Origin of the sequence: Paenibacillus sp. FSL R5-0407, assembly GCF_038009185.1 — a bacterium.
GTDB classification, from domain to species: domain Bacteria; phylum Bacillota; class Bacilli; order Paenibacillales; family Paenibacillaceae; genus Fontibacillus; species Fontibacillus vini.
Map to the genome: position 1 here is coordinate 2992501 of NZ_JBBPAX010000001.1, position 461373 is coordinate 3453873.

Consider the following 461373-nt stretch of genomic DNA (forward strand, 5'->3'; position numbering starts at 1 on the left):
ACTAGCCTGTTCCTTTACCGCTTTATCAAGTATGACTTGCCCTTCCTGCTGGATCGCCTTCAGCGCTTCGTCCACGGATTTGCTCTTGCTTTCGACGAGGCCTATTTCTTTAGAGACGATCGGATAATATTGGGTATAAAAATCATTCGGAACTTTCTCCATATTCCGATAAGTGTCCTCGGGACTCGGCTTCAATTTATAGAACGCATCCAGACTTACACCATCATATTCCTTGGACATGCCCATTCTGGACAAAACTCCATCGTTCATGGTTCTGGATTTGATCTTCGCGTATTCATCCCCGTTTACAAATTTCATAAACTCCCAAGCTGCGTCCACATTCGGTGAATTCGCCCGGATTCCAAAGATTCTGCCCAGGTAAATATCGCGGGACGTATCCGGATTTGACGGGTCCGCCGGCCCTGCGGCTATGCCGATCTGAAACGGTTTATAGTCTTTGATCGAACTCTTGGCTTGCTTCAGATTCTGTAAGAAGTAGACGCCGTCCACCGTCATGGCCATGCGCCCCATCAAAAACGGCTGGCTTTGATAGTACTCTTCCATGGTCCCGCCTTGGAAGCCGCCATCCTTCGGATTGTAGATAGCATTTGAAGCTAATGCATCCTGTGCAAGCTTATAAGTCTGTTTCCAGGAATCCGTATCCAGCGTGATTTTCATCGTATCCGGGTTAATGGCCTTCAGCCCTTGGGTCGAAGCAATTCTGGAAGCCAGGTTCTCAAGAGTCGTGCCGCCGTATTGTTCACCGTATCCATAAATTCGGGTCTTCTCATCCCCATCGGCCGGAAAACGACGAGCCGTTTCCAGAATTTCCTGCCAGGTCATTCCATCGTGCGGTACTTCAACTCCGTATTTAGCGAACAAGTCGGCATTATAATAAATCACGCTTCCGTAAAAGGACGGAGCCAGTCCGTACAACTTTCCGCCACCCTTTTCCTTCAACATTTCAAGCAGACCGGGGAAAATCGTATCGGTGCTGTATTTATCCTTATCTATTAACGTATCGAGTTCCATCAACTTGCCTTCGGACGTAAATTTCTCAAAGTTATTGTTATCCATCATGATAACGTCCGGCTGTTCCTTCTCTACAAAATCGCTAAAAGCTTTATCCATATCGGTTTGCTCGCCGTTATACAAACTGTTTGTGCTTACGACTTCAATATCGATATTCGGGTATTTCATAGCGAAGAGATCGCCGTAGGTTTGATAGAAATATCCCTCATCTCCGAACATGACTTTGAGGCTTTGCTGCGTTTCCTTTTCCTTGGCCGCCGGCCCGGCGCTGCAACCCGCAACGAGCAGTAGACTGATTGTCAGGAACAAGGACTTATGTACCCATTTGAATCCCATTGTTACCCCCTAAGTTATTGTATAAATTTGGACACTCTAGTCATATAACGTACACCGCTCAACTAAAGTTACATATAAATTGTTATAGTTTTCCACGATTTGTTACATATTTTGGAGAATTGCGATCAAAGTAGTTACAGAGATGAAAAAATCCCCCGCCGCCAACGGCCAGGGGATCTTCACTGAAGCAGATTTGTTAGCTCAAATTACCCGGCACCGACTTGGAGACACGGCCCGTTTTAATTAGTGCAGCTTGAGCTGTGGAACGAATTACCTTCACAAAGATTCACCTCCTTGAAAAAAAATGGGCACGATTCGTTGTGATTCATTTAGAATGCACCGCTTCCTTCGCTTCGTCCGCTTCGTTCTGAAGCCAGATCGTCCGGAGCGCCCGTTTAATCTGGCGTTTCTCATAAGAGCACGGACGCTGTCCGGTGCGCATGCGGAATAAAGGACAGTGATTCCCCTGACAAGCAGGCCGGAAAAAACAAGCCTGACAGTTCTCGTCGCTCTCCTCGCCTGAAGTCGTCCAAAGCGCCAGCTTGTCGTAATCCATATCCAGTGTGCCGTCTTGATGAATCAAGCCCAGCCTGTTATTGTCCTGCTCCAAAGCCACGGAACATTTGTACAGCAAACCGTCGGAACCGACAACCAGGGAATTCGGCTTCGCCGCATAACACACGGCACCTGTTGGCAATAACGTATCCGAAATAAAAGAGCTGACGGTAAGCCCAGCCGCTATCGCCTGCTCATTGAACTCCCAAATTTTAATATCCTTGGTCCGCTCATCGCACACCGGGAGGTTCAGATCATTCTCCCCTCCCATGCAGCCGACGGGGCGAAAATACACTTTAAACCGGGGATCGTCTCCGAACATATCCCGCAGTACGGGAATGAACCGGGAAACGGAGTCCAGGTTGCTATTGTCGAAGTTGACGCGCAAATTGATTTCAAAGGGACGATTCACTTTTTTTAAGGACAATAGATTGTCGACGATGGTTTGATAGGTTCCGCCACCCCCATGTAACCCCCTGCGGGTGTCATGCACCTGCCCTTCGCCGTCCAGCGTTACCATAAACCGCTCGACTTGCAGATCCAGCATCTGCTCGAATCGTTCCCGGGTTAAATAATAGCCGTTGGTTGACATTTCGGCGCTGTACGCCGCCCCGCTCCGTTCACAAGAAGCCATAAAAGAGCGGGACAACCGCTCGATGATATGCGGAACGAGCAGCGGCTCGCCGCCGTGCCAGCTAATCGTCAGGCGATTCAGCGTCTTTGCGCGATCTTCCATATAAGCTTCCAGGCCATCAATGACGTCCTGACGCATGGAGCCCCTCGGAAAGTGTTCGTAACAATAGTTGCAGCGGAAATTACACGCTTCAGTTACCAGGATGACCAAATGCATCGTATCCTGAGCGTGCATGGATTGATGAAGGAACAGCGCCCGGCTGAGTTCATCCGTATCTTCTCTGACGAGGAAACCATGCTCAATCAGTCCCGAACGAAGCTCTGCATCGCCCTCATCAACAACTTCCTCGGCTCCACTTGGATGCAGACACTCCAACACCCGATTTCTTTCTTCTCCCGTAAAGGATGCGATGGCCCCCGTATAGCTGTTGTAAAGGACCAGGGCGCCTTCTTCATTATCACTCTGCGCATTAAAGCGCGATGGCTTCCAGTGATCCCGGATTACATCCCGATTCATCGTGTCCATTCCATATTCCCATCCTTCACTTCTTCATTTCTAAGTTTCTAAGTCTCCAGGTTCCAAATCCCTAAGTGCAAAGGGAAAGGACCTTTCGTTTGGCACTTTCCATCATGAAAGGAACACCGGGTCGCTTCAATGACCTCAGTCACTTTGCACAAAAAAACTCCGGGCTTAAGGTTCCGCAAGGGAGCCTGCAAGCCCGGAGTTTCTCTCTTTCCGGTTTGTTACCGCACAATATGTTATTCGCCGCCGTTCAGCAGCCTGATAAATTCGTTCTCATCCTCAATCACCGGAATGCCGAGTTCCTGTGCCTTGGCCAATTTGCTTCCGGCTTTCTCGCCGGCGATCACCAGATCCGTCTTCTTCGAGACACTGCCGGTAACCTTCGCGCCGAGCGCTTCCAGCCGCTCCGTCGCCTCGTCACGGCCGAGCAAGTGCAAGGTGCCGGTCAATACGACGGTTTTGCCGGAGAAGAAGGAATCCGTCACCGGAGCCGTTACCTCCGGCGCTTTGGCTTCAACGCCTTGGGACAGCATCTTTTGAATGCCGGCTTGCATAAACGGGTCGGCAAAGAACGAAACGATGCTCTCGGCCACAATGCCGCCGATATCCGGCAAGGAGGTCAGCTCCTCGACAGTGGCGGACATGATCGCGGACAAATCGCGGAAATGATCGGCCAACACTTTCGTTGTCGACTTGCCGGTGTTTGGAATACCGAGCGCGAACAGGAAGGAAGCGAGGTCGCGTCCCTTGCTCTGCTCAATCGCCTGGAGCAGATTATTCGCCTTTTTCTCTCCGAACCGGTCCAGCTTGATCAAGTCCTCAAACGATAGAGTATACAACTCAGCCGGTTCGCGGACATTCAGTTCGTCATGCAGCTGATCGGCGGTTTTCTCGCTGAACGTTTCGATATCCATCGCGTCGCGGGACGCAAAATGCGTGATCCGGCTGACGATCTGCGGTTTGCAGTCCAGCCGGTTGTTGCAGAACAGATGAGCTCCGCGCTGCTCTAACGGAAAACCGCAGGCCGGGCAGTTTTCCGGATAAACGATCTCCCCGCCGTCCTGTTCCTCGGTCACTTTGCCGAGGATTTCCGGAATAACGTCGTTGGAGCGGCGGATGAACACACGCGTGCCAAGCGCGAACTTTAGATTCTTGCGTTCAATATCGCCCACATTGTTGAGCGTGCAGTTCTGCACGGTGACTCCGGCGAGTTCCACGGCTTCCACCTTCGCGAGCGGCGTGATTTTACCCGATAAGCATATTTTTATATTTCATACTTTTGTTTAATAGACGTTTAGATTTAGTTTGGTTTTATATATATACGCAAGTAAATATTTCGGCGTAGCAGAGCCGCGTGGTTAATGAACGAGAGACATAACATTAGAGTGTCATCAATTTAAGAATAATTCTCCGCCTACCAGTTTAACAATCGCTTCCCGTTACTTGAAACACAGAGGAAGCAGGTATTTTCTCACTCCGCATAAGTCCCTTCACTAACCGCCCCATATTTCTTAAATTGTGCCTCAAGTTTATCGATCAAATAATTGCACGCTGTTTCGGTAATCTGGATATGAGATTTTTGATGATGAGTGGATAAGATCTCCGAAGGGTGCCTTTTGCGATTGGGGTATAAATCCGAGCTTAAGTCACGGCAAAGCTCGATTAAGGAAATGCCATTTTTAATGGGAGCATTTAGATACCGACCCCGATGTAATTCGACATAATAAGGGTAACGACCGGCAGTTTCCTTATAGAACCGATCCTCCGGTCCAATTATGTTATTCGGTTTAAAACCACTTGTTTTCGCGTAACCGATAATCATCGGGGTTCCTTGCCCTTGTTGGTCGTAGCTTACAACTGCCATGAAGATCAGTTGTCCCTCTTTAATACCGGACGGTCTACGACGGAAGAATGTTCTGTCCATGTGTTCGTACAGTTCTCGTTTGCGGTCGAGATAAACACGGCTATTCGGTATGCGATCTTCACTATTACCCTCGAACTTGATCCAGATGCCAGTATTACGCTGCTCCCCCTGGCTGTCATCTTCCTTCAAGGCAATCTCGATGAAATCAGAAGTTACATCCGTGGCCGCTGGAATTGCATGTACGATAGAGCCGGATACATCCTCGAGTTTTGCCCCCCATCTAACGTTGTTATACTCCACGAGCGTTGGGTCTTTCTTCTTCCCTTTCCGGCCGGGCAGAGATTCATTAATCTTCGCCTTCTCCCGATCAATCATCTGCTGTGTGACTAGCCAGCTCCCTGAATGTTTAATCCGATTTAATAGCCCGGCGAAGTAATCAGAGCACTCCTTAGCAAAAGCCGGCTCTTGCTCCATGTACATGCCGAACTCGTGATTCTTATAAAACCCATTAAAGGTAAAATTCGCGGACCCGGTAATAACAGATTGCCCATCAAAAATGTAGAGTTTGGAATGAAGATCTTGCAATGCGTATATTTTCGCACCTGCATGCAACAATCGTTCCAACCCATCAACACTGCTGGCTCGCTGAATAAAGTCCTCGCGATAGAACCGGGTGATGAGATTGCATTCAAGCCCCTGTGTACTCTCCAGAGATTCCGCAAGGGAACTGGCCGTATTCCTTCCGATGAAGGGCGAGATGATATTGATTTGCTCTTTACATCCCTCAAGGAGATTATAAAACCGTTCTCCAAAACCTCTGCTTATAATATGTATTCCCAAATTGATCCCTCCCTGTTTTAAGAATAACACGAGGGTTGATGGTCTTGGGGTCCCGCCAACATTTTAACGAAAATATACGCTAAGCCTTTGGATGTTTCCGGCTTCGCTTTTTTTCTTACTCTAAGTCCAATAGTCCGGGCGGCATAGCCCGGACCACCGGTTATTCAACTTCCAGTTCTTTCAGCGGTGGATTGGCCATCTTCAAATAAAAGGTTGGCGCTACGGCGCTGACCCTTTTCTTTTTAAGGAGTAAAAAGATCAAACTGGACTCTTTGGCTTGAGATACTCACGTTTACAAATATGGTCCATAAAGTAATCCGTCATCCAATTATGGCGGACGTCCCAGAAGCACATATTGCAACTTCTTTGATACAGGAATACTTCCAGGATTTGTGGGAATAAATGTTTATTAAGTTCATGGCTTCCTTCCAGTTTGGATAACAAGCTGAGTAGAAGGAACCATTTTGTTGTTGAGGGGACTATTCGATATGGTTAATAAAACAGGTTTCGCCATTGGCACAATCCCATCGTTTTCCATCATCGCCTTAGCGGTAGGGTTAATGAACCATGTCATGGTCATTCCCTCCTTGTTGCAAGAGGCGAAAAGAGACGCGTGGTTAAGTGTTTTGGCCATGATTTTGCCGTATATAATATGGACACTTATTCTCTACTACATCATGAAAAAAACAAAACAGCAACCGATTGTGACCTGGTTACAGGGGAATTATGGAACGGTCATTTCCGTCGCATTTCGTTTTTTTTTCATCGCCTATCTATTTTTGATTATTGTTTTAACGGTAAAGGAAACAACCACTTGGACGCATGCCTCCTACTTGCCAAAAACGCCACAACTTGTTTTATCCGTTTCATTGATTCTTTTATGTTGTTATGCCGTCCATTTCGGACTCCGAACCATTGCGATTACTGCGGGCATTTTGCTGCCGTTCGTGGTTGTATTTGGGGATTTTGTCATGAGCTCCAATCTTCCCAAGAAAAATTATGCTTTGTTGACACCCATCATGGAACATGGAGTGGAGCCCGTTCTCAAAGGATGTATGTATGTAGGTGGAGGACTTGCAGAATTCATTATTATTCTGCTATTCCATCATCGAATGAAATCAAACGTTCGTCCATGGTCGCTATGTTTATTGGCTATCTTTCTGATCATACTGGTATTGGGGCCAGTTACCGGCGCAATTGCTGAATTTGGTCCTTTTGAAGCGTCGAAACTGCGGTACCCGGCTTATGAAGAATGGCGTCTCGTACAAGTTGGAAAATATATTCGGCATGTAGACTTCTTATCCATTTATCAGTGGCTATCGGGGGCATTTGTCCGGGTTTCCATTTCGCTGCTTTTACTAATCGATCTATTGCCAGCAAGTCATAACAAGAACTTTAGGCTTGTATGGTTAACGCTCCTCGGCATCATTATTGTCGTCGTTGTTGAGTTACCCGTCAGCGACATGCAATATGCCAGCTTTTTGAAACAGGTATATTTACCTTTGTCATTAGGTTTAGTTGTAGGGGTATCGCTTTTGTTGTTTATTGCTGTACTCGTGAAAAATAGAACTGGAGTGAGACATAAATGAAATTTCGCCGGTTATGGAAATCCCTGTTGAAAAATTATACAACCTCCCCGGTACCATCGGTTGCCCTGCCCCAAAATCACGAATGGTCACCGGAAGGGTTCCGCTCCTTATTTCGCAATTGCGCAGATGTGAAGATGGATAAGTATGACTTTGGCGATGTGGACTCCCTGCAAACGGTACACCTTATCTATTGCGAAGGGTTGGCGGAAATTCAGCAGATCAACGAATACGTGCTTCCGCGATTGGAAAGTATGTTGCATCATTCGAAACCTGGTATAGGGTTCGATAAAAAGCTGGAATTAACCCGAGTCGATCAGACTGGGGATCTGACAACCCGCGTATTTTCGGGTCAACTCATCATTTACTTTTCAAACCTGAATGCTCTTTATGCATTGGATATTGCTTCTCCCCCTCATCGAAGCCCCTCGGAATCAAACACGGAAATATCCATCAAAGGGCCAAAAGACGGGTTCGTGGAAGAACTAACAACCAACGTAGCATTAGTTCGCAAACGCCTTCGCACCAATTCCCTTTGTTATGAACAATTTACGATTGGAAAAAGGAGCAACAGCAAAGTGGCTTTGCTCTACATCGAAGATATCATTCAGCCTGAAATTGTGAAGGAGGCGAAAACCCGCTTACAACACATCGATATAGATGCCATAATGGGGAGCAGCCAATTGGAAAAAATCATTTCCGATTATTCGTTCACCTTATTCCCTTTACTGGATTATTCCGGTCGCCCCGATTATGTTGCAGACTGTCTCATACACGGACGATTCGCCGTTATTGTCGAGGGGGCCCCTAATGCCATTATAGGACCTGCCAATTTAACCCTCTTACTAAAATCACCTGAAGATGCCTATTTCCCGTTTTATTATGCTACTTTGGGGATGTTTTTGCGTCTTGTGGGTCTAGTCATATCATTGCTGCTGCCGGGTTTTTGGATTGCGCTTTCGTCCTTTAATGTGGAACAAATACCGTATCCACTTTTAGCAACGATTTCGATGTCAAGAATTGGCTTACCTATGCCTGGGCCCATGGAGGCTATTTTAATGATCTTTATGTTCGAGCTGTTTCGAGAAGCCGGAGAGAGGCTGCCTAAAGCGGTTGGCCAAACGGTAGCTGTTGTTGGGGGAATTGTGGTTGGGGATGCAGCCATTCGTGCTGGACTTGCCTCAACGACTTTGCTTGTCGTAGCGGCCGTAACCGCAGTTTCAAGTTTTACATTGGTCAATCAATCGCTCGTTGGTTCGGTAACCATCATCCGATTTTTTGTATTGATTTGTTCGTCGGTGCTGGGCATGTACGGATTTATTTTGTCTACGATTGCGATTGTTTTGTATCTTTCGCGGTTGGAGTCCTTTGGTGTACCGTATCTTGCCCCCTTATCCCCTTTAACTTGGAAGGACTTTATTGCGGCTGTTATCCGAAAACCGTGGAACACAATAAATCGCCGACCCGAAATGTTGCATACGAAAGATTCCACGAGAAGAGGTGATTCCTAAATGTCGGGATGGAAGAAATTGACGTCCATCTATTTGATATTCCCACTTCTTTTATCTGGCTGCTGGGATATTAAGGATATTCAAGATGTCAATTATTTAACAAGTATCGGGATCGATTATGTCGAGGGTCAATACGTCGTTTATGGGCAACTGCTGGACTTCTCGGATGTCGCAAAAATGGAATCAGGGAAGCCGCTCCAGCCAATTCCCGTGTGGGTCGGTCAAGGCATGGGGGATACGACACTTAGTGCCGTTAATGATTTGTACCACACATCGGAGATGCGGATTTTTTATGGCCAAATTATCACCGTTGTCGTAAGTGAGAACGTATTGAAAAAGGGATTAAAGGAGATCGATGAACTGCGGCACCGCTATTATGAAATGCGCTACACACCATGGTTTTTTGGCACTACAGAGCCGATAGACCAAATTTTCGCGGTAACTCCTTTTTTTAATCTATCACCGCTTATGTCATTGCTTCATCAACCGCAGGAGAGTTACAAACAAGAATCGGTCATTGCCCCGATAACCTCGAGGGAGTTCGTGTCCGATATCCACGAACCAGGAAAGGCGACCCTTTTACCTTCTTTATCCATTTCGGATCGGCGTTGGAAAAAAGGTGGAGACCCGCATTCGATGCTTGAAATGGATGGTGTTTTCGTTTTGCAGGATGGAAAATATCGAGGTCGGCTCACCAGGGAAAACATTCCGGGCCTCCGCTGGGTGGAACCCCAAACCCAACGTAGCCCTTTAATACTTCGCAGTGGTGGAAAGCCACAGGTTGCATTGTCTCTCGAGAATCCAAAGGTTAAAATCATTCCGCATGTCAAGGGAAAGGAAGTTACGTATACCGTCGATGTTAAGCTTTCGGGAAATGTTAGCGAGATCATCCAACCCATGTCTGAACGGCTTATGGAGGAGAAAGCGGCAGAACTAGTACAAAATGAAATCAAAAGAACGTTCGAAAAAGGGCTTGAAATCCATTCCGACCTGTTACAACTGGAACATGCGCTGTATCGTCAGAAAAATAAAGATTGGAAAAAAATCTACGCGGAAAGAGATTTCAAAATAACAACGGAATCCCTTCAAGAGATCAAGGTTTCGGTTAAATTGAACAATGCAGGGAAACTAAAGTTACCTTGAAACATGGTAAGTGTTGAAGTGGATGGAAGGGGGTCGATCAGGATAAAAGGAAGGAATGGCTAAATGAAACCCATTTCCAGATAACTACAAAAGAGGTGTTCCACAAAATGACACGGGGTAGGAAACTGTTATGTTCGTTAATTCGAATCTGCATCACTCTTAACTGGATCGTTGCGATTTTCTTCGCGTTCCACTTCGCAATAACCGGGAGGATGTATATGTCAAGCTCCCCGGTTTCCTCAATGTTTGTTATATTTACCTGTATCCTTGATGCAGTCCTGATTTTACCCCAATTTCTCAAAGACATAGAGAATGGGGTTAATAACCCCGAGGATAGTAAATGACGTCTATTGCTTCTCGTTGGCTATTTCATGGGAATCCAGGAAAATGCAACGAACGGCCGAATGATGAAGAGAATTTAACAAAACATCTTGTGGGTATTTCCAAATTTATTTTCGTGGTTAGTATTGCCAGCCAGATCGGGGATTTCGTAAAATATCGTTCTGGGAAGACAGTTGGCGCAATCAGTCATGTTTAAACTATTGCCGCAATCTGGAGAACTCATTTGGGAGCATTATAACGCGGACTGGGAAATCGATTGGAATTATAATAAGGGAAAAACAAAAGACGAAACTCGTCCGTATGGATATATTTTTGGTCATTCTATTGAATGGTGCAAAGTTGCTTGATCAGTACGCTCCGGAGGTTTGGCATGCCCTCTATGCCGAGCGATTATTTCGATTTGCAGCGACCAGGACTATTGGGCTTAGAGTAAGAAAAAACGCTAAGCCGGTCACATCCGAAGGCTTTGCGTATATTTTCGTTAAAATGTTGGCGGGACCCCGTCTTAAGAAAAGTTTCATCATTTCTTTTTTATCGCGATAAGGCATGACTACTTCCCAACCCAGACGTCACGACACGATAGTCCTCAAAAATAAACAAAGGTCCATTCGCATGGGCTATTCTTCAATAAATTTTATACTGTTACACTCGTGTCGACAAAGTGATTAGCAGAACCAGAACTACCACGCCGCTATGTACCCTTTATAACCAGAACATGATTGAACTAAAGTTTCTTTACCGTGACGGTCATTCTAACCGAATAAATTATGGTGTCACTTCGACGATTTCCGCGTTCATTTTAAAATAAAGCTGATTTCGGACTAACGCACCATCACGGCCATCGGCCCAAGGACCGATATATAACGCGAATCGATCATTAATGGAATGAAGTGGATTGTTCATCAGGCAAATACGCGCTTCGTGTTGATATGCATATTTAGGAAACTTATAGAAAAGTTCTTCCCTTTTATCTGTAGGCTCTATGAAAAATTCCTCTTTCTCAAACTCCTTATAATTTACGTGGCGGATAATGGCATTATCAATTTTATTTAGAGCCAATGCAGAGCCTACCTTAAATTTAAATGGTTCGACATGCAAAATTAACATTGAGTATGTTCGATCAGATGCAAGAGTATTACGAACTGTATCGTTTGCGAAGCCAGAGAAGATACGGTTATCAAAATAATGGCTTATCTGTTGCAAACCGATCTTTTTTTGTCCGTCATTCACTAAATCTTGCCCCTGATAAGAGTAGAAACAAAACGTTGGAATCAGATAAGAGGATTTCCGCCGTAGCTTTACAAAATTGCCGTCCGCGATGATCTCAAGATCATCACCGAGTTCCTTTTGCATCTGCTTGATTTTGGCATCACCTGTTCGAAGGCGTGCAAAGACACCCTCATCAGCATCCCCCTGTTCCTCATTGCCCTTCATTTTGGCAATTTGAATAAAGCTACCAAGCGTTCCGAAGCTAAGGTGGCCATTCTTAATGCGTTCCATCCAGCGGTACTCGCCGACCTTAAATAGTAATAATGAGTGTTTATCTGGAATCATAGAAATGTCCTTTCGTCACCCGACTCTAGATTCTACAAAAGCTATGCCGTCAAGTCACACCATTGAGAAATCCTAAAGTCAGACGATATTTTTTTTAAATAAGTTATACGGTGCGTTATCCGAGTTGGCGCTTGTAAATGTCAGGTGGAGATACGTTACACTTCGCGCTCGGGGCTATTGTCCTCTCCGAAAGACCGCAATCCAGTAGGTCATTCAAGGTATATCAGATGGAGGACGACGACCACTTAATCCGCCAGACCGTTTCTTACATGTAGCTCTTCGTCATTCCTTCAATATTCAAACGGAAGCGTTCCATAAATTCCTGTCGGAACTTAAAGTCGCTCAGGACTGTTTTATATCGTTTCTTAAGGTGTTTTATCAATGAGTGTTTTTTTGATGAGGACCTGCTCTCCTCCAGCATTGGAACAATTTTCGGGTCAAACAATAATTGGTAATGTTTTGGTTCAATAGATATAAGCATCAGTAAATGGTGCATTGCATCGAGCATGAAAGATATTCGAACTTGTTGTGTCTCTTTGAAAATTGCCGATTGGAATTTTGATGAAATAAAATGGATGGACAAAATATATTGTTCAATAACTTTAATAGTTTCGATCAAACGCCCTTTTGTAATCTTCCTATTTTCCATAACATCTTTACGCTTGGGGATGACGGTTGCAGAAACACAAATAATTATGTATTGGATGCATTCTTTTAATAAAATTTTCTTTTCCTCAGTACGCGCGATTACCGTTTTTAAGTCAAGATCTAGAATACCGTTGCGCTGGAACAACACCTCTACTTCCTCCTGATAATCATCAATATTTTCGAAGTCTTCCTTATAGCCGTAAAAAACATCTTCAAAGTGTTCAATATAGTCAGAAAGTTCTTCGTAAAAATGACGAAGTTTAGCCAATGCTTCAACGCGAATTTGGGACGATTTTAAGCTTTCGAGCTCCTTGTGAACATTGTCGTCACTCTCTCCAATCTCATTCACATTGCCCATCTTTTACCTCCAAGCACCTTGTTTTGTACATTATAATGTACAAATATAAATAAATTCAATTATATATTATGTCCTTGTTAGTTCCAAGTTACTCTGCTAGTATGGGCACATGTTTTTAACTAAGGAGGAGATCGAAAATGTTTACATCTACCGAAATTTACAACATTGTGCTCGCCGAGACTTTGGAGCTAGATTGGGATTGCCAAGACAATCTCCAGAACGCCTACGAGACTTTCAACAACTTGCCGATGAGTAAACAGAAGAAGTTTAATAAGTTGGTCAAACAAGCTGTTGCTACATGCCAAACCGATTTCAAATCGTTTCCGGAAAACTATCTCGATCCCGAGGATTTAGTAAGTCGTGAAGAGTCCATTTATTCTATAATCGAAAAGCTAGAACCGATCTTTGTGGATTTCCTCCAGTAACTTACAGCGCCCTTTATTGTGGGTCAAATGTTAATTAACTTGGCGGAAATAGAAGGAGGCCGGTTTCAAAACCGGCCCTCCTCGTCTTGTCCTAATCCTGACTCGCTACCTTAACGATCTTATTACCCTTAAAAAACTCAGCAATGGTGTAATACCTCGGGCCAGCATTATTGGCCTCCGGTTTTGGAAGATGTCTTAGATGAATGACTTCGTGCTTATCCAAGTTGTAAAAGCGATACTCTTCGTCCTTATGTTCAAAGCCAAATCTGGTTGCTGATCGATCTGCTATGTACCTTTTTATTCGTTCAGCAAAGTCTGCTTCGATACCGTCCAGAACTACCTCCAGGTTAGGTGAAAGCGGATCTAATACCACAATTTCTTTAATTTTATGACAGATTGTCAAGCTAAGTGCGACAGTTCGTCCATGAATGCTTCGTAAGCAGATTTCCAGCCTAGACATTTACGAGGACGATGGTTGATGAGGCGAATAGCTTTCGCTAGTTCCTCTTCCGACACCGTAGCGAAATCATGTCCTTTAGGAAAGAACTCGCGTAGCAGCCCGTTAGCATTCTCATTGGAACCGCGCTGCCAAGATGAATAGGGATCTGCAAAATAAACCTTGATGTCGTGGATGTTTTCCAGCGCATTATAACAAGCAAACTCCTTTCCTCGATCTGTCGTAGCCGTTTTAAAGGCACCTTGCGGGTATTGGCTGGCTGCTACACCAAAAGCGACTTCCATGGAGTGTGCTGTACGATCCGGCATTTTGATAGCGAGATAGAGCCTTGTTTTACGCTCGATAAACGTAGCTGCACAAGCCTTGCTCTGTCCACGGCTGGACACAACGGTATCCAGCTCCCAGTGACCGAAAGTCGTCCGTTTGCGTACTTCTTTGGGACGCTGATGAATGGATGTGCCAACAAGGAAACGCCCTCGTGTTTCCATAGGCTTGCGTCGCTTCCCTTTGTGGCGTAGCACTTCCGTCTCGGATACCGTTAGCTTGCCGTCATAGAGCCACCGATAGATCGTCTTGAAGCAAACGAACGACAGGCTTTCACATCGTCTCTTTTCTGCGATCTGTTCGGGCGACCAAGTCTGCTCCAGGCGCTCCTGCAGATCCTTAGCCAGCTCTGGCGTGAACTTACCTGTTGGAACGCAGGACACTCGTCTTTGTCGGTACGATCCTTGTGCAGCCTCGGCTTCATAGCACGCCTTTACTCGGCCTCGCTTGAGTTCTCGGGCAATGGAGGAGTGATGACGACCAAGATGCTGGCCAATGGCTCTCGTCGACCACCCAAGCCGATGTAACGTCTCTAGTTGTCCTCGTTCGATTATGCTAAGATGGGAGTAGCTCATGTTTGGGTTCTCCTGTAGAAGAAACACATCCTGCAAATTGATTACCTTCGTTTGATTGAATACATCCGGCAAAGCAATGCAATCAGTATGAAAATCAGGCAGAGAGCTTATATAGACTCCTCTGCCTGACTTGATACATGGGCTTATTAGGAATTGCTTAAATGACAACTCATCCCTTCTGATTCAAGGTCAGACTTGAGCCATACCGCCATCTACGAACAATTCGACGCCGTTCACATAGCTGCTTTCCTCCGAGGCCAGAAACATCACTGCGCTGGCAATCTCCTCCGTCTTGCCCAAGCGACTTAACGGAACGACATTCTTCGTCGATTCAAGAACTTGATTTAGCGCTTCGCCAAACAGATCATTATAAGCTGGCGTGTGGACCGTGCCAGGGCTCACTACATTAAGTCGTATCCCTGTGCCTTTCAAATCCATTATCCAGCTCCTCGCCATCTGACGGAGAGCCGCCTTGGTACCTCCGTAGACACTAAACGCTGCTTCGCCGATCGTACCCGCCGTCGAGCCAGTTATGATGATGTTTCCTGTCATATTTGGAAACAGCGGCAAAGCCTTTTGGATGGTGAACAAGGTACCCTTTACGTTCACGTTGAAGGTTGTTTCGTATTGCTCTTCCGTAATCTGACCCAAGGGCAGAAAGCTGCCAAGTCCAGCGTTTGCGAATAGAATATCCAGATGTCCTTTCTCCTGCTTTACCGTATCAAACAGTTTATCCAAGTCCTTCAAATTAGAAATGTCACCTTGAACGCCGGTAACCCGGTCACCGATCAATTTAACTGCCGCGTCTAGCTCGCTTTGTCTACGGCCGGTAATGAATACGTAGGCTCCTTCCGAAACGAATCGTTGTGCCGTCGTAAGTCCGATTCCGCTTGTTCCTCCGGTGACAACTGCTACCTTACCTTCAAATTTTCCCATATCTAAAGCCTCCTATGAAATTAATGCATCCTACTTGACCTTAAAGGTTAAAGATTCAACGTCATCACACATTTTAGGGACTTTTTAGACAACCCCTTCATTATTTATGAATTCACCATAGAACTTGCAAGTTCTTCAATTACTTTTGCTGTTTTTACTACATCTTCCGCAACTAATAAGTGCGTGCAGTTTTCAAACGGAATCACTTCAGAATTCGGAATCTGTTCCTTCATGTATTCCGCTGTTTCTTTTGAGTAAAGTGTACTCTTTTCTCCATACACAATTTGTGTTGGTACAGTGATTTGTGGTAACACGTCACGATAATCGCCAACTGCCATCGCATGCCACATTGCCGCTAATACATGAGGGGTATTGCCGTTGACTACTAAATTGAGCTGCTCTTCCATCATTTCACCAGTCAAGTATGGGACGATCACTTTAAAGAAAGGCTTTGCGAATTCCATCAAGCTATCATTGATCACTGTCAAATCATTCAATGAGTCTTCCCGCGTATATTTACCGTGATAAAGACCTAAATTCCAATCCTCTTCATTGACTAATTTTGGTGTCATGTCGAACAACGATACGGCCTTCAATCTGGATACACCGAAGTTTTTTACATACTCGAATGTCGTAGAAACCCCCATCGAGTGTCCAACTAATGTGACATTCATCAAGTTAAGATGCTCCATTAGTTCTTCCAAATCGGAAGCGAATCTCTTCAATATCAAACCATGCTCCGGGCGATCAGAAGCGCCATGTCCTCTCAAATCAAAAGACACTACATTGAACTTTTTGCTCAATTCTTCAAATGGTTGATCGAATGCTCTATGATCCGATGACCAGCCATGGACGAGCACAATCGGTTGTCCTTCTCCTTTTTGCTGATAATACAATTTGACGCCGTCACTTGTTTCGAAAAATGCCATGATGCTTTCCTCCTTCTAGTAGGTCTCAACATAAAGTTGTTGTTAAATTGTTTATAAAAACACTTTATTGCATAACTTTTTCTACCATAAATAAAGTTTACTCCTGCATTATCTGAATAAGGTTGCCGCATGTATCGTCGAAGACAGCTATTGTGACTTCGCCCATTTGTACAGCTGTAGATGCTATTTCTCATTTATAAAAATTAATATGCATTCGTTATATGACTTCCCCATTCACGGTTAGGTTGCAACCAGCTAACGCTTCTTTCCACAATTAAATCATCCAGTCTTACTTCGTAATCCTTGCGGTATGGTTTGGTAAATTCTTCCGCAAGCCAGCTATCTCTCGTGCCTTGCCATGTTTCATAAATGATCAAGTCATCCGGCTGATCCAGATCGTCCGAAACAATGGCGCTAATGAATGCCTTCTCGGATGACATCTCCTCAATAAGGGAAGATAGCTCCTTGCGGAATTCTTCTTTTTTCCCTGGTTTAGCTTTGAATCGAATATTCAGTTGAACTTGTTGATTGGACATGTTGACTCCTCCTATAAGTTTCATATATGCAGTGATTCCGTTACGGCATTTATCATAACGCTAGATGAATAATTCGACAGTAATTTAGATTACGTCGAAAAGCATACAGTCGAAGGAAAATTCATACAGGTCACGAAATCAAGCCAGTTCTTTCATCGCTTTTTCGATATGAATCATGACCATTCTACGGCTGGTCACGAGAATACCTTCATTGGATAGTTCTTGTAGGGTAAGCGATACCGCTTCTCTTGTGGCACCGATCATATTGGCCAATTCTTGATGAGTCAGGGGAAAATCGATTTTTTGGTATCCATTTTCTTCTATGCCGAACTTTTTAGATAGTCGGTTGAGAAAGTAAAGCACTTTACCACGTAGATCCCTAAAAACCAATTTTTCCACCAATTCATCCTGATCTCGCAGGCGTTTGCTTATTTCCGATAAAAATCGTAAAGACAATTCAGAATACTTGCCTAAAAGCGGTTCGAATTGTTCGGTCGGAATCGAAAAAACAATCGAGTCTTCTATCGTCTCCACATAAGTCCCTCTTGTGCCCAATGAAAACGTTTCAACTTCGCCAAACATGCCGCCTTCGCTTAGGATGCAGACCGTATGTTGTTTGCCGGCCGAATTGGTTTTGTATAAGCGAAGTTTACCGGCGATTACGAAAAACAAGCCATCCCTTTCATCACCGGGCGTCTGAAGAATAGAGTTTTTTGAAAGCTTATACGTATTTGATCTTGTGACCAATTGTTCGATTTCACGGATAATTTCTGCCGGAAGCGATTCAAATATCTTTATTTTGGGCAAAAATGATGTTATGTTTTCCATCGCCACATCATGTAACATTTTGCCCCTCCTTTCCATGTTGCGAACGATAACCGCTCCACTCTCCGCGATAATCGTTCCTCGTGTATCATAACCTATAGCGGAGTGTTACATCCATCATAAACCACCATAATTTCCTCTTCTGTAATCCAGATTACAAAGCTTTTCGCTTAGAATCCAAAGACGAATAAGAACCTATATCCCTACAAATACTTACGAAAACTTGATGTTAGTTTGCTTGCACACACCGATACGATTTTAGATCCGAATGTATCTCGCTTATAAGGAAGAGATATAAAACATATGAATCATGGGCTTCTTTGTTTTTAGCTGTCGCACTTCATAGTACAATCCGTCTTATATAAAAACTCCATCTCCCCGCCACCGGCCGATCGAAATGTAATATAGATCGGGGTTTTATAGGTAAACCCTTTGCGATGATGAGGGCAAGCATGAATAAAGTGATCCTTCGTTAATTGAAGAGTTTCGCCAGCCGCTACAGACAATACCTCTACCTCATAGAAGTTCATCCCGTTTTTCACTCCTGTCAGAAAATCTGTATACTCACGAACAATACCCAAATCAATGCTAAGATTGTGCTTTGACCTCATAAAATCATTCAGCAATTTAATAATCTCATTCCATGTGATACTAATGAATCCAGTCTCGATTGGGTGCATCATCCGGTATTTCGTGATCGTAATACCTATGATTGGGATATCTTCTTCTCCTGGAAAGTATGCCGGATTAAGATATGAGGATAGCTGCAACGTGAGATTATTGTCCTTTACAAGTCCCTTCTTTGAACTCTTAGCTTCCATAACGATGACAAAACGCTTGACATTCCCCCGGTAGAAGGAAAGGGTAATGTCCCTACGGATATTTACATAGCCCTCCGAAAGCATTTCGGCGTCAACCTGCACATAATCGATCTCACTTAAAGGAAGACCTCCCGATGTTGCAGGGGGGAGGATAGACTTAATAAACATGAAAACTAGATTTGGATATTTTGAAAAGGTATATGCCAGTCCCTTGGTTTGTTTGGTCTCATTGTCCCCATCAATAAGATCAAAAAATGATGAATATCGTTTCGAAGAGTGGGCTTTATATAAGCGGAAAGAAGCTTTCACTAATACCATCCCCTTATTCTATCAACTCGAATGAAGTTAGTTATCAAATGAAACAGCGGTTGCCGCGGACCGAAAATAAAGTCCTAGACTCCCGCCGCATAAATGTTGTATTTCCGTTCCCCGATTAGCTTTGATCAACCTTCCACGATTCACCACATAATGTGTATGGTCCACCGTGCTGTTTGTTCTGTAAACCTGTTACTTATTTCTTTTTTTCTTTTGGGTCTGATCCCCTATTTTTATTTCAAAAACTTTACCCAGTCTAAGGCATCATCACCAGAGTTAATAGACTTAATTACGAAATCACAAATAGAATACTGCCCCAGTTTAAGTAATGCCAAATTGTATGAATTAAATATTAATTCTTTTGAATTCTTAGATGGGAGCTTGTTTAACCTACATGCTACAATAACTTCAAGTTTTTTATTGCAGTACTCATGCTCCCCGGTATATGGAATTTTGGGAATGCGAACATAATTCCATGAATTAGAGGTATAACCTTTTGCTTTCATCACAGAACAGAATGCGCTTGAACTAGTTGTTGCATTAGATTTAATCAAATCTTCGGCAATAATAGCTTCCTCTGCCCACATTGTAATTGGCGGATTGCTCTCGAACGGATGGTCTCCACGAGATATTCCACAATCAAACTTTACCGCAAGAGTAAGTTTTTTATAACAATATTGTATGATTACTTCTTGAATTAACTTAGGTAATGGGAGGTTCTCATTCACTTTTAAACCATCAAATTTCTCAAAAAGCTCCTTTAGAATCTCCACTCTGTTTTCTCTTACAAGTCTTAACGTCCGTAAATTATCATTGAATTTAACTCTATCGTGTCTTTGAAGTAAAAAGGTTTCTACATAAGTGGAATGCTCTTCGACAGGCGTTGCTACATTGTAGGTACTTAGTGTTGTTTTGATAAATTCAACTATTTCTTCTTGAGAATATTCGGGATTATTTAGAACCTCCGCAATATCTTGTTCAGCTAGAAAGTTAGGATTTTCATGCAGCACTTTCTTTAATGATTCTATTAATTGTTCATTAAATTTCTGTTCTGCAAAATTGACTCTTCTGTCATTGAAACTGCCCATAGGAATTACAGTTGCAGCTGGATTAAGTACTTCAATTGATGTACTTATAATTGATCCGCTACTTAATTTTGTCAGGTCATGTGAAAAATCGTGCATGGCTATTTGAGCGTGTTGCGTCATGCTCTCATAATCTGTATCATCTTCTACACTAGTCCCCATATTGTAGATAAACATGGTTTTTGAGCCAGCAAGTACAGGCAACATTTTATTTATTGATTCAGTAAATTCACTTCCATTGTCCGATCTCATGACAAATATGTAAACATCAGCGTCACTCACACTTTGTAATCCTTCAACATCTCCTGATACTCCAGGAGTGTCTGTTACAATCAGTCCTTCATCAGTATCGCTCATTATGCTAATTGCAAGATCACTTGCTTCTGTAGTAATTTCAATAAAATCTTCTTTAGGATCTAACTCCTTCTTTTCTCCAGCTTTTTCATGATTTCTCGAATAACTGTTATGATTGTTGATGTTATCAAGAAATCTAATTACCCCATCCTCGTCAAAATTCTCTTGTATGCCATTGATAGTTGAGTTAGGACTAATAAATCTGATGTGATTGCCCTGATCAGAGCAATTTTTTTTCACAACAAGTCGTACATTAACTTTTGTAAAGTCACGTCCAGGCCCAACAAAATACTTAAAAAAAAGTTGCTGGTAACGTGTGAACCTCGCAGCAATCCTACTTTTCCCAAGCCTAGCCCTTCCAATAAGCACTATTTTTTTAAACACATTGTTCCCTCCCATAGTTTTTAGTGATTCCGAAGTGATTTGTCCTCTTCTATCTAGCCATAAATCTATCTCCCAGGCATTAAATATGGGACCTGACTTCAGCTCCGCGACTGCCTTAGGGAAATCTGAATATCTCTTTCTCCAATTCGTTACGGCTGCATTTGTTACATTTGCAATTTTTGCTATTTCATACATGCCGACAAATTGACCACTCATACCCCTCACACACTTTCTTTTGTTAACATATTTTATTTGCCTGTTTATTTTATAAACACTGTATGTTTTTCTTGTATGATACCTTGTTTCACTTCGAAAAGCAAATACTTTCCAGAGTAACAATGTTAAAAAATAATTAGCCCATCTCGGAATTCCAAGAAGGGCTAATTATTCGTCATAATTTAAATATTTACAAGATTATCATATAGAATAAATCGACTTTTTCCCTGCGCAATACGGGCATTTCGAACCTTTTACCCTTCGTTCTGTTGGAGCAAGCCAACTATGTCCTTTTTTGCATTTCCACCAGATCATTTTGCTGGAACCTTCTGAAATTGAATTTATATTTATTCCAACATTTTTATCATGATCAAGTTCGATTAAAAGTAATGGATATTTATTGAATACTGAATCTTCTTCTGATATTCTTGCCCCAGAGCAATAAGGGCATTCCTTTCTTTTTGTCATTGAGCCAATTTTTTCATTCCATTTGTGCTTCCCACAAATCCAATTAACCTCTTTATTGCTGTGAGGAAAAAAGTTTTCCGGCTTTAAATCGCCATTCGAATCATAATCCCAATAACTCGCTGCTTCTGGTTCTAATGCTTTAAAACTGTTTTTATCAGGGATGACAACAGTGTTGTTACAGAATGGACACTTTTTTCTATCACTCACCCTTTCACATATACTGTCATTCCATTCATGGCCTTCCTTACACTGCCACCAGACTTTCTTGGTACTCTTCTCTTTAAACTGATAAGGTTTTAATTTTCCATTCTTTATCGGATGCCATTCAGAAGCTATGTCCTTATGTAAAGTTTCTAAGTCGTTTTTGCCCCTAATCGCTAGTCTACCTGAACAGTACGGGCATCCACTTCCGTTAGCCCTTGAGTATATTACGGCTTCCCATTCATGACCATTGTTACATACCCACCAAACTTTTTTAGAAGATCCGCGCATAGCAATCTGCGGCGTGAATTCCCCATTTTTGGAAGGATGCCATTCTTTCGCCAAAAGGGGGTCTGTGGTTGAAAGATCGTTTTCTCCAACTATCGGGACCTGGCCTGTACAATATATACATCCATGATCTCGAACTGCTCTATTTTTAACCAAAGCTTGCCATTCGTGGCCGTTTTCGCATATCCACCAGACAGGAACCGGGTAACCGACATATATTTCATCCACAGGAACTACATTCTTTTCATTGTTATACTCTTTGGTTATACTTGGGTAATCGTTTACTATGTACTTCCTTGAGCTCATATTAACTCCTTATATATTTTTAATTCTATTTATTAATTCGAAACTTATTTTATCATCTTCAACATTTTGGAAGGTATCTTTCACCACCCCTAAGATGTCTGTATCAACTTCTGAAATTACCCTATCTTCACTTAGTTCAACGCCATCATCTTCAAAAACACCATTTTTCTTTAATATTTTTTCCGCTTCCCTATCCCACAAGATATGTGTCAGATCGTCTTGTTGCCTCACTTTCCTGGTTAATTCGTGTATTTTTTGTTTTTGCGCATCTAGGATTTCTTTAGAAGTTTTCTCGCGTTTTTGATATTCAGCATATTTTTCATCAATCTCTTTACTCATCCTTCTAATTTCTAAATCTCTTTCTTGAACCCGAGTTTTTAATTTTAGATTTTCTTTAATAAGCTCAGTATTTGCGTTTGACATATCTTCCAACAAAACATTAAGATTATTTAATGCAACCTTCAAATCATCCTTCTTCATAGAAAGATAACTGTTTATTTCAATTTGTTTAAATACAGTTTTTGTAATTGGTATTTTCTTATTAGAAAGGCCTGTTATTCTCGCATTCAGACCCTCTAAATATTCTTTTGCTTCTGGATCCCTGTTAATAACGTAGTACTTGAAATTGCGCAATTCCAGTTCATCATTCGCGTATTTAGCAATTTTAGAGGCATTTAAGAAAACTGTACCTCCCGTATACGCTAAATACGAGTCAATTATGTTCTTTATTTCTTCTGTCGCATAAGCTTTAGGTCTTCCCATTTTATTTGTCATGCATGTCCCCTCCCCCCAGCTCTTCAACATATGCATTTATCAAATTTTCAACACTCGCCTTTAATTGACTTTTCAAAATCACATATTCATCCGTATTTCTATATTCCTTTTCAGAGGATATCCACCTTTTAAGTCTTTTTAATCTTTCTTCCACTTTTAGTTCTTGTTTTTTAATCAATTCTTTTCGGTTCTTATTGCCTTGAAAGTGCTTGCATATTTCACAATCACCCGCAACTGCATAGCAGTCTCCCAAATTTCCTTGAGCAAATAATGTTGAAAAGCATTTTCCTTGGTCAACTTCAACGAATTTCTTTAATTCGCCTCCACGTATTATAAACTCCTTGCCGTTGCCTACTACTGATTCAACAATAATTTCTTTTCTTTTTGACAACTCAAATAAGCTGTACGCCTTACATTTTATAAGGTTTTTCATGTTACCTGAATAGTGAAATATCATATCTACATTTTCGTGACCTGTAATTTCTTTTGCCATAAGAATATTGGCTCCGTTAAGAAGCATATTTTGCATAGCTATATGTCTAGAATCACCTAATGAAATCTTCACTATTTCATTAACCTTCAATTTATATGCCTCGCCAACAATATTTGTCTCTTTTAATTTATCTTTTGGAATTACTCTATAGTTATAATATTTCTCGATAACATCACAATAAAAAACATCTAATAACCTAGAAAAATGTTTTGTATGAAAGAAACCATGATCTTTAAGCCGGTTACTTGCATTTACATATACTTCATTAACAAACAATGAATCTATGTTTGATTCTTTATAATTCTTTACCAGTTTCTTGTAATCGGAAATCATTGCTGCTATTTCATTCGAAACTGCATACTCATAAATCTTATAATCTTCATCTATCTTATAAGTAATATTTCTATTTCTACTTGTGTTGCCTTTCATTTTTGATCTTCTTATTTTAAGATACTGGACCCCATTTCTGACCTCTACACATTCTTTTGGTATTAAGGTAAACTCAGTGACTCGCACCGGAAGTATCATGGTGATATTCCACCATAAATAAATCGGGTAAAAGAATATCTTTTCATCGATAGTCGCATTGCTCTTCCAATACTCCTCCAGTATTCTTCCAAATAAAAAATAACTCTGATATTCTGCTAAATCTCTTCTTTTTACATAATTATATTTATCTCGTTCTTCCTCAAGGATAATATCTTCTGAGGTAAAGGGCATTAATTCAATAAAATCTTGAATTCCTGTTTTAAATAATAAATAGCGCTTTGTAGGGATTTTCGTTAAGCATTCCGTATTGTATAACAACTCTTTAATGTTATGCACCAATTCTTGCAAAGTGCCTATAATGTACTGCCCTATACAAAAACAAATATAGCATTTTAATACTTCTTTGAATTCCGTTACAGAATAATGATTCATATGCTTTTTTACATACACTTCATCAAAAGTAAAATCTATAGTAACCGAATCCTTTTCATCATGTAACAGCCATGCATCATCGTTAAATTCAGTTTGTATAACACCATCTTTTTGATAGATTTTGAATTTTTCCAAAGCAATATTTTTTTCTTCAGCGCCTATTGTTGAAACCACTTTATGCCGGCTAATATTTCTATTTTGAGTGATTAATGCTAACATTGCCGTTAATCCTCTCCCAAGAAAAGTCTTTGATACTCTGTTATATCCTGTTTATAGATATGCTTCATGGACGCTAGAATTTCATAGACAGCAGGATACAACTTGTTTTCCAAAATCGCTTTCCATTTAAATCTTTCGGCTCTTGTCTTCGCATTTTGAAATTTCATTCTATCAACTTTTATCTCATTATGAAGATCGTTCAAGAACGTTTTTAAATACATTTCCGACCCGCAGCCAATGCAATGTTCTCTATTAGGCATGTTACATTCTTCTCCAAATGCCTTCCTAATGCAATATACATCTTCATTCTTCCCCAGGCATTTACCGTCAGCAATTTCCTTTAGTGCATTTCCCGCAATCTCTGTTACATTTTCATCATTTATGTATTTAATTATTTCCGATATTGTCTGTTTCGCTTTTAATTCGGCTTTTTCGTCTTTTTGCAAAAGCAACTCTATTTCATGTGGTATCATCCCAAGCTCTTTTATGGTTTCTGTTTGTTTGTCTATATGTTTTTTTTCAAATTCATTACTATACAAAGCACTGCAAAGTAAATATGGAACAAAACTACAAACACCTCGTTCAAAAAGAATTCTTGTAATATCGTCAACAGAATACCCGTCCATCTTTGCTTTTAGATATTTAGATGTTACTTCTGGTAACGAGCCTAAACCTCCCTTATGGCTTCTGGAGTACGCGGCCAGTAAATAACCATTGTTGTTATTTTTGTCACCGCTCTCCATAATTCTTTCCATATATGCCTTATTCGCTTTTCTGTTTGATATTAATCTTCCGGCAAATAAACTATTGTAATCTGCTCCAAACAATTCAACAGCATACTTGACGTTATTAGGGTACCAGCATAGGGGGCTTCCTTTTCCCTCTAATATAGAATGAGCTTCGCATAATGCTAGAAGCATGCCGATTGTTGATCTAAAACTTTCAGGAATATACATCTTTAAATTAGGGGAGTTCTGACGCCTTTTTGATTTTCGTGGCCTTTTACTTTCAAACCCAACTCTTACAACTAACTCATTAACATATGGAATCCAAGTTGCTTCACAATAATCATGCTCTTTGACCATTCTTATTATTTCTTCCGGCTCAACGTTTAAAGTTACATGAGGAATGTTATTTACAATATCTGCCTTACGCCAAGCGCAAACATAGTGCATTGCATGATACAACCACGTTGTTGCTACAGGTTTACTATTTGCTGCTTTATTGAGCATGTTCCTATCTTTCCAGTACTCTTCATTAAAAACCATATATGCTAATTTCAAATAAACAGCATCATCATATGCACTATTATCTTTTTTAACTGCACCTACATGTGCATCGAACTGGTTAATAATGGAGAACATGCATTTTTCCGTTCGGCTTATATTGAATATAAGATTTGAGAACAGTATGTTGGCATTCTTTGTGATATTATCTGTTGCAAACTCCACATATGTAGAGATTTCTTCATCGTTATATTGATTTATTTCTTTTTTGCAGGTTGATCTTAAAAAGTTTGCCAGCTCATTAAGAGCGTTTTCCATATCGGGCGGGCTATCCTTTGCAAGTTTTAACAACGCCGTTTTAGTTTTATGATTACTACTAAAAAAATCATCTTCTAGAAGAATTCTAAATTTCTCATCTTTAGTTTTATTATATAATTTTAGTTTTAAAACTATATTGCTCTTAAATTGTTCTTTATCGTTCTTGTTTATATAAAATACTATTGGATTATATGGTTTTGAGATTAGTCTGTGTTTTACTTTAATCCCGAAATAATTCAACCCTGAAAAAAACGAATGAAGTTCACTGTATTTCGCTTGACTCTCTCTACTAGTAAAATCAACCGTTATGTCTTCATTTTCACTGATGCATTCAGCTATAACATCCTTTAAGCCAATCATTGATTTATCTAATCTGTCGGCTTCTTCAAAATCCACTTTAGATATATAAGCCACATTCTGATACTCGATAATACTGATTCCCAGCGCCTTCATGTTACGCTTCAATGCTGCTGCGGATATACCAAAATGTGCCGATGATATATTTATTGAAATACATTCAGTTTCATTAATCATTTTATAATCCATAGAAGTCTTCCTTATTAATAGCATTTATAATATCATTTCCGACCTCTTCACTCGCTTTTTGGTAAAGACGCATTATTTCCCCTTTATTTTGTAAATATGCAAATGCCGTTTCAAGAGAAGAATCCCCACGCCAGAAAGCAATTCCGTTTATATCTTCACCATTTAATACAAGCTGCACAGTAAACCAATGCCTAAATGCGTGTAACCCCCAGTTACTCTCGTTAAGCATCATACCAAACACTTTTAGTTCAGTATCATCGGATCTAAGCAGCTCAGGAAGAACAATTCCTCGCATAATATTAACAATCTTTTTACAGTATGACTGTTTAGAAATAGCCATTCTTTTTCCGGTTTTTGCATTTGTGCTACTATTAACAAACAACGGAGCCTCTGGCTCTAAGTATTTTTCATTTATCATTTTCAAGTGCTCTTCATATGCTTCTTGTATTATTTCAAGGAAAATCGGATAGACAGTCTGTTTGCGTTTAATTTTTATTTTACCAGTTTTCTTTCCGTCACCTCTTAATACATATTCTCTAGTTAAATCAACTTCAAAACTTGTGAATTTTCCGTTTTCTTTCACATAGCGGATTCCATTAGGGTACATACTATTCGCTCTACGAATATTAACTACTTCACCTTCCCTAATCCCTGCACAAAGCTGAAGCAACACGGCTAATACCAACTCCGGTTCATCCCGTTTTACTGCTCTTAAAAGGATAGGTATCGCTTTCTGTGGAATATCCCTCAATAAACCGTAACTCGAATCACCTAAATATTTCGCCGGTAACTCATATTCCCAAACAGCCCTGCTTCTCTTTTTACCTTTCAATTTATTTGTATTTGTAGATTCCACCAAAGCCTTTTTAACATAATAATGCTCGTTATAATCAGATCTTTTTTCTCCTAGATTCTTCATGAAGTGACAAATAGCATATCTCTCTTTTTCAACAGATTGCATACTTGGGTAATTTCCCTTAGAACTTTTCGTCTTAGAATATTCGTTTATATAATCCACAGCGCATTGAAACGGTATATCCGTAATCCTTTTTGCTTTGTATCTGCCATAATGTTTAAAAAGAGCATATGTAAGAAAATTGCATACTCTTCTGACTGAGTCATTATCACTATAATAAGCGTATTCAGACCCATTAAGCGCACCAACATACTTATGATAATCGGTCAATCTTATCAATGTTCTATCTAGTTGTATTGAAATTAAAGACCATTCATGCTTTATTCCGTCTTCTTCTATCCAATTGTATTGATACGGGGCAAACATCAAGCGTTCTGATAATTGGATACTTTTTATCATATAAATCACTTTCCTCCCTCTGAATACAGGGATCCAAGCAGAACCTCCCAGGTTCGAGCTCTACGATTCGTTTTAAGTATTTGTAGTGACGAAGAAAAACTTTTCTTTGCTCTACCGTTAAATTAACTCATCTGCTGCAGTTCAGCAATGACCCCTCGTGCATAATGTTTATACATCGTTCGTCGGCTTGTCATACATCCCATATTTAGTCCCCCTTAATTATTCTTGACTATGCGTTAGCCACACTTCCCTATATATCTTTTCAGCTTCTTCACTGCTTAGTTCGTTAAGCAGCTCTTCAAATGTTAGTACGACGTATGCAGCATCCATTGACTCCGGAAAGTGAACCTTTTCGACCGTTGCAATTAAATAACCAATTGCTTGGGTATGAGTTATTTTCATTTAATCATCTTCCCCCTGCAGCATCAATCAATTATTATATTTATTCCTTCACCTTGATACCCGCGGCCATGTCTCATCATTCTAGCGATCACTAATGCATGCTGAATTCCTTTGATTTTCCCTTTCAAGAATTCATTTTGCAGATCCCCTTTTAGTTCGATTTCCAGCTCTTCCAAGTACCTTTCAAAATAGCTAACTATAAAGTCAATATCGGTAATACTGTGTTCTAGGATTTCAAAGAACAGAATACTATTAGAAATTGCCGCTTTCTGAAGGATTAAATCATCGGTTTTTAAGAAGCCTTGAATTGATTCGATGTAGTTTCTAAATGAGCTCTCGTTCGGAAGTTTTGCCATATGATTGTCAAATAAACCGATCAAAAACTGCACTTTTTCTGTGTCATTCAATAATGTCATTTTACCACTCCTCTTGGCATTGGAATTCCTTCAGATATAGAAATAGACCGCCCTCGCCCAGGAAGACAGTCCGGTCATTTCATTTAGTGCTAATTGATTAGCACCTCATCAATTTTTCGAAGTGGACGTATAATCATATCTAGACTCCACTTTCCCTGCTGGTCCTCGGTTTTGAACGCCAATCCCAAAGCCACATAGAGATCTATAACATCAACTATCGATTTAGGATACAGAAGTCCATTAGCCTGTAATTTTTGCTCAATTTCAGTCTCCCTCTCGTATAAAGGCTGAACCTCATCATCCTCATGATTCCTTTTATCTGCCCCATTATCGCCTAGGTCAATAAACGTATTCGGTTTGACCTTTTTCTCCATAAAAGCGACTGTTTCTGCCCAGTTAAAACCACTTGCTACAGAAACACTAAAGTAGGGCAATAACGTAATATTCGGCATAGGAAGCCATCTCCCCCAGCCTCCCTCATAAAACTGGTTAGGAATCACACACTGCCCTTTAGGGATAAGCCCTAATTTCGAAAGCCCCCTTACAGTAACCCTGCCATTAGTTATAAAATTCAAAGCATCATTCTGAAAAGTACACATATTCAGCCCCCGTCTGGATAATATAAGGCAATACATCAAGCGGTTTCTCATTGGAAATTCTAAATTCAGAAGACATACCGTCTTGATTTTCCAATTTGTTGAACCCTATCCCCACAACCCAATATTCTTCTTCTGAATCTCTTGAATTTACCATTATCCCATGAAAATAACCGCTGAGTTCTTCGTACTCCTCCCTATCCGCACCAACAAGTTTATACCCACTATCGCAATATTTTATTTTCATCACCGTATGTTGTTCTTTCTGCTGAAGCAATAAAAACTGAGATCCCTTGTGGAAGATAATTTTCCGAAACTGAACGGCAAATTGTTCTGTCGTCTGATTCATCAAAATAAGCGATTCCACTGATCTGACTTTTGGAATCATTTCGCTCACCCCAAGACATAATAACAGTATGGTATCACTTTTAAGTTATTATATCAAATTTTATCACTTATAGTAATATATATTTTTTTAGTCAAAAACCTTACCCTTAAGTTGGGAGGTAATTTAGCGATGTCTGAATTAAAAAAGTTGATCGGAGAAAGAATCCGAAACATACGCATTAATAAAAATTTGACGTTACATCAATTAAGCCAACTAACTGGACAACAAGCTTCATATTTGACCGAAGTTGAGCTAGGAAAAAGAAATCTTTCCTTAGACTCATTGGAAAAGGTTATGAATGCCCTTAACATACAGCCAGGACAACTTTTTGATTTTCGGGAGATTGATCCGGTCTCTCCAGAATTTGAAACGAGAGCTATTCTCGAAGTTCATTACCAGTTTTTGTCGGAAAAGAAAAGTGATGATGTGAGGATGATCCATAGAATTACGAAGGATATTTTTAGATCGATCGAAGGGACTAATAAGTCAGATAATTAATCGCGGAATTGTATTAAGGATAATCTGTCCATACAGAAATAAAATATGATCGTCTTTCTTCTTACAAATGTTCAGTGAAAATAAAATTTTACACTTCTTACTCGTTACGTTGATCGGCGTAATATCTGCATCTTAGAAAGCCCCCAGTTTTTTAAATACTAGACTGACCGGAATATAAAAAAACAGCAGCAGTCTTGGACCGTAAAATTAAAGTCCTGAGACTGCCGCTAATAATTGAAAAAAACGCATCTCATCAGTTTGATGTGTGTATTTGAATAGAACAAATAAAATAAAAAAACGCAGATATGCGACTCTTAATGGTCTTGTTTTCGGAATTAACATCCATCGTCGGTCAGGTCGGTCATTGCATTCTAAATTATACCTAAAAGTTCTTTCTTTTGCCTTCTTAATTCTTCAAATTCCGACCATGTCATTTCATGATTTTCAATCATGTCCTCAATAACTTTTCCTATATAAATCTGAACTTCCAGCATTACTTTATTTACTTCTGTCTCATCACCTAATATGTCTTCTATATCATCCCCAATATGAACAATCCTTGTTCGATACCCTATGTGTTTACCGGCCTCATCTTTTTTTCCCGTCAGTTCATTGAACCTATCTTTCAATTTTAGGTAATGGTTATAATCTTTTGCGATATGAGGGGTAATCTCCTTTCTTACTTTTTCAAATTTTTCAAAATCGTCCGGGTATGCTAAAAATTCGAGCAAAGTCATGGCCTTCACGAATTGGGTGGTAGGATTGTTAGTTTCCAAAAAGGTTGTATGCATCGCTAGGGCCATTTTTACAATTGCGCCTACTTCACCATTTGTACTAAGTACAGCTTCACATGCCTCACGATTTGGTTCAATTTCATTCAAGCCTAGCTCTAAGCCGATACCTTTAACTACTGTATGGGTAATAACTGATCCGGCGATAATATAGCTCTCATAGTCGTCAATGTTAAACAGTAAAGCACTCGAAAATCCATTCGATCCATTCCAAGTTCCAACAGTTCCCGGCAATGTATCTATTAGATCAGCTTTGCATAGAAAAAACTTTAATATATCCATTGCTTTCTCAGCTTCGCGTGTAAGGCTTCGTAGTATTTTTTTATCGTAATCGTGAGTAGTTGCTTCAAGAAATTCATCCCAATCTAAATTGTTAACAGTGAATGCAATCAACGGATTTGTCTTAAACACATCAGGGCCTGCGCCGGTTATTGCAGTCGCAGCTTCACGAAGTTCCTCACTTTTGAAGTCTAGAATCATCCAATCATCATCGTTAATTTCATTTCCACCAATTTTTAGGAATTGGTTAGGTACAGGCCTTAAGGAATTAATGTCGACTTCGCCGATTGGGTAAAACCTGTACTTCCCAATGTTAAACGAATCCTCTATCAATACCCTAGATAAGGGCAAAACTACTAAATGGTTTCCATGTCTTAATTCACTTCTAAATTCCTCAACTAATTTCACCATATGAGATCTCTTCCTCCAGGCGAATAATGCACTCAAGTGACATTATTCAAAAATATTACTTTTTGCCCATGATCCAAATACATTTTGCTCATTACACGCTCCGTAATGTTTATCTGAATGCCACAAGCTGCTTATTATGTAACTGCCCCAATCGGCTTTGGCCTTTGGGTGACCTTTGGGTGACCTTTGGGTGACCTTTGGGTGACCTTTGGGTGACCTTTGGGTGACCTTTGGGTCGCCTAATTCGAAGGTTTAATTTCATTAAGAAAGCGGCTTGGTTGTTTTCTACTATCAATGCCGCCGCGACGACTTTCACGCTGCTGTGAAGAAGACAAGAACAGTTTGCTTTCCGAACGGGTCATCGCAACATAAAGTCCACGCCGCTCCTCAGATTCATCATTCCTAGCAGGAATAATGTCGTCCTCCAGCGCTATGATAAAGACAGCTTTATACTCCAGGCCTTTGGCTGCATGAAATGTTGAAATTCCAACCTCATCAATCGTATTATCGATATGATTTGATTCGTCTTGAAGATCTAGCTCTCCGATCAAGTCCACTAGATTTTTTGCTTGAGATTTTGTAATCCTTTCTCTTAGCAGTTCAAGATGCCGAATTTGTTCATAAGTATCCCCTTCCTCCATCTTCCCAAGCGAGGCCTTGATTTTAAGAAGGTCGTACAAAGCATCATAAACCTTACGATTACTTATCGAGCTACTGTACCCTACACAAAATTGCGCAAACTTTTTTACAGCATCATCCATATCATCGTCTGGCGTAATTTCGGCAAGTTTCGTAATGGACAGTTCTCCCCCAGTCAGATCCGTGTAATAACTGACTGTGTCATCATAATTGTGAAGCCTTGAGAAATAAGCGATCAATGGCTCAAGAATCAAATCATTTGAAGGCTCAATTATTAATTTTAGCGATTCGTGAATAAGATCGGATAAGAGCTCGATCCTGTTATTAAAATTTCTACCGAAATGTCTGAACGGTAACCTTCGACGGTTAAAAACCTCATCGACAATTTTAAGTCCTGGGTGCCTGCTTCGATAAAGAACTATAATTTGTTTATATTGAATGCCTTCCGCATGAATTTCTTGTATCTTATCGGCAACCGATTCGGCTTCTTGAAGGGCTGTAGCAAAACTAAATACTTTCAAACAATCTTCTGCCTCAGTCTTTCGGCCATGCAGAGACTTAATTTCCCTTTCATCGTTATGTTCAATTAATGAATTTGCGGCATTTAAAATAACCTGAGGTGATCGATAATTTCGAATCAGTTTAATACTCCTTGCATTCAATTGCGTGATATATTCACGAATTACTGTCGGGAGCGCGCCGCGCCAACCGTAAATGGACTGATCATCATCCGCAACAGCCATTACATTCTTTGCACCAATGCCCAGTAGACGAATTAGTTCAAGCTGCATGCGGTTTGTATCTTGCATCTCATCGACCAGCAAAAAAGGAAACGCGTTATGGTATAACCATAATATTTCAGGATGTCTTTTAAACAAAGATACAGTTAATAAAATGGCGTCATCAAAATCAATCATTCTATTTTCTCGCAATCGTGCCCCATATTCGGCAGTGGCAGACTTAAAGCCTATAATTCTTGAATCTGTTTTCTGCACATAATCATCGTAATCTACAGATGAATTCTTCAAAGTGCTGATTCTATTAGCGAGTTCGAATTCGCTCATGGTTGTTAAGCGATTATTTCTTCGTATCGAGCGAATTAGTGCATTCCTGTTCGCCGTGGACACAAATGTAAAATCCCGTGGCGCCCCTATTTTGTCCCCATAAAACCTTAGTACAGACTGGCATATATTATGAAATGTCCCCAATCGAATGCGGCGACTATCAATCCCGAGTTCTTGTACTCTCGTTTTCATTTCGTTAGCCGCTTTATTGGTAAAGGTTATGGCAAGAATCTTCCGCGAATTAGGAACGAAATCCCCTTCGAATAAATAAGCGATCTTCCGAGTTATGACACGGGTTTTCCCCGTACCTGGACCTGCAAAAACCATGGTGTTGTGATCCATAGATTCTACAGCTTCAATCTGTTCCTTGTTTAGTCCCTCAAGGCTCCTCATTTGCCGTTTGCTCTCCTTCAACATCATCTCCATACCCCGCCAGTTTCACGACTGCGTCGAGCGTATTTATGATGAATTCTTCAGGAAAATGGTCGCTGAACCCTTCTCCGATAAGCCTCCCTGTAGTTCTGCCCTTAATTTTCCGAAATGAATTAGCTAGAGCTTTTCTTATTTTAGGCTCTACTTCAGGATAATCGGAAATAATAGCCATTAATAAAGGAACCGCTTCCACCAAGCTTTGATCATCTTTTCGCATTTCCCGCAAGACATTTGACTTTTCTTCATCTACACTCTTTATTACTCCTTTAAGATTAGAAAAGAGTTCCGCTTTTCTTTCTGGCAGAAGGACTTCTTCCAAAAATGCAATCAATTTAGCAATAGGCATGTTGTTACAAACATATCCCTCGATGTCTCCCATATCAGGAGTCCTTGGTAACTCATAAATGCTGGAACATATTGTTTTAATTTCCTTCAACTCGTCTTCATGATCTTTATCTTTGGAATCATAATCGATCACAACAGCACTCGGTATGTCGAAGTTATTTAAAAGCCTGATAAATGCTTTGATGTTTGTTTTCCCGCCAGCATTTATCACGGAAACACCAATACGATCTAAATCGTAATTGCTGTCCAGATAAGTGAGTGAGAGTCCCAACTCAGGGAACAAGCCCTGCTCTGTCGGCCCTTCAGTCAACAGAACCGCTTTAGAGAAAAATGCATCCGCTTTTCCCACATCAAGATGCTTCTCATAGGAGGATACAAACTCTTCGGGGAAATCCATGGGTAATTGCACACTAGACGATGTACCTTGTGCTCCCTTTCTAATTAAGCATATTTGCCTCGGATTGATGAGCTCAATCAATGATGGAGAATGGGTGGCAACCCATACTTGTCTAGTTTCGGATAAATGCAAGATCTCCCTGTACATTTTGCGCTGAGCATGTGGGTAAAGGTGAGACTCCGGTTCATCTATGGCGAAGATTCCTTCACGTAATTTGCCAATACCAGCAAAAGCTCGAAAAATACTTACCGTAAGCACACTTTGAAGCCCCAAACCAAGTTGATCAACATTGAGGTATTTATCCGATGTATGATGTTTTAGCTGTATTTGAATGTATTTTTTTATATCTACAGCTGCTGATGTCGCAATAGTAAGACGCAAAAGATTATCGATTCTCGGCAAATCAATAATTTCTCTGGTGATATCGGTTACCCCTTTAGTAAAGGCTGCAATCTCTGGGTTGTCCTGTAATGAATCGCTTGCTTCATCAAGTTTGGACAAAATGGCTTTTTCTTGCTCCGTAAGATTAATTTGATTTAGAATACGACCGAACAAGCTTCCTTTATTCGACTTGATAGCCCTATAATCGCGCATAGCATCCTGTAAAAAGAATGATATCAATTTTTTCTCTCCGAACGACACTGAACGGTCAGGCTGGCGACCAAATACTAATGAAGGCTCAGCTTCACGTGTATCCGGGTTATAACTAACGAAAAAATGTAACGGAAGGATATATACATCTTTTCCCTCTACTTTTTCAGCATCGACAAGACCAATAAAGTCCGCGCAGAGCTCTTTACTAAGATCTTCGAAAATTACCTTTACTTCGATAGGCTGTCCAATGTCGTAAAAGTCCGTCTCCTCAAATTCCAGCGTTCTAATTGATCTATCTGGATTGAAGATCATGTGGAGAATGGAAAGCACATTGGACTTTCCAGCGTTGTTCTCTCCAATAAGCACCACGATATCATGACCATTAATTTTTTGCGGAGTAATTCGTATCTCATCTTTGAAGTTACGTAAATTTTTAATCAGTAATTCTCTTATTCTCATACTTACCTCCGGAAGAATGTCATTAAGGTTGAAAGAAGAAACTAGTTCATCATCTCATCATCTTAAAGGCAAGACAATCATCGTTACCGAAAAACTATTGCCACCATGGATATTCAGTTTTCAAATCTATTCCTTTCTCGTGATCGCGTTTCCCAAGAAACTCATCTTCTCTAGCTATTATCGGATCATACCAGTCGGCTTTCTTCTTTGCCCAATCGATCCGCTGTAAGTCTTCCCCTTTCAAATTACCGGACGATTCCAAAGCTTCAACGAATGCCCTAATCCTGCAAGCCATCGCGTAATCCTGAGCCAAATTTGTCAATGCTACCGTGCGCTCGACCTCGATCATATAACGTTTTCGGCGTTCTTCTCGCAATCTCTCTGCTTCTTCGCGTTTACGGCGTTCTTCTTCACGCGCCTCTCGCTCTTTTCGTATAATTTCAGCCGCTTCATACATCTCGATTAAAAGAGTTCCCAATTGGTCTTCCACGGTGGTAGATTTCGTATCACGAAACCTTTTATTTTGATTCTGATTTATATTGATGCTCAGTTGCCCGTTAAACACATAATCATACTTGCGAAAATTCGGTTTCGAAGCCCATGAGTACCGTTTTTTATCTTCCTCATATTTGCGAAGTTGATTTTCCTCGGACTTTGTTATTATATGATCGACTTTGTCCTGCATTTCATATATCTCAAGGGATACCGATTCATTCCGAATAATAAACGAGAGAGTATCCGTCACTGAGCATCCCAATGGTTCTATTGCATGGATGAGTGCCCCAAGGATTCTGTAGACACGCGAAAGCGTCTCTTTCGAAATCACGCCTGCTAGAAATGGAGGACTGGACTTATATGAGCTGTAGTTTTGACGGCTTCTTTGAGCACCTACTTCTTTTTTATCGTTTCTGTTCCAATCGCTCACAACATACTTATATGCGGTAATCTTAGGGTGCATCTTGGCCTTTTCATGCGGGATCCCTACCCGACTCGCTATATCAAATACCTTGTTCCTTTCATCTTCGTCGAGGAACGCCAACTTATCCGAAAAGCTATTGTGAGTGGCTTCGGGAGAAATTCGGTTGTTAATATATTTTTCGGATTTACTTGATTTGGACAATGGCATTTCGCCAGTATCCAATCCTACTTCTAGGAAATTATCTTCTATCATAACTAATTTCGAACCAGCATCAGAATTGTTTAACGCATCTTCACCCAACTGCGTGGCCTCGATCTCTGCTTCTGAAATAATAGCTCTATCCTTATCAATCTTCTGCACTCTTACCCGCGGCATTTTTGAACGCGGAATATCAACTTCATATATAGTTGAGTCTGGAAGAGGTGGTTTCGTTACTGACTTTCCAAAATTTAATTTCGTCCAATACCCTGCAGGAGGTATGGGCACATTTGCTTCCTTACAAAGCTTATATATTAGGCCATACGATGTGCCGTATTTCCTGGCAACGCCAGCAAGCGACAGCTCCCACACCTCGTTATAGATCTGCTCGCGCAATAACATTTGAGGTTGTTCATCGCTCATCGTTACGACCTCCTTCTCAGTTTCAAAAGCCGTTTCATTGATAATTCTCTGATCAGGTCTATAAGCTACAGGAACCGCTTGTGAATATAATTGCCCTGCCTCTTATTCGTTTCCTCCGCTCAATAAAAAACTAGATCCTTCTTCATTTCTTCAAATTGCAAAATGATTGTCTCCAGATTTTTCTCTATGCTTTGAATTTGAACTTCATTAATTCTTACATGCTTGTACGCAATAAGTCACTCAGCCATAATGTGATAACTCCAGCTATCGGAGTATCGATCCTCATTATGAATTGCAAAACCTATCGGCAAGCAGTCATTTCTCATGCCTATACTTACAGCCATGGGAGCGATGCCAAGATAATCAGCTGCAACTTTACAGGTAATTTTGGGTAAGCTTCTTACTTCTTCGTCCGTGTATTTTCCCACACAACTCGCCTCTAACCATTTTGATATATTCAGACATCATCTTTAGTATTATTTCGACAAATGCCAGTGTTTTCCTGTCCATATGCTGTTTTGCATCAGTCAAATTAGCGTCCATATTGGGGTCTAAAATACTAAACCCTTCAGACTTATTTATTCTGAAGGGCAGCATTATAAGTTATTTTATTGTGTGTTGTTAAGGGACGCTCTATCTTTGAATGAGACAAGAACCTTGGCTAATTATTAGGGAACAGATTAATAGAGTCCCTTATCATTTCCCCTTGAGTCACTTTTATACAAAACATCATCACCCACTCAGTTCTGTGGATTGGCAGTTAATTTAACTGTTGCTTCCGGGTCTTTGACATTTAATGTACCGGGATCAAGATTGCAAAACATCTCCACATATTCTTGTGGCACTCCGCTTTCATGGATGATTTGAAGTTCATTTTTTACATTCTTTTCAAGCAGCATTTTTACGCTTTTTCTTAATACAACGGGTTCAGGCACCGGAATCACGTCATCCAACGGTTCCTTCACTCTCATTCGTTTCATGGACATTTGTTTAAATAGCGAAGTAAACTTGCTCTCCGTTATTAATCCCAAGTCTTTGCATCTGTATATCATAGCGGCAATCGAAACTTTCCAATATTTTTTCAACTCAACAAAATGAAGCAACGACGTCGAAGTCACCGTATTTGCAAATGCCTCGGCAGGCAACAAAAAGGCAGACGCAAAGCGATTCGCCTGCTCTTCAATCTTTTTAAACTCCTCTTTAGAAAGAAGATCATTATTCACATCTTCATGCATTAAACGATGTCCAAGCTCGTGAGCTCCATCCAACTGACGCCGAACAGCGGATTGTTTATCATCGCCTAGAAAAATAAAGGGACGGCCTTTTCGATGCTGACAAAAGGCATCGATTTTTTCACTGTCCATATGGATAGTAAAAACCATAATGCCGTTGCGTTCAAGCAAATTAACGATGTTGGTTATGGGTTTATCACCCAGTCCCCAACGATCCCTGGTCAATTGCGCCAATTTTTCAATTGACACCGCATCCCAATTGCAATTGCTGAAATCTTTGGTGTCTGGCAAGTTTAGTTTGGGGAAATCTATATACATGCTCATGTAGTCGTATATATATCCTGCCAGATACGATTTGTTCAGCTGAATTTCTCGACTTTTTTTTGTTGCGGTGGCATATGCCCTAAAAAAAGTATTACCTACGTATTGTTCGCTGTCTCCATAAAAGAAGCTTTTTGGGAATCGAAGCGTATGAATGATTGCCATCATGTTCTCGGCTTTTGGAATACTTTCGCCAAGTTCGAACTGCGAGATCGCTTGTTTGCTCACGCCAATTTTATCCGCAAGTTCCGCTATGCTCAATTCGCGAACCATTCTTGCTTCTCTTAACCGTTTTCGATTAAAGGCGCGGTCAACCATAGCGTGTCATAAACTCCTTAAACAGAATTATTCTTTTCATCGAGCTCCTTCTCGCTTTCTTGCAACGCTGCATGTGTAAGCCCGATGGAGATGTCCGTATCATCGTAGATTTGTCGTGGAAACTCAACAACCTTGCCCCCGCCAGCAACAACCTTATCTGTGACATCTTCGTTAAAGAGCCACTCCTCTTGACTTGGTTGAAGCGCTCCCTCGTAAACCAAATTCTTTTCCCGATCGTAGCTGACAATAAGACCGAATGGAAGATGCTCTATTTCGAAAAGCAATGAGGTCTGATAATCAATATCTATATTCAAATCTTCTTCCGATACCCCCATTGCCATAAGCCGATCAATGTTTGTTATGGCAAATTCTCCTCTAAATACGCTAGGCTCAAAATCTTTGTTACCGGGAATTGGCAATACAAGCACGGCGATATTTCTTATCGTGTCCCGAGCTACAATGTAGGGATAGAAGCCCGCCATTCTATCTTCAACGCTCATATTTAAATTTGGATTTTTCAATATCGATTCTGCAACATGAGTATTGACTAACTCGTACAAAAGTCTTGATGAGTAGGTTTTCGACGAAGTCTTTGGCATGATTTTCATGGTTTGAGAAAATACTCGCTTACCTTCTGCAATACCAGACATAATTGCTGTTCGTTGATTGTCCGAAAGCCGACAATCTTTAACAATAGCGGCTGCGCGTTGGTTCATGCGTCCGTTTCCACCTCCGATTTCTATAGTAGTATTATTTACCTTTTTTATATAATTGTCAAGTATGAAGGAATGAAATTATAAATAGTCTAGTTCCCAAATGTTTTAAACTGTTAAACCGCGTGAATAAGTGTCGATGGGCTAGATTTTCATTAACGTAGTTGGTACGTCCTTTCATATGCGAAAGGTATAATTTCATAGTAGACGTGTCTGCAACAGTCCTAGAGAAAAACGGAACTTCTGCACTTACGAAGCAACACCCATATAATGGATATCAATCTGATTATAGTCCGAAAGAACAAGCCGCGTATAAAAAAATGGCCTCCGTTTTGGAAGCCCACTGGTTTGACTTAATTCAACAATTAGCCATTAATAATGGCTTAAAACTAATTTCCCCTTTTACCTCTATGTGGGAATAAACACCTTTTTGATACTTATATTCACCACAACATTTCTTAAACTTTTTACCGCTATTACAAAGACATGGGTCATTACGACCGGCTTTATCATAATCCTCGTTGTAAAAAAACTTTTCCGTCTCAATTACAGAAAAAAAACACAATGGATTTTTATTATTATCTACAAAGTAGTTCAATATCTTAAATTTTTCTTTCTCGGTTCTCGTATCCCCACTTAGTTCCATTACACAACGTTTATCTAATGGATGTTGAACCAAAGCAACTGCCTCAAGAACAATACCTTCAGCTTTTGAAACAGCCATTTCTCCCCAATACAACTCTCCGGGAATATGGCTGCAATCTAAATCTAAAAGAGATTTCCCACAAATGCTACACTTCTTTGTTTTTACCACCGCTTCAATACTGGCAAAAATCTTATAAGGGTAAAGTTTTTCAAGTTGATTTAAGTGTTCGTTCAATAATTCAATTCCAAATTCACTGTGGTTTTTGGTGAATTTTGTTACAACAAATAACCTATCAATAGTATCCTGCAATAGTATCCAAGAATCTTTGTATCTTTCTTCTAAAAGCAATTGCCAATACATCGAGTAGTACTTAAACATTTCACAATATGCTTTAACAACAAACAGCGAGTTAGCTATTAGTTCATTTTGACTGACGATTGCCTGCATTTTAATATGATCGCAAAGTTGAACCGATTCCTGACATAATTGAATTACTCGCTCATAAGTTTGCTTTTTCAACTCTCGATAAATTTGATTTATTTTTGTTTTTAACTCTCGATGTTTAGGAAAATCCTCAAGTTCATTTTTTAATATTGAGAGCATTTAATCCTCCCATAATTTGCTTACATCAATTTTTTCAAAACTATCTCTGAATCCTTCCATTGGTCCGTTGTACATAAGTTTCTTGCTTTTTCCTGCCTTCTTATTCTCAACGATTAACTGGAAATGAACAGTCGGCTCATCTTTAGGTCTTCCTTTCATCTTGTCATAAACATAACTACTAACAAGGTTAATGACAAAACCAAAAAGACCTTCCTTTATAATCACTATTGTTGGAATCCAAATATCAAAAGAATGTAATGCGAGAAATTTTTCTTCGCCTTTATTTTCAAATAACTCGATTTTTACTTCTTGTGATTCTTTTTTAGCCTTTGAGTATTTAAAAAAGGTTACTGTATCGGGTTGAAAAGCCCTATCGACCCCTTCTTTAATATTGAAATCGGGCAACAACACTATATCTGCGTCTTTTACCCTCTCCTTTGTTTCATCAGAAAAAACGGCCATTTTCATAAAAGTGTCTACCGTTTGAGTTGAATCGTGAATTTCAAACATTATTTATTATTCCCCCTTGTTTTGATACCTTAGTAGTGAATATTACGATGAGTGAGTAGATAGCCTGTCCTCCGGGAAAAATGAGCCACTAATCGACGGAATCAGTCTCACAATAATTGGTATGAGTGTGGGGTGACAGCAGGCACTTTGGGGCTGCCAAACGTCGAGTTAAGAAGTGCAGGGGCTTTGTTCCCGAAAGTATGAGCCACGTCTTCGGCCAATGAGAAATCATTTGTCGGTATATCCATACATGACTGCCGCTCCACGCTTCCCAATCTTCTCTCTTGAAGAAAAGCCGCAGGCTCAGAACCTACGGCTTCCCTCACTATGCCTCAATTGGCCAATCCTTAAATTTCTCTTTTGCCTGATTAATGATCGCATTCGTTAGGAACCGCAACTGCTCACCCTTGATCTGCTCCCGGATTAGCACCATTTTCACTGCGTTGCTGACCTTTGCAAGGACATCTGCACGGTGTGGATTCGTCCAATCGATTTGGATTTCCTTCTTCATGGCTACAACCACTTTGCGAATCAATCCTGCGATAAACTCATTGGAGAAGGCTTCATTACCCATATTTTCGATAATGTAGTAAAACGCCATTTCCTCGTCAGACAGCCCGAGCGCTTCTTTCTTCTTGCGCTCCTCGTCCATCTTCTTCTTCGCTTCGACCATCATTTGCGCAACTGCGGTCGCCGTGATGACGCGGTTGTGATAATCGTTGATCGTCTTCTCTAGAAGCTTACTTAACTCTTTCCCAAGCGTATTCTTCTGCTTCACCAGATAGAAGATTTCTTCCTCTAGCAGCTTCTGAAGCAGTTTTAGTCTCAGATCGACGTGCGGTTTTTGCTCAAAGTCAGCTAGGAACGCTTCATCTAAGATCGAAATATCCGGCTTCTCCAATCCCGCTTTCTCGAACAGATCGACGGCCTCTTCACGGGCGCCTATACTGCGGTCGATCAATTTCTTCAGTTCTTCCTCGATGTTCTTTGGCTTACCCTCCGGGCCGCCAACGATTTTGAACTTCTTGATCTGAATCGTAGCAATCTCATAGAGCAGTTCCTCATTCGCGTACGGCATTACGGCCGGCAAGTGCTTCACCAGTTGATATGCTTTATCCAGTTTTGCCTGCGCATTCAGGTAAGTGTCCTCATCCGGTCCCATCAAAAAGCCCACGAAGTCCGCAATCCAATCCTCACGCTCAACCTTCGGCTTAGCCCGCCAATCCGTAATGTCGATGCCTGGCGGGATCAAAGCACGTACCGCTTCAAGCGCCTCGAAGAAGATGGGCAATGCCTCTTCCTCGATATCTCCAGCCGGCTTTCCTTTACCGCCGCCTTGTGTATAGCGATGTGTCGCCTCTTTCAACGCTTCGGCAATGCCGATGTAATCGACGACAACGCCGCCCGTTTTGCCGGGGTAGACGCGGTTGACGCGGGCGATTGCCTGGATCAGGCCGTGACCCTTAATTGGCTTATCGACGTACAGGTAGGTCAGCGGCGGAATGTCCGTACCCGTGAGCCACATATCCCGCACGATGACAAACTTGAGCGGGTCATTCGGGTCGCGCAGTTTTGCTTTCACGCTCTCCTGCTCTTCCTTGGACTTGATATGGGCAAACTCGCTGCCCGGCTGCTTTTCGCGCCAACTTGGTGGGTCCTTGTCGATATCGCCGGTCATGACAATTTCGATCGGTGGACAGCCTTCCACTTCCCGCATTTTCTCGTACAGCCGAACGCAAATTTCACGGCTCATGCAAACGATCATGCCCTTTGCCTCGGGGGAAGCTGCCTTTTTAAAATGCTCCACAATATCCTTGGCGAGTGTCTCCAAACGTTCCGAAGTACCGACAACCTTCTCCAGTGCCGCCCATTTGGCGCGCTGTTCATCCCATTTTCCATCCCCTACCTGGCTGACGATTTGCTTAAATTCCTCGTCTAGCCCTGCGTTCTCAAGATCAAGTGGTATTAAGCGGGATTCGTAGTAGATCCGAAGCGTTGCACCATCCAAAGTGGCCTGCTGCATGTCGTAGATGTGAATGACGTTCCCGAACAACTCAAACGTGTTGCGGTCCGCAAATGTGATTGGCGTACCTGTAAATCCGACGTGTGAAGCATTCGGCAAGGCACGACGGAGATTGCCGGCAAAACCGTCAAAACTGTACTGGGTACGGTGCGCTTCGTCGGAAATGACGATAATATTCCGACGCTTAGAGCAAACTGGGAACTCCCCTTCGCCGTCCTTCAGGCGAAATTTCTCGATGGTCGAAAAAATAATCTGGCCTGCTTCGTTACTGAGCATTTCACGCAACTCATTGGCATTCTCCGCATGATGAACGTTGCCAACCAAGGACGCCCCTTGAAGGAATGTCTCATGCAACTGACCGTCTAGATCCGCACGATCCACTTGGATTACGATCGTCGGATTATCCATCTCCGGATGCCGCGACAGAATCCCGGAGAAAAACAGCATGGAAAGCGACTTGCCCGAGCCAGTGGCGTGCCACAAAACCCCGATCCTTCGATCCCCTTCCGGTCGGGTGGCACGAACGGAATGTTCGACGGCAAACCGGACGCCAAAGTATTGGTGGTACTTGGCCCCGATTTTGATTGCTTCTTTGTTACCATCTTTCATGAACACAATGAAGTTGCGAATATAATCGAGCAATCGTTCCTTTGGGAACATCCCCTGGATGAGTGTCCGCATTGTGTTCGTGATGTTGTTATCGACTTCTTTACCATCGATGGATTTCCAGGCAGCATAAAATTCGTACGGTGCCCCTGGAATGCCATGGAGCGTCAGGATGCCATCGGAGATGACCGAAAAAGCGTTGTAGTTGAATAACTGTGCGATGTCATAGGTGTAGTTCGTGATTTGATTGTAGGCATACTCAATCGTTGCCTGCTCGCTATACGGGCTTTTCAGTTCAAAGACAACCAGCGGCAGACCGTTTATATATATGACGAGGTCCGGCCGCCGCGCCATCTTCCCTTCGATCGAAAGTTGGTTTACGACGAGAAAGTTATTCGCAAGCCGATCGTCCCAGTTGACCGGATATACATGGTAAAATACCCGCTCGCCCTTCTCCTCGTAGGAAAAATCGATGCCCTTCACCAGCATTTCGTGGAACCTCTGGTTGCGTTGGAGCAACGTCACTCCGTCCGGATCGGAAAAATGTGAAACAAGCGCAGGGATATGCTGCGCTGGAATTTCGGGATATGCCTTTTTCAGAAAGGCTTCGAGCCGGTCATAGAGCACGACGTCATGAAGCGAAGAACGGCCGTAGAGGTTCATCGCATGACTGTATTCGTACCCGATGGCCTGCAGGCGACCGATTGTTGCTTCTTCAAAATCTGTTTCGTACAGTCCGTTAGCCACAAGCTAACACCTCCTTGGCTTGTTCTTCTGTTGCCTTCACATCGATTTCTCCGGAAAGAAGGCGGGGAAGTAGGTAATCACGCATTTCTTTTAACGTGTTTCTTTCTTGCAAATTCGAAAGAATCAGTTCAAAATATTGACCTAGTTCTGTCTCAACTATTCTCCTAGTTTCTTCAGGTGGGTATGGGAGTAATTTCTCAATGAGGTGTTCCTTCTTGATGTGTCCCATCGTGGTTGCACGGCCTGCTGCAATGTCCTGAAACTCTTTGATTACACTTTTCAATAAAAAATAAAGAGTCTTCTCACTAAAAGAACCATTTGTTTTTACATTAAAAATGTGTTGATTCAAAAGTGCTGGGCCATGTGACCATAGATAGATCCCAAGAGAAGCAGACCAAGAGAATAGTACATCCCCTGTATTCAGATGGTATTTGCCTTGGAAACTCCCTGCATAATATTTTGCAGATTTGGGGCTATCTGCATTGAGTTCAGAAATTTTTATAACTGGAAGTCCGTGTTCTTCATCATTCAAATCGTGTTGCTTAAACGCCATTCCATTTATAAATTGAGCAAGTGAGTATAAAGAGCGAAACTCCCAACCTTCTGGAATAAAACCCGATTCAGTTTCTACGAACTCCACATCTTGAAACGGCCCAAAATCCACAAACCAATGCTTATACGATGCCATCGCCATCTGTTCGAGCGTTTCGTTCATTCGGTGATTTATTGATATTTTCTCGTCCAAAGAATTGAGAATATCTCCAATCCTTCGTTGAGTTTCCAAAGGAGGTAAAGCAAACTCATATGACTCGATCCTGCTTGGTGCAGTATGAAGAATTTTTGTTCCTGACGCTGTGTTAAATAAATGTTTGTTAAAGTCATTTGATAAGAACAACCAGTATAAATAGTTGTCGTCAACGAGGTCGGGTCGTAAAATCTCCACCTTACCAAGCCGTTGGTTATGCAAATAGATTTTGCCGTCATCAGGTATTCGCCCAGGAATACCCAAGATTTCTCCGCCTGCCGTTTGACAGGTCATAACTAGGAGAATATCATTTGGCGATAACTCATATTCTTTTGGATAAGCGCCAACATAACCCTTCTTCTTTGTCGTCTCAAACCGAAAACCACCATCATATTGAAAATTCCCAATATTAACAACAATCGGTTCGTTAGTTGTAACATCGGTGAAATACTCACTTTTGAATGGCCATCCATGGTGGACTTTGATAATTTCAGAGAGTTTAACGGTCATTGTCATATCAAACCCTCCAAATTCTTAACTATTCGCACCTGAAGTCTATTCGACTCGTCAAACTGTTTTTGAAGTCGCCCCATCAATTCTGACATCTTTTCCTCGAATGGAACATCGTCCGTCTCTGTCTCTTCAGTTCCAACATAGATCCCCGGCGTCAACCTGTATTCACGGCCTTGAATTTCTTCAATAGTCGCTGTTTTGTAGAAGCCTTCAACACCTTCAAACTTGCCATCCGCACTCCGGAACGTATGATAAACACCCGCAATCTCTGCAACATCTACCTTTGTCAATGCCTTCTGCTTCCGGCTCACCATAACGCCCTTTTTCCGGGCGTCAATAAATAGTACCTCATTTTCCCGTGCCCGGTACCCATTTTCTCCGTTTCGGTTCTTGCTCAGAAAGAACAGGCAGCACGGAATTCCAGTAGTAAAGAACAACTTCTCCGGCAACTGCACGACACAATCGATATAGCTATCATCTACCAATTTCTGACGCACATCTTTCTCGCCAGAGTTGTTCGTCGTCATAGCGCCATTGGCCATGACGAAGCCCGCGTTTCCTCCGTCTTTAAGGTGGTACAAGAAGTGCTGCATCCACATATAGTTCGCATTGCCATCGGTTACGGCCTTATCATAGTTTGTGATTAGACGCGGGTCATTCTTCTGTACCTTATCTGCGCCCCAAAGATCCATGTTGAACGGCGGATTAGCAATAACGAAATCGAATTGCTGATCCTTGTATTTGTCATCCAAAAGCGAATCCCCGAGCCGGATGTCGGCATTGATACCGTGCATTAGAACATTCATTTTCCCTAGTCGAACCGTCATATCCACGCTCTCTTGGCCATAGAAAGAAAGCGAATTTTTGTTTCTAGCATAACGCTGAGATTGCACGAACATGCCACCCGAGCCGCAAGCAGGGTCCAAAACCGTGCCTGATTCCGGCTCCAGCATGGCAACAAGCAGTTCGACAATGGAACTCGGGGTAAAGAACATACCACCACGATTTCCTTCACTGGATGCGAAATTACCGATGAAATACTCGAATACGCGGCCCAATACATCCACTGCATCATCGCTGGATGCACTGAAGGTATCACGGGAGAAAATTTCGATAAGAGAGGCAAGGTTTTCAACTGGAAGGTTCGTGCTCTGATAGATGCGCGGCAGTACGCCAACCAAGTCTTCGTTCTCCGCTTCTATCAACTTCATGGCGTTATCAAGAATCTCTTTGATGTTCGGCTGCTTGGCGTTTTTTACGATATAAGACCAATGCGCTTCCTCGGGCAACACGTAAACGCGCTCGGCAATGTATTGATCACGGTCTTCCAGGATCTCACGAACTATTTCCGCATCATTGAAATACATTGGACTGCTCGGGTCACTTAATTGCTTCTCCAATTCCTTGCGACGTTTATCGTAGCGCAAAGAAAGGTAGCGCAAGAAGATGAGCGGAAGAACGATGTGCTTATAATCAGCCGGAGCGACCGTTGCACGCATCCGGTTCGCGGCTTCAAAAAGATCCTTCTCAAAGTTTATGTCTGCTTTAGCTGATGCCATGATGATAATCCTTTCCGATGTAGAGTATTTCCTTAATTTTAATGCATCGCACTGACTATATGATGTCACGGAACATATGTTTGAACGTATTAAGTCCTATGTTATTGAATTCTACGAAATACGACATCAATCCTGCTTGATATCTCAGAGAATTAAGAGCAACCGTAATTGAGGGAACTAGATACGATTATTACCGTCCGCCCAGCTTTTGTGACGGTCATTGCAGAGTAGAGAATCTTGTTATGTCGAGAGGCATCGAGTCAAAGTGTGGAGTGAGATTGTGAAGGCCTATTTCAGCCGGGGTAAGTGAATCGGAATAACACATGACGCCGAGTTACAACAACCGACATATGCGGAAGAATGAGGATTGGGTATCGCTGTGCGACGGGTCAAGCGTTAGAATCGAAACCGTCTGTGGCATCTCGGATTTAAGGTGCGTGCCACTCCTTTACATCTTAACAAGAAGAGCGAAATCACCGATGTGACTCAGTCTATGTTTCATGTTACTTAAGATTCTCCATCATCACTTACCCTACTTCTATACCATCAAGTAGTCTACCAAGTTTACTATACTCCGGCTCCAGTTTACGGAAGTTTACCAAAGCGTTTAATGGTCTACTTGGGTCTACTCAAGATTCTGTAATACTTAATCACAAAGCAAAGCTTACAACATACCAACTCTTGCTTCTGCATCCGGATAGGTGCAACTCCTTGTTTTCTAAAACAGCTTACGTAATATCCAACGACACATTTGTCTTTTATCCCCAATCATCCTTCAGCCCTAAATCCCCAATTAACAAAACAATGTAAGTTGTATAGTGCTTGGCATCTGGAATATCGAAGGTTCATGCTCAAATTCCGATTCAATGTCGTACATTCCTATAATAGCTGTTATTAATTCAGATTCCTTCATCAAGAACATCATTTGGCACGTATAATCTGTATTGAAAGCCATTGTACTCATCATTCAAGGATTGTCTGTCAAACAATCTAGTCCGCCCTTGATGTTATGCTCAATAAATTGGTGTAATTTTAACCACTTTATTTTCATAGACACACAACCTATATTCAATTAGGATCGTTATTATCGTCCAAATGTTTTTCAAACTCTGAGCCAAACCGATATATTCCATAAATCAAGATTCCTATCAATCCGCTTTCCAGCGCCTGAACATATTCACTAACGAGAAATAGACCGGTCCCAAACCCTAAGAATATAACGCTAAATATTTTGAGCAATGCTCCTTCATTTTGGTTTAACCATCTTATCATGCCTGGCACCTCACTTACGTTTGGTCTATTTGGTCTACCCTCAGTTATAACAAGCATAAAATAAATATAAGAGGTGTGCCACTTATTAAGTAAACACACCTTCATGAACGATCTGAGTTGTCTTTTTTACCTTAACAAATTGTTGAATTCTTCTTCATCAATTATTTTAACGCCTAATTCCTCTGCCTTTGTTAACTTACTTCCTGCTTCTTCTCCCGCAAGGACAAATGACGTTTTCTTGGAAACACTACCCGATACTTTGCCACCATGCATTTGAATTAATCGGGTAGCTTCGTCTCTTTTTAGATTCGGAAGCGTTCCGGTAATAACAAATGTTTTTCCCGTAAATCTGTCGTCTTTGCTTACTTCTGATACTTTTGATTGGGTATTAACACCTGCATTTTTCAATTTTTCAATTAATTCATGCGTACTGTTAAGACTAAAGAAACTCAAAACGCTAGTTGCAACTGTATCACCAAAATCCGGTAACATAATTAATTGATCGTAGGTAGCGTTACTAATTTCGTCTATGTTTGCAAAACTAGAGGTCAACGCTCTTGCCGTTTGCTTCCCTACATTCTTTATTCCAAACCCTGTAATTAACTGGACCAAATCATTTTCCTTTGATTTATCAATCGCATTCAGCAAGTTATCAACCGACTTCTCCCGTCCAACTATTCCTTTCTCAATTAGCTCATCACGATGTTCTTTAAGGTAGTAAATATCTGCGATATTTTTTATATATCCTTCAGACATGAGAGACTCGACTGAACTTGGTCCAAACCCTTCTATATCCATCGCATCTTTAGAAGCAAAATAGGTAATTCCCCTGCTCAATTGGGCTAAACATTCGTTTCCACCACAGCGGGTATCCGCTCCGTTTTCATCTCTAACAGTAGGAGAATTACAGATAGGACATACCTGAGGTATTGTGAACTTAACCGCATTGCTCGGTCTTTTCTCAGGAATGCTTCTAACAACCTCCGGGATTATGTCTCCTGCCTTTTGTATTACAACAGTATCACCTATTTGTATATCCTTAGAATCGATAAAATCTTGATTGTGTAAAGTCGCTTTAGAAACTTCAGTGCCTGCTAATATAACTGGCTCTAGAAGAGCTAAGGGCGTTAATCTGCCCGTACGACCCACTTGTACTTTAATGTCTTTAATAACCGTTTCCTTTTGCTCTGGTGGATATTTAAAAGCTACAGCCCACCTCGGGACTTTACTTGTCGTTCCTAATACTCTTCTGTCGCTCAGATCATCAACTTTTATAACAGCTCCATCGATACCAAAGGATAAACTTGATCTTATCTCTCCGATATCCGATACATACTTCCAAATTTCTTCTGCAGTTGTACAAACTTTATAATCAGGGATTGTTTTAAATCCTTGATTCTCTAACCACTTCAACGTTTCACTGTGGGAAGTGAAGTCTTTACCTTCTGATATTTCAAGGTTAAAAACGAATATATCCAGGTTACGATCTCTAACCACTCTTGAATCTAACTGCCTTAAAGTACCTGCTGCTAGGTTCCTCGGTGTTTTATATTTTTTACCGTTTACATCTTTTTGTTTCTGTATTACTTTTTCAAAGGTTTCATTGGACATATAAACTTCCCCGCGGATCTCCAAATAAGGCAATTTGGTTGGAATCTCTTTAGGAATTGACTTTATCTCTAAAAGATTTTCGTAAACTGATTCTCCAACCTCGCCATCCCCCCTCGTAATTCCTTCCGTTAATTTACCATTGTGATACCTTAACATAACGGTTAAACCATCAATTTTCATCTCGACTACAAATTTGGGGTCAGAAACCTGTGAGTTTACTTTATTTACAAAATTATATATATCTTCTTTTGTAAATACATCTTGTAGACTTATTACTGGTACATCGTGTTGTACCTTTCTTAATTCACGTTTAACAGAGCTTCCTACTTTTTGTGTAGGGGAATCAGAACTAATGAATTCTGGAAATTCTTCTTCAAGCCTTTTTAATTCTTTGTAAAGTTTGTCATACTCATAATCGGTTATTTCCGGCTGATCCATATCATAATATTTTTCATTGTGGTATTTTATCTGTGCTCTTAAATTCTCAATCTGTTCTTTCACATTCATAACAATCACACCCCCACTTTCTTAAACAAAAGTCATCGTAGAAAAGATATTTATTTCGTTTATTTCGTTTATTTCAACTCAGTATTAAACAAAACTCTAAGCCCCCTTGTTAACTACATTATTCCAACAATAAAACGGTTCATAACTTTTGTTTGCAAAAATGTACTTATTGCCGGTGCGTCCCACGTTCCAGGTCACCGATTCAAGAATCGTGGTCGTCTCCTCGGCTTCAAACTTGAACGCAACCGCCCAGCGCGGGAACTTGTCGGTATAGCCGAGCGCCTCACGTGTGCGCATGTCAGTGATCTTAATGACGGCCCCGTCGATCAGATAGTCCAGCGAAGAGCGCTGTTCCACGATCGAGTGAAGCACCCCCATCACTTCCTCAAAGCTCTGGTGATAAGTCACGTACGGATTGACCTTGAAGCGATTCTCCTTGAGGAATTCCATCATCTCCCGGTGATCGCTAAATTGAATGCCGTCAGAATATCCTACATTATAGAAAAAGGCGCTCAGCTTCCGCTCCGCCGTCGTGCGCGGATTCAAGTTACGAAGAGCTCCTGCCGCGGCATTGCGCGCATTCTTGAGCGGCTCCGCCGCAGTCTCGTTATATTTGGCGAGGACGGACAAATTCATGATGCCTTCGCCCTGCACTTCGATCGTACCATCTTTGTACGGAATCGTAAGCGGGACGGAACGAATAGTTTTAACCTGGGCCAAAATGCCTTCGCCGACGGCTCCGTTCCCCCGCGTGGAGGCTTGCACCAGCTTGCCGTCGGTATAAGTCAGGTTGAGTGTAAGGCCGTCGAACTTAAGCTCCACTACATATGTGGGCTGAGGCAGCGGGTTGTCGGGATGTTTGCTGTTGTAGTCGGCGACCAATTTTTGAACCCGGTTATTCCAGTTGATCAGCTGCTCTTCATTTTGCGCTTTGTCGAGGCTCCATAATGGAGCCAGGTGCTTATGCGGCTTAAAGCCCTGCAGCAATTCGCCACCGACCCGAAGCGTAGGGGAATCGGGGAGCTGCACTCCGGATTCTTTCTCCAAAGCGACCAACTCGTCGTACAGCACGTCATACTCCTTGTCGCTGACGAGCGGCTGGTCCAAAGTATAGTAGTGATAGCTGTACTGATTCAATTGCTCGACAAGCTGTTCCATTCTTTGCATAGCATCCATGCGGGACAACCCTCCTTATATGTATGGAAACGAAGGGACCCGGGGCTTCCGGGGCCGCTTGCGTCTCGATTTAACTATCATTTTCTCTGGCTCTGGCTGCTCTTGCAGGCTGGCTGATAAAAAACCTGGGCGGGTACAATATATCCATTTGTCCACTTTTAGGTGGACACTTTTCCGTTTTGTCCTCCTCAGGCGCACAAAACGACCTGGAAGTTGCAACAGCCAGTGCTTGGTACACTGGCTGTATGGCTGAATGCCTGCTGAGCTTCTACTACTCCGTCACCTTCGTGATCGGAGCGAATCCCGCCAGCAGGCGCTTCACGCCGACCGGCGCCGGAAAGGCGATTTGCAGCTCCATGTCATTGCCGGAGCCTTTAATCGCCACGACGGTGCCGATGCCCCATTTGCCGTGCGACACTTTGTCGCCGGCGCTGAAGCCTTCGCCGGAGCTGCCGGCACCCGGCGTTGATTTTCTCGCGGCGGACGGGCCGCCGGAGGTACCGGGCATGCCCGGTACCGTCACGGTAACGCCGCCGCTGCTGCCATTGCCGCTGCGGCCGCCTGCGGCAGGCCGCGAGGCCGGTGATTCGGCCCCGCCGCCGCGGTGGCCGAAGTTGCTGCCGCCGCTGGCGCCAAAGCCGCGGCCGCTGTACGCGCCGCCGATGCCCGCCCCCCGGCGGTAGCGGTCGCGCTCGATGCCTGTATCTTCCTTGAGTTCCTCGGGAATCTCCTCCAGGAAGCGCGACGGCGGGTTCGCCGTAGTGCGTCCGAACAGCGTGCGCATCTGCGCGCAGGAGAGGAACAGCTTCTCCTCGGCCCGCGTGATGCCAACATAGGCGAGGCGGCGCTCCTCCTCCAGCTCTTCATTATCAAGGAAGGCCCGGCTATGCGGGAACACGCCTTCCTCCATCCCGATAATGAAAACGACCGGGAACTCCAGTCCCTTCGCGCTGTGCATCGTCATCAGCACTACGGCGTCATCGTTTTGTTTTTCCGCATCGCTGTTGTCGTTCATGCTGTCGATATCCGCGATCAGCGCCAAATCGGTCAGGAAGGATACGAGCGTCTTATCTTCATTATTATTCTCAAATTCCATCGTTACTGACAGGAACTCATCAATATTTTCGAGCCGGGAACGTGACTCCAGCGTATTTTCACTTTGCAGTTCCATCCGGTATTGAGACATTTCCAGCAGTTTCTCGGTCAGTTCAGTCACGGACAGATACTCGACCATTTTGTGCAGCGCGGCGATCATGTCATAGAACTCAACCAACGCATTACGCGTACGTCCTGCGAAGCCGAGGTCGTCCACCGTCTCCAGCACGCGGAAAATGGAAGTGCCCCGCTGCGCCGCCGCATCCGCCAGCTTGCCTACCGTCGTATCACCGATCCCTCTTTTTGGCACATTGATGATCCGGGTCAAGCTGATATCGTCGTCCGGATTGGACAGAAGCCGCAAGTAACCGAGCAGGTCCTTAATTTCTTTACGATCGTAGAACTTGATGCCTCCGACGATCTGATACGGGATATCCGATTTGATGAGAATTTCCTCGATTACCCGGGACTGGGCATTAGTCCGATACAAAATAGCATGATCGCGGTGTTGCTTGCCGTCTTTTACATTTTTGGCGATCTCCGAGGTTACGAAATACCCCTCATCATGCTCCGAATCTGCGCGGTATACTTTGATTTTGTCCCCGTCGCCTTTGTCGGTCCACAGTTTCTTCGGCTTGCGTCCGGTATTCCGCCCAATTACGCCGTTCGCCGCGTTCAGAATCGTCGAAGTGGAACGGTAGTTCTGCTCCAGCATAATCGTGCTCGCTTCAGGATAATCCTGTTCGAAATTCAGGATGTTACTGATGTCCGCCCCCCGCCAACGGTAGATCGACTGGTCGCTATCGCCCACGACGCAAATCCGGTGATGCTTGTCAGCCAGCATGCGGCACAGCATATATTGGGCCCGGTTTGTATCCTGATACTCATCGACGTGGATGTATGCGAATTTTTTTTGATAGAAATCCAGCACTTCCGGCGTCTCTTTAAACAGCTCGATCGTCTTCATGATCAAATCGTCGAAATCGAGCGAATTGTTGTTGCGGAGCTTCTTCTGGTACATGGTATATACTTTAGCGACGATGCCTTCAAAATAGTCCCCGATCTTTTGCTCATACTGTTTCGGGGTGATCAATTCGTTCTTCGCCGTGCTGATCATCGACTGAACCGCCTTCGGCTCAAACTTTTTCGTGTCGATGTTCATCTCTTTCATGCAATTGCGGATCACGGAGAGCTGATCGGTAGAATCCAGAATGGAAAAGTTCGACGTAAACCCGATACGCTCGATATCTCTACGGAGAATCCGTACGCACATGGAGTGGAAGGTGGATACCCAAATGTCGCGGCCTTCCGACCCGCCAACCAGCCGGGAGACCCGGTCCTGCATTTCGCGGGCGGCTTTGTTCGTAAACGTGATCGCGAGAATCGCCCAAGGCGGAGCCTTGCGCGTAGCGATCAGGTAGGCGATGCGGTGCGTGAGCACGCGCGTCTTGCCGCTGCCCGCGCCGGCCATAATCAGCAGCGGGCCTTCCGTCGTCTCGACGGCTTTGCGCTGCTCCGGGTTTAGGCGGGCCACCGCCTCTTGTATATTAACAGGTTGCATAGTAAATGCTCCTTTCCAAATGCTCAATACTTAATGTGAAGTAAAAATGAATGTATAAGTAAAAGTTTAAGTGAAAGTGACTCCACGTTTTATCGAATAATATAGGATGAATTGTGAAGAAGATTAATGATAATGACGATGGCGATGGCGATGATGATTCGCTGGATAAACTAGTTGATAGGCTCTAGGACAAGGTAGATTGATGCTTGTAGATTAAAATGATTAATAATGTGATAGTAAATATAGTGCTAAATCGAGTGTTGGACATTAACTGGAAAATATACAGCTAATTTCGCCGTCTTCTTGCAATCTCATTAACTAACTGTAAAACCTACAGCTAATTCGCCTTCTACACGCCAAAGTTGCCTAATTCGTCTTAATATAGATGGAGGTTTTACAGCTAATTTAGTCGTAGGATGCAATTTTGCCAAATTAGCTGGAGAAAATGCAGTTAATTTGTTTTCGGTAGGGCTTAGGTTACTTGGGTTACTTGGGTTACTTGGGTTACTTGGGTTACTTGGGTTACTTGGGTTACTTGGGTTACTTGGGTTACTTGGGTTACTTGGGTTACTTGGGTTACTTGGGTTACTTGGGTTACTTGGGTTACTTGGGTTACTCTTACCTGCTACCACTGCCGTAGAAACTACCGTTACTGCTACCGCCAGTAATACTATTCCCTTTCACCGCCTGGACTGTGCTCAGCGCGCCTTGCAGGTCGCTGTAAATTGCGTTGCCGACAACGATTGTGTCGCTGACGGCCGCCGCCCGGCGTGCTGTTTCGGCATCGTGAATCCCCCCGCCATAAAAAAGACGAGCACTCTCAAGACATCTGCGCACATCCGCTACAAGCTCCATGTCGCCGAATGTCCCGCTATACTCTACATAGATGATCGGCATCTGCAGCAATTTGTCCGCAACCTGGGCGTACGCGGCGGCAGCCGCTGCATCCAGGCCAGTGGTGGCCTCCGTAACTCGGGCAACCGTGGAATCGGGGTTCAGAATGAGGTAGCCTTCCGGAACCAACAACTCCCAAGGAATCATATACCCGTACTGCTCGACCGCTCGGGCATGCTGACCGACCAGCCAATCGCTCCGCGAGGTGTTCAGCACCATCGGTATCATATATAAATCAAATCCCGGCACGACGGCTTCCAAATCGGAAACCTCCAGCACGCACGGAATTTCAAACCGGCGGATGCGCGACAAGAGATCCACCGTATTCTCATACGTCACTCCGCTGGAGCCTCCCACCATAACGGCATCGCTCCCGGACATACAAACGGCTTCCAGCACCTCGTCTTCCAATGGACGATCGGGGTCCAACTTGAATACATGCCGCCAAGACTGCAAACTTTGCTTCAACACCGACTCCTCCAAGCTTGTCCAAACTATTCATATACCCGTTTCGGTCACGAAAAACGGGGCCTCTCTCCCGCCCCGCTCGTGCTTTGTCCGCTGTATTAGGTCAACCTTTATTTCGTATCAGCTGATTCATGCAAACCGGCTATTTTTCATAGCCACTTCTAGTCTAAGTGACTGTTAGAATACTGTCAATGTTCGTATGAAATGCGAACAAAAAGAACACGGTCCCCTGAGCTGATCCACAAAGAATGAACGTTCATTATGAAGCTTCCTGGATTTATTATGCACCCTCAGTAGAAAAGAGTATTTGCATTCTTCCTTCTTTGCATTTATCTGGGAAAAACTCGGATTGTCCTTTAATTTTGAGTAAGACGGTTCTAATTCGAAATGGTATGCTCCGGAAGGGAGGAGGTGAAATTAACATTTTTGTAAGCGCTTTACCATTTTCGACAAATTTGGTGCAGGAGGAATGCTTTAAATGAGGAGATCGTTCAAACAAATTGCTTCAATCTTACTTACAGCGGCCTTGCTAATGCCGGCGGGTCTCATTGTCCGGACCGCGCAGGCAGCGGATTCAGCAGCACCTAATTCGGTAATCGTATACCACGAAAACTTTGAAAATGGCCCGGGTAAGGCAACCCAATCGGGTAGTGCCAACCTGGAGGCGGTAACTGGCAAGAAATTCACCGGCAATGAGGATGGAGCAGCATTATCAGTAAGCAACCGGTCCAATAATTGGGACGGCGTTGACTTCGCATTCGGTGACATCGGCTTGGCGGCTGGACAGGAATATACCGTAACAGCTTCCGTTTATGTTGAGGATGATTATAATCTGCCTCAAGGTGCGCAAGTCGTTCTTGAAGTTGTAAGCAATAAAGGCAGTGATGATGAATCGTACAATGGAATTAGCTCCACAGCGTTTAAAGCAGGACAAGGCGTCTCACTCTCTGCTAATCTCCCAGTTACGAACGTAGAGGGTACAGCTCTTCGGATAAAATCCAATGATGAAGGTGCAAAAGTTCCCTTCTATATCGGGGATATTTTAATCACCACAGTAGATTCCCCTCCCTCATCTGCTGTAGTGCTTCAACAAAGTTTTGAAGATGGTGCTGCCGGGGGATGGGCTAGGCTCTCTTGGGGCACCAGCGGTGAAGTTTCCGTTATTGACGGTATCGCCTCCGCTGGCACTAAATCATTAAAGTTTTTTAACCGGGCCAATGAGAAAGCAGTTCCTGCTCTCGCCCTGACGAACATTGTCAAATCCGATCGAAAATACGACATTTCTCTCAAAGTCAGACTCGGTTCGGATTCAGGCAATTTCCATATCGCCTCTAAAATAGATTCCGACCTGCTCGAAAACAAGTATCCCTGGATCGTTGGAAATAAGGTAGTAAACGCTCTTGAATGGACCACATTTGAAACTAAAGGCTACGAGATTCCATCTAACACCAAGGAAGTCATTATTTACGTTGAACCGGCCGAAGGCAATATGTTGACCTCGGATATTTACATCGACGAAGTGATCATCACGGATGTCACGCCGGGCGGGACTAACCCTCCGGAAGTTGTAGACAAAACAGGCATATCCGCCGACTTTGAAGATGGCCTGGATGGTTTCAAAGCACGGAATGGCCGGGAAACTGTAGTACTTTCCAAAGAGGACAACCATACTTCTGACGGCAGCCAGAGTCTCCTTGTTACTACTACAACCCAATATGATGCTGCATTGGTCGACGCCGGCGGTAAAATGGCCAAGAACCACCAGTATGAGCTGTCGGCATGGGTAAAAATGAAATCAGGCGAGGCCCCTACAACTCTGCGCATTAGTGTCCAATACGCAGACAGCGGCTTTGCAAACGTGTCCCCGAACGTAACCGTAACCGATCAACAATGGGTAGAACTGAAGGGCAAATATACTCTTACGACTACCCCAACCGTACTCAATGCTTATGTTGAGACCGCAAATAATGATGGAGGTAACCGTACCTTCTTTCTGGATGATTTTAAATTGTCCTATTTGGGGCCGGTAGCTGCGGCGCCTCCGATTCAAGAAGGACTTCCTAACATAAAGGATGTTTACACTGACGATTTCCTGATTGGTAATATTGTTAACCCGGGAAGTTTTGACGAGAATCGGCTCAAGCTTCTGAAGAAGCACCACAATGTCGTCACGTTTGAGAACGATATGAAGCCGGACTATGCCTATAACAGCAATAGAGTGTTTGACTTTACCGCAGAAGATGCCCTTGTCCAGAGAGTACAAGATGCAGGCCTTGACTTGCACGGACACGTACTCGTATGGCATGCGCAGTCACCAGAATGGCTTCATACCGCAGCCGATGGTCAGCCATTGAGCCGTGAAGAAGCTCTGGAAAATTTGAGAACACATATTAAAACCGTAGTAAAGCACTTCGGTGACAAAGTGATTTCCTGGGATGTGGTCAATGAAGCGATGAACGATAACCCGGCGAATCCGCAAGACTGGAAAAAGGCATTGCGCAATTCGGGCTGGTTGAAAGCCATCGGCGATGACTTTATTGAGCAGTCCTTCCTTGCGGCCAGAGAAGTCATTGATGAAAATGGATGGGATATCAAGCTCTACTACAATGATTACAATGATGATAACCAGAATAAATCCACCGCCATCTACAGCATGGTTAAAGAACTCAATGAGAACTATGCCAAAACTCATCCAGGCAAAAAGCTGGTTGACGGGATCGGCATGCAGGCCCACTACAATCTGGGCACCAGAATAGACAATGTCAAGAGTTCGCTCGAGCGCTTCATATCCCTGGGCGTTGAAGTCAGCATTACCGAACTGGACATTATGGCGGGCACCAACTCTACGATCACTGACAAAGAGGCGCAGCAGCAGGCATATCTTTATGCCCAATTGATGGATCTCTATAAGAAAAACAGCGACCATATTCCGCGTGTAACCTTCTGGGGATTAAATGACAGCACGAGCTGGAGAGCCGAGCAGAATCCAACCCTGTTCGATAAGGATCTGCAAGCGAAAAAGGCTTACTACGGGGTAATTGACCCCGAGAAGTACATGGAGGAAAATCCGCCTCAAGGTATGGATGCCAAACAATCCAAGGCGTATTATGGAACACCGTCTATTGACGGTTCTGTTGACAGCGTATGGAGCAATGCTCCCGAAATGAAGCTGGATACGAAACAAATGGCCTGGTCAGGTGCTTCAGGAACAGCCAAAACGCTATGGGATGACAAAAATCTGTATGTATTGATTCAAGTCAAAGACGACAAACTGGACAAATCCAGCGTTAATGTCTGGGAGCAGGATTCGGTCGAAGTATTCGTCGATGAAAACAATGCAAAATCAACCAGCTATCAAGACGATGACGGACAGTACAGAGTGAACTTCGACAACGAGACTTCATTCAATCCGGCGAAAATCGCTGAAGGTTTTGAATCCAAAACCTCTGTTTCCGGCACGAATTACACGGTTGAAATGAAAATCCCGTTCAAAACGATTACACCGGCCAACAATGCCAAAATCGGCTTTGATGCCCAGATTAATGATGCCAAGAATGGCGCACGTATCAGTGCCAATGCATGGAATGACCCTTCAGGCCAAGGGTACCAGGACCCGTCCGTATTCGGGGAAGTTACACTCGTTGGAGGCCAGACTCCGATTCAAGAAGATCTTCTTAACATTAAGGACGTGTACGCCAACGATTTCCTGATTGGCAATATTGTTAACCCGGCCACTTTTGAAGGAAATCGGCCTAAGCTTCTGACGAAGCACCACAATGTCGTCACGTTTGAGAACGATATGAAGCCGGACTATGCCTATAACAGTAATAGAGTGTTTGACTTTGCCGCAGAAGATGCCCTTGTCAAAAAAGTACAAGACGCAGACCTTAAACTGCACGGACATGTCCTTGTCTGGCATGCGCAGTCACCTGAATGGCTTCATACCGGGGCCGATGGTCAACCGTTGAGTCGTGAAGAAGCTCTGGACAATCTAAGGACCCATATTCAAACCGTCATGGAGCACTTCGGTGACCAGGTAATCTCCTGGGATGTCGTCAACGAAGCGATGAACGATAACCCGGCGAATCCGCAGGAATGGAGAAAGGCATTGCGCCAATCCGGCTGGTACAAAGCAATCGGGGATGACTATCTCGATCAGGCGTTCCTAGCAGCCAGAGAAGTCCTCGATAAACACCCGGACTGGGATATCAAGCTCTACTATAATGATTACAACGATGATAACCAGAACAAATCTACCGCCATCTACAGCATGGTTAAAGAACTCAATGAAAACTATGCCAAGGATCATCCAGGCAAGAAGCTGGTTGACGGAATCGGCATGCAGGCCCACTACAATCTGGGCACCAGAATAGACAATGTCAAGAGTTCGCTCGAGCGCTTCATTTCCCTGGGCGTTGAAGTCAGCATTACCGAACTGGACATTATGGCGGGCTCCAATTCTGTACTCACTGAAAAGGAAGCGACGCAGCAAGGTTATCTTTTTGCCCAACTGATGGATCTTTATAAGAAGAACAGCGACCATATTCCGCGTGTAACCTTCTGGGGGCTGAGTGACGGAACCAGTTGGAGAGCCGAGCAGAATCCGGTGCTGTTCGATAAGGATCTGCAAGCGAAAAAAGCTTACTACGGGGTAATTGACCCCGGGAAGTACATGGCTGAAAATCCGCCTGAAACCATTGATGTCAAGCAATCCAAGGCGTATTATGGAACACCGTCTATTGACGGGTCTGTTGACAGCGTATGGAGCAATGCTCCGGAAATGAAGCTGGAAACGAAACAGATGGCTTGGTCAGGTGCTTCAGGAACAGCTAAAACGCTATGGGATGACAAAAATCTGTATGTATTGATTCAAGTCAACGACGACAAACTGGACAAATCCAGCGTCAATGTCTGGGAGCAGGATTCGGTCGAAGTATTCGTCGATGAAAACAATGCAAAATCAACCAGCTATCAAGACGATGACGGACAATACAGAGTGACCTTCGACAACGAGACTTCATTCAATCCGGCGAAAATCGCTGCAGGTTTTGAATCCAAAACCTCTGTTTCCGGCACGAATTACACGGTTGAAATGAAAATCCCGTTCAAAACGATTACACCGGCCAACAATGCTAAAATCGGCTTTGATGCCCAGATCAACGATGCAAAGAACGGCGCACGTATTAGTGTAAATGCATGGAATGACCCTTCGGGTCAAGGGTATCAGGACCCGTCCGTATTCGGGGAACTCACCCTCCTCGGCAAATCGTCCGGCGGCAACAATGGAGGAGGTAATAACGGCGGTGGCAATAACGGTGGTGGATCTGGCGGTTCGGGTTCCGGAAACTCCAATTCCGGAAACAGCGGCTCCGGTACGCAGCCTGGCACACAACCCGGCACGGTCAACAATAACAACGGGGTTGTATCCATCCAGCCTACTGTAAAGGTTGAGAACGGAAACGCTTCGGCAACCGTATCCAGCGAAAGCCTGAATAAAGCAATCGGGCAAGCTTCACTGGGAGCAAATGGCAAAAAGCAGATTGTTATTGAAGTACCGAATCAAGCAAATGTGCAATCTTATGTTGTTCACCTGCCGGCTTCAAGTCTGCAAAGCAACAACAATGTTGAATTTGTGCTCAAGACGGAGTACGCAACCCTTCATGTACCATCGAATATGCTGTCCAATATGACGGAGGAAGCCGGGCAAGTCTCCATTCAGATCAACAAAGGTTCTGCGAATGACCTGAATGCCGATGCACGTGGAAAAGTGGGCAGCCGTCCGATCATCGATCTTAGCGTGAAGGCTGGCGACCGTGTCCTTGCCTGGAACAATGCTGCGGCGCCTATAACGGTATCCTTGCCGTACACCCCTGCCGCACAGGAACTTGCTAACCCGGATCAAATCGTGATCTTGTACGTTGGCAGCCAAGGGCAGGCAACGGTCGTACCAAGCGGAAGATACGATTCGAAGACGGGCGCGGTTATATTCACGACCACCCACTTCAGCACATATGCTGTAGCTTATGTAACCAAATCTTTTGCCGATCTACAAAACACGGCATGGGCGAAACAAGCCGTTGAAGCGATGGCGGCCCGCGATATTATTAAGGGAATCTCTGATGAGAACTTCGCCCCTAAGGCTTCCATCACGAGAGCAGACTTCATCACCTTGCTTGTCAGAGCGCTGGAATTGAAGGGCTCTGGCGGAAATGCGGCAGCCTTCAGTGATGTTCAGCCAACCGCTTACTATGCGGAAGCCTTGGCTATCGCGAAGGAGCTTGGAATTGCTTCCGGATTTAATGACAACACCTTCAAACCAGGCAGCAGTATTTCTCGTCAAGATATGATGGTCCTTACAGCAAGAGCCTTGAACGCGGCCGGTAAGCAAACTGGCGGCCAAGGAAGCCTGGATCCTTATTCGGATGCCACAAGCCTTGCCGCTTATGCCAAAGACAGCGCTGCTTCTCTCATAGGAAGCGGAATCGTCAACGGCAAGGACGGCAAAATTGCACCAGCGGATACATTGACCCGCGCAGAAGCAGCGATGATTCTGTACCGGATCTGGAAGCTGTAAAATTCGTTTAAAAGCAGTTGATTCTCAAAAAAGCTGCCCCCGTCGGTTCAAGACGGGGGCAGCTTTTATATTTATAAGCCCAGGTATTCCAGCCAGCCCACACGCCCGGCATCATCCTCTTCCAAAAAATCAGTATAAAAGCCGTAGACGCCCATCCGCTTGAACTTAAGGATCGTTTTGGGATCGTTAATGGTATGAACATATGAAGGAACGCCGATCTTGTTCAGAGCGGACACCAGGTTTTCATTCGCCCGGGTCTCGGACATCGTAATGGCCGCAAGCCCTTTTTCCTTGGCAAAACGCACAACCTCGTCATCCGAATCATGGGTCTGATAAAGCGTAAAAATCACCGATTCAAAAGGATAGATGTCCTCGATCGCATCCCACATCGACTGATAATAAATTTGCGGCACGATCCGCTCCAGTAACGCCGGGTCTTTTTGCTTCGCGCTCTCGACGATTTTGGTGAAAATCTGGTCGATCTCCTCCGGCTCGATTTGCTTCGTATCGGTTACGAGATACATATCGGGGTGCTGCTCCATCAGATCAAGGATATCGTCCCAGCTGAGCGGCTCATACTTGCCCATGATCTTGGCGTTTTTAAATTCCTCGAAAGTCCATACCGCGGCATGGGTGCCGGGATCCATTACTTTCTCTTGGCCCATCATCTTTGTAAAGCTCTCTCCCCACTCGTGCCGGGCAATGAGCTCATCATCCTTGCTGAGCAGCAGGTCCGCTTCGAACACGCGGGTACCTTTGGCATAATTGGCTTCAAAAGCCTCGAAGCTGTTGCTATACGTCAGCCCTTCAATCCCGCCCATGGCGTGCGCCACCATGCGGTGGGCCCTGAAGCCCTCGTACCGCGAGGCTTGAGGCCGAAAGAGGGTAACGATCAGTATGATGGATAGACCTAAAATTAGTGCGATATAGTAGAAAGTTCTTTTTTTCATGAGAGTATGCATCCTTTAATTTTATTTATGACGTAATCTATAACTCTATTATACTATACACGAAAAAAAGCCTGAGGACTCATTGAGAGACCTCAGGCTTCTATAGATAACTAGATCATTAGGTTAAGTAATGCACGTAATGCAGCTTTTTTATCTTCCGTGCTTCCCCCGTTATTTAGAAGGGACTCTGTAGCTTCAATCTGGTTGGACAATGCTTGGTTTGTAACCGCTAGTGGTCTAGCAGCTTCTATTGCGTTATAAAGTAATGTTTTGAGTGTCGAAATTGTAATATAAACTTCTCTCACTACTGAGAATCCACCCCGGGACAACTCAATTTCGACGTAGTATTCTACTTCTTCATCCGAGTCATTATATTCAGTGAAAAGGATACCATCCAATTCGTTGGTCGAAGCAAGGTACACATCATCCGTTACACTTATAGGATAAATACCGACAATCTTCAGGTTAGTTCCTTCCATAAGAGGATTGTTCGCATCCGTAAGCGGGATCAGAGTGTTCAATGCGGTATCGTAAGTTACTTCAGTAACGGATGGTAATTTAGCCGCTTCATCTAATAGAGTTTGATATTCTTCATCCACTTCCGGTTGATGTCCCGAAGGTTCGTTATTAGTTAGCGTGTTTTTATCAGCAAACGTAATTTGTCCCCCGGCAATAGTCATATCAAAAACATACCAATACAGCTCGTCACCACTTCCAGCAGGAATATGGTAGGTCTTTAACGGCGTGCCGCTCGCATCATAGATTTCTACCTTTGCACCAGAATTGCGTAATGTTTCAGTTCCGTCGGCTCCGTTTCTCGAATAGTTATGCACATAGAACGTGTAAACTCCATCTATCCGCTTACGGATTGTCGTCGTTTCCGGCCCATAGGAAGTTACGTCATCATGGTCCAAGTCTGCATAAAGTTCTCCGTTAAAATAATGCTCTCTATCAGCATACCACGTATGGAATGTCGTCCCGCCAGGTGTTGGTCCTACAAGATGTGAATCCTCATCCCTCGGTTTTTCGCCCCAGGTCAGAACAATACGGAGTTCCCCCGTCTTAGGCACCTTGATCGCAGTGGCGTTTTCATTCCGGTTAAAGATGCTACTAGCAGAAACTCCGACCAACTGTCCGGTAATAAAACCCGCCTTGTTCATCTCGCCGGTATAAATACCTGCTGGCAGATTAATAGAGTACCGGCCAGACGAATCCGTAACTACTGTCGCAACAACCGCGCCAGACGTATTGCCAAGACCTCGACGGAATTGAATCGTCATTCCTTCTACTGCATTATCGTCAACATCGACGATAGTCCCTGCGAACCCTTCAATCCGCACGCTTCCGCTCAAGATCCCGTTAAAAGCAGTAACTCCACTGGATGGCGAAACTTGAATCGTAAGTTGCTTACCATAATAATCTTCCATTGGAATAGGATCAAATGAAAGCTCTTGGTTGATAGGATTATATGCTAAGCTTTTCAGTTCATAAGTAGCTCCCGCTACAGAGGCCGTTACGAGTAGATCCTCACGCGTAAGGCTAGGCGTGGTGCCTATAAACTTTAAGACCGCTTTACCGTTCGTAACGACGAGATGGTTCGTCACTGGCGTCGTGGTGGACCCTCCACCGCTGCCCGAGCCGCTGCCGCTATTTCCTGATCCACTATTCGTTGAATTCGGTTGTCCTGCTATAATAGCCGAGCTATTATTATTAAGAGAGATGCTGTTAGGCCGCTGGGCTAACGTGGATCCTGAAGCATTAATTTCGGCATGTCCAATCTGTCCTTGCCCGCTTACGATCGTATTAGCATTCAATATCAAAGAAGAGATCAGAGCTGATGCCTGGACGTTGATCTCACTTCCAGTCGCCGTTTCGCCTACTGTTAGTTCACCAATCGAACCGGAAGTTAAATCTATCTTCAATTGAGTTGCTACGACATCGACCGTTTCAAATGTACCTGCCAAGGAAACTTGTGATCCGGCAGGCATTTGTTCGGAAAGGATCAGATTCTCAAATCCTGCTCCCGTTAAACCGGATTCCTCCAGGATCGCTCCCGACCTCAAAGTGACTTGAGAAACAACGCTGTTTCCTTCGGCGACGATCCGAATACTTCCGTCTTTTTTGTTTACAATAACGGTTATCAACACAGAATCCAGCACATGGATACTGTTCTTGCCCCCGCCTTCAATCGAAGTAGTTCCCTTCACGGTAACATGATCCAAAGTCACATCACCTTCGCCAATACCTTCTGCAAGCAACAGATTCCCCTCAATGACAAGGTTCTTCAAAGTCACTCCCGCCGTTGTAACCCGAACGGAGCCTTGGATGGTTTTCGTTCCTTCTGAAGGCCCATACACTCCCTCTTTATCATAGGTCACCGAATATCCGGAAAACTGAGTTAATGCCCGATCGAGGACAGTGACTACCTCAGCTCGTGTAGCAAAGTTGAGCGGGTTAAATGTAGAACCGTTTCCTTTCATTAATCCCTGATCAAGAACGGCTCCAATCGCTCCTTTACTCCATGCAGGACTATTGGAAGTATCTTTAAAACGGTTAGCCGCATCGGAAGGAGCAAGTTTCAGCAAACTGGTTAGAATGACGGCCAATTCCTGTCTTGTTACTTTGGCATTAGGCTTAAAGGTCCCATCGGTGTATCCCTTCATATAACCATTAGCCACCGCTCTACTTAAATCGGAATAGAACCACTCTTGTCCAGTTATATCTTTGAAGTTTACAGTTTGAGTTTCTTTCACTTGAAAGGAACGATTTATGAGCGCAGCAAGCTCACTTCTTGTAACCTGGTTATCGGGATGAAGATTACCATCAGCATCCCCCTTTATGTATCCTTTATTCTTCCATTCGTTAAGTACAGTACCTGCCCAATGAGAGGAACCTCCTTCGGTCTTGATCTCATCCTTCGCTGCCAACGCTTGAACAGGTGCATTCCAAGCTCCAAAGGCAGTAGGAATAAGTAACGAGACTCCCAAAATGATGCTTGCTAGTTTCTTAGTCATACTTCTTCGCTTCAACTTTACTCCCCCAATCATTTGTATGAATCAGGTACATTATACCTATTCAATTCATAAAAAAGAATACAAATTATTACATTTTAGCACAAAAAGCGCACCTATTTGACTAGGCGCGCTTTTGTCTAGGTATTTCTATTCAGTAAGCATTTTTATTTATAAATCCATTAACTATTGTTTTCAAAATGATCTTGATATCCATTAGAATTGACCAATTTTCGATATAAAAAATGTCGTGTTCAATTCGCTCCTCGATCGAAGTGTCTCCACGCAACCCATGAGCCTGGGCATAACCAGTAATCCCTGGACGAACATGATGCTTTACCATATACTTCGGGACTTCTTCCCGGAATTGATCCACAAAGAATGGACGTTCAGGACGAGGTCCGACTACGCTCATATGGCCAGCGAGCACATTGAAAAACTGCGGAAGTTCATCAAGGCTTGTTTTGCGCAAAAAAGTACCGAACTTGGTTCGTCGGGGATCGTTCTCTGTAGTCCAGCGGGTGTCCGCCATGCTTTCAGGTAGCAACCGCATAGAGCGGAATTTATACATTCGAAACTTCCTGCGGTTCAGACCTACCCGTTCTTGCTTGAAAATTACCGGACCCTTTGAGGTCAGTTTTATGCCGATAGCGATTATTAACATAATAGGAGAAGTAATGATAATAGCGATGGAACTAAATACAATATCAAACAATCGCTTTGCAAGCCGGTTCCCAGCCAAATCGAGCGGAATATCACGGACATTGATCATCGGCATTCCAGCAAAGTTATCGAAAACCGGGCGTGCGGGCAAATAATCAAAAAAGTCGGGAATGATCAGCGTTCGAACCCCGGTCTTTTCACAAATCGCAATGATCTTTGCATATTTGGAATGGGCAGTGAGCGGCAATGCAAGCACTACTTCATCAATGAGCTTCGACTCCAATATCTCCTGCAGCTGATCCACGGTCCCGAGAATTGGCTTATATCTGGACTTCTCCTCAGCGGTCCATTCCCGGTGGTCATCCAAAAACCCGATGATGTCATATCCGAGCTCCGGATACTGACGGAGATTGTCATGAAATTTTTGTCCTAGCGATCCAGCACCTAAAATGAGTACAAACTGCTTGTTGAAGCCTTTTTTGCGGAGCTGTTTCAGTGAGCTTTTTAGAAAATAGCGGTATAACATAATGAACATCAAATTCAAAGTCATATAAATGGCCAGATAGGTACGCGAGATATCTACCTGTTTTACAAAGAACATTAATCCGAAAAGGATGAACAAGCTCGAAAAGTGAACCTGGATCAACTTTAGCACTTCGTCGGAGAAGCGTTTTTTGCGTTTAGGAGAATAAAGCGAGACCAGAATCCCGACAAATACGGAAATAGCGCCGTAAACGATGCTCCAGAATGCGTATATCTCTATGGGCAAAGGCTGTTCGTAACGAATCAAACCGCTCTCAAACTTGATCCACCAGGCTATGAAGAATGAAATCTGAATAAACGCAAAATCCGCCAAAATATACAGTTGTGTCAAAAATCGCTGATTTTTGCGAATCATGATTTCACCTCCATTTTATTGCTGGACTGGCCGGAAACGCTTGCGGGGATAGGAGTCTTGGCTCCACCTCGCGGAAGCAGCTTGTTTTTGACTAAAGATAAAGTGAATTTCACAGCAATTCCGCCATAGACGGCCGCATTCGTGAGCCATGAATAATTCCGTTTGTAATGCTTGCGGTGGAAGACCCACATCGCCCGGTGAAATTCATAGATGATCTTGAGCGGCTTACGGCGGCTGCTGGCCCCTTTATAATGAACAATGTATGTGGCTGGATGGTACTGAATGCCCCAGCCCGCCTGCTTAATTCGGTAGCACCAATCTATATCCTCACCATACATAAAAAAGGTCTCGTCTAAACCGCCAACCTGCCGGATCGTCTCTTGTCGTACTAGCATAAACGCGCCAACGAGGCAATCGACCGGGTAAGTTTCATTTTCATCCAGGTAACCTAGTTGATATTGGTTAAACCGCGGGTTGTTCGGAAATAATTTGGAGAATCCGAATGCATAGTAAAAAGATGCCGACGGCGTCGGAAACCCGCGTCTGCATGCTTTATCGAGAGAGCCATCGGGTAGAATTACCTTGCAGCCAGTCATCCCTAAGTCAGGATGCTCATCCATGTATGCGATCATTGCTTGAAATGTGTCTGGTTGAACGATCGTATCTGAATTAAGAAGAAGGACATAACGGCCTTTGGCGATTTCCATAGCCTGGTTGTTGGCTTTTGCAAAACCGGTGTTATCACGGTTAGCTATGAGACAAACCTGTGGGAAGCTTTCCCTGATCGCTTGTATAGATTCATCCTTCGATGCATTATCAACGACAATAACCTCGTACGAAAAGACCGTCTCCGATTCAAAGACAGATCGCAAACAGTCCAGCGTTAAGCGGCAAGTGTTATAGCTGACAATAATAATGCTTAAATCCATAATCGATAGGGCTCCTTATTTTTACTTCTGACAAATATAGTAATCTATCGACATTATAGCATAATGAAGAGACAAGGAATAAGGTGGATAGAAATAGATGAGGCCCAAACTTCCCGTTAATACGGGAGAGTTTGTGGCTTTTCTACAGATACATCTAATCGTTACGGGGGCCATAGCATTAGGGTAGGCGTTCACCATAATCTTCAATACCGAACGACAATTGAAGATTACTATACTATCGTTGTGTTATGGGATATCGCCGATCCATCAAACGCATTCAATCAAGTGATCGACGTGAAAGGAACAACATTTTGCAGGAGCATTTCTGTCTCCAGTCGTTAATTCCGGCTCTCAAGCATTATAGCTATATGGAGTAGAATTGTTTTTAGTTTTGGTTTATTAAATCGATACAGTCTAAAATTGAACAGATTTTATTATGAAGTATTCTAATTTCATCATTATCTGATATTTCGGCTTGCATGTAATAATATAATGGCAGACATAAAGTCTCCTTATATTTTTCATTTTTGTATCTCGATAATTTTTGAATTCCTAACAATAAGTTATCAATCACAATAGTGGGAGCGTCGCTTAAATTCTTTAACATACTCTCATCTTTTTTATTCAAAATTACTTTTGTATTATTATCATTAATTTCTCTTGCCCTTTTCCATTTATCTTCATTAGGATCTAATTTAATTGTACATTCCTTAAATCTTGCATCTGAAAAATTCAACGTTTGAAAAGCCCTCTTTTTAGTTTCATTTAGTTTATCTGAATTAAAAGGCAAACACGCTATAAGCGGATTCAATAAATCAATTAAATCAAAAACAATCTTATTTTCTTTGAAATTGTTAATCCATAGTTTTTTTGCTATTAACAGACTTTTGGATTGAAGTGGCATGCAGTGAGCAGAAGAATAGTACATTCTGTCAAGATTGCCCGCATGAGTAGCTCCACGATAAAATAAAAACAAATTATCGAAGGCCTCTGAGCTCGTTTCACTTGGAATATTATCAATAGAATTCAGCAAGAATTTTTTAAAAATTGACGAAACACCACTATAGTTAATAACAGCTTGTTTTGAAAGTAACGTTGAATATTCTTCCACTAATTTTTCGTTAGTAGAATCCTCTAACCCCAGGTTTCGAATAGTGTCTGAATAGTATCTAACTATTAAAGACTCAAATGATTCTCCTGTAATTCTTATTTTATTTAAATTATAAGCGTGTTTTTCTTCTAAATACCACAGATAATGATAGCCGCAAAAATAACTACGCTTCTTTCTTATGTAATCCAAGGTATTGTTTTTGTACCACGTTTCACCATTGCAATAATAATTAAAATTAAATATGTTATTAATCCCTATTGCAATTTCTAGATCTTTAGGCTCATGAACATCTGATCTAATCGTGAAAATTTCCCTTGCCTTTGGAATATTAGTTAAAGCAGCATAATTTACTCTACTATCTTTTCCTCCAGATAAATCGACAACAATATCTTTAAACAAATGAGAGTTATAAACCGCTTGAATATTATTAATAATATCATTTTTGGCATCATCAAGTAATTTAGCATAATATTCTGGATTGAACTCTTGGTTGCTTCCTAATACACTATTAATCGATCTTTTAACAAACTTCCAACCGCTTTCATCTACAACAATCTCATCACAAAGATTCAACATATAAGTATTTTTAACAGTTAGATTGTCGATAAATGTTTGTCTTAGCAAAGTTACATTTGAGGCAAATGTAACCATTACAACGTCTTCGTCTAATTCACAATTAATTTTCAAATAATTTAGAATGACTAGCAACAGATGGTATCGATTTGTTACTATTAACATATCATCTGATTCATAATAAAAAACTTTACTGTAACCAAAATAATCCGTTGTTATTTTTATTTGACTGTTTTCAACATTTAACAATGAAAAATTACCAATACAATCATACAGCGTGCTTGCGTTTATTCCTTCACCAATGGTCGACTGACCAAAGATGAAGTCATTATCATGCCATACATACCCAGAAAATATATAGTTATTATTCAAACCGTCTTGTAACCCAGAGGCATCATAAATTAATATATTTTCCGTATTCCATTTTTTGTTTTTTATATATTTTATTTCAAGGCTACTTTTTTTACACTTCTTCTCAAAACTTCTCATTTTTTTAATTTTTTGTTTTGAAGATATTAAACAGAAGTCATTCTGTGGTTTTGGTACTTTAAAATAATCAATCGGTTCGTTAATAGTATTCTTTGTTTCTAAGTTCTTACTCATTAAGTTTTCAAATTCGTTCCGCAACTCATTACTGATATAAAGTACAGTATCCGAATCATTAATGTATTTCGATTCATTATGTTTTACAAAGCACTTCACATAATAGTAACCTGATTCATTAATTGAATAGTTGAAATTAGCACATTTCATATATTTTGTTTCGGTAATCGCCTTTTTAGCAGTTTTTTGGTTAGGATAGTAATATAGATAATATGCATACTCAACATCCTGGGCGCTAACATCGGTGATATATACATTAATGACATTATTAATTAGCCTAATATTAACTTTATAATTTATTGCATCCACAAATATTTGTTCACTCCTTTTATTATTTCGTGCATCACAAAGGCTCTTTCCATCGACTTCATTGTACCATTTTCGATGTTATAGGGATAGAATTCGACAAACAAATGCTAATAATAATTTGGCCCCCCTGATTAGAATGGCAACGTTGTTTCACGATTGTCTAGTTTCTGAAGAACGGAGGACTCAACGCTTATACATAGCAAAGAAACGGAGATTTCACACGAATTGTATGATACTTTTCAATGTGGTAGGATAAGCATTAACATAGAATCGACCTTTGCAATAAGTACTTTAACCTTGGTTAAGATTACAGCAGGTTGAGAACTTCTATTATCATCCTTCACAACCCAGGAGGCCACTCTTGAAAATTCTTAAATGTCTTGTGCTTCTTTCTACTTATAACGGTGAGATGTACGTAGAGGAACAACTGAAAAGCTTACTTAAACAAGAAGGAATTGAACTACATATTCTCATTCGGGATGATGGTTCAAAGGATTCTACCGTTTCCGTTATAGATCACTTTTCAGATCTTTTCTCGGATAAGCTCAGGCTGATTAAATCTTTTAACTTAGGAGCCAAGTCTAGTTTTTTTGAATTAATCCGGATCGCAGCCGATGAGTATTCCCAATACGATTATTACGCTTTTTGTGATCAGGACGATGTTTGGATGCCAGGGAAATCGCTAAGAGCCGTTAATATGTTAAGGCGTTACAACCAGAGTTCACCCCTAATGTACTGTTCATCAACCCAAATGGTCGACGCTGAACTCTCTCCTCTGAAGGTCTGGCCGTCGCCCCCCCGGAAAAAGTTATGCATGTATAATGCTCTTGTAGAAAATGTAGCCGTCGGGTGCACGACAGTTTTGAACAAAAATGCTTTCGACCTCATCGCCTCCTCCCTTCCTTCTAACTCAGATCAAGTTATCATGCATGATTGGTGGGCATACTTATGCGTTTCTACATTCGGAAAAGTGTTATTTGATGAGGAACCATTTATCCTATATCGACAGCATTCAAGTAACGTGCTTGGTGGTCAGACCGACAACTGGAATACAAAATGGAAGAAAAGATTCCTCCGTTATTTCCGAGGACAAAATCATTATATTATTAGCAATCAGGCCAAAGAATTTTATAACTGCTTCAACGATCAAATGGACGATATCAAGCGTCTAGATGTTCAGCGATTTATCGAAGCGACATCGAAACCATGGGGGTCCAGATCAGCTTATACCCTCCATACTCCCTTTTATAGACAAGTTGCAGTAGACAACTATATTTTCAAACTAATTTTTTCTACGGGGAAAATTTAATGAAAAACAAAAAGAGCCTGTGTGATCACAGCGCTCTTAAATTATGTCTATTCTTGTTCTGAAATTAAATGCACCTTCAGAAAATCACGAAGTCCTCCCCTCCAGGGCCTTAAATCCGTCAGCCCATTGGTACGAATCGCCAAATGCTCCATCACAGAATTTTGTGGGCGAGAGGCCGGTAACGGATATTCTTCCGTTGTGCAAGGATATACCTTTGCCGGATAGCTCTTTCCTGTCATGGATTCGGCATCCGTAAAAATCGCCTTCGCAAACTCATACCACGTGCATGTTCCCGTATTGGAGGCATGATATATTCCGTACTTCTCCGTCTGAACCAGTTCCAGAAGAAAATTTGCCAAATCCACGGTATAAGTCGGTGAGCCCATCTGATCATTCACGACTTTGATTTCCGGCTTCTCCGCACCCAAACGCAACATGGTTTTCACGAAGTTGTTGCCGTGAAGGCCATATACCCAAGAGGTTCGAACAATAAAGTAAGCCGATGACAAACTCTGCACCAAGATCTCTCCTGCACGTTTGGACTTGCCATAGATCGACTGCGGATTGGTATTATCGTACTCGTGATACGGCTCCTTCGATAACCCATCAAAAACGTAGTCCGTGCTGATATAACAAAACTTGGCCCCGATCCTCTCACTGGCGATTACCAAGTTTCGAGTTCCATCAGCATTAACGGCAAATGCCGAATCTACCTCTTGCTCTGCCTGGTCAACAGCCGTATAAGCGGCACAGTGGATCACCGCATTTGGCTTCAATTCGTTTAATGCCATGAAGCAAGCATATTGGTCTGTTATATCCAGATTGTTTCGGTCACAGGCAAAGACCGTATGTCCCGCCTCCTGAAAAAGAGACACCACATCCGTTCCTAACTGTCCGGCCGCGCCGGTTACAAGCACCTTCATTTGGATTGATCCCCCAGCCGTTCCCCGTATTGCTTCGCATAGTACTCCTGATAAGCCCCCGACTGAATCCGAGTCCACCAATCCTTATTGTCCAAATACCAGCGAATCGTCTCTTTAATCCCTGTTTCAAAAGAATGTTTCGGCTTCCACCCAAGCTCGGTCATCGTCTTGGTCGGATCGATTCCGTAACGGCGGTCATGGCCCGGGCGGTCCTTAACATGGGTAATTAGAGATTCCGGCTTGCCGAGCTCTTGCAAAATAGTTTTGACAATCTGCATATTGGCACGTTCATTATTTCCACCGATATTGTATACTTCTCCATTACGCCCCTGGTGAATAACAAGGTCAATCGCGGTGCAATGATCCTCGACGTACAGCCAGTCTCGAATATTCAGGCCATCTCCGTATACCGGGAGCGGTTCATCCGCCAATGCGTTAGAAATCATTAATGGAATTAACTTCTCAGGAAACTGATATGGACCGTAATTATTCGAGCATCGTGTAATATTAACCGGAAGACCGAAGGTCTCGTGATAAGCACGAACTAAAAGGTCCCCGCCGGTTTTACTTGCGGAATACGGACTGTTAGGGGCAAGAGGCGTCTCTTCCGTGAACAGGCCGGTTTCCCCCAGTGTACCGTATACTTCATCAGTAGAAACTTGAACAAACTTTTTAATGTCATGCTTCCTTGCGGCATCCAACAACACTTGGGTTCCCAACACATTCGTCTTCACAAATATATCCGGCTCTAAGATACTGCGGTCCACATGAGACTCGGCTGCAAAGTTGACAACGACGTCCACGTTCTGGCTGATGAGTTCAGCCATCATTTTCGTATCGGTAATATCAGCTTTAACGAATGTATGATTCGAGTTATTTTCGACTGACTTCAGGTTTTCCAGGTTTCCCGCATACGTCAAAGCGTCTACATTGATAACTTGATATTCAGGATGATTCTCAAGCATATAAAGCACAAAGTTGCTGCCTATAAATCCGGCACCGCCGGTAACGAGCAATTTCATGAGAAAAGGCCTCCTAATCTAAAAAATAGATGTCAGTCCAATTCCGCATTCGCCAAAGTCGGATGAGTTCGATCTTTATCCGATAGTTCGGGAGCATCGACAGGCCAATCAATTTTTAACGACGGGTCACTCCATAGAATACCGCGGTCATATGCGGGGGCATAGAATTCATCCACTTTATAAAAAACTTCAGTATTGGGAAGTAGTGTACAAAATCCATGTGCGAAACCTTTAGGAACCAACAATTGTTGTTTATTCTGAGCACTCAAGTTAAAGCCCATCCATTGGCCGAAAGTAGGAGAATCCCTGCGGATATCCACGACGACATCATAAATCGCCCCCGCCAATACCCTAACCAGTTTCGTTTGTGCTTTCGGCTGCAATTGATAATGCAATCCCCGAAGAACCCCCGTATGAACCGATAAGGAATGATTGTCTTGTACAAATTGAACTTCAATTCCATATTGCTTCATGATATTTTCATTATAACTCTCCATAAAAAAGCCCCGGTGATCTTCATGTACCACCGGTTCAAGCAAGTATACGCCTTTCAATCGTTGTGGAATTACTCTCATTTATCGGACCCTCCTGATCCTATTTCAACTCACCGAACTCCGTACCCAACACAATATTCTTTGCAAGTTCATTTGCACGAGCTAGAGAGGAATGCGTGCCTGCGTCCGTCCACCACTCCCGCAATATATCAAACGACATCTCCCCTCGTTCAATATATTTGTTGTTCACATCGGTGATTTCCAGTTCACCCCGTCCGGATGGTTTTAATTTGCGAATCATGCTAAATACATTATAGTCAAACATATAAATCCCCGTCACGGCATAATTGCTTTTGGGCTGGGCAGGTTTTTCCTCGATGGAAACCACGCGATCCCCGTCCAATTCAGCTACGCCGAACCGTTCTGGATCGGTAACTTCCTGCAACAAGATTTTGGCACCGCGTCCTTGTTCCTTATACTTATCTACAAAAGGAGATATATCGTCTGCAAACACATTGTCACCCAGTATAACAACCATCTGATCCTCTCCGACAAATTGCTCAGCCAAACCTAACGCCTGGGCAATCCCGCCGGCCTCATCCTGAACTTTATACGTGAAGCTGACCCCCATCTGACTTCCGCTACCGAGCAGATTCACCACATCACCCATATGTTCTTTTCCTGTCACAACGAGTATATCGGTAAGTCCCGCTTGCTTTAACTTAAAAACGGAATGGAAGATCATTGGATATTTGCCGACAGGAAGAAGATGTTTGTTTGTGACTTTTGTTAATGGATACAGGCGGGATCCCGTTCCCCCCGCTAAAATGATGGCTTTCATCGGTGCACTCCTTCCAGAATCCGAACAATGTGCTTGCATCTGTTTTCCCATGTGTTGTTACGCAAGAAATTCATCGCATCTGTATGCGAGTAACGTTCTATCTTGTTATCCAGAACTTTCTTTACAAGGTTAATTAATTCGTTCTCTTCCGAATAAAGATGAACAAACGGCTTAAACTTCTGCATCTCAGCATAATCTATTGCCAGAATCGGTTTATTGAAGTATATATATTCATACATTTTAACCGGGTCCACAGCCCGTACAAGTTCATTCAGCATAAAGGGCATAACCAAGGCATCCGCTGTTTGAGCAACGCCGGACAATTGGTCATGCTTTACCGTTCCTGCGCATTGAATTCGAGGATGTGAAGGAACATTTGCCTCAACCGGGCCTACAAGGGTAAACATGCATTCAGGAACTTGATCCAAAACCCGCAGAATTAAATCAAAATCCATCCATTTACCAATTGTACCAATGTACATGAGGTTCAACAAATTGTTATTCTCAGACTTCAAATAGGAAGCTTTTTCATTCTTTTTCATTATGGACAGACTGATGCCATTGTTTACTACGAACGGCTCGGAAGTCAGATATTCGCGATAAGAACTAATCATCTTGTTCCTCAAATATTCCGAAGAAGTAATGACCCGATCAGCTCGCTTGACCAAACGAACCTCCAACTCCTGAAGTCTGTCTATCCTGGTCCCTCCCGAGTAGAATCCCAAAAAATCATCCATACAATCGTAGATAACGACCTTGTCTTCCAGATGATCCAAGGAAACAAAGTCCAATAGCAGCGGTGAGGTTACCCAAATATAATCATACTGATTTAAGGATTGGTGAATCGACCGGTTCATTACCCACTCGATCGTTCTCAGGCCTTTGAATTTTCCTGACAACGGAAGTTTCTTCAGTGTACGAACCTTAGACTCGGAAAATACATCCCGTGAATTCCGGTTCCTTCCTGCCTCACTCCCATACATTTTATCAATGTAGAACAAGTCAACGGAATAATATCGGGTTAGCTCCTCATATAAAAAATGAGGGCGCTGCTTAATCCAATCCCAGTCGACATGCATGAGATAGGCCATTTTAGACTTGGTTGGCAAGTGGTCACCCCCTCACAAAAAATTGTAGATTACTTAATTAGATCAAGTTCCCTCTTAATCGTGTTATGATAACTACTTTGTCTTCGAACACGTTCCGCTGCAGCTTTTGATAAGAGTTGAAACATTGTCGGATTATAATATAAAGCTTTAATACTATCTGCTAAACCCATAAAATCTTCTGAATTTGCTAGCATTCCACAGTTTTCATCCACAAATTCCGGTATAGCCGCCACCCTATTTGTCACTGGAACTAAGCCTGATGACATTGCCTCATCTCTAGAAACACCTTGGGAATCCATTCGAGTAGGAACTAAAAAAATTCCATACATAGAGTGTAATTGCGCTATTTCATCTTGCCTCAAAAATTTTTCCTCGATAGTTACATTCTTAAACTTTTTAATTGGTTTGAGTGTTGTTCTAAATAGTTCCCCTTGACCAACAATTCTAAAGTTTAATTCACTAAAAAAGGGCTCCTTGGATAGCTCTAAAATAGTTTTGACGGTTAGATCATTAGCATATGTTTTGCTAGTAAACGGTCGAATAGATAATATATTCTTACGCACTTCCGTATCTTTCTGAACGAATTTGAATATATCATTATTTATATAATTGTGGATCACACTGTACATTTCCTTAGGTAGTCTAACATTCAAATCAGTAAATACATTTTCAGCAAAGTACTCTGATACAAAAATAAAATGAAATTCATATTCCCGATTCTTTACAGCTAAATCAAAAATATATTTCCAAAAAGCTATTCGTCGATCCGATAATTCCCTCGCATCTTCAATTTCTTTCTGATTGGTATAGTTAAATTTTCTTCTCCACCATGGTTGTATTTCGGATCCGTGTAACCATACTATAATTTTTTTGCCTTTAACATATTTTTTTACTCCATTCCAAATTGATTCAGAGAGAAAGTGAAGCAGGATTGTATGATAATTCGAACTCATAAGCAAGTTATTTAATTCCTCAAAATAACCACTCATGATGTCAATACCGTAAAATTCCGAATAACCTTTTGGATATCTTTCGTTAAATTTAAATACATCTACGCTAAAACCATTCTTTTTATATTCTATTATTCGAGCATGAACGAAGGCATACCTATATAAGTCATTATAATCCGGATAATTATCTGTAATCAGCAACACATTCGATTTATTTAGAAAACAACCACTTGCAAAACTATTCAACGATTCCCCAGGAGAAACTACTTTTGCGGGAATTTTGGTTGCTTTTTTATGGACTTCATCCAATTCAATTCCGGTATCTATCAATGGAAGATCATCAACAGTAATGCACTTATCTGCTTTGTAATTCATGCAATAATTAAATTCGTCGATCGAAAAGCATTGCCTCTCTAACATTCCAGTATCGATAGTCTTATAGTAATGAACAATATCTTCATTGGAAATTGCCCCCATTCTAATCAAAGAAGATCTAACCAAAGAATTCTGGCACACCGTATATTTACTTCCATATTTTCTTTTTGAAAACGAATTATTACTGTATAAATAATGTTCGTTTTTACAGATGATACTTTGATCCGTATATTGTGCCGCAAGAACCAAATCATAAATATAGTATTCCCCATAGTAATCTTGATTTGAGAAAAACGCCAGGAAGTCGTAATTAGTTCTAATGAAATTAATTTGATTAGAATGAGAATGTTCTTTTATTAAATGTATTCTATCAGACTCAAATTCAACAAAATCTATTTCAGCGAAAACAAACAGATCCGTTTGCAAATACCTTTGTCTTTGAAAATTACGAATCGCATTATCGATATCTTCTTTTGATGATGCAACAGTCACAATTGCAACATTATTCTTATTTTCTATATGTTCGCCACCAAAAACTACGTTAGAAATAAACTCCAATCTGTGTCTATACGTATGTTCGGAGTATATTTTCCTTAGTCCGGCTAATTTAAATTTTTCATAATACTCTTCATCAGAAAACTTATCCAGCATCTTCTTTAAGTAAGTCATATCGTCTGTACAAAGTACTAAGTCTCCAAACAGGTTTCTAACTGCTCTAGAGTAATTACTCAGCAGTACAGTATTTGATCCAAGAACCTCAAACACCCGTCTAGCGCACATACTTTGTGATTGTTTCACAGAATTCATGTTGATATTAAACCGGTAACCTTTATAGGCTTTATGAATCTCTTTTGATTTTAAATTTCCGCGAATATACTTTCGATATTTTTTAGGAAATTTATAGGAAGATACTTTATTAAAATAATTTCTATCGTAGATATCTATAGCATCATTCTTTTTATCGTCGGTAATCAAATTTATTATATTTTCTAAATCCCTAACTCTTTCAGGGTAACGTTTGTAGTAGGCTCCTGCAAAGCTAAACTTGTTTTCCCTAGGATACATTTCTGTAGGATTATGGTTTTTTGACTGAGCTGCAAATGGCAACAAATAAACTCTTGAGTGTCCCAGCATTCCTTTATACCTTGCAATACAATCTATATCTGTTGTAAACACAAAATCTGCGTATCTCGCTACTGAAGCAAAGGTATTAAAATGAACCGGGTCTTCTTTATTCCAAAACACAATAGGGATTCTTTGCAACTTACAATAACCCAATACTTCAATTAAATCATTGCTAAAGAACGCAACTTTAGTATTCCATAACCCATCAAGACCATTCCAAGCAGATTCTAAGAAGAATAAATCTGGCTGAAATTCTTGTAGTTCAAATTTCCAGTTACCAGGAGTTATTTGTTTGATTATACATTCAGGAGAAAACGAATTAAACGTAAACTCGTCCATGACGCAGGCGACTCTCATTTTTTTTATCTCATCAAATTTTCTAGTTAATCGAAATTTATTGTCATCTACCGCTTTTATTACCCCAGAGTCTTTTATTTCAGTTAATATGCTATCTCTCAACTTATAAATCTCATTGAGTTTATTTTCTATATAATCCAAATCCATTGATTAAGATCCTCCGTTAAGTTTCAGAAGTCTTTAGGTATTCTTTTTTTGAATTTCCAGTACTTCAGAGTTAGTCTCCCTAATTTTGAATTACTTAATAAGTTGTACTTTTTATTTAAATTTGAATATTTAGCTTCTAATTCATTGTATTTAAAAATAGCGTTTTTAAACTTAAAAAGTACTTCTTCCTCATTTTTCAATCTATTTAAGATCTCTATATTTTTTTGTGTGATTAAATTTTTTAATTTATTAATGTCATTAAATTCGTTGTTACATTGTATTTTTTTTTCATCATGATTAAATATTTGTTTCAATTCAGCTTTAAATTTATTGTTATTTTCCCACTCATCTTCCGTCAATTCCCCAGTTCTTCCTACCAAGACTAGCCAATCATCAAGTATTAGATAATTCTCCAGCAAAAAACTCATTGCTAATTCCAAATAATTCCCATGTAACAAGTCTTCCCTTAGGTTGACCAAGATAAAAACGCGAGAGTCTTTATCAAGAACGTCAATCAATGATTTAAGAGAATCGATATCTGTAGTACCGCATTGTAATTTGTCGGAATTTATATTCGTTAGATTACTATCAACTACTAGCTCTCCTTCCTTGTTAAATACTATACACTTAGAATTATTTATAACCAGAGAATTCAACCCCTTTTTTATCATTAGGAAAATCATTGAATTGTCGATAAATTATAATCTAGAATTAAGAAGTATGTTATTCTAGAGTTACTTTAGGTGCTATTCACTTTGTCCTATATTTTAGATTCATCAAAGAATTATTCTTTAAGAATAAAAAAATAATTAAAGGAGTTAATATAATGAAATCGGTTTGCGTTTTAGGAATGGGTTATATCGGGCTTCCCACTGCGATTACTTTTGCGAAGTATGGAATGATCGTCCATGGAGTGGACATTAACCAAAAAATCATTGATAAACTTCAATCGGGAGAGATTCATATTGAAGAACCTGGCTTACAGAATATTTTCCAAGAAGTACTGACTGCAGGGAATTTAACATTCGGTACTATTCCTGTTACCGCGGACGCCTACATTATATCTGTGCCAACTCCAATTAATAGTGACAATACCGCTAATATCGATTACGTAGTCTCTGCCGCTAACTCCATTATACCTTATTTAAAACCAAATGCATTGGTGGTACTAGAGTCTACTGTTCCGCCACGAACTGTTGAGGACCATCTTATCCCGATATTGTCACAAAGCCACTTGCGGATTGGTGAAGAAGTCTTCGTTTCCCATTCACCGGAAAGAGTTATTCCTGGTCGTTTACTCGAGGAACTTATAAATAACGATCGAGTAATTGGCGGAATTAATGAACAATCCGTGGAAATGACAAAAAAACTATATAGTTGCTTTGTAAAAGGAAAAATGCATTCTACGGACGCCACTACTGCGGAAATGGTGAAATTAATGGAAAATACGTATCGTGATATAAACATAGCATTTGCAAATGAGATGGCTTTAATTGCCGAAAAAATTGGCTTTAATGTATGGGAAGCTATTCGATTGGCAAATTTCCATCCTCGAGTGAATATACATCGCCCTGGCCCCGGTGTTGGAGGACATTGTATTGCTGTTGACCCTTGGTTCATTTATGAACAAGCTCCAAATATCGCCAAATTAGTCCATACAGCAAGATTGACTAATGATTATATGCCTAACTTTGTAGCAGAAAAGACTAAACATTTATTAGAAGGAATAGAAAAACCTAAAATTGCTGTTCTGGGACTCGCATTTAAAGGGAATGTCGATGATATGAGAGAAAGTCCTGCGGTTTCGATTATCAAGAAAATCACTGAATTTGCTACGGTCTCAGTATATGATCCGCATGTAAAAGAAAATTGGAATTCGAAAGTAGATAGTTACGAAGAGTGTCTTCTTAACGCAGATTTGTTGCTTCTCTTAACTGATCACAATGAGTTTACTACCTTATCGCCTAAATATGCATCACAACTTATGAAAAACAAAATCATATTTGATACCCGAAACCTTTTTGAGAGTAAGGCATGGGTGGAACAGGGATTCGACGTTCATTTAATTGGAAACTCTTCATTAGCAACTTTAAATTTAATCTCTAATTTATCAAACGCTTGAAGGAATAATCCTACAAGTTTCTTCGGAGGTAGAATATTGATAAAAGCAAATTTTTCTAGTGTTACTCTTTCTGATGGAAGTATATTCTGGGGAATAGACGATGAATATATTTTTACAGTTTTAAAATCAGGAAAACAATTTTATGAACTTAGGGAATTAGACAAATTCAGAAAATACGTCCCAAGCAACCCAATAATTTATGATATTGGAGCGAATATAGGCAATCATACAATTTATTTTAAAAAATACTATGACGCTAATAAAATATATTCATTCGAGCCGGTACCTGCAAATTTTGAACTGCTGAATAAAAATATTCAAGAAAATAATCTTAAGAATATTGAACTTTTAAATGTTGGAGTAAGCGACTCTTTTAAGAAGGCATCGATAATTTTTAATGAGAAAAACATGGGAGAATGCAAGCTTTATGAAAGTCCTTCAGGGAATATTGAAGTCATTCCAATAGATGGACAAACTTTTGATGCTCCAGATCTTATTAAAATTGATGTAGAAGGCGATGAATTAAACGTACTGAAAGGCATGTCGAAAATCCTTGAATTGAATAAACCGGTTCTTTGGATTGAAATTATTAACAATAATTTCGACGAAGTTGACGACTTTTTATCGAGTTTGAATTATGAATTGGTTGATAAATTGAATTTTAATCATCTCTATTTGAAAACTGGTTGTCTAGAAGATAGAGCCGCAATTTTAGACAGGTTCAAGAAAAACACAGTCATTGAGAGCAATCAACTTATTACCGACAAGTGGAATCTGAATAAATGGCTCAATAATTCCAAAGATACAGTTAAAAAGCTAGAATCTGATATCGTAAGCGAACGTGAAATCGCTAAGGAGAAAGAACAGCACTTCGCAAAAATCCTGGAAACTATTATTTCTCATCCTTTGTTTAAAATTACATCGGGAGATTCCCAAATTAGTTCTAAAACGAATGTTACTTCAATTGACGTTCTAGCTTTGGATATACTGAATAAGCTTCATGAGGTTCACAGTAGTTCTACTAATCTTAATAGTGCTCTAAGTGATAAAAATCAACAATTAGAAGTTCAAAAACTTAAAGTAGATAACCTTTGTTTTGAAAACAATCATTTAAATAATCAAATTTTAATCCATATTGATGAAGAAAAAAAATTACTATTCGAAATAAAAAGAATCAATGATCACTACCAGTTGATAGAGCGACGTTATATGAGATTACGGAATTCTCTTTTTGGTAAAATTGGAGTAAAGCTGTGGAAAATATTTAAGAAACTTAGAAAAAGGTAGGTTGCGCTTACATTGGACAATCATCAAATAATGCAGCGTCTTCGTCAATTATCTATCGAAGAACAAAAAATTAAAGCCAAACAAGATTATAAAGAGATTTCACTGAATCAAACGGATTGGTTTTCCTCTTCAGCGAATGTAATTATTCAGGGAAACATTATCGAAAATAGTGTCGATCTAGCTTCTTATATTTCTTATAAAGAATCTAACAATAGTTTCGAACTTCCTCCAAAATTTCCATTGCTCCAATTCATGCATAACTATAAGGAAATTGAAATAGAGTTTTTTGGAGAGATTGTTGGAGAGTGTGAAGTAGATCTTTATGTAATTACCTATCAACAAAAAACTAAAAATATGATTCATTCAGTTTCACTTAATACATCAAAAATTATCAATATTGAAAATAACGATTGCATCCGCCTTGCTATAAGACTTGTCGGGAAAGGAAATTTTAAACTTTCTAAACTTGTACTAAAACCAAAATTTTCTTTTATGGTATCTAATTTTCAAAGGCATTCAAAAAAAAATGATAATGTAGATCCTAAGACTTTAACAGTAGCTATGGTGGTTGACGAATTTACCTATGAAAGTTTAAATCCTGAGTGTAATGCTGTATACCTAAGTCCAGAAACATGGAGAGAGACTTTGGAACTGCATAAACCTGATATTTTTTTCTGCGAATCTGCTTGGGCCGGGATTGATCCTGACATTAGGGAGTGGAGAGGTAAAATCTATAGCAGTATTAACTTTAAGAACGAAAATCGAAAAGAATTGTTAGAAATACTTCAATATTGTAATGAATATGGAATAAAAACAGTGTTTTGGAATAAAGAAGACCCTTCCCATTATGAGGACAAGGTCCATAACTTTGTAGATACTGCAGTCAAATTTGATTATATATTCACGACTTCCGAGGAATGCGTCGAACTTTATAAAAAGGAATATAGACATAATAATGTGTTCCCTCTTATGTTTGGAGTACAACCGAAACACTTTAACCCTATCGAAACCTATGAAAGAACAAATGAAGTCATATTTGCAGGCAGCTATTATCGACAACATCCTAACAGATGTGTTGAAATGAACAATATTTTCAATCTAATCCTGGATAAAAATATCGATTTATTAATATATGATAGACAATATTATAATAATGATGACAATCATAAATTCCCTGAGGAGTACACTGAATATATCCAGCCTCGACTTCCATATACAAAGTTAGACAAAGCTTATAAAGGTTCTAAGTATGCTATTAACATTAACACCGAGACCCATTCTAATACAATGTTTGCAAGAAGAGTATTTGAATTAATGGCATCAAACACTCTGGTTATTAGTAATTATTCGAAAGGATTAGAAAAACAATTCGGTGACCTTCTATTTTTATTGAAGGGAAGCGAATCTGATCAACAAAAACTGCAACTTCTTCATTCAATTGACTATAATCAGTTAAGATTAAAAGCACTTCGTTTTGTTTTAAATTATCATACTTATGAAGAGAGATTTTCGTATATTTTGGATTCTATAGGCTATAAAGTAATAAAAAAGCCACTAAAGGTAACAGTTATTCTTTTAGTAACTAATGAACAAGAACTTAATGAGGCATTAGCTCTTTTTTCTAGCCAAACCTATCAGTACAAAAAACTGCTTATTATTAATACAACAAACAATAGTCTAGTCACTTCGTTTTGGGCGACGAAATATGGTAGTGAATCTATCAATGTTACTGATCTTAATATGTTATCGAAGTATAATAAAAGTCTTACAACTTATATTGAATCCGATACTTTTACAATAATGAATTTAAAATACTATTATGGGCAACAGTTCCTTTCCGATATGATGCATTCTTATAAATACCTAGATTCAAATACCGTGATTGTAAAGGATCCGTCTCAACCATCGTATCGATTTGTTAGCTCTAGTTCATTATTTGCAGCAGTAGTCCCAACAAAGGCTATAGAGTTTTTGGATCCTGCTGCGGATACTAATGATGATTTCATTACGAGGATTCATAATATAGGTTTTAGAATATTTAATATAGATGAATTTAATATTTTGTACCCGGAAAACAACACTTTCCAAAACCAATTAATGATTACAGTATAAATAAAATAATAAAAGTTGGTGTTGATTGAATTGTATAAAATTAGCATAGTCATTCCTGTATATAATGCTGAAAAAAAAATTCGTCATGCAATTTCCTCTGTAATGAACCAAACTATGACCTTTAATGATATCGAGCTTATATTTATAGATGATAGATCGACAGATAAATCGGTTGAAGTGATTCAAGGTTACAGTGAATTCTATCCCAATATCAAATTATACCAATTAGAGGAAAACTCTGGGAGTCCCTCAAAACCGAGGAATTTAGGGATTAGTGTTTCTAACGCTGACTACATCATTTTTTTAGATAGCGACGATACATTAATGGAGAACTCCTGTAATTTGCTTTATAAAGAGGCGCAAACCGGAAATTACGATATCGTTAGAGGCTATCTCCGTGTTTTAAATGGAAACAAATCATATTATACAAACATGTTAAGCGAAAAAGATCTTATTTCACACAAGAAACTTATTGAGGCTCTTATTTCAAAACAGAGTACAACTGTGGTTGGTATTTATAATAAGAAATTTCTAATGGAAAACAACATCACTTTCAATGAAGAAATTCGAATGGGAGAAGATACGATATTTTTAAGCAAATGTTACTCGAAAGCATCAAGAGTTAGTTATATTGACGAATGTATTTATAATTACATTAAAGGAAATGATATAAACAATCTTTCATCAACTCAATCCTATGGTTCTCGAGAATTAAATGACCATTTATATGTTTGGAACACAGCTAAAAGTAACTTAGATAAAATTGGATTGGATTATTTTAAATTGCGCCTTCCGGTCGGCTTTCGGTCGGCTCTGCAAAGTATGCTTTACTTTTCAAATGGAAATATTCCAGAGAGCGACTTTATTAAATTGCATAACTTTCTTACTGATAATGCTAATATTATTCCAATGATGAGTTTGAGCCCAAGACTAAAAGAGATTACGGATTCTATTCTTAAAGGGGACTTTAATGAGTTTGTAAAGTGTACCAAAAAACGCATTGTCATTAATGGATATGATTTGAAATTCATTAAACCGCTTATTCCTTTTCTGAATGAGAAGTATGTAGTACAAATTGATGAATGGCACGGCCACAACAATCATGATGAAGAACGTAGTTTAGAACTTATTGCTTGGGCGGACATTATATTTTGTGAATGGTTATTAGGGAATGCTGTATGGTATTCAAATAATAAACGTTCTGACCAAGTACTTTTTATTCGAATGCATAGATTTGAGTTGTTTCAAAATTACGGAGATAAGATCGATGAAGCCCAAGTTGATGCATTTATTACTGTAGGTATGTATTACTACGAGGAGTTCGCAAATCGATTTAAATTCCCCCGAGAAAAAATGAGACTATTACCTAATTTTGTTGACTTAGAAAAATTGGATAAGCCCAAAACCAATTTACTTGACGTCAAATATAATCTGGCCATTATAGGAGGTCTTCCTTCGCGTAAAAGAATAGACTTTGCTTTAGATGTGCTTTCATTACTTTTAGAGCATGACAACCGATACAAACTCCATATCATTGGCTCAAAACCTGAGGAAGTAGATTGGTTGTGGAAAATAGAAAGCGAAAAAAAATATTACGAACGAATTTATGCAAGAATTGAACAGAACACCGTGCTTAAAAATGCAGTTATATTTTCGGGGTGGCAAGATAGCTCTGAATATCTCAAGTCTATTGGATATGTTTTGTCAGTAAGTGAATCTGATAAACCAGAGAGCTTTCATTTAGCCCCTGCTGAAGGTATGGCTTCTGGTTCCATTGGCTTATTATTAAATTGGCCTGGCGTAGAATATATCTACCCTAAAGAATTTATTGTAAATGATGTTAAAAGCATGGCAAATAAAATAATTACGATAAATATAGAGGATAAGTTTAATACAATAGGTCAGAGGGGAAAGGAATTCGTAAGGAATTCTTATGACATAAAAAGAGTATCTCAACATTTAACAGGACTTTTCGAAGGTATATTTTTGCAAAAAAACTAAAATCGAGAGGTATTAAATAAAGGTGGATTACATTATACTTTCTCCAATTATTGAAAAATACAAAGTTCAGTCTGGAAAGCTTAATAATTCGACTAATTATTATTTTGAATTTTCCGAAACTTTGTCTGGTGGACATACTAATAAAAACATTCTGACCAATCATGTTGATAATATATCTTTATTTAGTGATTATTCCGATAGAATTCAACTAAAATTAACCCAACGCAATATTGACAATAATGACCGATTTGTTTTTTTTAATTTAAAAAATTATACCGAGAAAGAGCACACATTAAAGTTTTCAATAGTATTTATTAATGTTGATAATTTTGAAGCAGAAGACCTTAGTTCGTATTTCCGCCCACCTAATTATAGTGAACGTTATGGAGAAAATAAGCTAACTACCCCTAGTTCATATATAGCGACCAAACAAGGGACTATAATGCTGTCAAAGGCAATTTTCTTTAATGATAATATTATGAACTATGAAGACCTAACTCAAAGCATAACTAAAAAGTTAATTAAGGAATCAAATCCTGTAAAATACTATATCCGCAATGGGTCGCTTCATATTAATATTGAAATTAAGATTCCTTCAGGAAGTAAAATGGATTTTTTCCTTTTGATCAGTGAAGACCTCCTTTTTTCATCAAAAACTAGTTTAACATCTTACTTTACTGATTTAGAAACATCTATTGAGAATAATGATGTTCGCTTTAATATGTGGATCGCAGCCGAGGGGACTTACACCAAGCTCCCATATTCTATTGAACCGTTTAGTCCTGATGCTTACGGAGTCAGTCTTCATCATATGTCAAAAAAGGAATTGTACAGATATTACAAAGACAAGCAAGATCGTTTTTTTTACGATTTGATGTTCAATGCAATAATACAATTTTTTGGTTATAGACCTTCCCATAATGGATTGTTCCTGACCGATTATACTTCAACATGGCTTAAAAAGGACTATAAGATACGAGCCCCTTATATCGATACTAGATTAAATGAGACTCTTTCTTTAGCGATTCAAGATTTCTTGAAGTTTATTTCGTTCCCAGAACTTGAAAATTATCATTTTAATTATGCTGATTTCCTTGTAGAATATGCTAACTCGGGAAAGTTATTAGTTGTTACTGACGGAGCATACTTTTTTCCAGACTACTTCTCATTAAACCTTGATGCTAAGGTAACTCATTCCAGTCTAAATCATCAACTAGGTATTCTTAATTATATTTTGGATAAAGTAAAGTTAGTTGACAATAAAAGTTATGAAATCGTTGCTAATTCATTAATTAAGGCTATAGATATTACCTGTGAATCATGGATAAAAGAAAATTGGGACCTTTATTATAAAATTTCTTTTAATGACAATAACAATTTGATTTATTCAGAAAATGATTATATCTATGTAACACTAATTGACCTCTTTTTAGCACAAGAAAAGTTGGTAGGACTATATGGAGAAAGCAATGACTCTATAGAAAGGCTTATTCTCAGTAAGATGAAATATTTAGATACACAAAATTTTGGACTTACTGACGATAATCCCAAACTACCTCCTAATGAAGATATATCATCAAGGTTAATGGCTCAAAAACTAGCATTAAAGTTGGGTTATATTTAAATCGAATTATTGTGCAGTATCAAGGAGAATAGTATATGCTGACATATTTAAATAACTTCAAGAAATTCAAAGATTTATTTGCTGAGTTAATAAAAAACGATATCCAACTAAAGTACAGAAACTCATTTCTAGGAATACTTTGGAGTATTCTTAACCCATTATTATTCATGATGGTGTTAACTCTAATTTTTTCCGAGTTATTTTCATCTTCTATTGAGTATTTTCCTATTTATGTTCTTTCCGGTAGATTAATATATTCTTGTTTTTCTGAAACAACTAATTTTGCGATGCAATCTATAGTCAGCAATTCATCACTTATCAAGAAAATTTATGTTCCAAAATACTTTTTCCCTCTAACGAGAGTTTGTTCTTCATTTATTAATTCTTTGTTGTCCATGATTTCAATTATTCCAGTAATGTTGTTAAGCGGGCTTAATTTTTCATGGGTTAATCTATATATTATATTCCCACTATTTTATTTGCTCCTTATATCAATTGGAATAGGTTTAATACTATCAACGATTTTTGTTTTCTTTAGAGATTTACAGCATATTTACTCTCTTGTTTTGGTTATTGTCATGTACACATCTGCTATTTTTTATCCAGCAGACATTATTCCAGAAAGGTTTATGCCGTTAATTCAACTCAATCCAATTTTCTCAATTGTAGAAATGTTCCGGAATTCTTTGATATACAACATAGTTCCGTCCCTTAATAGTCATTTATTCTGTTTAGCTTATTCGGTAGTTCTTATTATTGCTGGGTTAGTGATATTTTATAAAAAACAGGACAAATTTATTTTTTACTTATAAGTTTAGAAATGGAGATTTGATTTATATGAGAGAAGTCGCCGTAAAAGTAAATAATGTCTCCATGAAGTATAAATTAATTGGTGGGAAGATTAACTCACTTAAACATTTTTTTATACAGACTTTACAGCAAAAGCTATCATATGAAGAGTTTTGTGCTCTAGAAAACGTATCTTTCGAAATCCAAAAAGGTGAAGTGTTCGGCGTTGTCGGTTTAAATGGAGCTGGAAAAAGCACATTGTTGAAAATCGTGGCTGGAATTTTGAAACCAACATCAGGATTTGTAGAGAGAACCGGCTCATTGGTTCCGCTGATCGAACTCGGCGGTGGATTCAATTCAGAACTTACTGGAGTTGAAAACATCTACTTAAACGGTATGCTCCTAGGTTATTCTAAAAAATTCATCAAGGAAAAACTCGATGAAATCATTGAGTTCTCTGAGCTTGGGAAATTTATTAATACTCCCATCAAAAATTATTCATCCGGTATGAAGGCTCGATTAGGCTTTTCCATTGCAACCCTCGTTAAACCGGATATTCTTATTGTAGATGAAGTATTATCTGTAGGGGATCATAAATTCAAAGAGAAGTCCGAAGCCAAAATGAAGTCACTGATGGGATCAGGAACTACAGTCTTGTTTGTATCCCACTCAATTGATCAAATGAAAAGCTTGTGTGATCGGGTGCTTTGGCTTGAAAAGGGTTCAATCAAAGAAATCGGTCCTGCTAAGGAAGTTTGTGAAAGATATCAAACGAATTAAAAGATTAAAGGCTGCCCCAATGTACTTAATGGTGGCAGCCTTAGTCTCTTTAGCTAGTCGACTATTGTCCATCTATGCTAAAATACTAACGTATCAAACGCAAAGGAGCTAAATACGTGTCGAATCCAGTATACGGAAAAAAAGCCATAGCGTCGAGGACGGGGGAAAAGTTTCCTTCAGCGTTGTGGGTATTGGTAGTAGGATTAATTTTATTTCTAGTTTGGGCGCCGTTCCAGGCCGGATTGTTTAACGGACTTGTCATGAATTTTGAGAAACCGATATTTTGGGCGGTATTGATCGGAAGTCTTTTGTTGATCGTCTGGGTGGCGGCGTTCTTTAAAAAAATTAAATTAGAGGATCAAAGAGACTGGACAGCCATATGGGTTGTTTTGATTCCAGTCACGTATGTTTTGGCCCTGATCTCAGCAGCGAGTCATTATTACGCCATGAACGCGGTATTGATTCAATGTCTTTACGCGATGCTGTTTGTCATCGGGCTCTATTTGCTGCAAAACAAACGAGCTAATGGCATACTTGAAACCTCTATAATTACGGTTTCCTACATTATTGTATTATTTGGATTGTTTAACTGGCTAGGCCAAGGCAAGACCGTCTCCGCGATGGTCGGCTGGTTTACGGCAACAGTCATTAATGGCCAATATAATCAGGCAGTTTGGATAGACGCAAACGGTCCGCGTCTGGCTTCAGTATTTCAATATCCTAATACGTATGCTGCTTTCCTGATGGCTTTCTTTTTTGTGGCTGTATTCGCAATCACTCGCTCTAAAAGATGGTACAGTCAAGCGATCCACGGATTCATGCTTGTTCCGATGGTCCTATCGATCTTGCTGACGCTGTCTCGCGGTGGATTGATGTTCCTGCCGGTTGTGTTCATCATTCTCCTTCTGTTCTTGAAACCGGCGAAACAGATACTTTGGATACTGAATAGTGTAATTGCAATAGTTGCAACTCTCGCGATTGCCAAACCGGTCACTGAGCTGGGTCAACAATTCCATCTTGGTCAAATCGGCGCCCCCGCCAAAGGCTGGGGATATCTGCTTGGAGCCTCCATCGCAGTGGCTGCAATAGCTTGGGTAATTCAGCGTTATTTGGCTCCAATGCTAGAGCAACGTACCGAGGGCTGGGCGGCAAAGAAACTAGCAAACCTTTGGTTGCCACTTGCTTCAGTTATTGCCGTCGTCATTCTGGTTGTTCTTCTTCTGGGGACAAACCTCAAGCACGTATTACCTGGAAACATCGGCGACCGCTTGGAAAATATCAATTTACAGCAGCACAGTGTACTTGAACGCCTAACGTTCTACAAAGATGCTGTTAAGGTTATCAAAGACTATCCAGTCATTGGTGCAGGTGGTGGCGCATGGGCTTCGATCTATGAAAAGTACCAAAACAACCCGTACCAAAGCCGTCAGGCGCACAGCTTTATCATGCAGTATCTGGTTGAAGTCGGAGTTTTAGGCTTTATAGTGCTAGTCGCACTCCTTGTCTTCATTTTCTATAATTATATTCGCGGATATATCCGCTCTGATGAGGCTAAGCGCAACGATTATTTCACTTACTTTATCATTGTGCTTTCCATACTGATTCACAGTTTAATGGACTTTAACATGAGTTACGTATTTATCGGCATGCTAGTCTTCCTCGGATTGGGCGGGATGGCCGCTGCGATGGATAATAAGCCGGTAAAACGATTTGCGTGGAAGTCGTCCGGATTCCGTACTCTATACAGCGCTGTCCTGGTGGTTGGAGCTCTGGTGCTGATCTTTACATCAATCCGGTATATTCAAGCCAACAATGCCATTGAAAAAGGCAGAAGCTTAATGGCATCAAGCTCTGATTTTCAGGAAATTCAGGCTCCATTTACGGATGCGCTAAAGAAACGCAGTAACCAGCCCGATGCCGTGCTGAATTACAACGTTCTTCTGAAGGCGGCATTCGAACAAAGTCAAAATGAAGCTTTCTATGATCAAGACTTGAAGCTGCTAACGGACGCGCTTAAACAGGATGCTTATAATAAGAACATGTATAACCAGCTTATCGCTCTGTACCAGTCAAAAGGAGAGACGGATAAAGCATACAATGTCCTGAAGGACAATGCCGGCCGGTATACGTATGATCAGGATTGGTATGAGAGACTCATTGTACAATCCTTTGAATTAGGTTATCAGGCGCTTGGCAGCCAAGCCGTCGATCAAAAAGACAAATATTTCGCTACGGGCCTCCAAGCCTATGATCATGTGGTCCGGGGCGTAGAGCATCTGAAGAACCTGCCTAAGGGGCAGTTCCAAGGGAACCCGTTTGCTGTAACTCCAGCTATGGCGCTTAACGCCGGGAAAATGCAATTTATGATGAACAAACCTGCCGAGGCAGCTGAAATCTTCAAGCAAGGCATCAGCCAGGATCTGCTTGATCCGACCAACCGGGAAATCGCCCGCTGGTATCTGGCGGCTCTGCAGAAGACCGGAGGCACAGACCAGGCGGTGTACGATCAATTGCTCCAACTGGATCCTCAAGAAAAGGATTCGATTACACAGCTTGCTGAGCTTAACTTCTAAAAAAGCACCTAAATCAAAAAATCGGCTTCTCCTTAGGAGAGGCCGATTTTTTGATTTTCAATCTTCGATTTCATATATTCCAGTAATCCCTCGCGTAATTCCTTATTCTGAAGCGCATAATGAATCGTCGTTTGAATGAAGCCCTGTTTCTCGCCGACGTCATGACGCAAGCCATCAAAGTGATAAGCTACAATTCGTTCCGTCTCTCGTAAACGGGAAATAGCGTCCGTCAGTTGGATTTCTCCGCCAACTCCCTCATGCTGTCCGTCTAGAATGTCGAAAATAGCCGGCGTTAAAATGTAACGACCCATGATAGCAAGATTGGATGGCGCTTTGTCGGCTGGCGGCTTCTCAACCAATTGCTTGGCCTGATAGACGCGGTCCCCAATTTCATTTCCGTCTACAATGCCGTAACGGGATACTTCTTCCCAGGGAACCGGCTGTACCCCGACGACAGAAGCCTTCTGGAAGTTGTATACGTCGATCATCTGCTTCAGGCAAGGGACTTCCGATTCCACGATGTCATCACCCAGCAGGACAGCGAACGGCTCATTGCCTATGAACTTGCGGGCGCACCAGATCGCGTGTCCCAGGCCCTTTGGTTCTTTTTGCCGGATATAGTGGATATCGGCCATTTCCGAGGACTTGCGAACCTCGTTCAGCAGATCCCATTTGCCTTTTTCGGACAAATTCTGCTCCAGTTCAAACGAGTTGTCGAAGTGGTCCTCGATCGCGCGCTTTCCTTTACCGGTCACAATAATGATGTCTTCGATCCCGGAAGCCACGGCTTCCTCCACGATATATTGAATCGTCGGCTTATCCACGATCGGGAGCATTTCCTTCGGCATCGCCTTCGTGGCGGGCAGGAAACGAGTACCCAGCCCGGCTGCGGGGATAATCGCTTTCCGGATTTTCATAGCTTAAATCTTCCTTTCCCATACATCAAGATGGTGCAATTATAACATAATTACCGTCGAAAAAAGACAGGTGAGATAGAACTTTACTCTCTCCTTAATTTAATTCCTCTAATAGAAAAAGCCCCTCACGGAACCCATTTCCGTAAGAGGCGGCTAAATAATCAATATGTTAGTGCGTCCAAAATTTCAAGCGTGTTAGGATAGGCTGGGGTGCTTCCTCGCAGCGGTTGCGGCCTCCTGGCTCCGGAGTATGGAGATGGCGCTCGGTTCCGTATTCAATTCTCCGGTACTCTTGATCGCCGCCGATTTCCAGCCGTCCATGAACTTTAGTTACCACCGATTGCATTTCGAGGAATCCTTCAAACATCACTTTCACCCTCCTGATAAATGGACTTTAGACTTTATTACATCATCCATTCAAATTGTTTACGCTTTCATTATACCACATCATCATTTTTTTGCTTACTGATAAATATCGTTTATCGCAGGTTTTTTACGTTCGTTCACAGAGTTTTGACAATTAATAAACCCTTATAGAACTTGGGTTCAAAGCATGTCTTCGTATAAAACACAAGTGTCCTCATACAGTGTTCATAGGGTGCATACATCTAAAAAACAGAAAAACGGCCCCTGTGCAGCAAGCACAAAAGACCGTTTTCTCTTATTCACAATTTGCATTATTAAGCTATTTGACGAGTTGTCCGCGCGTTACTCCGAGCTGGTTTGTCGCTTTCAGCGTTTTCCAGACTTGAGTGCCGCTGATTTCGCCCCGAAGGGCCCGATTGTACAGATCAATGACCTCGAGAACCTGTTCGGGAGTCTCCTCTAGGAACTCTACCCGGTAGTTTGCTACACCAAGCTCCATAAAGTTGCTCAGGTATTCCGCGCCGGATTGCTCGATGGCATTATAGACCGTATTCCGGCAGCCTTCGTCAACACGAACAGGATGGCTCATACCGATCCGGTCCTGAAGCGATGCGCGGTGCTCCTCGCAAGGACGGCCACAGTTGGTGTAGTCCGTACCTTCGCTTAGGAAGGTGCAGTACACGCAGTGCTCGGTATGGAACATCGGCAGATGCTGATGGATGACGACTTCCAGGTTTGCCGTCCGGCATTGACGCAGCAGATCGACCATCTGCTGGATGTTCAGGTCGTAGGACGGCGTGACGAGGTCGCAGCCCGCCTCGAGAAATAGCTCCACGGTTTTGTGGTTGGCGATGTTCAGCGAGAAATCGCCAATCAGCCGCGGATGCGAGGCGGATGGGTTTTCCATGCGGTGGCGCAGGTAAAAATACAGCGCACCGGTGTTGCGCACCAGCACCGCGTCGGGCTGGAGGCGCAGGATGTTGTTATGGTAGCCGTTCTCGCCCGGCATATGGATGCGCGGCGTAGCCAGCGCGATCTGTTTGCCGGCCGCCCGGACGGCTTCCACTGCTGCCGGGAATTGCTTGATAAATTCGAAGTCGGCGTAGATCATTTCGACGCCGGCTTCCAGCGCAGCCTGCACCTGCGGCAGGCTGCGGCACAGCGCGGTGAGCTTCGCTTCACCGCGCGGCACCGGCGCCCCGCCAACGGCGGGGGCGCCCACCGCAGCTGCCGCCGCCCGCGTGTACACGGGCGGCTTCGGCCGCTCGCCGGCTAGCAGCTCCACTGCGCGCCGGCGAATGCCGTTCAGCTCTCGCATGGGGAGGATCACGTCGCCATGCAGCTCCGTGTCCAGCCGCTCGAGCTGGAACACCGTGCCGCCGAGACGGCCGAACTGCTCTTCGAGCAGCGCCCCGTCCATCGGCCGTTTTTGCGCGATCTCGAGCTCCAGCTCCGAGTCGACGCGCACGGTCGTCCCCTTCTGGACATCGGTCCAGAAGGTAGACAGCGGCCCGCCGGCGTGGCCGACCGCCCGCACATGTACCGGGAACACCCGGTACGGCTTGTCGGTCTCGAACGTTTGGCGGAGCCGTTTATCCAGCGCCGGATCGCTCGTCTTCCAGATCCGGTCGCCCACATGAACCCGGCGCAGATCCACGTCATTGCGCCCGGGAACGATGTCGACGATCCATGTCTCGCCGGCCTCTCCCTCCAGCTTCACGCCCTTGCGGCGCAAATCATAGACACGACCGCCCTCTTCCTTCTTCGTCGGATCGCCGGCATCAAACACAATCCCGTCGCCGCGCTTCAGCGGGGCTTCCAGCTTACAAACGACGCCGTCGCGGAGCACCTGCTCCACCCGGCCGAGGTATACCCCGCGGCTCTTAGGAAACGTGCCGTCAACCAATTGCTTATTGTTTGTCCCTTCCAGGAAGCCGTGCGTGAACCCGCGCGAAAAACTTTGCTGCAGCTCACGGATTTCCTCTTTGGATGGACGCGTAGCATCCCCCTCAAAATACCGGTCAATCGCCTTCCGGTATTTGCTCACCACATTGGCTACATATTCAGGGCTCTTCAATCGACCCTCAATTTTAAACGATGTCACCCCTGCTTCGATCAATTCAGGCATAATGTCGATCGCCGCCAAATCTTTAGGCGACAACAGATAAGTGACATCGCCCATTGGTTTTTGCTCCCCGTCGACCATCAAGTCGTAAGGCAAACGGCAGGCTTGAGCGCATTCGCCGCGGTTGGCCGACCTTCCGCCCCACATTTCCGAAGTCAGGCACTGTCCGGAATAGGATACGCAAAGCGCCCCATGCACAAAAACCTCCATCGGCAGCTTCGCCTGATCCCCGATCATCTTGATCTGCTTCAGATTGTTTTCACGCCCAAGTACCACACGTTCCATATTCCAGGGCTTCGTGAATTCCACCGCTTCCGGCGAAGTAATCGTCATTTGCGTCGAGCCATGAATCGGGAAGTCCGGAGACAGCTCGCGGATCATCCTTACCAAGCCCAAATCCTGAACAATTACCGCATCCACTCCAGCTTCGATACAGGCCTCTATCAACTCCTGCGCATCCGCCAATTCATTTTCAAACACCAGAATATTGAAAGTCAGGAATCCCTTAACCCCATAACTGTGTAAAAACGCCATGATTTCGGACAGCTCGTCCATACGAAAATTGTTCGCCCGCGCCCGGGCATTGAACTTCTCGACACCAAAAAATATCGCATCCGCTCCGTTAGCCACCGCGGCCCGCATGCAATCCCAATCGCCCGCCGGAGCCAACAGCTCCACGTCTTGTCTTGTTAATGTTGTGTTGCTCATTTATATCCTCCCGGATGTCCCGCCATTTATTACTGCGTTCCATCGAATTTGTTTTCTACATGACATGCATAAAATTTAAAACTCCGATAACTTATCTATTTTAGCAGACATCGCCTGAAGTCTCTACCCACCAGGCAACGGGAACCTTTGGCACACGCAAAAAGACACCCCATCCCTCCAACCGGAACAAAGTGTCTTTCCTGTACCCCTTGTTTCTGCTAGCACCCTAGGCTTAGACTAACTGAACCAGGATTTGATCATGATTGCATCGGACGCCAAAAAAATCAGCAAGCTGAGGATGCCAAATCCGATCGCAAACAAATTCTTCTTGGACTCTTTCAGCAGTCTTAATACCCCAATCAGGATAACAATGGTGAACAAAATCATAAAAATATCAAAACCGTTAAATGTCGTCGTTACGGCTCCCGCTTCTGCGAGTAACATGGCAAGCCCTCCTCAGTAAAATTCACGGAAATTTCCACCTTCTTATATGTTATCTTCTCCTCAAGACGGATGCAAGAGAAAAGTCAAAAAAATGTTGCATTTATCATCTTAATTGATAAAAAAATCATATCATTCAACAACTTTCTAAAATCAGACCCTCTTCTCTATTCCGGTACTTTATGAACATTCATATTTCGTCTCCCTAACGCGCACAAATCCCTAAAATGTCCACCTAAAAGTGGACAATAGGACATCCTATACCTCACCAAGGTCTAATCCCCCATATCTAGCGCCATACGACAATCTATTGCAAACGTTCCTTACCTATATTCTAACCTGTACCTGTTCTCCCTCAATCTCCCGCTTTAATCTTATCCTTAACGAATATACCCAAATCCATTCCCGTCAAAATAAAAATGACCCGCAGTCAATGCTTCGATAATCAAGCATTGTCGCGGGCCACCCAGTCTTCCTAAACTTAAGCGCGTGCCTTTAATTCTTCCGTCCGTTTCGTGTCTCGCTCCAAAACCGGTGCGAGGTAACGTCCCGTATAGGATTGTTCCACCTTCGCAATCTCTTCCGGCGTGCCTGTAGCGAGGATCGTCCCGCCACCGCTACCGCCTTCCGGACCGAGGTCGATCAAATAGTCGGCCGTCTTGATGACATCTAGATTGTGTTCAATGACGAGCACCGTCTCTCCGGAGTCAACCAGGCGATGCAGCACCGACAACAGGCGGTCGATATCATCCACATGGAGACCGGTCGTCGGTTCATCCAGGATGTAGATCGTCTTGCCCGTACTCCGCCGGTACAGCTCGGAAGCGAGCTTCACGCGCTGTGCTTCTCCCCCGGATAACGTAGTTGCCGGCTGCCCCAAATCGATATAGCCCAAGCCAACATCGAGGAGCGTTTGCAGCTTGCGGTGAATTTTCGGAATGTTCTCGAAAAATTGCGTCGCGTCCTCTACCGTCATCTCCAAGACGTCCGCAATACTCTTGTTCTTGTATTTCACTTCCAAAGTCTCGCGGTTATACCGTTTACCTTTGCACACTTCACAAGGCACGTAGACATCGGGCAAGAAGTGCATCTCGATCTTGATGATCCCGTCACCCCGGCAGGCTTCACAGCGTCCGCCTTTAATGTTGAAGCTGAAGCGCCCTTTCTTATAGCCGCGAATCTTCGCCTCATTCGTCTGCGAGAACAAATCGCGGATATCGTCAAACACGCCGGTATAGGTAGCCGGATTCGAGCGCGGCGTACGGCCAATCGGAGATTGGTCGATATCTACCACTTTATCGATATGCTCCAGGCCCTTGATTTCCTTGTATTGACCTGGACGGACACGTGCCCGATTCAAGTCGCGCGCCAATGTCTTGTACAGGATCTCATTGACTAGTGTCGATTTCCCCGAGCCGGAGACGCCCGTTACCGCCGCAAATACGCCTAGCGGGAACTTCACGTTAATATTTTTCAAATTGTTCTCTTTCGCGCCTTTGATCTCCAGCCACCGGCCATTCGTCTTCCGGCGTTTCTCGGGCACTTCGATAAATTTCTTGCCGCTCAGATACTGGCCGGTCAACGACTTCGGATCATCCATGACCTCCTGAGGCGTCCCCTGCGAGACTACCTGTCCGCCATGGATTCCGGCGCCCGGTCCGATATCAATAATATAGTCTGCTGCCAACATCGTGTCTTCATCGTGCTCTACCACGATCAGCGTGTTGCCGAGATCCCGCATCTGCCCAAGGGTAGAGATCAAACGATCATTATCCCGCTGATGCAAGCCGATGCTCGGCTCGTCAAGAATATACAGCACGCCCATCAGACTGGATCCGATTTGGGTTGCCAGACGAATACGCTGGGCCTCCCCGCCGGACAGCGTTCCGGCTGCACGGCTCAAGGTCAAATAATCGAGCCCGACATTGACAAGGAAGCCTAAACGGCTATTGATTTCCTTCAGTATCATATGAGCGATCGCCGTTTCCTTCTCACTGAGAACGAGCCCATTAAAAAACTTCATGGCTTCCCCGATCGACAGCGAAGTAACAAATGCCATATTCTCGCCGTTAATCGTTACCGCAAGAGTCTCCTTCTTCAGGCGGTGTCCTTTGCAGGTGCCGCATGGCTTGGAACCCATGAATTCTTCAATGAATTCGCGAATTCCTTCCGAGCTGGTATCCCGATAACGCCGCTCCAGATTGTGCACAATACCTTCGAAGGTTACGTAAGCATCTTTGCTCATCCCGAAATCGTTTTGATAGCGGAAGCGAACCTTAGTCGTGCCTGTACCATAGAGCAGCTTGTCCATTTGATCCTTGGTTAGTTCAGATACGGGAACATCCTGCGGAATATTAAAATGCTCGCAAACCGACCGCAAAAATTGCGGATAGTAGTTGGAGGTACTGCCTGCCCATGCTTCAAAGGCGCCTTGCTCAATGCTTTTGGAGGTATCGGGAACAAGCAGATCCGGATCGATGATCATCTTCACGCCGAGACCGTCGCAATCCGGGCAAGCCCCGAACGGACTATTAAACGAGAACATCCGCGGCGATAATTCCTCAATGCTGAAGCCGCAGATCGGGCAGGCAAAATTGGAGCTGAATCGCAGCTCCTCCTGTCCCATAATGTCGACCAGCAACTGGCCGCCTGACATTTTGAGCGATGTTTCTATGGAATCAGCCAACCGGCTGCGTACATCCTCTTTAATGATGATCCGGTCGACGACGACCTCGATCGAATGCTTTTTGTTTTTTTCAAGTTCGATATTCTCCGACAGATCGCGCTGTTCTCCGTTGACGCGTACGCGGACAAATCCCTGCTTGGCGATTTCGGTGAACAGGCTCTTGTGCTCTCCCTTTTTCCCGGACACAACCGGCGCCAATATCTGCAGTCTCGTCTTCTCGGGATACTGCATGATCCGGTCTACCATCTGCTCTACTGTCTGGGATGTAATCTCGATCCCGTGTTCCGGACAATGAGGATGACCCACTCTTGAAAACAACAGACGCAGATAATCATATATCTCCGTTACCGTTCCTACCGTGGAACGCGGGTTACGGCTTGTCGTCTTCTGGTCAATCGAGATCGCTGGCGAAAGCCCCTCGATGGAATCCACATCCGGCTTCTCCATCTGTCCTAAAAACTGACGGGCGTATGCTGATAAAGATTCCACATACCGGCGTTGTCCTTCCGCGTAAATGGTATCGAATGCGAGCGACGATTTGCCTGACCCGCTGAGCCCGGTCAGGACGACGAATTTGTCGCGAGGAATCGTAATGTTCACATTTTTTAAATTGTGCGCTCTGGCGCCTTTAATGACGATATTCTCATTAGCCAATTGCTTTCATCTCCCAACTCTTATTCCGCCCGCAGTTCCATAATGGCATCGCGCAGCTCCGCGGCTCTTTCAAACTGCAGGTTTTTGGCGGCTTCTTTCATTTCTTTTTCCAATCGTCCGATCATCGCTTCGCGGTCGCGCTTGGACATCTTGCCCTTGGCGGCATCCGACAGATAATCGCTCTTGCTTTCGGCCACCCGAGTCGCTTCGATGACATCCCGCACTTTCTTGCGGATCGTTTGCGGCGTTATGCCGTGTTTCTCGTTATATGCAATCTGAATGCTGCGGCGCCGCTCGGTCTCCTTGATCGCTTTGTCCATGGATTCGGTGATATGGTCACCGTACATCAACACGCGCCCTTCCGAGTTCCGCGCTGCCCGGCCGATCGTCTGGATCAGCGATCGCTCGGAACGCAGGAAGCCCTCTTTATCCGCATCAAGAATCGCCACCAGGGAGACCTCCGGAAGATCCAGGCCTTCCCGCAGAAGGTTAATCCCGATCAGCACGTGGAAGGTTCCCAATCGCAGATCCCGAAGGATGCTCATACGCTCCAGCGTCTTAATATCGGAGTGAAGATACCGGACCTTGATTCCGATTTCCTTCAGGTAATCGGTCAGATCTTCCGCCATCTTCTTCGTCAGCGTCGTCACGAGCACTCGCTCATCCTTAGCAATCCGGTCGTTAATCTCGCCGATCAAATCGTCTATTTGTCCCTTCGTCGGACGAACCTCAATGATTGGGTCCAGCAGGCCCGTCGGCCGGATAATCTGCTGTACCATCGTATCGCAATGCTCGATTTCATAAGGTCCGGGCGTAGCCGACACATAAATCAGCTGATCCGCCTTCCCCTCAAATTCTTCGAATTTAAGCGGCCGGTTGTCCAGCGCCGAAGGTAGACGGAAGCCATGGTCGACGAGCACATTTTTGCGCGCCTGGTCCCCGTTGTACATTGCGCGGATTTGCGGCAGCGTAACGTGGGATTCGTCGATCACGATGAGCATATCGTCCGGAAAATAATCCATCAGCGTATAAGGCGTAGCCCCGCGCTCACGGAAGGTCAACGGTCCCGAGTAGTTCTCGATCCCCGAGCAAAAGCCGACCTCTTTCATCATTTCAATATCGTACCGGGTGCGCTGTTCCAAACGCTGTGCTTCCAGCAGCTTGCCCTGGGAGCGGAACACCTCAAGCCGTTCTTCTAGCTCCCTTTCTATATTGACCAGTGCAACTCGCATAGTCTCTTCCTGGGTAACGAAGTGAGATGCCGGGAAGATAGCCACATGTTCGCGTTCCCCGACCAGCTCGCCGGTCAAAACGTCGATTTCGGTAATCCGTTCGATTTCGTCACCAAAAAACTCAATCCGTACGGCCTGCTCTCCTTTGGAAGCCGGAAAAATCTCCAATACGTCTCCGCGCACGCGGAAGGTTCCGCGAACGAAGTTGATATCGTTCCGCTGATACTGGATATCCACCAGTCGGCTCAGAATCTGATTCCGAGATTTTTCCATGCCAACCCGCAGCGATAACACCAGATTCCCGTATTCGGTTGGAGAACCGAGACCGTAAATACAAGATACACTCGCCACAATAATGACGTCTCGCCGTTCGAACAGCGAGCTCGTCGCGGAGTGTCTCAATTTGTCGATCTCTTCATTGATACTGGAATCTTTCTCGATGTAGGTGTCGGAGGATGGGATATATGCTTCCGGCTGGTAGTAGTCATAGTAACTGACGAAGTAGTCTACGGAGTTGTTCGGGAAGAACTCTTTGAATTCGCTGGCCAACTGCGCAGCCAGTGTCTTGTTGTGGGCGATGACGAGCGTGGGCCTTCCAAGCTTGGCAATGGTATGGGCAATCGTAAAGGTCTTCCCCGTTCCGGTCGCACCCAAAAGCGTCTGGTGCTTTTTACCCATTTTTACGCCTTCAACCAATTGTTCCACCGCGGCTGGTTGGTCGCCCTGCGGCGAAAATTCGGAAATCAGCTCGAATTTATTGTTACTAAAGACAATATCACTCATTGTCCAACATCACCCTTATCGTCTAAAATGGAAACTGTACTTCTAAATAGATTAAAAGTCAGTTTTTGATCATGAAGCTACTATTATCTATATTAACCTTAATTCTTCTGCTTTAAATGTAAGTAAGACGAGAAGCGCTAATATCACCACTCCAAAATAGGAATGGGTGTTCCCATTGATTATACCTTTTTTGCAGTTGGGATGCAAACGATAAGTCGTGAATAGGAGTTGTAAAATTACAGATGGATATCACAACAATTATAGGTATCATTATTGGATTGGCCGCGTTGATCGGCGGCTTTTTATGGGAAGGCGGGGAACTGGCGGGTTTAATGCAAATTGCGGCTGCCGTGATTGTATTCGGCGGTACGCTGGCCGCGGTCATGGTGAGCTTTCCTCTGGCAAAATTGAAAACCGTCCCGCGGGCGTTAGCCCTGGCCTTTACCTCGGGACAACAGAAACCGGATGAACTGATAGAAGATATCGTAAGCATGTCGACGGTAGCGCGGCGCGAAGGAGTTTTGGCGCTGGAAAGGCGGGCCGCGGAGCATGAAGACCCTTTTTTGCGGGAAGGCATCCAACTCGTCGTTGACGGTACAGAGCAAAGCATGGTCGAACAAATCATGGATTTAGAAATTGACGCCATCCAAACAAAATATGAAGGTTATGCCAAAATATTCGAATCGGCCGGCGGATATGCCCCGACCATGGGAATTATCGGTACGGTCATGGGTCTTATCCATGTGCTTGGCAGCCTCACCGAGCCGACCGCACTCGGCCCGTCCATTGCGCTCGCCTTTACGGCAACCCTTTACGGGGTAGCCAGCGCCAACCTTATCTTTCTCCCGATCGCCTCCAAAATCAAAGCGCGTGGAGAAGATGAAGTCGGCCGAATGGAAATGATGCTGGAGGGAATACTCTCCCTTCAAAACGGAGATCACCCGCTGCTCGTACGGCGCAAGCTGGAATCTTTCACGGCTGAAACGCGCCGGGATTTGCCCGTATCCGGGGAGAATGAGAGCTTATGAGCCGGAGAAACAGAACCCAGAACCCCGGCCAACGTTCCCGGCATCGCCAGGAAAGTAAGGATACGAGAGACCGGTGGATGATCACCTATGCCGATTTAATTACGCTGCTGCTCATTTTTTTCGTCGTGATGTATGCCATGAGCCGTTTGGATGTGGAAAAATACGAAGTCGTCACCCAGTCGCTCCAGCTTACGTTCAAGAGCGGTGACTCCTTGCTGGAAAAAGGAAGCGGCATTCTCGGCAGCGACGGCCCCCACACTTCCAAGAACCCTCCGTCTGCCGCAGATGATAAGAACGGAGCATCGGGAGGACAGGCCGGCCAGAACGGGACTGCAGTTCCAAACGGCACAAACCAGCCCGTTATAAACAGCGACGATGCCTCGCAAAAGCCGATGACCGAACGCGAGCTGGCTTTCCGCAAGCAGGAAGAAGAACTGCAAACGCTCATGAGCCGGATCGAGTCTTATATCAAGGACAATCAGCTTGATGATCAGATCAAGGTCGCCGATCTGCCTAAAGGCATTTCGATCACGTTAAGCGACCGCTTCCTGTTCGATGCCGGCAAGGCCGATCTGAAATCAGGTTCTGCCAAAACACTGGCCAAACTAGCCAGCCTTTTCAGTCAACTCGATACCGTCATCAGCATCGAAGGGCATACGGACGATCTTCCAATCGTTCGCGCCTCCGAGTTTAAGGATAACTGGGAGCTGTCGGGCGCGCGCGCCTTATCCGTCCTTCGCTTTTTCATCGATAAGGAAAAGCTCGATCCGGAAGGCTTCCAATATGCCGGCTACGCCGACACCCGTCCCGCCGCCGACAACTCCACCGCCGAAGGACGCCAAAAAAACCGCCGCGTAGAGATCACAGTGCTGCGCCAGTTGCAGCAGTAGTTGGGATGCGGGCAGGTAACATTGCAGCATAAAAGAAACGCCCTCCGATATTCGGAGGGCGCTTTGTTTTTCTTCGATCCCTCTAATTCAACTTCACCAATAGTTCTAAAAACGAGACGATAATTGTTTAGCGTTTGGTCTGTTGGTTGTATTGTACGATTTTGTTGCTAAGGTTATAAATGGCTTTATACAAGCTATTTTATAGATTTATTTTCTATACTCTCAACTTCTAACATTTTTTGTTTAATCCACTTCATAACCATATCTGCCTCATCTAGAGCAATCACTCCCCTCTCGCTTTTATATTTATAAGTTTCGTAAGCCCAAAGTAATATAATTTTCACAAATTCAACTGTCTCTAATTTACAAATCGGTTCAATTTCATCTTCTTCCTCATCATAAAATGGATCTTCAATTATTGTATAGTCTTTATAAGATATAACACTGGATGCATTTCCTCCATGTCTATATTCGGGTATATTTCCCTTTAATAAATCAACATAATTCTCAATATCCTTTTTCAAATCTTTGAATCTCCAAGATATATCAGATCCTAAGGGATCACTTATCATATTGGCGAACTCTAGTGTTTTTTCCTTGTCGAAATCCAATACAACCATATTAAATTCATCCATATACTTCAATTTATATTTATATTTTATGATTATTAAAGTACCCTCCAATTCATCAGAGTTGATTCTTATGAATTTGAACTTGAAAAGCTCAATGACAACAATGTTAATTTTGTTAAAAACCATCGTCTTCTATTTGTTTAGGCAAAAAGAAAAACCACATTGAGTTGTTACACCCGCATGTGGAAGTAGTTCAATTCGATTTACATCGGTTATATGTGTTATTGGTTGAATGATGAGTTCATTCGGAGAGGGTAGCCCTCGCTTATTAAAGCAATTTAGTTTTAATTTGGTTTAAAAGCAGTTCAACTTTAGATTGTTCCATAGGATATGAAACAAGGTACTGATGTGTTAAATTATCAAGAAAATCAATGAAGTCTGTATTTGATACTATTTCATATTTAATTCCATCAACTGCTGGCGGTTCAACTTCAAACTTCACGCCCGTATCTCCAAAATACCCCTCTTCCCATGATTCATATTCAGGTGGAAATGCACAACAGATAAACTCTGAAATACCATAACCTACCTTATTCGAAAAATCTTCAAGGGCATCTATAAATTTATCTTCATCAAGATAGAGGAAATATAGTTCCATTGCCGTTAATTCATCAAAATTCTTATCTATTTTCATAGCTAATCTCCTTTAATCGAGTTTTGGATAGAAGTTTGTAATGACACCACTTTCATCCATATACCCTTCGAATTTCAATCCATTCGGGGCAATACCAGTTATTCTTCTTCCGACAATACTACCAGCATCAATTCCTTGTTGCATAGCAGCTTTACCCCATTCGATTATTGTTACCTCAGAAATTTTGGATGGGTCATACACAGTTTTGGGATTTTTGAAGTACTTATACTCTCCAGTCAAGTTGCCCTTATTATCAAGTTTAGGTATCTTGTAATTAATTTGAATAATTCCATCAATCGTGGGGTGGGGTGTTACCTTGTTAATAAAATCCACATCATCTAACTTCAAAACGTTTCTAAAATATTTGTAGAACTCATCCATATTGTGACCGCCTGTAATACCTTTGGATGGATCTCGATCAAATTTCTTAACGTTTACTAAATGGTCATCATAATCTGATTTGAAGATTAGATTGCCCGTCCCCTCAACCCCACCCTTCCCTTCCCGTTCTTTCAAATAATTTTCAATAAAATTCTGCTGGACTGGGTTCGGGTTCTTAGAGTATGAAATTGTGCCATCCGCTTCCCAGGCAGGAACCTTCACTCTAATCCCTTCGGGTGTCACGAACTCAGGTCTCCTAAATTGCTCCGTGATCTTAGGCAGGGACTCCAGAAGCTCTTTGGAGGACTTGGAGGCAAGCTTCGCACCTTTAGCGCCTAGAACGGCACCCTCTTTCGCTAGCATTAATAATGAAGCCACTTTGGCTAAAGCCCGGCCGTAGCTGACACTTTCTTCATAGGAAGCTTTGCCGCTCAGCACTTTGCCCGTCTGTTCCATGATTACCTCAACCGGAACGATACACTCATTGGCAATAGCCTCACCAAACCTGGCTTTTATAGTTTCATAGTTGATCTTGCCATTCTTGATGTCATTAGCCAAATCATAATAGTGCGGAAGGGTTTTTGTCCAGAATTCTATGTTATGCGTGTTATTGGCCCAGCTCCCTTTCACAGCATCCCCAATATCCTCCTTTAGTTGACTAACGATACCATCTCCGACGCCCACCATAGTTACCGCCGTGATAGTTCCTCCGTTATTTATAACCAGATCCGGGTTGTTTCGTCTCCCTATACCTTTTTCCGCGAGGGCCAGCTCAATCAGCTCTTTGGTGATCTTTCCGTCCACTTCAAAATCGTACTTGCCTGGGGCCGACAGTTCCCTCCACACCTCGGCCCCGGCACTGATCGTAGTGGAGATATACTGGTATCCCGCAACCGCTATTAGTAGTTCCTCGTTATATTTTCCCGTGACCTCTCCTTGGTAAATATTTAACTCCTTCAAAACCTGCTGCATCTTCCGAATATCCTCTTCAGGTACCAGGCGGTTATATTCCTCCAGCTGTTCCTTCAGTTTCCGCTGCTGTTCAGCGGCTTGATGCACTGCTGCCTCGATCCGGCTATAGTTATTCCTCGCCCAATTCCGGTAAGTCTCGTTAAACAACCCGACGGCAATCACCATACGGAGTTCACTCTCTGAGGGCATAGTCGAAAAATCATGTTTTAGCGGGTTATAATCACAAGCCGTGAGAGGGGAACCTTTGTAAAAAGCCGCAAGGCTCACTCCTGCCTTGTACCATTCCTCCGATATGCCCAAATCCGCCAGAGTGCTTCTCTGTTTGTCCGCCAGCTTATGTACGTAACCGGTATACATTTCATTGCCATAAATTTCGTAAACTTGGTATGCTGCCTGTTGGCGGGCTAGCTCTTCAAAAGCCTTCGCAATCTCATCCAGCTTCTCTCTCGCCCATGCCTGATCTTCAACAGTTCCCGTTTCCATCATCAGCAGAAGTGCGGCAATTCTCGCATCTTCTTTTACCGGGGTGACTCGGCTCTCCAGGCTCATCTCCCGGAATTCCAGCAGCACACCCTTGGTGATCTGTACAAGAGAGAGCTTCGACTTGGAAGAAGGATCTCCAGGGTCAGCAATATTCTGCAAGGCTCTATCCTTGAACCCCTTCAACCAAGCTTGAGCCGCACCCTTCAATGTAAAATAAGCTGGTTTGCTTGCCTTTGCTAAACCGACGGCCTTCTTCTCAATTTGCAGATATTCATTGGCTGCATAGTTTAACACCTTAACTTTATCCCTCATCCGTTCATCCAGCGCTTCGGCGAACTTCATGATCTCATGAAGCTGGTCGCTGACTTCCCTCGCCGCGGCACGCACGTAGGACTCCGAGTAGGCGGATTCCACACTGCTGAGCAGTCGCGTCAATTCATTCGATAAGCCCGTAAGCGAATGCTCTATCGTTTTTCTCAAATGCTCCAGGTTACGGGACAAGTTCTCCACTTTGCCGGGTTCTACCCTCTGCTGCAATGCTTCATCTCCCCTGTATAATAATTTTTTCCAATTCAGATTGTCTATTGGGATTTTATTAAATTAAGATCTATTTTGCGCAATATCCAATATATCAAAATATTTCCACAGGCCATCTGATATCCACCACACTATACGAAAGCGCAAATAACAAAAAAACAGGTCAATCACGGTGGAGTATCACCATAATTGACCTGTTTAGGTTATTTCAATAGCGGACTATTTGGGCTCTATTTCTTCAACTTCAGGCTTAATCGACAGTCTCAATAAGTTTGTTACGCGTATAGGAAGCTAGGCTAATGAAGCTCGCCTAGTGTTCGTTGCACGACGCAGAGTTCCAGCTAACGAACCGTACAGCGCTTATTTGCAGGAAAACGGGCTTGTACCGGATCTAAGGAACCCTAGCGGCGTTATTGAGTAAATTTGGGCAAAAAAAGTGCCTGTTTACGCGAAATAAGATTACTGGGGTTCGTTAGAATCTCAAACTGCGAGTTTTTGGCCGAATAAGGTTTGCTGAGTTCGTTACGTGTAAAGGCCAGGCGAACGCGCCGCCCACGCGTAGCAGGGCACAGCGAAGGCGCACAGGTGCGCAGCGCAGCAGGCGCAGCGCAGTTGGGCGCACCCGTGCGCGCAGCAAGGCGCCGCCCTAATGCGCGGCGTCGCTGCTCACGCCCGCCTCGCCGGAGGCGGCGGGCGTGCCCGCGTCCGCGCCGCGACGCACGTTGTGCGCGCCGCGGCGCGGCTTGAGCAGCTGCAGCAGCGACAACGGCTGCAGCTTTACTGCCGCCGGCGCCGACTCGTCCGGCGCCAGAATGGCGCCGAGCTGGTGATGCTCGCCGGCGTAGATCGCGCGCTGGAGGAACTTGCTCTCGCCTGCGAGATTGCGTACCTCCAGCTTGCAAAATGCCGACTGGATGCGCAGCGCGGCATGCAGTTCCTCCTTCGTGGGAACCGGCACACCGTTCACACGCACAATGGATTCGCCGGGCAGGATGCCCAGTTCCTCCGCCGGACTGCCCGGCAGCACGGCCAGCACCTTCACTCCGCCCTGCGGATGCACGAACAGCGGACTACGCTGCTGCTCCTCGAACCGGCTGAACCAGACCAGTCCCTCGTGCAGCAGAATGGCCGCCAACGCGGCAAGCAGCATCAACGGGGACCACCAGCCGGCGAGCAGTGCCAACGCAATAACGACGATGCCGTATCCGAGCAAACGGCCGGATGTGATCTTGGCCTTCGCCTTCGGCAGCATGCCGGTCGTCATTTCCGAGAAGCCGATGACGATCGGGAGCGCCATGAGTCCAAAACCGCCTTGCCAGGCGTCTCCCCCGAACAGCGGCGTCCATGGCAGCACCCCGCCCGTCGTATCCGCCGGAATTAACAACAACAGCGGTACAGGCCATAGGCTTTGCATTTGATATCCGCCCACCAGCTTGCCCCGTTTGCCTTCGAAGAAGAGCGGCCCCGCGAAGGAAGCCCCCTGCCACCGGACAAGCAGTCCTTCCGCCAAATGAAGCAGTCCAACAAGACACAATAAAGCCGGTATATTCAATTCCCTCACCGCACTTACGCACTCGGCCAACCAGCCGCTGCCCGTGAACGCAGGAAACAAATTCAATCCGAACTGGATCACGCCCAGAAGTCCGACCGAATAGGCCAGACACAAATAACGGACCCGAATCAATAACAGCAGGACGGTTACGATCCAGATGCATAAAATACCTTCGACCGTCAGCGTCATCCCTATAAACGCGGATACCAGCGAAATCCCCCCCCCTGCCAGCAATCCGCCTAAAACGGTGCGCCAGGTTTGGGCCAGCCAGCCGTGCAGCCTGACATGGAACAATTTACGTTCAAGCAGCACTTGTCTACGATACAGCAGCATAATCAAAATAATCGAAATATAATAAAACGGCTGCAGAAACAACTGCCCTACCGCTTCCGCCACATTCCACAATCCTTCAAGCAAGAGATCCAATTCCGGCTCACGCTCCTATCCCCTCAGTTGGTTGCCTTCATCCCCCAGCCAGCACAGAAAAAAAGAAGGCTAAAAATCAGCCTTCTTATTTATTCGACACCGGGGAGGTAATTTCCTTCCGGATGACCTCAATAGCCCGGTTCATTTGGTTATCGTGCTTCGGATCCCGGATTTGCTCAATGAGGGCCGCCTCGAGCGCTTCCGCCGTTTTTTCGTCAAGAACGCCTGTAGCCTGCAGCTTCTTGTCCGTCTGGAATTTCTTCAACGCGGTTTCCGTAGCTTTGCTGAAATACCCGTCCGTGCGTCCCGGATCATAGCCAAGCCCTTGCAGCATCGTCTGCGCACTCTTGATATCTTCGCCCAGCATGTCGTATTTGTAAGTTTTCTCTTTATTGATCGGCGCCACCGAAAAATAACCCGGCTGAGACACAGCGACATCCGGCTCAATCCCCTTCTTGTGAATCCATTCGCCGTTCGGGGTCAGCCATTTGGCGATCGTTACCTTCAACAGGCTGCCGTCTCCCATCTCCCGGCTGAAGCTCGTTTGTACGGTACCCTTCCCGTAGGTAGCTTCCCCGATCAGTTTGGCATCCGCTGATTCCTGGAGTGCGCCGGCCAAAATTTCGGAGGCGCTGGCGCTTCCCTTATTCGTAATCACGGCAATCGGATAGGTTTTACCGACTCCCTTGGATACGGTCTTTTCTCTTTGCTTGTTCTTATCTTCCACCTGAACGATCGACTTTCCCTTCGGTACGAAATGCTCCGCCATCTCGATAACGATCTGGAGCACGCCTCCCGGATTGTTCCGCACGTCGATGACCAGACCTTTCATTCCTTGCTTCTCCAGGTTGGCCAACTCTTGCTTAAAGCGCTCCGCGGTATTCATCGAGAACTCGGTAATTTCGATGACGCCGACCTTACCCTCTTCCATCCGGGCATATACCGTTTCCAATGCGATATCATCACGAACAATCGTATATTCCAAAGTATTCGTGGATCCCGCCCGTTTCACCTTGATTTTGGCTTTGGTCCCTTTCGGGCCGCGGATTTTAGCCACCGCCTCATTCAGGCTGAGTCCCTCAAAGGACTCCCCGTTCACCGACAGTAAAATATCCTTCGGCTTAATCCCGGCTCTTTCGGCTGGCGATCCCTTGATAGGAGAAACGACGACCACGTTACCGTTCTCCATCGACACCTCCGCGCCGATCCCGGTAAACGAGCCTTCGATCTGCTCGGAAAATTGCTGCGCTGTTTCAGGTCCCATGTAAGAGGAGAAAGGGTCTCCAAGCGCGTTCATCATCCCGTCAATGGCACCGTCAACCAGCTTCTGCTGATCGACGCCTTCCACGTAATTATTTTTGACCAATTGCATGGCGGTCTCGATTTTCTTGATGCCTTCTTTGGAGCCCGTCCCAACATTATCGGCAAAAATTCCGCTGCGCAGCGGTCCCGAACCCGCAAAGCTCCACTGTCCGGTCAATGTCAGAGTAAGCAAACAGCTGGCCACCATGGCCACAACTACGAGTAAAGCGACTGTACGTTTTTTATACATTTAATGAATTCACCGCCTATGTTTGTCTCCTAAGTATATGTCCTGCATGTAAAGAATATTAATCCATTTCATGAACGAAAAACGGATAACCCGTCTTCGCGGACGGCTATCCGTTTCCATCGACATTATTATTTTATTATAAATATGGCATCGGGTCCACAGGATTACCGTCGATCCGAACTTCGAAGTGGCAATGCGGTCCCGTCGAGTTGCCGGTGCTTCCGACTTCGGCGATCTTTTCGCCCTTCTTCACTTTCTGTCCTTTTTCCACCTTGATGCCGCCGTTTCGGATGTGGCCGTACAAAGTCCAGACATTATCCCCGTGATCGATGATGACGGTGTTTCCGTAACCGCTCCACCACTCGGCAACGATGACAACGCCGCCTTCAGCCGCGTGAATATCCGTGCCTTGCGGAGCCGCCAGATCGACGCCGGTATGCGTCTTCTTCTTGCCCGTAATCGGATGAATCCGTGATCCGTAACCGGAGGACAAGCGGGCACCCGTAACCGGAAGGCCCATCGAACCGCCGCTTCCTTTAAAACCACCAGAGGAAGAAGTCTTGCGTTTATACGTATATACTTGAGCTGCTTTCAGCTTGTTCTTCTCTTTTTCCAATGCAGCCCGCTTGGTCGCAAGCTCTATGAGCAGATTCTCCTGCTCTTCGCTAATATCGTCGGATTCTTCAATCTCCGCATAGTATTTTGCGATAAGCTGCTGCTTCTCGACTTCTTTCTCTTCCAAAATGCTCTTGCGCGATTCCGCATCCGCATACAATGTCTTCACTTTGGCGTAATCAGCTTCCAGTTGCTTCTGCTGCTCATCCAGCAGCGTTTTGTCCTGCTTGTGTTCCTCTAACAGAACATGGTCCTGGTTTGCGATCGCTTGTAAAGAATCAGCACGCTCCAGGAAATCGGTAAAGCTAGTAGATGACAGCAGCACGTCCAAATAGGATACGGCCCCGTCGGTGTACATCAAACGAACTCTCGAATCCAGAAGATCCGAACGCTCGGAGATCCGTGCTTTGGTTTCTTCCAATTTAACTGCGGTATCCCGGAGGTTCTGCTCCGTATTTTCGATATCGACCGAAATTCTGGCCAATTCATTGCTGACGGAATCGATTTGCGCCATAACTTCTTTCAAATAATTGGTGTTCTTGTTCACATAATGCTGAGCCGTTTGCTTCTGGTCCGCGGCTTTTTCCTGCTGCTTCTTGGCCTGTTTGGCTTGTTCTTGGAGCTGCTTCAGCTCCTTATCGATCTGACTGATCGTTTTTGACTTCGCAAATCCTTCGGTAGGCTGAAAAATAGCAGCGGCTAAAGCGACAACGGCAACAATGGATATCCATCTTTTCAACTTCGCTTCCCCATCCTTCTTCTAAATAGGTAGCCAACATGCTGGCTTTTGACATTTCCACACGACATTGACACTAGACTTTCAGGAATTTACGGATGGACATGGTGCTGCCCCAAATCCCGATCAGCAGGCCGAGACCTACTAGAAGAACTGCCAATTGAAGGCCGATCTCACCTACCGGAATCAGATGGAAGGCGAGCGTAATATCCGCTTTAACGGAATCGACCAGTTGATTGTATCCCAGAAATAATGCTCCAACGGTAATGGCCGATCCAATGAATCCGATCAAGGCTCCTTCCACGAAGAAAGGCCACCTTATAAACATGTTCGTTGCGCCCACCAGCTTCATAATGCCGATCTCGCGGCGACGGGCCAAAATCGTAACGCGTATCGTGTTCGAGATCAGGAACATGGCCATCAGGCCGAGACCTGCCACGAAGGCGAATCCGATATTCCGGACCGCTCTTGTAATCTTGAACAACTTCTCGGTCGTACCTTGACCGTAGTTGACTTTATAAATCGGCTTGTCCTGGTATTTTTCGTTGAGAGCAGTGATCTTGCTTGCCACGTAAGGAACCGTGGTCGGTTCAACGACCTCCACCTTCAGCGTATCGGGAATCGGATTCGTCGTTTCGTCGTACCCTTCCAGCAAATCCTTGCCTTCTTCCCCCAGCTTCTCTCTGAAATCCTTCAATCCTTCAGCCTTAGGGATCAAGGTTACCCGGCTGACTTCCTCCATGGACCCGATGTCGCTGCGAATCTTCTCAAGCATCGTTTCATCCACGTTAGATGACAGATAAGTACTGATCTGTACTTGACTATCGGCATCATCCGCAAAAGAGTTTACATTAAGCACGAGTAAAATAAACACGCCCAAGATGAATAAGGAAACTATGATCGACGTAATGGACGCCACCGACATCCAGCCGTTGCGGAGCACGTTTTTGACGCCTTCCCTAAGGTGCCGGAGGAGGGTACTAAAACTCATAACCGTAATCCCCTCTCAGCTGATCTCTAACGATGTTGCCGTGCTCTATAGCAATAACGCGTTTGCGCATGGTGTTTACGATATCCCGGTTGTGGGTTGCCATTACGATGGTAGTACCCCGAAAATTGATCTCATCCAGCAGCTGCATAATTCCCCATGATGTCTCGGGGTCCAGGTTCCCTGTAGGCTCGTCCGCGATAATGACCGACGGATTGTTGACGATCGCCCGGGCGATCGCGACCCGCTGCTGCTCCCCGCCCGATAGCTGGGAAGGATCGCGGTTGGCTTTATTTTTCAGCCCGACCAGTTCCAGCACTTCAAGCGTGCGTTTCTTAATTACTTTCTTAGGCGCTTCGATAACCTCTAGCGCAAATGCGACATTTTCATAGGCGGTAAGCTTGGGAAGCAGCCGAAAATCCTGAAAAATAACGCCGATATTTCTGCGCACATAAGGAATCTTCCGAGGCTTCAGCTTGCCGATATTAAAACCGTCGACGGAAATTTGGCCCTTGGTGGGCACCTCCTCACGGTAGATAAGCTTCATAAAAGTCGATTTACCCGCTCCTGACGGGCCGACGAGATAAACAAATTCATTGCGGTCGATTTTGACCGAGACGCCCTTGAGTGCATGCGTTCCATTCGGGTACGTCTTCCAGATATCCTGCATTTCTATCAATTCATCACGTCCTAAACCTTGATTCCAATGACTGGGTTGTCTGCAATTTTACTTTCGACATGTTCTCTTTAAATCCTTTAAAAGATGAGGTATTTCATCAGTCCGATACTTATTGTAACAAATATGTTACCTCTTGAGTACCCGAAAGTTTCCAGAATTTCATCATATATATGGTTGTACATAATATTTTTCCAATTGATAAGGAGCAGGGTATGCGAAAAAAAGAGTATCGATTGTCAGTAGCTCATTTTCTCGTCATAGGGGTTCTGACTGTGTTGCTTACCGCTTCCTTCATCTATGGAGGGCTGCTGCTCTATACTTCCGGGAATACGGTTCCTTCCGGTACCTTCGTGGGAGGGCTGGAGGTCGGAGGGCTGGCGGCGGAAGAGGCGCTGGACAAACTGGATGACATGATCGCGGAACTTAGGAAGCGAAACATCAGATTCTCCTTTAGGAATGCAGAAAATAAAGATACCGAACTAACCCTGACCTGGGAGGAAGCCGGAGCTGCGTGGGATGCGCCGGATTTCCGAACTGAAGTTTTGTCGCTTTCTGAGGGGAATGTGTGGGAGAGAGCTAAGGCTCGTAAAAATTTTGCAAAAACCTGGAGGCTGCACGCCTCCTTTCATCCCTCAATGTTGAAAAAGACCCTTACCCCCAAATGGGAAAAGGATCATTTCGGCAGCCCCGTCAATGCCGTCCGGTTGATCGCAGCGGATGATAGCATCCGTTATTTACCCGGCAAGTCGGCTAAGCGGATCGATTGGGAATCGCTCGTTATGCTGATACAGGCGGCGATTCCGGCGCCGTCTTCAGGCCGCTCCGGTGATGAGGCCAATAAGGGGAGTGGCGGCGGGCATCTAGGCGCTGCCCAGGTCGAGATTCCGCTGGCGTCGATGCAGCCTTCCGTAACGGTCGAGAGCCTGAAGCGGGAAGGCATCCGCCGCAAAATCGCCGAGTTTTCGACCGGGCTGCAAACCAGCGGAGAAGGAAGGCTGCATAACGTTGAAGCCGCTGCACGCAGCATCGACGGGATGGTGCTGCCGCCTGGCGGTATTTTCGACTACGCCAAAGTGGTCGAAGCGGCCGAGCAGAGCTACGGCTTCCGCGAAGCGCCGGTCATCTTCGGCGGCAAGCTCGTCCCCGGCGTCGGCGGCGGCATTTGCCAGGTGTCAAGCACTCTATATAATGCAGCCATCCGAGCCGGTCTCGACATCGTCGAGCGCCGCAACCACTCCCTGCCTGTCAGCTATGTCCCGCTGGGGCAGGATGCCACCTTCGCTCAGGGCTACATCAACTTCCGCTTCCAAAATACAAGCGGACAGCATCTGCTCATCACCGCTCAGGTGAAGGAAGAGCAATTAATAGTCAAGCTGTTCGGCGACATGGCGGACAATGTGACCTACGATATTGAGTCCCGGACGACCGACATCCTCGCCGTTCCCGACAAATACGTCGCTAACCCGGGGCTTTCCGCCGGAAGCCGGGAGGTCGTGCTGCAAGGCAAGCCCGGCTACATCGTGGAGACGTATCGGATCAAGTACATTGACGGCAAGGCCGCGGCTAAAACCCAGCTGTCGCGTGACACCTACCCGGCGCAGCCGAACGTCATCGCCGTGCCGGGCGGCGCAGACGGCAAAGCACCGGCGCAGCAGGATGCCCCCCGAGTGCTGGAAGACGGAGTAAACGGGCCCAAGTTTTCTAGATGATTGTTTCAAAATAGAGGACTTTTAGGGCGTTATTTGTACTAGTTTCGTTTCTCCCCCAAAAAATAGAGGACTTTTGGGGTCTTATTCCGCTGTTTTTGCTCAGAACGGGCCTTTATCCTCCAATAAAAATAAAATAAGACCTCATTTGTCCCCTATTTTTATATTATCTGCCCCAACCCTGGAAATAAGGCCCTAAAAAGGCCTTATCTCGATTATCAATATTACAACTGATAATCCTTGCCCTCTAAATCAAGGCAATAAGAACGCACCCTCTCTTGCCCGCTGGCGGGCCGAATCCAACCTTTTTCACTCATTCTCCACAGCAACCTGCGGGCTTTCTTATTTTGAAATCCCATATAGTTGCATATTTCTGTGGGGGTAAGCGGCCGTCCTTCACGCATAAACAGACGAACAACCTCTTTTTCGATCCAATCAGCGTCCAAAACATGTTTCTCCTCCCCCAGCCATCTTCCAATAAATTGCTGTAGCTTTAACTGGCAGTAACGGGGGCTCTCTTTAACATCGTCATACGTAAAGCGTAGTACCTTCCATCCGTCCGTAACCAGATCGTTTTGTCTCCGGCAGTGGTCTGAGAATTGGTGGCGACTAATATTTCTCCAATGCGGACCAAAACCGTCAATTTCGATTGCCAACCGCATACCTGTCCGAATATAAGCAAAGTCCAAATACCTGTAACCATCCTTAAAATCACTCACCTCATACTCCGGATGCAAATGCTGAAACTGTCCAAAAGCAGGCCACCAAACCAGCTCCAAGAACAACTTTTCCGCATGCCCATGCCCTTCCTTCAATCTTCGGAGACGTTCCCCCTGCCTAGCAGTCAAATGCCCGTTCACAAAAAGGGTGTGAGCTTCTGAAAATCCCATGCCGATTCCTCCTATTCAAAATAAAAAACGCCTTTTCGCTTATAGGCCCAAAGGGGCCACGGCAAAAAGACGTGTGCTTCACGACTATTAATTACTGCAATAACACTATCCAGATTGTACCACAAGCGACGTGCCCAACAAACTCCATCCGCTGCTCTTGCCTGCAAAAGTTTTCATATGATAAGGTAGAGCCACCTGACTAAACGTGTAGCCTAATAGCGAAACATACTGTGTTCCCCTGGATAGAGAGTGGAAAGTAGACAGTAATAGTTGAACATACAGCTTAGCCATGGAAAACGCAGACTAGAGAGGATTCATAATCATCATGAAGCAAAATACTGAAATACGGACTACTTCTGAAAATACAGTGGCCGGCGGAGCGGCGGCGACGCTGTTAATCATTGCCGTAATGCTGACCGCGGCGACGCTGCGGTCTCCGCTCACCGGTGTCGGGCCGCTGATCGGCGAGATCCAGAATTCAACCGGCTTGTCCCATACGCTCGCCGGCATGCTGACGACTTTGCCGCTCATCGCCTTCGCGGTGTTCGCGCTCGCCGCACCCAAGCTATCATCCCGCTTTGGTATAGAGCGGACGCTGCTATACTGCATGATCCTGATGACAGGAGGAATCCTGCTCCGCTCCATGCCCGCCGTTCCGGCACTCTTTGGAGGAACCGCCCTGGTCGGAAGCGCAATCGCTATCGCCAACGTGCTGGTTCCCAGCCTGATCAAGCGGGACTTCCCGCTGCGGCTCGGATTGATGACGAGCCTGTACACGTCATCCATGAATATGTGGTCCGCCATCGCTTCGGGAATCAGCATGCCGATCTCCCGCACCGGTCTCGGATGGCGCGGGGCTTTGGCCTGCTGGCTCATCCTGTCGGCAGCCACCGCCTTGATCTGGCTGCCGCTGGCCCGGCGCCATAGCGCCAGCCGCAGCAATACCCAGACTGCGGCGGCTCTTGCCTCCAGTGGCCCGGTCAAGGTTTCCGGCCTGGACACTGCCACAACCGCCCCGGAAGGCAACATAACCTCGCAGCGCTCCGTTTCCGTCTGGCGGTCTCCTATCGCCTGGCAGGTAACGATTTTTATGGGCTGCCAGTCCGTTATGTTTTACGTCGGCATTTCCTGGTTGCCGGAAATTCTCCATGAACGGGGATTGAGCATGGATCAGGCAGGCTGGATGCTCTCCCTGATGCAGCTTGCCAGCATGGGCGGCTCATTCCTTATGCCATTAATAGCCGCACGCGCCCAGTCCCAAAAAGGGCTAGCCGCCGTTTCCTCCTCGTTGTTCCTGCTCGGGTACGGCGGTGTCTGGCTCGGCTCGCCGGATCTGGCGCTATTGTTTATCCTGCTGATCGGTCTTGGCTGCGGCACGACCTTCAGCTTGGTCATTATGTTCTTCGCCTTGCGTTCGCGAACGGCGGATCAGGCCGCCAAATTGTCCGGGATGGCGCAATCCGTCGGTTATCTGCTAGCCGCAGTCGGACCGACCCTTTTCGGCTTCATTCACGACCGTAGCGGAGGTTGGGCAATGCCGCTGGCTACCATCACCGGTGTGTCCTTGATCACCATCATCATGGGCTACACAGCCGGACGTAAGGGACATATCGGACCCGAACAATAAGCTTATCTTCTCGCAGCGCAAAGCCCTGCCCGATAAACTTTGAATTCTATTTCCCGAATCCGGAGTAGAACCTGAGTTTATTTTCGGAGCAGGGCTCTTTTTTTGGTGTCTATTCCTTTTCTTTTCCTATTCCAAAGAACAGCCTATTCTCCCGTTCGCTTCACGCTCTGTCCCACTTCCGACTGTTCATCCTGACGCAAAGCCTCGCTGTACTCCACAAGACGTATGCGGCATCCCGGCCCGATCTCGACGTCTCCTCCACGCACGACATCCGCCGTAACATTCCTCAACCGAATAACGTCCCCCTCGATGACGCTTGCCTCCAATTCCTTCTTTGACCCGTGCCATAACCAAGGCATCCATTTACCGGGTTCGTATGGCTTAACATCAATATGGGTTCCGACAATTTCACGGATTCTGCTGCTGCCGAGCATGCGAATTTCAACTTGTTCCGCATTCAGCATCCCTTCGGCTTGAACGACTCCCTTAATAAGAAAATTTTCAGCCCGGATTTCGCCATTCGCTGCGCATTCTCCAAATAATTGAACTTTTCCGCCCGTAATATGCCCGTTCACCTTAAGCTCGCCCGTTAATTGCATATCGGCAACGTTCAGGTTGCCCTCAACCCCCAAATTACCTGTAATCTTCAATAAATCGGCACTTAGGCTTCCATCCACTGCTGAATTCCCGGTACATTTAAAAGACTGGCAGTCGACATCTCCGTTAAATACCGCATCCCCGGTCACGCGAACCTCGTCAAAGAAGCCGCCGTTAGAGGAGCTTTCGCCGACAAGCCGCAAATTATGGCGGGTCATGTTCGGATTATTTTGCTGATTCATTTTTCTTCACCTCCTAAAAATAGCCTCCACCGCTACACTTGTATTGAGTTGCCCACCGTGGCTCTTGGATCGACCTCATAATGATCTTTATATTCAACACGTCCGATTTCACACCCGGGTCCAATCCGGACCGAGTTGCCACGTACAACTTCCGCCTTGGTTTCCTCCAGATCAATGTCGTCTCCTTCAATCACATCCGCTGTCAAACGCACCGCTAGGGAAGGTGAGAACAAGGCCAGAAGATTCCGTGTGCTCAATTTTTTGCGAACCTGAATCCGTTCCCCTCCAATCTCTTTAGCCCGGCAGACAGCCGCCATGAATATATCCAAATTACCCGCATTCAGCATCCCGCCGACCTGGAAGCCGCCATGGACTTTAAACGTTTCAAATTCCGCATTTCCCCCCAGCTTCAGTCCTCCGTCAGTCTCCAGGGTTTCCCCGAACGCACTGCCGCCTACGGTCAGCATCCCGTGAATATCCACATGCTCAGCCCGTAGATCCCCTTCTATCTTCATCCCCCCGTCTACCCGGAGCTGTTCTCCGGCGAGAGATCCTTCCACGTTAAATTTACCGTTCGCCCGCAGCTGCTCCCCTTGAAGAGAGCCTTTCACTTTAAGCGTTCCGTTCGAGCTAAGCGTCGTACATACGGTGTCTCCGTTCACCGTGGCGATTCCGTCCGTACCGATCTTTCCGTAGGTGCCCCCCGCAGCCTGCCCCATTCCGTTGATTCGCAAATTCTTTATTTTCTGATCTTCCACTTATGCGTCGCCCCCGCCTATTAACAATTTCAATTCTTCCGTACACTGCGCCATCGCCAGTCTCGTTACCGTTCGAACCTCACTGTCCATAAAAATATCCACGTCTCCCGGTACCAGCAAGAAGGCGCCAACCCCCATCTTTCTGGTTAATCTTACGCCGACTTCCCTTCCTGTTTGCTCGGGAAAATAGGACTCCAGTGTCCGAACCAACAAACGCCCTTCTTCCAGCGAAATATCTCCGCTGCGTAACAGCTTGTCGAGCACGTAGATGATCAAAATTTGCTCAAAGCTGAATTGGGGCTGCTCCGTAATCCCTATTGTTTCAATATATAAATTCAACGAGGTAGACGAAACAATGTTTCGCTCCAAAATCTCACCCACGCTCAAGCTCAACTCTCCCGTATTTGGAGAAAATACATCCGCCAAAGCGTCCAGCGACAAATCATCCTTCATGTTGAGAATACGATCAATTCGCTGCAACATTTTATCCCGCGGAAAAAAAGTCTCTTGTCCCGTAAAGGAAGACTTGCGGATAAACCATTGTTCCGGAATCAGATTTTTTCGCTTCCATCGGTATAGCTGCCCATAGGAAATGCCCGTCATATCCAGCAGTTCCTTTTTGGAGATTAAATCCTCATTCATTGGCCCTGCTCCTTTCTTACCGGAATAATGTAACATAACATTGTTACGTTGTAAATAATCACAACATCATGAAGTCTTTCTGGAAAATAAAAAATCGTGCCGACCCCGTATCTAGAAAAGATACGCGACCGGCACGACCGAACTATTGTTTCTATGAACCAACCTTATACTTTGAAACGATCAATCTGACCATGCATTTCTGTGGCCATCCGGGCCAATGCTTCCGAAGCCGAGGAGATTTCCTCCATTGAAGCCAGCTGTTCTTGTGTTGCTGCGGTTACGCTCTGGAAAGAATCCAGGCTCTTTGAGGAGGTTTGGGCAATTTGGGTAACCGACTCGGCGATTTCATCGGCACTGGCCGACATCTGCTCTGTAATCGCTGAAACCTCGTGAATTTGCTCGGAAATCCGCCGTGTGGAGCCTTCAATTTGCCGGAATGCGTTCTGGGCTTCACTCGTGACGGAAATACCGCGCTCAACACTCTCAGTGACATCCCGATTCATAACTTCATAGACCTTTTCCGTCAGCTCGGACATCTGTCCGATGCTCAGCTGAATTCTTTCTGCCGTTGTCCGGGACTGTTCCGCAAGTTTCCGAACTTCTCCGGCAACGACCGAGAAGCCGCGGCCCTCTTCTCCCGCTCTGGCTGCCTCGATCGCCGCATTCAGCGCAAGAAGATTAGTCTGTACCGCAATGTCCGAAATCGCGCTGCTCATTCCCGCCACCTGAGCGCTGAGTTCGTTCATTTGATTCATCAGTTCCGCAGATTCCCGGGTTGACCGGTGAATCTCCTCCATCTGTTGGCTAACATGGAGAACCTTCTCGCTTCCGAACCTTACATCCTGTTCAGTCTGAAGCGAGGACTCAACAATCGTGCCCGAAGCTTCCGCGATTTTGCGAATGCCCATGGACATCTCTTCCATGGTCTTAGCGCTTTCCGCCGAAACGGACGCCTGAATCTCCGCGCCGGCTGCGGTTTCCTGCACCAGACCGACCACATGCTCAACAGCGCGAGCATTCTGCTCGGTTCCGGCCGTCAGTTCTTCACTGGATGCAGCAAGCTGGCTGGAGACTTCAGAAATGCCTTGAACCATTCGCCGGATCGAGCCTACCATCTCATTGTAGTTTCCAGCCAGTTCACCGATCTCATCACGCCGGGTGATGATCACTTCCTCATTCAGGAATCCCTCGCCTACGCGTTTCGCGGATTGGTTCAACCGCTCAATCGGGCGTGTGATGCTGCGGATCGAGAAGAACAGCAGTACGCCGGCGACTACCAAGGAGATACCTAATACGATCAGGGCTGACCAAAAAATAGGCGCCAACGCTCTACTAAATTCATTCGTTTCCAGTACGCCGACAATCTTAAAACCAGTTAAGTCGTTTGTCGTAAAATAAGCTGTCTGGGCATTTCCGGTATCCGGATTATTGTAATCCAGAAATCCCGATTCCTCGCCCTGAATTTTGACCAGATGGTCTCCAACCGCCTCCGCACCTACAGGTTGTATCGGATGGGAAGTGAAGTGGTTGGTCCGGTCCAGCAAATAAATGTAACCGCTGGATCCAAGTTTGACCTTTTTGACCATTTCATTGACGTTGGCCAGATCCAGAGATACCGTTATCGCTCCCTGACCGTCTGGCAGCGCCCGGCTGATGAACAGGTTGTAGTTCCCCGTTGTCGCCGATTTGAACGGATCCAAAATAATGGTCTGATCCGGCTTGGCTAAAGCTGCCTTGTACCAGTCTCGTTCTCTGGGATCATAATCCTGCTTACCTGGATCCGGAGCCTTCATCCAAGCTCCATTCTGATTGCCTACCGTAATAATCTCCAATTCGGGGTGCTTCTCCATAAACAGTTCGAGGAGCGTCCGCAATTCCGCAGATTTTGCGTCAATCTCCTGGGAATCCATTTCCATCACTAATTGCTCAATGTTCCGAACTTCCGCCTCTACAATATGATTCAGTGAATCATTCAACAAATTGACGCTCGACCGGGTGCTCTCTTTCATCTTGTCACGCAACTGCCCTTTGGCACTATCCAGATTCGAGTATGCGATAACTAAGTTAGGGATAATCAGCAGGGCAGCAAAGAGGAATAACATGCGGTTGCGCAGCGTCCGGACTTCCAGTAATCGCCCCACGCTGGCAAAAAAGGTTTTCATGGGTTTATCTCCTTTTCAATATGTATGTACATGAGGTGAGGGATCTAAGGTGAGGTGAACAAAAACAACATTTCGAAAATTGCGACTTCTAATCATTGCAAGGAATGATCTAACTTATATTTCGACAATTTACGACGAATTTTTAATATATTTTCTGAAATTGTATGAAAATGTTCAATATTTCCACTCATCTTCCGTAAATCCATGCAAAGAATGCAATCATAACCACCCGTCCAACGGGTGGTTTGCTCTTGGGGTATAACCCCCTGTTGCCAAACTGCGCCTAAAGACGCTAGCCTGACAATAAAATTGTTCAGGCTCAGTGTTTTTGTCACTTTCACTTACCAGTTAAACTGGTTTACTTCTTCTTGTTACTGTTTCTGCTGAATGGATCCTCATACTCTTTCACACTCAGTTTATCCATTGCTTGGTCATGTGCTTCTTGCTCACGTATATATTTAGCGACAGTGGCCTCATTCAAGCCTACTGTGCTGACGTAGTATCCCTCTGCCCAAAATTTCCGGTTTCCATATTTATACTTCAAGCTGGCATGCTTCTCAAATATCATCAGCGAGCTTTTTCCCTTCAGATATCCCATAAATGAAGATACTGAGATTTTTGGGGGTATCGCTACTAACATATGTACATGATCTGGCATCATGTGGCCTTCTATTATTTCTACCCCCTTGTATTTACATAAACGTTTGAAAATTTCGATTAAGTCTTTCCTTACTTGATTATAGATCTCTTTCCGTCTATACTTCGGGGTGAACACAATGTGGTATTTGCACATCCACTTCGTGTGAGCTAGACTATAGCTCTTGTTTGCCATTTAAGACCATTCCTTTCATTGTTGAGCCTGAACATCTCAATTTTATCGGAATGGTCTTGGTGGTCAAACCTTCGATCCCTCCACCCGCATAGCGGGTGGTTTTTTGTTTCGCACGCTTCGCGAGCTCAACTGGCTAAAGCCGTAAAAAAACAGCCTTCGTCAAAATCGAAGGCTGTTCCAAACTTATTAGCGGTTCATCCGCTATTTGCTCTTTTCCGTAAATTCCTTCACCCATTCGCCGGAAGTCTGAAGCTTGGCTTCCGCCCGGGCAATCGCCGCGGCCACTTGGCCGGAGGCCGTACCGCCGTATACGTTCCGTGCGTTTACCACCGTTTCCGGTTGAAGCACGTTATAAATGCTCTCGTCGAACAACGGTGAGAATTGTTTGAATTCATCCAGGGTGAGATCAAGCAGGAACTTGTCGTTCTGGATGCAGTACAGTACCGTCTTGCCGATCACTTCATGCGCCTGGCGGAAAGGCAGAGCTTTGTTCGCCAGGAAGTCGGCGATATCCGTCGCATTTGAGAAGTCCTTGTTGACCGCTTCGCGCATGCGCACGCTGTTGACCTTCATCGTCGCGATCATCGGTGCAAACAGCTGCAAAGCTCCCTGAAGGGTCTCCACGGTATCGAACATGCCTTCCTTATCTTCCTGCATATCTTTGTTGTACGCCAGCGGCAAGGATTTCAGCACGGTAAGCAGACCCATGAGATTGCCGTAGACACGGCCGGTTTTGCCGCGGACCAGTTCCGGGACGTCGGGGTTTTTCTTTTGCGGCATAATGCTGCTGCCTGTGCAGAAAGCATCATCCAACTCCACAAACCGGAATTCCGTGCTGCTCCACATCACGAGCTCCTCGCTGAGACGCGATAAATGCATCATCAGGATCGAAGCGTCAGCCAAAAATTCGAGGATGAAGTCGCGGTCGCTCACCGCATCCAAGCTATTCTCGTATACCGCGTCAAAATGAAGCTGCTCCGCCACGAAGTGACGGTCGATCGGGAATGTGGTTCCCGCCAACGCGCCCGCGCCGAGCGGCAGGACATTGATACGCTTGTAACTATCCTGCAGGCGCTCGATATCCCGCTGGAACATGGAGACGTAAGCCATCAAATGATGGGCGAACAGTATCGGCTGCGCCCGCTGCAGATGCGTGTAACCGGGAACGATCGTTTCCTGATTGGCTTTGGCCTGTCCGATCAGCGCTTCCTGAAGATCATGAAGCAAGCCTACAAATTCCACAACCCGCTTGCGCAGGTACAGATGCATATCCGTCGCAACCTGATCGTTCCGGCTGCGTCCGGTATGAAGCTTGCCTCCGACGGGGCCGACTTCATCGATCAATTGCTTCTCAATATTCATATGGATGTCTTCATCCGAAACGGAGTATTCCAACTCGCCTCGTTTGATTTTGTTAAGCACGGTATGCAACCCGTCCTTGATTTTCTCGACATCCTCTTCCGGCAGAATGCCGCACTTGCCGAGCATCGTCACATGCGCTAGGCTTCCCTGCACATCTTCCGCCGCCAGCGCCTTATCAAATCCGATCGAAGCGGTATATTGCTCCACCAATCGGTTGGTCTGTTTCGTAAAGCGTCCACCCCACAGCTTGCTCACCTTGGTTCACTCCTTATCTGAATCAAACCACAGGCCGTTTCCCGGCGGCAGGGATACTTCCTCCGCGTAAGGAAACGGCCAGACGGTCCGTTAATCTTGTGAATGATTAATTGCGTTTAAGAAGACTTACTTACTGTTTTGCTCTACGCCAGAACCCACTTTCAGGCGCAACGCGTTCAGCCGGATAAATCCGGTAGCGTCTCCCTGGTCGTAAGCTTGCGTCGGATCAGCTTCCATGGTCGCGATATCTGGATTGTACAAACTTACCGGGCTCTTGACGCCGGCCGCGATGATATTGCCTTTGTACAACTTCACCCGCACCGTTCCCGTTACGTTCTTTTGGCTCTCGTTAACAAGAGCCTGCAAAGCGAGACGTTCCGGAGCGAACCAGAACCCGTTGTACACAAGCGTGCTGTAACGGGTGATCAGACTGTCGCGAAGGTTCATCACTTCGCGGTCCATCGTGAGCGACTCCATTTTGCGGTGAGCCGTAAACAGAATCGTACCGCCCGGTGTCTCATATACACCGCGGCTCTTCATGCCGACGAAGCGGTTCTCGACCATGTCTACCCGTCCGATGCCGTGCTTGCCGCCAAGCTCGTTCAGCTTCTCCATAACGCGAAGCGGATCAAGCTGCTCGCCGTTCAATGCGACGCAATTGCCTTGCTCAAAAGTCAGCTCCAGGTATTCCGGCTGATCCGGAGCATCTTCCGGCGATGCGCTAAGCAGGAACATCCCTTTGTTTTCCGGTGCCGAAGCGTCGAACCAAGGGTCCTCCAGCACGCCGCTTTCGTAACTGATATGCAGCAGGTTGCGGTCCATGGAGTAAGGCTTAGCCGCAGAAGCGGTAACCGGAATGCCGTTCTCTTCCGCGTAAGCGATCATTTCGGCGCGGCCCGGGAAACGGTCGCGGAATTCACTCAAACGCCAAGGGGCGATAACCGAGATTTCCGGCGCGATCGCAGCCGCCGCCAACTCAAAACGCACCTGGTCGTTGCCTTTACCCGTAGCGCCGTGGGCAATGGCCGTAGCGCCTTCGGCGCGGGCGATTTCCACCATGCGTTTCGCGATGAGCGGACGGGCAATACTCGTGCCGAGCAGGTATTGTCCTTCATAAAGGGCTCCCGATTGGAACATCGGATAGATGAAGTCCTTGGCGAACTCCTCCCGCAGGTCGTCGATGTACACCTTGGAGGCGCCGGTAGCCAGCGCTTTTTCCTCCAGTCCGTCCAGTTCTTCCTTCTGGCCGATATCCGCCGTAAAGGCGATAATTTCAGCGTCATAGGTTTCTTTGAGCCATTTCAGAATAACCGACGTATCCAGTCCGCCCGAGTACGCCAGTACGATTTTTTCTTTTGCCATAATAATCGAAGCCTCCTAAAAAATTATCCCATTAAAGCTGCCATCAGCGCTTTTTGCGCGTGCAGCCGGTTTTCCGCCTGATCAAAAATAACCGAATGCTTGCCGTCGATGACGCCTTCGCTGACTTCCTCACCGCGGTGTGCCGGCAGGCAGTGCATGAACAAATAGTCCGGTTTCGCGTGTGCGGCCAAGGCTTCATCGACTTGATAGGATGCAAATGCGATTTCGCGCGCCTTTTGCTCCTCTTCAAAGCCCATGCTCGCCCATACGTCCGAATAGATGACGTCGGCATCTTTCACCGCGTCCTTCGGATCGCGGACCACTTCGATGATCGCACCGGTAGACTTAGCGATTTCCTGGGCGCTCGCGACGACTTGCGGATCAGGCTCATAGCCTTCCGGACTCGCCACCGACACATGAACGCCAAGCTTGGCTCCGCCGATCATGAGCGAGTGCGCCATATTGTTGCCATCGCTGACATAGGCCAGCTTCAGGCCCTTCAGGACGCCTTTGTGCTCATAAATGGTTTGGTAATCGGCCAACACCTGGCACGGATGGGCCAGATCGCTCAAACCGTTGATTACGGGAATACTTGCGTATTTGGCCAGATCAACGACTTTATCATGACCGAACGTACGGATCATGATTCCGTCGAGGTAACGCGACATCACGCCAGCCGTATCGGCGATCGTCTCGCCGCGGCCGAGCTGGATATCGTTCTTGCTCAGGAACAGCGCGTGTCCGCCAAGCTGGAACATTCCGACTTCGAAGGACACGCGGGTCCGGGTCGACGATTTTTCAAAAATAAGTCCGATGGTCTTGCCCTTCAGAGGCTGGTAAACCTCTCCGTTCTTCTGCTTGGCCTTGATCTCGATCGCCAAGTCGATCAAATACTGTATCTCTTCCGTTGTATAATCGTCCAGTTCAAGCAGGTCGCGTCCCTTGAGGCCGATGCTTATGCTTGTGTCTTTAGTTGATTCGGTTAGACTCATTGATTATTATCCTCCTTCGCGGTATGGGCCGCAATCAGAGCCGCAAGCGTATCGACCGCCTGATCGACCTCTTCATGGGTCACCTTCAAATTCGGAAGCAGCCGAATTACGTTCGGACCTGCTGTTACGAACAGCAATTTGTTCTTCTGTCCAGCTGTCACGATATCGCCTACCGGCTCCGCGCATTCAATGCCGATAATCAGCCCGAGTCCGCGAATTTCTTTCACGAACGGGTTATCGGCTAGCGACTCCCGCAGTCGATCACTCAGGTACTTGCCCATCTCGGCCGCCCGTTTCGGAATCTCTTCTTCCTTCATCGTCTCGATCGTCGCCACCACAGCGGAAGCTGAAACCGGGTTGCCGCCAAAGGTCGACGCATGCGTCCCCGGCGTGAAGGCTTCACGAAGGTATTCCTTGGCGAGCATGGCTCCTGCCGGCAGACCGCTGGCAATTCCTTTAGCCGCCGTGAAAATATCCGGCTCGATCCCGTACTGCTCATGAGCGAACCAGGTTCCCGTCCGGGCCATGCCGGTCTGCACCTCGTCGATGATCAGCAGCAAACCTTCCTGCTTGCACAGTTCAGCCAATTGTTGCACAAATCCGCGATCCACAGGATGCACGCCGCCTTCAGCTTGAACCATCTCCAGCATCACGGCCGCCGTATTCGGTCCGATCGCCGCCTTCAAAGCGTCCATGTCGTGAAGCGGCACGGTCTTGAAGCCTGCAGGGAGCGGAAGGAAGCCGTCCTTCACTTTTTGCTGGCCTGTCGCGGTGAGCGTCGCCAGCGTGCGTCCGTGAAAAGACTGTTCGAACGTGATCACTTCGTACCGGTCAGTCCCTTTCACCTTCTGGTGATAGCGGCGGGCCAGCTTGATAGCTGCCTCATTCGCCTCCGCCCCGCTGTTGCAGAAAAACACCGCGTCGGCGCAGCTGATCTCGGTTAGCATACGAGCCGCTTTTTCCTGCTGCGGAATTTGGAACAGGTTGGAGACATGCCAGAGCTCGTCGAGCTGGGCCTTAACCTTCTCTCTAACCTTTTCCGGCGCATGCCCCAAACTGGTCACGGCCAGCCCGCTCATAAAGTCGAGATAGCGGTTGCCTTGATCATCCCAGACCCAGCTTCCGTGGCCTTTTACCAGGCTGAGCGGATAGCGTGAATATGTAGGAAACAACGCGCTTGCCCCTCCGCGAGACTCCGTTCCCTCTTGAACCGTGCCGGCAGCCGTCTTGTTCTCCTGAAGATCGCTTTGTGCCATCCCTTTCACTCCTATCGGTTAAAATTTAATCTAATTATGAATTGGATCGTTTTGTTTCTACTGTCGGGTAAGCCCCACTCGCTGGATTGGGTTGGATTGGATTGGGTTGGATTCAAGTCCAATTCCATTTCCAAGTCCCATCTCATTGGATATTTCCAATAGATTTAACGAATTCTCGCCATACCTAGCACCCCTATTGGATATTTCCAATGAGTTTCCGCAAAAAGCAGTACAAGCCCCATCTTTGTCCCTATCCTATTGGATATTTCCAATGAAACTCCGCCAAACGGCGTTTGATCGAAATTATAGTTGGAAATATCCAATTACCTATCACCTATCTGAATCAGCTGCAAACCTATCATCAAGCGCATCGGCCGAACTCATTGGAGATTTTCCAACTAACTAGCGATTTATCTGCTTTTCGGACGAAGTCATTGGATATTATCCAATGACTTCCCCAAAAAACTATGAAAGCTGTGCTTTTCCGGCTTTTTCGTTGGATTTTATACAATGAAGAGCCAGTTTCCCTAAAGTTCCTAACGTTTAATTGGATTAAATCCAATCACATTTTCTCGATGCAACGCGATATTCTTCTTTTACTATAACGCATTAAATGAAGGACGTGCCACTACATGCGCACGATTTTTGTGCCGATCGTTTCGCCTGCCAGTACCTTGCGCAAGACGCCGGGCTCGCTGCCGTCCACGATGACGACTTCATTAACTTTGCCGCTGATGCAGGCAATCGCCGCCCGTACCTTAGGGATCATTCCGCCGTAAATCTCACCGGTCTGAATCATGTCTTCGATTTCCTGGACGGTCACCGTTTGAAGTACTCTTTTCTCACCGTTGACCGTTTTTAAGATGCCGGGCACGTCTGTAACCACGATCATCTGCTGTACACCCAGCACGGAAGCAACCGCCCCGGCCGCGGTGTCGGCATTAATATTGTAACGCTGTCCGTCCGCATCGATGCCGACCGGAGCGATGACCGGCATGAAGCCGAGCTTCACTACGCCTTCGATGAGCGCCGCATTGACGCCGGTTACTTCGCCCACGAGGCCAACTTCGGCTGAGTTTGTCACCGGCTTCGCCTGAATCAGCGCACCATCGACGCCGGACAAACCGACTGCTTTGCCTGCCGATTGACCGATGCGACGCACGATTTTCTTGTTGATGCTGCCCGCCAGTACCATCTCAACCACGTCCAGCACCTCTTCGGAGGTATAACGCAACCCGTTTACAAAATGGGTGTCGATTCCGAGTTTGCTCAAATTGTCCGAGATGGCCGGTCCGCCGCCATGCACGATCACAGGCTGGGTTCCGTTCTCCTGCAGTTCAGCCAGATCTTTATAAAACGAATCCGGCAATTCCTCCAGAGTGCTTCCTCCACATTTCATAACAAACGTCCGCTTCGCGCCGAGGCCAAGGCCCGCGGCGGACAGCTGGCCGCCTTCCAATACGATTCTCATCTTAACGCTCCTCTCTCCGTCAAATCGGTAACTATCTTATCCTCTATTATGGTTAAGTGCGGTACGCCGCGTTGATTCTTACATAGTCATACGTCAAATCGCATCCCCACGCCGTGGCGCTGCCTTTGCCGTTGTGCAGGTCGACATGGATCGTTACCGTGTCGCCCTGCAGGTAGACGAGGGCTTCCTCCTCGTCGAAAGGAATCGGCCGGGAACCGGATAATACGACGATATCGCCAAGCTTGATATCGACGGTTTCCGGGTTCACCGGCTCCCCGGCGCGGCCGACCGCCGCGATGATGCGGCCCCAGTTGGCGTCGGCTCCGAATACGGCCGACTTCACCAGGCTCGAGCCGATCACCGTCTTGGCGATCGCCCGAGCCGATTGTTCGGTGACGGCGCCTTCCACCGTCACCTCGACCAGGCGCGTGGCGCCTTCACCGTCGCGGGCGATTGCCTGCGCGAGCGTCTCGCACACGTGCCGGAATGCGGCCGCGAAGGCCTCCCAGTCGGGATGGCCCGGCGCCAGCGGCCGGTTGTCGGCCAGGCCGCTGGCCATGGCGACCAGCATGTCGTTCGTGCTCGTATCGCCGTCGACCGTGATCATATTGAAGGTCACGTCCGTCGTAGCGCCGAGCAATTGCTGCAGCGCCTGCGGCTCCACAGCGGCGTCGGTCGTCACAAAGGCGAGCATCGTCGCCATGTTCGGATGGATCATGCCGGAGCCTTTGGCGGCCCCGGCGATCAGCACTTCGCGGTCGTCGACCGCCAGCCGGACGCAGACCTCTTTCTTTACGAGGTCGGTCGTGAGAATCGCCTGGCAGAATTGCTCGGCCCCGTCGTCCTCAGCCGACAGCACCGCCGGCAGACCGGCGATCCCCGTCGAGACGCGGTCCATCGGCAGCAGCTCGCCGATGACGCCGGTCGAAGCGACGGCGATGTCGTGCTCAGCCAGCCCGAGGGCGTCTGCCGCGGCGGCCCGCATGGCGTAAGCATCGGCTTCGCCCTGCTTCCCGGTGCAGGCGTTGGCGTTGCCGCTGTTGACGACGACGGCCTGCAGCCGCCCGCCTGACGCGATGCTCTCGCGCGTCACCTTCAACGGGGCTGCCTGGAACACGTTCGTCGTATAAACGGCCGCCGCCACCGCCGGCACCTCGCACACGATCGCGCCGAGATCATTGCGCGCCGTTTTTTTCAAGCCGCAGTGCAGCCCTCCTGCCCGAAATCCCTTCGGCGAGGTAATGGAGCCCTCCGGCGCCACGCTAAACAAACTAACTACTCCCATGACCTTCTCCTTTCGTTTTGACGAACAAATCTAGAGGTTGTTCAAAAAGTCATCTTTCCACGACGAAGAGGATCATGAAGCAGATTCGACGTCGAATCTTGAATTCAGTTGGGCCTTCCGTTGCTCACGTACCCATGTACGCTCCGCTACTCAGTCCCTAGCTTCATCCAACCTTCTTGGTCCTGATAACCTGACTTTTTGAACTCACACTTATATAATCATTCGAGGTAATCAAAAAGTCATCTTTTGATCACGAGGTCTTTCAAGTGGTTGATTCGACATCGAATCTTGCGTTCACCCTCGAAGTCCGGTACTCATGTAGGTTTTGCCTACACTCCGTTCCTCCTTCTTCGGATTCTCGCAACCTTCTCGGTGCTGAAAAGCCGACTTTTTGAACTTGCAATATCAGTTGAATTTATTTCAGTTCATTTTATAATGGCTAATCTATGGATATACCGGACTTAACAAAAGCCCTGTCGTTTCGTCCCAGCCCATCATCAGATTCAAATTCTGAATCGCCTGGCCTGCGGCACCTTTAACTACGTTGTCGATGACGGATACGATGGTCAGCCGCCCGGTCCGCTCATCTACGGCAAAGCCGATATCGCAATAGTTCGAACCGAACACTTCCTTCGTAGCCGGCCACTTCCCGGCTTCACGAACACGTACGAACGGCCGACCCTCATAATAGTGGCGATACAACTCCACAAGCTCCGCCTCGGTGTGGGTCCCAATCAGCCCCGCATACATCGTGGTCATAATCCCCCGGGTCATCGGTACCAGATGGGTCGTAAACGTAACGGTTACCGGTTCGCCGGCAATCTGCGAAAGGCATTGTTCCACCTCGGGAATATGCTGATGCTTATTGACCTTATATACTTTCAGGTTTTCATTGATTTCCGCATAATGGGTCATTAGGCTCGTGCCCCGGCCCGCTCCGGATACCCCTGATTTAGCGTCTATAATAATCGACTTGGGATCGATCCAGCCTGCATCCAATGCAGGGATTAAGCCCAGGAGCGTTGCGGTCGGGTAACAGCCTGGATTGGAAATGAACTCCGAACCTTTCACGGCATCACCGTTCAATTCGGCTAATCCGTAGATCGCCTGTTCCAACAGCTCCGCAGCGGGGGCTTCGTGCTTATACCAGGTTTCGTAAACCGCCCCGTCCTTGATCCGAAAATCTCCAGAGAGGTCGATCACCTTAAGTCCGGCTGCCAGCAGTTCGGGAACCAGCTTACCGCTGACGCCTGACGGCGTGGCCGTGAATACAACATCCGCTTTTTCAGCAATCGCTTGCGGATCAACAGCCTCCAGGTTTTGCAGCACGATTTCGCTCAGATGCGGAAATCCGTCCGTAATCGGTAAACCCGAGCTTGATGACGAGATGACGGATGTGATCTCCACCTCCGGATGCCCCAATAAAAAACGAATCAGCTCCACCCCTCCATATCCGGTGGAACCGACAATAGCGACTTTTAATTTTTCTCCACTCACAAGCTTACCTCTCTTTCCCCTCTTACGGCTCTATAAATTCCGTCTGATGCATCCCTAATTGCAATTACGTATTATTATACATTCACATTTATATATATACAATGAAATAATTTTGATTTATGTCAGCCTTTTTTGATTATATACCAATTTATGGTTTGACGCAGTGATTGTTTAACAACTATTCTGGAAGTATCTGTGCTTTTACATAACTTTAGGAGGTTGGATTACATATGATTTGTATGCAGTGTGGTCAGGTTTATGAGAAAGGAAAATTTTGTGTTAAATGCGGAGTGCCGCTGACTGAGCAATCTGTGCAGGAGGCCCCGGTTGAATCCGCCGCAGCTATGGAAGGCCACATAGGACCGGATTTCACGTCTGCATCGGCATCAGCATCAGCGCCCGAGGCGGCTTCGTTTCCGACGATGACACCAGCCAATTCGTCCGCCCTGGCTCCGACCCCGGCATACATACCAGTTTCTGCACCACCACAGATACAGCCGGCAGCTTCTGCCTCGGCACCACCAGCACATACACCCCAGGAAGTTCCCGCACTGCCCTCCATGGCCAAAGGCTGGGACCAGGTGAAACAGAGCCAGTTCGTGCAGCAGGGCTCCCAAATCAGCAAGCAGTTCGGCAATTTTTACATCAAGGCTTTAATGCATCCTTTCATGACGGCCAAAAATGTCGGCAAGCCGCATTTCACGAACGGGCTGCTGACCATTATTCTAACTTCGTTATTGCTTCCGCTGGTCTTTTATATTCCTAACCTGTTGGACGGATATGGCGATTATTTCGGAAAAAGAGTGCTCCGGCCGTTCCTGCTGATCTGGATCGCCTTGATTCTGGCCAGCGCGCTTGCTTTTGCAGCCATCCGGCTCGGACGTATTGCTACCGATTTTATGGCCGTCACCGCAAAGCTCGGAACGATGCTCGTTCCGGCAACGGCGTCCCTGCTGCTCTGCATACTAAGTTTCGTGCTTGAGTTGGGAGACAAATTCAGCCTCTTCCTATTTATGATTTCTCTGGCCTTGATTTTCGGGTCCATCACCGCAACCGTGCTCAGCTTCCGCAAGGAAAGCATGAATGGGCTGGATCCGCTCTATGGAGCCGTCATTGCGAACCTGGCCTTCGGATACATTCTCGTCAAATTTGCAAATTCCAGCTTGGGCTTTGGCTTCGGCGGGTTGTTCTAAATTCACTTTTGGGAGGTTAAGGAATAATCTATGAGTTATTGTATTGAATGCGGAACAAAACTTGAGGCCCAGGTCAAATTCTGTCCGGAATGCGGGGCCCCGGTTGAACAGAAGATCGAACCGGCGAATGCACCGGCAGCGGCAGCACCTACTCCGGTGGTTGAACCGGCAGCAGCAACACCTAGTCCGGTAGTTGAGCCGGCAAATATCCCGGCTTACGTACCTGCCCAGTCCCTTCCCGAGCAGGAGGCCAAGATCGAATGGAAGAAAGGAGCAGGCTCCTTCCTGTCCTGGATCAAGCGCCGCAAGTGGATTGTGATCGGAGTGCTTGCCTTCGTTGTTATCCTTGGCGGCCTTTATGCCACCGGTGCCTATCTGACCGATGGAAACCGGCTCGTTGCCAAGTTTGAAAAAGCTTTAAAAGACGGCGATGCCGAAACCCTCGCGTCGATGCTTCAACCGGGAGAAAAGAGTCTGGTCGTTGACAAGGACAGCGTGAAACCGCTGCTGGATTATCTCAAGGATGACACCTTTAACCGGGCTGCCGTCGCTGAAGATTTGCGGGCCCAGGTCAAATTGTACAAACAGAAAAAAGATGCCATGCTGGCCATGGGAAGCTATGACGATTCCATCGTCAAAGTCAAGAAGACCGGCAAACGGCTCCTTTTTTACAATGATTACGCACTGGTAGTTACGCCTTTTTACCCTTATGTCACTACCACCTATGCCGGAACCAAAATTACGGTAAATGGAAAAGAACTGGTTACCTCCAAAGAGGAATACTACGGAGATAAAGTCGGCCCCGTAATGCCTGGCAAACACACGTTCAAAGCAAAGTACACCGGGGATTACGCCTCCATGGAAGCCGAAAAGACATTAACCTTGAGCGACCCCATTGCTTACTACGACGTGGATCTGGATTTGGACGGCAATTATATACGGATAGCTTCCAACTATGAAGATGCGGCTATTTTTATCGATGGCAAAGATACCGGCCTCACTCATGGGGACTATGCGGACATCGGACCAATTCTTGTAGACGGCAGCAGCGAGGCTTATGTGGAAAAAGAATTCCCTTGGGGCGTTGTAAAAAGTGAGGTCTTCCCGATCGACACGGATTATATCCAAGCGGATCTTGAACCGGAAAACGAGGATTTCCGGGAATCGGTTAAATCCGCGACCCAGAGCTTCTTCCAGGAGTTGGCGACTGCACTGAGTTCGCAGGATACTTCATCCGCGTCCCATATGTCGGGTGAAGTTAAGCAGGCCGTGGATTACTTGATTCAGGAAATGCAAGCACAGAATATTGTATACGATGGAAAAGTAATCAAAGTTGTCTTCGATATGAGCAGCATCGAGCTGTTGGAATGGGGCGAGGATTTACGGGCCAATGTCAGCGTTCAAGCTCATTTCAGCCAATCCTTCAGTCTTTCTGAGGATCCGAGTAATTCCGCCTCCGAAGACACCATCTTTAATCAAGCCTGCGAGCTGACGTATAAGGATGGGCAATGGATCGTAACGGACTTCTATGATGAATATTATTTTAATGATGCGGATACCGAAGAATTAATGATGTAAAAAAACAAGGGCGAGACTCCCGGATACGGAGCTCGCCCTTGTTGCTTTTTTATTACTCGGTAGATGGTAGAAGCGTCACGGTGTCCGCTTGAAGCCTTCGCCCAATACTTCATGGGCGTTCGTGATGATGACAAAAGCCGTCGGCTCCAAGGTCTGCACCAGCGTCTTAAGCCGGGTCACTTCGCTCTGACCAACGACGACCATAAGCACGGTCCGATTATCCCCCGTGTAGCCGCCTTGCGCATTCAGCTTGGTCAGCCCGCGGTCGAGCTCGGATAGCACCGCCTTAGAGATCGCTTCGGTATTATCCGCGATGATGTAAGCCACCTTTGTATAATTGAAGCCTAGCTCAATGGCATCGATAATCTTGCCTGTAATGTACAGGCCGATCAACGCGTACAGCGCTTTTTCAGGTGAAAGAATGAAGCCGGCAAGAGCGATCACCATGCCATCCATAAGCACTACGCATACGGAAAGGCTTAGGCCGCTGTACTTCTGAATAATCTGAGCCAGCGTAGACAATCCGCCGGTAGAGCCTCTGCCCCGGAACACGATGCCCAGACCGAGGCCAACGCCGATCCCGCCATATAAAGAAGCCAGCAGCGGATCTGTAGTCGGCACGGGAAAATCCTTGGTTAAAAAGACAAACAACGGAAGTACCACCGTTCCAAGCAGGGAACGGATCGCGTAATCCCGGCCTAGCAGCATAAATCCCGCAATAAAGAGCGGAATATTCAAAGCCCACTGCGTGTAGGCGGGTTCAATGCCGAACAGCGACTGCGCGATGACGGACAAGCCGGACACCCCGCCGGAAGCGATGTGATTCGGCACCAAAAATAAATTAAAGGCCAACGCGGTGATGAAAGACCCCACGATAATCATCAGGGTGTCGATCGTATGCCGGGCGGGTCCGGTTAATGGAATGTATTCGTTAATTCTGCGTTTGCGGGTTTTCGGCGGCACCGCTTGCCCCTCCTCACTGATCCAAAAAAATTCCCGCACCTTAGCGGATGCGACCGGCACTGGAAGAGATACTTGCTTCCTAGGGGAAGCGAGAGTCCCTTCCTGTCCGGACTTCCGCGGTGCAGGAATCGGTTCTATCCTTTTTCTGCCGGCTTGCCTATCGACAAAAGCCGGGAGTATTGCATTATTGCGCTTCGCTCTGAATCTGACTCCGCAGGTATCCGTCGATAAAAGCATCGAGATCGCCGTCCATGACGGCGCCAACGTTGCCCGTCTCCACCGAAGTGCGATGGTCCTTGACCATGCTGTACGGGTGGAAGACATAGGAACGGATCTGGCTGCCCCAGGCGATATCGGATTGCTCGCCGCGGATCTCATCCAGCTCCTTCCGCTGCTCCTCGAGCTTGCGCTCGTACAGCTTGGAACGGAGCATCGTCATCGCGCGCTCCCGGTTCTTGATCTGCGAGCGTTCGTTCTGGCACGTCACCACGACGCCTGTCGGCAAGTGCGTAATCCGCACCGCCGAATCCGTGGTGTTAATGTGCTGGCCGCCCGCGCCGCTGGCCCGGTACGTATCGATCTTGAGATCCTCCGTCCGGATATCGACTTCCACGTCCTCCGTAATTTCCGGCACTACGTCGCAGGAGACAAAAGAAGTATGACGGCGGCCGGAAGAGTCGAACGGGGAGATGCGCACCAGGCGGTGCACGCCTTTTTCCGCCTTCAAATAGCCGTATGCGTTATACCCTTTGATCAGCAAGGTGACGCTCTTGATCCCCGCTTCGTCGCCCGGCAGATAGTCGAGCGTCTCCACTTTAAAGCCGCGCTTCTCCGCCCAGCGAGTGTACATCCGCAGCAGCATCTGGCCCCAGTCCTGGGACTCGGTGCCGCCGGCGCCCGGATGCAGCTCCAGGATGGCGTTCATCTTATCGTACGGCTGGTTCAGCAGCAGCTGCAGCTCGAATTCCTCCAGCTTCTTCACCAGCGATGCCACCGATGCGCCGATCTCCGCGGCGAGCGACTCATCGCCCTCTTCCTCAGCCAGCTCCGCCATCATTTCAGCATCGTCGTACTCCTGCTGCAGCGCACTGTATTGGTCTACGGAAGATTTGACGGCATTGAGCTCGGCAATTAAGCTTTGCGCCTTATCATTGTCGTCCCAAAAGTCGGGAGCCGCCATCTTTTCCTCATAGTTCGCGATCATTTCCTGCTTGAGGTCTAAGTCAAAGAGACCCCCTAAGGTTGGATAATTTCTTGGTTATTTCCCGCATGTCCTGTTTTACGCTCGGATCGATCATGCTGTAATACCACCTTTCTCAAATTAATAATATGCAAGCGAAAAACGGGATGCCATCCGACACGGACGGCCCCCCGCTTTCTTTCAGAGCTTCCTGATCTCTCGGCTCTCTTATGCGTTCTGCCCGTGGCAATGTTTGTACTTCTTGCCGCTGCCGCAAGGGCAAAGGTCATTACGCCCGATTTCTTCCCCGCGTTTGACCGGACGCTTCTCGGCCGGTTCACCGCTGGTAGAGATCTTATCCTCATCCACGACCGCTTGACGTTCCTGGTTCGTTTCCACTTGGGCTTTCATGATATACATGGCCACTTCTTCCTGGATGCTGGCAACCATCTGATTGAACATCTCGTAGCCTTCGAACTGGTACTCACGCAATGGATCCGTACCGCCGTAGGCGCGAAGGTGAATCCCCTGGCGCAATTGGTCCATGGCATCAATGTGATCCATCCACTTGCTGTCAACCGAACGAAGGGCGATAACTTTTTCGAACTCGCGGACCATTTCCTCGCCCAGCGCTTGTTCGCGTGCATCATATTTTACCATGACACGGTCAAAAATATAATCCACCATTTCGTTCGACTCTTTACCCCAGAGCTCATCCTTGGTAACTGCGCCTTCATCCAACAGCTTGCTGTTGACGTAATCGGCAATTTCTTGCAGTTCCCAATTCTCCGGAATCTCATCGCTGGTGTGCGCTTCGACAACTCGCTCGATGACCGGCTTGATCATATCTACGATAATTTGCTTGATATTTTCGGATTCCAGCAGCTCGCGGCGCTGTTTATAAATAATTTCGCGTTGCTGATTCATGACATCGTCATATTGAAGAACGACTTTACGAACGTCGAAGTTATTGCCTTCTACCCGTTTTTGCGCGGATTCGATCGCACGTGTGATCATTTTGCTCTCGATCGGCTGATCTTCTTCAAAGCCCAAACGATCCATCATGTTCAGAACGTTGTCGGCACCAAAACGCTTCATCAGTTCATCGCCAAGGGACAGATAGAACTGGGTCGAACCCGGGTCGCCCTGACGACCGGCACGGCCGCGCAGCTGATTATCGATCCGGCGCGATTCATGCCGCTCCGTACCGATGATATGCAGGCCGCCAACCTCGGATACGCCGTCGCCCAGCAAAATGTCGGTCCCGCGTCCCGCCATGTTGGTGGCGATCGTCACGGAGCCCGGTTCACCGGCACGGGATATAATCTCGGCCTCTTCGGCATGATACTTCGCGTTCAGGACTTTATGCGGCACGCCTTTACGCTTCAGCATTTCCGAGACCAATTCGGAGTTCTCGATCGAAATCGTACCTACAAGCACCGGTTGGTTCAGCTTATGGCGGTTGACGATCTCGTCAACCACGGCTTTAAATTTGCCACTTTCGCTTTTATAAACGACATCTGGCAAGTCTTGGCGCTGGTTTGGACGGTTCGTAGGAACCTGCAACACCTCGAGGCCATAAATTTTCTTGAATTCCTCTTCCTCTGTCTTGGCCGTACCGGTCATTCCACCCAGCTTGCGATACATACGGAAGTAGTTTTGGAACGTAATCGTAGCGAGCGTCATGGATTCGTTTTGAACTTCGATGCCTTCCTTCGCTTCGATCGCTTGGTGCAATCCGTCGCTATAGCGGCGGCCTTGCATAATCCGGCCCGTAAACTCATCGACGATCAGAACTTCATCTTCCGTCACCACATAGTCTACGTCACGACGCATGATTACGTTCGCTTTAAGCGCCTGTACGACATGGTGATTCAAAGTAATGTGGCTGTGATCATAGAGGTTTTCGATGCCGAATGCTTTCTCGGCTTTCGCTACCCCTTTTTCGGTAAGGGATACCGCTTTTACCTTAATATCCACCGTATAATCTTCTTCGGCAACCAGGCGCTTCACAAAACGGTCAGCGGCATAGTACAGCTCCGTCGACTTCTGGGCTTGTCCGGAAATAATCAGCGGGGTCCGTGCTTCGTCAATCAGGATGGAGTCCACTTCGTCAATGATACAGAAGTAGAGCGGGCGTTGTACCATTTGTTCCTTGTACAGCACCATGTTATCGCGGAGATAGTCAAAACCGAACTCATTGTTCGTTCCATAAGTAATATCGCAGGCATAAGCTTCTTGCTTCTCATGATGCTCCATGCCGTTCAGATTGACCCCTACGGTCATTCCTAGGAAGTTATAAATTTGTCCCATTTGCTGGCTATCGCGCTGGGCCAAGTAATCGTTGACGGTAACGACGTGAACACCTTTGCCCAGGAGTGCATTCAAATAAACCGGCAGGGTCCCGACCAGGGTTTTACCTTCACCGGTTTTCATCTCAGCGATCCGGCCTTCATGAAGGGCCATCCCGCCCACCAGCTGTACGTTAAAATGGCGCATACCCAGCGTTCTCTTGGACGCTTCTCTTACTGTTGCAAAAGCTTCCGGCAAAAGCTCATCCAGCGTTTCGCCTTTTTCGATCCGTTCACGGAACTCGGCGGTTTTCGCTTGCAGCTGCTCGTCCGAAAGAGCTTCGAATTGTGGTTCCAATGTATTAATATAATCTACCGTCTTCATAAGACGTTTGACATCACGTTCGTTCGTGTCGCCAAAAATCTTCTTCATTAATCCCAGCATGGTTTACCCCTTTCATGCATAAACAGATGATTTGCCTAAATTGTAACAGTTTGTAAGGCATGCCGCAACACACGGTATCACCGCCGGGGCACTGTCAAAACCCCATCTATACGAATAAAGAGCCCTACCCGCGCACGGGTAAAGGCTCGTTCCTTTTACTTCAATTGCAAGAATTACCACTCTCATTCAAACAATCGTCATGATTGGATACGTTAATAATTATTCTAAAAATAAATGTGGGATCACGGGATTAAAAAATTATAGGTATTATTCTTTCTCGATCAACCCGTATTTCCCGTCATTCCGTTTGTAAACCACGTTAATTTCCTGCGTATCCAGGTTGGAGAAAACAAAGAAATTGTGGCCAACCATGTTCATTTGCAAAATCGCTTCTTCCACATCCATCGGCTTCAGATTAAAGCGCTTGGTGCGGACCAGTTCCAAATCGTCGTCAGTGTCTTCCATCGTAGCCACGTTGCCGTTACCGGCCGTGTTCTCGACGAACAACGTCTTCAGACTGCCCTCTTGGCGGAACTTACGGTTAATCTTCGTTTTGTGCTTGCGAATCTGGCGTTCGAGCTTGTCCGCAACCGCATCCATCGATGCATACATATCATCGCTGCGATCCTCTGCACGAAGCACAACGCCTCCGGTAAGTGGTATCGTTACCTCAACCACGTGCAAGCCGCGCACGACACTTAAAGTGACGTGACCTTCGGAAGCAAGGGGTGCATCAAAGTACTTGTCAAGCCGGCTGAGCTTCTTGTCAACATATTCTCTCAAGGCCTCAGTCACTTCAATTTGTTGTCCACGAATACTATAATTCATTGGGCACTCCTCCTTTGCTTTACGCCTTCATTATACCACAGATATTAGCTGAAAGTAAAAATTGTAAATCCAGCATAAAGTGCTGTCTAACTTTGCTAATAGCGCTGTTGAAGTGCAAAAAACCGCAGAGCGGGAGCTGCGGTAATTTTGAATGTTTTATGACCAAAAGTTGAGCAATGATCCTGCATCCCATTCTTTAGTTCAAGTTGAGCTTTTACCTTAACGCTAATCGCGCCGGGCTTTGGCTTTCCTTCGTTCAACGATCCCCCAGATCAGGAGCATAATAAGCGCACCGAATGCTGCGCCCGTCGTATCCAGCATCACATCCTCCACCAGTCCGGTCCGATCCGGCATAAAGGTCTGATGCAGCTCATCTGAGCAAGCATAGAGAAAGGAGATCACCATGGTCCAGCCAAAATCCCTTCCCCTTCGTCCGGAATTCAAGGCAAATGCCGCAAATAACCCTAGCAATCCATACACCGAAAAATGGGCACCCTTGCGAATGAAAAATTCGATAAACCCTGCCGTTCCCAAGCTCTCGGCACTAATCTCCCGCCCTGCATAAGTAAAGGAGATTCCATCCAACCATTCGGAGGCCGAGCTATGAGTGACCTTCCTCTCGATTTCGGGCTGCAGGTTCTGCTCCTCATATGACTGGGCCGAAAGAGCGAATAACAGTATCATGATAGCCAATGTTGGGATCCATTTGAGAAGCTTACGGAAATTCATGAACTCACCTCGTTTCGAGAATCTGTTATGTTAAAGCATTGGTGCGGATTCAAAAGGCATGGACGCGAAGGTACTTGCGCCATTACCCGCACCCTCACCGAAATAACAAAATAAGACCCTGAGTAAGTTCCCAGGGTCTGTTGCTAGCGAATCTTCAATTCTTAACCATCATACCGTTATATGTAGGTCGCGGCTGTGCCGGGATGATTATAATTTGATTACGTTAGCGGCTTGCGGTCCACGAGCGCCTTCAACGATTTCGAACTCGACGGATTGTCCTTCTTCCAGAGTTTTGAAACCTTCCGATTGGATTGCGGAGAAATGTACGAATACGTCGCCGCCCTCTTCAGTCTCGATGAAGCCATAACCTTTCTCTGCGTTGAACCATTTCACTTTACCTTGCATGCACTAACATTCCCTTCATTATCAAATAAGAGTGTGACCCTGTGACCAAGCCCACATTTCTGACTATACCACCCAAACTTCACCAGTGTCAATTACCAAGGATTAGGTTTTCCTGTAAAAATATTGTAAATCCTTGTCGAAAGAAAACTTGGGGGAGTTAGTAAGCAAGAGGCAGATAAGGATCCCATTTATATTTAACCAGAAGGGATAAGAGTGAAACAAGAAAATTAAATTCTAAAAATTGTTCTTATATCTTCCTACTCACTCTTTCCAATTTTATCTCTCAATTAAATCTTGTTTAGACATCTCAATCCAACCTAACAATTCGGCATTTGTCGTCTTAGACTCGGCTAAATTTAAATACCTCAATGCTTTTTCGTTATCAAGGCCGCTCATTTCTCTGCCTAAATGCATCCATAATCGAGCATTATTTTGGTCTTGCTGCAAATTAAGTATGAGGAGTTCTATGTTGCGTTTCTTTTTAGCTTTTATATCTACCTGATTCATATCATACCCGTCATGCTCAAGATGAATATCGCTACGAATCCGCTCCAAAGGTGCGTAAACAATCTGTTCATGTATCATATCTTCATATCTCAATGAGCTAGGAAACAATCGAACATAACCATAGGCAATAGATTCCACTATCTTTCCATCTACTGAATTATCGTAAACGATATCAAAGACGCATTTTCTCCCTTCCTGATCCATCTGACTGGTATAACTCTTTATTTTCCCGCGATCATCGGCAGGTAAATAGTCATCAGAGTCTACAACAAACACCCAGTCATGACTTACTTTTGAAAGAGAAAAGTTTCTAGCGGCTGAAAAGTCATTAATCCACTCAAAATGATACAATTTCACCTGTTCATGAGCCTCGCAATAAGAACTAACAATTTCAATAGTTCTATCCGTTGAACCGGTATCAACTATTACAATTTCATCTACTGCTGCTATTATACTGTTCAAGCAGCGCTCTATTGAGCGTTCTGAGTCCCTAATTATCATTGCCGCGGAGACTCCCATAATATCTCTCCTATTCTATATGCCGCGTTTTACCGATTTGTTTAATTTTCGCATTACTCGGAAATGTTTTTTGCTATCTCATTTTTCAAATGCAAAATATCCTGGTCCGGATTCTCAATAAAATTCAAATAAAATAGTGCCTCTTTATCAGCTCCAATGGTGTGAAGGATATAAGCATAGTTGTAAAGAGTATCGGTATTATGCTCATCCATTTCCAGCGCTGCATTAAGAAGCGGTACGACATGATCAAACATAGAATTCTTAAAAAATGTCACCGCTAAGTTATTTAAAAGCTTCACTTTATTTGTATCAAGTTTGTGGACTGAATTTATTATTGAATTTTCATCAATAGATCCAGAATTCATCAGTTCAATGATCTTTTTTAAGCCATCCTTGTTGTTTAAACTAAACCCTAATAAATGCTGTTCCAAATCACTATCTTTAGAGATGAAAGCCTTGATTATCAGCTCGGATGCAGACAAAATCTCCTCCCTTTCCGAAGAAACAAGTCCGCTTAAGCTTTCCTTAACTCTTTGTTCTTGGTTATTGAGACTGCTTTCTATTCTGTTGTATTCAATATGGTTAAAGCCCACTGTTTTGAATAATTCCGCTAATTTTTGCAATGTAAAGAGGTTGTGGTTATTCGAATCGATCCACGTGCCATTTAATATACTTGTTAAAACCCCATAGTTTTCAAAATTCAAAATCCCGGCAATCATTTGTCCATCTTTTTTCAATAGAGTTTTAAGTTTTTGTAAAACCTCGATAGGTGATTCGACCTTTTCCAGAACATTTTCAATCAAAATGTAATCAAAAAAGTCAGAAGGATACTGATCATTTAGCTCCTCAACATTTATTGCCTGAATATCGGCAATTTTTGATGCAACAGCAGCAGCATTTACGTTGGGTTCAACTCCGAACAATTGTGCATCCGGGAAACGATTTTTAATTTCCAATAATGTTGCCCCGCAGCCACAGCCTATATCCAAGACTCTAATCTGCCCCTTGCTTCGATCCATAATTGTTATCAAATCATGTCTTGTTCTAGAGTTCCAAACGGAATGAAACCCCCACTTCTCCAAGAATTTCTTCCGATTTACTTCCAAGAGCTTGATATAACGTTCAGGTATTTCTCCGAAGGAAACAGACCCATAGTGATGGATATAAACATTCTTACAATAAACAATTTTATATCCGGTCTTAATAATTCGGAAACTATAGTCCGTATCCTCACAATTCCCAGGGGTGAAACGCTCATCGAGATACCCGACTTTCTCGACTGCTTCACGTTTAATCAGCATACAGAAACCGATCAACTTCAAACGATGTTCCCATTGGGAAGGGTCACTTTGATTATGAGTTTGGGCAAAATCCAAATATTCTCCTACTGTCTTATAAGAAACCGCCAATTCTCCGTTATGGTTTGGCCCAACCGCTCCAATATCTTCGGAACTATAAAGGCATTCATTCAGTAAATCTAACCAATTGGGCGATACGATAATATCGTTGTTTAATAGTAGAATATCCCCGGATGTTGTCAACTCAATCCCTTGATTGCAACCTTTTGGAAATCCTACATTTTCATCATTAAATATAGTAAGGATGTCCGTTTGTTCAGCAAGCCACTCCCTGGTTCCGTCGGTCGAACAATTATCCACTACAATTATTTGATACGTCCCGGGGCGCGTAAAATCCCTAATACTTGTAATACACTCTTGTGTGTACTCAAGTTTGTTATAGGTAAGGATAATGATATTGGTTTTCACTTTTTTACCCCTCATTTAAAATATCTTTATTCTGAACTTTACAAAGCCCCACCTATATTCTTTCATTCTTTGGATTTTGTTTTAATCTTTTAAGCAGCATATTATCTCTATCTGTTAGAAATGGACTTCTACTTAACAAAGAATAATTATGTTCCAATATTCCAATCATGTAATCATATAAAACCTTCATATTATCTTGACTTTGTATTTTATCGCACACAGACAACATATACGACAGTTCGGAGTAAAACGCCCTTGGTGCTATTTCAGGCACAACATTTGATAAATATTCTGTACGCTCGCGAAAGGCATGAAGATACTCATTCAATAAATCATATGAGATCTTGTTGTTTTGAATGAAACTAGTCATATTTCCATCATGTTTATTAAACCTGTAAAGAGGTTCACCATACGCTACAATCACATTAGCTTTTGCAAAGAGTTTATAAGTAACATGTATATCATCTACTAATACATTCTCCACGAAAGTTATCCCATCAAATAATGATTTGCGAAAAAGTTTTGTAGGAGGGGCTACATTGTATTTTTCTCTTCGTAATAGCTCATGAAGCCCCTGTACCTTATCGAGTACTAAGGTCTCATCAAATATGAAATACGGTACCAATGTACCATTAATATTATTCCAACTTCCACAGAGTGAAATATCAGCATCATATTCTTTACTGAGGTTTTTTAACAATTCCAACATCCCTGGTTCGCAATAATCATCATCATCTACAAATGTGATATAATCTGTCGTTGCAGACAAAAGCCCCTGGTTTCTTCCTGGTGGAGCCCCTCTATTCTCTTCAATATTTATTAACTTAATTCTTTTATCTTTAGCAGCGTAGTGCTCGCAAATTTCTTTACTTCCATCTGTAGAACCATTATTGATCAAAACAAATTCAAAATCACCAAAGGTTTGTGAAAGAACACTTTCAATTGAAGATGGCAAAAAATTCTCACGGTTATATGTCAACATAACAACACTAAGTTGAGCCAATTTATTATTTCCTCCAAAGAATTCTCAGTTTGCTGTCTTTCTAGACTGTAGACTCTAAATGGTATTAGGCGACCTATGCTGCGAAGGCCCTCTTACTTCCAATGGTTGCAATAATCTGTTCATGTTAAATCCGCTTCTCAATCTATGGAGCATTATAATTGTCCCCATAAAATCTGTCCAGTGTAATCGGTAACAATCACTCAACGTACTAATAATTAATTAAGAAGACACCGATATAATGAGTACTAGCAAGTGAGGGGAATGAAGCAAGAGTGCTAGAATCTAACACGTGTAGTTTGAACAGGGGACATGCTCTTCGGAAGGAAATATTAGGAATGCTGGTTTGAGTATAAATAGGGACAACCGCTTTGTTATAATGAAAGAACATTATGTAATCCAATAACTGTAGTTAGGGTGTGACATTAATAATGAAAGTAGTTATCCTAGCAGGTGGATATGGAACTAGAATAAGTGAAGAAAGCCATTTAAGGCCAAAGCCTATGGTTGAGATTGGAGACAAGCCTATCTTATGGCATATCATGAAAATATACAGTCACTTTGGATATAACGATTTTATCATTTGCCTAGGGTATAAAGGTTACGCTATAAGGGAATTCTTCGCCAATTACTTTCTTCATGCATCAGATGTAACTTTTGACTTTGCAAATAATAATAAATTAACTATTCATAATAACGTATCAGAACCATGGCGTGTAACACTAGTGGATACAGGATTGGATACAATGACTGGCGGAAGAATAAAGAGAATACAAAAGTATTTAGATAATGAACCTTTTATGTTGACATATGGGGATGGGGTTTCAGACGTAAATATCAATGATCTAGAAAAGTATCATTTAAACTCTGATGCTTTAATCACAATGACAGCGGTTCAACCTGGTGGTCGCTTCGGAGTATTAGATATCAACGACTCAACAAGTTTGGTTGAAAGATTTGTTGAAAAGTCAAAGGAGGACGGCGGTTGGATTAATGGTGGATTCATGGTGATTGACCCTAAAGTTTTAGATTATATAGAAGGCGATGATACTGTATTTGAAATTTCCCCTATGGAGAGAGTGGTAAACAAGGGGAAGCTGAGTGCATTTAAACATCCTGGTTTTTGGTATTGCATGGACACCATGCGAGATAAAATTATATTGGACAGGCTTTGGGTAACCAAGGAAGCCCCCTGGAAATTATGGGAGTAAAAATAAAACTAACTATATGGAGAAAGGCTGAGAAGGATGTCTCGAATTACCTTGGAAGATATGAAGTTCATCTACGATTCATTGAGCAATGATAATAAACATGCAATGGAAGGCAAAACCATCCTTGTGACCGGTTATGCAGGCTCACTTGGATATTCCTTAATGCATTTTTTTAAAGAATACGGTGATTTACTAGGAATAAAAAAAGTGTTTGGAATTGATAATTATATGTTCGGCAAACCTCAATGGGTCGAGAAAATTTCCAAAAACACTTTGTTTGATTTACGTGAAGATGACATTATTCAATGTGATCTTGAATTCGCTGGTAGTGCGGATCTGATTTTTCATATGGCCTCCCTTGCATCTCCTGTTTATTATCGTCAGTTTCCAATCGAGACAATCGATGCTGATGTCACCGGACTCCGCAGGTTACTTGACTTTTACAAAGATAAAAACATTCAAGGTCTCCTGTTCTTCTCTAGTAGTGAAATTTATGGAGATCCACATTTTTCTCAAATTCCAACTCCTGAAAGCTATTGGGGTAATGTTAATACTTGCGGTCCCAGAGCATGCTATGATGAGTCAAAGCGATTTGGAGAAACTTTGTGTTATAACTTTGCACGTATTTACAATATGCCTATTACGATTGTCCGACCATTTAATAACTATGGACCAGGTATGAGAATAAATGATCAAAGAGTTGTAGCGGATTTTGCAAAAGCAGTCATAGATAACCAAGATATTGTTATATATTCAGATGGAAAGCCAACACGCACGTTCGATTATATCCCCGATGCAATAGTTGGATACATTAAATGCGTTCTTTTTGGTAACTTTGAAGTATTTAATATTGGTTCTGACGGACCCGAACTTTCAATCTATGAGTTAGCAGAGTTATACAAAAAGGTAGGAAAAGAACTCTTTGATTATGATGGGGAAATAGTTTTCAGAGACCATTCAGATAAAGATTATTTGATCGATAACCCCAACCGACGCTGCCCGGATATCACAAAAGCTAGAAATTTCCTTGAATACGAACCTCGGATTCATATTGAGGAAGGTATTAGACGATATTTAAAATACATCAATGAGTGTGAACGGAGTGAAATTGAGTGGTAAATAGATTTTCTACCGATATTTTGGCAAATGAGCCGAATCAATTAAAATATTTGACTTCCCTATGTTCACAATCGATAAACTCAGATAAACCAATTATCCTATTTGGTTCAGGAACAATTGGAAAGTTATATCTGCAATTTCTCAGAAAAAATAATTTTATGAGCGATATTTTTTTCTGCGATAACAATCTTGCAGTGTGTGGAACATTGATTGAGGATGTTCCCGTTATTAGCTTCAATGAGCTTATAGATAAATATAACCACAGTTATATTATTGTATCTTCTTTAGAGTATTTTGATGAAATTGCCCTCCAATTAAAAGACAATCATTTATCCTACATTATGGACACGGGAGTACATCTTGCTCTGTTAGATACCGAAAATACTCTCAAATCATTTCAAGGATATTCTTCGTTAATCGAAAAAAACTTGACCCAATTTCAAAAAGCATATGACCTGTTATCTGACGAGCTATCCAAAAAAATATTCTGCGATAGAATTAATTACTGTAATACAGTGAGTTCAAAATACCTTACTCCATTAAAAAGCAATTGTCCACAGTATTTTGACCCTGATATTATCAAACTGTCTGATCAAGAAGTTTTTATAGACGGCGGTGCATATACCGGTGATACGGTAGAAGAATTCCTAAAAGCAACGGATGGAATGTTTAAGAAAGTATATTCCTTTGAACCTGAGGAGAACAAACACAACAGTTTCAAGCAGGTTACAGGAGGAGACGAACGGATTCAACTTATGCCGTACGGCTTATGGAGTAAGCCGGAAATTCTTCGCTTTAATGCGCAAGGAAACTATGCCAGCGGATTAAATGAGGTTGGGAATGTTGAGATACCTGTAACTTCAATAGATGAGGTTCTGAAAGGGGCCCCTGTTACATTTATAAAAATGGATATTGAGGGGGCAGAACTTGAGGCGTTAAAGGGAGCGAGGGAATCTATTAGAAAGTATAAGCCTAAGTTGGCAATCTGCGTATATCACAAACCGCTTGATATTGTAGATATACCATTATATCTAACAGAACTGGTTCCAGAATATAAAATCTACTTTAGACATTATAGCGTAAGTATGTACGAGACGGTATGCTATGCAGTTACTAATTAATTTCTTTTCGGAAAGGTTAAAGGCTATATGACATGTTCTAATCCATTAGTTTCTATTATAATCCCCGTATTTAATGGATCTAACTTTCTACGGGAAGCAATTGATAGTGCTCTAAATCAGACATATCCGAATATTGAGGTAATTGTCGTTAATGATGGTTCCAATGATAATCGCCTGACCGAAGAAATTGCTATAAGCTACAAGAATCAAATTCAATACTATTATAAAGAAAATGGCGGCGTAGGGAGCGCTTTGAATTTAGGAATTGAAAAAATGAAAGGTGACTATTTCTCATGGTTAAGCCATGACGACTTATATACCCCTCAAAAGATTGATTCTCAGATAAGCATACTCAAAAATTATGAAGACAAAACACTTATTGTTACGGGAGGCTATAAAATAATTGATAAGTTTAATAATTATCAATACGACGTATCCCCACTCTCCAAATATAAAAAAGAGAAATTGGAAGGGTCTCCCCTGCTCGCTTTAATGCGTGGGGCTATTCACGGATGTTCAATCTTGATTCATAAAAGCCACTTTCATAAAACAGGTGTTTTTCGTACTGATTTACCAACTACACAAGACTACGACTTCTTTTTTCGATTACTTCGTGGAAAAAGGATTATCTTTCAAGAAGAACTTTATGTTCTATCAAGAGAACACGAGGATCAGGGAAGTAAGCGTATAAAATCTCATGTTAATGAATGCAACCAATTATGGATTGGATTCCTGAATAATATATCACCTGAGGAAAAAATTCAAATCAGCGGCTCAGTGTTTTTATTCTACAAAGAAACATGGGCATTTTTGAAAACTGAAAGACCCTATTATACAAAGGCAATTGAATATGCCAGATCCTGTGCTATAAAAGAGGCTCAACAATATCATTTACTTCACGGTGATAATGCACTAAATAGTGAAGAAGTTCGCTTTTTGTCTTCCTTTGAATTTTGAGGACTATAAAATCATGATCTAGCTATTTGAGGTGATAGTTTGTTTAAAGATAAAACGTTATTAATTACTGGGGGTACGGGATCTTTCGGAAATGCAGTACTTCGACGTTTTTTGGACACTGAAATTAAAGAGATTAGAATATTCTCACGTGATGAAAAAAAGCAAGACGACATGCGTAATGAATTTAAAAGTTCAAAAATCAAGTTTTTTATTGGAGATGTAAGAGAGCGTTCAAGTCTTCAGTCAGCGACGGTTGGTGTGGATTATATCTTTCACGCAGCAGCCCTAAAGCAGGTTCCATCATGTGAATTTTTCCCGCTAGAGGCTGTTCGAACAAACGTATTGGGTACAGAAAATGTACTCGAGGTTGCTATAGCGAATGAAGTGGAAAAAGTTATTTGCTTATCTACTGATAAGGCTGTTTATCCAATAAATGCGATGGGAATGTCTAAAGCATTAATGGAGAAGCTGGCATTCTCAAAATCGAGACTGCATGGAAGTGGAAAAACAGTAATATCTGTAACTCGATATGGTAATGTCATGGCATCCCGTGGTTCGGTAATCCCATTGTTTGTTAGACAGATTAAGAATGGACTCCCCATAACTATTACCGATCCGAAAATGACTCGATTTATGATGTCACTTGATGAAGCCGTTGATCTTGTCCTATTCGCATTTAATCATGCAAAAGGAGGAGAGCTATTCGTTCAAAAATCACCGGCTGCGACAATTGGTGCCCTTGGGGTAGCTCTGAATAATATATTTAAAGCAAATATTCCAATTGAGTTTATTGGCACTCGGCATGGTGAAAAGCTCCACGAAACTTTATTGACGAGGGAAGAGTGGGTCAAGGCGATCAACTTAGAAGATTTTTATATGGTACCTTTAGATGACCGTGATTTAAATTATGGAAAATACTTTATCCAAGGCCAGCACAAAGTCTCAGAGGCGGAAGATTACAATTCCTTAAATACCTATAGATTAAGTGCCACAGAACTAGAGAAGCTGTTGCTTTCCTTGCCTTATATCCAAGGTGAATTAGAATCTTCAAAACATAGTGAGGGTATTTAAAATGAAGGTCATGACGATTCTTGGGACCCGCCCAGAAATCATAAAACTTTGTTGTGTAATTGCTGAATTAGACAAGTTTACTGATCATATTCTCGTTCACACGGGGCAGAATTACGATTATGAATTAAACGAAATTTTTTTTGAAGAAATGAACATTAGAAAGCCTGATGTATTTTTGAAAACCGCTGGGGCTAATCCCTCTGAAACTATAGGGAATGTGATTATCAAGTCTGATGAGATATTTAAGCAATATCGTCCAGATGCTTTATTGCTGTATGGTGATACTAATTCTTGTCTATCCGTTATTTCAGCAAAACGAAATAAAATTCCGATATTTCATATGGAAGCCGGAAATAGATGCTTTGATCATCGCGTTCCAGAAGAGGTTAACAGAAAGATTGTCGATCATCTCAGTGATGTTAATATGACACTAACAGAACACGCCCGGAGATATTTAATATCAGAAGGACTTCCCCCGGAGTTGATTTTCAAGACCGGATCAAGTATGAATGAAGTTTTAAACCATCATTCAGAAAAAATTCATCAAAGCAAGGTACTGGACAAATTGAATTTAAAGTATAAAGACTATTTTGTTGTAAGCGCGCATCGTGAAGAAAATATCGAATCACTCGATAACATTAATAACTTAATTAGAACGTTAAATGGTATTGCTGAAACCTATCATAAACGCGTTATTGTCTCCACACATCCAAGAACAAGAAAACGTCTTGATCAACTTGGAATTGAATTTAACAAGCTAATTGAGTTTATGAAGCCACTAGGTTTTGCAGACTATATTCAATTACAAAGGAATGCATACTGTGTAATCTCGGATAGTGGTACGATTACAGAAGAAGCTTCATTATTACGTTTCCCTGCAATAACCATTCGAGAAGCACATGAACGACCTGAAGGCATGGATGAAGGAACCCTAATAATGAGTGGGTTGTGTCTTGAAAATGTGCTGTTGGCAATAGATGTAGTAGTTTCGCAACACGTTGATGATAGAACCTTCCCTCAAGAGGTTAAGGATTATGAAGCAAACTCTGTGGCAAAAAAAGTAGTACGTATTATCATGAGTTACACCGACTATATTAATCAAACGGTTTGGAAAATCAGGAGATGATTGGTGGTTAAGGAAGTAATGAATATTGTAGTTTTAGGAGCTACTGGCATGGCTGGCCATTTAATTTCATTGTTTCTAGAAGAACAGGGATATCAAGTATATCGTATGTCTCGAAGTATTACTCCTTCGAAGAATGCGAGACGAATAGATGCAACTGATTTTCAAACTCTCCTGCATTGGCTTGATCACGTTGACCCTTCGATAATTATTAACGCAATCGGATTACTTCAAAAGGAGTGTAATGCTCAACCTCACCAAGCGATATTAATTAACTCTTACTTACCTCATTTGCTCGAACAACATTTTAGTAAGACGACAACACGTTTGATTCATTTAAGTACTGATTGTGTGTTTTCAGGAAAAACCGGAGGATATTCAGAAAATTCAATTCCTGACGGAATGACGATTTATGACCGTTCCAAAGCGCTTGGCGAAATAATTAATTCAAAGGATCTCACTTTTAGAATGTCTATTATTGGTCCTGATATTTCTCATAATGCTACAGGTTTGTTCCATTGGTTTATGAAGCAACAAGGAAATATTCAGGGATTTACAAAGGTGATATGGAATGGCGTCACAACGATTGAACTCTCTAAGGCGATAGATGCAGCAATTCAACAAAACTTATCCGGGCTCTACCAATTAGTGCCCGATCAACACATCAGTAAACATGATCTGATCAATCTTTTCAAACTCGAATTTAATAAGACAGACGTCGAAATTATTCCTTGTGAGGATTTTATTGTAAATAAGACTCTTGTCAATACAAGATCTGACTTTAATTTTAATATCTCCTCCTATTCCCAAATGATTTCAGAAATGGCCAAGTGGATTCACGATCACAAAGAACTATATAGCTATTAATATACGTGAGTGACAGATTGAGGTGTTTAGATGAGTGAAACATTGCAGAGAGTTCTGTTTGTAAATGGGGTACCTGTTGATAAGGGTGGCGTAGAAGCGGCAATTATGGAGGTATATAGAGGGGTTGACCGTAGTCGGCTTCTAATTGATTTTGCTGTGAGGAAACCCCAAAAAGGATATTTTCACGATGAAATTAAAAGATATGGTGGAAGAGTGTTCAACCTATTTGAGCATACCAAACATAAAGGTAATAAAAAGTGGAACTTTTTAATGGATATACACTCAATTATAAGCTTCTACAAATTATTAAAGAATAATGGTCCATTTTGCGCTGTACACATAGCTCATCCAATACTTGATGGATTTGTTATAATAGCAGCTAGATTAGCACGTGTTCCGGTCAGAATTGCACACAGTAATTATGTTGAAGTAGAAGATAAGAACCGTCCAAATTGGAGGAGACAGTTAACAAGGAAGTTACGATTGTTTTTCTGCAAAAGATTTGCTACTCATCTATGGGGTTGCTCAGCAGCAGCAATAGAATTCCAATTCGGAGGGAATGCGAAGGACATTCGTAGAGAAATTGTTCCCTGCCCGGTTGACTTTAATAGATTCATGTCAATCTCAATGAATAAAGAAAAGGCGTGTAAAGAACTGGGTATTTCCGCGAATAAGATTAACTTCATATGTGTAGGAAGATATGTTATGCAAAAAAATCAATTATTCCTTGTTGATTGTTTTGCAGAAATGACAAAAATGCGAGCAGATCTTCAATTAATCCTGGTAGGCTCTGGTCCTTTGGAAACCGAGATCAGACAGCGTGCCAATGAATATCGCATCCAGGAACATTTACTAATGCTTGATGCAAACACTTACATCCCTCTTGTATTGGCTGCAGCTAATTTTTTTATTTTACCATCTATTTCGGAAGGATTAGGTATTGCCCTTCTTGAAGCTCAAGCATCTGGCCTTCACTGTTTTGCATCCGATGCATGTCAACCGGAAGCAAATCTGGGCCTTGTTGAATATGTGTCCCTTAAAAAGGGACCTCAGTACTGGGCCACCCACATTTTGTCCCAAATTGAAAATGAGAGTACCCACGAAAGGCAGCTTGACAAGGAGCACCTTAGCAAATTTGAGACTTCTTATGTAGCACCTCGTATGCAACATGTCTACCTTTCAGGGATCAGATATTCTGATGCCTAGAAACCAGCAATTACAATAGGGGGGTTAAGAATTTGAATTATTCAATTACTGTATTGGGACTTGGATTTGTTGGAATGACCACTGCATTGACATTTGCGGAGAAGAATCACCAAGTGTATGGTTATGATATTGACACGAAAAGAATGAACTTAATTAGACAAGGGCTCCTTCCCTTTTCCGAACCAGGACTAGATCAAGCCTTAATTCGACATCTAGGTCAAGGGTTTAATATAGTGGAAGATGCAGAATCTGCGGTTAGAAAAAGTGACTTTGTCTTTTTATGTGTCGGAACTCCTGCAGGAGAAAACGGAGAAGCAGATCTAAGTTATATTTACGATGCTGTTCAGATGTTTTCTTCGGTCTTACACGATGGTAAACATAGAGTTATTGTTGTAAAGTCTACAATTCCCCCTTCAACAACATCAGAAAGGATTATTCCTTATATGAAGGAAAATGGTTTATATCCTGGAGATATGTTTAGTGTGGCCAATAACCCTGAATTTTTGAGGGAGGGGAAATGCTGGGAAGATGCAATGAACGCTGATCGAATCGTTTGTGGCGTAGAGGATCACAAGGCAGATATTATGCTTCGCTCATTGTACAGCAAATTCGACGCTCCATTTTTTGCAGTTTCACTAAACACGGGTGAATATATAAAGTATCTTTCTAATACTTTATTGGCTACGATGATAAGCTATTCAAATGAAATGTCTAAAATAGCACATGCAGTAGGAGGAATCCAGATTAAGGAGGCATTCGAGATATTACACTTAGACCGTCGCTGGGAAAGTGGTGATATGGCCTCTTATGTGTATCCTGGTTGTGGCTACGGTGGCTATTGTTTACCAAAAGATACAATGGCCATGTATGCCACAGGTAGTGCAAAAGGCTACGAACCAAAGATATTAAAGGAAGTAATAGAAGTAAACAATTCGATGCCTCAATTCATGGCAGAGAGGATTATGCATATCGCAAACCCGTCTGACAAAATAGGAATATTGGGACTATCGTTCAAGCCAGGGTCAGACGATGTTAGAGATAGTTCTTCTGCAAAAATAATTGAGATCCTATTGAATGAAGGTTATGGAAACCTGTTGGCGTATGATCCAATCGCAAATGCGGCCTTTTCTGAAAAATATAGCTTTAAAGAAATAAAATACTGTAGAAATTTAAGTAGCATTGGTGAAGAATCCGATATTTTTGTACTTGTAACTGCTTGGGAGGAGTTTAAAAAAATCAAAGTTTTATATTCTGAAAAACCCATAATAGACTGCAGGTATTTCTTATGAGGTGATAACATGCCGCTTTTAAGCATCATTATACCAGTATATAATGTTCAGAATTATTTGGACGAATGTTTAATAAGTATACTTAATCAGGAATTTAAGGACTATGAGATTATTCTAATTAATAATGCTTCAAAGGATAATAGTGGCGCAATATGTGATAGCTATGCTCTAAAACATCCTCAAATTAAAGTAATTCATCTTGAGGTAAACGCACTCCCTGGAGGAGCCCGAAATGTGGGATTACAGCATGCAGTCGGGGAGTATATCCATTTTTGCGATAGCGACGATTACTATTTAACAGGGAGCCTATCAAAAGTCGCCGATACGCTAATTTCATTTTCCCCATCAGTTCTAATTGGACAATTTATTTGTAATCCAGAGAAAGGAGCATTTTTTACTAATGATGTGCCTCTCTCGCAGGAAATATTTAATCAGGGTAACGCAGACCAAATCGTACAGTATTTACTTAGCATTCCTAATCTACTCGCAACACCGTGGAGAGTTATTTTAAAACGAAGTTTTTTAATCTCCCAAGAACTGTTTTTTATAGAGGGCTACTTTGCAGAAGATGAGGAATGGATCCCTAGAGTTTTATGCAGTTCAGATTCTTTTGCTTTGTGTTCAGAACCATTTTATTGCTATCGGCCCAGATCCAATGGTTCCTATACCTCAACTAAAACATATCTGCACACCAGATCCCACCTTAAGGTTGCCATAAATTTATTGAGATTTTTATATAACAACAAATATAAAGGTACTCGATATAAGTTCATTTGTACTCGTATAAAATTCCTGATAGGTCTTTTTTCGACTCGTTGCGATACCATTAATGAAAAAGAAATGTGCGAACTAGCTTCTATTATTGAGAGTAATATAGATATCATTTCTTATTATAGTGAGCTTTCACAATCGATTACTTTATTTGATTTTATCAACCTTTATGGTTCTTACAAGGGCCTAGATATGTATTGCAAACATGTAGTGAAAAATACGCTTGAATTAGTGCTTGGAAATGAAGATCAAGATATATATATATTTCCGACCGGGTATAATGGAGAAGGTACAGCTCGTATGTTGAAAAACGCTGGGTATAACGTAAAGGGATTCCTCGATAACAGTTCAGTTAAGAACTCCTGTCTTGTGGATGATTTACCGGTTCAATACCCAGAAATACTCAAAAGTATTCCGCCAGACAGGTTAAAACGAACTTTTGTTATCATATCTATTCAAAGAGAAGACACAGCACTGATTTTATTGAACCAACTAAAAGAACTGGGTTTAAGTGATACTCAGTTTATACCTAGGTTCTACTAGATTGCATTGCACAGTTGAGAAAAGTAATGCTCCAAAATCCTTGATAGAATGGCTTCTTATACACCATCCTCCCAAAGATTTGGAGCCCTTTTCCTCAACCATACTTCCGGGTTTCAGATTGAAGTTAATTCCCCTTTATTGATTTCGCTTAAAACCTTTTGAGTTTCTTGATAAAAGTGATTTATAATTCCTTCTTTCTCAAAAACATTGATCATTTTTTCATTAGCCCACATTAGCTGAATACTCTCAACTTTCTCATCAATGGACATTTCCCCGGATTTAGAGATAATTTCCAGGCAGTTTACAACTGAAAAGTACATCTTTTCTACTAAAAAACTACTATTTTGCTTAGTTAGCTGATTCCAACTTTTCAACATCTCACTACTTTCTTCATATAGACGAACATAATCTAAATATCTTTCTTTATCAATTTTCGAATGATAATATGAAGTAGTTCTAATTCTATAGAAATGAAGTGATTTATCTATAGATACCAGAGATTTTGCAACTTTTAATAGATCCAAGCAAAATAAAGTATCATCTGCATGCTTAAGAAACCTTGAGTTTTCCACTCTATATTCGTGTAATTCTGTTATTACTGAAGATTTTATAAGTTTTCCCCAATAAACGCTAAACATAAAATAAAAAGACGGAAACAATTCGCCTATTCGGGTTATATCATCCGTAAAAAGCCCTGGACAGACCCGTTCTTCTCGCCGTAGAGTATTTCCATCGTAGAATTTCTCTGTCCCTCCAACTGCAATATCAGCATTTGTCTTTTTGGCAGCCAGATAAAGATCTCGTAAGAAATCAGGATGCAAATAATCATCACTATCCAACAAACACCAATATTCGGTCTGAAGATTTTCAAAATGAGCATCAAACTCTGGATGATTGGGTTGACCGTAGATTATACTATTTTTTTCATTTCTATAGTATTTTATTCGCTCATCTCGTAAAGCAAATTGCTCTATAATTTCTCCTGTTCTGTCTGTAGATCCATTGTCCAGAATGACCCACTTGAAATTAGAGAGACTCTGAGTCAAAACACTTTCAATACATTCCGAAATGTACGGCTCAACATTGTAGGCTAGAGTTCGAATCGTAATCAAAGGCTCACCATTATACTTTAAAGAAATGCTATCATTCCACTTTTGATTTACAATATCATATAATTCTCTATATATTTTTTTGATTTCATCATCAAAAATGGATTGCATCTTTTCAATTTTATAATTAATTTCTTCAAGATTCTTATATACTCCCTTGAATATTTCAGAATCCAGTGTTAATATCCACTCTTTATATTGACCAAGAACCTCTCGTTGAATGGAATTATTATCACTTAACAATCCATTGGCCAAGCAACTAAAAAGATTGCGGATGAGATAACTATTTAAATAATATATATATATTTCTTTCTTATGATTTTTATCACCATAAACTTCTACATTTTCTTTCACACTCTTAAAAACAGTTATTACATCACCGACATATTTCTTGGGAATTAAATGACCGGATTGTGTAACTTGTCCCTCCCTTTTTCTGTACGCATATACTTTAGAATCGATTAACAATATCCTATTCGCCTTCAGATAAGCGTGTGATATAAAAACCTGGTCCTCACCAAAGCTGACATTCTCAGGGAACTGTATATCTTTTAGAAGTCCCCTTGTATATAATTTCCCCCAACAATAAGGGAGTTGAAAAAGTTCCCGATTATCATAAATAGTTTTTTCTCCACTAATGTTCAAACTTGGATAGGCATTAAATATCCAGGCAAGCTCCTCAGACTTTTCATTAAACATATTGTGATGACCTACAACAATATCTGCTTTGCTGTTAATTGCATTTTCATACAGGATTTCCAGTGAAGATGGCATCAATAAATCATCCGCATCCAGAAAGGTTATATAGTCTCCCCTGGCCAAACCTAACCCTATATTTCTAGCCGATGATACTCCTTTGCCTACTTGCCTAACTAGTAATATTCTGTCATCGATTTCGGTGTAGCGTGAGACAATTTCACAACTACGATCCGAGGAATTGTCATCAACAACAATTAGCTCAAATTTCTCCAAAGTTTGAACTATAACTGATTCAATTGTTTCGGAAATATATTCTTCAACATTAAACATTGGCAAAATAATACTGATCTTAATATCCGTCTCCAAGGTTATATCCCCCAAGTCTATATAAATGTTAAATTACGCAAATAAATCTAGTTCAATTTTCTCGATTAATGATTGCACCTGTGCGTTTGGAAATTTAATTTGCTTTAAATAATATAATGAATCCTCTAACCTTTCTGTTTTCACCATTAAAAATCCCAAAAATGAAAGGATTTCATCATCTTTCTCGTACTTTAATAAGATGGTTCCAATCACTATGGCTAAATCCCACATCTCGATTTCGTGAAAATATTTAAGCATTAACTTCAGACTACTTATCTTATTTATAATATCTTCTTCAATAATGTGCCCTAAATCTTCAACTAGTTTCGATTCCTTCTGTAGCAGTTCTGCCAACTCCGTCATAGCACTAATCCTTTGAACATTGTGCTCGACTCTTAAAATATTCAGTTTTAAGAGTCTCTTCCTCTCTTCTCTGATCAAAATTATATTTAATAGTTGATTCATCCAATTTTCTATCTGCTCAGTTTTCTCCGGAATCTTTTCAAGCCAATAAAGCGCCTTATCATCATCACCTATTCCGTAATACACTGTCCCTAGATTGAGTAACGTTGTTGAATCAATAGGGTCTAATTGATGAGCCTTGGAGAGAAGTGGATAAACCCGTTCCATATCTTTTTTCTCAAAAGATGATATGGCCAAGTAATTCAAAATAGGAATAATGGGGCCGTTATATGATTCAACTGCGGACAAAATTTTTGATGGAGAGCTGGTCAAGATCTTATTAACTAAATATTCACTCGGATTTTGAAACAATTGATTAAACAGTTCATGCAACTTATCCGGATCAAGTTCTTTTTGAGCTTTTACAAAAAAGCTACTCACATTGAAGTATCCAGGCAGTTCTGATTGAATTAAACGCTTAAGGCCACTCACAAATAATTGTTCCTCTTGTTTTAGATCAATTTCTACATGTTCAACACTAAGAACAGCAAAATTTGATTTATTCAACATATCTTTAAGTTCTTCTAAACTCCAACATGTCATTTGCCGTTCTCCTAATCCCCCACCATTAACCAAATCTCTGACAGTAGAATAATTAGGGATATTAGGAAAGTCGACTATAAACATACCATCAGTTTTTAACAATGAATAACACTTATCCAGTGTCTCCTGCAGATTATGTGTGGTATTTAGGATAATACAATCGAATGATTCACCATGTAGTCTAGGATCTGAAATACTACTCATTAAAAGATGCTGCATTCTATTCTGTACTATTCTTGCACTATTGTTAGACTCGATACCATATACTTCTGCCCCAGGATATAATTGTTTAAGAAAAAGAAGTGAGGCGCCACAGCCGCATCCCACCTCTAATATACGAATAGGCTCCGCAATATCATTAGATAGTTGCGCATATAATCCCAATCGAGTTTTCGTTAATTCTGAACCAAAGCTCCACTTGGTCTTAAAGGCTCTTTCCATATTCGATGAATAAGAGTTTTCTTCTCCATAATGATGAACAAATACATGCTTACAAATCATGAGTTTGTAACTCGCTTGTGAGATTCGCAAACAGTAGTCGGTTGCCATTAGATTTCCGTCTAACTTCTCATCGAATGGGCCAATTTCTTGAATAATGCTCCTTTTTATGAACATGCAGAAATCCGAGATGATGAGCTTCTCTACTTGTCCAAAACTGCGGTTGCAATAATGCCCGTAACTAACCATATCTTCAATCGTATTGTACTCAACTTCAACAGCTTGGTCGCCCTCAGCAAAGTTTGTAATCGGACCAACGGCAGCAATGCTCTCATCTTGATATAAGGACTGCATCAAATATTCCAGCCAATACTCTGTTACTAACGTATCACTATGCAAAAACAAGAAACTCTCTCCGGTAGCAACTTGCATCCCGATATTCCAAGCCTGCCCTTGGGTCAATTGACCTTCATGAAACAGTGTGAGTATATCCGTCTGCTCCTTGAGCCAATTCCTCAAGGGAGAGTTACCATGCTCTACAATAATCAACTCATAATTACTTGAATCGGTAGATCTTCGTATACTGTTTACTGCATCCTGTGTAAATTCAAAGTGATCTGACGAACATTCCATTATAATACTTGCTTTTTCCATGTGCTAATCTCCTATAGCTTTTGATTATTTATACAATTCTAATCTATCCCAAGCTGGTCTATAATCATATGCCGCTGCCAACTTATATTGCTCGCTCGCTTTTACTAAATTGCCGGTAACTTCATAATAAACACCCAAATTATAATGCGCTGCAAAACTCCCAGTTCCGACCACGCTTCCTTCTTTCTCCGTTTCCCCAATTTCAAGTGCTTTCATATAGTACTGCTCTATAGTTGAAATCATATGCCCATATCGCACCGGGTCGCTCAAAATTAACTCCAGCAAATAAAGAGCCGAAACAAAATAAAAGTCGGGGTAATCGAACATAAACTCCTGTTCGTTTTGGATAACAGCTATCCCCTCTTCCAAATGCCCCGAGGCGATAATTGAATAAAGATAGTTAATTATTATACTTGCTGCATATCCTTCCATTCTGTTGATTGCTTGATAAGCTAATTTAAAATAATGAAAGGAACGCTCGTGATCTTCAATCCCTCGGTACTCTTTGGCAATTTGATAATGGTAATAAGAATCGTCAGGATTCTGATCAATTGCCTTGAGGAGAATTGGAATATTTCGATCGCTTTTTGTTTGCTGTAAGTAACCGTCGTGTTGAATCTCCACATTGACTTGGATTCTCGGAAGCTCAGATACAATTTGTTCATGTATCATTCCCACATATCTACAGTTGGCAGGGAACAACCTGGATATATATGTTATTTCATGATTAATTCCGTCGGAACCTGAAAAATCATCGATTCGCTTTACTTTTCCGATGGCTGGTCCTTTTGCAATAAAGGTCCGAATCGTATCATAACAATCATTTAATATATACTCATCCGCATCTAAGACCAGGCACCAATCGCAGCTTGTTTGATCTAAGGCATAATTGCGAGCCGCAGAAAAGTCATCAACCCATTGAAAATTGTATATTTTTGCTCCAAAGGCTCTAGCAATTTCAATGGTTTGATCTTTGGAACCCGTATCTACTATGATGATTTCATCAACGTATTTTGAAGTACTCTCAAGGCAGCGCAACAAAGTGCGTTCCTCATTTTTCACTATCATCACTAAAGAAATGGTTGGTTTCATAATTTACCTCTTTAAATAATTACATTTAATTTTATTATCGGTTTTTTTGTCGATTTCCAAGAGGGATTGCAATAAATATACCGAAAGAATTGGCTTCCAATTTTTTCACCTTGTGTAATTACTTTAAGGTACAGAGAATTTATCCGATAATATGAATATAGGTCTACATAACTTGCCATTAAGAAAGGACCCTAATATATGCAACGTCATGAAAAAATTAAAATAACCATGTTCCACTTGTCCTCATCAGGCTCCAACAACTATTATCTGTTCCAAGCTGCATCCGATGAGCTACGTTCCAAATACGACATCGAACTCCTGACGATGGAACAGGCAAAAAATAGCCGCTATATTGATCATAGCGACGTTTATATTACTACTCATGGAGAATATTTATCTGATTACGATAAAGTTAATATTGATTTATGGCATGGATTTCCGTTAAAAGGAATGGCCAAGATGGACAAGCAGGAATCGACTCCTGATGAACATATTGTTCAGCACTGGGCAAAAAAGGATATGATTATGTCATACTCCGCTCTTTACAATACAGCAATGAATGCCTGTAATGGCGGGAATATAGCTCAATACAAAATTACGGGACTTCCTCGGAATGATGCTCTTTTCTCTCCGAACAGCAAAGCTAATTTCAACAGGATATTTCCCGACTTAAATATCGATCAAGAAAAAATCATCTTTTTTATGCCGACATTCCGCCAATCCATTATGACTCCTGGAAAAATGGAAGGCGGGAAAAACACCCAGAATTTCTTCGGCTTATCCAGTTTCGATAAACAAGCGCTGATTTCTTTTCTTGATGAGCATGGCATTACACTGGTAGTCAAGCTTCATCCGTTTGAGGAAAGCTTCTTTGCCAAAGAATTAAAAGAATTTGGTTCACAAAGGATTCTTGTCTTAAATGATTCTCATTTAAGTACGGCACAAATGGATTTATATGACGTTCTCGGCGCAGCTGATATGCTGATTACAGATTATTCTTCTGTTTACATTGACTTCTTGTTACTGGATCGGCCCGTTCTATTCATTCCTACGGATTTAGATGAATACAGGGAAAATCGAGGACTACTATTTGAACCTTATGAACTCTGGACTCCTGGCCCTAAGATATATTCCCAAGATGCTTTGCATCAGGCTATTGCCCAATTTATATCCGAGCCTGAGTCATTTGCTGCAGAAAGAACAATGATTCGAAATCTATGTCATTATTATCAAGATAATAAAGCGTCAGAACGCATCTGGAGGATCATCGACGAGTATATTCAGGACAACATGGCAGTAATTCTGGAACGAAGGGATACATTCAATTCTCATAAACAGTTACAAAATCAAATTAAGCAGAGAATTCAGAAAATGATAGAGCAAGAACAGCTCGCTCAGGCAAACGAGGCTATTAACCGATATCTCGAAGCAAATTCTGCTGATCCTGATATTTTCGCTATGAATGGCATGCTTCATTTGCTGACCGGCAATCCCAAAGAAGCCATCAATTCTTTTGAGAAGGGCCACAACCATTTCCCTTGGGATGAAGATCTGCTCTATAACCTGGGCTATGTTTATGAAATGATTAATGACAATAATAATGCAATCAAATATTATCTGGAGGCTCAACAAAAGACTTCCCGGCCAGAAATGACTGCCCTACTTCAAGAGAGACTCGCAGCGTTATCTAACGAGTACTAGGAGGTTTCAATTTTGAAAAAAGTAATTACCTACGGTACCTTTGATCTTCTTCATTATGGACATATTCTCCTCCTCAAAAGGGCCAAAGAACTTGGAGACCATCTTACCGTCGCTCTTTCAACGGACGAATTCAACGCCATCAAAGGAAAGGGTGCCTACTTCTCCTATGAAGAACGAAAAATGATGCTGGAGGCAATTCGGTATGTGGATCAGGTTATTCCGGAATGCAACTGGGAGCAGAAGCCTTTGGATATCATGAAGTTAGACATTGACGTATTTGTTATGGGGAATGACTGGGAAGGCAAGTTCGATGAATTGAGAGATTATTGTGATGTTATTTATTTAACGAGAACCCCAGACATTTCAACAACTTCCATTAAAACAAACCTTAAAGGTTAAAAGGTTACACAAAAGCCACCTTGAACAGGTGGCTTTTAAGTTTACATTTTTATTTGCTCGTCGAGGAATTGCTCTACGAATGATATTGATATAAATTGAGGGAATTCCTCTTTGAATCTTTCAATGTAGTACGTCTTATTCTCAAGTTTAGAGTATTGAATTAAAAATCGATAAAGGTGTCTGGCCCCAGGCTCTTTTTGGATTGCAGCGTTCATAAATTCGACGGCTTCCTCTTCAAAATTTTGAACTGCATGATAAAAGCCTAAATTCTCAAGACTGTTAAAATCCAGCTCTTGCCGGGACAACAAAATAGAATAATAATTCATGGCCAAGTCCAGTAAATTAACACTATAAAAATAATTAGCTAGCTGATTTACAAGGCTACTTGTTTCGAATATTTTAACGAATCTGTCAAACAACTCGTATTCTTCTAATATAAATAGTTGCTTGGAAATAAGAAACAACTCTTCGGAATAGTTCTCTAACACAAGGCGGTCCTCAGGAATACCATCTTTGGAAATGAATTGAATCATGAAATCATTTAGTCCGGAAAACTGTCCATTCTCTAGCAATCCCGCTATTTTTTCGAGCGGTTGACAATCCTCCCAAATTAACGCACCTAATAGAGTTTGAACCCATCTATATAATTGGCTGTCCTCGTCTTTTTGAAATGATAAGCTCGTATAGCTTTCCCACTTCTCCTTATTTTGTTGGATTACAGCCAATCGTACCTGATCAGAATTGGTATATTGTTTCTCGTCCCGCACAAATGGCGCATATGCCTTTATTAATTCCTTTTTCCCTAAAGCTAACGCAACTTTATATACAAGCAGCATTTCTGTATCGTTCTTTTGATCGTAAATCTGATTTAGTAATTGATGCACTGATTCAGGGGTATCATTAAAACTTAACCATTCTACAAGCTTTATGAGAAACCTCGGATTCTTGTTGTTTTTATTCAGCATTTTTGAAAGCCAATAAATAGCCTGTTGATTATTGTTCAGTCTGAAGTAAATTTCAATCAACTGCTGTACAGGCATGTCAAAGCTATACATTGGGTCAACCAACCATATTTCCTGATTCTTGCTTGCTCTAGTCTCTGCTATTTCAATTGCTGTTGTATAGCACGCGATAGCTTCTTCAAAAAAACCCAGCGTTTCGTAGTGTACACCTTTAATAGCATAATACTCTGAATATTCCTTGTAATTTGAGAGTTTACTCTCTGTCCATTGCCATGAGTCATGCAGTTGGTTCTGTTTATAGTAAAGAGTGATGAGACCGACTAAGCAATGCGGGTACCAGACAACTTTGGAACTAGCACCTTTTAGCGCTTTTTCGTAACATTCCAAAGCCTGTTGCTCATCCTTAGCATACCGGTATTGATTTCCTAAAGTAAACCAGTCATAATCGCTCATCTTACTTTGACTCTTCATTTGATTAAAAATAAGCATATTGCGTTCATGCTTATTCTTCTCACTAACCCTTTGATTCTGATAACCCGTATGATAGATATTCAAATCGAGTTTTTTATGAAACAACTCCCCTTCAGAACCTCGGGTTAATTGTTCATGAATCGGTCGTTCAAAATGAATCCCCTTATAATTAGGAAATAATCTGGTTACTGGAGATGTTGTGATCTCATCCTGATAATCTTTATCCCCTGTAAAGTTAATAATCGGTAAGGTATAGGCTAAATGATGGAGCGGTTGCTCATTGTCAAGGAATTCATTCCACTTCGAGTAATCCTCAGCAGACAAATACTCATCTGCATCCATCACCAGAATCCACTTTCCTGTTGCATGACGAAGAGATTCATTGCGAGCAGCCGCAAAGTCATCAATCCAAGTGTAATTGAAAATCAAATCCGTATATCGCTCAGCAATTTCCTTGGTACGATCTATAGACCCTGTATCTACAATAACGATTTCGTCAGCTAAGCCCTTTAAGCTGTCCAGGCAGCGGGGTAACAGTTCTTCCTCATCCTTGACGATCATGCACACGCTAAGTCGCTTCATACAATATCCAGCCCTTTAGTTTAATTCTTGCGGTCAAAAAACATACTATCCGGCGTATAATTTGAATTATATGCCGATCTTTGATCCTTGATCGTTCCACGATTCAACAACCATTGACTAGCTTCCTTTTTAAAATAATCCATTCTATCCAAAATCATAGTATCATACTTACTTAAGTCCTTCAGTCGGTTACGGTCCTGATCCGCAAAGGATTCCTTCAAAGGTATGATTCTCTCCACCAACTCTTCACGTTGCTCCGCAAAAGCTAATAGCTCCTCATAGTCAACCTCGTTGATTCGACTGACGAGATTAAGCGTTGCATCCTCCAACTGGGAAATATACTCTTGAACCATCATCATTTATTCTGATCCGCAGCTGCATTCACCGATTTTGCGGCTATTTCCCATGCTTCCCTTAATTCCAGCATATAAGTTAGCACCTCTTCGGCAGGAGCTTTATCTTTTTTCATATTTGCCATAATTAACTGGCGAATCATGTATTCATAGATTTGCAACAGATTCTTTGCAATCGGGTACGCTTGATTTAAGGAGGCAATCAATTCATGAATAACTGCCTGTGCTTTACATAAGAAGGTGTTCGTCTTCTCGTAATCCTTCTCTTCAATCCCTAGGATGCCATTCCGAATAAATCGGATTCCTCCATCATACAGCATTAGGAGTAGTTGGGCTGGCGGAGCAGTTTGCAGTTGAGTTTGTTGATACTTTTGATAAGGCGAATTAATCAAGCCAAGTCTCTCCTTTTTACTTAAGATAACATGCTAAACAGACTCGAAGAGGTACTGTTGTATTTGTTCATAGCCGTTTCCATCGCCGTAAATTGCTTATAGTATCGAGTCTCAATCATAGTCATTTTCCTGTTCATATCGGAAATCCGATTGTCCAGGTTGGTTAGCTGTTCTCCAATTTGGCTTTGTGGCAGAAACGCAGTTGTAATGTCGCTGCTATATTTTGAAGTGCCTGCCCGATCTGATAAATTTTGCAGTGCTGCTTGGTTAATCTTCTTAATCCGATTAAAAATCCCGTCAGCTGAGTTGTTTTGGACCGTAGCCGCAGAACTAGTTTGACCAAACAATGCGGAGGCTCCTTCTGGGTTACCCTCAAGTGCCGCTCTTAGTTTCGTTTCATCAATGTACAGCTTTCCTTTTTCGCTGTAGCTTCCAGTAGTAATTCCAAATTGAGCGAGATTGACTTTATCCCCATTGGGAAGAATCACATCGGATATAAGGGCACTTCTCATATCACTTACGGTCTGACTCAAAATCGAGTCATTTTTTAGCATACCGCTTTTGGCCTTTTCTTCCCAAAGCTTAATCTCATCTTCTTTCATTGCTGATCTTTGCTCACTGGTTAGCGGGAGAAATTTTCTATACTTTTCCTCACCAAGCTTTTGATTCAGCAGTGCTAGTGACTCATTATAGGACTCGACAAAGGATTTGATCGTACTAACCATTTTGTCGGTATCCTGGGTTACTTCAATTTGCGTTGATTGACCTGTAGGTGTTGTACCCGTTAAAGTAATCTCAATACCATTAACAAGAAACCGATTTGAGGCTTGTTTCGTCTCAATCCCATTGATAAAGACAGTTGCATCTTCACCAGCCGCTCCTCCTGACTTAACCAACTTGGTGTTAGTACTTGAAAACAAGTCCCCCCCCAGGTTTATCGCACTGTTACCAGTCGTTTTATTCGTCAACGATAGAGAACCCGTCTTCGAATCATAAACTGCTGTTACATTTGCTTCTTTGCTACCATTAATCTTCGCGACTAGTGAATCAATAGTATCAGTAGCATTGAACTCGATTGTTTCAGTGCTTCCACTAATCGTAATTTTCCCGGTTGGTCCACCGCTGTAAATTTCAGAAATCTTGGTTGCCCCATCAGTTCCTTTGAATATTACATTTGTTGCTGAAGCTAGATTAGACACTTTTACGTTTAATACTGAATTCGTCGCCGCTCCAGTAGCCGTTGCAGTTATTACATTCGATGCACCACTTATGTTGGCCTTTTTAGAGTCAATTGAACTACTCAAACTGAAATTTGATAGTTTTTCGTTAAAACCTACTAATTTTGTACTGATTTGACGATACCCGTCACGTTTCCATTCCGTTTGTTGTTTCTGCTGGTTCAATTTATCCAGCGGAACTCTTTGGGCTGTCATTAATTGCTTAACCATTGCATCGATATCCATACCAGATGCCAGACCACTGATTCTCATCATACTCCTCCTTTATGCCTTTTTATCAATAAACAAGCCGTTTAGTTCCATCATATTAGCTGCCACATCCAGCAGCTTCTCTTGAGGTATTTCACGAATTAAATCTCCTGTTTCCTTGTTGAATACCTTCACCATAATAGTGTGCGTTTCTTGATGGACCGAAAACTCCAACTTTTTCTCCGGCCCTTGCATAGCAAGTATCGTCTTTTCCAACTGCCGCTGTATTTCTTGCTGATCCAACTCGCTAGTTTTAGGTATTGCAATTGGTTGGTTAGTTACTGTATTTACTATGCCTGTAAATTCAGGATCACTGGTATTGTTCTTTGATCGACTAGGGTTGTTAATGCCAATAACAGGTCCGCTCCCTGTGATTCTACTATCCACTAGCTGCCCCTCCTCCATAAAATTGGAACGGTCTATGCTGGATTTCTTCTCTGTTGTTACTGTATATATCGGAATTTTCTACATGTTTATTTAGAGAAATACAAAAAAGAGACCTTGTTGTTCAAGGTCTCTTTCTGCTGAAAAGTCAGTATTAACGAAGTACGGACAGAACGCCTTGTGGTGCGGAGTTCGCTTGTGCCAACATCGATTGGGAAGCTTGAAGAAGAATGTTGTTCTTCGACAATTGAACCATTTCCTTCGCCATATCGGTATCACGGATACGGGACTCGGCAGCTGTCAAGTTCTCAACAGTTGTACCGATGTTGTTGGAAGTGTACTCCAGACGGTTTTGAACAGCACCGAGCTTAGCACGTTGAGTGGAAACATTATTAATGGCTGTTTCGATATCAGACAATCCACTAGTAGATCCCAAGCTGCTGAAACCGGAAGTCGAGATAGTACCAATTGTAATCGAACCAGTTGCTTTGTCATTTACGGTAATTGTAGCACCTTTTGTAATGCTGATACCGTTAAATGTTGTTTTTGTCATGATGTTATCGATTTGCTTACCCAATTCACTAAGCTCTTCGTTAATGTTGCTTCTGTCATTCGAGCTGTATGTTCCGCTCGACTTCTGAACGTTCAATTCTTTCATACGAGTCAGCATGGAGCTTACTTCGTTCATTGCGCCTTCAGCAGTTTGTACGAAAGAGATACCGTCTTGAGCGTTACGTTGAGCTTGCTCCAGACCGCGGATTTGACCGCGCATCGATTCGGAGATGGACAAACCGGCAGCATCGTCAGCAGCACGGTTGATGCGAAGACCGGAAGACAGCTTTTCCATGTTTTTGCTAGTAGCTGAAGTGTTCAGCCCCATGTTACGGTGAGTGTTCAAAGCTGGTACGTTGTGATTGATAATCATTTGAGATTTCCTCCCTGAATTTGAATTGTCCCACGTCCTTGTGGTGATTGGTCTGAAGGTCGGCCGCCCGTTTCAAACCTTTCTAATGAATATATCGGAAGTCCCAGTTCATTTGTTTATAGAAAAATATTATATTTTAAAAAACTTTATTAATATATTCTCTATAATCCAAGCGAACTCTCAATAACTTCCATGATCGTTGTATCCACATCCTCATCAAATTTCCTTGCAAACAACGCATCACTTTGAAAGATTGCCTGCAAGTAATCCATTGTTATTACAACAGGCCGCTGAAAGGCTGATGCAAACTGCTGCATATTAATAAAACGATAATTCCCATTGACGTGTGTTGCTTTAAAATCACCATTTAATAACAAGGTTTGAAAGAAAGCTTCATCGGGGATAAATGTGTATCTATAATAATCCTGCATTTCAAACGACAAATACGAAGTGACCGCATATGCAGCAAACGCCCGGGTGATCATCTTCCATTGGGACCCATAGTATGGCTCAATTCCAGGAGCAAAATATTCCTCAAACGGCTTCCTTTCCCCCATATTCACTATCTTCCCGCAATCTTCAATGCGATAATAAGCCTGTGTCAGTTTCTTTTGATTGGGTTCCAAGTTAATAGGTTTTGCCGTCAAATAATTTAAATTTTTGCCAGATAGGAATTGCTCCAGCTGTATTTGTTTTACTAACGGGAAGTCCTGCCCGCTTAAATTGATGTAGTATGACCAATCTGAATCCCAATTGAGCAAATAAGTAAGGGCATCCAATTCAACCTGCACCAACGACCATCCTCCCCAAGACAGAAAGCGAGAAGGTAGAATTCTTATATTGGAGTTGCTTTGACTTAGATTATTGGCAAGCTCGTGCATTTCTGCATCAGCACTGGAGTCGATATGAATAAGGTAGATATGATTTTCAGCGTAAATTGCGTTCAACAATCTTAAAAACATAGCGGGTTTATGATGAGCCATAATAAAATAAGCAATTTTCATGTTTCTTAAATCCCTTTCCAATCGGATAATTTCCGGATCAGTGCCATCCGATCATTGTAAGCTTCCTTGTTGCTCTCCTGGATTGCCAAATAGATCTCCTTCCGATGGATCTCCACATCTTTTGGCGCTTTAATCCCTAGTTTTACAGTGTCTCCTTCGGACTCAAGAACAATGATTTCTATATCGTCGGAGATTATGATAGACTCCCCTTTTTTACGGCTCAATACTAGCATTGATCTCACCGTCCTTCGCTTGGCCCGCCTTCTTCTTGAGAAGAGGATGCTTGGTCGTATACCTGCTATTGTTCAATACTACCTGCTTACCCAAACGTTCCTTCACATTTAAAACTAAAGGGGCCATCAAATTTGCCGTTACATTCGACAAATCATCTCCCCAAGTTACGATCGTACAAATACCAACTTCACTTTTGTCGTTAATATTAAGCTCGTCCCGGTCTTGAGCAGGCAATTCAAATTCATAATCTTGAAAAAAAGAAAACGGGTTGGTTACGATAAACGCCAAGTCTTTGTTTTCAATGGATTGCAACAAGGAGAAGTCTTCATCATGCTTATAAAAAACATATTTCGTGCATTGTTCAAATCCGGGAATTCCTTTCCCGAAATGAAACACTTCATCTTCACTAAAATCCCATTCTTTTTGTGTTCTGGTAACCATGGATTTGGTCGCCCTCCTTGTATTAAAAAAGCTACGAACATACAAAGTTCATAGCTTAATTATATGCCTATATTTTAGATTCACCAAAACTGACTTAACGAATAAAGTCTACCAATGTCGGAGATATAATTTTCGCCCCTGCGGATAAGGAAGCCTGATAAATATTTGATGCGATGTTCGTCTGGATCATGATTTCAGCAATATCCGCATCCTCGGTCTTGGATTGAAGTTTAGTCAAACTAAAATCTTCATTCTCCAAGCGATTCTGCATCAACTCGACGCGGTTGGTGCGAGCCCCTGTCTCCGCATGGACAGATACCATCTTATTCAAACGAGAATCGATATTGGAAACTTCGGCGGCGATACCAGTAAAGCTACTGGTGCTTATAGCCGTGGAAATCTTATCGATAATATTAAATACATTATCAGCCCCGCCCTTCGGACCAAAGAAGTCATTTCCGGAGGTGTTGATTTGGAAGGTAACGCCTTGTCCTACTGTATACTCAACTGCACCTGTATCCGTAATAGCGGCTGCCGGGTCAGCAGCATCATAGGGCTTAATGTTGTAGGTCTCACCGTTAAAAATAAATTTTCCGTTGATCTGCGTATTTCCAAGGTCGGACAATTGTTTCTTGAGTTCCTGCAATTCGGCACTAATGCTGTCCAGGGCCGACTGAGGATTTGTTCCACTGCTCGCCTGCACTGATAATTGCTTAAGCCGATTCATAACATCTTCTGCCTGTGACATCACGGAGTCCGTAGTATCCAGCCACCCCAATGCCGTATCGACATTGCGCTGGTACTGGCTGTTTGCGGACAACTCAGAACGGTAACGCAAGGCGTAAGTAACGCCGACTGGATCGTCAGACGGCTTGTTTAATTTACGGCCGGTAGATTCTTGGTTTTGCAGGTCGGCCATTTTGTTCAGGTTCTTGTTCAAGTTGCGAAGAACCTGGTTGCTCATCATATTTGAAGTTACACGTAATGCCATGAGAATTCTAACCTCCTAGGGATCAACGACCTACCGTGCCGGTTCCGTTGATGAGTTTGTCCAGCATTTCGTCGAATGTAGTCATGAAACGGGCAGCGGCGGAGTAGGCATGCTGGAACATCAGCATGTTGGACATTTCCTCATCCAACGATACCCCGCTGACGGAGAGGCGGTTGGAATTGACCTGATCAGTCAGCACCAAGGCGTTATCCGCTTGACGCTTCGCTTCGTTCGCCTGTACGCCGACCTGACCGACGATCGCCTTAAAATAGTCGTCAATCGTCGATGTAGCCGTAGTGCCGGTGCCGAAAGTGAATTTCACGTCCTTCAGGTCAGCCATCAGCAGCGCTAAACCGTTATTACCTTTAATTACAGTCTCTGAGTTCCCTGTCCCCGTAGTTTTTAAGGAAGTGGCAATCAGGCTCGGGTCATCGATAATGGCTTGACTTAAGGTAATATTGCCTGCAGTTAAAGTTCCACCACCAGCGGCAGCAAAGAAATCCCCGCCAGCAACCGGCGTTCCATCGTTCGCGTTATATCCGAGTTTATGAAGGCCGTTGATGCCTTTCACCGTAACGGTTAAATCTGTGGCTAACGCACGTGTGGAACCCTGATAAGTTACTCCGTCAAGCACGGTACCTTCCGGTAAGATCGTTCCCTTAGGGAGCGTTACTTGAATATCTCCATTAACCAAGGAATTCGCAAATTGATCGAGCTGCGACTGATAATCAGCGACATACTGGTCACGGGAAAGAATCATGCCGAATACTTCCCCATTATTAAGGGTGCCGGCGGCATAGGCGTTCTGCAAAAGATCTCCGGTAATTGGGGTCGGAGTCGAGCCTGCCACAAGAACCTGGCCACCCATGGAAATTTGATAACCCTCTGGAAGATTAGTAACTTCAATATTTACAAGTTTAGATAATTGATCGGTCAAAAGATCGCGTTGATCCCGCAGATCGTTCGCGTTGTCGCCCAGACTTTCGATCCGGGTGATCTGATTGTTCAAGTCTGCGATAGAAGACAGCATCGAGTTCATACTGGATGCATTGACTTCTACGTTTCTCGTCAAATCCCCATTCAAATCGCTTAGCTGCTTGCTCGTATGGTTTAACGCGTCCGTCAGAGCGAGCGTCGTCTCTTTTACGATCTTCCGGTTCGTAATGTTCTCAGGATCTTTACTGAGATCCGACCAAGCGCTCCAAAATTTATTGATTAGCGAGCTAATCCCCGTATCGGAGGGCTCGTTGATAATGGCCTGGAGCTTATCGAGCGTATCATACTGGATATTCCACGCACCCAGCGACTTATTTTCATTACGGAACTGCTCGTCGAGAAATTGTTCCCGGATACGTTCAATGGAGTTTACCTCAACCCCGGTGCCCAACTGCCCAGGATTCACGGAACGGTTAATTCCGTACGCTTCCAGAGGACGAGCCGCGCTCATCTTCACCGTCTGGCGGGAGTACCCGTCCGTATTGGCGTTTGCAATATTGTGGCCGGTCGTATTCAAAGCGATGGATTGCGTGAACAAACTGCGCTTTGCCGTCTCCAGCGAATGGAAAGTCGATGTCATAAAATCCTCCTTGTCGGGTTAAGCCCGGGCGTCAAAGTACCCTGGTCCTTTAAAGCCCGATGGCTTGTCGGTCGGTGGTTTATAAGTAGCCTCCTGCTCGGGAGGCGCTCCCAGCAATTCAACAGAATAGTTTACAAAGGCGAGGGACTGTTCAATCAGCTTCTGATTGAGATCGTTAAGCCTCTTCAGTTCATGAAGCGTCCACGATAGAGCGGATTGCATATTCTTCAGGCCTTCCTTCTCCTCAGGGTCAAAGACAAGCCGGGTCAATTCCGTGATGTTCAGTTGGAGCATGGACTTAATGCCCTTTTCCTGCAAAAACGTCTGGCAAGCAGCCAAGCGCTTTTCTTCCAGCGCGGAAATCTGCTTCATGAGCTTCGACTCTTGATTCATAATCGAAATCAAGGTCTCAATATCGTTTGCCATAATGGCTTCTTTCTTCGACTCTCCCCATTTCAGCATGCTCAGATGGGCTTCATTCAGCTCGTTTAACGAGTCAATCAATTGCTGTATAGCCATAGTGCCCCCTATTTATCAGTAAAAGACTTGAAGTATGGAAGAAGCTTATCCGCCAGCTTGCCGGCGTCAATCTGATAGGTTCCGGAAGATACCTGGGATTTCAATTCCTCGATACGTTCGGCCCGGCCCGGTTCCTGAGCGCTTGCCTGAGCCTTAAGAAGCTCCATGGCCTCCGTCGAGATCGACACTTCATCCTTACGGCGGGCTTTATTGTCCGATTCCTTACGCCCCGATTCGATTTGCCGTTGATAATTATTTATGGCTCCGATTCGTCCGGTCTCATTAATTTTCATGGGCTCCACCTTTCCTTCCAAAAATAAAAAAGCCGATATTCTTTACTAAGTTTATCGGCGTGTGTTGAATCATATTTAATAGCGAACCATTGGTTTATAAAGAATATTATGCCAAGATATCTGTAGTTTTAACGCTCAGGTCCTCGAAATTTGTCGATTACCCCGTATGCGCCCCCTGCTCGATTGTCTTCGCCCGTCTTATTTCTATCCTGGGTTCCTTCCCTCGCCGCAGCCGTTAAATCCTTGGCAAGGCGGGCCCGGCAAGAATCGCACATGTTGCCGTCTCGAATAAGAACTCCGCACACTTCGCACGGATACATCATATTCGGATTATTGGCTATTGAGATCCGGCCTTCTCTAATAAACTTGGTGATTTGCCGAATTGAAACCTCTGTAGCGTCAGAAACTTCCTGAATCGTTGCGGTCTTCTCTTCGCGCAAATATTTAAGGCACTTCTCATAATCCAGTTCGATATCTTTCATACAGGCTGGACAGATGTCTCTGAAATTTTTGGCAAACAGCTTCCCACAGCGCGGGCAATTCCCTAGATTCATCTCCATTTGATGCCGCGTCCTTTCAAAATACATATTCTGCTGATAGATTACCTTATTTGAGGAAATTCGTCCAATGTTTTATACCTGGAATCATTAAGATCGAGCCCAGGTCAAGCTATAGATTTCAACCGGGCGGCCCAGCAAAGCGCATGTCTCTTGAAGGATAACGGCGCAGGAATCAACCGTGCTTCCTGTAGTATAAACATCATCGATCAGCAGCAGCCTTATGGGGGCAGAGGGGTATGCGTTCCCAAATTCATTTTTACCGGAAGCAAAAATAGAGAGAGGAAACATGCCGCGCCCCCGGCTAGTCCGGCAACTCAAAGCTGCATATAACAAGCCCTCCGCTTCCGGAGCCGGAAGGAAAACCCCGTTCAAATCACGCAGGCGCTGCCATCGGCTTTTGAAGCTCTGTTTTTCGGTATGCTTGGAACGAATGAGCAGCTCCATCAGAGGTGCACCAAGCACGTTAGCCGCTTCAACCGCCAAATTCCTTGCCTGATTAAAGCCGCGCTCCATCATCCGGTCCGTACTTACGGGCACATAGGTAACCGCATCAAAATTGAAACGGGCGGTGCCGGTCTTCTCGCCCATCTCTTTTACTAAACGTTTCGCGGCTGCGCCTGTCATCCGTGCCAGTACGGAGCCAAGGGCTTCATTGCCTCTGAATTTGTATTGCGCCAGCCACTCTCGCATCATGCCATTATAGGAAACGACGCTCCGGTTCAACACAAAACGTCTGTCTTCCTTTCCGGCCCGACTGCAATCCGGGCACCCGACTGGCCGGCCGCATATATCGCACCGTATGGAAGTAATCCATGGTATAGAAGCATAGCAGGAGGAGCATATCTCCGGGTAACCCGTCACTTTGTCGGAGATCGTTTTACCGCAAGTGAGACAAGGAAGCCCTGGCGGAGCAAGCAGATTATGCAACGGGGACAACACGGCATCCTTAGCGTGGCTCCAATCGATCATTGAGTAACTTGCCGTTGTTGTTTCATTAACGACTTCTCCCGGATGACCAGGTTCGTCTCCATATCCGCCGCAAAGATCTCTACATTTCGCCTGGTTCCAAACCCGCTTTCGTTCTCGAGGCGCTCTCTTGATTTCCGCACAGTTACAGGGAATATTCATCATCCGTTTACTGCCTCCTTCTTTTCCTTTAGGAATCCGCTTTTTCCGGCGATGACATTCATCGACCGAATCTGTCGCACTGCATTCCTTTGAGACTTAGTCCACTCCTTGGAGACGAAAACAACCGTTCCCCGAGGATCGTCCTTAGACCTCCCCGCGCGGCCCGCCATCTGCACCAAGGAGGCTTCATCAAACAGTTCACTGTCTGCATCCAATATGTATACATCGCTTTTAGGCACGGTTACTCCCCGTTCCAGAATCGTCGTGGTCACCAGAAGCCTCGTGTTCGTCGCGCGAAAGTCTAAGACATGATCACTTCTGCTTTTATCCTGCGACGAGGTCCCTTCGATCGGCAGACCCGGAAAATGACTGCGGAGCAACGCGACGACGGGCTCGATATGACGAATCCGGGAGACAAATACAAAGACTTGCGCTCCTCTACGGATTGATGTCTCTAGAGAGGATATCAACTCTTTTCGGAATATCCGCCTGCGGAGGCATGCCTCTACGGATTCCATGTGGATACGACGCGGCACAGGAAGCGGATGGCCGTGAAAACGCGCCGGCACTTTCGCATGCGGCAACCGGCCTGCCCGAACTTCCCGCTGCAGATTGGCTGGAGGCGTAGCGGAAAGATATATGAATCGGCCCTCCGCCTTGCAGGAGTTCCCAGCGGCATAAGCAAGCATCGGATCGTTATGATATGGAAAAGCATCCAGTTCATCGATAACGACGAGGTCAAAGGCATGGCTAAAGCGCATAAGCTGATGGGTTGTCGATAAAAAGAGCCGGCCTTCCTCCCACCGCTGCGGGCTTCCGCCGTATAGGACGGCCATTTTTTCTTCTGGAAAGGCTTTAGCCAGCCGCGGAGCCAGCTCCAGGACGACGTCCCGGCGCGGAGTCGCAACGAGCACTTTCCCTCCGCGATCCAGCACATAGCCCAGCAGCGGAAAGATCATCTCGGTCTTGCCTGCTCCGGTCACCGCCCAGAGCAGGAAGCGCGGCGAAGCGGGAGCCGCGCGCTGAGGCAGCAATCGAGCCCAGCCGCGCTGCGGTACCGGCGCTGTCCCGGCGGCTGGAGCAGCTGCCTCTGGCAACGGCTGCGCCAAAAACCGCAGCGCGGCGCCCGCCGCCTCGCGCTGCGCGGGGCTCAGCCCCCACCGGTCCAACTGGGACACGGTGGGGGCCCCCGCCGTGCCGCCTACGCCCGCAGGAACCGGCGGCGGCACGGCCATGGCGCTACTGCCGCGCAGCAGCAGCGCACAAGATCGGCTGCGCCCCAGCGCGAGGCAGGCCTCGCAGTAGGCGCAGCCGCTGCAGCCGCACGACCCGCGCAGGGTGTGCGGCGATGCACCCCGCTGCCGCAGCGCCGGCAGCGGAGCTCGGGGGCCCGCCGGCCGAGGCGGCGGGCCCGTGCGGGCCGGGCGTCAGCGAGCGCGACGCCCGACGTGAGCTGCACGCGCCCCTGCAGGTGCGCGAGCTGCACCGCGGAGCGCCAGCCCCGGCTCAGCTCCGGAAGGCGCTCCGCAAGAAGCTGCTGCAGTTCAGCCTCCAGCAGCGACCTGCCCTCCAGCGCGTCTGCGATCCGCGCCGCCTCTAGCTGCAGCTCTTCCCAGTTCATCGCTGCATCCATCGCTTGCTCCCTGTCAGCCTGCGGACTACCTTGCTCTTCATTAGTCCATAGCAAACAGGGAGTTTCCAGCCGAGAGGAATTTCCCGGATCTCTCTCGCCTTCCAAAAAGAATTTCAAGTTAGACGCTATGTAACTCATCCAATCTCTTGGCTCCCAATGATCCATCTCCCTGGAACTCCGGAAGCCATCTCTAAGTAAAACCGCCCAGCCTAACGGCATCGACCCGGAGAGTAGCACGATAACCCTAGGCGAAGCCATCTGTTCCCCCTTCCCCGCAACTCTCCCATTAAAATCCCCCCTTTGGCTATCGACCTTACACTTCTCTTTTCCTTTGACCCACCACCATAAATCCACCCTGCAATCCAGACTCACCCCCAACTCCCACCCTTGTTCCAGTCTGACTGCATATAGACTCGCCTTCATCCTAACCCTCCTTTATAACCTTCTAATCTATCGAGCATTTAATTTATCCCTTTTTTAACAATATCTGATGATTCATGGCCTAGCTGTAATATTTGCAACTATATATAAAATTTACGGAAAGACGCCACAACACAAAAAAGCACACTCCTGGGCCTTTGGCCGTCAAAGAGTGTGCTTCACACTTTACATTGTTTCCTGATATTTATTTGTCGTTGCAAACGCATTTTACACATGGACATATGGGATTTTAGCCGCCTCCTGGGGGACACGGAGATCCACATATACTTGAATTTCCTCTTCCGTCCATGCGGTCGCCTGCCGGCTGATCTCATCAGCATCTGCCGTCATCAGGCCGATCGTAGTCAGCTCGATTCCAGCCTGGTCCCTAAGACGTTGAATGATCGCTACCGTATCATCCTGCGACGCTTCATCCAGCACCGTCACTTTAACGGATTCGCCGCGAAGACGCGCATACCATGATAACGCTCTTAAATACCATTCCATCTGATTCCCATGATTATGGGTTACTAAAATATAATGCAGTCTTTTGCCATCCTTGGGCTTTTCCCTCAGGAGTACTCCGTGCAGGAAATGCACCAGGACCGCCGCTAATCCATAGCTAAGTACAATCCAACCCATGTAAGAAACCATGGAACCCCTCCTTTGTGGGGGCCGTTCAATAGCAGCAAGTTGATTGAGCCGCTAATTGAACGCTCCTATTATAACGACAATATATGCCGCTATGAAGGAGTCGGTTCCTGGGCTGTGGTTCCCAACCATCCGGTTACCCGCCGGAGAAATATGTACGCAGCCCTGCAGATGGAATGAATCCATGATTCTGAGGGAAAAGGATGCAGCCTAAATATGTTACTGAAACTGAGAAATAAACATTTAGTCCTCATATTTCATGATCCAGTAAAAAATGGCAGCCTAGCACGCAAAAGGCCTTCTCGCAACGGATTCAGGACGCAGTCTCCCGCTATTCCTGTATCGCCGCCTATAGGCGGTTGGTGCGATAGCCGGTCTTCATGTCGGTTATCAGGTTACAGGGTAACCCATCCAAATTTGATCGCATTAATTACCGCTTGCGTCCGGTCATCCACGTCCATTTTTTGCAAAATGCTGCTGACATGGTTTTTAACCGTCTTCTCGCTAATAAAAAGATGTTCGCCGATCATTTTGTTGCTGCGGCCTTCAGCCATCAAACGGAGCACTTCGGCTTCACGGCGGGTGAGCGGATTATCTTCGCCTGCCACAAATTTAACGCCAGCTTCGCGGATCGCATTGTCTTCGGCGATAGCGCCAGTCTCGCTTAAATACTCCATACGGCGAAGCTGCTGAATCAGTTTGCCCGTTACTTTCGGATGAATAAAGGCATTGCCCTCGGCAACGGTGCGTATCGCATTAATCAGAGACTCGGCTTCCATGTCCTTCAACAGATAGCCGGTAGCTCCTTTACGAAGCGTCTCAAAGACGTAACTTTCATCATCATGAATCGATAAAATAATAACTTTAACTTCCGGAAGCGCCTCGCGGAGCTCGGCTGTTGCATCCACCCCGTTTAATAACGGCATGTTAATATCCATGAGGACAATCTCCGGATGAAACTGCTGGCAGCATTCCAGTACTTGGATGCCATCGCCGCACTCTCCGACCACTTCGATGTCTTCCTCCATATTCAAGATCCGTTTTAATCCCTCGCGAAACAATTGGTGGTCGTCAGCCAAGAGTACTTTAATAGTTTGTCTACTGTTAGAAATGAGGTTATCCATCCTGGTACTCCTTTCTCTTCTCTGCGTTAGTCGGAATGTGGATAATGACTTTAGTGCCCAAATTCGCTGTTGACTCGATTTCCATTCTTCCTTCTAGCAATTCCACCCGTTCTCTCATCCCGATCAGACCAAAATGGGTATGCTCCTTCGTCTTCTTCTCCAATTGGTCCACTTTGAAACCTAGTCCGTTATCCTGGACTACGATTTTGACCATTTGAGCCTGATAGGTGATGTCCACTCCTACGTAAGTTGGGAAGGCATGCTTGGCTGCATTGGTGAGAGCCTCCTGAACCAGTCTGAATACCGCTGCTTCCATTGGAGAAGACATCCGGTGTTCCTTGCCTCTTGTTTCGAAGGTCGTCCGGATTTTCGTTTTTTCCTCAAAATCATGTACATATTTGCGCAATGTCGGAATTAAGCCGAGATCATCCAAAGCCATCGGCCTTAAATTAAAGATGACTTTCCGCATTTCTTCCAGACTGGAGCGGACTTGACTCTTCAAATCTATTATTTCGTCCTGCACCATCTTAAATTCCTGCTTTGCAAGCATTCTTTCTACAATTTCCGTCCTAAGAACTAGATTTGCGAGCAATTGTGCAGGACCATCGTGAATTTCCCGCGAAATCCGCTTTCGTTCTTCTTCCTGCGCCAAAATAATCTTCAGGCCGATCATCTGCCGATTCTTCGCCGACTCCAGAATCCGGGAGACCTGTCCCAATTCACCGGACAAATACTCCAAAACGACGCCCATTTGCGAACTGACGGTTTCCGCGCGTTCCACTGATTGCTCGACATTGCGCGCCCTTTTTTGCAATTCATCGCGGCGGGCTTTCAAATACATTTCTTTTTCACGAAAAATCAAAAGATCCAGTTGAAGCTGGGTAGCTTTCTCATAGGCTTGCTTGATGTCCTCTTCCTTGTACCGCACAAAATCCCGGCTGACTTCCGTCAGCCGGATGCGGGAACGCCGGTAATTAATTTCAAGTTGATCGACCTTTTCCACGGTCTCTGCCGTTTCCTTTACCACTTGCTGCAGCTCATTGTTGAGCGTTTTGAGCTCATTTCGCGCAGCATCCAGGATCTCAAGGATTTGCAGCTTGCTGTTTTCCATGACGCCAACGGCGTTCTTTATAACACGGTCAATTGCATCAGCTTGATAATCTGCCACTTCAACCTTCTCCATTTCCAAGTTTCCATTTATCCAAAACTTATCATATCACGATTGAAGGGTAATCGTTTTGGTTTTCTTTTCCCAATTTACGTTAATTCCTAGTTGTTCAGACACCAATCTTAGAGGTACTAAAGTCCTATTATTGGCTATGATCGGAGTAACTGCGGACTGTTTCGCAGCCCCGTTCAACATATATTCCTTCTTGCCGACCGTTAATTCAAGGACTGTGGTACCACGCGTTACGGTAATTTTCTTCGCCTTTGCATTCCAGGCCGCTTGTCCGCCAAAAGCATCCAGCACATATTTGATCGGAACATACGTCGTTCCGTCCTTGATCAGCGGAGCAACATCCAGCGTCTGCTTCTTACCGTCAACCGTCATGCTGCTCTGACCCGCTACCATTGTCACAGTTGCGCTAGGCATTCCGGTATCCCCACCCGTAACAGGGGCTGTAAAACGGATGTTGTCAAAAGATACGCTGCCGGTCAAGGCGCGTTCATCTTGTCCCTCTTCCAGATTGACGACATACAGCCGTTTCAGCTTGGCCGGATGTTTGATGGCGCTCGCGGTCAGGTCCACGGTGATTGTTTTCCAGCCGGTGAAATCAAGCGGCCGCGCGAGATCCACGTAAATGCTCTTGCCGTCCGCAGCGGCAAACTCGGCCCGCAGCCAGTTCAGACTGGCGTCGCCTAATACGTCAATCGCCATTGAAGTGGCGCCTTCCGGAATGGTTTTGCCTGTCGTGCCATTGATTTGGGCGTAAGCGAACTTGTTGCCACTGCCGCCGGTAAGATCGTAATCCAATTTCAATACCTTGGATTTCTCGCGTTCTCCGGTACCCTGAACAATAGCAGCCGTTCCTTTGGTTTCAGTCGGCAATCCTGTAAACGATACAGGGTAGGTGGCATTCTCAAAATTCTCCCAAACCTGCTCCGAAGAAGCCGAGAATACGATCGGCGTACCGCTAAATCCATCATATTTTGGCGTAGCGTAAGCTACTTTTGCTCCATTGTTTACGGATTGAACGCTAAGCACTCCATTCTGGACGCTTGCCTTCATCCCTGTGAATTCCCACTTCACGGACTCATCCGGAACGTTCACGGTGTTTCCGTTTTTAAGTTTGGCAGTAACCGGTACGGATACCGAAACCCCGGCTTCCAGGGAAGCAAAGGTCGTTACAGGCGTCAGACTGCTTAGGTCCGCCCCGCCAAGCACGGTTACTTCCATGCTGTCCTTGCCGTCACCGCTGACCGCCGTAATTTTCGAGGTTCCTGCTTTTATACCCTTAAACCCTTCGCCGGTCCAGGCAACATTGCCGTTGTCCGATTTCCAGGTCGCCTGAATGCCCGCCGCATCCACCGGGTTATAGTAGATGTCGTAGCCTTTTAACGAATATGCAGCGGTTTGACCGATCAGCAAGGTAGAAGCCCCGCTAACCTTCAATCCTTTCAGCGCTCCTTGAGGCGCTGTCGTATACACCCCAAGCCCGTTGGCCACTGCACGTTGCCCAGCCGAGCCGTTTGAGGTTGTAAAGGTCAGTTTCGCCTCCGTCTCCGCTAGAGGGCGGGTAACCATCGTCGTAGACCCGCCGCCGTCCAGATTGACACCTTTCCAGACGCCGATCGAAACCATGAATTTCTGCAGCTCAGCCAATGTCAGACCGGAGCTGGAACCATTCTTTTCAACCGTGATAATGTATACTTTCTTCCCGTCTTGCGAATATCCGACCGCAGTACGGGCAACAGCGCTGCCGCCGCTAATCGACGTGGTGGAACGAGTAAAAGCCGATGCCTTACCTCCATCTACCAAGAGGGTGTGCCCGCCGATCATCATCTTGAATTCCGACGGATTCAATTGCTGGCCGCTAGTTTGAGAAACGAGTTGGTAGGAAGCATCCACCCGCTGGCCCACCGTCATATGCGTGGCGATAAAGTCTGCAGCTTGTCCATGCGCACGCAAAATATAGCCGTCCGAAGGTACCTGTCCGGGAATCGCAGCTTGATAGGATATTTGTTGAATAACGCCTCCCTGCACCAGCACTTCGGTCGGAGTCGTTCCGCTTGCTTTCGGGCGTTCCTCGGATTTCCAAGCGCTTGTATAGATGAACATATTATTCACGTGGCTGTACGCTTTGTCCGGTTCCGTCGTATAAGACTCCTGGTTAATCCCCGTAAGCGGGAATGTCGACCCGTCTTCCGCCATCACGGTACCCGTAAAATTATAACGGTCAATCACCGGCGTATTATCGCTTCTCACGCCAAATGTAAACATCCCCTGAAGCTTCGCCGGGCTGGTTACCAGCGTTCCTTGAGACACGGCCGCACCCATCGGCACGCCTTGTCCTCCCGTGGCAAAGAAGTCGCCGTTCACGCCGGCTACCGCACCGGTTTCTTGCGCCATGCCTTCCACGGATTGTCTAGTCGTCACTTGGCCCCCTTTGCCTGTCATCACATCCAATTGGACATAAGGATTGCTCAGATCCACTTCAATTACATCGGCCAGTACTTTTACCTGTTTACCTGAGCGCGTTGTTGTATATTGATATTTTACCAGCTTCGCGCCGGACGTAATGTCTTCAGTTCCTAATTTGGTCGCCTGACTTTCCGCCGCATATACGGTAGACGTTGTTCTTCCAAACGGCTCCATTAAAACCATCGGCTGAATCCAGATCAAGCCCGCTAATGAGACCAGAATCAGTTTTTTACCTTGGCCAGCCGCCATCCGCACTATTTTAGCCCTTTTCCCGGCTTCCTCTCTCTTAACAACCATTTTTGTAAGCTACTCTCCCATCTTATTGCAATCTGTTATCCCGGGCTCTGTCCACCCGCGGGAATCTAGTACATAAATAATAGACTACAAAATGCCGGAAAAGTTACGAAAAAAAGCAAATTTCATGGAATTACAGTTGGACTACTATATACATAATTGCTATAATTACCCTATAAAGTGACGAAGAACGTCCTGACAATCTGATTGATTCAGAGGGTTGGGGCTTTTTTGTGCTTATAAATCAATTTGGGGGTCGGTAAGTGCTATGACAGGAAAGTTTGAATTGGCGTATGAAGTCTTTTTGAAGTCTCACATGGATTCCAAATCCAAGGATCGAGAGGAACTGCTTTCCGTAAATCACGGTTACGAAGAAATGCAATTTCTCAAAAATGTATGGTGGCCGCTGTTCGGCAACTTGGATCATCTGTATCCGGAATACGAGGTTCGCGATTGGAGCGGGAAGGGCCATTTCGCGGATTTTGCTTATTTGCCGGGGCATCTGAAATTCCTGATCGAAATTAAAGATAACGCCTATGAAAGAGTAGCAAATCGCGAGGACTATGCCGACGGGTTGAACCGCGAGCTATTTCTTCAAGCCTCAGGCTACCGGGTCATTTCTCTTGCCTACGACGATGTGGAGCAACGGCCCGAATTATGTAAATACTTGCTCCAGATGCTGCTCATCCGTTACCAGCCAGGCCTACACTCTACAGATCGTCCATTATTTGCGGAAATGGAAATGATTCGCCTCGCGCTAAACTCACCTCTTCCGATCTGCTCCCAAAATGTCGCAGAGCACTTTAATACCGATCATCAAACCGCCATTAGAATGCTGCAGTCTTTATGTCAAACAGGTTGGCTCCGCCCCCTATGCACCAAAGCAAGTGAAGGAATCCACTATTATGAAATGATCCGAGGAAAGGATGAAATGATGGATGAAGCGGTGCTCAATAGGCGTGTGGAGGCATTGTACACAAAAACAAACCTCCCAGTGACCCAAAGGGCACCGGAAGGCATTTGTAATTAAATATTATTCAGTTTATCCAGCACGCGTTTAAGCATGACAGCGGCTTGGGCACGGGTTGCGTTACCACCCGGTTGGAACATATTCGCGGATACACCTTGAATAATCCCCTCTTTTACCGCTATTGCGACCGTGTCCTTGGCCTGGATTTTGGCGCCGTCTTTGAATCGGGTTAAGGTCTGTGTGCTCGCTCCGTTCGCCGAGGTATTATACCCGGCATACTCCATAGCTCTTACCATCATGAGCGCCATCTGCTCCCGGGTGATGTAGTTGTTCGGCTTGAAGGTTCCGTCGGGATACCCATTGATGATTCCTGCTTTGGCCGCAGCCCCGATATATAATCCCGTCGTACTTGATGCCGCTACATCGGGGAACCTGCTTGCGCTTGTCACATCCAGAGGAAGACCGAGCCCTTTGGCGAGGAAGGTGGCAAATTCAGCGCGCGTAATTTTTTTGTCCGGCTCGAATTTATAGCTTTTGCTGGCGGAGGCCGGGTCAACAATCATCTTGCCGACCAGTTCGGCGATGTCATTTTTCGCCCAATGATTCGCCGTATCCTCGAAGTACCCGTAGCCTACAGCAGGCCCAACAACCGTATTTCCATTGATCTTTGCTATAAATATTACGCCTGCTCCGCTGGTCTTCACTGCTGACGGCATGTAGGCTACCGTACGGGTAGAGAGGTCATATTTGACCAGTGAAGAGGTAACGGACGGCAGCTGTTTGGAAGTCTTAATATACAGCTGTCCTTTATGAGCGACTTCGACTTGATTGGAGCCGCTGTTTGCCGTTACATAGACTTCCGTTGGATCTGCCAATGAGCTTACCGTGACGGCCCCGTTGGAAGGGAGCGAAGGTAACATGCCTCTGGAGACCGCTTCTAATCGGATCACCAGGTTCACCGATGAAAACGATCCGATGCTCAGCGCGCGAGATATTTCCTGATACGGCAGGCTCTGAACAGGTAGCACGTACAAGTTGTTTCCGTATTTCACAGCAAAAGAGGCCTGTTTACCGCTGCTGTATACTTCGATGAGCGGATTCATCGGAATGGCAACTTCCGCTGCTTTTTCAGTTGCAGGAACTTCAAAGACTAGCATTTTCTCCGAGCTGGCAGTACCGGTCAAGAAGTCCAGGGCGCCTTTTAACTTGGTGCTGTCCAAGGTGTACTTGGAAATCGTCTGTTCGTATCTCGAACGGTCCGCTGTAATTTGTGCTGTATTCGCGGCCAGAACGTATCCTGTTATTCCAAAATCGCTAGCCGACATCAAGGATACGTAAGACGGCTGTCCGACAGTCCCCGTATTCGTCGAAGTCCCCGAAGAACTCGTCGCGTTCGTCACCGGCATTGTGGTATACCCCTTCATTACGTTGCCGGCAGTGTCGTACAGCAAGGTTGGCCCCGACATGTATGATATTTCGATGGCCTGGAGTGAGGTCACCGGATTCGCCAATTTTACGATCACCGTATTGCCGCTGGCAGAAGCGGATTGTACAGTTTGAGAAGTTTTATCCACGGTTACATAAAATTGATTGACTGGGAACCAAGATACCGTTCTAAGCGACGTATTATAGGTAATTGTAATTGTATCCCCTTGGATTACCGCCGAACGGATTCCTTCGGTGATCACATTGTAATTTACAGGTTGAAGATTAATGTACCCCGCCAAGTTGCCGTTCAGATCCGCAATTCCGCCCGTGCCGGATACATAAGATAGTGTGACGGCCTGTTCCTTGGTAAAGGAAGACGCCAGCGTCAGTATCACCTGATTGGAAACAATCTCGACTGCCGTGACGTAAACCGGCGAATTGTTGACCAGTACGGAGAATTGGCTCTTCATCGGAACCGGCGTCGTTCTCAGGGCTTCGTTATAACTGAGCACGATTTTGTTGCCCGAGCCCTCCACTCCAGTAAATTCAGGCGCAACCGTATCGTAAGTGTTCCGGACATAGTAATCGTCAAATCCGGAAATGTTTTGTCCCCGGTAGTCCTGCAACGGGTATGAACCAGGTGAATAAGATACCTTTACGACTTCTCCATTCGATACAGTGCTGGACAAATATAGCGTCACTGTCGATCCGCTTTGATAGATGGAGTCAACACCTTTGGAGTAGCCATCGGCGGTTACCCGGAATTGGTCATACGCATAGGTGGAGACACTTTTCAGCGTATCGCTAAAATATAAAGTCAAGCTGCGGCCGGAGACGGATCCGTCCTTCGGTTTCGGTAGCACCGAATCCATGCCATTCGTAACATCCTTGCCTGAGATCGATCCCGCCGCATTGCCGGAAGTGTCCTGAATCGGACGGATTGAGCTTCCGCTGTAGCTGATTCGCACATTTTGCCCGACCGCTACTCCGGTATCTAACGTGACATACACACTTTCACCGGAGACATAGGCATTACTAATCCGCCGGTTCTCTCCATTAACCGTTACCGTAAAGGCGGATGTCAAAAGATTAATAGAAGCATCCAATGTTTTGTTATACGACAATCGGATCACTGAATTGCTGTACATTACCGCGCTTTGCAATACCGGGGTTGTCCGATCTGAAGTCAACGTTTGGAAAGTCCAGCTCGATGATCCGCTCACACCGGCAAAAAGAGCTCCGGTTACGCTATCCGCAACTGCGCCGGCAGCGATGTCCACGTAATAAGTGGACCCTTCCTGCAGATTACTGGAAGGCGTTACGATCAGCTGACGTCCCGATACGGTCACCGTTGTAGGAATGACGCCTGTAGTGCCTTGCTTTTTGAGAGAAACCAGATTTGCATCTTTAAGTACGATCAGATTATTAAAAGTGGCAACCATTTTGCTAGTCACCGCATTTCCGGTACTCCGGTCGGAAGGAGACAACGAATTGATTTTAAGTGTGCTCGAAGCCGCAGTCCCCGTTGTGAAGGACCAATCTAACGCTGTGGTGCCATTTTTATCGCTGTCTTTGAAAGCCAACGCCGGCACGGATATCGTGTATCCGGTATTGTAGTTCAATTGCGGCAGAGTTATGGTGATTTGGGAGGTTCCGCCTCCCTTAACTTCGGAAGAAGTGACGTCAAAGGCCTTTACCAAGGATGTGCCGCTTGTTGGTGCAGTGAGCAGCAGCTTAATCGTTCCTGCGTCCGGATACACCGGGCGCGTGAAGTTTAGTTGAATAGTATCGTTAATCCCTACATTCACAGCTCTGTTGGCCGGAACTGTTGGAGTCGTGGCATGCCAATCCACCGGATTCCCTTGTACATTGACAAACCACTTCTGTGCATTGCTTATACCTTCGGACGGCTGGTTATCGATATCGACAAAAGCCCCCTGATCTACCAGAACATAATAGCGTTCACCTTTGATCAAATTGCTAACCTGCCAGGACACAGTCTTATCATTGACTACTACTCCAGCATCCTGAACAGATAACGCCAGCACACTATCATTGTTCGAAGCCCGTTTTACATAAATGTTACCGTTACCCTTAAGGATCGGCTTATCAAATGTCAGGCTGAATACCTCGTCCGCCCCCGTCACCGTGGCACCTGTGGCCGGCAAGAACGGATTGATAGCACTGATGACCGGCGGCTTGCTGTCAGGTGCACTCAGGCTGGTAAATACAAGATCAAAGGGTTCAGACGTAGTCCCCGGGTTCCCTGCATCAATAAAAGACCCCGCCGTTCCCTTCACATGATAGACTGCATTCGGAATCAACGGTGTCCCCGTGCCGAGGTGGTTATTGTCCGGCAGTGTAAGATCCAGCCTCTTTGTTACATAGCCTTGCGGAGAAATAGTTTGAGTCAATACAGTCGTAACTACCCCAGGCTTTCCAATTTCCTCGGCTGTGACCTCGATTGTCCCCGTGCCTGCCTTAACCTCCCGATCAAACAACAACTGAATCGTTTTGGTCGCTAGCGGGACCCCCTTGGCCCCTCCAGCAGGCAGCATGGATGTCACCGCAAATGATGTTGCCGGCGCAGCCGATCCCAAAGCCACCAACATCATATTGATGACCATTAACATTGCCAAACCTATCGAAATTTTCTTTCTCATCTTGTCGTACTCCCCTCTCACTCATTGAATGCTCTATGTATGTATTTCAGCACATGGCAATTAAGCGCATACCTATATCTATTAACGGCAAAAAGGCCATCCAAGTTTAGGAAAGGCAAGAAATAGACGTGTACAAATTCTAAGGTAATACCAATAATCATAAATATTTAAGCAGTGATCAAATTTATTTAAATTAATATTTTAAATTTCTTGTTACATTTGCTTGCTGGCTGGGTAAAAGTCATTATTGAGTAATTTTTTATTTAGGAGATGATACATATGAAAAGAGTAATCGCTTCCTTAGCGATCGGCATGCTGATCGGGTCTGCCACTGTTGCAGCAGCCGCCCCGAATACAGTTCAAGCCACCATCGCCAAATTTAAAATTTTGGTAGATGGCGAGACAAAAACCGGCACGACCAACCAATTGGTTTATAACGGAACTACTTATGTTCCAATTCGTGAGGTTGCAGATTTGTTTGGGTATAACACAAATTATGACGGGCCTAAGAAAACTATCGAATTTGCTTCGGCGAATGAAACTGTTGCAGAATGGATTTCTTTAGCAAACTTTGCAGCTTTAAACGAGGCTCAAGTTGGCCAACCCGAAGATAGTGATGATATTATTACCATTGCGAGAAGTGGTATAAGACTTTTCGGAATAAATAAAACTGGATTTACAGATGGTACTGAATCAAAGGTTCTTACGGAGGACGGAAAAACAATCCGTGTTCTGAAACTTAAAGATTCATTTATGTTAAATAAAGAGGACCTGAAGGCTGCTGGTTTTAAAATCTAAATCAAAAAGAACCCATCGATAATTCGATGGGTTCTTTTCTGAATTTTTCCTTACAACCCTGCTTGGGCCTTAAGCGCCTCAGCCTTGTCCACTCGTTCCCAAGGTAAATCCAGGTCCGTACGTCCAAAATGGCCGTAGGCAGCCGTCTGACGGTATATTGGACGGCGGAGATCCAGCATCCGAATAATGCCCGCTGGGCGGAGATCGAAGTTCTCACGAACCAATTCGACCAGCTTCTCCTCGGATACTTTTCCTGTTCCGTAAGTATCTACATTGATGGAGACAGGAGTTGCTACACCGATAGCATAAGCGAGCTGGATTTCTACCTTGTCAGCCAAGCCTGCGGCTACAAGATTTTTCGCTACATAACGGGCTGCATAAGCAGCGGAACGGTCGACCTTTGTCGGATCTTTACCAGAGAAGGCACCGCCGCCATGGCGAGCATATCCGCCGTAAGTATCGACAATAATTTTTCGCCCAGTTAATCCGGCATCCCCTTGCGGTCCGCCGATTACAAAACGCCCAGTAGGGTTGATGAAATATTTGGTCTGCTCGTCCAACAATTCTGCCGGAACGACAGGAAGAATGACTTGTTCTTTAATATCTCTCTGGATTTGCTCCAGTGTGATTTCTTCAGCATGCTGCGTGGATACAACGATGGTATCGACGCGATTAGGCTTTCCATCCACATACTCAATGGTGACTTGAGTTTTCCCATCGGGACGAAGGTATTCCAGGGTTCCGTCCTTGCGAACTTCAGAAAGTCGGCGTGCGATACGATGAGATAATGCTATAGGAAGCGGCATTAATTCGGGCGTTTCGTTCGTCGCAAAACCAAACATCAGTCCTTGGTCACCTGCACCGATATTTTCCGTTTCTTTATCCATTTGTTCCGGATCGCGGTTTTCCAGCGCTGCATTTACGCCTTGAGCAATATCGGCAGACTGTTCATTCAGCGAGGTCAGAACAGCGCATGTATTGGAGTCAAAGCCGTATTTGGCACGTGTATAACCGATCTCTTTTACCGTTTTCCGAACAATGGCAGGAATATCTACATATTCCGACTTTGTACTGATCTCACCGATCACCAGAACTAGTCCGGTAGCTACGGAAACTTCGCAAGCTACACGTGCATACGGATCGTTGGCCAAAAATGCGTCAAGAACCGCATCGGAGATTTGGTCGCAAATTTTATCCGGGTGTCCTTCCGTTACGGACTCGGAAGTAAATAAGTGTCGCCCTTGTATGGACATGAAATCAACCTCCCCTATGGATAGTATGGCAATTGCCGAAGTATCCAATACTAAAAATAATGGCGTGATTGAGGACCCATAAAAAATGAACCTTTTCCTTAGCGGAAAAGGTTAATCCTCAAAAGTCATATTAACGTATTTGCCAAGTCATGTCAAAATAATTAGGACAAGTTCATTAAAATCCTACAATAACATATCTCTTTGGGCTTGAGCCACCAAACGTTTTGTAATTTCGCCTCCGACGGAGCCATTTTCCCGTGATGTTAAATGCCCCCAGCTCCCGCCTGTGCTTGTTCCACCACCAAAGGCTCCAAGCTCACCTGCAAATTCTGTATCCGCTCCAGCCAAGCCTCCAGCTCCACTGACGGGGAGCCCAAATTCTGCAGCGATTTCATATTTCCATTGATTAAGTACTTGGCGGCTCTCTGGGACGATTTTACGGTTACTTCTTGCCATGGATCATACACCTCCAGTAATTTTATACCTCGGATGTAGTATGTGCATGACCTTCAAGGCTAGCCCTATTAATGTTTGTTACTTTTGGCAAATTCATGTGCTTAAAATTAATCGTTTATTATTGGATTTTATATCCGCCTCTTACCATAACAGTCAGGTTATACTTGTTTCCTTCTTGAACTTGAATCCCTCTCCCATCTCTAGGAAAAGAAAGCAAGTGATTGTTCGCAACCGCTCCGCCATTCGCAATGTCCTTACCGTCCGTTAAATCGGCCACCCCATTTGAATCTTGGCTGTATATAACTGCTTTTCCTGCACGAACAACAAATTCTGCACCTGCTGAGGCAATTAGAGTCTGCCCCGGTTTTACATCCACTATAGATACTGCGTCAGACGAACTTCCGCTTCCTTCACCTGTCGATGGCGTGGTCGGGCTGGTAGGTGTTGTTGGAATTGTTGTGGTGCCACCACCTTTGATTGCCTGCTGGATTACTTGGTCGACATAACTTTTGGTCACTACAGGATCGTCTGCGGTTCCTGGCTGATTTGTAACTCCTGCCCCTTCTGCTGTCAAATTCATAAGTGAACCGGCCCATATACCTCCGCCGATTAGTATTGCAGCTGCCATTACCTTCCATGCTGTCTTCACATTATGTTCCTCCTAAACTATTTCTATTACTTACATGATAGTGGTTTTAATAGAAGGGAACAAGCAAAAATCCCTCTCTGTATGAGGGATTTTTACTTGAGCAAATTATTCTAATCCAACAGAAGTGTAATAAAAGCCCTGGCTTCCTAGTTTTATCTTTTGTCCTTGGAATACGTCATATACGTTAAGTTGCAAAGACCCTGCTTTTCTTCCATCAAAAATTGAATCATCAAAGCTGAAGCTTGCACTTCCTCCATTTGTAACTTTAATATCTGTCTCTGGAGAGAATTCCTTTTCAAAGCTGCGGCCCGTTGAATCCACAACTTCAAATAAGTACTTATGAGTAAATTCCCCAATTGTGTAATCCATATTACGCTTCATGTTATAATCGAATGTTACATTTACTGATGTAGAGCCGCTTAGTTTTGCCCGTACGTTTTTAACTGAGAGTGTAAATGGGAACACTTCTAAATCTGCCAAGGTAGATTTAACTTGTGGTTGAATTACGCTTAGCTCCAATGCAGCAGCATTGACATATCCAGTGGACTCTCCCTTTACAGGTGTGAGTTTATTATCGGTTATTCCCTCGCCAACTACTAGCTTCAAGTCGCTTGTAGTTATACTCTTAGGAATTTTGGCCCATAGGGCAATAATACTCTTTTCATCTGGTGCTGTAGAAGTATCAACTTGACTTACAGTAGCTTTATAAGTTTTACCTCCCGATCCTTGGAATGCCCCGGCAAATTGTGATAAATCAATCTGATGGTCCTCCAAATTTTTAGCTTCAAGTTCCGTATAGATTAAATCTGAAGAGGTTCCACTGTAAACAAATGATCGTACTGCCTTTAACTCTTCTCTATGCCCCGGAGTCTCGATTGTATAAGCCTCTCCCTGTGCTATTGTTGGTAATTTAGGCAATGATCCAGCATTGATAAATTGAACCCACTCAGAAGTGCCTTCGCCAACTTTTTCAAGCAAAGCTATTTGCAGTTGACTGAAATCTAAAGATCCAGGGACTTTAGAGACGACATATACATCAGTAGAAGTATTAGCTCCGAGTAATCCTGTACTTTGAGTTGAAATCAATTTTGAATCTGCAGTTAATTTAGCAGAGTCAATCTTGAGAAGGCCTGTCAATTCCGGAAGAATAATTGTTTTGAAACCTGTATTTCTGATATTAATTTTGGCGGAGACTAAATCCCCATCGCTCCAAGGAAGTCTTTGAATGGACTCGAGAGTAAACCCAACAATACCGTTCGTAGTTTGAACAAACTGCTTTTGACCAATCATGTTTTGAACTGGCTGAACCTCAGGAATTGCAAATATTCCTACTGGGTAACTAAATGTATCCTTCGAATCTGCAACAGATGGTAGATTCATAAACAATTGTGGTTTCACTGAACTCACATTAGCTGGAATTGTAACGCTCAAGTTCAATACTCTTTCTTCAAGAGGTTGTAACGTAAGATTCTCGGTAGCTTGTGTTGAAATAGGTAAACGATATCCATCAGATGTTTGAAGTTCAAATTGATACTTCGGAATGGTCACCGTTGACCCGCTAGTATTCCTTAAATTTAACCTCATAGATAGATTATGTTCATCAAAACTTTGCAATATAGTTGCCCCAGTAAAACTGACTGCGATTTTACCGCTTCCTACTGGAATGAACTTTTCAATATTAGGCTCAATTGCTAAGGACTTATTAGAGGCTCCTGGCAATTGCAGCGTTGCAATAGGTAAACTTAGCTTCGTAGTTTCATCGTCTTGAACTAATTGAAGTTCCATTTTTGATAAATTGATACTTTTCGGAATTGAAGTCATTAAATTTAATGATTTGGTATCTTGTGGCTGAATTTTATAATCTACACTAGTTGTATCGGCGGACATTGGATAGCTCGCTCCGCTTGCTGTTTTAATAACGAATTTCACTTTAGGATCTTCGAAAATTTTATATCCTATATTCGTCATGTCGAGGCTTACATTTACGTAATTGTAATCACCTGACACAAAGCTTGCGACTTGGCTTACTTTAGCCTTAATTGGAGTATCAAATACTTTTAAAGTCTTCGATTGATCAGAGGGTGTTGACGTAAGATAGGTTGCTGGAATTTTGAATTGCCCCTTTAAGCTTTCATACCCTGCTTGACTAAAATCCCACTTAATTATTTGAAATACAAGATCACTAACCTTTACATTTTTACCCACTTTAGCTACATAAGTTAAGGTTGTAGACGATCCTGCTGAGAGCTTCTTCTTATCCTTATCCTTAGCCATTAAAGAAGTGCTGTATGTAGTACCACTCGCCGTTTTAACCTTTGACCAATAATCAAGCAGATCTAAAGTCTTACTATCTCCGTTTTTTATAACCAAGGTATAGGTAAGTATACTTTCTTCATCCAAGGTTAGAATATTAACATCGGTTAACTGAACCGTACTTTTCGCAGTAATTTTAATGGGGGACAAATTTGCCAATGTATGAACTACTGTCTTTGTCTGTTTTACTGGTGTCTTTGTAGTTGTCTTTGTTGTTGTATTCCCGGCGGCCAAAGCGCCTTGCGAACTTGTCAATAGTAATGCTATCCCTAAGGATGCAGCTGTTATTGGAATCTTTCTCAACGTATTTCCTCCCATGCAGAAATGTTCTTACTATTAATAACGTTTTCAAGTGGAAAATGTTTCGAAATCTAGTGAAATGAATACAAAAAAACCAGCAAGGGAGCTCCCCTTGCTGGTTCCTTCTTTAGACAATTAAACTAATAAGTTTAATTAGCGCAGTTGGCTTACTACACCATCAAGTGTAAATGCATCTGCAGTATTTCTTTCACTGCTTGCATCTGTGACAGCTTTAGCGTCACCGTTACCTGCAAGAAGTTCGATCATAACTACTTCATTAACTCCCAATTCACCTTTAGTAGTGAATGTAACAACCAATGTATCGTTAGTTGCACTGGTAGAAGCTGCCTCGTATTGGGAAGATACCAGATCAGTACCTGTTACAGATACTTTAACAACTCCAGTATCTTCAACTACTTTAATTGCTTCGTCAAACTTAATAGTTGCCGTGTACTGATAGTTACCGCCTGCAACTGGAGTTCCAGCGGACAAGATGAACGGCTTAGCATCCGAAGGTTTAACGACAGAAGGTTTAATCTTATCTGTTACAGATTTACCAGTTACAGAATCAACGATATGTCCAAATTCGTCTCTAGTGTTAGTAACTGTTCCTACAGATTCAAATGTCAAATCAGTTCTAGGGGCAATTTTCTCGCCATCTTTCAGCGTGAATGTAGCGATTGTCTTGCCACTATCATGAGTATATCCATCAAGTTTCAAATCATAAGTCGCACCTGTAACAGTGGTACTTCTGAGTCGGAACTCATTCGGATCAACATTGATCAGTTTACCATCAAACTTAACTTTAATTTGATCTTTTGCTGTAGCATTTACTTCCGTCACACCAATTTTGCTAAAGTCAGGTGTAATTGGTGTAGGAGAAATGTTACCTTTATCTGCATAAGCATAGTTTCCATCTTGGTCAGCAATCAATGATACGCGCAATTTAACTTGCGAGTAATCTTTAACGCCAGCAACCAATTGACCAAGAGCTTTGTCAGTATAAGGAACTGTGATCTTCACTGTTTCTGGAGTAATCAAATCTGCATAGGAATCAGTTGGAAGAGATTCAAATGTAGAACCAGTTTGTGCTGCCCAGTCAATGTTGTATTTGGAAATTTCACGCGCACTTCCCAAACCTTCTGTTGCAACTGGCTTGCTGAATGTCACATAGAAGTATACATCCCGTTTAGCAGCAGTGGATTGTTGCTCCTCAACCCAGAATCTAGTTACCTTGAATTCGGATGTATCCCCGATTTCAAATGTTTTGGATACTGGAACAATTGTATTAGGTACAAATGCATTATCTTGAACTCCAGTTACTTCAAGAGTATAAGTACCTTTATCCAATTTACCATTCAGTTGAATCGTTGCTTCATCATTGTCACTGTTGAAAGCAATTCCTCTTACCGGATGTCCATTTCCGTTCAAGCCTTTTCCTACAACTACTTTACCATCTTTATCCTTGATAGTGTAGTTTTCTTGTTTCGCTCCCGACGGGTTGCCATTTGTACCAGTGAGATAAACTGGTTCGCTGAACTTAACCTTCAGCACATGGTTAGTACCAACAACCTCTGCAGTTACACTTGTAACTTCAGGACGAGTGCTATCCAGTTCAGGAGTGATTTTCACTTCACGATTAGCAGAGTTGCCGCTATAGTCTGTAGCGCCTTCGATAACAATTGTGTTTTCGCCAACGCTCAGTGCTTTTTCTTTTGTGAAAGTAACGGTGATTTTGTTGCTTGCTCTGTCTAATTTAACTGTGCCATTCTTGGAAGAAATACCGTTGTAAACTTTGCTTACGGATTTCAAAGGCTCGTTAAACTCGATTTCAACCTTTGTAAGGTCAGTAGATTTCGTAGAAACAACGGTTGGAGCTTCTTTGTCTTCAGCTACAGCAAAGCTGTTTTCCACTGGAACTACTTTCAAACCGGAGAAATCTTGAACATTGCTTACAGTCAGCTTATGGTCGCCTACAGCCGATTCAGTGGTAATAATCACACTGTTCGGGAAAGCATATTCCACATAGCCTGCAATGGATTTTCCGTCAATTTTGTAGTTGGAAGTCGAGCTTGCAGTTGTACGATCGATTGGCTCGGAGAATACAACTTTAATCGCTTTAGTTCCAAGCCCTACTACTTCTTTAACTGTAGGAGTTGTAACGTCAACAGGTGTGAATTTAACTTCTTGTTTCAATGTTCTAGCTTTATCGGAGCTCTTCACGCCGTCAACAGTGATCTTAGTTTCCGATTGGTTGACCAGTTGGTTGCCACCATTGGAATAGTATTCACCTTCAAGCGTCAACACTACGCTGCGAGCATCGGAAGACAATACTGCAGAGTCGATTGTTCTGTTGAGTTTGTAGTTAGCTTTAGTTTCTGCAGAAGCCTTATCAACTTCACCGTCGAATTTTACAATGATTTGTTTCAGGTTGTCAGCAGATACGCTTTCTACTTTAGTTGCTGCAGTTACAACATAAGTAACAGTGTGTTTGAGTTCAACACCGTCTTTAGTTTTGAAAGTAACTTCCGTTGCTTTGTTAGCTTCCAGTTCTTTTTCCAGTGTTACTTTAACTACTTCGCCGTTGGAGAGCGTGAACTCAACGTTCTTGCTGTCCTTAACTTCGTATTTAGTTACTGTAGGAACTTGAGCCGCTTCGTAGATTGCATATGCTGCAACTACTGCTTGGGAGCGGGAAGCGTTAGCTTGGTAGTTGATACCTTCTTGCAGGTAACCAGCTTTAACAGCTGCTGCTACATAACCTTTAGCCCATGCGCTAGCAGTGTTGTTAGCGTCAGTAGGAACTTCCAGTTTCAAAGCAGTTACCAGAACTTTTGCAAGCTCTTGTACAGTTACGTTGCCAGTAGGATCGAACAATTTCTTAGTAGCGTCTTTACCATTGAGGATGCCGGCTTGTGTAGCGGCTTCAATGAAAGGAGCTGCCCAGTGGTTAGCTGTGTAGTTCTTATCTTTGTAAGTTGCTACGCCAGTTACTGGCTCCAAACCAATGGATTTAACGATGATTTTTGCAAGCTCTGCGCGAGTCAGTGCTTTTTCCAGGTGGGATTGACCATCTGGGTAGCCAGTCAAAATGCCAGCTTCTTTCAATGCGTTGAATTGTTGTTCGTCTGTCAATTTAGCATCAGCACCGAATGCTACGGAAGCAAACATGGAGAATGCCATTGCTGTAGACAGAGCTACGGATAAAATTTTCTTCATAACCTTTTTTTCTCCTCCTTGATTAACTATCACATGAGAGTTTTCTTTAAATGAATAGCTCGTGTTACTCATTAGCCATTGCACCCCCTTTCCAGAGCCTGAGCAGGTTTCCTATAAATTAGGTCTGCGACGGGAGCCGCAGAAACTTGTAAACAATACCATACGAAATAGAATGTAGAAATAGACTAGTTTCCTAATCCTACCTAGACATTATACAATGAGTCCCTAGTGCCGTAAAGCTAATTTTTCTAATAGATAGACAAGTTTCCCCATAAGGAACATGTTGGGATGTCTAAATTGGTCATCATTGTCAATGCTCTACATCTTAAACGCACGAGATTCGAAAAAGTTGCGGACTTCCGAAAAAAAATTGCAAGATTGTTACCTTTACTAAGGTTCGCCACTTCTACAACATTTTAACTCCGCTTCCGCCTGACGGAAATTAGTATAACACCCTTAAATTTGTCAGTCACTAAGCAACTTTTTCCATTATCAATACCCATAATCTATGTAGTTAAAACGCAAATAAGACGTCCAAATTGGACGCCTTATTTGAATAATATAAGGAAAGGGCTTCCTTTTTTATCTTACTCTCATCGCCAACTGGATAATCCGGGTGCGCATTTGCGGATCCGTCTCAAGCTTGGCATACATATCGTCAATAGCTTGTTTGTTGTCTCTGTACGTCTTCTCATGCGTCATAGTCATATGAGACCATTCAATCAACTCATTCTCAGCTGCACGCAAATCATTAAACGCCTCATGAAAACCCGTTTCGAGTACCAGGCTTTCCATAACCTCCTGAGTGACTTCCTGCAGCTTGGCAGTCTCCTCAATCTTCTTCTCCAATACCCGGGATCTATCCTCAAACTTTCTCTTAGCTTTCGAGTAGCCCAACTGCGGTTTTGCCATGATCGGTTTCATCTGTATAATTTCACCCTTTTGCAAAAATATCTACTACACATGCTATTGTATCTTAATCTCCAACAAATTACAAAATGATGTAACTGGAAAAAAGAACCCCCTTGTCAGAATGATTCACCGAACAAGGGGATCTACTCACTTTATTTCTTTTTAATTGAAGGTTTTAGGGAATATACTTGTTGTCTTCTTAAACAGCTCTACAGCAATCTTTCCGGCTTCCGCCCGGGTCATATTACTATCCGGGTTAAAGTTATATGAAGGTTTCTTCGCGCCCGGAAGCGTGATTTCATTACCAGACATGATTTTTGCCTTCGTGACAGCCGAAATGGCTGGGAGCGCGTAATAATCCATTTTCCCCGAATCCAAGAAGGACTTGGCCAAAGCGTCTTTCAACTTCTTATCATTCGCTGGAAGTTTCAAAGACTTCATTGCTCTGGCGATCATAACCGCCGCATCTTGACGGGTAATCGGCATATTCGGGGAGAAGAAGCCTTCCGTGCGGCCAGTAATAATACCCGCTCTAGCCGCCGTTTCAAGATGATTGAAATCCCAAGTCGCCGTTTTTGCACCGTACGGAACATCAAAGAAAGTTTGTTGATTCTCATCTGCATTAATCGGAATATTAAGCCCCTTCACCAGCAGGGTTGCAAATTCTCCTCGTGTCGTTTGATCATCGGCTCCGAATGCATCGGCACGCAATGCTTCCATAATACCTTTAGAGTACAAAGCATTCAGGATATTTCTGGCCCATGGATGATTTGTAATATCGCTATACCCACGGTTCATCTTCATAACCGTATAATAACCGAATTGGTCAAAGGGAACAGTAATCGTATGTTTACTCGTGTTTACTTCACCCGGGATTCTTTCCCACTTTCCATAACCACCGGCATCGATGTAACGGAATACCGTAACCAGAGTTCCCGCTTGATCTACTACATTAGAATCATAAGATATCGTAAGCTCTCCACGTTGCGAAGGAACAATTTTACGTTCATTCTCGAATGCAGTGAAGAAGCCTTCTGTGGAATAAGGAGCAAGCCCGTTAGTGGCTGCCTTGTATCCTGACGTCCCCTTATCTCCCAATTCCCCAACTCCGCCGCTAATCCAGTAGATATCGGAGACACGTGTAAAATTAGCGGTATCCGCAGTTGAATTAAAGCGGCTGATATACGTATCCGGAATAATTACGTTGTTAATCCCGTCATGCTTATTAATCAGACCACCGTAATCATTGCGGCGTTCCACAACTCCGTCTTTAGGATCGGCAATCCCAAACAACAGCTTGTTATCCGGATAAAACTTTGTAACTCGGTTGTTATTCATCGTCGCTGACTGAAGAACTGTCCCTTTAGGGAATGCAAGCTCCAAGGATTTATTAAACACACTATATTTGTTTGAAGTTTTTTCAACCATGTACTGAGAGTCGATTTCCACGGTTCCCGTGTAATAAACATCGATCGTATCATTAATGGTCGAATCTCCCCGGACGATTTGAATTTTGATCTTCGTTGTTTTGTCCGGTTTTAAACCTACATAGTCATAGGTAAAACGATCTTTCATCTCCGGTTCAGGGCGTCTTGTCGCTTCCCCTTTATCGATAATAACCTTGGTCGCACCCTCTGCTTCAATATCGAACCGGATAAAGTTCTTATTGACTACATACTTGTCGCCGACTGTCGGTTGAGGAGCCAACAAACGGTACGGCGCCAACTCACGAGTGATTTCCAGACGTTGATTTGTCCGTGCCCCCGTCTCGTTAATGAGTTCCAAATTGTAAACATGAGTTCCCGGTGCTTCAAACTTTAAGGAACGAATACGCAGAATAAAGTCATTTTCATTCCCCGTAAGATCATACGCATACCCTTGATAAGTAGATACATCGTACTTGGTCGTACTATCTAAGGAAACAGTAAAGATCTTATCGGAACCGAAATACAAATTAACGTTCTTCGCTCCGCTGCCACGAATGACTAAGTCATATTCTTGTTCGCTGGTGGTGTATTTATTGTCCTTGTACGTAAATTCCGTTGGCAATTCAAAAATCTGTGCGATTAACTGCTTAACAAGCTCTTTTACATCTGTATCTGGGTTATCAAATTGTCCCGCATCCGGAAAAGGAGCTCTGCTCTTACCTACAACAGGTACCTTTCCAGGATGAAACTGTGTAATCGAGGAGACATTTTCGTCGACAATATAAATTCGTAGCTCTTTACGAACCTCTCGAGTATTTCCGGCGTTGTCCATCGAGGTTCCAGTAAACACGATGGTGTTCTCCCCAAAAACAAGCGGGCCTTCCGGTTTGATGTTCAGTTTCAGTTCGAACTTGGTTACTTTCGGATTGGCGCTGAAATCAATGTCCAACCCAGTGTCTTTTCCGTCGGCTGTAGCCCCTTCAACGAGTTTCTTACCATCGATCCCATTAATAAAGTATTGAGCATTTGTAATGTTTTCGAAACCGATGTATTCACCAGTAATTGCAAGCTCATTATTCCCTGTCTTGGAGTTGAACGTATAGGTTTGTCCATCGAACAAATTGTTAATGTAGATATAGTTTTTAGAAACATACGAAATTTTCACAGTTACCGGAGCCGAGTCTGCATACTTAAAGCGGACCTGCTGCTCCCCGTTAGAGAAGCCGGTAATTTTGTAAATGCGTGCATTAGAGGTATCATCCAAGCCGTCAGTAACATCATCGACTTTTGTGATTTTCAGCGTTTTGGTACCCAATGGCAAATAATCACCGATTAGTGTATTCGGGTCCGCTGGTGCCCCTTCGGTACGTACCATGATATAAAAATCGCTACTGCTGACTTGGGCATTATTCAACGATGTCTTGCTCACATTCGAGAGGTCTGAACCATAGGAATCTTTATAATCCGGCAAATACTGCATTTCAGTAATCAAGGTTTGACCGGACAAGTACTGGAAGTTTGCTGTATAAGAAGCTGTAAAGTTCCAGGCAGAACCGTTTTTGCCGTAATTCACTACAACTTTTGGAGTTTGGGTAGTCAATACATTACCGTCATCATCCGTTTGAAGATTAAAGTCGCTTGTACGGAAGGTCACCAAACGATAAGACGGATTTCCGATAGAACCGTCAATAACAACCTCACTACCTGCTACAGGAGTAAAGACTCCCTTATCATTATATAGATTGGAATCCAAAATCGTCGGCGTTACAACTTGTCCGTCAACAGTTATGGAGGAATCATTCGCAAATGACTGGCTGCTTGCGCTGTAAGGCAAGAGTACTTGTACAATCATTTGAGCTTTGGTTAGGTTTGTTGCCGTAAGTGTCGGTTTGTTCTCAAATACTTTGTACTGGCTAGTTCCATTCATAACATACATATCCGTGAACGGATCGGACAATTTAAAATAGTAGACATCCCGGGTAATCGTAATAGAGTCGGATGCATTGGTGAAAACAATCTTCAATTTATTTAGACCCGGTGTCAGGTTTAAAGGAGGCGTAGCAAGTTGGTTGTTGTAAATATCGGTGGACAGTGCCTTGTCGTTATTTACTGTTACCGTTGCTTTCGTCGTATTATGAACTTCACCGAGCAAAGAAATCGGGGAGTTTTCCACAACAACGCGCGTTCCTTCGTTCAAATTGATATCCGAAAGCAATCCGCCGCCGGAGATCATAAGTTTGGATACGAAAGGAATCTTGTCATAGAGGACATAGAAGGACTCAGAGCCTTCCAGGTTACCGAGCATCCCAGTGAAAGTAATTCGGTTCAAACCTGGAAACAATGTCAAATTGGAGGCCGTAAAGCGGCTCTCTGGTTTGGTTGTGTCTTTTTGGACCGTACCTGGCGCCGAATGCACCTTGTCGGCAACCCACAGGCTTTTCGAAGCATCCCATGTCAATTGGTCGACTTGCGCTCTCAACGTGTCGCCGGATACCTTGGAGTAAGTCCCCTTGATCTCAATCGTGGGGGTGTTTGTTATATACACAGTGTCTCTTAAGTTTTCCTTGGTCAAATCCAGATTTGATGTTTTGCGAATATCCAGTATATCCGGACTAAAGTACGTCGTGGACGTCAGGCCGGAATCGGCTGCCTTCGCTTGCTGCATAAGCCCTGAAGGAAACAAGGAACCTACCAATACCATGAGCAAAAGCCACACGATTGATTTCTTGGTGCGTTGCATGTGTTTTATCTCTCCTTTGAATTGGATTGTTGTAGTCCCCGCATCACGGAAACCGTCCAAAAGTCGTATAGTGTTGTTATCGGTCACGATGTGGCATTATTTTAGAAAATTGGCAAAAAAGGATTGGGCAAATTCAAAGAATTCAAAATAAAAAATGGCCCTTGGTGATTAACCAGAGGCCATCCTAAATATGAAGAAGCTATTTCGCCATCTTGGTGAGCCCTAACAAACATGCTAGAAGTTCCTGTGCCCTTGAGTTCAAAGATGGCAACGTAAATACTCTGCATCTTCATCCCCTCAAACCAAAAACAACCCCTGCCACGCTCTAAAGCGTTGGCAGAGGTTGTCCTATTTTACGAATGAAATATCCGTATAATTGCTGTCTTCGAAGATACAATATTGCAGTAGATCTTACTTGGAGCTGTCCTCCGCACCGGCCTTCATTCGCAAGCGGGCGAAGAAGTCGAGCAGCGGGCGCTTCGTTTTGCCGATCAGGCCGATCACCTCGGCTCCGATTTGCAGGAAGAACACCATGACGCAGATGACGACAAAGGTGACCCAGTTGGCGTTGTACATGGCCGCAGACGATTGGATGACAGCCAATACGCCAAAGAAGGCGGCGATGCCGTAAATGATCAGCACGGTTTGGCGATGGCTGAAGCCGAGCTCGCGCAAGCAGTGATGCAAGTGGCCTTTATCCGGCGAGAAGATCGGTTTCTTCTGCATCCAGCGGCGCACGATGGCAAACAACGTGTCCGAAAGCGGTACTCCGATCAAGATCAACGGTGTCAGGAACGACACGATCGCTACCTGTTTGAAACCGAGCAAGGATAACAGCGCCAAGCTGAAGCCAAGGAACAAGGCCCCGGAGTCGCCCATGAATATTTTGGCCGGGTGAAAGTTAAAGTACAGGAAGCCGATAATGCTGCCAAGCAGCAACAGGCAGAGCAGCGCAACCACGACATTACCCATCAGGAATGCCATGACGGTGATCGTACCGATCGCAATCGCGGAAACCCCTGCAGCCAGACCGTCCAGTCCATCGATCAGATTGATGGCGTTGGTGACGCCGACAATCCACAAAATCGTAAACGGAATCGCAATCCAGCTTTCAACCGATGCATACGTATGAAAAGGAATATTTGCAAATTCAAGGCGGATATCAAATCCAAATACGACAACGCAAGCCGTCGCGATTTGAACTAGAAATTTAAATTTGGCCGGCAAATCGAAACGATCGTCGAACGCACCAAGCAATATAGTCATGGTTCCGCCGACAAGAAAGGCTTTGACGAAGTTCACTTCGCGTACCGAAAAACTTTCCGGAAGAAACGGTAGAACCAGGAAGAACGTAATCACAAAAGATAAGAAAATAGCTAATCCACCGAGTCTCGGCATAATTCTTGTGTGCACTTTACGAGCATTGGGTACATCCACCGCGCCGACTTTAACGGCAAACTTCTTTACGAATGGCGTCAATCCCAGTGCCAGACCGAGCGAGACGATAAACCCGATGGTATAAATCATCCACATGTGTATTTCAACCCCCATTTATTCTGCCGGAATGAATTATACTCCGTTTCAGGAGAAACACAACCTCCGTATTTGAGCAATAATACGCTGTTTCGCGCAATAATTCAATGATTTAGCCCATTTTCGTCAGGTTTTCTCCCTCACGCAGTACGCGAACTACGAATTTCGGCAGCGCAAGCATCCTCCGGAAGCGGGTAGGCTCCGATAACAGGCGGTACAACCACTCCAAGCGAAGCTTCTGGAAGGTCTTCGGCGCCCGCTTGGTTTTGCCGGAAATGATGTCAAAGCTTCCTCCAACTCCCATCATGACCGGTACGCCCAGAATCTGTTTGTATTTTCCGATCCAGGGCTCCTGAGTGTCGGCGCCCCGGGCTACAAACAGCAGATGAGGCGAAACCGCCTTGATGGCATCAATAACCTCCTGATCTTGATCAGGACCGAAGTACCCGTCACGAAATCCGACAATTTCCGTTCCCGGATATTGCAAAGTTAACCGTCGCGCCGCTTCCTGAATCACTTCGCTTGTCGTCCCAAGGAGATACACCTTCCAGTGGTGCCGCTCCCCTTCCTTCATTAATTCATGAAGCAGGTCGAATCCGGCTACCCGTTCTGTCACCGGTTGGCCGACTTTTTGTGCCGCCCAGACCACGCCGGTGCCGTCAGGCACGATCAATTCGGCCTTCTGCATCATTTGTTTGTAGGAGGGGTCTTCCATTGCGGCCATTACCATGATCGGGTTGGCTGTAATGATTTGATGAGGCTTGCCTGAATTAACGACTTGCGTTAAATAATTGACCGTATCCTTCATTCCCCATTTGCAGACTGGGATTCCCATAATCGATACCGTCGGCAGAACCTCGACCTCATTTTGCTTCGTCTCCACCTTGCTCACCCTTTGCTCTGTAAAAGTTCAACAATGCGCTGCGCGGGGATCTGGGCTTCGCGCTTCAGTTCCGAAATTTTCGGAGCATGAGACTTGCGCCAAACCCCGCCCTCAAGCAGCAGCCGCTCGGCTTGCGAGGCAACGATCCGTGGATCGAGCTCCTCGGCCGTGCCGACAGGCACGCTGCCGAGGCGGCCCATAAAATGATCGATCTTCGGATCATAAGAGACGCCGAGCAGCGGCACTTCCTGCGAAGCCGCGTAAATGAGGCTGTGCAGCCTCATTCCAACAAGCAGGCGGCAGCGGCTTACTTCGCGGAGCATCTCGTACGGATGCTCCGTCTCCGCCGCAATGCTGACGGTGCTTCCGTGTTCTGCCAGGTTCCCCAGGCGCTCCATGACGAAGCGGGAGGCTTCGTCATCGCCAGGGAAATGAAACGGCAGAAAACGGATATGCACCGGAACCCGGCGGCTGAGCGAAGCAAGGCCTTCGGCCAGCTTCGCCAGTTCGGTCCGCTCGGAGTTCCAGAGGCGGACCGATACCCCGACTACCGGCAATTCGCCGGAGTCGGGCGCACTCGAAAACCCGCCGCCTTCAGCATGCGGATTGGGCTCCAAGCCTGCATGCGACTCCACATCTAATCCGTTCTGGAGATCGGCCGCACCTGCAGGGTCCGTTTCCTTTTCCGGCAGGACTATCCCCATCACCGGATCGGGGACGACCTGGACGTCGCCCTTCCGGATCCCCATGCTGCGCACCAGCTCGGCCGATTCCGGATCTCTTACCGAAATGTATTCGCAGCGGCGGAACACCGATGCGATAAAGGGACGGAACAGCTTCCGGCGTACCGGCCCTACGCCTTGCGCATAAATGAAGGTCGGCTTGCCCAACCATTGGGCAATCTTGATAATTCCCAAATAATAGGGAATCGAGCCGAGCCCGGTGGCGTCCTGAAGCAGGCTACCTCCGCCGCTGATCAGGCCGTCGCTGTTCTTTATAGCGTTCCTTACCTCGGCAAGTTTCATCCGATGTACGGACTTCACGCCATAAGTCCGGCTAGTCCATTCAGGATCGATAGATAAAACGACCGGAGTGATCTTCATGCCCGCCGCCTGTCCTTCATGCTCCAAGGCGGAGAGTATTGACTGCAATACAGCTTCGTCCCCGCTGTTACGGTATCCGTAATATCCCGACAGGACTAAGGTTTTAGAAGACGCGGCGACCATTTATCCCAGCACCTTTCAATAATATGCCATATGAGCACGGCGATCAGGCCGACGATAAGACCAAGTCCGAGACCCAGCACTCCGCGAATCAACGAAAGAACTGCCGGCGTATGGATATGCGCGAAAGTATCGACCATGGATAGCTGTCCCATTACCGCAATGACCATGGCATACAGCGCCCACCGATAACGGAAAGCAGCAAAAATGCCTACAATGAACAGCGGATGCGCCAGCAAAAACTCTTTATTCCGCGGGCGTACGCCAAACGTATTTTCAAGGAAGGAACGGAACCAGGCTTCTCCCGGAAGGAGCGTACCGGCATTTCCTGTTCTCGATAAATAGTAAAGAGCGGCGACACCAAGCACGGCTGCGGCAACGACCCAAATGAGCGTAATCGGCATCCGCAGCCAATTGCGCAGTTCCTGCCATACCGAAGAACCTTGATACAGGAACACATAAACGGCAATCAAAAAGATCGGCCCCAGGTGAAGCAAGCTTACACCGCGGAACTGATTAAGCACGAGGCTGTAAGTAATGTTATTCAGCAGCGCAATTACGAACGGAACGGCCGCCAGCGAAATCAGCGCTGTTTTAATATAAAGAACGATCGTATGGGTCAATCTCCGCCCGGCTGAAATATCCGGATGAGCCCCCTTGATTTCTTTAACCTTGCGGATCGCAAGGATCGTCGCTATCGTCGGCGCGCTGATGGCAACGCCCAAAGCTAACGCCTGCTCAAACAGAGTCGGCTTCAGGACGTAAAGTCCGGCGGAACCGATCAAGCCCAGCAGGAAAACAAGCAGTGTCAATGGAGCAATAAAGTAAGAAACCAGCAAAGCGCAGAAAGCAACTCCGCCCAGAACAACAAACGCCTTTAGGTATTTCTGCCAAGAAGAATCATGAATTTCAAAGGCTTCTGCCTGTCCCATTTCGAAACCATTATCTTGAATGCGCTGAATTGCCCCTTCCGGACCTTGCAGCGAATCGATCAAATTGTTGATCGGGTTCGTGATAGCCGCTTTAGCCGCATCCTTGGAAGGCGAAGCATTCAGATATATCATCCGGATATTCCGGTCCTTTGTTGCAAGCACGAACCGGTCGGACAAGGTTTTCTTATCCTGTCCAGCCTCAGTATCGGACAAAGAATGCAGACGTACGATATTGTAATCCGTCAAATAGGCCAGTGTATTCAATCCTTTTTGCGGAGCCTTCAAATTCTCGATGGCTGCCAAACCGATACCGTGCTTATTCAACAGATCCGCAAAGCCCTGCAGACTGTTCATAGCACCGTTATCCTGATACCCCTTCACGGACTCCCCGTCAAAGAGGATACGCTTCACTCCGTTTTCCGCTAAAAAAGACAGTTCCTGATCCAGGGCATCCTGGTCATAACGAATATTATCCGATAACCGTGGGAGAATATTGAAGCCTTTGTCACGCAACATTGCGAATGCAAAAGGATCCATCTGCATCGGCTTCATTACCGCCTCTTCCATTCCCAAACCGATTGCAAGCCCTTCACGGTCTTGGTACCGCCATGGCATCACGGGAATGTCCAGGTTACGGAACGTCTCCTCGATCATAGGACGCAGCTCTTGTTCGTTCTCCGTACTAGTAAAAGCGATATAAGTATAATTCCCCTCAGGAGAAACGACCGTTTGCGTCATCTTTGCCACATCCAGCGCGTTAAACACCATAATCCGGCGCGCCTTCGACAATTCATCCAGCGTGCTTTCAAACATCGCTATCGTATTAACGCCGGCCGCCTTTATGCGATCCAGCTGTTCATCCATGTAAGCTGCCGGATTGGCCTGATAAGACGCAATGTCCAGCAACCCCCGATAATTGAAAACAAACTCTACCTTATTTGCCGACGACTCGGTTTGTACCCGCTGTACGATTACAGGCAAAGAAGCCACAATACCAACTATAACCAAGATCCACAACCACTTGCGGGAAGCGTCATTCCACCGCTGCCAACTTCGAATCACAAAGGTACCTCCTCAAAAGTAAAAAATTATGCGTCTACGCGAGCCAGCACTTCATCTTGCAAACGGGCAAGGCGCGCTTTGGCGTCCTCGTTCGATGTGCCGCGTACCGCGAAGTAGAATTTAATTTTTGGTTCCGTTCCCGAAGGACGAAGACAAAACCATGAGCCGTCCTCCAAAAGAAACTTCAGCACGTTTTCCTTAGGCAGGCCGTCCAGTCCTTGCGAATAATCCAGCAGATCCGTCACTGCGACACCCGCGATACTCTTAGGCGGATTACTGCGGAAGTCATTCATCAGCGCGCCGATTTGCGCAAGCCCGTCTTTCCCCTTCAAAGTCCGGGATGCTAGAGTTTCACGATAATATCCGAATGATTGGTACAGCTCCTCCAACACATCGATCAACGTTTTCCCTTGGCGTTTATAATAAGCCGCCGCTTCACAAATCAATGTCGAAGCTACGATGGCATCCTTATCCCGGGCATAGTTGCCGGCCAGGTATCCATAGCTTTCCTCATAACCGAACAAATAAGTATGCTCGCCCGATTTTTCGAATTCGTTCATCTTTTCGCCGATATATTTGAATCCGGTCAGCGTATTAAATACGGTTGCCCCGTAGTGACGGGCGATCGCGGCTCCCAGCTCACTCGTAACGATCGTCTTCACGACCGCGCCGTTCGCAGGAAGTTTTCCGGTTTCTTTCATTTGACTAAGAACATAATGCACAAGAAGAGATCCGGATTGGTTTCCGGTTAAAATTTCATACTCTCCGTCCGCATTCTTTACAACCGCGCCCATACGGTCCGCGTCCGGATCCGTACCGATGAGAATGTCAGCGCCAACCTGTTTACCAAGCTCGATCGCCATAGCAAAGGCTTCGCGCTCTTCCGGGTTCGGAGATTTCACTGTAGAGAAATTGCCGTCCGGCAGCTCTTGTTCTTTAACGATATGAACCTGGGAAAATCCGAGCTTCTGCAGCGCTTGACGGACCGGAAGATTACCGGTTCCATGCAGTGGCGTAAATACCACAACGACGTCCTTGGCCGCACCCGAAACCATTAACTCGCGGTTTACGCTGGTTGCGGCTACCGTTTCCACGAAAGCCTCGTCTTCCGCTTCTCCAAGCCATACAAGCAATCCCTTGGCTTCGGCCTCTTCACGGCTAAGACGCTTCACTTCAGCAAGCGAAGTCAACGCCTGAATGTTCCCGATCACGCGCTCTGCTTCATGAGGCACGAGCTGACCGCCGGAAGCATTGTACACTTTATAACCGTTATATTCAGGCGGATTATGGCTCGCCGTAACCACGATGCCACCGGTTGCCTTCAAACTGCGCACCGAAAAGGACAACTGCGGCGTAGGGCGAAGCGACGGGAACAATTTGGCAACAATGCCGTTGCCGGCCAAAACAAGCGCGGCTTCCAGCGCGAACTCCGGAGAGAAATGACGGCAATCATGGGCAATGACCACCGATGGCTGGCCAGCCTTATCGCCATGCTCCTCCAAAATATATTTTGCAAACCCCTGGGTAGCCCGGGCAACCGTGTAACGGTTCATTCGGTTGCTGCCTGCGCCGATTACGCCGCGAAGCCCCCCGGTACCGAACTCCAGCTCCCGGTAAAACCGGTCTTCAAGTTCGGATGGATTAGTGTCCAAATCGCGCAGCTCCTGTTTGGTTGCCTCATCGATGGAAGGATCGTTCAGCCAGCTTTCTACTTTTTCTCTAATGTTCAAGTTCAACTCAGTCATGGTTTCAAAAGTCCTCCTAAACAAAATTTTATCTAACTCAGGATAACGCAAACATAATTTCGCCCTCTGCGACAATTTTATCATCGACTTTGGCGACTGCTTTGCCCTTGCCAATCGAGCCCTTCATACGGGTGATTTCCACTTCCAGGCGAAGCTGGTCGCCCGGAACGACCTGTCCGCGGAAACGGAAGCCGTCCATGCCGGCGAGGAAACCGATCTTCCCGCGGTTGCTCTCCACATTTAGAATCGCAGCTGCCCCTACCTGGGCCAAAGCTTCAGCAATCAGTACCCCTGGCATCACCGGATAATCGGGGAAATGACCCACAAAAAACGGTTCATTGATCGTTACGTTCTTGATCCCGACGGCTCTCTTGCCGTCCTCCATCTCCAAGATCCGGTCCACCAGCAGAAATGGCGGGCGGTGCGGAATAATCTCCTGAATTTGCTTGATATCGAGCATTATGTAATACCCCTTTCCATTTTTCATAAATCTCAAATTGGTTATGCTTAGACATCGGATTTAAAGTTTCGTATAAAAGATCAGGCGGACGGCCACACTGTAATTATCCTTCGCGTCTGCAGAAGCGGAGGTTAAGATAAGGGGCTTATCCGCAGGCGGCCTATACCGCTTTCGGATAAAGCCCTTTTGATTTTCACACTGGTGACAGTCCCCCATCATTATACATTTTATGGCCTTAAAAAGAAAACTCCCGATTCCGGGAGTTTCTGTAACTTTTTATTCAATTTCTTCCATTATATAATAACTCTTAATCAACAGGCCGCAGGCTAAGGTGCGAAAACCAAGTCGAACACATGCCGCCAGGTTTCCCACTGCCAAACGCCGCCTATCTCCTGCTTCCCTAACACCACATAGCCGACAACCGTTCCGCCGACCAAGGCAACTACCAGAAACAATAGCACAAGCACGATTCGCAGGAGGGTGATCCACCCGGACCGTTTTGCAACAGCCGGGCTATTCTCTTCGGTCATGAAAGTCCACCTACCCGCGCAAGTTATTGGCCAAGCCCATCATGGTTTCACTGGACGAGAGCGCCCGGGCCGCAAGCTGATAAGCCCGCTGTACCTGCAGCATCTCCGCCATTTCATCCGTCAGATTGACATTGGAGCCTTCTAACGCCCCTTGCCGGATCTGGGCCTGCTGAGCTTGAGGAAGCAACGCCGTTTCACTCAGGACATCCGCTTCCACTGCACCGGAAGCAAGTACAAACAGATTTCCGTCAACCTGTTCCAAGGCTTCCGGCCGTATTGGAGTCAGCAATTGAATCCGCCCAAGATCATTCACTTCATTTCCGGAAACCGCACGGATATTTCCCTGTCCGTCAATTTGCAGCTTCGAACCCGCCGGGACCGCAATACGTTCATCATCCGCATTCAATACGAATTGACCCATATTGTTGACCAGGTATGTGGATTCAGGATCAGAAGGATCCTGTTGAAGATGAAAATCGCCGGCCCGGGTGTAAGCCTTCCCGCTCTCGGTAAGCACCGCAAACAATGCATTTCCTTCAATGGCAAGATCCGTTGGATTATCGGTTAATTTAATGGAACCTTGGGTGAAATTGCTCGTAATCGACGTCATTCTGGAACCGAATCCGAGATCAAAACCGGAGGGTGTTGCCCGCCCAGTCAGCTCCATCTTGGAAGTCTGCTTCTGGACACGGGTCAATGTGTCTTCAAAGGAAGCTTCCTTTCGCTTATACCCCGTAGTATCCATATTGGCGATATTGTCGGAAAGCAAATCCAAACGCTGCTGAATCCCGTTCATGGATACCATGGCGCTGATCATGGAGTTATTCATATGGCACCTCCTTTAATTTAAACTTGGTCTAGACGCGGCCAATATCATTTACCGCCCGATCCAGGCTTTTATCATAATATTGGATAATTTTCTGATTCGATTCGTACGCACGTTGGGCAGCAAGCAAATCAACCATGGCCTGAGCGGTATCCACATTCGAAGTCTCCAGGTATCCTTGACGGACTGCAGCTTCATCCTCCACCGTAAGCCCGATGCGAATATCCGCAGCTTCGGGATCTTCAGCCCGGTATACGCCATTGCCTTCACGAACCAATTCTTGAGGCCGGTTGACTACCGCCACTCCGAGTCTGGCGACCGGGACAGCGACTCCATTCTCATAATAAACAAAATTACCGACGGCATCACTTTGAACCTGATTAATCGACATTCCAGCAGGCAATACGATCGGATTTCCGTCAACTCCAAGCACCCGCTGCCCCTGCGAAGTAAGCAAATCACCTGCAGCATTCACCGTAAAATTACCGTCCCGAGTATAACGGACCTGATCATTATTGTCCAGCACCGAGAAAAAAGCTTCCGGACGGTATATAACCTCTCCGTCTTCGCTTAAGTATTTACCTGAAGCGTCAAAAGGAATAGGCAATCCGGTAGCGGGGTCATTCAAATTCAGGCTGGATAACAGTCCGAAATTGGACGCCTTGCCCGTTTCTCTCAAATCCCCCTGTACGTAAGAGGCCAGACTTTCTTCCGCAAACACGCCGGTCGACAGCTTGCCGATGCGCTTCGCATTCCCTGATTCCTTATCCCCGACGAGCGAAATCAGCATATCGGGAAAAGAGTGGCTGACGGCATTAACCTGTTTGTAGCCAGGCGTATTGATATTGGCGATGTTTTGCGTTACCGTATCATGCCGGCGTTGCTGTGTAATCATGCCGGATGCAGCGGTATATAGTCCTCTTAACATGGGCAAACCTCCATACTTGACTCATCTATTTCACCGCAACAATTATTGCGGTTATATATTCAGGATCATTCATTCCAACAACATATCTTATATTTATATCGGATAATCAGAATTTTTTCTTAATAACCCGATCCAAATTGTCCAACATAATGCCGGTTCCTTTCACGACGCAGTGCATCGGATCTTCGGCAATCAATACCGGTACGCGGAGTTCTTCAATCAAGAGCTCGTCCAGCCCGTTCAGCAGAGCGCCCCCGCCTGTCAGAATAACGCCCCGGTCGATGATGTCGGCGGACAGTTCCGGCGGAGTACGCTCCAGCACTGATTTTGCCGCGGTTACTATAGAAGATACCGGATCGGTCAGCGCTTCCTGGATTTCAGCCGCAGTGATAGTAATCGTGAGCGGCAGCCCGGATACCATGTCCCTGCCCCGAATATCCATTTCCGCAACCCGTCCCGAAGGATGCACTGTTCCGATGCCGATCTTGATATCTTCGGCGGTCCGTTCCCCGATCAGCAGCTTGTACTTCGTTTTAATATATTTAATAATGGCGGCGTCAAACTTGTCCCCGGCGATTTTAATGGACGAAGCCGTGACGATGTCTCCCATGGAAAGCACCGCCACATCCGTCGTCCCTCCGCCGATATCGACAACCATATTGCCGCTCGGTTCAAATATGTCCATTCCTGCGCCGATGGCCGCAGCCTTCGGTTCCTCTTCCATAAATACTTCTTTGGCACCGCTGTGTTCCGCCGCTTCGCGGATCGATTTCTGTTCAACTGAAGTAATGTTAGTTGGCGCGCAGATCAAAATACGGGGGTGGCTGTACCAGCTTCTGCCTCCTACCCGATCAATGAAATACTTGAGCATCGTTTCCGTAATTTCAAAGTCGGCAATAACTCCGTCCCGTAATGGACGAATCGCAATGATATTTCCCGGTGTACGGCCAACCATCCGTCTCGCATCTTCACCGACCGCAAGCACCCGTTTGGCGTCACTGTCGATCGCAACCACAGACGGTTCGTCGAGGACTACTCCCTTTCCTTTGACATGAATCAGCACATTGGCTGTGCCCAAATCAATACCAATATCCTTGCTCATCATCGCGATGCTCCCCCAGAACGTATTTTATGACAAATATATGGTAAAAGTTTCCCCGAATCACGGAGCCGTAATTCGACATCTGGCTGCGAAAAAACCTTCAAAACTCGGGAAAATGAGATATAAATCCACAATCTCATACCATATTTAAAAATACCATACTTTGGGGGAGGTGTTCAATCACATTCATCGGGATGCCAAACATAATATTTACCCACTAACGAGCGGAGCTAATCACCTCCCGTTTGGATTGCCCTTTCTTCTTATACTTGATCTTCGTCGCCTCGCCTCCTCGAAGGTGCCTGATCGACTTATGGTATTCGAGAATGTGCTTGACCTGGTCCGCCAAATCCGGATTAATCTCCGGCAGACGCTCGGTTAAATCCTTATGCACCGTGCTTTTAGATACGCCGAACTCTTTGGCTATAGTCCGGACCGTATGCCGAGTTTCCACAATGCAGCGACCTATTTTAATCGTCCGTTCTTTGATGTAATCGTGCACGCTCCCGCCTCCCTACTCGAGATAGTTTGGTACATTATATGAGGGGCGTGCCCATATATTCTTTGTTTCCAAGCCTGACAAGCCCGGGCGAGGCCAATTATTTTGACAAGTGCTCCTGCAAAGCCTTCATTTTTACCTGCTTATTTTAACGGATTCCCTCTACTCCAGCGCGATTCGCGAGTGCGGACGAGCCCATCACCCCGATACATAATTCCGCTCCATCCAGATAAAAAAAGACTGTCCCTCAAGTCAATATGACTTTTAAGGACAGCCTTCTGTAATTCATTTTCTTTTTCCGTCTTATTCGTGTTTCGGCAAAACGCTGGACGGATTAATCAATTCGCCATTTTCATATACGGCGAAGTGAACGTGGTTGCCAAGGTCTTTTTCCATCTCATTCCGACCGGCTAATGCGATCGTATCGCCTTGTTTCACTTCGGCATCCATTTTTACTTTTACGTCCGACAGACTTTCGTAAACGGTTTTCAAGTTGTTGGCATGCGTAATTTCAACTACGAAACCGAGCAAAGGAACTTCATCCACCCGTGTTACTTTACCGCCCATAGCGGCCGTTACTTCAAACGACTGGTTATCCGCCCGCGCCAGGTCGATTCCGGTATTTGCGATAAAGGTATCGTTATACTGGACAAGCGCGGCTTCATGATCCTCGGCACTCGCTTCATTGTCATAGAATGGCTTCACTACGGTAACATCCGCGGCATTGGCTACCGGCCATACCAGATCCTCAGCTACAGCTACGGTCTCGGTAGCCTTGTCTTTGCCGCTTTCCTTCGCGGTATCCTGACCCAGCAGGTCCTCGCTGCCCGCCTGCTCTACGGAATCCGTCACGCTGGCAGGTGTGGAGTCCATAGGCTTTTGGCTGGCATCCTGGTAGACCCACACTAAGGTTAGTATAATTGCCGCTGCTGCCATGTAAGCTGCCGGGTAAACCCATCTCTTCGACAATACTTTTTTCCACGTGGACACCGGTACTACCGGCTCTCCCATTGCAATTTTAGGAGACTCCTCATGGGATTTCTTCTTGTTATTTTGTTCATTCATTGCTCATCACCTCAGTAACCAGTGTTACCGGGGCCGAAGCTTTTATACTTCGCTTATATCATTTTTTGAAAATTTTACAAGAGAGTCCGATTCAGAAATAGTTACTTTAAGAGACGGGCCGCTTGTTGAAAGGAAATTCCGGTGTAATAGTGTTTGAGAATTTGAGTAGTCGTATATCCTTTCTGCGCCATTCCGTTCGCTCCCCATTGGCTCATCCCCACGCCATGACCATAGCCATAGGTGGTGATCTTTACGTTTGTTCCGTCAAATTGAATTTTGAACTGGCTGGAACGAAGCCCGAGCTTCTCTCGAATCTCCCGGCCCGTATAGACCTTATCCCCCACCTTAATCTCCTTTACTCTCTGTCCGGAAGTGAAAGAGTTAATCCGAAAGAGATTCCCGGAAGTGAGACTCTTGCTGCCGCCTGCCGAGACGGGTACGGCCGGAACGGTTTGTCCCAATTTACTAAAAACCTCATTAAGCTTAAAAGTTACTGTCTCTTCGTTATTTGGGTTGGCTACACTGTCCCAAGGGCTGGGTACACTACGAAGATAAGGAACTCGAAGCGACCAGTACTCCTCGGAGTTCTCCGTGTATCCCCCGCTGGCCGAGAAAAAGGATGCCGTAATCGGCTTTCCTTGATAGGTCATCACAATGCCGCGGGTTTCTTGAATGGCGCGTTCCAGTTTGGAAAACTCCCTGGCTTTGCCTTTGTCCTTCCATTGCTCCAGCGTCTCTTTCGAGAGATATGCTTGGTGATCTACCGTATCAAGCACGTCCGCCTTACCGCCGGGGACACCGCTGGTGTCGTTGGCCGCCAAACGACGGACGATGAAGGTTCGGGCCGCGATCGCCTGCGCCTTGAGCGCTTCAAGCTCAAAGTCCGCCGGCATCTCGGCGGCCAGTACGCCGGTCACGTATTGCTCGAGCGGCAGGGTTTCCACGCTGCCGGTGCGTGTCAGATACACGCGCACCGGCGTTTTGTCCGCGGCGGCCGAGTCCTCCGCCGGGACGAGCCGCTCCGCGCCCGCGCCGGGCGCGGGGCCCGGCAGTTGCTGCAGCTGCTGCGCCCGGGCAGCTGCGGCAGCCGGGTCGGCCGGCGCCGGCGGCGGTCCGGCGCCGCGCACCGCCAGCAGCGCGGGCAGCAGCACCGCGAGCGCGGCCAGGCCCGCCAGCCCGGCGGCTAGCCCGCGGGCATCCTTCCTCCTTCCGCCTCCGCGGAAGGAGGAAGGGCGGCGGGCCCGCGAGCCGGGCGCGATGCGCACGCGCAGCGGCGTCTCCCGCTCAGGCTCGCCATCGGCCGCGGCCAAGCGTAGCTGCGCGTGCTGTCCACCCGGCGGCGGCTTCACCGTGCCACTCACCTCAGCTGCGCTTGATCCTGCCTCCTCTACGCTACTCGGCTCCGTTGTACCCTTGCCCGACTCCCCCTCACCCCGGTTCATTTTTACTGTAATTCTATGATTTGTTCCCGGTTCCTTAAATGGACCCCACTTCTCATTCATTCCTAGATTACCTCCATCCGGATTCGTGCTGCAGCGTAGCGTAAACATACCTGCTGGCGAGCATGCCCCTACCCTAGCGTTTCTCAGGGTTATACCTAATGCTCGATATACTTATAGATATGAATTCCGCTCATCTGCTAGAACCCGTTTGAGAAAAGTAGGCTCCCGTCAGGTAAGTAAAGACACCGTTTGTTCATATCATTCAAGCCCTAGACTTGCATACAGTCGTTTTTTGCCTCATATACTTACGTGATGATATTTAAAACAAAGACCTCTAATCACCAGACTTGATACCGCTTTCTTTTCATACCGTCTTCATTTCTATAGAACTCCGATGATTTTCCCGCGAAACAGCAAAAAGACCATTCCCCGAAGAGGATGGCCTGCGTTTTCTTATTTAATAGTCGTGGATTATGCCCAGCTAGGTTGAATTTTGAGAATTGGCAGATCTTCTTGAACCGTAACCGAGGTCTTTTCGGTTTCCGCTGAAGTCTCTTTCCCTTCCGCAATGCGCCAAATGTCGGCGCCAAGTCCGGATAATTTCTCCGCCAGATGCACGTACCCGCGATCAATATGATGCGTACCGCTAACTTCAGTCGTTCCGTCAGCAACCAAGCCGGCAATGATTAGGGCAGCCCCTGCTCTCAAGTCCGTGGCGCATACTTTTGCGCCGCTTAGTTTAGCTCCGCCGGTAACAATCGAACTGCGGCCTTCCACTTTAATTTCCGCGTTCATCAAACGGAACTGGTCTACATGCATAAACCGGTTCTCGAACACCGTTTCCGTAACTACACTCGTGCCTTCCGATACGAGCAGCAATGCCATCATTTGCGACTGCATATCCGTTGGAAATCCCGGATACGGCAATGTCTTGACGTCCACCGCTTTTAACGGTTTGTCGGCAATGACGCGCACTCCATTTTCAAATATATCGACACGAACGCCCATCTCTTCCAATTTAGAAACAATCGGGCCGAGATGATCCGCGATCGCGCCTTCCACAAATACGTTTCCTCCGGTCATAGCCGCAGCGATCATAAAGGTCCCTGCTTCAATGCGGTCAGGAATTACCGTATGCTCTACTCCGTGAAGCTTTTCCACGCCTTCAATCCGGATGACACCTGTGCCTGCTCCCCGAACGATAGCGCCCATTCCGTTCAAATAGTTGGCCAAATCGACGATTTCCGGTTCTTTGGCGGCGTTCTCGATCACTGTCGTTCCTTCGGCCAAAGTAGCTGCCATCATAATATTTTCCGTTGCCCCGACGCTGGCTACATCCAGATAAATCTTCGCCCCGCGTAGACGGCCTTGGGATTTGGCTTCAATGAAGCCCTGGCCCAGATTAATTTCCGCACCCATTGCCTCAAAACCTTTAAGATGCTGGTCAATCGGTCTTGTACCAATCGCGCAGCCTCCCGGCAAAGAAATTCGCGTATAACCCGTTCGGGTCAATAAAGGACCCATGACAAGAAAGGACGCCCGCATTTTGCGCACCCATTCGTACGGCGCTTCACAGGAAGCGATGGTTTGCGCATTGACCGTAATGACTTCACGATCATATGTAACAGTCGCTCCCAGCGATTCCAATACTTTATTAATAGTCATTACATCATCCAAAGGAGGAGCGTCACGAATCACGCTTACGCCTTCCTCACCCAACAAGGATGCTGCAATGATTGGCAGCACTGAATTTTTAGCTCCGCTTACTTTAACGTTCCCGGCCAAAACATTGCCACCGCGGACGATAAATTTGCTCATCTTGGTTCCCTCCGCGCGTTCATTTTCACCATTTCCCCTAAACTTCATCATATCATCGGTCATTTGAGGCGCACAAGGCTCTAAACCTGTCGAAAAGTACAGTAATACCGAGGAAACGGCGCTCTCATTAAGCCAGAGTTTCCGTAACGTATCGTAGTCCTTATTCACCATTGTTGACACAATGTTTTGATGTTATTCGACAATTTCCTTGTCCCCTTAGTCTAACACACTTATAACCAAAGACTTAGGAATTAAAACATATACTTCAGCATTTGCGTGTATCCCCAGTACTCGAGCACGAAGGCTGCGACAAACCGTCCCAGAACGACGGACAGAAGCAGATGGAGCAATTTCCCCTGCGGTCCCTTCGGATGGCGAATGAACAAATCCAGTTTAAGGTTTTGCAGCGCCCACCAGGACATCGCGATACATGCCAGTGACACGAGGATGGCCGTAAGGCCGTTTACTCCCACCGATACGGGTACAGATTCGATTGGATTCACTTGAACTTCCTCCCGACACGATATATTTATGCCGCAGATACCTAAACGGTTAATATATCCCCTAAATATATCGGATAAAGTAATGTAAAAATATAGACCTTATATATCATACTTGCCAGCGTGATAATAATCCAGCATTTCTTTCACTTGCAAAGGCTTCCAATATCATCTATTATTCACTTTATTCAATTTTTTGTATCCGCCCGGAAAGGAATGAATTGTATGATGATTGCCGAAGTCATAGTCTACACCTTAGCCGATGCCCAAATCGCGGCTTCTAACGGGGCAGATCGTCTGGAAATTATTACATCCCCTGCGGAGGGAGGATTAACTCCATCCCTTGGCCTTGTTCAGATGATTCATGAGGAGATCGACCTGGATTTCCGTGTCATGATTCGCCCGCATAGCAGAAGCTTCTGCTATGGACCGGACGATATTCGTACCATGGAGCGCGATATTGCAGTCTTCCGGAATATCGGTGCCAGGGGATTCGTCCTCGGGTTGCTCACACCCGAAGGCAACATCGATGAAATTGGGCTTACTCGTCTGCTAAAGGCCGCCGAAGGATTGCCTGTAACGTTTCACAGGGCTTTTGATGAAATCCGGGATCAGGAGCAGGCTTTCTCCGTATTGAGCCGTTATCCTCAAATCACCCACGTTCTCACCTCTGGAGGACGCTCCTCAGTCCTTGAGGCTGCCGACGTCATTCGCCGTCTGAACCTGCTTAGCGAGCAATCCGGCCCTACAGTGCTTCCTGGTGTAGGATTGCATTCCGATCGTCTGGAAGCCTTCCTGAAGGAAACGGGGGTCCGCGAATTCCATATAGGCTCTGGCGTACGTATGAACGGAGATCTGATGCAACCGATTGATCCGGACAAGCTTACCCGGGTTCGCAGCATTGCAGACCGCTTCCAATAAGAGATTGTTCAAAAAACCTTCTTGTTGCTGAAAAGTCGACATTTTGAATACACACTAGAAGGTTGTCTTTAATATGTTCGTTGTCGCAAGCGGTGATTCCTGCATGACATAAAACGACAAAAAACCGGGCATGAAAAGCCCGGTTTTTTGTCGTTCTCCTACTCCTTAGAGCGGCTGGATACATTAATCCGCGTAATGGCTTTTTGCAAGGCCAATTCCGCGCGGCGATGATCGATCCGGTCCTGTTCGGACGCCGACAATCTGCGTTCCGCCCGTTCCCGGGCTGCGATCGCCCGCTCCAAGTCGATCTCTTCCGGAAGCTCAGCGCTTTCGGCCAACACGATGGCCTTATCGCCTTGAACTTCGACAAACCCGCCATGAACGGCGATCGTCTGCGTCTTGCCTCCGGATCTAATCACAAGCGGAGCTACCTGCAAAGGGGTCACAAAAGGAATATGCCCCGGCAGGATGCCGAGCTCCCCTTCCAGTCCGCGAACCGTCAGGCTTTCCACTTCGCGAGAGAAAACGACGTGTTCCGGTGTGACGATTTCCAATAAAAAGGTGCTCACTTTCATCCCTCCTGTTCGTGGGACGTTCATTTCTGAAGCATCCGCAATAACGGCGCGGTGTTACAGCGTCTTCGCTTTCTCCACAGCTTCTTCAATGGTACCGACAAAGAGGAACGCCGCTTCCGGAAGATCATCGTGCTTGCCGTCCAGAATTTCCTTAAAGCTGCGTACAGTTTCCGCAATCGGTACGAACTTCCCTTGGATACCGGTAAATTGCTCGGCAACGAAGAATGGCTGCGACAGGAAGCGTTCGATCTTCCGGGCACGGGCCACGAGCAGCTTGTCATCCTCGGACAATTCGTCCATACCCAGGATGGCAATGATATCTTGAAGCTCTTTATAACGAGCCAAAATTTGTTTAACGCCTTGAGCGACGTTATAGTGCTCTTCGCCGACAATTTCCGGAGTCAGAATCCGGGAGCTGGAAGCCAGCGGATCCACGGCAGGGAAAATCCCTTTCTCGGAAATTTTACGCTCCAAGTTTGTCGTCGCATCCAAGTGAGCAAACGTCGTGGCTGGAGCCGGGTCCGTATAGTCATCCGCAGGCACGTAAATGGCCTGGATCGAAGTAACAGAACCTTTTTTCGTCGAAGTAATCCGTTCTTGAAGCTGACCCATTTCGGTAGCCAGCGTAGGCTGGTAACCTACCGCGGAAGGCATCCGGCCGAGCAAGGCCGAAACTTCGGAGCCCGCTTGCGTGAAACGGAAGATGTTATCGATAAATAACAGCACGTCACGGCCTTCCTGGTCGCGGAAGTACTCGGCCATCGTCAGGCCGGTCAACGCTACGCGCAAACGCGCGCCAGGAGGCTCGTTCATTTGTCCGAATACCATCGCCGTTTTCTCGATAACGCCGGATTCCGTCATTTCCATGTAGAGGTCATTACCTTCACGGGTACGTTCCCCTACGCCGGCAAATACGGAGATACCGCCGTGTTCTTGGGCGATGTTACGAATCAATTCCTGGATAGTTACGGTTTTACCTACACCTGCACCGCCGAACAGACCGATTTTACCGCCCTTGGCATAAGGAGCCAGCAGGTCGATAACTTTAATACCGGTTTCCAGAATTTCGGCTTGTGTCGACAAATCCTCAAACTTCGGAGGTTCGCGGTGGATCGGATTGCGAACAGCAGTTGCAACCTGACCTTTATTATCGATCGTTTCACCAAGCACGTTAAATACGCGGCTCAAAGTCGCTTCGCCGACAGGTACGGAAATCGGTGCACCCAAATCTTCGGCTTCCGTTCCGCGAACCAGTCCGTCCGTTGAGGACATCGCGATACAGCGAACCAGGTTGTCGCCCAAATGATTGGACGCTTCCAAAATCAGTTCGCCTGAACCTTCCTGCGCGTTCTGTTTTACAATTCTAATGGCGTTAAAGATTTCCGGCAGTTGACCACGGCCAAACTCAATATCAACAACCGGACCCATTACGCTAACAACGCGTCCTTTGTTCATCTTTGTTCCCTCCTAAAAGTTTTGCGGTCACACGTCACAAAACAACAGGCAAAACTGCTCGGAAGTAATTCCATGAGCTTTGCTTCTCCGCAAACTGTCATCGTAACCGTTTATGAGTTTTACCGACCTATTACGAGCTTTTTAGCTTTGTGCGTTTGCTCCTGCGACAATTTCCGTAATTTCCTGGGTAATAGCCGCTTGGCGTGCGCGGTTGTAAGTTAAGGTCAGTTCATTGATCATCTTAGTCGCATTTTTCGTTGCGCTGCCCATTGCAGTCATCTTTGCACCGAGTTCACTCGCCTTGCCTTCCAGAAGCGCACTGAAAATGAGAGTTTCCGCATATTTCGGCAACAATACTTCCAGAACTCCTTCAGGTGTCGGTTCATATTCATACTCGGCTGTCACACCGTGATGCTCCACGTTGTCGAATGGAAGCAGGCGATCCACAGTCGGTCTTTGGGTAATCGCGTTGATAAATTGACTGTAGCATAGATAGACTTCATCGTACTGTTCAAGTTCAAATCCTTGTACAGCGGCATAAGCCAGCGATTTGATATCGGCAAATTTTGGCGTGTCGGACAAATCGGTTACGGATTGAACCACCGGAAGGCCCCGGCGCGTAAAATAGTCGCGTCCTTTGCGGCCAACCACGAACAGTCCATATTCCTCAGTAGAGGTATGAGTGTCCTTGATCGTATCCATCACGTTACGGAGCAGGTTCGCATTGTAACCACCGACAAGACCGCCATCGGAAGTAATTACAATATATGCGGTACGTTTCACCGCACGCGAAACCAGCATCGGATGAGAGACGCCGTTCGAACCGACCGCGATGCTGGACACCACTTCCTTCAGCTTATCGACGTAAGGACGTGAAGCCTGTGCCTTCTCCTGCGCCTTTCTCAGCTTGGCCGAAGCCACCATCTCCATCGCTTTCGTGATCTGACGGGTATTCTGAACGCTCTTGATCTGGCGTTTTATTTCGCGCATCCCTTTTGCCATGATTTCACCACCTTAAAGATGTGGGGCAAGTATGCAACATGCTCCTGAAACGGAATTATGTTACTCCCTTGCCTGCATCTTAATCTTCATTCTGTTCGTAATCCTAATTGATCACAAACCGGCGATCCGGCTACAAGCCAGGGCCGGTTTATGACATCCTTATTATAGAGGTAGTTCAAAAAGTCATCATTTGATCACGAAGTGATTCCAGCAGTTGACTCGACATCGAATCTTGCGTTCACCCTCGAAGTCCGGTACTCATGTAGGTTTTGCCTACACTCCGTTCCTCCTTCTTCGGGTTCTCGCAACCTTCTCGGTGCTGAAAAGCTGACTTTTTGAACTTGCACTTATACGGAAGCTGCGAAGCCCTTCTTGAACTTCTCGATAACTTCCTTCAATTTATTTTCATTGTCGGCAACGAGGTCCTTCGTGTCGCGAATCGATTGCAGCACATCATCGTGCTGATTTTTCACGTACGAAAGGAATTCGGCTTCAAAACGGCGTACATCGCCAATCGCGATATCATCGAGATAGCCTTTTACAGCCGTATAGAGACTGATAACTTGCTCTTCAACCGCCAATGGCTGGTTGACCCCTTGCTTCAGGATTTCCATCATCCGGGAACCGCGGGTCAGGCGCGCTTGCGTCGACTTATCGAGGTCGGAACCGAATTGGGAGAACGCTTGAAGCTCGCGATATTGAGCCAAGTCCAGACGGAGCGTACCGGCAACCTTCTTCATCGCCTTGATTTGGGCGGAGCCCCCTACCCGGGATACGGAAATACCGACGTTGATCGCCGGACGTTGACCGGAGTAGAACAGGTCGGATTCCAAGAAGATCTGACCGTCCGTAATGGAGATTACGTTGGTCGGGATATACGCGGATACGTCCGATGCTTGGGTTTCGATAAACGGAAGCGCCGTAATCGAACCGCCGCCAAGCTCATCGCTCAGTTTCGCCGCACGTTCCAGCAAACGGGAGTGCAGGTAGAAAACGTCACCCGGATACGCTTCGCGGCCCGGAGGACGACGGAGCAGCAAGGACAATTCGCGGTAAGCCGCTGCTTGTTTGGACAAGTCGTCATAAATAATGAGGACATGCTCGCCTTTATACATAAAGTACTCGCCCATCGTTACGCCGGCATATGGCGCAATGTAAAGGAGCGGGGACGGTTCCGAAGCGGAAGCAGTTACGACGATCGTGTAATCGAGCGCACCATGGCGACGCAGCGTTTCTACTACGTTGACTACCGTGGATTGCTTTTGGCCGATCGCGACATAAATACATTTCACGCCGTTACCCTTTTGGTTAATGATCGTATCGATGGCGATCGCCGTTTTACCGGTTTGACGGTCACCGATGATGAGTTCCCGTTGGCCGCGGCCGATCGGAACCATCGAGTCGATCGCTTTGATCCCGGTTTGCATCGGCTCATGAACCGATTTCCGGTCGATAACGCCCGGCGCATTATTTTCTACAGGACGGAATTCCGTTGTTGCGATAGGACCCTTGCCGTCCACCGGTTGACCCAGCGGATTGACAACGCGGCCCAGCAAAGCTTCGCCAACCGGAACCTGCATGATTTGTCCCGTACGTTTCACTTGATCGCCTTCGCGAATTTCGCTGTATGGTCCCAGGATAACAACACCGACGTTGCTTTCTTCCAGGTTCAGCGCAAGACCAAACACGCCATTTTCAAACTCAAGCAGTTCGTTAGCCATGGCGTTTTCAAGTCCGTGGACACGGGCGATACCGTCACCAACTTGAATAACGGTGCCGACTTCGGCCACTTCAATTTCCGATTTATATTGCTCGATCTGACTTTTAATCAGTGAACTGATCTCTTCAGGTCTGATACTCAAGTGTTTCACCCCTATCTACAGTGCTTGTCTTCGAAAAGACTTTTCAAGCCGTTCCAGCTTGCCGGACAAACTTCCATCGTACAGCGTGTCGCCGATTCTTACTTTCATTCCGCCTAGCAAACTTGAATCAATCACATTATCAACGCGAATCTTCTTGTTCACGAGCTGGCCGAACTCAGCTTCGACCTGCTGTTTTTCGGCATCGCTTAACGGGTATGTTGTATATACCGTAGCGTTTGCAATTCCCAACGCTTCGCCGGAGATTTGAATGTAGCCTTCCAGCAATTCAGGCAGCAGCTCAGTGCGTCCCCGTTCCACCAGCAGCTTCATCAGGGAAATAACCGGTTTGGATAGCTTGCCTTCAATAGCGCGGGAAATGAGTTCCCATTTGGTTTCCGTCGAAATATTCGGAGAGTCGATAAACTGCTCCACTTCGTCGCCGGCTTTAAAGGATTCCGTAAGCGCCGACAATTCATTCTCAACTTCAAGCGTGCGGCCTTCTTGTGCAGCGATTTCATACAGAGCTTTCGCGTACCGTTTGGCTGCTACGATGTCGCGGCTCATGAGCGGCCACCGACCTCTTTAAGATACTGGTCAACAAGCTCGCCTTGCACTTTTTCTTCGCCGACTTCTTTTTCGATCAGCTTGGATGCGATCTTAACCGATACGGCGCCAACCTCGCTGCGAAGCTGTTCGACCGCTTTGTTCTTCTCGCTTTGAATGTCGCGTACCGCTTCGTCCTTCATGCGGGTTGCTTCGTCCTTCGCTTGCTGCAGCAATTGGTTAGCCTGCTTGCTGCTCGTTTGCTTGGACTGTTCGATAATCTCATAGGCTTCTTTGCGCGCTTCTTGGAGAGCCGTTTTCTGCTCTTCCACGTAAGCGGCCGCCTGTTCGCGGGTTTGTGCGGCTTCGCTAAGCTGCTGCTGCACCAATTCCCGGCGTTTCTCCATCACGGAGAACAGCGGACCGAAAGCGTATTTATTAAGCAAAAAGTATAAAATCCCGATCGCGATCAACGCGATGACGGTGTTTTCCCATACGAAATTCAATCTAAGTCACTCCTTTCCGAAGCCCATCCGTATTGCGTTTCTTGCCCGCGAGGGCTAAAAAGAAGGCGCGGACGGCTGTGGCCTTCCCCGCCAGTTCTTTTATCGATTCAATTATTAAGCCGCGCCATAGAACATGAACGCAAGAACGACGCCGATAATCGGAAGTACTTCGATCAAACCTACGCCGATAAACATCGTTGTTTGAAGAGTGGATTTCGCTTCAGGCTGACGAGCCATCCCTTCGACGGTTTTGCTGATAACCATACCGTTACCCAGCGCTGCGCCGAACGCGCCCAAACCTGCTACGATAGCTGCTGCTAATAATGCCATTGCTCCCATTTGTATATCCTCCTTAAAATTAAAAATCAGTTTTGTATGTTCAACCAGGGTGAAGACCAGCCTCACGCCTTAACTTGAAGCTACTACCAATAAACCTCTAGTGCTCGTGCTCTTCATGGCTCTCAATACTTTGCCCGATATACACCATCATCAGGATAACAAAGACGAAAGACTGAATCGCACCGACGAAAATACTGAAACCGTCCCAAACCATCAACAACGGTATGGAGAAGATAGCCCCCACAACACTTGCTTTGGCCAGGGTCATAATCGTCCCGATCAGCACCTCGCCCGCGAAGATATTCGCAAATAGACGGACGCCGTGCGTGAGCAGCTTGGATAGCTGTTCAATAATGTTGATCGGTAAAAAGAACGGGTAAGGCTGGACGTAGTGTTTCAAGTAACTCTTCGTGTTCTTAAAGAGTCCCAAACCGTGAGATAACACGAACACAAGCAATGCCAGTCCCATAGTGACGCTCAAGTCGGCCGTCGGTGATTTCCACCAGGCTACCTCGGCGTGAGCTTCCTCTCCTGGGTGCTTTTCATGCTGCTCTTTCAGCACTGAGGTAACCGTAGTAATCTCTTGACCGAAAATTTTAGCCTTCTCGGTGTCGTGATACTCAGTAACGATACCCAATGGAAGACCAAGCATATTCGCAACAAAGATGAACATAATCATCGTCATGGCAAGAGAAAGAAACGGTTTCCCTTTCTTCCAATCCATCGTGCTGGAAATCATATTCCGGACGAATTCAACCGCCCATTCCATAAAATTCTGCAGCTTGCCGGGATTCTCCACGGATAGATTCCGGGTTGCCAATTTAGCGACAACGAAGACAATCGCACAGGTTACTATCAGCATAATCAGAACGGACAGATCGAGACGAAAGCCGCCCAGATCAATGACCGGAGCTTCATGCATATTTTCTCACCCCCATTCTAAAGTTGAATGTCCTACTCTGGCTTACGAGAAAATCGGATGCCTGTAAACAATAAATAAAATTGCGCAAAAACAAGGCCTCCGGCAACCGCATACATATTTAATAATTGCGGGGATTTCATAGCGATAAAAATCGCCAGAACCGCCAGAGCCGCCCGGGTCAAAAAACCCATGTTCAGTCGCTTGGAGCCGCCATTCAGTGCCGCCTCCGACACCTGCCGTACTTTTCGGCCCAGGTACAACGCATTGACCGAGCTTACCGCCGAGCCAAGCGCCACTCCGAGAAAGATGCTTTGATAGTCCGGCAGCAGAGCGCCGCCAATGAAACAGAGCATCAGGAAAACCAGGGTGCCGACTGTCAAAGCACGGTGGTATTTCGACAGTTCATCCATCATTTCCCCCCATGACTGACTTGATCAGAGCGATAATGCCCAAGATTCCCACAACAAGGCCGACTAAAACGCCAAGCCCGATGCCGAGACCGTTTTCAAACCATTTCCGGTCCAGATAGGAACCCAAGTAATATCCTCCAACAGAACATACAGCGAGGTTTGTTCCAAGAGCCGTTACCAAGGCAACAGCCCGCCAGGCGCTGTCATTTTTGTCAGGCTTTGTCGGATCTTCCATTCCTACCACCCTAATAATCCCAATTTATTTTACTAATTGTGAAGAGTTTTTGTCAATTGAGGTTTTTTAGTGAATTAAAGTTGTGAAATGTTAAAATCGACCTTGAAAATCCCAACACTAATGCATACACCGTACAGTAATACTGTATACTTTTTCGCGCCTGGGAGCAAAACCTATTTTGCTTACTTTGTGAACTTTCTGTGAAATTGCTCAGGTCGATCATTTATAATCCCGAAATGGTGATATAACGCATTGACAATTCGTTCAGATGCTCGTCCATCTCCGTAAGGGTTAGCGGCCCGACTCATAGAATTATATAGATCACTATCGCTGAGCAGCGCCTTTGTCCGCTCATATACCATCTCCTCATCCGTGCCGACGAGTTCCAGCGTTCCCGCTTCGATGCCCTCCGGGCGCTCCGTCGTATCGCGAAGCACCAGTACAGGAACGCCAAAAGACGGCGCTTCTTCCTGTAAACCGCCGGAATCCGTTAGGATCAGATGTGTATGTGGATAGAAGTTGTGTAAATCCACCACATCCAGTGGCTCGATTAGTTTAATACGGGGATGGTCTCCCAAAGTTTCATACGCCGGTTCTCTCACCGCTGGGCTCAAATGCACGGGGTAAACAATGGCCACATCTTCAAATTCATCCGCAATCCGTCTGACAGCGCGGAAAATATTCATATGCGGCTCTCCCTGTGATTCACGCCGGTGTGCGGTCATAAGAATAAGCCGCTTTCCGGCGGCCCAATCCAGCACAGAATTGTTGTAATTCGGCTGTACAGTATATTGAAACACATCAGTTACTGTATTGCCTGTGATATATATGCTTGACTCCGGCTTGTTCTCTTTGCGCAAATTTCCCGCAGACCAGTCTGTCGGAGCGAAATGCAAATCCGCCAGCACTCCCGTTAATTGCCGGTTCATCTCTTCCGGATAAGGCGACAATTTATTCCATGTACGAAGACCCGCTTCGACATGGCCGATCTTAATTTGCTGAAGAAAAGCCGCATAACTTGCCAGAAACGTCGTCAGCGTATCGCCGTGGACGAGAACGATATCCGGCTTCGCTTCACGAAGGACCTTTTCAAGCCCCTCCAATACGCGGAGCGTAATTTCGTTCAAGCTTTGATTCGGCTTCATAACATCGAGATCATAGTCAGGAACGATCCGGAACACGTCCAGCACCTGATCCAGCATTTCCCGATGCTGCGCCGTCACGCAAACCACGGATTCGATATGCTCGGGATGCTTTTGCAGCTCCAAAATGAGCGGAGCCATTTTAATCGCTTCCGGTCTAACTCCGAAGATCGTCATCACTTTGATTTTTGACATGGCTGTTTCCCTTCCCTACACCTTTTCTTATTTCGTACCGTACAATCTGTCGCCGGCATCGCCGAGCCCGGGAATAATATATCCGTGTTCATCCAGACGCTCGTCCAGTGCAGCAACATAAATATCCACATCCGGATGGGCATCCTGTACCGCTTTGACGCCTTCAGGCGCTGCGATCAAGTTCATCATCTTGATTTGCGTGCATCCCCGCTTCTTAAGCGCGTCTATCGCGGCGATCGCCGACCCCCCTGTTGCAAGCATGGGATCGATAACGATCAATTCACGCTCCTGTACGTCCGTAGGAAGTTTGATGTAGTACTCGACCGGTTGCAGGGTCTCCGGATCACGGAACAGCCCTACATGGCCCACTTTAGCGGCAGGGAGCAACTTCAGCACCCCGTCCAACATGCCGAGACCGGCCCGGAGAATGGGAATGAGTCCCAACATGCGTCCCGAGATAACGCGGGATTCCGCTTCCGCTACAGGCGTCTGTACTTTAATCGATTCCAAAGGGATTTCTCTTGTAATTTCATAGGCCATCAGCGTAGCCACTTCATCCACCAATTCACGAAAATCCTTCGTGTTGGTCCGCATATCGCGGATAAATGTCAGTTTGTGTTGAATTAAAGGGTGATCGCATACCACCAGTTTTGCCATTGTTTGTCCCTCCGGTTTATAGCTAAGTCTACACTTGCGGCAACCCCCACATTCCGAGTGTTCCGCAAATCTTGTTTATTATATCACTGTCCTTTTCTGATTACCACGAACCATGTCGCCTCGGTATTCTTTGTTTATCAGGACCGTACAATCCACCCTAATCCTGCTTGGCAGGCAGAATTCTCCCGTTGCTCTAACAGATAGTGATGGTTACCCGGATATGAACAAGTTCGTCTTTCAGCGTTGATGAAACAATATGAGGCTTTTGGATCAGTTGAACAGGGTGGCTTAGGTTAGGTGTCTATGCTCGGGAGTGTTTGAAGCAGCGAGAGGAAACGAGCCGGTATTCATCCGCGCTCATTACAAACGTTGGATTATAGTATATAGATGTAAGCACTTTTGTCAAATTTGAAAGATAACCACCCCAGATCGATGGTTGATCTGGGGTTTTCGGGCTTTGCTTTATTTCTTTTTCTGCCCTTTAGAGAGCTCTGCCTGTCCGCGCTTCTCTATGGAAGCGAGTACCTCGTCCACGGTCTTTACCCCTGCGATTAGCCCGGTTACTTCCTGATTAATGATCTTTCTTAAACTAAATCCTTTCGGAATTTTTGTGTAGTCAATCGTGCCCCGATCCAGGTTTGGCTTCTGACTGTAAAAGGCCTCCATCCGTTTGCCATCCGGATTATAGTTATAGTCGGTGCGCGTCAGCAGGCTCAGTCCGGCCGTTTTCGACTTTACCTTGGCCATTTCCTCGCTATTGATGAATTTTACTAATTCCCAAGCCGCTTGTTTTTGATCCGAGTCTGCGCTAACGGTCAGAATGTCTGTGAAAAAATAAGTAGATGAAAGCTCGCGATTGCCGGAATCGGAAGGAGCCGAAGCCAGTTCCCAATCTAATTGAAACTTATTGCCTAAATCCTCCTTGGCCCAATTGATTTCATTATTAATGTAGTAAGAATAATCATAGGCCATGGCACTGGTCTTATTAATGAAAGGATCATATTGCTGAGTACCCGCAGAGGGTGATACAACAGCCCCTGACTTGTACGCATCAAGCACCGTCTCAAAAACATTTCTGTATCCTTCCGAATTTATAGTCATCTGTAGCTTAGCGGTGTTATAAGGGCTTAAATTGCGGCTTGTGGCAAGTTCGCTTACCAGAAACTCATAATCGCGAATATATAGGCCATTAACGCCTTCCTTAGCCGGAAACCGTTTAGCCAGTTCAATAACCTCTTCCCATGTCATTTGATCCTTCGGATAGGGAACTTTGAAACGGTCGAACAACTCCTTGTTGTAATAAATCGCCTTGTTATAAAAAGTCGGAGGCAACCCGTACAGCTTACCTCCACCTCTTTGTCTAATAAAGTCGATGATTCCCGGATGCATCCCATCCAAATGAAATGCGTCGTTGGTAATGAAGGTGTTCAGATCATATAACTTGTCATCCGCGATCAATTGTTCATAGACCGGAAGGTCGAGCGCCAATACATCAGGCTTTTCGCGTTTCCACCACGACTCATCCATTCCCCCTTGGGGAGAAGGGATAATAGTGATTTCAATATTAGGGTATTTGGCATTAAACAAATCCCCGTAATCCTTCCTGAACCATTCCTCCCCGGCAGGATACATGACTCGAAGCGTAGCCTCCATTTCAGGGTCCGTCTGAAATTGTATGGTTTCCTGGCTTTTTGAACAGGCCGCGAGAACAGACATAATTACAAGAACTATTAGGAATGCAACCCCTAAACGCATTCTATTTTTCACCTATTCGCCCCCTTCTTTCATTTTCATTTTTGATCTAGCAGCTTCTGTCCCCGCTCCTGCATCGAAGCAATCGCCTCGTCGAGGGTTTTAACGCCGACCATGACGGCTTTTCCCTCAGAATTGATAATTCCATCCAAGTTGCCAAAGAATCGATTCGGGAACAGGTTGTAATTGATGATCTTACGATTTACGTCTGGCTTTAAATTATAAAAGGCCTCCATCCGCTTGCCCTCCGGGTTATAGATATAATCCGTTCGCGTCGGTACGACAACCGATACCGTTCTGGATTTGGCCTTAGCCAATTGCTCACTGTTAATAAACTTCACAAGCTCCCATGCCGCCTGCTTTTGCCCGGATTCGGCATTTATCGCTACAATACCGGAAACACGGAAGTAGGGGGAGATATCACGATTAAACTCATCCACCGGAGAAGATACGACGTCCCAGTTTAAATGGAATTGATCCCCTTTCTCTTCCGTGGCCCAATTGATGTTGTTATTAATGTAATAATAATAATCTACGGTCATCGCGCTGGTCCCCGTAATAAAAGGATCATATACCTCAAATAGATCTATATCCGGTAAATTCACAGCCTTGGTTTGATACCCGTCTAAAATCAATTCAAATATTTTTCGATAGGATTCTGTATTAAGGGTAACTGCAAGATCCTTCTCGCTAACCGGATTGATACGACTGACCCAAGCCATATCATTGACGAAGTCGGAAAAGTTTCGCATATATAACCCGCTTATCCCATCCTCGGATGGAAATCGCTTTGCTAACTGGATCACTTCCTCCCATGTCATCTGATCCTTGGGATACGGAATGCCATACTTATCGAAGAGATCCTTATTGTAATAGATTGCTTTGGAAAGAAAGGAGGATGGAATTCCATAGATTTTTCCATCGCCAACTTTCCTTAAGTAATTAATGACCTCCGGATGAATCCCTTCTAAATCAAAATCGCGATTGGATAAGAGCGCACTTAGATCATACATCCTGTTATCCTGGATAAACTGCTCATATTCATCATTGGAAGTAATGCTGAACACATCTGGCTTCTCCTCCTCTAGCACCTTATTTAAGCTCGCTGTGTTTCTCCATTGGTAATTAACTATCTCAAGTTCGATGTTCGGATATTTCGCCTTAAAGAGATCTCCATATTCCTCCATGATTTGCCGTTCGCTTTCTATAGACATCACCTTCAGCGTGGCCTTCATAGCCGGATCGCCTTCATATTTAATTGTTTCTTTATCCGATGAACAAGCTGATAAAAGAAGCAATAGCACCATTAAAGTCGCAAATAGGACCTTTAACCGGATCTTCAAATCTAACCCTCCTCAATCTGGTTTACAGTTTTACTTCTGATCCAGTAACCGTTGCCCCCGCTCCTGCATGGAAACCATCGCCTCATCCAGCGTCTTGGCGCCGACCATAACCGCTTTAGCTTCGGAACTGATAATCTCCTTAATATGGGTATAAAACCCTTTCGGGACGTTATCATAATCGATGCGGATGGGATTCGTATCTGGTTTTAAGCTATAAAAAGCGTCCATATTCTTTCCTTCAGGGTTGTAAATGTAATCCGTTCGAGCAGGCAGCGTAAACCCATTTGTTTTTGACTTGGCTTTTGCGAATTCTTCACCATTTACAAACTTAACGAATTCCCAGGCCGCCTGTTTTTGCTCCGATTCGGAATGGATAGAAAAAATAGCGGCAATGTTAAAATAAGGCGAAGTATCACGGTTCGTCTCCTTCACCGGAGCCGTGGCTACATCCCAGTTTAAGAGAGGATTATATCCAGTTCCCGCTTTGGCGGGGGTTATGTTGTGGTTTATGTAATAGTAATAATCCACCGTCATGGCACTAGCACCTGTTATAAATGGATCATACACCTCGAAAAGATCAACTTCAGGCAGTACAACTGTCTTTGCTTTGTAGGCTTCGATAATGTCCTTAAATATATTTTTATATGAAGCCGTATTTACTGTTACCTTCTGATCTTTGACATTAACCTTGCTTAGTCCGTAACAGCGGTCCATATCTTCCGATAATGAGTAAAAGTCGCGCATAAACAATCCGCTAACTCCGTCCCCTGCCGGAAATCGTGCAGCTAATTGAAGAACCTCTTCCCATGTCATTCGGTCCTGAGGATATGGAATACCGTAGTTGTCGAACAAATCTTTATTGTAAAATAGAGCTTTCGTCAGAAACACGGAAGGAAGTCCGTATAGTTTCCCGTTACCGGCGTCTCTAAGGGAGTCGACAATCCCCTGATGAACTCCTTCGAGATTAAAGGCATCTGTGTTAAGTAATGCATCCAGATCATACAGCTTGCTCTCATAAAGAAGTTGTTCATATACCTTCTGCGAGGTTAGGAAGATATCGGGCTTTTCTTGCTTCAATATTTCTTGGAGATTGCCTTCTTGAAAGGAAACCACATTCAGTTCAATATTCGGGTACTTCGCATTAAACAAGTCGCCATAATCCTGCATAAAATCATCTTTGCTGTCGACTGTCATGATTTTCAGATTGGCATGCATCTGCGGGTCGCCTTCGTACTGTACAGTTTCTTTGCTGGGTGAGCAGGAAATAAGAAGAGATAGAACGATCATTCCTGCCAATATGGCAGTTACTCGGGTTTTCAATTCTATGCCCCCTTTTACCTCACTTCTCATCCAGCAAACGCTGCCCGCGCTCCTGCATTGACGCAATCGCCTCGTCGCGGGTTTTGGCACCTACCATTACGGCTTTAGCCTCAGAACCAATAATCCCTTTCAAATTCGTATAAGTTCTCGGTGGAAGCAGATCATAATCTACAAAACTATGGGTACTAACGTCGGGCTTCAAATTATAAAAGGCTTCCATTCGTTTACCGTCCGGGTTAGGAATGGCATCTGTCCGTGTAAACAAACCGAGGTGGGAGAGAGATTTTGAATTCACCCTGGCCAATTCTTCGCTGCTGGCGAATTTAATGTATTCCCATGCCGCCTGTTTTTGCTCCGAATCCGCATTGATTGCATAAATACCGCCGATCTGAAAATAGGGTGACGTCTCACGGCTTGATTCCAAAACCGGTCCGGAGGCTAAATCCCAATTCAAATTGAACTTGTTACCCTGTTCCGCTTTGGCCCAATTGATATGACCTTTAATATAGTAGTTATAATCCACGGTCATGGCACTTTTACCTGTAACAAAGGGATCATAGACTTCAAATGGATCCAGCTCAGGAAATGTGGCGGACTTCGAATCATGAGCATCCCAGATCATTTCAAATATCTCTTTGTAGGATGCCGTGTCCAACGTTACCTTCATCTCTTTCGTATTAATTGGGTTTACTCCCCGACTCCAAGCCAAATCTTCCACCAGATCGGAAAAAATCTTGTAAAACCCGTACACTCCGTCTTCTGCCGGAAACCGCTCCGCCAGTTGAAAAATCTCTTCCCATGTCATACCATCTTGAGGATAGGGAATGCCGTACTTATCAAACAAATCCTTATTGTAAAAAACCGCCTTACTCATAAATTCAGTGGGAAGTCCATATAGTTTCTCATTCCCCATTTGTCGTAAATAATTGACGATTTCCGGGTGGATTCCTTCAAGTTGGAACGCTTCGTTGGAGAAGAGGGCATCCAGGTCATATACCCGGTTTTTTTGCAAATATTCCTTGTACTCCTCAATTGAAAGAATAAAGATATCCGGCTTTTCTTCCTTAATTACCTTATCAATATTAGCTGGCGTATACCGGACTAGTTGAATTTCAATATTCGGATACTTTACTTTGAATAAATCCCCATACTTTTCCTTGAAATATCTCTCATCGGTATTCGTCAGAACTTTCAAGGTAGCCGTCATTTCCGGGTCGCCCTCATATTTAACTGATTCCTTATTAGGCGAACAAGCCACGACAAGCAGAGACCATACCATAATAGTTAATACGATCTTCAATCTTTTTTTCATAACGATCCCCCATGACGATGCACCGCCAATAGTTAACTGTTCACATGGTGCTTTTGCAGTAGATCGAATTTATTTTTAGACTTCAACTGACTTACCATCTGTTCGATAGCAGCAACCAAGTAAACAGCTTCCTCCTGTGTAACCGTCTCATGCAGACTGAGTCTGATACTGCTGGAAGAAATCGATTCATTCTGCGTCATAGCCATTAGTACACGGCTTTGCTTGGCCTTTGACGAACAAGCGGATTGAGACGAGACTATAATTCCTTGTTTGGCCAGCGTGCTGATCATCATCGCTGAGGTGATCCCTCTCCCCTGATATGAAAAGTTAATGATATGAGGGGAAGAGAGCGGGGGTACCGGGCTATTCATTACCAACCCTGGAATCGTCGCCAATCTGGAACAGACCAGACCATGCAGAGTCGTCAGATACTCTAACTTCTCTTGCCGTTCCTCCAGGGAGGCCACGATGGCTTCGGTAAAGCTTAATACGGCGGGAACGTTCGTAGTGCCCGGCCTTATACCCTGTTCCTGCTCGCCGCCGTACATCAGCGGGCCTATCTCAATATGCTCTTTGGCTACTAGCAGTCCGATGCCTTTAGGTCCCCCGATTTTATGTCCTGATATGGTGTATAAATCGATATGTTCTAACTCAACCTGCAATTTTCCAAATCCCTGTACCCCATCAACATGAAAAAGAATATGCGGCTCTGACTTAAGCAACTCCGCAATTTCCTCAATCGGCTGCACGGCTCCTGTTTCGTTATTCACATGCATCACGCTCACGAGGATGGTATTGGGTTGCAGCGACTCCTTCACGGACACCGGACTTACGATCCCGCTCCGGCTGACGGGGAGGAAAGATACTTCCACCCCTTCCTCCGCTAATTGTTTGCCGCATTGGTATACGGATGAATGCTCAATTTCGGATAAAATAATATGGGGATTTCGCCCCGTCCGCTTCATCCAGGCCCGAACCACGCCTAAAATCGCAAGGTTATTGCTTTCCGTCGCACCGGACGTGAAAATCAATTCCGTAGCTTTGACTTGAAGCAGCCGGGCTATATGCTCTCTGGATTCTTCCACCTTAAGGCTGGCCTCAAACCCCATTTCATGCATGGATGACGGATTGGCATAACAATGCTTGACGGTGTCCACCAGCGTACGAAACGCCCGGGGATGTAGAGGCGTTGATGCACAAAAATCGAAATATAGAGAGTTCATCATTTCCTCCTGATATAATTTCTCAAGGCATTTATGAGGGGCCCTTCTCCACGTGTTCCGGCCAACTCCAACAACTCGTTTAAGGAATAGACCTTCCCTTTGTCACAAATCTGATGAGTCTCATTGGCAACCAAGCCAAAGGGATGGGAACGGATCAAAAAGTCTTGTTCCATTTGTTCTGAAGATAGCGAAATGATCGGCCACTTCCGCTGAAGAAATTCATCCAGTTCTTTATGGTCCTCGTCGCTCCCCGTAGAAAATAGAATCACGCGAGCCTGAGGCAGATGGATCTGCTGAAGCTCAGGCACCAACTCCATACATCGGACACAGTGCATTGAAATAAACAGCAACACTTTCCTCTCCCGAATGGAACGAAGATTCAGGGCATTACCGCTCTGATCTATATAATCTTTATCCGGAAGGAAACTCCAGAGATCCGGACCATTTTCGTTAATCATATATAGGCTCCTTTTGTATGTTCACTAATGATTCAAGCTCCTTAGCGTTCCTAACGGTTCCTTTCGATAAAACGTAGCCGTCCCTGGAAAGAAGATATAGATAAGGAAAAACCGAGGTTTTAAACTTTTCCCTTCGATCAGGACTGTATAGAACAAACGGGGAAGTAATCCGGTACTCCTTCACAAGCTTATTCACTTTGGACTCGTCGCCTTGAATGTAGAGAATAGTTCTTTTGGCGGGCCATATTTCAAGGAGCGTACTAAGCTTGGAGAAAATGTCCAGACATGACATACAGTCCGTTGACAAGAAAAGAACGACTCCCCCCTCCTCCCCCACCATCCCTTCTGGAAACAGGCTGCCTAAAGGCAACCCCTGATCACGGCTAGGCCATGTCGGGGAGGACAATTCCAAACTAGAGCCCAACTGTCCGGGATCGGCCAACTCGTCGATGCTCTCGATCCTACCCTCCGCATTTACGGTTACAACAGTCGGGACCCGCTGAATTCCGAACATCTCTATAACTTTGGAAGACCTTAAGATAGGAAACTTATATGAAATATCCCCCAGATCGGCATCCGAGTAAGGCTCGGGATCACCTTTCAGGACCAGAAAATGATTTCTTTGAGAGTAGCCCGCCAACTGCTTTAGCACTTCGACACAGGACCCGCAGCTGTCGCTTAGAAAAATCAATTTTGAAAGACGTCCGGGAAGATCCTCTGACCTTACCTTTCTTCCCACTTGGTCTCGCCCTTTAAATAGAGGAAGAAAGTCGCCTACTTTCCCGCCCCGGGGAAGAGCTCCCTCCGTGAGCACCTTACGTTGCGCCTTAGCTTTTAAAGAGATAAATAGCTTGCTTATCGGATCAAGCACTTTTTTCATGCAATCACTCCGTTCATGTCATACCACTGGGACTGGGCTTCATACATACGTGCATACTCCCCTTGACGCTGGATCAGTTGGGAATGAGTTCCTTGCTCGACAAGACGTCCGTCTTTCAGCACTAAAATCAAGTCCGCATTACGGCAGCTTCCCAGCCGATGGGAAATCATAATGCTCGTTTTCCCCTCCACCAATTCGGAGAATCGTTCGAATAAGGCGGCTTCGGCAATCGGGTCTAGTGCGGAAGTGGGTTCGTCATAAATAACCAGCTCGGCATCCGCATTAAAGAAGGAACGGCTTAACGCAACCTTCTGCCATTGGCCTTGAGACAATTCTTTGCCCCCTTCATATTCATGGCCCAATAGCGTGTCATATCCCTGTGGGAGTGAGTGTGAAATGAAGTCCACCCCTGTCTTGATCGCCGCAATATTCAACTGTTCTCTATTGTCCAGGGCCGAGATCTGTCCGAACCCGATATTCTCCTTCAACGTTAATTGATACTGCATAAAATCCTGAAAAACCGCGCTAACCAACTTGGCGTCTTCGTCCGTGAAAATATCCTTCCCATTCCAAAGTACATTTCCGTATTGAGGTCTATAAAGGCCAAGCAGGCATTTGGCCAACGTACTTTTACCGGCCCCGTTATGTCCGACAATAGCCACTCGCTGTCCCGGCTTAATGTGAAACTCGACATCCGACAAGGCAGGCACACTCTGATTGGGATAGGTAAAGCTCAGTCCCGCTACCTCCAGACCGCCAATCGTCGCTTCATGGGATCCGGGCACCAGCTTCCGTAATTCCATTCGCTCATCCGGTTTTTTATCCGGAAGATGCAGAAACTGGATCAGTTCGCTTGTAAACAGTGCGTTCTCATAAATGCCCGACAAATTCGCGGCAATCAGCATCACACTGTCTTTGGCCGTCGTCACGGTCTGAATCATCGCCACAAAGACCCCGATCGTAAGGCCGCCCGTAAAACTAATTAAAAGAACAACCACAGTAGCAAGGGCCGTAAACGCGTAAGAAAAAGTCTCGGAGAAACCGCCAAGCCACTGGCCCGACTTTTCCAGCGCGGCCTTTTCCTTCGCATTTTTCCAGTACAACTTGCCCCATTGATCGATGATGTAAGGATACAGCTTGAACAGCTTCATTTCCTTGGCGGACTCCCTGCTGGTCATCAATCTCATAAGATATTGAACTTTACGGCTTGACGGGGTTTGCTCGATCATCTGCTTATATCTTTTCTGGCCCAGTTTCATATTGATCAGGAAGGAAGGTATGATTAAACACAGCACTCCCACGGACAGCATCCAATGAAACCCGGCCAGAACAAAAAGCAGTGAAACTAACGTAATGATACTTTGCAGCACCAAGAAAAAATGATCCAACACCGAAAGCCCGCGATAAGCAAGTCCTTGTGTGACTCTCTGCAGGCGGTCATAGTATTCGGATTGCTCGAAATAGATATAATCCAGTCTGGAACACTTATCGGCGATCTCCCGGTCCATTTGAAACTGCGCCTTTTGCTTGATCACCACAAGAAGCATATGAGCCAGCGACCTTAAACCTAGGGCAGTCAGAAAAAATAGGGCCTGCCAGCTGATCGTCGTCAACGCCGGCAGCAGCATTTCCTTATTTCCTTGGAACAATACGGCGGCTTGCTCTACCAGTCGCTTGGTCAGATAGATTTGAACCGCCGGCTGCAAGGCCTCAACGATCCGAATGACCATCATTACAGCCAATCGGACAGGAGCCGATTTCCATATGAACGGAACGATTTCAAACAATAATCCACGAAGGACTCCCTTATGGTTCACCTCGGCTACACTCTTTCTCATTATTTTGTATCTAGGCGAATGCCCGGCTATCCATGAAGGCTATTTCTGATCCAGCAATCGCTGTCCTCTTTCTTGCATGGAAGCTATAGCTTCATCAAGGGATTTGGCGCCCACGGTTACAGCCTTTAGTTCGGAGTTAATGATTCCTTCCATACCTGCAAAAAAGCCCTTCGGCGGAGCACTGTAGTATTCATGGGGCATCCATTTGTCCCTAGGTTTTAAAACGTAAAAAGCCTCCATCCTTTTCCCTTCAGGATTATAGATAAAATCCGTTCTTGTAGTCGGAACGAAACCGGACGTTTTTGACTTCATTTTTGCAAACTCTTCTCCATTCACGAACTTTATAAGTTCCCAAGCTGCCTGTTTTTGTTCAGAGTCAACATTTATACTTGTAATTCCACCAAAGTAATAGTAAGGTGAGGTGTCCCGACTTTTCTCATCAACTGGAGCAGATACTACATCCCAATTTAATTGGAACTTATCCCCCTTTTCCGCTTTGGCCCAGTTAATCTTGTTATTAATGTAATAATAATAATCCACAGTCATAGCACTAGTGCCGCTGATAAAAGGATCATATACTTCAAACTGGTCCATTTCGGGAATTACTACTGTTTTCGACATGTATGCATCCACTATAGTTTCAAATATCTTCTTATATGATGCAGAATTAATGGTCAGCTTCATATCTTTGATATTGATCATACTTAAGTCGCGGCTCCATGCCATATCATCAACAAAGGCAGAAAAATTCAACATGTATAAACCACTCACCCCATCACCTGAAGGAAAGCGTTTGGCCAATTGAATCATTTCCTCCCATGTCATTTGATCCTGTGGATAGGGTATTTTGTATTTATCAAATAAGTCTTTGTTATAGTAAATCGCTTTAGTTTGGAATTCTGGAGGAAGTCCATAGAGCTTGCCGCCCCCTATCAATCTAAGATAATCAACAAACTCCTGATGAACCCCTTCAAGGTTGAATTTATCATTCGAAAGCAAATTACTTAAATCATAGAGTTTATCTTGTTCAATAAGTTGTTCGTAATCTTGAACGGAATGTATGACTACATCCGGCTTTTCCTCATTCATTGTCTTCTCCAAGTTATCTCCAAAATAATTAATCACATTTATTTCAATATTCGGATACTTGGCCTTAAAGAAATCCCCGACTTCCGCCATAAATTGATCTTCACTTTCAATTGTCATAACCTTTAAAGTTGCCTTCATCTCCGGATCACTGGTATAACTTATTTGTTCTTTAGTATTTGAACAAGCTGTAATGAGTAATAAATTACCTAAAAATAATACAATTATATATATTTTCGCAAATTTCAACCCTTCCATCCCCCTTTACAGAGATTAAAGAAGTCTACCGTCTAAACGGCTGACGGTAGACTTCTTTAATTTAACAAGTTGTAGTACAATTGCAGATTGAGCAGCCGCTAGAATAATAAGAACAACGTTGTTTTCCACCTGAACAATTATCAGAAGACTGACAATAAGTATACAAATAAGCTCCAGAACACATATTTTTTCACCTCCTTTCAAGAAATTTATTTTTATAGTTAAGGCAAAATCACCTTAGCTAACTTAAGTAAAGAGCCTCAAAAGATCCACTTATTCATGAACAGCAGATTTAGCTAATCTTAGACCCTACGCAGAAACCCGCTCTTCTCCATGCTTGACCAACGCTTGTAGATGTTCTTCGTTGTTTATGATCCCCTTTGCTTTTATCAAGCCATCCGGGGAGACATAGTATCCAAACGGAACAAAGGGAGTTTGAAGATCCTTAAAATTCTCCACGTGAATAATCGGAACTTGAAGCTCATATTGCTTTATGGCTGCGTTTACCTCGTCCTCCGGTCCGGACATCATGAATAAATATTGGTATACAGGCATTTTCCTCTGCACATCATTGATGACCGAGTATAGCTTTTTGCAAGCCAGGCATTGGGATGAGGTTAAAAATATCAGCGTACCTAGCTTTCCATGTTCCTTAAGGCTGAGAGCTCTTCCATCCATAGGAATACGGCCGTTAAGAGGGAATTCTACTCCCTCAGGCAAACCCTCTTGCTGTTCATAAAGCATACTTCTGGTTGTGATGGCGCTCTTTAAAATGACGATCACACCGTAAGAGATCAAAATAACGATGGCCCATAAGAGCAAATACGAGATATCAAACATGTGCGGCATGCCGTTTCACGTCCTTTAATCAGATAATGTGTACTACTCCTGATAGAGCTTATGGTACTGTCTCAGCGTTAATCCCAATGTGTAGATGACCAGGATCCCTAGAGACGAGAGCACTAGTGTGGATATTTCATTGAAAGATGCTATAGTTAGCGTGGAAGAGAATGGTGCTACTAGGAGATAGATGCTCAAGAGAAAGAGGACGAGATGTCTTGTATGCAGCCACATACCAAACCTTTCCGATATAAGTCCGCCAAACCACTGGTAGGTTACCATTCTGCCCTTGGCTCGCCAGCCTGCCCACGCAAAAGAGCTGAGCAGAAGCAGAGCAAGCACCGCGCCATACCGCAACGTAATGGGGAACAGCAACAGAACACAAACAACTAATTCGAAAAGAGGAATGGCTACTACGACATTTCTTGCCCAAAAAGGCGTAATTCTAAGCTGCCTTAATGTGACTCTGAAGGAAGATAATTTGCTAAATTTAGCTGCGGAAGACACGGCAAATAGAACGCTTACAAATACTTGAATAAAAACAAACCATTCCATTTTTTAATCTCAACTCCTAATCTCGTATTCATTTCTCTTAAACAGGCCAATTTGCGCAATCGTTTGCATTTTTGCCAATAGAAGATGTTTCCTTATTAAATCTATGGAATCCGAAAAATCCGACTGGTGATTTATCTAAGAAAGTATTACCGAGGGGGTCTAACAAGGTGTGATCCAACTTCGCTAAGTTAAATGCAAGCGTTTGCTCAAACGAGCGAAATGATCTCATTTAATATGTATTAAGAGGTGATATGATCCTTAGATGTTATAAGTTACCATTTATCTTGATTATATCCTCCTTTCTATTGGTGTCAATTACTTTTTTTTGAAGTATTTACACGAATCCCAAAAAAACCTTCACTCTTCACTAAAAAGGCCCACCAGCAAAACTGGTCGGCCTTCCAAATTGCTTATTGCCTTCTACCCGCGATTCACCGAAGTGGCATATAGCCAAGCCGGTCCAACTCTTGTGCAATGACGCGGTAACCGCGGCTGTTCGGATGGACCCCGTCCAGAAAAAGCAGTTCTCTTTCGTTTCCCTCGAACGCCGGATAAATGTTCGCTACACGATAATTGGGTCCGCCCAGTGTGGTAAGAAACGCGTTATACTGGCGCGCATATATCCCCGCCTCTCTGATATTCGGAAACGGATTGTACACGCCAACCATCCGAATGATAAATGGCTTCCGCTGCGGTGATTTGATTTGATACAGGTTATATACGATTTGGCGCACATTTCCTTTCGTGCGGTTCAACACTTGAGGTATCTGAGAACCTTGCAATCCAGATCCGTCGGCAATAGCCTTGGTATAGGGCCTAAGGTCATTCGCGCCAATGGATACGGTGATGATATCGGCCCGCCGAAGCGCCGCCCGCATTCGCGGATCACTCTGGACCATCGGCAGCAACTTTTGCGAGGTGAGCCCGTTCACCCCTAAATTTTCATATCCTACAGAGGTACGGAGGCGACTCTCCGCCATACGCCGATAAGCAGGCGCAAATCCGCCGCTCAACCAGGCTCCCGCGCCTGTCGTTAATGAATCCCCAATGGCCGTGTAATGGTAACCCATTGCAACACCTCCTCCGCTCATCAATTCCGGTATCTAATATAGTATGAAAAAAATACGGGACAGGATCGGGAGATTCGCGTATTCTTGGTTGGGACTTCCATTCGGTTAAGAACACAAAAAAACGCCCGCAGTGATCTGCGGGCGGTAAAACTACAATTTTCGATTATTCGTAGCTGAGTTCCGGATAGATAGGGAATTTATCGGTCAATTCGGACACTTGTTGACGGGCTTTAGCCAAGCTCGCTTCATCCTTGGAATTCTTCAAGACAAGCGCGATAACCTGACCGATCGTCTTCATCGCTTCCTGATCCATGCCCCGGGACGTAACGGCCGGAGTACCGATGCGGATACCGCTGGTTACGAACGGACTGGTCGGATCGAATGGAATGGCATTCTTGTTCACGGTGATGCCGATGGAATCAAGCACATGCTCGGCGTCCTTGCCCGTGATGTTCAGATTGCGGGTGTCGATAAGCATCAAGTGGTTATCCGTACCGCCGGATACCAGGTTCAAGCCTTCGGAAACCAATGTTTCCGACAGCACCTTGGCGTTCTTCACAACATTTTCCGCATACGTTTTGAAGGAAGGCTCCAACGCTTCACCCAAAGCAACGGCTTTGGAAGCAATGACATGCATCAACGGTCCACCTTGCGTTCCAGGGAACACGGCCTTGTCGATAGCAGCGGCCCATGGCTGACGGCAAAGGATCATGCCGCCGCGCGGTCCGCGCAGCGTTTTGTGCGTCGTTGTCGTTACGAAGTGCGCATGCGGCACTGGATTTGGATGCAATCCAGCGGCAACGAGTCCGGCGATATGAGCCATATCGACCATGAACAGGGCACCTACATCGTTAGCGATAGAGGCCAGCTTTTCGAAATCGATGATGCGCGGATAAGCACTGGCACCAGCTACGATCATTTTAGGGCGATGTTTGAAGGCAGCTTTGCGAACTTCATCGTAATCGATAAGAAAAGAATCCTCTTGAACTCCGTAAGCCACGAAGTTATAGAACAAGCCGGAAGCATTGACCGGACTGCCGTGCGTAAGGTGACCGCCATGGGCCAGGTTCATCCCGAGAACGGTATCCCCAGGCTTCAAAGCCGTAAGGTAAACGGCCAGGTTCGCTTGAGCGCCGGAGTGAGGCTGTACGTTAGCATGCTCGGCACCAAACAGTTCCTTCGCACGATCGCGCGCGATATTTTCCACGATATCGACATGCTCGCAGCCGCCATAGTAGCGTTTGCCGGGATATCCTTCCGCATATTTGTTTGTCAATACGGAGCCCATAGCTTCCATAACTGCTTCGCTGACAATGTTCTCGGATGCGATCAGTTCAATGTTGTTCCGTTGACGTTTGAGCTCCAGATTCATCGCTTCCAGTACCGCCGGGTCTTGCTTTCTCAATTGATCCATGTTTCTTAGTCCTCCTATGCTAAAATAATTAATCACTTAGTCACATAACCGTGAATCCTGACTTTGCGGCAGCGTGTACACGGCGCGTTCCCCGCCGATCAGCTTCGGGCGGCTCCAGGCTGCGTTCACCCGGGCTTTGCCTACGTACCGCAGGGTCGGCCGAAATGGCACGGCCACTCGGCGCAAATGCATGCCGATCAGCGTCTCGCCGATGTCGAGCCCGGCATGGGCCTCCAAGCTCTCGGCCAGGCAAGGCTCGATGAACCGCTTATAAGCGGTTGCCGCCATGGAACCTCCAGCTTTCGGCACCGGAACAGCGGCCACTTCCGTAAGCCCCAAACGTTCCAATACCTGCCGCTCCACAACAAGCGCCCGGTTCAAATGCTCGCAGCATTGAAAAGCGACATCGAACCCGTGTCTTTGTCGAACCTCATCAATGCCAGCGAACAGCTCTGCGGCGATGTTCTCCGCACCGCCTGTGCCGATTCGGACCCCCGCCACTTCGCTAGTACTGACACCGATAACCAACAGACGCCCGGGCTTCAGCCCTGCGGCTCCCGCTAACTCTTCCAAAATTTCCGCGACTTGCCCTCGGATATCTCCAAGCTCTGCCGTTTCCATGTTCGCCTGCTCCTTTCACTCCGAAGATGCCTCTGTCTCGATAAAACAAACTATCTTTATTATACCTAAAACCTCAGGCATATTAACGACAAACTTCGAGCAAGTCATACAAAGAGAGAATAAATTCAACCTTTAGAGTAAATAGGCGGCAAGGGACGGCATACAAGAAAGCAGATTTACGACGAAAAAGAGCATGACGCGAGACAGCGTCGTGCTCTTTGCCCAGGCGACCGGCCGTATGTTCCGATGCTCCACCGTGGTTTGATCCACTTTCGTCGCCAGTCACATCGGATCTTCATTACTAGCTTTAGAATAAAACATAAGCGGAACAAATGCAACCGGGTTTTACCCGGAAGCTCTGCCGCCAAACCGATCCTGCTCCAGTTTGTCCAGTATTTTCATCAAAGCGTTACGGATTTCCGCCGCCGTCCGGTCGTATTCCCCGCGAGATCCTCCGAATGGATCGGAAATGTCATAACCCGGCATCCGCTGCAGCAACTCGGCGAAACGTCGCTGCGCCGCCTCATCCGGCTTCTTGCCCAGTGCCCGGTCCAATTCCAGATCGGCCGCAAGCCGCTGGAGTTCTTCTCTCTCGGCTAAGACCGCCGGGTCGTCTTGGGCGTATTCTTTTAGCGTATATATTTTATCGGCCGCCTCAGGGAATGTATAGATGATTTGCCGCTTGTGACTCTCGGTCAATGCCAAGATCAAATCGGCCCACTCTACCAATTCCTCATGCAGCGGTGTCGATAGAATACGATCTCCAATGCCTTGTTCCCGAAGTACGGCCTCCGCATGATGCGATATTGACATTCCTTTGGCCGCGGCAACTCCCGCAGAGCGTACCTCCACTTCCAAGCTGCGCTCCCGAGCCAATTTGCGCATCATCCCTTCCGCCATGGGACTCCGGCAAGTGTTGCCCGTACAGACAAACAAAATTCGCATTTTCAGTCACCTCCGCAAGGATGCCATTACTGTTATCCCTAATCATTGCTATTGTATCAAAAGATAAACATGAGGCCAAACGCAAGCAAAATCGCTCCTCCCGCAGCCTCCCCGTAATCGCCGAGACTCCGGCCTACGCTCCGTCCCAGAGCCAAGCCCATTATGGACATTAGTCCGCCGAAGAAACCGAATGCAAGCACCGTGATCAACAGATCACTATGAAACATCCCTAAAGATACTCCAACGGAAAAAGAATCAATACTGACGCTAAGCGAAAATAGAAGAACTCCCCACAAGGTGCGATGATTGATCGAATGAGAACCGCTGCCTTTGACTGAACTATAAATCATATGAGCGCCAAGCAGCAGGAGCAACCCGCCGGAGACATAACGGGCAAGATGCCCGAGCAGTACTCCCACATATTGACCGGCAAAAATCCCGGTGAGCGGCATAAGGACATGAAAAAGAGCTACGGCCGAACCGATGCGGATGGCATCGTTGCGCCGTACCCCTTTCATACCGATACCGATCCCCAAGGAAAAGGCGTCCATCCCCAAGGCAACCGCCATAAGCAAAATGGTCATCAATTCCCCCAGCCGCACAAATGCCTCTGTCATACGTTCACTCCTCCATGTCCGAAAACTTCTTGTACAACCATATGCGGACAAGAAGTGTTTCATGACATGGGGTGATCATCTGCAATGTTCAAAGAGTCAGAACTACCTCTACTGTTATTCTTCCTCGCCGGGTTCCAGGATGCCGGCCTCCAAGTAGTTGATGTATTGTCTAAGCTTATTGGCCGAGGCCCAGCTGATATCCCCTTGCTCAAACATCGACTGCACCTCATTGCGCTGGGCCTGAATGCCTTTGATGCGCAGTTCGTTTTTATGCTGGTTAAACACATCTTCATCTTCAATAGCGCCCATCGCCCCCGAATGTCCCTGTAGGCGCTTGATTAAATCCTTATACTGGGCTATTACCAAAATCGATTCCCGCCGATTCTCCTCATTGACTTGTGCCTCGACGGCTTCAAGCGCAGCTATGGAGGTCCGAAGTCTTGTCGCCTTCAGCTGTTCCATCGTTTCCGGTGGGAGGTCCAACGTTTTTCGTTTTAGAAACTGCTTCGTAAACAGGCGGCGAATCCGAAAGAGCGATACAAGTACCTGCATCTTGAACCGGCCTGACATGACCATCTCCATTTGATTCATGACCTCTTGGATTTTGGACGCCAGTTCCCCGGTAATTTCACCGCGGTCCAGCATATTTTGGATTTCCCGCCGTTCCGCTTGCAGCCCCGCAAGCCTTAGCTTCATCATTGCATTGTTCCTTTTCCGGTCGGACCATTCTTGCCCCCGCCCGTTTTGCAGCTGAATCAGTTGGCGGTGATAGCTCCCGAGTACGGATCTCGCCGCAGCTTCATTCTCCTCCCCGGTTGCCTCCTTGATCGCCTTGATTCCGGCTTGGATCATGGATATCCGGGCTTCCTGTTCGCGTTCGGCGACAGGATCGGCGCCTTCCTCAGGCCGTTTGGAGAGCAGCGGCAGCACCACGCTGGCAATAATCAGCGAGCACAGAATAACGCCGGCCGCCAGAAATATAATTAAATCCCGTTCAGGGAACGGACTTCCATCCTGAAGAAAATAAGGAATGGAGAACGCCGCAGCCAACGTGACCGCACCCCGGACGCCCGACAGGGATATGAGCACAGAGGACATTAGCTTCGGTCTACCCATGCTTTCCCCGCTGCCAAGCAGCCAAGAGCCTTCCCAGAATAAATACACCCATATAAATCTAAGCACGATCAGCCCCAAAGAAATCAGGCCAATAAATCCAAGCACCTGCAAATTGCTGTAATCCGGGCTTTGAAATATCGTTTCTGTCGCGCCTGGGATCTGCAGACCTAAAATGACGAATACGAGGCCATTTAAAATATACAGGATCACGGACCAGGTATTCTGCGATACCATCCGGAGTTCAGCCTGCATCGATTCGTTGCGGTCCCGTTCGATCGCATGGACGATCCCTCCGGCCACGACAGCCAAAATTCCGGAAAATCCAAGCTCCTCCGTCACCAGATAAATCACGAATGGCGTCAAGATCTGGATCAGCATATGTATCGTAACGTCCTCCATACCAAGCCGCCGGATGAACACCCGCAGCCATACGATCAAAAAGGCGACGATAGCACCGCAAATCAATCCGCCGATCGCGATCCATAGGAAACTGAGCGTAGCTTCGGTAATTGAAAATACCCCGGTGACCGTTGCCGCCACCGCAAATTTAAATGCAACCAGCCCCGAAGCGTCGTTCATTAACGACTCTCCTTCGAGCAGCCGCATAATGCCTTTAGGGAGATGGATTCTTCCCGCCAAGGCACTTACGGCCACAGCATCCGTCGGAGATAAAATGGCGGCGAGCGCAAAGGCCGCTGGCAGCGGAATACTCGGAATAAGCCAATGAATCAGATATCCGCCCGCAAATACGGTGACAAACACCAAGCCAAGCGCGAGGAGCAGGATAGGGGCCCTCAGGTCCCACAGCTCCTCCCGAGGCGTCCGCTTCCCGTCATTATAGAGCAGCGGGGCGATAAACAGCAGTAAGAACAGCTCGGAATTCAACGGCAAATGAATGCCGATCGGCAGCAATGCCACCAAAGTACCGAGAATAATCTGTAAAAGGGGGACCGGCACAAACGGAATGAACCGGTTCAGTACATTCGATACTCCAATCAATACAAGCATAATGAGTACGATTTCAAAAATTTCCAAAATACAGTTCCCCCTGCCGAAGTAAATATCAGTCGTGTTCGTCCCCGAATAAATCCATCTGTTTCGGAGGCAGTCCCGCCGTTTTCAGACCTAGAAGACTCATCATCTCCATCGCGTTTGGAGCGGCATCACCGCCGGAATTGTTATTAAAAATCATGCAAACTTCCTCGGTGCCCTTCTTTTCGAGGATGTCCAGCTTGTCCCGCCAATCCTCCAGCTCCTCCCGGTTATACCGGTAGAGATTGCGGACTTCCCGCCAATTCGGCGCACTCCCCTGCAGCCAGCCGCCCGTATTGCGCCCATGAAGCCGGACGATCGTCAATTCGGAATTTGTCGGCTCCAGGACTGCCGGGACAGAGCCCTGCCCGACCTGCGGTTCATCACAAATTATGTGAATCCAGCCCTCCTGCTTCATAAAAGAGAGCGTGTCCTCACGAACATTCGGTGCATACCAGCTCTGGTTCCGAAACTCTAAGGCCAGCGGCAAGGAACCCATCCACTTCTTTACAGCGCGAAGCTGCCGCACATTGTCCGGACTGCAATCAAACCAAGGGGGAAATTGAAACATCACGGCTTTCAGACGGCCCGACTCCACGACCGGCCGAATCGAATCGAGATAGGCTTGGAACATCTCCCCCGGTCCTCCGTAAGGATTCTTTCCCCTATTATGCCCGGTCATTCCCCGAAATGCCTTTAATATAAAAGTAAAATGCGGAGGCGTTTCTTCAAGCCACCGCCGGTAAGTATGTTCACCAAGCACAGCGTAGAAGGAACTGTCTACTTCCACGACCGGAAAATGCCTGGCGTACAGCGCCAGCTTCGCTTTTGCCGGAGTCCCGGGAGGATACAGCTCCTCATGGTCTCCCCATCCGGTTAAACCAATTGTAATCATAGTACCCCGCCTTTCCTTAGGGAATAAGGTCAGATCACCTTATAGAGTTTGTTCTCTTACACATAGATTACCTGTTGGCCCGCCGCTTTAAGCAGGCGGTTCATCACGGCGGCGCCGAGTCCCTCCTGCGGACAGGACTCGGCCATAATAAAGGTGACGCCGCTGTCGTCAAAGCGGCGGAGCGCCGCGTAGAGACGATGCGCAGCCGTCTCCAGCGCCGTTAGGCTGCCGAGCGATAGCACGCAGTCGGCGCGGTAGAACGGGAGATGCTCGTCGAAGGCGAGCACGCCCGTTATCTCCCCGCGCGCCCGGGCCGCGTCGAGCTCGGCCTGGATGCGGTCCGCCACCCGCTCGGGGGCGGACCCGGACACTACACGCAGCGCACCGCGGGGTGCGTAGTGCGTGTACTTCATGCCAGGCGAGCGAGGCGCCGGCATGTCCTTGGCTTCGCTGTCGCCGCCAGCGCTTTGCAGGGCGGCGTCCAGCCGCACGCCGCCCGCGGCATGGCGGGCGAGCTGCTCGACCGTGATTCCGCCGGGGCGGAGCACGGTCACAACCCCGTCGTCGCCGGCCTCGACCACTGTCGACTCCACGCCCACCCCGGTGGGCCCGCCGTCGACAATGCCGTCGATGCGGCCGGCAAGATCATCGCCCACGTGGCTCGCCAACGTGGGGCTCGGCCGCCCGGACCGGTTGGCGCTCGGCGCCGCCACCGGGCAGCCCGCTGCGGCAATGATCCGCAGCGCGATATCGTGGGCCGGCATGCGCACGGCCACCGTGTCCAGCCCCGCCGTCACGCGAGGCGAGACGGCGCCGGGGGCCGCTGGCAGCACCAGCGTCAGCGGCCCCGGCCAGAATGCCTCCATGAGACGGCGCCCCGTCTCGTTCACCGCGGTGACGAGACCGTCCAATTGGCTCATGTCCGCGATGTGTACGATCAGCGGATTGTCGGACGGCCGCCCTTTGGCGGCAAATATCGCCTCCACCGCCTCCGTGTTGCGGGCATCCGCTCCGAGTCCGTACACCGTCTCCGTCGGAAAAGCCACCGTTCCGCCCGCCGCAAGCACCTCTCCCGCTTCGGCCAACGATTGTTCAGCGGCAATAACCTTTGAATCCTCTAAAACATTAGCACCCTGGCCAGCTTCATCATTCACCAAGGCAGTCACATCCCATAAACGGGTAGAACGTCTATTTTCAAAACCTGCATCTTCCATCATCTTGTCTCCCATAACAGTTGATCATCCCAAACTTTTCAAAGATATACTCTCTATTATAACAACCCTCACTTAAAGTTAGCCACCTTCAGCAGAGCCGCCCTTCTCAGATTCAACACAACAGTCGCGCCTTCATCCCCTTAACATCCGCTCCAGATCCTCCCGGACCACTCCCCATCTCCCCCCAATATAAAAGAACCGCACAGGCTATCCCCGCACGGTTCATTTCACAAAGATTTCTTATGAGAACAAGCCCACGATCCAGTTCCACAGCTTCACCAGCATATCCCACAAAAAGAACCGAACTTCCGTCTCCTCCGGGTCAACCTGATTAACCCCCTCGGCACCAGGACCTGTCTGGGACGACGCTGTCTTCACTTCGCCTTTACCGGACGATGTTTGCTTAGCAGACTTCGCGTCCGCCCCGGCCTTTCCCTTGTCCGCTTTGCTTTGCAACGCATCCCCGCTGCCGGCATCCACAAAACATAACGGCGGGAACAACACACACCACCAGTTCTTGCCCTTTCCTTCTCCGAGCGTTACCCGCAACGCCTCATAATCACCCGCCGGGTACACGGCACTGCCGTACATTTTTGTCGGAAAAGGCACCACCGCCAACTCGACCTTGTAACTATATTTTTTGCCGCTACCGGCCAGCGTCTTCCCTACCAGGCCTTCAATTTCATCCATATGATCACGAATGACGCCGCGCGCCGCATCCAAACTTTGCGGATTATCCAGCTCGGTCACCCAACCGTCGATCTGCTTAATCACCGCATCCCTTACGCGGCGTTTAACGACCTGATCCCCCGCTTTATCCGAATTGGCCAAAATCCGCAACCGGATCGACTCCTGAGGAATCCGACCTTCGGCTGCTGCCGAATCTATTTTTTGTCCCTCCCAGGACATCATCAATATCATAATACTAAATATAATAAGAGCTACTGTTTTGCCTCTGCTCGTTTCCGTTCCCTTGCCATTCCCATTCCCAGCTTCCCGCATCGTCGCTACTCCCTTCTCCATCCCCTGATGTCTATCAGTATGTCCGGTTAAAAGAGAGCTAAACCTATTAATCTATTAAAAATTTATTAACCATAACCTTACTCATATCTTTACTCATAACCTTTATACGCAACCCTTTCTTCTATCCATTCATTACAATTCATTCCTTACTCTAAACTGCTCCATTAAATGAAGCAGCGGCAGAACAAGACTCAATAATTGAAGTCTTAAACTGCCGCTGTTGTTGTTTAACTAATGTTACCTGTTAGTTCAATGAAAAAGTAGTCATATTGGGGGCTACTCGCTACTCTGCTCAAGTACGCTGTTCGGTTAAATACGTCCCGTTTATTTTAATTTTCTGCGTAACGTGCCTGGAGCTTTTGTTTGTGCGATTTTAGGATATCCTCAAGCGATATATCATATTTATTTGCGATCACAATGAGATTTCCTAAAACATCTCCAAGTTCTTCCGTTAATTCGGTTTTATTTTCTTGAAATGTGCCTGCAACCTCATCCGGACGATCCCTGCCAATCTCTAATGCACGAATTGCACGAGCTACTTCCCCGGTTTCCTCAGCAAGAAAACCAATACGGACAAATATATCTAAGTCTGACCAGTTGCGATTCTTGTAATATTCCTTCACCCATTGTTGAAATTCAATAATATCCATGTTTCCCTCCAACATACCAAGATTGCTCTATCTCAAACAATTTCATCGATTGTTCCCCCGGCCTCCCTACCTGGGGCAATTCAATCAACACGCTTCACATTTCACCGTCCTCCCGAGGTAGACAAATCGTCAAAATGTCCACCTAAAAGTGGACATTACGCACATTTACGCGCCCACCAACAATCACCAACATCTAGTATATCAAAAATCCTAACTCACTATATATAGAATCAACAATCCGAGGCGAGGTATATCTCTTCCGGTGAAGAGTGTCCACTATTTGAAAGACAAATCTTCATATTTTTCCACCGTGGGAGGACACAAGTACTCCATTGAATTTGGACTCCGTTTTTGGAATCCGCCCGTTTCCAGGTTCGATTCTTTTTTTCTAAGGATGTAATAATAAACATTATTAAAAAACGGCCATTCCCAAAGGAATCGCCGCTTTCGTGTTACCGGTTTTGCGTTTTTAGTTTGGTGAAACGGGAGGCAGGCATCTGCTGCTCCTCGTCGGTTTCATGACCGTGAATGCGAATGCTCATCGCGACTCCGATGCAGGCCATATTGATCATCAGCGAGGTTCCTCCGTAACTGATGAAAGGGAGGGTGATCCCGGTGAGGGGCATCAGACCGATAAACATGCCGATGTTTTCGAAAATCTGGTACAGGAACATCGCTACGATCCCCACGATAAGGAACGGTCCGCCGCGATCCCGGCACTCCAGTGAAATGAGAATTAGCCTGTGTATCAGTACAAAATAGATCAGCAGCAGCACCGAGCTGCCCAGGAAGCCGAATTCCTCGGCGATTACTACGAAGATGGAGTCGGAATAGGTTAGAGGCACGCGTTCGGACTGAACGGTCTCTCCTTTTAGGTAACCTTCTCCGGTCATACCGCCTGATGCGATCGCCAATTTGGCGTTCCGTGTGTGATAGATGGCTTTTTCGGTCGCTTTTTCGGGTACCAGCCAAGGGTCAATCCGTTCAATCCAGTGTTCGCGTCCGATATCTACAAAGAAGGTGTACACCTTGTCATGATACACTTTATATGCGGTAATCCCGCCAAAGACCGAGCCTGCAAAAATTACTAATGCAATCAGGGCGTGCATGTATTTAATGTTACCGATCCACAGCATTCCCGCCAAAATCACCAAATAACTGAGGGCGTTACCGAGGTCATTTTGCGCCATTACGACTAGAAACGGAATGAACGTAATCAATAGAATCGGCACGACGTCCCGCCAAAACGACAACCTTGGCTTCCGCTTGCGGAGCAGCATGAAGGAAAGGAACAGGATCAGCAGCAATTTGAAAAATTCAGCCGGCTGAAAACTGAGTCCCCCCGGCAGGGTAAGCCATCCGGTCGCGCTGTAATACGTATTACCGATGAAAAATACTACGATAAGCAATCCGACCCCAAACAGGTAAATGTAAGGCGAATACTTGATAAACAGTTTGAAGTCGATCAGGGAAAAGGCAAAAAACGCCGCAAATCCAAGCAGATAGTATACGCCCATCCGTATATGATATCCGTGGTAAGCCGTATTCGATGTGGCGCTATAGAGTACCGCGATGCTGATGCCCATAAGGAGCAACAGGATGAACACGATCGTATAGTCAATTTTTTTAAGTTTGTTAAGCATTACTTCCCGTCCTCCGCCATCCGATTTTTCCTTCGACCTGAGTAAACAGGCATCCATCCTTCGTTCTCCAACCAGCCGAACAAATAGTTTACCTTCTCATTGTAAAGGAAGACTCCCGCTAAAGTCTATTGGACGATGACACCAGTCCTAATTACCCCTGTTTGCACAGAAAAAAGACACCGCCCGTCAGGCGATGACTATCACATGCCGGTCAATCCCCGCGAGGTCCGTAACCGTGACGATCTCGCGCCAGCAGCCGGCTTGGCGCAGCAGCTCTGCAACATCGCCGGCCTGCCCCATCCCGAGCTCAAAGCCGATCAGGCGGGGCGGACGAGGCAGCAGCGGAAGCTGCGCCATCATGACGCGGTAGGGCGCGAGCCCGTCCGGACCGCCGTCGAGCGCGCCGCGCGGCTCGTAGTCGCGCACCTCGGGCTGCAGGTGCGCGATGGTATCCGCCGGTATGTAAGGCGGATTGCTGACCACAATGTCCAGCGGCTCGCCGGTGAACGGTTCAAGCAGGTTCCCCTGCTTGAACGCCACGTCCAGGCCGAGCCGCCGGACATTCGCTGCCGCCACGTCCAGCGCTTCCGGCGAGATGTCACTCGCCGATACGCGCCATGACGGGCGCAAATGGGCCAGCGCGGCTGCAATCGCGCCGCTGCCGGTACCGATGTCGGCGGCCAGCGGGGCGCCGCCGGGCCACAGCGAATCGCCGATCTGGACGATTCGCTCCACGAGCAGCTCCGTTTCCGGGCGGGGAATCAGCACGGACGGCGTGACCTTGAAGGTCAGGCCGTAAAAATCCTGTTCCCCGATAATGTACTGCGCCGGCTCGCCCGCCGCTTTGCGGCGGATCACTGCCTCCCAGGCGTCTCTATGATCCGCCGGGAAGGGATCGCGCAGCGCGGCCAAATACGCCGCGCCTTCCAACCCCAAAACATGGCGGAGCAGCAGCTCCGCATTGGAATCCGGCTCGTGCACGCCCCGAGCCGCTAAAAAAGAAGAAGCCTCTCTACGGGCTTCTGAAATATTAACCGCTCCTGATAACACATATCCGTTATCGTCAGGCATGTTATTCTCCTTTATCCATCAGTTCGGCCTGTTCCGCAATCGTCAGCGCCGATACGATTTCCGCAATCTCTCCGTTCATGACCTGATCGAGCTTGTGCAGCGTAAGACCGATCCGGTGGTCGGTTACCCGGCTTTGCGGGAAGTTATACGTACGGATCCGCTCACTGCGGTCCCCGGTTCCCACTTTGCTCTTCCGCTCCCCGGCATATTTCGCCTCTTCCTCTTGGCGCATCATATCCGAGATCCGGGCGCGAAGCACCTGCAACGCTTTCTCCTTATTGGAGTTTTGCGATTTACCGTCCTGACACGTTGCCACAATGCCCGTCGGAATGTGCGTTACCCGCACCGCCGATTTCGTTGTGTTGACGGACTGGCCGCCCGCGCCGCTGGAGCAGAACGTATCCACACGGATGTCCTTGTCGAGAATTTCAATATCGACTTCTTCGGCTTCCGGCATGACCGCCACCGTCGAGGTCGACGTGTGGATCCGTCCGCCGGATTCCGTCGACGGAATCCGCTGTACCCGGTGGGCACCGCTTTCGTATTTCATTTTGCTGTAAGCGCCGCGTCCGTTAATCATAAAAATAACCTCTTTGAAGCCGCCAAGGTCACTTTCATTCACATCCATGATATCCACTTTCCACCCTTGGGTGTCGGCAAAGCGGGTGTACATGCGGTACAGGTCAGCCGCAAACAAAGCCGCTTCGTCCCCGCCAGCAGCGCCGCGGATTTCCACGATTACGTTTTTATCGTCATTCGGGTCCTTCGGCAGCAGCAGAACATGGATTTTCTCCTCCAGTTCTTGCTGGCGTGCGGAAAGGTCCTCGATTTCCATCTTCACCATTTCGCGCATGTCATCGTCAAGCTTCTCTGCCTGCATCGCTTTCGCGGCATCAAGCTCTTCCATAACCTGCTTGTATTCAGTGTACGCCTCATAAGCCGGCTGTAAATCCGATTGTTCTTTAGAATAATCCCGCAGCTTCTTCGTATCGTTCGCCACGTCGGGATCGCAGAGCAGCTCGCTCAGCTTCTCATAACGGTCAGCCAGGGATTGTAGTCGGTCCAACAAGGAAATCACCTCTTTCTTCATAAGCAAGTCGAAAAAATCATCGTCATATCCGCACTACAAATTCTAGTCCGGACGACTTTATATTATATCATATTCTAATCGGATTGAACAGCAGCCTGTCAGCACCCCGAATAATAAAAAAACAGTGGATCTCAACCGAAGTTGAAACCCACTGATCTTTTTTAGCAGCTACTTCGGTTGTGTAAATGCAGCGTTGGATCGGTAAGCTACAATTTGATCAATTAAAGACTGCTCCAATTTCGCATTCCATGACTTTACCATACCAGGCAGGATGCAAGCGTCGACAATGACCCAAATCGTCAGTGCCAGTCCCATTAGAAGAGTCAGGACTAGAAACACGATCGACATCCCTAAACCATCCGAGTAAACTTCGCTCTCGAAAGCGGACATAATGGCAAACACGAAGTAACAAACCATGGTTAAAGCGAACAAGACCAATTGAATCGTGCCGGAAAGCGGTCTTTTCAAATAGAAGCGGTGAACGCCCAAATGGCCTGCTAGCAGCATAAGGTAGGCCAGCGTCAACGACTTCTCCTGCTTGGACATTTCCGAACTCAGAATAAGGAGCTCCGTCGTGGACAACGTTTGCTTGGAGATGTTCATAGTAGAGTTCATCGGTTAGATCGGATAAGTTTCCGACATGCCTCTGTTATACATAATTTGATCAATAAGCTGATTTTCCAGTACGGCGTTGTGTTCTTTTACCCAGGTGTGAGTCAGGAACGCATCCACGATCCACCAGATGGACGTCACAATCAACCCGATGACCGTGATGGACAAAATAAGCTGGGTAACGGCTGTTCCTGTCTTGCCCAAATAAAAACGGTGTCCGCCGACAATACCCAAGAAATACCACAGGATATAGGCAACGACCATGTTCTTTCCTCTGTTTTTTACCTCGGATTCCAAGAGAAGAAGTTCTCTCGAATCAAGCTGACTCTTTCTGCCTAAAGCATAATTCATACTCATTGCGTTCCCTCCATATTAACGATCTAAGATCAATTGACTCTAGTATACAAACCACTTCCGTTCACAGCAATACAAAAAACTGGTAAATAAAAAAAGGGCTTGCCGTTTAGGCAAACCCCGTTAATCGGTTATCGTATTAAACGTTAAACCGGAAATGCATGACGTCTCCGTCCTGAACGACATACTCTTTGCCTTCCAGACGAAGCTGTCCGCGTTCCTTGGCGGCGTTCATGGAACCTGCAGCCATCAAATCGTCATAGGATACTACTTCCGCTCGGATAAAGCCGCGTTCGAAGTCGGAGTGAATAACTCCGGCCGCTCCCGGCGCTTTCGTCCCTTTGCGGATCGTCCAGGCGCGTACTTCCTGTACGCCGGCCGTGAAATACGTATACAGGCCGAGCAGGCGATAAGCCGCCTGGATCAAACGATCCAACCCGGAGGCTTGCAAGCCGAGCTCCTCAAGGAACATAGCCTTGTCCTCGCCTTCCAGCTCGGCGATTTCCGCTTCCACTTTAGCGCTGATCGGCACGACTTCGGCATTCTCACCGGCCGCAAATTCGCGAACCTGCTGCACGAACGGATTGCTGTCCGCTTCGGTAACACCGTCCTCGCTCACGTTAGCCGCATACAATACTGGCTTGAGCGTCAAAAGATGGAGGTCGCGGACGATCAGCTTCTCATCGTCGGACAGCTCCACGCTGCGAGCGGGCTGGTCGTTATACAGAGCTTCTTTGATGCGCTCGAGAACTTCCACTTCCTGAGCATATTGCTTGTTGCCGCCCTTCATATTTTTGCGGGAACGCTCGATCCGCTTCTCGACACTGTCCAGGTCCGCCAAAATCAGTTCCAGATTAATCGTCTGGATATCGCTGATCGGGTTGATTTTGCCGTCGACGTGCGTGATGTTCTCATCTTCAAAGCAGCGGACTACATGCACAATCGCGTCCACTTCACGGATGTGAGCCAAAAATTTGTTACCGAGGCCCTCGCCTTTGCTGGCACCGCGGACAAGGCCCGCAATATCCACAAATTCAAAAGCGGTAGGCACCGTCTTGTTAGGGACGACCAGCTCGGTCAGCTTGTCGAGACGCTCATCCGGCACTTCAACCACGCCGACGTTCGGATCGATCGTACAAAACGGATAGTTTGCGGATTCCGCTCCCGCTTGGGTAATTGCATTAAACAACGTGGATTTTCCGACATTCGGAAGGCCCACGATTCCTGCTTTTAAAGCCATATCTATGACAACTCCTCATTCTTGTAATTGCTCATCTTCTTCAACCATAGTACCTATCCCCCGGCCAGATTTCAAGGACATCTCCAATTTTACAGCTAAAAGTTTATGTTCAAAAAGTCGGCTTTTTGAACATGAGTACCGGACTTCGAGGGTGAACGCAAGATTCGATGTCGATTCAACTGCTTGAAACACTTCGTGATCAAAAGATGATTTTTTGAACAACCTTTAAAAAGGGTACCAAAACTTCTCCGCCCAGAACCCCTTTAGCAGGATAGCTGCCACTAATAGCAGTACGCAGAGGAGCAGCATCCATTTGTCGCTGCGCGACATCGGCATGCCCATGTACCAGGTTCGCTTGCTTCCGGTACCGAAGCCGCGCAAATCCATGGCATTCGACACCGACTCAATATGCTGGAGAGAAGATTGAAGCAGCGGTACGACGACCAGGGATAAATTCTTCATCCTGCGCCACAAATTACCGTCCCCGCGCGAGATGCCCATCCCCCGCATCTGCATTGCGTTCAAAATATTTTTGAACTCCTGTGTCAGGTCCGGGATATACCGGAAGGCGATGCTTACCGCGTAGGCCATTTTATAATGAACGCCCAATTTATTAAGGCTGGCCGCGAACCGGCTCGGATGGGTCGTGAAAATGAACAGCATTGTAACCGGCAGCAGCGTTAAATATTTGGCGGACAAGGTAAGTACGTAAAAGAGCGTCTCCGCGTTGATCGTATCGTACCCCACCGGAATCAGCGGCGTGTTGCTGCCGGTCAGGGTAGAGCCGAATCTCGGCGTAATGATCAGAATAAAAATGCTGTTGATTAACGTGAACACCATTAGCACCCAGAATAATAACGCCATCCGCCGGAACGGAATCCGCGATAGGAGCAGCATGCCGATTCCCGCAGAGAGCATAACGGCGAATATCCGGAGGTCCAGGAACAGGAAGGTCGACACCGTCCAGGTCAAAAGAAGAATCAGCTTCACGGCTCCGTCCATCCGGTGGAATAGGGAATCTCCCTCAACAAACAGATTTCCCGCTTTACTCATCGGCTTCCTTCACCTTCTTCTCGGCTTCGATAAAAGCTTGCACGACCCCGGACGGGGAGGATAACCCCCACGCCTTCGCAAAGCGCGACAAGCTGGTCTCCCGCAGGCGGGCCCGTCCCGTCACCTCGCTGTCCGAGAGAATCCGGGGTACCGTATCGGCGGCGATAATTTCCCCCTCCGCCATAACGACGGCCCGGTCCGCATACTCCAGCGCCAGGTGCATATCATGCGTGATGAACAAAAAGGCCATCCCTCGGCCGGCCAACCCGTCGATAAAATCCATGAACTCGGTATAATGACGGTAATCCTGGCCCGCCGTGGGCTCGTCAAGAATCATCAGCTTCGGCTCCAATGCCAGAATGGACGCAATGGTCAGCCGTTTCTTCTGTCCGAAACTCAACCCGGAAACCGGCCAGTTGCGATAAGGATACAGCCCGCAAGTTTGCAGGACTTCATCGGTTCTCCGCTCCCGCTCCGGGGAAAGTACGCCCCTCGCCGTAAGACCGAGCGCAATCTCATCGCGAATCATGTGCTGGGTGATCATATGATTCGGATTCTGCATCACATAACCGATTTCTTCGCCTCTTTGCCGGATACTCCAGCGGCTTACATCCTCGCCGCGAAGCGTAATCGTCCCGGATTTCGGCTTCAAGATGCCGGTAATGAGCCCGGAAAGCGTGGACTTCCCAGCTCCGTTGCTTCCGAGCAAGGCCAGCCGCTCCCCTTCCGAAATCGAGAAGGAGACATTTCGAACGACATCAGTTCGACCGCGGCCATAAGCAAAGGAAATATCCTTCAGCTCGAGCAACGGGGCCCCCGAGAGACGCCCCGTGGCAGGTTCCACTCGCTCCGCCCAGGCCTCCAGCCGGCTTCGGATCTCGGTCTCCCCGGGATAATCGCTTCCTTCCGGAAGATTCCCGTCCCCTGCAAGAGTAACGACTCCTTCCGGCGTGGCAAGACCCGTGAGCCCGCCAATCGGAACACCGGCATATTCCAATGCGTTCAAATACAGCGGCTGCCTCAAGCCGTGACGTGCCAGCACTCCTTCTCTAAGCAATTCCTCGGGTGTACCGATCGCGGCAATTTCCCCTCCACTCATTACGACGATCCGGTCGATCGGCTGGGCAAGAACATCTTCAACCCGGTGTTCGATAATAATGACCGTTTTACCTTCGCGCCGATGAATATCCTCAATCAATTGCATCGCCCTTACTCCGCTGGCCGGATCCAAATTGGCCAGCGGTTCATCGAAGAGCAGGATGTCCGCGCGGGTCGATAGCACTCCCGCCAGAGAGACACTCTGCTTCTGTCCCCCGGACAAATCATGCGGACCCTGTCCCTCATAGGCCAGCATGCCGACCAGATCCAGAGCGGTGACGACTCTTGCCTTCATGACCGACTGAGCCACTTGTTCATTTTCCATTTGGAAGGCTGTATCTTCCCCGACGGTTTGACCGACAAACTGGGCATCCGGGTTCTGCAAAATGGTGCCCACGCTGCGGCTCCGATCGAAGATTCCCTGCTCTGATACTTCAAGACCGCCTATGTATAAATTGCCCGAAACCTCGCCCCCGTAGGAAAAAGGAATTAGCCCATTGATGCAATGGGCTAAGGTTGATTTGCCGGAGCCGCTCGGCCCGGCAATCCAGATTTTCTCCCCGGGCGAAATGTCCAGGTAGATGTTCTTCAGGGTGGGTTCGGATTGGCTTTTGTAACGAAAACTGAAATTTCGAAATGAAATCGCCGGCTGCATATTCGCTGGTTTCTCCTATCTTTCCACCGTTAAATTCGTATTGTTCCGGTTGCGCTTGGCATACGCCCACACCGCGGGAATGCCGAGAATTACGAAAACCGCGGTATTGGCCAATCCGGCGGTTGCCGTTTGAATGATAATTTTATCGTTCGGCTCTCCCATGACGTAAATATCGAACAATCCCGAGAAAGCCAGGGAAACGAAAATCCCGACCAAACCATAGATCAAAAACCAGACCACATGGCCCTTCCGAATCTCCCCGTCCTGCGGGTTGAACCCCTTGGACAAATAAATCAGACCCATAAAGGCCGCCGTTATCCCCGATCCCAACGCCCAGCCCCACCAAACGGTGCCGCTCGTAAGGAAATCGTTGATCACATGGCCGATGAGCCCGGCGACAAAGCCGACCACCGGTCCGAACAATGCCCCGAAGATCGCAAGCAGCGCCACTGCCGGACGAAGCTGCGTATCCGGCGCAATCGGAATGCCGATCCAGCTTGTCGCTCCGTATAACGCCGCCCCGATCCCGATGGTGACCACTGTCCGCGTATTCCATTTCCAAATCGATGACTTCATAACGTTTCCCCCTTTGTCTGAAGCTTGCTAACTTCAATATAATGGGAATGTTTCAGAAACGCAATGAAAAATTCACTGTAATCTTCCCGGATTTATATGATTAATTTATTTACACCTCACGCCGCACCAGTCGCGGCGTATTTCGCAGCGCCGAAACGGTCCCGGCGCCGATCCCGAACATGGCGGTGCGAAGCTCCAGCTCGACGCGCTCCAAGAGCGCATCGAGCCGCTCCTCCGAATGCACCGCCGGTTCCAGCAGCGCCCGGCCGAACCCGGCCAGGTCCGCGCCAAGCGCCAGCGCTTTGGCGGCATCCACGCCGGTGTTCAGGCCCCCGCTGCCGATCAGGGCGGCGTCCGGCGCCGCCGCCCGCACTTCGCGGATGCATTCGGCGGTGGGGATGCCCCAATCCGCGAATGCTTCCGCCGCCGCGCGCCGCACCGGGTCGGCGCTGCGGAACTTCTCGACCTGGCTCCAGGAGGTTCCACCGGCGCCGGCCACGTCAATGAAAGCTACGCCCGCTTCGCGGAGGCGTCTCGCCGTACCGCCGTCGATGCCCCAGCCGACTTCCTTGACGCCGACGGGAACCGGCAGCGCCCGGCACACTTCCTCAATGCGGGCGAGTAAACCGCCGAAGCCGGTATTTCCTTCCGGCTGGAACACCTCTTGCAGGCTGTTCAAATGCAGCACAAGCATGTCCGCTCCGGCAATATCGACCGCGCGCTGGCATTCCGCCGCGCCGAAGCCGTACCCGAGCTGGACCGCGCCCAAATTGGCGATGATCGGGATGCTCGGCGCCTTGCGCCGGACCGCGAACGTGGGAGCCAGCTCCCCGCGTTCCACGGCGGCGCGGACCGAGCCGACTCCCATCGCCCAACCCCGCCGCTCCGCCGCTTCCGCCAGGCGGTCGTTAATCTCCCCGGCGAGCTTGCTTCCGCCGGTCATCGAACTGATCAGCAGCGGCGTGCGTACAGCCGCGCCGAGAAAGACCGTCTTCAAGCTGACCTCGTCAAAGTTCAGCTCCGGCAGCGCGTTGTGGCGGAACCTGTATTTTTCAAATCCTGTAGTAATCCCTTCACCGCCAACCTTTTCTTCCAGACAAAGACGAATATGCTCGGATTTGCGCCCGGATGTATCTCCCATCTTCGTTCCTCCTTCTAACGTAAATCTCAGTTTTTACTTCCTCTATATAAACCTCCGGCTTATCAAACTGACCCCTTCGCTATATAACCCGCTACCAACTGGCCGGACAAGGTGACGAAAGGGACGCCCCCGCCGGGATGCGTCGTGCCTCCCGCATACCAGAGACCCCTTATATCCCGGCTGCGGTTGCCGGGCCTCTTCAGTTCCTGCATAAAACTGTGTGAAGCAAGCCCGAACATGCCTCCCTTATAGGAGTATGTATCCCGTGCCAAATCGACCGGCGTATACCGGGCGAGTTCATGCTCTTGGACCAAATCGTTTAATCCGTGCTGTCTTAATGTGGAGAATACCGTTCTGGAGTAAGCTTCCCCTTCCCGCTCCCAATCCCATTCCCTCGATAAATAAGGGGTATGGGTCATGATAAACAAGTTGCTGCAGCCTGGAGGGGCCGCCCCTTCCTCCGAATAGGAAGAATTGCAAATGTATACCGACGGGTGGGTCGGCGGACGACGTCTGGAGAAAATATCATGAAATTCATTCTCGTAATTTTCAGAAAAGAACACAGTGTGATGATGGAGCCGGTCTACCCGGACCGGTACCCCCGCGAGCTGGACAAAGGCCGACAGGGAGGGCTCGAAGGTGGAAATCAGACGATCGGTCATGGAGGGGCGGTCCTTCTCCTCCAGCAATCTTTTGCTAAGAGAAAGCGCATCCCCATTGACGATGACCAGCGGTGATTCATAATCGCCGTTCGTAGTTTCAATCCCTCTAACATTACGGTCGACCACGCGGATTCGGGTCACTTCTACGCCAGTCTCAATTTCAACGCCCAGTTCTTCCGCCAGACGCTTCATCGCTTCGATCAACTGGTAGGTTCCCCCGCGGACCGTATATATTCCCTGATCGGCTTCACAGCTTGCCAGCATGCCGCACAAGGATGAAACCTTGAACGGGGAAGAACCTACGCGGGCGGCATATCTTCCGAACATTGCGAGCGTATTGGGATGGCTGAAATGCCGGCGAAGCTGGCGATTCAAAGAATGGTGAAGCTCCGGTACCAGCAGGCTCATGAGTATTCTGGGCCACCATTTATCCAAACCATTAAGCGGAAGCCGGGTGAGGATATGTTCACTGGCGTAACGGAGCATCTGCCGAGACTCCTGAATAAACGCAGGATAGTGCAAGGCGTCCTCCGGGCTATAGGTGCCGATTTGATGCTGCATAAATTCCACGTCCCCGGTCAAATCCACGACATTCCCGTCGGCAAACACACTGCGCGACCTAGGCTCAAGCGGAATCAGCCGTACATAATCATTCAGGTCCCGGCCAGCCCGGCGGAACAGATTTCGAAAAACATGCGCCATTTCAATCGTTGTAGGTCCCCTGTCAAAACGGTACCCGTCGATCAAGACCCGCTGTAACTTGCCGCCAACGCTAGGTTGGCGCTCCAGCACGGTTACCCGGAATCCCCTGATAGCCAACTCAATGGCGCAGGACAGGCCTCCAAAGCCCGCCCCGACAATCAACGCTTTTCTATCCATCTGTACAACGCCCGCCTCCTTTTCATTAAAGGATGAAACAACTTCCCTTACAATAGCGGTGACATCAACCGGGCAGCCGATTCCATGAAGCGAACGACGACCTTTTTCTTCATAAACGCTTTTCTTTTGATTTGCTTCGTGGACAACAAGTCCCGTTCGAAATCCTTGACGATTTTGGCAATGCTGTCGTTCTGGACGAGCAGCACGTTTACTTCGAAGTTAAGATGGAAGCTGCGCATATCCATATTTGCCGTACCGACAGTCGCAACCTCTCCGTCGACAATGAGCAGCTTGGAATGAAGGAAGCCCTTCTCGTATTCGTAAATTTTCACGCCCACCTCAAGCAACGAGAGAAAATAGGAATGCGAGGCCAGGAAAGGCAGCCACTTGTCCGGTTTGGCCGGAAACAAAATCCGTACGTCGATCCCTGACATAGCCGCTACGCGAAGGGCCGTCAAAATATCCTCATCCGGTATAAAATAAGGCGTCGCGAGCCAAACCGATTTTTTGGCCGACGTAATCATGGCGAAGAAGATGTTCTTCAAGGTGCTGCTTTCGTTATCCGGCCCGCTGGGCAGGACTTGAACCGCGCCGCTGCAGCCTTGCTCCAGCTCGGGGGACAGATATTCGAGGTCCATGATTTTTTCGCCGGTGACATACTGCCAGTCCTGCAAAAAAATAATCTGCATCGACCGGACGGCCTCCCCTTTGACCAACATGTGCGTGTCCCGCCAGAAACCGTAAGTTTTGCTGCGGCTCAAGTATTCATCGCCCACGTTCAGTCCGCCGATAAAGCCGGTATTGCCGTCGATGACGACGATTTTCCGGTGATTCCGATAGTTGACCCGGCTGGAAAGCGCCAGGAAGCGTACTTCGCCGTAGACTCCGACCTTGACGCCGGCATCCCTTAGCTCCTTGATAAAAGATTTCGGAAGCCCGATACTGCCGACCGCATCAAACATGAACCGGACCTCCACGCCGGCTTGCGCCTTCTCGATCAGTGTCTTTTGAATTTCGCGGCCGATGTCGTCCGCCCGGTAAATGTAATACTCCATATGTATGTGATGCTGGGCCATTTTCAATTCCTTCAGCAGGGTAGAGAACGTCTCCTCCCCGTTGGTCAACACCCGCGTCCGCGTCGCCATGGAAAACGGAGTTCGGGCAATCCGCTGCGACATTTGCAGCAGTCGCTGCTGCCCTGGTGTAAACTGCGACAGATCCCGGGGCAGCATATTGCCGTTATGGTCGATCCGTTCGAAGCTCTGCCGGTCCGCCTCCGCTTTCTTATCGAATTTCCGCCGTTTGAAATAGTTTTGCCCCAGCAGGAAATAGAGCACCAAGCCAACGACCGGCAACAATGCCAGTACAAGAATCCAGGCCATCGTACTGGAAGGATTGCGATTCTCCATAAAGATCGCAAGACCGATCGTGACGACAGTCAGGGTTTGAAATATACTGACCAGCATCCCGCCGAATTTACCGAAGATGCCGAATCCGAAGAAGTAAAAAGCAAACAGGATGGCTGCGATTAATATAATTTGTAGTCCACGTCTCATGGTTGTACTCCTCTTCCCTATTTTGTTGCACGTTCGCCTATCTCTCTACATTTTACATGAACCTTCGATATCTTCCTACCATTAAAAGATCCTGACGATAAAGAAACACTGCCCTTCCGCATTTCTGGTACCGAACCCTGCTTACCGCGTAAATTTGTAATGTGCTTTAAATATGTAATATAATCATTTTGACCCGTTGGTCAATATGAGAACTTAAGAGTCAGGAGGAGGTGAACCGTTATTGTCCGTTAAATCTGGAGATAAAAGAACGCTGATTCTCAGAACTGCCATGCAGCTTTTTGCCGCCAAGGGTTCTTCCGCCACTTCGATGCAGGAAATTGCCGACACCTGCGGCATGTCCAAAGGAAGTCTGTACCTTCACTTTAAGTCGAAGGATGAGCTGGAGTTCAGCCTGTTCGATTATTGCTATCAATTGCTGCAGGAACATTTGCTGCAGGCCGAAAATCAGCCGGGTCTCAATCCCCGGGAACGACTCATACTGCAAATCGAAGTATTGCTCAACCTGGTGCTGGAATTGCGGGAATTTCTGCTGATGCAGTTTCGGGATTGGATCAAAAACGGCAACCTGTACCGCGGGGAGCCTGGGGTCATCCGGGAAAACAACGCCAAGCTGCACCATTACAGCAAAAAGGCGATTGAAGCGGCTTACGGAGAACAAATCTCACCTTATACGGCGGATCTGATCATGCTGGTCCACGGCATTCTTGGAGTCTACATAAGGTTGTTGTTTGATCCGGCCATAACGGTCGGTACCCGCCGGATGGCCATTTATATGGTCGATCTGCTTGATGGAGCTGCAGAACGGATGATCAGCCAGCGCCCGGAGCCCTTGATCAGCGAGGAAGTCCTGAAACGCTGGGGAGCGGACGATACCTGCATGAAGGAGCCGGAACGTCACCCCCTCCTGGCAATCCGGGAACTGAAGGAATTAATTGAAAGCCGGGTGGCATCTCCGGATGTCCGCCAGCAAGGACGCGAATCTTTGCAACTGATGGAGGAAGAAATCCTCGAACTCCGGCCGCGCCGGGTCGTTCTGACGGGAATGCTCGCTAATGTCAAAGCTATTCCCGAACTGGATGATCGGATGGAGGAACTGGAACGACTTATGCGGCCTTATTTGAATCATGCGTAAATATAGAGAGGAGCAGAAGACCTAGCTGATGAAAAGTATCATTCAATTCTCACTGCGGAATAAATTTGCGGTTTGGCTGTTGACGATCATCGTCACCGTTGTCGGCTTGTACAGCGGCCTTACGATGAAGCAGGAGACCATTCCGAATATCAATGTCCCTTATCTTAGCGTTACTGCAATATACCCTGGAGCAGCGCCTGAAGGCGTTGTCCAGGATATTACCAAGCCGCTGGAGACCAAGCTTCACAATGTCGACGGAGTAAAAACGATCACTTCGACATCGATGGAGAACGCGGCTTCCCTGTTCATCGAATTTGATTATGACACCAATCTGGACAATGCCACGGCTGCCGTCCGGGAAGCGCTGAACGACGTAACTTTGCCGGAAGATGCGCAAAAGCCGCAAATCACCCGGTTCAGCTTGAATTCCATGCCGGTGATCTCGCTCAGCTTGTCCGATAACAAATCCGGCGATCTGGAAGCGTTGACCCGGACGATCCAAAACGACGTCCAGCCAGCACTTGAAGATCTGGATGGCGTAGCCTCGGTACAGATTGCCGGACAATACGTCAAAGAAGTCCGCCTCAATTTCGATGAGGCGAAAATGCAGCAACTCGGACTTAGCGAAGATACCGTAAAGGGTATCGTCCAAGCTTCCGCGCTGCGCGTTCCGCTCGGCCTGTTCGACCTGGAACAATCGCAAAAGGCTGTCGTTGTTGACGGCAACATCACTACTGTAGATGATCTTAAGAACCTCGCCATTCCGGCTATGCCGGGTGCGGGTGCTGCAGGCGCTGGGGCAGGTGCCGCCGATGCTGGGGCAGGCGCTGCAGGCAGTGATTCCGCTGCCGGAGCCGGTGCGCCTCAAGGCGGCATGGCTGGCATTCCGGCCGGCATTCCGACCGTGAAGCTCGGCGACATCGCCAAGATCGAAGTCATCGGTCAAGCTGAATCGATTTCCCGCACCAACGGTGCCGAATCGATCGGGATTCAAATCGTGAAGGACAACGACGCCAACACCGTCGATGTAGCGAACCTCGTCAAGGACAAAGCCGATGAGCTGGGAAAACAGTACAGCCATATCGACTTCACCGTATTGCTTGACCAAGGCAAGCCGATCACGGACTCCGTCAACACGATGCTGTCCAAGGCTTTGTTCGGCGCATTGTTCGCCGTTCTGATCATCCTGTTGTTCTTGCGGAATATCCGCTCTACGATCATTTCCATTATCTCCATTCCATTATCGCTTCTAATCGCGGTTCTTGCGCTGAAGCAGATGGATATTACGCTGAACATGATGACGCTCGGCGCCATGACGGTCGCCATCGGCCGCGTGGTCGACGACTCCATCGTCGTCATCGAGAACATTTACCGCCGCTTGTCCCTGACCGGCGAGAAGCTGAGGGGCGGCAAACTGATCATCGCGGCAACCCGGGAAATGTTCGTTCCGATCATGTCCTCGACGATCGTTACGATCGCCGTCTTCCTGCCGCTCGCTTTCGTAAGCGGAATGGTCGGCGAATTGTTCAAACCGTTCGCCTACACGATGGTATTCTCGCTGCTCGCCTCGTTGCTGGTTGCCATTACATTGGTGCCTGCCCTTGCGCACACCTTGTTCCGCAAAGGACTGAACAAGAAGCATGACCATGACAGCAATCCGAAAGGAATGGCACGGGGTTATCAGCGCATCCTCAACTGGTCTTTGTCCCATAAGCTTATCACCTTTGGACTTGCCATCGTCCTGCTGGTAGGCAGCTTGTTCCTGTATCCGCTCGTCGGCGTCAGCTTCCTGCCGGAGCAAGAAGATAAATATGTTATGGTTACTTATTCTCCGGCTCCCGGAGACCGTCTTGAAGATGTCCAAGAGAAAATGCAAAAGGCGGAGCAATACGTTTTGGCCCAGGAAGACATGGATAAAATGCAATATTCCGTCGGCGGAAGCAATCCGCTTGGCGTAGGTTCTTCCAACTCCGCTCTATTCTATATCGAATATAAGAAAGATACGAAGCACTTCGAAGACGTTAAAGAAAAGCTCCTGCTTGGCTTGAAGAATGAAGTTCCCGACGGCGAGTGGGGAGACATGTCCGAAATGATGACGGGCGGTATGGGCGGCAGTACGCTCAGCGTCAACGTATTTGGCGACAATCTGGAACAGATCAAGCCGGTATCCGATGAAATCCTGAAATTGGTTCAGGAGGATACGAAGAACTTCGAGAAAGGCGAGACCTCGCTCTCCACGGCTTACGACCAGTACACTTTGGTAGCGGATCAGCAAAAATTGAGCTCGCTCGGGCTGACCCCGGGACAAATCGCAATGAAGCTGAGTCCGGTTCGCGAGCGTCCGGTGCTTACCGAAGTTAAGCTTGACGGCAAAGATTATAAAGTCTATATCGAAACCGAGAAGAATGCTTATACCAGCATTCAGGACATGGAGAACGAGACGCTGACTTCCCCGCTCGGCATGGAAGTGCCGATTAAAGAAGTCGCCAAGGTCGAAAAAGGAAGCTCTCCGGATTCCATCATGCGTATCGACGGCAAGACGGTCGTTGAGGTGAGCGCCAAGATCGTCGCTACCGACGTCCAAAAAGCGTCCTCTTCATTGCAGGACAAAATCGACGCCATGGATAAACCGGAAGGAATCAAGGTAAGCTTCGGCGGCGTAACCGAGCAAATCAACGATACGTTCGGTCAGTTGGGTCTTGCTATGGCTGCTGCGGTCGCGATCGTATACTTTGTACTCGTGGTTACGTTTGGCGGCGGTCTTGCACCGTTTGCAATTCTGTTCTCGCTGCCGTTTATCGTGATCGGCGCCATGATCGGCCTGCTGATCGGCGGCGAAACCCTGAACGTGTCGGCTCTGATGGGCGTTCTGATGCTGATCGGGATCGTCGTCACCAACGCGATCGTTCTCATCGACCGCGTCATCCACAAGGAGCGCGAAGGCCTGTCCACCCGCGATGCATTGCTTGAAGCAGGGGCTACGCGGCTTCGTCCAATCCTTATGACTGCGCTCGCTACGATCGGCGCCTTGCTGCCGCTCGTTCTGGGCTGGGAACACAGCGCGGGCATCATCTCCCGCGGTCTCGGCATCACCGTTATCGGCGGCTTGATCAGCTCCACCTTGCTGACGCTAGTCATCGTGCCGGTGGTCTACGAGTTCCTCATGAAATTCCGCCGCCGTGGTCCTGCGGCCGGAGATTTGGATTAATCTTTAACTCAATAAAAGCCGGGCGGAGAATGGTCTCCGGCCCGGCTTTTTATTTTGTTCTATGGATTCCTGTTTCACTATCTTCCTTACACTAATTCTGCAAATTCCGCCATGCATAGAGGTTCTCAAGATCCGTTGCGAGAAATTGGACAAGCAGTTCAGCCAAACCAATGTACATCGGGCTGGACGTCGCCGAAGCCAATTCGCCCGAGAAACGGGGCGCCCACTGCATCAGGTGGTTCTCAAGAAAGCGGATTTGCACATCCGCCAACTCCAGGCAGCTCTCATGAAGACCGGCTTTACTGAGCATTTCTTCACTTAAAACCGCCATGAATTCCAATTCCAGTGCAATATGATCGTCTCGTTCGCCTGAAATCTTGTTAAAGACAACGCTGCTCTCCATATAGGTGTTTCTGATATCCAAAAGACAGACCAGAGCGTCCAAGCTCTCTTCCTTTGCGCGGTACTGACATTCGCAAGCGATCATGACGGCGTTGTCGCCCATGAATAGCCGTCTGTATTCCTCGGCTTCCTCATAGCAGACCTGCCGGAAATTCTCTTCGGGAATGCCTTCCAGGTAACTCTTCAATCTCTTCCCGCCCTGGCACATAGGAATAATATTCTTCAGTTCCACCCGTCTGCGCCACTGAGCAATCAACGACATCCGCGGCGGACGGCTCAGAAAATCCATTAGTAACTCATAAACCCAACCTCTAATCTCCATCCAACGGGCTTGCTCTTCCGGAATTTGAACAGGCTCCTTAAACAGCATGGTCATATCGGTCATCTCCCTGATCTTTTAAAGGTAATTCAAAAAGTCATCTTTCCATGACGAGGCTGTTCATGATGAGGGTTCGACATCGAATCTTGAATTCAGCCGGGCCTTCCGTTGCTCACGTCCCCCATGAGCAAATGCTTACGAAGTCGTTTTCTACGAAAACGTTTAGCTCCGCTACTCAGTCCCTAGCTTCTTCCAACCTTCTCGATCCTAAAAACCTAACTTTTTGAATAATAACTTATAGGTAATGCAGTGCTGACATGGATGATCCTGACACAACAAATGTATTCTTTGTTTAAAAAAAGATGACTTCCTTATTTGACGGAAATCATCCATTGTACATATACCGACACATGATTAAGGGGGATCATGTATCTTCATGCTCTATTATACTGTAAAATGAAAACGCTTTATGTGAAATATTTGACAGATTATTAACAAGTCGTTGGAACCTTCTCTTAAGCATTCCCCTTATGATCTCTATCTAGCCAATCAAGTGCTTGGCGGTAATCATCGGGACGGTTCATATTGAAGGGGATTTGTTCCAATGGGAGCCCGGTCGCGGCGGCTATTTCAGCTCCATCCGCATATTCGGCATGCAGTCCTTCCGTCCATCGGGTCAGCTTCAAGCTCCCGGCTTGAAGCTCCTTCTCCAGCCCGGGCAATACATTGCGGCGGTACGCAGCCAGCAAGGGCTGTACACGCCCCTGTACGACCGGAATAATAGCTTCTGGTCCACTTGACTTCTCCGCCGTCCGCACACGCTCCACAAGCCATTCAAATACTTCCCGGGAAGCAAAGGGCATGTCGCACGCGACTGCAAGGCTCCACGGAGTCTCAGCGGCCGTTAATCCGGCATGCAGTCCGGCCAAAGGTCCCGATCCGGGATAAACATCGGAAAAGATTTCCTTTCCTAAGTAACTATAGGCTTCCGGCTGATTGCCCCCGGCAATGATAACTCGCCCGACGACCGTGTCCAGCTCCCGGACCAGCCTTTCAATAACCGGTATGCCCTGCAGCGGCAAAAGCGCTTTATTGCTTCCCATCCGGCTAGAACGTCCTCCGGCTAAAATAATGGCGGTGATCTCGATCAGAATCTTCCCCTTTCTTCAACAAATACTGGAAAAACAAAAAGAAGATGGTTTGTATCCCCTTTCATCTCTGTGTTACATTGGGAACATAATCACTTATCATTTTCCCACAGTACAATCGGAGTTGGACAGAAAGGAATGGAGCGCTTGCCGGACAATACCCAGTCCTCGTCTAAATTGCCCTTGGGGCTGCTTAATTTTTTCGTTTACGGTACGATGGTTATCTTTGCTGCCTTTTTTCAATTATATTTGCAGGACATCGGTATGGACAAGCTGGAGATTGGCAGCCTTATGGCTATCAGCCCGTTCATTTCGCTCCTGGCTCATCCTTTTTGGAGATATTTAAGCGACCGCGGTCAAAATATAAGAATCATTCTATTGATCATGCTAACTGGCTTGCTGATAACAGGCCATCTTGTGTTCAAAGCGGATACCTATCAAATGCTGTATGTATCGATGCTGATGCTTTTCTTTTTCCAAAGCCCGCTGCTTGCTCAGTCGAATAGCCTGACCCTCGGGTACATTGAAGAGAGCCGGCAAAAGTTCGGCGCCTATCGGCTCTGGGGCTCTATGGGCTGGACATTCGTAGCTTTGACGGCAGGCCCGATTATCGATAGCGTTGGCCAGAACGGAATTTCCCTGCTCTTCAGCATCACCTTGATGCTGGCGATGGGGTCTGCCCTGCTTCTGCCGCCAATCACGCTTACTACAAACACGCCGTGGATCTCGTCCCGTGAAATTCGCCGTACCCTGCAAAATAAACATTTTCTTGCCTTCGTATTGTGCGGGACATTGGTCGCGATTCCAAATGCAATCAACGGCATCTTTATGCCATTATTCATTAGCGACCTGGGAGGGTCGCGATTCCAGGTCGGCGGCGCAGTATTCCTGTCGACCATCTTCGAAGTGCTTGCTTTCGTCCTGTTGAACCGTTATCTGAAGCGTAAAATCACTGTTCTGATGGGATGCTTGACGCTCGTCAGCCTGTTGTTCGCGCTGCGCTGGAATCTGATGGCCGAGGCGACGGATCCGGTGCAGATTATCCTGATTCAAATCCTCCATGCCGTTACCTTCGGCGGTTTCTTCTATGTAGGAACAAGGCTTACCGCCCTTTTCCTTCCGAGACCGCTTCGCTCTGCCGGCCAAGCCGTTTATGCATTTGCCTTGAGCGGAGTATCGGGCGTGATCTCAGGTTTTCTGGGCGGATGGGTGTTCCAAAATTTCGGCCCCGTCATCATGTACAAAATGGGGGTCGCTCTTGCGATCATCGGAGCGCTCGGATTCGGCTTACTGTGGCAGCATATCCGCAAAAACGGATACTCTCCATCCATTCCGCAATAGTAATAAAGAAAACAAGCTCCGATCAGCGTCACGCCCATCCGGCAAATCCGGGAAGGTTACGCCGCTGATTCTGGAGCTTTGTTTTCTTGGAGATGCTCGTCGATCACCGGGGTGATTGCGGCTCCCAACTAAAGTGTACACTATGAAATGCATTTCAGAGCAAGATTAATTAATAATTAACAAAAAATCATAATCTATCAGTCATTCTGTCCCCTTCCCAGGGTCAGTTTCAACAAGTATGGCGTAACGAGAGTCGTCAAAATAACTACAATGACCAGGACCGTAAAATACTTTTGCTCCAGTAACCCGTTCTCTAAACCCAATGTTGCGATGATAAGCGCAACCTCCCCGCGCGATACCATCCCCGAGCCGATTCCCGCCGAGGACCGGAGCGAAAACCCTGTCAGGCGAGCCCCAAGTCCCGAGCCTACCAGTTTGGTTACCAACGCAATCAGGAAGAACAGCACCAGAAGACCGAGCTGACTTCCCAATCCGTCGAAGGAAACGGAGAAACCGACGCTGACAAAAAAGATAGGTACGAAAATCGTGTACGCAATAGGCTCCAGCTTCTGCTCAACCTCATGTTTATAGCTCGTTTGCGAAATTGCCAATCCTGCTGCAAAAGCTCCGATAATACCGGCTACCCCGAGCTCCTCCGCAATGTAAGCCAAAAAGAAACATAAAATCAGGCCGGCGCTGATAATCGACTCAGTCACGCGGAGCGGGGCAAGCCACTTCATGATCCATTTCGCTATTTTCCAAATAAAGAGTCCTGCAATCAAAAAGAAAATGAATTTCTTGCCGATGACCATCGCCAGATTTACATCTCCGCCGCCGAACAGGCTCATTACGAACGCCAGCAATACTACCACCAGAATGTCGTCGATAATCGCCGCTCCCAGAAGTGTCGTGCTTTCCCGGGTATTCATCAAATTGAGATCTTTTAACGACTGGACAGAAATACTGACCGAAGTGGCCGACAGCAGCAGCCCCAAGAAAATCGCGTGAGCCGGTGACATTCCGATCGCAGCCCCCGCTAAATAACCGCCGGCAAAGGGTACGATAATTCCGCCTATCGCTACAGCCATCGATGAGGTTAAGGAGCGTTTCAAATCTCCTAAATCAGTCTCCAGACCAGCCATGAACATCAATAAAAGCACACCGATTTCACTCAACTCTCCGATGATGTGAGAGTTCTCTACCCATCCGAGCAGAGCGGGTCCAATAACTACTCCAATGAGCAGTTTACCTACGACCGCGGGCTGCCCTAAACGAACGCTGAGGTCCCCGGCCAGCTTGGTGGCGAGCAAGATGATTAGAATTGTTAAAAAGAACATAGAACTCCTCCTGTACAACTTTTGTATTTTGAATGCCTAAAAAAAACAAAAAGAAGCCTTGGGTGACCAGGCTCCTCCATAAAAAACCAATATTCAATTATTTATCTAAAATTTATTTCGGCAATTGAAACGAGCTTTTGAGCGATACAATCAGGTTAAACACCGGATGCCCCGGCTTCGAATATTTCGAATCGACGTTGAAATAGCCGTGACGGAAAAATTGGAATTTGTCTTGCGGCTGTGCATCCTTCATTCCCGGCTCCACATAGCCGTGCATGATGCTTAAAGAGTTCGGGTTGATCCGCTCCAGGAACGGTTTTTCCTCCGCGCCTTCCTCTTCCGGCTCTTCGTCCAGAATCAGCGGCTCGTACAGCCGGAATTCGGCAGGTACTGCCTGACTGGCCTCCACCCAATGGATGGTTCCTTTGACCTTGCGGCCGGTAAACCCGCTGCCGCTCTTCGTTTCGGGATCATAGGTGCAGTGAATTTCCACCACGTTGCCGTCCGCGTCTTTGATCACATCGTTGCATTTAATGAAATACGCATGCTTCAGGCGGACTTCATTGCCGGGGAACAGCCGGAAGTACTTGCTCGGCGGATCCTCCATGAAATCTTCGCGCTCGATATAAATTTCACGGGAAAACGGAATTTGACGGTTGCCCATCTCTTCATTTTCACTGTTATTCTCAGCTTCCAACAGTTCCGTTTGGCCTTCTGGATAATTGGTGATGACCACCTTAAGCGGGTCGACGACCGCCATCGTGCGCGGCGCCTTCAGCTTCAGATCTTCCCGGATAAAATGCTCCAGCATTTTCAGATCGATGGAGCCGTAGGCTTTGGAAATCCCGGTTTCGAAGACAAACGCTTTGATCGCTTCCGGCGTATATCCCCGGCGGCGAAGGCCCGAAATCGTCGGCATGCGCGGATCGTCCCAGCCATCGACAACCCCTTCGTCGACGAGCATTTTCAGCTTCCGCTTGCTTGTTACGGTTTGCTCCAAATTGAGCCGTCCGAACTCATATTGATGCGGCTCGCTCGGCATTTCCGTTTCGGCGATGACCCAATCATAGAACGGGCGTTGATCTTCAAACTCGGTGGAGCAAAGGGAGTGCGTTACTCCTTCGATCGCATCCTCCAGCGGATGGGCGAACGTATACATCGGGTAGATGCACCATTTGTCGCCGGTATTGTGATGGGTAGCATGTACGATCCGGTAGATGACAGGATCCCGGAGGTTGATATTCGGCGAAGCCATATCGATCTTGGCGCGAAGTACCTTCTCTCCGTCTTTGAACTCACCGGCGCGCATCCGCGCGAACAAATCCAGGTTCTCTTCGACCGAACGGTCGCGATAAGGGCTGTTTTGCCCTGGCTCCGTGAGCGTCCCGCGCGTTTCGCGAATTTGATCGGCGCTCAAATCATCCACGTAGGCTTTACCTTTATTAATCAGCACAATGGCACGATTGTACATCTCTTCGAAATAATCCGAAGCGAAGCGCAGTTCTTCCCATTCAAAACCGAGCCATTTCACATCCTCCTTAATGGAGTTGACGTACTCGATATCCTCTTTTACCGGGTTCGTATCATCAAAACGCAAATGGGTCCGGCCCCCGAATTCATCGGCCAGGGTAAAGTTAATCCAGATCGCCTTGGCGTGGCCGATATGAAGATAGCCGTTCGGCTCCGGCGGGAAGCGTGTCACTACGGTTTCCACTTTTCCGTTCTTCAAATCTTCGGTAATAATATTCTTGATGAAATTGGGAGGGGTACAGTTATTGTTCTCCACGGTGATCAACCTTTCCATTCAACGAAGTTCAAAGCTTTTGTTTATTTTCTCCGAATTTTCTTCTTATAAATATACCGATATCTTTACGAATGTTCAACAGGACACCACATCAAAATATCATCGACATACTGTCCGCCCAAGTAAAACTCTTCAACCAAACGGCCCTGCTCCTCAAACCCGCAGCTCCGGTAAAAGGCGACCGCTCCGGGATTGCTTGCCAGAACGCGCAAGGACAGCTTGCGAACTCCCCGTTCGGCGGCGAGCTGCTTGACGGCCTCCATCAGCTTATGGCCCACGCCGCGTCTCTGGTATGCGGGATGAATGGCGATATTAAGTTCATAAACATGACGATTGCTCTCCAAGGGAGTCGGGTGGTCAAATCCCAAACACCCGCAAATTTCCTCTCCGATACCGGCGACGAGCTGGCTTCCCGGCGGACATTTCTGCAAATATTGCTCCCGGGAGCTCCATACGAGGCGCTGTGCCGGCGTGGAATGCTCGTCCCAAGTGAGGGAGTCGATCTCCATTAACGCCCCCGCATCACCCATTTGCGACAGACGGATCCAGAGTGATTCTGACATGCTTGCACCTCCAACATATGATTTCGATTATACCCCAAAAAGTTAAATTATACCGTACGATAAAGCTCGCCTTTTGCATCGCGGTTCTTGTAAGCGTGAATCAAAAAAGCTCCTACCGCCAACATCGAGATCGCCACAGCCAGCCAAGCCACCGGGACAAGTCCATTCCAATCGAACAGGACGCCCATGGCGTACGGGCCGACGACCCTTCCCGCGGCACCCATCCCGCCGACAACGCCTAGATAGAACGGCGCCGACTTGCCTGTCCGATCCGAAATAAACGATGGAATGGCCGGTGAGATAAGCATTTCTCCAAAGGTGGTCAGCACCATCGCAAACACCATGCCAGGATATGAACGGAAGCCGAGAATCGCTACATATCCCAGCATATAAAAGATTGCGCTAGCCGTTAATTGCGCTTCCGCCGATTCGGCAAACGTCCGTTTGATCCACAAAATAAACGGCTGGCCGACGAATATCAGCACCCCGTTTAGTGTCCATAAAATACTATAATTCCACTCCGGCATCCCTTTGGAAAGCGTAAACGGCGATACCCCATTGTTCCAGATGCAGTTACCCAACCAAAGGAAGAAGGAGCCAATGCCCATAAACAGATAAACGTTATAGCGGCTTAACAATTTCCAAGTATTCTGGCCTTCCGACGTGCTTTTGCGTTTCTTTTCCATCTGCAGGTCGCCCTCGTTTTTTTGAACTTTGTTCAAATAAAACCAGAAGAAAATAGCAAATGCCGCCGACGTCACCCCGTTCATAATAAAGCTCATATCATAGGAAATCCGCGCCAAAAATCCGCTGAGCCCCGTCCCCAGGGCAACGCCGATATTGTTGGCTACATAGATAACATTAAATAATTCTCCCCGGCGCTCCGCAAAACGGAAGCCGATAAATGCCTGAATAGCAGGCATAGACATCGCGTTAAAGAACCCGATCAATCCCATCAGCAGCATAAACAGAGACCAATTTCCGCTCCCCAGAGGCAACAGCAGAAGGAAAAGCGCGTTCATCCCCACGCCGCCGACGATCAGCCTTTTTACGCCCAATTTATGATATAACGAGCCGCCGAGAATTTGTCCCGCGATCCCTCCCAGCGACATAACCAGGATGACCAGACCGGCATCGGCCCCGCTCCTGCCCAGCACCTTGAATACGAACATCGTAATCAAAGGCCACATCAGAGATCCTCCGGCTGAGCTAATCAGACTGGCGACAAGGAAAATTTTGATTTCCTTCGGATACGCCTGCAACCATTTCATTCCACTTTCTCTCCCCTCTGCCAAGCCTTTATCCCTATAATTATGTACAAGAAAATAACAAAGGGAGCCCGATTCGGCCCCCTGTTACCGTCACTTTTTATAGTGATTGCAAGTATTTGCAGCCCAGATTACCATAGTATCGCCTAAATAGTCCGGATTTCGCAAGCACATTTATTGACGCTTTACATCAACAACGGTCGAGAAAAAGACAGCCCCTCCGCCCATGTCGGCGAGCCGGTCCGGCGTAAGGGCATTGGCGCGGCGACGCTGCCCGTCCCGCCCCCACCATAGACCTTGGCTGACTACCGTGCCCGGCAGCATTTTGTCGGTTATGTTTGCTTTGATCTGATAGCTGCCCCGGTCGTTCCAGACGATAACATCATCGCCGTCTTCAATGCCGCGCGCGGCCGCATCCTGCGGGTGAATTTGCAGCAGTGGGCTTTTCTCCAGCGTCGTTAGCTTCTCGACATTGCCGAAGGTGGAATTCAGAAAGCTGTGATTCGGCGGCGATACGAACATCAGCGGATATGGACTACCCTCTCCAGGACGATTTACTCCGTCATATCCCTCGTAAAGCGGGATGTATGTCGGGAGCGGCGGAAGTCCGGCGTCCGCCATCCGGGCTGAGTATAGCTCGATCTTCCCCGAAGGCGTCGTCAGAGCATCCAGATATCTCTGCTGATGCGCCATGTTCAGCTTCATCGCCCGGTTCTCCTGCAAGCCTTCCAGAGAGATCCCCTCCAGATAAGGATTGTCCGGATAATTCAGCGCTTGCCGGATCATCTCCTCTTCCGTCTCCTGAAACGCCTCTTCCCCGAAGCCCATAGCCGCGGCCAGCAGCCGGAACACTTCCACATTGCTTTTGCTCTCTCCCTGAACCGGAATGACCGGTTCCTGAAGCTGGACATAATGATGCCAATAAGAAACATACAAATCCGTATTTTCAAAAGACGATGTCGCCGGCAGCACGATGTCCGCATATTTGGCCGTATCGGTCAGGAATAAATCATGAACTACTGTGAATAGATCTTCCCTGCGCAAGCCCTGTTCGACCTTGCCCGTATCCGGCGCCACCACAGCCGGGTTCGAGCAGTAAACAAACAGCGAACGGATCGGCGGATCAAGCGTGAGCAACGCCTCCCCGATGCGGTTCATATTGATGGTGCGGACCTGGGCATCCGACCTTAAGTCCGGGCGCTCCAACGCATCCGAATTCATATTGGCGTAAGCGCCGTTCGACTTGAACGCTCCGCCGCCCGGAACGAGCCACTGCCCGGTCAAAGCCGGCAGGCAGCTAATCGTACGGATCGCCATTCCGCCATTATCATGGTGTTGAAGCCCGTTGCCCATATGAATATAAGCGGGCGAAGTCTCCGCATACATGATTGCGAGGGCTTCGATATCCTCGGCAGGAACCCCCGTAATCGCCGAAACATGAAGTGGCGTATAGGTTTTCACATGCTCGCGAAGCTCCTCATGACCCAAGGTATACCGTTCAAGGAACTCTTCGTTCACCAATCCCCGCGCAAACAGCACATGCATCATACCTAGCGCCAACGCACTGTCCGTCCCGGGATATAGCGGGATGAACCAATCGGCTCTTTGGCCGGTACGGTTGCGGTGAACGTCGATGACTACGAGCTTCGCCCCCTGCTTCCGGGCCTTTTCAATCAGGGCGACCTGGTGCATATTCGTGCTGACGATATTGCCGCCCCACACAATAATCAGCTTTGCCTTCAACGTTTCTTCCGGGCTGGTACCGCCGCCAAAGCCCATCGTGTATTCCCAGCCGGCACTCCCCGCAGCCGTGCAGATCGCACGCTGCAGTTTGGATGCGCCCAACCGGTTGAAGAATCGCCGGTCCATTCCCTCGACGCTAAGAATCCCCATATTTCCGTAAAAGTTGTACGGCAGGATCGATTCGGGACCATGCTCTCGGGTCAGTTCCTGAAATCGCCCTGCGATTTCAGCTATGGCTTCATCCCAGGTAATCCGTTCGAATTTCCCCTCTCCCTTAGCGCCGATGCGCTTCATAGGGTACAGCACCCGTTCAGGATGATAGACCCGCTCAGCCATATTACGCACCTTATTGCAGATCGCTCCCTGCGTAATCGGATGGTCGGGATTTCCCGTCACCTTCACGATCTTTCCGTTCTCTTTATGCAGCAGTAAACCGCAGGTATCCGGGCAATCAAGCGGACACACCGCGGGAAATATTCCGTTCTCTTCATGAATCATTGCGAGCTTCCCTCCCTATCTAAGTAATTGTAGAAAAAAGCCCAATCCTTGTCTACAGGCAAGGTGGAGCCGCCGTCTTTCCGACAACGTGTAAGACGAAAAAGGCCGCTCTTCGCGAACGAAGACGCAGCCTTTAGACCGTTTAATACCGAAGTATATTACTATGAAGTTACAGCCTTGAGCCTGCTGCTTAAGGAAAGAGCATCGGACCGGAAGATGGGGCCGAAGCATTAGCCGAAGCATTGGCTGGTACATTGGTTGGTCCATTATTCGATACATTGGCCGAATTTACCTGTTTTCCCGTTAATGTCGTTCCTGCACCGTTGTCTTTTAAATAGGCCGTCCAGTAAGCACCGGCAACAAACAATGCGCCGCCCACGAGGTTCCCCAACCATACCGGAACAAAATTTCTGAAGTAATCTCCCCAGGAGAAGTAGCCTTCAAAGATGGCAGCCGGAATCAGGAACATATTTGCTACGACGTGCTGAAACCCGATTGCAACGAAAGCCATCGTCGGGAACCAGATCCCGAGAATTTTCCCGCTCATATTATCTGCACCATAAGACAGCCATACGGCAAGGGCCACGAGCCAGTTACAGCCGATCCCCGATATGAAAGCCTGCAAAAAGCTGTCATCCAGCTTATGCCCGGCCATATCAACCAGTTTATCCAGGTATACGCCGCTGGAGGTCAGCCCTACGACATGTCCGAAAAAGTAAGCGACGAACAACGCGCCTACAAAGTTACTTATAGTGATGAGGAGCAGGTTTTTGCACATCTCACCCGTCGTAATCCGTTTCGCCAGCCGCGATAACGGCACGGCCATCATGTTTCCTGTTAGTAGCTCTCCACCGGCGAGAAGCACCAGGATCAGACCGATCGGGAATACCGCTGCGCCGATAAAAGAAGCGATGCTGCCCCATTCTTTCGGAGCGCCGGCTATAACGCGAATATCCAGCAAAAATCCGAGGGCGATAAAGGCCCCGCCTAAAAACCCAAGAATCAAAACCGTCAGCAAAGGATTGTGCGCCTTCTTGATGCCCATTTCGACCGTCACTTTCGCAATTTGATCAGGTTTATTGTAAGCCATGATTCATTCTCCTTTAGGACTATGTTTGTAAACTCTCCTACTCCGCCTTAATTGTAACTTGGGTATTTCAATCCTTAAGTAACATAAGTCACGACACGGCCTCATAAAGTGAAGAATTTCACACAAATATGTAAAAAAGAAAAAGCCGGCAGAATGATAATTCTGCTGGCGGGAGATAGTCTGGAATGGGGTTAATTCTGTTGTCCGGTGTTACGCCTGAACTGTTTCTCTTACCGGTACTTCCGGCAGTGCGCCAAGGCCTGCGCTGTTCAAGAAGTTCCAAGGCTTGTTGTAATGAGGCTGGAAGAAGAAGTCGACGAACGCCAGCTCTTCCATCTTCATGCCGTTTTGGATGCAAACCGAAATCGTATTGATCGACTGCGTCAAATCGACCTTCGACATGATTTGAGCGCCCAGAATGCGTCTGGTTTCTTTTTCATAGACTACTTTCAGCATTACCGGCTCATGGGTCGGCATAAATTCAGGACGATAGTTATCCGTAATCATGACCGCTTCCGCTTCAATACCGGCATCTTTAGCGGCCGTTTCCGTCATCCCGGTTCCTGCAATATTATCCTCGTAGATTTTGATACCCGAGGTTCCTTGAGTCCCCATATATCTAACCGTTGGGGCCACCAGATTACGGGCGACCAAAGTTCCCATCCGGACAGCGTTGGTAGCGAGTGGAATATAGGCATGCTTCTTGGTCGGGTTGTAGAACACCGCGCAGCTGTCGCCTGCCGCATAAACGTCCGGCGTACTGGTCCGCATATATTCATCCACGATGATCGCGCCGTTCCCGAGCATGTCAACTTGCCCTTTCAACAGGTCCGTATTCGGACGGAACCCGATGCACATAATGACCAGATCCGCATCGTACTGACCGCGGTCCGTTACTACCTGGCCCACTTTGCCGTGCTCACCTGTGAATTTCGTCACTTTCTCGCCCAAGGCAAGAGTAATTCCATGCTCACGGAGCGATGCTTCGATTTTATCCGTATACTCGGCATCCAGATACTTGCTCAAGATACGGTCTTCCGCATCGATCAAAGTCACCTGCTTGCCGTTCAGTTGGAACGCTTCGACCAGCTCTACTCCGATATAGCCTGCGCCAACCACAACGATGTTTTTAGCTTGCTCGGCCTTTTCGATAATGGTGTTCGAATGATTGAAGTTTTTCGAGAGCAGAATGTTCTCCAGCTCGATGCCTTCGAACTTCGGAATGATCGGCCACGAGCCTGTCGTCACGATCAACTTATCGAATGTATCAGTCAACTCTTCGCCGGTCTCCAGGTTGCGGGCCTTCAGCGTTTTTGCCGCCGTATCCACCGCAGTTACCTCATGGCGCATCTTCGTGTTCACGCCCAGTTCAGCCAATTGTGCCGGCGACGAATAGAACAGGCCTTGCGGGTCTTTCACCATGCCGCCGACATATAAAGCAATGCCGCACGACAGGAAGGAGATGTTGTCATTGCGCTCGTATACCGTAATTTCCGCCTCCGGATAAAGCTTTGCTGTATTTACAATGGCTGCTGTTCCTGCGTGAGTACATCCGATAACTGCTACTTTCATGATTTCTTCCTCCTCGAATCCCCTGTATTGTTTTATTTAATAAGTTTGTAATCGTTAGGGGTATTATTTGTGAAATTAGTCACTTTAAATTTGTTGTGATTGTGAATTTTTTCACCTGATACTCTTATTATAGTGTGACATTTTTCACATTGCAAGTAGCAAACCGCCATTTCAAAAAATATTCACAATTTTAAATATTTTTGGAGGGCTGGCTGATGATATGGTCCCTTTGTCCACCTTTTAAACGGACATTTTAACGTTTTGTCCTTCTGAGGCGCACAATTAGGGGGCTTACTAAGTTTAATGGTGGTTTATTGGCTGTTCATTGGCTCAGGTTTATTATTATTTCTAGCTTTACCCGATATCATGAGTTGAACTTTGTATTTATTTCATTTCATTCGGTTGACGAACGCAAAAAACCGCTCGGCCGAAGCCGAACGGTTCTCAGGTTTATTTGGAGGAAGCGGACCGCGCGCCGGCTGTCCGCATCAGCCACAGGAAGTACGGCGCGCCGAGCAAAGCCACGACCAAGCCGGACGGAATTTCTTTTGGCGCGAGCAGCACGCGGCCGACGATATCCGCAAGCACCAGGAACACGGCCCCGAGCAGGGCCGAGAGCAAGGTCAGCTTGCGATTCGAGTTCGGCACGAGCAGCCGGGCCGCATGCGGCGCCAGCAGGCCGACGAAGCCGACGGTGCCGACCGTCGCGACGGCCGAAGCGGCGAGCGCCGCGCCAAGCAGGCCGCCGAGCATGCGCGTCCGCTCGGCGGAGACGCCGAGGTTGATCGCCGAGGCGTCGCCCAGGGCGAGCAGATCAAGGCGGCGGGCCAGCCACCAGGCGAGCGGCAGCAGCACGAGCGGCCAGGCGAACAGCCAGCCGAGGTCGTCCCAACCGCGGGCGTAGGTGCTGCCCGACAGCCAGGTCAGCGCCGAGGCGACGCGAAGCTGCGCCTTGACGACGAGCGCCTGGATGCCGGCCGAGCCGAAGGCCGAGACCGCCATGCCGATCAACGCGACCTTCGCGGGCTGCATGCCGCCCTTGCGGCTGATCGCGAAGATTACGAGCGCTGCAGCGATGGCGCCAAGAAAGGCGGCGACCGGCACGACCGAGCTCGGTAACTGCGGCAGCAGAATCAGGAAGACGAGCGCGCCCAGCCCGGCGCCGGACGTGACGCCGATCACCGAAGGATCGGCGAGCGGGTTGCGCACGACGCCCTGCAGCAGCGTGCCGCTCGCGGCGAGTGAGGCGCCGGCAAGGGCCGCCACCAACAGGCGAGGCAGCCGGGTCTCGATCACCATATACCTGGTGATCTTGCTGGCCTCGCCCGTCAAAGCGGCCCAGACGTCATGCAGCGGCACCGTTGTGCCGCCGAAGACGAGGCCGGCGCCCAGCGCGAGCAGCAGCAGGAGCCCCGATCCCGCCAGCAGGGCGGGATACGGCAGGACGCGCCGGAAGCCCGCGCCCATGCCGGAGGAAGCACCCTGCACCTCGCCGCGCGACGGCTTCATGCGGTACACGAGCCAAATGAGCCACGGCGCGCCGAGCGCCGCCGTGGCGGAGCCGGCCGGCAGCAGCCCGAACGCCGGCTCCAGCAACAGCACGGCCAGATCGGCCGCCACTAGCACGATCGCTCCCCAAAGGACTGCGCCGGGGATGAGCAGGCGGTGGCGGTGCAGGCCCATCAGCCGCAGCAAATGCGGCGCAATGAGACCGACGAAGCCAATCGGCCCCACCGCACTTACCGTCACCGCGGCCAGCAATACGGCCGTCAGCACACTGACCGTCCGGGTTAATCCGATCCGCTGGCCGAGCGACTTGCCGACATCTTCATCCATCAATAGAATGTCGAGATTCCGGCTGAACAGGACCGACAGCAGCAAGCCGCCCAGCACCCACGGCCAGATTGCCGCCACGTTATGCCAATCATTTTGGATCAAAGAACCGGAGCCCCAAAGGAACAGGCCTGCGGTTTCATTTTCAAACAACAGTTGAAGCGTGCCTGTCAACGAGGAGAGCACCAGCGTAAGCGACATGCCGCCCAAAGCCAGGCGTACGGGCGCGCTCCGTTTCCGTCCGGCCATCAGGAACACGACGGCTCCCGCAAGAAGCCCGCCCGCCATCGCCGTCAACAACGGGAATCCGCTAATCAGCGACGGAAAAAAGATCGTACCCGCCACCACGGCCAAATAAGCTCCGGCGTTAATGCCAAGCGTTCCGGCGGAGGCCAGCGGATTGCGGGTCAGCGTTTGAAGAAGTACGCCTGCCACGGATAATGCCGCTCCTGCAAGCGCACCAATCAGCGCCCGGGGCAGTCTCACCCCGCGCACGATCTGCTGCAACGGATCATCCAGCGTCGGATGGAATAATGCCTCCCGGATCAAAGACAGCGAAATGCCCGCCGTACCTTGCGTGATCTGCACGCACAGGAGCAGCAGCAGAATTAGCGGACCGGCTCCGAATACAAGAAGAAGCGAACCCCGGGAGGTTCGCTTCGAACGAGTTCCGGCATTCGCGTTAGCCGAAATGAGACCCGTACTCATGGCGCCAGCACGGACACGGCTTTATCCACGAGGGTTTTTGCCGATAACGGTCCGCCGAACACCCACGAGTCTCCTCCTAACGCATAGGTGCGGTTCTCTTTTACGAAATTCAGGTTTTTCCAAACTTGGTTTTCCTTCAAGTGCGTTTCAAACACATTGTCGTCATCCTGCACGATGTACAAAAAGTTCGAGTCCTGAAGCGCCGGGAAAGCCTCCACGGATTTCTCCGAATAGCCGTATACTTCATAGGCCGGTTCCTTATTTGCATTTTGAAGCCCGATTTTATTCAAAATCTTCACGGCCATCGAGTTATCCGTAAAAATACGGAATACCGGCGAATTTTGGTTACTGAATGCTTGTACCAGCGTAAACTCCGCATTTTCCTTGCCTGCGGATTTCAACTTCTCGGCCGCTGCCTTGTAAGTCTCGTCCAATCCGGCCAGCACTTGTTTAGCTTCTTCCTGTTTGCCCACCGCATCCGCAATCGTATTGAACGTATCGATCATTTCCTGATACTGATCCACGCCGTTCTCATCCTGATAAGGCGAAAAAGCAATCGTCGGCGCGATATCCGCCAGTTTGTCGTAAATGTCCTTTGCCCGGAAATCGGAAGTAAGAATCAGATCCGGATCCAGCGCCATAATCGCTTCCAGGTTCGGCTCCTGACGGGTTCCCACGTCCTGCACGTTCGCATCCAGTCCAGGCGTAGTATTCACCCAGGCTTGGTATCCCTTCACATCGGCTACGCCTACAGGCTGAACTCCCAATGCGATCAAATCCTCGGCATACGTATATTCCAAGGCTACAATCCGTGTCGGAGTCCCTTCAACATCCGCAGTACCAAGCGCATGCTTGAATGAACGCACACCGTCTGCCTGCTGTCCCGAGTTGGCCGCATTTTGAGATTGTTCCGCCGTATTCCCTGCATTTTCCCCGTTACCGGCAGGTGCCGGGTTATTGTTGTTTTTCGCATTTCCGCACGCCGCCAAAACCAGGCAAATGCAAATTACGGAAGCCATCATCTTTAGCATTTTCATTTTTCTCATCCTTAACTCCCCCATTATGTAAAAATAAAGCCTTAACTCCACCTACGTCGCCTTCTCCTTCGCTGCCATCGCAGCTACCAGTTCTTTGCGCTTGGCTTCCCGGTCTGCCTTCGACAGTTTTGGACAGCCGTAACAATACCCGTGTCCTGAATCCGTCCGGTAGGCCAGACAGCAGGTCGGTTTCATTCGAGTCATCTCACCGGGCCGATAAGGATCCTCGATCCAAGTTTCTTTCAAATCGAACGGATTTCGTTTCAAACCGAACCATTGGGCATCAAGGACTCTCGAAAAAAAGGCGTACTGCTCCTTAAACGGTTCAGTCACGGAAGGGTCGCCCATCTGCTTGCCCAAATAATCCAGGTAAAACTCCACGCCGAGCGGCATTTGTCCCCATAATTGCGCCACCGGAAGCCCCGAGATGGCTGATGCCGTTTCCATAACCGGGCGGAGCGTATCCCGGATGAAAGCTCCCAGCACTTCCTCACGCCATTCGCTTATATCCCCCGTCGGCCAAGCATTCTTAGCGGAATCCTTGATCACGAAGAAAAACCGGGGATAATCATTCACTATGCCAATTTGAATAGTGAGATTTTTAAGCGAAAAATCTACGCCACCGTCGCACCCCGCAACCATATAAAGCAGGGCGGCCGGAACGACTCGCCAACAAGCTGCATAATAGGTGGCTGCAACCTGGATGTCTTTCCCTTTAATCTGCTCCCGGTAAACCTCGAGCAGCCGCTCCGCCTGTTCACGATCCGGCAGGCGTTCCGCCGGTATCGTAAACAGGGCATCCGCCCTTTCTTCGGTTACTATGGAGAGCGCCCGATCAAGCAGCCCAAAATCAATATCCATCACTACGCCTCCTGTACTTCTGCCGGTAACTTTCCCTATAAATGCGTGTTCAAAAAGTAAGTTTTCAGGACCAAGAAGGTTGGATGAAGTTAGGGACTGAGTAGCGGAGCGTACATTAGGTACGTGAGCAACGGAAGGCCCGGCTGAATTCAAGATTCGATGCCGAATCCTCATCCTGATCTACTTCGTCGTGGAAAGATGACTTTTTGAACAACCTCTACAGGAACGAAACCACCTTATTATTGGCCGAATCATCCTTCTTACCGGGCCGGACCTTGCCTTCTGTAGCTGCGCGGTATAACTCGTACGGAAGACAAAGCGGCACCCCGCTGCGCGGATCGGTCACGATATCCGCTTCGATGCCGAACACTTCGCGCAGCACTTCGGAAGTAACAACCTCTTCCGGTGCTCCGACGGCAACCGCCTGCCCCTTCTTAATCGCAATCATATGATGGGCGTATCTGGCCGCGTGATTCAAATCGTGAACGACCATAACAATGGTCCGTTGAGACTCGGCATTCAGTTCCTCAAGCAGCTGCAGCACTTCCAACTGATGAGCCATATCCAGGAAAGTGGTCGGTTCATCGAGGAACAAAATATCGGTTTCCTGGGCCAATGCCATTGCAATCCAGGCCCGCTGGCGTTGTCCGCCCGACAGTTGCTCCAGAGCGCGGTCACTGAACTCATTCATCCGCGTTGCCTCAATCGCCCATTCGATGATCTTGCGGTCTTGCTCTTTTAATCCGCCAAACCCTTTTTGATGCGGAAAACGGCCATATGAAATCAATTCGTACACCGAAAGCCCTTCCGGTGCGGTCGGGTTTTGCGGCAATATCGCGAGCTGCTTGGCAACTTCCCGGGTGGACTGCTTATGAATCGACTTGCCGTCAAGCAGTACGCTTCCTCCCTTAGGCTGCAAAATCCGGGCCATCGTTTTTAAAATCGTCGATTTCCCCGACCCGTTCGCACCTACCAAAGCCGTAATTTTCCCTTGGGGGATCGATATATTCAAATCCTGGACAATCAACCGGTCCTCATACGCTATATCCAAATGGGAGGTCTTCAATGACGCCATGACCATCTTCCTTTCCGTATATGACCTGAAAATGAGGTCCAAAAAAGATTTCCGTAATCTTCTCTACTTTCTAAAGATACTGATAATCATTATCACTTGTCAACAGGAATTTATGACCGAAGACGACAAAGAGGCGCCTTGACAGGCGCCCCTTTACTAAGTTTAAATTCATTTGTTTTCGTGGGCGTTCTGAGCCAGCCCCACCAACATATGCGCCAGCGCATGCTGTTGCTCCGAATTCCCGGCCTTCCACAATTCCTGGAGCAGCTTCTCTTCCCGGTTGCGAGGCTCCTCTTTGGCTGCCAGATAATTGCCGATCCGCTCAGCCGCTTTTGCCATCGTCTCCTCGCTCAAGCCGATATTTTCCGCGAGCTCGACCCGTAAACCCAAATAATTTTTAAAAGTATCGAAACTCTCCAGAATTTCATCCTTTGCCTTATCATCCATCCGGTCTAACGCCGCATCCACTCTTCCCAGCGCTGTCTGGCCTTCCTTGTTTACAACATGGTTATGTTCGGACATGCATAACGCCTCCTTCTGAGATATAGAGTTCGTTAGTACATAACCCGCACGCAGGATCGTGAATCAATCCGTCGTTCTAACCGTTTTGATCGCTTAAGGATTGGCTACCGGCACGGCATCGTAATACTCTTCCAGCGTAATATCCCGTTCGGCGATATCCGATGCAATTTCCTTGCCTACATAACGAAGATGCCATGGCTCGTATTTGTAGCCGGTAATATCGTCTTTACCTTCGGGATAACGAATAATGAAGCCATATTCCGATGCATGCTCCGCCAGCCACTTCGCTTCCTCGGTATCGCCGAAGCAATCCTCCGCGGCGCATTTGCCGTCGCTGCCCGACACGTCGATGGCCAAGCCGGTTTCATGCTCGCTATGCCCTGGCACCGCGCTGTAGGTTTTGGCCTTTTCCAATCCGTCCTTTTTTACGTAACGGTTGAAAAGCGATGTCTGCGTGCTATGGGACCGATACGCCGAAACGCCGGCCAAGTAAATTCCGTCGCTCTCCGCGCCTTCAAACAATTTCTCCAAAGCCGAAGCGGCCTCTTTGCGCATCATGCGTTTCTCGATCTTCTCTTTAAAGGTGAAGCGAACGTCCGGATAGACGAGATCGCCAGGCTTATGATCCTCCGGCAAGGCGAATTCCTTGTTCACCAGCACGGCCACGCTGTCGGCATCGGCCGCTGCGGACTGACTTGCATCCGGCTTTGCTCCGTTCCCTTCTTCTGCCGTACCGGAATCTGTCCCTCCACCTGCTGCGGAAGTATCTCCCTGATCCGCTCCAGTGTTGGTCTCGCCATTAGCCCCATTATCGGTATTGCCATCGGTTCCGCTGCCGGACCCGCCATTAGCACCTTCATTTGCACCTGTATTCCCTGCATCATTCAGTTCGGTTCCCGGTGTCTGATTCAATGGTTCAGTATCCGCCGGCTTATCTTTGCCGCATCCAGTAAATAAAACGGCAGCCATCACAAGGACGACAGCCGTCGTTGTCGCTCCCCAACCCGTCCGAAGCTTCATTATGATTTCCCCCCATTGTGTGTGTTTCTATACATGACGCCTCTGCGGACGTTTTAGTTGCTGGTAATCGTATCTAAAAGGCGCCCCCATTCTCAAAGAACGGGCGGCTGCCTTTTCATTCTAAATTAGCGGTCGACCCCGGGCGATTACCGCCCGCGACGGCCACCCTCATTCCGGCCGCGTCTGCCTCCGGGGCTCTGATCACGTCCGCCGCGCCCGCTGCCGGATGCATTCCTGGAGCCGCGCTTCGCGCCGCCGTCCTGGCTGCGTCCGCCTCTTGCTGCGCCGCCGGTTCCCGGTTTCCCCCGGCCCGAGGATCCGCCGCGTCCGCTGCCTTGCCCTTGGCCCTGGCCGTTCCGGCCGCCGAATCCGCTGCCCTTCCGGCTGCGCTCCTGTCCTTCCTCGGCGGAACGTCCCTGCCCGGCGCCTGCAGGCTTGCCGCTGCCGCCTACGGCGGACACGCCGCTCTTCTCGTACCGCTGCCGTTCCAGGCGGCGGGCAATACCGCGCTCGATGTTCCGGAGCGCTTCCACATCCTTCACCGCCGCAAACGTCACGGCGATGCCCTTCTCCCCGGCCCGGCCCGTCCGGCCGATCCGGTGGATGTAACTATCGACATCCTGCGGAATGTCGTAGTTAAACACGTGCGTGACGCCCTCGACGTCGATGCCTCGGGCCGCTACATCGGTCGCCACCAGCAATTCCAGCTTGGCGTCGCGGAATGCGCGCATCACCTGTTCGCGCTTCGACTGCGACAGGTCGCCGTGGAGCTCGTCCGAAGCAAAGCCCGCCTCTTGCAACGCTTCATTCAGCGTGCTTGCCCGCCGTTTCGTACGGCAGAAAATTACCGCCAGATACGGACGGTGCTGCCGGATCATCGTGATCAACGCCTCTTGCTTGTTCCGGTCCGTGCATTCCACGACAATTTGCCGGATGCTGTCCAGCGTCACGCGGGAGGTTTCGGCGATCCGGATATCGCGGGGCTGCTGCATATACGTCTTGGCCAAACGTTTTACGTTATCGGGCATGGTTGCCGAGAACAGCATCGTTTGACGGCTGCGCGGAACAAGGCGGATAATTTCCTCCACCTCGGCCAAAAATCCCATATGCAGCATCTGATCCGCTTCGTCCAGCACCAGCATACGGACAGAGCCGAGCGTCAGCGAGCCCCGGCGCAAATGGTCCAATAGCCGGCCCGGCGTACCGATGACGAGCTGCGTCCCGTTCTGCAGCTTGCGGAGCTGCCGCTCCACGTCCTGCCCGCCGTAAGCGGCCAGCACGGACATGCCTTCGCGGGCTGCCGCCAGTTTCCGCGCTTCCGCGGTAATCTGAATCGCAAGCTCGCGCGTCGGCGTAATGATCAGCGCCTGCGCATCCGGACGGTCCGTCCGGATTTTCTCCATGATCGGCAGCAAGAACGCCAATGTTTTTCCGGTGCCCGTTTGGGCCTGGACGATGACATCCTCCCCCGCAAGCAGCTCAGGAATAGCCTTTTCCTGTACCGGAGTGGGATTCACGATCCCTTGTCCCTGCAATATTTGTAAAACGGCCGTCGATAGACCCATTTTCTGAAAAGTTGTCAAAAAGTTCACCTCATTAGTTATTAGCCCGGCATTGGATTAGCCACATTTTTCCCTTGTCTTCCTAATTCTAAAAGCGGGCCTTTTTATTGTAACAGAGATTGTCCCGAAAATCCGGCTACCTTTTAAGTTTTCATCGGGATAACGAAGAACCTGGCCTCTGTCCGCCAAATCCCACATGAGACCGAAGAAATATAGCCCCTCTCCAAGTCCTCCAAGTCCTCCAAGTCCTCCAAGTCCTCCAAGTCCTCCAAGTCCCTCCAATTCTAACGAACCTAGGAAGCCTTATCCGATCGAAAACTAGTAAATTTAGATTTTAACGAACTCAGTACACGTTATTCTTCAATTTCCAGCCAAAAAAGGGTCAAAATCTTCAAATAAGAATCCTCAGATTCGTTAGCCTAAACAAACAGTAAATTATCACGAAATAGCGTTCCTCAGGTTCGTTAAAAAAATCGGAGAAGTAGGGGAATGTCAAAAAAAGCCGGCAGCCTTCAGGCGTACCGGCAATTTAGACTTGGCCCGTCAAAACCTCCCCGAACGGAAGATGGAATACAGCAGCCAAATGACCATCAGAAAAGCGACCACAAAACCGATTTCGATAGCAGGGATGTTCCACAGCACGGTGGGCATTCGGGTTAAGGAGGAGCCGATAATAAGTCCGACCATAATAATGCTGAATGCCAATAGAACAATGCTGAAGGAGAGCCGGTTTCCGATTTGGTCGAGCTTCTTCAGGAAATGCTCCATTTCCGGCACGCTCATCTCCATCTTCACTTTGCCCTTGCCGAGCAAAGTGAACAGGCGGTTCACCTGCTGGGGAAAACCCGTCAGCGCTTCCGCAAAGTCGACGGCCCCGCCGATGAGCTGTTTCCCCAGGCGGCGGCTGCCGAATTTCTCCCGCAGCAGCTTCTTGCCATAAGGCTCCGCCAAATCGAGAATGCGCAGCTGCGGGTCCAGACTGATCGCCACGCCTTCCAGAGTGAGCAGCGCCTTGCCGAGCAGAAGCAAATCCGGCGGCAAAACAATCCGGTGCCGCTGTGCGGTTGCAAACAGGTCGTTCAGCGCTTCTCCGATGCTGATTTCCGAAAACGGAATATCATAGTAGCGATCATGAAGCCGTTCAAGGTCCGTGCGTAAAGCGTTCAAATCGCGCGTATCTTCCAGCAGTCCCATCCGCAGGATGGCCCGGAGCATTCCCTCATTGCTGCGCCGCATCAAGGCGATCACGAGCGAGGAAAGATGATCCCGCATCTCGGGGCTTAAGCGTCCGATCATGCCGAAGTCGATAAAGGCCAGCTTCCCGTCCCGGGTTGCGAGCAGGTTGCCGGGATGCGGATCCGCATGAAAGTGTCCGCCCTCAAAAATCTGCTCGAACATGGCGTTCACCAATCGCTCGGCGATCTCCTTAGTGTCGAACCCGCCCTTCCGAAGCTCGGTCATCCGGTTCAAATGAATGCCCTCCACATAATCCATCGTCAAAACTTTGGACGTGGAGCAATACCAATGGACTCCGGGAATGCAGACCTCTTCGCTGTCCTTAAATTGCCTACGGATCTTCTCCATATTCCGGCCCTCGATGCTGTAATCCAATTCGGCCGTGATCGACCGGGAGAACTCTTCCACCATTTGCGGAATTTGATACCGGTTGACCCAAGGCCAGTGCTTTTGGGCTGCACCCGTCAGGTTCTTAAGAATATCCAAGTCCCGTTCGACCTGGGGCACCACGCCGGGGCGCTGAATTTTTATGGCTACAACCTCGCCGGTAACAAGCTGCCCTTTATGGACCTGTCCGATCGACGCCGCGGCTATAGGTACTTCTTCGAATTGGGCCAGCAGTTCGGCAGCCGGCATCCCGAATTCCTGCTCGATGATAGCGAGGGACTCCTCGCCCGAAAACGGCGGCACCTGATCCTGAAGCTTCACGAGCTCGGCGATAATCGGCTCCGGAAGCAGATCCGAACGGGTGCTGGCGAGCTGGCCCAGCTTGACGAACGTCGGGCCAAGCTCTTCAAGCACAAGCCGAATCCTCTCTCCCAAGGAGAGGCTGCCCACCTCGGTCTTGTGAATCCAGCGGAGCGGCACGGCGAAAAGCCGATTCAGCCCGATTTCTTCGGCCATATAGCCGAAGCCATGGCGCATCAGCGCCATGGCGATCTCACGATAACGGCCGGAATGCCGGACACGGATGCCCATGGCTTACGGCTGCTGCAGCTCGGCGAGCTTAATTTCCAGTTCGGCCACCCGCCTGGCCAGTTCTTCCATTTCCTTGGCCGAAGCAAGGCCCATGGATTGCAGTACGGATTTTACTTGTTCGTTCACTAATTCCTTGAAGCGGTTCTGTTCTTCCGCCCCTTTATCGATCAGACGCTCCACAAGCTGTTTGGATTCCGAAGGCGCGAGCTCGCCGCGTTTGACTAAATCATCGACAAGGCTTTCCACCTTTTCTTTGCTGACAATCGTAAGTCCCCACCCCAATGAGATGGCCTTCTTTAACAAATCGCTCATGCTAAACATCCTTTCCCGTACATTCATGTGATCGAAAAGCATAGCCCTTACCATAGTAATACCCATGGTTCCGCCAAATACTACCTACTCACCGATTTTCTCGTCCGGAGCAGGTTTTCTCTCACCTGTCAGGGGTTCCGTCTCTCCAGCATAGTATTTGGCCAGCTCCACCATCATGCTGCCCATCCGCTCCTCGCGCGGAGCTACCACACGGGGAACTCCCGCTTCAAACAAGCCTTGCGCTGTGACTTTGCCGACCGCCACAGCGATGACAGGGCCCTGCAGCGCCTCCATCAAGGCTTCCCGTTTTCCCTTGCCAGCTGCATGCTCCATCAGAAACCGGACCTGCGGGCCGCTCGTAAACGTCACGGCATCCAGCCGCCCTCCGATTAGGTCCGCAAGCAACAGATCAAGTTCCTCGCGCGGCGGAGCGATATGCCGGTACGGAAGAATTTGTCTGCAAGAAGCCCCCTGCTCTTCAAGCCAGGATACCAGTCTGGGGGCAGGATCGCCATGAAGCTGTAAGATAACGTCCTTCCCTTGGAAATCATGTTCCGCCAAACCGCGAATCAGCCCTTCAGTGCTGCCGTCGTCATCCCTTACAATCGGGGTAAGCCCACGCTTCTTCAGTACATTTGCCGTCTTGTATCCTCTCGCGGCAATGCTGCTGTTCTGAAGGATATTCCGCCAATCCTCGGCAACTCCCATGTCCTCGGCCATATCGAACAGCGCGTCGATTCCCATCCCGGTCGTAAATATCGACCAATCCGGCGGATGGGAGGCCCAGGCAACGAGGCCGTTCCTCAAATCCAGATCCTCCAACAGCACGGTCCCCTGGGCGGGTCTGTATAAAGGAATGCCTCCCATATTTTCGACCAGTTTACCGAGCTCTTCCGAGCGGCGCGGGCCGGTGATGGCCACTCTTTTCCCTTCCAATCTTCGTGCCATGTATTCCCTCCTATTCAAGGTCTCTCGCGGCCTCTTTCTGTCTCTTCCCGATTAAGCCTTCGCCAACTTAAGTCAATCTAGAGCTTCTGCACCTTGAATTTCCCGACCAGTTCCTGAAGCTTTACGGCCATCCGGGACAATTCCGCTGAGGAAGAGGCGATTTCATCAATGGAGGCAAGCTGCTCCTCGGCCGCCGCCGAAATGGTTTGTGTGTTTCCGGCCGACTCTTCGGCTACGACGCGTATGCCGCTTATCGATTCGGTAACTTTTCCGGCGCCGGCAGCCAATTCCTGAGACGATGCCAGCACGCCCTCAATCTTATCGGCGGTTCCCCGGACCGCTTTGCGGATCCGCGAAAAGGAACGGCCGGACGTATCCACTGCGATAATTCCTTCTTCCACGCCTTGCTTGGCGTTCTCCATCGAATTCTGCGCACGGCGGACCTCCGACTGGATGCTGCCGATCAATTCTTCGATTTGGTGGGCCGACTTTTCCGACCCCTCAGCCAGCTTGCGCACTTCCGAGGCCACAACGGCAAAGCCCTTTCCTTGTTCCCCGGCTCTGGCCGCTTCGATGGAAGCGTTCAAAGCCAACATATTCGTCTGCTTGGCGATCCCCGTGATCACCTCTACGATGCCTCCGATATTCTCCGTAAGCTCGCTTAACGTTTCGATTACGGTTCCCAGCTCTTCGACGGTATGCTGGATGTGCTCTATTTTCTCAACGACGCTGATTACGGAGGAATTCCCCTCCTCAGCGACCGCCGTCGTCCGCTCCATGGTTTCTGTAAATGTCCGAATATGCTCGGAAATGACAACGGCCTGACTGGACATCTCCTCTACGCCCCTAATGCCGGTTTCGATATTATTCATTTGCTGCTCGCTGCCTGCCGCCATTTCCTGAATCGCAACGGTGACGTCCTGAATCGCTCTCGTCGTTTGCCCCGCACCGGCAGAGAGCTGTTGCGCCGAAGCGGATACCCGGTTCGTTGTTTCGTGTACGCTGGTGATCATATCGTTCAAATTATCGACCATTCGCTGCACATGATTACTAAGAATGCCGATTTCATCCGATCTGTTTAACCCATCGACCCGTTTCGTTAAATCTCCCTGACTGATTATCCGGGTTGATTCGCCCAACCGGTCCAGCGGAACAGCGATGCTGCGGATCGCAAACCAGGCCGCCGCTGCCGCTACTACCAGCGAAACGCCTGCAATGATCAAGGTCCTTCCTTCCATCTCACTCGAAATCAGAAACTCCAGTAAAATCGGAACCAGGGCGGCAACAACAGTAGACACTAGCAAGGTGATTCTGACGCGTTTTTTCATGAATACAGATCCCCTCTTCAAAAATCTTTACAAGTTTACCTATTTCGACATCTTCGGCTTCATTTCCTTTAGAGTGGACCCGCGTAATCCCCAAAAACTAGGATATGTATCAGCTTTAATAAAAATGAAGAGCCGCCCCCAAGCCGCATGCTTTTGGGACAGCCCTTTTGTATTTTCATCATAACATTGCCTATCCGCACGAACCCCGCCGCTTGTTCTCAATCCGCCAAACGGTAACCTACCCCTCTTACGGTTGCAATATATATCGAGTTTACCGCGCGGTCTCCGAGTTTCTTTCGCAAGCTCTTAATGTGAACGTCAACGATATTGCTGCCGCCCAGGAACGAGGTTCCCCATACTTCCGTAAGCAGTTCCTCCCGCGATAGAACGGAGCCTTCCCGTTCCAGCAATTTTACCAGCAGTTCATATTCGGTCTTGGTCAGTCCGATCTTGGCCCCGCTGCGGTATACGGCCATTTTGTTGCGATCGATCCACAGATCCTTGAAGATTGCCGGAGAAGTCCCGGTCATCAGACGCGATGCCGGCGTCCGTTGGCCTCCGTTGCGGATAATGCGCTGGGCATGATAGTTAATCTCTCCCGGACGCGCCGGCCATACGAGAAGCTCTTGATTCATCATTCCTTGATCCAGCTTCGGAAGGAGTGTCTCATTAACCAGCAGCAGAGACGGAACATTGCCCGCATCCTGTACCAGCGATTTCACGAGAGCCGCTTCCTCCGGATCTTGAAACGGAGTCAGGTCGAAAATCAGCAGGTCCGCCGTTTGTGCGTTGCGAATTCCTTGCTCCCAATGATGGAACACCAGGACGTCGAAGCAGTCCTCGGACAAATCGCGAACCAGTTCGTGAATTCCTCCGGGAAACGGACTGACCAGAATTACCCGCTGCGTTACCGGACACATTTCCCGGCCGTCGAAATGGTCCAGGACATCCTTGCCGCTTTCCTCCGGCCGTCTGAACGGGGTTACAGTTCCAGCTTGAACGCGCCCCCGGGTCTTCACTTCTTCTGCCGACACGATGGACACACCCCCCCGAATACGACATGGGCATGATGCACGTCATACCCGGTTTCTTTGGCAACCGTACTGCTCCATTCCTCGGGCACCTGGGACATCACCTCGTCCACCCGTCCGCACACTTCACACAAAATATGCTGATGATCATCCAGCTTGGCATCGTAGCGGCTGGCCGCCTCGCCGAGCTTCAATTCGCGGATCATTTCTTTGTCCGCCAAATATCGAAGTGAATTATATACCGTTCCATATGCAAAATTGTAGCCTTGCTCAACCAGTCTGTTCATGACCTCAGCCGCAGTCGGGTGATCGTCGGCATTCCGAACGACGTCATAAACGGCTTTGCGCTGGGTCGTCAAATTTAAGGATTTCATATATTGGATCATTCCTTTAATGACTATTTTAGACTTAGTATAAGTCTTAATTCATGAATAGTCAATTTTACTTCTTCAATGTAGGCTTGCATGTTAAGGCGTTTATTTTTTCATACTAAAAAAAAGGAGGGGGTTCCGTTGCTGATCAAAAAATACCTGGTCACCCTAATATTCTTATCGCTTGGCCTTGTCTATGCGATCTTTGTGGACGTTTTGCTCGGGCAGCCCTGGTATACTTTCTGGAAGAACTTTAACTATGGCATGGTGACCTTAACCCAAAAATTAACGCTGGCGACCTTGATCATATTCATGATCGTACCGGATCTTCACCGTAAATTCATGAGCAAAAGGAGCAGTCATGCCCAGGCCGATCATTCTTCCGATTTTAACTCAAACACAGGTTCTAATTCGGATTCCGGTCACCTTCCCGACTCTGAGCCACGCTCCGACCCTGCCTTTTTAAGCGAAACTTATAAACAAAGCCGGCAAGAAACAGGATCAAAGGAATAACGACAAAGAATACAGGATCCACTCTGTACAGAACTTCTCCTCCCTTGGTCAGATGATCGCTGAAAGAGCGGGAAATCATCAGGGAAAATAGCAAAATGACTACAGCAACCGGATACAGCAGCTTCCTGTACGGGATCTTGAAAATATCCGACATTCCGATGACCGCCGCATAATAAAACAAGCTTATTTTGAAAAATACGCCGATAATCAGGATCATGACCACCAGAATATCGGTGCGCTGTATGAAGTCCGCAATGGAGGCTTTCCCGATCATCGTCAATAAAGGGAAGACCGACCTTTCGGTTATATCGACGCCGAGCACAGCAATCGTAGACGCTATGGCACCCGAGAGGGTCAGTCCCGATAATAGGATCGCAAGATACCCTGCCTTCACCCCCCCTTTTTTGTTGCTTAACGACGGCATGACAGTTACGAAGCAGATGACCTCCGCAAACGGAAATTGATAATTTTGACGGTACACGGACACAAATACATCCCTGACTCCTCCGCCAAGAATCGGTCGCAACCGATTGAGATTCATAATATCCGAAAAAAAGACCACCAGTACGATAAAAGCCCCGATCACCATGACGACAATCAAAAATATGAATGCCGTACGAGCCAGGATCTCGACTCCTTTATGAAGCGCATAGGCTACCGTCAGAATCATCAATAAGTTGATAATCATGAGCGGGGTCTCCTTCAGCGCAGAAGCCAGAACCAGTAATCCCCCATCCATCAAATCCCGGGAAGCCTTATGCAGAAAAAACACCACATAAGCGATGCCGACCGCCGTTCCGAGGTATTTTCCGAGAAGCACTTTGCAATAAGAAGTGGGCTGCATGTCCGGAAACAGCTTATTCAGATTGGCATAAACGGCAAACAGCAAGCTTCCGGCAGCCATACCGACCAGAATAGCCAGCCAGGCATCCCTGCCGGCCAATATCCCCACGTTTACGACCAGCGCAGTCCCCATCTGAAACAGCACCATCAACGAAAAAAATTGTAAAGAGCTGATTCTTGTCTTGTCCATGGCGGCGACATCCCTCCTTCTTTATTTGCTCTTGATGTTGTACTTGTAGGAACGGTCCCTCATCTGAGTATTGCGGATTATAGACTCCACCTCACACCGGACCTCGATTGTCGGATAAATCGCTTCCCATTGACCGCTGATTCTCGACCAGACTTTGGGGTTCTGACGTTCTATCTGTTGTCCGAAATAAAATATATCGCTTTTAAGCCCCTGGGCTTTTGCTACCGCGCCCTCGAGCTTCGCAGCGATGACCTTGTTCGCCTTCTCCTCGATCTTCGCCAATACGCGCGGATCCCGTAAATCGGTCGATGTCCCCGCCTCGCGAATCGAAATCTGCGGCTTCACCCTTAATTGGATGACCGGCTTCAGCGGATTGGAAATATCCACTTTCGTTGCCGTGCTTGTTTCAAAAACATCCATTGTGATCTCTTCATGGTCTGTTTCATCCTTTACAACTACCACCGTTTTCTTCATCTTGTTCATGGCCCATACGAGGCCTTTGCACTCTTCGAGATCCATCCAGCCCACTAATTTATCGCCCTTGAATATGGCCATATCATCAATGATGACGACTCCTTGGGCATTCGTTCTCTCCAAATTGCTCTTGTCCCCCGATTTCTTGAGATCCCCCAGGATATTCAATCCGTTCATAACCGGCCCCCCTCCAGGAGCCAGCAAACCCCGGATCACATCGTCAATCTCGAGGGAAAAATTAGCCCCCAGCTCATTGGCAGCCAATTCCGTTTTCTGAACCAGTGCATAGGCGGTAATCCTCCCGAGCGGGGTAATCGCCGAGACAATATCAAGCGCTCTGGTCCCCTTTCTGGCGACATACAATTGGGTGGACAATCTGAGATCCGAATCCCGATCGAGAAAATCGACAATGCCGGAAATGCCCTCCCTGGCAACTTCCTCGGATATTACTACCATCCTGGTTTGAGCCGTTGAAATTAGGCGCGGCACTTTCAGCGATATATTTCGCATCGCTTCCACCACGCTTCGCCCGGAAGCACTGTAGACCGAAGTAGGGGTCCCCCCGCGGCCGATTTTTCCAGAAATCTCATCCGCAATGATAACCTGCAGCGAGACCAGAAAGCCTTCCTTGGAACGGTCAATGCCAATGCCCGAAACAATCGCTCTTCTATTCAGTTCCCGGGCATCCCAACAACCCGAAGTGATGATTAAAAGGAAAGCGAGCACCATTAACAAAGCTGTCCTCGTCCGTTTCTGTACCATACGTTACCGCTTCTCCTTGGGTGAGATTCGAGCTTGAAGCAACTTGCTTTTACTGCCGGTTCCCGCTTGCCCCTTCTTCCTGACCGGGCTGTCCGAGCGGTGCAATTTCCTCGGCTTTCTCGATGTTGGTCTTGTGGTTGCCGATCTTTCGGGAACGGTTGTTTAATGTCCAGAACGGCAATCTTAGAATCGTATCCTTCTGACTCTGCATAACAAACGGGCTGAGCGGAGCCAAATAAGGCACTCCAAAAGAACGCAAGCTGTTCATGTGCGCCACGAGTGCAATGAGTCCGAGCGTAATACCGTAGAAGCCGAACATGCCTCCCAACACCATGAAACAAAACCGGATCAACCGGCCGGCAATCGATAGATTGTAAGCCGGGAGCGCAAAACTGGCGATACCCGTGAGCGCAACGACGATAACCATGACCGGCGTGATGATTCCCGCCTCCACTACTGCCTGTCCCAAAATCAGCGCACCCACGATCGAAACCGTTTGGCCGATGGCTCTTGGCATTCGGACGCCGGCCTCCCGTAGAATCTCAAAGGCGACTTCCATTAGCATCGCCTCGACAAAGGCCGGAAAAGGAACCCCCTCCCTCTGCGCCACGAAGCTGATCAGCAGGAGGGAAGGGATCATTTCGTAGTGAAAGGTAGTCAGTGCAATATACACCGAGGGCCCCAACAAAAGAATGATGAAGCTGATATAGCGGATAAGGCGCATCAAGATCGTGATGTCATAACGTTGGGCATAGTCTTCGGGAGATTGAAAAAAGTGGGCAAATACGGTAGGGAGAATCAGTACAAACGGAGTGCCGTCCACCAGGAGTACGATTCTGCCCTCCAGCAGGTTTCCAGCCGCGACGTCCGGCCGTTCCGTATTGAACACTGTCGGGAAGGGTGTAAACGTCTCATCCTGGATAAATTCCTCAATATAAGCGGACTCCAACACGGCTTCAATCTTTATGGCATGAAGACGCCGCTTCACTTCCTCCACCAGATTTTCGTCCGCCAAACTTTTGAGGTACATAATCCCCACATGGGTATGGGATACGGTTCCAATCTTCATTGTTTCAAGCCACAGGTCGGGATTTTTAATCCGGCGGCGGATGAGCGAAATATTGATGCCGATCGACTCGACAAAGCTATCCTTCGGCCCACGGACGACGAGTTGGGATGAAGGCTCGGTCACTGCGCGCCACTCCCCGCCCGGGGTGCTGATCACAAGCGCTTTTTCGCAGCCTTCCAGTAAAATAACCGTATCTCCGGATAAGACCGACAACAGCATATCCTTCCAATCCATGTGGATTGAGCAATCCCCCGAAGCGAGCGCCTCATTTAAAATCATCTCCATCAGGCGGTCAGGGTCGGTGACAAGGTTCGGGTCAGGTTTAAATTCGATCAAGGATCTCATTACTACGTTGTTTATCGTTCTTTCATCGCTGAGCCCGTTAAGAAATACAACGGCCGCGTCAGCCTGACGGGAGGCGGGCTCCCCGATTTCAAATTGCCGGATGACGATATCAGGGCTGTTCCCCGATTCTTCCCGGATGAGGTCCAGCATGCTCTTCAGATGTCCCGAAAATGCCCTTGCATCGGAAGAATTTATGTTTTTCCCGGAAACTTCAGATTTCAGCGAATCTCCGTTCTGCGCGTTCCTGTTTTGCTGGCCGGTCCGGCCGCGGGACCGATTGCGTATCATACTAAGCAGCTCCTATCCATATCGAATCCTGATCCCAGTATCTGCTTTTCATTCCTTTTTCATGCGAAGGCCCCTGACCTCGTTTCTTATCTCCTTGCAGTGGTAATAATGAGACAATAAACCAACAAGGAGGACCCTCTTATGAACAGCAGTTCGTTCACCTCTCCCGGACTTCCCCGATATCCGGAATCGCTGTGGAGAGAAACATCGTCTTTCCCTTCATTTCCCGCGCTGAAAGAGGACATTCAGGCCGATGTCCTTATCGCAGGAGCCGGAATTACCGGAATTACCTCGGCCTATTTGCTTGTAAAAGCAGGATTTAAGGTGGCCGTCGTCGATGCGGGTAAAATCCTGGACGGGACGACCGGATATACCACGGCGAAAGTGACCGCCCAACACGGACTGATCTATGACCAGCTGATTTCCCATTTCGGGGAAGAAGGAGCCCGGCTGTATTTTGAAGCTAACCGGGACGCCCTCCGCTTTATCGGAGAAACCGTTCGCGAGCATGATATCGACTGCGGCTTTACTAAGGAAGACGCCTACTTGTATGCAGATTCGGATGATCAGTTACAGCAGCTTGAAAAAGAGTGGGCCGCTTATGAAAAGCTGAATCTGCCGGGAGAATGGTGCGATACGATTCCGCTTCCGATTGTAGTCAAAGGAGCGGTCAAAATGCCGGATCAGGCCCGGTTTCACCCGCTTCAATATTTGAATACGCTAGTCGACTATGTAATCAAGCATGGCGGCGATTTCTATGAAAATACGACCATGGCCGATTCCGCTGAAGAGACCGGAGACGGAAAGCTGCTGCTGAAGACGGAGTCGGGCGTGACGATTACGTGCAGGAGCGCTATTTCAGCCTCGCATTTTCCTTTCTACGATGGGGGCGGACTCTACTTCACCCGGCTTCATGCCGATCGTTCCTATGTCGTAGCGATCGAACCCGAAACTCCTTACGCCGGGGGAATGTATATCAACTGCGGCAATCCGAAGCGATCGCTCAGAGCCGCCGAGCTGGACGGCAAAGAAGTGATTCTGGTCGGCGGGGAATCCCATAAGACCGGACAAAGCGATTGTACGATCAAGCACTACGAAGAGCTTGAGAAATTCGGCGGCATGACATTCGGCGCGAAGAGCGTTCCCTACCGCTGGTCCGCCCAAGATCTGGCGACCATCGACCAGGTTCCTTATATCGGCCCCATCACCGCCAGCCACCCGCATATTTTCGTAGCTACGGGCTTCGGCAAATGGGGCATGACCAGCGGCACATTGTCCGCCTTGCTGATTTCCGACCTGATTCAGGGCAAAGACAGCCGGTATGCCGAGCTATTCACCCCTTCCCGTTTCAAAGCTAATCCCGGAATCAAGAACCTGGTCGTACAAAATGCCAACGTTGCCAAAGAATTAGTATCCGGCAAAGTTGACATCGTCCATCGAAAAGTCGAAGATCTCATGCCGGATCAAGGTGCAGCCGTCAAGCATCTGGGCAAAAAAGCCGGCGCCTACAGAGACCCCGAGGGAAACATCTATCTGGTGGACACCACCTGTACGCATATGGGATGCGAATGCAAATGGAATCCGGCCGAACGCTCCTGGGATTGTCCTTGCCATGGCTCCAGATTCGACTATACCGGCGCCGTGATCGAAGGACCGGCTACGGAAGATCTGCCCCGGCTCAGCCCGCAGTACGGAAGCCGGGAATAGAAACTGCGCGTGGAATGAGCGGCTTCATATAGCGATTGGATTAGGGTTCATCCCCTTTTCCAATCGCTATTTTCATGTGGGAACAGCCCATTTTTAGAGGAACGCAATTCACTATGTTGCATTAATCAGTACTGTATGATACTATCTATTCAGCAATACTAATCAATATTCAGTACTAGAAATTAATAAACGGCGAAAATGAGGCGATATCATTGGATATAAGCGTCCAATTTAAGAAAGGCGCCTTGGAATTATGCGTGCTGGTGCTAATCCATGAGCGTGACCGCTATGGATATGAGCTCGCCCAATCCGTGTCCCAGCATATCGAGGTTGCGGAGGGAGCACTCTATCCCTTGCTCCGGAGACTCGTCGGCGAGGGCTACTGCACAACCTATCTGCAGGAATCCACGGAAGGCCCGCCGCGTAAATATTACAAGCTGACGCCCGAAGGTGAACATTATATGAAAAAGCTGGTTATCGAGTGGAAGCAATTTGTAAAAAGCGTATCTAATTTAATCGAGAGAGGAAGCCGCTTATGAATAAAAGTCAGTTTTTGGCGCAGCTTCATGACCATCTTTCGGTTCTGCCGCCGGAAGAACGAAGCGAACTGATGGAAGATTACGAGGCACATTTCGCCTTTGCCCTGCAAAACGGTAAAACCGAGGAAGAAATTGCGCAGGAGCTGGGAAATCCCTCCGAGCTGGCCAAAGAAGCCATCGACGGACGCTTTGCCCCCAAAGAACCCGTATACTGGTTTAATCCGGCCAATCCAGAGCCGGCCCCCATCCAGACGCCTGTCAGACAACAGCCTGTGAAACGGCGCGGCGGAGCCGTAACGACGATGGTTTATATCGGACTGTTTTTCCTGAACCTGATTCTCGTTCCTCTATTAATCTCCTTCTGGTCTGTCGGAATCGCTTTGGCCGCCTCTGCTCTGGCAGGATTACTCAGTCCGCTGGCAGTCGTGCTTGATTATTTCGCAGGTCATGGATATTTTGCTGCAAAAACCTACGCTACGGTAGCCCTGGTGGGTGTGGGCATTTTTCTCGCCATTGCCTCGCGTTATATTTTTAAAGCGCTGGTCCTGATCAGCGTATCTTATTGGAGATGGAATGTACGGGTAGCCAAAGGAGGAGCGGGACATGAATAACAAAAGGTGGTCTTTGCTGGCCATTATTTTAATCATTATCGGTTTTGCCGGGATGGCTTATCAGAGCTTTAATTTTGGGGATGAGGATCCTTATCACGAGCAAAAATGGACCTTGGAAGCATTGAATTCTCTAACGGTAGAAAGCGAATATGATATCGATGTCGAGGTCATTGAAAGCACGAACGGAACCAATTATATCGAGATTCGCGGCAACATGGCCGAGGATACGATCAACAGACTGAAAAAAACAACTGTGTCCGGCCCGAATGTCAACCTCGATCTTTCGAGGTCAAATAAGTGGAGTTTTATGGTCATCAACTTCCAATCCAGCAAGCAGCATATGACCGTGGCCTTAACCGATCCGGCCATGATCGATCAAATTAACTTCAAGCTGCACTCCAATAGCGGACAATTTAAAGGCTTGAGCGCCAAAAATATTGAGCTGACGACGTCTTCGGGGAACTTGACCGCTTCTTCCATTACCTCCGAGCATTTGACGATGAAGGCGACATCCGGCAATTTGAAGGCTTCTGAGATTAAGGGAGAAACCGAGATCAGAATCGGCTCGGGCAATGTAAAAGTGGAGCAGATCCAAGGGAATCTAACCGCCCACGGAACCTCGGGCGAACTTTCTGTTGAAGACGCGGAAGGTGCGATCGATGCCAAGTTAAGCTCCGGCAATATCCGACTCAAGAATTTCACCGGGGATGGCGTGATCAAGAGCACGTCCGGCAATATTACATTGACCAACCAACGCTCCGATTCACTGGACATTTCCCTTACCTCCGGTAATATCACCTTAAGTGCAGACCCTGAATTCAAAGGAATTTATGATTTGAAGTCCTCGACCGGCAACGTCAAGGCTCCCGACTCTCCGATGCAGACCCGGGATGTGATCAAAGCCAGAACGACGTCGGGAAATATAAAGATTCAATAAGAACGAACGACCCTCTGGTCGCGTAAATAAACAAAAGGGTTAAACCGCGGCGAGATGCCGGGTTTAACCCTTTTTGCAATGAGGTTTGTTCTATATTCGTGCAGCCTGTATCAGGCGATTTCCTGTGCTGTTTCTTGCGCGATCGCTTCGCGGTAGGACTGCAGGGAATAGTAAATGACCGTATCCATCATCTGCCGGTCCGTATCAGGTACAAGCTTCATGGCATACTCCCAAGCGTTCTCTTCGATCCGCAGGGCGATTCTCTTCCGTTCCAGCTCACTGTCACAAATATCGAGGCGGTTCGATAATTCAGCCAACATGGCATCTTCCGCATGGCCGAGCTCATGAGCGAAGACGATCCGGAGCAATCGCTCGCAACCGTCAACCGAGCCGAACAGTGTAAGGCACTGCTTCTTAATCTCTCCCAGATACATCGTCACCGAGTGATCCGAGAGGCTGTACTTGCCGCCTACATTGCGGCCCCCCGGGAACCGGGACTTGATATGGACGGAGACCTCGCTGCCTGACACTTCCAGCAATTCATCAAGGATTTGCTTCGCTGTTGTTCTTTCCAATTAGGCTCCCCTTACTTCATCATAGATTGACACTGCGCAGCCGCTGTGGCGAAACTGCGTTTTTGGCCTAAGAATGATTATAAAGGAAAAGAATGGGGAAATAAACAACAAACCAATCATTACCCGAAAAAATCCAGGCTCAAACATTACAATAATGTGAAATTTTTCTTTTTGTACGATTACTTGATTTTTCCATAGCCAGCACATATACTTTCAATATCTTGTTTTACGAATGGAGGTGGGTAGAAGTGGATCGCAAGTTTGCGTGGAGTCGAATTGGCCAACTGCCGATGGCAATGTTTGGCAATGTTCATGCTGAATTCCGTAACGGGATAAGTCTGTCCATTTTTCCAAATTCGATATCCATAACTAATTGCGAAATGCCGCTCCTACCCTACCTCACGGACTGAAATTGTACGTGTGAAGAAGGCTGCAGGTTTTTCCTGCAGCCTTCTTTTTGTTACGGCTTTAGCCAGTTGAGCTCGCGAAGCGTGCGAAACAAAAAACCACCCGCTATGCGGGTGGAGGGATCGAAGGTTTGACCACCAAGACCATTCCGATAAAATTGAGATGTTCAGGCTCAACAATGAAAGGAATGGTCTTAAATGGCAAACAAGAGCTATAGTCTAGCTCACACGAAGTGGATGTGCAAATACCACATTGTGTTCACCCCGAAGTATAGACGGAAAGAGATCTATAATCAAGTAAGGAAAGACTTAATCGAAATTTTCAAACGTTTATGTAAATACAAGGGGGTAGAAATAATAGAAGGCCACATGATGCCAGATCATGTACATATGTTAGTAGCGATACCCCCAAAAATCTCAGTATCTTCATTTATGGGATATCTGAAGGGAAAAAGCTCGCTGATGATATTTGAGAAGCATGCCAGCTTGAAGTATAAATATGGAAACCGGAAATTTTGGGCAGAGGGATACTACGTCAGCACAGTAGGCTTGAATGAGGCCACTGTCGCTAAATATATACGTGAGCAAGAAGCACATGACCAAGCAATGGATAAACTGAGTGTGAAAGAGTATGAGGATCCATTCAGCAGAAACAGTAACAAGAAGAAGTAAACCAGTTTAACTGGTAAGTGAAAGTGACAAAAACACTGAGCCTGAACAATTTTATTGTCAGGCTAGCGTCTTTAGGCGCAGTTTGGCAACAGGGGGTTATACCCCAAGAGCAAACCACCCGTTGGACGGGTGGTTATGATTCTCCGAAAAGGTACGGGCGGACGGCATTGGCCGAAGGAGATAATTACGATGATGATTCAATGTGCCCATATTCAAAAATATTACGGTGCCGAACTGGTGCTGACCGATGTATCGTTCGAAATCAAAGAAGGCGAAACCGTCGGACTGATCGGGCGGAACGGAACCGGCAAAACGACGCTGATGCGCCTGCTTACGGGCAGCGAGGCTCCTGATCAGGGAGCGCTGATGATCCGCAAAGACGCGGTGATCGGCTCCCTCGCTCAAATCCCCGATTACGGCCGGGAGGAGACCGTATACCATGTGCTCCAATCCGCTTTCCGGCCGCTGCTGGAGGCCCGGGCGGAAATGACGCGCCTGGAAGTCGAGATGTCCTTGGCCGCAGCCGACGGACAGAAATCGGATTTGGAGCCGCTTCTCCAGCAATATGGACGGCTTCAGGAAAGCTTTGAGCGCGGCGGCGGTTATGAAATCGAGGCGGGAATCGACCGGGTGGCGGGCGGGATCGGCATCCCGAAAGACCAATATGACCGTCCCTTCTCTTCCCTGTCCGGCGGTGAAAAGACCAAGGTCGGCCTCGCCGTCATCCTGCTGCAAAACCCGGACATTTTGCTGCTTGACGAGCCGACCAACCACCTCGATATGGCCGCCATCGAGTGGCTGGAAGGCTTCCTTCGCTCATTTGGCGGCACAGTGGTCGTTATATCGCATGACCGTTATTTTCTCGATGCCGTGGCGGAAAAAATCATCGAAATCGAGGATGGCGAAGCGTTCACGTACCACTGCAATTACAGCAAGTACAAGGAAGAAAAAGAAACCCGGCTGCTCCAGCAATTCGCCGATTATCAGGAACAGCAGAAGAAGATCAAGAAAATGCAAGAAACGATCAAACAGCTGATCGAATGGGGCAACCGTTCCAATCCGCCAAATCCGGGATTCCACCGGCGTGCGGCCTCGATGCAGAAAGCGCTGGACCGGATGGTTAAGCTGAAGAAGCCGATGCTGGAACGCAAACGAATCGACCTTCAATTGGAGCAGGCCGACCGCTCAGGCAAAGAAGCGCTCATCCTCTCGGAGGTAAGCCAATCTGCGGGCGGACGGAAGCTGTACGAAGGTGTCTCCCGAACGCTGAGATACGGGGAGAACGCCGCGCTGATCGGCGGCAACGGAGCCGGAAAGAGCACGCTCTTAAAGAGCATTCTCGGATTGAGTTCCCCAGATGCGGGTGATATCCGGCTCGGTTCCCGGGTGGAAACCGGATATCTGGCCCAGGAGTCCGCTCCTGCCGATGAGGAAGGGACCGTGCTGCAATACTTCCGCGATGAGCTTGGAATGGAGACGGGAGAAGCGAGGAATCAGCTCGCCCGGTTCCTGTTCTACGGCAGCGACGTATTCAAAAAGGTTCGCAGCTTGTCCGGCGGGGAATGGACCCGGCTCCGCCTGGCGATTCTGATGTATAAGAAGCCCAATCTGCTGCTGCTAGACGAGCCGACGAATCATCTCGACATCGATTCGCGCGAAGCGCTGGAGGAGGCGCTGGAGGAATACCCCGGCTCCCTCCTGGCCGTTTCGCACGACCGCTACTTCATCAACAAAATTGCCGGCCAGGTCTGGCTGCTGGATAACGGACAGCTGTCCGTGACTGGGGGCAATTTTGACGACTTCCGCGCGGAGCGGCTGAAGCGGGAAGCCGCAGCCGAGGCCGCTGGCGCGGACAGCCAGCGGCGGGGTGCGCCGCGCGGCGATGACGGCGCGGCTTCGGGCAGGGCCGCAGCCGGAGCGCAAAGCGGCGGTGCCGCCCTGGCGCCTGGGGCGGGCGTTGCCGGCCCGGGGCCGGCTGCTGCGGCGGGCCCCGGCTCTGCCGCAGGCCGGGAGGCGGGCCGCCCGCCGAAGGCGCCGAATCCAGCTGCGGTGAGCAAGCTGGAGCGCGATATCGCCGCCGCCGAAGCGGAGCTGGCGGCGGTCGACGCGGCCATGCTGGAGCCGGAAGCCGCCTGCGACGCCATGCGGCTGACCGAATTGCAGGCCGCCCGGAATCAACTCCAGCAGCGGGTGGATGATCTGCTGGAGCAGTATTTTTCCTTGATCGAGTAAAGTAAAAGTCGCCTTACAGGAGACGAATTGACATGTACAACGATCAAGCGCTGAGGCGACGATCCGCAGCCGATTGCTGGAGCTGGCCGGGGAATTCTCCCCGGCCGCGCTGGCGGCCCAAAGCAATTCCGGCCTGAGGTAGACACAGGGCTTCAGCGTGCCGCGAAGTGGGTATACGATATGGAGGATCGGGAAGACCGGAAATGTTTACCAATGGGTTTCGCAACGCGGTCCATGTCGATTTCGGACAGTCGCTGGAGCAAAGATGCAGCGTGCCGTCTGAAACTTTATGAGCCTTCCAAGCGTTGAAGGATTGCATAAGCTTTTTTATGGATATAAACTGATATAATGGGTCTGAAAGGAAAATGAAAACATTCATGAAGTAAAGGAGTTGAAGAAATTTGTTCTCACCAACAGGAATGAGCCGCAGGGCCAGGGTTCTCTTGATCGGATTGATCGCCTTTACGGGCATTCTGTCCTGCATCATCGTCCTCGCGTACAACGATTATTTTCTGCTGGGAGATCCGGTGAATCCGAACAATGACGATGTAAAGTACATTCAAAGCTCGCGGCTGCTGCTGAATGAAGGAGTGCTGGCGTATAACACCAAGGAAAGGCCGTCCGCCTTCATTATGCCGGGGATGCCGTTTATGTTAGCCGGCTTCATGGCGATATTCGGTCAAGACCAAGGGGGCGTCATCGCTTTCCGGATTTTTCAATGCCTAGAACAGGCCTTATCCGTTTATCTGATCTTCTGGATCGGCAGACGCCTTTTCAACACACGGGTCGGTCTGATCGCCTCCATCATTAGTGCATTGTATTTACCCGATTATTTCTCTTCGGGCGTCATCTTGTCGGAAACAACCTTCCGGATGCTGCTGCTGCTTCTGGTATGCGTCACTATTCTCGCGCTGGAACGTAACCGGACGAGCCTGTACATACTGATCGGCGTTCTAACGGCTGCCGCCGCCTATTTCAAACCGCATGCGTCGCTATATCCCGCCGTATTTCTGGTGCTTTGGTGGAGGGACAAGCTCCCTTGGCGGCTCGCGCTTAAGTACATGTTTCTGATCGTTATCGTCTATGCGGCTTTGCTGACGCCTTGGTGGATTCGCAACTGGCTCACTTTCCACGAGTTCATTCTGTTTACCAACTCGGGAGGCAGCCCGTTCCTGCTCGGAACCCGGATACACGGGCAGCTGCCGCCGGCCGGATTCTTCGAGGCCCATCCGCAGTACGATCCGGAGACCTTGTTCAAGGGCTCGGACAGCACGGCGATTCAAAAAGGATTGGACGTCATCTCTTACGGTTTTAAACATGAGCCGCTGAAATACTTATATTGGTTCACTTTGGGGAGATGGGTGGAGCTGTACTTCCATCCCTTTTATTCGCGTCCGATCTGGCCGATCACCCGCCCTGTGATGAACGTCCTGCAAATTGCGCTGATGCTGGTGAATATGGCAGGGATCGTCTGGGCGCTGGTTAAATGCTCTTTCTCCCGCCTGCTGCCCCTGTGGTTGGCGATCGCCTATTTCACAGTCATTTACCTTCCGTTTGTCGCGTTCAACCGATACGGTTACCCTAACATGGCGCTGTTGATCCTGTTCGGTTCTTATCTGATCGAGCGTCTGCTGTCCAGATACTCCGGTTCGGACCGACTTGAAGCAAGGAGGTCGTCATCCCTATGAAAACGCTGATTATTATTCCTGCATATAATGAAGAAGGCAGCATTGCGGGCGTCATCCGGGACATTCGCCGTCATGCGCCCGAGGCCGACATTATCGTCGTCAATGACGGGTCGACCGACCGGACGGAGCAGATTGCGGAAGCCGACGGGGCCAAGGTGCTGACGCTTCCTTACAACGTCGGGATCGGAGGAGGCATGCAGACGGGATATCTGTATGCCCAGCGCATGGGATACGATATCGCGGTGCAGATGGATGCCGACGGGCAGCATCCCGCTGAGGAACTCCCCAAGCTGATCGCTAAGGCAAAAGACTATGACCTGGTCATCGGTTCGAGATACGTGGAGACGACCTCCTACCGCTCCTCCCGTCTCCGCCGGATAGGCATGGTGTTCTTCTCGGGCCTGGTCTCGCTGGTAACCGGCCAGCGCTTCACCGATACGACCAGCGGCTTCCGGGCTGCGGGCCGCAAAGTGATCGAGTTGTATGCCGACTATTACCCGATGGACTATCCCGAAGTGGAGTCGATCGTTTATTTGAAACGTAAAGGGTGCCTGATTACCGAGGTAGCTACGGAAATGCATGACCGCCAAGCCGGCAAATCCTCGATTACCCCGTGGAAATCGGTCTATTATATGATTAAAGTAACGTTAGCCGTATTGATGAGTGCGATCCGATACGACAGAACGGCGGTGTCCAAGCCATGATGATCTATGTATTGTCCGTCGTGCTGGCCTTCCTGTTTCTGCTTCTGGTGCTGGAATTGGTCCGCCGGCAAAAGCTCAAGGAACAGTATTCTTTGCTGTGGATTCTGTTCAGTGCGGTTCTGTTCATCGTTTCGTTTAACGTATCTTTCATCGAATGGATTGCAGCGAGGCTCGGAGTTAAATATGCGCCTGCCATCCTGTTTTTGTTTGGACTATTATTTTGCTTCGCATTCATTCTTCACCTGACGATCGTCGTTACGAGGCTCACGGCCCAAGTGCTGCGGCTGACCCAGGAATTGACGATTCTGAAGGAACGGGAGGCTCTCCATGGACAAAACGATTAGTTATCTCCTATTATTAGGCAACATAGTATTACTGGTCACAGGCCAGATGTTATTTAAAATCGGGCTGGGGCGTTCGGGCGGACTGCACTGGGGTAAACTTGTTACCTCACCGGCCGTCATCGGCGGCGTTGCGCTGTACGGTATCGCCACTTTGCTCTGGTTTGCGGTCCTCACGCGAATGCCGCTCAGCGTTGCTTACCCGATGCAAGCATTCGCTTACGTGCTGGCGATGATCCCCGCTTATTTCATGTTCAACGAAACGATCACGCCTACCAAGCTGGCCGGAGTCGCGGTGATTCTTTTCGGGGTGTATTTGCTGGCTAAATCATGAGGAACAATCGGGCAAAGGGCTCCACTTTGCTGTTGAACCATACATTAATCGCTGATCAGGACAACTAACTGGAAAACCTACAGTTATTTTTAAACAAAAGACGATTCCTGCACAATTAGCTGTAAAACCTGCAGTTAAACTTGGAGTAAAAACGCTGAATCAACCAATACGGTTGAAATAAATGCAGGTTATCCATCTATTTTGCGATAAGAGTGTATTCTCTTTAAATTAACTGTAGGTTTTCCTCTTTAATCAGCTAGGCTGAGTACTATTGTGCCGATTTACGTATACCGCACGTACTCACACTTGCTTCGATTACAAAACAACCGCCTGGACATAATAGTCCAGGCGGTTTCTTTTACTTGATATGATCAACTCTCAATAGAGACCAGCTGTTTGACGGCTTGATCCGTCTCTTCGATTCTGCGGACCATCGGTTCATTCTGGGCGGTCAGCGTATCTACGGTAGCCAGCAATTCCTGCAGCGTTGCCGAAGATTGCTCGATTACCGCCACAAAGTCGTTGACGGAATGTTCAATTTCTCCAGACGTTTTCTTCACGGAACCCGCTACCTCCGAAATTTCAGTCGCACCGACCGTCAGCTCGCCAACGCTTTTGTCGATCGAATCAAACGCCCGCTTCGTCTGATCAACAAGCTCCAGGCTCTGCTTCATGCTTGCCGCATTCTCCTCCAGCCGGATATGGGACACATCGGCTTGACGGGTAACATGTCCGACATTTTCGGTAATCTGTTTTGCCGATTCATTCGTAAGATCGGCCAGCTTGCGAATCTCGTTGGCAACGACCTCGAATCCCCGCCCTTGCTCTCCTGCCCGAGCCGCTTCAATACTGGCGTTCAGCGACAAAAGGCTTGTCTGGCTGGCAATTTCCTGAATCGAAGACGTCAGTTCGGCAATCTGATGAATGTTGGTGATCAATGCGCCGATTTCCGATTTCATTTCATTCATATTATCGTGGAACTGATCGATCGTTGTGGTCAACTGCGTGATTACTTCCGAACCATCCGCGGAAGCCTTCTTTGTCTCCATGACGGTCTCTACCAAATGAGTCATGGAATCCATCATATGACCGATCTTCAGGTTGGAGGAATAAATCAGATTGGATATTCCGCCAATGGTTTCCGTCTGAACGGCCGATCCCGTTGCCATTTCCTGAAAGGCGGTGTTCATTTCCCGGAATGCCTGTTGGCTATCCTGGCTGTTGACCCGAATCTCTGTAATGCTCTGGGAGATCGTTCGCGTGGCTTCAGCGGTAACCTTTTCACGATCCAGTTCTTTCGCGAGCATCTCCGTTGTGCTTTGGCTCAATTCGCCTACATGATTCAGCATCTTTCTGCTTAACCCCGACTGGGCGAGCAAAACCGCAGCCGAGACGATATAGTAGAACAAATATAATGAAAACTCTATGCCGGAATTAGGAACGTCTGACGGAGTCATAAAATAGGTAACAAGGAGAAGTACCAAACCGGAGCCGAATGCGGACCATACGACAATAGGTACGTTGTACATCAAGCCGATACTAAGTACGAAGAAGGCCGATAACCCTCCCGTTGCGCTGCCCCCGTTTTGCAAAATGGGAACCACGGATATAGCAAACATCCCCAGAACCGAGATTAATGAAATCCAACGTTCAAACTTTTTAGTCAGATGCCCAAACCATACTACCGCTACCAATATGACGCAAGGAATCATAATCGACGCGAACGCCGTACCCCCCGCACGTAATCCGAGTAGCATAATTATCGTTAATCCGACCGTAAAGGTAACCATCCAACAGATCATTTGATTTCTCTTGCGTAAATCCTGATAAATAAACTGAGTTTGATTATCCTGCTCCACCATACTCATTTCCTCCTGCCAGCATTATGTGTGTGATAATAAAATGAATATCGGCAGGACATGTCGAATCATGTAGAGTATTATCGAAAAATGTTGGAAAATATCCTGATATTAGAAAATCAACTTAAAAGTTCCCGACTTAGTCATACCAACGGACCTCATATTCGCAATGCTCATCCCCGCAGACATTACATTTCGTCTCACGGACGCTAACTTTTCGGTTCATAATCCGTCCCAGCGCCCCCTCAATAATCGCTCCCTCCAGGTCGCACACCTTCTTCTCCTCCAGAACGGGAAGTCCCTTGCAAAAACAATCGTCCACTACGATTTTGATCAAGCGTTCCTCCCGATGAGTTACGCGGGGCAATCCGATCTTTAGCTCGGCAAACAGATCCAACAATTCCTCTTCCGTGGACACCGGCAGGCTTTCACCAATTTTCCGGCCGATGGAGGCCGTCGTCCCTTTACCTTCCAGCGGCAATCCCTCACGCATTCCGATCAGCCGGATCGCCCGGAACAGTTCCAGCGGTACCTCTTTGCCAAGCCGGGTACGATCCACCTGTTTTAAATCGTCAAAATTAAATCCTTTCATCGTTGTCTCCTCCTGTCCTGTATAAAGCCTTTTATCTCCATAGCCGCTTCTCTACTACCAATTTGCCTTATTCTCCGATTACTGGCCTTGATTTAAGTCAAGTTTTGTCCCTTTTATTTGTGACTAAAATCACGAGAGCGACTTCCACCTGTTGGTAACTTAAAAATAAAGATATTTGTCGAGGTGATAACAAATGGCTTGTTTATTACACTCAAACGGGGCAGGACAACTTCCCTCCTGCCTCTCCCGCGTTTCGGTATTCAGTCAGCTTCGTCCCGAGGAATTCGAGCTTCTTCACTCTGTGATGAGATCCGGCCATTATGGCAAAGGGGAGAACATTTTTAAAGAAGGAGACCGCTCGGATTCACTCTTTGTTCTCAGCCGGGGGGTCATCAAATTGACCAAGCTTGAAGACAACGGAAAAGAACACATTATCCGGTTATTGTTCCCAGGCGACTTCTTCGGCCAATTTTCGCTGCTTCAGGAAAAACCTCATTATGCCAGCGCCGATGCGGCAGACGAGGCCGACATCTGCCGCATTCACCGCGCCGATTTCCTGGAGGTGCTGCGCCGCAGCCCGGATACGGCCGCCCGGTTCATGAGCGCGCTCAGCGGGCAGCTTGAAGAGGCCGACAGTTGGGCCGCCGTTCTTACGCTGCTTGAAGCCGACCGCAGGCTGGCTAAAATGCTGCTGTACTTCCGCAACAAGTCGGTACCTTTCTCCAACGAATTCAACCTGCCTGTCAGCAAGAAGGAGCTTGCGGGGGTGATCGGAGCTACCCCGGAAACCATCAGCCGTAAGCTGGGCCAACTGTCAAAGGGCGGCATTGCGGTGGTCCGCGGAAGAAAGATACGCATTTTGGATGAGGCCAAGCTGAGGAGTCTGGCGGGGGAAGCTTAGGAGCAGCAAACCCGGATTCTATAGTAAAAAAAGAGGCCGTCCCAAAAGCAGATCATTCATGACTTTTGGAACAGCCCCTTATTTTTTTGGAGGTACACATCAAGATAATCCAACGAGCAAGAGTTAGATGGTCTGTCCGCTTGTTTTCTCGTTCCCAATGCTGGGTTTGAATAAAGATTTAGCCTACTTCCTGATCAAAGCCGCCGCCCTTCGAAAACTGACTGTTGTACAGATCGGCGTAGAATCCGCCTTGCCCCAGCAGTTGCTCATGCGTGCCTTGCTCGATTACGGATCCGTGGTTCATCACGAGGATAAGATCGGCATCCCGAATCGTCGATAACCGGTGGGCAATAACAAAGCTCGTTCTGCCCTTCATCAGCTCGTTCATCGCCTTTTGGATGTAGACCTCGGTCCGGGTATCGACACTGCTTGTCGCCTCGTCCAGGATCAGGATAGCCGGATCGGCAAGAATGGCGCGGGCAATAGTCAGAAGCTGCTTTTGCCCCTGCGAGATATTCGATGCTTCCTCGTTCAGAATCGTATCATATCCGGCTGGTAGCGTCCGGATGAAGTGATCGGCATGCGCCGTTTTGGCAGCCTGTATAATCTCTTCTTCCGTGGCGCCTTCGCGACCATAGGCGATATTCTCGCGGATCGTTCCGTTGAACTGCCATGTATCCTGCAGTACCATACCGAAAAGGCTGCGGAGATCCCCGCGTTTCATATCGGTAATATTGACGCCATCGATCGTAATCGCCCCGTCGTTCACTTCATAGAAACGCATCAGGAGATTGATCAGCGTCGTCTTACCTGCACCGGTCGGACCGACGATGGCGATCATCTGCCCTTGAGATACTTGAATGTTCATGTCCTGAATCAGCGTATGTTCCGGGTCGTACCCGAATTTCACATGATCAAAGACTACATTGCCTTTAGGCTCCTCAAGAACGACAGGATGTGAAGCTTCCTTCACTTCTTCCTCTTCATCCAATATTTCGAAGACGCGCTCCGCCGAAGCTACCGTGGATTGAATGATGTTGGCGATATTCGCCGTCTGGGTAATCGGCATAGTAAACTGTCTTGCGTATTGGATAAACGCCTGAACATCCCCGATTTCGATACTTTTCTTCGTGACCAGAATTCCCCCGACTACGGAGACGAGCACATAACCGATATTGCCGATAAAGCTCATGATCGGCATGATCACGCCGGAGATGAACTGCGCCTTCCACCCTGCATCGTATAGGCGGCCGTTAATGTCGTCAAATTGTTCCTGGGAACGTTGTTCCCGGCCGAACACTTTGATAATTTTGTGGCCGGTATACATTTCTTCCACATGTCCGTTCAGCTCTCCCAATTCTTTTTGCTGACGAATAAACTGCTTCTGGGAACGCTTGGCGATCGACGTGATCGCGATAATGCTTACCGGCAAAGTCAGCACGGCGATCAACGTCATCAGCGGGCTGATCGACAGCATCATTACCAGAACTCCGATAATCGTCAATATAGACGTGATTAGCTGGGTCAAGCTTTGCTGAAGCGTGGAGCTGATATTGTCCACGTCGTTGGTCACCCGGCTCAGAATTTCCCCGTGCGTCCGGGCATCAAAGTATTTCAACGGCAGTCTGGACAGCTTGTCGTTCACATCACGCCGCAGGTCGTAAACGGTCTTTTGCGCGACGCCGGCCATCAGATACTGCTGGAAATAGCTGAATATCGAGCTGAGCAAGTACAGGCCGAGCAGGACCATAATGATCTGCCACACATAGTGGAAATCGATCGCCGCCCCCGGAATGCCCTTCATTTTGCCGATAATTCCTTCAAACAATTTCGTCGTTGCTTTACCCATGACTTTCGGGCTGAGAATACTAAATAGAGTACTTAAAATAGCCATAACCAGGACAGCGCCCAGTTGATATTTATGCGGACGCAAATAGCGAATCAGACGTTTTAGCGTACTTTTGAAATCCTTGGCTTTCTCCGCCGGCATCATCATGCCCGGACCGCCGGGCCCATGTCCGCCGGGTCCGCCGCGTCTGACTCCGGACCGGCCGGGACCTTTTCTTGATTGCTCCTGGCTCATGCGATCTCCTCCTCCGAAAGCTGCGAATACACGATCTCGCGGTATACGTCACAGGTCTCCATCAGTTCGTGATGCGTGCCGATCCCGGCAATCCGGCTTTCGTTCATCACGATAATGCGGTCCGCATCCAACACGGTGCTTACCCGCTGTGCCACAATAATAACGGTCGACTCGCGTGTTTCCTCTTTTAACGCAGCGCGCAGCTTGGCGTCGGTCTTGAAATCGAGCGCGGAGAAGCTGTCGTCGAAGATATAAACTTCCGCCCCCCGGACGAGCGCTCTGGCGATGGAAAGGCGCTGCTTCTGCCCGCCGGAGACGTTCGTTCCTCCCTGTGCAATCACGGAATCGTAACCTTGCTCCATTCCCGCGATGAAATCGGAAGCCTGTGCGATTTCGGCGGCATGCCAGACTTCCTCGTCCGTCGCATCCTCCTTGCCGTAACGGATATTTTCCTGAATCGTTCCTGTAAACAGGACTGCCTTTTGCGGCACAAAGCCGATCTTGGCCCGCAGCTCTTCCTGCGGCAAATCCCTTACGTCAACGCCGTCCACAAGCACTTTGCCTTCTTCCACATCATAGAAGCGAGGAATCAGACTGATCAGCGTCGACTTGCCGGAACCTGTACCGCCAATGATCGCGGTCACTTCACCGGGCTTGGCGCTAAAGGAAATGTCCTGTATCGCCGGTTGCTCCGCACCGGGATAGCTGAACGTTACATTTTGAAATTCCACATATCCCTTTTGACCGGAAGTCGATGTAGGGGTCACTGTATCCTTAATAACAGGAACCATTTCCAACACCTCATTGATCCGCACAGCCGAAGCCGAGGCCCGGGGAATCATCACGAACATCATCGATACCATGATGAGGGAGAACATAATCTGCATGGCGTATTGCAGGAATGCCATCAGATCCCCGACCTGCATATGACCGGCATCAATCCGCAGACCGCCGTACCAGATGATCGCCACGGAAGAAACGTTCAGCACCAGCATCATAATCGGCATCATAAAGGCCATCACTTTATTTACCTTGATCGAAGTATCGGTCAAGTCGAAGTTGGCCGCGTCAAAACGCTTCTTCTCATGGTCGATCCGATTGAACGACCGAATGACCCGAATCCCGGTCAACCCTTCGCGCATAACCAGATTCAGTTTGTCGATTTTCTTCTGGATGGCTTTAAACAGCGGAATCCCTTTTCTCGCGATCAGAAAAATCGCTGCTGCCAGCACAGGCATAATGACGATAAAGATGAGCGACAAGGTCGCATCCTTCGACACAGCCATAATAATACCGCCGATACACATCATCGGCGCCATGATCATCATCCGCAGCATCATAATCAATACCTGCTGGATCTGGGTAATGTCATTGGTGGTACGGGTAATCAGCGAGGCCGTACCGATCTTATCAAACTCTTCAAGCGAGAAATTCGATACGTGGCCGAACACTTTGCCTCGCAAGGTTTTACCGAACCCGGACGCCGCCTTGGCCGAAAAATAACTTGCCCCGATCGAACAGGCCATCCCGCCCAGAGCTACAAGCAGCATAAACAGGCCTATCTTCCAAATATACGGGGTATCCCCCTTAACGACACCGGTATCCACGATATCGGACATCAAAGTAGGCAGGTACAATTCGGAGAGCGTTTGAAAAAACACCAGCACCAATACTGCCGCTACCAGCCAGCCGTATGGCTTCAAATGCCGGAAAAGCCTAGTCATTCCTATCATCTCCACTTCTCTTTTTACGAATGATTGATGTCTTGTTTATGTTTCTCATCCAAATACTGAAACACCAGTTCCAACAGATCGGCAAGCTGGCTGCTCCGTTCCGGGCCCAAGAAGCTGTTTAGCTCCGTGAAGTACCGGGCATATGCCGCCTTTACCTCGCGCCTTATTTCCTCACCCTTCTCCGTGAGCTTGACGCGAACAACCCTCCGGTCTTCTTGATCATTAAACCGGGTAATCAGGCCCTGCGTCTCCAAACTGCGAACTAGCGGGGTTACCGTAGGAGGGCTCACGCCCATCATGCTGCTGATGGTTGAGATGGCCACGCCCCGATTTTCCTTTAAACTTCCTTTTTGGATAAGCAATAATACTTTAAGCTCGCTCGGGGTGAAGCCTTCCTTCGGAGTCTTATGCCACTCCGCTTTCCGGAACCGGCTTAGTACCTCCATTAAACGCTGGGCCATCGGATCCTCGCCCATATTCAAGTCATCGCCTCCATTTATTTATATACTTTAATATTTAGGTAACTTATTTATTCGTAAGCCTAATTATAGGAGCCTAAAATTCCAAAGTCAAGCAGCACTCCTAGCGCTAAATAAACCCAAAAATGACTTCCACTAAAAAAGACCGTTCCGAACGGGTTACTCCCGAATCAGAACGGTCTGTCTCTTATTTTGCTTCCTTAGGTTGCTGCGGCTGAGCCTCTGACTCCGGCTTTTTGCCGAGATCATCCAGGCTTCTGAACTCATAACCCTGGCGGCGGGCTTCGTCGATGATCGATCCCAAGGCGGCAGCATTGTCCTTGGAAACGGAATGCAGCAGAATGACGGCCCCGGGATGAAGCTGGGATACGACTTTCTGGTAGGCGTAGGACGCCCCTTTTTGGTCATTGACATCCCAGTCCTTGTAGGCGACCGACCAAAACACGTTCGTGTACCCGAGCTCCTTCGTCACCCGCAGTACCCGTTCGCTGAATATGCCGCGCGGCGGGCGCAAATAGCGCATTTTATCGGTGCCGGTTAGCTGCGTAGACGCCTGCTTCACCCGGTCCAGCTCTTCTTTGATCTTCCCGTCCGGGATCGTCGTCATATCCGGATGGCTCCAAGAATGATTGCCGACCAAATGCCCTTCCGCTGCCATACGCTTCACAAGCTCCGGTTGGTCCTTCACATAATGGCCTGTAATAAAAAAGACTGCCGGCACCTTCTTCGTTTTTAACGTGTCCAGTATCGGCGTAGTGTACCCGTTCTCATACCCGTTATCAAAGGTTAGGAACAGGTCTTTGCGGGACGTATCCCCCAAAAAAATCGCGCCGTGCCGATCTACGATCTCCTTAAAACCTTCCTCGTTAATGGAAGGAAGCTGACCGCCCACACTTCTTTTAAATCCGAAATGATAAGGCACATCGGCAGAGACAGCGGCAGTGGCCATTTCCGTCTTGGCTGTAGCCGCAGCAGAAGCCGCAGCATTCCCTACGGCTGCAGGGCTGAGAAGAAAACAGGCAAGCAGCCCCGGAATCAAGGCAACCTTCATAAGGAAAGTTCTCTCCTTCTTCATGAATTGTTGTGTTACAGAAACCTGGCAGTTCGAGCTCCAGCTTGCAAGCTCTGCTCCAGTGCTCTGCTTAACTTCAGCCTTTTTTGCCGGAAATATGCATGCCTTATAGATTCATTCATAGCACAAAGGTGTAGCTGAGTTCTATTTCTTCTCGGCCAGATGGCTATGCTTATAGCCGTACATGAAGTAAACGCATAACCCCAGCGCCATCCAGATCAGGAAAGCGATCCAGGTGATCCCCGGCAGGCTGATCAGCAGGTACCCGCAGGTGAGCACCGCAATGATCGGAATCAGCGGAACGAGCGGCACTTTAAAGGACCGTTGCAAATCGGGGCGGGTTTTCCGCAGGATCACGATCCCGAGGGAAACGGCAATAAAGGCGAACAAGGTTCCGATACTCACCAGATCCGCCAGCTTGTTCAGCGGAATGACCCCGGCGAAGATGGCAACTACAATGCCGGTCACCCAAGTACTGACCGCAGGCGCCCCCGTTTTCGGATGCAGCCGGGACAGCTTCTCCGGGAGCAGGCCGTCGCGGCCGATTGCGTAAAAAAGACGGGTTTGTCCGAACAGAAGCACGAACAGCACCGTGGTGATCCCGACGATCGCGCCGAGTGAAATAAAGCCGGCGACCCAATCCTGATGGATGAATTGGAGTGCAAAAGCAACCGGGTTTTTTACATCCAGCAGCGTGTACGGCACCATGCCGGTCAATACCGCGGTGACCAGAATATAGAGCAAGGAGCAGACGACCAAGGACCAGATGATCCCTTTGGGCAGGTCCTTTTGCGGATTTTTGACTTCTTCGGCCGCTGTAGCGACGACATCGAAGCCGATGTAAGACAGGAATGCCGTGGCTGCGCCGGTGACCACGCCGCTGAAGCCGTACGGCATGAACGGTGTCCAGTTGGACGGCTTCACATAGAACGCACCGACGGAAATGAACAGAATAATGACCGCTACTTTAATAATTACCATAATAGAGTTAAGCCGGGTGGATTCCTTGGCCCCGCGTGACACGACAAAAGTAAGCAAAAGCACGATCAGAACCGCAGGCAAATCAAAGTAGGTTCCCCCTGCCGGATTAAAAGCGCTGCTGATCGCTTTGGGGATTTCCAGTCCAAATCCCGATAACAGTCCTTGAAAATAGCCCGACCAGCCGCTCGCTACCATAGAGGCGGCGAAGCCGTACTCCAGGATCAAGTCCCAGCCAAGAATCCAGGCGATGATTTCGCCGAAGGTTGCGTAGCTGTACGTGTAGGCGCTTCCCGATACGGGAACCATAGAGGCAAATTCCGCATAGCACAGCGCGCAGAACGCACAGACGATTCCCGCCAGCAAAAAGGATAAGATAAGGCCTGGCCCGGCGTGCTTGGCAGCAGCCACTCCGGTCAACACAAAAATCCCGGTGCCGACTACACAGCCCACACCGAGCATGGTCAGATCAAATACGCCAAGCTCCTTCTTCAATCCTCCAGCACTGGAGGCCGCTTTTTCTTGAAGCATGGATGTAATCGATTTTCTTCTAAAAAAACTCATCTAGGCTCTGTCCCCTAATATTGAAGTATTTAAACACATTCCGTAATTATAATAAAACCGAACTTACATGACTAGGCAGCTCTACATGGTTAATTTACCCAAAAAGTGAACATTTCGTGGTTTTTTATACATTAAAGAGAATATTCGTTATCCCCAGGAGAAGTCAGCACCTCTTGCGCAAATCGGATCCATTCCCGGGTAGCAAACGATAAATATCGGTCTTCTCGCCATATAATGCCCAATTTCCAAGGAATAACCGGGTTCACAAGGGACAGAATCCGAACCCGCTCCTTACCGATTTCACGGCAAATCGTCTCCGGCAGCAGGGTGATTCCAAGGCCGACGCCCACCATCTCACTGATCAGATCCCACTGGGAGCTTTCATATATAACATGCGGTTGAAACCCCGCCTTGGCGCATTCCGCGATAATCCGGTCGTGCAGCGTAAAATCCTGCCGGAAAAGAACAAACCCGTCACCCGCCAGCTCCGCCAATTCTACCTGTTCCCGGTCGGCCAGCGGATGTGAAGGATGCACCACCAAATTCAGCTTTTCCTCGACAAACGGAAAACTGCACAGCCCCTCCTGGACTGTTGGCAGCACCGCCACCCCGACCTCCAGCAGCCCGTCCGCAACGTCGGACTCCACCTTCTTCGCCCCATCCTCAAACAGTTGGATCGTAATCTCAGGATAGCGCTGATGAAATTGGCCAATGACCCGCGGGAAGAAACTCGAGCCCACCATAGGGGGCAGTCCGATCCGGATATGTCCTCTTTTCAGGTTTCTCAAGTCATCCAGTTCCGCCGTCAAATTTTGAAAAGAGGTGACGATCTGTTGTGCCTGCGTGACGATTAGCTGCCCGGCATCGGTCAGTTCTACTCTTTTACCGACCCTGTCGAACAGGACAACCCCAAGTTCTTCTTCCATCCCCTTTATCGTTTTGCTGATCGTCGGCTGAGTAACAAAAAGTGCGCTGGCTGCTTTCGTAAAGCTCTTCAGGCGCGCAACCTCGATCAGATACTGCATCTGCCGGATATCCATCTTTCGCGTGTCCCTTCTACATTGACTGTTTTACCATAGACAAATGGAATGCTATTCATTCAGTATATTCATTTTACCCATGAAAGCAATTGATGTAATATTTTCAATATCAAATCTAACTTTGCAGAAAGGAGCCCACGACCTATGGGAATGGTTAAAACGATCGGAAAAATCGTGATGCAGGTAGCTATTCTGATCCTGATCTCGATAGCAATGAATTTCCTGGCGCAGTGGCTTCATCTGCCGATACCGGGATCCATTCTGGGCATTATCGTCCTTTTCACATTACTAAAAACGAACATCATCAAATTGACATGGATCGAGCAGGGGGCGAATTGGCTGCTTGCCGAGCTGCTGCTATTCTTTATCCCTGCCGCGGTAGGTGTCATGAAATATATTCCGTTACTGGAGCACGACGGTGTACGGATACTTATTGTAGTCATCTCCAGTACGGTAATCGTTATGGTCAGTTCCGGCCTGGTCGCCTCTCAAATCGCCAAAAGAAAGGAGCGCAAGCTATCATGATTCCAGGCTTGATCTGTCTGATCGTTACGCTCGTTGTTTATGGATTGTCGAAACAATTGTACCGCATCCGGCCGCGGGTATATTTGTCGCCGCTGCTTATCACTCCGCTTGTGCTGGTCATCGGATTAATCTGGATCTCTGTTCCTTACGAAACTTATCATAGCGGAGGAAAATGGCTCAGCGCTCTGCTGCAGCCGGCCACCATTGCTTTTGCGGTGCCTCTTTACAAATACTATAACGTGCTGAAAAAGCATGCGGTGGAAATTCTGGTCAGTGTCCTCACCGGCTCGGTGGTAGCAATGATCTCCTCCGCAATCCTGGCGGAGTGGATGCATCTGGATGCCCAGCTCGTCAGCAGCTTGATCCCCCGTTCCGTTACGACCCCGATCGCCATGAGCGTATCGCAGGTGATCGGCGGGGTTCCGAACATCACCGCAGTCTTTGTTATTTTGACCGGCCTTCTGGGTGCCATGCTCGGACCGATGGTCATGAAGCTGTTCCGCATCGAAGGCGAGGTTGCCCGCGGCGTCTTGTTCGGTACGAGCGCTCACGGCACCGGCACCTCCAAGGCGTTTGAGCTGAGCTCCCTGACCGGAACGATCTCCAGCATCTCGATGATTCTGGCCGCCCTGTTCACGCTGGGCGTGGCGCCGATGCTGATCTCAGTGCTTATTCGTTAATTCGAAGTAAGTACTTTAACTATTGTTTCCTCCTAATTTTCATATATTGATTTCTCTCTTGGACCCTGCCATTGGCGGGGTCGTTTTTTTTCGCCATAGCGATATTTAGGGTTATACAATTCCATTCATATTTAACGGTAACTTTACCCCGCGTTGATGCCGGGATAATCCCCCTTTCCTAAACTAATAGAGATATCTACCTCTACCAACGTAATTGAAAGGAGAGCATCCCTGTGAATTCTTCCGCCCAAAATGCAACCGCTCCGGCCGTAACTTCGGCATCTTCTTATAAAGCGGTTCGCGCAAAAAAACGGAGCCTGTCCCGCCTAAAGGAACCCGCTTTGGCTTACCTCTTTCTGGCGCCATCCATTTTGCTTTTTGGATTATTTCTGCTCTACCCGTTGATGCGCTCCCTATACCTCAGTCTCTTCCTGACCGACCCCCGCGGCCATATCGCCGCTTATGTCGGGTTCGATAACTTCCGGCAGTTGCTGACCTCCTCCTCATTTTGGGGCAGTCTCGCCGTAACCGGAAAATTTGCGCTCATCACCGTGCCCGGAGGACTTCTGCTCGGTTTGATCATGTCCGCGCTCGCCCATTCCCGGCTCAAAGGGATGCGGATTTTCCAGTTTATATTCTCGCTGCCACTGGCGCTCTCGGTGAGCACTTCCGCCGTCATATGGATGATGCTGTTTCATCCTACCCTCGGGATGTTCAATTTCTTTCTCGATCTGGCCGGGTTTCCGGCCGTGCAATGGCTAACCGATCCGAAGTGGGCGCTGCTGTCCATTTCCGTCATGACGATATGGATGAACTCAGGCTTCAACTTCATCGTGCTGCTCAGCGGGCTACAGGGCATCCCCGAAGACATGTACGACAGCGCAAAGGTCGACGGAGCCGGCCCGGTCCGGACTTTCGTACGGATTATTCTGCCGCTTCTATCACCGGTCGTTTTCTTTTTGACGGTCGTTTCGCTTATCGGAGCTTTTCAAGCATTTGGACAGATGCATATTTTAACCAAGGGCGGCCCCGCCGGCTCTACAGAGGTTCTTGTATATTCCATCTATAAAGAAGCTTTCGTCAACTATCAATTCGGCACCGGAAGCGCCATGGCCATCGTACTCTTTGTGCTCATCATGATTCTGACGCTGATTCAATTCACTCTTGTGGAAAAGAAGGTGCATTATCAATGACGCTCCCCCTCCCGCTTCGGAAAAGCGCGGTATATCTCTTGTTGTGCCTGATGGCGCTGTTCATTCTATATCCTCTGCTCTATACGTTTCTGTCCGTCTTTATGACCCCGGAGGAGACCAATCAATTCCCGCCCAAGCTGCTGCCTTCAAGTCTATATCTGGGCAGCCTCGAGGCAGTGATCGACCTCATTCCAGTAGGGCGTTTTATTCTTAACAGCTTTCTCGTCTCCGGCCTGGTGATGATCGGGCAACTGATTACTGCCAGCTTGGCCGCGTATGCCTTCGCGTTTATTTCCTTTCGCGGAAAAGCGATTTGGTTCGCCGTCTTTCTATCGACCATGATGATTCCGTGGGAGGTTACGATGATTCCCAACTTCCTATTGATCAAATCATGGAATTGGCTCGACACCTACCCGGGGCTGGTCTTTCCTTTTCTGGCTTCGGCATTCGGGGTTTTCCTGCTCCGCCAATTCTATCTGCAGCTGCCCAAGGAACTGTTCGAAGCCGCGAAAATGGATGGATGCGGGCATTTGCGGTATTTTGCCAACATCGTCCTGCCGCTCTCCCGCCCGGGACTTGCCACCTTGGCTGTATATGTCTTCCTGAACACCTGGAATATGTACCTTTGGCCATTGCTCATCACCAATACCGCCGAAATGCGCACCGTTCAAATCGGGGTCAGCATGCTGCAATTCGAGGAATTCACCGCCTGGAACATCGTATTGTCCGGTGTGGCGCTCGTCCTGCTCCCGTCTCTGCTGCTGATCGTTCTCGGTCTTAAACAGCTTGTCCGCGGCTTAACCGCGGGGGCGGTAAAGGGGTAGCCGCTCGCCGTTATCCGTAAAGATCCCCGTCCTTCGGGACGGTTTTAAATACAAAATCTTATATTTATAAGATGATTTAAAAGAAGGGGATGCAGGCAAGGGAGTAAAATGATTCCGAAGAAGTGGAGCGGTCGCCTTTGGTTCCGGATTTCTACCGATTCAGATTCTATAAGATCAAGAAATCTGGAACCAACAGCGATCATAGGAACATTTTACGTACTTGCCCCCCATCCACTTTAATAGTTCATCTTATATAAAAAGGAGAGAACCATCCGAAATGAGACAACCGAAGCTGAAAAGTTCCTTATTGCTGATTACCGTATTGCTGCTGTCCATGCTGGCGACGGCCTGCGGAGGGGCCAATACGAACACCGCGTCCAATGCCGGAGCGGCAAGCAACAACAAACAAGCTGCCAACGCAAACTCAAACGGGAACAAAGAAGAGACCTCCGCATCCAAGACTAAAGTGGTCTGGTGGCATTCCATGGGCGGAGAGCTGGGCAAAGCGGCGGATCAGTTAGTGACGGACTTCAACGCCTCGCAAAGCACCGTAGAAGTCGAAGCCGTTTATCAAGGCACCTACGACGAGAGCTTGAATAAAATGAAAGCCTCTTTAGATTCCAAGAGCGGACCGTCCCTGATCCAGGTATACGAAATTGGCTCCCGCTTCATGATCGATTCCGGCGCCATCACCCCGGTCCAGAACTTTATCGACCAGGAGAGTTACGATGTCAGCCAGTTGGAGGAGAACATCGCCGGCTATTACACGTTTGATGGCAAACAATACTCCATGCCGTTTAATACCTCCAATCCGATTCTCTACTATAATAAGGACTTATTTAAAACCGCCGGACTCGACCCGGAGAAGGCGCCAGCTACATATGAGGAAGTAAAACAGGCTGCCGATAAGCTGGCACAAAAGGGAGCCCCCGCTTCCTTCGCGATCTACGGCTGGTTTATGGAGCAATTCTTTGCAAATCAGGGAGCGGAGTACGTGAACAACGGAAACGGCCGGACCGCTCCGGCTGATGCTTCACTCGTAAACAGCGAAGCCGGCACGAAGACTCTGGATTGGTGGAAAGGCCTCATCGACAGTAAAGCCGCCATCAATCTCGGACGTAAAACGGATGATACGAAAAAGGCGTTCCTCGCCGGACAAATCAGTATGACGCTGGATTCTACGGCTAGCCTGCGCGGCATCGTTGATGGCGTAGGAGATAAATTCGAAGTCGGCACCGCATTCCTGCCGAAACCCGACGGTACGGAGGACGGCGGCGTAGTAGTCGGTGGAGCGAGCTTGTGGATCTTAAACAACAAGCCGGAAGCCGAGCAGCAAGCCGCCTGGGAATTCATCAAATTCCTGGCTCAGCCGGATACCCAAGCGAAATGGCATATTTCTACCGGTTATTTCCCAATCACGAAGAAGGCCTATGACGAACAAATCGTGCAGGATAATCTGGCCAAATATCCGCAGTTCCAAACGGCGATCGACCAGCTTCATGCCAGCAAACCAAGCCAGGCAACGCAAGGCGCTGTAATGGGCGTGTTCCCTGAAGCCCGGCAAATCGTGGAAAGCGCCATCGAGGAAGCGCTCGGAGGCTCCAAGACGACGAAGCAAGCCCTGGACGATGCCTCTAAAGAGATTAGTAGCAAAATAGAAAACTATAATAAAACCGTCAAGTAACAGTAACTTTCATGTGAGTAGCAACGTTAATATTTTGTCGGCTCGAATTTGGAATAAAGAGGCTGCCTTCCACCCGGAAGAACGGCCTCTTTTTCGATTCAGCCACGGGGGCGCATTCGTATTTTTTGCATTGTCGATTATTGCCGTCTGGGGTATGATCATATTATTTGAATACTATTCTTAATCTAGCAAAGAGGTGTACACAGGACTTGCTGTTTAACTCTTACGAATTCATTTTTGCCTTCTGGCCCGTCTCATTTGTCGTCTATTTTTTACTAAATCGCTTTTGCCCCCCGATTATCGGAAAACTGTGGTTGGCCCTCGCTTCCCTGTTTTTCTATTCCTGGTGGAGCATTAAGTCCCTACCGCTGATTCTCGCTTCGATCGCCTTCAACTACATTATGGGCCGCGCCATCAGCCATGCTGATAAATCCAGGTCCGTCCGAAAGCTGCTGCTTACGCTCGCGATTACCGGGGATGTTCTGCTGCTCGGCTATTATAAGTATGCCGATTTCCTGATAACCAACGTAAATTCGCTGTTCTCCGCGCAACTTCAACTGTTGCAATTGGCTCTGCCGCTCGGAATCAGTTTCTTTACCTTTACGCAAATCGCCTATCTGGTTGACGCCTACCGGGGTTCGGCCAAGGAGTACAGCATCGTAAATTACGTGCTCTTCGTAACCTTCTATCCTCATTTAATCGCAGGTCCGATCCTTCATCATAAAGAAATGATGCCGCAATTCGACCGGGCCCGCAGCAAAGTAATTATTCCGGGCAATGTTGCAAGAGGATTGTTCGTATTCTGCATCGGTCTGTTCAAGAAAGTCGTCATTGCCGACACTTTAGCTCCGATCGCAACGCAAGGCTTTGACGTATCCGCCCATTTAGGGTTCGTGGAAGCCTGGACTACGTCGCTGGCCTATACATTGCAGCTGTACTTTGATTTCAGCGGTTATTCCGACATGGCGATAGGGATCGCCCTGCTCTTCAACATCAAGCTGCCGATTAACTTCAACTCACCATACAAAGCCCTCAGCATCCAGGACTTCTGGCGTCGCTGGCACATGACACTGAGCCGTTTTCTCAGGGATTATATCTATATTCCGTTGGGGGGCAACCGCAAAGGTCATTTCCGCACCTACTTCAACCTGGTCGCCACCTTCGTGATCGGCGGGATTTGGCATGGCGCGGGCTGGACATTTATCATCTGGGGTCTGATGCACGGTGTCGCTCAGGTCATCCAACGTTTGTGGAAAAAAACCGGAATCGTGCTCCCGAATTGGGTTGCCTGGTTCATTACGTTTATGTTCATCAACTTCAGTTGGGTGTTTTTCCGCGCCAAAACATGGGATGACGCTATCAAAGTGTTCCGCGGCATGTTCGATATCGGGTCCATAGACCTGTCGATGAGTCTGCTGGGACAAGTTCTGCTGATTTTCGTAGGACTGGTAGTTGCCGTCTTTGCCCGTAACTCGATGGAAATGAACAAGAAATTCCGGCCTAACCTGAGACACGCCGCGTTCATCGCGTTCCTGTTCGTGTTCTCCGTCTTGTATTTTAACCAAGTCAGCGAATTCCTGTATTTCACATTCTAAAAAATATCCCGGATATTCATCATTCTGCGAAAGGGAGATCACTTCTTGAAGAACCTTCGTTTTATTGTTTCGTTCCTCGTCTTTATCGTGCTGTTCGGCGCGATCGTCGGAACGTTCGTATATGCCGTCGACCCTCTCCAGCAATACCGGAAGGCGTCTTATCAGCCTCTTTTCTCGGGGGAACAACGCTATCAGAACCCGGGGCTGGCCAAAAATTACAAATACGACATGGTCATTATCGGCAGCTCCATGACAGAGAATTTCATTCCATCCCAGGTCGGCGAGACACTCGGCGGCAATGTGCTTAAGCTGTCGACGGAGGGCTCAACCGCCAAAGAGCAAAGCATGATCGCCGATGTAGCTTTCGGTACCGGACAAGTTAAAAAAGTACTTTGGGGCCTTGATTACTTCTCGTTGCGTGAAAATTCCGTGCGGGATGAGCAGTCTTTTCCCTTTTACTTGTACGACGATAACAAGCTTAACGACTATAAATATATTTTCAATATCTCTAATGTAAAGCATGCTTTCGGCGCCTTGTTTCTGCCCAAGGACAAGTATCCCCAATACCGCAATTTGGAAAAGCTCAATTACTGGGGGGGCTATGCTAAATATGGCGCGGATCGCGTCATGACCAAATGGAAAGAGGCATGGAACTCCGAGCAGACAACATCGGTAAACGAGCCTTCGCTGGACGTAGTTAAACAGCGGTTTCAGGACAATATTCTGAGACTGGTTAAGGAACATCCGGAAGTAGAGTTTACGTTCTATTACCCGCCGTATTCCGTCATCCGCCAGCAGGTATGGTACAGTCTGAATCCGGAACGCTTCGCCAATCAAATAGCCATGAAAAAATATATGTTCGAGCAATTCAGCGCCTTTGACAATGTGAGTATTTACGACTTCCAAAGCGATGACTCCATCACCTACGATCTCGGTGTATACAAAGATTTGTCGCATCACTCGGCGGAAGTGAATCAGCGCATTGCGGAAGAAATCGCTGTGGGAACGAACAAGGTCACCGCCGAAAACGTGGATCAGTTCAACAAGGATCTTGAGCAACAGGTGCAGAGCCTGGTCATCAATGAAAACGGACCCCTCTTCTCGCTTACTTTGACCGTCGACGGACAGCCGGCTTCCTTCCAGCAAATCCCGACTACGTCTAAGGATCAGGTCCGCGTTCCGCTGAAAGATTTCGCGGAAGGCATCGGAGCGGAATTCATTTATGATACCGCCGCCAAGAAAGCAACCCTGACTCTCGGCGATAAAGAGCTCGTGCTTAGCGTCAATGATCCGCTGGCGAATGTGAACGGGGAAGCTGTGAATCTGGATTCGCAGCCCGTCATCGTCAAGGGCCGGCTGGTTGGACCTGTTGTACAGTTGACCCAACTTTTAGGCGGAGAAATTACGACCACCGAAGTTAATGGGGATCCTCATTTCGTGAATTATGATATAACATTTTAAGAAAAAAGCTCTCTTCCCGCGATGCAGGGAAGAGAGCTTTTTGATTATGACGGCCGAGCCTGGCGAATCAATCTAATTACTCGGGGGCGCCCGCGATTGTCACCGGCTTGCCGGTTGCGGCCGATTCCAGCGCAGCGCATGTTACCCGCTGTGTCTTCACGGCATCGGCGTAGCCGGAAAGAATCCCGGACGTATCTCCGGTTCGCAACGCATGGATAAAGGCTTCGCTTTCTTTTACATAAGGATTATCATCTATTACATAAGAGCTCTTCTCTCCCGCTCGGGTTACTTCCAAACGATCCGGGTTCCAGTCCAGAATTCCTTCGTCGGTATACAGCTTCAGGCCAACTTCACCCACACCGCCCGGCAAAACGCAGGTATTTGAAATATTCGCAATAGCCCCGCTATGCAGTTTGAGGGTGACCGTGCCCACATCCGCAACATTTACATTTTCAAATTGATTATGAACTACGCGGTTGCCATAGGTCGCATAAACTTCTTCCACTTCGCCGGCCGTATAGCGCAGCAGATCGACGATATGCGTCGTCTGTTCGATAAACTGGCCGCCGGAGCCATCTTGCCTTCTCCACCAGGAAACCTGCGGCATATCTCCCATCCAGGTGCCGAGAGCCATCCCGATCGTCCGGCCATCCAAAGCATCCTTCATCTTCTGAATGGAGGCTTTGTAACGGAAGTGGTAGCCTACGGAATGAATGACCGGCTTCTTCTCCAGGCTATTCAGAATGCTAAGCGGGGTATCAAGCTCGGCGCCGAGCGGCTTTTCTACCAAAAACGGAATTCCCCGCTCGATCAGTTCGGCTTCAATGTCGCCATGGGACATCGGCGGAATACAGAGGTATACGGCATCCAGTTTCCCTCCATCCAGCATCTCGGTCAAACTGGCATAGCCGCGAGCTCCGGAATATCGCGCCGCCAGGGATTCTGCCTTGGGCAAGCTTGTTCCGCTAACTGCCGCAACCCGAACTCCATCCATCCCGGCCAAAATATCGCCATGCACTTTGCTGAACCAGCCCGTACCTACAATTCCGATATTCAAATCCATGTTGTCTGCCTCCTGAATTCGTTTTGTCTTATTTCTTAAGCGTAGCGGTTATTTAGGCGAATCACAAGGGGAGCAAAGTTTCGGATACACAAAAACTAGTGGCAGAAAATGGAACCCTGTGGAATAATATAATCAAATTTGTTGGGAAATTAGGGGTGCTCATATGCAAAATATTACGCTTGAACCGGTCGACTTGGCTTTTGCGGAGGAAATTACGGAGCTTGTTATCGCCTGCGATATTGACGAATACGGACAGCCTGATTTCGTGCTTGAAGACTTGCTGGACATTTGCAGCGACATTCCGCTGGCCACCAATTCATGGATGATCCGGATGAACGGCGAGGTAACGGCTTTCGCTTTTCTTGAAGAAAATGAAAAGGGTCGTTTGTCTTCTTACGGCTATGTCCATCCCAAGTGGAAAAGTCAGGGACTGGGTTCTCTTCTCCTTGAAGCCATTGAAAACAGAGCCCGCGAATATGCACTGGATTCTACCGAAACTGCCTGCACCCTCTCCAACGTCATCCCTGCACTCAGCGAAGCGGCCCGGCAGTTGCTGGAAAACCGCGGTTATGTCTTTCAACGGAAGTATAGCCGGATGGGTATAGAGTTGCAGACTCCTCCTGCTCTTTCAACTCCGGGTAACGGCATATCTATCGATCTTTATAATCCCGCGGCCGATGAGGATCTCCTTTGGTCCGCTTACTGCGAGACGTTTCAGGACACTAGAACCTATTATGAAATAGACAAGTCCCAGTGGTTAAAAGAGAAAGGCGGAGCTCATTATGACCGTAACTTTTGGTTCATAGCCCATGCCGATAATCAATTAGCCGGATTCATTATCAGTAAAAACTTCGGGGATCACCTTTATGTCGATCTCCTCGGCGTAAGGCGGCCATGGCGCAAACAAGGCATCGCCCGCGCTCTGCTGGAACACGTATTTCACGCTGCATATAACCGCGGGATAGAGCAAGTCCTGCTCAGTGTCGATGACGTTAGCCTGACTGGCGCTAACAGATTGTACGAAGCCGTAGGAATGAAGGCATTGTTTCAAATGGCTTTTTACGAGAAAAAACTGTAACCTAAAAATTGCTCTATTTCCTCTATCCCTGAATTCTATCGCCAAGCGGATCAATCCTTGAGCCGCCTGGCTTTTTTATGCATTAAGCTTGTTTCGATGCTTCAATTATCTAACACGAACTGTAAAGTTCATCTCAAAAGGTCATCAACTTCATCTAAATAAAGTTTTGTTTATATCTTACATAGATATTACAATTAGAGTTAGAAAAGTCGTGAAAAATGGAACAAACCATAATGCTAAAAAACGAAAGGTGGAGAACACATTGGCAATTACTACACAAACTAGTCCCGAGCTCCAAGCCGCACAAGAATACGTGAACGAAGTCTATGAAACCGTCAAAAAACGCAATCCCGGAGAAAGCGAATTTCACCAGGCCGTAAAAGAAATCCTTGATTCCCTCGTGCCGGTATTCGCAAAGAACCCTAAATACAAAAACCATGCGATCCTGGAAAGAATCGTGGAGCCTGAAAGACTGATCTCCTTCCGCGTGCCTTGGGTCGATGACCAAGGTAAAGTTCAAGTGAACCGCGGCTTCCGCGTTCAATTCAACAGCGCGATCGGACCTTACAAAGGCGGACTTCGTTTCCATCCGTCCGTAAACGCCAGCATCATCAAATTCCTCGGCTTTGAGCAAATTTTCAAGAACTCCTTGACCGGCCAGCCGATCGGCGGCGGTAAAGGCGGTTCCGACTTCGATCCGAAGGGTAAATCCGATAACGAAGTCATGAAATTTACCCAAAGCTTTATGACAGAATTGTCCAAATATATTGGTCCAGACACAGACGTACCTGCCGGCGATATCGGTGTAGGCGCGAGAGAAATCGGTTATATGTTCGGCCAATACAAACGCCTTCGCGGTGGAAATGAAGCAGGCGTCCTGACAGGCAAAGGACTTACGTACGGAGGAAGCTTGACGCGTACGGAAGCTACCGGCTACGGTCTGGTTTACTTCACCGACGAAATGTTGAAAACTAAGGGCGAAAGCTTTGAAGGTAAAACGGTTGTCATTTCCGGCTCCGGTAACGTATCGATCTACGCGATCGAAAAAGCTCAACAGCTCGGCGCCAAAGTTGTTGCATGCAGTGATTCCAACGGCTATGTTTATGACAAAAACGGCATTGATCTGGCAACAGTTAAACGCCTCAAAGAAGTGGAAAGAAAACGGATCAAAGAATATGTAAGCGAGCATCCGTCCGCGGAATACCATGAAGGCTGCGAGAACATTTGGAGCATTCCTTGCGACATCGCATTGCCTTGCGCAACCCAAAACGAAATCAACGAAGAAGCTGCCAAGACGCTCGTAGCGAACGGCGTGAAATTCGTTGCCGAAGGCGCCAACATGCCTTCCACTTTGGAAGCCATTGAAGTATACCTGAGCAACGACGTGTACTTCGGACCGGCCAAAGCGGCCAACGCCGGCGGGGTTGCCGTATCGGCTCTGGAAATGGCGCAAAACAGTGCAAGACTGGCCTGGACGTTTGAAGAAGTTGACGCCAAGCTGCAACAAATCATGAAAAACATCTACAGCAACAGCGTAAATGCGGCTGAAGAGTACGGTCATGCAGGCAATCTCGTGGTCGGCTCCAACATCGCCGGCTTCCTGAAAGTCGCCGACACGATGGTCGCTCACGGCGTGGTTTAATCATAATATAATTAGCTTGAAGTAGGAGAGTATCCGCGGGCCATGGCTCAGCGGATACTCTTTTTAGTTGTTTTAGAGAGCCTTAGGACAGATTTAGATTAGTCTTTGAGCTGGTCTTGAACAGGTCTCGAAATGCGTGTAACAGTAGAAAAAATCATCGGAATAGTACGGGCGGTGTGATTATGCTGGAGCATACTGAATTAGGGAGGAATCCTGCAAAAGTGCAGTAGTTTATTAATTTCCTGGCTCGAAAGGGAAGTATTGCTGCGAAAATACATCATCCCTCCTCATTCCCGAGTAACTTTATCTCTACAAGCTAGAAAATGCTGCCCTATTGCATCAGTTACACTAATATTACGTTGTCTGGACTCAAATTAATGTAGAATTGCAGGAAATTCAGGGAATATCAAAGAAATGAGATTGCAAGCCAACCAATACCAACGAATGCTAAGAGATGCCAAGGAATGCTATAGAATGCTAAAGAGCCAAAGGAGCCTGTACCCAGGATCGCATCTCCGATCAAAGGTACAGGCTCTTCGCTTATATGTCGTTTTGTACTTGTTAATTATTAGTAAGCCAAAGCGTCCAATGCTTTGATGTGGGACAAGTAACGGATGTTACTTGCTTCTTTCATCATCGTAGCCGTCAAGCCGCGCAGTTGCGTGTTGCTTGCGCCAACCGTAGCTACGGCATCTTTGCGGCCAAGGCTGGCCAAGGTTCCCGAGTTGACCGGGCTGAAGGTTTCCAAATGCTTGCCGGTTAAGGCTGCATACAGGTTGTAGCCGATCAGCTCGCCCATCTGCCAAGCGATTTGCGCGGTTGGAGGGTAAGGACGTCCGTCCGCTCCGAAGTATACCGCACTGTCACCGGCAACGAAAACATCGCTATGCGAAGTGGATTGAAGGAAATCGTTCACAGTCGCGCGGCCGCGGTTAACTTCGAGACCCGACTCGCCGACAAGCGGATGGCCTTGTACGCCACCGGTCCATACAAACGTATTGGCGACAATCTTTTGTCCATCTTTCAAATCGATCGCATTGCCTTCCACATTCGTGACAGGCAAACCGGTCAGGAATTTAACGCCGCGTTTCTCCAGGCTGGCCGTTGCGCGTTCAATCAGCACGTCCGGCAGAACCGGCAGAATCTTAGGTCCGGCTTCTACAAGCATAAGCTGGATCTCGGATTGATTCACTCCGTATTTCTTGCTCATTTCCGGAAGCTTATCGGCGATTTCTCCAACCAGCTCAACCCCGGTCAACCCGCCGCCGCCGATGAGGATCGTAGCGTCCGCAGGGTTTTTCGATTTAGCGTACTCAGCGATCCGGTCTTCAATATGACGGTGAATGCGGTTGGCATCCTCCGCCGATTTGAGGACCATGCTGTACTGCTCAAGTCCCGGAATTCCGAAATATGCGGTGATGCTGCCAAGACCGACAACGAGAGCGTCATACGAAAGAAGCGTACCGTCGGACAGCTTCACTTCTTTGCTGTCTACCGAGAATCTCTCTACTTTTGCGATGCGAAGATCGATGTCTTTTCCTTTGAACAGCTTCTCCAGCGGCAAAGCTACCGCCCGCTCAGCGATGCTGCCTGCAGCAAGACGATGCAGTTCAGTAATAATCTGGTGTGTTGGATACTGGTTGACTACGGTAACCCGTGCTTCTTCCTTGGTCATATATTTACGCACGTTCAAAGCGCTCAGTACACCGCCGTAACCGGCACCCAGGATAACAATATGTTTAGACATAGTAATTCTCCGTCCTCCGTTCTGAAAAAATGAATTAGTATTTATTTTTGTTTACTTTTCTCACCGGCAACCTGAAGATAAGCATTTACGAAACGGAACAGTTTCTGCGCTTCAGGATCTTTAAGCATTTTGAGCAGACCGAAGAGACCGATAACTTCCTGGCTCTCATCGGCGCGGTCTTTGGCTTCAATCACAGTAGCCGCAAGATTTTTAACTTTGTCTTTAACCGGTCCGGCGATTTCCGTAATCGCCCCGATTGTATCGCTCTTTAAAGTTTCGTCCGTAGCTACCGTTTTGGCAAAATCATACGATTTAGTCATCAAATTAACCAGCTCGGTTAGTTTAGGCAGCTGCTGAACCAGGACCGTCAAGGATTCCTGGACTTCGGGCTTGAGCAGTTGATCAACGATATCGCGTCCGGCATTATCGGTGGACGAAACATTCGTTTCTACTGCAGAATTTGTTTCAGTGGTCGGTTCTGACATTCCAATTCTCCTTTACAATAAGCCTTAATGCTTGAATTTTGGGTTGATCAGGGACCCAATTCCCGTCACAACTTAACTAAGTAAGTTAGTGAAAAATTGAACAATTAAGAAGTAAACAACCCGTCATCCATTGTAACATATTTTCTACAAAAATAGTCATTAAGTATTAACTTAATGACTAAAATAAGTGAATTTCATCATAGTTTGTCCTATTTAACTCAACCTATTCTGTGCTTACAGTCGATAAAGGGCTTGCTTTACCTGGGATTTTACATAATCACTGCTGCGCGCTTTTCACTCTGGAAATCCTAATTCCGGTATTATTTCCTGTAAAAAGTCATAAAACAATTTCTCCGTCGGCGGCAGTTCCCGGTTTGCCGGAACGATCACGCCTACATCCCTGGTTACTCGCGGCTCCGTTATTGGCAGAATTACGATCGAGGATGCAATATGCTCGCTCAACGCGATTTCAGGCAATACGGTAAGGCCAAGTCCCGCGGATACCAGCCCCTTGATCGCATCCAGATCATCGCCTTCAAATGTTACCTTCGGCTGAAAGCCAATATTGGCGCACGCCTCCACCACGATTTCCCTCAGTACAAATCCCTCAGGGAACAGAACGAACAAATCGTCCTTTAATTCATTCAGCTTAACCGAGGCTTGACCGGCTAAATGATGACCTGCCGGAAGCAAAGCGACAAACTTCTCCTGAAAGAGTACGGTACTTTTGATTTGCGGTTCATTATGCGGGACAGGCCCCATGATCGCCAAGTTCATGTCGCCCTTTGCCACCCACTCGACCAATTCCTTATAAGACCCGTGCTGCAATTGAAAATGAACAAACGGGTGCCGCTCCCGAAAAGCGGAAACGATCTTCGGAATCATCTGCGCCGCCAGGCTGCTCGGGAATCCGATCCGAACAATCCCGCGCTCCGGGTCCAGATACTCGCTGATCTCCTGTTGGGCGTTATCTATTACCTTCATCAAATGTTCCATATGCTCCAGAAACAATCGACCGATCGGTGTCAGCTTTACTTTTCGGCCTTCATGGATGAACAAGTCCACCCCGAGCTCCGATTCCAGTTTAAAAATTTGCCGGCTTACCGCCGACTGCGATACATGCAGCGCATAAGACGCTTCGGTTACGTGCTCCAGCTTCGCAACCTCGATGAAATATTGGATTTGCCTGAGTTCCACTTCGCCGCCTCCGCTCCCGCGGATATCCCGCCGATATCCCGCCAGATTCAATATTCCAAAAACACTTCCATACCATGTAATATCGATTGATTATCCCTCATTATATAGGGTATCCCTCCGGAACGGAAGCCTTTCACCTCTTCTAGCTGTTTCTGCTGTAGAGGAGAAGGCTGGTTATGCACAAATTGGCTTGACCGGCTTGACTGGCTTGACCTCCGGAGCCTGGGACCGAGGTTAGGGGTCGGCGGAAGTGCATTAAGCAAACAAGGTTAGATCCGGGAAGGGAAACCATTCCTTGATCTAACCTTGTTGTTATATACATGGGTTGCCTAAAACAAAATAGAGGGAAATTCTGCAGCTAATTGCGACGAATTCGGGGAATCCCATCAATTAACTGTAAAACCTACATGTAATATCACCAGTTTAGCCGAATTGGGCTCAAACGAGTGAAATTAGCGGGAGTTTTTACAGTTAATTCTCCGATTTATTCTCTCGGGCTAAAAATAGCTGCAGATTTTACACTTAATATACGGTTGGGTTGACCGTCACCGTGTGACCAAGCACCGCGCGCCGGAAAGGCGGTTAAGGCCTTGGCCGGCGATCTGGCCCGCGATCTGTTCGACGATCGGCCCGAAGACCTGTCCGGCGATCTGTCCGGCGATCGGCTCGGTAATCGAACCGCCGGACCGATTACCAATCCACTTATTCTCCCGGGCGGTCCAAATGGTACAGGTTGCGATACCGCGGTTCGCGTTCCATCAGTTCGGCATGGGTACCGCGCATCAGAATGCGGCCGTGCTCCATGAAGATGATCTCGTCCATCTCCTCCGCTCCCACCAGATGGTGGGTCACCCACACGAGCGTCTTGCCCGCCGTCGACCGGAATATGGTCGACAGCAGCTCACGCTCGGTACGCGGGTCGAGCCCTACGGTCGGCTCGTCGAGGATCAGCACCGGCGTGTTCTGCAGCAGGACGCGCGCCAAGGCGACGCGCTGCCGCTCCCCGCCGGAGAACCGCTGGCCGGTCTCCCGCATCGGCGTGTCCAGTCCACGCGGAAGACCGGCGACCAGCTCGCCGAGCTGCGCCTGCTCTGCCGCTCGGGCAATCTCCTCCATCTCCGCGTCCGGACGCCCGAGCCGGATATTGTTCGCCACCGTGGTGTCGAACAAGTGCGGGCTCTGGTTCAGCACGGAGATGATCCGCGGAATGCCGTCATCGCCGAAACCGGCGGCCGGCATTCCATTAATCGTAACCGCGCCCTCCGTAGGCGCGATGGCCCCCTGGATCAGCTTCAGCAGCGTCGACTTGCCCGCTCCGCTGCGGCCGATCACCGCAACCCGCTTGCCTTGCGGGATGTCCAGCGTAACGCCGTCAACGGAATTGCCGTCTTCGGCTCCGTAGGCAAAGCGGACACGCTCCAGCTTCAGGTGCGCGCTGGAAGCGGCCTTGGCAATCGTCTCCGGCGAGACGGAGTAGTCGCCGCCGCCATCGCCCCCCGCATGCCCGCCACCCGAAATCCGCTCCAGCCGGTTCAAGGACTCCCTGTATTCGGGAAGGCGCTGAACCGCCTCCGACACCGGGAGAAACGCATCCGCCAGCGGAAAAATGACAAGAACAAAGGCAGCGATTAGCGTATAGTCGATCCGGCCGGCCGCTGCCTGGCCGCCAGCCCAGTAAATCATCGATACGACCGCGAGTCCGACCACCAACTGGCCGATTAACATCCGCCAGCGGGCCCAGGATCTGAGCTTACGCTCCTTGCGCATGACGGCGGCTTCATCCCGTTCGTATTCGCGCAGGAAAACGTCCGATCTTCCGCTGATGACCCAGTCACCGATGCCCATCACGGCATCGGTCAGCTTCTGGTACAAGCCGTTCCGCTCCCGCTTCACTTCCGTGTCCATCCTCCGGGTCAGCTTCAGCGAGATATATGGCAGGACGGCAACAAGAACGAAAATATACAAGGCGATCAATAAAGCAAACGTCCAGTCAAAGAAGCCGAGCGCGATCACCACCGCGGCATAGAGCACCAAGGCGATGAGACTCGGGAACACCGTGCGTATATAGACATTCTGCAATTGTTCGATATCATCGGCCAGCGCCCCGAGAATGTCTCCGGTCCGATAGCGGGACCGGATAAACAAAGCTTGCGGTTCGAGAATGCGGTACAAACGGACCCGCATTTTGGAGAGAATCCGCAGCACCGCATCATGACCGACCAGCCGCTCCACATAGTGGATCACGGCGCGCCCGATGCCAAAGGCCCGAACGCCGACGATCGGCACATACACAAGCAGGACGTTGTACGGCATGGTCGCCGACTTGGAAATCAGAAAGCCGGAGGTAAACATCAGCATCGACGCCGCGAGCAGCGTCATTACGCCGAGAATCAGGTAAAGCGCAAACCGGCCGTTATACATCCGGAAATAAGGAGTAATCCACGGTTCTTGTCCCTGCTGTCCCTGAGCCTTCATCGTAATCCCTCCCGCTGCAATGCCGTCAATTCATAATAAGCGCCTTGGCGTGCCAAGAGCTCATCATGCGTGCCCGTTTCGGCAACCCGCCCCTGCTCCATGACAATGATCCGTTCCATGTCCTGCATCCAATGCAGACGGTGGGTTGCCAGAATGACGAGCTTCCCTTCGAAGAGGGGCAGCATCGTCTCCTTCAGTTCATATTCCGTCTCGATATCAAGATGCGCCGTCGGTTCATCAAGCAGGATGACCGGCCGTTCGCTCAGCAGCGCCCGAGCCAGCGCCACGCGTTGCTCCTGACCGCCGCTAAGCGGGCGTCCGCCGCCGCCGATAGGCTCGTCCAGCCCACCGGGCAGGCTGCGAATCAGCGTGCCGAGTCCGGCGGCCTCCGCGGCTTGCTCCACCTCAGCCGATGAAGCATCCGGCTTGTTGAAGCAGATGTTATCCGCCAGCGAGCCGCTGAAAATATAAGGCTTCTGCGGAATATACGTAATCTGCTCCCGCCACGCCTCCGGGCTCAAATCGCCAAGCACCGTACCGTTCAGTTCAATGCTTCCTGTTGTCGGGCGCAGAAATCCGCCCAGCACATCGATCAGGGTCGATTTGCCGGCGCCGCTCTCGCCGATCACGCCGATCCGGCCCATTCCGCGAATCTCCAAATCCACGCCCTCCAAGGAAGGCTTGGCTCCCGATTCTATCGCATCATCTTCACCTTGGCCACCATCAGCCTGGCTTTCCTCAGCCTCATGTTTCACGCCTAATCCCCGCAGCACCAATGTGCTTTGCGGCGTCCAGCGCAAATCGGCTCCCGCCGGAACCGGCGCCGTCTTAGACGCCTCTTCCTCCGCTGCGGCGATGATAGATTCCATTGCTGCGCCAGCCTCTTTGCCGTCGAGGGTCGCGTGATAATCCGCGCCGACCATCCGCACCGGCAAGAAGTACTCCGGCGCCAAAATCAGCACCGTCAGCGCGGGCAGCAGCTCGATCCGGCCCTCTACCAGCGGCAGTCCCAAGCTTACGGCCACGGAGGCTACGGACAGCATTGTAAAGAAATCCAGCGCAAACGAAGACAGAAACGCCACGCGGAGCGTCCGCATCGTTGCAGAACGATAGGAATCGCTGACCCGCTCGATGGAATCAATGTGCGTTTTGCTGCGCCCCAGAAATTTCAGCGTCTCCAACCCGCGCAGCGAATCGACGAAATGATTCGACAGCGTACGGTAAGTTTGCCATTGCCGCTCCGTCTGTTTGCGGGCAGCCAAACCGATCAGAATCATAAAAATGATCAGAATCGGCAACGTCACCAATAAGATGACCGCCGAGGTTTTGTTCAGGGTAAAGACGTACAGCCAAACCAGCGCCGGGGTGATCCCCGTCGCCAGCATCCGCGGCAGAAAGAGCTCCAGGTAGTTACGAAATTTCGTTACGCCCTCAAGAACGAGGGTAACGAGATTGCCCGTACCTTCCTGCCCGGCAAACCGGGGCCCAAGTTCAAACAGCTTGGACAGCACTTGCTTCCGCAGGGATTGCCCGGTCTGCTCGGCAAACCGGTAGGCCGTCTTCTGCATCAGCACTCCACATCCCTGCCGGACCATAAAAGCAAGCAGGAACATGCCGATTCCACCGGCCTGTTCCTGCAGCTTAGCGCCGGCAAACAGGGCGGAGATGACCTCCGCCAGCCATTTAGCCTGCAATATAATTGCTATTGTTTGAATCAGGGTCAAGCCCGCCATAACGGCCATTACCGGCTTGATCCCTTTGTATTTCATTAGTCCCTGGCCCATTAGTACTCCAAATGCTCCTTTTCGTGAACACGTTTATGGAAAACAAAGTAGCTCCAGATCTGATATCCCAGTACGAACGGCAGCAGTGTCAAAGCAACGATCGTCATAACCTTCAACGAGTAATGACCGGAGGCCGCGTTATGAATCGTAAGCGAAAATGCCTCACTAATCGAGCTGACCATCACCCGAGGGAACAACCCGACGAATACGCCCGAGATCGAAAGCACGGTCAGAGCGCCCGTCATGCCGAATGCCCACCCGTCTTTGCGCTTGGTCATGAACATTCCCGCAAGCAGGAAGCAGACCAGACCCACTACGGCCATCAAACCGAGAGGCAAAGCGCGAACTTCGAATACATCCGTCTGGAAGTAAGTCATGACAGCAAAGATGACGAACAAGGCGGCCAGCGGAATCAGCAGCTTATGTGCCAGCTTCCGGGCGCGATCCCGTAAATCTCCGGTCGTGCGCAGCGAGGTGAACATGAGGCCATGCACCAGGCAAAGCACAACTACGGTAATACCGCCTACTAATGTATATATATTAACCATATCGAACAGTCCAGCCTTCATTTCCATGTCGCCGTCAATCGGCAAGCCCTTAAGCAGGCCGGAGAAAACGACGCCGAGCAGGAACGGAGGCAGCAGGCTGCCGAGGAAAATAGCGACATCCCACGTTCCCTTCCACTTTCCATTGTCGACTTTTCCGCGGAATTCAAACGCTACCCCGCGCGTAATTAAGGCAAGCAGAAGAACTACGAGCGGAGTATAGTATCCGCTGAACATGGTGGCGTACCAGTTCGGGAATGCCGCGAACATCGCACCCCCGGCGGTCAGCAGCCACACCTCGTTAGCGTCCCAGAACGGACCGATCGAGTTAATCAGGACGCGGCGCTCCATATCATTCTTGGCGAGAAAACGGGTACTCATTCCGACCCCGAAGTCAAATCCTTCAAGGAAGAAGAAACCGATGAACAATACGGCCACTAACACAAACCAGAGTTCATTAAGAGACATGGTGGTATCCCTCCTTCGAGAATGGATCTGACGAATGGTCATCAGAAGCGGCTATGGCGTTCGGACCCTTCTTGATTGTTTTCACGAACAGGTAAACCATCACGATAGCCAATGCAGTGTAAATTAAGCAATAAGCAATCAGGGAGAACAGCAGCTGCCCCGATGTAACGCTTGGCGAAATGCTGTCTTTCGTTTGCATCAATCCGAATACCGTCCAAGGCTGACGCCCGAATTCTGTCATAACCCAGCCCGCCGTATTGGCGATAAACGGAAGCGAGATCGCCCAAAGCATGCAACGGTAGAAAAATTTATTCGGCTGCTCCAGTTTTTTGCGCCATGCCAGATAGGCGCCGTACATCCCAAGCACAATCATCAGACATCCGGCGGCAATCATAATCCGGAAGCTCCAGAAGGTCGTGCGTACCGGAGGAATATAGTCCCCCGGACCATAAGTTTGTTCATACTCCGCCTGCAGCTGATGCATGCCTTTGACTTCGCCCGAGAACGAACTGTACGACAAGAAGCTGAGCAGATAAGGAATCTTGATTTCAAAATTGTTCTTTTCATTTTCAGAATCGATATGTGCATAAACCGTCCAAGGTGCAGGGTCGCCGCTCTTGCCCCACAAGCCTTCGGAAGCCGCCATTTTCATCGGTTGCGTTTCTACCAGATATTGCGCCTGCTGGTGCCCGAACAACGCGGTGGAGAAAGAAGCCACCAGGCCGACAATGACCGCAATCGTGAACGACTTTTTGAAAAATTGAACATCCTGCTTACGCAGCAATTTATAGGCACTGATGCCGGTAATCATAAACGCGCCGGTGGCGAATGCACCGAGCACGGTATGCGGAAATTCTACCCACAACTGGCCGTTGCCGATCAAGGCGAAGAAATCATTCATTTCTGCGCGTCCGTTGTTGATCTCGAAGCCAACCGGTCTTTGCATGAACGAGTTGGCGGCCAGAATCCAGAACGCCGACATGGTCGTTCCGAGCGCTACCAGCCAAATGCAGAGCAAGTGGACTTTCTTGGACAAGCGATCCCAACCGAAGATCCACAATCCGATAAACGTAGACTCCATAAAGAAGGCAAACAGGGCTTCCACCGCCAGAGGCGCTCCGAAAACGTCGCCTACAAACCGTGAATAGTCCGACCAGTTCATGCCGAACTGGAATTCTTGAATAATCCCCGTGACGACGCCCACCGCAAAGTTAATGAGGAATAGCTTGCCCCAGAACTTCGCCATCTTCTTGTATTCCTCTTTGCCTTTAACGACATACATCGTTTCCATGATGGCGATCAGAAGAACCAGACCGATGGACAAAGGCACGAAGAAGAAGTGAAAAATCGTCGTCGCCGCAAATTGAAGTCTCGCTAGCACTAACGGATCCATAATTTTTCTTCCCTACTTTCTTCAAACAAGATTAATTCTTAACTAATGTGAATTCTATCACGGAATTATGAAGATAGACGGGTAAAAAGTAATAATTTTGTGACAAGAATCACATGATAGATGTCACATTAGTGAACAAAGTCCTAAAAGCCCAGTGCTGGCGCGACTTTGCTTCTTATTTGTAGGGTTGTGAAAAAAATGTGTCAGCTAGTCACTGCTTTGGATTTCCGTCCGTCCAGCATGTGCCGGATCGTCAGCACGGGGTGGGACCACAGCATGCGGGGACCGGAATAGCGCATTACTTCCTTAATCATTTCTCGGGGATCCGGAGCATAGCAATGAACCGGACAGTCCACACAGGTGGACTTCTCTTCCCCGAAACGGCAGTAAGTCAGCCGGTTCATCGCATAACGGTGCAGCTCGCGGCAATCTTGGCATAAACCGCCTTCCTTCGTAACCTCTCTGTGCTTTCCTTTGCAAAAAATCAAAATCATATGCCCGACGGTTGCCTTCTCCCGGCTGATTCTAGGCCCGGCCTGGCGTCGTTCCTGCCCCGAGCCTTTAGTCAATGTGTCCATTTCCAACCCCCGCTTAAGTAATGTGAATTTGTGGGATAACCTCTGCCTTTTTCGTAAAAAATCCTAATTTGTGTTGCACGGGCTCCCTCACGGCAATTTAACGGAAAATGCTCTTTGCCATAAAACCCAGTTGGCCGCAAGCAGCAACGCTGCATATACATATACGCCAAAGCTGACCAAAGTCGCCGCATAATGCACCAGAGCGAACCCCCCTAGCAGCAGCATGAGCGGAATCATGCGCATACCTTCACCCTGCTGAGCCGTTTCTAACCGTTCGGAGAACGGAAGCGCTTTGCTTAGATAAGCAAAACTAAGCACGGAATAGGCCAAGATAGCGAGGCCGGCCACAATCAAATCGGGAACAATTCTGCCCCCGAAAAGGATGGCAAATACGACGGCCTCTACCGCATACAGAGGCAAAATGAGCCGGACCACAGCCGCCATCAGGGTTCCCCGGTATACCGGAACGCGATCGCCGATCGGCAGAACCCGGTAAATCCATGCCGCCTTGTAGCTGCGCGAATATTTCAGCATCAATATGACGTTCGGAACCAACAGGGCGCAAAAGTAAATGAACAGATGCAGCTTCGTCCCCGGTAATCCGGATAATCCGTGTTCCCTGCCGCTCGTAAACAAAAAGATGAAAGGGAAGATCAGCGAGAAGCCGATAGAGGGGTACACTTTAAGCTTAAATTCCCGTTCATTCCCCATCATCGTCCAGGCAAATCTGAAAAATACCTCTTCTTGCGGACTTGAGCCTAGCAAATGTGAAATGGATTTCAGCCATTTTCCGGCGCCTTCCTTTTTACGGCTCCCCGGGTCAGCAAGCTTTTGCAAATTCCTTTCCAGCGACGGTATCAGTTTAATGTACAACAGAAATGTCAGGATCGGCACGCATAAAGCCAGCAGCGAAAACAAAAGGTACGGTATACTGTTGTCTCCGTGCAGCAGCGTCTCAAACGGCGCGCCGAACCAAACCGGGACGATGACAAATTGCCACCATTTCGGCTGAAACACCGCTTGCTGCAAATCAACAAAGTCGAAGAGCCTGATAAGCAACTGATACCCCAGCGCGATAACGATGGTGAGTCCGATTTGCACATAGTTGATGAAGTCCTTCAGCTTCTCGCCATCAAAAAATTTAAGCACAGCCAGGTAAATCAACGCCGTAATCACGACGATTAAGAGGTCCATCAAGATTAACTCGGCCACGAACAGCAGAAAGAATCCTATTCCATGCCGGACGAGTCCTACACCCAGCGGAACGATCGCAATTGCCCCGGTCAGGAAAAACATATAGAAGCAGATATGCAGCATCTTGGCCATCGCAATCGTTCTGCGGTTCACCGGCTTCGTGGACAAAATGTTCCGGTCCCGGATATCCAGCAGCACGGATGAGAAATCTGAAATCAGCGAGGTCATGATCATAAACATGAATATGCCGAAAATCAGGCTCATCTGAAAAATAAAGTTGTCGCCGAGCCCCACAAACATGGAGCTGAACGCACCGAAAATCAGATACAGCCACAAAGAGCTGAAGAACTGGTTTTTCTCCGTTCCGTTTATCTTCCCGCTGTCAGCCTGATCTTTGTTCCTGGCCTTGCCGATAATAGTGGGCACTCTTCTTCCGTCCATCGTCAGCTTGATTTGGAGAATGCGGCGCATCACGGGGTAGTCTACTCCAAATTTTCCGAAGACGCCTTTGAACCGGTCCAACACCCATAACGTTCTCATCTCTTTCATCGGCTACACCTCTTGCACGATCGCCACAAATTGCTCTACGATCTCTTGATGTTCGTTAAATCCGGTCAACTGATTAAAAATCTGCTCCAGCGATCCCTCCTGGCTCTGTCCCTTCAGCTCTTCAAAGCTGCCGTCCGCCACAATGCGCCCTCCATCCAACAGAATGATGCGATCGCTGATCTTTTCCACGACGTCCATGATGTGAGACGAATAAAAGATCGTTTTTCCTTGGGCAGCCAGCAGGGCGAGAATTTCCTTCACCACCATCACGCTGTTGGCATCCAGGCCGCTTAACGGCTCATCCAGAAACAGAATATCCGGATTATGCAGGAGGCTGGAAATAATCAGCACCTTCTGTTTCATTCCTTTGGAAAAGGTAGCGATCCGGACGTTAAACACATCCTTCAGCCCGAACATCTCCAACAGTCGCCTCGCTTTGCTCTCCGCATCCGCTGGCTTCAGGCCGTACAGCTCGCCTATAAACGTCAAATACTCCCGTGCCGTCAACGTATCGTACACTTCTGCGACCTCCGGCACATAGCCGATGCGCTTCTTGTAATCCACGCCTCCGTCGCTCGGGCTTTCGCCGAAAACCCGGACTTCGCCGGTATAGCCTTCCACCAGGCCAAGCATAATTTTAACGGTCGTACTCTTTCCTGCCCCGTTAGGGCCGATGTATCCAATAATTTGACCGGGGTTCACATCCAGATCGATTCCGTTCAAGACGTACCTGTCCGAAAATCTCATTCTTAAATCTCTTAAGGTGATAACAGGACTGTTATTCGAGTTGCTCGAGTTATTCGAGATCATATTCCCACCCTTTCCGTTTTGAATCTTTTCTAGATCATCTCTTCATCCCGACTACGGCGTGATTGGATATAATCCAATCATAATCCCCAGGAAAGTTCGCGTCCCATTACTTAATTGGAGGTTTTCCAATCAACGAGACCCGACACTATCAAAATGGCTCTCCGTAAGCACCACGGCTTGGATTTTGTCCAACCAAATCTCTTACAGGCTTCAAAATCGGCGGATTGCTTGGAAATTATCCAATCCATCCATCCATCGAGCATGCTTGCGGAAGGTCCCTCATATAACATTACTGCAAAAAAAGACGGAACCCTTCACGGATTCCGTCTTTTCTATTCTTCATATTGATTTCAATCCCGTTTATGCCTCTTGTTCTTGGCTTCCCGCAGCCGGAGCGGCCGGAATGAACCCGCTGATGTCCACGCCCAATCCTTGCGCAAGCCGCATGCCGTACTCGACGTCAGCGCGGAAGAAGTTGCAGATGGCGCGCAGCCGGGTTTGTTCCGTCGTCTGCCGCAGATCGTTCACCAGGTTGCTGATCAGGTTAGCCTGCTCTTCAGGAGTAAAGCTGCGATACAGTTCGCCCGCTTGTGTAAAATCATCGGTCTTGGCGATTTTCTCGCGGCCGATATGCCCGGTTACCGGAACGACGCTATCCTGGTAATGCGGGTCTTCTTTCGGACTTTCTTCCAGGCTATTCGGCTCATAATTAACCGGCGATGGGTCCTGCATGACATTCATCAAGCCGTCGCGCTGATGATTGCGGACCGGCGCATACGGGCAGTTGACAGGAATTTGCAGATAGTTCGCGCCGAGCCGGTAACGCTGCGTATCCGGGTAAGAGAACAGCCGCCCTTGCAGCAGCTTATCTTCGGACGGTTCAATGCCCGGAACCAGTACGCTTGGAGAAAATGCCGATTGCTCTACTTCGGCGAAGAAGTTCACAGGATTACGGTTCAGGGTCATCGTGCCGACTGGAATGAGCGGATAATGGGATTCCGGCCATACCTTCGTCGGATCCAACGGATCGAAGCTCCAAAGATCGAGATCCTCTACCGGCATCAACTGCACATTCAGTTCCCACTGCGGGAAGTTCCCTTGCTCGATGTGATCATGCAGATCCCGTGTCGCATGGTTAAAGTCTCGCCCTTGTACTTCACGCACCTCATCCGCCGACAGATTGACGACTCCCTGTTTGGACTTCCAGGTGTATTTCACATAAGTAATCTTGCCTTCCGCATTGATCCACTTGAACGAGTGAACTCCGAAGCCGTCCATTTGCCGGTAGTTCGCCGGCGTCCCGTTATCCGAGAACACCCAGGTCATCATGTGGGAGGATTCGGTCGACAGGGACATGAAGTCCCAGTACCGGGCCGGATCCTGAATGTTCGTATCCGGCGCAGGCTTCAGTGAATGAACCATATCCGGGAACTTGATCGCATCGCGGATAAAGAATACCGGCAGATGATTGCCGACGAGATCATAGTTACCTTCCTCCGTGTAGAACTTTACCGCGAAGCCTCTAGGATCGCGCGCCGTCTCCGGCGAGCCCTGACCGTGGATAACGGTCGAGAACCGAACGAACACCGGAGTTTCGCGGCCAGCCTCCTGCAGGAAATGCGCCTTAGTAAACTCGGACATGCTCCGCTCCGTTACGAACACCCCGTGAGCGCCGGCTCCTCTCGCATGAACGACCCGTTCCGGAATACGCTCCCGGTCAAAATGCGCGATCTTCTCCAGCAGATGGTAATCCTCCAACAAAGTCGGACCGCGTTGTCCTGCCGTCCGCGAATTCTGATTATCTCCCACTGGCGCTCCCTGATTCGTCGTCAATCTGTTGTTGCTGTTCATCTATAAATCATCCTTTCGGCTTTGATATTGTATTTAGACTTAATCTAAGTTCTGAATTAAATTCTACCATGCCCGCATGAAAAAGTGCATGAAGGTTAGATGAGGAAATCATGAACGCCCGAACTCCTGAACTTCCGATTTCTCACTGCCATTATATAAGTAATCCCCGGTGAATATTCCAAACGGAACAAACGGAACCAAGGCTGATAGTAAGACAAGTCCAAACGAAAAAAAACAAGCCCAACGCATAAGAGCGTAGGGCTTGCTTGCTGCATCACAGATATGGCCTGCGTTATATTACTGAATTCCTTCTTGCACTTCTTTCAACATTTCCGGTACGGACAACAGGCCGCCCCCGGAAAGGTACCAGTAGTTAGCGTCCAGGTAGACGATCTTGCCGTCTTTGTAGGCGTTCGTCTTTTTCACGAGGTCGTTCTCAACCAGCTTAGCGGCCGGTTCGGCTTGCTTGCCTTCTTCAGTTACGACAGCATCGCGGTCTACGACGAACAGATAATCCGGGTTCTTCTCTGCTACGAATTCGAAGGAGATGGAGTCCCCGTGCGTATCGGCTTTAAGATTTTCATCGACTGCTGGGATACCGAAAACATCATGAATGATCCCGAAGCGCGAGCCCGGTCCATAGGCGCTTACTTTGCCGCCAGTCGTCAGGATAACAAGCCCCTTTTTCCCGCTGGAAGTCGCCACATCGTTCAAAGCTTTGATCGAATCGTTAATCGCCGTAAGCTCTTGTTCTGCTTCAGCCTCTTTGCCGAAGATTTCGCCGAGCGTTTTCACGTTTTCCGTGAACGAGCCTATATAATTGGCAGTATCTACGCCCATAAAGATCGTTGGAGCGATCTTGTTCAACTCTTCATAAGCCTCGGAAGAACGGCCGGAGATGAAGATGACATCCGGGTCCAATGCATTCAGGCCTTCAAAGTCCGGCTCAAACAGCGTCCCCGCATTTTTGTACTTGCCGTCTTCGTATTTCTTCAAATGGGTAGGCAAACTGGCTTGTGGTACAGCCGCCACTTCCACACCAAGCTTGTCGAGCGTTTCCAGCACGCCCATGTCGAACACAACCACTTTGGCCGGGTTCTTTTTGACCTTGGCTTCGCCCAGCTTGTGCTTGATCGTAAGCTCTTCATCCTCGGCTGGTGCGGCAGCTGCCGGCTGCGTAGTATCCGTGCTTCCAGTAGCTCCAGCGTTGCCGCCATTGCTTCCGCTGTTTTTGTTCGCTCCGCACGCGGCCAATACAAGAACCATGACCAGAGTAGTAAACATTAACGCTAACTTTTTGCTATTCACCTGAATTCCCCCATATTTTCATAATTTAAAGTCATTTCGAAAGAATGCTTAAGCAAAATACACGCATATTTTGTTGCCGCCGATCTCCTGGACCGGAATTTCCATATCGTAAACTTCACGCAGCACGGACGGTTCGATAATTTCATCGGTCGTGCCTTCCTTGACCACCTTGCCATCCTTCAGCGCGACAATATAGTCGGAATAGCAGGAGGCAAAATTGATGTCGTGGATCACCAGCACTACCGTTTTGCCAAGCTCATCGACCAATCTGCGCAGTACCTTCATGATTTGCACAGAATGATTCATATCCAGATTGTTGAGCGGCTCGTCGAGCAGCACGTACTCCGTGTTTTGCGCGATGACCATGGCGATGAACGCCCGTTGCTTCTGACCCCCGCTGAGTTCGTCGAGGAATTTATTCTGCATCGTTTCCAGGTGCATATAGCGGATCGCCTCGTCTACATAGGCTTCGTCTTCCTTATTCAAGCGTCCCTGCGAATAGGGAAAACGCCCAAAGTTTACGAGATCCCGCACCGTCAACCGAATATTGATGTGATTGGATTGCTTAAGAATTGAAATCTTTTTGGCAAGTTCCCCGCTTTTCCATTGCCCGATTTCACGGTCTTCGATCAAGACTTCGCCCTCGTCCTTGGCAATCAATCTGCTGATCATGGACATCAACGTGCTCTTCCCCGCACCGTTCGGCCCGATAAAGGAAGTAATCTTTCCTTTCGCGATCTCCAGCGAGACATTGTCGACGACCTTTTTACCGCCATATTGTTTGGAAACTCCTCTGACCTTTACCACGATTTATTCTCCTTTAGCAGCAGATAGATGAAGTACACCCCGCCGATAAAGTTGATGATGACGCTTAGCGAAGTGGAGAAGGTAAACACTCTCTCGATGATCAACTGACCTCCGGTTAAGGCGATAAAGCTGACCAGGGAAGCGCCGAGGATCAACGTTTTGTGACGGTAAGTATTCAAGAACTGATAAGACACATTGGCCACAAGCAGCCCCAGAAAAGTAATCGGTCCGACTAAGGCAGTCGAAATCGATATCAGGACAGCGACGACGATCAGCATCCGCTTGACGACATATTCATAACTGATGCCCAGGTTGACGGCATGATCCCGACCCAAAGCAAGCACATCCAGATACTTGGTAAACCTCGCAAAATAAAGCGCCACAAGCATCACGCCGACGAGCGACAGCCAAAGCAGATCGGAATTGACATTATTGAAGCTGGCGAACATTTTATCCTGGATGACCAGAAATTCATTCGGATCAATCAGCTTTTGCAGGAACGAGGTCACACTCGAGAAAAAAGTTCCGAAAATGAGCCCGATCAGCAGCAGATGATAAATGTTACGCCCTTCCCTGCGAAACAGCATTCTGTACAGCAGCATGGCGAACACGACCATCAGTCCGACCGCCAGTACAAAGCGCAAATTTTTGCTCATCATGGTTAAGGCCGTTCCCCCGATCAGGAAAACGATCACCGTTTGAAGGAGCATATACAGTGAATCCAGACCGATAATACTCGGCGTCAGGATCCGATTGTTCGTAATCGTTTGGAACACCACGGTAGAAAAAGCGATGGCTGTTCCTGTAAGGAGAATGGCGATCAGTTTTCTGCCCCGTCTTGGCAGTATGTAATCCCAATGTCCGCCCGCCTCAATCGTCATAAAGACGACAGCAAGCAGAACGGCGATGCCGGCAAGGATCCATAGTTTGGTTTTATTGCTCATATGTCTTTCTCCTCAACAGCAGATACAGGAAAATACCGCTTCCGATTACCCCGACGGTCAGTCCGATCGACACCTCATACGGATAGATGATCAAGCGTCCCAGAATGTCGCATGCCAGAACGAAGACTGCGCCCAGTAAAGCCGTGTAAGTCAGGTTTCCCTTCAGGTTGTCGCCGCGGAATATCGTGACCAGGTTTGGAATAATTAATCCCAGAAAAGGAATCGACCCGACCGTCAGCACGACGACCGAAGTAACGAGCGCGACCAAACCTAACCCGATGTTGACGACCTGCTTGTAATTCAAACCGAGGTTGACGGAAAACTCCTCGCCCATGCCCGCGACCGTAAACTTGTTGGCGTAAATATAGGAAACCGCCACTAGAGGCACGCTGATAAACAACAGCTCGTAACGGCCCTGCATGATCATGGAGAAATCCCCATACAGCCACGCGGACATGCTCTGAATCAAATTGTATTTATACGCAAAAAAAGTAGTTGCCGAACTGACGATTCCGCCGAACATTAACCCGACGAGCGGGATAAAGATCGTGTCCTTGTATTTCACCCGGTTCAGAATTGCCATGAATATATAAGTTCCGAGAAGGGCGAAGACAAAGGCTATGGACATTTTGACGAGCGCTCCCGCCGATGTAAACAGCAGCAGGGCCACCATAATGCCGAAGCTGGCGGAGTCCATCGTGCCCGCCGTCGTCGGCGACACGAATTTGTTCCGGGTCAGTTGCTGCATGATCAAACCGACGATGCTCATGCTGACTCCGGCGATAATGATGCTGACTAGCCGGGGAATCCGGCTGATCCACAGCAGTTCCCAAGCTTCCCCTCCTTCCGGCCCGAACAGGTCAAACAGTGACATGCTGGAAGCTCCGATAAACAGGGATGTAATAGAGAGTACGATTAATAGTGCTATTAGAATGGTGAGAGTTTTCTTCATTATGAGATCGTCCTTACTTTGCCCCCTCTGGCCTGGAGGAAGCCCAAGTGATTCGCTGCCGGCAGGACAGACGATGAATAATTAATAATGATATTCATTATCAATTAGATTGAATTATACCGTGCGTATTTTCACACTGTCAACCGTTTTAAAATTTAAATTATTATAAGAGGCTCTTTATTTTGCTGCTGAAATCCTATTGTACGAACATATGTTTTTGTATAAAATAAATTGGAGAATATTAGGAACGGGCATAAAATTGACGCTCCTAGATTGAATGTACATCGATGCATGAATGGAAGGGGTGTCCGGCTTGGCTGAACAAACCAAAGTACCGAACGAAAAGAGCAACAAACGAAGGACGAGGACGAAATCCTTGGGCCATTACCGGGAAATGCTGGGCCGGTACGTATTTACTCAACGCAGGCTGCTGATTTGGTTAGCGGTGCTGCTGCTGGTGTCCATCGCCCTGCAGCTCGTGAATCCGCAGGTGATCCGTTATTTCATCGATACGGCTCAAGGCGAAGGTAGCTTGAATGCGCTTTATTATGCTGCCGCCATCTTTATCGGATTCTCCCTGATCCAGCAAGTGATTTCCGTATGCGCGGCCTATTACAGCGAAAACCTGGGCTGGACGACGACCAATCGGCTGCGGGCCGATCTCGTTGAACACTGCCTCTCGCTCGACATGACCTTCCACAAATCTAACACCTCAGGCACCTTGATAGAACGGGTCGACGGCGACGTCAACGCGTTAGCCAACTTTTTCTCCAGCTTTATGATCCACCTGCTAGGCAACATTTTACTCATGTTAGGCATTTTACTTCTGTTATTCCGTGAAAATATTTGGATAGGCGCAGCGATGTCCCTATTCGTGGTAGGAGCTGTTTTTGCCATCCAATGGATCCGCAAGTTCACCGTACCGGTTTGGACGAAATGGCGCGCCCAGAACGCCGAATTGTACGGCTTTATCGGCGAGCATCTGGAAGGAACGGAAGATACCCGCGCCAACGGGGCGGCCGGCTATGTCATGAATCGTTTTTACGACCTGTCGCGGCGGATGTTGCCCGTACGCATCCGGGCTTTCATGGGCTTCGGGATGATGTGGAGCACTACCATCTTCGTCTTCGCCCTCGGGAATGCCGCCGCCTTCCTCGTCTGCGCCTGGCTCTGGAAACGGGGCGAGCTCACGATCGGATCCGTCTATCTGGTCTTCTATTATACGGAGCTGCTGGCAAAGCCAATCGAGAAGATCCGCACCCAGCTTGAGGATTTGCAAAAAGCCGATGCCAGCCTGATCCGTGTCCGCGATTTGCTTAGCACGAAGCCGCAGATCACCGACGGCCCGGGAGCCCCGCTTCCCGCAGGGCCGCTGTCCGTGCAATTTAACGGTTTGACATTCTCTTACGAGGCGGATGGCGAGCCGACGCTGCGCCATTTGGACTTATCTCTGAAACCGGGCCAAACGCTCGGACTTCTAGGCAGAACCGGCAGCGGCAAATCGACGCTGGCCCGCCTGCTGCTGCGCTTCTATGATCCCCAAGAGGGATCAATTGAGCTGTCCGGAGTCGATATCCGGGACTGCAAGCTCCATGAACTGCGCAGCGGCGTAGCCATGGTGACGCAAAATATCGAGATTATGGAAGGTACCGTGCGCGACAACCTCTCCCTGTTCGATGAAGAGATTAACGATGCTGAAATTCTCTCCGTTCTGAAAGAGCTGGGCCTGGAAGAGTGGTTCGCTTCGCTTCCGGATGGCCTGGACACGGTGCTGGCCTCCGGCGGAGGAAGCTTGTCGGCTGGCGAAGCCCAGCTGCTCGCCTTCGCCCGGGTATTCCTGAGCGATCCGGGGCTCGTCATTCTGGATGAAGCCTCCTCGCGGCTGGATCCTTTGACGGAGAACCGGATCGAAGCGGCGATCAGCCGGCTTCTGGAGGAGCGGACGTGCATTATGATCGCTCACCGTCTATCGACGGTACAGCGGGCCGATCAGATTTTAATTCTGGAGAACGGGCAGATTGTGGAGAACGGCCCTCGGGCTGAACTGGCTCGCGATCCGCAGTCCCGGTTCAGCCGGATGCTGGCCGTCGGGCTTGAGGAGGTGCTGGCATGAATACAAGACATTTTTTCTGGAGATTACTCCTTTATCGCCCTGTCTTCTATTTCTCCAACCTGTTTGCGTGGATGGTCATACATATGGCCCCGCTGCTGCCGGGGTTAATAACGAAGGCATTCTTTGACCACCTTGAGGGCACTTATGATTTCCCGTACGGAATCTGGGGGATCGCCGCCCTGCTGGTCGGCGCCGCGCTAGCCCGAATCGCGCTGATCGCCGGCGGCTTCTGGACGGACGCCAACTTCCGGTTCCGGATCAGCACCCTGCTGCGGAGAAACATGCTGGCTCATGTCCTGAAAGAGCCCGGCGCCAAAGCGATTCCATGTTCTCCGGGGGAAGCGATCAGCAACTTCCGCGATGACGTCGATCATACGGAAGAAGCGATGAGCTGGTCGGTCGATATGTTCGGGCTGATCGGATTCGTAATCGTCTCGAGTTATATTCTGATCTCTATCGATGCGCAGATGACATTCTTCGTGTTCGTGCCGCTGATTCTGGTCGTCACGGCGGCGCAAATCGCCACGACGCGCGTCCAGAAGTACCGTGCGGCGAGCCGGGCCGCGACGGCCAAGGTCACCAGCTCGATCAGCGAGATGTTCTCCAACGTCCAGGCGATCCAAGTCGCCGGGGCCGAGACGCGGATCGTGCGCCGTTTTGAACGGTTAAGCGATGAACGCCGCCAATCGATGGTCAAAGACAAGCTGATTACCGAAGCCTTGTCATCGGTGTTCACGAACTCCGTAAATCTTGGGACCGGCCTGATTCTCGTGCTTGCCGGTTATAAAATGCGCAGCGGTTCGTTTACGGTCGGCGACCTGTCCTTATTTATTTACTATTTGACCTTCGTTACCCAATTGATTTCGAATGTAGGTAACTTCATGACCTATTATAAGCAGATGGCCATCAGCTTCGGACGCCTGAAAGATATGCTGCAAGGAGCGTCCGCCCGGATTCTCACCGCGCCGGCCTTCATCGGGCTCGGCAAGCGGCGGGCGGCCGCAGCGGAAACTGCGGGCGCTGGGGGCGTGCGCGAGCAGGGTGATGGCGGCCGGAGTGCGAGCGGTGAGGCGGCCGTCGGCGATACGATGCGGACGACGGCGAAGGCAAGGCGCGAGGAGGACCGACTCGGCGCCGATGTAGCGGGGACGGTACAGGCGGACCCGCTGCAGGTCCTGGAGGTGCGCGGCCTGACGTACCGTTACCCCGAGACGGGCCGGGGCATCCAGGGGATCGATCTGCGCCTTGAGCGCGGATCGTTTACCGTGATCACCGGCATGATCGGCTCGGGGAAGACGACGCTGCTGCGCGCACTGCTCGGCCTCTTGCCGGCCGAAGGCGGCGAGATCGCCTGGAACGGCCGGCGCGTCGAGACGCCGGCGGACTTCTTCGTTCCGCCGCAGAGCGCGTATACGGCGCAGATTCCGCGCCTGTACAGCGACAAGCTGCGGAACAACATCCTGCTCGGGCTGCCGGGCACCGACGGCAGCCTGGAGCAGGCGCTGCACGCCGCCGTCATGGAAGATGACGTGGCGCAGCTCCAGCACGGCCTCGACACGATGGTCGGGCCGCGCGGGGTGAAGCTCTCCGGGGGCCAGGTCCAGCGGACCGCGGCCGCCCGGATGCTCGTGCGCGACGCACAGCTGTACGTGTTCGACGACCTGTCGAGCGCGCTCGACGTCGAAACCGAACGTAAGCTGTGGGAGCGGCTCTTCCGCGACAGGGGCGAGGCCACCTGCCTCGTCGTGTCGCACCGCAAGGCCGCGCTCTCGCACGCGGACCACATTATCGTGCTCAAGGACGGCACGATTGAAGCCGAAGGCACGGCGGAGCAGCTGCTCGCCGTGAGCCCCAGCTTCCGCCAGCTCTGGCACGGCGAAGAGAGCCATGCCGGAGCGAAGTAAAGCTCCGGCTCCAAGCCCCCTCCATTCGGGATGAAACCGTCCCGATTGTGGCATAGTAACGCAAGAGATTTCATCATGCTCTTGCGAAGGAGGAAATTCTGTGGAGAACCTGCATGAGTTTGTCGAAAAAGTCCATGATAAGCAGGACAAGGACGAACGCAACCGGAAACGGGGCAAAGGAAATCCCGCCGGCCAACTGCCAACCAAACAGCATGGAACCCAGAAATAAATTGCACTATTAAACAAGAGCCGTCCCCTTCAGCACATTACTGAGGTGGACGGCTCCTTTGATTCTTCAGGACAAATTAATAATTTTAGTGATCGTAAAGATCCTCGCCGGAGATGTACTCATTAGGAACGTCATCCCCCGGGCTAGCATGATTCTTGATTTGGCTAAGTCGCCCTGCCCGGCCTTCTCCGCCGTTGCCTGTTGAAGCATTTTGGGCGTTGCTGCTGCCGTTGCCGACCCGCCGGTTGTGCTGCTCGCGTTTGCTCGCCATGTCTGTAACCTCCCGATGTCAACTTCATCCTGTTGCATTTGAAGCAGGCATCCTGCCCGTTTCTAGCCTTTGACAACGGGCAGGTTTTTATTCCTTAATCGTTACCGTTACAGGCGACCATTCCGCAATTACGGTTTGACCGTGAACCGATACGCTGCCTTCCGGGGTAAGGTCTTTTTCCGTCATAATTCCGAGCGCGATGGTAAACCGGTTGAATTTGATCGGTACCCCGCTCTCTCTGCGAATTTCCGTGCCGTTCACGAAGAAGACAACTTCGTCGTTCCCGCGATTGTAAGTAATTTTATAAGTGTTGAATTCCCGCGCTTTGAAGTCCGTATCTTCCTTAAACACGCAAAAATACTTCGTCTTGTCGCTGGCCGGCACTTCCACGCCCGGGAAAGGCAAAACGGCATAGACGCTTGCATATTTGTCGTTGCCCGCAAAGAAATCGAGCGCCGCGCCGGTCGTGAAGTCAAGCAGGTTCAACGATACATAGCCATCGTACAAATCGCCAGGCGCCGTATTTTGCGAGCGGGCACGGATTTGCAGTTCAAAGCTGACCTCGCCGGACTCAGGAACTACGACGTCCTCCACGGAATAGTACATATGCTTGGCATTGTCCAAAATTTGAATTTGATGGTTCTGACGGCTAAGCGGAGCACGGCAGTACAGAATACCGTTACGAACGATAACTACGGCCTCCGGCTCGCGATATTCCCAAAATGACCCGTCGGGCAGCGGGAATCCGCCTATTTTCCAAACTTGTCCCTCATTCAATATCGTATGAAAATCGCCGAATACTTTTTGTTGTTCCATGAATTGTCGCCCTCTCTCTTAGAAGTGATCTTTGTAAATGTGATTTGTTATAGCATTAAAGCTGGATCAAGCCCTGCACCAACAGGGCCGCCATCATAATCAACCCGCAACGGATCGAGGCCTGCAATGATGCCCCCATCAGCGGCAAGTAGGCCGCGGAAGGATTATGCTCTTTCAGCCGGCCATACACCCGATACACGGGGATAATGGTGAGCAGCGCCAGCAGAGAATATAGCGGCAAAGTCCCGATCACCGCGCAAAGAATCAGAAAGGCATAGGCCAGAAAAAGCATCATTTTCGAGAAGTTCAGCGCACGCTTTTCGCCCCAGACGACGACCAGCGTATTTTTCCCGGCCTGCTTGTCCGCCTGCCAATGTAAAAAGTGGTGGTTAAACAGCACCAGCGTCGTCAGCAAGCCGATCGGCATGGAGAGCAGCACGGAATCGATGCTTAAATCCTGTGTCTGCACATAATAAGCCCCCATCACCGGTAGCACGCCGAAAGACAGCAAAATAGCCACTTCACTCAGCCCTTTGCCCCGGTATCCAAACCGGATCGGAGGAGCCACGTAAAAATAAGCGATTAACCCGCCCAAGCCACCAAAGACCAGTACCGGCCAGCCGCTGAACACGCTCAATACTACGCCGCACAATACGGCCAGACCCAGCAGCGACCAGGTAATCGCCGAAAAGGTCCGCTCGGACATCAGTCCGCCGGACAGAAAACCGGAGTTCGTCGAGATCACCTCCGGTGTTTCTTTGGCCGCGACGTCGGCTCCATTTCGGTAATCCCATAAATCATTGATCATATTCGAGAACAGATGGGCCGCCCCCGCACCGATCAGTGTAATGACAAACAGCACCGGGTGAAACACGCCTTTCCACATAAAGGCCCCCAGCGCGCCGAGAAATACAGGAACCAGCATCACGGGAATCACTTGAAACCGGGATGCTTTCCTGAAAGTTGTCCATATGTTCACCGGTTAATTCACGCTCCCATGTTATAGTGTGTTAAAAATATCACTATTCAATTATACATGATCTTTTTCATAGACGAGCGGGGAATTTTTAGAAAGCCACGAACTGGACCAAAGTCCAGGTTTTTACTTCCCCATAGACTGAAGATACCTGGCAATTTTTATAGTATGCTGTGAGAAGATGAATACATAGACGAAGGAGATATGATACGCATGAATAAAAGATCTTGGATCGGCCCCGTACTGATCCTGCTCGGCTGCTACTTATTTTTCTTCCGTAAGGAAGCAATGAGCACGGGCTCATTATTCGGGCATTTCTGGCCTACCATGTTCATCATACCGCTCGGACTGTTTTTCCACTGGCTCTACTTCTCCTTAACGGAACGGAGAGCCATCGGACTGCTGATTCCGGGAGGTATCCTGTTTACCGTCGGACTGGTTTGCCAGTTATCCACCCTGTTCGACAGCTGGCAGTATCTGTGGCCAGGCTTTATCTTAGCCCCTGCTATCGGATTGTTTGAGTTCTATTGGTTTGGAAATCGCAACAAATACCTGCTGATCCCAATCAATATTCTGGGCGCGCTTTCCCTGCTATTCTTCGCCGTCTTCTCGCTCGGAACACTGTATAACCGGATGATTCTCGGGCAGCCTCTGCTGGCGATCGCCCTGATCATAATCGGCGCCGGCGTCATGATCGCCCCGAAATCAAAAAGACGCTTTTAGAACTCTCTACGAAAACCAGCCCCCGCGGTGTTGCTGCGGAGGCTGGTTTTTTAGCTTTTTGGGCGAAGGTTAAGGGACTCTCATCGACATTTAGCATATTTATAAGGCTAATTCCCACTTTGTTCCCTGGTAATGGACAAATCAAGGAAATGTCCACTTGAAGGTGGACACGAGCCTAATATAGCTCCTCGATTATCAACCACTATATTTAGTGCATCCGCCTCAATCACATACCATCTACGGACATTCGTTGAAGGGAAGCGGTATATGTCATCTACTGAACTGTGTCCACTATTTGAAAGACAATTTCGTCAGTTTTGTTCGCCTCGAGAGGACATTTGGCTCATTTATAGTTGATTCACTCTGATAAATGACGAAGTTCCGCTCAAGTCTTGTTCTCACCTCATCTAACTATTAAGATTAACCACCCATTTTTGTTCTCTGATGGCGGACAAATATAGAAAAATGTCCACCTGAAGGTGGACACAAGCCTAATATGGTTCCTCGATTATCAACCACTATATTTAGTTCGTTCCCCTCAATCATGTACCATATACAGACAATCGATGTAGAGCAGTGGTATATGTGTTCTACAGAACTGTGTCCACTCTTTGAAAGACATTTTCGTCAGTTTTGTGCGTCTCGAGAGGACATTTGGTTGTTCCTAGGTTCGGTTACGTATTAAGACTTGGTTTGGATCTGGTTCGGAGCTAGTTAAGACTTGATTCATATTAGTTCTGTCTTAACCGCGATCCGCCTTTATCGCCCACGGTTGCCGGACAGAGGTAACTGACTTTCCGGTATTAATCGCTTCCGCCATAAGCAGGCTCAAATATTGATCCTGCGAGGCTTCCGCCAAGCTGTAGAAGGATGGTCCGCCTTCGATATATTCGCCCATGTTTCGCAGGCTGGTGGCGATGGCGATTTCCTCGTCGCTCAGACGGGCCAAGGGGAAGGGATTCCGGTACATCCATTCGGACCCGGCAAGAATTCCCTCATGGAAATAACCTTCGAGGTTGCCGTCCTGACCGGCGTCGATCCTCCGAAGCTCCATCGTCACCGGCGTCCGGAAATCTCGAAGGTAGCGGACCTCCCGCCCTTCGAGCTCGCCGCGATGCCCCCGGACGAGGACCCGATTCCGCCGGATCCAGGAGAAGTACTGGTCGTATGTGAAATCAAACAGGGCGCTGCGTCCGCCGAAGCTAAGCAGGGCTAAGTCCTGTTTGGAGTCGGCCAGTGTTTCTCGCTCCGGCAAGCCACGGCGGCTGGGCCCTTGCGTCAGCGGCGTCACGATTTGCCGGCCGCTGATTTCGGCGTCCTCGAAGCCGACTCCAAGCAGATGCCGGATCAGGCTGATCCCGTGGTATCCATGGCCCGCCGATACCTGGACGTGGGATATTCCACCCAGCAACCCGGAGCGGACTACCGCCAGCCTTGCGGCATGCATCGGCTGGTAGATAAACTGTTCGGCCACCTGTACAAGACCGGTGTTGCCGACTTTATCGTGCAGCCGCAGCAATTCATCCAAGCTTCCCCCGGGCGGCGTCTCCGTGAGCACCGGAATCCCCATTCCGGCCAGCTTTGCTATGTACTCCGCCGCTACGCTTCGGGATAAGGTCAATACAACAAATGAAAAGTCTCGCCGGCCCAGAAACCCGTCCAGATCGGAGGTTGTCTTAATACCCCAGCGGCTTTCCATTTCCCGCGCTTTGGCTTCGTCGCGCATCCAGATTTCGCTGACTGCGAATTCCTCGGGAAGCGCCTGCGCAATCCGCAAATAAAACTCGGCCCGCCAGCCTCCGCCCATGATGCCGAAGGTGATTTTCCTCTTTCTGTCACCCTGCTGTTCCTCGCCCATGTTCTCCATCTCCTTTACTTTCTTTCCATCCGTATAACATCAAGCTATCTTCCCATTTTACTACAAAAAACCGGAAGACCGCACGAACAGCGGTCTTCCGGTTTTAACTTCGATATGGACCCGCCCCAAGTCATCCGCATCCTATCGCGGATTTTCAAACCAAGGTCGGCTGTGAGTTACATCGTGATCAGAACCGCAAGTCCCAATACCGCGATGCGCGCCATGTTAGTAAGAACAAAGTTTTGCACCGATAACGCAAAGGTAAATTGTTTGGTCGGCATCTCCGAGAATTTGCGGATATTTTTACGGACAGGGATCAACGTCAACAACGCAAGCACTAGTAGGAACGGAGATACGCCCAAGAAGAACAAGACCAAAATATCGGCGTAAGCCGCATAGTACAGAATCCGGAACAGCCGCAAAGCATGATTGCGTCCGATGTAGACCGGCAGCGTGTAGCGTTTGTTCTCAATGTCCTCCTCCAGATCGCAAATGTTGTTCGCCAGCATAATATTTGCAATCCCCAGAATCGCTGGAATAGAAACGAGAAAAATCAGTATCACTTCCACGAGCTGAACCTGCAGCAGAACGGTCCCTTTTTCAAGAGTTAGAGAAGCCAGCTTCTCCCCCACATGGATATAAGCCGAGATAAACATAATGACAAATCCCATGAACAATCCGGAAAAAATTTCGCCCAGCGGCATGCGGGAGATCGGAATCGGCCCGAACGAATACAAAATTCCAACCGCAAAGGACAATCCGCCAAGCAGGAGAATCAGCAGTCCTGTTTCCAAAAATAAAGCGATCCCCGCCCCAATGGCTATGGTCAGCAAAATAACAATAATGGCAACCACCGCACCGGGATTCATCTTATACTTGACGATTGCGTTGTGGATCTCATATCCATACCCGTGCTTTTTGGAAGCTTTTCTAAAGTCGTAATAGTTGTTGATCGCGGTTGTAGCCATATCGAAGCTTAGCAGCGAAAGCAGCATCAGAACGAAGTGTCCGACCTGAAATTCTTGAAAACGAAACAAGGCGTAGACCGTTCCCAACAAAAAGGGGATCATGCTGGCCGCTTTTGTCTGAATCTCCACCAGTTTGAAAAATTTTCGTATCGCCATCTCCATCATCCTTTTACTTATCTTAAAAAGATGATATCTAATTTTTGAAATATCTTCTGTTTTAAAAGTCCTTGACAATCCTAATCGGAAGTGTTTCCCATATCAATTGTCAGAAAATAAAGGATATTCCGGGTTTGTGTAGAAAGATGTTAGGTACTAAGCACTGCATCGTAACACTTTGTACCTCTTATCTCCTACTCACCTGAATCTAACCATTACTCTCACCACTTTTCGCTATAGGGGGATCGTCAGGTATGACGCTAAAGAGATTATCGTCTCTACTTCTGCCGGCTTTATTTCTGGCAGGACTAGCGCTCGCTCTGTTTTGTGAGTCTCACGAGTTGCACCTTATCTTCGGATTATCGCTGACTTTTACGAATATGGTACTATTGCTGCTCACCCGGTATTATGGAACCATTTACGGATTCTCCGCTGCGACCGCCGTTTATGCCGTATCCATATTTGTTTGGGACAAGCCGTATTCCCTAGCTATATTCCTTCTGGAATTGATCGTACTCGGCTTGCTGATGCGCTGGTCCAAGCGGGACCGGATAATTCTGGCGGACGGCCTGTTTTGGCTGTTGATCGGTGCCCCTGCCATGCTGTGCGTTTATTATCTTACCTATCAAACCATCTCTATAGAAATTGGTCTGATGGTCATTATATTGGCGGCCAACGGATTGTTCAATGTTCTGTTCGCGGATATTTTGTGGAGGTACCTGCCTAATCGACGGCTAAAAAAGGGCTTAGCCTTTCAACAAAGACCGCTTTATTTCAGCACGGTTCTTTTCCATATTATGATCGTTTCGATCGCCCTGCCCTTTCTGTTCTACATCGTCAATAATAGCTGGAATACGTATGCCTCGTTGTCCAACTATTCGCTTCAGCTTGCCTCAAACACCGGGAGACACATCTACGAGGAAATACGAAACTTTGAAGCGAATACTATGCAGCTAACATCCCCGGACACGCCGGAAGCCCGAAATTTGCAAACTCTTGCCCAGCGGTACGCGTCCGAAGACCAATATCGGATCATCATTACCAGCCTATCCGGGGAAGTGCTCGCGGATAGCGGAAACAACGACAATGCCGCGGCTTTGGCTCGTTTTGAACCCGCCGATTCGGACTATAAAATTCAAGATAACTTTTACTTGCACGTTCCTGAGAAAAAGGCCCGGATTCTGCCTGATCAGGAATGGCATGAAGCCGACTATATTTACAATACGGATCTGGGCCCGCTGCCCTTGCACCTGACGGTTCTGGTGCCTATGCGGCATTATCAAGAGCAAGTCTACGGGCAGTACACAGGCCAATTTGCGTTCCTGATTCTCTTCTTTATTAGCGCAGCTATTGTTGGCCAAATCATAAACTGCCAGCTGTTACGGGGTTTGACTGGACTGACGGCACTGACCACGAATCTGCCGGGAAAACTATTCACCGCCCACAAGACGGAATGGCCAAAAAGCCGGATTTATGAGATTCGGTCGCTGATCCGCAATTTCCGGGGAATGTCGAACAAGCTTGTCCATATGGTCCAGGATTCCGAGCATAACAATCTGCTGTTAAAAGAACAAACCAACCGTCTGCAGCAATCGGAAAAGAAGCTGCACAGCCTCGCCTACTATGACGAGCTGACCGGCCTGCCTAACCGGTTGCACTTTTTGGAGTACACCAAATCGCTGGATCTTGACAACTCTGACCGCACTTTGCCTTTTGCCGTGATGTTTGCCGACTTGAACCGCTTCAAGCAGGTCAATGACACGCTGGGCCATACCGTGGGAGACAGACTCCTGAATAAGGTCGCCGGCCGCTTTTCCGGCATCGTTTCCGAACAATGCAAAGTATTCCGGCTAAGCGGGGACGAGTTCCTGTTCGTCCTGCATTATGAGAATATTTCGGATGTTCAGCGGACCGCCCAAGTCATTTGTGACTGTCTGGATGAGCCATTTGATATTAACGGAAGAAGCTTATATATGTCCGTAAGCGTCGGGATCAGCGTATTTCCGTTCGACGGCGACGAAATGGATCAGATTATGCGCAACGCGGATATCGCTATGTATGTTGCAAAGGAACAGGGCGATGGATTCTACCATTTTTATGACAGCCTGATCGAAAATCAGCGCGCGGAAAATATGCAGCTCGAGAACGATTTGAAAAGTGCGCTGCACGGCGGGCAATTCACGCTGTATTATCAGCCTAAGATCGATGCGGGAAGCGGCGAAGTAATCGGCGCCGAGGCGCTGATCCGCTGGATGCACCCGGACTTTGGCGTCGTTTCGCCGGCGAAATTCATTCCTCTGGCGGAAAACTCGGGAACCATCCTCGACATCGACGAATGGGTGCTTCGCGAAGCCTGCCGGCAAAATAAATCGTGGCAATCCCAAGGACTCGCCAAGTTTCCGGTAGCGGTAAATATATCAGCAAGACATTTTTATCAAAGCAATCTTATTCCGATGATTACCCGCATCCTTAATGAAACGGGCCTGGCGCCGGAATGCCTTGTCCTGGAGATTACCGAGGGCACGCTGATCCATAATGTCGAGTACGGTGTACAGGTCATGGAAGACCTGCGCAAGATGGGCATTCATATCTCGATGGACGATTTCGGTACCGGCTATTCGTCGCTCAGTCAATTGGACCGTCTGCCGATCAACGAAATGAAGCTGGACCGTTCCTTCATTCAAGGCCTGGTGGAGGATTCGAAGAAGTCATCCATCGTCCGTGCGGTCATCGAGCTCGGCCATCATATGGATTTGCGGGTCGTGGCCGAAGGGATCGAGTCGCCGGATGAACTTAGATACTTGACCGAGCTGGAGTGCGACCAATTCCAGGGCTATTATTTCAGCAAGCCGCTGCCTAGTCAGGAATTCTCCTCGTTCGTTCGGCAATGGGACGGATCTGCTTTGATCCAGATCCCATGAATACTGAATTGCGGGGCTATCTCTCATAAGATACAATGCTTACAACAGACTCCATCCTAAATAAAGCGAGGTATCGGCATAATGGGCTCATTCCAAAGAGAAGATCTTATCGGCTCATTGATCTTTTTCCTTATCCTGGTGATCCTTGCCTGGATCAATCTGCGCAAATTAAGAACAGGAGATTATGATTATAAAGCGCTCCGCAAGCGGGGACTGATGTGGACGGAGATCGCTGTAGTCCTGTTCCTCATGCAGTTTATTTTACGCAAAGGGGACAACCGGTTTCTGCTGGTGCTGGGAATGTTCGTGCTGTTCGCCGCCAGTCAGTGGCTCGGCGCGATTTATTATGACCGCAAGAATAATGGGGAGCGATAGAATAATCCAATATAATAATCCAAAATGGCGAAGAACGCCCCGATTCATTCCATAAGAGTGAAGATGGGGCGTTTTATCTTTTTTAGGAGGGATATCGTATGAGTTTTGAGACCGCACATGCTGCTTATGTTGAGCATCATTTACAAAGTCGGACCGGAGAACGTAAAGGCCGCTTGGAGCGAGGTCATCGCGAAGCTGAAAAACTATTTTGCTGCAACGTCTGGTGGCCACTACGGGGAGACTTTTCCGGATTGCATCCGGAATACGAAGTACTGGATTGGCGTGGTTTTTCCTATTTCTGCGATTTTGTATTTCTCACCGAGCATATAAAGCTAGTCATTGAAATCAAGGGTTTCGGGGCGCATGTTCGGGATATGGACAGGCAAAAGTATTGTTATGAATTGAATAGGGAAACATTTCTGACGGCTTTGGGGTTTCATGTTATCTCTTTTGCCTACGACGACGTCGCTCATCGGCCTGACCTATGTATTACTTTACTAAGAATGGTGCTAAGTCGTTTTCACCCGGAAACTTCCCCCGTCAGTATCAGAACTGTAGCGGAACGAGAAACCCTACGGTTGGCCTGTCTTCTTGCGCGTCCTATTCGTCCTATCGATGTGGAAACCCATTTAAGTGTGAACCATCGAACAGCAGTGCGAATTCTGCATTCTCTATGTTTGGAAGGGCTGCTCTCTCCTGTAACCGGAGCAGAAGGAAAATATGTCGTCAGATACGAGCTACAGCCCCATGCCTTGTCGAGATTATAAACCTGATTATGGAGTAGAATTGGAGGATAAATACTGCAATTATACATCCTTCGATCCGATTAACCCTTGTATCGTAGAGCATTTCTGCAAAAATACATCATTTTTATCAAAAAGGCTCTTTTTACAGCGGTTGTGCTTGGAAATCCTGTACAAATGCAGAAATCCTTCTCTTACGACCCGATCCGGGGAATAATAGCTGCACTATCGCATCATTTTCTCATCTGCACAGCGTGGCTTAGCGCGAACTAGAATAATGCATATGATCTAGCACGACCCAACCCAAAAAGACCCAGTTTCAGCTCAACTTGCTGAGCTAAAACTGGGTCAATTGACTTATAATTCAAGGATATGAACTCATACTGGAAAGAGCCGAATGTATAAAATACCGGTTGCGACCTTCCCTTTTCGCTTCATACATCGCCTCGTCGGCTTCCCGGATGAGCTGGTCCAAATCACATGGGCCGCCCTCATATACGCAAATCCCTATACTTGGCGTAGCGATGAGTGAATAGCCTTGATAATTGAAAGGAATGGAAAGACTTGAAATGATCCGCTCTGCTACCTTGGAGGCATGCGTCGAATCGCTGTGGGTTAGCAGCAGTAAGAACTCGTCTCCACCAAGCCTGCAAACCATATCGGTATCCCGAATATGTCCGGTCAATCTTTCGGCAATTCCCCTCAAAAGTAAATCACCAGCACTATGGCCAAAAGCATCATTTACCTCTTTGAAGTTGTCCAGATCGATAAACATAATCGTTAGAGGATTCATACCTTCATTTATGTATTGTTCAAACCGCATATTGAACATGGCCCGGTTGGGCAAGGCGGTCAGTTCATCATGGTAGGCCAGGTATTCTACCTGTTCCTCCAGCCTCTTCCGCTCTGTTATGTCTATTATAACTCCCGCTAATCGCTCAAGATGCCCGGTACTGTTAAAAAAGGGGTTCCCCCGGATCTGCGTCCACCGGTACTCTCCATCGCTGCGGACAATCCGACATTCTACCGTAACGCTTTTCTTGTCCAAAACCATTTCTTTTTGGGCCTTCATAATCCGCGATTTGTCCTCAGGTAATACAATATCTGTCAACATCCGATAGTCGCCTTCAAAAGCTTCCGCAGGCATTCCGGTAATATGAATGATACCTTCGGACAGCTGCATGACGCCTCCGCTCAAATGATATGACCAGGTAGCGATTTCAACATTCTCCAAAATGTTGCGGAGTTGACTGCCGCTCTGTTCTGCCTTCAGCCAGAGAGATTTGATAAATTTGGTGAAATAGAGACAGAATGCGGTTGCAAACAATCCAAAAACGACGACATAGGCAATATCGCTGCGGTCAACTCCCGCAAACATTTCATCGTGCAGCACATTGAACATATAAATAGCGGTTGCAAGGTACAAAGCACCAGCGAGTAAGACGGCCCTATAATCAAGATATATTAAAGCAAACAAAGGAATCAGGCCTAGAAAAATGAAGTTGACCAAATAAGGATAGTTTAAAGTAAGCGCCAGCAAAAACACATATAACGAAGTAATCATCAAAAACATCGTCAGTTCCGAGAAACGTTTGCTTGCCACAAGCAGCAGCAAAACAATACCCAGCCCCAGGCCGACGGGGGGATATAGGACATAGATGCTCTGGTCCACAACCAGATTTACCACTAGAGAAATTGCATAGAAGCCCCACAGCAGCTTCAGTATCAATACATTTCGCCGGTGAATTTCTTGTTCCCTGTTCATAATCTAATTCACGTCTCCAAAAATAGTAATAAAGAACTAGATTTTCTTACTTCCATATTACACCTTTGGGAATTATAAGGGTACTGTTTTGTGAAAAATTATGATTTTCAGCAGTTTTATCTGCCTTATTGAGCGTAATCACCGGAATAATTGATCAAAGAAGCATCCTGAACTCCATTAATATCGGAAATCGAATGAAGGAACGCCGTATTGTCGTCCCTAAGTCGCAGTTCAACCGTAAGTTCGGTAAATTCCCTTCTTACCGTTTTTGACTTTAGGCGATACGGTAACTTGCGCAGTTGCTCCCTAACCTCATTCGCAGCCTCTTCTGTGTGGCGGATGATCAGCAGGAAAGGCTGCTCTCTGATTTTGCGGCGAGATAGCCATAACAAGGTCACTCCAATTAGTAATGAACCGAATAAGGCAATCGGATACAACTTCGCCCCCGATGCAATTCCTGCCGCAAGAGCCCAAAACATATATACGATATCCAGAGGGTCTTTTACAGCGTTCCGGAATCTCACGATGCTCAAGGCCCCTACCATTCCGAGCGAAAGCACGATATTCGTACTGATCGTCATGATGACCAATGCTGTAATCATCGTCATTAGAACAAAGGATACATTGTAGTTGTAACTATATACAACTCCTCGAAATGCCTTTTTATAAACCCAAAAAATAAACATCCCGATAATAAAAGCACATAGAAGTCCTAAAAAAACGTCAATATAAGATATATTACGAAAAGCCTCCAGATTTAGAACGCTCTTTTTGATAATGTTATCAAAATTCAGGTTATCTCCCACTTTGTTTCCCCCTGTAATTATTCTTTAAAGTGCCGATACCGGGCTTCCCGACAAATGACATACTTTGAAATAGAAGAACGGACATGTTTTTCCGTCTCAATGATTTGACGGACATGAACGGGCAAGAATGAGTCATACTTGACTTCCATAATGGTCAGCGGGCCCATAATCGCTTCCCTTAACACCATGGCTTCGTCAAACAAGTCTACGGTATTAACACCCGCCGATAGCATTTTATCAAAGGTAATTCTTACATTACCCAGATCGTATACATAAGCTTCCCTAATATAATCGACGATTACAACGGGGCGAAACGCTCGATGCACCAACGCTGTCCGAAATTGCTGTACCAACGCTTCTTCCCTCTTTGAGAGAATTTCTGCGTCTCCATTCATGATAGACTCGTATTCCCTGTGTGTTAGCCGGGCTGCATCCTTACATACATAATCACCGTACTTACTTTTCCGCTCCAAAGAAATATGGTCCTTACTTCCGTTATATATGCGGATCCTGTACTTCTCTCGCGCAAAAACTCCATTGTTCTTATCGTGCAACGAATGGTCATGAACCCCGTCGAAATACAGGCTGCGTATGCCGTAGCCCTCCCGGCCGGGCGAATGGCTGTCCATCCGAAGCAACGCCGCGGCCTTTTGGCTGAGAGAAAGGTATTCGTGTGTGTTCAGATAATATTTGAATTCATGACGCAGCTTTCTTCCTTGAAATTGCACAGTTATTCCACCTCAAATTCCCTTATTCCATAATAGGGCTGTTCCTCAGTATCGAAATATTTGTCGAAGGCGATCTGCGAATGCCCCTGAGTATCACGCACGATTACCTTCCAGTAATAGATTCCTTTCGGCAGCCCGTCCAGCGTGACAGTATTATTAGAAAGGTCCTTTTTAGTAGTGACAACCTGAGTAAATTCAGGGTCTTTAGCTACGGATAAGTCATATAGAAGGTCATCCCCTTGGAAGTCATAAGACAACCCCCAACTATACGTCTGTTTACCGTCGGCTTCGGTCTTCACATCGTCCAAATAAAATGGCTTAGGCTTCTCCAAATCTTCTAGAAACAGCTTTTTCCCCATCTCCGGAACCTGGGCGATATACTTCATCTCCTCCGATAATCGGCTCGTCATTTGCGGCAGAAACTTAATATCAGGTGCGCTTTCCAAATAAGGTTTTACCGTACCTTCATAAAGCTTCATTTGGGCCGTCACCGTATCCTTATTAATGTATTTGGACACTTCTTCGATCTTATCCTTGAGCTGCTGAATATGAGCCTCACTTCGGAAATAACGATTGTGAAGTACGCTTCCCCAATAGTTACTGAGTCCGTTCTGGTAATCACTGATACTCATCTCCATTCGCTGGACACCCCAAGCCCCGTCATAATCCCACGGGAGAAAGTACCATTTGTCCGAATTTAAAGGGGAATACAGATAGAAGTTATTCGCGTCCGTATCCATATTGTCCGTCAATATATTTACGGCCAGCCAGGTCAGGTAATTATCCAAATCAAAATGCTCTTCAATGACTTTATCAATAGGTATCGACATATCGTTGACATCGTTCAGCATAGCAATAAGCTTGTCATGGTCCTCATATCCTTTAATCTCGAGAATCGACTCAAAAGCGGCCTTGTCATACCCTGGGTCCGATAGTTCTTTGATTTGATCCGGATAACGAAAAAATTCGAAGAAAGCTACTTTATAAAGCTGACCGTAAGGGTCAAGCCAATGCGATTTTAAAAACATTTCATTCGGTTGTTCGATTTGAGTATAGAGTCCGTAATTTTCGTAGCCGCCAGGATTAGCCCCTTCGGATAAGTCCTTCACATACAGATGGACGAATTGAGTTCTCAAACTGGTGATATCCGGAACCTTCTCCAAGAGGTCGAACGTCAGTTTATTGCGAATTCTTGAGAAGTCAAAGGCATGTTTGTTCAAATTAATCGTCCGCTGGTTCAACCAGGTTCCCGCTTCTTCATTCAGGCGAATCTTATAAGACTTCTGCGAAGCATACCGAGCCGTATTACCACGCAGACTAATTTTGCCGTTGAACTCGCTGATTCCGTAACCGAACATCCCCTGCTGCGGTCCGCTGCCGTCGACGGCCCCCTCCTGAACAATAACCTTCATATTATCCTGACTGTAATGATCGGTAATCCGATTCAATGCATACCAATTGAGCCCGGTCTTCGCTTTCTCCTGGTTCTGCGGAAGAACCGTTACATACAACGCTTTTATCGAAGAATCTTCATCCCGTTCATAAACCCGCTTATCTTCTTGAAGACGACTGATATCCTGCTCCATCTTCTCCGATCCGACGACGGAGGCTGCTACCGCTTCGCCCGAGACAGTGCCGGAATCAATTGATGATGTTGCTGTACAAGCGCTCAGCAAAACAGCGAGTAGCGAGACCGAAACAATAATAGAGAGCGACTTTCCGGGAATTTTGCGGAATGTCTGGTTCTTTGGCCGCATAGTGTGCATGGGCTGCATACAGAAGGTAAAGTAATCAATATTGCCAAGCACTTGCATCAGCCTGTAGATCGCCGCAGCTAACCCTAAAAAGGAGGCGATAAACATCCCTAATCCGTCACTGTCTGTTTTATAAGTCGCATAAGAAATGGCCACGTTCAGAACGACGAACAATAGGCTAATCCAAAGAACTCCTTTGCGATCATCAAAGTACATTAACAAATGCAATAGGACGAACATGATGATGAATAGGAAATAACCAAGGGCCAGAATCGTAAAGATATCGATCTGCTCCATCGTAAATCCCGTTCCCGGCAGGAATTTCATTCCCAGAGCAAGCGAGATTATCGTAAACAACAACTGCACTTCGGTCAGAAAGCTGATTTCCAGCATCAAGGTTCTCTGCATCTCCTTCTTGGCCCTGCTCATCTCCTGATAAGTTCCGCCATGAATTACCTGATTGTAATACGTTCTGAATTTCTCATAAAAGCGGGTCTCCACAGAGACCACGAAGGTGACCAAGGTGGGAATGACCGAAACAAAAGCATAAAATACCGGCAAGTCATAAAACGGCGACGTCCAAAATTGATCGCTGACCAGCGTCCCCTTAGAGCTAAACCAGTACACAAAGCAGTGAACATAGATCCCGGCATACATAAATGTGCCGATAAAAAACAAGGACGGATACTTCCTAAAATACGAGAAGAAAGCAAAATAAAGCCGCTCCTGTCTCGCTGGAAATACCTGTTCAAAATGAAAGGATGACAACAGTGCGATTAGCACGAATCCAACATCAATGGCGACCAATGCCGCCGTTGCCGGGTTTATTTCCGTATAACTTAGCAGAATCCAGCCTGCGACTACCGAGACTAACACTCCAACAGCGAAGGTTCGCACTATTCTTACGTAATCCTTGAGAGCCGACAAATAAACCGACTGAAACCAGATCACTACCAGAATCATAAAAAATAAATACGCGGCTAATTTATAACCCGGAGTCGCCGCTACGCCCCGAAGAAAGAGCCAGGCCGTTAATCCGCTGAAAGGAAGACACACGGCTAAGGCCCCATAATAAGACGATAGGATCCGGTCATATTTCTTTTGGAAGATCATATCCGCAATATACCGGGTCAATACCATAGATAAACCGCTCGTAATAATAATCGAGAATATGAAGGCGTATTGCACCGTGGCAATGTACAATTCCCAATCCAAGTAGCTCGCCTCATTGAAGGTCATCAACCGTTGCAGCACTACAATCAGAAACATGCTTAGGATCATGGGCCCGACAGTAGTTAAGGCTGAGAAGGCATAGGCCTTTACGTTGTTGAGAAGTCCTTGTTCACGAAACAATTTTCTTAATTCAAACCCGATGCCGGCCATAACGCACCTCCTTCAAAGAAGCGTATAAATTTCGGTAATTTTCAATAAAGTCGTGGTGCTGATAATGAAGCGTCACTCTTTGTAACGCGTTTCTCCCCATCTCTTCCCGAAGTTCCCGGCTCCTGCAAAGTTCGATAACCCGCTGGGCCATAAATTCATAATGCATGACGGGTACTACGAAACCGGCAGGCCCGATGCCGTCATCAACTCCATAGAGAAGTTCCTTGCAACTACCCACGTTTGTGGATACGAACGGCTTGCCGCTGGCCATGCCCTCCAATACAGCCAAAGGCTGTCCTTCGCTAATACTGGAAAGCAGGAGAATATCCATATGCCCCAAATAATCCTTCACTTTGACTTCACCTGTAAACTCGATATCCTTAACCTGAAGGGATTCCACCATTTGAAGACACTCTTGGAAGTAGGTGTCGTCCTCTTCTGTTGGACCCATGATGGTCAATGTGGCATTCGGCACCTCGCGTTTAATCAAAGCAAAGCTTTGGATCATCGTCTTGATGTCTTTGATCGGAACAATGCGGACAACAGCCCCGATTCTTATCGTTTGTTCATCCGAATTTTGATTATTGGTATAGCCGCTATCTATGTGGACTCCATTCGGAATGATGGCGATCTTCGAACCGTCGCAGCCAAGTTCCATTTCAATTTCCTTATTGCGGTTAAACAAGGTAACCACTTGGTCCGCCGCTTCATAAATACTGCTCGACAAGGTATAGAAATACTTGATCCATAAATCTTTAAAATATCCCTTTACCCAATCCGCCTTAATGATTTCCTCTTCCCGTTCCCGTGAATAAATGCCGTGCTCCGTCAAAATAAGCGGTTTTCCATACAGATGCTTGGCCAGCGTTCCAATAACACCTGCATAACCGGTTGAGACGCTATGATAGATATCCGCCTCGGGAACTTCGTTCCGTATCGTAAGAAAAAGCGGGAGGATCATCGAACGAATCGTCCAAAACATTTCGGTAAACGGCACCAGTTCATACTCCGTCCGGCAAATCTCCTCAACCATATCGAAATAGTTCTTACTGGACAAAAAATCAGCCGTATGGTGAAATTGGCGGGAGCGAATCAAATCGAAAAATCCCCCCCAATCCACTGTCGCCCTGCCGCTGATTAGCGAACTCAAAATCTCTTCTTCCTGCTTGCTAATCCGGAATCGGCTTCCCCATTCGCCCGTTTCATCCAGATAGGCATCCAGAAACACTTCCTTCACCTCGATGATATTGGCCGGAAGCTGATATTTGAATTTTCCCCGATTTTTGCTCTGTGCCCCAATCGAATAAATAATGAATTCATGTTCCGACAACTGCGACGTCAAACTATGAATCCAGCTGGACACCCCTCCGGTGATATAGGGATACGATCCCTCGGCTATTATACAAATTCTCATAATGTTCAATCGCCCAATCCTATTTCAAATTTGTCCTCGGTCACTGTCACTAGAAATACCTGATCGTCGATTTTTGTTACAGTACAATTCTGAAGCCGGCCTATACGGCGCTCAGTCCGCAAAATGAAGAAATTATCCTGCTCAAGGTGGGATACTTCTCCCTTAATGCTGTTTGCGCCCTTCTCCCAACTCACTGTGGAGCCCAGTACATCCTCCATATCCAAGGCAGCTTCTGTGGAAGTCATGGCCCGGAGCCACGGATAAGTCGTCCGGAGTCGCTCCAATTTCAATGTAAATCCCTTATACAATTCCTCCCACGATAAACTTTGGCCTCTCATTTCATCGAGGATATCGTCAGGGTGAATAAAGTGTGAGTAGAACCCGAGAGAGGTAATCGCGTTTGCCTCCGCCCACTGTTCGAATGGAGAATCCATATAACCCGAAGAAATTCTCGGCATTTCAATAATTCCGTCCGGAGCGACCTCGAATTCTTGAACGTAAGACACCTTGTTAATATCTTCTTCGTACAAAGAAGAAATGACCGTTAAATTGGGCCAAGCCTGCTTCAAGGCTTCGCGTCCTACCGAATCCAGCATATTGGAAGGAGGAATATAGGACATGATCTGGTAATTAGGAAAAGCGCGATGCGCAAATTCCAGCACCTCGGCTACGGCTTGCTCCATCTTCTCTTGGGACTTCCAGACCTTATACTCGTAATAATCCGCAATTCGCAGATCCGTCTGCAGGGACTGATGGTTATAGCCGTGAATTCCAATTTCACCACCGCTTTTAATGACCTCCCGCCCGTACGAAATCAAATTGTAACGATCTTCGTCCGCAGGATATTGGAAAGGTCCTTCTACATCATTCTGATAAGATTGAATAATTCCCGCCGTATACTTTAACCCGGCTCTCTTGGCAGCCTTCAGCATGTCAGGCCACCAGATCTCCCTATAAAATTGCTTGATATCCTTGTGATAGACGTCATAGATGGAAGGCACGCTCCCTTCCGGGATGGGAGAAGGAAAATCGTCGATATAGATCAGCTTAGAATTAAAAACCGGGTAAATATAATCCGGTTCCAGCATGCTGATCGCCCCTGAGAATAACCCACGGTTCACCTTCTCCTGCAGCATCGTCCCGTTCATAACCAGGAATGCACCGTCGCCGTATTCCGTTCTCCAGATCAGCGGATTGCCGTCCATCGCCGACGCCAGTAATTCTGATCTCCCGTCGATTTCAACCACGTTAGAGATGTTTACGAAATAGGGATCATTCGACTTATAGCCCTTTTCTCCGATTAATATATTGGAATTCAGCTCAATCCCTTTAGCAGGATAAGTCCCCCCCACCGAAACGATGCCTAATTTCCGATATAACTGATAAAAGGCAGAGTCTGTCTCCAACTGGCTTGTAAACAGCACATAACCACCCTGTTGCACATAATCAGAAACAGCCAATATGTTTCCGATCGGATCCAGTTGTTGATTCGTTATGATAGCAGCCGCACAGCCCTCTAGACGGATCGCTGAGCCTGAGGATGTGTCCGTAACCGCTGTTTTCTTCTTCATGTACTGCAGCATCCGGCTCGTGTTATTCTTGACACTTACACTGTATTCATCCTCGGAATCATAGAAGATGCAGTAATCCGGACCCGAGAACTCCAGCGCCTGAATCTCCTCTGCAGTCGCCACGCGGAGTTGCCGTTCCTCCGCCATACTACCATTGCGGCTGAATTGCAGAACATACTGGGAACGGGCAATTTGCAGCGCCAATGCCAACACGATAACGGCAGCCAAGATGACGTAAACGTTTCGTTTTAAATTAAATCCGTCTTTCACTGTAGGCGCCTCCTGACCAATACCTCACCAGCGTTAAAGCCCGATTGGAAAGTGTAAGCGGCGATTTCTTCAGTAACTCCAGAACGGTTTGTACATTATCATAGGATCGCATATGATAGTAAATCTTCACCAAGCCAAGATACGCCTCCTCGCTTTGCGGGAATCTCTCCAGGTACAACTGCGCGGTACGCTCGGCTTCCCGCAAGAGCCCAAGCTCCAGCTCCGACTCCATTTTCCCTTGATAAGCCGATTCCACCCCCGGATCAATTCCGATCAATTCATCCAGGACTTGAATATAGGAGACTCTATAGTTTCTCAGCGTCTTTTCATCCAGAAACCCGCTATTCATATATTGATCCAGCACTTCTCCGTATGCCTGCAGCACTGCTGGATCCTGTTTATTCGATTCATATTGGACGGAGAGCTCCTGCATGGAAAGAGTCAGCTTTCTTTTGATTTCCATTACGGCGCTCACAGCATAATGAGAAGTCTCGGTATCTTCATTACTGATTGCCTTTTTAAGAATATCCATGTACTTAAAGGCGTCCTGTTTCAGCACTTGAATCATAACTCTGCGCCGGTCTGCATGCTCATTAACCAATAGCGCCTCCTCAATAGAGACCACGTTCAGTTCCTCCGCGGAATTAAACTCCATTTGGATCGCCGATAACTGCTGCCCCTTCCCGTCATGCTCGAACAATTCTTCCATTTGCTCCGGACTCGCCGGCCGCAACCATGATTTAGGCCAAAATAACGGAAACAACCACCCGATCAGAGGGAAAGCGGCGACAAGCACCCATCTCAGAACCCAGTTACGCGGCGTTTGACGATAGCGTACCCATAACAAGATACCCGAGATGAGTATGTATACAATAAGCACCCACTCAACCATAGGTAACTTCCTCTTCAAGTATTTTCAAGAATATATTCCGTTCCGCGAAACGTTCCAAAATCCGTGCAACGTCCTCAGGTCCCGTATTCGATAACAGAATCATCAGCTCATTCGCCGCTCCGAGTCCGATATAATCCGTTTCCCTCAGCAGGCCTTTAAGCTTATTTGAAAAGTCTCTGAGTGAATCAACGTGACCGCTTTGGATTAGAAGTGAATAATTGATGTTAAGCTTCTCTTTGGCCATTCTCTTATTCCTCAGAATCGACTGAAACACTTCATTCGTCAGGATCGAAGAGTCTTCCACATAACGCAAACTTTCAGTCGCCTCCACATAAGAGAATGCTCTCGATAGAGAGGAGGATACCAATTCAACCGTAATCTTGAACAAGTTTTGATAATACAGAGAAAAGTTCTCGAACGGAATATCGTCCAATGCAATGATGGCTACCGTCTCGCCGCGTCTTTGAACCGGAGCGACCATTAGTGGAACGCCAGGTTTGAGTTCCCGGTTGACATAAATCTGGTCGCCGAGAAACACTCGACCGACATAATCATGTTCCTCCACTTTCAGCGATTTTGCCGTTTCCTCACCGATATTCATTGAATGCGCCACCAGCCTCAAGTAGTCGCGATTCGAATTTGCGATGTAGATGGACACGGCCCGTGTATTCATAATAGATTCGATCACATTGACCGTAGAAACAAAGATTTCATCCGGTTCCAAGCTGTCCAATTCTTTGGTAATCGAGTGAATTTTACCGAAGCTGTCCCCGCTATTCATAATTCGCTGTTGCAGCTCGTTCTTAACTTCCCGGACCTCCCGGTACACGCCGTTAAGAAATTCATATTTCTCGCCAAGCTCTTTAATTTCGATATCTTGGGAGGCAATCTTACCGTTTTTGCGTTCAACCGCATAACCGACCACAAGGCCGATGCATAAATAAATGGCAATTTGAAAGAAAAAGTCCGTATCGTACAGCATGGAGACGAGTTCATGTCCATTAAGCAGCCGCTGATAGGTCAACAAACAAACGGACAACGCAACAGCCATAATCGACTGACGATTGCCATACAAAATTCCGATGATGGTTATGTAGAACATCTTGATGTCAATGAATGAATAGGCCATATCCCACTGACTTAAAGTGAGCCAAGATATCAAAATGAAAGCGAGTAAATTCTCAAGATAGGGTTTGAATACTTGGATAAAATAGCGAGTACGTGATGTGGGGTTTGGTGCTTGGTGTGTAGTTTCAAGGGATGCGGAGTGTTGCTGTCTAAACCATTCGTACGTTTTGGTTAAACCTTGCCTGAGCCCGTACATTGGCGTCCAGTCAAGGTCCTTCTTGATATTCTCGTTACTGAGCACGGACCGATGAATATCCCCGCTTCTGGCACCCTGATAAATAAGGTCCGGTTCCGTGCCGTGCAATTCTTCAAACAATCTGATCAGACTGTTTACAGAAGTCTCTGTTTGGGTAGATAGGTTATATACGCCCATAAGCTGCGAATACGACGCCCTATAAATAGCATCGGCTATATCTTCTACATAGATAAAATCCCGGGTTTGCTCTCCATCGCCGTGGATATGTATGTTTTGTCCTGCAATGATCCGGTCTGCAAAAATCGAAATTACTCCACCTTCTCCAATGCTGTTCTGGCGCGGGCCATATACATTGGAAAACCGGAAACACAGCGTTTCAAGGCCGTACAGATCTCTCCACTTCTGACAATAAGTTTCGCCCACCCATTTGCTCATTCCGTAAGGCGAAATAGGGCTGCATGGTGCTGATTCCGGCAGAGGGACATCCTCGCTTGTTCCATAAACCGCGGCTGAGGAGGCAAATATAAACTTCTTGGCGCTATATTTACTTGCCAGACTGAGCATGTTTATCAGACCTAAGACATTCGATTTGGCATCCTGCCTGGGATTCTCAACAGAGGTAGCCACATTTACCTGTGCGGCCAGATGAACGACGACATCAAATCGATTTGATGAGAAGATTTCCTCGCATTTTTGATCCTCGACGGATAACTGATACCCCCGGTGCTTGAAGTTAACATTGTTCAGTTTACCGGATGACAGGTCATCGATAATAAAGACCTCGTAACCCTCTTTATGAAACCTTTCCGCAACATGGGATCCGATAAAGCCATATCCGCCTGTTACTAAAACTTTCATTCTACCACCTCTTCTTACTGAGATCGTCAACTGAAATCTTCAATTTTGTAATATTTGTCACTGTCTTTGAATCCATATAATATCATAGATGTTAAATATGCACTACCAATTTTTAACTACAAAAACCCGACTCCAGACGGATTTCAGAAAAAAGACATATCCTGATCCGTCCAAAACCGGGCCAATTTATTCAGGTCCATTTAACTGTTTTACGAGCAAAGCAGTTTCATTTGAGAATCTCTTGAACCGCGGTCATATCTCCACTCTTGGGCAACTTATACTTATCGGAGTCGTTCCATACGTAGCCTATTTTTACAATACTGTTTTGTGTGAGTTTTCCAAGGTCACTCCAAGGCAAGTAGACTTCCAATAGATCGTCCGAGAGAAAATAATTGGGCGAATCCGAGTAGCTCTTCAAAAATTCCCACTTCCAAACCGTTCCGTTCGAACCGTTATACCGGTACAATCTGCCGTTCTCGAGAAGATAATCCGCTCCGCTCGATTTCCAATAAGGCGCTTTAAATCCCGTATTTATATTATTATCCGCATTAATGAACAACTGGCTCTTGGTGGTTAACTCGCTCCCTTGAACAAGAATATATAAAGAGAAGGCATCCTTTGCTGCCTTCATCGACGAAGCTTTACCAGATCCTGTAGAATGTACTGGAATCTTGCTCCAGTCCTCTGCATCGCCGTCAATCGTAATTGATGGAGCGGGAGTGCCAATATTCGACCCAGAGAACTCTACAGCTCCGATATCGATGGCTGCTCCCCGAATTCTGACGGATCCCGTCAGATCATGTTCTCCTGGATTCAATGCCGACCCTTTATCGATGGCAGGCGACCCCTTTTTCAACTGAATATCATGGGCCGCCTTATTCGCAAACAGCGGATTTCCGAACAAGGAACGGGTATCATTTCCCGTACCTTGTTTGTAGGAAGCCAGCGAGCTATAGCTCTTTCCTACCCATTTCCACTGGCTGCCCGCCGTTCCTGTTGAGTTATAGTACAGATTATAATCAAATTGATTATTCGATCCGCTGCTATTCAGTTTATTAACCGACAGCTTTCGTGAATTACTAAAAATAATGTTGTTTTTGAACTGATTGTCAGTATTGTTCCATTGCAGAGTGATATCTCCATATCCTTGTCCCAAACTGTCATTCTCCACGAAAGTGTTGTTCACAATTACGTTCTGCGACGCTCCGCCGTTGCTCGAGCTTGAGCCTCCCATAATCAGTCCGGCGCCGTAGTTGTCATGAATATAATTATTTCTGACAACGATGCCGCTGGTCGTTTTTCCTCGCTTTTCACTGGCAAGTTCAATCCCAAAATCACTATTGTAAATCTCGTTTCTCTCGATGATCACCTTTGTCGCGCCATCGGCGTATATTCCACCTGCAGCGTGAATCCCGGTTCCATAAGCCTTATTCCCGGAAGAATCGATGCGATAGACTATATTCCCGGAAACTACCCCATTTCGAGTCTGATCCACGCATGAACCAGAGCAAGCCCCATAAAATCCGGCTAGTTCAATGCCGATATTGTTATTCTCATAAACCCGGTTATTGGTTACCGAGAACCCGTCGATATTGCCGCTTAATGTCAGCGACTCGCTCTTTCCAGTTATCAGATGATGGACCTGATTTCCGCTGATCACCAATCCTGTAATTGCATTGGATGTATTCCCAAGTACGTGGATGCCGTGCCCGTTTCCATCTTTGGAGGTATTCTCAATATGGTGAACATTATTATTCAGTATTTCAATCTGGCTGCTTCCGTCCTTTACCCGAATACCGGCCGGATCTGCTGAGGAGCTGGACGTGGATAAGTTTCGAATTTCAAAGCCGGCGATTGTAACAAAATTAACATTAGAAAGCTGCACCAAGGCCTGACTTCGTGATAACGAGAGCCCTGTCCCGTCGATAATCGGGGTTTCCTTTTCATAATTTCGAAACGTAATCCGGCCGGATTCCGCCGACCCGGAAACTTTGATGTTTACGAATTCGTTGTATACACCACCTCGAACATACACGGTATCACCCGGTCTGACAGAATCCGACGCTTTCTGGATAGTTCGCCAGGGCGCCGACAAAGTTCCCGGATTGTTGTCATTTCCCGACGTAGCCACATAGTAGACCGTTCCCATTGCGTCAGCAAATACACTATTGGATTCGCTTATATATAATGAAGCAGGATGATTGATAAATAGAAGTAAGGCGAGGCACAATGCTCCGGATAACCACCTCTTTAAAGTTCCCATCTCTCACACCTCTCTTCTTTGTTTCCTAGAAAATACCATCCTCATTTAGAGTTGTCCATAGGCAATGACTTGCCTGAATTAAATTCGGGTTTATTACCGAATACATTTTTGCATGTTCAAGCGTCGGTTGTTAAGCAATATCTAATGAAAAATCCCCTTCCGCTCAACAAGGAAGAGGCATCCTGCCAGATGTCTTCATTCTCTTGTCTTACTAGAAAGGGGATTCCTATACTTATGCATTATATTCTTTCATATTCCTGCTCAATATATACTTGCTTAAGGCACGTATTGCTGGACGATGCTTGTTACCTGCCCGTTCTCTATCGTCAAATGATACGGAAACTCTCTTACATCGAGAACCCCGGTGTTCTGGAATAGGCTGAACAGCTTCTCCAAGCTTATTTGTTCATTCCACGAAATATCGACATCCTCAGGATTTCCTGTATGATCATAGATTTGCATAAAGACCTGGGCATTCGCAGCGACCGGATAGAGTTCCAGTCGGTCGTCCTCATTTACGATATAATAGCCGTCCGGAGGACCGTCGATGCCGGCATCCGGTTCCATTTTGGCGAACACGTCCTCGGCTTCCTTCCCGGAATACCATTCTATAGGATCAACCGTGAGCACACCGCCGTCCGGCCGAAGTTCCAACTGATCGATATAGACCGTTAAATTTTGCGATTCCCGGACAACATCCGGCGACTTATCCGACTTGGCGGCTCCAGAGCTGGACGTAGTTAGCGAAGACATTACGACGACAAGGAATATGGGGAGCAAAACCGTCATTAATTTTCTCATTGCTTAGTTCCCGCCTTTCCGGTCTTCGGCATGATCGCGAATGCACTTTCGCTTAACTCCGGGATTATGCCTTTAGAGGTTGTTCAAAAAGTCATCTTTCCATGACGATGCAAATCATGATGAGGGCTCGACGTCGAATCTTGAATTCAGCCGGGCCTTCCGTTGCTCACGTACCCCATGTACGCTCCGCTACTCAGTCCCTAACTTCATCCAACCTTCTTGGTCCTGAAAACCTGACTTATTGAATTCGTACTTTAAGTATAAATAACCTTTTCCCAAACAATGAAACATAGCGTGTTGCTTCTATATTCATTATATGACCCGCCAAAGGGAAAAGGATCACAATGAGGTTAAATCTGGTGACAAAATTTTATTCATTGTATCCGTTTTAATGCGCCGGGAAGAATGCCAGCTGAATAATAAAGATCACCCCGAATACATAAAGCAGGGGATGAACTTCACGTCCTTTTCCGCTAACCAGCTTCATCACAGGATAGGTGATAAACCCGACGGCGATACCGGTCGCGATGCTTGCCGTCAGCGGCATCATCAGCAAAATGGCGAAGGCCGGGAAAGCCTCGTCAAACGATTTCCATTGAATGCGGGCCAATCCTTCCATCATAAAGCAGCCGACGATGATGAGCGCCGGAGCGGTGATGGCCGGCAAGGAGGAAATCGCCCCCATCAGCGGCGACACAAACATCGACAGCAGGAACAGAACCGCCACGACCAGCGAGGTCAGGCCCGTCCGCCCGCCGGCAGCTACGCCGGTAGTCGATTCGATGAACGCGGTCGTCGGGCTCGTGCCGAACATAGAGCCGACCGTCGTTGCCGTTGCATCCGCCAGCAACGCCGATTTGGCGCGCGGGAATTCCCCGTTCTGCATGGTGCCGGTTTGTTCAGCCACGCCGATCAGAGTGCCAGTCGTATCGAACAGCGTCACGAGCAAGAAAGCGAATACGGTGGAGTACAGGCCTTGAGTGAAGACACCGGCAATGTCCATGTCGAAGAAGACCGGCGTCGGAGGCGCCGAAACGAGGCCGCTGTCAAAATGGAGCTGACCCGTAAAATAGCCGATCAACGCGGTCAGCGCCATACCGATAAACAGGGCGCCCGGTATCCGGCGTGCCATGAGCACAAGCGTAACGAAGACGCCGAAAATCGTCAGCAGCGTTACCGAACGGTGCAGATCGCCAAAGGTGACGAGGTTGTCCGGGCTGGCGACGACGATGCCGGACATTTTCAGGCCGAGAAAGGCGATGAATAGCCCGATGCCGGCAGTGATGCCGAACTTTAGCGAGTCGGGAATCGCGCGGATCAGCGCCTCTCTGAGCCGGGTGAGGCTTAAGAGCAGGAACAGGACCCCGGCAATAAACACGGTGCCGAGCACGATTTGGTAAGTCAAGCCGGTAGATGCGACCACGCTGGTGAAATAAGCATTGAGCCCCATCCCCGGAGCAATGGCGATCGGATGATTTGCGAACAGCGCCATGAACAGCGTGCCGACGACGGCAGCGATGACCGTCGCCATGAACACTTGGTCGAACGGGATCCCGGCGGCATGCAAAACGGCGGGATTGACGACCAGAATATACGCCATGGCCAGAAAGGTGGTCAGCCCTGCCAGCAGTTCGGTTTTCACATTGGTGCCATGCTGTTTTAATTTGAAAAATTTATTCATGTGGCTCTCCCTTCTTAGGTAAACATTTCATGTTGTTCAGCCCTTTAGTATTCTCCATCTATCCCCTATCGTCGTCAAGCGATTCGTGATTAATTCCACAAGACCTTCGATTTTAACAATTATTTATAAAAAAATAACTCCCTCCCCATGAAAATCAATGATATATTGGTCCTTATGAAATATTAACCAGTTTCATTTTCTATTTAGAGTCAAAGGAGACCGATTACTATGATCAGCAATGAAGCAAAACCTAAGGTCGCCTTGATTACCGGCGCCAGCCGGGGAATCGGCAAAGCGATCGCACTTGAGCTCGCCAAAGCGGGGCACCACCTGTTCATCAACTATTACGGTGATGATAAGGAAGCCGCCGACGTTCAGCGGCAAGCGGAAGCCCACGGCATACGGGCCGAAATCTACAACGCCGATGTCAGTGATCCTGTTCAGGTGCAATCCATGTTCGCCGCGCTGGACAGCGCGTTCGGCCGGATCGATATCCTCGTCAACAATGCGGGAATCGCCCAAACCTCCAGCCTGACGGAGATGACGAACGAACAATGGGACCGGATGATCAAAATTCATCTTTACGGCGCCTTTTATACTTCGCGCGAAGCGGCCCGCCGGATGCTGGAACAGAAGTCCGGCAAGATCATCAACGTCACATCGGACCTTGCCAGCCAAGGCGCAGCCGATCTGTCGCACTATGCTGCGGCCAAGGGCGGAGTGACCGCCTTCACTAAGTCGCTCGCTCGGGAGCTTGCCCCTTATGTGCTCGTGAATGCTGTCGCTCCGGGCGGCACCTTCACCGATGTTCGTTCCTCTCTGGAGGAAAGCGACAAGAACGATGCCCGCTATTTGCTCGGCCGGCTCGCATTCCCGCAGGAGATCGCCAAATCGGTGCTGTTCCTCGCCTCGGACGATGCGAACATCTATACCGGCCAGGTGCTCGGCGCCAACGGCGGCAGCGTTATGAACGGATAACAGGCTAACTGTTACCTCCTCGAATATACGTGATAAAACGAACAAATCCCGATAAGCATTCGCCTTTCCGGCGGAGCCTATCGGGATTTGTTCAATTGTTGCAGCATAAATTTATGTCGGCTGTTACGGCTCCCATATTACGGTGGGTAGCCCTTAACTGCTTATCTAAATTGAGATTACCAGGCGTATGCCTTTGGCGCCTCTCCGCCCGGTCCCGGGAAAATCTCATCCAGCGCCTTCAAAGTATCCTCGCTCAGCTCCAGTTCAACGACGCGCAGCGTATCCTCAAACTGCTGGAGCGTACGCGGCCCGATGATCGGCGCGGTTACCGCCGGATGGGCCAGCGTCCAGGCCAGAGCCACGTTCGCCTCCGACTCGCCGAGCTCCTTGCAGAGGGCTGTGAAGCGCTCCAATTGCGGGCGCAGCTTCTCCTGGCGCTCGCCCTGCTTTGCCGTCCGCGAGCCCGGCTGCGGATTCCAGTTGCCGCCGAGCAAGCCTCCGTCGAGCGGACTCCATGGAATGACGCCGATGCCAAGCTCCTCGGCGGCCGGGAGAACCTCCAGCTCCGGCAGGCGGCAGAGCAGGCTGTATTTGTGCTGCTCGGAGACAAGCCCCAGCAGACGGTGATCTTTCGCTTCGTACTGCGCTTTGACCAGATCGCGGCCGGCAAAGTTGCTGGAGCCGACATAACCGATCTTGCCTTGCTTTAACGGTATATCAAAAGCGTTCCAAAGCTCGCTCCAGGATACGCTCCGGTCTACGTGATGCATCTGATACAGTTCAATATGGTCAGTTTGAAGCCGGCGCAATGAGTCTTCGAGATGCCGGCGGATCTTATAGGCGGACAGCCCTGCGCCGCCGTTCGGGTCCTCATTCGGGTCACCCATTCCCCCATAAACCTTTGTCGCAAGCACTACCTTTTCCCTTCTTCCGCCGCCTTGGGCAAACCAGCGTCCGATAATTTCCTCGGTCCAGCCCCGGTGCGGCGTTCCGCCATACACATTGGCGGTGTCGAAAAAATTCACTCCTGCATCCACGGCCGCGTCCATGATTTTGAACGCTTCCTTTTCCTCGGTACTCGGTCCGAAATTCATCGTTCCCAAGCATAGACGGCTTACTTTCAAACCGCTTCTTCCTAAATTCGAGTACTTCATCGTTACAACCTCCTCGAAATATGATGGCTGGCATAACAGAAGCAGACTACTTCTCCATTATATACCTGAGGGAGGCTTGAACAAAAATAACGGTATGTTTACGCGAATCCGAAGAGATGGACAGTCACGAGCCCGAGCCCGGACAGCACCAGCGAACCGAGCAGTGCGGCCCAGAAAGGCCGGATGCCTAATTTTCGAAATGCCGAGAAATCGACGCCCAGCCCCAAACCGGCCATTGCCATGGCGATCAGGAGATAGGCCGCAGTTACGATCATGCTTGCCGCCTGCGGAGGAACGATTCCCCAAGTATTTATGCCGCTCATCAGAAGAAAGCCGAATATAAACCAGGGGATGGTGCCGACAATTCCACTTCGCGCGGTTTCCCCTTGGTCCTCTTGGCGCGAACGCCGAGGGGTTTTGCGCTGCATCCAGGCTCCCACTAAAAGAGCCACTGGAACCAGCATCGCTACACGGGTGAGCTTCACCACGACCGCCAGGTCGACAGCCGATTCCCCGCCGGGAGCGGCCGCTGCGATAACGTGCGCAATTTCATGGAGCGTCCCGCCCGAGAAAACCCCGTATCCTTCCGGGGTAAGCCCCAGGATCGGATAGAGCAAAATATAGGCCAGTGTAAACATCGTTCCAAGGATGGCTACGATCGCGGCACTGATTGCCGTCTCTTCGTCTCCCGCATCCACTTGCGGGGCGATGGCCACAACGGCGGCCGCCCCACAGATTGCGGTGCCGCAGGCCGTCAGCATACCTAACTTGCGGTCAACTTTGAGCCATTTTGCAAGCCCGTATACGACGAGCAGCGTTACAGTTATATGAAGTAATGCAATGACGAACACACCAGGTCCGGCCCGGACGATATCCCCTAAGTTCAGCCGCATGCCGAGAAGAATAATTCCGAAGCGGAGACATTTTTTGCTCGAAAATGAAACGCCTCCCGCAGCCTTGACCGGAACGCCAAACACGGCCCGCCAAACCATGCCCAGGATAATCGCAATTACAAGCTGGCCCATAATATTTAAAAACGGAATTAGCGACAAGCATTTAGCTGCCGCCGCAAGCAGCAAGGTCAAGCCAAGTCCCTGCACAAAACCTGATTTTTGACTCCGTTTATACGGTCGTGCTTTCATGGATGTCTGTACCGTTTGTGCCATGTTGTTCACTCCAAGCCTGTTGAGTTAGAAAGGATCCGCGCGGTCTGTACGTTCATGTTATCTCCGCAGGCCAGGAAAGTGAAATACGAATCAGCTATCCCTATCATCAGAAATACTAATGATTGGATTGTTGCGATCATGGGGTAGAGATAAAATGGAGTGAGAGAGGAAGTGAAGGACTTGATCGTGGAAACACTTCGCGTATTTGTAACGGTGGCCGAGCAGAGCCATTTCTCCCGGGCGGCCGAACTGCTAAACTTGTCCCAGCCGGGGGTCAGTATGCATATCCGCAATCTTGAAAATGAATTCGGAGCCCAGCTGTTGAACCGCTCCCCTAAGCATGTGAAGCTGACGGAGGAGGGCGAGATCTTGTACCGCCAGGCGAAGCAGATTCTGGCATTGTATGAGGATGCGAAACAGGAAATCCGGCTGCTGCATGAGATTGTGACCGGCTCCATTCATATCGGCGCCAGCTTTACGATCGGAGAATATATTTTGCCGCGTCCGCTGGCGGAGTTTGCCGCAGCCTATCCGGAAGTGGAATTGCAAGTCATGATCGGCAATACGGAGGAGGTCACCCGGGGCGTCCGGCTCAGCCAACTCGATCTCGGTCTGGTGGAAGGCGAAGTTCCCGATCAATCCGATCTGCAGGTTACGCCTTACATGAAGGATGAAATGATCGTGGTGGCCGCTCCCGAGCATCCGCTGTCCTCGCTTCGCCGGGCGGAATGGTCCGATCTGCAGGACAGAGTCTGGGTTTTGCGGGAAAGCGGCTCCGGCACCCGGGCATTCAGCGACCGTTTTCTGCAGGAGCGCGACCTGAGCATGAGACATTCCTATGTCTTCAATAGCAGCCAAGGCGTAAAGGAAGCGGTCGGCGCCGGTCTCGGCATCGCCCTGCTCTCCCGCTGGGTCGTCCGTAAAGAGCTCGCCGTAGGTGAGTTGCTCGAAATCGAAACCAACGGCGCCCCTTTGCAGCGCAATTTCTCCCTGATCCGAAATAAGCAGGCTTCCCCCACTTTAGCCGTGGATATGTTTCTTCAGAAACTGTTGCAGAAGGGTAACTAGCAGAACACTAGAAGGATTATGTACATAGGCGGCGCATAAGTCGGCTTTAAGAAAAATAACGGGATTTTCTGCAGCTAATTTCACCCGATCTCTAGATAAGAAAAAAATAACTGGAAAACCTCCAGTTATTTTTTGTGTTTTTATTACTTTGGGCTAAATACGCTCGGAATAACTGTAGGTTCTGCAGCTAATTCGGCAAATGAAGCATTTACGGACCAATTAGCTGTAGATTTTCCCGTTAATTTAATTCGTTGGCAGGCCAAGATTCAGTCGCGGACCTATTCACTCCCCGGATCTCTCCTCGTTGTCCGATTGCGGCAATGTTGCCTTATTAGCCGGAGCCTGCAAAGACGAGGGCGAAGGCCCTGCCTCGGCCAGACGGAGAGGAGCGGCCGCTTCCGTTGCCATGCCGCTGTCCGAGTCCGCTTCGACATAATGCTTCAGCATAGAGAGCTTGTTCTCCCAGAAGCGATCGAAGTAGGACAGCCAGCGCTTCAGCTCTTGCAGCGGATCGGCGTCAAGCCGATAACGGGTCTCCCGGCCAACCTTCCGTTCCCTTACCAATCCGGCATCCGTAAGAACGCGCAGATGCTTGGAGACGGCAGTCCGGCTCATCGGAAAATGGCCGGTGAGGTCCTTTAGCGGCAGCTCGCGGTCGCCGAGCAGGCTCAACAATTCGCGCCGGGTCGGATCCGCGACCGCCTGGAACACATCCTGCTTCGGCGCGGCGGCCGGCATCGTCAACCCCCGACGTAGGCGGACAGCTTGTTGACCAACCCGCCCCAGCCTTGGTCCATACGGTCGCGCACGATAGTATGAGGCTCGCCGAACTCCGTAACCTGATCCACGGTCCAGCCGCCATGTATCACCGTAAACTCAATTTGCCCCTCTATTTCCACCAGTTCAAAGGTAAGCGTCCAGTCTTTGCCCCAATTAAAGGACAACTTGTTCGGAGGATCGACCAGCGTTACTTTGCATGGAGACTCTCCGAAAGGACCTGCTTGCAAATGAAACTCGTGCCCTACCACCGGTTGAAGGTCATTCGGCATGAACCAGGAGGACAACCCCTCCGCAGTTGCTACTGCTTCCCAAACCTTCTCTGCCGTTGCATGCAATAAAATCGTATGCCGGATGTCCGGCAATGTGCCGTTTGCGTTATGTTCCATAAATATAAATTCTCCCTTCAGATTGATATCAAAACCAGAACACACAAACCAGAAATCTAAAATTAGAAACCATTTGGTTTCATTTCGTGATTTCATTATATGAAACCAATTGGTTTCATGTCAACCCAAACGAAAGACCGTATTCCCCCATAGGTTGTGAATACGGTCCTTTCTTCATTCCGCTTATTCTTTTATGCGGATTTCAAACAATCTCGCCGTCTTCACGGCCGGCAAGCTGACTTTCAACTCCCCGTCCGCCGGGTTCCAATGAAACTCACCCGCAAAGCCCTGAGGATAAGCACAATGTACATCCAGCTGCTTACCCTTCAGCCAATTCAGCGGGATGACCTTCTCCGCCCGACTGCCCGACTCTTCGGACCGAACCCGCCAGACCGCCAGATACACGCGGTCATCCTTACGGAGTCCGAGACTGACCCATTCATCCTGCTGCGTCGGCAGGCCGAGCGGCCAGAACGGCAGCGCCTCCGGAATATCGCCGCGGATCGTTTTGTAGTAGTCGAGCGCCTCCTTGACCAGCTCCCGGCGCCGCGGGCTCAGCTCGGCAAGATGTCCGCTCTGATGAACCCGAAGCAGCAGCGCGTTCACCATGTTGAACACGACCTCTTCGTCATCGCCCTCCCGCAGCGGATACGACCAGATCGCCGACTGCTCCGGAGTCAATGCGGAAGGCGATGCCGCCGCAATGGCCGCATAGTTGACGTAGTCCTCCTGATCCGAGGTGGACTGAATACTGTGCCGGCTAAGCATGGCATAGTCCATCCGCATACCTCCGCTGGAGCAGTTCTCGATGACCAGATCCGGGTAGCGGGCGAAGATTCCGTCCAGCCATTCCAGATAGGCCCGGTTATGCTGCAGAAGCCCGTCTCCGAAGCTGTCCGCTTCGCGCTCGGTCCCGATTCCCGCATTAATGTTATAGTCCATCTTGATATAACCGACCCCGTAATCCTCGACCAGGCGGCGGATCACTTCCGTCGCGTGCGCGGTCACCTGCGGATTGCGGTAATCCAGTTGATAGCGGCTCCGGTCCTTAACCCGTTTGCCATGCCGCATGAAAAACCAGCTGTCATCCGTATCCTTCAGCTTCGGGCTGTTGATGCCCATGACCTCCAGCTCCAGCCATAACCCCGGGATCATTCCTTTACTGCGGATGTAATCCAGCACGTATTTGATTCCCTCAGGGAATCGTTCCTCGGACGGCAGCCATTCTCCTACGCCATCCCACCATTCGCCCGGCGCATACCAGCCGGCATCGATACAGAAGTACTCGCTCCCCACCTCAGCCGCAGCATCAATGAGCGGCAGCAGCTTGGCCGTTGTCGGACTGCCCCACAAGCAGTTCATGTAGTCGTTAAAAATGATGCGCAGCTTACGGTTATCTTCATTGGGACGGCGAATCACCCGCCGATACCGGGTCAACGCCCCGATCGCTTGCTCATATCCTCCGCTTACCGTCCCTACGGCCGCCGGTACACTTACAAATTGTTCTCCCGGCTGAAGCTTAACCCACCAGTGATTGTCATGTTCCGTCGGGCCGCTGACGAGCAGATTGAGATGATTATACTGATCAATGATCTCCCAGTGCCACGAGCCGTTATGCTCAATTTGCCAAAAGAGACTCGTTCCCGCTTCCTCATTTTCCAGCACCGCCATCGGGATGTGCTCGGCGGCCGACCAGGAGCCGGTATTGCTGCAGGACACCCGCTTAGAAGTACGGTCCGTCAAATGCGACAAACCGAGCTCCGGAAGACGGTAGGATCTCCATTGAAGTTCGCTCTGCCACCCGGTGTGCGGAAGGAACAGCTTCATTTTGTCATCCCGGGAAGCTTGGCCCTCTTTATCGATCCCGGTCAATGCAAAGCTGGAAACGTACTCCACGCCCAAGGCTTCCGTTCCTCCATTACTCAAGACCGCCCAGACCCGTGCTACCGGAATTCCGTCATAGAATTGAAAATGCTGAACCGCCCGCAGCGAAGTCACCGGGTCCTTCAAGCTGATTTCCAGCTTGCGCCCGATTGAATTCCGGGTATCCTCATGACCGTCATATTGCATGCGCAAGCCCGGATAGGTCGCCCGATGCGTTCTTCCGTGATATTCCGCGCGGTCTTCTCCGGTAAGCTGCAGTTCCATCAGACGGAAGCCCGGCTTTTGCGCTTCAGTCACTGTCTGCTCATCATAGGGAGTTGCCCCGAAATGAAGCAGCCGCACATCCTTCTCCCCAGTTACTTCGAGAACCAGATAAAGTCCGTTTTCCGAAAAATTATAAATTTGGGACATTGTCGTTCACACCTGCCTTCTTTGTAATCCTCCGTAAAGGTGACGTAATCCTATGAAGCTAATTTTATTACTACCGTATCCAAAAATAAACAAAACGCAGCACCGCCCGGTGCTGCGTTTTAGTTTAAGCGGCCTTTGTGTTATTGAGCAGAGCCCAATTGCACCCAAGCTTGCTCGATTTCAGTTACGGCTTGGTCTTTGTTTTTGCTGCCGCCGATGTAAGCTTGCATAATTTCACCGAATTTTTGATGGAACGTATCCAGCGAGTAGTTGATGGCCAAATCGCCCGACGCTTGAGTCTTCAAAATTTCGTCCATTTGTTTCGGCATATCCAAATCCGGAAGCGGAGCATCCTTGATTGGAGGAATTACTTTGGCTACGCCGGAGAACCAGTTTTTCCCGTATTCCGAAGTGTACAGCCAGTTAAAGAATTCGATCGTTTCTTTAGCGACCTTGGAATCTTTGTTAATCCGCAGCGCTTGGTCGGCACCGGTAATAATCATGGATTGCTCGGCCTTGTCGCTGACAGGGTAACCTGCGATGCCGATTTGGATGTCCGGCGTAATTTTCTTGATCGCTTCTTCATCCCATGCGCCTTTACCGTTCAGAATCGCGGCTTTACCCGAAGCAAAGTCGCTGACTTGCGCGTTGCTGTCGCGTTCGAGCGGCTTATCCGTACCATGTTTAATCGTAGTGTCTACATAAGCGAAGAAGTTGTTGTAGAGAACCGGATAATCCTTGATTTTTGCGTCACCGGCAATGAACTTATCAACGAGCTCTTTTGGAGTCACGCCTGCGTCTTGAGCGGCGGCATCAACAAAATGTTGGAAAATGTGTTTCCATACCCACCATTCTTTATAAGCATTGGCGAAAGGCGTAATTCCTTTGGCTTCCAGCTTGGCGATGGCGTCGTCCATTTCAGCGGTTGTTTTTGGGAACTCCGTAATTCCCGCTTCTTCAAAGAGCTTCTTGTTGTAAACCAGCGAGAACAGATTGCCCTTAACCGGAAGTCCGAGCACCTTGCCGTCCGTGGAGCTCATGTTGGCGCGAACGGCGTCGGTCATCGCTGCCGCCAGCGGCTCATCGGTAAGATCTGCGCTGTACTCGGCATAGGTGTCGATGTCCCCGCCTGCCGTCGTCTGGAATACGTCAGGCGTACTGCCTGCTGCGATTCTCGACTTCAGCACCGTGTTGTAGTCGGCTTGCATGATTTCCAGATTAATCGTAACGTTCGGTTTTACCTTTTTGTATTCTTCGATGTAAGCATTAAACGCATTCGTATATTCCGGAGAAGCGGTGAACATGTTGATCGTAACTTTCTTGTTGTCGTTAGCGGCACCGTTGTTTCCGGTATTTGCTCCGTTTGCCCCTTCATTGGCACCGTTATTGCCGCCGCAAGCGGACAACAGTCCCATGATCAGAGTCAAGCTGAAAAGGCCGGCCCAAATCTTCTTTTTCATAAATTCAAACCCCGCTTTCTTGTGTATGTTGTCTAGAGGCCTTGCCTGCTATGGTCCTTATTCTAATGAAAAGGCAGCAGGATAAAAATGTAGATAAGTGATGATTTAAGGGTAAAAAAGTGAAGTTGTCATCCAGTTCACTTTTTGCCCTCTCCGGCACGTTGATTTCGGTATTCGGACGGCGAAACGGAATAATAATTCCGGAAGGCTTTGCTGAAATAGTTCTTATCCTTGTACCCGAGCATCTCTGAAATGTCCTGAATTTTCAGGGATGAATCGTCAAGCAATTGCTGGGCCTTGTCCATCCGAACCTTTTGCACATATTCATGAATTCCGTAACCGAACTGCTGCTTAAACAGCTTCATCAGATACTCCCGGCTGAGAAAGTACTTCTCCGTAAACATGGAAATCTTAATATCCTCAAAATAGTGGTTATCAATATACTCCTTGATATCATCCACGTTGAACGAGCGATCCCCGGCTATCGACTTGCGGATTTGCTCGCTGTAGTATTCCAGTATTCGCATGAGCAGGCTCTCGAATTCATCGAAAGTAGCGAAATCGGTTTGCAAACGGAAGGACCGAAGTGCCCGCTCTCCTCCGGAAGAAGGCATTTTGTCGGCAGGCACGCCCAGTTCCAGCGCGATATCGTTAAAAAGCACCACCATCTCGCGGATCATGCGATCGGCATCCCCCAAGCTGAACAGCCCGGAAGTCCTTACTTTCTTAATAAATTCTCCGAGTATGGTTTTTGCCTGATTCAGGTTCCCGGCTTCCAGTGTACTGCGCAGTATCGATACCCGCCCCGTCAAGGAATGAACATCCCGGTTCGGCAGCTTGTCCTGAGGACCGATAACCGCCTTACCTGTCAGCTTCAACAGATCGACCGCCTGCACCGAGGAACTGGCCGCTTCATAAGAATCGGCAAGCTCCAGGGCGTCGGAACATGGCGTCCCCACCCCGCCAGCCGAGATAATGCCGAATAGCGAGCTTAAGGTCGACACCACTTTTTTAATAATTGTTCCGATTGAAACAGAAGCTCTTGAGGATATCCGCCACGTGAAGTATAGACGGCTATGACTTCCCGCTCCTGCTTGGGATTCGCGAAGCTGAAGCACTGCAGACGATCGTCCGACATCTCGTTAATGACATTGGCGACGGCAAAATACAGCAGCTCGGTATCGGAGTTAAAGCGGCTGTCGCGGATCGACTCCATATTAAGAATGCGCAGCACAAACGCTCCGTAACGGAGGTTTTCGTCCTCCGCCCCGATCAGCGCCAGAAAGGCTTTGTTGCTCTGTTTTTTCAAACTGCGTTCTATAATCGATAAATAAATTTTTTCCTTCAGCTTCGGCAGCGACATATTGTAGGCGATATTGCGGGTAATGGATTCACTTCGAACCTGCCGCTTCGCCTCCAAAAGCCCGATCGCTTTGCGCAGCGCCTGATTCAAATCCTGCCGGTTAATAGGCTTCAGCAAATAATCGACCACCTTGGAGTGAATGGCCTGCCTGGTAAATTCAAAATCGTTGTACCCGCTTATGACGATCGTCAGCAGCTCCGGGTATTCCGATTCTACGATCCGCAGGAATTCCACCCCGTTCATCTCCGGCATTTTCATATCGACGATGACCAGATCCGGCTTGTGCGCCTTCAGCATTTCCAGCCCGGACACTCCATCCGTCGCCTCCAACACCTCGTCAACCTGCAGCCCTTCCCAATCGCCAAGAATTGAAATCGCCTCGCGCAGCGGCTCCTCGTCATCAATGATGAGCACTTTATACATGACTCTGGCCTCCCCGCGGAATCAGCATCCTCATTTTCGTTCCGTTTTCTCCGCTCTCTATCTCTAAACCGGCCTCTTCCCCATACAGCAGCTTCAGCCGGGTGTTCAGATTCTTCAGTCCGATATTCTCTCCTTCTTGCTCCTCCCATTCCGTGCGGAAGGACTGCAATACTTGTTCCATACGAGCCGGAGAAATACCGGGGCCGTTATCCTCCACTAGGATTACCGCATGACTCTCTTCCAGCCCGGCGCTAATTTTGATCGTGATTCCTATCGACACCTTTTCAACTGCGTGCTTGATCGAATTTTCAACTAACGATTGGATTGACAGTTTTGGAATTTGCAACTCCATCAACGACTCGTCCCACTCGACTTCAACCTCGAGCCGGCTGCCGAATCTCGCCTTTTGCAGAGCCAGATAACGGTCTATATGCCGCAGCTCTTCCTTAGCGTATACGATGTCTTTCCCGCTTATGCAATATCGGAGCGTGAAGGCCAGCGCGTCCACCATTTCCGCAACGTCATCATCCCCGCTCTTTAAGGCTTTGGTGGAAATGGCCTGAAGCGCATTATACAAGAAATGCGGATTTATCTCGGCTTCCAGCGCTTTCAGGATCGCGTTCTTCTCCACCAGCTTCATCTTGTACCGTTCATTGATCAAGTCGTTGGTGCGGGTGACCATCCGGTTGAAATGCCGGGACAGATAAGCCAACTCGTCACGTCCCTTCACCGGCGCCGTCACATCAAAGCTCCCTTCGCTGAAACGCCTCATTTGGCGGGACAGCTTCTTAAGGGGCTGAGTTATCGCGTTAGAGATCAACGTCACAAGAATTACGGATATTAAAAGAAACAATAAGCCTATGAGATAATTCAAGTCCCGCGTTTTTCGCGCCGCCTCGTAGATGTTGCTGTAAGGAATCGGTTTGATCAGCTTCCACCCGTCCTGTTCACCGACGTTGTACACGATCAGGTACTTCTTATCCCCCGTAGTCCAGGTGATCGGCTCACGCTCCTTCTGCTGCTCCAATCGAGGCAGCAAGTCCGCCTGCTTCATGCGGTTATAGAATTCCAGGTCGTCCGAGTGAAACGGGACGTTGTCGGGATCCAGGAACAAGAGATGCTCCCCGTTCTCAAACGGGATATCCTTCATAATTTCATTCTTCATGGTTGGCTTCAAATAAAAAGAAATAACCGCCCTGGGCTCCCTGGAAGCGATAGACCGGATCACGCGGTGATAAGCCATAAACCCGGGGTCGGTAATCGCGGAATACCCTGGGTTCTCATTCAAGTCGGCAAAGGATTGGTAGGACCGGTTGTTCGGACTTTCCATGGCATGCTTGTACCAGTCCTGATAAGGGATTTGAGCCTCATAGCTAACCTTCAGCTTGGTATCGTAAGCCTCCTGGGTAATTGAATAGTATTTTCCCTGGCCAATCAGGTAGATGTAGATACTGTTTAAATCATTGCGTGAATAAAAAAGGTTCCGCAGGTAATCCTCCAAATACATTTTGGAGGCGTAATCCTCATCCTCATTGATGATAGCCCGGATGAGGTCGTCATACCGGATTTGCGGCAGCGACAGCTGCTCGATCCCGGCCAAATAATCCTCCAGGTTCTGATTGACCAGCTTTAAATTGTTTGCCGTACTGGACATATTGTGGTCGACGGATTCCCGTTGGATGATCTGATAGGAAATTATGGTCAAAGATCCGACAACGAGGATAATTATCGTGGAAAAAAACAAAATAAGCTTATTGACCAGCCGGCCCGACATTATGTCGATCAGGCTTCTGAAAGCTCTTCTCATGCGTTCGATCATGGCACTCATCCTTCGGCGTAAAGCTTCGTGTTCACTCTTTTACAGTTCACCTTTTTACCCTTAACTGTTTTCTTAAATCCATTTAGGGCGGATTATTCCCTGCTCTATAATACATTATAGACGATGTTCAAAAAGTCAACTTTGAACCCGACATAAAGAAATCCATAGGCGACGCTACGTGATCGCCGGGAAAAAAGAGGTGCATTTATGTTTAAACAAGGGAGAAGACGGGCCGAAAGACTTGAATTCGGAGCATTTACGCTACCGATCCTGATTTGTGTAATCGCTGTATTTTATTATCCGTTCATTATGACGATTCGCTACTCCCTGACCAAATGGAACGGGATCTCCAAGCATCCTAAATTTGTCGGACTTGACAACTTTAAGCAAATTTTTATGGGAGACGCGAACTTCACCCACGCCGCCTGGTTCACCGTGAAATATGCCGTTCTCTATATCATTCTGGTCAATGTGCTGGCCATTCTGCTGGCTTTGGTGCTGGATATGAAGCTGAAATCGACGAACTGGCTGAGAGCCGCTTTCTTTATTCCGTATATTCTCAGCTTGGTCATTGTCGGCTTTATCTGGAAATTTATTTTTATGCAAGGCTTCGAATCGTTGGGGGCAAGCACCGGCTGGGGCATTTTCCAGCTCAGTTGGCTCGGTGAACCGGGGCTCGCATTTATCTCTGTACTGTTCGTCTCCTTATGGCAATCGATCGGTTTTTACCTGGTCATTTACATTGCCGGTCTGCAATCGGTGCCGGATGACTTGAAAGAAGCGGCCACCGTGGACGGGGCCGGCCCGGTTCGCCGGTTCTTCAATATTACGCTGCCGCTGCTGGCACCATCCATTACGATTTCCGTATTTATGGCGCTGACCAACTCGATCAAAGTATTCGACGTCATCCTGTCGTTGACCGGAGGCGGACCCGGCGGAACTACTTATTCCGTGGCTTACGATATCTACCGCGACACTTTCCAGAACAATCTGTACGGATACGGCACAGCCAAAGCGCTTATTCTGTTCGTGGCCGTTCTCGTCATCACCGTCATTCAATTGACGATCTTCAAACGCAGGGAGGTTGAGGCCTAATGAAAACCAACAGAGCCGGACGCATCGTCCTTGAAGTCGTGATGGTCATTTTGTCCTTGATATTCCTGTATCCGTTGTTCCTGACCATAATCAATTCCTTAAAAAGCTTCTCCGAGGTCATGACCGACGTTATCGCGCTTCCGAAATCCCTGGTGTTCGAGAATTACTCGTACGTTTGGAATTTCATCAACTACCCGCGGCTGTTCCTGAACAACGCCGTGATTACGATCCTGGGCCTGGCAGGGATCATTCTGGTCTCCTCCATCGCCGCTTATAAACTGGCACGGACGAAATCCAGAACAAGCTCGATCATCTATTTCCTGTGCATTATGCCGATGCTTATTCCGTTCCAGTCCATCATGCTGACCGTGCTCCAAATGGCAAAAAACCTGCATCTTTCTGAAAGCACCTGGGGACTGGGTATCATGTATTGGGGCTTCGGCGCACCGCTGGCTCTGTTCATCTATCATGGTTTCGTAAAAGGCATCCCTAAGGAAATCGACGAAAGTGCCACTATCGACGGTGCATCCGGATTCCGGCTGTTCTTCAGCGTAATCTTCCCGCTGCTCAAGTCCGTAACGACCACGATCATCATCATCGACGTCATGTGGATCTGGAACGACTTCCTGCTTCCACTCCTGATGGTCAACGGCTCGCCGGACACCAAAACGCTGACCCTGGCTGCCTACACCTTCGTCGGACAGTACACCTCGGACTGGCAGTATGCAATGACCGCCATGGTGATGGCCGTCCTGCCTTCCATCGTCGTATTTATCTTCCTGCAAAAATACATCGTCAAAGGTGTTGTCGCCGGCGCGGTGAAAGGCTGATCCCTCTCGATCCGCTCTCGCGGATTGGAGAGAATGGGTTGGTGGATCAAACCGAATGGATTGAGAGAATAAGTAAAAGAAAAAGGATTGGAAAAACGGCTCAAAAGCACTTGGTGCTTGGCGGGCCGTTTTTTTTGTTGCGTAGGGTCGCTCGGTATGCAGGCCATTTGGGAGCTTGCTTAACAATCCGTTAGCCGACTTAAGATAGAGGCGAAAATCCCCGGACACACTTGGGACAAGTCCTTCGGGTGAGGGGAAAGTTACTTGGTGGCGGTGAGATTGATCGGGAGTTGGACGGTTACTTGATACGGTGAGGTTGCTTGGGAGCGGATAGTTGTTTGGCGGCGGTGAGGTTGATCGCGAGTTGGACATTTACTTGGTGCGGCGAGGTTGATCGGGAGCGGGATAGTTACTTGTTGCGGCGGTAAGGTAGCTCGGGAGTGGGATAGTTACATCGAGTAATTAGATTACTTTGGAACTGGCGCAAATCCTAGGCTGACCCGGTTCGTACAAAGTTGGAACTCACGGATGATTATCCCTGCCTCAGGAGAAATTAACTGGATATTCTACAGTTAATTTCACTGATTCAGGCCAATATAACTAATTAGCTGTAAAACCTGCAGTTAATTCCCGCAATTAGCCTGCTAAACTGTAAAACATGCTAAATTAGCTGTAGGTTTTACAGTTATTTTTCTCAATCATTCCCTAATCCAAAAAATAGCTGCAGGTTTTACAGTTAAATTTGTTCATAAGGGGAGTTTTGCCCCATATAGACACGTACGCGTGGGATGCAAGCACTCAAACTTTGTGCAACTGCGCCAAACATCACCAACACAACACTAAAAACAAGGCATTTGCCTTTGGTTCCAACCCATAACTTTCAATTCTCCAGTTACTTTTGGTATGATAGTGATCTAAAGTTCGTGAAGAGTGCATACCTTTCCTTAAACCGGAACCTAAAGTATGATCCCGCTGTTCACTAGCAAAACTAACTTATCAGGAGGTATCGAATTCATGTCTGATCTTAATTATGGTCTCCATTCCGCTACCGATTCCAATAACAGACGGCTGTCCACGATTCCCCTGTCCATATTGGATCTTGCACCGATTACCGCCGGAAGCACGGCGACTCAATCTCTGCAAAATACGCTCGACCTCGCTCAGCATGCCGAAAAATGGGGCTATCTCCGCTTCTGGCTTGCCGAGCACCACAGCATGCCCGGCATCGCAAGCTCGGCTACGGCCGTGGTGATCGGCCATGTCGCCGGCGGAACGAGCACGATTCGGGTCGGTTCCGGCGGCATCATGCTGCCGAACCATTCGCCGCTCGTGATCGCCGAGCAGTTCGGCACGCTCGAGTCGCTGTACCCGGGCCGAATCGACCTCGGCCTCGGCCGGGCGCCGGGCTCCGACCAGCTGACCTCGCAAGCGCTGCGTCGCGGGCCCGGCAGCGACGGCCAGGATTTCCCGGAGCGGCTGCGCGAGCTCCGCGATTATTTCCAGCCCGTATCCGGCTCGTCGATGCGGGTCCGGGCCATTCCCGGCGAAGGCTTGAACGTCCCGATCTGGCTGCTCGGCTCCAGCGGCTTCAGCGCCCAGCTGTCCGCCGCGCTAGGCCTGCCGTTCGCCTTCGCCAGCCATTTTGCGCCGGATTACTTGCTGCCGGCGTTCGAACTGTACCGCGGCCATTTCCGGCCGTCGGAATTTTTGGAGAAGCCGTATGCGATGGCCGGCGTTAATGTCATCGTAGCCGATACCGATGCTGAAGCACGCAGGCTGGCGACATCTCAGGAGCAGCAGTTCCTGAACCTAATCCGCCGCCGGACCGGGCAGCTCAGCGCCCCGGTCGACAGCATGGAGTCGATCTGGACACCACAGGAAAAAGCGCTCGTTCAACGGCAGCTAGGCTTCGCCGCCATTGGCTCGCCCAAAACGGTACGCGCCCGGCTGGAGGAGATTATACAGGAGACCCAGGCCGATGAATTGATCGTCGCCGCCCAGGTATACGACCACAAGGCCCGCCTCCGTTCGTACGAACTGCTGGCCGAAATCAAAAACGGATAAGCTTTCGCAGCAAACACAAATAGACTCAAAATGCGTCTTGTACACAGATGCATTTTGAGTCTATTTTTTCACTAACCGATCCTAACCGCCGCTTGATGCTGAAGCTGGCGAAGCTGCTCCCGGATCGCAGCCGCTTCGCCGACCACGATCAACGCCGGGTTGCTCAGCTGGACGGCGGCGGCCAGCTTATGCACTTCCGCCAGCGTGCTGACGAACGTACGCTGGCGGCCGGTCGTGCCGCTCTCGATCAGCGCCGTCGGCGTGGTGCCGGCCTTGCCGTGCTTCAGCAGCTCGGCGCGGATCTCCTTGAGCTGGCCCACTCCCATGTAGATCACCAGCGTATCGACGGCATGGGCCAGCAAATCCCAGCGGATGGGCGGCCCGCCTCCACCCGGTCTATCCGCTTCCCCCGGGCAGCGGCTGCCCGTTACGCAGGCGAACGACGCCGCTACGCCGCGATGTGTCAGCGGTATGCCGCTGGCCGCCGCCGCGCCGATCGCCGAGGTGATACCCGGGATCACCTCGTACGGAATTCCGCGGGCGGCCAGTGCCAGCGCCTCTTCCCCGCCGCGCCCGAAGACGAACGGATCGCCGCCCTTCAGGCGAACTACCCGTTTTCCTTCCAGGGAGTAATCGATCAGGCGCCGCTGAATCATCTCCTGCGTCATCGCGTGTTGTCCCGGCGACTTGCCGCAATAAATCCGCAACGCCCGGGCATCGGCGTACGAGAGCAATTCCTCGTTCACGAGGCGGTCGTACAGGATCACTTCCGCCCCGCGAAGAGCTTTGAGCGCCTTGACCGTGATTAATTCAGGGTCGCCAGGACCCGCGCCTACGATGCTTACCAACCCCGGCCGGATCATACCCCATCCCCCGTTCCGGGGGCCGCCGCCGGAGTCAACCGATGATCCGGCACTTCCGGGGTACTGCGAACAACCGCAAGCTTGGAGCCGGAAGCAGCTTTCTTTTTATAAGAGACATACAATCCCAGTCCCGTAAACAACACGCCGCCTACAAGGTTACCGACCAAAACGGGAAGCTGGTTCCACAGCCACCAATCGGACAAACTGACATCCGCTCCCAACATCATTCCCGCTGGGATGACGAACATATTGACGACCGCGTGCTCGAAGCCTTGGCCAAAAAAGATTAGAATCGGCAGCCACATCGCCACAATTTTTCCTGTCGTAGAACGTGAGGTCAACGCCATCACCGCTCCCAGCGTGACCATCCAGTTACACAGCACCGCCTTGATAACTACCAGCCCCATGCCCGACAAACCCATGGATGCATAACCGATCGTTTTGGTCTCGCTGGCCTGGATCAGAGTCTGCACCATGGGGTGGCTCATATCGGTACCCATTTTCGTAATGGTCAGGCCATACAGAACCGCATATACAGCACAACCCAGCAGATGACCGAGAATGACCCAGCCGAAATTCGCCAGCATCCTTGAGAATGTTGTCTTTCGTTCCAGAACCGCGAGCGGGATGAGCGCAAAGCTGCCGGTCACCAACTCAAGCCCGAGCAGAATGATAATCACGAAACCGACGGGAAAAATCAGCGCTCCCACCATCCCCAGCGAAGTCTGTGCCGTAGCGGTAAAAGCAAGCGTCGTGGCAAAGGCCAAAATCGCTCCGGCCAGAAACCCTTTGACAAGCATCTGAGAAACAGTCAACGAAGCTTTGTTCGCCCCTGTCTCAATCATCGATTCCAGCACTTCGGCAGGCTTTACATAATCCATCGGTCTCATCCTCCTTCTTTAATCCACGGTGATATATACGGAGCCGGTCTCGGCGTCCACTTCGGTCTCATAAACGGTTACCATTCCATGATCCGGCTCTTGAACTCGGCCCGTGTGCAGATTGATTTTCCAATCGTGAAGAGGGCAGTGAACCGAAGAACCGCACACCATCCCCTCCGAAAGCCGCCCCCCTTTATGAGGACAACGGTTCTCGATTGCCCTAACGCTCCCGTCGCTAAGCCGGAATACGGCGATTTCCTTATCCCCGACCGCAAGCGTACGCGCTCCTTGCCCATCAATCTCCTGCAATTGGGCCACCTTAATTTTCGTTATCATCGCCGTTCCCCTCCTATACAATATGGATAACACTTCCCGTAACAAGCCCGTTCGTTCCTCGAGCCGCCAATCGGTTATCCGATTACCGGCTGAACACTGGCCAACGGCTCAAAGTTTTTACGCAGCGACTCAGTTTCGATAATCTCCTTCCAAGGATCTGTCGTGCGGCTTAGCGTCTCTTCGATCCGACCGGCAAGCTTCTCCCGTTCCTCGCGGTTCTCCAGCACCGCCTTGATCGTACCGAGCCCGACACGCTCCACCCACTGTGCCGTACGCTCGTTCCAGCTGGCCTGCTCCCGGTAATACTGCAAGTAGGCGGCCGTCCATTCCATGACTTCATCCTCCGTCTTCACCGTGCAGAGCAAATCCGACGCCCTTACTTTCACGCCGCCGTTTCCGCCGACATAAATCTCCCAACCTCCATCGATGGCCACGACGCCCAAGTCCTTGATCGTTGCCTCTGCGCAATTACGCGGACAACCGGAAACGGCAAGCTTCACCTTCCCCGGCGTGTTAAGCCGTTCAAAAGCTTTCTCCAACCGAATTCCCATGCCGATCGAATCCTGAGTGCCGAACCTGCAGAAGGTCGAACCTACGCAGGTCTTCACCGTACGTAATGCTTTACCGTAGGCGTGGCCGGAAGGCATATCCAGCTCCGCCCATACTTTAGGCAAATCTTCTTTCTTCACCCCAAGCAGGTCAATCCGCTGTCCTCCGGTAAACTTCACCATCGGAACATCATATTTTTCTGCAACCTCCGCGATTTTTTTAAGGTCGGCCGGTGAAGTCACGCCGCCATAGATGCGGGGCACAACTGAGAAGGTGCCGTCTTTTTGGATATTGGCATGGTAGCGTTCATTTACGAATCGGGACTCCTTCTCATCCACGTATTCCGTCGGCCACAGCATCCCCAAGTAGTAATTCAAGGCAGGCCGGCATTTGGAGCAGCCTTCCGGCTGGTGCCATTCCAGTACGTTCATGACCTCTTTGACACTTTTCAAGCCCATCGTTCTGATGCTCTCCACGATTTCTTCGCGGCCCAAAGAGGTACACCCACAGATTCCTTCTTTGACCGGTTCACCGGATATTCCATCTCCGTACAACTGGAGCAGCCCCTCCACCAGCGGCTTGCAGCCGCCGCAGGAGCCGGAGGCCTTCGTGCAGGTCTTAATTTCACCGACCGTACTGCAACCGCCTTTCACCGCTTCGACAATCGTGCCCTTGCTGACACCGTTACAGCCGCAGATGATTTCATCGTCGGCCATAGCCGATAATCTTGCCGCTTGGGATTCTCCTCCAGCACCGGCACCTCCCGCAGGAAATCCGAGCAGAAGCTCCTTTTCCTTTCCGGCAACCGACTCCCCATTCTTAATTTTCGAGAACAGGGAAGCTCCGTCTGTGGTATCTCCGAACAGGACGGCCCCGACCAGCCTATCGTCCTGCAATACGATCTTCTTATAAGTTCCGTCCAGATCATCTTGAATCCGCAGCGACCGCGTTCCGGGCACATCTTGGAAGAACCCTGCCGAAAACACATCCACCCCGGATACCTTCAATTTCGTAGAGGTGACAGAACCCTCATACCCGCGCGTCTCCACCCCGGCCAGCCGTTTGGCAAGGACCTGGCCCTGTTCATACAATGGAGCCACTAGTCCGTAGGCGATCCCCCGGTGCTCCGCGCATTCGCCGACAGCGTATATGCCCGGCATGCTCGTTTCCAGATAATCATCGACGACAATCCCGCGCTCCACTTTCAGGCCCGACGCTTTCGCCAGCGCTACATTCGGCTTAATACCTACGGCCATCACGACCAAATCGGCCAACAGAGAGCTGCCGTCCGCAAAATCAAGTCCCTCGGCCCGACGATCTCCCCGTACACCGGCAGTTTGTTTTTGCATTATAAATTTCATGCCTTGGGCTTCCAGCTCCAGTTGCAGCATTCTGGCCGCAGGCTCATCCAGCTGACGTTCCATTAAATAAGAGTGAATGTGGATCACCGTAACATCCATCCCGAGATGAAGCAGTCCTCTGGCCGCTTCCAATCCGAGCAGCCCGCCTCCGATGACGGCCGCTTTTTTATATTTCTTAGAGGCTTCCATCATCCGGTTACAGTCCTGAATGTCCCGGAATCCGATCACTCCCTCCTTATCCGCACCGGGGATCGGGAGAATAAACGGATTGGAGCCTGTCGCCAGAATCAGTTCATCGTATCCCACTTCCACGCCCGCTTTGGAAATGACCTTCTTATTCCCGGTATCAATTCGGGTAACAGCGTCCCCAGTGTAGAGTCGGATCCCATTCTCTTTGTACCAATCCCAGTCGTTGATCACGATGTCCTTCATATCGGACCCGCCCGCGAGTACCGATGACAGCATAATCCGGTTATAGTTCGGATAAGGCTCAGCTCCGAAGACAGTAACATCATAAGTATCCGGCGCCAATTTCAACACATGCTCAATCGTACGTACACCCGCCATCCCGTTGCCTACCAGTACCAATCTCTTTTTCTCACCCATATCCGGTTCTCTCCTCCCGATCTTTCCTCTTCCCGCGAACTAATAAGAAACAGAAAAAGCCCGCTCCGCCTGGGAATAGACATGAAAATATACCCTTCATGCTGATCCCTAATTTGCGAAGACAGGCTCCGTTGCCGCTTCATACCGACACGTCATTGTGTCCGTAAAGAATATAAAATTTAATTTATTGAGGTTAATATAACCAACAATTTTATTGATGTCAATATATATAACACAAAAATTAATTTACTTGAAAGTATGTTATATTTTGTAACACAAAGTACAAATTAATGGCTTGATGATTCATTCCCAACTCAGAAAAATAGCGAGAAAATAAAATGAAAGTTTCCTGCAGGTTGATTTCATGTTAGGTTTGTTGCCTTTCAAATGATCTCGAAATGAAAATCGGCCAATGAAATAAAGAGGAGGCATCCTTCCGATGAATTTCCTGCTGATTATCCGCGAACAGACCTCCCCGATAGGAGAAAAAACGTCTCCTTCGAGTGCTTCCGCTCCCTTTTGCGAGCCTGAACGCATACTGAAAGCTTACGGATACGATGTATTGGCCTCCAGTGTGGAGAGGGATATTCGCCGGAAGATCAGGGAGGCGGACGCAGTCGTCCTTCAAATGCCTATTCCTGGCATCCGTGTCTGGGCCAATCTAACGGCAAAGTTGAAGGCTGTCCCCTTAATATGGTGGTGCAGTGAAATGACAGCTGTTTCGTCCTTAGCATCGAGTGAGAATGAGGGTGAGGGCGAGGACGACATTCCGGTTGACGGCATCCTGACTCCTTCCATGTCCGCCAATGAGCTTCATTGGGCGCTTCATCTCGGTGCCAAGCATTTCTTGGAACGCCGGCAATGGATGGAGGAGCGAACACAACTCGTATCCCGACTGGAGGAAAGGAAGTGGATCGATCACGCTAAAGGGATTTTGTGTGAAATAAACCGGATCTCCGAGGCGGAGGCTTACGAGGTGCTGCGTAAACGGGCGATGAATGAGCGTAAGCGAATCGTCGACATCTCGGCCCTAATCGTTAAAGCGCATCAACAATTAAAAACTTATCCTGCAACCCGGGAGTATCTAGCCGCCACTACCGGACTGGATTCCGGACTAAACAGAAAAAAACGGGAGCCATAGGCTCCCGCTCTCCGTTTTCTATAGACTATCACGGCATCCAGATACGGAAATTTCCGCTTAGGGCAAGTAAGGCAAACAAATATAGACAGTTATCGTAATATCTGCGCACCCCTGTCCGTAGCGGCGTGTTCCAGAACAGTTCCACATTCGCCCGAGCGTTTGGCCCTTCTGCCGCAAGCGAAGCCATTGCATTCGTGGCAAGAAGTCCGACGGGATGCAGCGCTTTTTCCTCGAAGGGTTCTCCTTCAATCGTGTATCTGCGGTAATCGTCCGGCTGTTTATCCGCGAAAAACGCCTGAATCCGGTCCGCCGCTTCCCGTTCCCAACCATCCGCTCCAAACCATTCCCAGTCCAGCCCCAAATTTGCTGCCACTCTGTAAGAATCGCTGAAGAAGTGTCCGAATCCCCGCACATGGTTCGGTGTCCCGTCATAGTGGGCATATTCCGGAGCCAGGCCGGTAACGGGATGGCAAGCCTTTTTCAAATAATCGCGGCTGGCTTCGGCTGCCTCTTTCCAGAACGAACGATCTTCCGGATAAGCCCAGAGCGCGAACAATTCATAAAAATGCGGCAAGTGATATGACGGGTCGGAAAATTCGCAGTTCGGAATGAACTTGATCAGCTTATTATCCGGGTTCCACATCGGGTAACCTACGCCGTCTTCCCCCCGGTGAATACATGTCCGAAGCAAATCCCGGGCCTGAGTACCGTAATCGAACGGCGCTTCCCGATCCCCCCAGCGGTGGGACGCGAAAAATAACGCCATCGCGAAATACTCCTCTCCATCCGGCGCAGGTCCGTCCGACAACCGCGAGCCATCGGTAGCGCAGGACCAGGCAAAATAGCCTGCATTTTCACCGGTCGTCATATACATATAAGTCATCGTCCATTTCCAGAGCCGATCGAACACATCCTGGCGATCCATTTGGACGGCCATCATCATGCCGTAAGACATTCCTTCGGTACGTGCATCCAGGTTGCCCGTATCCATCATGTAACCCATATCCTCACCGGATTCATGATAGATTCGCGTATCTTCGTCTCCCTCGAACATCTCCTGCCAGGTTTGTTCCAACCGTTCGGTGATCTCCTGCTCGCCATAGCCGTACTCCGCCAGCAGATTCCGGTATTGCCCTGTATAAAAAGCCCCCGATTGTTCCTTAGTGATCATAATTGTGCACCCTCTCCCTGTCCTGATGATAACGCTATCATCAAAGTACCAAACGATGCCGCTGCATTCCATGTGCAGATCGCGCCGAATTTTACCCAAATCAAGCTTCGCTCACCGGGATGCCGAAATAACGTTGCGCATTGTGGAAGCAGATGTCTTGAACCATCTCCCCGATGTAATCGTAATCGGCGGGCAGCTCCCCCTCGTCGATCCATTCACCCAGCAGCCGGCAAAGGACCCGGCGGAAATACTCATGACGTGGAAACGACATGAAGCTGCGCGAATCGGTCAGCATGCCGACAAAGGTACTGAGCACCCCGGTCGAGGATAGCGCCTTGAGCTGCTGAAGCATGCCCTCTTTCTGATCGTGAAACCACCATGCCGCGCCCAGCTGGAGCTTCCCGGCGATTTCCCCGGTTTGAAAATTTCCGATCGTTGTGGCGATAAGCTCGTAATGATAAGGATACAAACTGTAGACGATCGTTTTAGGAAGACGGTTCATTTTGTCCAATTCATTCAGAAAGGCATTTAAGGCCGCGCCCAGATGATAGTCGAGAATCGAGTCGAAGCCGCTGTTCTTGCCAAGACGCCCGGTCATCCGGTCGTTGTTATTGCGTATGGCACCGATATGCAACTGCATGGCCCACCCGCGCACATTATACATTTCACCCAGACGCAGCAAAGTAAAGGTGCGGTACTTCCGTTCTTCCAGAGCTGTTATGGCCTCTCCTTGAAGGACTTTAGCAAAAATCGTCCGGACTTCCCGCTCCGCGGCAGCTTCATACGGAAAATCTCCAAAGCCGTGATCCGATAACCGGCATCCGTTACGGTGGAACTCATCCATCCGAAGGCCTAGCGCTTGAATTAGGTCGTCATAATCTTCGATCCGGAGCCCCGCCCGCCGCTCCAGTTCCTTTATGTATTGCGCGAAATCCATGGCCTGAATGTCCAGCGCCCGATCCGGCCGGAATGTAGGCGCTACGGTAGTATAGCTATCGCCTGTTCGGCGTAGCTTCTGATGCGCCTCCAGCCCATCCGCCGGATCATCGGTCGTGCAGGCTACGCGAACATCGAACCGCCGCAAAATGCCGGCGGCATGAAGGGAAGGATCGGCGAGCTGTTCATTGCAACGGTGCCACACTTCTTCCGCATTGTCTCCGCTGAGCCGCTCCTTGATTCCAAAATGGCGCTGCAGCTCCAAATGACTCCAGTGATAGAGCGGATTGCCTGCCAACTTCGGCACAGCGCCGGCCCAGGCTTTGAATTTGGCCAGATCGTCGCTCTCCCCGGTAATCAAGGACTCCTCTATACCCAGCCAGCGCATGGCGCGCCATTTGTAATGATCGCCTTCCAGCCAAAGCTCGGTCAGATTGCGAAAGCGCCGGTTGGCGGCAATATCATCCGCATTTAAATGATTGTGATAATCGTAAATCGGCATCCCCGCTGCAAAGTCATGGTATAAGCGTTTGGCGCTTACTCCGTTCAACAGTAAATTTTCCAAATCCCACGGCTGCATTCCCCAACACCCTCCCTGGTACAGTAAAAATATATTCAACTTTTCAGTTCCATACTACCATACAAGTATGGTAGTATGGAACAAAATAGGAGGTGATCGTTTGAAGGAATTGTTGCATGCCCCGGCAGGCTCTGCGGGAAACAATGTTTACGCGCAATTAAAACAGCAGATCGTCAGCCTTGAATTGCCACCGGGAACGACCTTATCGGAAAAGGAAATGTCGATAGCCTTCCAAGTCAGCCGGACCCCGGTTCGCGAAAGCTTCGTGCGCCTGGCCCAGGAAGGACTACTTCTGGTCCTGCCTCAGCGGGGTACAAAGGTTTCGTTAATCGACCCCGACTTGGTCGAGGAGGCGCGATTTATGCGGGAGCAGTTGGAGCGCGCCGTGATCAAGCTTGCCTGCCAGAGCTTTCCGGAGGAACAATTGACCGCTTTGGAACGCAATCTGGAATTGCAGCAGGAATCTCTTCGCTTGCATGATGGCCGGTCCATGTTTGAGCTGGACGAGGAGTTTCACCGCATTCTGTTCGAGGGCTGCCGCAAGCTCGGCACTTGGTCGGTGATTCAGCAAATGAACGCTCATTTAAACCGCAGCCGGATCCTCTGGCTGAAGACTGACCCGCATTGGGAGCATTTATATGATCAGCATCGGCAAATGTTCGAAGCGGTGCATCTGCGGGATGAAAGCCGGGCCGACAGCGTGATGCGCGAGCATCTGACTTTAAGCATCGCGAATCTGAGCGTGCTCAAAGAGAAATTCCCGGACTTTTTCGTTACCGTGCAGTAACTCCAATTTTCCCGACACATATTGTCATTCACATATTCATTCATACATTCATAAGGCGGTGGAATCATGCGTATGGTATTTCGCTGGTTCGGCGAGGGCAATGATACGGTTTCGCTGGATCAGATCAAACAAATTCCCGGCGTGGAAGGTATCGTTTGGGCGCTTCATGATATTCCGGCGGGAGAAGAGTGGCCGATGGAGCGCATTATGGAGATCCGGCGGTTGGGAGATCAATACGGTCTACATACTGAAGTAGTGGAGAGCGTAAATGTACATGAGGACATTAAGTTGGGTCTGCCTTCCCGCGACCTCTATATCGGCAACTACATCCGGACGATTGAAAAGCTGGCCAAGGCCGGCGTAAAAGTCATTTGCTACAACTTTATGCCCGTGTTTGACTGGGTTCGGACGGATCTGCACAAAGAGATGGAGGATGGCTCAACCGCCCTCTTTTTCGAGCAGGCTAAAATTCGTGGCGTCGATCCCTTGGAACTCGTACGTCTGATCAATCAGAACAGCGCCCTGACGATGCCGGGTTGGGAACCGGAACGGCTGGAGCATTTGACCTCGCTGTTTGAAGCTTATCGCCAGGTATCGGAAGAAGATCTCTGGGAGAACCTGAAGTACTTCTTGGATGCCGTCATCCCTGTAGCCGAACAAAACGGAATTTTAATGGCCATCCACCCGGATGATCCGCCGTGGCCGATTTTCGGGCTGCCTCGGATTATGACGAATCAGGCCAATTTCCGAAGATTTCTGTCCCTGCATGACAGTCCTTCCAACGGCATCACGCTGTGCACCGGATCTCTCGGCGTAAGTCCGGACAATGACATCGTATCTATGATCCGCGAATTCCAAGGACGGATTCCTTTCACGCATATCCGGAACGTCCGCGTTTATGAGAACGGAGATTTCATCGAAACCTCCCACCGGACATCGGACGGCACGGTCGATATTAGCAGCATCGTCAAAGCTTATTATGATAGCGATTTCAAAGGCTATTGCCGTCCCGATCATGGCCGCCACCTATGGGGAGAGGTTTGCCGTCCCGGCTACGGCCTGTATGACCGCGCGCTTGGCATCATGTACTTATGGGGTCTGTGGGACGCCTTTTCCTCACAAAGCACGGGGTCTTCGTTAAAGGAGGAGCATGATCATGTGCCCACTGCCTAAACACAGTTCATTGGATGGAAAAACGGCGGTCATCACCGGAGGCGCAGGCGTGCTGTGCCGGGCGATGGCGCTGGAGCTGGCCCGCCAAGGAATGAAGGTGGCGATCCTGAACCGCACGCTGGAGCGGGGCGAACAGGTTGCGGAAGAAATCCGCATGAACGGCGGCTTGGCGATTGCGATTGCCTGCGATGTAACGGATGCCGCTAGCGTCCAGGAAGCGGAGCGCCGGGTGCGCGGGCAGCTCGGGCCATGCGATATTTTGATCAATGGCGCGGGGGGCAATCAACCCAGCGCCAACACGACCAACGAAACGTTCAAGAGCAGCGACCTGGTTGACCCGGGTGTGACGACCTTCTTTGATCTCAGCCTGACGGGAGTACGTAACGTCATGGACCTTAATTTCGTCGGAACCCTGATTCCGACGCAGGTGTTCACCAAAGAAATGATCGGGCGGCCCGGAGCGACCGTGCTTAACATTTCTTCGATGAGCGCACCGTCCCCCATGACCAAGGTACCCGCCTATAGCGCGGCCAAAGCGGCGATCAATAACTTTACCCAATGGCTGGCCGTACATCTGGCCGAGTCCGGCATTCGCATCAACGCCATGGCCCCCGGCTTTTTCCTGACGGAACAGAACCGCAGCCTGTTGACGAATGAAGACGGGTCGCTCACCGAGCGCTCCCGCAAAATCATCAGCCACACACCGATGCGCCGCTTCGGGGTTCCCGAAGATCTGCTCGGTACGCTGCTCTGGCTGGTCGACGCCGACACTTCCGGCTTCGTTACCGGCACCGTCATCCCGGTGGACGGCGGCTTCATGGCATACTCCGGCGTATAACTATTGCAATAGGAAAATAAAAAGGCAGCACCCGGAAATGCATCTCCGGGTGCTGCCTTTTGCATCGTCCTCCTCAGGAGGGACTTTGATTTAGATATCCCTTTGTCCACCTTTTGGGTGGACATTTTTCGTTTTTGTGCGCCTAGGAAAGACAAAATCAATAAATTTGTCTCCCCTGCTCATCCGGTACCCCGGACTTGCGGTAGAAGTACGTATTAATCACGTCCCTCCAATGCTTGGCGTGTTCAGCCTGCTCCGCCAGTCTTGCCTCGACCGCTTCAAAACGCTCGGCATCGACCCGGTCTTTCAAGACAGACCAGACCATTCCCAATCCTTCCGCCGCTTCAGCTCCGGCAAAATGCGTATCATAGATATGCTGAATAACCGTGCTGCCGGAGTGTAGGCGATGGCTGTAGGGCACGTGGTGGAAAAACAACAGCAGTTCATCCGGACAATTCTCCAGCGAATCGTACATCTCCCGATTCGGGCTAAAGTATTGAGCGGTATATCCCGTACCCGAAGCTACGGTACGGTCGACGCCGATACCATCGCGGTCAGCGAAATGGTAGGTCCCCCACCGAGAGTACTCGTAGCCGTCTACATCCGGACCGTAATGGTAATGCGGTACGACCATCCAACCCACGCCCAGAGGGGACGTATAGCTTTCATAAATTGACCAGGAGGCCATCAGCATATGCAGCACTTTATCGATGACAACCGGTTGATTGCCGAAGGTCAGTCTCGCCCACTCCTCCGCAATCTCCTCGGCGGAGAGGTCGGGATTCCAGATTAAGCGTCCATATCCGTATAGATTGGCTTGGGCAAGCGGATGCCCGGTCCAGCACTCATCGTTCCCGATGTTGGACACCGCCGCCACCCCGCTGATCTTCATGCCGAACAGCGAGCCTTCCACGATATTCTTGACTTCTCCGCCGCTAGTTACCGCATGCGTGTCAAAATCCAACACCTGCTTCCATTGCGGAACCAGGTAACACAAATGCCGCTGCTGACCGGTGTACTCCTGAGTAACCTGAAATTCGAGCACTTGATTGGTTCGGGTCATAGCCCCAAACAGCGGAGATACCGGCTCCCGCACCTGAAAATCCATCGGGCCGTTCTTGATCTGGAGCAGCACATTGTCGCGGAACTTTCCGTCAAGAGGCTTAAAATGGTCATAGGCAGCACGCGCCCGGTCCGTGGACCGGTCCCGCCAGTCCTGCATGCAGTTATAGACGAAACAGCGCCAGATGACGAGCCCTCCGTGCGGCTCCAACGCTTCAGCCAGCATATTCGCTCCATCGGCATGATCGCGGCCGTAAGCAAACGGTCCCGGCCGGTGCTCGGAATCGGCCTTGACCACAAATCCGCCGAAATCGGGAATATGCCGGTAGATCCGATTTGCCGTTTCTGCCCACCACTGCCGGACTTCTGCATCCAGCGGATCAGCGGTGCCGACACCTCCGATTGCAAGCGGTGCCGCAAAGTTGATGCTGAGGAACAGCGCAATGCCATATTCCCGGAACACGTCCGCTACGCGGGCTACTTCAGGCAGCCCCTCTTCGGTTATGAACCGGGTTTCTATTTCATGCACATTCACGTTATTGATAGAAATCGCGTTGATTCCCACCGAAGCGAGCATCCGGGCATAATCGCGGATACGAGATGTATCTTGGACGATTTCCCCGCCTTCATAGAAGATCGAGTTGCCCGCATAGCCGCGCTCAATTGATCCATCGGCATTATCCCATTGGTTGATCATCCGCAGCCGGTTGACCGGAGTTTCCTCTGCCGCAAGCTCTTGCGGATTCATCCCGAGGGCGATGGCCCGGAGCAAAAAGAATACACCGTAGAGCACGCCTGAAGAGGAGCCTCCGGTCAGCTCAAGCCGAATACTATCGTCTGTCGAGAACCTTTTCAGCGAAAAAGCCTCATCTTCCTTACCCCAGGCAGAGACCGCCCGATCCCCGCTAGATGCTTCTCCCGTCTTTATCCCGATACGTAAATAAGAACCGCTGGAGGGAGCCGCATTCATAAATTCAGGATTTATTCCCAGCATGGACTTGGCGCCTAGTTCGAGTTCGCGCAACGCCGCGGCAAAAGCTCCCGAGGATTCCCCCGCCACAACGATCCGGCCAAGCAATTCTCTGTACATGCCGCGAAATCCATTCTCCCCGACTTCGTTATACTGAAGCCAAGCTCTATACAATGTACTCCCCACTCCCATGCTGTTTTCCTCCTGCAAAATGAATTATTTATATAAATGGAAAGAAACACCCCTTTAGGGGGCGCTCCTTTGTACTGTATTGCTATATTGATCTCCTGCTCTGATTTCCTGATCAGATCTTCTATTCAGATCTTCTATTCAGATTCTCTATTCAGATTTCCTAATCAGATCTTCTATTCAGATCTCTTATTCAGATCTCTAGGAATCAGTTCCCGGTGAGGTTGACCAAACGGTCATAAGCGGGTTTGGGCTGGTGTTGTTCGTCGAATAAGAACGGCCAGTTTTTCCGGCCGCGCACCGGGAAATCATCCAGCCACGTATAATCATCGGCGGCTCCCCAGAAAGTAACCGCGCTGATCACCTCGCGGTATTCCTTCAACAGCCGGAATACAGCTTCATACCGTTCGGCCTGGCGTTCCAGCATACCCGGGGCAGGCACCCGGAGATCGGTCCGTTTGTCCTCGAACTCAAATACCGACATATCCAGCTCCGTCAGCTGCAATTGCAATCCCAAGGAGGCATACTTCTCAATAGCCGCCCGGATGTCATCCAGAGAAGGATCGAACAGGTTCCAGTGGGCCTGTAAACCGATCCCGTGAATGGGAACTCCCTGTTCGAGAAGCGACTTGACCAAAGTATAGATCTTGTCGCGTTTGTGCGGATGAGATTCGTTGTAATCGTTATAAAACAACAGCGCATTGGGGTCTGCCTCATGAGCGTATTCGAACGCTTTGGCGATAAAGTCAGGACCGGCAATATCGAGCCATTTCGACGGGCGGAGCAAAGCGTCGCCTTCATCGGCGATCACTTCATTCACCACATCCCACGCATAAATATCCTGCTTGTAGCGACCGACCACGGTTTGGATATGGGAGCGGAGCCGTTCCAGAAGCAAGGTTTTACTCGCAGGTCCGCCCTGGCTATCCTTGAACAGCCAGTCGCCGGTTTGGTTATGCCAAACCAGGGTATGGCCGCGCAAGGCCATACCGTGCTTGCGGGCAAAGGCGGCGAGTTCATCGGCTTCATCGAAAGTATAGGTTCCTTCCTCCGGATGTACGCTGACAAACTTCATTTCGTTCTCTGCAGTAATACTGTTATAGTGACGTGCCAATAAATTCTCCTGCGTCCGGATCGTGTGCGGATTGACCGCCGCACCGATCCGGAAATCATTTGCAAACAAATCCTTAAGAGCAGGAACCGTCGATTCGGTTGAACTCACTTCAATTACCTCCTCTTGTCTGCCGGGTTACAAACCAGTCAAAATGAGCCTTGCCTGAAGCGGTCTTTCCGTTCCCGCTGGCGTAAAGGCCGATGACAATACCGGTAAAACACATTTTGTTTACAAAGTCTTCCGGTGACAAGGCTCGGGCTGGCCCGCCGCTAAGTTTAATCCATTCCTGTCCGTCCAACGAATAGTACATCGAATACTCGGTGACATCGGAACGAATTTTTAGATACACTCCGTCGGAATCCGTCGGCACTTCGGCCGCCATCAACCATTCGCCCCTCACCGTCAGCCTGACACCGATCGTTCTCAGTCCGGCCTCCTGCTTCATGAAGATCTCGTAGTGGGCATCCTCATCTCTTCTGGCGCAAATTCCGGCCTCTTCCCCGTCCATGATCGAACCATAATCAAGATAGGTGCTCCATTCCGCTTGTACATGCTGCTGTCTTCTGCCGACAAAAGCCACCTGACCGACATCACTCAGCCCTGCGGACTGTCCGCGCAAAGTAAGCCAACCTGGCCGCTCCTCCAAGGACCAGCTTCCCTCTGCAGGATTGCGAAGGAACGTCCAACTATGCGATAACTCGCTTTTATCAAAATCGTCGCTGCCTTCCGAAAACGCCGTCGTCCGCGCCTTTGTCGACGAACCCCCCGGCAGCCGCGTTACCCGCATTTCAAGGTTCACGGTGCCCTCATTGTTATCGATCATCGGCCAATCCTCTTCATTCCAGATCACCGGCGCGAGGAAAGTTTCTCTTCCAAGCACGCTATAGCCCGAATCGACGAGACGCACTCCAAGAAATACGGCCCACCAGTCTCCATTGCCGTCCTCCACCAGATCGGCGTGTCCCAAATATTGAATCGGATGTTCAATGCCGCGGTGTGTCAAAATCGGATGTTCATACAATTCGAACGGCCCATAAGGGCTGGAGCCCCGGCCTATAATCTCCCGATGCTCCTTCGCGGTGCCTCCGGAGGCGGTCATGATGTAATACTTCCCGCCTATTTTGTACAAATGGGGCCCTTCCGTCCACGGCCCGCCATCGCCTCTCCATATGACGACCGGCTCGGACAAAGCCTTACCTGTAGCAATGTCGATCTCATACTGAATCGCATGCGAGTCATAGTCCGCGCCTTGCTGAGCAGTTACATACACTTTGCCATCATCGTCAAAGAACAGGGACGGATCAATGCCGCCATACGGAACAAGGATCGGATCCGACCAAGGACCCGCCGGATTCGTAGCCGTTACATAAAAGTTGCCGATCCCCCGCACATCCGTGGTAATCATATAGAAAGTGCCGTCATGATATCTTAGAGTCGGCGCATAAATACCGTCCGAGCTTTTTCGGTCCGCTACATTTAACTGGCTGGGCCGATCCAGCACATGCCCGATTTGCTCCCAATGAATCAAATCCCTGCTGTGAAAGATCGGCACTCCTGGGAAGTATTCAAAGGAACTGCATATCAAATAATAATCATCCCCGGCCCGAGCGATGCTCGGGTCGGGGTAGAATCCCGGAAGTACCGGGTTGGAATAGGTTATCGATGGTTTAGTCATTATTCTTTTACGCTCCCTACGTTAAGTCCGACTACAAAGTATTTCTGCATGAACGGATATACCAAAAGGATTGGCACAGAGGCTACGACGGTTACCGCGGCACGGATCGAAATCGGCGTAACCATGTCGGTTTTCACTCCGATGCCGTTAGCAACTGACGGATTACTGTTCGAGTTCATACTGGATGATAACAGCTTCATCAATTCATATTGCAGCGTACTCAGCTCTTGATGAGATGAAGTGTAAATGAATGCATCAAACCAGGAGTTCCAGGCACCTACAGCTACGAACAACGCAATGGTAGCCAACACCGGTTTACAAAGCGGGAAGATAATCCGGATGAAGATTTTAAAATCTCCGGCCCCGTCGATTCTCGCCGATTCAACCAAGCTTTCCGGAATCGTTCCGATATAGGTCCGGATGACGATCATATTAAATGCGCTGATCATCGATGGAATAACGTATACCCAGAAGGTATTAAGCAAATGCAAGTCTTTCATCAGGAAGTACCCCGGAATCAGACCGGCGTTAAAGTACATTGTCAGGATAAAAACCAGGGTAATCGGCTTGCGGAACACATACTCCTTCCGGCTCAGTGTATAAGCCAGCATGGTCGTCAGACCCAGATTGAGCAGCGTCGAAAGCACCGTTCTCGCCACGGAAATCCAGAATGCGTTATAGATCGTTCCCGAAGCGAATACCGCCTTGTAGTTCTGCCAAGTAAATTCTCTCGGCCAGAGGTAGATGCCACCGCGGATCGTATCGTTCCCTGCGTTCAAGGAAACGACGATCGTATTCAGGAAAGGATATAGTGTAACAATAACAAGACCAATCATAAACAAGGTATTAAACGTATTAAAAAGAATTGGTTCAAGTCTGCTTCTTCCGATAGGTCTAGACACTGCGGCAGTTGATGCCGGTCCAGGGCTGATGGTTTGGTTTGCCATAACTATAATAGCCTCTCTTCCCCTAGTCGTTTGGAGACTCCGTTTGCAATCAGGAGCAACGTCACACTAACGACCGTTTTAAATATACCGGCAGCAGTTGCTAAGGAATAGTTGCCTTGAGCGAGCCCGTATTTCAGGACGAATATATCAATCGTTTGCGACCAGTCGACAACGAGACCGTTGCCAAGCAAGTACTGAATTTCAAAACCCGCCTCCAGAATATGGCCGACCTGCATAATCAACAGAATAATAATTGTAGGCTTGATACCCGGCAATGTTACATGGAACATTTTCCGGTAACGGCTTGCACCGTCAATATCCGCGGCTTCATAAAGCGCCGGATCAATGGATGACATCGCAGCCAAATATATAATCGTACTCCAGCCGACTTCTTTCCAAACATTCGACACCCCGACGATTCCCCAGAAGTATTTGCCATGACTGAGCCATTGGATCGGCTCACTAATCAGGTGAAGCTTCATCAGAACATCATTGACGATCCCGTCCGAAGCCAAGCTTGTCGCCACAATCCCGGTAACGATAATCCAGGACAAAAAGTGCGGAAGATAGGAAATCGTTTGTACGGTTCTTTTCCAAAATATTTTTTTGATTTCATTCAACAGTAACGCCAATATAATAGCGGTTGTAAACCCTAGAATCAGGTTAATGACACTCATCGCCAACGTATTGCGTAACACCTGCAAGAAATTGTCGTCTTTAAATAGAAACTCGAAATGCTTAAATCCTACCCATTTCTGATCGCTAAAATCCTTAGCCGGTTTGTAGTCCTGGAAAGCCATTGTCCAGCCCCAGATCGGATAATAGGCGAACAATAGGATGTACGCCAGCAGAGGCACGGACATATAAATCAGCTGGCTCTGATCCTTGATGAGGGACCAGGTGATTTTCTTATCTTTTTTCGGCGTCCGATCGGCTCGATTTTTCTTCAAGGTCTGCTCCATAGTTTTTTTCTCCCCAAAACCTATTATTTCGGAAAGTGGAAGGCTTATGACCGCCTCCCACTTTCCAATTCAAAACCTTATTTCACTGTCCAAGAGTCCTTTCTCCATTGCAGCACTTCATTAATACGGTCTTCGTAGGCTTTGATGTTGACTTTGCCGATTTCATTGACATAGTCAGCCCATACGCTGTCGAACTCTCCCGGTTTTGCCAGGATTGCCTTTGGCAAGAACTTCGTTTGCAACTCGTTTAGCTTCGTGTTTGCGATTTTTGCCTCAGATCCGTCAACCAAATCAACAGACCATGCCGGGTAGGCAATATCGTTCTCAGGAGCCGGGCTGAAGAAGTCAACATAAGTGCTGTATCCGTATTTGGAGAGGAATTCCTTATCATAATCTCTCAAAGCAGCCTGCATTTCCTCAGGCTGAGCAGCGCCGTCGGTAGCATTTCCGTCCGAGAATAAACCCTCCATTTTTGGAGCTTGACCGAAGAAGGAATCGGCTTTATTCGCCAGTTTCCAGGTTGCATCGGTAAACTGATCGCGTTGTTCTTGCGTTTTCATGAAGCGGCCGTCTTTGACAATGTAATCTTCGCCTTCGATACCCCAGGCCAAGATTTTTTGCCAATCTTCTTGAATCAACGTATCCAACAGCTTGATGATTCTAATTTGTTGTTCTTCGGATGCGTTGACAGTAATGCCGAAACCGTTATTCAGGTTCAGAGCCGGACGATCTTTGTAATGATCCTTGATGCTTTCATCAAATACAAGCGGAAGACCGACGTAGGTGCGATTATCTTTCTTTTGGGTAATCAGTACGTCTTCTGCTTTTTGGAAGTTCCAGTGTTGGTCAAACATACCCAGAACTGCGCCGCTGGAGAGTTTGGCCATATATTGGTCAAAGTTTTGAGTGAACGTTTCTTTGTCAATGACGCCTTCGGCATTCATTTGGTTCAACTTTTGATAATAACGTTTTGCAAAGTCCTTATCGGCGAAAATTTCTGCTACTCCGTCTTTAACGACTACGCCGCCATCATTCGGATGACCGATCAAATGCTGAGGCGGGTTAAACAGACCCCAGTTTTTCCAGTCATAGTTCAGAATTTCAAAGCCAACCGTCGGCGTTCCGTCGATTTCCGGATGTTTTGCCTTGTATTCTTTAATCAGGTCAAAGTATTGATCCAATGTTTTAACTTGTGGATATCCTGCTTCTGCCAATACGTCCTTTTGAATCCAGAAGGCTGGACCAGAATACCAGGAAGAGTTAACGTCTGCATTCGTCGCACCGTAGTTAGGAAGATTGTAAATGTGACCGTCGTTAGGGTCTTTCATCATGTTCCAGTACTTCTCATAATGCTTCTTCAAGTTCGGAGCATGTTCTTCAATCAAATCTTCGAGCGGGATAAACGCGCCTGCCGCCGTTAGCTTTTGATTCGCTGTCATCATGTCCGGATAGTCGCCGCCTGCGATCATAACGCCAAGCTTTTGGTCAATGTCGCCTGCCAGGAACTCGAATTTAAAAGATGCGCCTGTCTTTTCTTTAATTAATTTGTAGATCTTGTTGTCGGGTGTTGGTTGCTGGTCGGGCTGACCAATGAAAACAGAAATTTCAAACGGTTCCACTCCATTTGCGGCATTCTCCCCGGTTACTTGTCCGCTATTGCCGTTATTGCCTTTTCCGGAATTTGCAACTTTGTTATTTCCGCCGCCGCATCCCGACAGGATAACACTGAGCGATAACAACATGATTACGCCAAGCCGGAAAATCGATTTGGACTTGCCCCCCATGTAAAGCACCTCCGAATATATTTGTTACATCTAGACTTGAAAGCCCTTTCATGTAACTTATCTTTATTGTAAAAGCGCTGCCAAACTGGAACTATATCGCAATTAAAGCATTACCCCTAAAAATATTAGTTCCTGTTTTTGAATTCATTTGGGGACATACCCATCCTTTTTTCGAACTGTTTTAAAAATTGGCCGTAATTGGCGTAACCTACCTTCTCTGCGATTTCACTGTTTTTTTGCCGATTTTGCTTAAGGTGTGTGACGGCTTCTTCGATCCGAAGGTTGTGGACGAACTCGTTAAAGCTAATGCCGTTCTTCCGCTGCAGAAGCTGCCCCAGGTATACCGGATGCAAATAGAAAACCTCCGACAGCCTTTTGATGGTCAGAGCTTCCCGGTAATGTCCGCGGATGTATTCATTGATCTCCTGAATAATGCCTTGCGACTTGAGCGACTGTTCGCGGTGCATCATTTGGATTGTATCCCTGCCGCAATTAAGCAGATGGCCCATTAAGTCATCCAGGAGAAGCACGGCGTCCGACAGCCCCGAAAGCAGAAGATTATATTTCGCTAACAGGGACTCGACCTGTTCCCCGTCCGATTCCCGTAAATACTCCATGATTTTGTACATCAAATGAATCACGATTTTCTTGACGATCTCCGGTACAATCTCCATCTCCCGGAAACTTCGCGCCGCCGATTCCACCGCCTCCTCAAAACCGGAGACATCCAGCAGATTCATCGCGCCCGCTATGCCGTCGATCAGCCGGATCTGGTCGTAGTCGTACTGAAATCGGCAGCTCCTGACCGCCTCATACTCCTTGATGGCGGCGTATGCAGGATCGTAAAAGTTATGAACGATTGCTTCTCTAGCCGTCCTATAGCAGTTTTGCAGATGGAACAGCGATGATTCGCCGGCCCCAACAGACATAAAGACGTGATAAGAGGAGTAGATCTGTGACAGCTCCCTTAAAATTTCCCACGATTCGTCCCTCTGTCCCCTTGCAGGATCATACCCGAAAACAATACCGAAGCAATGCATCTCAAGATCAATCAGATAAATACCTTCCCGATCGGACAACAACGAAGCCGCCGTTTCCCGTAGCTGCGAGTAGACCGGCGGATCGCATTTCACCAGGCAAAGATTCCAGGTCTCCCGGATGCCGGACAAACGTTCCAGAACCGTCAGCTCGCTCTGGGTAGGCGGCTCTTTGGTTACCAATTTCTTTAACAGGCCGACAGTTTCTTCATAAGAGGCAACTTGGCTGATCTGTTGGCGTTCGTATTCGTGCAGAATTTCCTGATAAACGGTCTGCAGCTCCTTCTCGGCTTCATCCTGGTCGATCGGTTTCAGTAAATAATGCAGGATGCCGAAGCTCATTGCTCTCCGCGCATAGTCAAATTCGCTGTATCCGCTCACTATGACAAAGTTGACCTTCCGATCACCGTTCTTCTGCCAAGCGCCGATCATTTCCAGTCCGTCCATCAGCGGCATATTCACATCGGTGACCACGAGGTCCGGCTTCAGCTCCTCAATGCTTCTTAAACCTTCGGCCCCGTTGCTGCAGGTGCCGCATATTTCAAACCCGAGCTTCTCCCAATCGATCCATAACTGCATGCCTTCCAACGCAGCGGGTTCATCATCGATCAAGATCACTTTAAAGCGCATGCTTTATTCCCCCTTGTCCAGTCCTTCTTGTTGGTTTAGTTGTTTGATGGGAATTTCAAAGGAGACCTCCGTTCCTTTATTCGGCTGGCTCACAATGTCAAAACGGACCAGATCGTCATAATAAAGCTCCAGTCTGCGGTATACATTCCGAATTCCGATGCTGTTGCCGGAGACATTCTCGCTGCGAACGGCAAGAATCATTTCTCTTAGCTTGACCGGCTCGATCCCCTTTCCGTTATCGGAAACGGCAATTCGAAGCCGACCGTCGGCGAGCTCCGCGCTGATCGTGATGATTCCCGCCTCGTCCACGGCCTGAATGCCGTGCTTGCAGGAATTTTCAACAAGCGGTTGAATGCTCATCTTCGGAATCTTGTAATGCAGCACATCCTCTGATATATCAAACCTGTATTCAAATTTATCCCTGAATCTGAACTTCTCGATCTTGAGATACATTTCGGTGAACAGGATCTCTTCCTCCAGGGTCACCAGATCTTCCTTCCAGCTAAGCAGTCTCCGGAGCAGCTTGGACAGGCTCTTGATAATATCCGTAACTTCGGAATACTCGTATTTCGTACAGACGACGAGAATTGCATTCAGCGTGTTGAACAGAAAGTGCGGATTCATCTGGCTTTGCAGGAAATTCAACTCCGCCCGTACCCGCTCCATCTCCAGGCTTTTCTTCTGAATCTCCAATTTATAAACATTGTTGATCAGGGAGTTGATCCGCGCGGTCATCATATTGAAATTCTGAATCAATCCGCCGATCTCGTCGCGGCCTTCATCGATCCGAATCAGGTCGAACTTCTCGTTCGTGACCTTCTGCATGTGCCGGGACAGCCTCTTCACCCGGTAATTATAAGATCTAAGCATGATATAAATAAAAACGGACGTAAACAACGTAATTACCGCGGCAAGCACGCCGATCGATACTTGCATTTCGAACATGGCCTTCGACACTCTCTTGCCTTGTGGAACGCCGACCAGCTTCCAGCCCTTTACGTACCGGGCCGTACCGATAGACACCGTACGAACGTCTTTATCCTTCTGATCGCCGGTTAACTGAAATAATGGATAGTTATCGGTAACTTCCCGCTGATAGCCGCTCTCTGCCGACATAATGATTTCGTTATGTTCGTTGACCAAGTACAGATCCAAGTACTTCTGCTCCCGGACAATTACGTCATAAATTTTACTGAGGTCGATATCGATACGAAGCAATTTGAAATATCTATCGTAAACGTCGAAGTAATCCAATTCCTCGATCACGCTTAAATAAGGGACCGTTGAGGTCCGGTTACTCACTTCGGTTGCCCGGTAGGCGGCCACCAGAACCGGGTCGCTGGATTCATTCCATAACCGGTACCAATCGCTGTTTCGAACCTCATCATCAATCACATGGTAATTGCCCCCCGACACGATCGTGGGATTGTTCGTGTAGATGCCGATCCGTTGGAGCTGATTGTTTACCGGAATATAGTTGCTTACTCGGTTGCGAAGCTGTTCATCGAACGTCTCGTAGAAATCCACCTCGGATTTATAAGTCCGGTCCATCATTTCATAGAGCGTCTTATCCGTATTCAGGGCATGGCTGACGGCCACCCCGCCGTCCATGAAATCATGGATGTCCTTTCTGGCCCGTTCCAGCGAGATTTCAAGGTTCTGCTGCTCCCGAGCCTTAATGAGGTCAGACATGCGGTTCATCACAACAAGATTAATAATGATAATGGGCAGCAGTACGCCGATCAGGTAAATCAGAATAAATTTATAATTCAAGGGTATGTCGTTTACAATTTTTCTGAACTTGAATCGCCTCTTCAACATTTGCGCACCATCCTGCTATTGATCTGCCTGTTTCTTCTCAGCCTCGTGTTTATATGCCGAAGGCAGCATCCCGGTGCTGCTCTTAAATTTGCTAATAAAATAATCCGTATTCGGATAGCCCACCTGCAGCGCAACCTCGGATATTTTGATCTGCGTTCGCTTGAGCAGACTTTTCGCTTCCTCAATCCGCTTCTCATTCAGATATTCGTTGAACGGCTTGCCGGTTTCTTTCTTGAACAATTGCCCCAGATAAGTGGCGTTCATATGAAAATGTTTAGCCAGGTCCTGAAGCTGCAGCTTGTTCTTGTATTCCCGTTCCACGTATTGGATGACATGAAAAATCGTGTTGTTCTCATTTTGCAGGTCTAGCCGGGAAAGGAGCGAGGCCGCCTCCAGACATAGAGCTTGCACGTACTTCTTCAGGCCGGGATAGTTGTCTATGCCTGTCAAGCTGCCGTACTGTTCCCACATGCTTTTCATTAAAGCATCGGGTTCCCCGTTCTTGGCCGCAACCCGATTGCACAGCGTCAGCTCCAGATCGGCAATATGGGACTTGGCGATTTCGATGCTGTACAGCCCGGATACAAAAAAGGCCTGTAATTCATCAACCAGACAGCGAATCTTGTCCTTATCATCAGCAAGCACCTTTTCGATCAGCTGCTTTACTTTCTCTTTGAAGATATCGTCCGCTCCTGCCGGTTGTTTGCAATATTTATAGTAAAAGACGCCCTCTTTGCCATGACTGCGCTTACATTTAACGACCTCCAGCGCCTGCAAATACAATTCCCGAATGGACGGGATTCCGTCCCGTGAATCGCTAAACGTTATAATGACAGGCCGATTCAAATCGGCGGAAAGCTCCCTGTGCATCCGCAGGCCAATTTCCTCCAGGCGCGCCGAAGAGTAAACATCCACCGGGAGGATCACCCCGACTCTTCCCGCGCTGTCCAGAAACGACCGGTCCCTCTCTTTCGAGAAATATTCCCGTACCCGATGTCTTAAATCATCCGTACCAGGAACGGCTTCAATCAGTACGCAGGTTAGCTTGGCTCCAGGCTCCAAATCCAGCGAGCGTACCGCCTGCCGTTCCAAATTCTCGTTATATTCCCCTTGGATGAACCGGTTCAGGAGATTATTCGTGAACAGGAACTGCACGCGGCTCTGGTTCTGTTCCGTGGCAAGCTCCTCCCGGATCGTTCTCCCTACCCGCTCCAATATAGTTCCGATCTCTTCCTCGTCGATCGGCTTAAGCAAATACTCCGTAACCTTGTGTCTCATTGCTGTAAGGGCGTAGTTGAAATTGTCATACCCGCTTAATATGACAAATTTGGGTGGCCGTGTCAGCGTCTTGTTGGATTGTTCCACAAGCTCCAAGCCGCTCAGAACAGGCATATTGATGTCGGTAACGACAAGCTCAGGCCGCAGTTCCTGGATCATCTTGAGGGCATCGGGCCCGTTCAGAGCTTCCCCGCATACCTGAAACCCGTGAGTCTCCCAATTCACCATGGTGCGGAGTCCCTCCAGCACCCAGGGCTCATCATCTACCAAAAGCACATTCATCATTTTTTATCCGCCCCTTCAGTTGAACTTTTCAATTCCCATGAAAGCGTACTCACAAGTTAATGCTACCATACTTGTATGGTAGTGAAAACTAAAACATGCAGCGAACCTGGCTGGAGGAAGGCACCTTTTGGTTCGTCAGGCACCAAGAATATACAAAATGGCGGTGCATAGATTATCTATATCTCCATAGCACCGCCATTTGATTGTCTTTATTTACTTTTCGGTAAGCCTATGGTTTGCGCTCATCGGGTCATGCGGTCAGATCCAGTTAATATAACTGAATCCATACACGGACCCCAGCGTCATGATGACCGTCCAAACCGCCAGGCTGACACCCATCCAGCCGATCACCCGGGTGCGTGAGGAGCCGAAGGTCAACGCCATCAAAGCCGCAAGATCCGTGCCTACGAGCACCGGCGCCAGCAGCGCCAACCCCGGAAGACCAAAGCGCTCCCACAGGTTCTTCGCTCTCGTCTCCCTTTTGCTCTCCTCAACAATTCCCTTCTTCAACCTTCGCTTATCCCGCCAATTCCGGTAAGTATGAAATAGTAGTCCCAGCAGTACGATCATGATAAAGTTGCCCGCAAAACCGACGACCGCGACGGCGACAGGCGATAACCCCCATACAATACCGGCCGGAACGACAATAAATACATCCAGCCAAGGCGCCGCCGCCAACAAGAATAGCGCGACGTATTGCCAGATTCCGTCCGTCTGTTCTGCCCATTCCAGCATTCGTTTCTCTCACTCCCTCTTGTATATCTTAATATGCTCCGCGAATATGCTCTGCCACCTGGCTGAGATAATAATCACGTATGCGTTCCAGTTCTTCAGGAGTAAAAGACGGTACCTCCAGCGTACCCAAATTGTCTTCGACCTGGCGAACGTTCTTGAAGCCCGGGATCACACAGCTGACTTCCGGATGATCCAGAATCCAGCGCATCGAAGCGCGGGCCATGTCGCCCCGGCCTTCGGCGATCCAGGACAACCCGGATGCCAGCTCCACGCCCTTGGCAAACGGCAGCCCCGCGAACGTCTCGCCCACATTGAATGCCTCGCCGTTGGCGTTAAAGTTCCGGTGATCGTTCGAATTGAACGTCGTCTCCTTCGTAAACTTGCCGGTCAGCAGCCCGCTGGCCAGCGGCAATCGGACAAGAATGCCGACCCCCGACTGCTCGGCCTTAGGAAGCAGCTGCTCGGCCGGCTTTTGCCGGAACAGGTTAAAGATCACCTGCAGCGCCTTCACGCCGGGAACATCAAGACAGAATAACCCTTCCTCCACCGTCTCGACGCTCACGCCGTAATGGCGTATTTTGCCTTCGGCCTGAAGCTTATCCAATTCCTCAAACACCCGGCCATCCTTCAATATTTCAAAAGGAGGACAATGAATTTGGTACAAATCGATGCGCTCCCGCTGCAAGCGCTTTAAACTGCGTTCGCAATACTCACGGATCGAAGCTTCGGAGTAGGTGCGGGGGTCATGAATGTCTCCTGCCCGGCAGAACTTGGTGGCGATATGTACTTCGTCTTCCTTGCCCTTGGTCGCCTTCGCCAGCAGCTCCTCCGCATGACCTCCGCCGTAAACGTCCGCGGTATCGAAGAAATTGACGCCCTGGCCAATGGCATAATCAAGGCCCCGCAGCGCCTCGGCATCATCCGAGCCTCCCCAGTCTCCGCCAATTCCCCACGTCCCGAAACTGACCTCGCTGATCTTCAGCCCTGTATTTCCCAATGTCCGATACTTCATCTGTCTTCCCTCCTGATTTAAATCTTCATAATTTAAAACTCGTTCTCTATGAGATTAATCAAAAAAACGTTTTCCTGCAACCACGGCTACAGGAAAACGCTGCTTGACTTACAATCTTATTCCGGCCGGCGAATGGAGAAGACCGGCCCAAGGGCGGCGTAATCGTTGCCCGCGAGCCGGCTTATCGCCTTCAGCTCCGCGGCAGTAATCCGCCCGCCCTCATACACGGATTCGGCGATATGGAAGCGGACCACCCGCCCGATCAGCAGATCGGCCGCCGGTTGCTCCGCCGTGCCGCCGAGCTGAATCGCCCGTTCCAGCACGCATTCCATCCGGACCTTCGCCTCGGCGACACCCGGAACCGGAATGCTCTCGCTCGGAACCGGCGTCAATCCCGCCAGAGCGATCTCGCTCTCGTCCGGAGGGAGCGCGGCCGCCGTCTCATTGATCTGCTCGATGTTGGACTCATCCGAAATGTGGACGACGAAGGCGCCCAGCTCCATCGCATTCCGGGCCGTGTCCTTGGGGAGACCCTGTTTGCGCTGGACCGATACCGAAATCATCGGCGGGTCGGCCGTCACGATGTTGAAATAGCTGAATGGCGCCGCATTTAACACGCCGGTCCCGGACAGCGTAGTTACAAACGCAACGGGTCTAGGGATGATGCTGCCCGTCAACAGCTTGTAATTGTCCCGCTCGCTTTGCAGATTCGGATCGATGGATAGCATGGTGGATTCACTCCTTACGGTACAGTTACGTTACGAAAAAGTCCGTTGGTACCAAGCCGATGCGGCGTCGATTTCCGATCCGGTCAACTGGTGGCCGGTGGACTCCCAATGAAGGTTGACGACAGCTCCCGCCTCGCTCAACAACTGTTCCAGATCTTCCGATTCCTGCGGCGGACAGATCGGGTCATTGCGTCCAGCTCCCATAAACACGGGCACTCCCGAGAGATCCGGCAGTTGAATGCCCCGACGCGGCACCATCGGATGGTGCAGAATCGCCCCGCGCAGCGCATCGCTGTAATGGAACAGCAGGCTTCCGGCGATATTTGCGCCATTGGAGTAGCCGACGGCCACCAGGTTGCGGCGGTTAAAACCGTAAGTTTCGGCCGCCTCATCCAGGAAATCATAGAGCTCCTTCGTGCGGAGCACGAGATCCTCCTCATCGAATACACCCTCCGCCAGCCGTTTGAAGAAGCGCGGCATGCCGTTCTCCAGCACATTCCCCCGGATGCTGAGCACCGAGGATTGCGGCGAGATCATCCCGGCCAACGGAAGCAGGTCCCTTTCCGTTCCGCCGGTACCATGCAGAAGCACCAGCACCGGCGCTTCCGCATTGGTTCCTTGCTGATAAATATGCTTCATTCCTTATCCTCCTTCAATATACGAACCTCGATCGGTTCCAAGTTCGCTTCGATCAGCGCCCGCTGTTCCTCGTACCAATCCGGCAGCATCAGCTTCTCGCCAAGCTTATCTGCAGGTTCATCCCGGGCAAATCCCGGCGGATCGGTGGCAATTTCAAACAGGATGCCTCCTTCCTCACGGAAGTATACGGCATTGAAATACTGGCGGTCGACAATCGGCGTGACATGATACCCGAGGCCCGCCAATTTATTTCTCCAAGCGACGTGATCCCCGTCATCCTTGGCTCTCCAGGCGATATGATGGACGGTTCCGGCACCACCGGCACCGTATTCCATGGGCTGGATGTTGATATCGATAATATTACCTAAATTCCCCTCCGATTTGAATCGTGCATAGGACCCTTCTTGTCCTATTTTTTCCATTCCAAGTACTTGCTCCAGAAGATGGGCCGTTTTATCGGGCGACACACTGTAAAGGACAGCTCCCCCAAACCCTTTAATCGCTTTATCGACAGGGACGCCGCCGAACGCCCAGGTGCTTGCGGGATCTTCCGCCCGTTCGACGAGCTCCAGCAGCAATCCGGAGTTGTCCCGGAAAAGCAAGGTTTTCTCGGAGAAACGTTCTCTCGTTTCGACGGACACATGAAATTTCAGCAATCGTTGATGCCAGAAATCAAGAGTACCCTCCGGTACGGCATAGGTGGTAACCCCGACCTGACCTCCCCCGATCCGGCCACGCCGTGAACCCGGTGCCGGGAAGAATGTAATGATGGTGCCCGGGCTTCCCTTCTCATCGCCAAAATACAGATGATATACCTCCGGAGCATCAAAGTTTATAGTTTTTTTAACGAGGCGCAAACCAAGCACCCCTGAATAGAAATCGACGGTTTCCTGAGCATTTTGTACAAAAGCGGTAACGTGATGAATTCCTGCTGTGCGTTGTGACATATTGTTTTCCTCCTTATACGTATTTAACGAATTCGGCGACCGGCTTCCGGTAGCCGCGCGGACGCTGACTGGATGTGTCTTCTTTGCCAATTGCGACAAGCATGACCGGCACGTAATCACTCGGAATCTCCAGTGCTTCTCTCAAAGCATCCGGATCAAATCCGATCATCGGACAAGTATCCCAACCCAGCTCCTTGGCAATCAGCATCATCTGCATTGCGGACAGGCTGGCGTTGCGAATCGCATCCTCTCGTTGGAACGTCTCTCCCCGCTCCTCGTAGAAAGCGAGCGTCGATTCAACCGTCATATCATATTCTTGTTTATTGATGACTCCTAAATTCAACAGCCCTTCATTTAACGCGGCTACGTCCTTGTAAGCCTTAGGATCTCCCAGAACGGCGATCACGGCGGATGCGGTACGCACCTTATATTGTTTATTGGCGACTTCGTATACTTTTTCCTTAAGCTCCGGGTCCTTGACCACGACATAACGGGTATGCTGCAAATTGAACGCCGAAGGCGCGTACTTGACCAGATTGAAGATCGTATCCAGATCCTGCTCCGGGATTTCCACGTCTTTCAAAAATTTGTTGGCCGACCGGCGTTTTTTTAGTAAATCAATAAATTCGCTCATCTCACAGTCTCCTCTTTCCGAATTAGTACAACAGAGCGTCCAGCGAGTAATCGCCGGCACCGATCAAAGCTACGCCAAGGGCAACCGCGATAATGAGCAAGTTGTATTCATACCCGTTCGCCGTGGACCAGTATCCGTTCTTGCCGTGCACCGTAACGATCGCCATGATCATCGTAATCACAATCAGCGCAGCACCGAGAGGTGTAAGCAATCCCGCCGCGAACAGCAGCCCGCCGATAAATTCTCCAGCTCCAGCCATTACGGCCATCAGTACCCCGGGCTTCAATCCCAGCGATTCCATCCATCCTCCGGTCCCCTTCGGACCGTAGCCGCCAAACCAACCGAACAGCTTTTGCGCCCCATGCGCCATAAAGGATAACCCGACCACCAACCGTAAAATCAACAAGCCCAATGCTATACTCATCATTCATTTCTCCTTTGATTATAATTTTAAATAAAGAATCTTGATATTAAGATATATGATCTGAAAAGAGTCCCCAAGCCTTCCTTCCTCCGGGCCTATCCCGGCTCTGTATCGACTCGGGGTTCGTGTGTTCCTACACCACCCAACTCACCCGCTAATCAGTTGGTCCGCTATTTGAAGCCCTCCTGGGCATACTTCCCCAGCTTTTTCAGCAGGTCTGAAGCGATCTTCTTCTCTTCTGCATTCAGTCCCTCAGTTGCCTTAGCGATCACTTCCGCATGCTTGGGAAATACCTCTTCAATGAATCTCGAGCCTTCCTCCGTGATTTCGGCAAAGGTCTGGCGGCGATCTTCCTCACAAGCTCTTCTGCGAACATAGCCTTTCTTCTCCAGCTTGTCGACGACATAAGTAATGTTGCCGCTGCTCATAAGTACTTTACCGCCGATTTGCTGAATCGGCTGAGAGCCTTTATGGTAGAGCAGTTCCAAAACGCCGAATTCCGTACGGGTTAAACCGTGCTGCCGGATATCCCGGTCCGTATGGGCATTCACCCATTGGCTGGCCCGCGATAAGGCGATATGAAGATTCAGGGCATCCTCCTGATTATAAGTCATGCTGCATTCCTCCTTAGCGTATGCTCAGCGTTTATCTCAATTTGTTTTATCTCGATGTCATTTATCTTGATATTAAGATAATTTATTTTCGATCTATTGTCAAGCGCTATTTAAAAAAAGATGCCTAAGCGGCTAATTATTGATTCCCGCCTGGCATCCCATCAAGCATCCGTTCGAACTTTCCCCGGCTCATCATTTCATGGCTGACATACTTTCCATTATAGAAGAAGGCGAAGGTCGTCCACGGTACCGGTGCCCGCTGCGCTTCCTCCCTGGAGTTCAAGAGATGCGCACAAAAGGGAATGCCTCGTTCCGCAGCCGCAGCTCTCCATTCTTGCAATACGCCGAAGGCAAACGGGCACTGTTGCGTATAGTAAACGACGATCCCGGGTTGATCCACGGCAAGCGACCTGGCCTCCTGGCGAAAAAGCGGCTGCGGAGCGGAATCGTTCCATTGCAGCACGGCCAATTCATAGTAAGGGCCTGCCTCGTCAACGATCCGAAAGCCATGGTGCAGGAAAAACTTGCGTTCGCTCAAATAAGGCATTTTTTTGCCGGCAAGCACATGCACAATCCCGTCCATCCCCCTGTTCCGGGCATCTTCAATGCAATGCTCCAAAAGACGGCGTCCATAGCCCTGACCTTTATATTTTCCACTAACCCACAAACAATTAATCATCATAAAATTGGGGGCATCCACAGGAACCCATGCCGCTTCAGCCGGAAGATATTCGATGAACACTTTGGCACGCTCATTTAACCTGTAGAAGACGAGACCTTCAGCCATCCGGTCCTTCAGCCAGCTTTTTTTGCCGCTTACCGCTTCTTCATAAGCTTTGGCGCCCAAGGCACAGCAAATATGCTCCGTCTCCAGCAGCTCCGGCGTCATGGTCATGAATTCCATGCTTAGTCCTCCCTTATCCAAGCTTAGGATTGTACTGCAATATATATCGAAACGACCGCATTCCCGGGATCGAAGTCCCTCAAGTCGTAAAGCTCATAATCTCCGGTAAAAGCCCGCTTTTCCTGCGCATCCTCAAAATAAGCCCATATCCGTCCCCAAGCTTCCGCCACTACGGTTTGTACCGGACCCCTGCGGGTCTCGAATACGATAAATTCGGAGGCCGGTATAACGGCTTGCAGCAAGCCGCTCTTAGTGAGATCGGTGTATTCAATTCCGGACTCGTGCAGCTCTTGATCCCCAGCTTTCTCTGTCCCTTGCTCATGACCGATGATCACCGTGTATGCTCCCGAAGCGTCGCTCTCATAATCGGTATAAAGCGCATAGAGCGTATTATTTCCCGTTCCGTTCTCTCCGGCAGCCGCCGCGATGATCTCCCTCTCCCGAAAATAACGGTCCCACAACTCCGGAAGGCGTCCATTCGGCCCTGCTTCCTCCGCATTCGTCGTCCGTACGCTGATCCCGGTCAGTCTGATATCTTTTTGTTGAACATAGGTTTTTGGCATCTTATATAGTCTCCCTTCATTCCTACGTCCATTGTAATTCGGGAATGTGGACATCAGTATGTCCAGTTAGAAATCGGAGGATCGCTCTCATACAGCCGGACAATCCGCTCCGCCCGCAATTTCATTTCCTGTACCAGCGAACCGGGGGTCAACACCCTGACCAGATCGCCAAAACTGAGCAGCATGGAGTAAAACCACTCATCCCGGGAAAACACCCCTTGGACGAAGATATTCCCGTCCTCCTGCACCCGAATCTGTTCCGGGAGAAACACGTCCCCTATGCGGTAGCGGGCTTCGGGCCGAAAGATCAGACTCACCTCGCACTCATCTTTGCGGGACCAGGCCGGATCCCAGCTATAACCGTCCAATACGGGAGCCTCGCGAGGATTAAAGCACTCCTGCAACAAGGAAAATTCCATGACCCGCGAAAGGCGGAACACTCGAAAATCACCGCGCATCCGGCAATAAGCCTGCAGGTACCATACCGAGCCTTTCATAATTAAGGATGCCGGCTCAACGACGCGGATATGTTCAGTTCCGTCCTGATGTATGTAAATTAAGCGGACCAATCGCTTGTCCACAATCGCCTGTCTTAACATGGCAACGTTTTGCTTTATCGCCGGCCCTTGACCCCAGGGTTGAAAGTCAAAAACCAGTTCGGAACCGCCGGACTCCCAGGCGGTCTTCCCGGAAGGCTGCAACAGGGCTTTGAATTTCTCAAGCAGATCCGCATAAGTCCGGTCCTCTAACGCTTGGCTTGCCCCTCTGAGGGCCGCAAGCAGCGAGGCGATCTCCCCTTGCGAGACCAAGTGCCGGTCCAGCGTATATCGATCCATGATCTCAAAACCGCCGGCCGTCCCTTGCAGGGCCGTTACGGGAATTCCCGCCAGGCTTAGGGTTTCCATATCTCTATAAATTGTCTTGACGGACACCTCGAACCGTTCGGCGAGCTCTCTGGCGCTCATCCGCCCCCGGTTCAGCAGCAGGACCGTCATGGCTAACAAGCGTTCCGTTTTCACCTCAGTATGCACCTTCTCTACTCGGTTACTCAATCATGTCATGAAATCATGTCACGAATCATGGCATGAGCTTACACCCATTAATTTCGTCCCTTGATGGCTAAAATCCTATTTGAGATTAACATTTAACTGTATTTCCTCCAGCTAATTTGTTTCTAAATAGGGTAGGAGACTAATTTAGCTGGAAAAGATGCATCTAATTTGGCCCTGTTGAACAATATTCCATATAATCCGAGAAAATAGCTGGAGGTTTTACAGTTATTTATATTTAATACCGCGCGCCAGCACCAGCCTCAATTTAAACTTACATTTTCTAACCTTACACATCCTGTATTTAACAAAAAAGAACCCGGCACCTATGCCGGGTTCTTTTCCCATAAGAATATATATCGTAATTCGTTTACTTGGCTGTGTAACCGCCATCGATCGGAAGTTCGATTCCGGTAATGTACGAGGACTCGTCCGACGCCAGGAACAACACGCCGGCCGCGATGTCTTCCGCCAAACCAAGACGCGGAAGCGGAGTTACGGAATTGAACCAGGCTTTCATTTTCTCGTCCTTCATCAAGCCTTCTGTCATCGGGGTTTGGATAATCCCCGGATGCACCGAGTTGGCGCGGATGTTGTGTTTCGCAAAGTCTACGGCCGTCGCCTTCGTCAGCATGCGGACAGCTCCTTTACTTGCGGTGTACGGGCCTGCCCCGTTGCCTCCGGTCAAGCCTGCGATCGAGGAAATGTTGACGATCGAACCGCCGCCGCCTTCGATCATATGCGGAATTACATATTTTTGACCCAGGAACACGCTCTTGATATTAATATCCATAACTTTGTTCCAGAGCTCGACGGTAGTATCCATCATTGGGGTAGGACTGGAGATACCTGCATTGTTGACCAGAATGTCGATCTTGCCAAACTTCGCGATCGTTTCATCCACGACGCGCTTCCAGTCTTCTTCAGATGTAACGTTGTGAGCCACGCCGAGAGCTTCGCCGCCATTTTGATTAATTTCTTCCGCTGCCGCCAGAATCTTTTCTTCCTGGATATCCGTAATAACTACCTTGGCGCCTTCTTTGACAAAAAGAAGCGCATCGGCCAATCCCATGCCGCCGGCGGCACCCGTAATGATAGCTACTTTATTATCTAATCTTCCCATGTTCAGTTCCTCCTGATGAGTTATTTCGAATCTTTTGGTTTTCATTTTGAATCCGAATCCGGATCCTGGCTTTGGATGTGTTGAAAGCTATCGATCATCTTCTGGTAGGATGCCAATAACAAATCCAGCTCCTGCTCCGTAAAGTTGGACCACATTTGCTGAGTAAGCTCTTTATATCTGGCCACAAGCCGCCTTTCGACTTCCCGGCCCTGATCCGTTAAATGCAGATTTACGCTCCGCCTGTCCGCATCGGATGTCCTCCGTTCAAGGTACCCTTTGCGCACTAATTTATTCGTCAGATTCGTTATGGCGGGCAAAGTTACGTCCAGTTCTTCCGCCAATTCCGAGCTATTGCGCTGCCCGGTACCGCTTAAAATCTGCAGAATCAGATACTGCTGAGCAGTAACATCGGGATCGAGCAGTTTACCGTACGAAACGACAAACTTGGTCATCTGCTGCGATAACATGAACGAAAGTAAATCGCCCTTTTCCAGCCTCGATCACCTCTATCTTTAAATAATAATTATTAGCTTTTAATAGTTAATACCTCTTAACTATTATGCTTTAATGATACTTCTGATATACATAAGAGTCAAGAATCTGTCAGAAACTGCCTTGGTCCTCGTCCGGCATTGTTCCTTGAATAGGATTTCAGTCGGGTAATCCATTATAATGGAGGAGCAGCAATGAATCGAAATCAATTATCCAGGAGGTAAAAGAATGGAACTTCAAAATAAGAAAGCCATTATTACGGGGGCAGGCAAGGGAATCGGCAAGGCGCTGGCCATTGCGCTCGCCAAGGAAGGCGTACATCTCGGCCTGATCGCACGGACAACCGCGGATTTGGAGTCTCTGCAGCAACAGCTTGGCAGCGAGTACGGGATTAAAGTACATATCGCCTCCGCCGATATCTCCGAACAAAGCGAAGCGACTTCCGCTGTTTCGAAGCTGATTGAAGAACTCGGTTCTGTAGACATTCTGATCAACAATGCGGGGATTGCCAAGTTCGGCACCTTGGTGGACATGGACCCGGCTGACTGGGAACGGATTATCCGGGTCAACCTAATGGGGACCTATCATGTAACCCGCGCCGCCCTGCCGCATATGCTTGAACAACAAAGCGGAGATATCATCAATGTCGCCTCAACGGCCGGAGAACGCGGATTTGCAACCGGCTCGGCTTATTGCGCTTCCAAATTTGCGCTGCTCGGGATGACCGAATCGCTGATGCAGGAAGTCCGCAAATCCAACATCCGTGTCGTGGCTCTTACGCCAAGCACGGTGAATACGGAACTGGCCGTAAACACCGGCCTCAAGATCGGGGATGAGGACCGGATGATGCAGCCGGAAGATGTGGCTGAACTGGCATTGGCTACCCTCAAACTGCCGAAGCGGGTGTTCGTCAAAACCGCGGGCATTTGGACCACCAATCCGCAATAAAAATAACGCCCGCCGTCCAAAGCCATGGACGGCGGGCATTTTTAAAAGTGCTTTCCCTTTATTTACGGATGCCGGCCCGAGGTCCGACATTCATAAATACATTGATGGCGAACAAAATTACGCTCACCACCACCAGTGTCGCTCCGATCGGGATGATCGACTCGAACGATGTCTTGCCTTCCAGTACAAAAGCAAGGCCGATCATCATAATCGGTAAACCGATCGAATGGGCCCAGAACTGGATCTTGCCTAGTACACTTGCCGCCGCTCTTGGAAATAACCAATAAATAACGCCTGCTAGCGCAAACGAAGCCCAGCCCAGCAGATTAAGATGAGCGTGTACCCCGGTCAACGTGTAATCATGGGCTATGGACATGTACATCCCTAGCAGCACCCCGATTACAAAGTAAACAACCGAAACTTTAATATACGTGACTCCCGTGATCGTCATGTGCGCCTGCCTCCTCTTTTCACAAAAAGTTCAAACGCTTGATTCCCCACATTCTATTCACGTATACATGAAAACATGCTAGAGTATAGCCTTCTATCGCCATTCTTCGGGCAGCAACCTATTGTAGTGCGGATGAAGGTAACGGTCGTCTATTAGTAACAGCACTCCATGATCATTCTCCGAGCGAATAAGCCGGCCTCCGGCTTGAAGCACTTTGTTCATTCCCGGAAAAACATAAGCATAATCGAACCCGTCCTTGTTCTGTTCATTAAAATAATCCCGGATGATGTCCCGCTCCAGGCCGATTTGCGGCAGCCCGACACCAACCACTGCAACCCCGGTCAACCGGTCGCCGACCAGGTCGATCCCTTCGGAAAATATGCCGCCCATCACCGCAAAACCCACCAGCGTTTCCTTATTATCCGCATCAAATGCGGCAAGAAAATCCTCCCGCTCCTGTTCGGACATCGCCCCTTGCTGCACCAGGAAGCGAACGTTCTCCATGGGCTCGGCGGTCACTAATTCATAGATAAGATTCATATAAACGTAGGAAGGAAAAAAATACAGATAGTTGCCGGAACGCCCGAGGGCCAGCTGTCTCAGCAACTCCGCAAGCGCATCTTTGGTCTGCTCCCGATCCCGGTACCGGGTCGAGAGCGGATGAATGGTCACGTCCAATTGCTCGCGGGCAAACGGCGACGGAATCGAGACCGTATAATCCTCCGGCGTTGCGCCCAGCATGTCCCGGTAATAGGACAGCGGCGACAAGGTGGCGGAGAAGAGAATCCGGGAGCGGAACCCTTTACCCATCTCCCGCAATAGGTGCGAGGGATCGAGGCAGAACATTTTAATTCTCAGATCCTTGGCCGTGATCTCCGCATAAGTAACATAGCGTTCGTCATACAGTTTACCGGTTCGGACGAAGCTCTGTGCGGCAAAATAGGTTTGCAGCAGCAACGCCGCATCCTCAGTGGCCGCCCCGGCCCCCGGTCCGGGCGAGGCCAGCTCCTGCTCCGCATGGAAGATGAATTCCTCGGCCAGGCCCAGCAATTCCTCCGGCTTGTTCCGGTCGACCCGGTGTGGTCCTTCCGTCTCTTTCCGCAGGGCGATGAAGAAGCCGTTGACCGCCTTGGCGGCGCGGTATACAGCAGCATTCATCCCTTTGTATCCCCGCTGCAAGGCCAAAAAGTCGGCTTTGCTCAATTCCGCCGAGTACATCTCGCGCGCCCGGTCCACGAGGTTATGGGCCTCGTCCACCAGCAGCGCCGTCCGGCTCTTTTGCTCGCCGAACATTCTTTTTAAAGACACTTTAGGATCAAAAATATAGTTATAATCGCAGATCACCGCATCCGCCGCATAGGCGAGATCCAGCGAATATTCGAACGGGCAAACCCGATGCTTGCGGGCGTACTTCTCAATCACCTGCCGCCCGATTAACGTCTCATGAGTCAAAATATCCAGCACGGCGCCATTGATCCGGTCGTAGTATCCGTCCGCGAACGGGCAGTCCTCTTTGCGGCAGCTAACCTCTTCCTGGAAGCAAACTTTGTCCTTTGCCGTAATCGTAACGGCATGCAGATGCAGCCCGCCCGCCTGCATAAGCGCGAAAGCCTCCTCCGCCGCGGTCCGGGTAATCGTCTTGGCGGTCAAGTAAAACAGATGCTGCAAATGCCCCTCCCCGATCGCTTTGATCGCGGGAAATGTGGTGGAGATCGTTTTTCCGATTCCGGTAGGCGCCTTGGCGAACAGACTGACTTTCTCTTCAATCGTTTTATAGACGGCTCCCGCCAGTTTCCGTTGTCCGGCGCGGTAGGTCTTGAACGGAAAAGAGAGTTGTGAGATGCTGCGATCCCTGGCTTCCCGGTGTGTGCGAAGCATTTCGGCGTAAGGAGCGTATTGCCGAACCACCTCTTGAACGAAAGACTCCAATTCGGCATAATCCGCCTCTTCGCGATATCGTTTCAGTTCACCGGTTGGAAGCTGCATGTACGTCAGCTGAATCCTCATCCGCGGCAAGCAACGCTCCCTGGCTACCATATACGCATAGCATCTGGCCTGCGCCCAATGCACCGGATACGTCTCTTCCGTGATGAGCGCCAGGTCGCCTGAAGTAGACTTGATCTCATCAATCGTCATCAGCCCGTCTTCTTCCGCAAGCAGCCCGTCGCAACGTCCATCCACGACAAAGAGGAGATCCCCGTAAGGAATCTCCGCAGATACATATACTTCTTTCTGGTCCGTCTCCCCATACTGCCGCTGCACCTGTTGATGGGCCTTCGTCCCCTCGACCAACGTGGTCATAGTGCGGAACCCGCTGGACAGATCGCCACTGCTAAACACATACTCCACCAAGGGTCTTACCGCTATATTTATCACCGGATTGGTCATCTTTTCACCTGCCGTGCTTTAGTAGAACATTTGTTCTAAGTATAGCATAGGCAGGGAGGAATTGTAATGTGGGGATTGAGGTAGCACCACCGTAAGCAGCTACATAATGCTTAGCTTCTTCTCAAAAGATTCTTGGAACCATTCGTAGTTATCATGGATACGTTCCTTGTCGGCATCACTTAAGTCAAAATATCTTTCTAAAATTGCATTGAGAAACTCAGCTGAAAGTGACTCTCCGAATGGTTGTAAACTATCGGTTGATAAATTATCCATTATTGCTCCTATCAATGCTGTAGATGCATTTGTTAATTTTTCGGTAATAATCTCTTTTGCTTTTTCATGGTCAACTTCATAGAGCATATTAAATGCAACAGCTTGAAGAAATTCATCTCCCAAATCTTCTTTGAGTATTTTAAGGCAATAAGGTACTGCCCCTTCCTTATCTCTTATAGAAAGTTCTGTTAAAGCAGTAGTTACTTCATCTAAATTATCTAAGTTTGTTATGATTGTAATAAGTTCAGCATTATTCATACTTGCAATATAGGTCTCGTAATTTTCCGATCTATCCAACGCATTTGCTAAGTCCTTGTTGTCCATATACTTCACCTCATCAAAAAAAGCTCATTCCTACTCATAAAACAAGTTGGAGAGAGCTTGAAAGTTTATCAAGTGTTAGAATCAGTTAGTGTTTGGTTTGTTGGTTGTATTGTACGATCTTGTTGTAAAAATTGTAAACCCCAGTTTTTCAATCCTGCAAATACTCCCTATGTTTTATATGATTCTGATTTAATAAAGTTATCTACTAAAAATTTAACATTATCACTTAGTCTCTCAAAAAGTTCGTTAAACTTAATCTTTGCATCCTCATTGTCTAGAAGAGAAAGCGTAGCTATTGCAACATGTCCGAATTGCCATGGTCCAATAAATTTACTGTCTGTTAAAAGTTCCCCGAGTCCAGCTAGCCTATCTACAATTCTTAAATTACAGTAATTTCTTTCAATCAATTTGAACATTGCCATAGCAACAACCCTTAAATTTTTAGCTTCTAAACATACTATTAAATCTTCGCTTTTTATCTTATCAGTTTTAATCTCTTCTGCTAATTCAGCTATTGAAGCCATAGTATCTTCCTTTCAAAAATTTTATTCAGCACTGGGTAGGCCCACCCAAAAAAGAAACCTTGAAAGGCATGAAGCCAATCAGGGTTAGTATAGGACTTGCTTAATTCACGCCTAAATATTTGTTTACAATAGACTCATTTGCTGGATGAATGATAGCTACTCCATCAGACCATTCCGTTCCGTCACTATTCAAAGTGCGGCCGCACGTATCACACTCTAAAATTAATTTTTTCTCCGCTGTCTTCAGAACTTCAGCAACAACATAATTCAACTCATCATCTTTACACCTTGGACAATCTTTTCCTGAACGAAGTTTAACCAAATCCCAAAGTGTGTCACCTAATCTCATTACAAAGGAATCTACTGTATCTGGCTTTAAATTAAACATCCTTTTTGATTCTAGATCAAGCAATATCTCCGGTTCTTTTGAAATATAGTCATATATATCAACATCCAAAATTGGGCTAAGTCTATTCCAATATACTGAATATTCCAACCCAGCCTTATTCTTTTTTATCCAATCAACCAAAATTAAAAAATAATCGACATAACTGTTAAATAATAAGGGGTTGCTCATTAAACTTTTAAAGTCTTCCCAAATGAAAGCGTCCAATGTTTTTTCAAAGTCTTGCATTTCTATCATCCTTTCCTAAATATCAAGCCTCATGGTGCTGGTACAGGATAAGTTGTAATCAAATTACCTGCTTTGTCTGTAAAAATTTTAATCCAAGTGGTTTCTCCACCACCATATTTTAAGGCTGAATTACCAACAACCTCTCCAACATTTACTGTTCTAGTGAACTGACCCCCACCAATGTCTGTAACAGTAGATTTGACAACGTCTGAACTCTGTAGAATTTCCTTTAACTTATCCGGCGCAATTGAGAAAATCGACCTACTATTAGCTAATGGTCTGTTAAAATGCCCTTCAAGAATATGATCAAATCCTGCTGAAACTGGTTCTCCTGTATCTCTTAATGGAGTAAATCTGGTTCTCCCATTAGCAATATTTATCCTTGATTGTACAGTTCCTAAACCTGTTGTAACATTACCCGTCCCCTCAATCGACTTATTCACCTCTGGAGTCTGCGGTGCCTCAACTGCTTTTGGAGGTTTAGTCACATCAGGACTTTGGAGTTCAGAAGGCGGCTTCGTTTCATTTCCTGTTATTTTGTCGATATCCTTAATCGGTATATTTATGTCTATCTTCGATTCTATTATAATAAATACCTTCTTAAGTCCTGCCCCAACAATACCTCCTCCAACTGCACTTGTTGCTGCGGCTATAATATTCTCCCCCACCATGCCGCCGATGCGTTCCCACCTCTGGCTCGGTTTGAGTTCCTGCAGTTCTACATATACATCCTTAAGTGAGGCCCATTTATTCACTGCCGCCTTCCGAATATAACTTAGCGGATCCTTACTGAACTTACCCGCTTCCTCATTCAGATTTATATAGACCTGCTTAATTCCTTGAAGTAGAGCCTCTCCACTAGCAACCGGATGTGAAACGATTTCTGCGAATTTATCTGCTATATTGTTGATGCTATTGTCCAGCCCTATATAGAAGCCTTTGCCAAATGCCAGTACCTCATAACCGTCCAGCATGGATTCTTTATAGGATTCCTGGGCCGATCTCAACTCGTTTATTTTTTCTTCCAATCGCCGATACGCTTCGGATCGTTCCCAATATTCCAAATAATCATAAGTTACGGGATCATATCCTTTAGCCAAAGCAAATTCCCAGAAATCAAGAACATGCTCATCCATTGTAATGTCCACGCTTACTTCTCCAGGCATAACCTCATAGCCGAATTCATCCAAAAACTGACGAAGAAGCATCTTCAAATTGGCATCATTGGGTTTTACATCGTCAAGGCTTTCTACCGTCTTAACCTTCACTACCTTCTGTACCCGCTTATTCAGTTCCACCGAATTACCTGCACGAAGTTGTACCGTTTTCATGGCACTTTGGATCTTCTGTTCTGCTTCCTTTTCTACTCTGACGTAATCCTGCGCTACCCGGCGAAGCGTCTTTGCTTTACTACCTAGACGGTCATCAATGGATTGCGATAACTTCCGAATCTCCTGAAGCACCCGATCGACCTCATTTACCGCTGCTTGGACAGAAGATTCGGAATAAGCAGAGCGGGTGTCTCTAATCAATTGTGAGATATCCCGATATACATTAGCTGTGCTTTCCCCAATGCCCATGCGCAAACGCTCCATATGGTTTGCAAGCCCCTTGATTTGATCCGGATCTACTTTCTGATTCAACATGGCCCTCCTTTCCGAGCTTGTATTGTCCTGACTTTCCTTCCGCATAAATACCCCTCCATTACTCCGTGTCTCTTTCAAAGTGAGGGTGATTGACATGGATGTAATGAAAGGGGTATAGGGTTCAAAACTAATTATTCAAATCATCAAACATGGAGCCAACGACGGTGATGCCGATATGATCCAGTTCCTCTACGCCATCCATACTACCCAGCACGTTATAGGCGTGATTCCCCGTCAAATCAATAGAGTCCATCGAAACGTGGATTGAATACTCCCCATCTTGCATGTTCGCATGCGTATATACCGGAAGATTGTTCGGATTGATCTTGATCGTGACTTTTGTTGTCTCAGTAATTCTGTAAATATGCTGACCATCTTTAACGTATTCCCGGTATTTGTAATACAGGTTCTTGCCTTCTGTCTTGGACAGGCTATAACCTTCCATCACCATTTTCCAAAAATCATGGGTATAACCGTCGCGGTTTTGGGAGTGCGGGATCTCGTTCACTTTTTTAGTGTAGCGTTTCTGTGTCGTGTCGTTTCTATCCAGAACTTCCAGAAGCACCGCACCATTTACACCCGTGTTATTCTTTGCTGTCAAAACCCCCGGCTTTGTCGCAAAGCCCCCGCGGTTATTAGATTTGAGCTTTTCATTCCGCAAGTTGACTGCTTCCTTGTTGCTATTGATATAAATGAGGTCCGATTCATATTTAAAAGAATCAATTAGAGAATCAACCAGATCCTGGTGATCTGCGGTATCCTCCGTCGTCTGCTTGTAAGTAACCGTCTTAACGGTAAAAGTGTATTCCCCTGCCGGATTAAAATAATACCCCGATTTGATCGGGTAATCATACTTCTGCAGTTCCTTATCGGTTGCAAATACCGCCTTGTCATACTGCGACTTCTTGTTTGTCCGCTTGCTCGCCGCGCTTCTCGCCTGGCCGTACTCTTCTTCCATCGTCTTCTCAGCGTGTATAGTAACCTCTCCACTGGCTTGTTGAGTAAATTCCCGCTCATACTGTCCGGGAACCATCTCCCATTTATACGGCTTTTTGTTTTCGCCCAAATGATTCATCCAGCGTATGACGTCGAACTTATAAGGCTCATTCACCCAGTACAATTTCTTTTGCAGCGATTGCGGACTGTTCTCTTCAATCTCTGTTTTAAAATCAGTAGGCGGAGGGACCTCTTCCATACCGTTATAGACGTACATTTTGAAAACAGAAGGGAGTTCGCCGGGAGTGAAGTCCGCAGTGGCGGTGCTCTCAACGGTCCTTGTTTGGGTGGTGCAGATATCTTGGCCGTCCTTATCCTTTCCCTCACAGGATTGATAGGATTCTTCGTAGGTGTACGGCCTACTCACAGAGCCGGAATAAGAAATTTTTCCGTCCCTAGTCAACGGGATTTCGGGATCTTCCGGATTCAAGTACGATCCCTTTGCCGGATTATCCCCAAAATCCTCCCGCTTTATCGTGTATCTGGCGATCGGGGACCTAGTAAAGGATTCTCCTGGTTCATTAATGTCCGGGTTGGGATCATCATCAAAATTCCGGTATAAATCCTTAGGGTCCTCTACAACATTTAACCGTCCCGTTGCATTGGCACCTTCCTTCCACTTTCCTTGGGGAAGCTGCAAAGTTGCCGTATTGGACGGAAGGTCTTCCCTATACTTGATCGACAGGGCATCATAAGGCAGTGCTTGCGGAACCGTCAGCTTAATCGCATCCGGGTCCGAATCCAGAACATTGTTTGTCAAATCGTCTTCTTTCGGTGAATTCCCGTCTTTGTTAATTTTGAACTGGACGCGGACATCGCTGTCCGGCATTATAAACGAGGCATTCAATAACCTTTTCCCGCCCGCAGGGATGGCTAGATTCCCAGTCTCCGCGAGTGCGTGTCCCGTGAATTTCAGGCCATCGTCAGCCGTCAATCGCTTGCCATCGGCTTTTCGGGTAATAATCCATTCATATGGAGCTGTGACCGGTTCTTTAAAATCCGACCGTATCCGGACGCTCACCAGCACCCCTTCTTCGGCCACCTCTGCGGAAGGCAGAGTTTCGAACTCGGCAGACAGATCTGGTCCTTGATCTAAGGTAGAGAAAGCGGCAATCGGGATTCCAAGGTAAGTAATGCTTCCATCCTTATGGTTTATGTAAATGCGGCCGTACCCTTGGGAGAGATAAGTAGGAGGCTGAATGACATGAACGTAATCGATCCACTTTCCTTTGCCGCGGTTGGGTTTGGCTCCTTTGGTGTAGACGACAAGACCGGCCCGTTCCTTATTTTTGTGATACATGAGTCCATCCCCGTATTTTCTCCCGCCATATTCGCGGTCCAATCCGGCCTGAATTAACTTCTCAAAGGTACCGTCGGGAAGGGCTTCTTTCAGGTTGTCGGGGACGTTTTTCATTTTGAACTGGTCGAAGTTATTCTTGCGAACCTCTTTCATATTTTTCCAAGGTTCAGAAACCAGATCGAAATTTTGAATCTGCTTTCCGCTCCATCCCGCATCCCAAGGAAACCCCTTGGTGGAAACAGGATCTCCATTAATAGAGTATCCTGAATAGCGATACATTTTAATATCTTCAAAGTAGTCATCATGGCTCTTACCGTATACTATTTCAAATCCATAAAACTCAGTAGGCTTGCTTAGGCCTTCCTGTATTCTTTTTTTTATTATTCCTTCTTGATTAAAGGCTCCCTTTCCGGTTCTTTCTAAGAAATAGTCTTCCTTTTCATATATTTCATTCATATCATGATTCGCTCTTTTAAGAACTTCATCAGCAGCGGAAGCCCCGGCTTCATTTAACTCATTTAAAAGTTTAATAACTTTACTTTCATCGTTCTTCTCAACTGCCAGTGCTTTATATGGAATCACGCTAAATAAAAGTATTGATATTAAAATCCACATTGTTATTTTCTTCATGACACACCTACTTCATATAAATCTTCAAACTAGTATCTTCATTCTCCTGAGATCCCACCCAAATTTCATAAGTATCATCCTTGAACACTTTTGTTTCAAGGATATCCCCCCGTACTTTTTTCTTTTTCACGTATGCCATAATGGTATCCACTGTCTTTGACTCTACCTGTTGCCTTAAAACAGCCTCCATTTCCTCAACTTGTTTGTTATAATCTCTACCCTTGGTTGTAAATGTAACTCTCAACCCAAGCACAAAACTACCCGACTTTAGTTTGTCATACTTTCCATCGTCATCAATACTCAATTTAGAACCCGTATTGTAGTACACCTTAAATCCATGGATCACATCTTCTTTTACCGTATCTTCGTCTGACCCACCGTTAGGGCCTGTAGGTTTTTCAGGATTTGTCGGGTTGGCTGGTTCTTTCGGGTTCTCTGAATCGACCGGTTCCTTCGGATCCGTCGAAGAGTTACCGCCGGTACTTGCCGAATTGCTGCCGCTGGCGCTCATATCAGAAGTTGTAATCAGCACCGTATTGATCGCAGCATCCCATTCCACCGTAGCACCGAGTCCTTCACTCACAAAGCGCAGGGGGACGAACGTTCTGCTTTCTTTACGGAGAGCAGCCGTATCCATTTGTTTCTTTTGTCCGTTTAAGGTGTACGCCTTTTTGTCTAAGGTCAGAATGATGGAGTCGGAATCCAACACAACCGTCACCGTTTTTGTGGCTGACTTCCAATTCACGTCTGCCCCCAGGGCTTCGCTCACAAAACGTACCGGTACCTGAACCCGCTGATTTTTGTCCGCAAATGGCTGAGCGTCGGGAAAATAAATTCGTTCTCCGTTCACTTCCACCCTCAGCGGCATTTTAACCGTTGCCCCGAACGAACTAGCCGGGAGAATCGTAACCAATACAAGAATTGCCGTAAACATCGATAGTACCTTTTTCATCATAATTTCCTCCTTTAATCGAAGAGATAAATTTTTCCATTTAACAGTATCTAACTGGGTATTTTACTAGAATGACCCATTTCATACAATAGCTAAGTCAAAACAAAAAAAGCCTATTCCCGCCCCTTTTTTTGGACAGAAATAAGCTTCTCTATGGTAGGATCATTTTCAGGTTCATTCCTTTAGTCTGATCCAATTATATTTAAAAAATAGGGTCATCAACAGGTTCGAGAGGAAATGAATGAAGAAAGGGACGAGAATATTATCGGTTTCGGCATAAACCCAACCAAAGACCAAAGCGGGCACGGTTATATTTAAGAGCATTAGCGGCTTCTTGTAATATTGCACATGGAAGGCCAAGAACAGGAGTGCCGTCGCCAGAATCGCTAACCATTCCTTTTTCAAAAATAACAGCAGTCCGTTTTGGATGAGACCACGGAACAACAGTTCTTCGAACAAGGCTGCCGAGAACATGAACAGCACTATCTTCATTAATGAAAGATGTTGATAATTCTTGTTGGCGTCGTCAATATGCTCTGAGGAAAGGCGCTTCGTCAGAATCACCCCGAGCAACAGGATTCCCGTTAAGGGAATTAAGGTATAGAGCGCCCACTCCAGTGGAGACTTTTTGAAAGATAAGATATCCGGCAGGCTATACGTCCCTTGAACGACCAGCAGCATAATAACCGCAGCGCAAACCAAGGAAAAGGAAAAGAACACCGCAATCGCCTCTTCCGGTTTGGATTCCCTTCTTTTACTTTGGCCGGACTTATCCTTCTTCAACGTTTCCTTCATCTATATACTTCCCTCTTCACTTCCTTGCCCGGAATTCATCCTCCAGCAGGCCCATCGTAATTGAATCATGATATTCATGATTATAATACAAGGCCTCTCTCTGGACACCCTCCCGTTTGAAGCCCAGCTTCTCGTAAACATGCAGCGCCCTTGGATTGTAATCAAAAACATTCAGTTCAATCCGGTGCATATTCAGAATGCCGAATCCGTAATCCAACATCAGCTTTAACGCCTCCGTGCCGTAGCCTTTGCCGGTCTGGGCCCGACTGCTTATAGCAATCCGGATATTGCAGTTCCGATTATAGGGATCGATGTCCTGCAACGCGATGTCTCCTATCAGCTCGTCATTCTCGCACAGGGCAATCAGTAACAACACGCTGGAGTCATCCTGGCTTTTACGCTCGATATAAGCGGAGATGCCCTCCTTCGTAAAATGCCGTTGGGTTCCTGTCAGCCTTCTTGTCTCCGGGTCGTATAAATTATGAAAATACCATTCCGCATCCTCCGCGCCAATGGGGCGCAAATAGACCTGCTCCCCTTCCAAAAACCTTGCTTGAACCGTCATCTTTTTCATATCTCCTTCAATATAATTCTCTATAATTCTCTTGTCCCAACTATATCAAGCTATTGTATATTAAAAAATATACAAATCTATTTAGAATTAAAGGACAGATTGATTAGCTGAGGTGATAGGATGTACCACTTACCGCGTCCGTACACGGCGAGTTCCAAGCCTGCCTTCCGGTACATGGAAATTTACGAAACGATGAAACAAGACATTATTTCGGGCGTTCTGCCGGAAGAACATCGTCTGCCTTCCATTCGGAAACAGGCTGAGTTTCTGTCCGTCAGCACCACACCCGTCGAGCTCGCGTATCAGCAACTGATTGCCGAAGGTTTTATTGAGAGCCGGCCGCGAAAAGGGTACTTTGTCGTCAAGCTGCCGGAAAGCTACGGGAAATTGAGCCTAAACAGCAGCCTTAGTGAAGGACAAGAACAAAGTCAGAGAACCGGGAACAGTCCACTCGCATCTTCCGCGGTTGAGCCTGCACCTCTTCCGAAGCGAAAAGATTGGACATACGACTTTCATTTGTCTAAAAACGACTTCAGCCCGTTTCCTTTTTCCATCTGGAAAAGGTTATTCAACCAGCTGTTTCAACCGGAGACCGGAGACTTGCTGTTTTATGGGGAAGCCCAGGGGGAGGCAGGTTTGCGCCAGGAAATTGCGTCGTATCTTCGCCAGTTTCGCGGCGTCGTCTGCCACCCCGACCGGATTGTCGTTGCGGCGGAGCAGCATTTGCTTATCCAGTTTCTGGGGCAAATGTTGAAGCAGCACGGCGACACCGTAGCCGTTGAGGAGCCCGGGTATCGAATCATCCCGGCAACCTTGCGCGCCATCGGATACCACGTACACCCGATCGCGCTGGATGAGGAGGGATTGCGTCCCGATTTACTTCGACAGAGCTCTGCAAGGATCGCCAGCGTCTCCCCCTCTCACCAGTTTCCGCTAGGTATCGTCATGCCGCTCACTCGCAGACTCGAGTTACTGGAGTGGGCTAAGAAAACTGACGGATTTCTGATCGAAGACGACTACGGCGGGGAATTCCGTTACCAGGGCAAGCCGGTTCCCTCTCTCCAAGGACTCCTACCGAACGATCACGTTATCTACCTTGGAGGTTTCTCTCAGGTACTGGCTCCGGATTTTTGCATCCATTACATGGTCCTTCCCGAACGATTGGTTCCGTCCTTCCATGAAATGCGGCGGGACATCATGTTCGAGGCCTCGGCTTCACGAATCCATCAGCGTACCCTGCAATTGTTTATGCAAAAGGGCTACTTCGAAAAGCATGTCCGGAGAATGCGAAACGTGTACCGTAAAAAGAACCAGCAGTTGACGGCCTCCATCCGAAATCACTTCGGAAGCCATGCCGATATCCTTGGAGACAGCGCCGGACTGCATATCATCCTGGAAGTCCGGTCGCCGCTGCCGGAGGCTGAACTGATTGCGCTGGCCGATCAGGCCGGTGTCCGGGTCTCCTCCGCCGCATTTTTTTGGAACAAACCAGAGGAACGCATAGAAAAACGCTTTATGATCGGGTTCGGAGGCATCAATATGAACCTGATCGACGAAGGCATACGTCTATTACGAGACACGTGGGCACCCCATTTGCTTTGATGAACGCTAGACGCCATTCCTCGCTCTATCAATGTTCGGTTCAAGTCGTGTTATTTTGTTATTACATATACTATAATTAATGATAACAAACGCATACAAAGGAGATCGTTATGAGCTTTCAACCTAATTTCGTCTGGGGCGCTGCAACGGCCGCTTATCAAATTGAAGGGGCGGCAAGAGAAGACGGCAAAGGCTTGTCCGTGTGGGATATGTGCTCCCAAATTCCCGGATTCGTGAAAAGCGGGCACACCGGAAATACCGCTTGCAATCATTACTATCGTTATAAAGAAGACGTTCAACTGATGAAGGAAGTCGGGCTCCAAGCCTACCGGTTATCGATTTCCTGGCCGCGTGTGCTGCCTGAGGGAACCGGAAGAATCAACGAGAAAGGCCTTGATTTCTATGATCGCCTGATCGACGAGCTGCTTGAGAACGGCATTGATCCTTATGTAACCTTGTTCCACTGGGACTACCCTCATGAATTGTACAAAAAAGGGGGCTGGCTGCATCCCGACAGCTCCGACTGGTTCGCGGAGTACACCCGGGTCATCGCAGACCGGCTGTCCGACCGGGTCACCCATTGGTTCACGCAAAACGAGCCGCAATGCTACCTCGGGCTAGGTCACTTTACCGGAGAGCATGCGCCGGGGCTCAAGCTCGGCATGGCCGATTTCCTGCAGGCGACGCACAACTCGCTGCTTGCTCACGGTAAAGCGGTTCAAGCACTGCGCCAAACCTCTAAACAACCATGCCAAATCGCCTACGCACCGGTGGGCATCACCTCTTTCCCGGTCACGCCGACACCGGAAAATATCGAAGCCGCACGAGCACGAACCTTCGGCATTACGGATCCGGGCTTCTGGATGAATACGTGGTACATGGACCCGGTATTCCTCGGGAAATATCCGGAAGACGGACTGCGCGTATTCGAGCCTTGGCTGCCGGAAATCAAGCCCGGCGATATGGAGACCATTTGCCAGCCGCTGGATTTCCTGGGTCTGAACATTTATCATGGAACTCCCGTGCAAGCGGGGCCGGACGGACAGCCGGAAATCATCGGCAATGCGGTCGGTCATCCGGAAACGATGATCCGCTGGACGGTAGCCCCGGAATCGCTTTATTGGGGACCGAAAATGTTCCACGAACGATATGGGCTGCCGATCATGATCACCGAAAACGGCCTGTCGAGCATGGATTGGGTGAGCCTGGACGGACAGGTGCATGACTCTCAGCGGATCGACTTCTTACACCGCTATTTGCGGGAATACCGCCGGGCTGCAGCCGAAGGCGTGCCGCTCAAAGGGTACTTCTGCTGGTCCTTTATGGACAATTTCGAATGGGCCGAAGGTTACCATGAACGGTTTGGGCTCGTCCATGTCGATTACGCCGACGGAAAACGGACGATCAAGGACTCCGGCCGCTGGTACCGTTCGGTGATCGAGAGCAACGGCGCCGACCTGTAAACCATCCAATAATGAAGCCTCCGAACTCATCCGTATGGGATGAATCGGAGGCTTTTTGGTCCCCGCTAAAATGTTTATTCCATTAAAGCGTTATCACCCAGAATTTGCCCTTGATCTTATTCCGGTTAAGCTCAATAATTAGGAACTGAACTTACTTTTTTACAGTAAATTGAAAGGTGTACACCATGAATACAACTCCAATCATCTCTGAAAAACCGGCCGTAAAAGAACCATTTCCGGTCGCTCTACTGTCCCTGACTGTCGGATCGTTCGCCATCGGCATGACCGAATTTGTAATTATGGGACTCTTACCAAATGTTGCGGACGACCTGCATGTCAGCATTTCTTCGGCAGGGCAGCTGATTACCGCTTATGCCATGGGCGTCGCCATTGGGGCACCCATTTTGACACTGCTGACCCAGCGCATTCCTCAAAAGGGATTGCTTTGCCTGCTGATGATCCTGTTCATTCTCGGCAACGGGATATCGGTCTTTGCTCCGACCTATGCCGTACTGATGGCGGCGCGGATTCTGACGGCGCTGACACACGGCACCTTTTTCGGCGTCGGTGCCGTTATAGCCGCCGGACTTGTCCGGCCGGAGAAGCGTGCCGGAGCCGTATCCATCATGATGGCCGGCCTGACCATTGCAAATATCGTCGGCGTCCCCCTTGGAACATTTATCGGACAGCAGCTCGGCTGGCGGGCTTCCTTCGGCGCCATCGCCCTGATGGGCGTAATCGCCTTGGGAGGAATCCTGCTGTTTGTACCGCAATTGCGCCAAGAGCAGCAAAGCGGCGTAGCCCAGCAAATTCGCGCACTGCTCCGTCCCAAGCTGCTGCTGTTCCTGCTGATCGGAGCGCTCGGCAACACGAGTCTGTTCGCTGTCTTCACCTATATCGCCCCTTTGCTCCAGCAAATCAGCGGCTTTGCCGAGCATAGCGTCACCTGGATTCTGGTGATCTTCGGCTGCGGCGTAACGCTCGGTAACATGATCGGAGGGCGGCTTGCCGACTGGAAGCTCATGCCTTCCCTGCTCGGGCTCTATCTAATGGTGGCTGTCATTTTAGGCGTCTTTACCTTTACTATTCAGAGCCCTGTCCTTGCGGTCATTACAATCTTCTTCTGGGGAGTTGCCTCCTTCGGCGTAATGCCCGGCCTACAGGTCCGAATCATGAATCTGGCCCAAGCGGCCCCTGCGCTTGCCTCGACGTCCAGCCACTCGGCCGGGAATTTCGGAAACGCCGCAGGCGCTTTTATCGGTGGGCTCGTAATTACCCATATGGGACTTGCATCCCTCCCTTGGGTGGGAGCGGCGATCGTAACGCTGGCTCTTATCATTGGTGCCATCAGTTATGCCCAGGAGCGGAAGCAAGGTAACGGAGCCGCTTAATCGGAATTCTCCGGAAATTTCCTATCACAGATAAGGCCCGCTTAGGGCCTTTTTTGTCTGTTTGACCTCCAAAAACGCCCCTTATTTCTCTAATCTCTCATTTCACAGTAAATTAATTGACCGCATCCCAGTATATGGATATATTAGTGGTATACCAGATATAAATCCTCCAATGCATTACTAGTAATTTTCATATCCTTGGTATGAGAATGACTCTAGGAGTGGTGCCATTGAATTCTCACTCGATTCTATCGGAATTGAATTTATTTATGAAACGTAATGAGCTTAGTGTAAGTCAATTAGCAAAGAAACTGGATTTCAATGTAGGAACGGTTAGTTACATATTAAGCGGTACACGTAAGCTGACGATTGATCAGTTGGACTCCATTACTGAGGTGCTGGGTTATCCTAGAGGCCATTTTTATACCAACTACATTCGTGAGTACCTGGATGGGAATCGCTCCGATTGGCGCCGCATCCGCCCTCTGCTATTAAATTGCGCAGAACTGGACCAGCTGGACTGCATTCAGGATGTCGTAAATTTACTGCTGGATCATTTGATTTATGCCGGACCCCTGTTTGATATGGCAGAGGAATTATTCCAGGCCGGCAATTATAAAGCAGCGGAAATCCTCTATGAAAATGTGGCAGACAGTGAGCGGAAACAGCATTCCGAGCGGTTGGCGATGTGCCAGTATCGGCTGTTTAAGATCCGGGTAGGAAAAGATCAAATGCTGAATTTCAAAACCGTCTGT

Annotated in this window: 373 protein-coding genes, 3 pseudogenes and 1 riboswitch (2 of these 377 cut by a window edge); of the genes and pseudogenes, 81 read left to right on the plus strand and 295 right to left on the minus strand. The window is 47.7% G+C overall.

Translation table 11 applies throughout. The features are described from left to right. The 4 genes and pseudogenes from NYE70_RS14535 to NYE70_RS14550 form a co-directional block, all read right to left on the minus strand. Positions 1 to 1368, minus strand: the 5' portion of a protein-coding gene (locus NYE70_RS14535) for an ABC transporter substrate-binding protein (RefSeq protein ID WP_341046514.1). The gene continues 87 nt to the left of window position 1, outside the view; only the first 1368 of its 1455 coding nucleotides appear in the window; it begins with the start codon at positions 1366 to 1368; its stop codon lies beyond the left edge, outside the window. Between the two features lie 325 nt (positions 1369 to 1693). Continuing rightward, positions 1694 to 3073, minus strand: coding sequence for a radical SAM/SPASM domain-containing protein (locus NYE70_RS14540; RefSeq protein ID WP_341047597.1), 1380 nt, complete (start codon positions 3071 to 3073; stop codon positions 1694 to 1696). Between the two features lie 242 nt (positions 3074 to 3315). Then, a pseudogene (ligA, locus tag NYE70_RS14545) lies at positions 3316 to 4332 on the minus strand (NAD-dependent DNA ligase LigA); the annotation flags it as partial. 218 nt (positions 4333 to 4550) lie between these two features. Continuing rightward, entirely contained in the window at positions 4551 to 5783 is a 1233-nt protein-coding gene (locus NYE70_RS14550; protein ID WP_341046515.1) for a phospholipase D family protein, read from the minus strand. Positions 5784 to 6271: 488 nt separating this feature from the next. Here NYE70_RS14550 and NYE70_RS14555 point away from each other — a divergent pair, with 488 nt between their 5' ends. The 4 genes from NYE70_RS14555 (at position 6272) to NYE70_RS14570 (ending at position 10712) form a co-directional block, all read left to right on the plus strand. Further along, the gene (locus NYE70_RS14555) at positions 6272 to 7372 is read left to right on the plus strand and encodes a GerAB/ArcD/ProY family transporter (protein WP_071977822.1); all 1101 of its coding nucleotides are present in this window, start codon (positions 6272 to 6274) and stop codon (positions 7370 to 7372) included. After that, positions 7369 to 8880, plus strand: coding sequence for a spore germination protein (locus NYE70_RS14560; RefSeq protein WP_341046517.1), 1512 nt, complete (start codon positions 7369 to 7371; stop codon positions 8878 to 8880). The genes NYE70_RS14555 and NYE70_RS14560 overlap by 4 nt, the downstream gene beginning before the upstream one ends. Then, positions 8881 to 10023 (plus strand): Ger(x)C family spore germination protein, encoded by a 1143-nt coding sequence (locus NYE70_RS14565; RefSeq protein ID WP_341046519.1) that lies wholly within the window; start codon positions 8881 to 8883, stop codon positions 10021 to 10023. Positions 10024 to 10538: 515 nt separating this feature from the next. Next, positions 10539 to 10712 carry an AGE family epimerase/isomerase gene (locus NYE70_RS14570; protein WP_341046521.1) on the plus strand — a complete coding sequence of 58 codons (174 nt, stop codon included), beginning with the start codon at positions 10539 to 10541 and terminating at the stop codon, positions 10710 to 10712. 418 nt (positions 10713 to 11130) lie between these two features. Here the strand turns inward: NYE70_RS14570 and NYE70_RS14575 are convergent, their stop codons facing one another. Both NYE70_RS14575 and NYE70_RS14580 read right to left on the minus strand, forming a co-directional pair. Continuing rightward, complete coding sequence (locus NYE70_RS14575; RefSeq protein ID WP_341046522.1) at positions 11131 to 11919, minus strand: hypothetical protein; 789 nt, start codon at positions 11917 to 11919, stop codon at positions 11131 to 11133. Positions 11920 to 12184: 265 nt separating this feature from the next. After that, positions 12185 to 12925 (minus strand): hypothetical protein, encoded by a 741-nt coding sequence (locus NYE70_RS14580; RefSeq protein ID WP_341046524.1) that lies wholly within the window; start codon positions 12923 to 12925, stop codon positions 12185 to 12187. 137 nt (positions 12926 to 13062) lie between these two features. On the opposite strand from NYE70_RS14580, the gene NYE70_RS14585 reads away from it, so the two are divergent. Further along, the gene (locus tag NYE70_RS14585) at positions 13063 to 13350 is read left to right on the plus strand and encodes a hypothetical protein (protein WP_341046525.1); all 288 of its coding nucleotides are present in this window, start codon (positions 13063 to 13065) and stop codon (positions 13348 to 13350) included. Between the two features lie 399 nt (positions 13351 to 13749). On the opposite strand, the gene NYE70_RS14590 is transcribed toward NYE70_RS14585, so the two are convergent. From NYE70_RS14590 to NYE70_RS14670, 17 genes and pseudogenes are all read right to left on the minus strand, one after another. Beyond that, positions 13750 to 14706 (minus strand): IS30 family transposase, encoded by a 957-nt coding sequence (locus NYE70_RS14590; RefSeq protein WP_341046527.1) that lies wholly within the window; start codon positions 14704 to 14706, stop codon positions 13750 to 13752. A 189-nt stretch (positions 14707 to 14895) separates the two neighbouring features. After that, a complete protein-coding gene (locus tag NYE70_RS14595; protein ID WP_341046528.1) occupies positions 14896 to 15642 on the minus strand; it encodes an SDR family NAD(P)-dependent oxidoreductase in 747 nt (248 codons plus the stop codon). Between the two features lie 104 nt (positions 15643 to 15746). Next, complete coding sequence (locus tag NYE70_RS14600) at positions 15747 to 16571, minus strand: alpha/beta fold hydrolase (protein ID WP_341046529.1); 825 nt, start codon at positions 16569 to 16571, stop codon at positions 15747 to 15749. Positions 16572 to 16668: 97 nt separating this feature from the next. Beyond that, a pseudogene (locus NYE70_RS14605) lies at positions 16669 to 16740 on the minus strand (VOC family protein); the annotation flags it as partial. A 34-nt stretch (positions 16741 to 16774) separates the two neighbouring features. Next, a complete protein-coding gene (locus NYE70_RS14610) occupies positions 16775 to 17107 on the minus strand; it encodes a putative quinol monooxygenase (RefSeq protein WP_341046530.1) in 333 nt (110 codons plus the stop codon). A 138-nt stretch (positions 17108 to 17245) separates the two neighbouring features. Beyond that, positions 17246 to 17953, minus strand: a complete 708-nt coding sequence (locus NYE70_RS14615) for a Crp/Fnr family transcriptional regulator (RefSeq protein WP_213525152.1) — start codon at positions 17951 to 17953, stop codon at positions 17246 to 17248. A gap of 305 nt (positions 17954 to 18258) precedes the next feature. Beyond that, on the minus strand, positions 18259 to 19062 hold the full coding sequence (locus NYE70_RS14620; protein WP_341046533.1) for a hypothetical protein: 804 nt from the start codon (positions 19060 to 19062) through the stop codon (positions 18259 to 18261). A 239-nt stretch (positions 19063 to 19301) separates the two neighbouring features. After that, positions 19302 to 21230, minus strand: coding sequence for a hypothetical protein (locus tag NYE70_RS14625; RefSeq protein WP_341046535.1), 1929 nt, complete (start codon positions 21228 to 21230; stop codon positions 19302 to 19304). A 78-nt stretch (positions 21231 to 21308) separates the two neighbouring features. After that, the gene (locus tag NYE70_RS14630; protein ID WP_341046537.1) at positions 21309 to 22370 is read right to left on the minus strand and encodes a zinc-ribbon domain-containing protein; all 1062 of its coding nucleotides are present in this window, start codon (positions 22368 to 22370) and stop codon (positions 21309 to 21311) included. A 9-nt stretch (positions 22371 to 22379) separates the two neighbouring features. Continuing rightward, a complete protein-coding gene (locus NYE70_RS14635; protein WP_341046539.1) occupies positions 22380 to 23144 on the minus strand; it encodes a hypothetical protein in 765 nt (254 codons plus the stop codon). Next, positions 23134 to 24777 (minus strand): hypothetical protein, encoded by a 1644-nt coding sequence (locus NYE70_RS14640; protein WP_341046541.1) that lies wholly within the window; start codon positions 24775 to 24777, stop codon positions 23134 to 23136. Before NYE70_RS14640 ends, NYE70_RS14635 begins: the two co-directional genes overlap by 11 nt. A 5-nt stretch (positions 24778 to 24782) precedes the next feature. Continuing rightward, a complete protein-coding gene (locus NYE70_RS14645; protein ID WP_341046544.1) occupies positions 24783 to 26867 on the minus strand; it encodes a hypothetical protein in 2085 nt (694 codons plus the stop codon). Beyond that, a complete protein-coding gene (locus NYE70_RS14650) occupies positions 26857 to 28182 on the minus strand; it encodes a hypothetical protein (protein ID WP_341046546.1) in 1326 nt (441 codons plus the stop codon). The genes NYE70_RS14645 and NYE70_RS14650 overlap by 11 nt, the downstream gene beginning before the upstream one ends. A 219-nt stretch (positions 28183 to 28401) precedes the next feature. Continuing rightward, a complete protein-coding gene (locus tag NYE70_RS14655) occupies positions 28402 to 28584 on the minus strand; it encodes a hypothetical protein (protein ID WP_127458643.1) in 183 nt (60 codons plus the stop codon). Positions 28585 to 28607: 23 nt separating this feature from the next. After that, a complete protein-coding gene (locus NYE70_RS14660; protein WP_341046551.1) occupies positions 28608 to 29000 on the minus strand; it encodes a hypothetical protein in 393 nt (130 codons plus the stop codon). 89 nt (positions 29001 to 29089) lie between these two features. Beyond that, positions 29090 to 29650, minus strand: coding sequence for a DUF6042 family protein (locus NYE70_RS14665; protein ID WP_341046553.1), 561 nt, complete (start codon positions 29648 to 29650; stop codon positions 29090 to 29092). Continuing rightward, positions 29580 to 29993, minus strand: coding sequence for a hypothetical protein (locus tag NYE70_RS14670; RefSeq protein WP_341046555.1), 414 nt, complete (start codon positions 29991 to 29993; stop codon positions 29580 to 29582). The genes NYE70_RS14665 and NYE70_RS14670 overlap by 71 nt, the downstream gene beginning before the upstream one ends. Positions 29994 to 30113: 120 nt before the next feature. Between NYE70_RS14670 and NYE70_RS14675 the strand changes: the two genes are divergently transcribed. Further along, on the plus strand, positions 30114 to 30482 hold the full coding sequence (locus NYE70_RS14675) for a helix-turn-helix domain-containing protein (RefSeq protein WP_341046557.1): 369 nt from the start codon (positions 30114 to 30116) through the stop codon (positions 30480 to 30482). A 371-nt stretch (positions 30483 to 30853) separates the two neighbouring features. Here the strand turns inward: NYE70_RS14675 and NYE70_RS14680 are convergent, their stop codons facing one another. From NYE70_RS14680 to NYE70_RS14755, 16 genes and pseudogenes are all read right to left on the minus strand, one after another. After that, entirely contained in the window at positions 30854 to 31963 is a 1110-nt protein-coding gene (locus tag NYE70_RS14680; RefSeq protein WP_341046559.1) for a hypothetical protein, read from the minus strand. Between the two features lie 239 nt (positions 31964 to 32202). Next, complete coding sequence (locus NYE70_RS14685) at positions 32203 to 34086, minus strand: ATP-dependent helicase (RefSeq protein ID WP_341046561.1); 1884 nt, start codon at positions 34084 to 34086, stop codon at positions 32203 to 32205. Continuing rightward, positions 34046 to 35893 carry an ATP-dependent nuclease gene (locus tag NYE70_RS14690; protein WP_341046563.1) on the minus strand — a complete coding sequence of 616 codons (1848 nt, stop codon included), beginning with the start codon at positions 35891 to 35893 and terminating at the stop codon, positions 34046 to 34048. Before NYE70_RS14690 ends, NYE70_RS14685 begins: the two co-directional genes overlap by 41 nt. 94 nt (positions 35894 to 35987) lie before the next feature. After that, on the minus strand, positions 35988 to 37433 hold the full coding sequence (locus tag NYE70_RS14695; protein WP_341046566.1) for a hypothetical protein: 1446 nt from the start codon (positions 37431 to 37433) through the stop codon (positions 35988 to 35990). Between the two features lie 740 nt (positions 37434 to 38173). Further along, positions 38174 to 39304 carry a helix-turn-helix domain-containing protein gene (locus NYE70_RS14700; RefSeq protein WP_341046569.1) on the minus strand — a complete coding sequence of 377 codons (1131 nt, stop codon included), beginning with the start codon at positions 39302 to 39304 and terminating at the stop codon, positions 38174 to 38176. A gap of 17 nt (positions 39305 to 39321) precedes the next feature. Further along, positions 39322 to 40020 (minus strand): hypothetical protein, encoded by a 699-nt coding sequence (locus NYE70_RS14705; protein WP_341046571.1) that lies wholly within the window; start codon positions 40018 to 40020, stop codon positions 39322 to 39324. A gap of 355 nt (positions 40021 to 40375) precedes the next feature. Next, positions 40376 to 41266 (minus strand): YecA family protein, encoded by an 891-nt coding sequence (locus NYE70_RS14710; protein WP_341046574.1) that lies wholly within the window; start codon positions 41264 to 41266, stop codon positions 40376 to 40378. After that, the gene (locus NYE70_RS14715; protein WP_341046578.1) at positions 41267 to 41776 is read right to left on the minus strand and encodes a hypothetical protein; all 510 of its coding nucleotides are present in this window, start codon (positions 41774 to 41776) and stop codon (positions 41267 to 41269) included. A gap of 325 nt (positions 41777 to 42101) precedes the next feature. Then, the gene (locus tag NYE70_RS14720) at positions 42102 to 45152 is read right to left on the minus strand and encodes a type I restriction endonuclease subunit R (protein WP_341046580.1); all 3051 of its coding nucleotides are present in this window, start codon (positions 45150 to 45152) and stop codon (positions 42102 to 42104) included. Further along, the gene (locus NYE70_RS14725) at positions 45145 to 46413 is read right to left on the minus strand and encodes a restriction endonuclease subunit S (protein WP_341046583.1); all 1269 of its coding nucleotides are present in this window, start codon (positions 46411 to 46413) and stop codon (positions 45145 to 45147) included. Before NYE70_RS14725 ends, NYE70_RS14720 begins: the two co-directional genes overlap by 8 nt. After that, positions 46410 to 47969, minus strand: a complete 1560-nt coding sequence (locus tag NYE70_RS14730) for a type I restriction-modification system subunit M (RefSeq protein ID WP_341046584.1) — start codon at positions 47967 to 47969, stop codon at positions 46410 to 46412. The genes NYE70_RS14725 and NYE70_RS14730 overlap by 4 nt, the downstream gene beginning before the upstream one ends. Positions 47970 to 49037: 1068 nt before the next feature. Beyond that, positions 49038 to 49241, minus strand: a complete 204-nt coding sequence (locus NYE70_RS14735; protein WP_341046585.1) for a hypothetical protein — start codon at positions 49239 to 49241, stop codon at positions 49038 to 49040. A gap of 126 nt (positions 49242 to 49367) precedes the next feature. Continuing rightward, positions 49368 to 51359, minus strand: coding sequence for an NAD-dependent DNA ligase LigA (ligA, locus tag NYE70_RS14740; protein ID WP_341046586.1), 1992 nt, complete (start codon positions 51357 to 51359; stop codon positions 49368 to 49370). A 171-nt stretch (positions 51360 to 51530) separates the two neighbouring features. Beyond that, a pseudogene (gene ligA / locus NYE70_RS14745) lies at positions 51531 to 52535 on the minus strand (NAD-dependent DNA ligase LigA); the annotation flags it as partial. Positions 52536 to 52806: 271 nt separating this feature from the next. Next, the gene (pcrA, locus tag NYE70_RS14750; protein WP_341046587.1) at positions 52807 to 55191 is read right to left on the minus strand and encodes a DNA helicase PcrA; all 2385 of its coding nucleotides are present in this window, start codon (positions 55189 to 55191) and stop codon (positions 52807 to 52809) included. A gap of 618 nt (positions 55192 to 55809) precedes the next feature. Then, positions 55810 to 56553, minus strand: coding sequence for a heptaprenylglyceryl phosphate synthase (locus NYE70_RS14755; RefSeq protein ID WP_341046588.1), 744 nt, complete (start codon positions 56551 to 56553; stop codon positions 55810 to 55812). A gap of 478 nt (positions 56554 to 57031) precedes the next feature. Here NYE70_RS14755 and NYE70_RS14760 point away from each other — a divergent pair, with 478 nt between their 5' ends. Then, positions 57032 to 63127: an endo-1,4-beta-xylanase gene (locus NYE70_RS14760; RefSeq protein WP_341046591.1), complete on the plus strand. Its 6096-nt coding sequence runs from the start codon at positions 57032 to 57034 to the stop codon at positions 63125 to 63127. Positions 63128 to 63198: 71 nt separating this feature from the next. On the opposite strand, the gene NYE70_RS14765 is transcribed toward NYE70_RS14760, so the two are convergent. The 5 genes from NYE70_RS14765 to NYE70_RS14785 form a co-directional block, all read right to left on the minus strand. After that, positions 63199 to 64077 (minus strand): phosphatidylinositol-specific phospholipase C/glycerophosphodiester phosphodiesterase family protein, encoded by an 879-nt coding sequence (locus tag NYE70_RS14765; RefSeq protein WP_341046594.1) that lies wholly within the window; start codon positions 64075 to 64077, stop codon positions 63199 to 63201. Positions 64078 to 64187: 110 nt separating this feature from the next. Next, positions 64188 to 67091 carry an S-layer homology domain-containing protein gene (locus tag NYE70_RS14770; protein WP_341046595.1) on the minus strand — a complete coding sequence of 968 codons (2904 nt, stop codon included), beginning with the start codon at positions 67089 to 67091 and terminating at the stop codon, positions 64188 to 64190. A gap of 151 nt (positions 67092 to 67242) precedes the next feature. Further along, complete coding sequence (locus NYE70_RS14775; RefSeq protein WP_341046597.1) at positions 67243 to 68649, minus strand: undecaprenyl-phosphate glucose phosphotransferase; 1407 nt, start codon at positions 68647 to 68649, stop codon at positions 67243 to 67245. Next, positions 68646 to 69578, minus strand: coding sequence for a glycosyltransferase family 2 protein (locus tag NYE70_RS14780; RefSeq protein WP_341046599.1), 933 nt, complete (start codon positions 69576 to 69578; stop codon positions 68646 to 68648). Before NYE70_RS14780 ends, NYE70_RS14775 begins: the two co-directional genes overlap by 4 nt. 385 nt (positions 69579 to 69963) lie before the next feature. Then, positions 69964 to 72174 carry a hypothetical protein gene (locus NYE70_RS14785; RefSeq protein ID WP_341046601.1) on the minus strand — a complete coding sequence of 737 codons (2211 nt, stop codon included), beginning with the start codon at positions 72172 to 72174 and terminating at the stop codon, positions 69964 to 69966. 361 nt (positions 72175 to 72535) lie between these two features. Here NYE70_RS14785 and NYE70_RS14790 point away from each other — a divergent pair, with 361 nt between their 5' ends. Beyond that, positions 72536 to 73483: a glycosyltransferase family 2 protein gene (locus NYE70_RS14790; RefSeq protein WP_341046603.1), complete on the plus strand. Its 948-nt coding sequence runs from the start codon at positions 72536 to 72538 to the stop codon at positions 73481 to 73483. A 47-nt stretch (positions 73484 to 73530) separates the two neighbouring features. Here the strand turns inward: NYE70_RS14790 and rfbD are convergent, their stop codons facing one another. From rfbD to NYE70_RS14825, 7 genes are read right to left on the minus strand one after another with little or no spacing between them, the layout of a single operon-like run. After that, complete coding sequence (rfbD, locus tag NYE70_RS14795; RefSeq protein ID WP_341046604.1) at positions 73531 to 74406, minus strand: dTDP-4-dehydrorhamnose reductase; 876 nt, start codon at positions 74404 to 74406, stop codon at positions 73531 to 73533. Then, a complete protein-coding gene (gene rfbB, locus NYE70_RS14800) occupies positions 74403 to 75428 on the minus strand; it encodes a dTDP-glucose 4,6-dehydratase (RefSeq protein WP_341046605.1) in 1026 nt (341 codons plus the stop codon). Before rfbB ends, rfbD begins: the two co-directional genes overlap by 4 nt. 32 nt (positions 75429 to 75460) lie before the next feature. Continuing rightward, the gene (gene rfbC / locus NYE70_RS14805) at positions 75461 to 76003 is read right to left on the minus strand and encodes a dTDP-4-dehydrorhamnose 3,5-epimerase (RefSeq protein WP_341046606.1); all 543 of its coding nucleotides are present in this window, start codon (positions 76001 to 76003) and stop codon (positions 75461 to 75463) included. 19 nt (positions 76004 to 76022) lie between these two features. Beyond that, positions 76023 to 76763, minus strand: coding sequence for a sugar phosphate nucleotidyltransferase (locus NYE70_RS14810; RefSeq protein ID WP_341046607.1), 741 nt, complete (start codon positions 76761 to 76763; stop codon positions 76023 to 76025). Continuing rightward, a complete protein-coding gene (locus tag NYE70_RS14815; RefSeq protein ID WP_341046608.1) occupies positions 76760 to 77872 on the minus strand; it encodes a hypothetical protein in 1113 nt (370 codons plus the stop codon). Before NYE70_RS14815 ends, NYE70_RS14810 begins: the two co-directional genes overlap by 4 nt. A 29-nt stretch (positions 77873 to 77901) precedes the next feature. Beyond that, complete coding sequence (locus NYE70_RS14820) at positions 77902 to 80826, minus strand: glycosyltransferase family protein (protein WP_341046609.1); 2925 nt, start codon at positions 80824 to 80826, stop codon at positions 77902 to 77904. Between the two features lie 23 nt (positions 80827 to 80849). Beyond that, positions 80850 to 81482, minus strand: coding sequence for a hypothetical protein (locus tag NYE70_RS14825; protein ID WP_341046611.1), 633 nt, complete (start codon positions 81480 to 81482; stop codon positions 80850 to 80852). Between the two features lie 170 nt (positions 81483 to 81652). On the opposite strand from NYE70_RS14825, the gene NYE70_RS14830 reads away from it, so the two are divergent. The 8 genes from NYE70_RS14830 (at position 81653) to NYE70_RS14865 (ending at position 94114) form a co-directional block, all read left to right on the plus strand. Then, a complete protein-coding gene (locus NYE70_RS14830; RefSeq protein WP_445323785.1) occupies positions 81653 to 82948 on the plus strand; it encodes a nucleotide sugar dehydrogenase in 1296 nt (431 codons plus the stop codon). Between the two features lie 36 nt (positions 82949 to 82984). Continuing rightward, positions 82985 to 84235, plus strand: a complete 1251-nt coding sequence (locus NYE70_RS14835) for an FkbM family methyltransferase (RefSeq protein WP_341046613.1) — start codon at positions 82985 to 82987, stop codon at positions 84233 to 84235. A gap of 12 nt (positions 84236 to 84247) precedes the next feature. Beyond that, on the plus strand, positions 84248 to 86347 hold the full coding sequence (locus NYE70_RS14840; RefSeq protein WP_341046616.1) for a CgeB family protein: 2100 nt from the start codon (positions 84248 to 84250) through the stop codon (positions 86345 to 86347). 18 nt (positions 86348 to 86365) lie between these two features. Continuing rightward, positions 86366 to 88348, plus strand: a complete 1983-nt coding sequence (locus NYE70_RS14845) for a glycosyltransferase (RefSeq protein ID WP_341046619.1) — start codon at positions 86366 to 86368, stop codon at positions 88346 to 88348. A gap of 22 nt (positions 88349 to 88370) precedes the next feature. Continuing rightward, complete coding sequence (locus NYE70_RS14850; RefSeq protein ID WP_341046622.1) at positions 88371 to 89972, plus strand: hypothetical protein; 1602 nt, start codon at positions 88371 to 88373, stop codon at positions 89970 to 89972. Positions 89973 to 90007: 35 nt separating this feature from the next. After that, complete coding sequence (locus NYE70_RS14855; RefSeq protein ID WP_341046623.1) at positions 90008 to 90784, plus strand: ABC transporter permease; 777 nt, start codon at positions 90008 to 90010, stop codon at positions 90782 to 90784. Between the two features lie 25 nt (positions 90785 to 90809). Beyond that, positions 90810 to 91541: an ABC transporter ATP-binding protein gene (locus NYE70_RS14860; RefSeq protein ID WP_341046624.1), complete on the plus strand. Its 732-nt coding sequence runs from the start codon at positions 90810 to 90812 to the stop codon at positions 91539 to 91541. 116 nt (positions 91542 to 91657) lie between these two features. Then, complete coding sequence (locus NYE70_RS14865; RefSeq protein WP_341046625.1) at positions 91658 to 94114, plus strand: O-antigen ligase family protein; 2457 nt, start codon at positions 91658 to 91660, stop codon at positions 94112 to 94114. A 32-nt stretch (positions 94115 to 94146) separates the two neighbouring features. Here NYE70_RS14865 and galU read toward each other — a convergent pair whose 3' ends face one another. The 6 genes from galU to uvrB all read right to left on the minus strand — a co-directional run bounded on the left by galU (position 94147) and on the right by uvrB (position 104026). Continuing rightward, a complete protein-coding gene (galU, locus tag NYE70_RS14870; protein WP_290405590.1) occupies positions 94147 to 95031 on the minus strand; it encodes a UTP--glucose-1-phosphate uridylyltransferase GalU in 885 nt (294 codons plus the stop codon). 169 nt (positions 95032 to 95200) lie between these two features. Next, a complete protein-coding gene (locus NYE70_RS14875) occupies positions 95201 to 95398 on the minus strand; it encodes a hypothetical protein (RefSeq protein WP_341046628.1) in 198 nt (65 codons plus the stop codon). 318 nt (positions 95399 to 95716) lie between these two features. Next, the gene (locus NYE70_RS14880) at positions 95717 to 98230 is read right to left on the minus strand and encodes a U32 family peptidase (RefSeq protein WP_341046629.1); all 2514 of its coding nucleotides are present in this window, start codon (positions 98228 to 98230) and stop codon (positions 95717 to 95719) included. Positions 98231 to 98467: 237 nt separating this feature from the next. Then, on the minus strand, positions 98468 to 98674 hold the full coding sequence (locus NYE70_RS14885) for a DUF2759 family protein (RefSeq protein WP_211022586.1): 207 nt from the start codon (positions 98672 to 98674) through the stop codon (positions 98468 to 98470). 478 nt (positions 98675 to 99152) lie between these two features. Further along, positions 99153 to 102011, minus strand: coding sequence for an excinuclease ABC subunit UvrA (gene uvrA, locus NYE70_RS14890; RefSeq protein ID WP_341046630.1), 2859 nt, complete (start codon positions 102009 to 102011; stop codon positions 99153 to 99155). Positions 102012 to 102031: 20 nt separating this feature from the next. Further along, positions 102032 to 104026, minus strand: a complete 1995-nt coding sequence (uvrB, locus tag NYE70_RS14895) for an excinuclease ABC subunit UvrB (RefSeq protein ID WP_213656641.1) — start codon at positions 104024 to 104026, stop codon at positions 102032 to 102034. A gap of 242 nt (positions 104027 to 104268) precedes the next feature. Between uvrB and NYE70_RS14900 the strand changes: the two genes are divergently transcribed. Together NYE70_RS14900 and NYE70_RS14905 are read left to right on the plus strand one after the other, a co-directional pair. Then, positions 104269 to 105054 carry a flagellar motor protein gene (locus NYE70_RS14900; protein ID WP_341046633.1) on the plus strand — a complete coding sequence of 262 codons (786 nt, stop codon included), beginning with the start codon at positions 104269 to 104271 and terminating at the stop codon, positions 105052 to 105054. Further along, positions 105051 to 105944, plus strand: a complete 894-nt coding sequence (locus tag NYE70_RS14905; protein WP_341046634.1) for a flagellar motor protein MotB — start codon at positions 105051 to 105053, stop codon at positions 105942 to 105944. Before NYE70_RS14900 ends, NYE70_RS14905 begins: the two co-directional genes overlap by 4 nt. Positions 105945 to 106138: 194 nt before the next feature. Here the strand turns inward: NYE70_RS14905 and NYE70_RS14910 are convergent, their stop codons facing one another. The 8 genes from NYE70_RS14910 to ftsE all read right to left on the minus strand — a co-directional run bounded on the left by NYE70_RS14910 (position 106139) and on the right by ftsE (position 116131). Further along, complete coding sequence (locus NYE70_RS14910) at positions 106139 to 106609, minus strand: hypothetical protein (protein WP_211022758.1); 471 nt, start codon at positions 106607 to 106609, stop codon at positions 106139 to 106141. 235 nt (positions 106610 to 106844) lie between these two features. Continuing rightward, positions 106845 to 107210, minus strand: coding sequence for a ribonuclease toxin immunity protein CdiI (cdiI, locus tag NYE70_RS14915; protein ID WP_211022591.1), 366 nt, complete (start codon positions 107208 to 107210; stop codon positions 106845 to 106847). Positions 107211 to 107222: 12 nt separating this feature from the next. Next, on the minus strand, positions 107223 to 109388 hold the full coding sequence (locus NYE70_RS14920; protein WP_341046636.1) for a CdiA family toxin C-terminal domain-containing protein: 2166 nt from the start codon (positions 109386 to 109388) through the stop codon (positions 107223 to 107225). 841 nt (positions 109389 to 110229) lie between these two features. Further along, positions 110230 to 111561 (minus strand): PDZ domain-containing protein, encoded by a 1332-nt coding sequence (locus NYE70_RS14925; RefSeq protein WP_341046637.1) that lies wholly within the window; start codon positions 111559 to 111561, stop codon positions 110230 to 110232. Positions 111562 to 111646: 85 nt separating this feature from the next. Continuing rightward, entirely contained in the window at positions 111647 to 113113 is a 1467-nt protein-coding gene (locus NYE70_RS14930) for a S41 family peptidase (RefSeq protein WP_213656784.1), read from the minus strand. Between the two features lie 136 nt (positions 113114 to 113249). Further along, positions 113250 to 114467 carry a murein hydrolase activator EnvC family protein gene (locus tag NYE70_RS14935; RefSeq protein WP_341046639.1) on the minus strand — a complete coding sequence of 406 codons (1218 nt, stop codon included), beginning with the start codon at positions 114465 to 114467 and terminating at the stop codon, positions 113250 to 113252. A gap of 73 nt (positions 114468 to 114540) precedes the next feature. Continuing rightward, positions 114541 to 115455 (minus strand): permease-like cell division protein FtsX, encoded by a 915-nt coding sequence (gene ftsX / locus NYE70_RS14940; RefSeq protein WP_211022598.1) that lies wholly within the window; start codon positions 115453 to 115455, stop codon positions 114541 to 114543. Continuing rightward, positions 115445 to 116131 carry a cell division ATP-binding protein FtsE gene (gene ftsE, locus NYE70_RS14945; RefSeq protein ID WP_341046640.1) on the minus strand — a complete coding sequence of 229 codons (687 nt, stop codon included), beginning with the start codon at positions 116129 to 116131 and terminating at the stop codon, positions 115445 to 115447. The genes ftsX and ftsE overlap by 11 nt, the downstream gene beginning before the upstream one ends. 212 nt (positions 116132 to 116343) lie before the next feature. Between ftsE and NYE70_RS14950 the strand changes: the two genes are divergently transcribed. Then, the gene (locus NYE70_RS14950; protein WP_341046642.1) at positions 116344 to 117840 is read left to right on the plus strand and encodes a VanW family protein; all 1497 of its coding nucleotides are present in this window, start codon (positions 116344 to 116346) and stop codon (positions 117838 to 117840) included. Between the two features lie 221 nt (positions 117841 to 118061). On the opposite strand, the gene NYE70_RS14955 is transcribed toward NYE70_RS14950, so the two are convergent. Beyond that, positions 118062 to 118727, minus strand: coding sequence for a DNA-binding response regulator (locus NYE70_RS14955; protein ID WP_211022601.1), 666 nt, complete (start codon positions 118725 to 118727; stop codon positions 118062 to 118064). Between the two features lie 325 nt (positions 118728 to 119052). On the opposite strand from NYE70_RS14955, the gene NYE70_RS14960 reads away from it, so the two are divergent. Continuing rightward, positions 119053 to 120354: a CynX/NimT family MFS transporter gene (locus NYE70_RS14960; RefSeq protein ID WP_341046645.1), complete on the plus strand. Its 1302-nt coding sequence runs from the start codon at positions 119053 to 119055 to the stop codon at positions 120352 to 120354. A 143-nt stretch (positions 120355 to 120497) separates the two neighbouring features. Here NYE70_RS14960 and NYE70_RS14965 read toward each other — a convergent pair whose 3' ends face one another. The 14 genes from NYE70_RS14965 to NYE70_RS15030 form a co-directional block, all read right to left on the minus strand. Further along, positions 120498 to 121193, minus strand: a complete 696-nt coding sequence (locus NYE70_RS14965; protein ID WP_341046646.1) for a hypothetical protein — start codon at positions 121191 to 121193, stop codon at positions 120498 to 120500. A 32-nt stretch (positions 121194 to 121225) separates the two neighbouring features. Beyond that, positions 121226 to 121951: a polymer-forming cytoskeletal protein gene (locus tag NYE70_RS14970; protein WP_290405576.1), complete on the minus strand. Its 726-nt coding sequence runs from the start codon at positions 121949 to 121951 to the stop codon at positions 121226 to 121228. Continuing rightward, positions 121952 to 122593, minus strand: a complete 642-nt coding sequence (locus tag NYE70_RS14975; protein WP_211022605.1) for a YhbD family protein — start codon at positions 122591 to 122593, stop codon at positions 121952 to 121954. It lies immediately after the preceding gene. 164 nt (positions 122594 to 122757) lie between these two features. Then, on the minus strand, positions 122758 to 124755 hold the full coding sequence (locus NYE70_RS14980) for a methyl-accepting chemotaxis protein (RefSeq protein WP_341046648.1): 1998 nt from the start codon (positions 124753 to 124755) through the stop codon (positions 122758 to 122760). A 92-nt stretch (positions 124756 to 124847) separates the two neighbouring features. Continuing rightward, on the minus strand, positions 124848 to 125096 hold the full coding sequence (locus tag NYE70_RS14985; RefSeq protein ID WP_341046649.1) for a hypothetical protein: 249 nt from the start codon (positions 125094 to 125096) through the stop codon (positions 124848 to 124850). A gap of 17 nt (positions 125097 to 125113) precedes the next feature. Next, positions 125114 to 125587 carry an IS200/IS605 family transposase gene (gene tnpA / locus NYE70_RS14990; protein WP_213656720.1) on the minus strand — a complete coding sequence of 158 codons (474 nt, stop codon included), beginning with the start codon at positions 125585 to 125587 and terminating at the stop codon, positions 125114 to 125116. A 201-nt stretch (positions 125588 to 125788) separates the two neighbouring features. After that, entirely contained in the window at positions 125789 to 127204 is a 1416-nt protein-coding gene (argH, locus tag NYE70_RS14995; protein WP_341046651.1) for an argininosuccinate lyase, read from the minus strand. Positions 127205 to 127330: 126 nt separating this feature from the next. Then, positions 127331 to 128566: an argininosuccinate synthase gene (locus tag NYE70_RS15000; protein ID WP_211022608.1), complete on the minus strand. Its 1236-nt coding sequence runs from the start codon at positions 128564 to 128566 to the stop codon at positions 127331 to 127333. Between the two features lie 23 nt (positions 128567 to 128589). Beyond that, positions 128590 to 129558: an ornithine carbamoyltransferase gene (argF, locus tag NYE70_RS15005; protein ID WP_211022609.1), complete on the minus strand. Its 969-nt coding sequence runs from the start codon at positions 129556 to 129558 to the stop codon at positions 128590 to 128592. Then, entirely contained in the window at positions 129555 to 130814 is a 1260-nt protein-coding gene (locus NYE70_RS15010; protein ID WP_341046654.1) for an acetylornithine transaminase, read from the minus strand. Before NYE70_RS15010 ends, argF begins: the two co-directional genes overlap by 4 nt. Positions 130815 to 131442: 628 nt before the next feature. Then, a complete protein-coding gene (gene argB, locus NYE70_RS15015; RefSeq protein ID WP_213653753.1) occupies positions 131443 to 132285 on the minus strand; it encodes an acetylglutamate kinase in 843 nt (280 codons plus the stop codon). A gap of 52 nt (positions 132286 to 132337) precedes the next feature. After that, a complete protein-coding gene (gene argJ / locus NYE70_RS15020) occupies positions 132338 to 133570 on the minus strand; it encodes a bifunctional glutamate N-acetyltransferase/amino-acid acetyltransferase ArgJ (protein WP_213653752.1) in 1233 nt (410 codons plus the stop codon). A gap of 444 nt (positions 133571 to 134014) precedes the next feature. Further along, complete coding sequence (gene argC / locus NYE70_RS15025; protein WP_213653751.1) at positions 134015 to 135067, minus strand: N-acetyl-gamma-glutamyl-phosphate reductase; 1053 nt, start codon at positions 135065 to 135067, stop codon at positions 134015 to 134017. A gap of 369 nt (positions 135068 to 135436) precedes the next feature. Then, entirely contained in the window at positions 135437 to 135619 is a 183-nt protein-coding gene (locus NYE70_RS15030) for a hypothetical protein (protein ID WP_341046657.1), read from the minus strand. A gap of 8 nt (positions 135620 to 135627) precedes the next feature. On the opposite strand from NYE70_RS15030, the gene NYE70_RS15035 reads away from it, so the two are divergent. Beyond that, positions 135628 to 136260 (plus strand): hypothetical protein, encoded by a 633-nt coding sequence (locus tag NYE70_RS15035; protein ID WP_341046658.1) that lies wholly within the window; start codon positions 135628 to 135630, stop codon positions 136258 to 136260. Between the two features lie 30 nt (positions 136261 to 136290). Continuing rightward, on the plus strand, positions 136291 to 137838 hold the full coding sequence (locus NYE70_RS15040; protein WP_341046659.1) for a zinc ribbon domain-containing protein: 1548 nt from the start codon (positions 136291 to 136293) through the stop codon (positions 137836 to 137838). Between the two features lie 75 nt (positions 137839 to 137913). On the opposite strand, the gene NYE70_RS15045 is transcribed toward NYE70_RS15040, so the two are convergent. The 9 genes from NYE70_RS15045 to NYE70_RS15085 form a co-directional block, all read right to left on the minus strand. Further along, complete coding sequence (locus NYE70_RS15045) at positions 137914 to 138801, minus strand: YitT family protein (protein WP_211022616.1); 888 nt, start codon at positions 138799 to 138801, stop codon at positions 137914 to 137916. A gap of 184 nt (positions 138802 to 138985) precedes the next feature. Further along, positions 138986 to 140099, minus strand: a protein-coding gene (prfB, locus tag NYE70_RS15050) for a peptide chain release factor 2 (RefSeq protein ID WP_211022617.1) whose coding sequence is annotated in 2 segments (ribosomal slippage) — positions 138986 to 140026 and positions 140028 to 140099 — 1113 coding nt in all. Because the reading frame shifts where the segments join, the coding sequence is not laid out codon by codon here. Positions 140100 to 140209: 110 nt separating this feature from the next. After that, positions 140210 to 142717 carry a preprotein translocase subunit SecA gene (gene secA / locus NYE70_RS15055; RefSeq protein ID WP_211022618.1) on the minus strand — a complete coding sequence of 836 codons (2508 nt, stop codon included), beginning with the start codon at positions 142715 to 142717 and terminating at the stop codon, positions 140210 to 140212. Positions 142718 to 142984: 267 nt separating this feature from the next. After that, the gene (hpf, locus tag NYE70_RS15060; protein WP_341046662.1) at positions 142985 to 143545 is read right to left on the minus strand and encodes a ribosome hibernation-promoting factor, HPF/YfiA family; all 561 of its coding nucleotides are present in this window, start codon (positions 143543 to 143545) and stop codon (positions 142985 to 142987) included. Between the two features lie 225 nt (positions 143546 to 143770). Continuing rightward, positions 143771 to 144274 carry a VanZ family protein gene (locus NYE70_RS15065; RefSeq protein ID WP_341046663.1) on the minus strand — a complete coding sequence of 168 codons (504 nt, stop codon included), beginning with the start codon at positions 144272 to 144274 and terminating at the stop codon, positions 143771 to 143773. 207 nt (positions 144275 to 144481) lie between these two features. Next, a complete protein-coding gene (locus NYE70_RS15070; RefSeq protein ID WP_007132290.1) occupies positions 144482 to 144679 on the minus strand; it encodes a cold-shock protein in 198 nt (65 codons plus the stop codon). A 276-nt stretch (positions 144680 to 144955) separates the two neighbouring features. Next, positions 144956 to 145705 (minus strand): glycosyltransferase family 2 protein, encoded by a 750-nt coding sequence (locus NYE70_RS15075; RefSeq protein ID WP_341046664.1) that lies wholly within the window; start codon positions 145703 to 145705, stop codon positions 144956 to 144958. 53 nt (positions 145706 to 145758) lie between these two features. Continuing rightward, positions 145759 to 147471 carry a glycosyltransferase gene (locus tag NYE70_RS15080; protein ID WP_341046665.1) on the minus strand — a complete coding sequence of 571 codons (1713 nt, stop codon included), beginning with the start codon at positions 147469 to 147471 and terminating at the stop codon, positions 145759 to 145761. Positions 147472 to 147523: 52 nt separating this feature from the next. Next, complete coding sequence (locus NYE70_RS15085) at positions 147524 to 148474, minus strand: glycosyltransferase family 2 protein (RefSeq protein WP_341046666.1); 951 nt, start codon at positions 148472 to 148474, stop codon at positions 147524 to 147526. Positions 148475 to 148902: 428 nt separating this feature from the next. Between NYE70_RS15085 and rfbF the strand changes: the two genes are divergently transcribed. The 10 genes from rfbF to NYE70_RS15135 are packed head-to-tail and all read left to right on the plus strand — an operon-like array spanning position 148903 to position 159749. Continuing rightward, complete coding sequence (rfbF, locus tag NYE70_RS15090; protein WP_341046667.1) at positions 148903 to 149682, plus strand: glucose-1-phosphate cytidylyltransferase; 780 nt, start codon at positions 148903 to 148905, stop codon at positions 149680 to 149682. 60 nt (positions 149683 to 149742) lie between these two features. Further along, positions 149743 to 150801: an NAD-dependent epimerase/dehydratase family protein gene (locus NYE70_RS15095; protein ID WP_341046670.1), complete on the plus strand. Its 1059-nt coding sequence runs from the start codon at positions 149743 to 149745 to the stop codon at positions 150799 to 150801. 20 nt (positions 150802 to 150821) lie between these two features. Then, complete coding sequence (locus NYE70_RS15100) at positions 150822 to 151922, plus strand: FkbM family methyltransferase (protein ID WP_341046671.1); 1101 nt, start codon at positions 150822 to 150824, stop codon at positions 151920 to 151922. A gap of 27 nt (positions 151923 to 151949) precedes the next feature. Then, positions 151950 to 152879 carry a glycosyltransferase gene (locus tag NYE70_RS15105; RefSeq protein WP_341046673.1) on the plus strand — a complete coding sequence of 310 codons (930 nt, stop codon included), beginning with the start codon at positions 151950 to 151952 and terminating at the stop codon, positions 152877 to 152879. Between the two features lie 39 nt (positions 152880 to 152918). Then, a complete protein-coding gene (locus NYE70_RS15110; protein WP_341046674.1) occupies positions 152919 to 153950 on the plus strand; it encodes a polysaccharide biosynthesis protein in 1032 nt (343 codons plus the stop codon). 1 nt (position 153951) lies between these two features. Beyond that, entirely contained in the window at positions 153952 to 155076 is a 1125-nt protein-coding gene (wecB, locus tag NYE70_RS15115) for a non-hydrolyzing UDP-N-acetylglucosamine 2-epimerase (protein WP_341046675.1), read from the plus strand. A 3-nt stretch (positions 155077 to 155079) separates the two neighbouring features. After that, positions 155080 to 155940 carry a dTDP-4-dehydrorhamnose reductase family protein gene (locus NYE70_RS15120; RefSeq protein ID WP_341046677.1) on the plus strand — a complete coding sequence of 287 codons (861 nt, stop codon included), beginning with the start codon at positions 155080 to 155082 and terminating at the stop codon, positions 155938 to 155940. 30 nt (positions 155941 to 155970) lie between these two features. Further along, positions 155971 to 157146 (plus strand): glycosyltransferase, encoded by a 1176-nt coding sequence (locus tag NYE70_RS15125; RefSeq protein ID WP_341046679.1) that lies wholly within the window; start codon positions 155971 to 155973, stop codon positions 157144 to 157146. Positions 157147 to 157178: 32 nt separating this feature from the next. After that, a complete protein-coding gene (locus NYE70_RS15130; protein WP_341046681.1) occupies positions 157179 to 158435 on the plus strand; it encodes a UDP-glucose dehydrogenase family protein in 1257 nt (418 codons plus the stop codon). 9 nt (positions 158436 to 158444) lie between these two features. Then, complete coding sequence (locus NYE70_RS15135) at positions 158445 to 159749, plus strand: glycosyltransferase (RefSeq protein ID WP_341046682.1); 1305 nt, start codon at positions 158445 to 158447, stop codon at positions 159747 to 159749. A 113-nt stretch (positions 159750 to 159862) separates the two neighbouring features. Here the strand turns inward: NYE70_RS15135 and NYE70_RS15140 are convergent, their stop codons facing one another. The 3 genes from NYE70_RS15140 to NYE70_RS15150 are packed head-to-tail and all read right to left on the minus strand — an operon-like array spanning position 159863 to position 165112. After that, entirely contained in the window at positions 159863 to 161923 is a 2061-nt protein-coding gene (locus tag NYE70_RS15140; protein ID WP_341046684.1) for a glycosyltransferase family 2 protein, read from the minus strand. A 33-nt stretch (positions 161924 to 161956) separates the two neighbouring features. Then, entirely contained in the window at positions 161957 to 164020 is a 2064-nt protein-coding gene (locus tag NYE70_RS15145; protein ID WP_341046685.1) for a glycosyltransferase, read from the minus strand. Between the two features lie 24 nt (positions 164021 to 164044). Beyond that, positions 164045 to 165112, minus strand: a complete 1068-nt coding sequence (locus tag NYE70_RS15150) for a tetratricopeptide repeat-containing glycosyltransferase family 2 protein (RefSeq protein WP_341046687.1) — start codon at positions 165110 to 165112, stop codon at positions 164045 to 164047. 198 nt (positions 165113 to 165310) lie between these two features. On the opposite strand from NYE70_RS15150, the gene NYE70_RS15155 reads away from it, so the two are divergent. Beyond that, positions 165311 to 166813, plus strand: a complete 1503-nt coding sequence (locus NYE70_RS15155) for a CDP-glycerol glycerophosphotransferase family protein (RefSeq protein ID WP_341046688.1) — start codon at positions 165311 to 165313, stop codon at positions 166811 to 166813. Between the two features lie 12 nt (positions 166814 to 166825). Beyond that, entirely contained in the window at positions 166826 to 167212 is a 387-nt protein-coding gene (gene tagD, locus NYE70_RS15160; protein ID WP_341046690.1) for a glycerol-3-phosphate cytidylyltransferase, read from the plus strand. A gap of 41 nt (positions 167213 to 167253) precedes the next feature. Here the strand turns inward: tagD and NYE70_RS15165 are convergent, their stop codons facing one another. The 21 genes from NYE70_RS15165 to NYE70_RS15265 form a co-directional block, all read right to left on the minus strand. Then, entirely contained in the window at positions 167254 to 169206 is a 1953-nt protein-coding gene (locus NYE70_RS15165) for a glycosyltransferase (protein ID WP_341046691.1), read from the minus strand. A gap of 41 nt (positions 169207 to 169247) precedes the next feature. Next, positions 169248 to 169586 carry a hypothetical protein gene (locus NYE70_RS15170; RefSeq protein ID WP_341046692.1) on the minus strand — a complete coding sequence of 113 codons (339 nt, stop codon included), beginning with the start codon at positions 169584 to 169586 and terminating at the stop codon, positions 169248 to 169250. After that, complete coding sequence (gene fliS, locus NYE70_RS15175; RefSeq protein ID WP_341046695.1) at positions 169583 to 169972, minus strand: flagellar export chaperone FliS; 390 nt, start codon at positions 169970 to 169972, stop codon at positions 169583 to 169585. Before fliS ends, NYE70_RS15170 begins: the two co-directional genes overlap by 4 nt. Before the next feature lie 20 nt (positions 169973 to 169992). Beyond that, positions 169993 to 171462: a flagellar filament capping protein FliD gene (gene fliD, locus NYE70_RS15180; RefSeq protein WP_341046696.1), complete on the minus strand. Its 1470-nt coding sequence runs from the start codon at positions 171460 to 171462 to the stop codon at positions 169993 to 169995. A gap of 12 nt (positions 171463 to 171474) precedes the next feature. Next, positions 171475 to 171846: a flagellar protein FlaG gene (locus NYE70_RS15185; protein WP_341046697.1), complete on the minus strand. Its 372-nt coding sequence runs from the start codon at positions 171844 to 171846 to the stop codon at positions 171475 to 171477. 151 nt (positions 171847 to 171997) lie between these two features. Beyond that, positions 171998 to 172768 (minus strand): flagellin N-terminal helical domain-containing protein, encoded by a 771-nt coding sequence (locus NYE70_RS15190; protein WP_341046699.1) that lies wholly within the window; start codon positions 172766 to 172768, stop codon positions 171998 to 172000. Positions 172769 to 172929: 161 nt separating this feature from the next. Continuing rightward, positions 172930 to 173772: a beta-1,6-N-acetylglucosaminyltransferase gene (locus NYE70_RS15195; protein WP_341046702.1), complete on the minus strand. Its 843-nt coding sequence runs from the start codon at positions 173770 to 173772 to the stop codon at positions 172930 to 172932. A 5-nt stretch (positions 173773 to 173777) separates the two neighbouring features. After that, the gene (gene csrA, locus NYE70_RS15200) at positions 173778 to 174005 is read right to left on the minus strand and encodes a carbon storage regulator CsrA (protein ID WP_341046703.1); all 228 of its coding nucleotides are present in this window, start codon (positions 174003 to 174005) and stop codon (positions 173778 to 173780) included. After that, entirely contained in the window at positions 173986 to 174447 is a 462-nt protein-coding gene (gene fliW, locus NYE70_RS15205; RefSeq protein WP_341046704.1) for a flagellar assembly protein FliW, read from the minus strand. Before fliW ends, csrA begins: the two co-directional genes overlap by 20 nt. Before the next feature lie 94 nt (positions 174448 to 174541). After that, positions 174542 to 175438, minus strand: a complete 897-nt coding sequence (gene flgL / locus NYE70_RS15210) for a flagellar hook-associated protein FlgL (RefSeq protein ID WP_341046705.1) — start codon at positions 175436 to 175438, stop codon at positions 174542 to 174544. A 22-nt stretch (positions 175439 to 175460) separates the two neighbouring features. Continuing rightward, complete coding sequence (gene flgK, locus NYE70_RS15215; RefSeq protein WP_341046706.1) at positions 175461 to 177014, minus strand: flagellar hook-associated protein FlgK; 1554 nt, start codon at positions 177012 to 177014, stop codon at positions 175461 to 175463. A gap of 18 nt (positions 177015 to 177032) precedes the next feature. Further along, entirely contained in the window at positions 177033 to 177533 is a 501-nt protein-coding gene (locus NYE70_RS15220) for a flagellar protein FlgN (RefSeq protein ID WP_341046707.1), read from the minus strand. 8 nt (positions 177534 to 177541) lie between these two features. Beyond that, entirely contained in the window at positions 177542 to 177826 is a 285-nt protein-coding gene (gene flgM / locus NYE70_RS15225; RefSeq protein WP_341046708.1) for a flagellar biosynthesis anti-sigma factor FlgM, read from the minus strand. Positions 177827 to 177954: 128 nt separating this feature from the next. After that, a complete protein-coding gene (locus NYE70_RS15230) occupies positions 177955 to 178380 on the minus strand; it encodes a TIGR03826 family flagellar region protein (RefSeq protein ID WP_211022761.1) in 426 nt (141 codons plus the stop codon). Positions 178381 to 178473: 93 nt separating this feature from the next. Beyond that, entirely contained in the window at positions 178474 to 179517 is a 1044-nt protein-coding gene (locus NYE70_RS15235) for a ComF family protein (RefSeq protein ID WP_341046709.1), read from the minus strand. After that, positions 179514 to 180749: a helicase-related protein gene (locus NYE70_RS15240; RefSeq protein ID WP_341046710.1), complete on the minus strand. Its 1236-nt coding sequence runs from the start codon at positions 180747 to 180749 to the stop codon at positions 179514 to 179516. Before NYE70_RS15240 ends, NYE70_RS15235 begins: the two co-directional genes overlap by 4 nt. Then, complete coding sequence (locus NYE70_RS15245) at positions 180716 to 181570, minus strand: hypothetical protein (protein WP_341046711.1); 855 nt, start codon at positions 181568 to 181570, stop codon at positions 180716 to 180718. The genes NYE70_RS15240 and NYE70_RS15245 overlap by 34 nt, the downstream gene beginning before the upstream one ends. Before the next feature lie 225 nt (positions 181571 to 181795). Next, positions 181796 to 182221 (minus strand): hypothetical protein, encoded by a 426-nt coding sequence (locus NYE70_RS15250; RefSeq protein ID WP_290405528.1) that lies wholly within the window; start codon positions 182219 to 182221, stop codon positions 181796 to 181798. Between the two features lie 392 nt (positions 182222 to 182613). Further along, on the minus strand, positions 182614 to 183342 hold the full coding sequence (locus NYE70_RS15255; protein ID WP_211022641.1) for a response regulator: 729 nt from the start codon (positions 183340 to 183342) through the stop codon (positions 182614 to 182616). Continuing rightward, complete coding sequence (locus NYE70_RS15260; protein WP_280520351.1) at positions 183335 to 184510, minus strand: sensor histidine kinase; 1176 nt, start codon at positions 184508 to 184510, stop codon at positions 183335 to 183337. Before NYE70_RS15260 ends, NYE70_RS15255 begins: the two co-directional genes overlap by 8 nt. Positions 184511 to 184558: 48 nt before the next feature. Then, a complete protein-coding gene (locus NYE70_RS15265; protein WP_341047601.1) occupies positions 184559 to 187234 on the minus strand; it encodes a stalk domain-containing protein in 2676 nt (891 codons plus the stop codon). Positions 187235 to 187547: 313 nt separating this feature from the next. Here NYE70_RS15265 and NYE70_RS15270 point away from each other — a divergent pair, with 313 nt between their 5' ends. Next, positions 187548 to 188309: a hypothetical protein gene (locus NYE70_RS15270; RefSeq protein ID WP_341046713.1), complete on the plus strand. Its 762-nt coding sequence runs from the start codon at positions 187548 to 187550 to the stop codon at positions 188307 to 188309. Here the strand turns inward: NYE70_RS15270 and NYE70_RS15275 are convergent. Then, on the minus strand, positions 188306 to 192340 hold the full coding sequence (locus NYE70_RS15275; RefSeq protein ID WP_341046715.1) for a SwmB domain-containing protein: 4035 nt from the start codon (positions 192338 to 192340) through the stop codon (positions 188306 to 188308). The genes NYE70_RS15270 and NYE70_RS15275 overlap by 4 nt on opposite strands. 279 nt (positions 192341 to 192619) lie before the next feature. On the opposite strand from NYE70_RS15275, the gene NYE70_RS15280 reads away from it, so the two are divergent. Further along, the gene (locus NYE70_RS15280) at positions 192620 to 193138 is read left to right on the plus strand and encodes a stalk domain-containing protein (RefSeq protein ID WP_341046716.1); all 519 of its coding nucleotides are present in this window, start codon (positions 192620 to 192622) and stop codon (positions 193136 to 193138) included. A 50-nt stretch (positions 193139 to 193188) separates the two neighbouring features. Here NYE70_RS15280 and metK read toward each other — a convergent pair whose 3' ends face one another. The 22 genes from metK to NYE70_RS15390 form a co-directional block, all read right to left on the minus strand. Then, positions 193189 to 194391 carry a methionine adenosyltransferase gene (gene metK / locus NYE70_RS15285; protein WP_211022646.1) on the minus strand — a complete coding sequence of 401 codons (1203 nt, stop codon included), beginning with the start codon at positions 194389 to 194391 and terminating at the stop codon, positions 193189 to 193191. Positions 194392 to 194574: 183 nt separating this feature from the next. Then, complete coding sequence (locus tag NYE70_RS15290; protein WP_213653714.1) at positions 194575 to 194847, minus strand: alpha/beta-type small acid-soluble spore protein; 273 nt, start codon at positions 194845 to 194847, stop codon at positions 194575 to 194577. 118 nt (positions 194848 to 194965) lie between these two features. Next, entirely contained in the window at positions 194966 to 195496 is a 531-nt protein-coding gene (locus NYE70_RS15295) for a hypothetical protein (protein WP_341046717.1), read from the minus strand. 105 nt (positions 195497 to 195601) lie between these two features. Next, positions 195602 to 198112, minus strand: a complete 2511-nt coding sequence (locus NYE70_RS15300; RefSeq protein WP_341046719.1) for a hypothetical protein — start codon at positions 198110 to 198112, stop codon at positions 195602 to 195604. A gap of 150 nt (positions 198113 to 198262) precedes the next feature. Then, positions 198263 to 201400, minus strand: coding sequence for an Ig-like domain-containing protein (locus tag NYE70_RS15305; RefSeq protein WP_341046720.1), 3138 nt, complete (start codon positions 201398 to 201400; stop codon positions 198263 to 198265). Between the two features lie 510 nt (positions 201401 to 201910). Then, complete coding sequence (locus tag NYE70_RS15310) at positions 201911 to 202252, minus strand: hypothetical protein (protein WP_211022651.1); 342 nt, start codon at positions 202250 to 202252, stop codon at positions 201911 to 201913. Between the two features lie 150 nt (positions 202253 to 202402). Next, positions 202403 to 206407: an S-layer homology domain-containing protein gene (locus tag NYE70_RS15315; RefSeq protein WP_341046723.1), complete on the minus strand. Its 4005-nt coding sequence runs from the start codon at positions 206405 to 206407 to the stop codon at positions 202403 to 202405. A 411-nt stretch (positions 206408 to 206818) separates the two neighbouring features. Next, positions 206819 to 207940 (minus strand): glycosyltransferase family 4 protein, encoded by a 1122-nt coding sequence (locus tag NYE70_RS15320; RefSeq protein WP_211022654.1) that lies wholly within the window; start codon positions 207938 to 207940, stop codon positions 206819 to 206821. 112 nt (positions 207941 to 208052) lie between these two features. After that, positions 208053 to 208775, minus strand: a complete 723-nt coding sequence (locus NYE70_RS15325; protein WP_341047602.1) for a WecB/TagA/CpsF family glycosyltransferase — start codon at positions 208773 to 208775, stop codon at positions 208053 to 208055. A 53-nt stretch (positions 208776 to 208828) separates the two neighbouring features. After that, the gene (gene csaB, locus NYE70_RS15330) at positions 208829 to 210049 is read right to left on the minus strand and encodes a polysaccharide pyruvyl transferase CsaB (protein WP_341046725.1); all 1221 of its coding nucleotides are present in this window, start codon (positions 210047 to 210049) and stop codon (positions 208829 to 208831) included. Beyond that, complete coding sequence (locus NYE70_RS15335) at positions 210022 to 212040, minus strand: DUF5693 family protein (RefSeq protein WP_341046727.1); 2019 nt, start codon at positions 212038 to 212040, stop codon at positions 210022 to 210024. Before NYE70_RS15335 ends, csaB begins: the two co-directional genes overlap by 28 nt. Positions 212041 to 212066: 26 nt before the next feature. Further along, the gene (locus tag NYE70_RS15340; protein WP_213653705.1) at positions 212067 to 213785 is read right to left on the minus strand and encodes a phospho-sugar mutase; all 1719 of its coding nucleotides are present in this window, start codon (positions 213783 to 213785) and stop codon (positions 212067 to 212069) included. Positions 213786 to 213822: 37 nt separating this feature from the next. Next, on the minus strand, positions 213823 to 214245 hold the full coding sequence (fabZ, locus tag NYE70_RS15345) for a 3-hydroxyacyl-ACP dehydratase FabZ (RefSeq protein ID WP_211022658.1): 423 nt from the start codon (positions 214243 to 214245) through the stop codon (positions 213823 to 213825). Between the two features lie 326 nt (positions 214246 to 214571). Then, on the minus strand, positions 214572 to 214775 hold the full coding sequence (locus NYE70_RS15350) for a DNA-directed RNA polymerase subunit beta (RefSeq protein ID WP_213653704.1): 204 nt from the start codon (positions 214773 to 214775) through the stop codon (positions 214572 to 214574). Between the two features lie 10 nt (positions 214776 to 214785). Continuing rightward, positions 214786 to 215604, minus strand: coding sequence for a flagellar hook-basal body protein (locus tag NYE70_RS15355; RefSeq protein ID WP_211022660.1), 819 nt, complete (start codon positions 215602 to 215604; stop codon positions 214786 to 214788). Between the two features lie 28 nt (positions 215605 to 215632). Continuing rightward, positions 215633 to 216529: a flagellar hook-basal body protein gene (locus NYE70_RS15360; protein ID WP_213653703.1), complete on the minus strand. Its 897-nt coding sequence runs from the start codon at positions 216527 to 216529 to the stop codon at positions 215633 to 215635. A gap of 106 nt (positions 216530 to 216635) precedes the next feature. After that, entirely contained in the window at positions 216636 to 217634 is a 999-nt protein-coding gene (locus NYE70_RS15365) for a rod shape-determining protein (RefSeq protein WP_211022662.1), read from the minus strand. 214 nt (positions 217635 to 217848) lie between these two features. Beyond that, entirely contained in the window at positions 217849 to 218133 is a 285-nt protein-coding gene (spoIIID, locus tag NYE70_RS15370) for a sporulation transcriptional regulator SpoIIID (protein ID WP_114497259.1), read from the minus strand. Between the two features lie 300 nt (positions 218134 to 218433). After that, on the minus strand, positions 218434 to 219195 hold the full coding sequence (locus NYE70_RS15375; RefSeq protein WP_211022663.1) for a M23 family metallopeptidase: 762 nt from the start codon (positions 219193 to 219195) through the stop codon (positions 218434 to 218436). 101 nt (positions 219196 to 219296) lie between these two features. After that, a complete protein-coding gene (spoIID, locus tag NYE70_RS15380) occupies positions 219297 to 220697 on the minus strand; it encodes a stage II sporulation protein D (RefSeq protein WP_341046737.1) in 1401 nt (466 codons plus the stop codon). Positions 220698 to 221108: 411 nt separating this feature from the next. Beyond that, complete coding sequence (murA, locus tag NYE70_RS15385) at positions 221109 to 222455, minus strand: UDP-N-acetylglucosamine 1-carboxyvinyltransferase (RefSeq protein WP_211022664.1); 1347 nt, start codon at positions 222453 to 222455, stop codon at positions 221109 to 221111. 251 nt (positions 222456 to 222706) lie between these two features. Continuing rightward, complete coding sequence (locus NYE70_RS15390; RefSeq protein WP_211022665.1) at positions 222707 to 222958, minus strand: DUF1146 family protein; 252 nt, start codon at positions 222956 to 222958, stop codon at positions 222707 to 222709. 222 nt (positions 222959 to 223180) lie between these two features. Between NYE70_RS15390 and NYE70_RS15395 the strand changes: the two genes are divergently transcribed. After that, the gene (locus tag NYE70_RS15395) at positions 223181 to 223876 is read left to right on the plus strand and encodes a copper homeostasis protein CutC (protein ID WP_341046744.1); all 696 of its coding nucleotides are present in this window, start codon (positions 223181 to 223183) and stop codon (positions 223874 to 223876) included. Positions 223877 to 224034: 158 nt separating this feature from the next. On the opposite strand, the gene NYE70_RS15400 is transcribed toward NYE70_RS15395, so the two are convergent. The 45 genes from NYE70_RS15400 to cls form a co-directional block, all read right to left on the minus strand. Continuing rightward, the gene (locus NYE70_RS15400) at positions 224035 to 224445 is read right to left on the minus strand and encodes a F0F1 ATP synthase subunit epsilon (protein WP_213653701.1); all 411 of its coding nucleotides are present in this window, start codon (positions 224443 to 224445) and stop codon (positions 224035 to 224037) included. 60 nt (positions 224446 to 224505) lie between these two features. After that, positions 224506 to 225906 carry a F0F1 ATP synthase subunit beta gene (atpD, locus tag NYE70_RS15405; protein WP_290405509.1) on the minus strand — a complete coding sequence of 467 codons (1401 nt, stop codon included), beginning with the start codon at positions 225904 to 225906 and terminating at the stop codon, positions 224506 to 224508. Between the two features lie 141 nt (positions 225907 to 226047). After that, positions 226048 to 226908, minus strand: coding sequence for an ATP synthase F1 subunit gamma (gene atpG, locus NYE70_RS15410; RefSeq protein ID WP_290405508.1), 861 nt, complete (start codon positions 226906 to 226908; stop codon positions 226048 to 226050). A gap of 347 nt (positions 226909 to 227255) precedes the next feature. Continuing rightward, a complete protein-coding gene (atpA, locus tag NYE70_RS15415) occupies positions 227256 to 228770 on the minus strand; it encodes a F0F1 ATP synthase subunit alpha (RefSeq protein ID WP_290405507.1) in 1515 nt (504 codons plus the stop codon). Between the two features lie 15 nt (positions 228771 to 228785). Then, complete coding sequence (locus NYE70_RS15420; RefSeq protein ID WP_290405506.1) at positions 228786 to 229334, minus strand: F0F1 ATP synthase subunit delta; 549 nt, start codon at positions 229332 to 229334, stop codon at positions 228786 to 228788. Beyond that, a complete protein-coding gene (atpF, locus tag NYE70_RS15425; RefSeq protein ID WP_290405505.1) occupies positions 229331 to 229819 on the minus strand; it encodes a F0F1 ATP synthase subunit B in 489 nt (162 codons plus the stop codon). The genes NYE70_RS15420 and atpF overlap by 4 nt, the downstream gene beginning before the upstream one ends. Before the next feature lie 114 nt (positions 229820 to 229933). Next, positions 229934 to 230158 carry a F0F1 ATP synthase subunit C gene (gene atpE / locus NYE70_RS15430; protein WP_290405504.1) on the minus strand — a complete coding sequence of 75 codons (225 nt, stop codon included), beginning with the start codon at positions 230156 to 230158 and terminating at the stop codon, positions 229934 to 229936. Between the two features lie 97 nt (positions 230159 to 230255). Continuing rightward, positions 230256 to 231080 (minus strand): F0F1 ATP synthase subunit A, encoded by an 825-nt coding sequence (gene atpB / locus NYE70_RS15435; protein ID WP_290405503.1) that lies wholly within the window; start codon positions 231078 to 231080, stop codon positions 230256 to 230258. Positions 231081 to 231112: 32 nt separating this feature from the next. Beyond that, entirely contained in the window at positions 231113 to 231493 is a 381-nt protein-coding gene (locus NYE70_RS15440) for an ATP synthase subunit I (protein ID WP_290405502.1), read from the minus strand. Continuing rightward, complete coding sequence (locus tag NYE70_RS15445; RefSeq protein ID WP_341046750.1) at positions 231483 to 231725, minus strand: AtpZ/AtpI family protein; 243 nt, start codon at positions 231723 to 231725, stop codon at positions 231483 to 231485. The genes NYE70_RS15440 and NYE70_RS15445 overlap by 11 nt, the downstream gene beginning before the upstream one ends. A gap of 182 nt (positions 231726 to 231907) precedes the next feature. Continuing rightward, positions 231908 to 233062, minus strand: a complete 1155-nt coding sequence (wecB, locus tag NYE70_RS15450; protein ID WP_341046751.1) for a non-hydrolyzing UDP-N-acetylglucosamine 2-epimerase — start codon at positions 233060 to 233062, stop codon at positions 231908 to 231910. A gap of 27 nt (positions 233063 to 233089) precedes the next feature. Continuing rightward, a complete protein-coding gene (gene upp / locus NYE70_RS15455; protein WP_211022675.1) occupies positions 233090 to 233719 on the minus strand; it encodes a uracil phosphoribosyltransferase in 630 nt (209 codons plus the stop codon). Positions 233720 to 234181: 462 nt separating this feature from the next. Further along, a complete protein-coding gene (locus NYE70_RS15460) occupies positions 234182 to 235486 on the minus strand; it encodes an ABC transporter substrate-binding protein (protein ID WP_341046754.1) in 1305 nt (434 codons plus the stop codon). Between the two features lie 23 nt (positions 235487 to 235509). Beyond that, positions 235510 to 236814: an ABC transporter substrate-binding protein gene (locus NYE70_RS15465; RefSeq protein WP_290405498.1), complete on the minus strand. Its 1305-nt coding sequence runs from the start codon at positions 236812 to 236814 to the stop codon at positions 235510 to 235512. 30 nt (positions 236815 to 236844) lie between these two features. Further along, on the minus strand, positions 236845 to 238134 hold the full coding sequence (locus NYE70_RS15470) for an ABC transporter substrate-binding protein (RefSeq protein WP_341046758.1): 1290 nt from the start codon (positions 238132 to 238134) through the stop codon (positions 236845 to 236847). Between the two features lie 19 nt (positions 238135 to 238153). Beyond that, the gene (locus tag NYE70_RS15475; protein ID WP_341046760.1) at positions 238154 to 239446 is read right to left on the minus strand and encodes an ABC transporter substrate-binding protein; all 1293 of its coding nucleotides are present in this window, start codon (positions 239444 to 239446) and stop codon (positions 238154 to 238156) included. 32 nt (positions 239447 to 239478) lie between these two features. Further along, positions 239479 to 240672, minus strand: a complete 1194-nt coding sequence (locus NYE70_RS15480) for a cysteine desulfurase family protein (RefSeq protein ID WP_341046761.1) — start codon at positions 240670 to 240672, stop codon at positions 239479 to 239481. Then, a complete protein-coding gene (locus NYE70_RS15485) occupies positions 240669 to 241127 on the minus strand; it encodes a TlpA family protein disulfide reductase (RefSeq protein ID WP_341046762.1) in 459 nt (152 codons plus the stop codon). Before NYE70_RS15485 ends, NYE70_RS15480 begins: the two co-directional genes overlap by 4 nt. Continuing rightward, complete coding sequence (locus tag NYE70_RS15490) at positions 241120 to 242007, minus strand: hypothetical protein (RefSeq protein ID WP_341046763.1); 888 nt, start codon at positions 242005 to 242007, stop codon at positions 241120 to 241122. The genes NYE70_RS15485 and NYE70_RS15490 overlap by 8 nt, the downstream gene beginning before the upstream one ends. Beyond that, positions 242004 to 243845 carry an ABC transporter ATP-binding protein gene (locus tag NYE70_RS15495; RefSeq protein ID WP_341046766.1) on the minus strand — a complete coding sequence of 614 codons (1842 nt, stop codon included), beginning with the start codon at positions 243843 to 243845 and terminating at the stop codon, positions 242004 to 242006. The genes NYE70_RS15490 and NYE70_RS15495 overlap by 4 nt, the downstream gene beginning before the upstream one ends. 39 nt (positions 243846 to 243884) lie before the next feature. After that, positions 243885 to 245180 carry an ABC transporter substrate-binding protein gene (locus NYE70_RS15500; RefSeq protein WP_341046767.1) on the minus strand — a complete coding sequence of 432 codons (1296 nt, stop codon included), beginning with the start codon at positions 245178 to 245180 and terminating at the stop codon, positions 243885 to 243887. A 318-nt stretch (positions 245181 to 245498) separates the two neighbouring features. Continuing rightward, positions 245499 to 246038, minus strand: a complete 540-nt coding sequence (locus NYE70_RS15505) for a hypothetical protein (protein ID WP_213653687.1) — start codon at positions 246036 to 246038, stop codon at positions 245499 to 245501. Between the two features lie 33 nt (positions 246039 to 246071). After that, entirely contained in the window at positions 246072 to 246584 is a 513-nt protein-coding gene (locus NYE70_RS15510; protein WP_341046768.1) for a MauE/DoxX family redox-associated membrane protein, read from the minus strand. Positions 246585 to 247015: 431 nt separating this feature from the next. Beyond that, complete coding sequence (locus NYE70_RS15515) at positions 247016 to 247654, minus strand: SGNH/GDSL hydrolase family protein (RefSeq protein WP_290405494.1); 639 nt, start codon at positions 247652 to 247654, stop codon at positions 247016 to 247018. 163 nt (positions 247655 to 247817) lie between these two features. Then, entirely contained in the window at positions 247818 to 249068 is a 1251-nt protein-coding gene (gene glyA, locus NYE70_RS15520) for a serine hydroxymethyltransferase (protein ID WP_211022683.1), read from the minus strand. 36 nt (positions 249069 to 249104) lie between these two features. Further along, positions 249105 to 249689, minus strand: coding sequence for a TIGR01440 family protein (locus tag NYE70_RS15525; RefSeq protein ID WP_290405493.1), 585 nt, complete (start codon positions 249687 to 249689; stop codon positions 249105 to 249107). Positions 249690 to 249902: 213 nt separating this feature from the next. Next, positions 249903 to 249985, minus strand: a riboswitch (ZMP/ZTP riboswitch). A 49-nt stretch (positions 249986 to 250034) separates the two neighbouring features. Further along, complete coding sequence (locus tag NYE70_RS15530) at positions 250035 to 250634, minus strand: low molecular weight protein arginine phosphatase (protein ID WP_341046775.1); 600 nt, start codon at positions 250632 to 250634, stop codon at positions 250035 to 250037. Between the two features lie 56 nt (positions 250635 to 250690). After that, positions 250691 to 251251 carry a manganese efflux pump MntP gene (locus tag NYE70_RS15535; protein ID WP_290405491.1) on the minus strand — a complete coding sequence of 187 codons (561 nt, stop codon included), beginning with the start codon at positions 251249 to 251251 and terminating at the stop codon, positions 250691 to 250693. A gap of 114 nt (positions 251252 to 251365) precedes the next feature. Continuing rightward, the gene (locus tag NYE70_RS15540; protein WP_290405490.1) at positions 251366 to 253402 is read right to left on the minus strand and encodes a Na+/H+ antiporter; all 2037 of its coding nucleotides are present in this window, start codon (positions 253400 to 253402) and stop codon (positions 251366 to 251368) included. Between the two features lie 28 nt (positions 253403 to 253430). Beyond that, on the minus strand, positions 253431 to 254294 hold the full coding sequence (locus tag NYE70_RS15545; RefSeq protein ID WP_290405489.1) for a DUF72 domain-containing protein: 864 nt from the start codon (positions 254292 to 254294) through the stop codon (positions 253431 to 253433). A 56-nt stretch (positions 254295 to 254350) separates the two neighbouring features. Beyond that, a complete protein-coding gene (locus NYE70_RS15550; RefSeq protein ID WP_341046778.1) occupies positions 254351 to 255523 on the minus strand; it encodes an L-threonylcarbamoyladenylate synthase in 1173 nt (390 codons plus the stop codon). A 225-nt stretch (positions 255524 to 255748) separates the two neighbouring features. After that, on the minus strand, positions 255749 to 256429 hold the full coding sequence (gene spoIIR / locus NYE70_RS15555; RefSeq protein ID WP_247681854.1) for a stage II sporulation protein R: 681 nt from the start codon (positions 256427 to 256429) through the stop codon (positions 255749 to 255751). 431 nt (positions 256430 to 256860) lie between these two features. Continuing rightward, positions 256861 to 257181 carry a MazG nucleotide pyrophosphohydrolase domain-containing protein gene (locus NYE70_RS15560; protein ID WP_213653681.1) on the minus strand — a complete coding sequence of 107 codons (321 nt, stop codon included), beginning with the start codon at positions 257179 to 257181 and terminating at the stop codon, positions 256861 to 256863. 452 nt (positions 257182 to 257633) lie between these two features. Further along, positions 257634 to 258824 carry an FtsW/RodA/SpoVE family cell cycle protein gene (locus tag NYE70_RS15565; RefSeq protein WP_211022690.1) on the minus strand — a complete coding sequence of 397 codons (1191 nt, stop codon included), beginning with the start codon at positions 258822 to 258824 and terminating at the stop codon, positions 257634 to 257636. Positions 258825 to 259010: 186 nt separating this feature from the next. Continuing rightward, positions 259011 to 259895 (minus strand): peptide chain release factor N(5)-glutamine methyltransferase, encoded by an 885-nt coding sequence (gene prmC / locus NYE70_RS15570; RefSeq protein ID WP_341046782.1) that lies wholly within the window; start codon positions 259893 to 259895, stop codon positions 259011 to 259013. A 1-nt stretch (position 259896) separates the two neighbouring features. Beyond that, complete coding sequence (prfA, locus tag NYE70_RS15575; protein ID WP_211022767.1) at positions 259897 to 260964, minus strand: peptide chain release factor 1; 1068 nt, start codon at positions 260962 to 260964, stop codon at positions 259897 to 259899. A gap of 189 nt (positions 260965 to 261153) precedes the next feature. After that, positions 261154 to 261600, minus strand: coding sequence for a TM2 domain-containing protein (locus tag NYE70_RS15580; protein WP_341046785.1), 447 nt, complete (start codon positions 261598 to 261600; stop codon positions 261154 to 261156). Between the two features lie 3 nt (positions 261601 to 261603). After that, complete coding sequence (locus NYE70_RS15585; protein WP_211022769.1) at positions 261604 to 261948, minus strand: TM2 domain-containing protein; 345 nt, start codon at positions 261946 to 261948, stop codon at positions 261604 to 261606. A 142-nt stretch (positions 261949 to 262090) separates the two neighbouring features. Continuing rightward, on the minus strand, positions 262091 to 263191 hold the full coding sequence (gene ychF / locus NYE70_RS15590; RefSeq protein WP_211022692.1) for a redox-regulated ATPase YchF: 1101 nt from the start codon (positions 263189 to 263191) through the stop codon (positions 262091 to 262093). 225 nt (positions 263192 to 263416) lie between these two features. Further along, entirely contained in the window at positions 263417 to 264244 is an 828-nt protein-coding gene (locus NYE70_RS15595) for an energy-coupling factor transporter transmembrane component T family protein (protein WP_213653672.1), read from the minus strand. Next, positions 264237 to 265997, minus strand: coding sequence for an ABC transporter ATP-binding protein (locus tag NYE70_RS15600; protein ID WP_341046790.1), 1761 nt, complete (start codon positions 265995 to 265997; stop codon positions 264237 to 264239). Before NYE70_RS15600 ends, NYE70_RS15595 begins: the two co-directional genes overlap by 8 nt. Before the next feature lie 15 nt (positions 265998 to 266012). After that, positions 266013 to 266573 (minus strand): ECF-type riboflavin transporter substrate-binding protein, encoded by a 561-nt coding sequence (locus tag NYE70_RS15605; RefSeq protein ID WP_341046792.1) that lies wholly within the window; start codon positions 266571 to 266573, stop codon positions 266013 to 266015. Between the two features lie 109 nt (positions 266574 to 266682). Continuing rightward, positions 266683 to 267714 (minus strand): type 2 isopentenyl-diphosphate Delta-isomerase, encoded by a 1032-nt coding sequence (gene fni, locus NYE70_RS15610; RefSeq protein WP_341046793.1) that lies wholly within the window; start codon positions 267712 to 267714, stop codon positions 266683 to 266685. 62 nt (positions 267715 to 267776) lie between these two features. Next, on the minus strand, positions 267777 to 269255 hold the full coding sequence (locus NYE70_RS15615) for a phytoene desaturase family protein (RefSeq protein ID WP_341046796.1): 1479 nt from the start codon (positions 269253 to 269255) through the stop codon (positions 267777 to 267779). Between the two features lie 47 nt (positions 269256 to 269302). Next, positions 269303 to 270811: a cardiolipin synthase gene (gene cls, locus NYE70_RS15620; protein ID WP_211022698.1), complete on the minus strand. Its 1509-nt coding sequence runs from the start codon at positions 270809 to 270811 to the stop codon at positions 269303 to 269305. A 241-nt stretch (positions 270812 to 271052) separates the two neighbouring features. Here cls and NYE70_RS15625 point away from each other — a divergent pair, with 241 nt between their 5' ends. Together NYE70_RS15625 and NYE70_RS15630 are read left to right on the plus strand one after the other, a co-directional pair. Next, positions 271053 to 271964: a TetR/AcrR family transcriptional regulator gene (locus tag NYE70_RS15625; RefSeq protein WP_341046798.1), complete on the plus strand. Its 912-nt coding sequence runs from the start codon at positions 271053 to 271055 to the stop codon at positions 271962 to 271964. Positions 271965 to 271992: 28 nt separating this feature from the next. Next, a complete protein-coding gene (locus NYE70_RS15630; protein ID WP_341046800.1) occupies positions 271993 to 275172 on the plus strand; it encodes an efflux RND transporter permease subunit in 3180 nt (1059 codons plus the stop codon). A gap of 91 nt (positions 275173 to 275263) precedes the next feature. Here NYE70_RS15630 and NYE70_RS15635 read toward each other — a convergent pair whose 3' ends face one another. Together NYE70_RS15635 and mobA are read right to left on the minus strand one after the other, a co-directional pair. Next, positions 275264 to 275950, minus strand: a complete 687-nt coding sequence (locus NYE70_RS15635; protein WP_211022701.1) for a TorD/DmsD family molecular chaperone — start codon at positions 275948 to 275950, stop codon at positions 275264 to 275266. Between the two features lie 458 nt (positions 275951 to 276408). Continuing rightward, entirely contained in the window at positions 276409 to 277047 is a 639-nt protein-coding gene (gene mobA, locus NYE70_RS15640) for a molybdenum cofactor guanylyltransferase (RefSeq protein WP_341047605.1), read from the minus strand. Positions 277048 to 277179: 132 nt separating this feature from the next. On the opposite strand from mobA, the gene NYE70_RS15645 reads away from it, so the two are divergent. Continuing rightward, the gene (locus NYE70_RS15645) at positions 277180 to 278382 is read left to right on the plus strand and encodes an MFS transporter (RefSeq protein WP_445323796.1); all 1203 of its coding nucleotides are present in this window, start codon (positions 277180 to 277182) and stop codon (positions 278380 to 278382) included. Between the two features lie 197 nt (positions 278383 to 278579). Here NYE70_RS15645 and NYE70_RS15650 read toward each other — a convergent pair whose 3' ends face one another. The 24 genes from NYE70_RS15650 to NYE70_RS15765 form a co-directional block, all read right to left on the minus strand. Next, complete coding sequence (locus tag NYE70_RS15650) at positions 278580 to 279719, minus strand: cation:proton antiporter (protein WP_290405478.1); 1140 nt, start codon at positions 279717 to 279719, stop codon at positions 278580 to 278582. Between the two features lie 112 nt (positions 279720 to 279831). After that, on the minus strand, positions 279832 to 281523 hold the full coding sequence (locus NYE70_RS15655) for a glutamine--tRNA ligase/YqeY domain fusion protein (protein WP_213653664.1): 1692 nt from the start codon (positions 281521 to 281523) through the stop codon (positions 279832 to 279834). A gap of 65 nt (positions 281524 to 281588) precedes the next feature. Then, on the minus strand, positions 281589 to 282086 hold the full coding sequence (locus NYE70_RS15660) for a GNAT family N-acetyltransferase (RefSeq protein WP_211022705.1): 498 nt from the start codon (positions 282084 to 282086) through the stop codon (positions 281589 to 281591). A gap of 47 nt (positions 282087 to 282133) precedes the next feature. Next, complete coding sequence (locus NYE70_RS15665; RefSeq protein ID WP_211022706.1) at positions 282134 to 283357, minus strand: MFS transporter; 1224 nt, start codon at positions 283355 to 283357, stop codon at positions 282134 to 282136. Positions 283358 to 283528: 171 nt separating this feature from the next. Further along, positions 283529 to 285595 (minus strand): molybdopterin-containing oxidoreductase family protein, encoded by a 2067-nt coding sequence (locus NYE70_RS15670; protein ID WP_341046806.1) that lies wholly within the window; start codon positions 285593 to 285595, stop codon positions 283529 to 283531. A 190-nt stretch (positions 285596 to 285785) separates the two neighbouring features. Further along, on the minus strand, positions 285786 to 286685 hold the full coding sequence (locus NYE70_RS15675; RefSeq protein WP_341046807.1) for a formate/nitrite transporter family protein: 900 nt from the start codon (positions 286683 to 286685) through the stop codon (positions 285786 to 285788). 210 nt (positions 286686 to 286895) lie between these two features. Then, positions 286896 to 288257 (minus strand): FAD-dependent oxidoreductase, encoded by a 1362-nt coding sequence (locus tag NYE70_RS15680; RefSeq protein ID WP_341046809.1) that lies wholly within the window; start codon positions 288255 to 288257, stop codon positions 286896 to 286898. A 450-nt stretch (positions 288258 to 288707) separates the two neighbouring features. Beyond that, on the minus strand, positions 288708 to 290798 hold the full coding sequence (locus NYE70_RS15685; RefSeq protein ID WP_341046810.1) for an iron ABC transporter permease: 2091 nt from the start codon (positions 290796 to 290798) through the stop codon (positions 288708 to 288710). Next, positions 290795 to 291844 carry an ABC transporter substrate-binding protein gene (locus NYE70_RS15690; protein WP_244861353.1) on the minus strand — a complete coding sequence of 350 codons (1050 nt, stop codon included), beginning with the start codon at positions 291842 to 291844 and terminating at the stop codon, positions 290795 to 290797. The genes NYE70_RS15685 and NYE70_RS15690 overlap by 4 nt, the downstream gene beginning before the upstream one ends. A 42-nt stretch (positions 291845 to 291886) precedes the next feature. Next, the gene (locus NYE70_RS15695) at positions 291887 to 292696 is read right to left on the minus strand and encodes a (2Fe-2S)-binding protein (RefSeq protein WP_211022711.1); all 810 of its coding nucleotides are present in this window, start codon (positions 292694 to 292696) and stop codon (positions 291887 to 291889) included. 217 nt (positions 292697 to 292913) lie between these two features. Continuing rightward, positions 292914 to 293771, minus strand: a complete 858-nt coding sequence (locus tag NYE70_RS15700) for an ABC transporter ATP-binding protein (RefSeq protein ID WP_211022712.1) — start codon at positions 293769 to 293771, stop codon at positions 292914 to 292916. 168 nt (positions 293772 to 293939) lie between these two features. Then, complete coding sequence (locus NYE70_RS15705; protein ID WP_341046812.1) at positions 293940 to 294293, minus strand: DUF3243 domain-containing protein; 354 nt, start codon at positions 294291 to 294293, stop codon at positions 293940 to 293942. A gap of 93 nt (positions 294294 to 294386) precedes the next feature. Beyond that, entirely contained in the window at positions 294387 to 295313 is a 927-nt protein-coding gene (locus NYE70_RS15710) for a M15 family metallopeptidase (protein WP_341046814.1), read from the minus strand. Between the two features lie 146 nt (positions 295314 to 295459). Then, a complete protein-coding gene (locus NYE70_RS15715; protein WP_341046816.1) occupies positions 295460 to 296878 on the minus strand; it encodes a DEAD/DEAH box helicase in 1419 nt (472 codons plus the stop codon). A gap of 54 nt (positions 296879 to 296932) precedes the next feature. Beyond that, entirely contained in the window at positions 296933 to 297157 is a 225-nt protein-coding gene (locus tag NYE70_RS15720) for a hypothetical protein (protein ID WP_341046817.1), read from the minus strand. A gap of 261 nt (positions 297158 to 297418) precedes the next feature. After that, complete coding sequence (locus tag NYE70_RS15725; RefSeq protein WP_211022714.1) at positions 297419 to 299089, minus strand: ABC1 kinase family protein; 1671 nt, start codon at positions 299087 to 299089, stop codon at positions 297419 to 297421. Between the two features lie 3 nt (positions 299090 to 299092). After that, positions 299093 to 299401, minus strand: coding sequence for a phasin family protein (locus NYE70_RS15730; protein WP_211022715.1), 309 nt, complete (start codon positions 299399 to 299401; stop codon positions 299093 to 299095). Between the two features lie 84 nt (positions 299402 to 299485). Beyond that, a complete protein-coding gene (locus tag NYE70_RS15735) occupies positions 299486 to 300349 on the minus strand; it encodes a uroporphyrinogen-III synthase (protein ID WP_290405469.1) in 864 nt (287 codons plus the stop codon). Between the two features lie 77 nt (positions 300350 to 300426). Continuing rightward, positions 300427 to 301677 (minus strand): methyl-accepting chemotaxis protein, encoded by a 1251-nt coding sequence (locus NYE70_RS15740; protein WP_290405468.1) that lies wholly within the window; start codon positions 301675 to 301677, stop codon positions 300427 to 300429. Between the two features lie 218 nt (positions 301678 to 301895). Further along, a complete protein-coding gene (locus NYE70_RS15745; protein ID WP_244861351.1) occupies positions 301896 to 302711 on the minus strand; it encodes a winged helix-turn-helix domain-containing protein in 816 nt (271 codons plus the stop codon). Then, entirely contained in the window at positions 302693 to 303082 is a 390-nt protein-coding gene (locus NYE70_RS15750) for a Fur family transcriptional regulator (RefSeq protein ID WP_211022718.1), read from the minus strand. Before NYE70_RS15750 ends, NYE70_RS15745 begins: the two co-directional genes overlap by 19 nt. Positions 303083 to 303485: 403 nt before the next feature. Then, on the minus strand, positions 303486 to 304625 hold the full coding sequence (locus NYE70_RS15755) for a GerAB/ArcD/ProY family transporter (protein WP_341046818.1): 1140 nt from the start codon (positions 304623 to 304625) through the stop codon (positions 303486 to 303488). 21 nt (positions 304626 to 304646) lie between these two features. Then, positions 304647 to 305861 (minus strand): Ger(x)C family spore germination protein, encoded by a 1215-nt coding sequence (locus tag NYE70_RS15760; RefSeq protein ID WP_290405466.1) that lies wholly within the window; start codon positions 305859 to 305861, stop codon positions 304647 to 304649. 49 nt (positions 305862 to 305910) lie between these two features. Further along, the gene (locus NYE70_RS15765) at positions 305911 to 307563 is read right to left on the minus strand and encodes a spore germination protein (protein ID WP_341046819.1); all 1653 of its coding nucleotides are present in this window, start codon (positions 307561 to 307563) and stop codon (positions 305911 to 305913) included. Between the two features lie 141 nt (positions 307564 to 307704). Between NYE70_RS15765 and NYE70_RS15770 the strand changes: the two genes are divergently transcribed. The 4 genes from NYE70_RS15770 (at position 307705) to NYE70_RS15785 (ending at position 311357) form a co-directional block, all read left to right on the plus strand. Next, positions 307705 to 309270: an FAD-dependent oxidoreductase gene (locus tag NYE70_RS15770; RefSeq protein ID WP_341046820.1), complete on the plus strand. Its 1566-nt coding sequence runs from the start codon at positions 307705 to 307707 to the stop codon at positions 309268 to 309270. Between the two features lie 212 nt (positions 309271 to 309482). Then, positions 309483 to 309809, plus strand: coding sequence for a PadR family transcriptional regulator (locus tag NYE70_RS15775; protein ID WP_211022723.1), 327 nt, complete (start codon positions 309483 to 309485; stop codon positions 309807 to 309809). Further along, a complete protein-coding gene (locus NYE70_RS15780; protein ID WP_341046821.1) occupies positions 309806 to 310420 on the plus strand; it encodes an HAAS signaling domain-containing protein in 615 nt (204 codons plus the stop codon). Before NYE70_RS15775 ends, NYE70_RS15780 begins: the two co-directional genes overlap by 4 nt. Next, positions 310413 to 311357, plus strand: coding sequence for a DUF4097 family beta strand repeat-containing protein (locus NYE70_RS15785; protein ID WP_341046823.1), 945 nt, complete (start codon positions 310413 to 310415; stop codon positions 311355 to 311357). The genes NYE70_RS15780 and NYE70_RS15785 overlap by 8 nt, the downstream gene beginning before the upstream one ends. A 110-nt stretch (positions 311358 to 311467) precedes the next feature. Here the strand turns inward: NYE70_RS15785 and NYE70_RS15790 are convergent, their stop codons facing one another. After that, positions 311468 to 311932: a hypothetical protein gene (locus NYE70_RS15790; RefSeq protein ID WP_213653649.1), complete on the minus strand. Its 465-nt coding sequence runs from the start codon at positions 311930 to 311932 to the stop codon at positions 311468 to 311470. Positions 311933 to 312537: 605 nt separating this feature from the next. Between NYE70_RS15790 and tnpA (NYE70_RS15795) the strand changes: the two genes are divergently transcribed. The 6 genes from tnpA (NYE70_RS15795) to NYE70_RS15820 all read left to right on the plus strand — a co-directional run bounded on the left by tnpA (NYE70_RS15795) (position 312538) and on the right by NYE70_RS15820 (position 318310). Then, on the plus strand, positions 312538 to 313011 hold the full coding sequence (gene tnpA / locus NYE70_RS15795) for an IS200/IS605 family transposase (RefSeq protein ID WP_213656720.1): 474 nt from the start codon (positions 312538 to 312540) through the stop codon (positions 313009 to 313011). A 189-nt stretch (positions 313012 to 313200) separates the two neighbouring features. Next, the gene (gene abc-f, locus NYE70_RS15800; RefSeq protein ID WP_341046825.1) at positions 313201 to 315243 is read left to right on the plus strand and encodes a ribosomal protection-like ABC-F family protein; all 2043 of its coding nucleotides are present in this window, start codon (positions 313201 to 313203) and stop codon (positions 315241 to 315243) included. A gap of 401 nt (positions 315244 to 315644) precedes the next feature. After that, positions 315645 to 316931 carry an ArnT family glycosyltransferase gene (locus NYE70_RS15805; RefSeq protein ID WP_341046826.1) on the plus strand — a complete coding sequence of 429 codons (1287 nt, stop codon included), beginning with the start codon at positions 315645 to 315647 and terminating at the stop codon, positions 316929 to 316931. Then, positions 316928 to 317635: a glycosyltransferase family 2 protein gene (locus tag NYE70_RS15810; RefSeq protein ID WP_290405459.1), complete on the plus strand. Its 708-nt coding sequence runs from the start codon at positions 316928 to 316930 to the stop codon at positions 317633 to 317635. Before NYE70_RS15805 ends, NYE70_RS15810 begins: the two co-directional genes overlap by 4 nt. Next, positions 317632 to 317979: a DUF2304 domain-containing protein gene (locus tag NYE70_RS15815; protein ID WP_211022730.1), complete on the plus strand. Its 348-nt coding sequence runs from the start codon at positions 317632 to 317634 to the stop codon at positions 317977 to 317979. Before NYE70_RS15810 ends, NYE70_RS15815 begins: the two co-directional genes overlap by 4 nt. Beyond that, positions 317963 to 318310, plus strand: coding sequence for an EamA family transporter (locus NYE70_RS15820; protein ID WP_211022731.1), 348 nt, complete (start codon positions 317963 to 317965; stop codon positions 318308 to 318310). Before NYE70_RS15815 ends, NYE70_RS15820 begins: the two co-directional genes overlap by 17 nt. Positions 318311 to 318681: 371 nt before the next feature. On the opposite strand, the gene NYE70_RS15825 is transcribed toward NYE70_RS15820, so the two are convergent. After that, complete coding sequence (locus tag NYE70_RS15825) at positions 318682 to 320172, minus strand: methyl-accepting chemotaxis protein (RefSeq protein WP_341046829.1); 1491 nt, start codon at positions 320170 to 320172, stop codon at positions 318682 to 318684. Positions 320173 to 320308: 136 nt separating this feature from the next. Next, complete coding sequence (locus NYE70_RS15830) at positions 320309 to 320761, minus strand: V4R domain-containing protein (RefSeq protein ID WP_211022733.1); 453 nt, start codon at positions 320759 to 320761, stop codon at positions 320309 to 320311. Positions 320762 to 321065: 304 nt separating this feature from the next. Between NYE70_RS15830 and NYE70_RS15835 the strand changes: the two genes are divergently transcribed. Continuing rightward, positions 321066 to 321662 (plus strand): Crp/Fnr family transcriptional regulator, encoded by a 597-nt coding sequence (locus tag NYE70_RS15835; protein WP_247681842.1) that lies wholly within the window; start codon positions 321066 to 321068, stop codon positions 321660 to 321662. Positions 321663 to 321840: 178 nt separating this feature from the next. On the opposite strand, the gene NYE70_RS15840 is transcribed toward NYE70_RS15835, so the two are convergent. The 6 genes from NYE70_RS15840 to cidR form a co-directional block, all read right to left on the minus strand. Continuing rightward, complete coding sequence (locus tag NYE70_RS15840; RefSeq protein ID WP_341046831.1) at positions 321841 to 323745, minus strand: ABC transporter ATP-binding protein; 1905 nt, start codon at positions 323743 to 323745, stop codon at positions 321841 to 321843. Continuing rightward, positions 323742 to 325469 (minus strand): ABC transporter ATP-binding protein, encoded by a 1728-nt coding sequence (locus NYE70_RS15845; RefSeq protein WP_213653642.1) that lies wholly within the window; start codon positions 325467 to 325469, stop codon positions 323742 to 323744. The genes NYE70_RS15840 and NYE70_RS15845 overlap by 4 nt, the downstream gene beginning before the upstream one ends. Positions 325470 to 325492: 23 nt before the next feature. Then, positions 325493 to 325954: a MarR family winged helix-turn-helix transcriptional regulator gene (locus NYE70_RS15850; protein ID WP_244861380.1), complete on the minus strand. Its 462-nt coding sequence runs from the start codon at positions 325952 to 325954 to the stop codon at positions 325493 to 325495. A 190-nt stretch (positions 325955 to 326144) separates the two neighbouring features. Next, positions 326145 to 326906 (minus strand): delta-lactam-biosynthetic de-N-acetylase, encoded by a 762-nt coding sequence (gene pdaA / locus NYE70_RS15855; RefSeq protein WP_247681856.1) that lies wholly within the window; start codon positions 326904 to 326906, stop codon positions 326145 to 326147. 267 nt (positions 326907 to 327173) lie between these two features. Then, positions 327174 to 328571 carry an amino acid permease gene (locus tag NYE70_RS15860; RefSeq protein WP_213653640.1) on the minus strand — a complete coding sequence of 466 codons (1398 nt, stop codon included), beginning with the start codon at positions 328569 to 328571 and terminating at the stop codon, positions 327174 to 327176. A 131-nt stretch (positions 328572 to 328702) separates the two neighbouring features. Further along, the gene (gene cidR, locus NYE70_RS15865; protein WP_213653639.1) at positions 328703 to 329611 is read right to left on the minus strand and encodes a cidABC operon transcriptional activator CidR; all 909 of its coding nucleotides are present in this window, start codon (positions 329609 to 329611) and stop codon (positions 328703 to 328705) included. A gap of 144 nt (positions 329612 to 329755) precedes the next feature. Between cidR and NYE70_RS15870 the strand changes: the two genes are divergently transcribed. The 7 genes from NYE70_RS15870 to NYE70_RS15900 all read left to right on the plus strand — a co-directional run bounded on the left by NYE70_RS15870 (position 329756) and on the right by NYE70_RS15900 (position 337573). Further along, positions 329756 to 330136 (plus strand): CidA/LrgA family protein, encoded by a 381-nt coding sequence (locus NYE70_RS15870; RefSeq protein WP_211022740.1) that lies wholly within the window; start codon positions 329756 to 329758, stop codon positions 330134 to 330136. Further along, positions 330133 to 330816, plus strand: coding sequence for a CidB/LrgB family autolysis modulator (locus tag NYE70_RS15875; protein ID WP_211022741.1), 684 nt, complete (start codon positions 330133 to 330135; stop codon positions 330814 to 330816). The genes NYE70_RS15870 and NYE70_RS15875 overlap by 4 nt, the downstream gene beginning before the upstream one ends. A gap of 233 nt (positions 330817 to 331049) precedes the next feature. Beyond that, positions 331050 to 332009, plus strand: a complete 960-nt coding sequence (locus NYE70_RS15880; RefSeq protein ID WP_445323798.1) for a carbohydrate ABC transporter permease — start codon at positions 331050 to 331052, stop codon at positions 332007 to 332009. Then, positions 332006 to 332833, plus strand: a complete 828-nt coding sequence (locus tag NYE70_RS15885) for a carbohydrate ABC transporter permease (RefSeq protein ID WP_341046835.1) — start codon at positions 332006 to 332008, stop codon at positions 332831 to 332833. The genes NYE70_RS15880 and NYE70_RS15885 overlap by 4 nt, the downstream gene beginning before the upstream one ends. 277 nt (positions 332834 to 333110) lie before the next feature. Further along, positions 333111 to 334517: an ABC transporter substrate-binding protein gene (locus NYE70_RS15890; protein ID WP_341046837.1), complete on the plus strand. Its 1407-nt coding sequence runs from the start codon at positions 333111 to 333113 to the stop codon at positions 334515 to 334517. A gap of 209 nt (positions 334518 to 334726) precedes the next feature. Further along, a complete protein-coding gene (locus NYE70_RS15895; RefSeq protein WP_213653635.1) occupies positions 334727 to 336112 on the plus strand; it encodes an MBOAT family O-acyltransferase in 1386 nt (461 codons plus the stop codon). A 45-nt stretch (positions 336113 to 336157) separates the two neighbouring features. Continuing rightward, complete coding sequence (locus NYE70_RS15900; RefSeq protein WP_341046839.1) at positions 336158 to 337573, plus strand: copper amine oxidase N-terminal domain-containing protein; 1416 nt, start codon at positions 336158 to 336160, stop codon at positions 337571 to 337573. Between the two features lie 76 nt (positions 337574 to 337649). Here the strand turns inward: NYE70_RS15900 and NYE70_RS15905 are convergent, their stop codons facing one another. Next, positions 337650 to 338636 carry a Gfo/Idh/MocA family protein gene (locus tag NYE70_RS15905; RefSeq protein WP_213653633.1) on the minus strand — a complete coding sequence of 329 codons (987 nt, stop codon included), beginning with the start codon at positions 338634 to 338636 and terminating at the stop codon, positions 337650 to 337652. A gap of 163 nt (positions 338637 to 338799) precedes the next feature. On the opposite strand from NYE70_RS15905, the gene NYE70_RS15910 reads away from it, so the two are divergent. Together NYE70_RS15910 and gdhA are read left to right on the plus strand one after the other, a co-directional pair. Further along, a complete protein-coding gene (locus NYE70_RS15910) occupies positions 338800 to 339714 on the plus strand; it encodes a GNAT family N-acetyltransferase (protein ID WP_341046841.1) in 915 nt (304 codons plus the stop codon). A 262-nt stretch (positions 339715 to 339976) separates the two neighbouring features. Next, a complete protein-coding gene (gdhA, locus tag NYE70_RS15915; protein ID WP_211022749.1) occupies positions 339977 to 341356 on the plus strand; it encodes an NADP-specific glutamate dehydrogenase in 1380 nt (459 codons plus the stop codon). 568 nt (positions 341357 to 341924) lie between these two features. Here gdhA and NYE70_RS15920 read toward each other — a convergent pair. The 15 genes from NYE70_RS15920 to NYE70_RS15990 form a co-directional block, all read right to left on the minus strand. Then, the gene (locus NYE70_RS15920; protein ID WP_211022750.1) at positions 341925 to 343103 is read right to left on the minus strand and encodes an NAD(P)/FAD-dependent oxidoreductase; all 1179 of its coding nucleotides are present in this window, start codon (positions 343101 to 343103) and stop codon (positions 341925 to 341927) included. 41 nt (positions 343104 to 343144) lie between these two features. Continuing rightward, positions 343145 to 343588, minus strand: a complete 444-nt coding sequence (locus NYE70_RS15925) for a DUF1641 domain-containing protein (protein ID WP_211022751.1) — start codon at positions 343586 to 343588, stop codon at positions 343145 to 343147. A gap of 294 nt (positions 343589 to 343882) precedes the next feature. Next, entirely contained in the window at positions 343883 to 344785 is a 903-nt protein-coding gene (locus NYE70_RS15930) for a LysR family transcriptional regulator (RefSeq protein WP_211022777.1), read from the minus strand. 702 nt (positions 344786 to 345487) lie between these two features. Continuing rightward, positions 345488 to 347260 carry a thiol reductant ABC exporter subunit CydC gene (gene cydC, locus NYE70_RS15935; protein ID WP_341046843.1) on the minus strand — a complete coding sequence of 591 codons (1773 nt, stop codon included), beginning with the start codon at positions 347258 to 347260 and terminating at the stop codon, positions 345488 to 345490. Next, complete coding sequence (cydD, locus tag NYE70_RS15940) at positions 347257 to 349044, minus strand: thiol reductant ABC exporter subunit CydD (protein WP_290405446.1); 1788 nt, start codon at positions 349042 to 349044, stop codon at positions 347257 to 347259. The genes cydC and cydD overlap by 4 nt, the downstream gene beginning before the upstream one ends. Then, positions 349044 to 350057, minus strand: coding sequence for a cytochrome d ubiquinol oxidase subunit II (gene cydB, locus NYE70_RS15945; RefSeq protein WP_341046845.1), 1014 nt, complete (start codon positions 350055 to 350057; stop codon positions 349044 to 349046). Before cydB ends, cydD begins: the two co-directional genes overlap by 1 nt. Next, a complete protein-coding gene (locus NYE70_RS15950; protein WP_211022983.1) occupies positions 350047 to 351450 on the minus strand; it encodes a cytochrome ubiquinol oxidase subunit I in 1404 nt (467 codons plus the stop codon). Before NYE70_RS15950 ends, cydB begins: the two co-directional genes overlap by 11 nt. Positions 351451 to 351653: 203 nt before the next feature. Further along, positions 351654 to 352028, minus strand: a complete 375-nt coding sequence (locus NYE70_RS15955) for a nitrous oxide-stimulated promoter family protein (RefSeq protein WP_211022984.1) — start codon at positions 352026 to 352028, stop codon at positions 351654 to 351656. Between the two features lie 87 nt (positions 352029 to 352115). Continuing rightward, on the minus strand, positions 352116 to 353771 hold the full coding sequence (locus tag NYE70_RS15960) for a hypothetical protein (RefSeq protein WP_341046846.1): 1656 nt from the start codon (positions 353769 to 353771) through the stop codon (positions 352116 to 352118). Positions 353772 to 353774: 3 nt separating this feature from the next. Continuing rightward, positions 353775 to 354518, minus strand: coding sequence for an ABC transporter ATP-binding protein (locus tag NYE70_RS15965; protein WP_341046848.1), 744 nt, complete (start codon positions 354516 to 354518; stop codon positions 353775 to 353777). Between the two features lie 423 nt (positions 354519 to 354941). After that, positions 354942 to 356432, minus strand: a complete 1491-nt coding sequence (locus tag NYE70_RS15970; RefSeq protein ID WP_341046850.1) for a catalase — start codon at positions 356430 to 356432, stop codon at positions 354942 to 354944. Between the two features lie 297 nt (positions 356433 to 356729). Beyond that, the gene (locus NYE70_RS15975; RefSeq protein WP_213653777.1) at positions 356730 to 357716 is read right to left on the minus strand and encodes a siderophore ABC transporter substrate-binding protein; all 987 of its coding nucleotides are present in this window, start codon (positions 357714 to 357716) and stop codon (positions 356730 to 356732) included. Positions 357717 to 357788: 72 nt separating this feature from the next. Then, positions 357789 to 358547 carry an iron ABC transporter ATP-binding protein gene (locus tag NYE70_RS15980; RefSeq protein ID WP_211022988.1) on the minus strand — a complete coding sequence of 253 codons (759 nt, stop codon included), beginning with the start codon at positions 358545 to 358547 and terminating at the stop codon, positions 357789 to 357791. Continuing rightward, entirely contained in the window at positions 358541 to 359491 is a 951-nt protein-coding gene (locus NYE70_RS15985; RefSeq protein ID WP_211022989.1) for an iron chelate uptake ABC transporter family permease subunit, read from the minus strand. The genes NYE70_RS15980 and NYE70_RS15985 overlap by 7 nt, the downstream gene beginning before the upstream one ends. Continuing rightward, entirely contained in the window at positions 359481 to 360443 is a 963-nt protein-coding gene (locus NYE70_RS15990) for an ABC transporter permease (RefSeq protein ID WP_211022990.1), read from the minus strand. The genes NYE70_RS15985 and NYE70_RS15990 overlap by 11 nt, the downstream gene beginning before the upstream one ends. Positions 360444 to 360837: 394 nt before the next feature. Here NYE70_RS15990 and NYE70_RS15995 point away from each other — a divergent pair, with 394 nt between their 5' ends. From NYE70_RS15995 to NYE70_RS16005, 3 genes are all read left to right on the plus strand, one after another. Next, the gene (locus NYE70_RS15995) at positions 360838 to 362556 is read left to right on the plus strand and encodes an ABC transporter ATP-binding protein (protein ID WP_244861377.1); all 1719 of its coding nucleotides are present in this window, start codon (positions 360838 to 360840) and stop codon (positions 362554 to 362556) included. Further along, the gene (locus tag NYE70_RS16000) at positions 362553 to 364460 is read left to right on the plus strand and encodes an ABC transporter ATP-binding protein (RefSeq protein WP_341046856.1); all 1908 of its coding nucleotides are present in this window, start codon (positions 362553 to 362555) and stop codon (positions 364458 to 364460) included. The genes NYE70_RS15995 and NYE70_RS16000 overlap by 4 nt, the downstream gene beginning before the upstream one ends. Before the next feature lie 100 nt (positions 364461 to 364560). Beyond that, a complete protein-coding gene (locus tag NYE70_RS16005) occupies positions 364561 to 364689 on the plus strand; it encodes a DUF4023 domain-containing protein (protein WP_211022993.1) in 129 nt (42 codons plus the stop codon). Positions 364690 to 364774: 85 nt separating this feature from the next. Here NYE70_RS16005 and NYE70_RS16010 read toward each other — a convergent pair whose 3' ends face one another. The 3 genes from NYE70_RS16010 to NYE70_RS16020 all read right to left on the minus strand — a co-directional run bounded on the left by NYE70_RS16010 (position 364775) and on the right by NYE70_RS16020 (position 366755). Next, the gene (locus NYE70_RS16010) at positions 364775 to 364960 is read right to left on the minus strand and encodes a hypothetical protein (RefSeq protein WP_211022994.1); all 186 of its coding nucleotides are present in this window, start codon (positions 364958 to 364960) and stop codon (positions 364775 to 364777) included. Positions 364961 to 365047: 87 nt separating this feature from the next. Then, on the minus strand, positions 365048 to 365776 hold the full coding sequence (locus tag NYE70_RS16015) for a DUF6081 family protein (RefSeq protein WP_213653623.1): 729 nt from the start codon (positions 365774 to 365776) through the stop codon (positions 365048 to 365050). Between the two features lie 55 nt (positions 365777 to 365831). Continuing rightward, entirely contained in the window at positions 365832 to 366755 is a 924-nt protein-coding gene (locus NYE70_RS16020) for a prenyltransferase (protein ID WP_213653622.1), read from the minus strand. 210 nt (positions 366756 to 366965) lie between these two features. Between NYE70_RS16020 and NYE70_RS16025 the strand changes: the two genes are divergently transcribed. Further along, positions 366966 to 367475, plus strand: a complete 510-nt coding sequence (locus NYE70_RS16025; protein WP_211022997.1) for a hypothetical protein — start codon at positions 366966 to 366968, stop codon at positions 367473 to 367475. A 742-nt stretch (positions 367476 to 368217) separates the two neighbouring features. Here the strand turns inward: NYE70_RS16025 and NYE70_RS16030 are convergent. Next, entirely contained in the window at positions 368218 to 369333 is a 1116-nt protein-coding gene (locus tag NYE70_RS16030; protein ID WP_290405438.1) for a Gfo/Idh/MocA family protein, read from the minus strand. A 176-nt stretch (positions 369334 to 369509) separates the two neighbouring features. Further along, positions 369510 to 370457 (minus strand): 1,4-dihydroxy-2-naphthoate polyprenyltransferase, encoded by a 948-nt coding sequence (locus NYE70_RS16035; protein WP_290405437.1) that lies wholly within the window; start codon positions 370455 to 370457, stop codon positions 369510 to 369512. Positions 370458 to 370711: 254 nt separating this feature from the next. Between NYE70_RS16035 and NYE70_RS16040 the strand changes: the two genes are divergently transcribed. The 3 genes from NYE70_RS16040 (at position 370712) to NYE70_RS16050 (ending at position 374520) form a co-directional block, all read left to right on the plus strand. Then, entirely contained in the window at positions 370712 to 373378 is a 2667-nt protein-coding gene (locus NYE70_RS16040) for a putative bifunctional diguanylate cyclase/phosphodiesterase (RefSeq protein ID WP_341046863.1), read from the plus strand. 81 nt (positions 373379 to 373459) lie between these two features. Then, positions 373460 to 373753: a hypothetical protein gene (locus NYE70_RS16045; protein WP_211023001.1), complete on the plus strand. Its 294-nt coding sequence runs from the start codon at positions 373460 to 373462 to the stop codon at positions 373751 to 373753. A gap of 98 nt (positions 373754 to 373851) precedes the next feature. Further along, positions 373852 to 374520 (plus strand): DUF559 domain-containing protein, encoded by a 669-nt coding sequence (locus NYE70_RS16050; protein WP_341046865.1) that lies wholly within the window; start codon positions 373852 to 373854, stop codon positions 374518 to 374520. 340 nt (positions 374521 to 374860) lie between these two features. Here the strand turns inward: NYE70_RS16050 and NYE70_RS16055 are convergent, their stop codons facing one another. The 11 genes from NYE70_RS16055 to NYE70_RS16105 form a co-directional block, all read right to left on the minus strand. Then, positions 374861 to 376261, minus strand: coding sequence for a sensor domain-containing diguanylate cyclase (locus NYE70_RS16055; protein ID WP_213653616.1), 1401 nt, complete (start codon positions 376259 to 376261; stop codon positions 374861 to 374863). 125 nt (positions 376262 to 376386) lie between these two features. Beyond that, positions 376387 to 376947: a DUF4956 domain-containing protein gene (locus NYE70_RS16060; RefSeq protein ID WP_341047609.1), complete on the minus strand. Its 561-nt coding sequence runs from the start codon at positions 376945 to 376947 to the stop codon at positions 376387 to 376389. Between the two features lie 137 nt (positions 376948 to 377084). Continuing rightward, positions 377085 to 377795, minus strand: coding sequence for a polyphosphate polymerase domain-containing protein (locus NYE70_RS16065; protein WP_341046866.1), 711 nt, complete (start codon positions 377793 to 377795; stop codon positions 377085 to 377087). A 2-nt stretch (positions 377796 to 377797) separates the two neighbouring features. Continuing rightward, a complete protein-coding gene (gene pelG / locus NYE70_RS16070) occupies positions 377798 to 380932 on the minus strand; it encodes an exopolysaccharide Pel transporter PelG (RefSeq protein WP_341046868.1) in 3135 nt (1044 codons plus the stop codon). Further along, positions 380913 to 382346 carry a GT4 family glycosyltransferase PelF gene (pelF, locus tag NYE70_RS16075; RefSeq protein ID WP_341046870.1) on the minus strand — a complete coding sequence of 478 codons (1434 nt, stop codon included), beginning with the start codon at positions 382344 to 382346 and terminating at the stop codon, positions 380913 to 380915. Before pelF ends, pelG begins: the two co-directional genes overlap by 20 nt. 5 nt (positions 382347 to 382351) lie before the next feature. Next, complete coding sequence (locus NYE70_RS16080) at positions 382352 to 384187, minus strand: DUF2194 domain-containing protein (RefSeq protein WP_341046872.1); 1836 nt, start codon at positions 384185 to 384187, stop codon at positions 382352 to 382354. Next, positions 384171 to 385079, minus strand: a complete 909-nt coding sequence (locus NYE70_RS16085; RefSeq protein WP_341046875.1) for a tetratricopeptide repeat protein — start codon at positions 385077 to 385079, stop codon at positions 384171 to 384173. The genes NYE70_RS16080 and NYE70_RS16085 overlap by 17 nt, the downstream gene beginning before the upstream one ends. Further along, a complete protein-coding gene (locus tag NYE70_RS16090; protein WP_341046876.1) occupies positions 385072 to 387261 on the minus strand; it encodes an NAD-dependent epimerase/dehydratase family protein in 2190 nt (729 codons plus the stop codon). The genes NYE70_RS16085 and NYE70_RS16090 overlap by 8 nt, the downstream gene beginning before the upstream one ends. A gap of 226 nt (positions 387262 to 387487) precedes the next feature. Beyond that, positions 387488 to 389410: a DUF1565 domain-containing protein gene (locus NYE70_RS16095; RefSeq protein WP_341046878.1), complete on the minus strand. Its 1923-nt coding sequence runs from the start codon at positions 389408 to 389410 to the stop codon at positions 387488 to 387490. A 390-nt stretch (positions 389411 to 389800) separates the two neighbouring features. Next, positions 389801 to 390325 carry a hypothetical protein gene (locus NYE70_RS16100; protein WP_341046880.1) on the minus strand — a complete coding sequence of 175 codons (525 nt, stop codon included), beginning with the start codon at positions 390323 to 390325 and terminating at the stop codon, positions 389801 to 389803. Between the two features lie 388 nt (positions 390326 to 390713). Next, the gene (locus tag NYE70_RS16105; RefSeq protein WP_211023052.1) at positions 390714 to 392006 is read right to left on the minus strand and encodes an NCS2 family permease; all 1293 of its coding nucleotides are present in this window, start codon (positions 392004 to 392006) and stop codon (positions 390714 to 390716) included. A 228-nt stretch (positions 392007 to 392234) separates the two neighbouring features. Here NYE70_RS16105 and NYE70_RS16110 point away from each other — a divergent pair, with 228 nt between their 5' ends. Further along, the gene (locus NYE70_RS16110; RefSeq protein WP_211023053.1) at positions 392235 to 392984 is read left to right on the plus strand and encodes an SDR family NAD(P)-dependent oxidoreductase; all 750 of its coding nucleotides are present in this window, start codon (positions 392235 to 392237) and stop codon (positions 392982 to 392984) included. A gap of 176 nt (positions 392985 to 393160) precedes the next feature. Here the strand turns inward: NYE70_RS16110 and NYE70_RS16115 are convergent, their stop codons facing one another. Both NYE70_RS16115 and NYE70_RS16120 read right to left on the minus strand, forming a co-directional pair. Beyond that, positions 393161 to 394138, minus strand: coding sequence for an aldo/keto reductase (locus tag NYE70_RS16115; protein ID WP_341046883.1), 978 nt, complete (start codon positions 394136 to 394138; stop codon positions 393161 to 393163). A 98-nt stretch (positions 394139 to 394236) separates the two neighbouring features. Continuing rightward, positions 394237 to 395280, minus strand: a complete 1044-nt coding sequence (locus NYE70_RS16120; RefSeq protein ID WP_341046884.1) for a YeiH family protein — start codon at positions 395278 to 395280, stop codon at positions 394237 to 394239. A gap of 204 nt (positions 395281 to 395484) precedes the next feature. Here NYE70_RS16120 and NYE70_RS16125 point away from each other — a divergent pair, with 204 nt between their 5' ends. Further along, complete coding sequence (locus NYE70_RS16125; protein WP_341047611.1) at positions 395485 to 396372, plus strand: LysR family transcriptional regulator; 888 nt, start codon at positions 395485 to 395487, stop codon at positions 396370 to 396372. Positions 396373 to 396654: 282 nt separating this feature from the next. Here NYE70_RS16125 and NYE70_RS16130 read toward each other — a convergent pair whose 3' ends face one another. The 7 genes from NYE70_RS16130 to NYE70_RS16160 form a co-directional block, all read right to left on the minus strand. Then, a complete protein-coding gene (locus NYE70_RS16130) occupies positions 396655 to 397110 on the minus strand; it encodes an ArsR/SmtB family transcription factor (RefSeq protein ID WP_213653605.1) in 456 nt (151 codons plus the stop codon). 2 nt (positions 397111 to 397112) lie between these two features. After that, positions 397113 to 397538 (minus strand): SRPBCC family protein, encoded by a 426-nt coding sequence (locus tag NYE70_RS16135; protein ID WP_341046885.1) that lies wholly within the window; start codon positions 397536 to 397538, stop codon positions 397113 to 397115. Between the two features lie 183 nt (positions 397539 to 397721). Continuing rightward, positions 397722 to 399833: a glycoside hydrolase family 36 protein gene (locus NYE70_RS16140; protein ID WP_341046886.1), complete on the minus strand. Its 2112-nt coding sequence runs from the start codon at positions 399831 to 399833 to the stop codon at positions 397722 to 397724. A gap of 140 nt (positions 399834 to 399973) precedes the next feature. Next, positions 399974 to 401293 carry an extracellular solute-binding protein gene (locus NYE70_RS16145; protein ID WP_341046887.1) on the minus strand — a complete coding sequence of 440 codons (1320 nt, stop codon included), beginning with the start codon at positions 401291 to 401293 and terminating at the stop codon, positions 399974 to 399976. 137 nt (positions 401294 to 401430) lie between these two features. Further along, positions 401431 to 402300: a helix-turn-helix transcriptional regulator gene (locus NYE70_RS16150; protein ID WP_341046888.1), complete on the minus strand. Its 870-nt coding sequence runs from the start codon at positions 402298 to 402300 to the stop codon at positions 401431 to 401433. After that, a complete protein-coding gene (locus NYE70_RS16155) occupies positions 402285 to 403079 on the minus strand; it encodes a response regulator (RefSeq protein ID WP_341046889.1) in 795 nt (264 codons plus the stop codon). Before NYE70_RS16155 ends, NYE70_RS16150 begins: the two co-directional genes overlap by 16 nt. Continuing rightward, positions 403072 to 404898 (minus strand): sensor histidine kinase, encoded by a 1827-nt coding sequence (locus NYE70_RS16160; RefSeq protein WP_341047613.1) that lies wholly within the window; start codon positions 404896 to 404898, stop codon positions 403072 to 403074. The genes NYE70_RS16155 and NYE70_RS16160 overlap by 8 nt, the downstream gene beginning before the upstream one ends. A gap of 207 nt (positions 404899 to 405105) precedes the next feature. Here NYE70_RS16160 and NYE70_RS16165 point away from each other — a divergent pair, with 207 nt between their 5' ends. From NYE70_RS16165 to NYE70_RS16175, 3 genes are all read left to right on the plus strand, one after another. Beyond that, positions 405106 to 405993: a carbohydrate ABC transporter permease gene (locus NYE70_RS16165; protein ID WP_211023062.1), complete on the plus strand. Its 888-nt coding sequence runs from the start codon at positions 405106 to 405108 to the stop codon at positions 405991 to 405993. After that, on the plus strand, positions 405993 to 406823 hold the full coding sequence (locus NYE70_RS16170) for a carbohydrate ABC transporter permease (protein WP_211023063.1): 831 nt from the start codon (positions 405993 to 405995) through the stop codon (positions 406821 to 406823). Before NYE70_RS16165 ends, NYE70_RS16170 begins: the two co-directional genes overlap by 1 nt. A 1014-nt stretch (positions 406824 to 407837) precedes the next feature. After that, a complete protein-coding gene (locus tag NYE70_RS16175; RefSeq protein WP_341046891.1) occupies positions 407838 to 408887 on the plus strand; it encodes an LLM class flavin-dependent oxidoreductase in 1050 nt (349 codons plus the stop codon). A gap of 71 nt (positions 408888 to 408958) precedes the next feature. Here NYE70_RS16175 and cobA read toward each other — a convergent pair whose 3' ends face one another. From cobA to nirB, 4 genes are all read right to left on the minus strand, one after another. Continuing rightward, a complete protein-coding gene (gene cobA / locus NYE70_RS16180; protein ID WP_341046892.1) occupies positions 408959 to 409750 on the minus strand; it encodes a uroporphyrinogen-III C-methyltransferase in 792 nt (263 codons plus the stop codon). Beyond that, on the minus strand, positions 409747 to 410631 hold the full coding sequence (locus tag NYE70_RS16185) for a formate/nitrite transporter family protein (RefSeq protein ID WP_341046893.1): 885 nt from the start codon (positions 410629 to 410631) through the stop codon (positions 409747 to 409749). The genes cobA and NYE70_RS16185 overlap by 4 nt, the downstream gene beginning before the upstream one ends. 18 nt (positions 410632 to 410649) lie before the next feature. Beyond that, on the minus strand, positions 410650 to 410967 hold the full coding sequence (gene nirD, locus NYE70_RS16190) for a nitrite reductase small subunit NirD (protein WP_211023067.1): 318 nt from the start codon (positions 410965 to 410967) through the stop codon (positions 410650 to 410652). A gap of 74 nt (positions 410968 to 411041) precedes the next feature. After that, entirely contained in the window at positions 411042 to 413483 is a 2442-nt protein-coding gene (gene nirB, locus NYE70_RS16195) for a nitrite reductase large subunit NirB (RefSeq protein ID WP_341046894.1), read from the minus strand. Positions 413484 to 413922: 439 nt separating this feature from the next. On the opposite strand from nirB, the gene NYE70_RS16200 reads away from it, so the two are divergent. Beyond that, a complete protein-coding gene (locus NYE70_RS16200) occupies positions 413923 to 414624 on the plus strand; it encodes an ANTAR domain-containing response regulator (RefSeq protein ID WP_341046895.1) in 702 nt (233 codons plus the stop codon). 28 nt (positions 414625 to 414652) lie between these two features. Here the strand turns inward: NYE70_RS16200 and NYE70_RS16205 are convergent, their stop codons facing one another. Beyond that, complete coding sequence (locus NYE70_RS16205) at positions 414653 to 415795, minus strand: glycosyl hydrolase family 8 (protein WP_341046896.1); 1143 nt, start codon at positions 415793 to 415795, stop codon at positions 414653 to 414655. 100 nt (positions 415796 to 415895) lie between these two features. Then, positions 415896 to 417311 carry a glucuronate isomerase gene (gene uxaC / locus NYE70_RS16210; RefSeq protein WP_341046897.1) on the minus strand — a complete coding sequence of 472 codons (1416 nt, stop codon included), beginning with the start codon at positions 417309 to 417311 and terminating at the stop codon, positions 415896 to 415898. 100 nt (positions 417312 to 417411) lie between these two features. Here uxaC and NYE70_RS16215 point away from each other — a divergent pair, with 100 nt between their 5' ends. The 3 genes from NYE70_RS16215 to NYE70_RS16225 all read left to right on the plus strand — a co-directional run bounded on the left by NYE70_RS16215 (position 417412) and on the right by NYE70_RS16225 (position 420109). Continuing rightward, positions 417412 to 418098: a GntR family transcriptional regulator gene (locus NYE70_RS16215; protein ID WP_247681896.1), complete on the plus strand. Its 687-nt coding sequence runs from the start codon at positions 417412 to 417414 to the stop codon at positions 418096 to 418098. A 66-nt stretch (positions 418099 to 418164) separates the two neighbouring features. Continuing rightward, positions 418165 to 419271 (plus strand): mannonate dehydratase, encoded by a 1107-nt coding sequence (uxuA, locus tag NYE70_RS16220; RefSeq protein WP_213653591.1) that lies wholly within the window; start codon positions 418165 to 418167, stop codon positions 419269 to 419271. Then, positions 419255 to 420109, plus strand: a complete 855-nt coding sequence (locus NYE70_RS16225; protein WP_211023074.1) for an SDR family oxidoreductase — start codon at positions 419255 to 419257, stop codon at positions 420107 to 420109. The genes uxuA and NYE70_RS16225 overlap by 17 nt, the downstream gene beginning before the upstream one ends. Before the next feature lie 157 nt (positions 420110 to 420266). On the opposite strand, the gene NYE70_RS16230 is transcribed toward NYE70_RS16225, so the two are convergent. From NYE70_RS16230 to NYE70_RS16335, 22 genes are all read right to left on the minus strand, one after another. After that, complete coding sequence (locus tag NYE70_RS16230) at positions 420267 to 422333, minus strand: alpha-glucuronidase family glycosyl hydrolase (RefSeq protein ID WP_341046902.1); 2067 nt, start codon at positions 422331 to 422333, stop codon at positions 420267 to 420269. A 205-nt stretch (positions 422334 to 422538) separates the two neighbouring features. After that, the gene (locus NYE70_RS16235) at positions 422539 to 423552 is read right to left on the minus strand and encodes an endo-1,4-beta-xylanase (protein ID WP_341046903.1); all 1014 of its coding nucleotides are present in this window, start codon (positions 423550 to 423552) and stop codon (positions 422539 to 422541) included. A gap of 1 nt (position 423553) precedes the next feature. Continuing rightward, positions 423554 to 425119 (minus strand): glycoside hydrolase family 43 protein, encoded by a 1566-nt coding sequence (locus NYE70_RS16240; RefSeq protein WP_341046904.1) that lies wholly within the window; start codon positions 425117 to 425119, stop codon positions 423554 to 423556. Next, on the minus strand, positions 425119 to 426066 hold the full coding sequence (locus NYE70_RS16245) for a carbohydrate ABC transporter permease (RefSeq protein WP_211023078.1): 948 nt from the start codon (positions 426064 to 426066) through the stop codon (positions 425119 to 425121). The genes NYE70_RS16240 and NYE70_RS16245 overlap by 1 nt, the downstream gene beginning before the upstream one ends. A gap of 2 nt (positions 426067 to 426068) precedes the next feature. Beyond that, entirely contained in the window at positions 426069 to 427028 is a 960-nt protein-coding gene (locus tag NYE70_RS16250; protein WP_211023079.1) for an ABC transporter permease, read from the minus strand. Positions 427029 to 427105: 77 nt separating this feature from the next. Next, a complete protein-coding gene (locus NYE70_RS16255) occupies positions 427106 to 428812 on the minus strand; it encodes a sugar ABC transporter substrate-binding protein (protein WP_211023080.1) in 1707 nt (568 codons plus the stop codon). 125 nt (positions 428813 to 428937) lie between these two features. After that, positions 428938 to 430479: a response regulator transcription factor gene (locus tag NYE70_RS16260; RefSeq protein WP_211023081.1), complete on the minus strand. Its 1542-nt coding sequence runs from the start codon at positions 430477 to 430479 to the stop codon at positions 428938 to 428940. Between the two features lie 3 nt (positions 430480 to 430482). Then, positions 430483 to 432300 (minus strand): sensor histidine kinase, encoded by a 1818-nt coding sequence (locus NYE70_RS16265; protein WP_341046908.1) that lies wholly within the window; start codon positions 432298 to 432300, stop codon positions 430483 to 430485. A 15-nt stretch (positions 432301 to 432315) separates the two neighbouring features. Beyond that, positions 432316 to 433863 carry a response regulator gene (locus tag NYE70_RS16270; protein ID WP_211023083.1) on the minus strand — a complete coding sequence of 516 codons (1548 nt, stop codon included), beginning with the start codon at positions 433861 to 433863 and terminating at the stop codon, positions 432316 to 432318. Positions 433864 to 434121: 258 nt separating this feature from the next. Then, on the minus strand, positions 434122 to 434598 hold the full coding sequence (locus NYE70_RS16275) for a small multi-drug export protein (RefSeq protein WP_211023084.1): 477 nt from the start codon (positions 434596 to 434598) through the stop codon (positions 434122 to 434124). 28 nt (positions 434599 to 434626) lie between these two features. After that, positions 434627 to 435610: an aldo/keto reductase gene (locus NYE70_RS16280; protein WP_341046911.1), complete on the minus strand. Its 984-nt coding sequence runs from the start codon at positions 435608 to 435610 to the stop codon at positions 434627 to 434629. A gap of 116 nt (positions 435611 to 435726) precedes the next feature. After that, positions 435727 to 436338, minus strand: coding sequence for a flavin reductase family protein (locus tag NYE70_RS16285; RefSeq protein WP_341046912.1), 612 nt, complete (start codon positions 436336 to 436338; stop codon positions 435727 to 435729). Positions 436339 to 436368: 30 nt separating this feature from the next. Continuing rightward, the gene (locus tag NYE70_RS16290; protein ID WP_211023087.1) at positions 436369 to 436977 is read right to left on the minus strand and encodes an alpha/beta hydrolase; all 609 of its coding nucleotides are present in this window, start codon (positions 436975 to 436977) and stop codon (positions 436369 to 436371) included. After that, a complete protein-coding gene (locus tag NYE70_RS16295; protein ID WP_341046914.1) occupies positions 436974 to 437924 on the minus strand; it encodes a ring-cleaving dioxygenase in 951 nt (316 codons plus the stop codon). Before NYE70_RS16295 ends, NYE70_RS16290 begins: the two co-directional genes overlap by 4 nt. Positions 437925 to 437937: 13 nt before the next feature. Next, the gene (locus tag NYE70_RS16300) at positions 437938 to 438558 is read right to left on the minus strand and encodes a nitroreductase family protein (protein ID WP_341046915.1); all 621 of its coding nucleotides are present in this window, start codon (positions 438556 to 438558) and stop codon (positions 437938 to 437940) included. Positions 438559 to 438580: 22 nt separating this feature from the next. Beyond that, on the minus strand, positions 438581 to 438982 hold the full coding sequence (locus tag NYE70_RS16305; protein ID WP_341046916.1) for a DoxX family protein: 402 nt from the start codon (positions 438980 to 438982) through the stop codon (positions 438581 to 438583). 170 nt (positions 438983 to 439152) lie between these two features. After that, entirely contained in the window at positions 439153 to 439596 is a 444-nt protein-coding gene (locus tag NYE70_RS16310) for a MarR family winged helix-turn-helix transcriptional regulator (RefSeq protein ID WP_211023091.1), read from the minus strand. A gap of 136 nt (positions 439597 to 439732) precedes the next feature. Beyond that, positions 439733 to 440500, minus strand: a complete 768-nt coding sequence (locus tag NYE70_RS16315) for an N-acetyltransferase (protein WP_213653580.1) — start codon at positions 440498 to 440500, stop codon at positions 439733 to 439735. A 23-nt stretch (positions 440501 to 440523) separates the two neighbouring features. Then, on the minus strand, positions 440524 to 441063 hold the full coding sequence (locus NYE70_RS16320; RefSeq protein ID WP_211023093.1) for a GyrI-like domain-containing protein: 540 nt from the start codon (positions 441061 to 441063) through the stop codon (positions 440524 to 440526). Between the two features lie 53 nt (positions 441064 to 441116). Continuing rightward, complete coding sequence (locus NYE70_RS16325) at positions 441117 to 442115, minus strand: helix-turn-helix transcriptional regulator (RefSeq protein WP_341046919.1); 999 nt, start codon at positions 442113 to 442115, stop codon at positions 441117 to 441119. Between the two features lie 367 nt (positions 442116 to 442482). Beyond that, positions 442483 to 443235 (minus strand): SDR family NAD(P)-dependent oxidoreductase, encoded by a 753-nt coding sequence (locus NYE70_RS16330; protein ID WP_213653577.1) that lies wholly within the window; start codon positions 443233 to 443235, stop codon positions 442483 to 442485. A gap of 41 nt (positions 443236 to 443276) precedes the next feature. Then, positions 443277 to 443702 carry a MarR family winged helix-turn-helix transcriptional regulator gene (locus NYE70_RS16335; RefSeq protein WP_211023095.1) on the minus strand — a complete coding sequence of 142 codons (426 nt, stop codon included), beginning with the start codon at positions 443700 to 443702 and terminating at the stop codon, positions 443277 to 443279. A gap of 253 nt (positions 443703 to 443955) precedes the next feature. On the opposite strand from NYE70_RS16335, the gene NYE70_RS16340 reads away from it, so the two are divergent. Beyond that, complete coding sequence (locus NYE70_RS16340) at positions 443956 to 444675, plus strand: 3-ketoacyl-ACP reductase (protein WP_213653576.1); 720 nt, start codon at positions 443956 to 443958, stop codon at positions 444673 to 444675. 58 nt (positions 444676 to 444733) lie between these two features. Here the strand turns inward: NYE70_RS16340 and NYE70_RS16345 are convergent, their stop codons facing one another. The 10 genes from NYE70_RS16345 to NYE70_RS16390 form a co-directional block, all read right to left on the minus strand. After that, positions 444734 to 445126 (minus strand): cytochrome-c oxidase, encoded by a 393-nt coding sequence (locus tag NYE70_RS16345; protein ID WP_211023097.1) that lies wholly within the window; start codon positions 445124 to 445126, stop codon positions 444734 to 444736. Between the two features lie 93 nt (positions 445127 to 445219). Continuing rightward, positions 445220 to 447514, minus strand: coding sequence for an ATP-dependent DNA helicase (locus NYE70_RS16350; protein ID WP_341046923.1), 2295 nt, complete (start codon positions 447512 to 447514; stop codon positions 445220 to 445222). 99 nt (positions 447515 to 447613) lie between these two features. After that, entirely contained in the window at positions 447614 to 448111 is a 498-nt protein-coding gene (locus NYE70_RS16355) for a hypothetical protein (protein ID WP_213653574.1), read from the minus strand. 167 nt (positions 448112 to 448278) lie between these two features. Next, complete coding sequence (locus tag NYE70_RS16360) at positions 448279 to 448635, minus strand: hypothetical protein (RefSeq protein ID WP_213653573.1); 357 nt, start codon at positions 448633 to 448635, stop codon at positions 448279 to 448281. A 100-nt stretch (positions 448636 to 448735) separates the two neighbouring features. Further along, positions 448736 to 449269 (minus strand): hypothetical protein, encoded by a 534-nt coding sequence (locus NYE70_RS16365; RefSeq protein ID WP_213653572.1) that lies wholly within the window; start codon positions 449267 to 449269, stop codon positions 448736 to 448738. 29 nt (positions 449270 to 449298) lie between these two features. Next, the gene (locus tag NYE70_RS16370; RefSeq protein ID WP_213653571.1) at positions 449299 to 450912 is read right to left on the minus strand and encodes a WXG100 family type VII secretion target; all 1614 of its coding nucleotides are present in this window, start codon (positions 450910 to 450912) and stop codon (positions 449299 to 449301) included. 130 nt (positions 450913 to 451042) lie between these two features. Then, a complete protein-coding gene (locus NYE70_RS16375) occupies positions 451043 to 453490 on the minus strand; it encodes an Athe_2463 domain-containing protein (protein ID WP_341046924.1) in 2448 nt (815 codons plus the stop codon). Positions 453491 to 453848: 358 nt separating this feature from the next. Next, positions 453849 to 454793 carry a copper amine oxidase N-terminal domain-containing protein gene (locus tag NYE70_RS16380; protein ID WP_341046925.1) on the minus strand — a complete coding sequence of 315 codons (945 nt, stop codon included), beginning with the start codon at positions 454791 to 454793 and terminating at the stop codon, positions 453849 to 453851. A gap of 174 nt (positions 454794 to 454967) precedes the next feature. Beyond that, positions 454968 to 455588: a CPBP family intramembrane glutamic endopeptidase gene (locus tag NYE70_RS16385; protein WP_290406828.1), complete on the minus strand. Its 621-nt coding sequence runs from the start codon at positions 455586 to 455588 to the stop codon at positions 454968 to 454970. A gap of 16 nt (positions 455589 to 455604) precedes the next feature. Continuing rightward, on the minus strand, positions 455605 to 456153 hold the full coding sequence (locus NYE70_RS16390) for a GNAT family N-acetyltransferase (protein ID WP_290406827.1): 549 nt from the start codon (positions 456151 to 456153) through the stop codon (positions 455605 to 455607). Between the two features lie 129 nt (positions 456154 to 456282). Here NYE70_RS16390 and pdxR point away from each other — a divergent pair, with 129 nt between their 5' ends. The 4 genes from pdxR to NYE70_RS16410 all read left to right on the plus strand — a co-directional run. Beyond that, entirely contained in the window at positions 456283 to 457764 is a 1482-nt protein-coding gene (pdxR, locus tag NYE70_RS16395; RefSeq protein ID WP_341046926.1) for a MocR-like pyridoxine biosynthesis transcription factor PdxR, read from the plus strand. A gap of 110 nt (positions 457765 to 457874) precedes the next feature. Continuing rightward, positions 457875 to 459227 (plus strand): GH1 family beta-glucosidase, encoded by a 1353-nt coding sequence (locus tag NYE70_RS16400; RefSeq protein ID WP_341046930.1) that lies wholly within the window; start codon positions 457875 to 457877, stop codon positions 459225 to 459227. A gap of 185 nt (positions 459228 to 459412) precedes the next feature. Next, positions 459413 to 460618, plus strand: a complete 1206-nt coding sequence (locus tag NYE70_RS16405) for an MFS transporter (protein ID WP_290406824.1) — start codon at positions 459413 to 459415, stop codon at positions 460616 to 460618. 257 nt (positions 460619 to 460875) lie between these two features. Beyond that, positions 460876 to 461373, plus strand: partial view of a helix-turn-helix domain-containing protein gene (locus NYE70_RS16410; RefSeq protein ID WP_341046931.1) — the beginning only. It continues 837 nt past the right edge of the window; 498 of the gene's 1335 nt are visible here — the first part of the coding sequence; its start codon is at positions 460876 to 460878; its stop codon lies off the right edge, out of view.

Bases quoted from the DNA above. Each gene is read 5' to 3' on its own strand.
- flgL (WP_341046705.1), bottom strand. From the start codon at position 175,438: ATGGCATTACGTGTAACTTCAAATATGATGAGCAACCAGGTTCTTCGC.
- NYE70_RS14860 (WP_341046624.1), top strand. From the start codon at position 90,810: ATGAGAGAAGTCGCCGTAAAAGTAAATAATGTCTCCATGAAGTATAAA.
- NYE70_RS15310 (WP_211022651.1), bottom strand. From the start codon at position 202,252: ATGAAACCGATCATGGCAAAACCGCAGTTGGGCTACTCGAAAGCTAAG.
- NYE70_RS14590 (WP_341046527.1), bottom strand. From the start codon at position 14,706: ATGAGCTACTCCCATCTTAGCATAATCGAACGAGGACAACTAGAGACG.
- NYE70_RS15325 (WP_341047602.1), bottom strand. From the start codon at position 208,775: ATGGGAATCCCAGTCTGCAAATGGGGAATGAAGGATACGGTCAATTAT.
- NYE70_RS16200 (WP_341046895.1), top strand. From the start codon at position 413,923: ATGAATTTCCTGCTGATTATCCGCGAACAGACCTCCCCGATAGGAGAA.
- NYE70_RS14660 (WP_341046551.1), bottom strand. From the start codon at position 29,000: ATGACATTATTGAATGACACAGAAAAAGTGCAGTTTTTGATCGGTTTA.
- NYE70_RS15515 (WP_290405494.1), bottom strand. From the start codon at position 247,654: ATGGGTTACCATTACACGGCCATTGGGGATTCATTAACGACAGGCGCG.
- NYE70_RS15850 (WP_244861380.1), bottom strand. From the start codon at position 325,954: ATGGGCGAGGATCCGATGGCCCAGCGTTTAATGGAGGTACTAAGCCGG.
- NYE70_RS15785 (WP_341046823.1), top strand. From the start codon at position 310,413: ATGAATAACAAAAGGTGGTCTTTGCTGGCCATTATTTTAATCATTATC.
- NYE70_RS15600 (WP_341046790.1), bottom strand. From the start codon at position 265,997: ATGCAGCCGGCGATTTCATTTCGAAATTTCAGTTTTCGTTACAAAAGC.
- NYE70_RS15565 (WP_211022690.1), bottom strand. From the start codon at position 258,824: ATGCTTAACAAACTTAAAAAAATTGACTATACGATCGTGTTCATCCTG.
- NYE70_RS14695 (WP_341046566.1), bottom strand. From the start codon at position 37,433: ATGAGCGATGAACAACCTCAAATGTTATTGCGCGAGCAGATCTATAAC.
- pelG (WP_341046868.1), bottom strand. From the start codon at position 380,932: ATGGCCGGCATCGGGTTTGAATTAAGAAAATTGTTTCGTGAACAAGGA.
- NYE70_RS14920 (WP_341046636.1), bottom strand. From the start codon at position 109,388: ATGAAGTTCGCCGAAGCGCTGGATGAACGGATGAGGGATAAAGTTAAG.
- NYE70_RS14690 (WP_341046563.1), bottom strand. From the start codon at position 35,893: ATGAGAATAAGAGAATTACTGATTAAAAATTTACGTAACTTCAAAGAT.
- NYE70_RS14635 (WP_341046539.1), bottom strand. From the start codon at position 23,144: ATGACAAATAAAATGGGAAGACCTAAAGCTTATGCGACAGAAGAAATA.
- NYE70_RS14975 (WP_211022605.1), bottom strand. From the start codon at position 122,593: ATGAATGAGGATTTAATCTCCAAAAAGGAACTGCTGGATATGACGGGC.
- NYE70_RS15580 (WP_341046785.1), bottom strand. From the start codon at position 261,600: ATGAACTCTACTATGAACATCTCCAAGCAAACGTTGTCCACGACGGAG.
- NYE70_RS16130 (WP_213653605.1), bottom strand. From the start codon at position 397,110: ATGCCGGCCGCCGCGCCGAAGCAGGATGTGTTCCAGGCGGTCGCGGAT.
- NYE70_RS15680 (WP_341046809.1), bottom strand. From the start codon at position 288,257: ATGAAAGTAGCAGTTATCGGATGTACTCACGCAGGAACAGCAGCCATT.
- csrA (WP_341046703.1), bottom strand. From the start codon at position 174,005: ATGCTAGTATTGAGCCGTAAAAAAGGGGAGTCTATCATAATCTCCGAC.
- galU (WP_290405590.1), bottom strand. From the start codon at position 95,031: ATGAAAATCCGGAAAGCGATTATCCCCGCAGCCGGGCTGGGTACTCGT.
- NYE70_RS16250 (WP_211023079.1), bottom strand. From the start codon at position 427,028: ATGGAGCAGACCTTGAAGAAAAATCGAGCCGATCGGACGCCGAAAAAA.
- NYE70_RS16175 (WP_341046891.1), top strand. From the start codon at position 407,838: ATGTCTGATCTTAATTATGGTCTCCATTCCGCTACCGATTCCAATAAC.
- NYE70_RS15480 (WP_341046761.1), bottom strand. From the start codon at position 240,672: ATGATGAACTCTCTATATTTCGATTTTTGTGCATCAACGCCTCTACAT.
- NYE70_RS15000 (WP_211022608.1), bottom strand. From the start codon at position 128,566: ATGGCAAAAGAAAAAATCGTACTGGCGTACTCGGGCGGACTGGATACG.
- NYE70_RS16090 (WP_341046876.1), bottom strand. From the start codon at position 387,261: ATGAAAGTTTTAGTAACAGGCGGATATGGCTTTATCGGATCCCATGTT.
- NYE70_RS15835 (WP_247681842.1), top strand. From the start codon at position 321,066: ATGAGATCCGGCCATTATGGCAAAGGGGAGAACATTTTTAAAGAAGGA.
- tnpA (WP_213656720.1), top strand. From the start codon at position 312,538: ATGGCAAACAAGAGCTATAGTCTAGCTCACACGAAGTGGATGTGCAAA.
- cidR (WP_213653639.1), bottom strand. From the start codon at position 329,611: ATGGATATCCGGCAGATGCAGTATCTGATCGAGGTTGCGCGCCTGAAG.
- NYE70_RS15595 (WP_213653672.1), bottom strand. From the start codon at position 264,244: ATGAGTAAAGCGGGAAATCTGTTTGTTGAGGGAGATTCCCTATTCCAC.
- NYE70_RS16165 (WP_211023062.1), top strand. From the start codon at position 405,106: ATGTTTAAACAAGGGAGAAGACGGGCCGAAAGACTTGAATTCGGAGCA.
- NYE70_RS14880 (WP_341046629.1), bottom strand. From the start codon at position 98,230: ATGAGCAACACAACATTAACAAGACAAGACGTGGAGCTGTTGGCTCCG.
- NYE70_RS15920 (WP_211022750.1), bottom strand. From the start codon at position 343,103: ATGTCTAAACATATTGTTATCCTGGGTGCCGGTTACGGCGGTGTACTG.
- NYE70_RS14650 (WP_341046546.1), bottom strand. From the start codon at position 28,182: ATGATAAAAAGTATCCAATTATCAGAACGCTTGATGTTTGCCCCGTAT.
- NYE70_RS15360 (WP_213653703.1), bottom strand. From the start codon at position 216,529: ATGTTAAGAGGACTATATACCGCTGCATCCGGCATGATTACACAGCAA.
- NYE70_RS15965 (WP_341046848.1), bottom strand. From the start codon at position 354,518: ATGAGATTTTCGGACAGGTACGTCTTGAACGGAATCGATCTGGATGTG.
- NYE70_RS15395 (WP_341046744.1), top strand. From the start codon at position 223,181: ATGATGATTGCCGAAGTCATAGTCTACACCTTAGCCGATGCCCAAATC.
- NYE70_RS16050 (WP_341046865.1), top strand. From the start codon at position 373,852: ATGAGTTTTGAGACCGCACATGCTGCTTATGTTGAGCATCATTTACAA.
- rfbC (WP_341046606.1), bottom strand. From the start codon at position 76,003: ATGAGAGTAATTCCACAACGATTGAAAGGCGTATACTTGCTTGAACCG.
- NYE70_RS15660 (WP_211022705.1), bottom strand. From the start codon at position 282,086: ATGTCAGAATCACTCTGGATCCGTCTGTCGCAAATGGGTGATGCGGGG.
- NYE70_RS15525 (WP_290405493.1), bottom strand. From the start codon at position 249,689: ATGGAAACGGCAGAGCTTGGAGATATCCGAGGGCAAGTCGCGGAAATT.
- NYE70_RS15265 (WP_341047601.1), bottom strand. From the start codon at position 187,234: ATGGCGGCTGGCCAAGGTAAAAAACTGATTCTGGTCTCATTAGCGGGC.
- NYE70_RS16015 (WP_213653623.1), bottom strand. From the start codon at position 365,776: ATGGAACAACAAAAAGTATTCGGCGATTTTCATACGATATTGAATGAG.
- NYE70_RS14775 (WP_341046597.1), bottom strand. From the start codon at position 68,649: ATGATTCGCAAAAATCAGCGATTTTTGACACAACTGTATATTTTGGCG.
- fliW (WP_341046704.1), bottom strand. From the start codon at position 174,447: ATGGTTACCAGAACACAAAAAGAATGGGATTTTAGTGAAGATGAAGTG.
- fabZ (WP_211022658.1), bottom strand. From the start codon at position 214,245: ATGCTCGATATCAAGCAAATTCAGGAGATTATTCCGCACCGCCCGCCA.
- atpB (WP_290405503.1), bottom strand. From the start codon at position 231,080: ATGCATGAAGCTCCGGTCATTGATCTGGGCGGCTTTCGTCTCGATCTG.
- NYE70_RS15230 (WP_211022761.1), bottom strand. From the start codon at position 178,380: ATGAATCTAGGGAATTGCCCGCGCTGTGGGAAGCTGTTTGCCAAAAAT.
- NYE70_RS15475 (WP_341046760.1), bottom strand. From the start codon at position 239,446: ATGAAAAAAAGATTGAAGATCGTATTAACTATTATGGTATGGTCTCTG.
- NYE70_RS15960 (WP_341046846.1), bottom strand. From the start codon at position 353,771: ATGAAAGAGATGAGAACGTTATGGGTGTTGGACCGGTTCAAAGGCGTC.
- NYE70_RS14820 (WP_341046609.1), bottom strand. From the start codon at position 80,826: ATGGATTTGGATTATATAGAAAATAAACTCAATGAGATTTATAAGTTG.
- NYE70_RS15165 (WP_341046691.1), bottom strand. From the start codon at position 169,206: ATGATCGTCAAGGATGAGGAAGAACTGTTACCCCGCTGCCTGGACAGC.
- tnpA (WP_213656720.1), bottom strand. From the start codon at position 125,587: ATGGCAAACAAGAGCTATAGTCTAGCTCACACGAAGTGGATGTGCAAA.
- NYE70_RS15070 (WP_007132290.1), bottom strand. From the start codon at position 144,679: ATGCAAGGTAAAGTGAAATGGTTCAACGCAGAGAAAGGTTATGGCTTC.
- NYE70_RS15705 (WP_341046812.1), bottom strand. From the start codon at position 294,293: ATGTCCGAACATAACCATGTTGTAAACAAGGAAGGCCAGACAGCGCTG.
- NYE70_RS15925 (WP_211022751.1), bottom strand. From the start codon at position 343,588: ATGTCAGAACCGACCACTGAAACAAATTCTGCAGTAGAAACGAATGTT.
- NYE70_RS16030 (WP_290405438.1), bottom strand. From the start codon at position 369,333: ATGGGCGAGGAACAGCAGGGTGACAGAAAGAGGAAAATCACCTTCGGC.
- metK (WP_211022646.1), bottom strand. From the start codon at position 194,391: ATGTCCATACAAGGGCGACACTTATTTACTTCCGAGTCCGTAACGGAA.
- atpE (WP_290405504.1), bottom strand. From the start codon at position 230,158: ATGGGAGCAATGGCATTATTAGCAGCAGCTATCGTAGCAGGTTTGGGC.
- NYE70_RS16340 (WP_213653576.1), top strand. From the start codon at position 443,956: ATGGAACTTCAAAATAAGAAAGCCATTATTACGGGGGCAGGCAAGGGA.
- NYE70_RS15445 (WP_341046750.1), bottom strand. From the start codon at position 231,725: ATGGAAGATCCGACAAAGCCTGACAAAAATGACAGCGCCTGGCGGGCT.
- NYE70_RS15440 (WP_290405502.1), bottom strand. From the start codon at position 231,493: ATGATGGATGAACTGTCGAAATACCACCGTGCTTTGACAGTCGGCACC.
- NYE70_RS15105 (WP_341046673.1), top strand. From the start codon at position 151,950: ATGACATGTTCTAATCCATTAGTTTCTATTATAATCCCCGTATTTAAT.
- NYE70_RS16345 (WP_211023097.1), bottom strand. From the start codon at position 445,126: ATGACGATCACGGGAGTCACGTATATTAAAGTTTCGGTTGTTTACTTT.
- NYE70_RS14680 (WP_341046559.1), bottom strand. From the start codon at position 31,963: ATGGTGAAATTAGTTGAGGAATTTAGAAGTGAATTAAGACATGGAAAC.
- NYE70_RS15615 (WP_341046796.1), bottom strand. From the start codon at position 269,255: ATGGATAGAAAAGCGTTGATTGTCGGGGCGGGCTTTGGAGGCCTGTCC.
- NYE70_RS16095 (WP_341046878.1), bottom strand. From the start codon at position 389,410: ATGGGAACGGTCTACTATGTGGCTACGTCGGGAAATGACAACAATCCG.
- NYE70_RS14900 (WP_341046633.1), top strand. From the start codon at position 104,269: ATGGATATCACAACAATTATAGGTATCATTATTGGATTGGCCGCGTTG.
- murA (WP_211022664.1), bottom strand. From the start codon at position 222,455: ATGAGCAAATTTATCGTCCGCGGTGGCAATGTTTTGGCCGGGAACGTT.
- NYE70_RS15235 (WP_341046709.1), bottom strand. From the start codon at position 179,517: ATGATGAATATTCCCTGTAACTGTGCGGAAATCAAGAGAGCGCCTCGA.
- NYE70_RS14560 (WP_341046517.1), top strand. From the start codon at position 7,369: ATGAAATTTCGCCGGTTATGGAAATCCCTGTTGAAAAATTATACAACC.
- rfbD (WP_341046604.1), bottom strand. From the start codon at position 74,406: ATGAAGGTGCTTGTAACCGGCGCGGCCGGACAGTTAGGAACGGATGTG.
- NYE70_RS16330 (WP_213653577.1), bottom strand. From the start codon at position 443,235: ATGGGAAGATTAGATAATAAAGTAGCTATCATTACGGGTGCCGCCGGC.
- NYE70_RS15830 (WP_211022733.1), bottom strand. From the start codon at position 320,761: ATGAAAGGATTTAATTTTGACGATTTAAAACAGGTGGATCGTACCCGG.
- NYE70_RS15250 (WP_290405528.1), bottom strand. From the start codon at position 182,221: ATGGTTTCTTACATGGGTTGGATTGTACTTAGCTATGGATTAGCGGCG.
- NYE70_RS15845 (WP_213653642.1), bottom strand. From the start codon at position 325,469: ATGACTAGGCTTTTCCGGCATTTGAAGCCATACGGCTGGCTGGTAGCG.
- NYE70_RS15535 (WP_290405491.1), bottom strand. From the start codon at position 251,251: ATGACAGAGGCATTTGTGCGGCTGGGGGAATTGATGACCATTTTGCTT.
- NYE70_RS16185 (WP_341046893.1), bottom strand. From the start codon at position 410,631: ATGGATTATGTAAAGCCTGCCGAAGTGCTGGAATCGATGATTGAGACA.
- atpG (WP_290405508.1), bottom strand. From the start codon at position 226,908: ATGGCAAAAGGGATGCGCGAAATAAAACGCCAGATCAAGAGCGTTCAG.
- NYE70_RS15275 (WP_341046715.1), bottom strand. From the start codon at position 192,340: ATGAGAAAGAAAATTTCGATAGGTTTGGCAATGTTAATGGTCATCAAT.
- NYE70_RS15505 (WP_213653687.1), bottom strand. From the start codon at position 246,038: ATGCCGCACATGTTTGATATCTCGTATTTGCTCTTATGGGCCATCGTT.
- NYE70_RS15750 (WP_211022718.1), bottom strand. From the start codon at position 303,082: ATGAAATCCTTAAATTTGACGACCCAGCGCAAAGCCGTTTATGACGTC.
- NYE70_RS16400 (WP_341046930.1), top strand. From the start codon at position 457,875: ATGAGCTTTCAACCTAATTTCGTCTGGGGCGCTGCAACGGCCGCTTAT.
- NYE70_RS16310 (WP_211023091.1), bottom strand. From the start codon at position 439,596: ATGACTTATAATCAGGAGGATGCCCTGAATCTTCATATCGCCTTATCG.
- NYE70_RS15190 (WP_341046699.1), bottom strand. From the start codon at position 172,768: ATGATTATCAATCACAACGTACCAGCTTTGAACACTCACCGTAACATG.
- NYE70_RS15950 (WP_211022983.1), bottom strand. From the start codon at position 351,450: ATGGATCCGTTAGTGCTAGCGAGACTTCAATTTGCGGCGACGACGATT.
- NYE70_RS15710 (WP_341046814.1), bottom strand. From the start codon at position 295,313: ATGAAGCTTCGGACGGGTTGGGGAGCGACAACGACGGCTGTCGTCCTT.
- NYE70_RS14930 (WP_213656784.1), bottom strand. From the start codon at position 113,113: ATGTATAAAAAACGTACAGTCGCTTTACTCGTAGTTGTGGCCATGGTG.
- cydC (WP_341046843.1), bottom strand. From the start codon at position 347,260: ATGAAGGCTCAGGGACAGCAGGGACAAGAACCGTGGATTACTCCTTAT.
- cydD (WP_290405446.1), bottom strand. From the start codon at position 349,044: ATGGGCCAGGGACTAATGAAATACAAAGGGATCAAGCCGGTAATGGCC.
- NYE70_RS14575 (WP_341046522.1), bottom strand. From the start codon at position 11,919: ATGATTCCAGATAAACACTCATTATTACTATTTAAGGTCGGCGAGTAC.
- NYE70_RS14905 (WP_341046634.1), top strand. From the start codon at position 105,051: ATGAGCCGGAGAAACAGAACCCAGAACCCCGGCCAACGTTCCCGGCAT.
- NYE70_RS15740 (WP_290405468.1), bottom strand. From the start codon at position 301,677: ATGAAAAAACGCGTCAGAATCACCTTGCTAGTGTCTACTGTTGTTGCC.
- NYE70_RS15075 (WP_341046664.1), bottom strand. From the start codon at position 145,705: ATGGGAGTCTCCGCGGCAATGATAATTAGGGACTCAGAACGCTCAATA.
- NYE70_RS16110 (WP_211023053.1), top strand. From the start codon at position 392,235: ATGATCAGCAATGAAGCAAAACCTAAGGTCGCCTTGATTACCGGCGCC.
- rfbF (WP_341046667.1), top strand. From the start codon at position 148,903: ATGAAAGTAGTTATCCTAGCAGGTGGATATGGAACTAGAATAAGTGAA.
- fni (WP_341046793.1), bottom strand. From the start codon at position 267,714: ATGGGAGATACATCCGGGCGCAAATCCGAGCATATTCGTCTTTGTCTG.
- NYE70_RS16135 (WP_341046885.1), bottom strand. From the start codon at position 397,538: ATGGAACATAACGCAAACGGCACATTGCCGGACATCCGGCATACGATT.
- NYE70_RS16295 (WP_341046914.1), bottom strand. From the start codon at position 437,924: ATGTCACAACGCACAGCAGGAATTCATCACGTTACCGCTTTTGTACAA.
- NYE70_RS14725 (WP_341046583.1), bottom strand. From the start codon at position 46,413: ATGACAATGACCGTTAAACTCTCTGAAATTATCAAAGTCCACCATGGA.
- upp (WP_211022675.1), bottom strand. From the start codon at position 233,719: ATGGCAAAACTGGTGGTATGCGATCACCCTTTAATTCAACACAAACTG.
- NYE70_RS15860 (WP_213653640.1), bottom strand. From the start codon at position 328,571: ATGAGTTTTTTTAGAAGAAAATCGATTACATCCATGCTTCAAGAAAAA.
- prmC (WP_341046782.1), bottom strand. From the start codon at position 259,895: ATGCCTGACGATAACGGATATGTGTTATCAGGAGCGGTTAATATTTCA.
- NYE70_RS15145 (WP_341046685.1), bottom strand. From the start codon at position 164,020: ATGGAAAAAGCAAGTATTATAATGGAATGTTCGTCAGATCACTTTGAA.
- NYE70_RS15605 (WP_341046792.1), bottom strand. From the start codon at position 266,573: ATGAAGTCATCGATTTGGAAATGGAATACGCGGACAGTGGTCACCATC.
- NYE70_RS15125 (WP_341046679.1), top strand. From the start codon at position 155,971: ATGAGTGAAACATTGCAGAGAGTTCTGTTTGTAAATGGGGTACCTGTT.
- wecB (WP_341046751.1), bottom strand. From the start codon at position 233,062: ATGTCAAAAATCAAAGTGATGACGATCTTCGGAGTTAGACCGGAAGCG.
- NYE70_RS14555 (WP_071977822.1), top strand. From the start codon at position 6,272: ATGGTTAATAAAACAGGTTTCGCCATTGGCACAATCCCATCGTTTTCC.
- NYE70_RS15420 (WP_290405506.1), bottom strand. From the start codon at position 229,334: ATGAGCCGCGACATCGTAGCAGCCAAACGGTACGCGAAAGCTCTGTAT.
- NYE70_RS15985 (WP_211022989.1), bottom strand. From the start codon at position 359,491: ATGAGCAATAAAACCAAACTATGGATCCTTGCCGGCATCGCCGTTCTG.
- uxuA (WP_213653591.1), top strand. From the start codon at position 418,165: ATGCGTATGGTATTTCGCTGGTTCGGCGAGGGCAATGATACGGTTTCG.
- NYE70_RS15585 (WP_211022769.1), bottom strand. From the start codon at position 261,948: ATGAATTATGCTTTAGGCAGAAAGAGTCAGCTTGATTCGAGAGAACTT.
- NYE70_RS15970 (WP_341046850.1), bottom strand. From the start codon at position 356,432: ATGAACAGCAACAACAGATTGACGACGAATCAGGGAGCGCCAGTGGGA.
- NYE70_RS15665 (WP_211022706.1), bottom strand. From the start codon at position 283,357: ATGAAATGGTTGCAGGCGTATCCGAAGGAAATCAAAATTTTCCTTGTC.
- ligA (WP_341046586.1), bottom strand. From the start codon at position 51,359: ATGAATGTGAAAGAACAGATTGAGAATTTAAGAGCACAGATAAAATAC.
- NYE70_RS15150 (WP_341046687.1), bottom strand. From the start codon at position 165,112: ATGAAACCAACCATTTCTTTAGTGATGATAGTGAAAAATGAGGAACGC.
- NYE70_RS15510 (WP_341046768.1), bottom strand. From the start codon at position 246,584: ATGGAATGGTTTGTTTTTATTCAAGTATTTGTAAGCGTTCTATTTGCC.
- NYE70_RS15530 (WP_341046775.1), bottom strand. From the start codon at position 250,634: ATGCGAATTTTGTTTGTCTGTACGGGCAACACTTGCCGGAGTCCCATG.
- ychF (WP_211022692.1), bottom strand. From the start codon at position 263,191: ATGGCTTTAAAAGCAGGAATCGTGGGCCTTCCGAATGTCGGAAAATCC.
- NYE70_RS14585 (WP_341046525.1), top strand. From the start codon at position 13,063: ATGTTTACATCTACCGAAATTTACAACATTGTGCTCGCCGAGACTTTG.
- NYE70_RS15320 (WP_211022654.1), bottom strand. From the start codon at position 207,940: ATGTGGATGATTTATACCATCGGGTTTATCGTCTCGCTCGGTCTGGCA.
- csaB (WP_341046725.1), bottom strand. From the start codon at position 210,049: ATGGTCGCCGCGTCTTCTAAAACCTTAGTCCTGTCGGGATATTACGGA.
- NYE70_RS16300 (WP_341046915.1), bottom strand. From the start codon at position 438,558: ATGAGCGAATTTATTGATTTACTAAAAAAACGCCGGTCGGCCAACAAA.
- NYE70_RS14595 (WP_341046528.1), bottom strand. From the start codon at position 15,642: ATGGGAAAATTTGAAGGTAAGGTAGCAGTTGTCACCGGAGGAACAAGC.
- NYE70_RS15240 (WP_341046710.1), bottom strand. From the start codon at position 180,749: ATGGCCGTGCCGCCGCCGGTTCCTGCGGGCGTAGGCGGCACGGCGGGG.
- NYE70_RS14655 (WP_127458643.1), bottom strand. From the start codon at position 28,584: ATGAAAATAACTCATACCCAAGCAATTGGTTATTTAATTGCAACGGTC.
- NYE70_RS15730 (WP_211022715.1), bottom strand. From the start codon at position 299,401: ATGAGCGATTTGTTAAAGAAGGCCATCTCATTGGGGTGGGGACTTACG.
- NYE70_RS15375 (WP_211022663.1), bottom strand. From the start codon at position 219,195: ATGAATGAACAAAATAACAAGAAGAAATCCCATGAGGAGTCTCCTAAA.
- cobA (WP_341046892.1), bottom strand. From the start codon at position 409,750: ATGATCCGGCCGGGGTTGGTAAGCATCGTAGGCGCGGGTCCTGGCGAC.
- NYE70_RS15560 (WP_213653681.1), bottom strand. From the start codon at position 257,181: ATGGATATTATTGAATTTCAACAATGGGTGAAGGAATATTACAAGAAT.
- NYE70_RS15490 (WP_341046763.1), bottom strand. From the start codon at position 242,007: ATGAAAAAAGTGCTTGATCCGATAAGCAAGCTATTTATCTCTTTAAAA.
- pcrA (WP_341046587.1), bottom strand. From the start codon at position 55,191: ATGCAACCTGTTAATATACAAGAGGCGGTGGCCCGCCTAAACCCGGAG.
- rfbB (WP_341046605.1), bottom strand. From the start codon at position 75,428: ATGAAATTGCTCGTTACCGGCGGTGCCGGATTTATAGGCAGCAACTTT.
- NYE70_RS14580 (WP_341046524.1), bottom strand. From the start codon at position 12,925: ATGGGCAATGTGAATGAGATTGGAGAGAGTGACGACAATGTTCACAAG.
- glyA (WP_211022683.1), bottom strand. From the start codon at position 249,068: ATGGATCAATTGAGAAAGCAAGACCCGGCGGTACTGGAAGCGATGAAT.
- NYE70_RS14980 (WP_341046648.1), bottom strand. From the start codon at position 124,755: ATGAAAACCTTTTTTGCCAGCGTGGGGCGATTACTGGAAGTCCGGACG.
- NYE70_RS16045 (WP_211023001.1), top strand. From the start codon at position 373,460: ATGGGCTCATTCCAAAGAGAAGATCTTATCGGCTCATTGATCTTTTTC.
- NYE70_RS15550 (WP_341046778.1), bottom strand. From the start codon at position 255,523: ATGGGAGACAAGATGATGGAAGATGCAGGTTTTGAAAATAGACGTTCT.
- NYE70_RS15780 (WP_341046821.1), top strand. From the start codon at position 309,806: ATGAATAAAAGTCAGTTTTTGGCGCAGCTTCATGACCATCTTTCGGTT.
- argF (WP_211022609.1), bottom strand. From the start codon at position 129,558: ATGAGTCTAACCGAATCAACTAAAGACACAAGCATAAGCATCGGCCTC.
- NYE70_RS15135 (WP_341046682.1), top strand. From the start codon at position 158,445: ATGCCGCTTTTAAGCATCATTATACCAGTATATAATGTTCAGAATTAT.
- NYE70_RS16265 (WP_341046908.1), bottom strand. From the start codon at position 432,300: ATGTTGAAGAGGCGATTCAAGTTCAGAAAAATTGTAAACGACATACCC.
- NYE70_RS15815 (WP_211022730.1), top strand. From the start codon at position 317,632: ATGATGATCTATGTATTGTCCGTCGTGCTGGCCTTCCTGTTTCTGCTT.
- NYE70_RS16275 (WP_211023084.1), bottom strand. From the start codon at position 434,598: ATGCTGGAATGGGCAGAACAGACGGACGGAATCTGGCAATACGTCGCG.
- NYE70_RS14765 (WP_341046594.1), bottom strand. From the start codon at position 64,077: ATGAAAAAAAGAACTTTCTACTATATCGCACTAATTTTAGGTCTATCC.
- NYE70_RS15065 (WP_341046663.1), bottom strand. From the start codon at position 144,274: ATGAATTTCCGTAAGCTTCTCAAATGGATCCCAACATTGGCTATCATG.
- spoIIR (WP_247681854.1), bottom strand. From the start codon at position 256,429: ATGATATTGATGATGTCCTGGGAGGGACAAAAAATAGATTCGGCAGCA.
- NYE70_RS15195 (WP_341046702.1), bottom strand. From the start codon at position 173,772: ATGAAAATTGCTTATTTTATTATGGCTCATCATAAACCCGCTATGTTT.
- NYE70_RS16270 (WP_211023083.1), bottom strand. From the start codon at position 433,863: ATGATGAATGTGCTTTTGGTAGATGATGAGCCCTGGGTGCTGGAGGGA.
- NYE70_RS15695 (WP_211022711.1), bottom strand. From the start codon at position 292,696: ATGGATATTGATTTTGGGCTGCTTGATCGGGCGCTCTCCATAGTAACC.
- pdxR (WP_341046926.1), top strand. From the start codon at position 456,283: ATGTACCACTTACCGCGTCCGTACACGGCGAGTTCCAAGCCTGCCTTC.
- NYE70_RS15990 (WP_211022990.1), bottom strand. From the start codon at position 360,443: ATGAAGAAAACTCTCACCATTCTAATAGCACTATTAATCGTACTCTCT.
- uvrB (WP_213656641.1), bottom strand. From the start codon at position 104,026: ATGAGTGATATTGTCTTTAGTAACAATAAATTCGAGCTGATTTCCGAA.
- NYE70_RS16100 (WP_341046880.1), bottom strand. From the start codon at position 390,325: ATGAGAAAATTAATGACGGTTTTGCTCCCCATATTCCTTGTCGTCGTA.
- NYE70_RS15770 (WP_341046820.1), top strand. From the start codon at position 307,705: ATGAACAGCAGTTCGTTCACCTCTCCCGGACTTCCCCGATATCCGGAA.
- NYE70_RS15820 (WP_211022731.1), top strand. From the start codon at position 317,963: ATGGACAAAACGATTAGTTATCTCCTATTATTAGGCAACATAGTATTA.
- NYE70_RS15885 (WP_341046835.1), top strand. From the start codon at position 332,006: ATGACGCTCCCCCTCCCGCTTCGGAAAAGCGCGGTATATCTCTTGTTG.
- uxaC (WP_341046897.1), bottom strand. From the start codon at position 417,311: ATGCAGCCGTGGGATTTGGAAAATTTACTGTTGAACGGAGTAAGCGCC.
- ftsX (WP_211022598.1), bottom strand. From the start codon at position 115,455: ATGAGTTTTAGTACCCTCCTCCGGCACCTTAGGGAAGGCGTCAAAAAC.
- NYE70_RS16085 (WP_341046875.1), bottom strand. From the start codon at position 385,079: ATGGTTGAGTGGGTGCTTATTGTATACATACTCATCTCGGGTATCTTG.
- NYE70_RS16385 (WP_290406828.1), bottom strand. From the start codon at position 455,588: ATGAAGGAAACGTTGAAGAAGGATAAGTCCGGCCAAAGTAAAAGAAGG.
- NYE70_RS14735 (WP_341046585.1), bottom strand. From the start codon at position 49,241: ATGATAAGATGGTTAAACCAAAATGAAGGAGCATTGCTCAAAATATTT.
- NYE70_RS15365 (WP_211022662.1), bottom strand. From the start codon at position 217,634: ATGATGAGCAAGGATATTGGTATTGATTTGGGCACAGCCAATGTGCTG.
- NYE70_RS14875 (WP_341046628.1), bottom strand. From the start codon at position 95,398: ATGTTTGAAGGATTCCTCGAAATGCAATCGGTGGTAACTAAAGTTCAT.
- NYE70_RS16155 (WP_341046889.1), bottom strand. From the start codon at position 403,079: ATGTATAAAGTGCTCATCATTGATGACGAGGAGCCGCTGCGCGAGGCG.
- NYE70_RS14630 (WP_341046537.1), bottom strand. From the start codon at position 22,370: ATGAGCTCAAGGAAGTACATAGTAAACGATTACCCAAGTATAACCAAA.
- NYE70_RS14565 (WP_341046519.1), top strand. From the start codon at position 8,881: ATGTCGGGATGGAAGAAATTGACGTCCATCTATTTGATATTCCCACTT.
- spoIID (WP_341046737.1), bottom strand. From the start codon at position 220,697: ATGAATGAGAAGTGGGGTCCATTTAAGGAACCGGGAACAAATCATAGA.
- NYE70_RS15810 (WP_290405459.1), top strand. From the start codon at position 316,928: ATGAAAACGCTGATTATTATTCCTGCATATAATGAAGAAGGCAGCATT.
- NYE70_RS16245 (WP_211023078.1), bottom strand. From the start codon at position 426,066: ATGGCAAACCAAACCATCAGCCCTGGACCGGCATCAACTGCCGCAGTG.
- NYE70_RS15035 (WP_341046658.1), top strand. From the start codon at position 135,628: ATGGCCAAAGGCTGGGACCAGGTGAAACAGAGCCAGTTCGTGCAGCAG.
- NYE70_RS16140 (WP_341046886.1), bottom strand. From the start codon at position 399,833: ATGTCCCAAATTTATAATTTTTCGGAAAACGGACTTTATCTGGTTCTC.
- NYE70_RS15280 (WP_341046716.1), top strand. From the start codon at position 192,620: ATGAAAAGAGTAATCGCTTCCTTAGCGATCGGCATGCTGATCGGGTCT.
- NYE70_RS14770 (WP_341046595.1), bottom strand. From the start codon at position 67,091: ATGACTAAGAAACTAGCAAGCATCATTTTGGGAGTCTCGTTACTTATT.
- NYE70_RS15715 (WP_341046816.1), bottom strand. From the start codon at position 296,878: ATGGGTCTATCGACGGCCGTTTTACAAATATTGCAGGGACAAGGGATC.
- NYE70_RS15485 (WP_341046762.1), bottom strand. From the start codon at position 241,127: ATGATTAACGAAAATGGTCCGGATCTCTGGAGTTTCCTTCCGGATAAA.
- nirB (WP_341046894.1), bottom strand. From the start codon at position 413,483: ATGGGTGAGAAAAAGAGATTGGTACTGGTAGGCAACGGGATGGCGGGT.
- NYE70_RS15245 (WP_341046711.1), bottom strand. From the start codon at position 181,570: ATGAAGGCGAGTCTATATGCAGTCAGACTGGAACAAGGGTGGGAGTTG.
- NYE70_RS14810 (WP_341046607.1), bottom strand. From the start codon at position 76,763: ATGAAAGCCATCATTTTAGCGGGGGGAACGGGATCCCGCCTGTATCCA.
- NYE70_RS15690 (WP_244861353.1), bottom strand. From the start codon at position 291,844: ATGAGAAAAATGAAAATGCTAAAGATGATGGCTTCCGTAATTTGCATT.
- NYE70_RS14710 (WP_341046574.1), bottom strand. From the start codon at position 41,266: ATGCTCTCAATATTAAAAAATGAACTTGAGGATTTTCCTAAACATCGA.
- pelF (WP_341046870.1), bottom strand. From the start codon at position 382,346: ATGAGAATTTGTATAATAGCCGAGGGATCGTATCCCTATATCACCGGA.
- NYE70_RS15955 (WP_211022984.1), bottom strand. From the start codon at position 352,028: ATGGACACATTGACTAAAGGCTCGGGGCAGGAACGACGCCAGGCCGGG.
- NYE70_RS15155 (WP_341046688.1), top strand. From the start codon at position 165,311: ATGCAACGTCATGAAAAAATTAAAATAACCATGTTCCACTTGTCCTCA.
- NYE70_RS15825 (WP_341046829.1), bottom strand. From the start codon at position 320,172: ATGGTGGAGCAGGATAATCAAACTCAGTTTATTTATCAGGATTTACGC.
- nirD (WP_211023067.1), bottom strand. From the start codon at position 410,967: ATGATAACGAAAATTAAGGTGGCCCAATTGCAGGAGATTGATGGGCAA.
- NYE70_RS16230 (WP_341046902.1), bottom strand. From the start codon at position 422,333: ATGGGAGTGGGGAGTACATTGTATAGAGCTTGGCTTCAGTATAACGAA.
- NYE70_RS15765 (WP_341046819.1), bottom strand. From the start codon at position 307,563: ATGATACGCAATCGGTCCCGCGGCCGGACCGGCCAGCAAAACAGGAAC.
- cls (WP_211022698.1), bottom strand. From the start codon at position 270,811: ATGAGACGTGGACTACAAATTATATTAATCGCAGCCATCCTGTTTGCT.
- NYE70_RS16010 (WP_211022994.1), bottom strand. From the start codon at position 364,960: ATGGCGAGCAAACGCGAGCAGCACAACCGGCGGGTCGGCAACGGCAGC.
- NYE70_RS16365 (WP_213653572.1), bottom strand. From the start codon at position 449,269: ATGCAAGACTTTGAAAAAACATTGGACGCTTTCATTTGGGAAGACTTT.
- argJ (WP_213653752.1), bottom strand. From the start codon at position 133,570: ATGGGAGTAGTTAGTTTGTTTAGCGTGGCGCCGGAGGGCTCCATTACC.
- NYE70_RS16260 (WP_211023081.1), bottom strand. From the start codon at position 430,479: ATGCGCTTTAAAGTGATCTTGATCGATGATGAACCCGCTGCGTTGGAA.
- fliD (WP_341046696.1), bottom strand. From the start codon at position 171,462: ATGAGAATCAGTGGTCTGGCATCTGGTATGGATATCGATGCAATGGTT.
- NYE70_RS15875 (WP_211022741.1), top strand. From the start codon at position 330,133: ATGATTCCAGGCTTGATCTGTCTGATCGTTACGCTCGTTGTTTATGGA.
- NYE70_RS16035 (WP_290405437.1), bottom strand. From the start codon at position 370,457: ATGGCGATACGAAAATTTTTCAAACTGGTGGAGATTCAGACAAAAGCG.
- NYE70_RS14665 (WP_341046553.1), bottom strand. From the start codon at position 29,650: ATGAGAAACCGCTTGATGTATTGCCTTATATTATCCAGACGGGGGCTG.
- NYE70_RS15675 (WP_341046807.1), bottom strand. From the start codon at position 286,685: ATGGCTTACAATAAACCTGATCAAATTGCGAAAGTGACGGTCGAAATG.
- NYE70_RS15290 (WP_213653714.1), bottom strand. From the start codon at position 194,847: ATGGCAAGAAGTAACCGTAAAATCGTCCCAGAGAGCCGCCAAGTACTT.
- NYE70_RS16060 (WP_341047609.1), bottom strand. From the start codon at position 376,947: ATGTTTATTTTTTGGGTTTATAAAAAGGCATTTCGAGGAGTTGTATAT.
- NYE70_RS14700 (WP_341046569.1), bottom strand. From the start codon at position 39,304: ATGGTTGACCGCGCCTTTAATCGAAAACGGTTAAGAGAAGCAAGAATG.
- NYE70_RS14955 (WP_211022601.1), bottom strand. From the start codon at position 118,727: ATGGGATTTTCAGAAGCTCACACCCTTTTTGTGAACGGGCATTTGACT.
- NYE70_RS16115 (WP_341046883.1), bottom strand. From the start codon at position 394,138: ATGAAGTACTCGAATTTAGGAAGAAGCGGTTTGAAAGTAAGCCGTCTA.
- NYE70_RS16285 (WP_341046912.1), bottom strand. From the start codon at position 436,338: ATGCTATCCATCGATCCGAATCTGCAAAGCGAGCGGGACAATTACAAG.
- NYE70_RS14965 (WP_341046646.1), bottom strand. From the start codon at position 121,193: ATGAATCAGCAAAATAATCCGAACATGACCCGCCATAATTTGCGGCTT.
- NYE70_RS15910 (WP_341046841.1), top strand. From the start codon at position 338,800: ATGCAAAATATTACGCTTGAACCGGTCGACTTGGCTTTTGCGGAGGAA.
- NYE70_RS14640 (WP_341046541.1), bottom strand. From the start codon at position 24,777: ATGTTAGCATTAATCACTCAAAATAGAAATATTAGCCGGCATAAAGTG.
- atpD (WP_290405509.1), bottom strand. From the start codon at position 225,906: ATGAACAAAGGACGCGTTGTTAGCGTAATGGGTCCGGTTGTTGATATT.
- NYE70_RS14615 (WP_213525152.1), bottom strand. From the start codon at position 17,953: ATGTTACATGATGTGGCGATGGAAAACATAACATCATTTTTGCCCAAA.
- NYE70_RS14960 (WP_341046645.1), top strand. From the start codon at position 119,053: ATGAAGCAAAATACTGAAATACGGACTACTTCTGAAAATACAGTGGCC.
- NYE70_RS14855 (WP_341046623.1), top strand. From the start codon at position 90,008: ATGCTGACATATTTAAATAACTTCAAGAAATTCAAAGATTTATTTGCT.
- NYE70_RS14645 (WP_341046544.1), bottom strand. From the start codon at position 26,867: ATGGATTATAAAATGATTAATGAAACTGAATGTATTTCAATAAATATA.
- NYE70_RS14885 (WP_211022586.1), bottom strand. From the start codon at position 98,674: ATGTTACTCGCAGAAGCGGGAGCCGTAACGACGACATTTAACGGTTTT.
- NYE70_RS15010 (WP_341046654.1), bottom strand. From the start codon at position 130,814: ATGGCACAAAGCGATCTTCAGGAGAACAAGACGGCTGCCGGCACGGTT.
- NYE70_RS15725 (WP_211022714.1), bottom strand. From the start codon at position 299,089: ATGGGCATCCGTGTCCGGCATTCCGGCCGTTATCGTGAGATCGCCATG.
- NYE70_RS15755 (WP_341046818.1), bottom strand. From the start codon at position 304,625: ATGGACAAGACAAGAATCAGCTCTTTACAATTTTTTTCGTTGATGGTG.
- NYE70_RS15340 (WP_213653705.1), bottom strand. From the start codon at position 213,785: ATGACTGAGTTGAACTTGAACATTAGAGAAAAAGTAGAAAGCTGGCTG.
- NYE70_RS16255 (WP_211023080.1), bottom strand. From the start codon at position 428,812: ATGGGGGGCAAGTCCAAATCGATTTTCCGGCTTGGCGTAATCATGTTG.
- NYE70_RS16390 (WP_290406827.1), bottom strand. From the start codon at position 456,153: ATGACGGTTCAAGCAAGGTTTTTGGAAGGGGAGCAGGTCTATTTGCGC.
- NYE70_RS15270 (WP_341046713.1), top strand. From the start codon at position 187,548: ATGACAGGAAAGTTTGAATTGGCGTATGAAGTCTTTTTGAAGTCTCAC.
- NYE70_RS15315 (WP_341046723.1), bottom strand. From the start codon at position 206,407: ATGCAACGCACCAAGAAATCAATCGTGTGGCTTTTGCTCATGGTATTG.
- NYE70_RS15095 (WP_341046670.1), top strand. From the start codon at position 149,743: ATGAAGTTCATCTACGATTCATTGAGCAATGATAATAAACATGCAATG.
- NYE70_RS14675 (WP_341046557.1), top strand. From the start codon at position 30,114: ATGTCTGAATTAAAAAAGTTGATCGGAGAAAGAATCCGAAACATACGC.
- NYE70_RS15995 (WP_244861377.1), top strand. From the start codon at position 360,838: ATGCTGGGCCGGTACGTATTTACTCAACGCAGGCTGCTGATTTGGTTA.
- NYE70_RS14705 (WP_341046571.1), bottom strand. From the start codon at position 40,020: ATGAACCAACGCGCAGCCGCTATTGTTAAAGATTGTCGGCTTTCGGAC.
- argB (WP_213653753.1), bottom strand. From the start codon at position 132,285: ATGAGAATCGTATTGGAAGGCGGCCAGCTGTCCGCCGCGGGCCTTGGC.
- NYE70_RS15905 (WP_213653633.1), bottom strand. From the start codon at position 338,636: ATGGATTTGAATATCGGAATTGTAGGTACGGGCTGGTTCAGCAAAGTG.
- NYE70_RS14540 (WP_341047597.1), bottom strand. From the start codon at position 3,073: ATGAATCGGGATGTAATCCGGGATCACTGGAAGCCATCGCGCTTTAAT.
- NYE70_RS16120 (WP_341046884.1), bottom strand. From the start codon at position 395,280: ATGAAAGCACGACCGTATAAACGGAGTCAAAAATCAGGTTTTGTGCAG.
- NYE70_RS15685 (WP_341046810.1), bottom strand. From the start codon at position 290,798: ATGAGTACGGGTCTCATTTCGGCTAACGCGAATGCCGGAACTCGTTCG.
- NYE70_RS15635 (WP_211022701.1), bottom strand. From the start codon at position 275,950: ATGACCATGCTGTTTAAGGAGCCTGTTCAAATTCCGGAAGAGCAAGCC.
- NYE70_RS15650 (WP_290405478.1), bottom strand. From the start codon at position 279,719: ATGTTCTTTTTAACAATTCTAATCATCTTGCTCGCCACCAAGCTGGCC.
- NYE70_RS16145 (WP_341046887.1), bottom strand. From the start codon at position 401,293: ATGAAAAAGAAGATTTGGGCCGGCCTTTTCAGCTTGACTCTGATCATG.
- NYE70_RS15670 (WP_341046806.1), bottom strand. From the start codon at position 285,595: ATGATTCATGAAGAGAACGGAATATTTCCCGCGGTGTGTCCGCTTGAT.
- NYE70_RS16335 (WP_211023095.1), bottom strand. From the start codon at position 443,702: ATGTTATCGCAGCAGATGACCAAGTTTGTCGTTTCGTACGGTAAACTG.
- NYE70_RS15220 (WP_341046707.1), bottom strand. From the start codon at position 177,533: ATGGCTATACAGCAATTGATTGACTCGTTAAACGAGCTGAATGAAGCC.
- NYE70_RS14610 (WP_341046530.1), bottom strand. From the start codon at position 17,107: ATGTCCAATCAACAAGTTCAACTGAATATTCGATTCAAAGCTAAACCA.
- NYE70_RS16305 (WP_341046916.1), bottom strand. From the start codon at position 438,982: ATGAGTATAGCATTGGGCTTGTTGATTTTACGGTTGGTGGTCGGGTTA.
- NYE70_RS14780 (WP_341046599.1), bottom strand. From the start codon at position 69,578: ATGGATTTAAGCATTATTATTGTCAGCTATAACACTTGCCGCTTAACG.
- NYE70_RS16350 (WP_341046923.1), bottom strand. From the start codon at position 447,514: ATGACCAATCCGGTGATAAATATAGCGGTAAGACCCTTGGTGGAGTAT.
- NYE70_RS16025 (WP_211022997.1), top strand. From the start codon at position 366,966: ATGAATAAAAGATCTTGGATCGGCCCCGTACTGATCCTGCTCGGCTGC.
- NYE70_RS16375 (WP_341046924.1), bottom strand. From the start codon at position 453,490: ATGTATCGCTATTCAGGATACTCTATTAATGGAGATCCTGTTTCCACC.
- NYE70_RS16315 (WP_213653580.1), bottom strand. From the start codon at position 440,500: ATGGAATTCATGACCATGACGCCGGAGCTGCTGGAGACGGAGCATATT.
- NYE70_RS14760 (WP_341046591.1), top strand. From the start codon at position 57,032: ATGAGGAGATCGTTCAAACAAATTGCTTCAATCTTACTTACAGCGGCC.
- NYE70_RS15170 (WP_341046692.1), bottom strand. From the start codon at position 169,586: ATGATGATGGTTCAAGAGTATATTTCCCAGTTGGAGGATGCAACGCTT.
- NYE70_RS16360 (WP_213653573.1), bottom strand. From the start codon at position 448,635: ATGGCTTCAATAGCTGAATTAGCAGAAGAGATTAAAACTGATAAGATA.
- NYE70_RS16105 (WP_211023052.1), bottom strand. From the start codon at position 392,006: ATGAATAAATTTTTCAAATTAAAACAGCATGGCACCAATGTGAAAACC.
- NYE70_RS15645 (WP_445323796.1), top strand. From the start codon at position 277,180: ATGGAGCGCTTGCCGGACAATACCCAGTCCTCGTCTAAATTGCCCTTG.
- NYE70_RS14730 (WP_341046584.1), bottom strand. From the start codon at position 47,969: ATGGCATCAGCTAAAGCAGACATAAACTTTGAGAAGGATCTTTTTGAA.
- NYE70_RS14715 (WP_341046578.1), bottom strand. From the start codon at position 41,776: ATGTTTGAAATTCACGATTCAACTCAAACGGTAGACACTTTTATGAAA.
- NYE70_RS14830 (WP_445323785.1), top strand. From the start codon at position 81,653: ATGAAATCGGTTTGCGTTTTAGGAATGGGTTATATCGGGCTTCCCACT.
- NYE70_RS15545 (WP_290405489.1), bottom strand. From the start codon at position 254,294: ATGATTACAATTGGTTTAACCGGATGGGGAGACCATGAGGAGCTGTAT.
- pdaA (WP_247681856.1), bottom strand. From the start codon at position 326,906: ATGGCCACTGCCGCTGTCTCTGCCGATGTGCCTTATCATTTCGGATTT.
- NYE70_RS15870 (WP_211022740.1), top strand. From the start codon at position 329,756: ATGGGAATGGTTAAAACGATCGGAAAAATCGTGATGCAGGTAGCTATT.
- NYE70_RS16160 (WP_341047613.1), bottom strand. From the start codon at position 404,898: ATGATCGAACGCATGAGAAGAGCTTTCAGAAGCCTGATCGACATAATG.
- hpf (WP_341046662.1), bottom strand. From the start codon at position 143,545: ATGAATTATAGTATTCGTGGACAACAAATTGAAGTGACTGAGGCCTTG.
- NYE70_RS15355 (WP_211022660.1), bottom strand. From the start codon at position 215,604: ATGAATAACTCCATGATCAGCGCCATGGTATCCATGAACGGGATTCAG.
- NYE70_RS15890 (WP_341046837.1), top strand. From the start codon at position 333,111: ATGAGACAACCGAAGCTGAAAAGTTCCTTATTGCTGATTACCGTATTG.
- NYE70_RS16055 (WP_213653616.1), bottom strand. From the start codon at position 376,261: ATGAACAGGGAACAAGAAATTCACCGGCGAAATGTATTGATACTGAAG.
- NYE70_RS15735 (WP_290405469.1), bottom strand. From the start codon at position 300,349: ATGGCACGAAGATTGGAAGGGAAAAGAGTGGCCATCACCGGCCCGCGC.
- NYE70_RS15495 (WP_341046766.1), bottom strand. From the start codon at position 243,845: ATGAGAAAGAGTGTAGCCGAGGTGAACCATAAGGGAGTCCTTCGTGGA.
- NYE70_RS15040 (WP_341046659.1), top strand. From the start codon at position 136,291: ATGAGTTATTGTATTGAATGCGGAACAAAACTTGAGGCCCAGGTCAAA.
- NYE70_RS15305 (WP_341046720.1), bottom strand. From the start codon at position 201,400: ATGAGTAACACGAGCTATTCATTTAAAGAAAACTCTCATGTGATAGTT.
- NYE70_RS16355 (WP_213653574.1), bottom strand. From the start codon at position 448,111: ATGGACAACAAGGACTTAGCAAATGCGTTGGATAGATCGGAAAATTAC.
- NYE70_RS14950 (WP_341046642.1), top strand. From the start codon at position 116,344: ATGCGAAAAAAAGAGTATCGATTGTCAGTAGCTCATTTTCTCGTCATA.
- NYE70_RS16405 (WP_290406824.1), top strand. From the start codon at position 459,413: ATGAATACAACTCCAATCATCTCTGAAAAACCGGCCGTAAAAGAACCA.
- NYE70_RS15630 (WP_341046800.1), top strand. From the start codon at position 271,993: ATGAAAAGTATCATTCAATTCTCACTGCGGAATAAATTTGCGGTTTGG.
- NYE70_RS16205 (WP_341046896.1), bottom strand. From the start codon at position 415,795: ATGATCACTAAGGAACAATCGGGGGCTTTTTATACAGGGCAATACCGG.
- NYE70_RS16380 (WP_341046925.1), bottom strand. From the start codon at position 454,793: ATGAAAAAGGTACTATCGATGTTTACGGCAATTCTTGTATTGGTTACG.
- NYE70_RS14600 (WP_341046529.1), bottom strand. From the start codon at position 16,571: ATGGCATTTTTCGAAACAAGTGACGGCGTCAAATTGTATTATCAGCAA.
- NYE70_RS16240 (WP_341046904.1), bottom strand. From the start codon at position 425,119: ATGACTAAACCATCGATAACCTATTCCAACCCGGTACTTCCGGGATTC.
- NYE70_RS16280 (WP_341046911.1), bottom strand. From the start codon at position 435,610: ATGAAGTATCGGACATTGGGAAATACAGGGCTGAAGATCAGCGAGGTC.
- NYE70_RS16225 (WP_211023074.1), top strand. From the start codon at position 419,255: ATGTGCCCACTGCCTAAACACAGTTCATTGGATGGAAAAACGGCGGTC.
- NYE70_RS16290 (WP_211023087.1), bottom strand. From the start codon at position 436,977: ATGAAGCATATTTATCAGCAAGGAACCAATGCGGAAGCGCCGGTGCTG.
- NYE70_RS16000 (WP_341046856.1), top strand. From the start codon at position 362,553: ATGAATACAAGACATTTTTTCTGGAGATTACTCCTTTATCGCCCTGTC.
- cydB (WP_341046845.1), bottom strand. From the start codon at position 350,057: ATGTCTCTTAATGAACTCTGGTTTGTGTTAGTGGCCGTATTGTTCATC.
- NYE70_RS15760 (WP_290405466.1), bottom strand. From the start codon at position 305,861: ATGGTACAGAAACGGACGAGGACAGCTTTGTTAATGGTGCTCGCTTTC.
- NYE70_RS16320 (WP_211023093.1), bottom strand. From the start codon at position 441,063: ATGCCAAAAACCTATGTTCAACAAAAAGATATCAGACTGACCGGGATC.
- cdiI (WP_211022591.1), bottom strand. From the start codon at position 107,210: ATGAAAATAGATAAGAATTTTGATGAATTAACGGCAATGGAACTATAT.
- NYE70_RS15655 (WP_213653664.1), bottom strand. From the start codon at position 281,523: ATGGAAAGGTTGATCACCGTGGAGAACAATAACTGTACCCCTCCCAAT.
- flgK (WP_341046706.1), bottom strand. From the start codon at position 177,014: ATGACATCGACTTTCCATTCGCTGGAGACGGCAAAGCGCAGTTTGTTC.
- NYE70_RS15975 (WP_213653777.1), bottom strand. From the start codon at position 357,716: ATGTTTACTACTCTGGTCATGGTTCTTGTATTGGCCGCGTGCGGAGCG.
- secA (WP_211022618.1), bottom strand. From the start codon at position 142,717: ATGCTGGGATTAATGAAGAAGATTTTTGGCGACACGAACGAACGTGAT.
- NYE70_RS14685 (WP_341046561.1), bottom strand. From the start codon at position 34,086: ATGATGTTGAAGGAGAGCAAACGGCAAATGAGGAGCCTTGAGGGACTA.
- abc-f (WP_341046825.1), top strand. From the start codon at position 313,201: ATGATGATTCAATGTGCCCATATTCAAAAATATTACGGTGCCGAACTG.
- NYE70_RS15700 (WP_211022712.1), bottom strand. From the start codon at position 293,771: ATGGCGTCATTGAAGACCTCCCATTTGGATATAGCGTATGAGGACCGG.
- NYE70_RS16170 (WP_211023063.1), top strand. From the start codon at position 405,993: ATGAAAACCAACAGAGCCGGACGCATCGTCCTTGAAGTCGTGATGGTC.
- NYE70_RS15255 (WP_211022641.1), bottom strand. From the start codon at position 183,342: ATGGATAACCTCATTTCTAACAGTAGACAAACTATTAAAGTACTCTTG.
- wecB (WP_341046675.1), top strand. From the start codon at position 153,952: ATGAAGGTCATGACGATTCTTGGGACCCGCCCAGAAATCATAAAACTT.
- flgM (WP_341046708.1), bottom strand. From the start codon at position 177,826: ATGAAAATTAATGAGACCGGACGAATCGGAGCCATAAATAATTATCAA.
- NYE70_RS16040 (WP_341046863.1), top strand. From the start codon at position 370,712: ATGACGCTAAAGAGATTATCGTCTCTACTTCTGCCGGCTTTATTTCTG.
- NYE70_RS15350 (WP_213653704.1), bottom strand. From the start codon at position 214,775: ATGACCGAAGAGAATAGCCCGGCTGTTGCAAAACGGTCCGGGTGGATC.
- NYE70_RS15840 (WP_341046831.1), bottom strand. From the start codon at position 323,745: ATGAGCCAGGAGCAATCAAGAAAAGGTCCCGGCCGGTCCGGAGTCAGA.